Here is a 460,383-nt window from a genome sequence, read left to right on the forward strand (position 1 = left end):
CGCCCCGAAAGCGTTCTACCGCACCCCGGATGTCGTGTACGGCACCGTCGTGATCGTCACCGTCGACGGCAAGGTGACCGTGGAGGTCAGGGAGCCGGAAGGCATGTTCGGCAAAGTGGTATCGACCCTGCCGCAGTTGCTTTCCAGCGGCGGCAGCGCGGAGGAGGTCACTCGAACGGTGACCGAGAGGTTCGGCGCGGACATCGCTATAGAGACGGCGGACATCGCGGTCGAGACGATTGATGGCGATCCGGCTCCCGAGGGCGGCGCATAGGTGCACGGTGACGCCCAGCGAGCAGCACAGCGGTATTACGAGCAGCTGCGGGCGGCACTGGAGGAGCCCGAGCCCGGCGATCTCGCCGGAGCCGACCTGGCCGAATTCCAGGCCCTGGCTACGGAACTCCTCGAACGGATCCTGCGGGACTACGCGGCCCCCGAGGTCACCCCGGAAATACGGGCCGAGGCGGAGCGGGTGGTCGCCCAGTTCATGCGCGGTCGCGCGGGCCGCGACGAGATCGAAGTCGAGCAGCTGAGCAGAATCCAGGACCGGATCGAAGCGGCCATACCGACCATGTTCCCGGACGGCTTGGCCCGGGTCGGCGGGCGCCCGTTGGTGCGTCCGCTGCGAACCGGGCAGCTCAATGCCGTCTGCACGCTGACGCCGGGCCGTTCGGATGCCTACCTGGTGCTCGTCGAGGACCAGATGGAGCAGTTCTGGCACAAGCTGAGCGCGGCGGTCGCCTGGGCGATCCCGCGCGGCCCCGTGCACGACGGACATCTGCACGACTATCGGCTCGGCGTGTCCGCCGTGACCGAGCGGATCGAGTCCGATCCGGATGTCCTCGCTCGTTTCGTCGACGCCGTCACCGGTTACGCCGTGACCGGCCGGTTCGATCGGACCGAGTCCTATCCCATGCTGCCGCCGGGCTACCTCAACTTCGCGAACATGTTGGGACAGTCCCTGGAAAACTTCGTGATCGGCCACGAATACGGGCACATCCTGCTCGGCCATCTGCACAAGACGGCGTCGAGCCGAGGCGTCCTGCCGATCGACGATGTCGGCACGCTGACCTACTCGTGGAAGCAGGAGCTCGAAGCCGACTTCATCGGCATGGGCCTGGCGCTCAACTGCACCGGCGAATATCCGGTCGAGTTGAGTTTTCTGGGCATCAGCCTGTTCTTCGATGCCCTGGACGTCATGGATCGCGCGGTGTCCCTCCTGGAAACCGGCGACGAGAACGTCCGCCAGCTGGGCTCGCACCCACCGTCCTATCTGCGCAGGCGACGATTGCGGGAGTCGCTCGAGCAGCTGGCTCGCGCCGACGGCACGGACGAGCGGGAGAAGGCCGAACGGTTTCGGGCGGCGCTGAGAAACGCCGAGGTGCAAGCGGACGTCGTGCGCCTGCTGTGGGAGCGCACGCGACCGCGCCTGCTCGACCTCCGCGAGCGTGGCGTGCGACCGGCCCGTACCTGGCGAACCATCCCGAAAGAAGTGCCGGCAACCGAGCCCCCGCTCGATCCGGGGTCGCTACACCCCGATGAGGCCGCGTCGCACTACTACCGAAATCTGCTGGCGCGGACCGACGCCCTGCTCGGCGCCCGCGCTCGAGTCGACCCGGCCGCTCTGGGAACCGAACTGGATCGCTTTCTCCGCGTCGAGCGAGCCGACGATCCGCGCGCGGCGACGGTGCATCTGGGTCGCGATCCGCGGGACATGGGCGACCTGTTCTCCGAGGTGCTGGACTGGACCGAGAGCGCGTTGCGGGCCGAGGTGGCCGAATTCCCCCGCCCGCTCGTCGGCCACCTCCGGACGGGTCGGCTCGACGCGGTGCTCGCACCCGTGCCGGGCCATTGGGACGCTCGGGGCACCTGCCTGATGCTCATCGAAGACGAGTTGGCGCTGTTCGCGTTCAAGTTCGGCGAAGCGGTCCTGTCGGCTCTGCCGCAGCGGCGCGCGGATGAGAACGGCAGAACCAGCTTCGTCTTCGACGAGTCCGCAGCGGCCGAGCGACTGGATGCCGAGCCGATGCTCGCCGCGCGCTTCGCCGAGATCGTCAGCGCTTACGCCATGACCGGCAGCGTCGTCGGCCACGCACTCGGCGGGCTGCCGGGTGGTCAGCTCGACTTCGCCGCGGACCTGCGTGATTCCCTCCTCCGTTTCGTCCTGGGGCACGCGTACGCGCACCTTCTGGTGCACGCCCGTGCAGCGACGCCGCGCGCGGAAATGCTGCCGGTCCCCGATGTCGAATCACTCACGCACTCCTGGCAACAGGAGCTGCTGGCCGACGAGATCAGCTTGGGCATTCTCGCGACAGCCGGTTTCGGCGATGCCGACAACGTCGACCTGGTAGGCGCCTTCCTGGGTATCGGCTTGTACTTCGATGTCGTGGACGTGATGGATCGCGCGTTGTCGCTGCTGGAGACCGGCGCGGAGGAGGCTCGTCAACTCGGTTCCCATCCGCCCTCGGACGTGCGAAAGCAACGGCTGGGTGAGCTTCTGGTGACGAGCGCCGAATCGACACGCCCGGTGGTCGGAGCAGCCGAGGCACAAGGCAGGATCGTCCGCCTGTTCTGGGCCCGTGCCCGGCCGCGCCTGCTGGAACTGCACCGGCAGGGCGCGCGTCCGGCGCCCATGTGGCGGACGATCCCGAAAGAGACCGAAGCCGACGCCGCACGCGACCGGTAGGGACTGGTCCATCCGCGGGTGAGTGCGTTGACCACGAACTTTTGCCGGTCAGGCGGCGGTCGTGCGGATTCGTGACCGGCCCCAGCGTTGCGGCGTTCGCTGCGAACAGTCATGGTCGACGCACTAGCCGAAGTACCGGTGGAACCACGCCGTCAGGTCGGCTTCGTTCTTCGGTCCCTGATCCGGATGATCGGCGCGCAACGTGCAGAAATGCCCGGCGATAGCGAACTTCTGGTGGACCACGAACAGGCAACTGGGTCCCAGTGCGGGATCGGTGTTCGGGTAGCAGAAGAAGCGGCCGAGGACGTTGCCGTTCTGTCGCCAGGCGTCGTCACCCGGGTCGCCGCTGCCGCACACATGCCCCGAGAACTGGCCGCGGTTCGCCTCGTACAGGTACATCGCGGACTCCTGGTCCGGGAAGCCGAAGAATTCCGCCGCTGGGAACCCGGCCTTCGTGCCGCAGGCCAGCATCGCGTCCACCGGGCCGGGCGGCGGATCGGCGTGGCGGCAATTGGCCGGACCGAAATCACCGGCCAGGTGGTTCAGCACCGCACGATCGGCCTGGGTGAAATAGTCCGGATCCCGGGCGGTGTCGGGAGTACGAAACCCGAAACCGTTGCGTGCGGCCACATAATCGCGGTACCGCTGGTCGGCCGGATCCCAGAGGTACACCGCGGCGGCCAACGCCTGCTCGTCCGTCACCAGCAGCGCCGGGCGCGGCGCGGCGGGATCGTCCACCTTGCTCAGGAAACACGATTTGCGGCCGACTTCCGCGCCGTCGCGCAGCATCGGTCCATCCTGCCCCGGCGGATCTCCGGGGCAATTTCGTCCCTGCAGACCGGTCAGCAAGGAGGAGATGTAGCCGCGCAACTGGTCGACGGTGCGAAACCGTAGGAACCGCGCGGCGGGATCGCTCGCGGCCGGATTCGCGGCGCAGAACACCACGGCGACGGTCGGCGAAGCGGGGTTCTCGTGCACACAGTTGGCGCGTTTGTAACCAGACGGGCCCACCAGGGACAGCAGGTCGATGTCCGGGCCGTCGGGCGCGCTCGCGTCGGGAACCGCGGCGCCGGTGGTGGGCCGGGTCGACTCCCAGCCGAGCAAGCCGAGCGCGGCGGCCAGAAGGACGACGCCCAGCAAGGCGAGCACGCGAAGCACCCGTCGGCGGCGGGGTCGGCCGCCGTCCCGGCTGCGCGGGCCGGTCGTCGCGCCCGATCGGTCCCCTGGCGGGCCCGCTGTGGTCGGCGGACCTTTGTCCTCCGGCTCCGTCGGCGTCTCCGGTGAGCGGCTCGAGGCGACCGCCGCCTGCGCGGCCGCGCCGAGCTCTCCTGCCGTGGCGTACCGGGCCTGCGGATCCTTGGCCATGCCGCGCGCGATCACCTCGTCCAATCGGGCGGGCAGTCCGGGACGGCACTCGTGCGGGCGCGGCGGCGGCTCGAACAGGTGCGCGGAGATGATCTGGGCTTCGGTGTCCTTCGGGAACGGCCGCGAACCGGTGAGGCATTCGTACAGCACGCAGGTCAGGGCATAGACGTCGGCGGCGGGGGTCACGGCGCGGGAGTGGAACCGCTCCGGTGCCATGTAGTGGAACGATCCGATCGCCGAACCGGTGCTGGTGAGGCTCTGCCCCGTGGCCGACTGCGCGATCCCGAAGTCCACCAGGTAGGCGAAGCCGTCCGCGGTGAGCAGGATGTTGTCCGGCTTGATGTCGCGGTGCACCAAACCGTCGGCGTGTGCGGCGTCCAGTGCCGCGGCGACCTGCCGGATGATCGCGACCGCCCGCTCCGGCTCCAGCGGCGCCCGCTCGGTCAGCAGCGCGCGCAGGCTGTCGCCACCGACCAGGCGCATATCGATGAAGAGCCGGCCGTCGATCTCGCCGTAATCGTGGATCGGGATGATGTGCGGTTCCTGCAAACGCGCCGCGACATGCGATTCGCGCCGGAACCGTTCCCGGAACACCGGATCGTCGTGCAGCCGCTCGGGCAGCACCTTCAGGGCGATGGTGCGGTCCTTGACGGTGTCGTAGGCCTCGAACACTTCCCCCATGCCGCCACGACCGATCAGGCGATCCAGGCGGTACGGCCCGAATCGCGACCCCACCTCGAGCGTCTGACGTCGCGTCGTCATCTCGTCCTCCGTGACGGGGACCCGGAGGGTGTCCGGCGCGGACCGAGCCGAACGCCTTCCCGGGGCCGTGACCCGGGTTCTGCGCTCAACTGTAGGCCGCGGCGATCCCTTCGGCAGGCGTATCGCGCAGCGGGCCGGTCAACCGCCGATTCGCGTCGGCGCAGGTCCCTGGCCTGTCGGCGCGGTCGCAGCCGAACGGCGCCGCGGTGCCAAGAGGCGTCTTTCACGCGTCTTCAGACCACCCGCAACGGGTGCCGCCCTCGTCGCCCGCCTTCCCGATAGGCGGGCACCGCGACGACCGGAGGCGAGTGCCGGTATTCCCCGGGATTCGAGCCATGGCGGCTCCGCTGCCACCGGGCGAACATCCTCGATCATTACCGAACGTCAGGGTGGTGCCCCCGGTTTGTGCAGTGCCCACGGCGACTGTCCGTCCGAACTGTGCACCTTCAAATCGGCGGACCTGGCCGTACCGGGGCCCATACCCTCCCCGCTTTGCCCTAGTTCCAGGTAGCCGGTGTTGGCGTGGACTTCGGTCACTCCGGCCTCGGAATGCAGAATCTTGGCCGCGCGGGCGCCCACATCGGAGAGCGGCGCGTGAGACAGCAAGGCCACCGTCCCGCCGTTCTGCTCGACAGCCCGTTGGAAATACTTGTTTCCAGCCAGGATGCGGGCGTAGTCGGCTTCACCGACGGCGACGGTCTCCCGCTTGCGGCCCGCGCGCACTTGCAGGAGGACATTGTCGACCGGCGCTGCGTCGATGTCGTCGAGCCGCGGTGACGCAAGACTGGCGTTGATGGCCAGGACTGGCGGCTTGTCACGGAACGGCACAGCCCAGGGCACTCGAGGCTGCGACCCGGACGTCACACCGTAATTCTCCTTGTACTCGCCGAGCTCGTAGTAGAAAGACCGGAACATATCCATGGAGTCCGCTCCCGCCCATGCCTTGTACCTCCTGGCGTCCTCTTTCGACAGGGGGAACGCAACTCCTAGGTCGACAATCGTCCGGAATTCGTCCTGGAACGATCCCATGCGGCCGATCAGGCGAACGGACTCCACGTCTTTCGGGTCGATCGTCGCGGGATCAATCGTCTGGAAGAACGGATGGAACCGTAACGCCTCGGCGGAATCGGTCTCCACGTAGCGACTGACCGCTTCGCGCAGCTCATCTCCCGGGACCCGCCTGGACAGGCCCTCGCCCGCGTGCCGCAATTGCAGGGCGAGCCGCTCCGCCACCCACTTCCATTTAGCGGACAGCATCGCTAATCCCGCGTTGCCGACCCGTCGCGGTGCAGAGCTTCGGCCCGCAGCCGGAACGCCGCACGACCGTTGGCATTGAGAAGGATGTCGACGCCCGGCGGTATGACGGCAGGCAACTCATCCCCCACCAGCCGGAGCCACCGCTGCACCGGCGGGCCGAACTTCTGCGCGTGCGCAGTAACGACGAGGACACAGGGCACATCGTCCGGTGCCTTGTCGATGACCGGCCGGCCGTGTTCGTCGCAACCGATCTCCACCACCGACTGCCGCAAGGTCGGCACGAGTTCGGCGCCGGCGTCCGCGTCCCCGGCATGGATCAGATGAAGCAACGCGTCCAGCGGATCGGTCGGCGACTGTTCGTCGGGCGGCAGATACGCGGGGTTCGGTTCGAACGGTCCTACCCGTCCGTCGGCGCCTATCTTCCAGCGTCCGACGATCGTCCGAGGCGGGGGCGATTGCTCCGACTCGTTCGGCTCCCACGCCGGTGACGTCAGGACGAACCAGTCACCCTGCCTGACGGTTCCCGACTCCGAACGATCCATCACTGCTCCCGCCAGCGCTGTCCCCGAACCCCGCGGTTCTTCCTCACTCAGGCCTCCGCCCAGCCACATCGCGACTCAGCGTAGTCCGGAACTGCCGGACAACCTGTGCGGCCACGTCGATGCGGGTCAGGTGACGGGCCGACTCCGATCCGGTCACGCTACCCGTGCCGAAGTCACGGCGGCATCCCCGATTTCTTTCGGCACCGGCGATGGTGCGCCCCCATGAGGCGGCCACGCCTCGATCGTGGGCCGATAGGTAGATCGTCCGCATCGGTGTGTGCGGCACGCCTGATGGTCGGCTGCCGTCACGTCGGGGGGTCCTTGGGTGTGCGGCGGTGCAGGGCGAGCTGGATCTCCAGCAGCAGGCGGTCGGCGGGGTCGTCGAGGTCCATGCCGAGGATGTCCTCGACGCGGCGAAGCCGGTAGCGCAGCGTGTTCGGATGCACGCACAGTGCCACGGCGGCGGCGCGCACGTCGCCGTGTTCGCGCAGATAGGTCTCGACACTGTCGCGCAGGCTCGCGGAATGCTTGCGGTCGTAGTCGAACAGCGCGCGCAGCCGCGGATCGTGCAGCTCCGCCCGCGATCCGACGAGATCGAGCACCTCACCGAGCAGCACGGCGGTCCGCGCCTCGGCCAGGGTGGTCACCCGGCTCGCGGGCGTGGCCGCGCCGCTGCCGTCCAGGACCCGATCGACTTCCGCGCGCGCGTCGGCCACCCGGCCGAGATCGGTTACCGGACAGGCGATCGCCGCCCGCAGCGACAGCGAGCGCTGGGCTTCGAACTGGTCGATCAGCTGGCGCGTCCACGCCGTCACCGCCTGCGCGGAGCGGTAACCGGGCAGCAGCACGTAGACGCGGTCACCGATCGTGGTGGTCACGGAGTCACCGCGAAAAGCGCCCGCCCGCAATCGCAGAACGCCGCCTATGGCAGCCGCCTCGGCGCCCGCCGCCCGCTCGCCCGCCGCGAGCGCGAACCCGATCACCGCCGCCGGACCGGTCGACGGTAGGCGCAGCGCGTTCGCGACCGCCGCGGCGTCGATCGCGGGCCCGCCCGCGCCGAACAGCCGCCGGATCAGCAGCGTCTCGGTGGTGGGCGCGTCAAGGCTCCGGGAGATCAGCCGTGCCGCGATGGCCGCCGCGCCGCGCAGGATCTCGGCCGCGTCCGGGGCGAACGGCCGATCGCCCTGCTGCAGCCAGATCGCGCCGAGCAGCTGCGGGCCGGCCGCCTGCGCGTCCGCGGGACGGCGGATGCCGATCACCAACCTGCGCTTGATGTTCAGCTCGACGTGCGCGGGCACGTCGACGACTTCGTCGGTGTTACGCAGCCGATCGAACACGCCCCACTGCCGCAGCAGACTCAGATATTCGCGCGGGCCCTCCCGGCCGAGAATCGAGCGCACGCGCAACTCGTCGGCGTTCTCGTCGGACGCCGAGTACGCGAGCACATGTGACAACGGGTCCTCGATCGACACCATCCCGTCCGCGTCGTCCGCGATCATCTGTGCCAGCGCGAACAGGTCGAGCTCCGCGGCACCCTGATCAGCATCCCCGCCCACGTTCCCGCCCTTCGGCCAACTCGACAACGCACTTGCCCCATCTTTGTCCGATCGACTCATTCTCCGGGCAGTTTTCCGGTGTTGACTTCCATCTACCGAAAAATCATCTAATGCCAGGAGGTCTCATGGACGCGGTCGTGGCCCCGCCCCCGCCGGTCAACGAACCGGTGGGCAGCTTCGCGCCGGGCACGGCGGAACGTGCGCGCCTACGGGTGAAGCTGGCCGAACTCGCCGCGACGCCGACCGACGTCGCCCACGTCATCGGCGGTGCGCACCGCCACGGTTCGGGCGAGCGCGTCGCGGTGGTGCAGCCGCACCGGCACGCCGCCGTGCTCGGCACGCTCACCACGGCCGGACCGGGCGAGGTCCACGACGCCATCGCGGCGGCGACCGCCGCGGCGCCGGACTGGCGGGCGCTGCCCTTCGCCGAGCGCGCCGCGGTCTTCTTGCGCGCCGCGGACCTGCTGGCCGGTCCGTGGCGCGAAACCATCGCGGCGGCAACGATGTTGGGGCAATCCAAGACCGCATACCAGGCCGAGATCGACACCCCGTGCGAGCTGGTGGACTTCTGGCGGTTCAACGTGCACTTCGCGCGCCGGATCCTCGCCGACCAGCCGCTGTCGGTCCCCGGGGTGTGGAATCGGATGGACTACCGCCCGCTCGAAGGGTTCGTCTACGCGATCACGCCGTTCAACTTCTCCGCCATCGCGGGCAACCTGCCCACCGCGCCCGCGCTGATGGGCAACACCGTCGTGTGGAAACCGGCGATCACCCAGTCGGTGGCGGCGTACTGGACGATGCGACTGCTGGAGGCGGCGGGCCTGCCGCCCGGGGTGATCAACATGGTGCACGGCGCGGGCCCCGAGGTCTCGCGAGTAGCGCTGGCCGATCACCGGCTCGCGGGCATCCATTTCACCGGCTCCACCGCGACCTTCCGGCACCTCTGGCGCACCGTCGCGGCGAATCTCGACCGCTACGACGCCTACCCGCGCCTGGTCGGCGAGACCGGCGGCAAGGACTTCGTCGTGGCGCACAGCTCCGCCGATCCCGAGGTGCTGACCACGGCCCTGATCCGCGGCGCGTTCGACTACCAAGGCCAGAAGTGCTCGGCCGCCTCGCGCGCGTTCCTCCCCCGGTCGGTGTGGAACCGGATGGGCCGCGAGTTCATCGACCGGGTGGCCGCGCTCAGTTACGGCGATATCACCGACTTCGGTCACTTCGGCGGGGCGCTCATCGATCGGCGGGCCTTCGCCAAGAACGCGGACGCCCTCACGCGCGCCAAGGCGACCCCCGGCTTGACCATCGCCACGGGCGGCCACGCCGACGACAGCGTCGGCTACTTCGTCGAGCCCACCGTCCTGCTCGGCGACGACCCGGGTGACGAGGCATTCCGCACCGAGTACTTCGGCCCGATCCTGGCCGTGCACGTCTACGACGATTCCGCCCGGGGCTCGTTCGAGGCCACGCTCGATCTCATCGACCGGGGCTCGCCCTACGGCTTGACCGGCGCGGTCATCGCCCGGGACCGCGCGGCGATCGGCACGGCCCTCGACCGGTTGCGCTTCGCGGCGGGCAACCTCTACGTCAACGACAAACCCACCGGCGCGGTCGTCGGCCAGCAGCCGTTCGGCGGGTCGCGCGCGTCCGGCACCAACGACAAGGCAGGCTCGGCACAGAACCTGCTGCGCTGGACCTCCGCTCGCACGATCAAGGAAACCTTCGTTCCCGCGACCGACCACCGCTACCCGCACCAGGAGTTGTGATGGCCTTCTCCGGACTGCTGCGGCCCGCCCTGCTGGCGGCCTCCCGTTCCCCGCGCGTGGAGCGCGCGATCACCCGCGCCGCCACCACCAAGAAGCTGGTCGACCGGTTCGTCGCGGGTGAGACCGAGAGCGACGCGGTCGCCACGGCCTCGGCATTGCTCGGCTCCAGCCGCTGCGTGACCATCGACTACCTCGGCGAGGACACCACCGATCTCGACCACGCCCGCGGAACCGTGGCGCATTATTTGCGGCTGCTGTCGGCGCTGGCGGAGCTGCGCGCCGCGGAGGAGACCACGGTGCCGCGGCTGGAGGTGTCGCTCAAGCTCTCCGCCCTGGGCCAGTCGCTTCCGCAGAACGGGTACGCCATCGCCCGCGAACACGCCTACGAGATCTGCACGGCGGCGAAGGCGGCCGGGATCTGGGTGACCGTGGACGCCGAGGACCACACCACCACCGACTCGACGCTGTCGATCGTGCGTGAACTGCGGCTGGACTTCCCGTGGCTGGGCACCGTCCTGCAGGCCTATCTGAAGCGCACCGAGGAGGACTGCCGGACCTTCGCAGGCCCCGGATCACGGATCCGGTTGTGCAAAGGCGCCTATCGCGAACCCGCGTCGGTGGCCTACCAGAGCCGCTCCGCGGTGGACGAGTCGTATCTGCGCTGCTTGCGGGTGCTGATGGAGGGCAAGGGCTACCCGATGGTCGCCACGCACGACCCGGCGTTGATCGATGCGGCGCTGCGCCACGTATGGGAAAGCGGTCGCAAATCCGGCGATTTCGAGTTCCAGATGTTGCACGGCATCCGCGACGCCGAACAGCGTCGCCTGGCCGCAGCGGGCCACGCGCTGCGGGTCTACGTGCCCTACGGAGACCAGTGGTACGGCTATTTCATGCGCAGGTTGGCCGAACGCCCGGCCAATATCGCCTTCTTCCTGCGCTCCTTCGGCCGCGACCGCTGAGCGCTACCCGGTCCGGGAAAACCGGATCCAGTCGCAAAGTGACCACAGACGCCGGTGACGTGGCCGTGCTTCCAGCGATCGGCCGCCGGAGGTGGACTTGCGGCCGGGGGTCGCACACCGGAACCGGATCACCAGCATTGGCACGCTTTCGCCGCAACTCGCGACGCCACGCGACCATACTTGCGAACATACGGTTTCGAGCGAAGCGAGACCGAGCATCCGCCGTTCGTGGCCCGGCTCGCGTTTGCGCGGCCGTCGCGTAGGCGACGAAGGAGCAAGCGGCGGTCGCGCACACGCGAGCCACAAGAGGACCGCGAACACCCAGCGCCGCAGGCGCTGGAAACAAGCACAGGAGTCGCATGTCCCTCGCGCAATTACGCGCCCAGATGACGCGCCGCAAGCCGCTCGGCGAGGTCGAGGACGAAGCCGCCGCGGCCGACGAGCAACTGTCGCGGTCGCTCGGATTGTGGCAGCTCACCGCGATCGGCGTCGGCGGCATCATCGGCGCGGGCATCTTCACCCTGGCCGGTGCGGTGGCGCACTCGGTCACCGGGCCTTCGGTACTGATCTCGTTCCTCATCGCGGGCGTGGCCAGCGCCGCGGCCGCGCTGTGCTATGCCGAGTTCGCCGGGATGGTGCCCAAGGCCGGATCCGCCTACACCTACGGGTACGTGTCGCTCGGCGAGATCGCGGGCTGGTTCATCGGCTGGGATCTGCTGCTGGAGTACGTCGCGGTCGCGGCGGTCGTCGCCATCGGGGTCTCCGGGTACTTCAAGTTCCTGCTGGAACAGGTCGACATCACGCTGCCGGATTGGATGCTGGGCGCTGCGGGCACCGGCGAGGGTCACGTCGTCGACGTGTTCGCCGTGCTGTTCTGCCTCGGCACGGCGTGGCTGCTCTCGCGCGGCATCCGCAGCGTCGGCCGGTTCGAGACCGTCGCGGTCGGCATCAAGGTCGCGCTGGTCGTGCTGATCATCGCGCTCGGCGTGTTCCACATCGACAGCTCGAACTACACCCCGTACTTCCCGTTCGGCACGGGCGCGGTGTGGACGGGCGCGGCCACCGTCTTCTTCGCCGTGTTCGGCTACGACGCGATGAGCACCGCCGCCGAGGAGTCCACCGACGGCAAGAAGCACCTGCCGAAGGCGATCATCTATTCGCTGGCCATCGCCATGGTGCTCTACGTGCTGGCCACCCTGGTGCTGACCGGCATGCAGAAGTACACCGAGATCAGTCCGACCAGCGGGTTCTCCACCGCCTTCGAGTCGGTCGGGCAACCGGGCGTGGCGAACATCATCGCGGTCGGCGCCATCGTCGGCATCGTCACCGTGGTGCTCACCTTCATGCTCGGCGTCACCCGGGTCTGGTTTGCCATGAGCCGCGACGGGCTGTTGCCCGCGTGGTTCGCCAAGACCCATCCGGTTCGCAAGGTGCCTACCCGGGTGACCTGGATCGTCGGCATCGGCTCGGCGCTGATGGCCGGGTTGCTGGACATCACCGTGGTCGCCGAGCTGACCAATATCGGCATCCTGATGGCGTTCATCGTGGTGTCCGTGGCCGTGATCGTGCTGCGGCGCACCCGTCCCGACGAGCCGCGCGAGTTCCGCCTGCCGTTCATGCCGGTCGTGCCGCTGATCGGCATCGGGTTCTCGCTGTACCTGATCTGGTCGCTGCCCTGGGAGACGTGGGCGCGGTTCGTGATCTGGCTCGTGGTCGGCCTGGTCGTCTACTTCGGCTACTCGCGCACCCATTCCCTGCTCGAGCGCGGCCGCCGCGCCGCGGCCGAGGGCCCCGCGTCCTTCTGATCGCCCATCCTTGGACAGGTTCGCGAGCGGTATCCATTGCGGAATGGTTGCTCGACTGCATACGGTCGGGAATGCCTGCATCGGCGTCGAGCCCGGAAGGAGCACGAGCGGATGGATCTGCGAGAGGTCGTTTCGTCGGGTGTGCTCGAACAGCGCGAACTGCTGGCCCAGGGGGCGCTGTCCGCGGAGGAGTTGGTCGAGGCGACGCTCGACGGGATCGATGCCGCCGCTGACCTCGGCGCCTTCACCCACATCCTGCGGGAGGAGGCCAGGGCCGAGGCCGTCGAGCGGGACCGGGAACGCGCGGCGGGCGGCACGGTGGGCCCGTTGCACGGGGTTCCGGTCGCGGTGAAGGACGAATTCGACGTCGCCGGCGTGGTGACCAGCTTCGGCACCAGGGCGAACGCGACGCCCGCCGTGACGGACGCCGAGGCGGTGCGCAGGCTGCGCGCGGCCGGGGCGGTCATCGTCGGCAAGACCTCGATGCCGGAATTCGGGCAGTGGCCGTTCACCGAGTCCAGCACCTTCGGCATGGCCCGCAATCCGTGGGACCCGAGCCGCTCCGCGGGTGGATCCAGCGGCGGATCCGCCGCCGCGGTGGCGGCCGGGCTGGTGCCCGCCGCGCTCGGCGGCGACGGGGGCGGGTCGATTCGCATCCCGGCAGCGTGCTGCGGATTGTTCGGCCTCAAGCCGCAACGCGGGCGAGTGCCGCTTGCCCCGAACGAGCACCTGTGGTGGGCGCTGGGTGTCGCCGGGCCGCTGACCCGCGGGGTGCTGGACTCCGCCGTCGTCTACGACGTGATCCGCGGCAGCACCCGCACCGACCGATTCCGGGCGCCGGAACCGGCGACCTCGTTCGAAGCGGCGGCGCGCGGACCGGCTCGGCCGTTGCGCATCGGCTACAGCGTCAAATCGCCGATCCCGTCGGTGCGACCGGATCCGCAGCATGTGCGCGCCGTCCGCGACACCGCGATACTGCTCGCCGAACTGGGCCACACGGTGGCGGAGATCGACCCGCACTACCCGGATTCCACGCATGCTTTCTTTCCGCAGTTCTTCGGCGGGGTGCGCGCCGAATTGGCCGAGGTGGACCATCCGGAACTGCTGGAACGCCGCACCAAGCAGACGATCGCGGTCGGCTCCTGGGCGCGCAGGCCGGTCGTCGAATGGGCGATCCGGCGCGGAGAGGCGGTGCGGCGCAAAGCCGATCGGATCTTCGCCGAGTGCGACCTGCTGCTGACGCCCACCATCGCGATCCGCCCGCCGCTGCTCGGCGTGCTCGACGGGGCGAACACGGTGCGCGCGCAGCTCGCCTCGGTTCCGATGGTCGCCTACACCGCGATCTGGAACGTCACCGGCCATCCCGCCGCCTCGGTGCCCGCCGGTGTCGGCGACGACGGGCTTCCCTTGTCGGTTCAGCTGGTCGGCCCCACGAACGGCGAGACGAGAATCCTCCCGATCGCCGTACAGCTCGAGCAGGTGCGTCCGCAGCCTCGCCCGGTCCTCCCTCCAGCCGGGTAGATCTACGCGGGCCCCGTCTCGGCGGGAGCGGAAGCCGGTCGGGATGACGTGTATCTCGCGCGCCCCTCTCCGGAGCAGCTCCGGTGCTGCGCGACTATCGAGCCTGACCGTCACCGCCCGGGCGCTGGTATCACCGCTTCGGCGTCAGCAGGACAAGCGGGATCTCGCGCGTGGTCTTCGTCTGATACCCGGCGTACACCGACTGCGCGGCGGTGACCCGGGGCCACAGTTGCGCCCGCTCCTCCGGCGTGGCCACCCGAGCCGTCATCGGCGTCTTCGGCCCGCTCCGCACCGACACGACGACATCCGGATTGTCACGCAGATTCAGGAACCACGCCGGGTGCACGGGGTCGCCGCCGCGCGAGGCGACGACGACATAAGTGTCGTCGTCGATGATCGGCGCCGTGAGCATCACCGAGTGCGGTCGCCCGGACTTGCGGCCGGTGGTCGTGAGTTCCAGCGACGGCATGCCGGAGAAATCGTTGCCCAGCTTCCCGAAGCTGAGTTTCAGCAGGGCGCGATGCACCGTATTCATGGTCTTCAGCGCGAAATTCGAGGGCATGCGATCCTCACGATCGACTCGACGGGTGGTCCGGCTCGCCGTCTCCCGCGGCGGGAAGCGGCGAATCGGACTGTACCGGAACCGGCGCGGCCGGCTCAGCTCGCGGACCATCCCGACCAGCGTGCCACCTCGATGGCGATCACCGGTCCCGGTGGCGGCTGTCGCTCGTACTGGGGGTAGCGCGCGGTCAATCGGCGGATCGCCGCTTCCGCCTCGGCGCCGTGGGCGAGACGAGCCGCGCCGTCCGCGCGGGCCCACCACAACCGGGTCCAGTCGTCGTCGTAGCTGTCGACGAGCACGGCGACCGCCGGGTTCGCCGCGATGTTGTCCAGACGGCGCAGCGCGGTGGTCGTCTTCGGCTTCGCGTCGACACTGGTGTAGACGATCTCGCCGGCCACGGCGAACACGATGGGCACCAGGTGCGGGCGCAGCCGCGCCGAAACGGTCGCCAACCGCGCGACCGGACTGGTCGCGAATCGTTTGCGGGCCTCCTCGGAACTCAGCAGCACACCCGTCTCCTCGGCATCGCCTTCCCCGTGAATCGGGGATCCAGTCGGTTACCTCCCCTATGCAACCGGACATTTGCCGTGAAATCACGGCGATCTACTACTCCCACGCTACGGTCGAGTCAACGTGTGACCCGTCAGAGGCTATGTCGCCAAAAAGTGGAGGCGGTCGTGGACATCGATATCACTGCTCGGCTGAACCTAGCGTTCGAAATGTGGGAGCGTGCGCACGGACGCCCGCTCGCCGACGATACGGTCGAGACCTGGGTGACCGCGGCCGGGTACGACTTGGAGCCAGGTCACCTGGCGAAAGTCCGGCGCGGAGAGCTCACCGCGCTGCCGGAGCAGGCCCGCGCCGGGCTGGCTCATGTCTTCGGGCTCGACCCCAGCTATTTCGTCTTCGATCCCGGCCCGGACCGGGCCGACGACGCCGAAGTAATCGCGCACCTGGACAATTCGGCGCTGCGCCGCCTGGGCCAAGCCGTGAACGGCGTGTCGCTGCGGACGCTGTTGTACCTGGAGTCCGTCGCCGAAGTGCTCCGCCAGGCCGACGGCCTGCCTCCGTGCGAGCAGACCGCGCAACTCTGATCGACGACAGCGGCTCGGTTTCGGCCCCCGGCCCGGGAAGTCCGGCGGGCCGGCCACACCGCCCGGGCGCGCCCACCGCTCACCGCCGCGGCTACCTGGCACGCCGATAAGCCAAATTTCGAATACCACCTCCCTGGCGCGAGGGTGGGAGTCCAGGTAGAGGTAGAGGGGGGATTTCTGGTGAGTAGCGAGGTGGCAGGACTGTGGGTATGGGCGGCTCAGTTGCGCCTGGGCGTTCGTGACAAGTCCATCCCGCGGGGGATGGTGCGGCGGCACCCGTAAACGGCGGATGAGGGCCAGGGAGCACCGGTTGCACGTCGCAAGGAATGGCAGGAAGAGAGTTGAATCAATGGCTCGGATCTGGTACTCGTGCGCGGCAAACTACGCGATCATTCTTGACCGCGATTCCGCCACTAACCCACCGAGTATGCATCGCTCGGTGTTCGTCTTCCAGGCTCAGGATGACCCGGACGATGCCATCGCCAAAGCCTTGGAGATCGCCAGATCCCGCGAGCAGGACTACATGGGTGGAGCGCCCGGAGACTCCGCGCGGGTCGTCTGGCGTCTGGAGAGCCTGGAAACCATCGATATCCTCGGCGAGTCCATCGTCGACGGCCGCGAGATCTACGCCGAGCCGATTCCCGTTCCCGATCACGTCAACTGGACCGTTGAGACTCGATTCACCCCAGATACGACCGACATCGGCACGAGCGGAGTTCAGCCACTGCTTGCTTTCAGAGACCAACGGTCGTCGGGTGGACACGATTAGTGCCCTGTGGCAGTGCATTTCGGCTGCATGGGAGGGCCCGTCCAAAAAGCTGATGTCGTCGGCTGCGGGGTTGGCGATGATGCATCTCGGGAACTGATCCGCAGCGCCGGTTGTTGCCGTGCGTATGACCGGCGAAACCTCAACGGCGCCCCACCGGCGCGCCCAACTGCGTGAGTTCCTCCGTACCCGCAGAGCGCGGCTCACACCGGCGGATGTCGGTCTGGCGACGGGAGGCAGGCGGCGCACACCCGGCCTGCGGCGCGAGGAGGTCGCGTTGCTCGCCGGAGTGGGCGTGTCCTGGTACACGTGGCTGGAACAGGGCCGCGACATCACCGTGTCGGCGGAGGTGCTCGACGCGATCGGCACGGCACTGCGCCTGTCCGGACCGGAGCGGACGCATCTGTATCTGCTCGCCGGTCTCAACCCGCCGCCCGGCCGGGCGCGCGACACCGAGGTCACCCCCGAACTGCGCCGACTGCTCGACGCGTGGGGCGCGCGCCCGGCGGTGCTGCGCGACCGCTGTTGGAATCTGCTCGGGGTCAACGATGCCGCGCGCTCGGTCTTCGGGTTCGGCGACGCTGACCACAACTGCCTGGTCTCCTTCTTCACCAATCCCCGATACCGGGGTATGCACGTGGAATGGACCGCGATCGCGCCCGCGGTCGTGGCCGCTTTCCGTGCCGACGCGGCGCACGCCCCCGACGATCCCGCGTTCGCCCGGGTGGTCGGCGAACTCAGCGCGGCGAGTCCCGAATTTGCTCGCTTGTGGGCCCGCCACGACGTGGACGCCGCCGTGCAAGCCGTGAAAGCGGTGCGTCACCCCGACGCCGGTGACCTGGTGTTCGACACGACCACCCTCGCGGTGGCCGACCGTCCCGGATGGTTCCTGGTGCTCTACAACCCGCAGCCGGACACCGGCACAGCGCAGCGGGTCGACGGGCTGATGCGGATCAGGCTCGCCGCCCCGGCGTGACCGTAGCCTGGTGGTGCCACACCTAGGTCGACTGGACACTGTTCGGCCGCGGTGGCCTTCGGCACGCTGATTCCCATGACGCACAACATCTCCCGATTCGACGGCAAGGTCGCGCTGGTCACCGGCGGCTCGAGCGGCATGGGGCTGGCCACCGCACGACGGCTGCTCGCCGAAGGCGCGCAGGTGGTCATCACCGGCCGGGACGAGACACGGCTGGACGCCGCGGTCGAAGCGCTGCACGGCGACGAGCGAGTGCTCGCGATCCGCGCCGACGCGGGTCGTCTCGCCGATCTCGACGCGCTCGCCACCGCCATCCGTGACCGGCACGGCCGCCTCGACGTGGTCTTCGCCAACGCCGGGGTCGCGTCCTTCCAGCCGAGCGCCGAGATCACCGAGGACGAGTTCGACCGGGTCGTGGACATCAACTTCAAAGGCGTGTTCTTCACCATCCAGAAAGTGCTGCCGCTGCTGTCGGAGCACGCGTCGGTCGTCATCAACGCGTCGTGGACGCTGCACCGCGGCCTGCCCGGCGCCGCGCTCTACGCGGCCACCAAGGCGGCCGTGCACAACCTGGCCCGCACGCTCGCGGCGGAGCTGGGGCCCAGGGGAATTCGAGTCAATTCGGTGAGTCCCGGGTACATCGAGACCCCGATGTTCCACGACAACGTCAGCCCCGACGCGCACGCCGCCGTGCTCACCGAGGTGGCGAGCCGCCGGTTGGGCACCGCCGAGGAGGTGGCCGACGCCGTGGCATTCCTCGCCTCCGCCGAGGCGTCCTACGTCAACGGGCAGGACCTGGTCATCGACGGTGGCCTCGTCGCGGCCGTCTCCCGGGAGCTGCTCTGACCGTCAGACCCGCGAACCGGCTTCGCGACGCACGGAGTCGACGATCGCTTCCCGGATGGGCCGCCAGCGCAGATCGAGTTCGGCCAGCGTGCGGGAGTCGTCGGTCGGCGTGGCGGTGGTGAGCAGCCACGCCGCCTCGTAGCTGAGCCCGGCGCTGATCGGCAGGATTCGGGCGGCGGCGTCGGTGAGCCGTCCGAGCCCGAGCAGCGCGGCCTTCGGCACCGGAATCCGCCGGATCCGCTGTCCCACAGCGCTTTCCAGGATGTCCACGATCTCGTCGAAGGCCACCATGTGGCCGCCGCACAGATAGCGCCGTGGCCCGAGGCCGGGGCGCATCACGGCGGCGTGCACCGCGGCCACGTCCCGGACGTCGATCATCTGCATGCCACCGCGGATCCGAGGAGCGACGCGGGCCCGCAGGATGACGCCCCACCCGTCGGAGGTGATCCCGGCCTGGGCGCCGAGACCGGGGCCGACGACGCTGGAGGGATAGGTGATCACGACCGGAGCGCCCGCGGCCTGCAACGCCCGCGCGATCCGGTCGGCGGCCGACTTGGTGCGGCCGTAGGCACTGCGCCCCGGCGCGGTCGGGCTGTCGGGCGTGATGACCGGATCGGGGCTGGGAAAGAGCGCGCTGTAGCTGGCGACGTGCACGATCGGATCCAGGCCGAGCGCGGTCGCGCGGGCCAGGACGGTGGCGGTCGCGTCGACGTTGACCTCCCACATCAGTCGCTCGCGCCGGTCATCGGTGCCGACCACGCCCGCCGCGTGCAGGACGGCGTCGCATCCGTCGAGCAACGCTTCGACCGTCTTCGGGTCCCGGATGTCGCCCGGCAGCACCGCGAGCGCTTCGGGCGTGGTGTCGAACATGCCGACGACCGCCGAGACGGATTCGCTGGGGTGGACCAGCAGCACGACGCGGTGCCCGGCCCGCAGGAGGGCGGCGACGGTGTGCGCGCCGAGATAGCCCGTCCCGCCGGTGACGGCGATGCGCAGACCCATCTCTCGCAGTTCCCCGCCGGCGTCCGCTTCTCGCGCTGCCGTGCCGGTATCCGCCGGTATGTCCTTCGGTCCACCCATTTCGTTCCTTCGTCACCATGGATTCCGCCGTTCGGTCCACCGGCGCCGCGCCTTCGGCGCACGCGACAATGGCCGCACATCGGAAGCATCGGCACAAATTCGATGCCACTGGCATCGTAATTGAGGAAAGGAGCGGTATGGCGGAAACGGCGCGGGATCCGCACTCGGCGAACCGGGGCGCCGGCCGGCCGCGCGACGAGTCGGTCGAGCAGCGAGTGCTGGCGACCGTGCGGGAGATGCTGGTCGAAGTGGGGTGGGACGAGCTGAGCGTGCGGGCGGTGGCGGCCCGCGCGGGCGTCGGCCGGGCATCCATCGCTCGCCGCTGGCCATCGAAGGCCGAATTGGTGCTGCACGCCGTGCTGGGTGAGACGCCCGACCTGGAGCCGTTCGAGGGAACCGACCGGCAGGGGTGGCTCGAGTGGGTGCTGCGCGGCAGCCGGGAGCTGTTCGCCCGCAGCGAGGTGCGCGCCGCCGTTCCCGGGCTGTTGACCGCACTCGATCGGGACCAGCACTTGCGCCACCGGTTGTGGGCCGGATTCAGCGCCCCGGCGGCCGCGCTCTTCGCCGCGGGCGACACCACACCCGGCGCGCACTCCGAGTTGGACGCCAGGGCCGTCATCGCGCTGGCGGCCGGTGCGGCGTTGTTCCTGGAGTTCGTCGCCGACGGGGACGACACCGCGCTGCTCCACCGGCGCATCGGCGAACTGCTGCGTCGCGCCGTGCTCGAGCACTGAGCGGGGCGATCCGCGCGAAAACCGGTTGGCGACCTGTTCCGGCCGCTCAGTACAGTGGGCCGGTGATTCGCACCGCCGCACTGGCCCATGTCCGGAATCGCCGCCTGCTGCAAGCGCGCTCAGTGGGCAAGGACGTCTTCTACATGGCCGGCGGCAAGATCGACCCCGGCGAGACGCCCGAGGCCGCGCTGCACCGCGAGGTGCGCGAGGAACTCGGCGTCGGCGTGGTCTCCTGCGACGAACTCGGGGTTTTCCACGCCGAGGCGTACGGGCACTCCCCCGGCACCCGGCTGCACATGACCTGCTTCACCGCGGAACTGGACGGCGACCCGACGCCCGCGAGCGAGATCGCCGAGCTGCGCTACTTCACCGTGAGCGAGTACGCCGCCATGGACCATGTGGCCCCTGGCTCCATGCTGGTCTTCCGCAAACTCCACGAACTCGGCGCCGTCGACTGGTAGTCCGCCGAGAACCGGGCGCGGGCCGGAGCATCAGGCCGATGCGTCCCGTGGTCCGGGACGGATCCGTACCTCCAGCGAACCGTGCGGGTAGTACGGCATGACACGGAAAGGGCACCGATTCGACACGCGCCGCCCTCGCCGTCAGCGGAGCGCGGCGCTCGGTATCTCGTCGTCGAGCACTTCCACGCCGCGCCAGAAGGCGACGTGGTCTTTGATCTGCTCCGCCGCGCTTTTCGGGTCGGGGTAGTACCAGGCGGCGTCCTCGTTACGGTTGCCGTGGACTTCCAGGGTGTAGTAGCTGGCCTCGCCCTTCCACGGACACGTCGTGTGCGTCTCGGAAGGCCGGAGGAATTCCTTCCGGACGGACTCGGCCGGGAAGTAGTGGTTGCCTTCGACCATCACGGTATCGGAGCTGCTCGCCAGAATTTCGCCATCCCACATTGCCTTTGCCATATCGCGATCCTGTCGCGCCCACGCGGACGAAAGAATGCTCCGCGGCAGCCGTATCCGAGTCGGTACACGGATGTTGCCGTTTCGATTCGCTCCTGTAGTCGCGCGAAGGAGGTGGCGACTTACTGCCCGCACGATATCGGCCGACCCGCGGATTGCCGGCCGGCAAGACAGGTCGGGCCCCTACGCGGAGCTACTCACGGTGCGGGCGGCGAGGGGCAGCCACGCCATGAGCGAGCCCGGCGATCAGGTCACCCTCGGGCCCCGTCTCCTGTGGCGCCGGGACCGCGACGCGCATGCTCGGCCACCCACACGCCGACGCCGATCGCCCCCGCGACCGGCCACGACACCAGCCCGGTGACCGCCGCCGCTCCGAGCCCGCCGAAGTAGAGCAACGACTCCCGATCCGGTACCCGGTTGCGCACCGCCGTGGTCGCCGAGGAGACGCCGGTCGCCACGGTGCGCGGCCCGGGCGGCAGCGGAACTCGGGCCATCCGCATGCCCACCGTCGGAACCGGGACCCGCAGCCGGGCGCGTGCGGTAGCCGGGGTATCCGATTTCGTCGGCGGTTCGGTCTCGGTGTCCGGCACGGCGCGTGCCGGCTCGGGTGATTCGGAACCGGACTCGCGGACCTTCTGGGCCGCTGTCTTGGACATGACCGCTCCTTCCTTCGTCCTGAACCTCGTCGCTGGTTATGTGATCCAGCCAAGCCGTGCTCGCGCCGCGTCGCAACCCCCGCCTGGAATCCCTTTCGCGCTCGGCGAGCATCGCCCGGACGGGGAATGCGACCGCGCTGCTCGTACGCCGCTTTCCCTTACCGGATGACAGCACGGACATGCAATGGCTAACAGATTGCTGGAAGTCACAATACCTCGCCGAAACAGTGCAGATTCTGCGCATTTTCTTGATGCGAGAAAGTTTTTCATGCAATCCTGACTCACCTCCACATGTCGCTGGTAGTTTGCCGAACGAGGCACTCGGAGGCAGACCACTGGTCGGCGAATCCGCCGAACTACCCCTGGAGGTCAAGGTCGTGACTCGTCCGTTTCTTCGTTCCCCCCGCGGCAGACGCATCGGTTCGGTCCGTGTCCTCGGCGCCCTGGGCGGGATGGCACTCGCCCTCCTGCTGGCGACGACGGCCACTGCGGAACCGGTCTATCCGCAGCCCGATCCAGACCCGTTCTACGCCGCACCGGCCGATCTGGCGGCGCACAACCCTGGCGACGTGCTGGACGTACGGGTCCTGCCGCCGCTGGCCCTCTTCCCCGGCGCCACCGTCAGGCTGGTCGAGTTCCGGTCCACCAATTCGCGGGGCGCGCCGATCGCGGCGACCACCACGATCCTCACCCCCCTCGGACAACGGCCCGGGATGCCGCTGCTGTCGTATCAGCACTTCATCAACGCGCTCGGCACGCATTGCGCGGTATCGCACCTGCTCTACAGCAACGATCTGAATCTGTCGGCGTCGTCGTCGATGCTGAACGTCCTGCTGGCGCGCGGCTGGACGGTCGCGCTGCCGGATCATCTCGGCCCCCAGTTCGCGCTCGGCGCCGGGCGTTTGGGCGGCCAGATCACTTTGGACGGCGTCCGCGCGGCGAAACGACTACCCGAACTCGGCCTGCAGAACAGCCCGGCGGCGTTGACCGGTTACTCCGGCGGCGGGCTCGCCACGGCATGGGCGGCCGCGCTGCAGCCGTCCTACGCACCCGAGCTGCGGCTCGCCGGCGCGGCCATCGGCGGCGCTCCGATGAACCTGGTGGCGATGGCGCGGGGGCTGGGTCTGGAGCCGCACCCGGCGTTCGGCCTGGCCATGGCAACGGCCATCGGCCTGGAGCGGGAGTATCCCGACCAGGTGCCGATCAGCCAGAATCTCAACGAGCGCGGACGGGCGCTGCGCGACGCGATGGCCAACAGCTGCACCAACGACATCCTCGCCGTCGGCGCAGGCGGCAGCGCGCGCGAACTCGTGGACAACACTTCGGTCTTCGACTCGCCGGGCGCGTGGTCCGTGGTGGAGGAGAACAGCGTGGAGCTCTACCCCGGCTCCCCGGCAATGCCGATATTCGAGTGGCATTCGCCGAGCGACCCGCTGATTCCAGTCGCCGCGATCGACAACACGATCCACCACTGGTGCTCGGCCGGTGTGCCGCTGCAGACCGTGCACGTGCCCGACGCCGAGCATCTGACCGCGGCGGTGCTCGGCGCCCCCTCGGTGCTGGGGTGGCTCGAGGGCCGCGTTCGCGGCGAGCCCGCGCCCAGCACCTGCTGACACGGGCAGACATCCGCGGCCGCTCGGCGCCGCGCGTTCTTCCCGACCGGATTGCGCGCGAATTCCCGGGGTAAGCCGCAAGCACAGGAGGTGATGACATGCCGAAGGCTTGGACAGACAAGCAAGAACGCCAGTACGAGCACATCAAGGATTCGGCGAAGTCCCGTGGCACGAGCACGGGACGCGCGAAGGAGATGGCCGCTCGCACGGTCAACAAGAACCGTGCCCAGTCCGGGCAGTCCAAGACCGCGAGCAAGACGTCGACCGACGACAAGTCGCCGCAGCAGCGCGGCGGTCAGCGTTCGCACAGCGGCGCGCAAGGGCCGACCCGCGACCAGCTGTACAACGAGGCCAAGAAACGCAATGTCGAAGGCCGCTCGAAGATGACGAAGAAGGAGCTGGCGCACGCGCTCGGACGGGACTGAGCCCGCTCGAAGACGAAGAACCGAGAGGAGTGGAAATGGCCGAGCAGCAGGAAACCGGCACCGTGACCGGCACCAGGGACAAGGACTACAACCTGATCTGGTTCGTCGAAGCCTCCCTGGAGAACGCTCTGCGTCTGGATACGTTCATCCAGGACGCGGAACGGGACGGAGACAGCGAGCTGGTGGAATTCTTCCGCAAGGCGCAGGCCGACAGCCGTAAGGGCGGTCGGATGGGCAAAGAACTCTTGTCGAAGCGCCTCGCGAAATCCGATATGTGATCTTCGGTACAACAGGCGGGGAGGGCGGCAGTGCCGCCCTCCCCGCCTGTTCCCCTCTTTATCCAGCTGATGCGGAGTGCCCGCGTGTCGTCGTCCTGATGCTGGGTACCTCGACCTCGAATCCTGCCGCCGAGCCGAGGAGCAGCTATGCGTGTTGTCGTGGTCGGTGCCACCGGAAACGTGGGAACGAGTCTGCTGGAGACACTGTCGACCGAAGCGGGGGTCGGCTCGATCGTCGGGATCGCGCGGCGCCTGCCGGACGAGCCCCGGGAAGGGGTGGAGTGGGTGCGGGCGGATGTGCGTACCGACGACCTCGAGGCCCACTTCCACGGGGCCGACGTGGTGGTGCATCTGGCCTGGCTGTTCCAGCCCACCCACCAGCCTATGGTCACGTGGCGCGCGAATGTCGGCGGTACGGAACGCGTGCTGCGCGCCGTGGCCGCGGCACAGGTCCCGGCTCTGATCTACGCCTCGTCGGTCGGTGCCTACTCCCCCTGCCACGATGACGAGCCGGTGCCGGAGAGCTGGCCGACCGACGGCTGGCCACCTGCCGCGTACACCCGCGAAAAGGCCTACGTCGAAAGGCTGCTGGATCGGTTCGAAGCCGAGAATCCGGACCGCCGCGTGGTGCGCATGCGCCCGGCGTTCATCTTCCGCCGGGAGACCGCCAGTCAGCAGCGGCGACTGTTCGCCGGTCCGCTGCTGCCGAATCGCCTGATCCGGCCGGGGCTCCCGCCGATCCTGCCGATCCCGCGCGGACTGCGCTTCCAGGCGGTGCACAGTGACGACGTCGGCCGCGCCTACGCGCTGGCGATCGCGACCGACGCCCGCGGACCGTTCAATCTGGCGGCGGAGCCGGTGATCGATCGCGACCGGCTGGCCGAACTCTTCGATGCCCGGGTGGTATCCGTGCCGCCCGCGCTCGTCCGCGCCGCGCTCGCGCTGGGCTGGCACGCCAGGACCCTGCCCGCGGCGCCGGATCTGTTCGACGCGGTACTGCGCCTGCCGATCCTGGACACCGGTCGCGCGCGAGCAGAGCTGGGCTGGACACCGCGGTACACCGCGGTCGACGCCCTCCGGCACTTGCTGTCCGGTCTGCGGGCGGGCGCTGGGGCCGACACCCCTCCCTTGGCCCGCGAAGCGGGCGGGCCTTGGCGCTGGCGGGAGTTCGCTTCCGGGGTCGGCGGACGCGAACTAGGTGTCGGCTAGTTCGCCGGGCCGGCTCTCCGGCTGTCCGCCGCTGGATGTGGCCACCGGCTGGGATGCTCGGCGCACGAAGGGCGACGACTGCCACCGCGGCGCCGGTGGATAACCGAAGCCGACGGCTGTACCTGCGCACGGCCGGAGAGGCCGACCCCAATCGTGGTCGGCCCCTCTGGTTTTCCTGATACCTCGTTCACCTGGGCGGCACACCTGCCTCGGACTCGGGTAGGTGCGGGAGCCGCGTCAGCTATAGGTGAAGAAGACGCCGGAAGCGATACCGCCCGGCCCGGTAACCGTCACCGGCACGGAACCGACCCCCGCCGGAGTGACCGCGGTGATCTGCGTATCGGAGACCACCGTGAACGACACTGCCGGAAGGAGACCGAAGAACACGCTGGTCGCGCCGGTGAACCCGGTGCCGGAGATCGTCACCGTGGTGCCGCCGGTCACCGGCCCCGTGTTCGGGGTGATCGAGCTCAGACTCGGCACGGACACATAGGTGAACGGCACTCCCGCACTGGTGCCGGCCGAAGTGGTGACCGTGACCGGCACGGTACCCGTTCCCGGCGGAGCGATCGCGATGATCAAGTTGCTGGAAAGCGCGAAGAAGAGCAGGGCCGGGGTAGCTCCGAAGTTCACGGAGGTAACTCCGGTGAAACCGCTTCCCAAGATCAGAACCACGGTACCGCCGGTCGCGGGCCCGGAATTCGGAATAACCGCGGACACCACGGGAACCTGCACCACAGAGGTGTAGGTGTAGGGAACACCATTGCTGATACCGTCCGCATTGGAAACGGTGACCTGCACAGTGCCCGTGCCCGGCGGAGCGATCGCCGTGATTTGAGTGGGGGAATCCAGAGTGAAAGTGGTTGCGGTTCCGCCGAATCGGACCGTGGTCGGCCCGCCGAATCCGGTTCCGGTGATAACCACGCTGTTACCCCCAGAACTCGGGCCCGTGGTCGGCGATACCGAAGTGATAGTAGGCATGACATTTCCCCTTTTCAGTATTGATTACCTGCACCGGGGAGCGCTCGACCTTCAGGTAGCCCGGCTGTAACCATTAACGCCCCGAAACCACCACTACGGCAATGCAAATGGGATCCGTTTTCGTCCGTTTTCGTCTGGTTTCGCCCGTGCGCTATTCGTGCGCTCCGGCCGGCATTTCCGCGATCCGGGCGGGCAAAGCCCGGCCGCGTGCAACGGCTCGGTCGAGCGCATACGGCTGAGGACGAAAGCGCCCTCGAGAGCGGCGGATACGGCGAGGATGAACTCGTGGGCGTCGGGACGGGCGCAGGCTCGCCGAACTCATGAGGCTCGGCTGGTCGAAATCGACGACACGTACGTCGAACCTGGCGGGCTCGTCGCCCGGCTACTCGGCGAGTGGCGGTTTGCCTTGACGCCGACGAGAAGGTTTAGCGTGGCGAGGACGAAAGGCGAAGGAGGACGGATGCGCATCGGCGAATTGGCGCAGCGGGCCGGCACCAGCACGCGCGCCCTGCGCTACTACGAGGAGCACGGCCTGGTGCGGCCCCGCCGCGCCGCCAACGGATACCGCTCCTACGACGACGCGGAAGTGCTGATCGTGGCGAAGATCCGCGAACTGCTCGGCGCGGGCTTCGACCTCGACGACATCCGTCCCTTCGTCGCGTGCCTGCGGGCGGGTAACGGCTCCGGCGACGTCTGCCCGGACTCGGTCTCCACGTTGCGGCGCAAGCTGGCCGAGGTCGATTCGTACCTGGAGCGGCTGACGGACGTCCGCCGCCTGCTGAGCGACCGGCTGACGGCGGCCTGCGAGTTCGACCGGATCACGGCGGCCTGCGAGTTCGACGGGCTCGGGGAGCGGCCGTGAAATTCGCGGTCAGCTATAGCACCCCGTTCTTCGGCGTCGACCCCGATCGGCTGCTCGGCTACGCCCAGCATGCCGAACGATGCGGCTTCGAGGCGATCTACCTGCCGGAGCACGTCGCGCTGTACCCGGGCGCCGCGGTCGGGCCGATGGAATTCACGCCGACGGTCCCGTTCGCCGACCCGCTGGACGCGCTGAGCTTCGTGGCCGCCGCGACCGAGCGGATCCTGCTCGGCACCGCGGTGCTGCTGCTGCCCTATCACCATCCGGTGGTGCTGGCCAAGCGCCTGGCGACCATCGACGTGCTGTCCAAGGGACGCCTGCGGCTGCTGACGGTGGGACTGGGCACCCTGCCCGGCGAGGCGCACGCCCTCGGCGTCGAGTTCGCCACCCGAGGCCGCCGCGCCGATGAAGCCATCGACGTGCTGCGACTGCTGTGGTCCGGCGATGCGGACGGGGTGAGTTTCGACGGCGAGTTCTTCCGGTTCGAGAACCTGTGCAGTTATCCGAAACCGACGGAAGGCCGACCCCTGCCGATTCACGTGGGTGGTTCGAGCCGCGCCGCGGCGCGCCGTGCCGGATCCCGCGGCGACGGCTATTTCCCCGGCGGCATGCTCGGTCCGGCCGAACGCGCCACCCAACTGGAGATCGCCCGTGCCGAGGCCGCTGCGGCGGGCCGCGACCCCGGGGCGTTCGAGTACACCCGCTGGGGATCGATCGACATGCCGGCCGAGCGGGTCGAGGGACTGGCCGCACAGGGCGTCACGCGCATCGTGGTGAGCGCGAGCACCGGCGACCCGGAGCGCGCCCGCGACGAGTTGTCCGCCTTCGCCGAACGCTTCGATATTGCGAACGCACTGCGGTAGCGATCACGGCGCGGTTCGCGCCGGTAACCTCCTCAGACGGTATGGCCCGCAACCAGATCCGCGACGGAGTGATAATGCAGCGTCTCCGCGGCCGGTCGCAGCACGGCGCCGTCCTCGGGCTCGAGCAGCATTCCGACGTGATCGCCGAGGTCGTAGCGCTCGCGGATGCGGGCGCTGAACCAGCTCGGCACCGTGCTGAGCACCGGAATGCCGCCCGGGCCCGCGTGCCAGTCGCAGTGCACGAACTTGTCGATGTCGTCGCCGGTCTCACCGCCGAAAAGCCGCGCCAGGGAGAGCTGTTCGCTGCCGAGCAAATGTACCGCGAGCCGGTCGGCGCGCTGCGCGACCCGATAGGTGTGGTTCTTCTTCGACAGGCCGATCAAGAACCGGCGCGGCTCGATGCTGACCTGCGTCGCGAATCCGACGAGACAGCCGGCGCGCCGGCCGTCCGCCTGCGCGGTGACCAGCAGCACGGGATAGTCCGCCGCCGCGACCACCGCGTCGAACACTGCGGTCCGGTCTTCGGTAGCCATCGGTCCTCCCAGCGTGATGCGACGTCTTCCCCGGATGCCCGCGCGATCGCCGCGCAAACATGCCGGACCGGGCAGCGCTCACCCTACAACCGAGGCGCCCGAGTCGTCTCAGACGCCGACGCCGGCAGGGGTGGGGCGCCCGTACGACGGCCCTGCAGACCGGCTCTTTCCGGTCTACATCCCGTGGATGATAGTCCACCACAACGACTTCCGCGCCTGCACTGAAAACGCATGGTGGCGGTCGCCACATTGCGAGCACATCAGTGCACTGAGGGTGGCGCCGGCCGATGGAGGCATTCCAGCCGTGCCGGTCGCGCTCCGGACTCAGCGGTAAGCGGCGCTCTCGGCGGACCGGGTCACGACTCCGGGCTCCGGCGCGCGGGCATGTCGCGGGCTCGCCCCCGCAGCGTCAGCACACCCACGGCGGCGGCGACCATGCACAGTCCCACCACCCAGAGCCCGGCCCGCCGGCTCCCCGTCACGTCCGTCAACCCACCGGTGACGTACGGAGCCACGAAACCGCTGACGTTGCCGATCGAGTTGATCAGCGCGATACCGCCCGCCGCGGCGGCGCCGGACAGGAAGGTGCCGGGCAGGGCCCAGAACGTCGGCAGCGCCGCGAGCACGCCCACCGCGCACACGGTGACCGCGACCATCGCGGCGAACGGGTCACCGAGGTACAAAGCCACCGGAATGGCGAGACCGCCCAGCAGCGCGGGCAGCGCGACGTGCCATATCCGCTCCCCGGTCCGGTCGGCGTGCCGACCCCACCACACCATCACGATCGCCCCGACGAGATAGGGCACCGCATTGATCAGTCCGCGCTGCACCACCGAGTACTGGACGCCGTACTGCTGCTGGAAGCCGTCGATGATCGACGGCAAGAAGAAGCCCAGCGCGTAGAGACCGTAGACGATGCCGCCGTAGACCAGGGCGAGCCCGAGCACCCGCGGATGGGTCAGCGCCCGGCGCACCGTCCAGTGCTCGGCGCGCCGCAACGCGGACTGCTCGGCCGCGATTTCACCTGCGAGCCAGTCCCTTTCGTCCGGTTCCAACCAGGTCGCCCGCTCCGGGCGGTCGGTCAGGTAGAACCAGGTCACCACCGCCAGCGCGATGGCGGGCAAGCCCTCGACCAAGAACATGAACCGCCATCCGCTGAGCCCGAAGATCCCGTCGCCGTATCGAATGATCAGGCTGGACACGGTCGCGCCCAGGGCGGTGGAAATCGGCACGGCGGTCATGAACAAGGCCACGATCCGCGCCCGTTGCGCTTGCGGGAACCAGTACGTCAGATACAGCAGGATGCCGGGGAAGAACCCCGCCTCCACCACGCCCAGCAGGAATCGCAGGACATACAGCACGGTGGCGTCGGGCACGAAGGCCATCGCCGTGGCCACCAGACCCCAGCTGACCATGATGCGGGCGATCCAGCGCCGGGCGCCGAAGCGGTGCAGCGCCAGGTTGCTCGGCACCTCGAGCAGCAGGTAGCCGACGAAGAAAATGCCCGAGGCGAACCCGAAGGCGGTCTCGGTGAGACCGAGATCGGTCTTCATGCCGCTGGGCCCGGCGAACCCGATGTTGACCCGGTCCAGGTAGTTGACGAAATACAGCAGCCCGAGAAAGGGCACCAGGCGAATCGTGACCTTGCGCAACGTCGTGCCGGCCACCTCGGAGGTGGAAACCATCAGCGCACTCTCGGCCCAGCACGGCCACTTCGTCAAGTGCCCGCGGCGAGCTCCCCGCGCCCCCGGGGCGGGAGGCGCGGGGGGCGGCGCTAGTCCGCCTGCTCCAGGTACACCGGAAGCCTGGCGTGCCCGTTGGAGATGAAGCTGGACACGCTGCCGAGGTCGGCGGGGCCGGCCGCCAAGCGTAGGTTCGGGAAGCGCCGGAACAGCGCGGGCAGCGCGATTTCCGCTTCCAGCCGGGCCAGTGGCGCGCCCAGGCAGTGATGCGCCCCGTAACCGAAGGCCAGGTGCTCCTTGGTCGGTCGCCGTACGTCGAACTCGTCGGCGGTGGCGCCGTGCAGTTTCGGATCGCGGTTTGCCCCGGCATACGAGGCGAGGATCGGCTCGCCCTTGGCGATGCGCAGCCCGTCCATCTCGATGTCCTCGGCGGCGAAGCGCAGCGGGAGGTGCGCCACCGGCGCCTCGTAGCGCAGCGCCTCCTCGATCAGATCCGTCCAGGCCGCGCGCCCCTCGGTCACCTCGGCGCGCTGATCCTGGTGGGTCAGCAGCGCGAAGACGGCCTGATCGAGCAGGTTCACCGTGGTCTCGTGCCCGGCGCTGATCACCAGCAGCAGCGTGTCGACCAGTTCCTGCTCGGTCAGCTGTGAGCCGTCCTCCTCGTCGCGGTGCGAGATCAGCAGGCTGGTCATGTCGTCCCCGGGCGTCTGCCGCCGGTAGGCGACGAGTTCACCGAGGATCCGGTACATCTCCATATAGTTCGCTTGCGACTCCTCCGGCCCGAGCGACGTGTCGAAGATGCCGTCGACGCAGGTGCGCAGACCGGCGTTCAGGGTTTCCGGAACGCCCATCAGCGCGCTGATGACCTGAATCGGCAGCGGGTAGGCGAAGCCTTCCCTGAGGTCCACCGCTTCCCCCGCCGGCGTCGCCGCGAGTTCGGTCAGGAGGTCCGCGGTGATCTGCTCGATCATCGAGCGCATCGCCTGGGTGCGGCGGTGGGTGAACGCGGGCGCGACGAGTTTGCGCAGTCGGCGATGGTCCGCGCCGTACGCGGTGAACATGTTGTTCACCGCGACCCACGGCAACAGCGGCCAGTCCTGCGGGATCTCCCCGTTGATGAGCGCAGGCCAGTGCTGCTTACCATCTTTCGACACCCTGGGGTCCGCCAGCAACCGCTTCAGCACGTCGGCGTCGGTGACCGACCACGCCCGCACGCCGCCCGGCAATTCGACCAGGGTCACCGGCCCGCGCGCGCGAATTCGCGCGGACTCGCCCTGGATGTCGGCGCCCGCGGGGTCGAGGACTAGAGGTTGTGTGTCCATCGGGACTCCTTAGAAGACGGTCAGCGGAGGGGATTTCGGGAAGACGACCGGCAGGGACACCAGAGCGCGGTGGAACGGGCCCGGCCGCCAGCTCAATCGCTCGGCCGGCACGGCAAGGCTCATCTCGGGCAAGGCGTCGAGGATCTGATCGATGGCGTCCTGGACGACCAGATACGCGGCCGAACGGGCGGGGCAGGCGTGCGGCCCCACGCTCCACGCCAGGTGCGCCCGGCTGTCGGTGCGCTGGCCGACGCCGATCGCGGGATCGTTGTTGCAGCCGGCCATGCTGATCACGACCGGCTGGTGCGCGGGCAGCCAGACGTCATCGATGAGGATCGGCTGTTTCGGGTAGCTGACGCAGTAGTTCGCCATCGGCGGGTCGTCGAACAGCACCTCGTCGAGCGCGTCGCGGGTCGACAGGCTGCCGCCGAGGAAGTCTCCCGCGAAACGCTCGTCGGTGAGCATCAGCAGCACCGTGTTGACGATCAGGTTCTGCATCGGTTCGATGCCGGCGCCGTACAGCGTGATCAGCTGATGGATCATCTCGACGTCGTCCAGGCCCGCTTCGTGCCGCAACAGCCTGGAGGTGATGTCGTCGCCGGGCTCCTTGCGCTTCAGCTGCACGAGCTCGAACAGCGCGTCGGTGAGCATCGCGTTGCCCTTGTCCGCGTTGACGCCTTCGAAGATGGCGGCCATACCGGTCGCGACCTGCTGGCCGATGTCCGCCGGGCAGCCGAGCATGGCGTTGAGCACCGCGAAGCTGAGCGGGAACGCGTACTGGCTGATGAGATCCGCCGCGCCGTCCTCGCAGAAGGCGTTGATCAGCGGAACGGCGATCTGCTCGACGGTTCCGTGCAGTGCGTGCAGATCGACCCCGGCGATGCTCGCCACGTTCGCCTGCCGGTAGCGCAGATGTTCCAGGCCCGAACTGCGCAGCGCGTTCTTCCGCCACTCCAGCATCGGCAGGACCGGGCACTCACCCGGGATGTCCCTCTGCCAGATACGCGGATCGGCCGGAAAGTGGTCGGGGTCGTTCAAGATACGCAGCGCGGTGTGGTAGCCGATCACCAAGGTGGCAGGCACGCCCGGCGACAACTCGACCGGGACGAGCGACCCGAACCGGCGGCGCATCTCACGGTACGCCTTGTGTGGATCCTCGGCGTATTCCTGCGAATACAACGCGTAGCGGGGACCGCTGGTGTCGATCGGCGAGCCGTGCCGGACGGGACATCCGTTCGCGGGCGTGGACGGCGGGAAGTGTGGCGTGGTCAAAGACGAGACTCCAGAGAAACGAACAATTCGACGAACACGACGACCTGGGCGCGTGCGCGCCGCGGCGGCGTCAGTCGACGTGATGCGTGGGATCGGTGACAGGCCGGCGCACACCCTCATCAGCTGTGTGCACGACGACCTCTGAGCGGCAACCTCCTTCTGGATTCGGCATACGGCGATGTCGGTTCGCCGGACGGAGTGCGGCTACGACGCCGAATTCCGCTCCGGCTGAAGGACCGGCAGTGGCGGGGATTCCGGGAAGCGGACCGGCAGGGCCGTCAGCGATCGATGGAACGGCCCCGGCCGCCAGGTCAGCTCCTCGGCGGGGACGGCCAGCCGCAGCTCCGGCAACGCGTCGAGCAGCTGGTCGATGGCGTCCTGGGCGATCAGATACGCCACCGACCGGGCCGGACAGGTGTGCGGCCCGACACTCCACGCGAGATGTGACCGGTTGTCGGTGTACTGCCCCGTGTTGATCGCCGGGTCGTTGTTGCATCCGGCCATGCTGATGACCACCGGCTGGTGCGCCGGTAGCCAGACGCCGTCGATCAGTATCGGCTGGCGGGGGAAAGTCACACAGTAGTTCGACAGCGGCGGGTCGGTGAACAGCACCTCGTCCAGCGCGTCCCGGGTCGACAGGCTGCCGCCGAGAATGCCGCCGGCGAACCGCTGGTCGGTGAGCATCAACCGCATGGTGTTGACGATCAGGTTCTGCTGCGGCTCGATGCCCGCGCCGTACAGCATCAGCACCTGCTGGACCATCTCCTCGTCGTCGAAATCGACGGGGTGCCGCACGATGCGCGAGACGATGTCGTCGCCGGGCTGGGATCGCTTGAGCGCCACCAGATCCGCCATCGCTCCGGTGAACATCGCGTTGCCTTGCTCGGCGTCCACGCCCTCGAACATCGCCGCGAGCCCCATCGCCGCCCGCTGCCCGATGTCCGGCGGGCATCCGAGCATGGCGTTGATCACCGCGAACGACAGCGGGAACGCGTATTGCGCGATCAGGTCCGCCGAACCGTCCCCGCAGAAACTGTTGATCAGGGGAACGGCGATCCGCTCCACCGTGTTACGCAGGGCGAACTGGTCGATCTCCTCGATGCCCGCGACCGTGGCCTGCCGGTACCGGGCGTGCTCGAGACCGGAATTGCGGATCGCGGCCGGACGCCACTCGAGCAAGGGCAGGACCGGACAGTCACTGGGCACGGTCTGCTGCCACGTCCGCGAATCGGCCGGGAAGTGGTCGGGATCGTTCAGGATGCGCACCGCGGTGTGATAGCCGATCACGAGCGTCGCGGGCACACCGGGCGACAGTTCCACCGGGACGAGCGAACCGTACCGTCCGCGCATCTCACGATAGGCACGATGGGGGTCCGCCGCGAAATCGTCCGAGTACAGCGCGACCCGGGGGCCGTCTGCACCGACCGGTGAGCCGTGCCGGACCGGGCAGCCGCCGGAGGTGGACGCGGACGAGGACTGTGCGTGGGTCAAAACGTGACTCCAAAGTCGGAACGTTCGACGAGCAGGGTTGGTACACGACATGTCCGGGTTCCGGAAGCCGAATCGCCGTGCGAGCGTAGCGAATTCGACCTTACGCCGAATTGCGCTGGGGCAGAGCATAACTCGTGCGCCACATCGACGCGATCGGGCGGGCGCGGTGCGGCCGCCTGCGGTGCCAACACCTGTACCCGCGTATCGCGAGGGATACGCGGGATGCCAGGCCCGACCCAAGTGTGCCGAGCCCCGAAACCGGACAGGTGTGCGCGGGATATTCGTGCGGACCGGACTACTCCGCGGCCTCCAGGAAGACGGGCAGCTCGGCGTGGCCGTTGGAGATGAAGCTGAGCACCGGGCCCAGCTCGGACGGGTCGGCCGCGAGGCGCATGTCCGGGAAGCGCCGGAAGATGGCCGGAAGGGCGATCTCGGCCTCCAGCCGGGCCAGCGGCGCGCCCAGGCAGTGATGCGCTCCGTAACCGAAGGCCAGGTGATCCTTGACCGACCGGCGCGGGTCGAACTCGTTCGCCGTCACGCCGTGCACCTTCGGATCGCGGTTGGCCGCCACGTAGGAGGCGAGGATCGCCTCCCCCTTGGGGATACGGAAGCCCGCGATGTCGATGTCCTCGACGGCGTAACGCAGCGGCAGATGGGCGACCGGCGCCTCGAAGCGCAGCGACTCCTCCACCACGTCCGACCAGGGGATCCGGCCCGCCACCACGTCGGCACGCTGGTCCGCCCGGGTGAGCAGCGCGAAGATGGCCTGATCGAGCAGGTTCACCGTCGTCTCGTGCCCCGCGTTGATGACCAGCATCAGGGTGTCGACGAGTTCCTTCTCGGTCAGCTGCGAGCCGTCCTCTTCGTCCCGGCTGGCGATCAGCACACTGGTGATGTCGTCGCCCGGGGTCTCCCGCCGATACGCCACGAGTTCGCTGATGAGCCGGTACATCTCCAGGTAGTTGGCCTGGGCTTCCTCCGGCCCGAAGGAGGTGTCGAAGAATCCGTCGACACATTTCCGCACGCCGGGGCCCAAGTGCTCGGGCACGCCCATCAGCTCGGTGATGACCTGGATCGGCACCGGATAGGCGTAGCCCTCGCGCAGGTCGACGGCCGTGCCGGGCGGGGTCGCCGCCAGCTGGTCGAGCAGGTCGGCGGTGATCGCTTCGATGCGCGGTCGAAGCGCCACCGTCCGACGGTGCGTGAACGCGGGAGCGACCAGCTTGCGCAGCCGCCGATGCTCGGCGCCGTAGGCGGTGAACATGTTGTCGACCGCCACCCATGGGTGCAGCGGCCACTCCTGGGTGATCTCGCCGTTCATGAACGCCGCCCAGTGCTGCCTGGGATCCTTCGACACGCGCGGGTCGGCCAGAAGGCTCTTGAGCACGACGGCATCGGTGATCGACCACGCCGGCACCCCGCCGGGCAGTTCCACCAGGGCCACCGGCCCACGCTCGCGCAGCCGCGCCGCTTCGCCTTGGATATCGGAACCGGTCAGATCCAAGACTATCGGCTCTTGCGACATCGGACGCTTCTCCTTACACCATGTTCAACGGAGGGGACTTGGGGAAGACGACCGGCAAGGCCGCCAACGCCCGGTGGAATGGGCCGGGCCGCCAGACCACTTGGTCCACGGGCACGGCCAGTTGCATTTCGGGGAGAGCGTCCAGGAGCTGGTCGATGGCTTCCTGGACGACCACCGACGCCACCGACTTCGCGGGACAGGCGTGCGGCCCGACCGCCCACGCCAAGTGGGAACGGTTGCCGGTGCGGTCGCCGCCGCGGATCGCCGGATCGTTGTTGCAGGCGGCGAGGCTGACCAGAACCGGCTGATGCGCGGGCAGCCAGGTGTTGTCGATCAAGATGGGCTGCCGGGGATAGGTGATGCAGAAGTTCGCCATCGGCGGGTCGTTGAACAACACCTCGTCCAGCGCGTCGCGCGTGGACAGGCTACCGCCGAGGACGTCGCCGCCGAAACGGTCGTCGGTGAGCATCAGCAGCAGGGTGTTGGTGATCAGGTTCTGCTGCGGCTCGATTCCGGCGCCGTAGAGGCTGATCAGGTTCGACAGCATCTCCTCGTCGTTCAGATTGGACGAGTGATGGGCCAACCGGGACGTCACGTCGTCGCCCGGCTCCGCGCGGCGCTCGTGGATCAGCTCCATCAACGCCTCCGACAACATCTGCATGCCCTTGGCCGCCTCGACGGTGTCGAACAGCATCGCCATGCCCGTGGCGACCCGCTGCCCCAGTTCCCTCGAACAACCGACGATCCGATTGAGCACTTCGAAGACGAGCGGGAACGCGTACTGCGTCACCAGATCGGCGGATCCGACCTCGCAGAAGTTGTTGATCAGCGGAATGGCGATACGCTCGACCATCGAATGCACTTCGTGCAGGTCGATGGCGTCGATGCTCGCGGTATAGGCGCCCCGGTAGCGGGCGTGCGCGGCGCCGCTGTTGCGCAGTGCGTTCGGATACCACTCCATCATCGGCCGGATGGGCGAGTCCTCGGGGATGTTCTTCTGCCAGATACGGGGATCGGCGGGGAAGTGCTCGGGATCGTTGAGGATCCGGACGGCTTCCTGATAGCCGATCACCAGCGTGGCGGGCACACCGGGCGACAGTTCGATCGGGACCAGCGAACCATGGCGCCTGCGCATCTCCCGGTAGACCCCGTGCGGGTCGGCCGCGAAACCCTCCGCGTAGAGGGGAATCCTGGGACCGTCGGTATCGATCGGCGATCCGTGCGCGACCGGGCAGGCGCCGCCGGCTAGGTGCGTGGGGAAGGTCGAGGACTGAGACATGGTCAAATGCGAGACTCCAAACGGTGGAACAAGAATTCGACGAGCGTGATCAGCGAACGCAGGCACGTGCCCCGATCACGCGCGTCCAGTGCCGTCAGCGGTGTGCCCGGTTCCAGGTCGAGGGCATCGCGCACCTCTTCCAGCGGGTAGGGCCGCGCGCCTTCGAACTGATTGACCGCCACCGAATACGGGACGCCGCGTTCCTCGAGCACCGAAAGGACCTCGTCGGACTTCTCGATGCGGCGGGTGTCGACCAGCACGAGCGCGCCGAGCGCACCGCGGGCCAGCTCCTCCCACAAGGGGACGAAACGCTGCTGGCCCGGAGTGCCGAACAGGTAGAGCGCGAGTTTCGGACTGAGCGTGATGCGACCGAAGTCCATCGCGACCGTGGTCTGCGATTTGCCGGGCAGCCCCGCCATGTCGTCCACACCGACGCTGGCTTCGGTGATGGTCTCCTCGGTGCGCAGCGGCTTGATCTCCGAGACGCTGCTCACGAACGTGGTCTTGCCGACACCGAAGTTGCCGGCCACCAGCAGTTTCACCGAGCGGGTCACGGTCTCCGGCACGTAGTCGACGGCGCGATCAGACGGCGAGAGCACGGAGCCCATTGAGTACCTCCTCCAGCAGAGCGATCTCCGGCAGGGACTCGGCCGGGGTGGGGGTGACCAGGTGCCCGCCGTCCATGAGATCGGACGCGACGATCTTCACGACGGACGGCGGGAGGTCGAGGTACGCCGCGATCTCGGCGATCGACAGCGCACCTCGACGGCTGCACAGGGCCATGACCCGGCGCGCGTCGGGCGACGCGCCGGGGAGTGGATCTTTGGCGGTCAGGACCAAAGTAACCAGGTCCAGCTCGCGAGTGGGACGCGTACGCCCTCCGGTGCGCACATAGGCCCGGACCAGGTCCGGGTCGCGCCGCGGCTTGCTCATGACGGCACCTCGCTCGTGCTCGGCTCCGTGATGCCCAGCGGCGCAGTACCTTTGACTCGCTCGCTGCGCTCGATCATGGCATTTCGCTGCCGTCTACGCGCCTGCGCGGCTGACTGCCGAGCTCGCGCCCGACCCGGCCGGCCAGCTCGTTCATCCGGTGGGCGACGAGGCCCACGTCGATGTCGTTGGTGGTCGCGACGCCGAGCAGCGCGCCCTCCCCCGCCGCGGTGATGAGGATCATCCCCTGGTCGTACTCGGTCATGTTCTGCCGCACCCCGTTCGCGGAGTCGCCGCAGAACTCGCCGAGCGCCTTGCCGAGCGAGCGCAGGCCCGAAGCCGCGGCGGCGAAGCGTTCCGCCTCGTCGCGGGCGATCCCCGCGGAGTGGGCGATGCGCAGGCCGTCGTCGGAAAGCAACACCGCGAACCGCACACCCGTGATGTTGAGATCTTCGAGTAGCCAGCCCAGTTTGTTGCTGCTGTCGGTCACGGGTGTGGCCATCAGGATGTCATCCCTTCCGTGTCATCGGATGCGGCGGCGCGGCCGCTCTTGGAGCCGGTATGCCAAGCTGCGGCGACCTCGGGGCGAGCGAGGCCGGGTTCGGTGCGCGGCCCGACCGGGGCGAGCGCGACCGTTCGGCGTCGTCGCTTGGGTAGTCCGCCGCTGGTGATCTCGCTGACCGTCAGCGAGTGCTCGTCCTCGACGGGCTGCTCGCTCGGCGCGTCCTTCGCGGGAACTGTGGCCGGCTCCGGTTTTGCCTCGGTCACGGGCGCGACCTCCTGGACGTTCTGCGGGGTGACCAGCAGCGACTCCGGGATGTAGACCATCGCGCGCATGCCGCCGTAGACGTTCGGGCCGTCGATGTAGACGGTGAAACCGTAACGGCGGGCCAGCGCGGCGATACCCGGGAAGCCGACCTTCGGCGACGGGCCGAGCTGGTGGATGTCGACGGGCCGCTCGTGCGCGAGCACTTGGCGGGCTTCCTCCATCTGCTCGGCGTTCATCCGCACGCCCGCGTCATCGATGATGACGGTGACGCCGTGATGACCCTCCTGGAAGTTGACGTCCACGTAGGAGGTCGGCGGAGAGTACCGCAACGCGTTGTCCAGCAGGGTCGCCAGCGTGTGCACGAGGGGTTCCACCGCACGGCTGATCACGACGCGGTCGAGCTGGTTGGGCCGCACCCGCAGGTATTCCCGGACGCGTCCGATGGCGCCGCCGACCACGTCGGTCAGTGTCTGCGCTGGCCAGCGGCGGCCGGGCAGGCCACCGCAGACGATCACGTAGGACTGCGCCTGACGGATCATCTGCTGCACGGTGTGGTCGATGCGGGTGAGGGTCTCGTACACCGCGTCGTCGCGATGCTCACGCAGCGCGGCGCTCACCACCTGGCTGACGTCCGCGCCGAGGCTGACCACCGAGGTGCCGAACGAGCGGACCGCGGCGCTGGTCGCCTGCCGCGACGCGGCGGCGACCTCGGTGCGCGCGGTCTCCTCGGCGGCCTTGATCGCCTGCTGCGCTTCGTTGTTGGTCAGGTCCCTGGTCTCCGAGCGCATCAGGCTCAGATCGTCGGCGTACCGCTCGGAGATCCACCGCAGGATCTGCGCGAGCCGCGAATTCTCCATGCCCGCCTGGACTTCGACCGGGGGCACCTGCGACTCGAACCGCCGGATCGACTCGGCCACCGCGGGTAGCGTGGTGGCGGCGAACCGCTCGAGCGTGTCTTCTGTCGCGCGTTGTTCCCTGATCAGCGTCTCGACCTTGGCCCGCTGAGCCCTGGCATACTGCACTGCATACAACGCCCCCGCTACGGCGATCACCACAGCGGCGGCGAGGATCCATGAAAGCACCACGGCGATATCTTGATTCATCAGTTCTTTCGTCGTTGACTGGTCTCGAGGAATCGGCCCACTGCCATCCTGCTTCGCTCGCCTTCCCTCGCCTGCCGACCATGAACGGACCGGTCGGTGGGGTCCGCGTCGGAGTACCGGAAACCCCGCGACGACACCGGCACTCACCAGAGTGCCTACCGCATAGTGCCCGCAGGACAGGCGATTACACGTGAATCGCCGACCGCCCGGATCGTGTCCGAACGGTAACCAGAACCCGACCATTCGCACATTAGCAGCATTCCAACGAAGTCTCTGCCGATCCCATCGACACTTTCCGGATTCCCGGAGCTGGGACGATACGTGCCGCAGATCGCGACATAGTTGGGCAATAATGTTGGGCTGCCATGCAACCCGCAGGCCATTTGCCCTGCGTACGGGACCGCGCGCCGGACGGGCACCGGAGACGGCCGTCTCGGCGCTTCGGTCGATGCGCCCGCCGCGATAGGGGCCGAGCAGGCAGAACAGGCATTCACTGACGCGTCAACAAATGTATTGGCGGGTGTCGCGATTCGTTTTCGCAAAGACGAGTTCGCCTGGAACCGGAAGTCCACCCGACCGGCCGCCCTCCCGGCCGGGCGCACCACCGGCGCCGGATACCATGCGCCCATGGCAAAGCTGAAGGTCTCGGTCGACGTCCCGATCTCGCCCGAGGAGGCCTGGACGCACACCTCCAACCTCGCCGAACTCGACAAATGGCTGACCATGCACGAAGCGTGGCGCGGTGCGGTTCCGGCCGAGCTGACCGTCGGCACCCAGCTGGTCGGCATCGCCTCGGTGAAGGGCCTGCGCAACCGGGTCACCTGGACCGTGCGGGCCGCCGAGCCGCCGCGTCGCCTGCAACTGACCGGCGCGGGCAAAGGCGGCACGAAACTGGGACTGCAACTGCTCGTCGCGCCGAAAGGCTCCGGATCGGAGGTCACCGTCGACATCGAACTCGGCGGCGCGCCCCTGTTCGGCCCGATCGGCTCCGGAGTGGCCCGCGCGGTCAAAGGCGATATCGAGCGCTCGCTGGACCGCTTCATCGCCCTCTACGGCTGACCTCGACCGTCACCCGCCGAGGGCGTCGAAGATCTCCTCGGCGCGGTCGCGGGTGCGGTACATGTCCCACGCGGTGTCGGCCAGGTCGTCCGGATCGAGGGTGTGGCCTTCGGGGCTGCCGAAGCGCGCCGGATCGGCGGTGACCATGGCGTGGATGTCGCCGCGTTCGACGAGGCCGCCGATGGTGAGCGTGCCCGCGTAGAGGTTGCGCCCGGCCAGCGCGGCGTTGAGGGTGAGCGCGTAGTTGCGCAGCGCGGCGGCCGCGAGAGCGAGGTGGCCGAGCATGGGCATGGGGCGGACACTGGAGAGCCCCCCGGCGAAAAACAGTGCGCCGTCGCCATGTTCGAGCATTCCGGGCAGCACGTCGCTCACCACGTCGATCGCGGGCCACACCCACTCGAACGCCGACTGTGCCGTGGCCGCGTCGACGTCGGTGATCGGCACCGGATGCTGCGCCGGCCCCGGCCCGTAGTAGACCATGCCGATCGGGCCGCCCCCGCGGATGTCACCGAGTACCGCGCCGAGCCGCGAGCGATCGGTGACGTCCGCGACGTGGGCGGTGGCGTCGATGCCGCGACTTGCCAGGTCCGCCAGATACGCGGCATGCCGCGCGTCGCTCCGTGAGACCAGCGCGACCCGGAATCCTTCCCGGCCGAAGCGCCGCGCCATCGACATGCCGAGACCGGGGCCGACGCCGACGATCACCGCTGTTCCCTGCTGTGCCATGCCTTCTCCTAGAATCTGAGGCCCCCCTCGAATTCGTACCGTAGCACGAAATCGAGGGCTGCCTCAGATTTTGTAGAATGACCGGGTGACCAAACCGCTGCGCCGCGACGCCGCCCGCAATCGCGAGAAATTGCTCGCAGCAGCGGCCGATGTCTTCACCGAGCAGGGACTGGAAGGCTCCCTGGAAGAAATCGCGCGGCGCGCGGGTGTCAGCATCGGGACCCTCTACAACCATTTCCCGACCCGCGACGCGCTCATCGACGCACTCCTACCGCCCCGGCTGGCGGCGGTGGACGAGATCGCCGCCCGGGCAGCGGCAGAGCCGGACGCGTGGACGGCGTTCACCGGGTTCGTCGAAGACCTGCTGGTCCGGCTGACCGCCGATCGCGGTCTGCTCGAGGCGTTCACCGGGGATCATCCCGCCGCGGTGCGACTGGCGCAGGCCTGCCACCGCGGAATGTCGCAGCTGTCGGCCATTCTCGCGCGCGTGCGGGAAGACGGTGCGCTGCGCGCCGACGCGACCGACGAAGACGTCGTCAACTTGGTATGGGCGCTGTCGCTGCTCGGCGAGACCACGGGCTCGCCGTCGTGGCGGCGCGCCTTGCAGATCGTGTTCGACGGCCTGCGAAGCCGTCGGTGACCGGAAGGATTGCGACACGTGCCTCACGCAGTGGCGTCCGACGGGGTTCGCCTCGCCTATCAGGTGGCGGGCGCGGGTAGCCCGCTGGTCCTGCTCGCGGGTCAGGCCAACACCCACCACTGGTGGGACGGCATCCGCGCGGACTTCGAGACCCAACACCGCACCATCACCCTCGACTGGCGTGGCACCGGCGACAGCGACAAACCCGACGAGGTGTACAGCACGGCGGGTTTCGCCGACGACGTGGTCGCGGTACTCGACGACCTGGGCGTAGACCGGGCCGCCGTCTACGGCACGTCCATGGGCGGCCGGGTGGCCCAATGGTTGGCCGCGCGGCATCCCGATCGGGTGCACACCCTGGTGCTCGGCTGCACCTCTCCCGGCGGGAAGCATGCCGTCGAGCGCGGGCCGGAGGTCAGGCGCTCGCTCGCGCAGTCCGATCCGGCCGCCGCCCGCCAGGCTCTGCTGGAACTGATGTACACCCCCGACCGGCTGGCGAGTACGGCCGGCCCGTACAACACACTCGGCGATCCGGCCATGCCCGCCTATGCGAAACGCAGGCATCTCTACGCCAGCAACAAGCACGACGCGTGGGACGTTCTGCCGGACATCCGCGTCCCCACCCTGGTGGTGCACGGCACCGATGATCGGTTCAATCCGGCGGCGAACGCTCTCTTACTGGCCGAGCGCATTCCCGGTGCGCGACTGCATCTGGTCGAAGGCGCACGGCACGCGTACTTCGACGAGTTCCGTGCGGTGGCGAGCCCGGTCGTCCGGACATTTCTCGACGCGGCGCGGCCCTGACCTGCCGCCGCCGGTACGTCCTGGTGGACCGGCGTGGCGCGTGCCCGCTGGACTGTCCCGGGATCGCCTGGCGGACAGGCGATCCCGGGACATGTACCGCTACGCGTGGATCACGGTCGCCGCGTCGGCCGCCTGCGGGTCCTTCGGCTTCGTGCGCGGCAGGAAGGACGCCGGGATCAAGGTGAGCACGATCAGCACCAGCGCCACCACATAGGTGTGGCTGAACGCTTCGGCGGCCTGCTGCAGACCGGTATCGACGGCCCCGGGCGGAAGCTGCTCCGCCAGGCGGGGATCGAAGTTCGACGCGATCGCCGGACGCGCGAGCGGTTGGTTGTTCAGCAGGTTGGTCAGCACCACCGACATCGTCGCCGTGCCGATCGAGCCCGCGGTCTGGTTGACGATGTTCATCAGCGTCGACCCGCGCGCCACCTGCTGGTGGGTCAGGGTCTGGATCGCCGCGGTCATGATCGGCATCATGGTGCAGCCCATGCCCAGGCCCATCACGACCAGCGCGCCGATCATCGGCAGATACGAGCTGTCCGCGTCGAGTTGGACGAAGTAGGCGGTGCCGATCGAGATCAGCGTGATGCCGATGAGCACGATCTTGCCGGGGCCGATCTTGTCCACGAAACGCCCCGCGATCGGCATGCTGAGCATCGCGCCGATGCCCTGCGGCGCGATCAGCAGACCCGCTTGCAGCGCCGACTCGCCGCGCACCTGCTGCAGATACGTCGGCAGGAGCAGACCCGCCCCGAAGAACGCGACGGCGAACAGCACCATCGTGAGTACCGCGAAGGTGAGCGCGCGGTTGCGGAACAGATGCAGATCGATGAGCGGGTGTTCGGTGCGCAGCGCGTGCAGCACGAACGCGACCATCAGCAGCGCGCCGATGGCGGCCGGGATCAGCACCCGCGCCGCCAGCACCGTTCCCTGCTCCGGGATGGAGGAGACGCCGAACAGGAACAGGGCCAGGCCGGGCGAGGCCAGCAGCATGCCGATGAAGTCGAACGACTCCGACGGCTCCGGCTTGTCGCTGGGCAACACGATGAACGCGAGCGCCAGGGCGACCACGCCGATCGGCAGGTTGATCAGGAAGATCCAATGCCAGCTGAAGTTCTCGATCAGCCAGCCGCCCAGGATGGGGCCGCCGATCGGGCCGAGCAGCATCGGCACGCCCAGCACCGCCATCACCCGGCCCACCCGCTGCGGGCCGGCGGCATGGGTCATGATCGTCATGCCCAGCGGCATCAGCATGCCGCCACCCAGGCCCTGGATCACGCGGAAGGCGATCAGCGATTCGATGTTCCACGCCGTGCTGCACAGCAGGGAGCCGAGCACGAAGAAGGTGAGCGCCATGATGTACAGCCGCTTGGTGCCGAAACGGTCGGCCGCCCAGCCGGTCAGCGGGATCACGGTGGCCAGCGCGAGCGTGTAGCCGGTCATCGTCCACGCCGCGATGGCGTAGCTCGTGTCGAATTCGCGCTGGAAGGTCGGGATGGCGACGCTGACGACGGTGATGTCGAGAATCGACATGATCGCGCCCAGCACGACCACGCCGGCGACCTTGAAGACGGCCGCGTCCAGTTTGTCGCTCGTCGGGTCGGGCCCAGCAGCCTGGGTATCCGGAGGTTGTGTCACCGCTTAAGCGTGGCACCTTCGGGGCCGCAATACCAGTCATTACCGGTTCCTGTCGCCGGGAATTCCGCGAGCACCGACAACGCGGCCCGCGTCGCGGCCTCGCTCGCGGGTAGCAGCGGCAACCGGACCATCGGACTCGGTATGCGACCCTGCGCCGCGAGCACCGCTTTGATCACCGTCGGATTGGGTTCGGCGAACAGCGCGGCCGACAATACCGCCAGCCGGTGACCGAGCGACCGCGCCGCGCCGACCGGACCGGTGCGCCACGCGGCGACCAGAGCCGCGAACGCCGCGGTGTGCACGGCGGCGGAGGCCGTGATCGCGCCGGATGCGCCGAGGGCCAGCAGCGCCGGAGCGAACAAGTCGTCGCCGGCCAGCACGGCGAAATCCGCGGGCAACGCGCTCATCAGCGCGACGGTCGCTTCGTCGACGGCGCCGACGGCATGCTTGAGACCGATGACGTTGGGCAGGTCGGCGAGGGCGAGCAAGGTGCCGGTACCGAGGGAGAGCCCCGTCCGGTAGGGGATGTGGTAGACGACCAGCGGCACCGGCGCCGCCGCGGCGAGCTCACGGAAGTGCGCGAGCACACCCGCCTCGGAGGGCCGCGTGTAGTACGGGACCACGGTGAGGGCCGCGGCGCTCCGCGCGTCCAGACCTTCGAGGGCTTCGACGGAAGCGGCCGTCGAGTTCGATCCCACGCCGACGATCAACGGCGCGTCGTGTGCCCGGCAGACGCGCGCGCAGACGGCGACCACCTCCGCCCGCTCCGGGGCCGTCAGGGTCGCGGGTTCCCCGGTGGTGCCGAGTGCGACGAGGCCGGTGGCACCGTCGTCCAGTACCTCGTGGGCGAGCCGCTCCAGCGCGTCGGCGGCGAGTGCGCCGTCGGCGGTGAACGGCGTGATCAGGGGGACGAAAAGACCTGCGAGCGTCATGACAGTCAGCCTGATCGCTGAAAACCATCAGATCCAGTTCACGTTTCTGTCGCAGACCATAAGCTGAACTGATGCTCGATGTCCGCAAACTGCGTCTGCTGCGGGAACTGTCCCATCGCGAGACCATCGCCGCGGTCGCGGAAGCCCTCGCCTACACCCCTTCGGCGGTCTCCCAGCAGCTCACCGCCCTGGAACGGGAGGCGGGTGTGCCGCTGCTCGCGCGAACCGGCCGGCGGGTGACGCTCACCCCGGCGGCGGTGGCCCTCGTCCAGCACACCGAGCGCATTCTCGCGGTGCTCGAGCAGGCCACCGCCGAACTCGCCACGACACGCGCCGAACTGACCGGAACTCTCCGCATCGGAGCGTTCCCCACCGCCGTGCGGACCATCCTCTCCCCCGCACTCGTCGCGCTGAGCAGTGCGCATCCACGGCTGGAACTGCGCGTGACCGAACTGGATCCGGCGCTGGCGCCCGACGCGCTCCGCGCCGAGACACTGGACGTCGCGCTGATCCAGGAGTACGACTACGTGCCGGTCCCCGCCGATCCCGCGCTGCACAGCGAGCCGCTGTTCGAGGAGGTCGTCTATCTCGCCGCGCGCTGCCCCGGCCCGCTCTCCGCGCACCGCGAAAGTCCCTGGATCGCGAGCACGCCCGGCACGCTGTGCCACACGATGACGGTGCGCGCTTGCGAGGCGGCGGGATTCACACCCCGGATCCGGCATCACGCCGACGACTTCGGCACGGTCCTCGCGCTCGTGGCGGCCGGGCAGGGCGTCGCGCTGGTCCCGGAATTCGGGACGCGGGATTGCCCAGGAGGCGTCACGCTCGTCGCACTGCCGACGCGACGGCGGACCCACCTCGCCTATCGGCGCGGCGCGGGCGACCATCCCGTCGTGCGCGCCGCTCGGGTGGCGCTGCGCGAATCGGCCGAACGCTCTCCCGGCCGCTGACCACTCAGCGCAGCCGATACCGGCTGGTCGGCACGACATCCAGGTTCCGATCGCCACCGAAGGTCGCGACGCTGGCCATCAGCCGGTCGATCCGGCGGGCCAGCTCCGCCGCGTCACCGCCGCTGCCGTAGAACGCGTGCGGATCGCCGAGCGCTTCGATCGGGAACAATTCCTCCACGATTCCCGCGATGCCGGGCGCACCGGCCGTGGCGGGCCCGGTCACGACGTTCTGCACGTAGCCGAACGTCGCCTGCGTCTCGATGGCGATCGCGGTGTGGCGGTTGCGCCAGCGGTCCAGCCAGTCGGCCTGCGGCAGGCCGTCCGGCTTGCGCAGGAAGGCGATGTTCGACAGGCCCGGCGCGCGCTCGAGCGCGGCGGTGACCGGCGGCGGGATCGGCGTCACCTCCTCGACGTGCCAGCCGGCCACCCGCTCGGCGACAGCGCTCAACGCTCGCTCGGCCGCCTCCGGCCGCGGGTCACCCGCCCACCAGACGCTGACGACGGCCCGCACCGGCGCGTCGAACGTCGTGATGCGCAGCATCGCCGTCTCGACCGCCGCGTCCGCGATGTTCGCCTGCGCGGCGGCCACTTCCGGCAGGCGCGCCGCCAGATCGTCCGCGCGCAGGTCTCCGACACCCCACAGCGCAAAGATGGTCTTCATCCGCAGGCCACTTTCTAGAACACGTTTCACTATCGGTGCGAGCCTAGCCCACCGGCGCGGTTGGCCGCCGCGGCTCGGGGTATCCGACCGTCAAGCTGCGAAGGTGGTGATCCGTGCGGACCATATCGACCGACATCCCGGCCAGACTCGATCGTCTGCCCTGGTCGCGATGGCACTGGATGATCGTGATCGGGCTCGGATCCGTGTGGATCCTCGACGGGCTCGAAGTCACCGTCGTCGGCAGCGTGGCCGCCCGGCTGTCACAACCGGACAGTGGCCTGACCATCACAGCCGCACAGGTCTCCGGCATCGCCGCCGCCATGTACGTCGCGGGCGCAGGCTCCGGCGCGCTGTTCTTCGGTTGGCTGACCGACAGATTCGGGCGGAAGAAGCTGTTCCTGATCACCCTCGCGGTGTACCTCTTCGCGACCGCGATGACGGCGCTGTCGTTCTCGATGTGGTGGTTCGTCTTGTTCCGGTTCCTCACCGGGTTCGGTATCGGCGGCGAGTACGCGGCCATCAATTCCGCCATCGACGAACTGATTCCGAAACAGTACCGCGGCCGCATCGACATCGTCATCAACGGCACCTACTGGCTCGGGGCCGTCGGCGGTGCGCTGCTGTCCATCGTCGCGCTGAACACGGACCTGTTCCCGCCGAATGTGGGCTGGCGGTTGACCTTCGCGCTCGGCGCGGTCTTCGGTCTGGTCATCCTGCTGGTGCGCAGGCATGTCCCGGAGAGTCCGCGCTGGCAGTTCATCCACGGTCACGAGGACGACGCGGAACGCACCGTCACCGCGATCGAACAGCGCGTCCGCGCGGATACGGGCACGGCGTTGGCCGACGTGTCCGATCAGCGGATCCGCGTCCGGCAGCGCCGGACGATCTCCTTCCGGGAGATCGCCGAGGTGATGGTGCGGCGCTATCCGCGCCGCGGTGTGCTCGGCCTGTCGTTGTTCATCGGGCAGGCGTTCCTCTACAACGCCATCACGTTCAACTACGCGCTCATCCTGTCCAGGTCGTTCGAGATCCCGGACGACCGGGTCGGCTACTACTTCGCGGTGCTGTGCTTCGGCAACTTCCTGGGCCCGCTGCTGCTGGGCAAGCTGTTCGACACGGTCGGGCGCAAGCCGATGATCGCGGGCAGTTATCTCGGGTCGGCGGTGCTCTTGCTGGGCACCGCATGGCTTTTCGCGGGCGGTCACCTGACCGCTACGACGCTCACCGCGTGCTGGACCGCGGTGCTGTTCGTCGCGTCGTGCGGCGCCAGCGCGGCCTATCTGACCGTCAGCGAGATCTTCCCGATGGAGACCCGCGCCATGGCCATCGCCTTCTTCTACGCGATCGGGACGGTCGCGGGCGGCGTCGCGGGACCGTTGGTGTTCGCCGAGCTCACCGCGGACGGTGAGCCGGGGAAGACCGCCCTGGCGTTCGTCATCGGCGCGCTGGCCATGTTCGCGGCCGGGTTGGTCGAAGTGGCTTATGGGGTGCGCGCCGAAGGCCGGTCGCTGGAGGACTTGGCCGAGCCGCTCAGCGCGACGCCGGAGCCGAGCCGGGTGGAGGCCGGTCAGCCGCCGCCGAGTGGATAGGGGCGGCACTGCGCGGTGTCCTCGGCGGAAGCCCGGCCACAGCCGTAGATCATCACGGGTTCGGCGTTGGTCGAGGGATCCCAGATCTGCTCCACGCTGAGCATGCCCACCCACTTGTCGTGCGCCACCCGGCCCGCGTGCGCGCCTTGACTGACCGAGAAGTCCAGCACGCCGCTACTGGATTCGATCACCGGATGCCGAGGGAGATCACGCAGCGCGGCCCACACCGCGGCCGCGCTGATCGGGATCGGCTCGGTCCACACGCCGGAGACGGCCGGAGCCAGCGCTTGCACGGCGCGCACGAACAAGCCCACCGCGTCGTAGGTCAGCGCGACCCGTTCACCCAGCGGATGCAACTGCGCGCGCTCGCCCAGCGGTTTGTCCGCCTCGGCGCAGGCGTTCCAGCTCGGGATGTCCGGATCCACGGTGGTGGCGAGGTTGTAGAACTCGACCCGGCTGCGCCGGCCCTGCCCCTTGTTCCGGCAGGTCACCAAGCTCGCTTTGGCCACGTAGACGAGCGGGCGCGCGCTGTTGGCGGCTCTACGCCGGTCCGCGCTGGCCATGAACCGGTTGACCGAATCGTCCGCGATCAACAGCACCCGCCGATCGCCGCACGCCTTGTTGAGGCTCTGCAGGAAGTCGGGGAACTCCGAATCCCGGCCTGCGAAGAACAGCACCTCGTCGCAGGCGTCGGTGTTGTCCGGCCCGGTGAAAGCCTCGCGCCGGTCCCAGGACCCGTCCCAGATCCGGCGCCCGCCCCGGGCCAGAATGTGCAGGTCGGCGGCCATGTTCTCGGTGTAGAGATCGGTCGGGTCGGGCCGGTGGTAGATCCGCACGCCGCGTCCGGCCAGCCCGGGCAGCGAATCCAGGTACTGCTCGATCATGTCGGCGATCGCGGAGTTCGGCGGAGCGATCTGGAAGTACAGCGGCGACGATTTCACCATCTCGTCGGCCGACAGGCTCGGCGCGACGATCGGAAGGCCGAGGCCGGTCAGCGCGTTGATCATGCCCAGCGTCGCGGTGCGGCTCTGGTCGAGCCCGATCGCCCCGACGATGCTCGGCTCGGCGCGGACGAGCGGCGCCAGCAGATCGACGACCTGCGCCCCCTGCAAATTGGCCGGCCCGGTGTTGGCGAGCAGCAACCTGATCAACGGGATCGTGTCGGGCGTGCGGGCGTCGGACAGCGCGACCGCTTCGAGTCCGCTGTACTGCGCCAGGGCCAAGCCCTCGATGTCCTCGCTCTGCGCCGGGTAGTCGCCCGGGACGCCGGTGAGCTGACCGAAATAGACCAGCGTGAACAGCGGCCGCGCCGGCTGCTCCCGAGCCAGCTGTTCGGCCAGCAGATTCTGTTTGTACACCCGTCGCTGCACGTCCACCAGGCGGTGGCTGCCGGGCTCGTCGCTCGCGAACAGGAAGCCCCGGCCGCCCGCCGCGGGATCGTCCGGATCGTAGGCGCTGAAACCGACGCAGTTGCCGTCCGCGCCGGAAACGACGCGCACCCACCGGTCGGCCGTACCGGTCGCGCACGCGGGTGCGCCCGCACGCCACGGTCGCCACGTCGCGAAGCCGGCCGCGGCCAGTGCCAGCACGACCACCAGCACCATCGCGGTCACCGTCACCGCCCGCCGCGCCCACCACGGCGGCGCGGGCGGATCGATGCGACGGAACGGGTCCGGTTCGTCGTCGTTCGGGCCGGTCGCGGGGACCCCGAACCACAGCTGCCACGCCCGCTGCCGCTGCCGCTGCCGCGCGACGGGCAATTCGTCCAGCCAGATCTCGTACAACCGCCGCACCCGGTACGCCGGTCGCGCGGTGACGCCCAGCGGCGGGGTCCGCGTGCCCGCCACCACCAGCAGCGGATCGTCCTTGCCGGTCTCGTTGCGGACGTCGTTGATCAGATCCAGCAGCCGGGGACCGGCTTCACCGTCGAGAGCGCGCAGGATCGCGACCGGATAGGTGGTGCGCCGCGCGGCGCCGATGCCCAACCAACGCCGTTGGTAGGCGACCCGCAGGTCTTCGACGAACGCGTGCACCAGCAGCTTGGCCAGCTGGTCGCCGTTCTCGCGACGGCGGGCGCCCTCGGTGAGCCGGTGGGCGAAGCCGAGGAACTGGCTGGACTGTTCCGGCGCCAGGTACTGCTGGCGCATGAACCAGCGGAACTCGCGCCCCACCCCGGGTATCCGGCCGCCGGTGCGCGCCCGGAACACCGCCGTCGGGAGCACGATGCGCAGCAATCCCAGCACGAGCCGCTGCACCACACCCACGGTGGCCTCGGCTTCGCCGAGCAACTCCTCACCCCAGCGGCCGAAGTCTCTGCGCAGCAGCGACGCCAGTTCGTCGAGCTCGTTGTCGGAACTCAGCCTGCGGGCCATCAACCACTCGGCCAGCCGGTAGCGCCGGAACAGCAACGGGCTCGATCGTCCGAAGCGGTCGGCGGACAATCCTTTGCAGAGGTTGTAGAGCAGTCGGCGAAGATCGGTGAGCCCCGGCGTGGTGTCGTCGACTACCGAACTGCCCTCGGGCAAAGGGTCGAGAGCATCGACGTCCACGGCCACGTGCAAGGCGCCGCCCAGTGCCGTCCCGAACATGTCCAGACAGGCGTCGACGTTGGTGAGATCGCCGCACAGGACCACCATCGGCAGCGTCAGCTCACCCCGCGACGGCCGTCGTACCAACCAGCGCAGCAGATCCTCGAGCACATCGACTCCCCGAAAGGAGACAGCTCTGGTGCCGGACATGACGCCCCCGTGTCCTCCGCCGAATGTGACCACCCATTGAAGCAGAAGCCAAAGTCTTTGACAGCCACAGAGGTTGGCTGGAGGCAGCGGCAGGAGAGCGCGGCAACCGGGCAGCAGGCACGGCGCACAAGCCCGGGATACGCGGGAGAGCACGGCCGGGAGGGGGCGTACAGTTCAGCGGAACTCGAAACGAGCCTGCGATTTCATACGGCTCGGAGTGTGTTTCACGGGAGCGGCCGGCGAATTCGCGGCGCGTCCAGTTCGGTGTTCGAGCCGCGACCGGCTATTCACCCGCCGCCGTCGCGTTTACCGGTGTCATCGGCTCCATGTGAAAGTACTTTTGCACGTGCATTCGCGAGCGGGACGCCGGGTCCACAATTACGGCGCCACCGTCGCGACCCTGGGCAGGGCCGCGCACGGTATCGGAATCCATCCGTCCGGACGTCACGCAGGACCGGAGGACGCCGCCGGTTCGCTCAGTTGTGGCGCGGGTCGGCGGAGGAGTGGGGCCGGGTGATCCGGCGATGGGCCATGACCTCGGCCCACCAGCCGCTGAGCGGGCTGGGGTCGGGCCATACGATCCGATCTCGTTCGTCGTCGTCCGCGACGGGCGCTTCGGGCTTCTCGATCACGATGACATTCCTCTGCGCTGGTGCACGTAGCCGTACACATACTTGCGGAGAGCCCTCGTGTTCGTGCGCGCCGGTAGTCCGCGACAGAGCGCTTCGAAACGGCTGAACATCGAGCAGCGCGGGTTCCTCGCCCCTTTTATCGGATGACCGCGCTGTCGATCCGATACATCCCACATTTACCACAGCCGCCATGAAACAAACCGATCTTTTCGGTTTACGATCCGGACACCAACTGGTCACTTGGTAACATTTCTGCCCGCTGAACAGTGAAAATAGCCGCTGGACCAGCTTTCTTACACGAAACCGAAAAAGGGCCCGGGTGGCGAAACGCACCCGGCCGCCGCGCCCCGCCGACGGACGGCACGCGGACCGGCGGAATCGCGCTTCCCGACGGCTCTCGGCACCCGGCTCGCCGCAGAGCCACGCCTGCTCATCGTTGGCCGAACCCGGCCGAATGCGCGCCCGGTGGCCCGCGTACCCCTCGGCGAGGGGTGATGCCACCCGGGTGCGGCCCGAGCCGCCGGTCGGCGGACAGGAGCCATCGAAAATCCCACGGTCACAAACCATTCGACTATCGACCGGACAGCCCCGGGCACCACGCGAAGTTTTGCGTCGACTGATTCGGCTCGAGCCACCCGGGTATCCGCCGATTATGGTTCGCCGAACCGAAGCCGTTGGCACACACGACGGAGTCACCCGGGCGCCGAGGCCCACGGACCGGGTGGCGCCCGATGGTTGCCGAAGACGATCGGCGCGGGCGTCCATGGCCGACGAAACCAGGTGATACCGATGGCCGACCTCCGCCGGATAATCCGAAAGCACGGTCCCTTCGCCTCGGTCTGCTTCGACAGTTCGCAGGACACCGAGGACGCGGCGCGGGAAAGCGAACTGCGCTGGCACTCGATCGACACCGAACTGGAACGCAGCGGAGCCCGGCCGCGCCTGCGGCGGCTGCTGGCCCAGGCGATCGCGCTGCACCCACCACCGCGGGGCCGCTGCGGCAGACTGCTCATCGCCGACGAGACCGAAGTGCTCGCCGACGAACGCTTGCCGAGCCCGCCGGCCACCCGGATCGTCCGGGTGTCACCGCTGCCCTATCTGCTGCCGCTCCTGGAAGCGCAGGCGGAGAAGGTGCCGCACGTCGTCGCGCTCGTGGACCGGGTGGGCTCGGAACTCTACTCGCTGGACGGCCACGGCAGCGAAGCGCGGGAAGCCCTGCGCGGTCCCGCCCACCCGGCGCAGCCGATCCGGCACGACGACTGGTCGCATCGCACGCTCCGGCAGCGGGTCGCGGATACCACGCGGCGCAACATCCGCGAGTTCGCCGACGAGCTGGACCGGCTGGCCGAGACCGTGCGCGCGGAGGTCGTCGTGCTCGCCGGGGAAGCGCGAGCCCGTTCGGAATTGCGCGCGGCGTTCGACGCGAAGGGCCGCGACGTCGTCGAGGCCGAAGCCGGTCCGCTGGCACCGGGTTCGGACCCGAAGGCACTCGACGCGGAGATCCGCGAGATCCTGCATCGGGTGGTGGCGCAGCGCCGCCGCCGGGTGCTCGATCGCTTCGCCACCGAGATCCGGCTGCCGGACGGCTTGGCGGTGGCCGGACTGGCCGCGACCACGACCGCGTTGCGCGCCGCCGCCGTGGAGCGGCTGCTGCTCGACCCGGGGGCGCTGGGCGACCGCCTGGTGCTGGCCGGGACCGCGCCGAACCCGCTGCTCGGCCCGGCCGTGCACAGCTCGGCCGGGGAGATGCGCCGCGCCGACGAAGCCCTCCCGGTGGCCGCCCTGGCGATCGGGGCCGAGGTCATGCTGGTCGAGGCCGTCGCCGCCCTGCGCGACGGGGTCGGCGCCGTGCTGCGGGACCGCTAGGACTCCAGGCGCGGCGACCTCACGACTTCGGCACGCGCTCGTGCAGCGTGAGCAGCATGTGGTCGAAGGCGGTCTGCACCGCGGGCGGAGCCTGCGGCAGACAATCGAGTTCGGCGATGAGCTGGGCGGCGAGGTCGCGCAATTTGACGTTGGTCTCCTGCGAACGCCACTGCAGGACGTGGAACGCCTGGTCGGCGTTGATCCGGTAGACCCGCATCAGCACGCCCTTGGCCTGCTCGATCAGCGCGCGCGCCTCGAACAGTCTCGGCAGCGTGCCGTCGAGCAGATCCTGGCGTTCCTCGGCGATGGTGGCCGTCAGGTCGACGTAGTAGCCCGCCGTGCCGACCACGATGCCGTCCTTGTCGGTCATGGTGTCGCCCAGCACGAGGACATGGTGCGGCACACCGGCGGTGTCGATGATGCGGTGGCGGCTGCAGAACGGTTCGGCGTTGCGGACCGACTTCTCGATCGCCTCGGCGACGTGATCCCGGTCCTCCGGATGCTTGTGCGCGAGAAGCAACTCGGTCGTCGGCGTCACCGTGTCGGGCGCGTATCCGTGCATCGCGGCAACCTCGTCCGACCACTCCCACCGCTGATCGGCGAACCAGAACCGGAAGCTTCCCGTGGTCTGCGGCGTCCCGGCGCCCACCACCCGGGCCACCGTTCCCTCGGCCGTGTCCACGATTCGGCCGCCCGATTCGTTCATCGCGTCCGTATGCTCCTGCCTGCAGCGTCGTACCGTGCATCCCTTCGGTCGAGACAGCCGTCCCGACCTGCGGTGACGACATCATCTTAGGCCGATCGAAGCGAGTTTCCGGCACGGCCGGGGATGCTCGGCGACACCGCCATCCCCCGCCGTCGTCAGAACAGACCTCTGGTATGCGAACTGCCTATGACAGAGGAAGCGCACCTCGTCTTCACGCGGCGCGATGGAGCCACGCCCGGATTGGCGAAACGGGTTCGCGCAGCGACACGCAGGCCGCCGGGGCTCCGGACAGCCGGTTCCCCGCACGCCGAACGGAGAGGGACGGCTGCCGCGCCTGCGTGGGTGCGGATAGTCTTGGGTGTGTGCCGGGGCAGGTGGAGTCTGCCCCGGCACACCCGTGCCGAGCGTCAGTCAGCGTGCGCCAGAGAGACCCGCTGCCTCTCGGCATCGATATCGAGAACGCGCACCGTCAGAGTGGCACCGATCTGCGGCTCGGTAGACCACTCGGTTCGGTGCAGCAACCCGTGAATGCCCGGAGCGACCTCCAAGAACGCGCCGAACGGGGCGATGTGGACGACGGCAGCCTCGAGCACGGAGCCCTGCGCGTGCGCGGCGACGAAATCCGGCCAGCCGCGCTGCGGCGATGATTCCGAAGGGGACATGTGTTCACCTCCTTCCGATGTCCCTGTAGTTCATGGGATTTCGCGAAGAAGGCGGGCGGGCCCCTGGCCTGCCGGAAGATCACAGCGCGGCCGGGTAACCGTTCTGTGTGCGGCGTGTCGCCGACCCGGCAGTCATCGCGACGACCATAACCCAGCGCGTCGCCATGGAACAAGGACGAAATTCGGAAAGCAGCGAAAAGTACGGTCGGAAAGCGATTTTCGCGCTCCCGAGACGTCCTCCCGCGGGTGTGAGAGCGCGTCAGCGCGAACGTCCGGACCAGAACGCGCAGTCGTGGCGGGCGGCGAAATCGTCCGTCATGAAACTGCCGGTCGCGCGCATGGTCAGCGCGGGCCCGTCGGTGCCCTGCCCGGCCGATTCCGGCCAGGCCGACCATTGCGGCGAGCCGGGAGCGTTCGGGTCGCCGGTATGAGCGAAGGTGGTCCACCATCGTTGCATCTGCGCGGCGAACGCGGCGGACGCTCCGGTCCAGGGAATCGGCAGTCCCATGAATCTGGTGAACAGATACAACAACTCGGAGGAGTGGAAGGCCCCGGGCAGAATCGGATCGGCCGCACCGAGGGGCGCCTGATCGAATTCGTACTGCCACAGCGGATGGCCGGCCTCGCGCGCCGTCCGGCTGGTGATCAGCGCCGGACAGGCGAATCGGCTGTCGGTGATCACGGCGATCTGGGCAGCCGCCGGTGAGGGGTACCGGGCGAGCGGATATCGAGCCAGCACCTGGTCGGCGTCGGCGCCGAAAGACTCGCGCACGTAACGTTCATAGCTTGCCGCGTCCGGGACATGGCCGACGGCATAGTCGGTTTCGGCGACGCTCAGTGCGCCTTCCGCGCTGGTGCTCCCGACGATCAGCGGCGCCTTCCTCACGTCTCCCGTCAGGGCGGCGTCGAGTGTCCGAGTGATGACGACACCGTCGATACTCGGCACCCAGATGGGAGTCTGCCCGTCGGACTCGACGTTCGGCGCGTCCAGGAGGGTCGCCGGGGGCAGCGCGCGCAGGCAGGCCAGCCGGGTTGCGGCGTCGGCGCATCCGACGCGCTCCGCATAGCGCCGCGAGCGCGCGAAGGCGTCAGCCGGATCGATGGGGGCCAGGGGCGCTTGCGCGCAGGCGCCGCTCTGCACGATCGCTTTGGCGAACAGGGCGTCGGACCCGGGTGCGGCGAAATGCGTGCAGACGCTCACGCCGCCGGCCGACTCACCGAATATCGTGACATTGCCCGGATCGCCGCCGAAGGCGGGCGCGTTGTCGCGCACCCACCGCAGAGCGGCTTGCTGGTCCTGGATACCGGCCGTTCCGGTGGCGCCGCCGGATTCGGCCGTGAGTTCGGGCAGCGACAGGAAGCCGAACGGTCCGAGGCGGTAATTGGGGATGGCCACGATGACGTCGCCGTCGGCGGCCATCCGGGTGGGTCCGTCGTATTCGCTGTTGGAGCCGTTGATATAGCCGCCACCGTGGAGGAACACCATGACGGGCAGCGGGCGCTCCCGGGCGCGGTCCGGCGCGTATACGTCGATGGTCAGGCAATCTTCGCTGGTGGGGCCGAGCGGCGGTAGACCGGGCAGGTATCCGTTCTGCGAACACTGCGGCCCGTGGTCGCGCGCGGGGCGCACGCCGGGCCACGGCGGAACCGGACGCGGCGGGCCGAACCGCGCTGAGCCTCCGGTGGGCGCGGCGAACGGGATGCCCAGGTATTCGACGGTTCCGTCGGCGACGCGACCGGAGATCGAGCCGCCGGTCACCAGCACCTCCAGCGGCGCCGACGCGACCACGGACGCCGGGATACCCGCGAACCACGAACCGGTGACGACCGTCAGGGCGATCACGGTTCGCACGATCCAACGAATCATCGCTGCCCCATACCTCCGATGCGGTCGCTGCGGTCGGCGGCGGGGCTTCCGGCCTCGTCCGCCGCGGTAGCCCGATCGGCTCGGCGTCGCGGCGCGCTGCCGGATCGGCAGTCGACCGGCCGCACGCGACGGAAGCCGAATCGTCGCTGCAACCCTCATCCGGTGGATCACACGCACGGCGCCCGTAGACTCCGGTCCCACTCCGCCGACGATGTCCGAATCCCTGCCCGGGGCAGCGGACATCGCGCCCGGCCCTCATCGTCCGCTCACTCCATGACGTCCCCGCAACCCATCTGAGCTGGAGCGATAGCACCTCGGGTGATGCTACAGCGGTCCGGTGCGCGGCGCGGGACATGACGCAACTGTTCGGATCGCCCCAGTCGGCATCGCCGCGTGTTCCGGTCCGATCGCGAGAGCCGGATCGGGCGTCAGTTCTCGGTGAGCACAGCCAATTCCTCGGTGAGGATCTTGATCGTTTCGCGGATCTGATCCTCGGTATGGCAGGCGGTGACGAAGAACCGCAGGCGCGCGAGGTGCTCCGGTACCGCCGGGTACAGGATCGGGTTGACGTTGACGCCGCGGCGCAGCAGGGCGTTCGACAGTTTCAGCGTCTTCAGCGAGTCACCCACGATGCACGGGATGATCGGCGTGTCGTGGCTGTCGCCCGTGTCGATGCCCGCCTCCCTGGCCAGCCGCAGGAACAGCCGGGAGTTGCGGCGCAAACGTTCCAGCGGTTCGCCCTCGGACCGCAGCTGCCGGATGGCCGCGGCCGAGGCGGCCGCGTTCATCGGCGTCATGCCGACGCTGTAGACGAAGCCCGGCGTCGTGTACTTCAAGAAGCGGATCAGCTCCGCGCTGCCCGCGACGTAGCCGCCGCACCCGGCCAGCGCTTTCGACGTGGTCCCGGACCACAATTCGACATCATCGCGATCGACGCCGAAGTGCTCGCCGATGCCGCCGCCGCCCGCGCCAAGCACGCCGACGCTGTGCGCCTCGTCGATCATCAACAGCGCCTTGTGCTTCTTCTTCACCGCGATGATCGCGGGCAGGTCCGGGATGTCGCCGTCCTGGCTGTAGACGCCCTCGATCAGGATCAGCACCCGCCGGTACTGGTGGCGGATCTCGGTCAGCAGTTCGTCGAGGGCGGCGTGGTCGTTGTGCGGGAACGGACGGCGCGTCGCGCCCGACAGCTTGCAGCCCTGCATGATGCTGTCGTGGGCGAGGCTGTCGTGGATCACCAGGTCCTCCGGCCCGACCAGGTGCCCGATGATCGTGACGTTCGTGGAGTGGCCGCCGACCAGCGCGATGGCGTCCTCGGTGCCGAGCAGGCCCGCGAGTTCCGCCTCGAGTTCGCGGTGCACCGGCTTCTCGCCGGAGAGGATCCGGCTGGCCGAGCACGAGCTGCCGTAGCGCGCCACCGCGTCTTGCACGGCGGCGACGACCGCCGGATGGCCGGACAATCCGAGGTAGTTGTAGCTGGAGAAGTTGATCGCGGGCGCGCCGTCGACCACGGAGGTGTCCCGGGTGACGCCGTCGTTGATCAAGAAGTAGGGGTTGCGCAAGCCGAGCGCTTCCGCGCCGGAGACCCGCTCGGCGAGCGCCTTCACCTCCGCGAAGTCCGCGATCCGGTACTCCGGCTCGACCGCCGTGCGCTGGGGTTCGGGCGCTTCGGCAGGGACGGGTTCGGGTTGCCGCGGCGCGGGCGCGCCCGCCTGTCCGGTGACGTAGGCGAGGACGTCACCGAGCGTCGTCGTGGGCGTGAACCGGGCCGGGTCGATGGTCACCGCGGGCAGCTTGCGAACGAGCGCGGCGATCAGATCGGTCAGCATGAGCGAGTCGAAGCCCAGGTCGTCGCCGAGGGTTTGGGCCTCGCGGAGCCGATCGGCCGGGAACCCGCTCACCCTGGCGAACTCGGCGCGGACGACACCCGCGACGGCTTCCGCGTCGACCGGCCGGTCCGCGGCGGTGGTCCGCGCCGCGGCCGCTTGTGCCGCCGGCGCAGCGCTACCCACCTGCGGGACGCGCCCAGCGGGCGGAGCGCCCACCAGGCTCGCCAGTACGGCGTTCTGTTCACGGAAGAGTGCGATCAACTGGTCCATCGAAGTTTCCTCTGGTGCTGCGGAGGGCGCAGGCGTAGTGCTCGGTTCGAGCCAGAAGCGCTGGCCGGTGGCGAACTCGTAGCCGGGCAGCCGACGCCGGACGCGCTGTTCGGGTTCGTAGAGCCGGTCCCACTCGGGGTCTAGGCCGTCGCGATACAGGGCCGCGACGGTGGCGGCGAGCTCGTCGCCGGTCGCGCCCGGCCCCGGGCTGGGTGTCAGGCAGCGCGCCGCGAGATCCGGGCGGACGCGGCCGACCAGCCCGGTGAGGATGCGACGCGGCCCGATCTCGACGACATGGCTTGGATCGGTGCCGAGCGCGGCCTCGACGGCCGCGCCGAATCGGACGGTGGCACGGACGTGCTCGGTCCAGTACGCGGCGTCCATCGGCTCGTCGGCCTCGAGCAGGCGCCCGCGCACGGTCGAGTAGAGGGGCAGAGCCGGCGTGCGATAGACGCATTCGCGGGCGACGGCCTCGAACCGCTCGAGCATGGGATCCATCAGCGGACTGTGGAAGGCGTGGGACACGGTGAGCGCCTTGGCGCCCACCCCGCGCGCCGCGAGTGCCTCCCGCACCCGGTCGATCGCCTCGGCGGCGCCGGACAACACGATCTCCTTCGGTCCGTTGATCGCGGCGATCGCGACCCCGGAACGATCGGCGAGCAGGTCGGCGAGGTCGTCCGCGTCCGCCCGCACGGCGAGCATCGCACCGCCCGCGGGCAACCGCTGCATCAGCTCGCCGCGCGCGACGACGAGACGGCAGGCGTCGTCCAGGTCGAACACGCCCGCCACCGCCGCGGCCGCGAACTCGCCGATGCTGTGCCCGAGCACCCAGGCGGGACGAACGCCGGCGTCGGCGAGCGATTTCGCCACGGCGTACTCCATCGCGAAGATCGCAGGTTGCGCGAGATCGGTGCGGTCGAGCTCGATGTGCTCGTCGAGCATCAGCTCGCGCACGGAGCGACCGAGCGGGGCCCGCATGGCCTGGTCGACCAGTTCCAGCGCGCGCCGGAACAACGGACTGGCCGCGTTCAGCGCACGCGCCATGCCCGCGAATTGCGATCCTTGCCCGGTGAACATCCAGCCGACGCCGAGCGGGCGCACCACCCCGGTTTCGGTGCCGTCGCGCAACCGCGCGATCGCGGTGTCACGATCGGCGGCGACCACGGCGAGCCGGGCGCGCCCGGACGCCTTGACGTGGTTGCTCGTCCAGCAGAGTTGCGCGAAATGGTCCGGCGAGCAGGCGGCCAAGGCATCGGCGAGGCGATGAGCATTGCGCCGCAACCCTTCGGCGTCGTTCGCCGAGACCGTCAGCACTCCCCCGCCGGACGCCGTCGGCGTTGCGGCGGCGGGGGCGCTGCCCAGCACGACATGGGCGTTCGTGCCGCCGATACCGAAGCTGCTGACTCCGCCGTAGCCGGGACCCGCCAGCGGCATGGGCTCGGCGAGCAGCCGCAGCCCCTGCTGCGCCATGCGCAGGCGCGGGTTCTCCTGATCGGCGAACCGCGACGGCGGTACGACGCCGTGCCACAGGCCGAGGGCGACCTTGATCAGGCCCGCCACGCCCGCGGCGCCCTCGGTGTGGCCGAGATTGCCCTTGATCGAACCGATTCCACACGGCCGTGTCCGGTCCCGCCCGTGCAGCTGTCCCAGCGCCTTGACCTCGATCATGTCACCGAGCACTGTTCCGGTGCCGTGTGCCTCGAGGAAGTCCACCTGCTCGGGCCGCACCCCGGCGCGCTCGCACGCCTCGCCGATCACCTGCTGCTGCGCCCACCGGTTCGGCGCCGTGATGCCGTTGCTGCGCCCGTCGGAATTGACCGCGCTGCCCTTGATCACCGCGTAGATCGGCAGGCCCGCCGCCTGGGCGTCGGCGAGCCGCCGCAGCACGAGCACCGCCACGCCCTCCCCGCGCACGATTCCGTCGGCGCTGCCGCTGAACGGCTTGCACCGCGCGTCCGGCGCGGACAGACCCGCCTGGGTGTAGAAGACCCCGACCGCGGGCGTGAGCACGAGGTTGACCCCACCGGCGACCGCCTGGTCGCACTCGCCGGAAGCCAGTGCGCCGCAGGCGAGATGGACCGCGACCAGCGACGACGAGCAGGCCGTATCGACCGCGACACTCGGCCCCTCGAGATCGAACTGGTAGGACAGCCGGTTGGCGGTCATGAAGTACCCGTTGCCGGAGCCGTGCTGCGGCGTGATCGCGGCGTAGTCGCTCATCTGCAGGTTGGCCCATTCGTTGGCCATCACGCCGACGAAAACGCCGGTTCGCGAACCCGCCTCGCCGCGCGGGTCGAGTGTGGCGTCCTCGAAAGCCCGCCAGGTGGCTTGCAGCAGCAGCCGCTGTTGCGGATCCATCGCCTCGGCTTCCCGCGGGGCGATACCGAAGAACTCGGCGTCGAACGCGTCCGCGTCGTCGAGGAAGCCGCCGCTGCGGGTGTTGATCGTGCCGGGGGCACCGGCCGGATCGTGGAAGTCGGCGGCGTTCCAGCGGCTCGAGGGGACCTCGGAGATCGCGTCACGTCCATCCATCAGCAGCCGCCACAGCGCGGCCGGATCAGGCGCTTGGGGGAATCGGCAGTCGATGCCGACGATAGCGATGTCGGTCATGCGGCCAGGGTGAACTCGGCGGCGAGGTAGGCGGCGATGTCGGCGATGGTGGGGTACTCGAAGACCAGCACCGGGTCGACCTCGAGCGACCACCGGTCCTCGATCTCGCCGCACAGTGTCACCGCCGAAACGGAATCCAAGCCCAGCTCGGCGAGCGGGACGACCGGATCCACCTCGCGGGGGGCGCGTTCGGTGTAGTCGGCCACGCGCTCGACGAGCCAATCCTGGATCGTGGTCGAACGGGTAATCGTGCTGCTGAACATGTTTGGGCTCCTCGGCGGATTTCGGTCGGTCAGGCGGTCATGGCCCGGCGCAGCGCCGGTTCGAGGTCGTCGTGCAGGACGCCCTCGACGCGATGCGCCGAGAACGCCTCCCGCGCCGCACTGCGCTGGACCTTCCCGCTGGTGGTGCGCGGTACGGAGTGGGGCTCGACGAGCACCACGTTCGGTGCCGCCACGTCGAACCCGCGGGCGACCGCGATCTTGATCGCGGAAGCCAGCTCGGCGAGCGTGGTGGCGCCCTGGCGTGCCGTCTTGACGCCCTGCACCACGACAAGCCGTTCCCGGCCGCCCGCGTCGACGGAGACGGCGACACCGGCGGCGCCGAGCGCTGGATGCAGGCCGCGCACCAGTTCCTCGACGTCCTGCGGATACAGGTTGCGGCCGTTGACGATCAGAAGGTCCTTGCGCCGCCCGGTGACGAACAGCTCACCCCCGTGCAGCAGGCCGAGGTCGCCGGTGCGCAAGAAGGGCCCGTCGGCTCCGAGGTACGCCTCGAATGTCTCGCGGGATTCCTCCGGGCGGTTCCAGTAGCCCGCGGCGACACTCCCGCCGCCGATCCAGATCTCTCCGACGGTGTCCTCCGGCAGCTGCCGCCGGGTATCCGGGTCGATGATGCGGATGTCGAGGCCATGGGCCGGCCGGCCGCAGCCGACCAGCCGCGCTTCGCGGCCGACGTCGAGGTACACCGGCTCCGCGTCGATGGACCCGACGGCCGCCAGCAGTGTCACCTCGGCCAGCCCGTAGGCGGGCAGCAACGCCGTCGGCCGCAGCCCCGCGGGTGCCAAACGCTCGGTGACGGCCGCGATGGTTTTTTCGCGGATCGGCTCCGCACCGCTCATCGCGATCTCGAGGGTGGTCAGGTCGAGTTCTGCCAGCTGTTCGTCGGTCACCCGGCGCGCGATCAGGTCGTAGGCGAAGTTCGGTGCGGCGGTCAAAGTCGCGCGGTAGTCGCCGATGGCCCGCAGCCAGCGCACCGGGTGCTTGAGGAAGGTGGTCGGCGCCATGAACACCAGATCCGCCCCGATATACAACGATCCGAGCAGCATGCCGATCAGGCCCATGTCGTGGAAGTGCGGGATCCAGCTGACGGCGACCGACTCGTCGTCGAACCCGATCGCGGTGATGGCCGCTTCGTTGTGCATCAGGTTGCGATGCGTCACGACAACACCCTTCGGGTCGCCGGTCGAACCCGACGTGTACTGGAGGAACGCGATCGTTTCCGGGCCGATATCCGGCATACGCCACTCGCCGGGGTCGCCCAGCGGGCCATCGGTGGCGACGACGGCCGCGCTGAGCGCGGTCTCGAGGAGCGGTCGCACATCACCGGTGGTGAGCACCAGCTCCGCGCCGGAGTCCGACACGATGCCCGCGACGCGGTGGGCGCTGCGCTCGTCGTGCGGCAAGGGAGCGGGTACGGCGATCACGCCCGCGTACAGGCAGCCGAGAAACGCCCGCAGAAAGGCCAGCCCGTCGTGATAGAGCAGCACGACCGGTTGCGCCGCCTCCGGGCGGTCGGCCAGCCAGGCGGCGACGGCTCGCGCGTCGTGGTCGAGCTCGAGGTAGGTGAGGACCTCTTCGCGTAGCTCGCGCCCTGCCTCGTGCAGGTAGGTGTACGACCTGGTCGTCCCATAATCAGAAATTTGCTGCCTGACGTGGTGAACGTAAGTCGGCTGCATCTCGTGGTTCCTCGGTAGGGGTCGGCGTCTGGGGTCGGCTACTACTTTTCGCCGCCTATGTCCGCAGAACCAGGGACCTCAGGGAGGATCCGGCAAACCTGTGGGTGGGCATGGGCCCACCCTGGGGTGCGTTGCTGTGCCTGCGTTAGCTACGCGGCTGCTACCCCCCGGCTCCATGAACCACACCACTCCGGACCACTATTTGCTTAGCACAAGCAATTACTATATAGTTGCATAGCGCAAGCAACTTATCTCGTCTGGAGGGGGACATGGCGGTCTCACCCGATACGGCTCAGAGCCTGATCAAAGAGCTCTATCTGATGGGCCGGGCAATCCGCGTCGCACTCGCGCACCCGGAGGAAGGACACCTTCTCCCGGGTGGCATCGGGGTGCTCGGCACCCTCGAGTCGAAAGGCCCGTGCAGGCAGGTGGACCTCGCCATGGACCTGTGCATCAGCCCGAGCGCGCTGAGCAGGCACGTCACCGAACTCGTCGGTGCGGGCTACATCAGCAGGCACGCCGATCCCACCGACGGGCGGGCCACCCTCATCCGAGTGACGGACGAGGGCCGCGATCTGCTCTACCGCGTTCGCGGTTCACGGGCGCGGGGCCTGCAGAACGTCCTCGCCGACTGGAGCGAAGACGACGCCGAGGCCGCCTGCACCGCCGTGCAGAAGCTCCGCAACGCATTGACCGCGCACGCGCAGAGCGGCGCCGTGCACGCCCACCAGCCGGTTTCGAAAGAGAGTCAGGAAGTAGATGTCTAGTTCAGTCGAGTCGGTGACGCGACGCGACCCGTACGCGATGACCCACCGCGAAGTCCTGGAAGCGATGACCGGACTGCTCGCGGCGTTGTTCACAGCGCTACTGAGCACGACGATCGTCGCGACCGCGCTGCCCACCATCATCGGCGACCTGCAGGGCTCGCAGACCGCCTACGCGTGGGTCATCACCTCGGCGCTGCTGGCCAACGCGGCCTCCACGCCGATCTGGGGGAAGTTCGCCGACCTGTTCAACAAGAAGGCACTGGTCCAGTCGGCCATCGTCGTCTTCGTCCTCGGCTCGGTGATCGCCGGATTCGCGGGCAACGTCGCCCTGCTGCTGGTCGCGCGCGTCATCCAGGGCATCGGCATGGGCGGCTTGACCGCGCTCGTCGTCGCGATCATCGGCTCCATCGTCGCGCCGCGCGAACGCGGGCGCTACTCCGGGTACATGGGCGCCGTCATGGCGGTCTCGATGTCCGGCGGACCCGTCCTCGGCGGTGTCATCGTCGACAGCCCGCTGGGCTGGCGCTGGTGCTTCTTCGTGTGCGTGCCACTGGCCGTGATCGCGCTGGTGCTGCTGCAGCGGACGCTGCGGCTGCCCACCGACCGCAAGGAGGGCGTGTCGATCGACTGGCTCGGCGCGGCGCTGCTGACCGGAGGTGTCTCGGTGCTGCTCATCTGGGTGTCGTTCGCCGGCAAGGCCGGCTACTACGAGTGGATGTCGCGGGAATCGGCGATCTATGTCGGTTCCGGTGTGCTGCTGCTGCTCGCGACCGTGTGGGTGGAGTCGCGCGCCGCGTCGCCGATCATCCCACTGCCGATCGTCACCGAACGCACCACCGGCCTCGCGATCATCGCCTCCATCGCGGTCGGCGTCGGCATGTTCGGCGCGACCACCTTCCTGGGCCAGTACTTCCAGACCGCGCGCGGCTACTCCCCGACCGCGGCCGGCGTGCTGACCATCCCGCTCGTCGCCGGCATGCTGATCGCCTCGGTCGGCTCCGGCCAGCTGATCACCCGGCGCGGTAAGTGGAAGGGTTTCGTGGTCGCAGGCGCCGCGCTGCTGGTGGCCGGATTCGCCCTGCTGTCGACCATTGATCACGCGACGAGCCTGTGGCTGGTCGGCGGATACATCACCGTCGTCGGGTTCGGTGTCGGCATGATGATGCAGAACCTGGTCCTGGCCGTGCAGAACACCGTGAGCGTGCACAACATCGGCGCCGCGTCGAGCAGTGTCGCCTTCTTCCGTACCTTCGGCGGCGCGATCGGGGTCTCGGTGCTGGGTTCGGTGCTGGCCACCCGGGTCGGCGAACTATCGGCGGAGGGATTCGCCGAGCTCGGTATCCAGACCAAGTCCTCCGGCGGCAGCAACCTGGATCTCGACGCCCTGCCCGCGCCGATCGCGACCATCATCCGCGCCGCCTACGGCGACGCGACCGGGCGGATCTTCCTCATCGCCGCGGCCGCGACGGTCGTCGCGCTCATCGCGGCAGCGCTGCTGCCGAACCGGCCGTTGCGTCGCACGATCGACATCGATCCCGCCCTCGACCCGATGCAGGCCGAGGCAGGCACCGCGGCCCGGACGGAAGGCCCCAAACAACCGGCGCTGCTCGACTGAGTCACGCCGCACGCGCGGAGCCCCGAGAAGCCCTCGGGGCTCCGCCCGTCTCGCCAGGATGCGTCGCGAGATCAGTACCGCGGACGCTCGCCCGTGCGCGCGGCCACGGTCGTCGCCGAGGTCACGGCGACGGCCAGGCAGCGCAATTCGCCAGGAATCAGCACCGATCGAATCGCACCCTGGAAACACTCGAGCACCGCTCCGTCGGGCCATCGCACGTCGTAGCGGTACCAGCACCGGCGCGCCCCGCCGGCGCGCTGGATGTCGCGCTCGACCCGGACGGCGAGTTCACTGAGCGCGGCGTGCACCTGACTCGGCGCGCCGGTGCTGGCGATCTTCCACCACGGCCGGTTGAAGTAGCCCGGCTCGGAGATCTCGACCAGGTAGAGCAACGGCATCCCCACGGCGTCGGAGGCGGTCATACCGCTCAGAGTGCCGCAAAACGGACTGGACAAATGGGTGAAACGCCGGAGGTGTACCAATGCGATACCGAGCTCCGGGCGCCCGCCGATCACGACCCCAGGCGGTCCAGGAGCCAGGTCGGACCCACCGTCTCCGCACCGGCGGCCGCGACGCGATCACGCAGTCCCCGATCAGCCGTCACCACCGTCACCGGACGGCTGCTATCCTCCGCCCGCGCAGCGGCCACAACCCCGACGATCGCGTCGTCCCCCGACCCGTCCGCGCACACCACGCACACGCCGCCGGACGAAGGTTCCCCCGCGTCGACCGCGGCCTTCGCCGCCCCCTCGAGCACCACGACCACCTCGGCCGTTTCCGCCAGACGCGCGCGCAGCCCGGTCATTCGCTCGAGCAGTCGCCGGGTGGCGCCGGAGCGATCCCGCCACCACCCGTCGGGCCGCGAACCGACGACGTTCGCGGCGTCCACCACGATCAGCCGAACACCGTTGGCCGCCACCCGCTCAGTCTCCTCCCACGGTGAGCACCGCACCCGCCGAGGGCTCGGCGGCGCCGGGCCCGGCCGCCCGCACGGCGGCGAGCGCGTTCAGCCTGCCGTACCCGTATTTGTCGCTGTGCCCGTCGGTCCCGTAGCCGCCGCCCTGCGGGTCGATCTTGTCGCAGGCGCCTTTGAGCAGGTTCTTCACCGCCTCCCAGGTGAGATCCGGGTTCACCGACAGCATCAGGGCCACTACACCGGCCGCGCCGGGGCACGCGCTGGAGGTTCCGCCGAAGTCGTTGGTGTAGTCGCCCGCCGCGTCACCCGCCGCCACCGTGCCGGGGTTGTAGCCGCTCGCGCCGTGCCGATCCACCGTCCAGATCCCGGGCGTCAGGGCGTCGGGATGCCCGAAAGGCCGGTGCCCGAAGTCGCTGCTGGGGAACGCGCACCACACCGCCTTGCCGAAATCGCTGTAGACGCTGCGTTTGCCGGTGTCGTTGCACGCCGCGACCGCGATCACCTTCGCGAAACTGGCATAGCCGTCGTTGTCGACGGATTCGTTGCCGTTGCCCGCCGCGAACAGCACCACGCAGCCCTTGCCGCCGCGTCCGGTGGTGACGGCGTGTTCGATCGCCAGCCTGGTGCTCGCGGGCAGCGCAGCGACGCGGTTGTGCACCGGATCGTCCGGCTGGAACCACTTGCCGTCGGCTGGGCCCCAGCTGCACGAGATGACGTCGGCCCCGTGCTCGGCGGCCCACCCGAAAGCCTCCGCCTCGGCCTGTGAGCCGAGCCCGGAGGCGAGCCGGATCGGCATCAGTGCCGCTTCCGGCGCGACCCCGGAGGCACCGGCCGTGCCGTTGGCGCACGCGACGCCGGCGCACGCGGTGCCGTGGTTGTCCCCGTTGTCCGGGCCGGTGCCGTAGGTGTCCTTCGGACGCGGATCGCTGCTGTTCGCCGTGACATCCCGGGGCGCGACGATTTTGGCGGCGCCGGCGAATTCGGGGTGGTCGATGTCGACGCCGTCGTCGATGACGGCGATCGTCACCCCGGCCCCCCGGGTGACCGCGTGCGCGGCTTCCACCGCCGCGTGCGCGTCGACCACGACACCGCCGATGGTGGTCTTCTTCAGATGCCACTGCTGGGGGAAGATCGTCTTCCTGGCCCGGTGCCGGATCAGCTCCGGATGGCAGTATTCGACGTCCTCGCGCGTCAGCAGCGAGGTGGCGATGTCGAAGACCCGCTGGCCGGTGCCCTCGGGCGCGGCCGTGAAATACGCGTTGGTCGCATACGACACCGCCCGCCGCACAGTCAGTTCCGCCGCGTTCAGGACGGCGAGGCAGTGCTCATGGTCGACGCGGTCGACGAATTTCACGAAGATGTTCTCCGTATAGAGCACCGGTTCGCCGGTGGCCGGGTCCACCAGCACATGTCCGGCGAAGCGCACCTCCGGCGCGGCGTCGAGCGCCTCCTTGCGTTCCTCCACCGACCGTGAACCCGCGGGGAGCCGATAGACCTCGACCCCTGCCTCCGGGTAGGCCTGTACCAGTGTCGCGTCGTCGAGTTCACCGCTGAGCGGCGTGCGCACCGATCCCGACTGCCGCCGGATCCCCCGACCGCTGTGCGTGCGCACCGCGATCAGATCGGGACTCTGCCGCAACTCGAAACCGGGATCGTCCTTCGTACCGAAATTCGCGGTTGGCACCATGATCTCCTTCGCCGTGGGGACCCGAGCACCAACTATGAACCACGTTCCGGCAACCACGAAAACACCCGGACACCGCGGCGCCTGGGCGGGTCTTCGAAAACGACCGGTACCCAGGTGTTCTCGCCGCGGATTCGGATTCTCTTCGCGAATCCACGGCGAGCACCGGTTACCAGGCCGCGCGACCGGTCAGCGGAAGGCCCGCCGGTACGCCTGAGGCGTCACCCCCACGGTCTTGCGGAAGACTTTCCGGAATGCGGCCACCGAGGCGAACCCCGTTCGATCGGTGATGCATTCCATCGTGAGGATGGTCGTCTCGAGCAGCACTTGGGCCTTGCGCACCCGGGCGGTCTGGAGCCACTCGTTCGGTGTCATCCGGACCTGCTCGTGGAAGCGCCGGATCAGCGTGCGCTTGCTGACTCCGGCTCGATCCGCGAGATCCAGCACGGTGATCTTCTCACCGAGCATCGTTTCCGCCCACTCCAAGGTCGGATTGATGGACTTGCTGTCCGCCTCCGATCGCGGACGTTCCGCGATGAACTGCGCCTGCCCCCCGTCCCGGGTCAGTGGCATGACCGAGAGCCGGGCGGTAGCCGCCGCCACGGCGGTCCCGTAGTCCTGCCGCACCATATGGAGGCACAGATCGAGCCCAGCCGCGGCACCGGCCGAGGTCAGGATGCCCCCGTTGTCCACATACAGCACCGTGGGATCCACGCGGACCCGCGGATAGCTTCGCGACAGTTCGGTGGCGGCCATCCAATGCGTGGTCGCCCGCCGTCCGTCGAGCAACCCGACGGCGGCGAGGGTGAACGCCCCCAAGCAGATCGATGCCACCCTCGCGCCACGTTCGTGGGCCCGCACCAACGCCTTGCACAGCCGATCCGACGGCCGCGACCGGTAACTCATCGCTCCCGGCACGACGATGGTCTCGGCCTTCTCCTCGAGATATTCGATGTCGCCCAGACATGAGATCCCGAAGAACTTCGACGGAACGTCGGAGTTCACCCCGCAGACCTGGACCTCGTACGCCGCGGTTCCGTCCTCCTGCCGGGTCCGGCCGAAGATTTCCAGCGGGACCGCGAGATCGAACGGAATCACGTCGTCGACGGCCAGAACAGCCAATGACCTCATGCCTCGGACCTAGCCGACCCGCTGTTCCGCTTCCGGCCCGGCCACCACCAATCCGGCGCGAATCAAGCGCTTCAAGGCTCGTCCCTGCAGCACCGTCAACCGGGGCGCCAGCTCCGACCACCGGGCGGGACCACGGTTCAGCGTTTCCCACAGCTCTTCACCCCCATCCCGCTCCAGGCACCGCACCTCGACGCCCGGGTCGGCCGCGGAGTAGATCCGGTGGCAGGGAACGGTGTCGGCGAGCGGCGACGGCGCCGCATCGCTGTTCGCGATGGGGTCGCGCCAGTACATGGCCAGCCCGTCGCGCGCCTCCTGCGGGATCTCGAACGGCGGCGACATCCCCTTGAAGCCCGGAATGTCCGCTGCCACGCCTGCGCGGATGCGCGCGTCCGGCGACAGCGCCACGATGTCGCCGGCCGCCAGGTCGACCGCGTCGGCGGCGGTGAAGGCTCGCAGGTAGGGCCCCTCGGTGGCCAGGTCACGCGGGTCGCGGGAGCCCTTGGTCATGATGTTCAGCAGGTCGGGCACCAGCGCGGTGTTCAGCAACGCCTGGAACGTCCCCTCGGTGGCGTTGTCGGCCTCCACTCGCCGGCCTTCCGCGCTCCAGTAGGGGCTGTCCGGATGCGAGCGTGAGATCTCGTGATACCACTGGTCGATGCTCAGTGCCCAGGTCTGCGCCATGCCGCGCCACTCGACGTCGTAATCACACCAGAGGTCTTCCTTCGATCGCTCGTCCAGGTCCTTGTCGAACGTCTTGCGCAGGACCAACGCGGCCGCCCAGGCTTGGGTGACGGCGAAGGACATTCCGGAGGAGAACAGCGGATCGACGAAGTACGACGCGTCCCCGACCGCCATCCACCGATCCTCGTACGAGCCGAAGCATTCGCTCACCCGGGAATAGTTGGTGGCCGTCAGCATCTCGGCACGAATCGGCTCCGCGTTCGCCACCAGATCCTGCAGCACCGGAATCGACTTGATCGTCTTCAGGAAGATGTCCGGGTCACGCAGGTCCACGCGGGCGATCGACTCCGGGTTGGTGACGATGCCGATGGACCACACGGTTTCCCGGGTGCCGTCGACCAACCGAGGCGTCGGGATGTACCACACCCATCCGTGCTCGAAGGCCACCGCGTAGATCGGTGACAAGTCGTCGTCGCGGAAGACGTTCCAGTCGCCCGCTGCCCGCTGTGCGGGCACGCAGTTGCGGTAGTGCGACCAGACGGCCACGTTGCGGTAATCCGACAGCCATTGCTTGTCGCGCTGTGAACCGCGGGCGGCGACCTGATTCGCCCGGCCGGACGCGTCGACGAAATAGCCCGCCGCGACCTCGGTTCCGTCTTCCAGCACCACCGTGGCCTTGCCGTCGCCGGGGAGGAACCGCACGACCCGCACGCCCTGGAAGACGTGGGCGCCGCAGGCTTCGGCGTGCTCGAGCAGCACCGTGTCGAATTCGGCGCGATTGACGTGCACCGACCACCGGTAGACGCCGTCGACCAGGTAGTCGGCGTGCTCGAAGAAGCCGACGAACGGCCGGGCGGTGTCCCACTGGTAGATTCCGCCGAATTTCTGGATCCAGCACTCACTCGCGAGTACCTTCTCCAGCGCGCCGCTCGCTTGCAGAACGGGGACCAAAGGGTGCGCACCCGATTCGCCGATGTGCTCCCGGGGGAACACCTCGCGATCGAAGATCGCCACACGAAGATCGGTGTCGCGGCAGAGCATCGCGGCGAGCGTGGACCCGGCGGGACCACCGCCCATGATCACCACGTCGTACTCGTCCGCCGGTCTGGAGATTGGGGTAGCCATTGACATTCCTCTCTGATGGCCGATTGCTCAGATGATCTGGATGCGTTGCAGATGCCGGGTAACCGAGCCGGTGAACGCATTCCTGCCGTGCAGCAGCGCGTGGTTCTCGGCCACCACGATGTCGCCGGTCCGCCACTCGTGGGCGTAGCAGTAGCGAGCGTCGTGCAGCCGCTCGCGCAAGTCCTCCATGACCCGGACGCCGTCCTCGGCCGAGATGCCGTCCACGGTCAAGAACAGCGGATTGGCGTAGCGCGCGGGATCCAGTGGTTCGGCATATCGGATCGTCGTCTCACCGGTCGCCGGATGGGTGCCGAGCAATGGCCATTCGGCCAGGCCGCCATAGTGCGCCAGCTTGTCGGTGCGGTACGTGATCGTGGTTCGTGCCCACAGTTGCCTCAGGTCTTCCGGCGCGTCCCGATAGGCCTGGACACTGTCGCAGAACACGGTCTCGCCGCCCGCGCCCTCTCCTCGCACGCATTGGAAGAGGAAGAACCGCGGCACTTGCTCGGCGAACGCGCCGTCCCAGTGGAACGGGACGTCGCCTTTGTCGAACAGGTAGTTCTCGGCAGTGTCCCGGACCACCAGATCGAGGATCGAACCGAAGTTCCACTGCAGGATCTCTCCCGCAGCGCGGCAATAGGTTTCCAGTTCCGGCTTGTCGAGCAGGCCGAATCCGCGGAGTACCACCACTTTCGCCTGGAGCGTCAGCGCGAGCAGCTCCTCGATCGGCACGTCGGCGAGGGTGCGCCCCTCCGTATCGGACGCCACCAGACGGCCGAAGGGCCGCAGCGGCTCGCTGTCCAGCAGGACCTTGTTCACGCTTTTCGTCATGGGTCTCCTCACCCTCGCTGTGCTTCGGTCTCGGGCATCCGTCCGAGGACGAAATGACTGGGACGGCTGTTGCGCCACACCACACGCGCCCCCAGTTCCTCGGCATGCATCCGCTTGACCAGCGTGTAATTCGCTCCGTCGTCGAGCACCACGCCGTGCCACGGCGTCAGCCAGCTGTCCTGGGTGCGCAGCAGATGGAAGCCGATCTTCTCGGAGTGGTTTGCCTGCGGATGGATCGACAGCCGGACCGCGTCCGTGAAGATCTCCGCCATCAGGCTGCTCCACGCTTGACTGCGTTGCACCACCTCGTAAGCCGTCTCCTTCGATCGGTTCCGCCGCTGCGTGGCGGACAACTCGGGCAGCAGCACGGCGTTGTCCTCGACCATGAAGCGATGGATCCCGTTGAACATCCGCCGGGCCGCCGGATCGGTCCGGACCGCCTCACGCAGCACGTCGATGCCGTCGGAGTATTCCTTCAGCAACCGCTGCCTGCGTTCGTCCCAGGTCATCTCCGGCATGGCGTCGCGCAGGCCGTACAGACCGATGGAACCCCCGCCGGTCGACCGGATGATGCGGCGCAGTTCGTCGCCGTAGTCGTCGACGTGACCGTCCGGAATCCCCAACGCGTCACTGAAGACGTGGCCGTCGGAGCAGATCGTGACGATGGCGCCCGGCCGGTAGACGGCCGAGATCTGATCGCAGAACCCTTGCAGTGACTCGATCGCCAGGGTCTCCGCCCTATCGGGCAAGCGCCCCAGCGTCTTCCGGCGGTTTCGCGACTTCGCCGGGAACGCGGGGATGATGAAGTGGACCGGCACGCCGGCCTCGAGGTATCGGATCACCTTGCCCAGGTGCGGTGCGAAACAGTCCGCACACGGGGCCAGGTCGCACAAGGACTTCGATTCCGCGCTGCGCCGGCGCGCGAAGACGATGCGAAGTATCTGCGTAGCAACGGATCCGACGTCGTCGCCGGGTCTGTGGTGTAGTCGTGGTCGTCCGAGCTCCTGGACGCGCTCGGAGCCGTTGTCGACAGTCGTGCTCATTACTACCTTCCGGACACACAAACGAGCGCACGCAACGGACCGCACGGTGACAATTCCGCCATCAGCGCGAAAAGAGCCGTCGGTAGCTGCCTGCGATCAGAACGTCGTAGTAGGACACGGATTCGGATCCCGGATTTCATCCGATATCCAGGATCGGCGAGCCCCGATGCTCACAGCCGAATCCGAATCACGTGGCCCATTCGATGAAACAACCCCCGTATTCACAATCTAAACTGTGGTTTATAACACCATCAGGATACCGCTGCCCGGACGGTAGGGCAACCATATTGCCAGGCATGGGGATACAAATGAATCGGAGGCCCGTGGCAACGCCACGGGCCTCCGAACAGGCATTTCGATCTCCGCCGATCATGTACTCCGGAGCGTCTGGCCTGCCATCCTTTCTCCGGCGACCGCAGGTCGTTTCGGCCGGGCAAAGCGGCGCATTGCCGGAGATTCCACGAAGGTGAACAACAACCATGCGGCGAAAATATTCAGGCAGAACAGGCCGACAATCAACAGCACCGCGACCGGAGCACCGAACGTGGCGGCGTTCATCAACCGGCGGACGTAGAACAGCGTCACGCCCTGACAGATGTAGAAGGCGAACGAGATCTCGCCGAGCCGCACGGAGAGCCGGCTGGACAGGAATTTCGAGGTACCGTCGAGGTCCGACTGTGCCGCCGACGCGATCAGCAGCGCGAGCGGAACAGCGGTTGCCAGGATGAAGCCGATGTAGAACGGCGTGTACGTCGCCACCACGTATCCCGCGCCGACCGCGGCCACGGCCGCCCACAACGGAATCCGTATCCACCGGCCCTCCGCCACTATTCTCGCCATGAACACGCCGAGAAAGAATTCGAAGAGACGCGTCGGCGGAAAGAGATATCCGAACCATAGCTGCAGCACCGGTATGGGCGTGAGTTCCGATTTCTCGGAACCCGGGATGACGAATACGGTCAGCAGTACGATCACGCCCATGCCGACCACCATCGCCGCGGCTCCGTACCACAGATACTTTCCGTCGATACGCAGCACCAGCGGAATCAGGAACGGAAACAGAACGTAGAAGAGCAACTCGCACGACAATGTCCACGACGGCGTGTTGACACCCGCATTGATATAGTTCTGCGGGAACCAGGCATGCAGCAGGAAGAAATTCGGCAGCCATGCCTTCCACGGCGTGATCGCCGCCGCGAACAGCACCATCGACGCCACCCAGAGCGTCAGGTGGTTGGGAAATATCTTGACCACGCGCCGCCGGATGAACTGCAGCTTGCTCGATCCCGGTTTCCACGACCAGGTCAACACGAAGCCGCTCAGGATGAAGAAGAACGAGACCCCCAGGAAACCGGCCTTGCCGACCACCCACGCCGCGTCGTACGCGATATCCGGGTCGGCGAAGAGATTCACCGGCTTGTAGGGCGGTATCGGCGAGTTGGGCAGCATCACGTGGAAGACGAAGACGGAGAACGCCGCGAAGAACCGCAGCCCGGTCAACGACGGCAGCCGCTTGCGGTTGTCGATGTCCATCGCGATCAACCCAGACCCACGACGAAGGGGAATTCCGGCCTGCCGCCCAGGACGAAGGCTCCGGTGGACTGGATCACCTGGTCGTGCGCGATGATGTGCCGTGCCATGGTGTTCGTGTCACGCAACCAGATGTCGAGCGGATTGGGCCGGTAGATCGAATCGGTGCCGACGAGTTCGCACAGCCGGGTGACGATCCGTTGCGCGGCACGGAAGGCGTTCGTTCTGGCCAGCGCGGTCGCGATCCGCAGGTCGGTGGGCAGGTCGGCGAAACGCTTGCCGTCCAGCGCGTCCCACAGTTCCGCCACCGTGTTCACGACGGCGCCGCGCGCGACGATGTACTCCATCTCGCACTCGCCGAGCAGGTACTGGGCACGATAGTTGTCGGCCCACTTCTGTCGGGTCGCGGTCACGATCTTCCCGTCCGCGAGGCCGCGCACGTAGTCCAGCGCCGCACGGGCGGTTCCCAGCGGCACACCCGGCATGATCCGGGCCAGGGCCTCCGGCTCGGAGAGCCTCCCGCGACAGCTCTTGCGTTCGCTGAACGCGAAGGAATGGTGTTCGGGAACGAACAGATCCTCGACGGCGTAATCGTTACTGCCGCTACCGCGCAGGCCCGTGGTATCCCAGGTGTCGAATACGGCCACCTGATCACGGCGCATGAAGAAGAGCCGGACGAGCGGCCCGCCTTCCGCGGTCTCCTCCATGCGGCCCCCCGAGGTCACGAAAGCGCCGCCGATGACCAGATCGGCGTGCGTGATCGCACTGCCGAACTTCCACCGTCCCGTCAACCGGTAACCGCCTGCCACCCGTTCGGCGCGGCCGGCCGGAAAGATCAGTCCCGCGGTGATCAGATCCTGCGTCGGCATCAGCTCCGCGATGGCCCGCTCGTCGAGATATCCGGCGTAGATGCCGGTGGCGGCGCCGATCATGGCGCACCAGCCGGTGGCGGTGTCGCCGTAGGACAGTGCCTCGACGACTTCCAATTGCTCGAGCGAAGTCAAGCCGGGACCGCCGATCTCCGCGCTGAAACACATGCGGTAGACGCCGATGTCGCGGAGCCGTTCGACGATGTCCATCGGGAGCTTGCGCTCGGCATCGATCTCGCTGCGACGCGCCGCCAGGTCGGGGGTCAGCGAACGCACTGCGGTCAGCAGGGATGTCGCCGAGATTGTTGCTGCAGTCATTGTCCGAACTCCTAAGCCAGAGAAGGTGCGTGCGATGGCGGCCGCTCACGCAGCAGAAGCTCGATCGCCGAAGTGGTCTGCTCGGGCCCGAGAGCCGAGTAGCCGCCGTCCACGGTCCACTCGGCGCCGGTCACGAAACTCGCCTTGGGCGAAGCGAGGAAGGCGGCCACTTCGCCGATCTCGCGCGCGTCGCCCGCCCGGCCCAGCATGTGGAACCGGGACGCCACCGCGTCGGTGCGGGCCCGGTCCCCCTCGGTGATCTCGTTCATCACGCGAGACCAGGTCCAGCCCGGCGAGACACTGTTCACCCGGATCCCGTCGGCCGCGTATTCCAATGCGAGACTGCGGGTCAGTTGCAGCAGGGCGGCCTTGCTGACCGGATATCGAATCCGCCCGGCCTGAGCGACGCGTCCGCTGGGCGAGGTGAAGGTGACGATGGACCCGGACGTGTCGCGCAAGGCGCTGCGCGCCTCCGCGCACAACATCGCCGTACCGGCGACGTTGGTGTTCAGGACCTCGAGCCACTCGGCCCGCGCGTCCGTGCCGGGACCGTCGTCACCGTAGACGCACGCGATGTTGACCAGCGTGTCGATCCGTCCGTGCCGGTCGATCGCGGCTGCGACGAACGACCTGACCGACGGGTCGCTGCGCAGGTCGAGGGGGACGAAGACGGCTCGGTCGCCGATCGCCGCGGCCGCCTCCTCTCCCCCGTCCGTATCGATGTCTCCCAGGACGACATTCGCGGAATATTCAGCGAAGACCCGGGCTACTTCAGCGCCGATGATGGTCGCCGCACCGGTTATGAGTACTGTCTTACCTTCGAACAACGTCGACTCCCCTCGGCTGCGCCCTCCGACCGGCACAAGCCATGGATGGAAGTATTCCCGCCGAAAAGAGCGACCAGCCAGTACGATCCGCGACAGAGATGCACTCCTTTGCGCCAGCAGGCGCGCGCGGTCACGGTGAGGGTGGCGTAGCTCACTGTCCGCTCTCGCCGGCCGGTCGGGTGCGATATCGTCGCAGAACAGACAGTCCATGTTTCGGGGGTTCCGCGCTGCGATCGATGCGGTAGGCGGATGCCCCGTGCCCGTGTCGAATCCGCTTCCGCGATGTCCTCGATGTCGAACGGAGTCGAGGCCTTGCCGAGCGACCAAATGATCTTCTTGCTTCTGGATCTCGTCCTGATCGTGGCCGCCGCGCGCCTGCTGGGCTGGCTCGCCGCGAGGGTGGGCCAGCCCCCGGTGATCGGCGAGATCGTGGCAGGCATACTCGCGGGCCCCACGGTTCTCGGAGTCCATCTGTCGGAGACGATCTTCCCGCACGACACGCGTTCGTATCTCACGGCGTTCGCGAACGTCGGCGTGATGATCTTCATGTTCTCGGCCGGACTCGAGATGGATCTCCGGTCGGTCGCCGGGCGGCGGCGGTCGGTCACGGCGATCGCGCTGTCGGCCTATCTCACGCCGTTCGCGCTCGGTTCGGTCATCGCGCTGTGGGCGCTGGCCCGGCACGACGGCGGCAACCAGCTCAGCTTCGCGCTCTTCATCGGTTGCGCGCTCGCCGTCACCGCGTTCCCGGTGCTGGCGCGCATCCTGCACGACCGCAAATTGCTCGGCACCCGACTCGGCCAGTCCGCCATGACCTGCGCCGCACTCGACGACATCCTCGCCTGGTGTGTCCTGGCGGTGGTCATCGGCATCGCCCGACCCGGCCTCGGCCACCACTGGCGATTGCTGCTGTTCGTTCCGCTGGTCATGATGATGTGGTGGGCGGTACGTCCCGCCCTGGACCGCCTCGCGGGCACCGGATCCGAGAAGAACACCGCCAATATGGTCTTCATCGGCGTCTCCGGCGCTCTGCTGCTCGGAGCCGCCACCGAATGGATCGGGTTGCATCTGATCTTCGGCGCGTTCCTGTTCGGCGTCGTCTTCCCCCGACGACTGCGCGCGGCCGTCGACAGCGGCGCCCAACTGCTCAGCAGCATCTTCCTGCCCGCGTTTTTCGTCGTGGCCGGCCTCCAGGTGAACCTGGGCGGACTCGACCGCGCCAGTATCGCCGAGTTCGCCGCGATCATGGGCGCCGCACTCGCGGGCAAACTCGGCGGCACCTACCTGGCGGCTCGCCTCAGCCGCACCGACCGGACCGAGTCCGCGGCACTCGCCGCGCTGATGAACACCCGAGGCTTGACCGAACTGGTCATCCTCAACATCGGACTGACGATCGGCGTTATCGACCAGCGGCTGTACTCGCTGCTGGTCATGATGGCGTTGATCACCACCGCGATGACGGCGCCGCTGCTGAAACTCTTCGGTGTCCCGCGCGCCCTGCCCGACGGCGACCGGGTAACCGGGGCGAAAGGGCCGCGCACCGATTCCGCCGTGCACACCGAGGTCACGGCCCCATGACCCAACGGGGCATTCCGGAATCCACGGGGGCAGGTGCGCCGCTGGGAGCCGAGAGCTGCGCTGTGCCAGCCGCTTTCGTCGATGTCGACGAAACGTTGGTGCGTGATGTCACCTTCTTGTCCTTGTTCTCCTTCGACGCGCGGCAACGCGGGCGCGGCGCCGTGGCCGACGCCGTGATCGAGGAGTTCCGGGCGCTGCGGGCGGCGGGAATGAGCCGCGGCGAATCCCATCGGTGGTTCTATCGGCAGTGGGCCGGCCGCGAGGTCGCCGAGGTCCGGCGCGTCGGCCGTGCATGGTTCGCGTCCCGCGCCGCGGACCCGGCGTTCTTCAATATCGCGGTGCGACAGCGGCTGGAGGTGTTGTCCCGCTCCGGGAGCCGGATCGTCCTGGTGTCGGGCTCGTTCACCCCGGCGCTGCGCCCGATCGCCGAGGCAGTCGGCGCGACGTCGGTGCTGTGTACGACCTTGGCGACGACGGCAGGGCAGTACACCGGCGAGGTCCTCGCGACGATGGTCGGCGCCGACAAATCCGCGGCCTTGCTCCGGTACGCCGAGGAGGCGGTCATCGATCTGTCGTCTTGCGCGGCGTTCGGCGACCACCACTCCGACATCGCGATGTTCGAGCTGGTCGGCCATCCCGTCGTCGTCGGCGACGCCGATCCGCGGCTGCGCGGCTATCCGGCGCGGCGGCTGCCCGGCTAGACCGGGGGCACCCGTCAGTCGCGGATCGTGAACGTGCGCCGATACTGCCCCGGACTGACACCGAGATGGCGCTTGAACACCGCCCGGGTATTGGCCGGGTTGCCCAGGCCGACGCGGTAACCGATCTGGTCGATGGGCAGCTCGGTCGTCTCCAGCAGCTCTCGCGCCTGGTTCAGGCGCGCGCTGGTGATCCAGACGTGCGTGGAGGTTCCGGTCTCTTCCCGGAATCGGCGGATGAAACTGCGGCGCGAGAGATTCGACCGCCTCGCCAGGTCCTCGAGCGAATGCCTGCGGTCGAGGTTCGCGAGGATCCACGCGCGTGTCTCGGAGAGCACACCCGCGGAGGTCTGCTTGGGGAACTGCCGGGTGTACTGGGCTTGACCGCCCTCGCGGACCGGTGGCGCCACCAGGTCGCGGGCACGTTCGTTGGCGGCGGCCGCACCGATGTCCTTGCGCACCACGTGCAGGCACAGGTCGATCCCGCTGGTCACGCCGGCGGAGGTCAGCACGTCGCCGTCGTCCACGAACAGACGATCGGCATGGACCTCGACGTCGGGATACCGGCTCTGCAGCAACGCCGCGGCCCGCCAGTGCGTCGTCGCGGGCCGGTGGGCCAGCAGCCCCGCGGCGGCCAGCGCGAACGCGCCGGTGCAGATCGACAGCATGCGCGCGCCTCGGCCGTGGGCGTCGCGAAGCGCGCGGAGCACCGGTTCCGGCGGCGGCGTCGCGTAGGAGGCGTAGCCGGGCACCACCACCGTTTCCGCGTGCCGCAGAGCCTCCAGCCCGGCCACCGCCACACAGGACAACCCCGGCACCGACGTCGGCGCCGTCGGCGAGACCGTGCACACCTCCAGCCGGTAGTGGGGGTCGGAGCCGAACACGTCGATCGGGATCGCGGCATCCAGAACGACTACTTCGTCGGGGATGACCACGGTCACCCGGCGCGCGCCCCCATCCGATTGCATGGCCCGATCGTAGCGGTGATCGGCACTCGGGCTACTACCCCGGCCTTCCGGCGCGCACATAGCCTCGCTGGAGCATCCGAGCCGACAAGCCGAAAGAAGGGGTTTGATGTCCGATTTGACGGACTTCTCCACCAGCAACGGAGGGTTCCGGGGTGTGGTCGTGACCGCCGTGGAGATGTCGACCGCTGTCGGCGCCGACACCGATGCGACATGGAAAGGACTGCTCGCCGGGGAGACCGGGATCGCCAAGGTGCAGGACCCCGACTTCGAGCGCTTCCAAGTCCCCGTCGACATCGGCGGCCAGTTCAAGCTCGATCCGACCGACGAACTCAGCCGAGTCCAGAAGCGTCGCATGTCCTACGTCCAGCAGATCGCCTATGTCATGGGCAACCGGATCTGGGACACCGCGGGCCGCCCCGAGGTCGATCTCGATCGGCTCGGCGTCTGCATCGGCACCGGCCTCGGCGGCGCCGACACGATCATCGAGTCCAACGACCAGATGCAGAACGCGGGCTACCGCAAGGTGTCCCCCTTCGCGGTGCCGATGGCCATGCCCAACGGCGCCGCCGCGGTGGTCGGGTTGGAACTCGGCGCGCGCGCCAGCGTGATCACCCCCGTCTCGGCGTGCGCGTCGGGATGCGAGGCGCTGGTGCACGCGTGGCGTTCGATCATCCTGGGCGAGGCCGACATCATCGTCGCGGGCGGCGTGGAAGGCCGGATCAACCCGCTGGCCGTGGCCGGATTCTCGATGATGCGGGCGTTGAGCACCCGGATCGACGAGCCCGAGCGCGCCTCCCGCCCGTTCGACCGGGACCGCGACGGTTTCGTGTTCGGCGAAGCCGCCGCGCTGTTCGTGCTGGAGTCGGAGGACCACGCACGGGCGCGCGGGGCCAAGCCGCTGGCACGACTGATGGGCGCGGGCCTGACCGCCGACGGCTACCACATGGTCCTCCCGCATCCGGAGGGCGCGGGCAACATCCGGGCGATGCGCCGCGCGATCGAAACGGCGGGCGTGAGCCCCACCGACATCGACCACGTCAATGCCCACGCCACGGCCACCCCGTTCGGCGACCTGGCGGAAGCCAAGGGCATCCGCGCGGCGGTGGGCGATCACGCCTCGGTCTACGCGCCCAAGTCCGCGTTGGGTCACTCGGTCGGCGCGGTCGGCGCGGTCGAAGCCGCCTTGACCGTGCTCAGCATCCGGGACGGAGTGGTGCCGCCCACGCTGAACCTGGACAACCAGGACCCGGAGATCGAGCTCGACATCGTCCACGGCAGCGCGCGCACCCAGAACATCGAGTACGCGCTGAACAACTCGTACGGTTTCGGCGGCCACAACGCGGCGGTCGTCTTCGGCCGCTGCTGACCGGAGAGCCGTCACCCGCAGGGTCACGCGTGGCGGGCGCGGCGGCCGGACTCCTCTTCGCCGCTTCGATCGCTTCCGGAGCTTCGACGGGCGCGCTTTCCGCGCGCGATCTCCGTCGCCAGCGCGTCGAGCGGTTGCGCGAACCGGTGCAACGGGTCCGCCAGCTCGGTCAGCCAGGCTCGGGCGGCGTCGAGGCCCGAGGGGTCGAGGGCGTACCACCGTCGCGTGCCCTCGGCGCGGACGAGCACCAGCCCGGCGTCGCGGAGCACCTTGAGGTGCTGGGAGACGCCGGGCTGCGAGATCCGCGTGTGCTGTTGCACGGCGGCGACCACCGCGCCCGCGGGCTGTTCCTCGGTCGCCACCAATTCGAGGATGAACCGGCGGACCGGGTCGCCGAGCGCCTCGAAGATCTGTGCGGGAGCCCGATCCATCAGGACTCGGTGCCGTCCTCGGGAACGACCGTGTAGAAGTCGACGGTCCGCAGCGCCGCCGCGTTCGCCGCGGCCGGTTCGTCACCGTCGCCGACGGCAGCCTCCGCCCAGCCCAGCGCCGCCGTCCGGACGAACGTCACGCCCTCGGGGGTCGTCGGGAACGCAAGGGCCTCGGCCGCGTCCACCGGCGCTCCGCTCGAAAGATGCAGCCCGAGGCCCACCAGAGCGAGATCCCACCCGACGCCGACCGCGCCGGGTCCGTACTGGTCCCAGAACTCCGGAGCGACCGGGGCCTCGTGCCGCAGCTCCAGCTCGGTGCCGTCCTCGATCGGCGTGAGGGTGACCGTCACCCATGAGATCTGCGGACCCATCTCCCAGGTCACGGCGAACCGTTCCGGCGCATCGCAGTGTTCGACGACACCGTTGGCATTGCCCTCGAGCTGATAGCGGCCGCCGACCCGCAGGTCACCGCTGACGGGCAGGAACCAGCGCGGGATCCGGTCGATATCGGTGAGCGCGTCCCACAGATCCGCCTGATCGGTCGGGTAACGGCGGCGGGCGACGGCGATCCGGGTCGGCGCGCCGTCGCGCGATCCGGTGCGGACTTCACGGGTGACGAGCCCGGCGACGGCGGCGGGATCGGACAACAACGGCATGAGCTCCTCCTTGATAAGTTTTAACTTATATTAGCGAGCGACAGCGAGCGCGCAAGCACCCGACCGCATCCGGCCGCGGCATGCGGGCCATGGATCCGACGAACTGCCGGCCGATCAGCCGCTCGGGGACACCCCCGCGATGGCGCGCAGCGCGGAGATCATGCCCGCGACCGGGATGCCGGGGTCGATGGATCGGAACAAGCCCAGCCCGACGCCGAGCGCCAGCACCGCGACAGCGGCTTCCGCCTGCGGCATCGGCGCGGGGTGATCGCCGGTCGCCGTCAACGCCGCCCCGACCATGCCCGTGATGTTGCCGAGCCGGGTCGCGAGTTCGGCGCGGAGGTGTTCGTCGCGCCGCGCCTGGACGCCGAACTCCAGTTCCAATCGCGTCCAGTCGGGATCACCGACCACCCGTTCGGCCCATTCCGTCATCCGCTCGAGCCGCTCGGCGGCCGTAGGCGCGGCGATGATCGCGGCGACTTCCGCCGCCCGCTCGCCGTGGATTTCGTCGAGCACGGCCAGACACAACTCGTCTTTGGTGCGGAAGTTCGAATACACCGCCCCTTTGGTGAAACCGGCCGCTTTCGCGACCTTCTCCAGAGTCGTCGCCTGATAGCCGTCCGCCAGAAAAAGCCGTTTGGCGGTCGCGATCAATACGGTGCGCGTCCGCGCTTGACTTTGCGCTCGTGTCGGCCGCGAACGCCCTGTCCCCCGAAGCGGCCGACACTCATCGCTATTCCCGGACAATCTCTACCCCTTACAGATACTCTCAGTATCCGATTCTAGATGCCCTGGGTATCCCAATCGCAGGAAGGATCGCATCGTGAGGAGCCGAATACTCAGATTGGCCACAGCTTTGACGGGAACTTTCCTCGTGGTCGGGGGCGGGGCGATCGCCGCCCCGCAAGCATGGACGGAACCGGCCGCGGAGACCGTGGCCGGCGACGATTTCTACATTCCGCCCGCGTCACCGGCGGGCGCGCCGGGCTCCATCATCCGCGCCGAAGCGTCGCGCCTGGCGATTTCGGTCCCCGGACAACCGGGGCAGATCCCCGCGACGTCGACGCGGATCATGTATGCCAGCAGTGATACCCACGGCGAGCGGGCGGCGGTGGTGGGCACCTATCTGGAGCCGGCTCAGCCATGGACCGGTCCGGGCGACCGCCCGCTGATCGCGTACGCGGTCGGCACGAAGGGGCAGGGCGATCAGTGCGCGCCCTCGAAACTGCTCGCGCAATTCATCCAATACCAGCCCCCGTTCGACGTCATCGTCGAATACGACGTGCTGGCGCTGTACACACTGCTGGCCCGGGGCATGGCGGTGATGGTGACCGATTACCACGGTCTGGGCACACCGGCGGTGCACGACTATCTCAACCGGAAATCACAGGCGTACGCACTGCTCGACGCGGCGCGTGCGGCGCTGCAATTGCCCGGCACCAGCCTCCATCCCGGCTCGCCCGTCATCCTGTACGGGTACTCCCAGGGTGGCATGGCCTCCGCCGGCGCGGCCGAACTGCAGCCGAGCTACGCCCCCGAGTTGAACGTGCGGGGCGCCTACGCTGGCGGACCGGTCGTGGACGACGAATACTTCATCGGATTCAACGACGGCCGGGCTCCGCTCGGACCCGCCTTCGCGTGGATTCTCAACGGCATCGCCGCGAACTATCCCGAAACGCGCCCGGTGCTCGACGCCGAACTCAACGACACCGGTAAGGCGATCCTGCGCGAGTCGGCGGACAAGTGCGCCGTACCGCTCGGACTGGCCCAGCAGTTCCCGAACACCTCGCAGTGGACCACCAGCGGGCAGCCGCTCACCGCGGTGATCGATCAGTCCCCGGTCCTGAAGGCGGCGTTCAACGATCAGCGCGTCGGAACGCTCACCCCGCGGGTGCCCGTCCTCATCGCCTCGAGCCCGATCGACGAGGGTGCGCCCTACGTGCCCGTCCGTGAACTGGCCGCCGGATGGTGCGGCGGCGGCGCGCCGGTCCAATTGAACGCGAACGGCGAACTTCCCAGCGTCATCAGCGGGTTGCGGGCCACCCACGTGCTGGCGTTCTTCCCGTCCCTGGTGGCATCACAGGACTGGATGACACAGCGGCTCGCCGACCAGCCGGCACCGTCCAATTGCGGGGCACTGCCCTGATTTGCGGAAACACCGAACAGTCGGATACCGTCGGTATCTCGATCGGAGTCTCGGCGCAGCGCCTCGCGCAGCGGTTCCACCCGTAGCGCCGTGATCTCTTCGCACAGTGGTCGGCCGCGGTTCGGTCCCACGACCGAGCCGCGGCCGACTTGCTGCCCGGGACGCGCGAATCCCCAGGCGGCGAGTAGCTTCACCCGCAATCGTTCATAAACCCGCCGGAGTCGGCGGATGATGTGCACCGAGTCAGCCGTGTCGCTGTTCCACCGTTCGTCAGCTAGATCGATTTCGGTACAGAAAGGTTCGAATGTCGGAGTTGGCTCATCCCCACCGGCCTGAGCCGCTCAGGGGCGCACAGCGGTGACTCTCGGAGATCCGGCCCGGATCGACTCGTCCCCGACATGGCGGCGCGGACCGGCGCGCACTGCCCGCTCAGCCGACGGTTTCGACGGATCGCCACCAGCCAGCGAACTTCTAGCTATTCTTGAATCGCGTGCACGGTGTAGGTGTTCTCCGCAGTCGGAACTGTCGGTTGAGTGTTGTCCTCACGGATCGGCGAGATGACTATGACGATCTTCGAGCACACGCAAGCCCGCGACCCCAAACGCTATCTGTGGGTTCTGGGTCTGATCGCCCCGGGTTGCGCGCTTCTTCCCTCTCAGCTGGTGGTACACACCGGGCTGGAGGTGTTCTGGTGGATCGGGCCGATCATCGTGCTGGTGATCATCCCGCTGCTGGATTGGACCATCGGCGACGACGGAAGCAACCCTCGCGACGAAGACTACGAGGCGTTGTCCAACGACCGTTACTACCGGTGGTGCACCTTTCTCTTCCTGCCGCTGCAGTTCATCGGCCTGCTCATCGCCTGCTACTTGTGGGCCAGCCATGAGCTGAGCCTGGCCGACAAGCTCGGCTTGGCCGTCACCCTCGGCTTCGTCTCGGGGATCGGCATCAACGCGGCACACGAACTCGGCCACCGCTCCGAACGTCTCGAGCGGTGGCTGGCCAAGATCGCGCTCGCGCAGTCCGGGTACGGGCACTTCTTCGTGGAGCACAACCGCGGCCATCACGTCCGCGTCGCCACGCCCGAGGACCCGGCCAGCGCCCGCTTCGGCGAATCGCTGTGGCAATTCCTGCCGCGCACGATAACGGGGGGATTCCGCTCCGCTCTCGACCTGGAGCGCAAGCGGCTGGCGCGCAACGGCAAACGCTGGCTCAGCCCCAGCAATCATCTCCTGCAAGCGTGGGCGATGAGCGCGGCGCTGTTCACCACCCTGATCGTGGTTTTCGGCCCCGGCACGATCCCGTATCTCGCCATTCAGGCGGTCATCGGCGCGGGGCTACTCGAGACCGTCAACTACGTCGAGCACTACGGACTGCTGCGCACCCGGCGTCCGGACGGCCGGTACGCCCGCTGCTCGCCGCGCGACAGCTGGAACAGCGACCGCTTGGTCACCAACATCTTCCTGTTCCACCTGCAACGCCACAGCGACCACCACGCCAATCCCGGTCGCCGTTACCAAACCCTCCGTAGCTGCGACGTGGCGCCCCAGCTACCTGCGGGCTACGCCACCATGGTCGTGCTCGCCGCGATCCCGCCGCTGTGGCGCGCGGTCATGGACCACCGCGTCCTGGACCACTACAACGGCGACCTCACGCTGGTCAACACCAAGCCCCACAGGCGCAGGCTCGTCCTGCCGATCCGGCGTCCGCGTGCGGAAGCGCCGACGGATGCGAGCCCGCGCGCCCACAGCTCGAACCCGTCCACCGACACCGACGAGGACTGGTTCCCAACCGAGGCGAATCGGTGACGCCACCTCCTGCGGAGCAAGCCCTCCGCAGCCGAACCTCGGGGCTCACAACAGCGCGGATCGGTGCCGAGCATCGGGTTTGCGGCAGGTGAACTGCATGACGTCGGTGTGTCCACGGCGGAAGTACTCCGCGGACCCGGTCAGATACCGCAGGTAGGCGTTGTAGGTGTCCTGCCCGGCGAGCCGGACCGCCTGATCCCGGTGCTCACGCAGGGCGTCGGCCCAGCGGTCCAGGGTGGTGGTGTAGTGCGGACCCAGTGCCTGCACGTCGGCGACGGTGAATCCGGCGTCCTCCGCGTATTCGGTGATCCCTTTGGGGTGGTGGCCGGTCGGTAGCGGAAGCTGGCCACCGGGGAAGATGGTCTCGCGCAGGAACCGCAAGAACGCGAAATCGTCGCTGGTGATCCGGCCTCCGTGCGCCCGCAGATGGTCGCGGCTGTGACTCACCACGGTCTGCAGCAGCAGCACCCCGTCCGCGGGCATGATCCGGTAGGCGAAATCGAAGAACTCCCCGTAGCGGTCCACCGGCAGGTGTTCCAGCGCTCCGATGCACACGATCCGGTCGGCGCGCCGGTCGAAGTCCTCCCAGCCCTGCACGCGCACCCCGCCGTACGGGCGCCCACGGATCAGCCGGTCGACGAGCATGTCCCGCACGTAACGGTACTGATTACGGCTTCGGGTCAACCCGATCGTGTTCACCCCGTAGGTGTCCATGGCGCGCAGCATGGTCGAACCCCATCCGCAGCCGACGTCCAGCAAGGTCATCCCCGGCTGCAGATCGCATTTGGCCAAGGCGAGATCGATCTTCGCCATCTGGGCTTTTTCCAGGGTGTCGTCGGAGTGGGTCCACAGCGCGCAACTGTAGGTCCGGGTCGGGTCGAGGAACAGTCCGAAGAACTCGTCCGGCAGCTCTTCCCGGCAGAGGAATTCGCGGTAGAGAGGGGCTTGAACACTCATGACGGCGGAACTTTCTCGCAAACCAGCACTGCTGTTCAGCGGGAGCCGCCGGGCCGTGACGGCTTCCAGCCGGATGCGACGACGATGTCCGTAGACGCACCGACCACTCGCTGCCGACGAGGACTCCCGCGCCGACAGCAACGTCGCCGACGTGTCCGGACCTCGGCCGGCACTCCTTCACGCTACCTCGACACCCGAGAACCTGTTCTCGTAACCGGCCAGATCAGCAAACACACGGCGCCACCATGCCACCCGACCGCTGGGCGATCTCGGGCCTCGCCCCCGCCATAGGACCGCGCGTACCCGCGTGGGCAAGTGCGCTCGGGGCGCGGAAGGCAGCACAGGTCAGGTAGCGCACTACTCGGGTCAGGATGCCCTCGGATAGCTACATTTGCCTCATATCGCATCCAGCACCTGCCGCCCGGCCTCGGACGGATCGGTCACCACTCGGCGCGGAGTGCGGCACGCCGCCGTGACGACGTTGTCACGGCTCGCGGGCGGGACCTTTCGGCAGGTGCTCGGCACCCGATCACAAGCGGCGCCCTGAACGTCGGGGCGTGCGCACGACCACTCCTGATCTGATCATTTGATCAGGTATGATTCCCGTACCGATGGGGAAGGTGGGAGAGGTCGATGACTGCGGAGCCGGTAGTACGTACTCGGACCGATCGACGCCGGGAACGCACCCGCAACGCGCTGCTGGCGGCCGCACGGAAGTTCCTGTCGGAAGGCAGGTCGGCGGTGAGCATCCAAGAGATCACCGACGCCGCCGACGTCGGTTTCGGCTCGTTCTACAACCACTTCCAGACCAAAGAGCAGCTGTTCGACGAGGCGGTGAGCTCGGCGCTGGAGGTCTACGCCCAGATGCGCGACGAGATCGTCCGGCTCTACGACGATCCGGCCGAGGTGTTCGCGGTGAGTTTCCGGATGACCGGCCGGTTGCAGCGGCAGGTGCCCGAGATGGTGCGGGTCATCCTGCATTCGGGCATGTCGGTGCTCTCCCGTGACGAGGGTCTGGCCCCTCGAGCGCGCCGCGACATCCTCGCCGCCCAAGATGCGGGCCGGTTCGAGGAGATGGATCCGGAGATGGCGGTGATGGCCGCGGGCGGCGCGCTGCTGGGGTTGTTACAGCTGCTCGAGCAGCGCCCCGACGCCGATGCCGGGGCGCTGTCGGACGAGATGACCTTCCACGTCCTGCGCATGTTCGGGATGCCGAAACGCTCGGCCCGCAAGTTGGTGTCCGCGCCGCTTCCTCCCCAGCCGCCGTTGTGAAGGCGTTCGGCGCGCGGCGTTACCCCGATCACGCCGGTGGTCATCGAGTCTCCTCGTATTGCGGCGTTCCGTCGGCGCCGGTGACCGGCTGGTCGACCGTGAGCCGTCCTGGAAGTGCGGATATGCCCAGTTGCCGGCGCAATTCGGCGACCAACGGCCCGCCGCGACCGGGGGCGGCGACACCGAAGACGAACCGGTCGGGGCGCAGGACGACCACGCCGCCGGTGCGCAGTCCCGCCTTGGCGAACCATCGGGTCAGCGTGCCGGTGTGGTCTTCGACATCGATGACGTCGTCACGTCCGTCGCCCGGTTTGCCCTGCGGGCGTCCGCCGATCGGGTACACGGTTACGAAAGCGGCGCCGAGACAACTCAGCACCGCCGAATCCTCCGGCCCCAGAACCCGGCGGGGATCGGTCCCATAACCCAGCACCGCGAACCCGACCCCCAATACGTCGTCCAGGCGCCGATGGCGTCCGTCGTAGTCGCGGACGTCCGGCTGCGGGGCCAACGTTCCTTCCACACCGCGCAGGCGGCGCCGGGGTAGACCGAGGTATGCGCCGCGGCGGAAACGCGGCCGCGGTTTCATCTTCGCGCCGCGGATCCAGCCGCCGAGCCCGGGCACCCGCAAGGCGGTGGTGAGACCGACGTCCCTGCCCGCCGCGATCATCTTGTTGTCGATCGAGACGAGCTTCTTGTTCAGCACGGACAGATCGATCATCGCCTTGGCGTGCGGCCGTCGTTCCGACTCGTAGCTGTCCAGGATCTCCAGCGCCGCACCGTGTTCCAGGATCGCGGCCAGCTTCCAGGACAGGTTGTCCGCGTCGCGCACCCCGGAGTTCATGCCCTGCCCGATGAACTGCGGGGTCATGTGCGCGGCGTCGCCCGCGACGAGGATTCGCCGGTCGCGCCAGCGGTCGGCGACGACCGCGTTGAAGGTGTAGACCAGCTTGCGCAGCACCTCCACTTCGTCCGGATCGACGAACCGGGCGATGTAGCGGCGCACCGTGTCCGGGTCCTCCATCTCCTCCTTCGTCTGCGACGGCGACAGCATGAACTCGAAGCGGTGATGCCGATCCGGCTGCGGGCAGGACACGATCGGCAGTTCGGGATCGCACACGAAGTCGAAGTACGGCAGATGCCGGAAGGCATCGACACCGTCGCGGGCGCGCAGATCGACCACCAGCCACCGTTCCGGAAAACTGGTGCCGGACATCTCGATACCGAGCTTGGTGCGCACCACACTGCGCCCGCCGTCGCAGCCGACCAGGAACTCGGCCCGCACCCGTTCGGCAGTGCGCGGATCGGTGTCCGCCGGATGCTTGCCGTATCCGGTGCCCCGGCATTCGACGTGCTCGACGCTCACGCCGTCGGCGTCCTGCTCGAAATCGACGACCGCGCGGCCGCGCCGCACCGTGACGTGCGGATAGCGGCCGAGCGCCCGTTCCAGGGTGTTCTCCAGATACGGCTGGTACAGGAAATTGACCACCGGCCAGCCCAGCGGCCGATCGGTCTGATGGAACTGCGCCAGCACCGAGCCGTCCGCGCGCACCCACTGCACGGTCGAATCGATGTTCATGTCCGCCGCCAATTCGTCCGCGGCGCCCGCGGTCTGGAAGATTCGCATACCTTCGTCGTCGGTGTAGACCGCACGAGCCAGCCCGTAGTACTCCGGTTCGCGTTCCAGCGCCAGCACCCGCACCCCACGCCGTCCCAGCAGGTTGGCCAAGGTCAACCCGGTCGGGCCGAGGCCGACCACTACGACATCCACATCGAAAACGCTCATCGCGATGGTCCTCCCGCCAGTTGGGGAACAGTGGGTTCCGGTGTGCGCACGGTCCGCAGGGCGTGCCGGAATTGGGCGAACTTGTCCAGCACCGTCTCCCCCACCGTCGTGTGGCCCCAGACGCTGATGCCGTGATAGGTGCTCGGTTCCCAGGTCGATTCCAGTTCCGGACCGATCACCACCGGATTCCAGCCGACCTCCAGCTCGAAGCCCGACGGCGTCACGCAATAGAACGACAGCTCACGATCGTTGGTGTGCTGGCCGACCGACCACGCCATACGGAAACCCAGATCGGTGACCCGCCCGTACGCGGCCAGCATGTCGTCCAGGCTCGCGGACTGGATGTTGATGTGCTGCACGCGCGTGCGCAGCGGATCGATCTTCACCCCGCGCAGGTTCGCGATCGCGATCGAGTGATGGCGCTCGTTCACCCTGAGAAACCGGATCTTCATCTTCAGGCCGGAGACGTTCTCATCGATGTAGTCGGTCAACCGCGCGTCGAACACCGTGTCGTAGTAGCTGCGCATCGACTCCGGTTGGCGGGAAACGATCGCCACGTGACCCATCCCCGCCTCCCCCGTGACCCAGCCGGAACCGATCATCTCCAGCGGCTCCGGAGTCGTCACCGGGGTGGCGAAGATTTCGGTGGCGATGCCTTTGGGGCCCGGGAAGCGCCACAGCCGCTGCACGCCGCGTGCGGCCGCCTGCTCGGCGGTGCCTTCCTCGATCGGCACGCCGCGGTCGCTGACCCGCGCGAGGATGCGTTCGAAGGTCTCGTGGTCGTCGACCTGCCAGCCCAGCGCGGTGACGTCCTCGGCCGGGCCGCGCCGGATGAGGAAACGGCAAGCGTGGTCGTCCAATCGGAAGCGCAGCACGTCGGTGTCGAGTTCGTCGACGTGCATCCCGATCGCCGACGCGCCGAACCGGCGCCAGTCGGCCTGCCGCTGGGAGTGCACCACCACGTAGCCCAGGTGCACCGCACCGAACACCGAGCCCGAGCGCATCAGACCGCTCCCAGGAACGCGCCGGCCAACTCGTTGAACAGCTCCGCGCGCTCCCACTGCACCCAATGGCCGGTCTCGGCCGCCAGGTACAGATCGCAGTGCGGCATCCGCTCGGCGAGCATGCGCCCGCCCGCGGGCCGGTTCACCTTGTCTTCGGCGCCCCAGATCACCAGGGTCGGATGCTGCACTCGCGACAGCCGGGGGTCGCGGGTGAAATCCATCCGCCACAGCGTCCGCAATGCCGACGGGCCCGAGGGACGCCGCAAGGGCGGGTCGGCCACCACGTCCGGATCGAGACTGGCTCGGTAACGCTCGTCGATGACGTCTTCGCCGACGTCGCCTGCATCGTAGACCAGGTATTCGCGGACGAACTCGGCCAGTTTGGCGCGGCTGGGCCCATCGCCGTCGTAGTAGGACAGCAGCGACTGCAGGCCCTTGGTCGGCAACGAGCGCGTGGTGCCCACGCCACCGGGGCCCATGAGGATCAGCTTGCGTACCTTCTCGGGCCGGTCCATCGCCAAACGCAGCGCCGCCGCTCCCCCGTAGGAATTCCCGATCAGGTGTGCCGAGCCGATGCCGAGGGCGTCCAGCAGGCCACCGATAGCCGCGGCCAAGTCACCGAACGGGTCGGACTGATCGATGTGTTTCGTCGAACGCCCGTAGCCGGGCATATCCGGCACGATCACCCGGAAACGCCGGGCCAACGCCGCGACATTGCGGGCGTAGTTCGACATGCCGCTCGCGCCCGGCCCACCCCCGTGCAAGAGCACCACCGCATCGCCGGCGCCGGCCTCGCTGTAGAAGATGTCCCGAGCGCCGACCCGGACAGTCCGCCCGGTCTCGGCGGCGTTGTCGATTGTCATCACTGCCTCCGATTCACTGATCTGATGCAATCATCAGTTATGCGGAAATACTCTGTCAAGCAAAAATGATGAAATCATCAGAATCGGTTGCGTGACGCTCCGGGGTGCGCCAGAGTGAGGGTTCGGACCCTTCGGGCACCCATCGGACCCGGCGCGTCCGGAGAAAGGACTGCTCAATGAACCGCATCGATGTGCATCAGCACCTGATCCCTCCGAGCTACGCCGACGCGCTCCGGGAGCACGGTCTCACCGCTCCCGGTGGACGTGCGCTGCCCGAGTGGAGCGCCGAAGGGGCGCGGGCGTTGATGACGCAAGCCGGGATCGCGGCGGCGGTGCTGTCGGTGTCGACTCCCGGCACCACCTTCCTGGCCGATCCGGCCCAGGCGGCCGCGCTCGCCCGCGCGCTCAACGACGACACCGCCGCGCTGGCGCACGCCGACCCCGACCGGTTCGGTTTCCTCGCCACCCTCGCCATGCCGGACGTCGACGCGGCCGCCACCGAGGCCGAGCGCGCCCTCGACGACCTGGGCGCCGACGGTGTCGTGCTGCTCGGCAACGCGGCGGGGACCTATTTGGGCGAAGAAGGGCAGGACGCCCTCTTCCAGGTGCTGGACCGGAGAGCGGCCGTCGCGTTCGTCCATCCGGCCGACCTGCCCGCGCCCGCCGTGCCGGGTGTTCCGCCGTTCGCCGCGGATTTCCTCCTCGACACCACCCGGGCCGCCTTCCTCCTCGTGCGCAACGGCATCCGGCGCCGGTATCCCAACATCCGTTTCATCCTGAGTCACGCCGGTGGGTTCGTCCCGTACGCCGCGCACCGCATGGCGCTGGCCATCGTCAACGACACCGGGCGCAGCCCGTTGGACATCCTCGACGATTTCGCCGGATTCTATTTCGACACAGCGTTGTCAGCCGGCGCCGCGACGTTACCGAGCCTGCTCGCGTTCGCTGAACCCGGGCACGTGCTCTACGGCAGCGACTGGCCCTTCGCCCCGGAGCCCGCGGTCCATTATTTCAACGCCGGGCTCGACACCTTTTCCGGATGTGACGACACCACGCGGCGAAATATACAGCGCGACAATGCCCTAGCGTTGTTTCCGAAGTTCGGCGACGCCGCGCCGACGCCGGAGCCACCGCTGCTCACCAGGGCGCGAGCGGCCTTGCGGCACCAACTCTTCCGGAGTGTGGCCAAGGCGATGGCCCGCCGCTGAACCGGCGGGTCGGATCGTCCGACCGTCGGGTGGATCGGCGGTCCGGCGTCAGAGGCTCAGCCGCTCGAATTCGGTCGCACAATGCGCGGAGAACACGGTCACCACGTCGCCGTGGTCACGGACGAGTTCGCGCAGCCGCTGCTGATTCTCGATCCGAGACTGCCGCTCGGTGTCCACATACCACTGGAAAATTCGCGTGCCCAAAGGCATGAACGGCTCGGCACACATTTGTCCGTGATAGGTGTAGGCGTCGCCGGCGTGCAACAACCAACCGTTTCCCGTGTCGACAGCGACACCGACATGACCGCGCGTATGTCCGGCCAGGGGAACGAGGAGTATTTCCGGAGGCAGGCCCCGCAGTTCGCGGACCGCCCGGAAATCGAACCAGCTCGACATACTGCTGTCGGATTCGTCGTAAACCGACCACTTGGGTCCGTGCTCGAATTGCGCTCGGCGGTAGCGGAATTCTTCACGACGGCCGTAGGCCCCTTCGGCGGCGTCCAACTCCGCACGGTGGACGTGCACGGTGGCCGCGGGGAAATCGGCTAGGCCGCCCGCGTGGTCGAGATCGAGGTGCGTCACGATGATGTCCCGGACGTCGTCGCGGGCGAAGCCCAGCGCCTCGATCTGCCGGGCGATCGGGTGGTCGAGGGCCGGGTTAGATTGCCGGATGAGCTGCCGCCCGACCCAGGCCTCCGGCCGGATCAGCGCCTGTTCGCCGTATCCGGTGTCGATCAGGGCCAATCCGGCGGAGTGCTCGATCAACAAGCAGTGACACGCGCCGACGGCCCTGCGCCGAACCCCCGGCCGGCCGTCGAACAAACGGCCTCCGAAAGGACGTGTCCCCCCGGCATCCAAATGATGGACACGCACCAGTCCGCTCCTATCCGCGCCGTCCGGTCAGCCACCCTACTCGCCCGTGTCGTCGCGCGCGACAGACGCCGAGCATGCTTGTGACCCGAAACGGCAGTGCGCGAACAGGTTCGGCGCGCCGTTCGCCGCCTCCTCGACCGATATCAGGCGATCTTCAAGGTGCCGCCATCGATGACGTAGTCCGCACCGACGATATTGGCGGCTTTCGGCGACGCGAGGAAGGCGACGAGGGCGGCGACCTCCTCCGGTTCGCTGATCCGGCCGGACGCGATGCCGAACTGCTCGGGGACGGCCGCGAGCAATTCCTCCTGCGAAACGCCCTGCGCCGCGGCGAACTTGGCGCCGACGCCGTGCGGTCCGCGCCACATCGGCGTGCCCACCACACCGGGAGAGACGGTGTTGACCCGCACCCCGCGCGGGCCGTACTCCTCGCTGAGCCGCTTGGTGAGCGCGGTCAACGCGGCCTTGGCCTCGCTGTAACCGACCGGTCCAGCGGCCGGGAGATGCTTGTTGATCGATGAGACGGTGACGATCGAGCCGCGCCGCTCCAGCAGGCTGGGCAGGGCCGCGCGGGTGATCCAGATGGCGCTGAACAAATTCAGATCCAAGAGTTCTCGCCATTGCTCGTCCTCGACGTCGAGGAAGCCGCCCAATTCCAGACGAGCGGCGTTCACGGCGCCGACGTTGTTGACGAGGATGTCGATGCCGCCCAATTCGTCCAGTGCGGCGCCGATCAGCCGGGCCGCTCCCGCCGAGGTGGCAAGATCGACGGAAATCGCAGCGACACTGGATTTTTCGAGTTCGGGGGTGATGGTGCGCGCGGCGCCGACCACTCGGACACCTTCGGCGGACAACGCTTCGGCGACGGCCAGGCCGATGCCGCGACTGGCGCCGGTGACGACGGCGGTCTTGCCGGACAGTTCGAGATCCATGATTGATCCTCTCTTTTCTTGAACTACAGGTCAAAAATATGGGCAGCAAGCGCGGCGGCGGTGGAAAGCGGAATTCAGAGGCCGGTCAGAGCGGTGTCGATGATGCGATGCAAGGTGGGCGCGTCGTAGGTCTTCGCCATCACGCGAAGGCCGACGATGGTGTTCATCAGGAATTCGGCCATCTCCCGCGGGTCGGTGTCCGCGCGCACGTCACCGTCGCGCCGCCCCTGGTCGATTCGGGCCTCCAACGCCGCCATCACGTGGTCCTGCATGGTGCGCACCGCCCGGGTGATCTCCGCATCGTGCCCGGCCAATTCCATGGCCGTGTTCACCGCCAGGCAGCCGCGCCGAACCGGCTGCGCGAGATCGGCGTCGACCATTCCGCGCAGGAAGGCGGCCACGCACTCACGGGTGGTGCCCGGGCGGGTCAGGATGTCGGCGGCCAGCTCGACCCCCAGCCGGTCGTAGCGGTCCAGAGCCCGGTCGAACAACGCGCGCTTGCTGCCGAAAGCGTGGTAGAGACTGCCCTTCCCGATACCGGTGGCATCGGCCAACTGCGCGGGAGAGGTGTTGGCGTACCCATGGGTCCAGAACGCCTCCATGGCCCGTTCCACCACCGTGTCGGGGTCGAAGTTGCGCGGCCTGCCCATGACCGGAACAGTAACGGTTTTAGACCTTTGGGTCAACAAAGTCGGTGGCCGTTTCCGTGGCCAGTGGCGCTATCGGATCGCGCTGAGCGCAACGATGCCCGTCGGTCATGCGCCCGGCTAACCTTCCCGGCAGGACGCTGTTACGGAGGAGCGCGCGGTGACCACTGAGTCGACCATCGACGCCGATACCGCACTACACCCGCTCGACGACCCGGTCAGGGCGTCGCTGCGTGGCGCGCACCGCCGGTTCGCCGGCTGGGTGGGACGGATCGGCCGTTACGACCCGCAGGTCGCCAGGTTCGTAGGCCATCCGCCGGTGCTGAACGCGCAGGACTGGGCCGACTTGGCCACACTGCTCGGACCGGGCGGCAGTACCGCCTTGCGCGGCCACGGCCACGTGCCGCCGGACGGCTGGACAGTGCTGGAGGAGATGGACTCGGTACAAATGGACGGCGCCGCGCTGCGCGTCGCCCAGGACCCGGAATTGGAAGTTCTCACCGCGGCCGATGTGCCCGAGATCCTGGAACTGATCGCCCGCACCGAACCGGGCCCCTACGCGCCGCGGACCATCGAAATGGGCACCTATCTGGGCCTGCGGGTCGGCGGCAGACTGGTCGCGATGGCCGGAGAGCGCCTGCACCCGCCGGGTTGGACCGAGATCAGCGCCGTGTGCACCGACGCGGAATTCCGGGGCCGCGGGTTCGCCACCCGCCTGATCCGCGCGGTCGGCGCAGGCATCCGCGCGCGCGGCGAGACCCCGTTCCTGCACGCGCTGGCCCGCAATACGACAGCGATCGGTCTGTACGAGACGCTGGGCTTCACGCTGCGCAGACGCTCGAAATTGACGGTCGTGCAGGCGCCGACGTCGTTCGGCAGTGCCCTGCGCTGACGCGTGCCGGCTGGTTGCCACTGAGAGTTCGATCACTCCTTTTCGACGGCCCGGGACGGGCGTTCCACAGAGCGCGGTGGCCGAATTCGATACAGATGCGCTGAATCCAGCGCATATCCGACGGACGATCAGTTCGACAGACAACCGACCGGCGCTGAAGCACTGCGCGCCGGTCCACCGACGTTTGCCGTCTCGGACAGTTCGCGCTGCGGATCCAGACAGAGTTGGGTATGCTTCCGCGACGTAAGTCGAATTATGCTGCGGTAGAACACTTTTGGTAGACCGGTCGGTATGACGGCAGGGTCCGGCCGCAGCGCCAATTGCCGGCGACGTAAGCAGGGGAGTTCAGACGTGTCGAGGTGGCACCGGGCACACGGATCGTCGGGATACACGACCCGCCCAGCAGGCCTGCGACCATTCTCCCCCGCGGCGCCTCAGCGGCTTCTCGCACACGCATTCCTTCGGTAGCCGACCGGCTGTCCACGCCGGCCGGATCCGCCTACGCCAGAGAAGCCGTGCGGAGTCTGCCGTCGATCTCGCATTCCTCCTCCAGGAGTCCGTTGTGACTATTCCCCCTTCCTTTTCGCTGCCCTTCGAGCCCTCCGGTGCGCACACGTGAAGCTGTATTCGGACGAGTTCGCCGCCGACCCCCATGCCGCGTACCGGCAGATGCGAAGCGATCACGGCCCGCTCGTCCCGGTCGAAGTAGCGCCGGATGTGTCGGCGACTCTGATCATCGATTACCGAACAGCATTGGACGTCCTCACCGACTCGGCGCGTTTCTCCGCCGATCCGAGCGAATGGGAACAGCATGTGCCGCCGGAGTGCCCGGTGCCGTGGACGATGCGGTGGCGGCCGGACGCCTCGCGCGCAGCGGGAGACGAGCATGCCCGCTACCGGAACGCGGTCACCGGCAGCCTCGACCGGATCGATCTGCACCGGCTGCGCGACACAGTGGAACGCACCGCCGTGTCGCTGATCAACGGTTTCTGCGCGGCCGGTGCGGCAGATCTGCTCAACGAGTACGCGATTCCGCTCACCGTCCGCGTGCTCGAGGAAGTACTCGGATTCCCACCGGAAATCCGCGAAGACGCCTACACAGCGATGATGAACCTGCGCGACGCCGTCGACCCCGGCTCGGTGGACGAGAACCGGCGAACGCTCAACGCGGCCATGCTCGAGGTGATCGCGGCCAAGCGGGCAGCGCCTGCCGGAGACGTGGCGTCCTGGCTGGTCCAGCATCCGGCTCGGCTCAGCGAAACCGAACTCGTCCATCAGATGGCCTCGCTGTACACCACGGGGGCCGAGCCGACCTGGAACCTCATCGCGGTCACCGTGCTGTTGCTGATGACCGATGACCGATTCGGCGGCGAACTCCTCGGCGGAGCATTGTCCACCCGCGACGCCATCGACGAGGTGCTGTTCACCGATCCCCCGACGGCGAATTCGTGTGTGCGATACCCGAATCAGCCGCAGATCGTCGGGAACGTGTGGCTGCCGCAACATCAACCGGTACTGATCGGTTTGGCGGCCTGCAACAACGATCCCACGGCGGTAGCGGGCGACCGCCAGGGCAACCGCTCCCACCTGGCCTGGGGCGCCGGTCCGCACACCTGTCCCGCCCAGTCGGTCGCCATGGTCATCGTCCAAGAGGCGCTCGACCAGCTGCTCGACGCGCTACCGGAGATCCGGCTCGCGATCCCCGCCGCGGAAGTGAAGTGGCTGCCGAGCTCCTTCCACCGGGCACCGGCCACCGTCCCGGTCACTTTTCCGGAGTCGCCGCCCCTCGCTCTGCTCTGAGACCCACAGGTGGGTGCCGGTGCCCCGCGGCGAGCGAGAGGCTTGTTACGAATCACCTGAATGTCTAAAACAATTACCCATCTGTAAAATAACGCCCTACTCTGGGGAGGTGCCGAGTCATCGCACCCCGGATCCCGCCCACCGCGTCCGCGACGCCGAACGGACGAAACGCTGTCTGCTCGAAGCGGCCTTGGACGAGTTCGCCGCAAAGGGCTACGCCGGCGCCCGAGTCGGCGACATCGCCGAACGAGCCGGCGTCAACAAGCAGCTGATCACCTACTACTTCGGCGGCAAGGAAGGCCTGTACCGGGCGCTCCAGCAGAGCTGGCTGGAGCGCGAGGCCGCATTCAGCGATCCGGCGCTGCCGTTGGCGGAGGTGGTCACGAACTATCTGCGCGACGGGTTGCGCGACCCGCGCGGCATCCGCCTGCTCATGTGGCGCGGACTGTCGGATGCCGCACCGCCCGGCGAGCACCCGATATCACGGAGCGATCTCGCCGCGACCAGGCGCAGGCAAGAGGACGGCGAGGTCGCCGCCGACCTCGACCCCGCCGCCTTCCAGCTCGCGGTGATGGGGATGGTCATCGCCCCCCTGCTGCTACCGGTGCAGGTTCGCGAACTGTTCGGCGTGGATGCCCAGTCCGCCGAGTTCGAGCACCGCTACGGCGCACAGTTGCGCCGCATTCTCGCCCATCTCACCGATTCCCCTTCCGAAGGAGAAACCCCATGACCTACCTCGTCACCGGCGTTCGCGGCATCGTCGGCCGCGCCGTCGTCGATCAACTGCGCGAAGCCGGAAAGCCGGTGCGGGCGGCCAGTTCCCAACCGGCCGAAACCACCGTGCCGGACGGCGTCGACCTCGTCGGGCTCGACCTGACCGACCCCGGATCGGTCACCGCCGCCCTCACGGGTGTCGATAAAATCTTCTGCTACGCCGCCGCCGAGGGCATCGACAACTTCGTCGACGCCGCGAAGGCCGCCGGAGTCGCCCACATCGTGTTGCTGTCCTCCATCGCGGCCGAGAACGACCACAACCCCATCGGCGCAAGGCATCTCGCGGTCGAGAACCCGCTACGCGCGTCCGGCCTGCCGTTGACCGTCCTGCGGCCCGGCGCCTTCGCGGCCAACGCCCGCTTCTGGTTCTCCACCATCAAGGCCGACCGCGTCGTCCGCGTCCCCTTCCCGGACCTGCAACTGACCCCGATCCATGAGGCCGACATCGCCGCCGCGGCTATCACAGCGCTCGACGACCCCTCCCACGCGGGCAAAATCTACCCGCTGACCGGCCCGGAATCCCTCTCGCATCGCCAACAGGTCGCCGCCATCGCCGCTGCCCTGGGCGAGCGAATCAACCTGATCGAACTGAGCTACGAGGAAGCGGCCGACATCTACTACCGCCCGGTCCTCGACCTGTGGGCGAAGGCCGGAACGGAACCGAGCCCCGTCGGCCCCACTTCCGAATCGATCACCGGCACCCCCGCCCGCACCTTCGCCCAGTGGGCGGTAGACCACGTGGACGACTATCGCTGAGCGCCCCGCCTTCAGCCCCCGCGCCACGGCCCCCGCCCGCACCGGCGAGCCCAAGCCACCGCCCACCCCGCCAGGCACCACAACCCACTCTGACTAGGCGATTAGCACCGCCCCACCCTCGTGCGGTAATCTCTTCGAGCGCCCGCACAGCGGACGCGACGGGCTGTGGCGCAGTTTGGTAGCGCACTTGACTGGGGGTCAAGTGGTCGCAGGTTCAAATCCTGTCAGCCCGACACAGAAAACCCCTTCCGACCAGCGTCGGAAGGGGTTTTCTCGTTCCGTGGAGGGGTGCCGGGATTCGACCCATCTCACAGAAATCTCACGTTTTCGGGCTCTGCCCACGCGCCCAGGCTTCCAGGACAGCACGGTTGTCGGGCACGGTCTCAGGCACGTCGATGTAGTGGGTCTTGGCGACCTCGCGGGTGTTGCCGAGCTGGCGGGCTGCCCGTTCGGGGTCGTCGAAGGCGTGATCGACCGCGGTCGCCACGCCCTTGCGGAAGGTTCGCGGGGTAACCCAGGCGAAGTCCTCACCGCGCGCGGCCCGCCAGGTGCGCCCGAAGTTGTTCGGGTTGCGCAGCGACCCGTTGCGTGCCGGGAACAACAAGCCCATAGGGTTCGGGCGGTCGGTGACCTCGAGGTCTTTGATCGCCTCCCGGATCGCTTCGACGGCGTGTTCGGGCAGCAGGATCCGCCGCCAGCCGTTCTCCGACTTGGGCGCCGGCTTGCGCACCCACCCTCCGGCTCCGGCGCCCTTCTCTTCGACCAGTGTGCCGGTCACGTCCAGGTACGGATCGCTGGCGTCGAGGTCGATGTCGTCGAGCAGCAGGGCGAAGACCTCATGCGGGCGCATCCCGGTCCCGGTGATCACGTCCACCACCCACACCACCGTCCAATCCCGCGGCGGACCACTCTTGTACGCCGGAGTCCCCGGGATAGCTTCCCCACGCGCCCACGCTCGCACCTGGGCCCGGAACGCCGGCAGCGCAGCGTGGTCTTGGACCTTGCCGCGCGCGGGTACGCGGCGGCGGGTGAAGGCACTCACGCCGTCGATCGGGTTGGCGTCGAGGACGCCGTGGCGGACCGCGATCTGCATCATCGCCCGCAGGATGATCTTGTGCTGCTTGGCCTTACGCCGCAGCCCCAGCGACACCAGTCGTTTCAGGTGTCGGTCGAGCTCGCCTGCGGTGGCCTGCCAGATCTGCAGGTTCCCGATCGAGTTCTCGATCTTGATCGTGTCCCGCTTGGCGCGCCGGTCCTTGGAGACGTAGATCTCGCGGCGGTAGTCCTCGACGTTGCCCGCGGTGTAGGCGTCGTCGGCCTCGAGTTCGTCGAGCAACTCCTTCGCCAGTTGGACCAGCTTGGTGTTGCGGGTGATCCGATCGTGCCCGAGCTGTTCACGAAAATCCCGCATCGCCTCGGCCAACCGGTTTCTCGCGTCGTCGGCACTGACACCCATCCGTTCCAGCTGCTGCGACCCACCCGCACCGTAATAGCGGACGGTGGTCCTGTACCGCCCGTTCTTCTGCTTCTTCGGCCTCGTCGGTGTCCCGAACGTCCCGACCGGCTTCGGCAACCTCCCACCCATTACACCCTTCCCCACACCTGGATAACCATCGATTCACAGGCGCAGCCCACGGCCCGATCGGCGGCGCTGCCGCACCGCTGGAAACGCCGAGTCGTAGGTGAACGCACAGCGGAAGCATGGGCAGACGACCACATGAGCCTCAAGAGGTGAAAAGTAGCTAGAAGATAGCCTGCATGCGGATTGACGCTTACAGCTCGCTAGGCTCATGCAGCAGCGGCCCGCCCGAGCGTGGCTCAACCGTGCGTAGAACCGGCGGCTCCGCCACCGCGATCGAGTCGGTCTTGCTCCCAGGCCAGCAAGTCGCTGAGTCGGTAGCGTCGGTAGCGTCCCATCCGCGCGTACCGTGGGCCGCGACCAGCGGATGCCCACGACGCCAACGTCTTGAGCGGAATCTTCAACCGCTCCGAAACTTCCCGCGTACTCAACCAGACATCGTCACCCGCAGGCACGGGCTCGGACCGGGAACTTGCGTCGCCCCTGTGGGTCGGCCGCGATGGTGTAGGACGGGATGCCGGGGACTTTTCGGACATGACGAGGTACCTCTCTCCAGTCCCCTGGCAGCAGACGTACCCGACAACCATTAAACCCTCGACCGGTCCCTGATGCCACGACCACCCATCCGGAGGCGGTTCGAACCTCCTGCAGCACCGTTCTTTTCGACCGCAGTGTGGCAGCCGAAGTCTGTCATCAGTACGCCCGCCATGACCGCGCACAGTGACGTGACCGCGACACCCACTCCCTAGGCAGCGAGCCGCCCCAGTCCAGGGGCGTAGCGGCTCGGACTGATCAACTCCGCGTTGCGAACGACCGGAAACCACGCGAAATGCATTCCGTTCCACGTAGGCCAATGCAATTGGGATGCGCCTCAATAGGGCTCACAACAGCAGGCGTGGGAAGCTGATCCAGTTGTGGACCTAGACTCATCGACGGACTGCATGATTTCACCGCGGCGGGCCGGACCGGGTTCTCCGTCGGCTGCACCCCGGCCCTGATGAGGTGGTGCTCCAGAGTTGGTCACCCGCCCGGCAATACGGTGAAGACCACGCGCCCCACGGCTGTTTTACGAGGAATGCGAACAAGGGGCCACTACCGCTTGGGGGAATCTAACCCCCGAGCGAACCACCGCACACGGCCTGGTCAGCGAGCTGACCTTACTGCATCGCCGCCGCTCAACTGCCGTTTCACGACGTGTCGCTACATTTCAGTACGAAATGTACCACCCCAGTCGATGACACGGTCATCACCAGATGAAACACGCGGATCACAGGCATAGGTGATGACGGCGTCATCACCTTGTCATCAGCCACCGAAACTCCGCATCTAACCTGGCCCGAGTAACCCTATGGATGGTGAGTTCGATGCGTCCCGGTTGGGCCCATTCCCGTGGCCCATCCGGTTGGGTATTGACCCTCCGGTTCCTCGCGGACGGACTGGGTCGGAATTCAGCTAAACGTTAAACCCCGCGTGCGCGGGGGCCTCTGCATCAATCACTTGGTCGCTCAGCGCTCCGCGCTCATCCCGCGTGCGCAGGGAGCACCACGTCCGCGCTGGACGCCAGTGCCTTTCGAGGGCTCATCCCCGCAGACGCGGGAGCACACCGCTTCGACCTTGCCCAGTCCGCCGGACCGGGCTCATCCCCGCGGACGCGGGGAGCACGAGATCGGCATCGACGACGCGTTCGCCGAGGTGGGCTCATCCCCGCGGGCGCGGGGAGCACAGGAACCGATGCCGCGGATTCGCCGGGTCGCAGGGCTCATCCCCGCGGGCGCGGGGAGCACGAGCTGCCGGGTGATCCGCTGGCGGATGCGCGGGGCTCATCCCCGCAGGCGCGGGGAGCACTTGCAAACCACGTCCGCAAACCGGCCGCGCCGGGGCTCATCCCCGCAGGCGCGGGAGCACACTTGTTGACCAGCGACTTCCTAGCCGGATAAGGCAATTTTCATTCACTTTTGTCGTTTGATCTAAAGCCTGCTCTGACGCGAGCCTTGAAGATGGTCTGGTCCTGCATCTCGTCGAGCCTAATGTCTCGCCGCCCTTCGAGAACTGGCACTGTCGGGCATGCGCGTTTAGCTCTGCACAGCGGGCAGGGTGGATACCGGCACAACCAAACGGCTGGAACGCGGATAGGTGTCGTGAGCCGCCTAACCCGCACGCGCACGCCGATCCTGGGATTCCAGTGCCATGCACTCCGACTTGTCAGGCCAGCGGCCACCGCATCCATGGATGCGATTCCGTCTGGCGCGATGCACTCCCCGTCGAGGCTGAAAGTGGAACCCGGTCCGAAAACCAGCCCGAGGTTGGAGGCCTGACCGAGACTCAGCAGGCGCGGTGTAGACCTCCTTGATCATCGCGGCCTGACCCACCACGACGGCCGGGCCCAGGATTGGAACGTTCACCCGGAACAGCGGACTGTTCTCTTTCCCAGCCGGACCCAGCCCGGTAGTACCCGAGTCTCACTGCAGGAGAACGAGACCTAACGGGCACCTCGGTCGGCAACGACGTGGGCTGCGGAGATCGCGCGCCGAACCGTTCGCGACGACCAACTGATGACCGCGACAATAACTCGGAATCGGCTCGGGCGTACCGGAAAGATGCCTGATCTGGCATTAAGGGCCTCGGCCCAAGAGGACTTGAACCTCGTCGGGACACTCGGCGTTACACCAGTTCAGCGAGCTGATCCTTGCGTAATACGGCCGCTCAACTGCCGTTTCACGACGCGTCACTACATTTCACGACAGACCATACCACTTGTGGTGATGACACGGTCATCACCAGGTGAACGCAACGATTCGATGCTCCGGTGATGACGGCGTCATCACCGGAGCGGGCGGAGCGGAGTGCAGATCTTCACAGGGCCGGTGCCACCCGCAGCTCACCAGCCCGACTTGGCGGCCGAACGAGTTCGCGTGGAACTGTGTCAGTCTGGGCTGCTTCGAGATCCGTCTGATCGCAATGCCGAAGCAAATGTGGACGATGACGCCGCTGCCGAGCCACTGGCAGCAGAGTCACCCAACTAGCAGCAACAGGGAAGGATCACCCGATGCAGAAGCTCTCGAATCCCCCTCGACAGGAAGTAGTTGACGGTGTTGGATACCCGACAAGGCTTTCGTTGCAGGTACCAGCACCACAGGCGCGCCGCTCCAGCGCAACGGCTTGGGAGGGGGTTTCCCGCATGGACATCGACCTGGCTTGTCCACACTGCCATCAACTCGATCTGGTCCAGAGTGTGCCCGCTGTCCGATCCGACGGCGTGTCGACCGCTTTTGGGACGAACGTCTATTCCGGCGTAGGGATAGCTTCGACTGGCCTGATACCGGTGTTCGGCACCTCCACCACAGAAAGCACCCACACCACAGCACTCGCCCGAAGCCTCGCCTGGGAACCTGTCCAGCGACCGGTCGGGCGCCTGCTTTTGGTTGGTTTCCTGCTGTTGCTTCCAGCGTTGTTCGCTTTGGCTCCAGCTTTCGCCGCCTACCGCACCATCGAATCCGAGTCGCAAGATTTGGCCGCGATACTGGGGATTCTCTTCGTCTCCACCGCGATCGCCACCCCAGGACTGCTTGTCGTGACGGTTGCGATCCAGCGAGCACGCCGTAACAGCAAGATCGCCCGAGGGCGTCACGCCGCGTACACACTATGGCGGGCTGCCTTCTATTGCCATCGCTGCGGTCTTGCGTTCTGGCCGCGCTCTCCGACGCCGGGGGTTCCCGCTCGGCAGGGTTTCGCGCCGCAGCACTTCCGTTGGTTCGTGTGGACTGCCGGTGGCTACGCGAACGCCTGAGTTCGACGAACTCAGCGGGGGCTCATGCTATTTCGGTGCTTTGACCTCGCTGGGGTTGATCTCGGTCCGCAATCCTCGCCAGCTCGGATGCCGCAGCGCGCCGACGAACTCTCGATATTCGACCGTGCCCACCAGCTGCGGTTTCACCCAGCGCGCCGCCCTCACCCGCCAGGATGGTGCCGGTCGGTCGAACGGGCTGTCGGTTGTGGTCAAGTCCATCAGCCGCTCGAGCAGTGCCCGGCGCACTGCCGTGGTGAAGCCCGTGCCGACGTGCCCGACGTAGACCAACCGGCCCGACTCGTCGTAGGCACCCAGGATCAGGGAGCCGAGCGCTCCGCGCTCTCCACCACTGCTGCCGGGAACCCAGCCTGCGATGATCACGTCCGTCGTCTGCCGGATCGCCGTCTTCAACCACAGGCGCGAGCGCGTCCCAGGGCGGTAAACGGAGTCGATACGCTTGCTCACCACACCTTCGAGACGGTGGGAAGCGGCGGTATCGAGCATGGTGGCGACCGGGATGTCGGTCCAGAACGGCGGGACGCGCACCCCGGCCCCGGTGAGGTCGAGTTCGCCCAAGCGGGCGCGTCGATCGACATAGGGCAGAGCCATGGTGCCGGCACCGTCGAGTTCGAGCAGGTCGAACACGAACAGTTGCACGGGCACCACCGCGACCAGTTCACGGGTGGGCCGGGTCAGGTGCATGCGCTGCTGGAGCCGGGCGAACGACGGCGCGCCGGTGGCCGGGTCGGGGGCGACGATCCCGCCATCGAGGATCATGTCGGTGCCGTGGGCGCACTCCGCGAGCGCGGCGCTCAGTTCCGGGTAGGACGCGGTGACGTTGTTGCGGTTGCGGCTATACAGTTCCACCCGACCACCGGTGATGCCGCAAATGGCGCGCATCCCATCCCACTTCATCTCGATCGCCCACCGGCCTGGCGCATCGGGCGGCCGACCAGGCGTCGCCAGCATCGGCGCAGGCACGGACACATCAGTCAGCGTACATAGAGCAAATACCGACCTGTGGGTGTTGTTCGATAGTCTCGCAGCTGTGCAGTTCGAGGAAGGCTCCCTCATTCACCTGGTCGCAGGCGGGGTGAGTGTGTTCCGCATCATCGAGGTAGGCGTCGACGGGGATCCGAGCAAAGCTCTCGTGCAAGCGGTCGCCGACACTCCCGGGACCTACCCGTTCCCGACCGATCTCGCCTACGCCGTGCCCGCCGAACATCCGTAGCAGCGCACTCCCCTTTTCCCCTCGGTGCCGCCGGATCAGCTCGCGTGCTCGCCGTCCTTCGTGGAGCGGTCCGCCGTAGGTGACTCGACGGTATCGACTGCATCGGTGATCTGTTCTGTCGAGTGACCGGAATCCGTGGTGCCGTGTCGAGCACGCTCGAGCCGCCCGGTTGGCGCGACCGTCGGCGCTGGTACTGCCTCCGGTGAGGTCGTGTCGCGGTGGGCGCGGGCGGTGGTGATCAGTTGCCGGACTTGCTTGGCGCTGATTTCGAGCAGGTCCGCCAACTCGTCGTCGGAGGCCCCGTGGTCACGGATCACGGCGGCGGCCTCGGCTTGGTCGGCGCGGTACCGGGCGATCTCCTGCGCGGCGGCTGCCTCGACGTTGCTGATCTGCTTGTGTAGCGCCGCGATGTGTTGATCGCGTGTGGTTTCGCACGCGGTGATCGCCGCCCAGTCGGTGAGGTACCGCTGCACCGCCTCATGGATGGTGCGCTCCCGCTGGCGTGCCAGTTCGCGGCGTCGTTTGTTACGTGCGCGTGCGCGTTCCAGTCGCGCGACAACTTCGGGGGATCGAGCCGTGCGCGGGGAGCGCGGGGGGCGACGCGACGACATGGCCGGCCTCCTAATTCTGGGCCCGCCTGCTGATTCTCCGCCGACGATTTTACCGGCCTCGATTGTCTGCACCCTGGGTGAATCTCGCCGACGCACCCGGCGCATCGATGACACCACCTCGTCCCGCCCCTTCGTCTGAGAGGACTTCACGTATGGCTGATGCCACCGAGGGCTTGTTCGCCGTGCCGGACCTTTTCGGCGGCGCGGTGGCCGTGTGCTGGTCCTACGGCATGGGGGTGGAAAGCACCTGCGGAGTAGTACGCACGCTGCTCGAGCCACAATTCCGGCCCACGGAACTGCGAGGCGACCTGTCGAATCGTGTTGGTCGCCCAGACCGGTGACGAGTGGACCAGCACCTGCGACCTGGTCGCCGCCCACGTCCTGCCGTTACTGCGGCAGCATTCGGTTCGCCTCGTCGAAGTGGCCCGCAAGGGCCCCTCGGCCGCGGACGGCATCGTGGTGTTGCAGGACACCCGGCAACCAGTGCAGTTACACCCTGACCCGGAGAAGTCCGGCTTCTACGCGCTCAGCGACGAGCACCGCGGCAACGGCGTGTTGCCCACCCTCGGCGGCAACCGCACCTGCTCAGTTAACTGCACCATCTCCCGTCCGTTGACTATCGCGGTCTACGCCGTAATTAGGTCCCGATTCCTTGTCCAATTCCAGGGCGGCTCCGCTCGATGATATACCGGAGTTCTTCTCAATCCATCGAAAAAGCCGACCGGTATTGTTTTCAGCCGCCACGAGTTGTCCGCCCGGAAGAATTGCCATGTGACAGTCGATGGTGATTAGCACCAACTCCATGGAATCGCTCGATCGCGCAACGAGCGTTGTGCTCAGTAGGTCGGACCAGAAACGATCCAGATCTATCACTCCTTCGCCAGTCAGATATTCAATCAACCGTTCATCATCAAACCTGACTTTCTCGCCGTGACAGAGCATATTCACAATGACCCACTGCGGTACCGAAAGATAACAAGGTGACCACTCCTCGTGGTCACCTAGCTTCGACAGGGAGGCTGCAGTATTGTTCACAAACGCATAGTTCCAGCCGGAACGCCCCTCCACACTCTCACCAGCTTTGGCGAGTAGAAAAGCGTGAGGAACCTCCAGTTCCAAATCCTCACCCCATAATCCGCCAATCTCATATCGGCAATCGAGCCGTGTCCATATAAGTTCGAGAATCATGAGAACTGGATTCACCGTCGTGGAGAAGTAGAATGGCCACCAGTCATCGTCTATCAGTTGCGCTGAGAACGGCTCTCCGTTCGCCTTTACCAATGAGAAGTTTCCGGAGACAATCAAATGCGGGAACCCTGCGACGCCGAAGCCATCCTGCCCGAGATTTTCTTCGAGGTACTCATAAAGGGCCGCGCGAAAACGGTGTTCGGACTTGAACCCGTGGTACCCGATAATAATCCGTAGCGGACTTATATGCTCGACGACCAGCGTATGAAAAAGAACATTCAGGTGGAATGGAAGAGACTCGATAGAATCGTAGGAGGGTACGGCACTACGAGTTGTCTCCGCAAACGAACGCGCAACACACTCAAGATCTACTGGATCGTCGTCACTCTCGGCTGATCGTCGATATGAGCGTTCGATTCCCCGAACCTCATTCAAATGCTGGAACGCTTCCCGCAACTGACTGCCATAAAGCGACTTCTTAATCTCAAATACAGCTATGACGTCTTTGACATGCCAAGCGTAAGCCCTTGTATACGGGATCGGCAAACCTTCGCCCCGGACAAGCATACAGTCGATCTGGCCCGATGTGTTGCCAAGTCCATCAACTATGAATCCGCCGATCAGTCGTAGATCAAGTCCTGACGGTATCGCTCGTCGTAGCAGATCTTGAGATAGTCCCTCATACATTTCACCAATCGTGGGTCCGTGCTTCAGAGGGACCGCGTCCAACAATTTCCGCTCATTTTCCATGAGCTGACGAAGAAGCTCTGCGACGGTCTTGATCATTGGCCCCCATTTCGTGTCTGTCATCATGTCCTGGACTCAGGTTACCGACATTAGTAATTGTTCGCTACACGGCAATTGCAGCGGTTCTGCGCTTCCGGGGAAGCCGCGGTCCGCGATCGGTAGACTCAGCCCCGAACGAAAGAGGAACAAACCAGGCAGTTCGGAGCCGGAAGGTCGAATGGCTGCACCACATGACCAGGGCACTGCCGAGGAGGACGATAGCCAGCCTCGGCGAAAGTGCTGATGGCCGTTGGCTGCCAAGAAGAACCTCGCGCCGGATTCCGCGACCGAGTGCTGCGGAGTTCCGACTCTACGGAGTGCAGTGAAGTTCGGCCAAGGCGAAAGGGGTGCCCCTCGACAGTTGGCGGGCCACCCATCTGGGTTGCGCGCCGTATGTGCATGCGGTCGGCTACAACGCCGAGGAGACCCGGCGGATCGCGATGGATTCGTCGGTGACCTTGGGTGGGCGCCGTCGCCGATCTCCCCGCTGCACGCCGCTGGCTGGTCCCTGGCTCGCTGCCAGGGATATCTGTTCGGGTTGTTCGGGGTGTGGTGGCCGAAATCCTGCTGCCGCCAATGCTGCTTCGTTTCCCGGCCCGGGTGGCCTGAGCAGCTGGCGCGGTTTGAGGCGGCGCCGGCGGAGGCGTTCAAGCATGTGGTGGACGAGTATGTCGCTGTCGCGCTCAACCGCAACTCCGGGCTGTTCGGGCCCGGTAAGTCGCTGACCGATCGGCTGCGCCGCGACGGCGCCCACGACGTCCTCGCGCTGGCCGAAGCGGAGCTGGATCGCTGCCGGTGGGCGGTCTACCGGGTGCGGCGCTGCTACACCGCACCCGCGCGCGCCAGGCGGGCCGTCGACACCGTCGCCCATGGCAGCCGCGCCGAAACCGGGAGATCCTGCACCGGATCGCCGCAGGGTTGCAGGTCCCGTGCGCGCTCGACGGTGACCACACCCGGGTGTGGCTGACCGACCACGCGGCGACGTATCCGCGGTTGAAGGAGTTCTTCGTCGCCGCACCCGATTCCGTGAGACCCAAACAGCGGGCGGGGTTCGAAGCCCGTTGGCACGGCCACGCCGACGACCTCCTGCTCGCTCTCGAACACACCGCCCACGCCGCCGTGACCGTCCGCGACGCGGCATAGCAACAGTCTCCCCGACTGGTCGGGAGACTTGACTTCACCGACGAATGCGGTGACCACTCGCCCGCGCGAGCCCGCCGACCTGCGGCTTTGCAATTCACCACATCACCAACATCCTGTTGCCCCTGAACGCCAGACCGGGAACGTCTGGCGTTCTGTCATTTCCGGAAGGTGGCCCCGTCATGCCCGATACCCTCCTTGTCGCGCTGTGCGCGGTCTGCGGCAGTGGTGATCCCGGTGACCGATACCCGGTCGAGGAACAGTTCGTCTGCCCTTGCTGTGCAGGACAGATCTCCCTATGCGATCACTGCCGCGAGCCCTCGCTCGCGCTGACCGAAACCGCCGACGAACAGCAACTCTGCGCCCGGTGTGTTTCCGGTTGGCGGCCGTGCGTGTCGTGTCGCAAACCCACCAGCCCCGCGGTGCGCACCGACAGTGACGAGCCGGTGTGCCTGCGCTGCGCGACAGTGCTGTTCGACATCTGCTTCGGGTGCAGCCGCTACAGCGGCGACGGCCGTTACGTCGCTGGCGGGCACCGCGCCTGCCCCTCCTGTGTCGGCCGGTTCCCCGCGTGCCCGCAGTGCGGCACCCTGACCCGTCGCGGCTACGCCTGTGACTGCCGGACAGGCCGGGACCACGTCTGGCACTACAGCTACAAACCCGACCCCCGCTTCGACGGCGACGGACCCCTATTCCTGGGTTTGGAGCTGGAGATCATCGTCCCGAACTACCGCTACAGCGAATGCGCCTCCCTCGCCACCGAACACCTCGGGCGGCTCGGCTACTTGAAGCAGGATTCCTCGATCCGGCCAGCCGGATTCGAACTCGTCACCCACCCCATGTCCTACCGGTATGCGATCGACCGGTTCCCGTGGCCGCTGCTGGAAGCGCTGGAAGATCTCGACTGCGACACCGACTCTTCTGTGGGGCTGCATGTGCATGCCAGCCGTGACGGGTTCGACTCCCCCGCCCACATCTACCGGTGGATGAAGTTGTTGTACCGCAACGAATCCGCCGTCTCCACCATTGCCCGGCGCCGTTCCCGGTACGCGCCGTTCGACCGCATGGCGCGGGCACGCGCGAAGGACACCGCCAAAGGCCCGCAGCACGCCCTGGGTCTGGAGCGGTATCAGGCGATCAACCCCTACCCGCGCAAAACCCTCGAGTTGCGGGTGTTCGCCAGCTCCCTGGATGTCCAGCGGGTGCAGGCGGCGCTGGCGTTCACGACCGCGTCCATCCACTACACCCGCGGCCTGCGCATCGCCGATGTCCGCACGGGCGGTTGGGAGTGGTCGCGCTTCGCCGCCTGGGTCGCTGACCACCCCGACTACCAGCCCCTGTGGGCGGAGATGGAGGACCTCGCATGTGCCTGCTGACATACCTGCCCGCCCAAGTCGCTCCCGATCCCGACGCATTGGCCTACGGGGCGCGAGCCAACCCGCACGGTCACGGGTTCGCGATCGTGGCCGGAGGCCGGATTCTGGTCGGGCGTGGGATGAACGCCGACCGGGTGATCACCGAGTTCATCAAAGCGCGCGGCGAGCATCCGACCGGTCCGGCGTTGTTTCATTCCCGCTACGCCACCCACGGCAGCATCGGCATCCGCAACTGTCACCCGTTCCGATTGGGTGGCGACGCTCGAACGGTGCTGGCGCACAACGGGACACTGCCCAAACGGGTGCACCCCGGACCCTATGACCCGCGTTCGGACACCCGGATCGCGGCGGAGGAGTACCTGCCCAAGCAGCCGTTCGGGTCGATCGACACCCATCGCGGGGCACGAGGTCTGGCGTCGTGGCTGGGGTCGAGCAAACTGCTGATCCTCACCGTCGACCCGGCCTACGCCCATCACGCCTACCTGTTCGGCCACCACAACGGGTACTGGCAGGACGAAATCTGGTACTCCAACAACAGCTACCTACCCCTGGCGCTGCGCTGGCCGAAGCGACGCCGATACCTGTGTGGGTACTGCCAGAAATTCGACCTGCACCGCACCAGCCGCTACTGCGGTGACTGCGGCTGGTGCTTCGACTGCGAAACCGCATTCCCCGACTGCACCTGCCACACCGCCTCAACCACCGCCACGTCACGCCATCGGGGGCCGCGCGCACTGCCGTCGGCGCATCACCATCCCCACCAGCAAGCCAGCGCTCCCTGAACTACCAGCGCGCCACCACGGCTTGCCTCCGATACAGAACCCCGCACACTGCCTTCCTCTTGGGCTGGGTGCGGGGTTCTTTCCATTCCACGAGAAGGGACCTGATTCGTCATGCCCGCCTCCACACTCCCCGCCGCCTCGTGCGAGGAATGCTCCAGCCCCGTCCGCGGCGAGGACCTGATCACCATCGCCGACGGCGATCGGGTGTGCCCGGGTTGCGCGGCCGGACTGTCGCGCTGCGACAGCTGCGCGACCCACGCCCGCGCCGACACCCTCGCCCGCACGATCGAGGACACCTTGCTGTGCGGTGAATGCCTGACCGGCTGGCAGCGGTGCGGGGAATGCGATGTCTACACCCGCGTCCTCCGCGGTGTCGTCGGCACCGACATCGAAGTCTGCGCCGAGTGCGCGTCTGGTTACGAGAGCTGCGACGACTGCGACAGCCTCGCCCAGGAACTCTATTCCGTCGACAGCGGCAACCGGGTGTGCGAGCGATGCGCGGACCAGGACTACCACGAATGCTGCGACTGCTTCACCCTCGTCCCGGTCGACACCACCTACTGCGACAACTGCGCCGACACCTACTCCACCGCCCATCACGCCGCCGTCCACGACTCCTACTACACCCCTGAACTGCGGTTCCACGGTAACGGACCGCTGTTCCTCGGGATGGAACTGGAGATCAAAACCCCCGACCGCAGTTACCGCGATGCGGTCGACACCGCCGTCGCGCACGTCCGGGATCTGGCGTATCTGAAGGAAGACGGCTCGATCTCCTGCGGGTTCGAGCTCGTCACGCATCCGATGTCGTATGAGTACGCCCTCGAGCGGTTTCCGTGGCAGCTGCTCAACAGGCTGCGGTTGCTGGGCTGCTACACCGACGACGGCGTCGGCATCCACGTCCACGTCTCCCGCGCCGGGTTCTCCTCCCCCGCGCATGCCTACCGGTGGCTGAAATTCGTGTACCGGAACGAGGAGTCGGTCACGACGCTGGCGCGGCGGTCCTCGACCTGGGCGCAGTTCTCCCCGCAACAGCGTTCCAGCGCGTTGGAATACGCCAAGGGAGGCCAAGCCGGATACGGCCGGTATCAGGCGATCAACGTCTGCCCGGAAGACACTTTCGAGCTGCGGGTCTTCGCCAGTTCCCTACACCCCCAGCAGGTCCAAGCCGCGTTGGCGTTCGCCGCGGCGTCGGTCGAATACACCCGCGCGCTGTCGGCGGCCGATATCGCGCGCCGACGCGGCTGGGAATGGACCGCCTTCACCACCTGGGTGCGCTCGCGCCCGGTCTACTCCCCGCTGCTGGCCGAAATGGAGGCCCTCGCATGTGCATCCTGACATTCGTCAAACCCGGTATCAGCCCCGACCTCGACGCCTTGGCCAACGGTGCGTTGGCCAACCCGCACGGCCACGGCTACGCCGTGCTCACCGACACCGGCATCCTTGTCGGGCGCGGCATGAATGCCGAGAAGGTGATCACCGAGTTCGCCGCCGTGCGTCAGCGTCATCCGGAGGGTGCGGCGTTGTTCCATTCCCGGTTGGCCACCCACGGTCTTCGCACCGTCGCCAACTGTCATCCCTTCCTCGTCGGCGCCGACGAGCGAACCGTGCTCGCGCACAACGGGATCCTGCCGGACAACGTCCACCCGACCAGAGGCGATCAGCGCAGCGACACCCGTATCGCCGCCGAGGATTTCCTGCCGACCCAACCGTTCGGGTCGCTGGATTCGTGGGCGGGACGGGAGCGGCTGGAGCGGTGGCTGGGCAGCGACAAGATGGTGCTGCTGACCATCGACCCCGCCTACAAGCATTCGGCCTACATCTTCAACGAAGGCTACGGGCACTGGGACGGCGGGATCTGGTACTCCAACCGCACCTACCTGCCGCACACCTGGGGCTACACCGGCGCCGTGGACTGGGAGTACTGCCTGGGCTGCGGCGAAATCGACCCCGAACAGCCCGGACCGCACTGCACCACGTGCGGATTCTGCGCCGAGTGCCTGCGCCGCGTTCGACGGTCTGGACCGCTACGCCGACCTCATCGAACTCGAGAACGCCTGACCGCGCACACCTGGCTCTGATCGCCGTCCAACGGCCGCGAACCCACTTCGAGAAAGGCAGATCCTGCCGTGCCCTACTACCCGAATCTGGCCACGATCCTCATCCACACCCGCGACGTCGACGGCCACGCCATCATCGTCAGCACCGACGGCCAGCACCTGCGGGTGCTGCTGCGCGACCGCGATGAACCCGACGACGACTGGCGCTACGCCGATCTCGACGCTCACACCGCCGACGCCCTCGCCACCGTACTGTCCGGCCACGCCCGACCTCGCCCGCAACGGCGTGGCGGGTGGTGGCGGCGCCTGGGAGGCGGTCGCTGATGACCGACCACCACCTGCCACCGGCACCGCATGCTGACGCATCCGAGCCCGAGTTCCTTCACCAGGTCCTCGCTCGAATCGACCGCTGGTTCGACGACGCCAACCCCGACGACCTCCATGCCGCCCGCGACCTGCTGCGCCAGCGCCTGGCCAGCACCATCGCGGCCGTCGCTGCCGCTGACGACAGCGACCGCGGTGATCCAGTGGTCGCCCTCATCGCGACCGAACTGCATCGGCTTCGCCGAACCCGGGTGACGGCCACGGTCATCACCCGCGGCGGCCACGTCCACGACCACGTCCGCGTCCATGCGGTGCACCGCCACCACACCGTGCTCTCCCGCGCCGGCGAGCAGGCCGGGGTGCTGCTGCCGCTGACGTTCATCGAATCCGTCACCCCGCTCAGCGGGGGCACGGCCGACGCTGTGTCCGCCGTGTTCTCCCACCGGAAGGAGTGCTGAGCATTGGCTTCGGTCGCACTGTGGTTCCCGCTGTCGAAGGTGATCGACCTCGCCGAGCACGCGATGGCCGCTTCGCAGCATTCCCGCTCCCCGTATGCCGATCCCGGCCCAGCGGTGCCGTCCCTGATCTGGGTCAAAGACCACGGCATCTACCTGATGAGCAACGGCATCCCCCACCAGCCCGGCGAACCCGACAGCCCCGACTACCAGGCGCACGTGGTCTACGCCCTCCACCACGGCCCCGGAACCCACTGGATCCACGGTGACCCGCTCGGTGACGACTTCGTCGAATACCTCCATCTCACCGAGAACTTCGACGGCCACACGCTCATCGAACTCATCCGCACCTACGCCGCGATGAACGGCTGGCTGTCCATCACCGTCTCAACCAAACGCTTCACACTGATGTTCAGCCCCACCGCGCCCACCACTCCGCTGCGCAGCGCTGACCAGCGCCCCTCCCGCGGAGTGAGGTGATCGTGGCGGGAATCGACTCCACCCATTACCTCGCCCGTCTCCAGACCGATCCTCAATACCGGTCGGTCCTGCCCAACCTCGCCCCCACCGCACGGGTGCTCGTAGCGGGCTATCACGCCGCGTTCGCGACCCCGCCGCGGCCGGGCGCCCCGATCGGCGTGTTCCCCGGCGTAGACCCTGACGCGGCCAGAGCAGGGGCGGCGGTCGTCATGGCGTTGGTGCGCATCGAATACGCAACCCGAGTCACCGTCGATGCGGACGGCGGCAGCCGAGACATCTGGCAGCAACAGCTGTTCGATCGGTTGCCGACCGGGTACGGGTGGCGGCTGCTGCCTGCCCAGCTCGATGAGCGTGGCCGGTGGCTGATCGCGCGCGGCAACCTCGCAGCCAGCGGCCTCCAGGCGTTGCTGCCGCGGTCGGTCAGCATCCAGGTGCCCGGCGCACCCGTCGCGGTCGCGGTGCACGACCTCGACCCGCACACCGGCCGCCGCTGGCCGTGGTGATCACCAACGCCACCGAACTGGTGGCCTGGATCGAAACCAACCTTCCCCACCTCGACCCCGACCGGTTCGAGCCCTGGGTCGTCGAACCTCCGGTCCCGGGCGCGCTACGCGCGGTGATCGAGATCCGCATCCACGCCCCCGGCGTCACCGAGCGGGTGCTCCGCCTCGAGGTCTCGGCCGCACCGACCCAGCCCACCCAGTCCTGACACTCCGCCCGTCTGCCACTTCAGGTGGGCCCATCCTCCGATCGATTCGAGGTGATCTTCGTTGACTGAACCCGCACTACCGGCGCGACCGCCGATCCCTGTGCGGTTGGCACACGCACCGCTGGCGCAGGGGCTGGTGGTCCCCTACATCACCCTCGCCCACCGCGACCGCACCCGCCCAGTCTGGGGCAAACTCGACCAGCGACGACTGCGAGACACGCTGGCGCGCAAGCTGTGCCAGGTCTGCGGGCAGCCGCTGGAGGACCGGGTCCTGCTCTACATCCGCCCCGCCGACCACCTGCGCGGTATCACCCCGGAACCGGGCGTGCATCCCGAATGCGGCCACTACTCCCGCCGCGCGTGCCCGATGCTGGCGGGACGGCAGACCCGCTACAACCCGCACCCGCCCGCGAAGTTCGCCCGCTGCGAGGACCCGGCCTGCCACTGCTGGCGGTGGCAGCCCAACGAGCGGGATCCCCGCGAGGCGCCGCGCGAAGGCCAGCCCGCCGACGCCTGGTACGAGGTGTGGATCCCGATCTCGGACTACATCGTCGTCCACGACCCCGGAACCGACACCGCCCCACCCGGCATCGGCATCAACCTACGCGGAGTCATGCTGCTGAAGATCCGCAAGGTCCGCGACGCCGCGGCGGCTGTTGACGGGTCATCCCTTCCGATCGATCTGCTGCCCTCTTACGCGGCCTTCGCGAAACTATTCGGCCTCAAAGGCATGCGGCTGTGACGGCCTCGCGCAAGACGCTCGCCCCCATCGGTGGGGCTGCTGCAGAACGCCGAGCGCACCACCAAGTGCGGTTTGCCTGTGGCCTCTTGGGCGGCCTGCCTCCGCCCTTTGCTGCCCGCGCTGAGCTATTGCGCGCTGCTTCACCCGACGCCGAGGCGCGATCGTGGATATGCCCGTCCCCTTCCAGGACACGATCACTATCCCGCGCCCTCTGGTGATCCGCCACCGTCACACGAGACCGCGCCACTCGGTGCGCGTGTCTTCCCTGCTGTGCCTCACCCGCTGTGGGTGAGGGATGCCCCTGTCCTAGTGATCGAGGAGGCTTGTCGTGTCGTTCGTTGATGATCCCGGCCGGTTCATCGCCGAGGCGTTGGCTACGTTGCCGGAACCACCGCAGCGGTCACTGGTGGTGATGACCTTGCGGGAACCGGCGTCCGGACCGGACGGATATATCGCCGTAGAACGCATCCGCCACGAAGACCTGCACAGGACGCGCCACTACCTGGCCACGAGTCCGATCCTGGACCGCACCCGCCGGTGGTGCGCCCGGCACCGCCCGGAGGTCGTCGCCGTGGTCGTGGTCGACGGCCCGACCCCTGGCACACCGTTTCCCCGCGACGAATATCGCGAGCTCATGGCCCGGTTTCACGATCAACTCACCGCACTGGGAGTCGGTGTGTTCGCGGCGTGGTCGGTCACCGGCCGCGACCCGGGCCACCCCTGGGCCGACCTGGTCGGCAGCGAGCACGGTCTGCTGCCCTACCCACCACCACGCGGCGGCAGCGTCGAGAACCTTCCCCCCGATCTGGTGCCGGATGCCGAGCTGGCGGCCGAGGTCGCCGCACTGGTGACGGTGCGTGACGGGGACCGTGAGCTGTCGCGGCAACGGCTGCGACTGACCCTGATACAGGTCGAGGCGGTCCACGCCGGGGGTGTTCTGTCGGCCGCGGAGATCGCCGAGCTCGCCGACGCACTGAGCGACGGCCTGGTCCGCGACAGCCTGTACGCCTTCGCCGCCGGCCCGAAACGACCACGCGGACATCGGTTGTGGGCGTTGCTGGTGCGGGCGTTGCCCTCACCCCACCGCACTGCGGCGGCGATGTTGTGTGCGGTCACCGCCTATGTCGACGGTGACCGTGACCGGGCGCGTGCGGCGATCGGGATCGCGGTGGCCGACGACCCCGACAACCCGACGGTGCAGGCGATGGCCGCCGGAATCCACCGCACCGTCCCGGTCGCGCTGTTTCGCGCCGCGCTGGGTGCCGGACGCGCCGGCACCGCTCAACTCGGCATCGACATCGACTGAAACTCCCCACCCGCATCGACCCTTCGTGGAGGCTTCATGATTCCCGCATCGCAGTCCCCCTCGCGCCGGCTGGCGTGGGCGATCCTCGCGCGCGCTGCGCTGACTGCGGCGCCGGTCGTGCGCGAGCTGCTGCACACCCTCGAGGTCGAGGAGGCCGCCGCACGGCTCACCACCGGCCAGGATGTCGCGGCCGATCTTCCGCGGGATCTGCGGGGGCTGGCCGCGCGGGATCTGGACCGCGCGGATGCGCTCGGCGTTCGGCTGCTCACCCGTGACGATGCCGAGTGGCCAGGGAATGCGGGACTGTCCGACCTGGACGCACCCGGCATCAGCGGTGGGAGTCCGGTGGCGTTGTGGGTGCGCGGGGCACCGCGGCAGGCCCCGCTGTCGCAGTTCACCGTCGCGGTCGTCGGTGCCCGTGCCGCCTCCGGCTACGGGGTGCGTGTTACTCATGACCTGGCCGGTGATTTGGCTGAGCGTGGTTGGACGGTTATCAGTGGCGGCGCGTTCGGGATCGATGCCGCCGCTCATCGCGCGGCGCTCACCCGTGGTGGTCGCACGATCGCCGTTGTCGCGACCGGGCTGGGTCGCGCCTACCCGGCCGCGCATCGCGAGTTGTTCGACCGGATCGCCGAGTCCGGGATGCTCATCTCCGAGTATCCGCCCGATACCCCGGCGGCCAAACACCGGTTCCTGCAACGCAATCGGCTCGTCGCCGCGCTGTCGAGCGCCGTCGTCATTCCCGAATGCGTCTTCCGGGGCGACACCCGCAATACCGCCAACTGGGCGCGTCAGCTCAACCGCCCGGTGCTCGCGGTCCCCGGACCGATCTACTCCGCGGCCTCGACCGGCTGCCACGAGCTGATCCGCGCTGGTCATGCCCGCCTGGTCACCGATGCCCAACAGGTCATCGACGACATCACATCCACCCCCGCCCCGCCGCACAGCGGTGACCGGCCCATCGCATAACCATCCGGCGCTCGTCGGCTCATCCGGGCGGCCCGATCGCGGTTCGCCCCTGCTTCACTTCCCCGCTCCGGCGGCAATCGTCCGCCGACCCATCACAGGAGGTTTCCTCATGTCCGCGTCCACCGTTGCCGTGCAGTCCCTGCCCCGGGGCGAGTTCGAGCGTCTCGAGCACCTCGGCTACGCCGGAGCCACCCCCGCTATCACCGACTCGGCCGTGCTGGACCGCTGGCGCGGCGAACACCCGGCCTGGCGGGGTCGCTACTGGGCGTTCCTCGACGACGGCGAGCACGGCGTGCTGCGACTGCGCCCGATCAACGTCGCCCGCCACAGCGCCCAGCCAGCCGCCTGACCTCTCATCCACGCGGGTGCTCGCCCGTGCCCTGTCGTTCCCGTTTCCGTCCTCCGGCGCGGCGGCCTCACCTGTGACTGGTGGGGTCGTCGCGCCGCTTGCACTGAGGAGCCGTGTTGACTACTTCCACCCTGACCGCCGTTGCCGACCCGACCACCGATCCCGGCCCTGACACCGACCCGGTGGCTGTCGAAGAGACCCCCTCCGTTGCCGCCGAACAGCCCGCCCCTCCGGTCGAAGAGCCGACCGTCATCGAGGAGCCGCCGGTGCTCGACCTGCCCGAGGCCAAGGCGGAGTACCTGGATCCGGCGCAGTTGGTAATCGCCGAAAACGTCCGCAAGAGTTTCGATCTCACCGCCCACCCCGACGAGGCCGCGTCGATTCGCGAGTTCGGTGTCGGCAACCCGATCCGCGCCGAACGCGAGCCCGACGGCTCCGTGCATGTCGTCGACGGGCAGATCCGCACACTGATCGCCCGCGAAGTCGGCCTGACGCGAGTGCCGGTGTGGGTCACCGACGCCCCCACCGACATCGACGCCAAGGAACGCCGGATCGCGCGGACGTTGACCCAGATGAACCTCAACGACCGCCGTATCCCGCTCACCGACACCGACCGCGCCACCGGCATCGCGTTGATGCTCGACCTCGGCGCGTCGGCCACCCGGATCGCGAAAGGATTGCAGCGCAAACGCTCAGAGATCCAGAAGACTGCCGCGGTCGGCGCCTCCGATACCGCCAAGCAGCTGCTCGAGCAGCGCCAGTACGGCCTCGATCAACTCGCAGTGATCGCCCACTACGAGAACCTGGGCGACACCGACGCAGTCGAACGCCTGGCGACGGCGGGCCGGTGGAGCTTCGCCTCCACCGCGAAACGGATCGAGCACGACCGCGCCGAAACCCGCGCCCGCCTCCAGGAATCGCTGCCCTACGGCGCGTACGGGTTCGGCATCCTCGCCACCGAACCCAACACCAGCGAACCGGACCCGGACTACATCCCGGCCAGCGATCTGGTCACCGCCGCGAGTGAGCCGGTCAGCGAGGAGCTCATCTACGCCGACCCGGGCCAGTGGGTGGTGTATCTCGAGGTGCAGGACAACGGGCTGCTGGTGGACAAGGACACCGGCGCGATCATCGACCCGGGCACCGTCGACTGGAGTACCCGCGGCGATCTGTCCGCCGAGCCCGCCGACGGGCGGGTGCACGCTGAGCAGGTGCAGTGGCGCGACCGCTGGATCCCCATCTACTTCCTGCCCGCCAGCGGACTCGCCGACAGCGGCCTGCAACGACTCATCCCCGATACCGGTGAGAGCTCCGAAGAGGCCGCCGCGAAGGCGGCGGCTGAGCGGGAGCAAGCGCGCCAGGACCGGCGGCGGGTGATCGAGCTGAACAAACGCGGGGACGCGGCCAACGCGCGACGGCAGGAGTTCCTGCCGCGCCTGCTGGCCGGGCGCACCCCGCCGCGGCAGGCCGCGGCGTTCGTCGCCGAATCCATGGCCCATTCCCTGGATCCGAGCGTGTTGCAGAAGGTGACCAAGCTGCTCGGGGTCGGTGGTTCTACCCAGCAGCTGGTCGCAGCGATCCATGCCGCGGCACCGTCGCGGGCGTGGATGATCGTGCTGGCCATGCAGGTCGCCGCCGCCGAGGCGCCGATCGGCAAGAGCTTCTGGCGCGACAGCTCCGCGGCGACGAAACGGTATCTGCATTTCCTCGCCGACGCCGTAGCCGGAACCGAGCTGGACTTCGCGCTGGTCGATGTCGAACAGGCCGCCGCCGGAGACATCGACTACCGCGACATCGACCTCGCCTCCTGACCACCACCTCTGATCTGCCCGGAGGCACTCCGCTGTTCGTGCTGCTGCCACCGAGGCCACCACCTCGGTGGCAGCCCGATCGCCGATTCATCCCCACCTGTCTACACCTTGTGAAGGAGCATGCTCATGGCCGCAGACACCCCGCTGACGGTGATCGGGAACCTGACCGCTGATCCAGAGTTGAGGTTCACCCCCGCCGGTCACGCGGTCGCGAATTTCACCGTCGCCTCCACCCCACGGTATTTCGACCGCAACGCCAACGAGTGGAAAGACGCCGAGGCGTTGTTCATGCCGTGCAGCATCTGGCGTGAGGCCGCCGAGAACGTCGCCGAATCGCTCACCCGCGGTGCAAGGGTCATCGTCTCGGGCCGGTTGAAGCAGCGCAGCTGGCAGACCACCGAAGGTGAAAAGCGCAGCCGGGTCGAACTCGAGGTCGACGAGATCGGGCCATCGCTTCGGTTCGCCACCGCGAAAGTCAACCGCACCAGCCGCAGCGGCGGCACCGGGGGCTTCGGCGAGCAACGTGACCGCTCCCGCGACCTCGTCGGGGCAGCCACCGGCAGCCGCGGCGGTGACGACAATCCCTGGGCGACCACCAGCAGCGGATTCGGCGGCGGATTCGGCGGCAACGAGGAGCCCGGGTTCTAGAAACCCGTCCCGCGTGACGCCGACCTCCCCGCCCCCGTAGCGATCACGAGCAGCTCGTCGCGGTGGCTGGATATACCCGCCCCCGATCGGGTGTATCCACCCACTGTCTCACTCGACATCCGGGCATCCAGCGTCGGCGGCGCGCACCGAGCCAATCGCGGGGCATCAGCGCCGCGGAGAACGGGACCAGCTTCGCCCACGCCTGGCAACAGGCGTGGGCGGCCCCTCGACCGGCCCGACGACCCGCACATCTGATGCCGACTCCCGCCCATCCAGGAAACGTGCGGCCCACCGTCGCTGCCCTGGTCGGCTACCGGCCCGCTCGACCGAGACGGTGACCCACCGCAGGTGCTGAGCGGGTGTGGCGGTTGGTGAGGGCTGGGTGTCTGGCCGTCGGCCCCGCCCTTCTGAGTGCTACCAGGACGTGAACCCGCCACGGCTGCGGGCCCGCGCCCGGCCGTCACCGAATTCGCCCGGCGCGCCGCCTCTCTCGAATCCGGCAGACCGGTGGTGTGCGCAGCGAATTCGCCGCCGACCGTTCCGGCGCGTTCCCTCCGCCGTGTCGGACTCCCACCCTGGTCGATCGCACTCAGGCGGGTCAGACGACCAGCCGCCCAGCCCCGTGCCGGGGTTACGTACGTGGCGTCCGGCACGGGGCCGAGCTGTTTCCAACGACAGAACAGGACCCAGTGATGACCGCAACGTTGAACGCACCCGAGACCACCGGCACTGTCATCGAAGTCGCTGAGACCGCTTCTCCGTTCGCCGCCGCACTCGGCGAGATCGAATACCTCCTGAACACCGATCCCGACGCCGCACGGGAACGCTTCACCGCCGTGCTGGCCCTCGCCTCCCCGGCCGAGCGTGAATTCCTCGACCGCGCCGCCGAGATGTTGACCCGCTCCCCGTGGAAGACCGCAGCGCGGCAGCTGGGATGGATGGCCAAAAGCCGCCCCGAACTCCGATCGCTGATCATCGACCACACCGCCGAGGGAGACCCGGGCCTGTACCGGCCCGAACTGCCCCAGCCCTCCGAGGTGTCGATCGAGGCGTCCGAATGGGTGCGTCGCTCCATCCGGGATCGCCGCTCCCGCGACCGTGACACCGCCACCCCGTCGGCGGCCACCGACGCCGCCCGCTACCAACCGGAGAAGGTCGCCGCCCGCCGTGCCCGTATTCCCGCGCCGACCCTCGGTGCGGTCAGCCTGCGTCACCGTGCACGGGATCTGGCCGTGGCCAAGCGCCGCGACCGCGAGTACGCGGCCTATGCCGCGCAGCGGCTCTACGCGATCGACACCGCCGCAGACGAGGATCGCGCCCCGCCGGTGCCCGAGCCCCGGAAGAAGGCCGGGCAGGTGTGGGCGCACGTGCAGGCCGAGTTGTGGGAGCGTTCCTACTTCCTGCACGTCGCGCAGTGCTACACCGAAGCCGACCGGCACCTGCTCGCTCCCGAGCTGCCCGAACGCCACATCGCGACCGAGCGTCCTCACGCCGGGCTCGAGGACGCGACCCGGAAGTTCCTGCGCGAGCACGGCACCGAACCCGAACCTTCGGGACGCACGCGCGGCACGCGTGCCCGACGGACCCGCCCGCAGTTCCCGCCACGAATCACTCCGGCCGACCAGTCCCGCTTCGCGGCCCGGCGCACCGGGCTCGCGGTCCCCAGCGACCGTGACGAGTATCTGCCCTACAGCGAACTCGATGTCCGCGAGTCCACCTGGCAGGGCTCGGGGTTGGACTACGACCTGGCCGCGATGACCCCGTATCTCGGGTGGCCGTGCGTGGGCTGCTGGATCGACCGGCCCGCCGCCGACCGCCGTCCCTTCCACACCCGCGACGGGGTGGTGGTCAGCGACGACGGACTCTGCGATGTCTGCCGCGCCGACGGCCACCCCGGAATCCCCGAACTGCCCACCGGATTCGGGATGCGCACCTTCATCGACTCCCGCTGCGCCCACATCGCCGCCGCGCATCCCGTCCAGGTGCGGGTGTTGCTGGACCGGGTGCGCGCCGCCTCGGCGAACACCGGGCCGACCTGGCGGCTGATCACCCGGTGGATGGCCATGAACCTCGAACAGCCCGAACGCGCACCCCGCCACGCCGCGCGTCGGCCGCGGCGGGGCGCGTCCGCGCTCGGGGCCGGGCAGCGGATCGGGCGCTGCGACGCCTGCGCCCGCAACGGTGTCGTGCACGCCGACAACTACTGCACCGACTGCCGCATCGACCTCGGCCTCGTTCCCACTGCCCGCCGCACCAGCGCGGTGGCCTGACCGACCCTGCACGAATCTCCTCTCCCGTGTTCGCCGGTCCGCCGCGGTGTCGACCCCTGCGGCGGACCGGTCCACCATCCCCCAACCGACAGGAGCCCCCCTCGTGCGTCGACTCCCGAACCGAGCCCGCCGCGCACTGCGCGCCCTCCGCGACGCCGTGTCCGCACCCGCACCGCACCCGGGCGAGGTCCGGGTGCGGGTCTACCTCAACACCGACCCGACCGCGCTGCTGACCGGATACCGGCCCGACGCACCGGTCACGCTGGCCTACACCTACCTGCTGCGCGTCGACCCGGTCACCGACACCGACGCGGTTGTGCTCGAACGTGTCTTCGCCGCGTTCAACGATCATCCCGAACACGCCGACGACCAGATCCACACCGACACCTGGTACGCGAAAGGGATACAGGGTGTCACAGGACTGCGGTCACTGTCGGTCGGCGACCTCGTCGGACTCGACGACCGTCACTACGCCTGCGCGTCGACCGGATGGTCGCCCGTTCCCACCCCACCCGTCTGACTCACCCGTCGCCACCGCGGCCCCAGCCGAGACAGATCTCCCAACGCAGCCCGCGCAGCACCGCGCCGTTCCCAGCACCCGAACCGGAGGAAGACGCCACCATGGTTCACTACATCGATCCTGTACAGCTGGACACCACCGAACTCCAACAGCACCTCGCCGCTGGCACGCCGGTCGTGGTGTCCATCCGCGCCGAGGCCGGACACACGCACCTGATCGACTGGGCGCGACGCCACAACCTATTCGTGCGCATCGACCGGGCCAGCGACTGGGGCAACCCCTACATCATCGGCCGCCACGGCAACCGCGACGACGTCATCACCGCCCACGCCCACCACATCCCCCGCCGTGTCGACCTGCTCACCCGCCTGCGACGCGGCGCACTCGCCGGGCATGTCCTCGGCTGCTGGAGCGCACCCAAACCCTGCCACGGCCACACCCTCAGCGCACTGAGCCTCGATCCCGACCTCGACCCGCTCGCGGCCGTCCGGATCCAGCAGCGCAGGCGAACGTGACCGCACGGCCGTCAGACACCCGACAGCCGTCATCACGGTAGGAACCGGATCAACCCGCTCCAGTTCCTACCTCCCCATGCCCACGCACTCACCGATCACCCGCACACCGCTCCCAATCTCTCCCCAGCCATCCACAATCCCACCTCACCACCCACCATCTACATCCATCCACCCCCTTTCATCCACATCCCTTTTCTCAAGCAGACCTCTTGCATCGAGGATAACTTTCCGGACTCACTCCTAAAACACGACAACTTCGAGGTCGCGCAGGTGGACTATCGCGAGGGTGTGACTGATCAAAAATTTGTTGCCCCGAACCCGTTTGCGAGGGCCGCGATGCCGCTACGGCCAAGCAGCATTGGCGTGGAATCTCACACGCCGCCTTCGACGACTCCCAGCCAGCCGCGCAATCAGGTCCGTCCGCGACCTGCTCGCCGCCGCCGATGTCCTCCCGCCATACCGGCCGGCGGTCGAACGTATCCATCCCTGGTGCGAGAGACCCTCGCACCTCTGCCGAAACCGCATGCCGACCTACTCGGCCGCTTCACACGCTGGAACCTCCTACGCCGCCTGAGCAAACTCGAAGCACACGGCAACGTCACCCGAGGCGCGGTCCAGCATGCCCCCGCCACCATTCTCGCTTCGATCCGCTTCCTGACCTGGCTCGAGGAGCACAACATCGCAATGCCCGATCTCACCCAGAGCATCCTCGACCACTGTCTCATCGACCACCCCGAAACAGGCCCAAGCCTCGCCCTTTCCTCGACTGGCCCAGCAATACCGAACTAACGCAGTCCTTCACGATCCTGGCTCCGAAACGCCCCGAACCACAGGCCGCCCTCTCCGACACCGGACGTTGGCGCCACGTCGAAACACTGCTGTGAACCGCCCCGGCTTTCCTGCCGGTGTTTTACGAGCCGATAGTCACTCGGCCCATCGGTCTGTGTCAGCGTAGTGCGCTGCCTCGTACTCGGTCGGTGAGATCATGCCCAGACTCGAATGCAAGCGCCGGTTGTTGTACCACTCGACCCATGCCGCGGTCGCGTACTCGACATCGGCGATCGTCTTCCACGGACCGTCGTGGAACACCGCCGTGCGGATGCATTCGGCCTTATAGAGGCCGTTTATGGTCTCCATCAGGGCGTTGTCGTAGGCGTCGCCGACGCTGCCGATCGATGGGCTGATGCCCTCGATCCGCAGATGCTCGGTGAAGCGGATACTGGTGTATTGAGACCCCGCATCGGAATGGCATGTCAACTGACCTCTTTCGACCGGATTACCTTCATGGCCACGGCGCCACAGCGCCATCCGTAACGGCACATCGACCAGCTCGACGTCCCGTTTGATCGAGGCATGCCAGCCCACGATCTTCTGGGAGAAGCAGTCCACAATGAACGCGACATACGAAAACGACTGATACGTCCGCACATACGTGAAATCTGTCACCCACTTCCGGTCCGGCGCGACCGCGGTGAAGTCCCGGTCAAGTAGATCAGGTGCTCTGGTGTCGGCCGGGTTCGAGATCGTGGTCCTGGCTCGTTTACCACGCACGACACCGGTCAAGCCGAGCGAGCGCATGGCTCGGTCGACGGCCCCGAACCCGGCGTCGGGGAACAGGGTCCGGCGGATGAGAGCCAGCATCTTGCGCCGGCCATAGAGCCCTTCCGGGGTCAGCACACGCTGCCCGGCTGCGGTGGTGGTGAACGCCAGGGTCCGGATCGCGTCCTGGATCAGGGCGTCGGTCACGGTCCTGGCCGCCGGCCTGTTCCCGGGTCCAGCCGGGGCACACCAGGCCCGCAAGGTTCGTGCCGCGATCTTGAGCCCAGCGGTGCTGAGGGCGATCAAGATCGACTCGACGGCGTGACCAGCAGCGCGCATCTGGTCGGTGAATGCCACGATCAGCGGTTTCGGGGGTCGAGTTCCCCCGCGAAGAAAATTGTCGCCGATTTCAGGATGTCGTTGACCTCACGCAGCCGCTTGTTCTCCGCCCGCAACCGGCGCAACTCGTCGCGTTCGTCGCTGGTCACACCCGGCACCTGGCCCGCGTCGATCTCTTCCTGCATCACCCAGCGCCGCACCGATTCCCGGGACACGCCGAGGGACTCGGCGACCTGGACATGCACGGCACGCTCGGTCGAGTACTCCGAGCGGTGCTCCCGCACAAGCCTGACGGCCTGGCTCCGAAGCACTGGGTCGATCTTTTTGGGCATGGCCCATATCCTTCCTGCTACCCCATAACGGGGCGGCAGAAAAGCGGGGGCGGTTCACTGCACGACAACACCATTCGCCTCTATACCCACATCGCCGGACTATTCCTACTGCTGTTCGCGCAACCACTGTCCCGCATCTGCCGCACGCACCCCGAGCAAGTCACACCCCATGACAACAGCACAGTCCTTCAATACCGACCCCATCGAGATGCCCGAACCACTCCTACGCGACCATCTCGCCCACGGCGCGCCCACCTCCTACGCCAACACCGGACGCTGGCTCTCCGTCGGCCAACAACCTGAAAACAACTGGTGACCAGAGACATTAGCCCGAACTCGTCGCCTGCGGCATCCAACCGTCCCACGCCCGGAAAGCCGCCTGTTTCCACCTCTCCGCCGAAATGCCCACCCCAGTCCTCGCCGACCTCCTGGGACTCAGCACCATCACCGACAACCGCTGGGGCAAACTTGCTGTCGAGCCTGGAACCACTACACCGCCCTCCGCCCACAACAACCTCAAACACGAGTGAACCCAGCCCAACAGTCGTCATCCTCCGGGCAACACTGGCCAATCCTGACCACCATGGATCAGCCACACAAACAGACCATGACCTGCAAGTTTGATCCGAGAACGGAACTAGTGACTTCACTACATTCACGAGAGTGCGCTACAACCTTGTCCCCATTTGGGGGTAAGGTGCGTAAGACTCAATGATTAGAGACACCAGCCGAACAGGTCCGAGCCGCCATCTCAGCAGCGACCCGGACCTCCTCAGTCACTGCCGCCTGTGATCTAGCCCTCCAAGCTTCGAATCACATGCAGCAGCCACGCCCCTAGCTCGGTGGGAATCTCTCCCACCGAGCTAGGGGGGCTATCACCCGCCCTCCTCGGCAGGGTACGCACCACCAGATCAACGATCGTTACGGCAGTACGCGCCCACAGGATGGACTCCAACCAGCGTCGAGCCCCGCTACGGCGACTTTCGTGCCGCGACGGATCTGGTTTCTCAGTTGTCACTTCACCTCCCTGACTCTCAACGGAACCACCACCGAGCGGTGGTGGCTTCAGCCGACCTGCACAGCAGGACTCGGTTGAAGCCACCCCACCTAGCAGAGTGACTCACCCGCCGCACGCCGAGTACGCACGCACGCGAGAGTCAGGCGACAGGCAACGCCGATCGACCAGACGGCAAGAGTCTACGCAAGATTCGGCCATGGACACACCCGCGATGGCAGCGCAGGCGATGGCAGGGCCAGCCGGCCTAAAAGTCCACACCCAGAGCACCAGGTTCGCTGTCGGCGCGTTCCGGTTGGATATTGGCGCCTCGAATACCGTCCTCCCCGTTACAATTAAGTACCAGCGAGGCTATAGTTGCATTTTCGTGCGAACAGACAAATTTACCCCTAGGCGAGATGGCGCACTGCATGTCTTCATAGATACATGACCGCGACCATCCATAAAGTCGTTGCAGGCAATGGCTTCCAGTACTACCTACGTGATGTTGCCGCGCAGGATGCCACCTCGCGTGGCCGGTCGAGCCTGGCAGACTACTACTCCGCCAAAGGGGAGACTCCGGGCCACTGGCACGGCGCCGGCCTGGCTGCTCTCGGCATCGCTGTCGGGGACGAAGTGACCGAGGAGCAGATGAAATCGCTGTTCGGGCTGGGTCGTCACCCGAATGCAGACGTGATCGAAGCCGCGGTGATCGATGAGCAGATCTGGCGTGGCGCCAAGCTGAAGGACGCCGACCGTGCCGCAGACAAAGCATCTCGGTTGGGCAACCCGTTCCGGGTTTATGCGGAGGTGTCGGAGTTCCGGAAACGGTGCGCGACCGCCTTCGAGGAACACAATTACGCGCGTGGATATGACCCACATACTGCTATCCCCGATGCCGAAAGAGCGCGCATCCGCACCGTTGTGGCGACGGAAATGTTCACCGAAGAATACGGTCGCGCACCCTTGGATGTACGGGAATTGTCCGGCTGGGTGGCACGCAACTCACGCCCCAACACGACTGCGGTCGCGGGTTTCGACCTCACGTTCTCCCCAGTGAAAAGTGTGTCGGCGCTGTGGACACTGGCCCCGAGGGCCGTCGCGGAGAAGATGGAAGCCGCCCATCATGCCGCGGTCGACGACGCGATCGAGTGGCTGGAGCGCCACGCGACCTTCACCCGGCTGGGCCGCAACGGCGTCCGTCAGGTCGACGTGGAAGGCGTTGTGGCGGCCCGGTTCACCCACCGGGACAGTCGCGCCGGCGACCCGGACCTGCATACTCACATGCTGATCGCCAACCGGGTCCGCACTCTGGACGGGCGCTGGCGCACCCTCGACGGGACGGCGATCTACCAGTCAGTGGTCACGGTCTCGGAAATCTACAACACCCGCCTGGAGCACCACCTGCGATACCTCATCGGCGTCGAATTCGCCGAACGCTCATCCGCGGACGTGTCGAAACGTCCGATCCGAGAGATCGTCGGAATCCCAGAATCATTGATTCAGATGTGGTCGCAGCGCGACGCCGCGATCACAGGACGGTTGGATGAACTGGCCGCGCAGTTCCAACAGCAACTCGGACGCGAACCCACTCCCGGTGAGGTGTACGAGCTTGCCGATCTCGCGACTGTTCAGACACGTCCCCGAAAGCACGAACTACGTACCCTCGCCGAACAACGCGCCACTTGGCGCGCCGATGCGATCGCGCTGTTCGGTGGCCGAACGGCACTCTCTCGGATGGTGGCCGCAGCACTGGATCCGCCCCGAACGCCGCCGCCGATAGTGTCCAGCGAGTGGATCACTCGCACGGCCGAGCAGGTCCTCGCGGTGGTCTCGGAGCAGCGTTCGACCTGGCGGCGACACCACGTGCGAGCGGAAATCGAACGCCAGACCCGAGGCCAGGTACAAGGCGAGCACTGGGAACACGTCACGGAAGCCATCCTCGCAGAAGCACTTTCACCCAGAAACGTGATCTCACAACACGATCCCGACATCAGCGACGAGCCCGTACTGGGCGCGGTGCCCCAGCTGCTGCGCCGCAGAGACGGCAGCAGCGTCTACGCCACCGCGGGTGCACAGGTGTACACCTCCGCGCATACGTTGGCAGTCGAGCGGCAACTGATTGACCTGTCGGTGCAACCCGGCGAACGCCAACTGCCACGCCACCTGGTCACCGAAGCAGTGCATGCCTACAACCAAAAACATCCGGATCGGCCGCTGAACCCGGGTCAGATCACGGTGATCGATCGCTTCGCCCAGTCGGGATTGCGCGTACACACGGCCAACGCCCCAGCCGGATCGGGCAAGACCACCGCGATGCGTGTGCTCACCGATGCCTGGCATCGCAGCGGCGGCTACGTGCTCGGATTCGCACCCACCGCAGCCGCGGCCGCAGTGTTGAGCGACGCGATCGGTACCCGAGTGGAGACCGTCGACCGGCTACTCACCATCCTCGACCGCCACTCACTTACTCTCGACGACGGCGTGCTGGAGCCCGGATCGCTGCCGCAGTGGGTCGTAGAGATCAACACCGACACCTTGGTGATCGTTGATGAGCACGTCAAACTCGGCAACGCCAAACGGTTACGCCTGCTGAAGTTTCTGACCGAGCGCGGCGCGACGATCCGCTGCATCGGCGACGACCACCAGCTGCCCGCGATCGAAGCCGGCGGCGCCGATGCCGACATGAACTCCGCCGCTCCGGACCACACCCTGACCCTGCCCCACGTCGTACGTTTCGCCTCTACCGCCGAAGCCACCGCCAGCCTCCAGTTGCGCAGCGGGGATCCCGCCGCACTGGGCTGGTATCTGGACAACGGCCGCGTAAACGCCGGGCATCACGGCGCCACCCACGACGACGCCTACACCGGGTGGATCACCGACCACCTCAGCGGCCGCGACAGCATCATGCTCGCCGCAACGCACGACGTCGTCACCGCCTTGAACTCACGCGCCCGAGCCGACCGCATCGCCCGCACCGAGGCGGACACAGGGCCAGAATGTGTACTCGCCGATGGACTGCGCGCTTCGGTGGGTGACGTGATTCGGACCCGCCGCAACAACCCGCGACTACGTCTCGGCGCACACGATTGGGTGCGCAACGGCTACACCTGGCTCATTACTGCCGTCCACAACGACGGCAGCCTCACCGCCACACACCTGCATCCGCGCGACGGAAAGCACAACGACAGCGTGCGGTTCCCCGCCGACTATGTGCGCGCGCATGTGCGTCTCGGATACGCCACAACGATCGATTCCGCCCAAGGAATCACCGCCGACACCTGCCATATCGCGCTCACCGGAGCCGAATCGCGACAGCAGCTGTACGTCGCCATGACCCGCGGCGTCCACGGGAACTACGTGTATGTTCCGACCGCGGTCGACGGCAGCGAAGCCTCTTTATGGAGCGAACCCGCGGTGTCTCCGCATACGGCTGTCGAAGTTTTGGTGTGCATCCTCGACCGAGACGGTACGCAGAAATCTGCGCACACCCAGGTGCGCGACGCACTCGACCCATTCGCTCGACTCGGCCGTGCGGTCGACATCTACCTCGACACCATCGGCCTCGCCGCCGAAGACGCCCTCGGTCCTGCGGGTCTTGCTCGTCTCGATGCTGGCGCCGACATCGTGCACCCGCATCTCACCGACAGCCCTGCCTACCCAATCTTGCGCCAGCACCTCGCGGTCATCGCGATGACCGGCCGCGACCCCCTCACCGCACTACACACCGCAGCCGCAGCACGCGAACTCGACACCGCACACGACCCCGCCGCCGTACTCGACTGGCGCCTCGACACCACGGGAACCCACTCCAGTGGAATCGGACCACTCCCGTGGATCCGCGGGATACCCGACGCACTCGACACCCATCCCCTCGCCGACCAGCTGCTCGCACGCCAACGCATCATCACCGACCTCGCCCACCAAATCCACGACCACACCCGCACCTGGACACTCACCACCACGCCCCACTGGGCACGCCCACTCCGCGAAGCCGACCCGCAACTGGTTGCCGACCTCGCCGTGTGGCGAGCCAGCCTTCACATCCCCGACCACGACCCACGCCCGACTGGACCACCCCGGTACGCCACCATCGAAGGCGAGTATCAACAACGCCTGCGGGACCGCCTCACAGCCGAGCACGAAGACCTCGACCTGCCGGTCAACAAATGGGCGCCGGTTGTTCGACACCTCGACCCGCGCATCACCACCGACCCGTACTGGCCCACCCTCGCGACCAAGCTCGAGGCCGCCGAACGCGCCGAAATCAACATCGTCGGCCTGCTCACCGACGCCGCAAGCAATCGCCCGCTGCCCGACGAGATGCCCGCCGCAGCGCTGTGGTCACGCCTGGAGTGCTCGATACCCGACCTCGAGATCGGCCTCGGCGACCGTCCGGCACCCCGTGATGCAGCTGGGGATGCTCTGCACTCAAGTCCCGAAACCAACGCGTTGGTGATGCTCACCGACGAGGAACTCGACCGGCACATCGGCGAACTCGAGCTGGGACTCGCGCTGGTCGACACCGACACGTTCATCTTCAATCCTGCCACCTACAAGCCCCTTGAATCTGACCTTGGAGACGCCGCCCACCGTCACCACGCTGCCCAAGAAGCGATCCGCCACGCCCGCCACGCGGACCAACAGCTTCAAACAGCGATCCGAGCAGCGGACAACGTTGCTAACGATCTTCACTCTGCCCGAGCGGAACTCGACGCGGCTCCCCGCTACCGCCGCGGCCACCGTCGCCGACTACAAGCTCGTATCAACACACTCGTCGTAGAACGCAACATCCGTGATCGGGAATGCAACTCCGCCCACGACTCCACGCGCAGTGCCCACCGACACGCGGCTTTGCTCGCCGGGCCGGAACAAGACTGGGGCCGCATACTCACCAGCCACCCGGAGCCTTCGGCCAACGAACTTCCCCAACTCGACACAGCCCTCATCGACGAAGAAGCCACCGAGCACACCGCCTACATCCGAGAGCAACTCGGCGAATACCGCGCCGAACAGCGCCGCCGCAGCACGCTCAGCGCAGCTGAGCGCGCCGTCGAAGAACAAGTACGGCATCGCGTTGCACGACCCGGTGAATACGCCTCTGACGCCGACAAGTCGATGGGCATCTTCGATCGGGAACATGACACCGATCTCGGGCTATGACGGCGTCGCATTGCAGGCAAATCAGTCGGCTCCAAGATTCCAGCCCCCGTGCCCAAACGGGTTGTCGGGCGGACCCAATCGCGCCCGACAGCCTGTACGTCGGCTATCGCCACGGAGCGACTGCTGGCATGAGATCGTCGTCTCAATTGGCCGCCGCTAGTACCAGGTCCCGGTAGGGCAGCCTGATGATCGGATTATCGGCGATGCCAAGTTCTCCTTCGACCTGACCGAGGTGAATGGTTGCCACGTCCGTGTCGGCCGCCGTGATTTCCGTCTCGACGAATGTTCCAGCATCGGTGACGGCATCGATGCTGACGATGATGTCGTCACGCTCCGGGTGCTGGTAGATGGTTCTGCGCTTCTCGACACGGACGAGTTCGACCATGCCGATCGCGTCCAGTAGCCGGCTGGCCGACTCGGCTTGCTCCGGCCCGCTGAGGGTGACGTTGGTTTCACGCTTGGCGATCACGTCGGTGTCGCTGTGGGTGGCAGCATTGGACGGCGGCTTGTAGGTCATCTCAGCGAAGCCATCGCGACGCCGGATACGAAGGCATTCAACAGTCTTCATGTAGTCGACGTCGGGTCGGCTGTAGTAGATGTCGACCTCGGTGAGGTGTCCGGCCTCTCGATATCCGAGTTCGGTGAGGCGCTGCCGAAGGACATGAGGGTCGGGAAGTTCCCGTTTACGCTCGACCTCGATCAAGTGCATGTGCTGGATCATCCTCTCGCATGGATGGCGGTGTGCACGCGGGCCAGGTTCGGTTTGGAGCAGTGTCGACGGATCGTTCCCAGCGCCTGTTGCAGAACTTCGGAGTCGGCGACAGGAACGTTCTGGAACAGAACCATCTGCTTGGCGTCGATCAAGGGGTTCGCAAGACTCTTGCGCAGAAATCGGTTGTAGTAGTGGCGCTCTCGGACGAGCACGTCGGTGGCTTGCACAGGAACAAGCACGGACGGACTGGATTCTGCCTCTACGGAGTTGGTGGCGAACGCAGTCAGAAGCTCATCTGCTGTGAGATAGGCATAGGTCTCTCGGCCCTCCCGCTCGAGCCAAGTACCCCATACGTGGCTGCAGTCGCCGTCGCCGCGCTCCGCCGCGGCGAGGAACAGACTGAGCGCTACGTCGGTGACAGTGTCAAAGATGTCGCTGTCGATGACGTGGTGATGGCCGTAGCGTTCGCTGACCGCCTCGATCGCGGCGCGGTCATTCTGCGATAACCATCCGTAACCGGTGAATGAGAAGTGCACACGTTTGTGTCCAGCGCGGAAGTCGATCCAGTCGCCCGACAGTTGGCCGTCGAGAGTCGGCGTGAATCCGAGGACTCCCGACCTCCAAACGTGATCGCGCAGCGTGATGTAGTGACGCTGCAGTTCGCGAAAAAGCCCGATCGGCGCATGGATGACCGCGCAGACCCGAGTGTCCAGCTCTTCTGCCGCCACGATGCAGGAGTTCTGGCGAATGACCAAGTCGTCGTCGTGGCGATGGTAGGGATGCGTGCCTTCCCGTAGATAGTGCGGCACGAACAGACGAAGAAACTGCAGCCACGACTGGGCGTTGTAGGACTGGACGACGCGCTCGTGCAGCGATACGGCATCGACTGCGTAGACGTCACGGTAGACGAAGAATCCATAAGGCTTCAGTACCGTCGGAAAGGTCCGCATCAAGCTGTGCAGGCCACTGTATGCACCACCGTAGGAGTACACCTCGTGCAGCAGTGCCGATGCGCTGATCACATCGACGGGTTCGCTGACCATTGATCCGATGTTCTGGGCCCATCCATGAATCAGCTCGCAGGTACCGACTGCGTTGAACTGGTCGATAGCCTGCGTCAGCGACTGAGATGCGATTCCGGGCGCCTCTATCAGAGTCAATCGCACGTCGCGGGGCTGGTCACGGAGCTGAGAAGCGAGAAACTCGACCGCAGCACCGCCACCAGGGCCGATCTCGATGATGTGCGGCTCGGTGCCTGCTACGCGCGACAGAGCGCGGTGCACGAGCATGCCTTTCTCGTGGCCGTGGTCGTTGGCTGCGATATCGAGATAGGTCCGCTCCGCTTTTCGCTCGGAAGCGAAGGGGTTAGTTGTTCCGATCATTGCGCACCAGTGATGGTCGTTACGTGGTTTCGGGCGGTCGACCCGGATGTGGCTAAGGCTCGAGGTAGAGGCGTTCATTGGGGAGCCGGGGCAGGTGCCGGGGATCGTCCGAGATCACATGGATGGCGTTGTGATGGTTGTGGGCGTGGAAATCCTGGACGAACAGCAGCGCGGCCGTCAGGCAGGCGGCGAAGTCCAAGCGCACGTCGTTCAGGTAGATCGACAGATGGACATCCCGTTCCATCGGCCGCGGGGACCCTCCCGGACCGGTCACGAGGCGCGACTGCGGGACTGGCCGGAAGACCAGCGCGGGCCGACGCACGCCCGCACCGAGGAAATCACCACGGCGCCCAGCGGGCGGTAGGTATCGCGCGCCGGCTCGATCCACCGGCGGACTCCTGCGGGCATGCCTACTGGAGATGGCAGAGCGATCAGTCCGCCACTACGGATGACCTTGACCTGGTGACGGAACAACATCGCGAACAGCCGCGGGTCGTCCGGAAAGTCGGGACGAATCAAGAACGTCCATGTCCCGGACCGCGGGTGAGTGAAGATCGGCCCCAATGGGTGCTGCCTGACCTGCATGTGATGCCGCACGCCAGCGCCGATATGTGCAGGCATCGTCACGGCGCCGACCGATCCGGCCACCAATTCGATCCGGCCGAGGGCCGGATCGACTCGAGTCGGTAAGCCACACACTCGCCGGTAGAAGGCGCAGCGCTGTTCGGCTGACTCGCCGACCCGCACATCGGGCGACTCGTGTTCAGCGACAGTTCGGCGGCCCCTGCCCACGCCGCGGACTGACGACGCACCCTCGCCAGCGAATCTTCCTGCACTGTTATGCGAAACCATGCTCTGCCTCCCTGAGATTTCGAATCGCGCCCGACGCCGGGGGCTTACGCCACCAGCCAGCGGCATTGCGGGTCGGTGTGCCGAGAAGAAGATCGGCATCGACCCGGCGTCGGACGCGACTTCAGTCTGTGACGGAGGCAACGGAAGCCGGTATATCTTGGATGCGGACAAGAAACTGTCCCCGTTTGTCGACGCTCTTCGAAATGTAGGCCGGTGGCGCTCGTTGAAGATCGGCCACTTGGTGGTTGTTTAGTCTGCCGTGTTGTCTGTCCGCATGGACGGGAGTGTGTCGATTTCGGTGTTGCGGAGTCGGTAGCTGTTTCCTTTCAAGGTCAGGACGTCGGCGTGGTGGACGATTCGGTCGATCATCGCCGCGGCAACGACGTGGTCGGAGAACACGTCGCCCCAGCGGGAGAACGGCAGGTTCGAGGTCAGGATCAGCGAGGCGTGTTCGTAGCGGCTGGAGACCAGTTGGAAGAACAGGTTCGCTGCGTCTTGTTCGAAGGGGATGTATCCGACCTCGTCGACGATCAGTAGTCCGTAGCGGCGGAGTTTGGCCAGTTCGGCGGCGAGGCGGCCGTGCTGGTGGGCGGTTTGTAGGCGGGTGACCCATTCGACGGCGGTGGCGAACAGGACGCGGTGGCCGTGGTGGGCGGCGGCGATACCCAGCCCGATCGACAGGTGGGTTTTGCCGGTTCCCGGTGGCCCGAGTAGCACCACGTTCTGGGCTTTGGTGATGAACTGGCCGGTGCCCAGATGTGCGATGGTGTCGCGCTTGAGGGCGGGCTGGTGGTCGAAGTTGAATTCCTCGATCGCTTTGCGGGCGGGGAATCCTGCTGCGCGGATCCGGATTTCGGCGCCGGAGGACTCTCGGGATGCCACTTCGCGGGACAGGACCGCGGCGAGGTATTCCTCATGCGTCCAGCCGGCGTCGCGGGCTTGGTCGGCCAGGCGGGCGGCGCTGTCGCGGATGCGGGGGGCCTTCAACGCGTTGGCGTAGTACTCGATCTGCTTGGCGGTATCGGCGGGTGCGGCCATCACGCGACACCCTCGCCGCCGAAGTCGACGCCGAAACAGGTGTCGTAGTCCGCGAGGTTACGCACCAACCCGCCGTCATCGACGCTGACGGTCCGAGATTGTTTGTGTCCGAATGCTTCCCGCAATTGCGCAGCGGTGTGGACATGGGTGGGGTCGGTGATGGTGACCGCTTTCGACCAGGCTCTGCGGTGGGTGGCCACCAGCAGCCCGTCGCAGCGGGCGGTGACGGTATCCAGATCGGCACGAATGTCGATAAACCGTCCGATCACCGTCGGGTCGATCGAGTAGTCGTTGCCCAAGACACGCAGGTAGTAGTCACGCGGCAGCCTCGCGCGGCTGGTGAACCCGACCGCCGGGGCGATCGGCGGCAGTGTCGTCATCGCGGCCCGGTCGATGCCGACCAGCTCCGCTGGGGAACCCGCGATGCGCCGGACGTGTCGAGCGTTGGCGATCGGCAGCCACTCGGCGAGCTGGGTGTTGAAATCTCCTGGTGAACTGAACGACCGGCCGGGCAGGAACGAGGTCTCGAGATAGCCGTTCACGCGTTCGACGATGCCCTTGGACTCCGGGTCGAACGGCTTGCACTGGACGATGCGGGTGGCCAGCATCCCGGTGAACGCCACCACCCCAACGGCCAGGTGTCCGCCCTTGCCGATCCCTGATTCGTTGTCCCACAACAGCCTGCGCGGGACTTTCCCCAACTGCCCCGACAGCAGCGACCACATCCCGGCCAGCAGATCCGCGGTGGTCCGGGTCGGAATCATCATCGCAGTGATGAACCTCGAGAACGAAGCCACCATCACCAGCACCGGGGGTGTCCCGACCTGCCCGGCGCCCAACGGGATCGGTGTCGGTGGGAACCACAGATCGCACTGCGCCTGATCCCCGGGCCGATACTCCAGCCGGTCCGCCGGATCCTTCGGTGCGTACTGCGGCCGCAGGGCCGCGACTTTCTTACGGAACCACGACGGTGACCCCGCCCAGCCCACCCGCTCGGCGATCACCGACGCCGGCATCGCCGGGAACTGCGCCAGCAGCTCCCGCACCAGCGGCTCGAACTCGTCGAACGCCGAGGGACCCGACACCCGCTGGTATCGCGGCGGCGACTCCGAGGCAATCGCCCTCGACACCGTGTCCCGCGAGATGCCCAACCGGGACGCGATCGCCCGCATCGACAGGCCCTCACTCGCATGGAGATACCTGATCTGCGCCCATTCCTGCACTGAGATCACCCTTCCGATCGTGGATGGGTGGCCGATTTTCAAAGAGCGCCGGTGGCCGGATTTTCGAAGAGCGCTGACACCGTTCGAGGCTGTCCCGGTAGTGGTCGCATCCGACCAGGTCACAGAGGATGTAGCGATGGCCCAACAACCGCGTGAACTGGCCGCCATGGAGTCGGCGCGACAGTTCTTCGGCGCCGAGCTGCGGCACTGGCGGCTGCTACGGAAACTGTCTCTGAACCAGCTCGGGGCAATCAGCCACGACAGCGGTTCGCTGATCGGCAAAATCGAGAAAGCTCAACGCCGTCCGACACAAGCGTTCGCCGCGCGAATGGATAGAGCGCTGGACACCGACGGCATCCTCCAACGCATGTGGCTCGACATGAATTCTGCCGCAGCAGAGATGAGTACATCTCCACCCTTGGTGGCCGCAGAAACCGCTGCGCCCTGGGTCGGCCTGGAAGCCTTCGACCCTGTCCGCGAATGGTTGGAGTCAGCCGTTCCTACGTTCGGCCGCGGCACAGGCCATCGGCGTGTAGGAAGCACCGATGTCGCGGTGATGTGGTCGATGTGCAGCGTATTCGCCAACGCAGATCATCACCTCGGCGGAGGCTACGCTCGCGCGACTCTGGCAAGGCTCATCGATGACGTTGTCACACCAGCGTTGCGCGGTTCCTACGACGACCAGACAGCCTCGCAGCTGTATGCCGTCTCCGCCCGGTTATGCAACTTGAGCGGCTTCATGTGCTTCGACTCTGCGCAGCAGGGTCTTGGACAGCAGTACTTTCAGCAGGCCCTCCAACTCGCCAAAGCGGCCAGAAACACCGCCTTGGGCGCACACATCCTTACCGATATGTCCATGCAGGCCCACTACCTCAGCCGACCTACCGAGGCCGTGCGATGCGGTACCGCCGCAGTGCAGGCCGCCGAGCAGTCAGGCTCCCCCAGTACCGCCGCACGCTGCAACGCGCTCCTGGCGCGTGCACATGCGCTCAATAACGATGCCAGCGTGAGCGCGAGAGCGATGCACGACGCCGAACGGCATCTCGGCCGTGCTCGGCCAGATGACGAACCGGACTGGATTCGGTTCTTCACCGACCGCCAGCTGTCGGCCGAGTTCATGTATGTCGCTCACGATGGGCGACGTCCGACAGACGTACGCGAACAGGCACCTATTGTTCTGGCGGACTCGGTAGGGATGGAGCGAAGGAAGGTCCTGGTCGCCGCAACGCTGGCAGCCTCCTTCGTGCCTGAGGATGGAGAGCGCGTGTGCAAATCAGACGTCGATGTCGAGCAGGCGTGCCAGGTACTACTGGACACGCTTCCTGCGGCGCGCGGACTGACCAGCTCCCGTGCGATCGAGTCGATCAACCTCGTTCGGCGCCGACTCGCGCCCTTCGCGAGCATGCCTGCAGTTCAACAGGTCGAACACGAGTTCCAGACCTCCGTTGCGTTAGTGGGATAAGGCTGAAACATGTCATCAACGATCGGAACCGTGCTGCGCCAAGGATGCGAAGCTCGTGGGCTGGACCCGACAGACGCAGTCCTTATTCATCATTCGAGCAACGCCGTCTATGTGCTACCACGCCATGACGCAGTCGCACGGGTCAGCCGGACAGAGGCGGATCCAGACCGACAGATCCGCACATACGCCGTAACACAATGGCTGACCACCGCATACAATTTCGATGCCACAGCTCCACTTCCTGGGGTGGAACCGATCGAGATCGCCGGACACACCATCGGATTCTGGACCTACTATCCACAGACAGACGACACCCCGGCGCCGACCTCCACAGAACTCGGACGGCTGCTGCGCACCCTGCATGACCTCCCCGCACCGTCGGCCCTGGAGTTGCCGACGTGGACGCCCCTGGAGTCGCTGCACGGGGCACTACTGGAACAGCATGCTCTCGACTCGATCACACACGACGAACAGTCCTGGCTTCTCGAACGCATCGACGAGATCCGCAAAGAGCTGAGTGAGCTCGACTGGCCCCTCGGACTCGGTCTCATCCACGGCGATGCATGGGCAGGAAACCTACTGTGGGACAACGGAGCCGATCCCAAGACGGCAATCCTCGGCGACTGGGACTGGGTGAGCGTCGGCCCGCGCGAAGTCGACTTGATCCCTACATGGCACGCTTCGGTCCGCTACGGACGCGACCACACCTGGGTCCGCAACTTCATCGACGAATACGGCTACGACCTGTCCGCCTGGTCCGGCTACAACTTGCTGCTGGACATGCGAGACCTCGTACAACTAACCGGCCCCCTTCGCCGAGCTACGAGTTCACCCGCATACGCCCAGCGACTACGCCAACGACTAGACGACATCCGCGCAGGCAACCGAACGACACAGTGGAGCCAGTACCGAACACAAGGCAGCTGACATCGCCGACCCACCGCAACCCGAGGGTCCGGGCAGCCGCCACCCCAAATATGTCGGTGGAGAGCCAGCACGGCAGTTGGCAGGGTCCGCGACAGATCGACGCCACCGCCATCCGGTTCACACGCACCGGCGCCACAGTGACCAGCTCAGTCGACACCACGGTAGTGCCGACCCACGCTCCGCGAGGGGCGATCTCTTCTCGAGCTGCGGTGGCGCGATTGTCGATGATCAGCTTTCATGGAGATAGGGAGAATCGGCAGACTGGACCGAGAAAGAAAGTGTCCATGTCTATTCAGCCACGTGCAGGCCTCCCTCTGCCCGCAGATCCGGCCCTCGCCACACGCAAGCGCCATATAGGGCCTTCGACGATCGCGGTATCCATCATCAACGACCGTGCGCGACTATCCGGCCGCCGCATATTCGCTGAACTACGTTGGCCAGCAGGCCAACCCATCACCTATACCGTCGCTGGACATCTCATCGCCATCCGGTCGGCCCATCCCCACGCAACCCGCCATAGGATCAGCCGACTAGGACAGATACGACTGCCCGCAGCGACACGGCGCGCCACCGGCATCGTTCTCGGCGATCCCCTCCTCCTCATCGCCATACCCAATGCCGATGTCGTCGCCATCGTCCCGGCGCCGATCGTGTACGAGGCCCTGTCATCTGCTTTAGCACTCCTCCACGGTGCGGCATGATCCCCGACGACCACGAGGTTGCCCGGCTGTTTCTGGAGCGGTTGGGAATCCGCCCGGAAGAACTACTGCACACGACAACCCCCGCCAGCAAAACGCCAACCTTCGCTGAGTACGTACCGCGAGTCGCCGAAGCGGTTCCCGCCGGAGCCCGACGCACCTACCTTCCCTACTGGCGTCAACTCAGTCGGCGTTGGCCGGACCGCCCAATCGACCAACCAACACACCTCGAACTACAGGGTTTCGTTGAGCAGGCTCGACGTACCGCCGTCGTGCGCCGCAATAACCGCGGAGGGCGATCCGCCGCCGAACACATGGTCTGCGCCATTCGCTGCCTCTACCGATACGCCAGCAACGACGGGCACATTTCCGCCTCCACCAACCCGTCCGCGCATCTGGAGAAGCCACCACGACTTCCCGGCACACGTCGCGCACTGTCCACCCGCCAACTCGAACAAATCAACCATGCCGCCGCAACCACAGGAGACGACCCCGAACTCGACACCCTCCTCCTGCGACTACACCTCGAAACCGCCTGCCGCACAGGTGGCGCCCTCAAACTTCGCCAAGAAGACCTCGACCCCGAGCAATGCTTGATCCGACTGTCCGGCAAGGGCGGAACCCTGCACTGGCAGCCGGTCTCCCCCACCTTGATGACCCGATTGATCGCACACGGTGAACGAAGCCCCGATCCAGGACTCCAACTGTTGCGATACCAACACGGCCGTCCGATCACCCGACGCCGGTACGACCACCTCTGGAATCGAATCGGCCGCCACCTACCCTGGGTCGCCACCCAGCAGATAACAACCCACTGGCTCCGACACACCACCCTGACCTGGGTCGAACGCAACTTCGGATACGCCACCGCCCGCGCATTCGCGGCCCACGCCGGACCAACCGGCCAAGACGGCGCCACCCTCACATACGTCCGAGCATCCATCGAAGAAGTCGCATCAGCCGTAACCGCACTCACTGGCGAACCGCACCCCCTCGCAATCTAACGTCCAAGCGCGCCTCACCGAAGGTCTCGACCAGACCTATCTCACCAAGACCGGTCCGGAATGTCAGCGCTCTTCGAAAATCCGGCCACCGGCGCTCTTTGAAAATCGGCCACCCATCCACGATCGGAAGGGTGATCTCAGTGCAGGAATGGGCGCAGATCAGGTATCTCCATGCGAGTGAGGGCCTGTCGATGCGGGCGATCGCGTCCCGGTTGGGCATCTCGCGGGACACGGTCTCGAGGGCGATTGCCTCGGAGTCGCCGCCGCGATACCAGCGGGTGTCGGGTCCCTCGGCGTTCGACGAGTTCGAGCCGCTGGTGCGGGAGCTGCTGGCGCAGTTCCCGGCGATGCCGGCGTCGGTGATCGCCGAGCGGGTGGGCTGGGCGGGGTCACCGTCGTGGTTCCGTAAGAAAGTCGCGGCCCTGCGGCCGCAGTACGCACCGAAGGATCCGGCGGACCGGCTGGAGTATCGGCCCGGGGATCAGGCGCAGTGCGATCTGTGGTTCCCACCGACACCGATCCCGTTGGGCGCCGGGCAGGTCGGGACACCCCCGGTGCTGGTGATGGTGGCTTCGTTCTCGAGGTTCATCACTGCGATGATGATTCCGACCCGGACCACCGCGGATCTGCTGGCCGGGATGTGGTCGCTGCTGTCGGGGCAGTTGGGGAAAGTCCCGCGCAGGCTGTTGTGGGACAACGAATCAGGGATCGGCAAGGGCGGACACCTGGCCGTTGGGGTGGTGGCGTTCACCGGGATGCTGGCCACCCGCATCGTCCAGTGCAAGCCGTTCGACCCGGAGTCCAAGGGCATCGTCGAACGCGTGAACGGCTATCTCGAGACCTCGTTCCTGCCCGGCCGGTCGTTCAGTTCACCAGGAGATTTCAACACCCAGCTCGCCGAGTGGCTGCCGATCGCCAACGCTCGACACGTCCGGCGCATCGCGGGTTCCCCAGCGGAGCTGGTCGGCATCGACCGGGCCGCGATGACGACACTGCCGCCGATCGCCCCGGCGGTCGGGTTCACCAGCCGCGCGAGGCTGCCGCGTGACTACTACCTGCGTGTCTTGGGCAACGACTACTCGATCGACCCGACGGTGATCGGACGGTTTATCGACATTCGTGCCGATCTGGATACCGTCACCGCCCGCTGCGACGGGCTGCTGGTGGCCACCCACCGCAGAGCCTGGTCGAAAGCGGTCACCATCACCGACCCCACCCATGTCCACACCGCTGCGCAATTGCGGGAAGCATTCGGACACAAACAATCTCGGACCGTCAGCGTCGATGACGGCGGGTTGGTGCGTAACCTCGCGGACTACGACACCTGTTTCGGCGTCGACTTCGGCGGCGAGGGTGTCGCGTGATGGCCGCACCCGCCGATACCGCCAAGCAGATCGAGTACTACGCCAACGCGTTGAAGGCCCCCCGCATCCGCGACAGCGCCGCCCGCCTGGCCGACCAAGCCCGCGACGCCGGCTGGACGCATGAGGAATACCTCGCCGCGGTCCTGTCCCGCGAAGTGGCATCCCGAGAGTCCTCCGGCGCCGAAATCCGGATCCGCGCAGCAGGATTCCCCGCCCGCAAAGCGATCGAGGAATTCAACTTCGACCACCAGCCCGCCCTCAAGCGCGACACCATCGCACATCTGGGCACCGGCCAGTTCATCACCAAAGCCCAGAACGTGGTGCTACTCGGGCCACCGGGAACCGGCAAAACCCACCTGTCGATCGGGCTGGGTATCGCCGCCGCCCACCACGGCCACCGCGTCCTGTTCGCCACCGCCGTCGAATGGGTCACCCGCCTACAAACCGCCCACCAGCACGGCCGCCTCGCCGCCGAACTGGCCAAACTCCGCCGCTACGGACTACTGATCGTCGACGAGGTCGGATACATCCCCTTCGAACAAGACGCAGCGAACCTGTTCTTCCAACTGGTCTCCAGCCGCTACGAACACGCCTCGCTGATCCTGACCTCGAACCTGCCGTTCTCCCGCTGGGGCGACGTGTTCTCCGACCACGTCGTTGCCGCGGCGATGATCGACCGAATCGTCCACCACGCCGACGTCCTGACCTTGAAAGGAAACAGCTACCGACTCCGCAACACCGAAATCGACACACTCCCGTCCATGCGGACAGACAACACGGCAGACTAAACAACCACCAAGTGGCCGATCTTCAACGAGCGCCACCGGCCTACATTTCGAAGAGCGTCGACACGGAAGTTCCGACCCAGCGCTGCGAGGGCGATGCAGTCACGCACTCCCGAAGCGAAAGGCGTTGATTCTCGCCGGGCACTTCAGCCCGACGCAGTCTCGACCATGCGAGCACCACGAACCACACGATGCCGTTGAGATTCTCGCCGGGCGCTTCGGCCCGGCGCTGCGTGGTGCACTTCAACAACCAAGTGACCATGCTCGCGTTGAGATTCTCGCCGGGCGCTTCGGCCCGGCGCTGCCCGATGCGCGGTCATTTTGGCAGCGATGGTGTGGTTGAGATTCTCGCCGGGCGCTTCGGCCCGGCGCTGCCAGCTCGGGCGCTGCGAATGGTGGTCATCTGCTCAAGTTGAGATTCTCGCCGGGCGCTTCGGCCCGGCGCTGCGCAGGGCGTGCCCGACGACACCCGCGATCTGGTTGTTGAGATTCTCGCCGGGCGCTTCGGCCCGGCGCTGCGGGGCCCCGTTCATGCATTACGGGGTTACGTTGGTGTTGAGATTCTCGCCGGGCGCTTCGGCCCGGCGCTGCTGCCGTCCACCGGCCCCCACGTCACCCCGTCGGGGTTGAGATTCTCGCCGGGCGCTTCGGCCCGGCGCTGCCACCCGCGCGGCTGCCGCTGCCGCCTTGGCCTCGTTGTTGAGATTCTCGCCGGGCGCTTCGGCCGGGCGCTGCCCTGGATGAGCTGCGAATTTTCGCCTCAGCATATGGAACAGATGGTGCTTTCGGCTTATCGAACTATCGCTTGCCCTGGTCGCGGGTTGAGAACGTTCCTGTTGTTGTGGTTGCGTTTGGGGTTCCGAACCGAGTCGTTACAGGACCAGGGGCGTGGAGTGCGGCGGTTGCACCGCGGCACCGAGGTGTCGGGCTGTCCGAAAGGCGCCGCGGTCGAGTTGGTAGATGCGGATGCTGTCGTGTGCCGAGTCGATGATTCTGGCGAGGGCAGCTTCTAGCAGTAGGCGGGTTGTTGGGGTACATGTGACTTCAAAGACGGATTTTTGGACGCGGTGTCCGTATCCTTCGCAAGTCTTCGCGACGTGACGGAGTCTGCGGGTGCCCGCTGGGGTGGTGGTGTCTACGTCGTAGGTGATGAGAAGTTCCATCAGGACACTGTCCAGGGGATGTACGTATCGGTGTCGCCACGTAGGTGGCGGGCCAGTAGTCGCGCTTGGACGAGTGGGAGAAGCGCAGCGGGGATCTCGCGGTCGAGATAGGCGTGGGGCCACGTACGTTCGCGTGCTGTGGACCATTGTTCGAGGAAGAATTTGCGGCCTTCGTCAGTCAGGTGGATCTGTCCGCCTGGGAGTTGTTGCATATAGGTTGGTTTGATTTGTGTTCGGTTGAGCAAAGTGAGCACGAGGCGGTCGACCAGCAGCGGCCGGAATTCTTCCATAAGGTCGAGTGCAAGTGCGGGTTTGGCCGGACGGATACCGTGAAGGTATCCGATGTAGGGGTCGAGCCCGACTTGTTCGAGGGCGCCGTGGACAGCGGCACGGAGCATGCCGTAGCCGAATGACAGTAGGCAGTTGACCGGGTCGGTGGCTGGTCGTTTGTTTCTGCCGACTTTGGCGCCAGGCACCAGGGTGGGCATTGCTTGGAAGTAGTCGCGGGCGGCGCGGCCTTCGATGCCGCGTATCTCGTCCAGCGTGGCGGCATCTCGCAGGGTGATCAGTGATGTGCCGTGGCGGTCTGCGATGGCGCGAAGTGTGGTTTGCCGGTCTCTGGTGAGATCGCGCGCTGACCGCAGCAGTAGCTGACGGTAGTTGTGCAGCTTGCCTGCGACCATCGATCGGGCGATGGCCAACCGCAGGTCCGGGTTGTGGTGGGCGTGGATTTGCTGGATGCGCAGGTGTGGGTTGCCGGTCAGAGGTCCGCTGACTCGCGCGAGGAACTTGCCGTTGCGTGTCAGCCACGTCACGCCGCGTGCGTCGGCGGCGCATCGGTGCATGAGGTCGTCGGTAATGGTTACGCCGTTGAAGGCAACGATGTGATCGAGGCGGATGAGAGGCAGCAGATGTCGACCCGGCTTGTCCGGGTGATAGACGCGCAGCGCGTCCCCGTCGAGGTGCAGGCTGGTGCCTGGTGTGGTGACGTAGAGGGTTTTGAGCAGCTCAGTCATCGTGGTTTCGGATTGGTCGCGGTGTGAACAAGTCGATCGAGTTTCGCCGTGCTGTTTCTGGTAGGCAGCCCGGGCGTAGCGAGCATCGCGTGCAGCGGTGGTCGTTCGCCGGTGGCGGCGGTGTGAATTCGGTGATGCGTCGCCGCAACTGCTCAATTGCGTCTCGCACTGCAGCTTCGAGGGCGCTGTCGACGGCGATGCGGTAGTGTCGGCGGCTCTTTCCCGCGAACAACTCTCCGTGCGGCACGGGTTGGTCGAACATTTCTCGCAGACACAAGACCTGCGCTGCCACCTGTAGGTCGGCTGGGCCGCCGGGGGTGTAGCGGCCGGATTTGTGTTCGACTGGTATCGGACCGCCCGGTGTGCGGTGAACTGTGTCGCAGATGCCGTGGATCCCCAGTTCGTGGTTGTGCACGGGCAGCGCACGCCATATGCGTGCGCCTGTGCGTCCGGTCAGTGTGCCGCCGCGGTCGACTGCCTCATGCGCAAGGTCGCCGCGGACGGTGTCGGTGTTGGACTCGAAATAGGTTTCCTGCCAGATCAGCACCGCCTGCCTGGGGCAGTAGGCGTGATGCTCGATCGCCGAGATCGGCACACTCCATCGGTCGTTGGTGAGAGACTGCTCCGGCATCACCGGTCAGCTGAACACTTCGGTGTAGGTGACACCGGACGGCAGGGCACCGGTGTCTACCGGTGTCACGGTGTAGTCGCTGAACTGGCGTGGGCTCCAGTCAGCAGTCTCACGTTGCTGTGGGTCTCGGTTCGCGTCGATCTTGACGTGGGCGAAAAGTTTGTGGGCGGGAGCGTTGCCGAAGACGTTGTCGTGGCTGAATACGTGCAGTCCGCGCGCGCTCATACGGCCGCGAGTTGCCGAGGCATCGTGATCGAACATCATTTCCATCACTTGGTAAAGCAGTTCGAAATCTTTGGTGTCGACGCCTGTCTGGCCGCCGCGGGCGGCGGAGTAGGTGATCTCGACCCGGTACAGTCCGTAGGGCACAGTCCATTTGGAGCCCATCTCTGTGCTTTCCCCGTTGTCGATGTCTTCTTGGCGGGTTTGGGTGACACGAGTAATGGCGTGTTCGGTGGGGATGACCGGGTCGAGTGAGCGGGCCATCCCGAACTGCAGCGGGCCACGGATGCTGCCCAGCGCGTTGGTCTCGCCGGTGGACAACACCGCCCCGAACAATCGGATATCGGCATACCGGTCGCACAGCCAGATCCTCGCCGCCGCAGCTTGGTCTGCCGTCAGTTTCGCTTTCTCTCTGCCACTCTTCCGAGTGTTGCTTGCGGGTGTCTCGACCCCGGTGGCTGTCAGGGATTCTTTGAGCCGGGTGTTCAGCGCGTGACCGGCCTCGACGAAGATGCCGTAGCGCGGATTGCCCGCTGCGGCCAAGGCCAGGCCGTCGCGGATCTTACGTTTCAAGCACACGTCGGTGACCAGTCCGTGGCCGGATTCGAGGTCGACGCGTGGCTGGTTGCCTGCGTCGGGGTCGCCGTTGGGGTTGCCGTCGGTGACATCGAACAGAAAAACCATGTCGTGACGCACCGCAGGGTTCAGGTGTGCGGCAGGGTGAGCAGTCATCGGAGTGGGAGTCCTTCCTGAAGGGTGTCGAGTTGTCACGCCTGGTCGGTGGCTGTGCTCGTGGGGATGGTCCGGTGGGCGAGCTGATGGTGGTAGCCGAGAATGAATTGCTCCTGCTGGCGCAAGTTGTTGCGCATCGGAACGCCCCCTGCCTGTTCGAGCAGGTCATACAGCTCGGTCAACCGGTTCTTGTACCAGCCAGCGCGTCTGGAGCTGTCGCGGCGGCGGATCTTAGTCAGCCACGCAGCGGCTTCTTTGCGCCCCTGCACCAGAACGGGTCTGGGCGTATCGACGGCGCGGCGCAGAAAGCGGTCACCGAAAGTGCTGTTGACCTCGCGCCGCGCGACATCGCCTGCCGCCTCTTGGTCCGGCTCGGTCGAGCTGTCCGGCTCGCTCTTGGGTTTGCGGTGTGCGGCTCGTTGAGTGTCCTCCAAGGCGGCGAACAGCCGGCCAGCGATATAAGCGGGATCGGTGCAGGTTTCGTCCAGGGACATCGGTACCGTGTCGTCCTTCGGTCGGTGCGGGTTTCGGGATAAGGCGAGCCGCACAAGCGCGGCGCGGTGGTCGTCGATCCGGCTGTCGCTGCGGATGCGGTGGATCAGGTGTGAGCGCATTGCCACCGGTAACGGCTCGTTGAGCACCGCCACCCGTAAGAGCTGATGCAGAGCATGGTCGGGTCGGTCGGCGTTCTTAGCGCCGAACGGTCGGTAGCGCTTACTGTTCTCATCCCAGCGGCCCAGACACGCCGCGAGAGCAGTTGGGCTGTGCACCCACTTGCCAGCGGGAATTTCGGTCCCGTCCCGCCGCCGTAGCGGCTGGGTCCTCCGTGGGGTGTTCTTGTGATCGGTGAACCATGCCAGGATGTTGGTGTCGTGGTTGACGACGCCATCGTCTTTGCTGGTCAGGGCGATATCGAGCCATTCGCGGACCATGATCCGGGCGACGTTGCCGCCGACAGCCAACCAGCAGAACCGGCCGTGGAGACGCTGGGTGCGTTCGCGAGCCTGGTGTACCGATTCGAAGAACGCGTCGACCTCGGCCGGATCGGGTTCGAGCATCAGTTGCATGCGGTCGGGTTCGTCGGTCTCGGCGACCCACCACGCAACTCGCGTGTCCTGTCCTGAGTAGGTCAGCGCGTGGTCAGAAGATAAAACACCGGTCAGCCCGACCATCACATCGTCGGCGCACGTCAAGCAGATCGGAGTGTGGGTCAGTTGAGGGGCCAAGTCGTAGCCGAACATCCGCTCGTTGATGCTGACCAGCGCCGTGTCGTTGCTGGCGCCGGGTACCAGCGTCGCAGGGACTTTGCCCGGGATCGTGTTCGCCAGCGGGGCCAGACGTCGGCATACCATGCATACCCCCCTGCGCCCACTGCCTTTCGTCAGGCCGACACGGGTCCGCCAGAACTCCGCCGCGCTCGGACTGCGGTAGGCATACCGGCCGTCGACCGCGATTACCACGCCGTCCTTCGCGCGCACCTCCTCTGGACGCGCCAGCGCTGCCAAGGCGCCGGAACGATATAGATCGGCCAAGAGGTGCGGTATCCGGTCCTGCTCGGCGGGTACCTCGGCAGCCCAGTCATCGATCAAAGCGACGAACGCGCTGTGACAGTCGGCGACCCGCGACTCGTCGGTACTGTCATCTCCCCAACCCAGAACGTACTGAGCATCGTCGGCCGCGAGATTCGGCGATATTCCCACGGTGCGAGTCGACGCCGGCACAGTGTGCACGACCCCTCGCTTCGGCCTGTCCTGATCGCGCAGCGGCTGCAAAGTCGGCGCAACGTTGGTGCGGATATCCAACTTCCACCGAAACTCTCGATCTCGGTGAAACGCCGGCACTGCGCTGCGATTCTCCCTCGCATAGGAGGTCAAACGTTCCAACAACATTCAGGACACCCCCACCGCATCGTCTCCGATCCCGCGCCTGGGGACCTCCAACACACCATGCATAAGGCGGGCACGAAACCACATGGACCGACGCGGCGTAGTCGAGTAGTCGATGCTGTGCAGCATCATCCCCAGATCGGCCGATACCTCAATCGGTGCGCGATCGTCCGGTTCCTCGAACGCCGCGGGGAACTCCCGCGTACCCAGGTACGGCTGGCTGAAGCACTGCCCGCGGGCCACCCGCCGCCGCAGCTGATCCCGATACGCCGCCTCGGGCTTGTCCGCATGCGGCATCAACTCGATTTGCGCATGGATACGGTAAGCGACATCCTTCAAGCACAACGCATTCCGTTGCACGCGATGTGCAACGGTGTCGACCGTCCGACCCGCGGACACCGCATCGGTCAGCGAAGCCAGGTCCGTGGTCTCGTTACGGCGCAACGTAAACGTCCTGATCGGACTAAGAACCTCGATCTTCTGTATCCGATACCGGAACTCCGGTTTCCAGTAAATCGCCGTCAACACCCCAGTCGCTGCAGTCGGCGTCATCACCGAATACGTCAACCGCTCAGCAGTCAACCCCGGCTGCGTGAACAACGCGCCCGGACCGTGAACTTGAATAACCAAAACCATGAACCACCCCATCCTTCCGGAACCCATTGAGCAAGACGTGATCGCGGTGGTAGATCACGTATGCCCTCGAACCCGTTGCGGGATCATGCCTTATGGCACCGACAAGTTCGCAGCGATTGACGGATCTACGCCATCAGCCGCACCATGTCGCCCCTCGAGCCACCAGAGGAGGGAGAATTCAACCGACCAGTCGCTTTAAACGAGCCGGAAAACGTCATCCGAAAAGAACTGTTCGGCGTGAAATGTCGAGCATTCGACAGGTACTGCTCGAACCGCGTCAGCAGGCCCTCTTATGCGACAGCCAGGCAGCTCCGGCTTCCGGTCAGAAAACTGTTGAAATACTGCCCTCATCGAGCCCGACGCCGCGGGCAGTTCGGGGATCCCAGTCGTAAGCGCCCTTCCATACACCAAGATCACCGACAACAGCATCGATCAGGGCCGCCACTTCAGGCCGTTGAGTGATGCTCGTGCGCAACTGGACGATCCACGGTTGCAACTGTCGAAGCGCAGCGCCAGCCCGCACGGTGCCCGCAGCGAGGTCAGCCAGCATCGCTTCTACCCGTGCGGCGTCCTCGTGATCAAGGACGGCCACCGGCATCGACTCGTCAGTGATCATCCGGAACGCTCTTTTCCGATCGCGCCGCTTCGAACCACCGGCGTCCACGAGCGGACCATCGGACACCGCGATGAAGTCCAGCCCTTCTCGATTACGTTGAACAACTTGACCTACGGGCGCGTTCGATGAATCCACCCGATGCTGGTCGAGCTGCAGATCGGCGTATAGCTCTTCGTAGTAGCGAGCCAACGCCCGTTGATCGTCCAGTGCGGCTCCGTCAGGCCCGAAATGCGTCACCGTCAGCGAGCACGCCAGCTCATACTCGGTAGGGCGACGACCCTCTGCGGGGTCGAAGACAACAACCAGCCCACCTTCGTCGTGTTCGCCGTGGCGGTTGGCGCGGCCGGCAGCCTGTTGCAGCGAGTCAGCCGGAGCCAACGCGCGCCACACCGTCGGGAAGCTGAGATCAACACCGGCCTCCACCAACTGCGTCGCGACGAGGACTGTCGGCCGACCCGCCCGTAACCGCTCGGTCACCTTCGCCAGAACAGCGCGGCGGTGAATGGGGCACATTCGAGTCGACAGGTGCCACACATCGTTCCGATGCCGCGAAACCAACCGGAACAGGCCTCGAGCATCAGCAACGGAGTTGACAACCACCATTGCTTGGGCTTGCCCGATCACCGCATCGGCGATCTCCTGCCAGGTCGGTTTCGGATCCAGCCGCCACTCGTAGCGCACTCGGCGGGCTCGATGAAACAGCGGTTGCGGATCTGCGATGATCTCTCTGATACGAACCTCGTCGTAGGTCTCGGACGCCTTCCACACCGACAGCGCCTGAAACTGCGGCTGCGTCGCCGAGGTCAACAACACTGTCGTACCGAAAGCCTCCGCGAGAATCCGCAATCCACTCAAGATCGGCAGCAACAGCCGCGTCGGCAGTGCTTGCACCTCATCCAGGATCACAACCGCGTTCGCCAACCGGTGCACCTTGCGGACCTCAGAAGGTCTGCGGCCGAACAATGACTCGAACAGCTGCACCGTGGTGGTCACCACGAACGGCGCGTCCCAGTTCTCCGCCGCCAACCGCGCCCACCGATCACGGGTACTGGTCACGGCCGGGTCTTGGCTGTCGTCGCGTTCATCGAAGCGGACGCTCGAATGATGCTCCAGTACCACCGGCTCGTCACTGTCATCGAGCAATCGCCGGTAGACATCAGCGTTCTGCTCGGTGATCGTGATGAAAGGCACCGCCACAATCACCCGCGATTTGCCCCATTGCGCTGCATGATGCAGCCCGAACGCCCCCTGCGCGAACGTCTTTCCCAAGCCCGTCGGTGCCGCCAGCCGGTACAGGCCGGGTTCGCCAGCGGCAGCCGCCACCGCGGCCTCATACACCTGCGAACGCAACTGACCGATCTCGTCGCCCCGATCATCAATCAGCGCCGCACGACGGCGTTCGAACCGCTGCACAAGCATCCGCATATCCGTCGGCGGCGCGACCTGCGGGCCCGGCAGGCCACGTTGGTGTGCTGCGGTATCCAGATGATCGGCATCCACCAACGCCGAAAACACCATCCGCAGCCGCATCTCCCACACCAGCTTCTCCGACACCCCCCGCCACCTACCCGGATACAACCGCCGCCCAGCGAACACACCAGAAGCCTCTGGCACAGCGAACAAGAACCGAGCCGCAGCCTCATCATCGTCATCGCTGAGCAAACTGGTCAGGACATCCCTCAGCTGTGAGGGATTCGTCAAACCTCCGTGATGACCCAACACCGCCATCGCTGCCAAACCACAAACATCGAAGACCAACCGCGCACCCAACTGCTTATGCGCAACCCCCACCCGGTTCGCGGTGCCCTCCACCTCCAACAACCGCTGCTGCCAAGCACACGACGCCTTCCCCGCATCATGAAACAACCCCAACACATACGCCAACTCCCCCGCGCCGAACACCGAAGCGAAGCGAGACGCCCACAGCGCAGTCGACCTGCAATGCTCATCGAGCCCGTGGCGAACTCCCGACACCGCACTCCGGCTGTGCGCCCAAAGAACCATTCCGCCAATCTATCCCCGAGCACCGACCGTTCATCCGACCAACGACTAGGCAGCGCGACGCTCGGCGTTGGCGATGGCAAACCCACGGGTGTAGACGTTTCCGCGACCGTGGAGAGTCTCGCCGAGCGCGGACGCTCGGCGCTGGGTGCGCCACCGGAGCGCAACGGGAGCTGACCGTGCTGTTGAGATTCTCGCCGAGCGCGGACGCTCGGCGCTGGTCCAGAACAGTGGCGCCGTGTCGAACCAGTGGCAGTTGAGATTCTCGCCGAGCGCGAACGCTCGGCGCTGGACCGACGTCGGTCTGTTGACTGTGCAGACGGCCAGCCTGTTGAGATTCTCGCCGAGCGCGAACGCTCGGCGCTGGCAGGTTCTGCTCCAGTTTCTGGGCCTGCTCCTTCTGTTGAGATTCTCGTCGAGCGCGAACGCTCGGCGCTGGCGGGGAGTACTCGGCGATGTCACCTTCATCGCCCGGATGTTGAGATTCTCGCCGAGCGCGAACGCTCGGCGCTGGCGGAAACAGCCGCTCGGGCACCCCAAGATCGTTGATGTTGAGATTCTCGCCGAGCGCGAACGCTCGGCGCTGGAACAACGTCTACAGCGTCTACATCAACGGCGTGAAGTTGAGATTCTCGCCGAGCGCGAACGCTCGGCGCTGGTGTACTTGCGCAGTGCCTCATCGACGTCGGTCACATTGTTGAGATTCTCGCCGAGCGCGAACGCTCGGCGCTGGTGCGTCGACTTCCCGCACTCACGCATCGATGTGGCCGACGTTGAGATTCTCGCCGAGCGCGAACGCTCGGCGCTGGGTCGAGTAGTCGCCGCAGTCGTCGCATCGGTCGGTGTTGAGATTCTCGCCGAGCGCGAACGCTCGGCGCTGGTTCGGACAGCCACGGCAGCGGCGCCGGCTCCTCAATGTTGAGATTCTCGCCGAGCGCGAACGCTCGGCGCTGGACAAAGCGCGAGCTGTTCGAGCGCGCGCTGCTGCGCGTTGAGATTCTCGCCGAGCGCGAACGCTCGGCGCTGGTCCGGGTCGAGCGGATGTATTGCGATCCGCCGCACTGGTTGAGATTCTCGCCGAGCGCGAACGCTCGGCGCTGGCTCTTCGGGGGAGGGTGCGGACCAGCTCAGGGCCGGGTTGAGATTCTCGCCGAGCGCGAACGCTCGGCGCTGGCATAGGGGCTCACACCGCCATCGAACCTTCCTTCGGAGTTGAGATTCTCGCCGAGCGCGAACGCTCGGCGCTGGGCTCGATGACCTGGGCTTTTCACCGGAAGCATACAGATTGCATCGCGATGCATTGGTCATCAGATGTTGTTCTCCCTGGTCACTGGTTCGGAACCCTCCTGGTGACTTCGTCGCGCTTGAGGTTCCGAGCCGAGCGTGGATCAATACGAACGAGGTTTTGGTAATTCATGCGCCGCACCGCACTTGTCGGCAGCCGGACCGTGCCGCCAGCGGCGCGGTCCGGAACTCGCAGCGGCCCAGCACGCTGATCAGGTTCTTGCTCCTGAGTCTGTCAGCATGGGAATTCCGTTCCGACCCGTTTGTCATTCTGCCCGCTGGGAATGATTCGCATGCAATGGATTTCACTCATTGGGGACGCTCGAGCGGGGGTTAGCTCGGACATCTCTGATCTCAGCAACGTGTCGCAGTACGGTCGGCCACGAGGCTGCCCGAGCCCCTCGGAACCCGCAATGATGGCACGAAACCGCGCAGCTACAACTCCAGGGATTCGAATACGCGGCTATCACAACTAAGTACGTAAATTGCATTGCATTCCAATTCATTCCGTTCACGGTGATATAAACTGCAATGCAATGGATTTCGCTCGGATCGATCGGGGGGTTGCGGCCGGCTGCCGGTCAGGCAGCCAGCGCGAGCATGTTCGCGCGGACCCGAGGAAGCCGGTGCGCGATGACCTGGGCAGCGGATTCGCTGGCACGGCGGTCGTTGTGACCGTAGATGCGGTCGGTCACGGCAACCGATTCGTGCCCCGCGTCACGAGATACCACGAAGATGGGCACACCGTCCTGCAACTTCCACGAGATGCCAGTGTGGCGCAACGTGTACGGCGGCAGGTGCTTGATCCGCAGAGTCTTCACCGCCGTGCCGTACTGCGCGATCAGCGCCTCGGGGTCGGCGCCACGCCATTGCGCCTTCTTCGTGAACGGGCTCAGCTGGGCCCGCGCGCGGATGTTCTCACCACACTCGAACGCCGCAGCCGCAGAGGCGAGCGCGTCGAGGCGCCGCAGCGCCGGTTGCCATGCCTTCTCGTAGAAGTAGGACGCCCGGATCGGCGTGTCGTGGCGGGTGTGGAACAAACTCGTCCGCTGGACGAGAAAGATCCAGCCGCTCCAGGGTTTGCACCGGGATGTTGACGGTGCGGGTACCGCGCGCGGTCTTGGGGGCGCCCAGAACCAGACGCGACCCGGCGTCCTTCCACGCCTTGGTGATCCGCACCGCGCCGGTCACGGGGTGCACGTCACGCACCAGCAGCGCCCCGACCTCCGAGGGCCGTGCCATCGACACCAGACCGAACTCGGCCTGCGGACGCCACCGAGCAATAATCAGCTCCTCGAACAACTCTCTTTCGTCGTTGTCGAAGATGTCGTGCTCGGTGCCGCGATCGGCGGGCAGCCGCACCCCGGAGCATGGGTTGAACGGCAACAACGGCACCGGACGCTGCTCGACCGCCGCGCGCATGCCGCTGGACAGGAAGCCGTGCTTGTTCTTGATCGTCTTGGGCGCGTTGCCCTTGTCCTGGCTGAGGAACACGATCCGTGGCGTCGGTGTCCTGGGTGACCGCGTCCAGGCGCGCGGTTTCCCCGAAGAACGGGGTTATGTCGTTGCGGACGTAGCCAGGTAGTGGCGATGCGTGGGCGCGTCGATGCTGCCGACCTTCAGTAGCCGGTCGGCGTGGTCGTTGAGCCAGTCCGCCAGCAGCGTGCCATCGCCGGATCCGCCGCGTTTGGCGTCGAGGATCAGCCGTGCTTGGTCCAGGCCGTGGCGGGCGACGTAGTCGCACCACCATACCGCTTCCTCATAGTCTTCGTAGAAGCTCTCGGCTGTACCGCGACGTACGCCGCCACCCGACGAAGCAGTCGCTACCCGACCACAAATGTAAGGGAACATATCCTGCCGCTAGTCGGCGAGGGCGGCTACTCGTCTGTCGCCTGCCACGAGAAGCATATCGACCATTCGTTGCCAGCGTCTGGTCTGATCCTCGGTCGATAGATCGTCGCGACGTTCCCGAAGCCAACTCGGCAGCGCATGGCTCTGGGCACGGATTGCCGCACAACGATCGAGAAGCCTCTCCACCCAAATCATTCCAGTTTCGGCTTGGTCTGGGCCGTCAAGTTGCATAATGGCGCTGACCAGACGATCCAGACTATTCGACGTGCACGGGGTGACCTCTAGCCAGCGCTCGACCTGCGCCGACCAACCGAGAAGGTTGGTCCAATTGCTCGATATAATTTCATTCTCTGACGTTGCATAGCCCAGTCCAGGAGACCGGTCGGGGATCAGATATGGTGCTACTTCCTTCCAGCCGCGTTTTGACAGTATTCCTGAATCATTCTGCGCGGCATCGAGAATACGATCCATGAGATCGGGCCAGAGTCGACTGACATTTCTGCCAATCGTACTGTTTTCTCCGGCGGCGGCCGCAATGGCCATCAAGGATTCCGCAAGCAGTTCACCGTCGTTCAGATAGCGCTGCACGAAATCCAGTATGGTTTCACCATTTTCGTCGAAGGCTTGCCTAACCGCCGCACGTGCGGCCACAAGCGTGTCCCAACGGCCTCGACGCCGGTTCAGTCCACCTGCCAGCCTCGCGCGTTGATGTGCTGACAGAAGCACATCAAGCATCTTGCGGATCTCATCTTGGTGGCACACGCTACCCACTGCGGCCGAACCGACCGCACGGATAGCAGGAGTGAGCCGCGCCACCAGAATCGTTTCGGCGTCGGCGTTGTCGAGCGACTCGATCACCGGCGATCCGAGGCGGGCAAGACGGCGCTCGTGCCGATCTGTCCCCTCGCCGGTGGAGACGACGATAGAGTCCGCGCAAGACTCCTGCACTATTTCTATTGCGACCTGGTGGTGACAGCGCCCGTCCAGATGATCCGGATCGCACGGCGTCGACCAGATCACATCGAGTGCTTGGGCAAGAAACAGGCGGGCTTCGTCCGCTGCCCAGGACGCCACGGTCGCGATCACATCATTGAACTTCTGCACCCGTTCGGATGAATTGATACCGACAGCTCGTCTGAGGTCTATGGCTTCGGGAAGTAGGAGATATGGCAGAACTCCAGCTGCGGACCGGTCGACGCCTTGACTGAAAAACGAGTCGTCCCATCCATCAGTCGGATGCGCCGCGATGTGTTCTGCCACGCCGAGGACAGTCCTGACACTCCATTGCAGGTCCTCCACCGAGACGTCGGTTCGGCCGGTCAACGCAAGCTCGATGGCCGTCGCTGCGACCGCAACCGGCCCGTCAGCCGTCGGAATCATCACTGCCCGTGGAGGATTAGTCAGCAGATCTCTCGCTGATACGAGATCAGCAGCGAGATCCTCAGCACTCATGTCCGGCGCACGGCCGCCGTTCTGCGCACGGGCATGCGCATGACGAACGGTCAGGCCGACGACGTCATTCACTCGACGTAGGTCAGCGTCCGAAGTTTCGAAGACATCATCGAGTGCACGATCTACGATCGGACGCCACCAGATCAGGCCGCCCGCTTGAACCGCTTCATAGCGACCGCTATCGAGTGCCGCGGCACGCTTCTGGCCGATCGCAAGTTGCTCTCGTCCCTGCTGCGTGGATGGGTCGTCGATTCGAGCTATAGCCCTGGCCAGCAGCTGTTCACCGAGCAACTTCAACTGTCGGCTGCGGCCCTCCGATACACCGTGAGTGAGATACGCGGCGACTTGCCATAAGCTCCATGTGCGACGGTCCAGGTTGGATAACTCAGGAACTTGCGCTGCCAATCCACTTGATTCGTGTCCAACACGCTGATTCTCCATTTCCCACACCAACGGCTCAGACAAGAACGGCTCGATCGTCTCGCCCACCAATTCGAGGTGGCGCACCAGCATGCCAAACACCAGAGCCAGCATGGCGAGGCTCTCCGCGTCTTCGAGAAGTATCGACGTGATCTCGGCGATCCCGACCCCGGCTCGAACGCGTTCTTCGGTCACATACTCCAGGGCTTGCAACGCACTGATACACGGCACCGGACCGACTGCGGTGTTGCGGTACCACCTCCATACAGCTTCATCGCCGATATAAAGTTTCTCAGCGCCAGTGATAGACAACGGATGACGTGATGACCGCTCCTCCTCATCGACGGAATCACGTTGAAGGGCAACGTCCTTGAGCATGCGGTGTTCGACTGCGTGGTTCAGCATCGCATTGACGAGGCCGACGCCGCCGCGGTAGTCGCTGCGTAACATCGCCACGAAGGGGCCTCGGTCGAAGGCCGGAAACGGGGATACTCCGATGGTGTGATCGCGAATGCCGTCTTCGAGGGGGCTCAGTGAGCCGAAACCATCCGTGTCGATGTAGTAGGCGTCCGCTAGTTCTACTAGCAAACGCGGGTCGTAGGAGGCCAGACTTTCGGCGACACAGTCCGCCTCGATGACGGGCCCGATAGATTCCGGCTCGTCGGCCGCGATGCACGCCAACAGGACCGCAGCGTCGGCCCCGAGATCCGGGCCCGATAGCGCGAGAAGTTCGACCTCAAGTGGGCTGATCCATTCACTCGCTCGGCGGCGCTCCAATCGAGTCGATCCCCGCGCGTCCTCCGAGCACCGCTTCAAAATCGCCGTGCGGATCGACAGGCGGGTCGATTGCCCCGATTCGGTCCGTCGCGCGACATGCGCACGAAGCCAGTCACGAACCAGATTCGAGGTCGCCACGACCGAAACATACGACTGCCATTGGTCGACCAACCGCTGCACAATGGGCTCGGCGATCTCTGGGGCGAGTTGTCCAGCCCGCCGAAATCTCGTATCGAGAATTCGTAACGTTCTGGTGAGCGCGGGGGGCATACCCGGCTCCATCGTTGTCCACGCTTCGTCTAGAAGTGGTTCGGATCCCGGCAAGGCGAGCAGCGCTTCTGTGGGGACGTCGGCCCAACGTTCGCTGTGTCCGCCGGTGGCCAATTGGTCGAATCCTATTTGAAGGGCGGCGAACCGCCCAGCGCGTGGATGCTTCGGAGCCTCCGGTGCCGACAGAACGATCTCGCAGGCGATGCGAGCGGCAGGCAATGTCCACCGTGGTGTCCCTGCCGAGATCAACGCCGCGCTCAGATCAAGCGACTTGAGCAGATACCTCGCGATCGAATAGGTGCGCACCAGATCATGTTTGAATTCGGGAAGAAGATCCCATGGTAAGCCGCTCGCAGGCTGCAAAAGCCCAGTGCGGCGCAAGCCCTCAACAGCCGTCTGGTCGAGGCTGCCAGCAACCTCATCGATGTCACCTGGGCTGACGGCCTGAGCGGCGAGTTTCAACATGACCTGCTCGCGAGCACCAGCGGCCCCACCGCCAGGCTGTCCACCGTTGAAGACGAGGTGGCGCCACACATGACCGAGCGCCTCCGACTCACTCAGCGGCAAGCCGAGATCGCTGACCCTGCTGAGCAGATCGATGATGATCGGCCGCTTGAGCAGCTCGCGGGCGCGGGAATCGTCTGCCAACCGCTGAAGGCCGGGGAAGCGGCGAGCGGCAATCATCACGTCATCGTCGGTCAGTCCCGGAACCCTGTGTTCCCGCGGAGCGACACCGTCGAAGGTCAGCATTCCCGACACAACTGAAGCATTCTCGGCCGCTGTGACAGCGACCACCCTCATCCCAGCATCGTGCGCGCACCGTACGAGATAGGCAAAGACAGCACCGTGACCTTCGGCAACGGCGTCTGCCCCGTCGACAACGAACAGCCATTCCGAGGCTGCGTGTTCGCCGAACAGCTGTTCCAACGGACTATCGAGATGCGCCGCCAAGGCAAGTTGGTTGTCCGGCAACTGGCGCAGGTTGACAGCGATCGCTCGTTGATTCACATCCAGCGCCGCCGGTTCGATGATGTCCAAGACCAGCGCGCTCTTACCGACGCCGGATTCTCCGGTCACCACCACGTGACCATCGCCCAATACTGCCGCCAGCAGCTCACGACGCTCAAAATCTCGGGGCAGGCGTAACGCCGCTCCGCCCTCGGCCGGGATCACCTCCCGAGACACCGCCCTGCGGGCTTCGTGATCCAGGGCGAGGAGTCGACTCCAGCCAGTCGGGTGGACATACGCTGCGGACTCGTCGTCTCCGTGCAAACCTCGCCACGGCCGTCCGGTGTCGCTCGTCTCTTCGGTCTGGGCGAACGCGGCGGACAGTTGTTCGCCGGATTCTTGCTGGCTGGATCGCATCCCCCTTTTAGAACCACGCCATTGCCGAGCTTTTGCTCGCAATTCTTCCCAACTGGCCTTCTTTCCCTCGATCAGATGGGACTTGGTGCCCGAGTCGATCAGCAATCTCTCGACCAGAGCGCCGAAACCGCGGACATCACGGGGAATACGCCGTGGCTCTGTCACCCCGAGCCAGCCTTCGAGAGTTTTCGCCTTGACCGGCGTCTGCTTCGCAAGCCGCGCAGGCGTGGGCCTGCCAGCCTCCGTGTACAAGCGATCCAGCGACTCGGTGAACTGCCGGTAAGGATCGACGTCCGAACCCGGCCTACGCTGACTCACCACCCGAGCGCCCCCGAGCGGCCCCCCGCCCGACATCCAGCGACTCGCAGCGACTCGCAAAACCATTCCGCCTGCATACGAGCACTTTACCCGCGATCATGCTGTGCTCTGTCACCACCGATCGACTGCACTGGTTCCCGTACCGCCCACTACGACAGCGAACGGAACCCCCATGCCGATCTCCACCAAGATCTTGATCCTCGCCGGATTCGTCCTGCTGGCGATCATCACCGGCTACGCCACCGGGCACCTGGCCCACGCCGACGGCGCCACCGTGCCCGCCGCCATCCGCGCTGGCGCCATCGGCTTCGGCAGCACCCTCACCCTGCTGCTCGCGCTCCTCACCGCCTGTGCCCTACTCTGACCGCCCCGCGGCCCAACCGCCGCGCGGCCCAGCAAGATTATGTCCACCTTCAATCAGTGACGGCGTACGAGAAATAGGGTGACGAACTCGACCCGCCGCCCCTTCCTGTCAACAACCGCACAAGGCACAGGAGATCGTCGAGGTTGAGGGCGAGCCAGTCCATAGGGTGGGACCAGGACGGTGCCGCCGTCCCGGACGAAGCCGAGAAGTTCGCCGAAGCGTTGCCCGAAGAGTTGAGCCGCTGATGGTGGGTGCGACGGCTTCGGGTCAGAGGCGGGAGAGTGCCGCGGCGACCGTGATGTCTACTTGATCCACTTCTACGAGGGCGCGACGCGGATGCTTTTCTCAGGTTTTCGGGCCGATGTCGAAGACAACGACCTCGACATGTCGTCTCGGAATATGACGCCTTGCCTGGGTGCGGAGTTGTTCGGCAAGTGCATCGGCGTCGGGATGTTTCTTTGATCTCCTGAATTTGGTTGCGGTCCAGTAGATGATGTAGATGCCGTGAGTGAACAGAGCCGAGTCCATGTACTGGCCGACGAGTTGATCATCGATCGCGGTCAGCAATGAAGTGTTGGTGACGAGTTTGGCTTCGAAGGCGACCCGCCCGACAGGAGCGCCCCCGGATGTAGCGGTGAGGTCGATCCGGGTGCCGACGCCTTTGGGTTTGCGGCGAGTCACCTGTATCTCGCGGTCTACAACAATGTGGGGTTGAAGCCGCAGTGACAGTTGCTCGGCCAACCAGTCGGAGATAGTGTCCTCGCCCTTCGGTTTCGCGCCTGCGGTACCAGGGTCTCCGTCCCACAGGCTTCGAAAGGTGCCGCGTTCGCGGATGTCGTGTTGGATTCGGTCGAGTTGTTCGAGCAGAACGGTGAGCAGTCCGGCGCTGTCGCGAACCAATCGAGCGTCACCGCTTGTCAACAAGCCCATGAGCATCCCGGGCTGCACCGGTCGCCAGCTCGCCAGCGCCTCACGAATGCGAGCCTCCTGCAACAGGTGCCGAATCAACTCGAGATCTGGTGCTGGGCGGTCGAGCGCGAGCGCGGCCAGGAGAGGAGCCATGCCACGCCCGGCCATCGTTTGCAGCAGGGACATACGCAGTCGACGCGCTGCCGATTGCGGAGTGCTTTCGGTGAAGTCGATGGTTTGGGGTGGGTCCTCGGCGAAGGGGAACTCGTCGAGAAGCATGCGGGTCAGTGTGATGAGTGATTCGTCGGACAGACGGGCGGGATCGACGTCGCCCATAGGCTCCACAGGGTCGAGGTGACCCCGCGCGTTCCATGTCGTCACCAACTCGTCAGGTGCCAGCCTCGCGAGGACGGCGAGGGCTGAGGCAGGGGCAGTGTCTTCGTCCAATGCTGAGTGTGCGACATCGAGGGCCGTATCAGGCGCGTGTTCAACAAGCACTTCGAAAGCCTCGTCGCGACGAGCTGCGGAGCCGTCGGTGTCGCGCGCCACCTGTTCGACGACCGCGATAAGGCTGGGATCGGCGAAGTCGGCCAGCGGGTGGTGAGCGAAGGAGAATCCGTCCGCCTTCTGCACCTGCTCGCGCAGCGCTGCATCGATCGCCTCGCGGCCCGCCTGCGGCGCCGCGTCTCGGATCCCGCGATGCCAATTGGTGGTGCCCGTGTAGGGGAAGGTCACAGTGAGCACCGGCGCCCAGACCGTCCACGTAGCCGGCTCGACCTCGGCCAGAAGGTTCGGGTGATGTTCGGCCAGCGTCGCGAGCAGGAATACTCCGGCCCAATCGGGCACCGCGTCATCGACGCTGAACTGTTTACGGCCCGCCCAGCGGCCGACGTCGGGCTGTCTGACTGCGAGATAATCCATCCCGAGCCGTAGGAGTGCTTGCTGCTCCTCGATTGCCAGGATGGACCACATCGGTCCGCTCGTCAGGTCCCAGTGTGTGAGCACTTCCGGGTCTGTGCGCCAATCACCGGCGAGCGCGAGGACAATATTCCACCACTCGCCAAGGTCGTCGCCTGCGCGCGTGATGGCATTACGCAGTACTGTTTCGAGTTCTGGCGCCGTCGGTGAAGGGTCCTCCTCGACCTCGACCTCGACCTCGGGCTGGCTACTCTGCTCGGGTAGTTGCTGTGAGGAGATCTCCTGGTGCTGGCGGTATCTTTCGAGTTCGGCATGCGCTGGATGGTCCTCGTCGGTAGCGGGAAGGCTGTCTGCCGATCTGAGCGGAGGACTCCACAGCAGACTTCGCAGTGTCACTCGTGCGGGGGCGAGTGTTTCGGGTGGCGCCGTTGTCATCCAATCGATGAGCCACTCGATGTCCGCAGGTGTGAGCAAGTTCAGGTCGAGGACAGCGACGAAGGCGTGCTCGTTGGTTACCAATGCGGTAGCGGCCATCACGCGACGTAGATCCGGATCGTCGTCGCTCTGCCATGGGAGCAGACGTTCGGTGTCGAGCATGTGCCGTCTGGGCAGTCGCCCATTGCCCAGCGCCGCGCCGATTTCTGCGGCGATCGCTGAATCTCTCATCACCCACGCACGGTGCAGCAAGCCGCCGATCAGCTGGTCGAAAGCGGAGTCGGTCCACTCGGGCCGGTGGTTCACTGCATGGATCAACGCGGGGACGACACCCTGGCTGGGGACGAGCTCGGCCAATTCGCCCAGTAGCCGGTGATAGCCACCGATGTAGTTCCGTGTGCGACGGGGCCTAAACGCCTTTCGAATGAGACCGAACTCCACCGCATCAGGCAGCACCGCTCGCAGCACCGCTGCGAGAATCTCGTCGTGAGGATCCTCGTCGGAGCTCAGCTCCAGCAGCGGCACCAACTCCGCCATCCGCTCGTGTGGCGCGACCGCGGCGAACGCCTTCACAGCTTCGGCTCGCATGGGATCGGGCCAAGTCGAACCAACGGCGATTTCGAGTAGATCGTCGGCGGACTCGCGCACAACGCACTGACGGGCGATACGACAAACCCAGAAGGCGACCCAATGATTCGATACGTCTGCCGCGGCCTCGTGGAGCTGGGCGGCCAGTTCGGGGTGACCCAGCACAGAGGTGTCGATTTGCCAGCCTTCGTCGATCGTGCCGGACGCCGCTCCGTGCAGTAGTGCCTCGACGAGGCGCCGACGAATCCGATCGCTGACCAGTTCCACACCGGTCGTGCTCAGCAAATATTTGGCGTTGTCGGCGAGCAACGTGTCAGGAACCGGCGCTCCCGAAGCGAGAAGCCAGCCGAGCACCTCGATCATCGGACCGGGAACCAGACCATTGACATCGGCCCCCAGCAGCGACACCAGTCGCTGTCCAATAACACCGCGGCGCATAAGATAATGCGCCGCAAGATACTCCGAGTAGGACTGGTGAACGAAGATCACCGTGCCTGGCACCCCCGCCGTAAACAATGCGGTATCGAGCACTTCGCGCACATCATCGACAGTGAGCAACGTCCCGGACAGGGCGGGTTCTGTCTGGGTCGGCACAGCGTTCACCGCGAGAACCGGCGTTTGAGAACTCGCGGCGGTGATGGTCTGCCCCGAGCTGGGGAGCGGCCCTGTGGCTGGCCGGAGCGCGAAGTTGCTGACACCGCAGAACATCGATATCGCCGCCAAGCGCTCGGCTACGAGACGTCGGCGGTAATCGTCGACCTTGCCGGGCTGGCGAGTGATACTGGTCTCGGTCAGCCTGTCGGCGACGGCGTGCCCCATCGCCTCGGACCGGCTGGCGGGAAGCTCACCGGATTCCCGCCACTGCCTCAGCAGGTTTCCTGCCGATAGAGGGTAGGCGAGCAGACGTGTGAGACGAGCCTCCGCGACCGCCTTCAAGAACCCGTCGGTATCCGAGCCGGCCAGCTCGCCGATCCCCGCCACGCTCAAGGGAAGAAGCTCCAGCCGCTCGAAACCGGATAGTGCCGTCCGCAGCCCGTCCGCCAAATCAACCGTCCACGACGCGGGGCGACAAGCCAGCCGCCACGACAGCTGCTTGGCTTCAGGACGACTCAGAACCCTGATCAGGACATAACCGATGTCGGGATCGGTCTGGAGCGCTTCGTCTACAGCATCAATGAAGACACTGCCGCTCGGACCGCCGGACGGAGCAACATCGCGGGACGACAGCGAGTTCACCAAATTGATGAGAGCCTGTCGACCTTCCAACTTAAGGTCGACCGACCGGCTATCAGGCTCGCGGACCTTCAAATCCTCGATCAGTGTGGACTTGCCTGCTCCACCCGGCGCGAGCAGCACATACGACCTGTGCGTACCGACAAGGTCTTCGGCCCGCTCGGGTCGATCACCATTGTACCAGTCGCGGGCCAGCGTCCTCGAATCCACAAGACCGTGCTCGGTACGCGGGATATCACTGTCCACCGAAGCTACCCAACGAGATACCAATCCACTCACGCCAACTCCTCACGTGCCGCCGCACCGGCCAGCGGCAGGAATTCTTCAGGATGCGCTACGACGCTGGCAGCCTAGACGAACAAGTCCGAAGTCATGGTGATGCCCAAACGATGACGGAGAGCGAAAATGCACATCACGCTGCGGGTGTGCCTCTATCAGCTCGGGTCTGTGCAATACGGAAGCGGCTGTAGGTGGAACCGATGTCACACGAAGTCGGAGATCGGCGCACGCAGAGAGAGCCACCAGAACCATCCACTCAGACAGCTAACTGGCCTGACTGCTCGAAAGTCCTTCTCTGCAAGGAGTTACGCGAAAACCGGGTTGACTGCCAACGATTAGCGAACTAGATTAGACGTCACTCCAGCACCCTTTGGTGTCAGCTCTGTCGGGATTCTGTGCGCAAGTCCCCTCTCGCGCACAGATTCCCGTCGTTCGTGACACTTTTTCGTGCCGCGTGTTGGAGTGCACTCGCACACGCGCAGGCCGACCAGTGAAAACACGATCTGACCTGCACCGATTCCTGGCACATCTGCCAGACCACGACACATCCGACCGCTCGGAAAAGTTTGCTGGCGGGAGTGATCGCCGATGATCCGGCCGTCATCCCGCCCCAGTCCCCGCTGCAGGAACTCATCCACGGGCCGCTGCCGACGGCCCGGACGGCGCGCCGTGCCGACAGTCTCTACCTGCGAGAGAAGGACGGCACCGACCGCTGGCAATCAGTCTGCCCAACCCTGATGCAGCACCTGCTCGATCACGCCACCCAACGCAATAGCCTGCGGTCGGGGCAACTAATGCGCTACCGCAACGGAACACCCTTCACCGCACGGCGTTTCGACTACCTCTGGAACCGCATCGGCGACACCTTGCCCTGGGTCGCCGCCCAAGGCATCAGCATGCACTGGCTGCGCCACACCACCTTCACCTGGGTGGCGCGCACCTTCAACTGCGCCGTCGCCGCGAATACGCCGCACACCAAGGCAAAACCGCTGGCGCGACCGCTACGTACGTCAAGTCCCACCTCAGGAAGTCGCCGCCGCCCTGTCCGTGCTCACCGGCGAACCGCACCCACTCGTGCCCACACACCAGCCGAGCGCACATCTGTCGTCCGCATGCTGACCACGTCGCACAAGGACCGTCCATGACCGAGACCATCGATCCACCCACCCTCAACAGCGTGCACCCCGCACAGCCTGCACTCACCGCGCGCGGAAGCCGCGTGCGCACGCCTTCTTCTGGACCGTGCTCGCTGCGGCGGCCGCCGTCAGCATCACCGGCAACGCCACCCACGCCCTCCTACACAGCAGCGCGGCGACCGGAAGTTCATGGACTTGGCAGTGCTGCCGTGCGCACGCGACCCGTCCCGTCGCCGCGACCCTCAGTTGGTCGCACAGGTGTTGGCGCATCACCACGTCGACGGCTGGTCACCGACCCGAATCGCCCGGGAGATCAACAAGGGGCTCCCCGCCAAAGTGGTGATCGTCGCGCACTACTGGGATATCGAAACCGAACCGACGAACGGGCTGCTGACGGCAGTCACCCGCAACGTCATCCAGGCTGCCCTGGATGCGGAGACGACCGAGCATCTCGGGTATGCCAGGGTGACCGGGCTGCGGCGGCCGAGGCCGGTGGCGACAACCACCGCAATGGCACCAGCCGCAAAACCGTGCACACCGATATCGGCCCGGCCCCCTTGATGTTCCCCGGTGGCTGGTCAGTTCGAGCCGCGGATCGTGCCCAAGCACGGCCGCCGTGTCAGCGGTTTTGACGAGGCCGTGATCAGTTTGTGCGCCAAGGGCTTGACCACCGGCGAGATCCGCGATCACCTCGCCGAGCTCTACGGTGCAGATGTCTCGAGGAAGACGATCTCGAAGCTCACCGACGCAGTGGCCGCCGAGCTAGCCGAATGGCAGTCCATGGATCGCGTGTACGCGGTGGTGGTGATCGACTGTATCCGGCGTCGAGATCCGCGATGGCCAGGTCGCCTCACGCCCGATCGACGTCGCTGGCGGCATCGGTCTCGACGGTGCCCGTGACGTGCTCGGGCTGTGGGTCGGTCTGTCCGCGCCACCTGTCCGCAACCGTCACAGCGACCGACCGCGCCGTCAGCCGCACTCTGCGCCACGCCGGACACAACGACGGGATCTCCCGCGTGAGCTGCTCCCGTGCCAACTTGGCTACGGCCGGCCGGGTTGTAGCGCTTGCGCCAAACGGGTTTCGGCAAACCAGGTGCGGCCGCTTGTGGCCGGGCCACGATCAGGCTTCGTTCGACGTGTCGCGTACTCCGGCGGCACGCATTGCGGACCTGATGGCCAGTCCGAGCACCAATCCCACCCCGGCTACCGCTGCGGCGATTTCTCCGGCTCCCGTAGCGAAGGCAACCACCAGCACAACTGCCAAAGCAAGCGCCCCCAGTGCGATGAGGGCGTTCACCACCCAATCTGGCAGTGGCTTGCGTAGCTTGTCCCAGATGGATTCCTGCTCAGATTCCTCAGCCTCGCGCATGGTGCGTACTGGTTTGGTCGGGTAGTCTTTCCCGCCGAATTCTTGTGCCTCTCGTAAATCTTCGCGCTGCAGTTCAGACAGGCGGAACGGTCCGCAACTGTCGTCCCATTCCGATAGTTTGCGACGCAACTCGCGTTGGTCCTTGTAATACCTATCGCGGTGCCCGTCCCATGAACCGTGTTTATGGTGCGCCTCGTTACGGTGGCGGTGAAATTTGAACAGCTCGTTTTCATCTTCCTGAGCATCCCTGAAGCGCTTGGCGACCTCATCGAGCCAGTAGACGATAGCCTGCAACAAATCCAGGCACGGATCGCGACCGTTTGCGCCTCCGCCGGCGGGCACGGCCGTTTGCCGCAGCACTAGGGCGGGACTCGTCGTGTGCCAAAGTGGAGGTGTGGCCCCCTTCGGTTCCGCGGTGCCGTCGAGTATGTGCAGTGTCGCCTGGTTACCGCGAGTTGCTTTTAGCATCGCGATTGGCGACTGTCTGATCGTCTGCGCCTGGTACGCGGCCTTCCGAGTGCTCGGTTCCGAGGTACTACGGGCCGGGACGTGTGTGAGGTGCGCCATTTCAATGCTCCAGACTGCTTCTACTGGTTGGAAGACTCAATCTCGGAAATTCCGCCGTTCCGATGGCTGGCGGCGCAGCAGACAATTGCACGGGGTGCCGATTCCCTTCCTTGGAGGCGACGGCAATTTATGGTCGACTGCGAGATTATGTCATCGCCGATCCCCCGGTGCGGGTTATGCGGGCGGCTGCGGATAATCGGATTCCGCCGAGGTGCAGTGTGTCCAGCTATCCCGGGCCGACGTGACAATCCGTCGGCACGCGCAGTTCTTGATTGTCGTGATCGCCCCGTCGTCGTCGACGCTTACTTCGGCGAGCACCACCCAGGGGCTGTCCGGGATGGTGGGGCAGGTGGGGTTGCCGGATGCCGCGTCTGGGTCCCCCTTGTGTGAGGTCGGGCAGGCGTCGAGGACGCCGATCTCGTAGCCGTCCCGGTAACGCGAGTACTCGCACTGGGTTTCGTCGCATCCGCAGCCGGCGGGCTGGGCTCGGACTGGTCGTGTCGGTATCTCCCGGTAACGAACCGCAATATAGCGTGGGCCGTCTGGCTTTTCTGCGTAGGTTTCCGTGCACCACGGGTCGGCGAACTCGTCGGTGTGCCCGGCCGTACCGGCGTGCAAAGACACCTCATAGGGCCGCTCGATGACGATTTCGTCGCCGAATGGACCGAGGATGTATCCGGGCTGCACCTGCACGACCCATGGTGTCGGGTCGCTGCCTTCGATGGTGCGAACAGGGCATACCAGCGCTCCGCACACGACGCCCCAGCCGTGGAGATAGATATTGTGCCGCCGCAGTCGGTTGCGAAAGTACTCCGCCTCCAGTGTGAGATCGTCGGGGGTCATGAGTTGCCGCGGAAAGTACCGGGGACGTTCCAGTGGTGTTGTCTGGTGTTGCATGCTTGCTCCTGTCGGGGTGTGGGGATCTCGCACCTTCGGTTACCGCCGGTCGTGGCTGCCCGCGCGTTCCTCCTCGACGATCCGGGTCAGGATGTCGATGAGGATGTCGTTGCCGAACACGATCGGGCGGATCGTGATGTCGACGTCGTCGATGTCGCAGGCGTCGTCGCGGCAGTTCAGGTGGATGTTCGCCAGCGGGATGCAGGGGTTGCGGGGCGGGTTCGGGCAGTCGCGGGTGATCCATTTCGCCAGTGCCGCGTAGTCGAGTTCCCCGTGGGCGAGGACGTCGGGGAATCGGCAGCTCAGCTCGATGGGGTCTGCCGCGCCCGGCTCGAATTCGATCCGGTACTGCTCGCGGATCGCGCCTGGGGCGCACGGGGTTGAGGTCGAGCAGTCCCCGGCGAGCACCGCGACCGGGTCCGTCTCGCATTCGTGGTAGCAGAGCACCACCGTGACGCAGGCGGTCGGCTCGTACTCGTCGTCGGTGTGAGCGGGCGGGGGCTTGTCGCGGCGGTCCTCTTCCGTAGGGATGATCTCCTGTTGCCCGCACACGCGGTCGATGAGCGCGGGCGGGATCGGGATCGGTGGGGTGCGGGTCGGGATGACGATCTCGCGTCCCCAGCGATCGATCGCCACCCCGGAGGTGATCTCGACCGCGCAGCCACTGCTTGGGACCACGTCGAGACCGCACACGACACCACTGCCGGTGACCAGCCGGTTCAGCAGCCGCCGCATCCCAATGCCGTAGGCCGTCTCCATCTCGAAGTGGTGAACGTCCATCATCTTGCCGTGGAAGAAACGGTTGCGCCGGGGCGCCGTGAGCCCCGTCCGTTGCGCCGTTGCGGGTGTTCCGTTCATGGCTCCTCCTGATCGTGTCTTGTGGCGTGTCGTCAGTGGTCCCGCAGTGAACCCGAGCCGAGGAGTGTCGTCACACCGAGCTGCGAGGACTCTCCGATCCTTCCCGGCGGCGCGCCGCCAAGGACGAAGCCGGCACCGAGCACCGCCTCGCCGTCCAGCCGGGCGGGGGGTGCGTCGCCGCCGATCACGGTGTCGATCCCGACCCGTGCCGTCCCGACCGCGAGGCCGGGATCGACCCGGCAGATCACGTAGTCGGTGTGTGCCGGTCGTTCTCGCTCCAGGAGCGCCTCGACCGCTGCTGCACGCTCCGCGCTGTAGTTCGCGCCTTGGTAGAGGCGCACGGTGAAGCGGTGGGCGACGGTGTCGAACAGCGGCATTCCGTACTCCGCGTTGTCGATCAGGTGGGAGCGGTCGACGGTGGCGGTCGACCCGAGCACCGCACCTTGGGGTTCGGCGGCGGCGAGCATGGTCGTGACGCCCAGGACCGAGGTCTCCCGCTCGGCCGCCGGGCTCGTTTCCCCCGCGGCCAGTGCCCACCAGGCGCCGGTGACGATCGGCTCCTCGATCCAGGCGTCGACACCGGTGTGGCGGCGCAATGCTTGGCGCAGCCCGGCGGGGGTGCCACGGTGCGCGGACTCGGCGTAGGAGTGGGTGACCGCCTCGCGCAGCGCGCCGGTGTCCCACTGCGGCGCCCGGTCGACGGCGAGCCAACGCGCCAGCGTGGTGAGGAACGGCTCCGCCACGGCCGGGTCCAACAGCCGGGATAGGCCTGTCGTCGCGTCCTGCACCTCCCCAAATAGGCTTTCAACGAGCGCGAGGTAGCGCCGCAGGAACGTGTGGGGCTGCTCGTCGCGGTAGATTGCGGGCAGGTGCTGCAGGTATCCCGCATGGTCGAACTCAAGGCGGATCTGCTGCAGTTCGGCTGTGCTGGTTCCGTCGCCGGTGAATCGTATGCCGACCCAGGCGAACCTCGTCGCGGGCCGGTCGATCAGGAATTCTCCCAGTTCGGGTGGCCCGGGCGACCAGGCGGGCGCAGGGAATGGGTCCGCTGCGGTCTCCTCGACCGCGGGTTCGCTTGCTGGGTCGTTGGTGGTGTGCACGAAGAACTGCACGTGGGCATCGGCGGGCAGCGTGACCATCGTCGTGACGAGGCGGTGCCAGGTCTTCGGGCGGTCGGTGAAGCCGCCGAAGGGTCCACCCCAGGCGATGCCGTGCCGGACGAACGCCCCGTGCAGCGCCAACCGGACCGGCGGTCCGGACCCGCCGGGATGGACGATGAGCCCGCCGCGCCCGTCCAGGGCCAGCGCCGCGACCGGAGCGGACCAACCGGCCGCGATCCCCAGTCGGGTACCGTTGCGATCGAATGTGACGACCGAACCGCCCGCACCGATGTAGAAGGCGTCCGACGTTGCCGCTAGCCCGAGCGGGTCGTCGGTGAGGTCGAGGTTGTGCTCCGTGAGCAGGTGCCCGGCCGGGTCGAGGACGAGCAGCGCGCGACGGCTCCGGTCGAGGACGCATATCTCCGGTCCCGGCCGGACGGCGATGGCGACCGGGTCCCGCAGGACCGCCTCGGCAGCCAGTGTGTCGGCGAATGCGCGATTTTCCGCCCCGCCCGCGGTGAGCTGCCGAACCCGCCCATGCTCGGCGACATAGATCCGGCCTGCCGGATCGGCGGCCAAGCCCGAGGGCCGGTCGAACCCGTCCCACACGTCGAGCAGTTGGTGGGTGCGCAGGTCGAACAGTTGGATCCGGTCGTTGCCGGTGTCGGCCACGATCAGCGCGCCCCGGTTGCGGTGTACCAGCAGGCCGGTGGGTCCGCGCAGCTCGGTCGGTTCTGATCCCTCGCCGCCGACACAGCTGAATGCTTCCGAGGATCCGTCGCAGCCGTCGACGCGACCGATGGTGTGTCCGTCGGTGAAGAAGATCGTTCCGTCCGGGCCGACGGCGAGCCCGGCCGACGCGTCTGGGCCAGAGGGGGGCCCGGTTGGGGGTGGTGTGGTCGCCGCCGGCAATGTGGCGAGCCGAAGCGTGGTCTGGGTGGGATCCAGGCCGCGTCGGTGAAAGTCGCGCCACACGTTGTCGCGGTTGAGATGAACGAAAGTGGGTTCGCTCATCGGGCTTCCTCGCGACCGTCCGGCTGTCGCCGCGCGGGGCGCGGTGAATGATTCGCGGAGCCGTTCATCCCTCGACACCCATCCAGCCGACTCGCCAATGACGCTCGGCTAGCTTGACCAGCTCCTCCGGGGACAGCTGTGCGGGCTCACCGTCGTCGGCGCGGAACTGCAGGACAATGACTTGAACCCGGAAACCGACGGCCGTCGGTTCGACGATGCTGAGCTGCCCGTCGAGGATGATGGTCCGGGTTGGCGGCTCATCGATCGGGATCGGGAGGTCCCGTCGGCCGTCGATTCGGGCGAAGTAGCCGGGCACCGTTCGGAACCCGCCCGAGCGGGTGTGGATCTCGGCTTGGAGCCCGCCAACGATTTGGTAGAACATTCTCCACCCATTAGTGGTGGTGTCGTCCCCCAGGATCCATTCCTCCCAGTTGTCCGGTTCTTGGATGCCGCAGGCGATGTGCGGCTGCGTGGGCGGACGGGCGTTGCGCCGCTGGGCAATGCTGATGTCTTTGGCCAGCGTGCAGTGATGCACCGCGATATCGGCGAGCACCAGCTTCCGCCCGCTCAGTATGTCGGCGGGATCCTGCGCCGGGCTGCCATCCGGATTCAGCGGCACCCAGCAGAAGATCGGTTCCTCGCGCAGGCGCACGGCCCCCCGCGTGTCACAGATCCCTTCGCGGCGCTCGAACTCTTCCAGGTCCTCGTCGCTCGGGTACTGGACGGTCAGCACGTAGCGTTGCGGCTGCCCGACCCCGTCGTCGGCCACCGGTGGCACCGGGACCATGCGGGAGCTGGTCAGCACGATTTCGCGGCCCAAGTCGTCGATGGCGTAGCCCGGCTCGATTCCTACCTCCCGGTCGCCTTTGCGGCCGGTCACGGAGAAGCCGTTGCCGATCCCCGGCTGGTGCAGACTCTGGTTGTGCAACCAGCGCATCTCCCGGTTGAACTCCTCGATCTGCTGCAGGTCGTCGGCGAAGAGACGCTGACCGTCGAAGAACCGCTGCCGCTCGATCGAGCGGGTCTCATGGGGTGAGCTCATGGGTGTCCCTCACTTCGATGCTCGATACCGATCCAGGTAACGGCCACGGTGGTGCTGGCCAGGCTGCACAACTTCTCTACGAGAGCGGATATGGAGTCGGGCACGGGAGCGAGTACGGAGAACGGCTGGGTCAGTTTGAGCCAGTTGAGCCGCGGCATCAACAACCGGACGGTGAAGCCGTCCTTGTCCGCCTGGGCGATGTGGTCGAACAGAACGAGCAGCTTCAGTTCGTGCTCTGGATGAGATATGGATCCCGTGATCTGGGTGAAGTAGCAGGGCACGTCGGTGAACCCGGCCGCCGACGTGTCAACCTCGACCTGGAGTCCAAGGTGCCACTCCGCTTTGTTGATCACCTCGGTCCACGGCGTCCAGGCAGTGGCACCTGGAATTGTCGCTCCGCGGCCGATCCGGGAGCGGGAGAATGGTCGGACCTGCGCGGCGGACACCTCGGCGTCACCGACGAGCAGTCTCACACCGTCGCTGTGGGCCGCTGCGTCGGGCGGCAGCCAGCACAGCGTGACTGCACCCGATTCACCGGGTTTGCTCGCGAGCACTAGGTAGCGGCCACTCGTGTCCGCAGGGACATCAACTGGCTGGTCGAGCTTCAGTTCGCGTCCGCGACGGTCGTAGGCCAGCCCAGGTGCGACAGTGGCGACGCCGTCCTCGGGCGGCATGACCTCCAGGCCCGACACGATCCCGTACGCCCGGTGCAGCGCACGGTTGTGCCACCAACGCAGCTGCTCGTCCAGAGCGGACTGATCGGTGAAGTCGCATCCGAGCAGCGCCTCGCCGTGGATGTGCCGCAGGCGGAGCGGATCGACCGGATGCAAGGGGTCGGTCATCGGCGGGTTCACCTCACTTCGATTTCGTGTGGGCCGGCGTCGACCAGTCCGAGGGGGCCGATGCAGACGTCGGCGCAGCTCACTTGCCCGTCGGACACCAGTTCGAGGGCGAGGACATGAGCGATCCCCGGCACCTTGCCGATGACGGTCAGTACCTCCGAGTGGTGGACGTCGCGGCCGAACGGCCACCCGGCGCCGTCGGGGCCGCCGGTCAGCGGGTGCAGGAAGCCATCGAGGGCGGCACGGACGGCGGTCGCAAGTCCCGCGGTCGGGGTGCCCGCTGTGGCCTGGACCGTGGCCCGGACGGTGACGTGGACGTACTCTGGCTCAGCCACCTCGACCCGGGTGCCGATCATGCGTCGCCGGTTCAGGTAGGCGGCCACCGCCCTCCGCAGGCCGGGAGTGGGTACCGGGCGGTCGGCGGGCAGGTGCGGGAGGACTAGCACCGTGACGACACCGGGCGCGGTCTGGAACGGGAATCCGGGGTGTGTGTTGGCTCGGGCTTCGGCGCGGGCGAGACGGACCCCCGGCGTCTGCCGGGCCAGCGCGGCGTAGTCGTCCAGCGTGACGGCGCGCGCGGCGTCCTCCCGTTCATCGCGGGCCCGCGCGATCGCGGCCGACACCGACTCGGCGGCGGCGCCATCCGCGGCGGGCGTGATGTTCGCGATCCACACCAGCCGACCGGCAAGTGCCTTCAGGTCACCGGCGACGGCCCGGTTGTGTGCCGAGTCGGCCAGCCGGTCGATCGTCCGCGTCGCGAGGTTGCCGTCGGCGGCGCGGGTGATGTCCGCGGTCACCAGCAGCGTCGTCCCTGCGGGGGCGGTACGGCCGTGCTCGCCGTCGCCGAGCAAAATCGTTCCAGCGGTCGGGTCGGCGGTGAGGTGTGCGTCGGAGCGGGTGGAGGCGTCGAAGTCGGGCCGGGCAGACCAGATCCGCCACGTTCCGTCCTCCAGTCCGGTGACCCGCAGGGACGCCGCGACCAGTGGCGCGTCGGGCACGTCGATGCGCTGCCCGGGCCCGCCGGTGCCGCGGGCCACCGCCGCGGCTTCGACGATCAGCGAGCGTTTCACCCTGTCGAGGGCCAGCAGCCGGACAGCGGGGATGCCGGCGCGGGGCGGCCCGAACCGGATCCGCCGCACCTGACCGCGGCGGTCCAGGTCCACGTCCAGTTCGACGAACTCTCCCGGGACCGGCTCCTCGCCGCTCACCTGCGCGCCTTGGGCGAGCTGCAGCCGGGTGGTCGCAGGGACGGCCTGCTCCACCTCTACAGGGTTGTCGGTCAGCCCTTGCAAGACAGGTGGGGCGTCGAATCCGCCGTGGATCAGCCGGGCTCGCAGCCAGACCAGAGCCTCTGGGTGGGCGCCGAGGCTTCCTGCTGGTACCGGTCCGGGTATGCGGAGGACAACCCGCCCGTCGAGGGTCATGGCCCGGGTGTCGTCGTCGACTTCCTCGGGGGCGAGCCGGGTCCAGTGCCCGGCACCGTTGCGCAGTTCCCACGACAGCACGGCACTGTGGTGGACGGCTCGGCGCGGTTCGGTGGTTTCTTTCTCCTGCTCATCGCAGTGCAGGATCTTCCAGGGCGGGACGCAGTCTGCGGTTGCGGCGGCTGTCTCGGCCGAGATCCTTTGCCGCTCGGCGTTTCCTGATCGGCCGTCCGGGTCCCCGATGGCTATACCGAGGCTGATGAGGGTGCCGGGTGTCCATGGTGCGGGCAAGTCGAACCCGAGGTACAGGGCCGCGCCGGGCCGCGGGTCCGGTCCGAAGGGCAGGATCGGCTCGCCGCGCAGCCACGCTGTGGTCAGGTCCCGGGGGGCGGCCGAGTGCGGGTCTTCGGCCAAGACTGCCGCGAGGCGACCGGGCTGCACCGTCAGGTCGTGTCGGGCGCGGAAGCGTATCGGTGTCCCGAACGGGTCGTGCCCGGTGAATTCCAGCCCGGCTGGCAGCGGGAGCGGGGCCTCGCCGGGGGCGAGCCGCAGCCCGAGGATGGTCGTGGCCGGGCGCGGCGGCGCCGGGGTGATCCCGGCGAGGGCGAGGAATTTGCGGCGGTGGGCATCGGTGATTCGGTTGACGCGGTAGAGGTCCATCTCCACGATGAAGGCGAACAGCTCGACGAGCGTGATGCCCGGGTCGTGGGCGTTGTGGTCGGTCCAGCCCGGGGCGTGGAACGGGATCAGCGCTCGTGCCTCCTCGACCAGGTCGATCCAGCGCCGGTCGTCGAGGTTCTGCAGTGGTAGTGCGGTCGATATCACGTGCTGGCTACCCTTCCGCTCGTGCGGGTCTGATCCGCAGCTCGCCTGCGACCACGGTGCGGTGGGGCGCCACCGCGATGCGCTCGCCGCCGATCTGCCCGCCGGTGGAGATGGTCAGCTGCTCGACGAAATCGACACCGTCGACGCGCTCGAGGACGGCGGCGACGTCGGCGAGGTACACGGTGCGGCCCGGCGGCCAGCCGCTACCGTCGGGCCCGCCGTGCACGGGGTGCAGCAGCCGCGTCAGCGCTGCGGTAGCCCGCTTTTCGACGGGCCCGGCTTCGGCTGGGTCGTGTGGGACGACTGTCACTTCGACGTCGATGGGCAGGTACTGCGGGCCGGTCACCTCGATGCGGCCGAGCGCGGCGAGGGTCGCCTCCGCCCGCGCCTCGACGTAGCGGCGGACCTGCTCGCGCAGACCGAACGACGGGAACGGCCTCGGATCGGCGGTCGCCGGGATGACGATCAGTGTCACGTAGCCGGGCCGCCGCCGCCCGTCGGCCGAGCGTCCGGCCAGCGCGGTGGCCACCGCGACCGCCGGGGAGGCTTCCCGGGCGAGGGTGACCAGGTCGGTCACCGACAGCCCACGGCCGCGGTGCCGCAGCGTCTGCGGTCCGCGCACGCGCAGCGCGTCAAGTGTCTCTCCGTCGGCGCCGCCCTCTGCGGGCATCGGGTTGGTGACAGCCTCGACGCCGCCGATGGATGCCTGGAGCTGCGAGATGGCCCCGGCCGCGACATTGCCGATGCTGCCTCCACCGGTCTGATAGCGCCGCGCGAGGATCGCCGCACCTGCAGGCGGAGCCTTACCGGTGGCGCCATCACCGAACTGCAGTCGGCCCCGCGAAGGCTCCAGCGCGTAGTGCCGGTCATTCGGCCCAGAGCGCACCAGATGCTCGACCGGGTACCAGCGCACCCAGACCTCGGTGACCTGCTTGGCGCGGTCCCGGCGCAGCCGCAGCGGACCGTAGACGATGTCGCGTGTGCTCTCCTGACCGAGCAGTCCCTCGATCTCGCGGACTGCGCGCTGGTCACCGCCGAACAGTTCCAGTGCGACGATCCGCCACTCGACGCCCGCGCGTGAGCCTGCCAGTTCGCGGACCTCGATCTGCTCCCCGGGCAGGACCGGGACCTGCCGCATGACGAGAACCTGGTCGGGCAACCCGGTACCGGCCCCGATCGGATCGTCGAGGATCGTCTGCTGTTGCACGGCCCACGTCGCGTTCGGGAAGATCGCGCGGATCGTCGGCTCGCCCGGGGGCCCGTCCTCGGCCAGGCGGGCGCGCAGCCACGAGCGGGGGCTGCCGAAACGGTCCAACGGCACGCTGTTGCGCGGACCGATCAGGCTGACCAGGCCAGGCAGCCGAAGTCCGCGGGTCCCGTCCTCCACCCGCACCGGGCGCCAGCTGCCGCCGTCCCAGTACTCCCACACCAGGGTGGGACCGCGTGAATCCGTCGGGTCTTCGGCGATGTCGATCAGGATGCCAACCTCATCGGCTGGCAGTGGTTTGTCGAAGCCGAGATATAGCGCCGGCGTGAGGTCTACGGGCGGGGTGAAGGGCCGGAAAATCCGGCCGGGCCAGATCGCCTCGTCGGTGCGGTCGGCGTAGCGGAAATCGTTGTAGGTCAGCACCCGCTCAGGGGTGAACGGGCCATGCGTCCAGGTGTAGCCCAGCTTGAACTCACTCAGCGCAGGAGGCTTGCTGACGATGTAGCTGAACGTGTTGGAATTCCCAGCCGAGTCGGTCCAGGTGACCTCTTGCCTGACGCCGAAACCACCACTGACCAGTCGGACCCGCATCCAGCGAGCCTCGATATCGGCGACCTTGGTCGGCGCGATGTCCTCGGGCACGGTGAGCGAAACGGATACGGAGGCTTTGGCTGGGTCGGTGGGGTCAAGGTCGGCGGGGGCGGACCTGAGGTCGGCGGTGAAGTTCGGCACCCTGGCCCATTCCCGGCCGTTCCAGTATTCCCAGGCGACGAGGTGTGGCAACGAGTCTCCATCGGACAGCTCATCCTGCGGGGTCCTGGTGCGTGTGAAACAGACGTCTAGGTGAGCCCTCGGTTTGGTGAATGCTTCCTCCGAGGAGAAGTAGAAGATCGACCCCGGTTGGGGTGCTGGGCCGAACGGGTAGAACAGCGCACTGGTGTCGACCTCCGCGCCGGCAACGATCGCTGTATCCGGCAGGAAGCCACCGGCGAGCGTGGTTGAGACTCCCGCAATCGGTGGCACGATCTGGACCCTGCGAATGGTGGTCGTGGACAGTCGGATCTGCTCGATCTCGGGGAGCAGTTGAGCTGGGTTCGGCGGCAGCGGCTCGGTGAGCCGCCCGCGCACCCAGAAGCTTTCGATTCCCGCGACGGTGGCCGGCGTGGTTTCGGCGCAGTCGGTGAGTAGGTGGATTGTCCCGCTCTGCTGAAACCGTGCTGTGCTGTCCTCCTGCGCGGCGGCAGTGCGGTCGCATGCGGCGATGGTGTTGCGGAACGGGCGCCAGACCTTGCCGTCCCAGTATTCCCACACCGTGCCGAGTTCCTCGGAGGACCCTTGGGAGAGTTCGAATTCGACTGCGACATGGCTGGTGGCCGAGATCGCGAGCAGGGTGGAGTGGGCGAGGTAGAGGTGGTGGGGAATGTCTTGCAGATCGGCAGGCCGCCACGGCCGAAAGGGTTCGCCCGCCGTGATCGCCGCCGTGTGATCGATGGACTGGTCGCGGCCGGGCCAGTGGCTGCGCACCTCGACGAGCCGGCCAGAGGTGAGCCCTATGCTGCGCTCGGTCTCGAAGTTCACCGGTTGCGGCGGTGTTGTCATCGGGGAGTCGGCAGGTTCAGCGGGGCCTATGTTCGTCGGGACCGGTTCGGGGGGCGTTGCGGCCAGCCGTGTTCCTGCGGGGACGCGGATGTTGCCTGTGTCGGCGCCGACGCTGAACACCACCAGGGCCCGGGCGGCGCGTGCCGGGACGAGCGGCACGCCCAGCGCGTCGAGCATGGCCAATTGGTGCTTGTCAGGTATCTGGTTGAGTCTGGCGGTGATCGCGGCCAGGTAGCGGCCCACGATTTCGGTCAGCGCCACGTCGGGACCGTCGGGGCCGGGCTGCCACTCCGGCACGTAGCCGGACCGGCGTGCCAGCATCGCCGCGACGAACGCGGCGGCGTCGCGAGCATCGACGAGCGGTTGCTCGGTGCGGGTCATCGCGGCGTTCCTTCGTCCAGGTAGAACGGGTAGACGAGGTTGTGCAACGAGTTGGTGGCGCGAACCCGGTACCGGACGTCGATGAGGAGTTGGTTGCGTTCGTTCGGGTCGGTGGTCACGGCGACGTCGAGCACGTCGATGCGAGGTTCCCAGTCGATCAGCGCGTCGCGTACCTGGTTGCGGATTCTGGTCATCGTGGTGGGGCTGACGGGTTCGAACACGAACGTGCTGAGTCCTGCCCCGAAGTCGGGTCGCATGACCCGCTCCCCCGGGTCGGTCCCGAGGATGATCATGATCGCCTGCCGCACGTCGTCGGAGTGGGTGACCATCGTCGGGGTGCCGTTGAGCTGGAGTGTCGGCGGGAACGCCCAGCCGACGCCGAGGAATGCTTGCGGATCGGCGACCATTCTCAGCCCCCGATCTGCACGCTCGGCAACCCTGTAATGATCGGGGCACCGCAGCCGGTGATATCGCCCATCCGCGCCGCGCCGCGCCCACCGATGAGCACGGTGGCGCTGCCCATCACGATGGGGGTGGGCGGATGTGGCCCAGCGGTCGGCGGCATGGAACAGGCGTGCAGGTCACCCAGCACCGCGGCCGGCATCCCGCCGATGAGCACCATGGGCACGCCGGGGCCGGTGATGACGCCGGGATGCCCGGTCGGGTCGAGTACACGCGCGGCGGACGGCATGGGGTGCCCTTTCTAGTTGATCTTCACGAGGGGGGCGGTGACGTTGCAGACCCCGCCGGATTTCACCTCAGTGGTGGCGGCGCCGTTGATCTCGACGTTCGCGCCTTTGAGGCTGATCTGCGGGGCTTCGAGCGTGATACTGGCCGCGGCCTTGATGGAGACCGACTGTGATGCGTTGTCCAGCGTGATCGTCACCGAGCCCGCGAGGTTGGACAGCTCGATCTTTGCTGGGTCCATCGTGATTTTCTGGTCGGTGGAGGTGGAGATTGTGACCGACTGCAGCAGGTCGTCCATCTCGATCTGGTGGCCTGCGCCGGCGGTCAGTCCGCTGCGCAGGATCCGGCTGGTCAGCGCGGTGAGGGGGTCGTCGACGGGGATGCGGTCGCGGGCGTTCCATAGGCCACCGAGGACGAAGGCGTCGCGCGCGTCATCGTGCGCCATGGCGACGAGCACCTCGTCATCGATGCGCGGGACGTAGAACAGGCCCGCCCTGGATCCCGCGCCCGCAGCGACGAGCCGCGCCCAGACTTCCTGGTCGATGGACGGGATGCGGACCAGGACCCGCCCCTGCATGGGCACGTCGATGTTCTGGGTGACAATGCCTGCGGCGATACTGACACCGGGGCCGCGTCCGCCATCCTCTCGTGCGCCCTCTAACTCGAACAGGGACACCATGCTCGCCTCCCTCCGTCGGACCGGGTGTGTTTCAGCCGATGCGCTGTCCGTTGACACGAGCCAGGCCCGCGATGCCCTTCGGCGTCGGTATCGAGCCGAACCAGACCTCCTTGCGGACATCGAAGGAGGTCTTGAAGCCGCCGCCGTCGATCGTGTGGGTGGCCGATGTGATGCGGTAGAGCCCGCTGAACTGCTCGCCGAGGCCCTTTAGATCGATGACCCGGCCGGCCTTGATCTCCAGGTTGCCCACCGCGCTCCCGCTGCCGGTCAGGCGATTGTTCAGCCGCGGCAGTAGCTCGCTCAGCAGCGTCTTGGGCATGGCCGCGGCACCGACGGCGTCGATCTTGACCAGCTCGCGCGCCGCAGCCGGGCCCACGATGTCCTCGATGCCCTCGAACCCGGGGAAGATCTGCAGGTCGAAGGCGGCGCGGTCGAAATCCCAGCCGAGGACCACGACGAGTTCGGTCTTGATGCTGGGGACCCAGATGCGTGTCTGCACGCCGAGCACCTGGCCCACCGTGCTCAGCCGAGGGGTGAACTCGGCGAGGGAGGCTCCCCAGGTGAGGCTCACACTCGGTGCGAGGTCTCCGAGCAGGAATTGGAATCGCAGGACGAAACCCCGGGGCTCGGCGGTGTGGTCGATGTGCATTTCCCACCCGTTCTCCTTCGCGATCCCGGTCAGGAAGTCGAAGTCGCTCTGTGAGCCTTGTAGGCGGACGCCCTTCTTCGCCTCATCCGGATCGATCGCGTAGGCCATCAGCAGGGCAAAGAACGACAGCGCCGCGCCCACCGGGTCGTTGTGTGGGATGAGCAGATTGCCGGCGGCGACGAGGGAGGTCACCGCGGGGTCGGGCAACGGGAAGTGCCCGATCGTCGGGATGTCGATCAGGAACCCGCGGTCCTTGGTCCCGGTGGTCAGTCGCTGCAGGAAGTCGTGCGCGACCACCGTCAGGGTGGGCATCCCGCCGCCGGGAAATGCGGCGGAGATGCCGGTGATCTCGCCGACGAAGACGCGTTCGAGCGGGTCGGGCGCGTAGCCGAGCGACAGGGCGAACGGCTGGTCGACTTGCAGGAGCGGGTGGTCGAGCCAGCGCAGTCCTTCGTTGGCGAGGGTGATCTCGACGCGGTCCGCGCCTTCGATCCCGTCGGTGTGGCTGATTCGCGAGATCGACCCCCGTAAGGCGGGCGGGATGGCTTCGCCATCGATTTCGATCGCGAACTCCGGCGCGTAGGACGGGTAGCGGGCCATCAGCGCACGACCTCACCGGAGTCAGGGTCGTGGAAAGGCAGCGACGGAATCCGCAGCGGTTGTCCGGTGTGGATCTCTCGTGGATCGGCGAGCGCGTTGGCCAGCGCGATCGGCCGCCAGACGCGTGGGTCCTGGTAGTGCTCGGTGGCGATCCGAGTGAGTGTCTCGCCTTGGCGCACGATGTGGATCTTGGTGAAGTCCGCCGTCTGCCGGTCCACCTCCTTGGCCTCCCGCTCGGCGTCGATGAAGCGGTTGAACGTCACCGACACCCTTGCCCGGACGGGTCGGCCGTCGTCGGCGAACATCTGGAACTTCTGATTCGCCTTGGCCAGCACGCATCGGAAGTCCAGCGACCCCCACTGCACGCGCAGTACTGGCGGCGCATGCAGTTCCTTATCGATCTCCAGTAGACCGACAACCTTGCCGGTCAGCTCGCGGACGTCCCGTTTCTCGACGTCGTCGGTGTCCCAGGTGTCGAAGAACAGCTCCATCTCCAGGGTCTGCATGTTGCCGTTGACGAACTGCAGAATGGGGCCCGACAGCCCGGGGATCGCCTGGGAGGCGAACATGTTGTCCTGGTTGAGCGTGTACTCCTCCGGGTTGAACGGTAAAAGGAATTCCTGCCCGGTGTGCTCGACCGTAACTTTCAGCTTCTCCACCACGCACCTTTCCCTTCACCGTTCTCAGAACGCTCGGCCGAACCGCTCGCGGTGGGCGGTGAGGCGGTCGTCGAGCCGGGTCACGATCTGCTCGGTTAAGCCATCGAGGTCAACTGGCGGTGGGAGCGCCGGGCTCGGGCTCGATGCGACGGGCCCGAAACCCGGAATACCGACACCCCGGCGAGCGACATCCCTCGACGCCCGATCGACCTCGACGCCGACTGCCGGGCGATTCCGAGGAAGGGCGGTGGGGCGAACTGGAGACTCGATGCGTCGGTGCCCGTAGGCCACTCGCATGATCATCTTGCGGCATACCGCGGGCAAACGAGCCTCGGCGCGGTCGGACGCCGCCACCGCGACCGCGGGCGGCCGGGTCGCAGGAAGGAGTTTGGGAGTGGCGCGAGTCTGGGGATCCCAGCGCTCGTAGCCAAATGCACGCGCCCGCATCGGCTCCGACGACGGACGCCCCAGTCCCACGCCGGGCACCGCCGTATCGTGACGGTATGCGAGCACCGATCGCGTTGTGCTGCGCTGCTCGATCACTACATGCGAGCCGTGCCCGGCCGGTGGCCGGGGCATGACTGTTCGCGCGCGGACGGTCAGGTGCAGGTGAGCGGTGAAGCTGAACTGCTGTCGAGTGCGCGATTGCTCGGCTCGGACGACAGGGCGACGTAGCAACGTCATCTGAGATGGCCGGTGCACCCGCCCGTGGCGTCTCGCGCGCCGGGTTTTGGTGTGCGCCCATGCTGTCCAGCGCTTGAGGTTGGGGCCGCTTGCGAGTTCGCTCACCTCGGGATCCCTTCGTTGCAACGCTCGTTGATGGCGGAAATCTCGGCGACCCATCGGCGTCGGTCGGCGTGCTCCATCCGCATGACCGAATCCGGTGGCCAATGGAAGTGATAAGCGAGGAAGGCTACCTCCTCGTAGAGCGAGGCGAGGGGGTAGCCTACGATCCCCCCTCGCCGTTCACCGCCGCGTTCGTTGCCGCTGCGAATGTGTGCTCACACCGCGGGCACGACACCTTTCCGTTCGTCTTTTCCGGTTGATTGACGGTGTTGTAGAGCTCTTGCAGATACGCCAGATCGGCGGCGTACAGGCTCTCGATCACCTTCGGGTTCACCTGCCCGAGGGTGCCGAGGGCGGTGACCACACGGGCGAGGATGATCACGATCAGGTACGCCTCGTTCTGCTGCACTCGATGGTCTCGCAGCGGTTGGATTTCGTCGGCCGCGGTGGCCAGCCGCATCATCCCCTCGCGGTGCAGTGTGCCGTCCTCGTCGACATAGCCCAGCGGCAGCGTGAAGGGGTACTCGGTTTGGAACACGGCTAGGCCCTCTCGATTCGCTCGTGTGCGATCTCGAGCGTTTCGATCGCGACGTCGGTGCCCTTGGCGCTGAAGTCCGCGCCGTCCCATTTGGTGGGCCATCCCTCGAAGAAGTTCCAGCGGGCGACCTCGGTGCCGTCCAGGTCGTTGAGGATGATGCTGCCGTTTCGGCGTGACACCTTCCCCTTCGTGACGTCCCTGAACCATTCGTACAGTTCCCGGGAATCGGTCAGCCCCCATTTCAGGGTGATGTTCGGGTACTTTGTCGGGCCGGGCAGTTTGCGGTTGGTGGTGTTGTCGCCGCCCTCCCGGTACTCGATGGGGTCAGCGCTGGCGCCGAACCCTGAGCAGTCGGTGAAGCCCGCTTGAGTGATTCCGTCGATCTCGACCAGGAAGTTGAAGTTGCGATACGGGTCGACCCGTACTCCGTTTGCCATGGGTGCCGCCTCCTACGCGGGGATCTCGTTGACCTGAGCGATACGGAACATCACGAACTCGGCCGGCTTCACCGGCGCCACCCAGACTTCGGTGACCACCTGTCCGCGGGCGCGCACATCGGGAGGGTTGGTGGTCTCGTCGCAGATGACGCGGAACGCCTCCTCGGGGACGGTCCCGAAGAGGGCTCCGTCGCGCCACACCCCGGTGAGGAAACCGTTGACGCTGCGGGTGATCCGTTGCCAGAGCGGTTCGCTGTTGGGTTCGAAGACCGCGAATTGGGTGCCCTGGTCGATCGACTCGCGCAGGAAGTTCATCAACCGGCGGATGTTCACGTACTTGATGCCGCCCGCCGCCTCGTTCAGGTCGCCGCCCATCGTGCGCGCACCCCAGATCCGGATGGTGCCGTTGAGCAGACGGATCGCATTGATTCCTTCCGGGTTCAACCCGTCCTGTTCGGCGGTGGAGAGCCGGTAGGTCAGGCCCAGTGCCCCGTTGACCTGTTCGTTCGCCGGGGCCTTGTGCACGCCGCGCTCACCGTCCACCCGGGCATAGATACCGGCAACCAAACCGCTCGGCGGGATGGAAACCGTGCCACCGGACACGGGGTCCGACACCTCGATCCACGGAAAGTAGATGGCCGCGAAGTCGCTGATTTTTACAGCTCCCTTGATCGCGTCCACGGTGATCGTTTTTGTGTCGTTGCCATCCAGAACAGCAACCCGGTCCTTGAGTTTCTCGCAATGGTCCACAAGCTTGCCGCGAACGGCGTCGTTCAGGGCGCCAGGTGCCGCGACGATGGCGATCTCGTCGATCGCCGCCATCCTCGTCAGCACGGCATCCACCTCGGTGGCGTCGTCCAAGTTGCTGACCCTGGCCACCCAGCAGCGACTGCCACCGTTGTTGAAAAAGCCGTACACCGAGTGCGCGAGGTTCAGGTTGCCGGCGTCGAAGTCGCCGAACTGACGCTTGAACTGCTCCCAGTTGGTCACCGGGAACGGCACGCCCTGAGCGACGAGGGTGTAAGGCTTGCCGTCCGGGCCAACGGGCATTTCGTTTTCGGCGACGGTCGATACGCCGATGAACGCGGCCGTGCTGGTGCCCACACCGGCGATCGAAGGTGTAAGGGGTGTCTCGCGGACGTAGACGCCGGGGGAAAGCGGAACAGTCATCGGCAGCGGCTCCTTCTCGATGGGGTTGGCTGGGGTGGTGTGTGAGATGGTCGGCTATGGCGGGAACGTGATGTCGTAGCCGTCGGGCGCGGTGGCTGGGACGGTGATCACCTCGTCCCGCGGAACATGGCCTGTCGCCGTCGCGCGCAGGATGTGCTCGCCGGCAACCAGACCCGAGAGCCGGAAACGGCCGTCGGCGTCGGTGGTGGCCGCCCGTCCTCCGGTGACCGTGACGACAGCACCGGCGACGGTCCCGGCGGGGTCGCGGACGACACCGCCGATCGCGAACATCGGCTCGCCCGGGGTGGCTGGGTCCAGGTCGTCGTCCAGATCGATCTCGCTGGTGATCACCTGCGGTCCCTCCGCGGCAGTCACCTCGAGATCCATCGCAATCGTCACCACGAGCCGGAACGAGGTGCGCGGGGAGATGCCGAGCGCGGTCCAGAACTCGTCGAGGTTCATCCCGTCGCCGGACTGCGCCACCCACATCGGGACCGGAAACGGTTGGCCGACAAGGGAGTTCTGCAGGTAGATCGGCGGGATCGTCGGAAAGCGGCTCAGCTTGCGCAAAGCGTTGGCGAGGATCAGCTGTTCCTCGGCGACCGCGGCGTCGTCGGTCTTCTTCGACCATGCCGTGACGAGATAGTCGCAATCGACCCGCAGAGGCGGTGTGCGCCTGACATACGATCCGCCAACGAGATCCAGGATTGGCTCAGGGTCACGCAGCATCCGGTTCTCGCGGACACCGTAGAGGAACACATCCAGCGTCGTCACCGACGGGGCGAACGCCTTGTCCGGGGTCTTGAAAGTCACCTCGACACCCGCGAGCGAGGGTGGCGCGGTCGCGTCGTCGAGAATCTTGCGCAGCGTCAGGCCGAGATCGTCGAACATCAGCCCTCCCGACCGAGTATGTCGGCGTAGGCGCCCGCATCGCTGTCGGAGAGCACCCGGCCGATCTTCTGGTGCTCGCGCCGCGCCGCGCGCATGACGTGTCCCATGTCGATCCGCCCGCTGTTGGCCGAGGCGAGGTACGCCGCAGACACCACGATGTTCTTGATGTTGCCGCCGGGCAGGCGAAACTGGCGGGCGAGGAAGGGGTAGTCGATGGCGTCGTCCACTGGAGCCTGAGCGGGAATGAAGCGGCGCCACATCCGTTCTCGGTCCGCCTCGTCGGGTACCGGGAAATCGATGACGAACTGCAGCCGCCGTAAGAACGCTGCATCGAGGTTCTCGCGCAGGTTGGTCGCGAGAATCGCGATGCCGTCGTATTCCTCTATCTTCTGCAACAGGTAGGCGATCTCCACATTGGCGTAGCGATCGTGGGCATCGCGCACTTCCGAGCGCTTGCCGAAGATCGCGTCCGCCTCGTCGAAGAACAGCACCGCGTCAGCGGTCGTGGCCGCGTCGAATATTCGTTTGAGGTTCCGCTCGGTTTCACCGATGTACTTGCTGACGACCGTGGCGAGATCGATCACGTAGAGATCGAGCCCGAGCTCACCCGCCACGACGTCCGCGGCCATCGTCTTGCCCGTGCCCGACGGCCCCGCGAACAGCGCGCAGATCCCGCGCCCGGAGGCCAGAAGCCGATGGAACCCCCAGTCGTCGAGGACGCGGCGACGGTGCGCTACCCGGCTCGCCACCTCGCCCAATTGCGCCTTCGTGTCGGCGGGCAAGACGAGGTCATCCCAGCCGTACACATGGTCGATCTTGCGGGTCAGCGTCCCGAGTTCGCGGCCGGATCGCGCGCGAGCGGCCGCGAACAGATCGTCAGACGCCGGGAGCGCACCCATCCACGCGCCGCGGTGCACCGCGCTTGCGACGACCTCCCGGATGTGCGCATCCGTCAGCCGAAAACGACTGGCAAGCGCCTGAACAGCCCACTCATCGACAGCCATCCCCGCGGCCTCGACAGTCGCCCTCCAGCACCGCGCGCGGCTGGGCGCCGACGGCACCGGAAAAGGCACGGCCACGACACCAGCGGCCAGCTCCCCACGAGTTGACGCCGGAATCCACACCTCCTCACCCGACAGCACCGTGAGCACGCGCGAGCACGCGACCTCTTTGGTGAGCGCGGCACGCAGTCGGCCCGCAGCTGCGGCAGGCACCGCGTCGACACCGCCGAGAAAGATCCCAGTTCCCCGAAACCACGCCTCACGAAACGCGATCCGGAGGAGTTCCTCGACCGGTCGCTCTTCACCGGATGCCCGCTCGAGATCCACGACCAACAGCCGCCGACCGGCCTCGGCAGCCAGCGCCTCAGCCGCAGCCAGCTGGCCGACCCCGCCCGGGCCGCAAAAGAACAGCCGTGGCGGAGGGTCGCCACCAGTCCGCATCACGTCCGCGGTCGGCAGCGCATCCAGAGTGCAATCGTCCAGTGGGAGCTCCGCGCGAGGCCGCCCGGGCTCACCGAGAAACGCACGGCCCACGAGCCGTGGGTCCAGGGTGGACTCCGACAGCAGCAGACGCAGCACCTGCCCGTCCACCAGCATCTCCTGCGCCAGCAACGGCTGCTGCGGCCGCGCCGGATCGACGACAAGATGCAGCAGACCGTGGTGCACCAGCGGCGCGTCGGGCGCCACCCTGGCCCTGGCCGCTATCCGCTCTGCAGCATCGGCACACAGCAGGTGCAACGCAAGATCGACTGAGGCGCGGCGCCGGCTGACGTCATCCTGAAGATAGCCGAACAGCCGCTCGTACCGAAGATCGATCTCCGGTGCGGCCGCGATCAGCAGAAGATCAAGATCGAACGCCGTGAGATCGAACGCATTCGCAAGCCACTCACACACCTCGCTATGGGCATCGGTCACAATCGCGCCACCGGACAACACCGGTTGCCCGGGGCTCCGGCGCAGCAACCGGGCGACCTCCTCAGGCCGGATCACCAGACCGCGATACGGATCAGCCGCCGCATCCGACCCGAACACCTCGGCTGCCGCGTCCACGGCACGCGTCAGCAGTGCGTCGAGTCGCCGCAGCGACTCGACCAGCCCGGACACCGTCACCGCTCGGCCATCACGACCGGTAGCGCTGAGTCACCCGCGCGGAGCGGGACGATTATCGCGACGGACCTGACGACGAAGCGATGAAGCCGTTCTCGAATATCCACGTCAGTCGACATTGCTGTTTCTCCCTTTGGAGATTTGGCAATCCGGCCACGGCCGCGAACTCGCGACCATCAGAACCCATTTCCAGCCACGATCCGAAGACAATTCCGAGACTAGAATGTTACCAAATAGAGGTAGCGGGGGAATTCGAGCAACTTAACTGTCGGGCGCAGTGCAGATGGGAGTGTGCCTCACCTTCGGGACGATGTCAAGGATCTCGTCGGCCATCAAAATTTCAACCAGGTGTTCCCTGCCTCACCGAGAAGGTTCGCACAGAGCGGCTACGCGAACTGCGCGAGGCAGAGGTGCTCGAACCCAGTCCGGTTTCATAACGCCGGAGTGTCCGCGATGGAAGTCGTACCGGGACCAATCCGTCACGTTTGGGTGCGACTTGGCGCACATGTTCGGTAGCCAAGGAAAGGACGTTGCCGTGAGACATGCCCTTCAGTCAGCCCAAGCACACGGTCACCAACGCGAACCGCGCGGGACAAACTTGGTCGACCACCTCACTGGCTAGTGTGCGAGCGTGGACGGCTGGATCGATCCAGCCGGTTCGCGGTACGCTGGGTATGCACCGAGGGCAGGATACTTGATAAAGATCGATCGACCTCCTCATGAGAAACCACCTACAGAAAAGATGGTGCGCCTAGCCCATGGAGCGGTTGCGTACGCATTCCACAACAATAGACATGCCGTGGAAACAGTGATGAGACGATCGGAGACACTATGCACGCCCTCGTGCAGAGACCGAAGTCAACTCAGCAGGCCGTGTCGGTCCAGCCTCCAAGTCTCGCTCGAGGATGCCCTGAACTTGGCCGCGACTTGAACTGGCTCCATCACTTGCATCACAACATGGGGAATCAAGCGGTCCAACGAATATTGCAAGCGCAGACCGAAGAACCTAATGCCGGATTGACCAGTACCGCAGCACCTCGATTTGGAAATGATTCAAATTGTATCGCCACAGGCCTTCGAACCGCGTATCCTCCGCTGCAAACGAAGCTCAAGGTCAATGCGCCCGGGGATAAATACGAGCAGGAGGCAGACCGCATCTCTGAGAAGTTGATGCGGATGGAGGTTCCCGACCGTACACATGCGACGCCGCCGGCAATTCAGCGGGCCACCACCGGATTCCGGGAGGAACCTGCAGCGACGTATCTCCAACGCCTTTGTACCGACTACGAGGAGGAGGCGCTCGAGCGGAAGGTTGTGTCAAAGTATGCGACTGTGGGTGGGGTTCAGACATTGACTCGAGCCGAAGCCAATGTGAAAGCCGTCAGCGGTGGGTACCCGCTGACCCGCGAGCAACGGGAATTCTTTGAGCCGCGCTTCGGTGTCGACCTCAGCCGCGTGCGAATCCACACCGATTGGTCGGCGGATTCCGCAGCGCGCTCAGTGGGCGCACTAGCCTTCACGCAAAGCAGCGATATCTACTTCCGAAATGACCAATACTCCCCCGATTCCTTTTCGGGGCGAAAACTGCTAGCACACGAGTTGACTCATGTCATACAGCAGGGAGCTGTACCAGAAATTGGGAATCCATCGTCTAATGGGGATAGCATCCAGCAGCGATCCACCGACCCCTCGACGGTCGACCGACAACCCAACGACGAATCCGCGTCAGTCGAATCCGGCGCGTGCTGCGCCTCGTGTGCGAGCGGCCGCCTCTGTGAGGACGACCAGCGGACCGGATTGAAGCGTCCTTCTTCGATCGGCACTACACATGGGGGCGTCCTTCAGCGAGCCTGCGGCCCGGCCGGTATCGGCTCGCCGTCCGGCTGCATAGGATCATCAGAATCGTGGCGAGACGACGCCGTGCCGTATCGGTTCGATGCAGGCTGCGATTCGTTCAGACCGGGTGAACGGGCTCGGCTCGCCGCAGAAGGCGTAGCCGCCGTACAAGCCGGGCGTGTGCTCGCGGTTGATGGATACGCGAGCACCGAAGGCGAATCTTGGTTCAACGTAGACCTCTCCTGCGCGCGTGCTCTGCAGGCCGCGTCCGTTCTCGCTAATGCCGGGGCGAGGGTCGCTGGCGTGTATTCGCATGGGCCTGTCACTGGCGACGCGTATCTGCGGCGGTCGGTCGTGGTCCGATCGACGTCCGATCAGCGCAGGAATCCCCTGCAACTAACCGGGAAACAACTGGCTTCGCCGCAGTTCCCGCAGGTCTGTAGGCCCGCAACCGGAATCGGCAATACCGACTGCGGTACCTACGCGATGGAGAACTGGTGGCTGCCACAGGCCTACGTACATAACGCGACGTGTGCCTGCCAGGAGACTCCGAACGATCCGAAAGCGAACTGCATAAGGAAATTCCTGCAAGACCGGGTGAGCCGGGTCAATCGAGAGAAAAAGGTTGAGGCCGCGCACTGGCTCGGGGCGTTGATGACTGGCCATGTGAGCAAAGGCGCCTACATCAACTATGTCCAACTCAATCTGACACCGATGATTTACCAGGACCACGTCGATGCGTACGGGACATGCTGCTGTCCTGCTGGCCCCGCCCCACTGGCGGCGTGGCGCGGCGTGACTACCATCCCACTGCCTTGCTCGCTCGTCGGATGGTCGATCCGGCAATACGGATCCTGCCACGCTACGCCGGGAAAATGGTGAACCAGCCTGCGAATTGTCCTGCCCCATTGATCATCAGGCAGGGCATCTTGTCCTCGTAGAGGTCGTCGGCTGCGAAGTCGTCGAGGATCAACACGGCGGGCCGGACGAATTCACGCAGCCGTTTGTCCCAGGTCCGGTCGGCGTGACCACCGGCGAGAGGCCAGCAGGCGGCTGGTCTTGGTGAACCGGACCTCGGGGCCTTGACGGCTCGCCAGATGGCCGAGTCCTTGCGCTACATGGGTTTCTCCCTCTCCGACCGGCCCGGTCAAGATGACCGACTCGCCGATGGGCAGCCGTCTCACTGCGGCGAGGTCGCGGATCTCGGCGGCGGGGCAGTTTCGGGCTGGCGGCGATGTCGAACTCCTCCAGGCTGACCTGCTGTTCGAACTGGCCGCGACGGATGCAACGGGCGATCGCTTGGGATTCCCGGCGGGTGATCTGGTCATGGCACAGGACCTGCAGGAACTCAACATGCCCGAGATCGCCGGCGCGGGCCTGGGTAAGTCGGGAGTCCAAGGTCGGCAGCTTCAACGTCCGCAGCGCCTGCTCAAGGGCGGCTTCGACAATCATGCCGACACCTCCTCGCCGCGTTCGTCTGCGCCCCGCTCGATCGTACTCGCCACCGGGCGGTGACTCGCCGTGCATCTCGGCGCACTTGGCTGTCAATTCGCTTATCAAAGCGGAGTGCGTCTTTTCGATTCAGACCGGGCAGTTGAGCGGTACATCCGGTCACCGCGACGGGACTGTCTTCGTCGTCTTGAGACCATTCGCCCCGCGTGTCAAAAGTCCCAACGCCATCCCGGCAAACGCTCGAGTAGCCTCCTACGCTCATCGTCGAGAGCATCCCGACGCATACGTTGTTCACGAACCCAGGCTCCAAGTGGCATGCCTGATTCAACCTGTCCCACAGGAACCCGGGAATGACCCTCCCGGCGAACGTAGTTCACAAGCAAAATGAACGATTGGACCCAGCTGCGGTCCTTTTCTTGACTTCTCACAGATGAGGGGAGGCGGCCGGCAGTCCGCAGTCGCCGCAAATTGACAAGGGCAATATTTGCGTCAACATTACCTGCGGCAATTGCCTGCCGGTACCACCATTCGGCCTCATCGAAATTGTCGAACAAATCAAGAATTATCCCTGTAATGAAGATCTCCTCAGGAGACAATCCCTCGATCTGACGGTGCGCGATAGATGGAATCTCGAGCTCAGAGGATGACAGTGCCGGCGATGCCGCAACGTTATTCGATTGTTGGAACCGATCTTCGACTGTCGCAGCAAGACCAGTGACGGAAAGACTCTGGGTGTTCGGCGTTAAGCCGACTACCTTTTTCAGCTGTTCCTGATCGGACTCCGCAAGATCTACCATCATGGCCCAACTAGCCCAAAGCAAGTCGGGAGCACTCAATCGCGCGGCAGCACCGCCGAATGCGGTGCTGCTCACGAAATCAATCGTTAGCGGCTTCCGCGCCTCAATCGAAGTGGTTGCTCGTTTGACAACCGCGCTGTTTCCAATCATCTCTTCGAGAGATGTAAGAGTCTCTCCGATGTCGGAACTTCCATCTGAACCATAGCTCAAATTCTTACCGTTTCCCGCAAGCTCGACCGATACTATCGGCAAATCTCCCCTCTTGGAGCGCTTCAGGAGAGCGCTGGGAGAAGGGCGCAAATCGACATAAATGTCATGACGGCGCGGGAGCTCATCACCACGGAAGCCGATCCATGCCTCCTTACCGAGTCCGGTCATGTAGATGCGCCCGTCCTCGACCTGCCAAGCAAGTTCTCGCGACCTATTCTGATGGTAACTATTCAGAATCCTGCAAGTTCGAGCGGTGATATTTGGAAGTGCAGTCTGCATAATGGATTGCAGCGCTCTTTGTTCGCCAACGAGATTCAGAGATTTAAACGACTCCAGATTGACACTGCGCCCAACTTGGCGCCAGAAGTCTGTGAGATCCTGCGAAATCGTACCAAGAAGCAACTGTAGCCTATCCGGCGAAAAATTCAATCTAAGGTTCCGGAGCTCTCGAGGGAATTCGTGGGCCGAGCCGCCAGCGGCGACCCACACGGTTTCAAAAATGGATGTCAACTCGGATGCTTCACCGGGAGAAAGCCAGTCATCGATTGCGTTCAGTGCAGATTCAGTCAATTGCCGGTCGGCATCCATTGCGCCCGAAAAACCGCGACTGACCCTGATCGCGGCGTCCTCTGCCGCTTCTGTTTCAAACAGGCCGAGCCCGCCTCGAAGCACCGATGCGGGGAGCAGGTGCCCTCCGGAGTTTCCTGAAATACTGCTCATGCGATCGAATGCTTCGACTTCGGTAACCAACGACTGCGTTGACCGAGCGGTACTCGAAAGTTTTGCCACTCCGGATTCCGCGACGGAATATCCTTCCTCGAACAATTCCGATAGATGAACAAATACGGGCTTCGATTCAGCATGTTCCTGAACATCTTGCTCAATAATCCAAGGGTCCTGAGTGGGCCGAAGGTAGATCGGCCTGATTGCGCCGCTGCCTCGCGATGGCCACTCGACGACTAGATCCGGGATATAAGTATGATTAAAATACTCGGTCTGCACAATTTTTGCAGAAGGATCTGTTGCCAGAAGCGTCTCGGTAACAATCTCCTTGAGGCGCTGAATCGATGCGACAGCATTTTCGATCAGGAAGGCGTCATACAACTTCGCTTCGATCTCTGAAGTCATCTCAAACCCCCTTCCCAATCTTGTACTGAGCGATGACCGACAGATACTCGCGACTCATGGATAGGTGCTCGATCTGCTCCCGGGAGATGACCAAAGGTCTCCAAAGCCTTTTCGAGACCTGCTGGACCACTTCTGGATCCAACCGACTGCTAGCTGCCTCATCCTTGCTCGTAAAGTTGAACTTCCAGTGCTCCCGAGTGCATTCCTCGACTCGTTCCGGGCTCTGAAGCTTCGACCACTCTGTAGAACTGAACGGCGCCCAGGTGAGCCACAAGAAGTGGTCACACCGCTCAGGCGACACACTGAAGGCGCGATAGCATTTCGCGAGGTATTCGCGATACAACGACCGCTGATCCCCCGCATCCCTGTAGTTCTTTACCTCCGCGAGGAACAGCTGATTGTGCACGGCGCCCTCCTGCAGGAGGCCGCCGAGGTCGTAGGAAAAGGTACCGCCCGGTCTTGTGAAGGTCAGCTCAGAGACAGCCACCGGGTCAGGCTGGACCCAGCAGACCTGAGCTCTGGTTGTGCTCTCCAACCATCGTTTAGCCAGCGAAGTTCCCTCTACCCCAGGCATGAAGGAACTCCCCTGACATGGAGGGAAGACTACTTCACGGTTCGCAGCCTTGCGTTCTTGTTCGACATCTCGGAACTCTCGGAGGTACTGAGCAGCAAGAATGCGCACGCTCATCTCGGGCAGCGTTATCGAGACGATTTGGCCAAGCCCCCGGCAAGACGTCGGCGATGGAACCTGACCGGATCGGCCACGGCACGACCCGTATTCGCATTGTTTCTCGGAGGGTGCGGTAGGTAGCGACGACAGCGCGGCGCTGACGCGCGCACTTCCATGACAACCACCGGATCCCGCCACCGAAGGTGGCGATGACCCCGCACCAGATCGCTGGTCCATTGTCGCCGCGTCTGCGGCCCCTGCGCTGTCCTGTCGAACGCCAGGTTCGAGCGATGCCCTCGCTCGGACCTGGCGTTGTTTCGTTTCCGCGAAACGTATTCTGCCATACCTGAATTCGTTACCACCGTGCGCCCGGGGCACTTCTCCGAACCATCCTGCGGCAAGTACAGGGTCTGCCCCCGCTTCCAGGGCGGCGCGGTGTCTGGCGAGTTTCCGATCGATGGCAGCCAGCGACCCGCGGGCCACTTCGAGTGCTGGCGTGTTGTCGGGTTCGGAGGCCTCGAGCATGGAGAGCGAGTGCGCGAGCTGATCGGGGTGGAAGACATCTGCGAGCAATGTGTCGAGGGGCCGCTGGCGGGATGCGCCAACCTGGCGGATTCCAGACTGAGGCGTTGTTCATCCGCTGATGTTCATGCGGGATCGGTGCCTTCACTGCTCTCACGACGCACGATCTGCAGTGTTCTACGGCTACGCTCCTTGGCCTCCGCTTTGGTGATGGGTGTAACCGTCACGTCCGCGGCAATCGGACCGACCTCTGCAACTGTTTGCAGCACACTGCTAGTGCCTCGTCTAAGTAGGTTGCCTCGGTAACCGGGTGTCGGGTTGATCGTGGGCGCGTGTCCGGTGATGCTGCCGGTGGAGGTGGTGTCGGTGGCCCGGAGGCCGGAAGTGTTTGTGCGGGCGGTGACCCCGGAGGAGGGGCGCCGGTTGCAGAAGATCACCAAGACGAGCAAACAGCCGATCAGGACGCGACGAGCGATCGTGGTGATGGCCTCGGCGCAGCGGCAGCCGGTGCCCGCGATCGCGAGGTTGATGCAGGTCAGCGAGGCGTATGTGCGGCAGGTGATCCACGAGTTCAACGAGCGGGGGTTCGACGCGCTGGACCCAAAATGGAGCGCGGGCAGGCCGAAGAAGGTGGATCGGGCGACGCGTGAACGCATCGCCTGCATCGCTCGGTGCTGCCCGCGGGATCTGGGCTGGCCGTTCTCGGTGTGGAGTCTGTCGAAACTGCGAGAAGTGTTGCTCACCAACGGAATCGTTGAGATCAGCCGCGAAACTCTGCGCAAGATCCTCAAAGCCGAGGGGGTGTCGTGGCAAGCGGTCAAGACTTGGAAGGCGGGCACCGATCCGGAGTTCACCGCGAAGATGAACCGCGTCCTGGACCTCTACGACCATCGGCCCACCGATGGGCGGGTGGTCTGTGTGGACGAGTTCGGGCCGCTGAACCTGCAACCCCGCGCTGGTCGTGGCTGGTTCCCGCGACGGATCCCGAGGCGGTTGCGGGCGACCTACCGGCGCACCCAGGGCGTGCGGCACCTGCTCGGTGCTTTGGACCTGTCGACCGGCAAGCTCCACTATCGGATCCGGGACCGTAAACGGTGGCAAGAGTTCCTGTCGTTGCTGAAGTCGCTGCGGGCGCGCTGGCCTGGCGAAAGGCTCTACGTCATCGTCGGCAACTTCTCCCCGCACAAGCGAGCCGAGGTCCGCGCCTGGGCCGCGGTCAACGACGTGGAACTGGTGTTCCTACCGACCTATTCGTCGTGGTTGAACTGGATCGAGTCCGAATTCGCGGCTCTACGCTACTTCGCGTTGAACGGCACCGATCACCGCAGCCACGACGAACAAGACGCCGCGATCGGCGCCTACATCCGCTGGTACAACCAGCACGCCCGACCCAAACGCGACTTCGCCGTCAACTCCAAGATCCGGCACCCTGATTACCTACCGAAGGTTGCTTGACGCGGCACTAGTGCCGCTTCCGGGAAGGTTGATGCTGTAACCGTGCTCGGGGTGGCGGGTTGATCGCGGGCGGGTGAGCGGTGATGCTGCCGGTGGAGGTGGTGCCGGTGGCTCGCGAGCCGGATGTGTTCGTCAGAGCGGTGACGCCGGAGGAGGGCCGGAGGCTGGCTCAGATCGCGCGGCGCAGCAAGCAGCCGGTGCGGATGCGGCGGGCGGTGGTGGTGATGGCGTCGGCGCAGCATCAGCCGGTCGGGTTGATCGCGAAGCTGATGCAGGTGTCGGAATCGTATGTGCGGCAAGTGATCCATGACTTCAACGAGAAGGGTTTCGACGCGCTGGACCCAAAATGGAGAGGGGGCAGACCGGCGAAGACCGATCAGGCGACGCGTGATCGGATCTGTCAGATCGCCCGGTGCTGCCCCCGCGACCTGGGATGGCCGTTTGCGACATGGAGCCTGTCGAAGCTGGCAGAAGTGCTGCGGATCAATAAGATCGCCGACATCAGCCGCGAAACCGTGCGGAAGATCCTCAACGCCGGTGGGGTGTCGTGGCAGGCCACGAAAACGTGGAAGGCTTCGGGCGACCCGGATTTTCAGGCCAAGATGGCGCGGGTGCTCGACCTCTACGACCACCCGCCCGCTGACGGCCGCGTGGTCTGCGTGGACGAGTTCGGGCCGCTGAACCTGCAGCCCCGCCCCGGCCGCGGCTGGTTCACCGTCCGCCGGCCACGCCGGCTGCGCGCGACCTACCGGCGCACCCACGGGGTCCGGCACATGTTCGGTGCCCTGGACCTGTCCTCGGACCAGTTGTACTACCGGATCCGGGACCGGAAACGGTGGACCGAGTTCCTGGCATTCTTGAACTCGCTTCGAGCCCGGTGGCCGGGTGAGACGTTGTATCCGATCTGCGACAACTACTCGGTCCACAAACGGTCCGAGGTCCGGGCATGGTGCGCAGCCAACGCGGTCGAGCTGGTGTTTCTGCCCACGTACTCGTCGTGGCTCAACCGCATCGAGTGCGAGTTCGCCGCGCTGCGGTACTTCGCTCTGAACGGCACCGACCACCGCAGCCACGGCGAACAAGACGACGCGATCGCCACCTACGTCCGCTGGCGCAACCAGCATGCCGAACCCGTCCGCGACTTCGCCGTCGGATCCAAGATCCGGCACCCGGATTACCTACCGAACGTTGCGTGACACAGCACTAGTGCCTCGTCTAAGTAGGTTGCCTCGGTAACCGGGTGTCGGGTTGATCGTGGGCGCGTGTCCGGTGATGCTGCCGGTGGAGGTGGTGTCGGTGGCCCGGAGGCCGGAAGTGTTTGTGCGGGCGGTGACCCCGGAGGAGGGGCGCCGGTTGCAGAAGATCACCAAGACGAGCAAACAGCCGATCAGGACGCGACGAGCGATCGTGGTGATGGCCTCGGCGCAGCGGCAGCCGGTGCCCGCGATCGCGAGGTTGATGCAGGTCAGCGAGGCGTATGTGCGGCAGGTGATCCACGAGTTCAACGAGCGGGGGTTCGACGCGCTGGACCCAAAATGGAGCGCGGGCAGGCCGAAGAAGGTGGATCGGGCGACGCGTGAACGCATCGCCTGCATCGCTCGGTGCTGCCCGCGGGATCTGGGCTGGCCGTTCTCGGTGTGGAGTCTGTCGAAACTGCGAGAAGTGTTGCTCACCAACGGAATCGTTGAGATCAGCCGCGAAACTCTGCGCAAGATCCTCAAAGCCGAGGGGGTGTCGTGGCAAGCGGTCAAGACTTGGAAGGCGGGCACCGATCCGGAGTTCACCGCGAAGATGAACCGCGTCCTGGACCTCTACGACCATCGGCCCACCGATGGGCGGGTGGTCTGTGTGGACGAGTTCGGGCCGCTGAACCTGCAACCCCGCGCTGGTCGTGGCTGGTTCCCGCGACGGATCCCGAGGCGGTTGCGGGCGACCTACCGGCGCACCCAGGGCGTGCGGCACCTGCTCGGTGCTTTGGACCTGTCGACCGGCAAGCTCCACTATCGGATCCGGGACCGTAAACGGTGGCAAGAGTTCCTGTCGTTGCTGAAGTCGCTGCGGGCGCGCTGGCCTGGCGAAAGGCTCTACGTCATCGTCGACAACTTCTCCCCGCACAAGCGAGCCGAGGTGCGCGCCTGGGCCGCGGTCAACGACGTGGAACTGGTGTTCCTACCGACCTATTCGTCGTGGTTGAACTGGATCGAGTCCGAATTCGCGGCTCTACGCTACTTCGCGTTGAACGGCACCGATCACCGCAGCCACGACGAACAAGACGCCGCGATCGGCGCCTACATCCGCTGGTACAACCAGCACGCCCGACCCAAACGCGACTTCGCCGTCAACTCCAAGATCCGGCACCCTGATTACCTACCGAAGGTTGCTTGACGCGGCACTAGCTTGGCGTGTCGTACTGTTTGACAGGATTTGTATGTACTCATCGTCCAGGTTCGCCGCATGGTTCCGTAGCTCGCGCATACGGATCTCTCGTTCGGGCCCGAGCGTGGATACGCGTATTCCCAAATCAAGCAACTTCGGGACCATTCCGAGTCCCTGCGCGATCGCGAGGCCGAGGCCGCCGGTGGCGATGTACGAAATTACCTCGATCCACGGATTGACCATGACGCTGGTCGCAATTCGGAGCTGGGCGTCCGTCCGCTGCCATTCCTTCTGATGCTGTGAGCTTTCTGCGAGTATGCGGGAAAATTCCTCTTCCTGTGTTTCCCCCATCGGAGCCCTCGGAATGTCCCGCATCTCTCGGTGCTTCTCATCAGCATCGCCGAGTATCTCGCTGACCGAGAATCGAACCGTGACCGATACGAGCTGACGCATAACCCTCTGGACCCGATCTACGTCCATCATCGCCGGGCTTTCCCCAAATGCCTTCCGGATGAGCAAGCCGCCGGGAGATTGGTAGGGGTCCAACTTGAAGACATCTGGTTCCCCCACGCCGGAAGCGCGAGAACCTGGACGGTGCGACTCGGAGGACTCTCGACGGAAGGGCACAGCTAATCATAAGCAACTCTGCCCTCCGACTGCGGTATCACACGTATCTTCACGCGTCCGGACCGCCAGTGCAGCTCACGATTAGTTCCAGTATGTGTATCGGGCGGTTTTGGTTGGGCCTTGTTCTCGTATCCGGCCGGTGTGCACGCGGAGACCGTTCAGGGTGAGGGCCGTGGGGTCACAAGACGACACGCAGGAAGTGCGAGCGAGTGCTGAGGTGCCGGAGGAGTGCAAGGCGGTCAGCAGGTTCACCTATGACGTCGCCGAGCAACTGAGGTGGGGGTCAGTGTCGTTGGATCGGAAAGTTCAGGCGCTGTTCGGTAGCTGGACGGGCAGTGCCGCCAAGCGTACCGCGCCGGATGGGGAGGACATGCAGGTCGGCGAACAGAAGCGTGGGACGCACCTACCGACTTGGCGGCAAAGCTTGGTGTCACCTCATCGACGTTTCAGGACCGGGACAACGCGAACACGGTGTCGTTCAGCTCGCTGCAGTCGGACTCAGAACATGTCCGCGAATTCGAGGTTGACCTCGATCACATCGACCAGGCGACCACCCGCGCTGTTGGCCACGAGACTTCTCCGCCGACCATCTCGATCACTTGGTGGGCCGCGTGCAGGAACTGGTGCACACCGAGTAATGGAAGGGTGATGTGGCAATGGCCTACGTCCAGGACAATCGGCACTGGATGGCCGCGGCGCGTGAGGTCCTATGACCCAATCATCATCTTGCGTTAGAGCAGTTCGATCTGACCGGGTTCGGGCAGCGTGTGTGGGCGTTCGTCCGTATACCAGGCGTACTCGATTCCACTGAGCCAGCCGTTCTCGACCCATAAGATGACCTCGCCGATCGGTGTTCCGTTGCGGTCGGTGACCGCTCCGCTGGCGAAGATCCCGTCGGGTGAACCGGATGCTTGCACCGCACCGGGCCGCACCGCCAGATCGACACTAGGTGAACCGACACCCCACGTTGCGACGACCTGCGAATACGGCACCTGCGCCAGATACTCGGAGGCGCCGGGGGCGTTCGACGACAGCAGCTTGGTGACGACGCTGGTTTCGAGGTCGGTCAACGCTCGCGGCGGAATCGGTGTACTACTCATCAATCTCCTCGGTTCTCGCGCTACATCATGGAATGTATGCGGTGCCGATTTTGAAGACACCGTCGATCATTGCGCCGCGAATATGGACGGTTTGGCCGTTGATTGTGCGCACCAAAGGATTCGAGCCATTATATACGCCGTCCGGAACGCCTTGAACGCTCTCGATGATCTTCGTCATCGTCGCTTCTTCGCCACCCAGTGACTTCACCAGTCCATCCAGTTTGTGTTTCGGCACGAAGACATGCTCCATTGCCTCTTTGTCGAGCGCGTAATCCAGCGAGCTCTTCAGCTTGTCGCGCGCGATCCTGGCGATATCGGCGGTGCGCTGTGCGAGGAGGTCGGCGATGCGCTGGAGCTCGGCTCGCCTGGCTGCGAGGTCGTCGCCGGTTTCGGTGACTTTGTCGACGAATTTGGCCGCGCGTTTGGCGGCCACCACGCGGTCGACATACTTTTTCATCTTCACCGCGAGCTTGCCCGCTTTGGCCGCGGCGATTGCGGCCGCGCCGAATCCCGCCGTCAACGCGCCGGCGATCACACCGATGACAACGGTCTCGGCGACCTCCTGAGCGAGGTCCTTGGCGAGATCGACCAGCAGCTGGCCCAGTTGCGTACGGAACTCCAGGATCGCAGAGCGGTGGGCGCGACAGGATTGCGCGAGATCTTTGTAGAGGGTGAGCACACCCTCGGCGGACTTCTTCAGCTCCCGGATGTCCTCATCGACATACGCGGCGTCGGGAGCGGTCTCATTCTCGAATGTCTTCGCCAGCTGGTCCAGCAGGGCCGGCAGGTTGCCCACGCCCGATTCGGAGGCGAGTTTGTCCCACGCCTCAGCGGCAGTCTGCAGATCGTGCGGTTCCCCGTCGGGCATCGAAACGCCGAAATCCTCGAGCGCCGACACCGCGAAACCGACATCGTCGAACAGGCCACTACCCGGCCCGCCTGCCGAGGGCGGCGGCACGAGACAGACTGACCAGGCCGGCGACAACGGTGCTGGTTGTCCCGGTTCCGGTCGGCCGGTGCCGGCAACGTAATCGGCGAGCGCGTGGTTGTAGCCGAGCTGGTTCAGGATCCCGGCGTAGTTGCCCATTGCGGTGACGAGCAGCTCGGTCATACTCATCGCCGTGGTGACGGTCGAATCGTAGGACGTGGCCCATGCCTTGGATTCGCCCACATTTCCGCCCATATTGGCGGTCTCGCTCAGCGCGGCGATCTGTGCGGAGAATGCCCGCTGGAACGCGGTTGCGTACGAATACAGTGACGCGCCAGCCGAGGAATACACCGCGGGATCGACTACCAAGGTCGTCATCAGGTGTTACGACCTGCCCAGCATCGAAAGATTCGCGGAGATCGCCGCCGTGTACCGGTCGTGGGCGTCCCGGACAGCCTGGCGCATGGTGTCGATGCCTTCGGCGACATCGGTTGCCCCGGTGTGCCATTCCCGGAAAGCATCGGCCTGGGCGTCCGCGGCGGCACCGCTCCAGTTCTGCTGGACGGCTGAGATGCGCTGCTGCAATCCGTCGAGGCTGTCGTTGAGGAATCCGATGAAACCCGAGATTCGGGCGACAATCTGTTCCAGCTCGTCAAGGTCGACGCGATAGGGCTGAGCGTTGTCGACCATCACAACTCCGGAAGGTCCAGCGACCCGGTGAGCGTAACGGTGGTATCCGCCCGCGCCCGGTCCTGATCGTCGAGGGTCTTGCTCGTGACACCGAGCAGTTCGGCCATGTCGGCCAAGGCGTCGAGAATGGTATCCGCGCCTTGCTTGGCTTCGATCCACCCCGCGCTGAACGAGTCGGCAGAGGTGCCACGCCAATTGGAGAGCAGCGCTGCGATGTCCGTGTCGAGCGAAGTCAGGCCGTTGATGAGGGACTCGGCGACCTGCTGAACGTACCGACCTGCATCGGTGACTTCATCGGGCACCAGCGCGAAGTCGTTGGTGGTCGAGCCAGGTTGGCCAGTCATGCAGCAATCCTTGAACGTCGGTGCGGATCACGAGGTTGGACGCAGGTGGGTTCTATCTGGTTCCTCGGTGGAATGGTGCCGTCAGTCACAGTCTGGGGGCGGACCGGCATAGGTTCGGTCAACGGTGTTCGCGATACTCTCATGCCGCCCTGTCTCCTTGTCGAATAGGTGCTCGCGTCGGGTCACGACCTGGGTTGCGCCCACGGGGAAGAGTTCGGCGATGTGCGAAGAAGCGAACTCTATTCCAGCGTAGAGGGTTTCATCCCTCGGGCGCGGTGCGAGCAACTGCTGACCGGGTCGGGCTCGGTCGTAGTGCCGCCATCCGGAGCGCTGGATGCGACCGGTCTACTTGGCGAATGAGCCGATGCCAGCCAGAACTCAATCAGCCCTCCTGAGCGGAGAGCGCTCAGCACTTGACGCACGGTCGGCAGACTCACCCGGAATGGGGGTGTCGTATTAGCTTGAGTTTCAACGTTTCGGGTCGTAGCTGGTGTCGTCGACTGCCTCCGGTTGATCATGGGCACCGAGACCCGAGGTGGCGTTCGCCGGATACTCGGCAGCAGCAGTCCAGGCCCCCTCGTCGAACGCCGCGCCGGCGTCACAGGGCGACCCGGTCGTCGGCTCGGACCGCCTTCGGTGTTGGGGTGGCTATCGATACAGCACCCCTTCGACCCGGTCGAACACGGCAGTCATGGCACTTACGCCAGGGTCAGTACCTGTCGTCGACGAACCGCGTGTGCGCAGTGGCGACTCCCCCTCCCGGCACGATTACCCATGCCACCCGACGACTCCGCCATCCAACCCGTACACACGACCCGCCGAATCCCGGAAACGTAGAGAGACCACAGTGATATTTGCCAGACAGTAGCTGCGGTGCAGGATTCGTCGGCGTGTCTTGTCGGCGACACGCTGACGAGCGAAGCCGCTTCCAATGCGGCCGGATCGCTCCGACGTCGAGCAGCCGATTCGATCCATCTCACCGAAATCTCACACTTTCGATGCGAAATGTCCGGATCCGATGGGACGTGTCCAGCGCCAGGCTTCTGCGAAGCATGCCCTTGACCAGGCTTGATGAGGAGCGTCGGGATCGGCTGGGGAGACTTGAACCTGTGTCAAGTGGTCGCAGGTTCAAATCCTGTCAGCCCGACACAGAAAACCCCTTCCGACCAGCGTCGGAAGGGGTTTTCTCGTTCATCGACATACGGCCGGATTCGACCCGAGCCAGTCAGAATCTCCTACTTCGCCCTCGTCGCCGCGAGCCCAGCGTTCCGGGACGTCCCGATTGTCCGGAACGGTCTCTGGCACATCGATGTAGTGCGTCTTGGCCACCGCGCGGGTGTTGCCGAGCTGGCGGGCGGCGCGTTCGGGATCGCCGTAGGCGTGGTCGACCGCGGTGGCCGCGCCTTTGCGGAACGTACGCGGGGTCACCCACGCGAAGTTCTCCCCGCGTGCCGCGCGCCAGATGCGGCCGAAATGGTTCGGGTTGCGCAGCGACGCGTTTCGAGCCGGAAACAGCAATCCCATCGGGTTGGGACGGTCACCGACTTCCAGGTCCTTGACCGCCTCGCGGACCGCCTCGACGGTGTGGGCGGGCAGCAGGATGCGCCGCCACCCGTTGTCGGACTTCGGAGCGGGTTTGCGCACCCACTTGCCCTTCACCTCGACCAAGGTGCCGGTGACGTCGAGGTAGGGCTCCGGCGCGTCGAGATGGATGTCCCCGAGCAGCAGCGCGAACACCTCATGCGGGCGCATGCCGGTGCCGGTGATCACGTCGACCACCCACACCACCGTCCAGTCCCGCGGCGGACCACAGGTGTAGGCCGGAGTGCCGGGAATCGCCTCCCCATTGGCCCACGCCCGAACCTGGGCCCGGAAGGCGGGCAGAGCGCCCTGGTCCTGCACCTTGCCGCGAGCAGGGTTGCGCCGCCGCGGTGGCCCCGCCGACGCGATCGAGTTGGTCTTGCTCCTTGGCCAGCAAGTCGCTGAGTCGGTAGCGTCGGTATCGGCCCCATCCGCGCATACCGCGGGCCGCGACCAGCGGATGCCCACGACGCCAAGGTCTCGAGCGGAATCTTCAACCGCGCCGATACTTCCCGCGTACTCAACCAGACATCGTCATCCGCGGATACGGGATCGGTCTGGGAACCCGCACTGCCACTGGCAGTTGGCCGCGATGGTGTGGGACGGGATGTCGGAGGCTTTCCGGACATGACGAGGCACCTCTTTCTCCAGTCGCCTGGCAGCAGACGCACCCGACAGCCATTAAACCCTCGACCGATCGCTGATGCCACGACCAACCGCCTGGACGCAGTTCGAACCTCGTGCAGCACAATTCTTTCACCGCAGCATGGCAGCCGAAGCGCTGTCACTAGTACGCCGGCCATGATCGCGCCCAGTGACGTGACCGCGACCCCACCCCGGGCAACGAGCCACCCCACTGCAAGGCGTGGCGGCTCGGACCGATCAACTTCGCGTTGCGAACAGCCGGGCATTGCGCGAAATCCCCCTCCTTCCCACGTAGGCCAATGCAATCGGGTTGCGCTCAATGGAGTTGCGAACAGCAGGCGCGGGAGGGCCGGACCGTGTTCTCCGCCGACTGCACCCTGGCCCTGATGAGGAGGTGCCTCCCAATCGGCTTGGATCCCCGCCGCCTGAGTCGAGCAACGGACATCCTGTAATTCCGCACCCAAGCCTCCACGCCGATATGCTCCTCCACGCGGTGATGCAGTGATCCCTTCAGCCCAAGATCGTTTTGCGACAACCGCCCAAGGGTGCTCGAACCGAGACGAATCAATCAGCTGAGCTTCTCCGATCCTGTTGCACGCTTCGGCGCCGTCGAGACTCTTCTTGGACATGAGCGCACTGGGGTGGGCGGGCCTACTGCTGGCAGAGGCCGCCGGAAACGCCCTAGCTGTCCTTGGCACAGTCTCTCGACGATCCTGTCCCTCCGCAGGATGCTCTCGGTCACGGCGCCGTCCTGTACGCGCGGCTCACGAAACCGTCGGGGCGGACCAGCACCGTCCCGTACGGCCAGCCGTCCACGAGGTACACCGGAACGTCAGCCTTCACGCCGGGATCGGCCGTGAATACGCACCACTGCGATCCGACGAGATCCAGCGTGGACACTCCGTCGGCCACCCACATGTGCGGTAGGCGCGATCCCGGGGACCCGTCGAGGTCGAGGGCGACGTCCTCGGTGGAGGGCAGTTCCGCGCCGCCGTACCGGTAGCCCAGGTGTACCACCGGCGCGTTGATCGCCCCCGCCGCCTTGCGTGCCGGTGCCATGTCCTTTCCCCAGTGCAGGGACGGATCGTTGAACCGCAAGCGCGCCTGCTCCATCGTCATGAGGGCCACGGGATGCCGTTCGTCGTGATAGGTCTCCAGCAGTTCGGGCCCGGCCGCACCGCGCAGCACGTGCGCAAGTTTCCACGCCAGATTGTGCGCGTCGGCGATGCCGGCGTTCAGCCCGAACGCGCCCAGCGGGGGGATCGCGTGCGCCGCGTCGCCCACCAGGAAGACCCGCCCGACCGACAGGCGATCGGCCACCTGGCCGCGCCCCCGGAACCTCAGCACACTGCGGATCTCCACCTCGATCGACGGGTCGCCGAGCGCGGTGCGGATGAGTTCGGGAGTCGGCTCGGTGTCGAGGACGGTGAGGAACACCCACTCACGTTCGCCGTCGACGGTCACCAGCAGGCCGGTCGCATCCGGATGTTCGATATCGCACATGGCGAACGGCTCGCTCGGACGCAGATCAGCGTGGAACAGGACGCTCGTCGTCTCCCGACCCATCACACCGGGGCCAGTGAGGCCGACGCCGAGGACCTTACGGACCCGGCTGCGCACCCCGTCCGCCGCCACCAGATAGCGCGCCCGCACGACCCGCCCGTCGGACAGGGTCGCGGTGACGCCGCTGGCGTCCTGGTCGAACGACTCGAGCGCCACGCCGAACTCCACGTCGCCGGCCTTGGTGATCAGCACCCGGTCGAGCAGGTTCTGTCCGCAAGTGCCGCGGATCCGGGCCGGTGTGTAGGTGAGCTCGGCCGCGGTTTTCGCCTTCCACGCCATGCCTTCGGCGAAGTCGGCCTCGGCGAGCGTGCGCCCTTTGATCTTCCCCGCCCGCAAATCGACCGCCGCCTCGTCGACCGCGTGGTCCAGGCCGACCTCGCGCAGGATCTCCATCGACCGCGACCCGATGCCGGTGGCCCTGGGGTGGTGCGACAACTCCGGCTTCGCCTCGACGACCAGGGGCTTGACGCCGTGGTGGCGCAACAGAACCGCCAGCATCAGCCCGACGGATCCGCCGCCCGCGATCAGAACATCAGTGGATACAGTGTGCCCGCTCATGGGCACACTGTATCCACTTCGGTAGACTCCTGTCCATGTCGCTTATCTGGGAACGTGAGCCGTACCGGTCGAAAAGGCAGGCACTGAGCGTGGAGCGCATCGTTGATGCGTCCGTGGCCATCGCCGATGCCGAGGGGATCGACGCGGTATCGATGCGCCGCGTGGCCGCCGAACTGTCGACCGGTACGACGTCGCTCTACCGCTACGTCGACAGCCGCGACGACCTGCTCGACCTCATGGTCGATGCGGTACACGACGACCACGTGCCGCTGACGGGAGACTGGCGCGCCGACCTCGAAGCGTACGCCCACCACGAGCGCCGGTTGTGGTTGCGGCACACCTGGCTCGCTCCGCTGCTGGCCACCCGCCCATCGCTCGGCCCCAACTGGCTGCGCGGCCTGGAACACGCCCTCGCCGCGGCCACGCCGCTGACCTCCGACATCGCTGAAGCGGCCTCGGCCGTCGGGCTGATCAGGGACTACGTGCGCGGCGCGGTCATGCGCGAGCTCGCCGAGAAGCAGACCCAGCAGCGCACCGGTCAGACCGAGGACCAGTGGCGCGCCGCCGTCGCCCCCTACATGCGCAAGGTCATCGAGAGCGGCGCGTATCCGATGGTTTCGCGCATGATCGAATCCGCCGACCTGAGCCCGGCCGAACAGTTCTCGTCCGGGTTGCGCCGCATCCTCACCGGGATCGCGAACTCTCAGCAGACGGCACGGTGATCACGAACGAACCGAGGCCGGCCCCATCCGAACAGGGAACCCGTATCGATGCGGGCCTGGCGGGACACCACCGGCGGTGTCCGGTGACGCGGCCACGTGGTGAGCAGTGGATCAGCGTGCCCGTGGAAGTGGCCGCGAAGCCGGACCAGCAGTCGACGTCATGTCACTGCGGCGGGAGGTCCGCAGTCAGCCGGTTCACGAGAAAGGCGATGATCTCGTCGCAGACCGCGGCGGTCGGCTCCCCCGCTGTATCGACCAGATGCGCGGTGACCACACTGTGCGGGCAGCCGACGATCTGTGAGAAGAACGGCGGCGGAGAGGGATTCGCCGCGTCGGCGGGCAGCACTCGCGGCTCGAAGCGCGGGCCGAGCGCTGCGGCATAGGCAGCGATACGCCCCGGCCCCGAACCGCGAACCGCCCGCGTTACCGCGCTCGCTGCGACTGCGCCGTCCAGGCGGCGACCTGCGCTCGTGACGAGAAGCCGAGTTTTGCGAGGATGTTTTCGAGATGCCGGTCGACGGTGCGCGGCGATACGACGAGCCGTTCCGCGATCTGCCGGTTGCTGAGGCCCTGCGCGACGAGTTCGGCCACCTGCTGCTCGCGTGCGGTCAGTACGGTGTCGTCCCGCTCCGCCGGTTCGGCGGCACACTCGTGACGGGCGAGTGTGTAGGTGATCGCCTGGTCGTGATCGAGGGCTTCCCCGCGGGCGCGTTCGGCCCGCAGCACCGCCCCGGGCAGGGCCGCGCCGGTGGTTCGCACGCAGGTGTCATGCGGCGTTCCCATGTGGGGCCCGAACGCCGTGATCGAGGTACCGATTCGCCGCCATTCGGATCCGACCGCGCCCAGCAGCCGCGCCGCACGCCGGTATTCCCCGCGCGCGGCGGCTATCCAGGCCATCAGCTCGATCATCAGCGACGTGGCCACGCGGTCGTTGAATCCGGTCTGGATCTCCAGTGCCGCGCAGGTCGTGGCAACCGCCTTGCCGTACTGGCCGTGGACATACTGGTCGAAGCCGAGGGCCCACAGGGCCAACGATTTGCTCCATTGTTCGCCGCACATGTCGGCCAGCGCGATCGCCTGCCGGGCCGTCTCCGGTGCTCTGTCGTCACGGCTGTGTGCTTGCGCCATGGCGAGCTGGAACAGGGTCAGCCGCGCCACATCGTCATCGTCGGGGAAATCGGCGAGGACGCGTTCGAAGATCGCTATGGACTCCGCCAGGCGGCCCCGGAACAGCTCTGAGGTGCCGCGCAGAGTGTTCGCCCAGGCAATGGCACGGCGGTCGCCCACGGCGGCGGCACGGGCTACGCACTCGTCGAGTGCCCGGTCGGCCTGGTCGCGGTCGCCTTGTAGCAGCATCACCCAGGCCGCGACCCATAGCGCCGGGATCCGGCCGGGGCTGTTCTGGTCGGCGCAGCGCAGCGCTCGCTCGACCCACCGCCGTCCGTCGCCGAGGAATCCATCGGCGCACCAGTGGTAGCGCAGCGCGGTGACCAGAGCCAGCGCCTCGCGTGCGGCGGCCGGCTCGTTGGTCGCCCAGTCGAGCGCCGCTTGGAGGTTGCCGTGCTCCGCGCGCAACTCCGCCACGCCGGCCGCCTGTCCGGGCCCGTTCCATGCCTCGGCGCACCGTTCGGCGAGTGCGAGATAGTAGTCGCAATGCCGCTTATGCAGGGCCTCGGTCTCACCCAGCTCGCGCAGCCGGTGCCATCCGTACTCCCGGATCGTTTCCAGCATCCGGTACCGAGGCAGGCCGTCGGTCGGGGCGAGCACCACGATCGACTGCGCGACCAAATGGTCGATCAGGTCCAGAATCTGTTCGCGCGGCAGGTCGGGACCAGCACAAACGCCCTCGGCGGCGGCGAGGGTGAATCCTCCGGCGAACACCGACAGGCGCGCCCACAGCATCCGCTCCGCGGGCCGGCACAGCCCGTAGCTCCAATCGATCAGCGCTCGCAGTGTCCGCTGCCGTGGCGCCGCGGCCTGCGTGTCGGTGGTCAGCAGGGTGAACCGGTCATCGAGTCGCTCCAGGAGTCCCTTCATCGTCAGTGACCGCAGCCGGGCGGCAGCGAGTTCGATAGCGAGCGGGATCCCGTCCAGTCGGTGGCACACCCGCGTGACCGCGTCCATGTCGCGCTCGGTGACCGTGAGTTCCGGGCGCACTGCTCGGGCACGTTCCAACAGCAGCGTCGGCGCTTCGAAAGCGGTCAGTGCCGTCGGCGTGATCGTCGTGTCCGAGGTAGGCATCGACAGCGGCAGCACGGGATACACGTGCTCGCCCACGACCCCGAGCGCCTCCCGGCTGGTGGTCAGAATCCGCAGCCCGGCGCAGGATCGGAGCAGGCGCTCGCACAGCGCACCGGCCGTTTCCACCAGGTGTTCGCAGTTGTCCAGCATGAGTAACGCGTGCAGGTCGGCCAGGTGGTCGATGAGCTGCTCCTCGGCGCCGCGGTTCGACAGGTCGACTATTCCCAGGCTGTTCATCACCGCCCGCGCCAGCAGTTCCGCGTCGCCCACGTCGGCCAGGTCTACCAGCCACACCCCGTCGGCAAACGACTGGCGGGATGCGGCGGCGACCTCGGTGGCCAATCGTGTCTTTCCGACGCCGCCCACACCGGTGAGCGTGACCAGCCGTGCGGTCGCGAGCAGTTCCCGGACTTTGCGGAGTTCACGCTGCCGCCCGACGAAGCTGGTGATCGGAAACGGCACGTTGCCGATCACGCGAGCAGGCTTGCGACGCGCCATGAAACCAATCTAGTCGCCGCGAAGACTCGCCTGGGAATTACTCGGCTCCCATCTCCCCCCTCGGGCCGTTTCCACCGGGCAAGAGCCAAGCGGCCACGGCTCGCCAATCGGCCGGAGTCAGTCCCGCACCGGCACGTTCCCCCATGACACAGTGCAAATGCAGACGTAGATATCTATCAGTTTTCGACAGCAATGCCTCTCGGCATCGCGGGCAATATATCTCGGTCATGCCGTCAACAATTCGAGCGTGCTTTACAGGTTATTGTCTGTCTAGAGGTTCACACCGTTGGGAACCGCCGTCGGCGCCGTTGCCGGGCAGCGGGGATCGGGGATCGGGTATCCCGCACCTCGGGACAGACGAATTCCGGAGTCGGCAGCGTTGAAACACACTCCGGACGATGGGCCGGTGGACCGGCGATCTGAGCTCTCAACGGCCGGGCTGCCGAGGTCGTATTCGCTTCCTTCATCGGAAGGACCGCGGATTCGGCGAAGTGATTTCGTTCCAGAAATCGTGGCGTACCGCGTCCCACAGCGTCGCCAGTTCCGGACGGAGTTCTCGCGCTCGCGCGAGATCCGGGTACTCGTCCGTTCCGAAGGAGACGACCGCCAAGGTGTCCGAGGTGTCGTGCACCGCGACGACGGAGATCAGATGGTCCCAGGACAGTAACCACGTCGCGCACAGTCCGTCGATTTCGCTTCGACGCACCCTGATCATCTCCGACCACCCTTGTCGCACACGCGGCTCGTAGCTCTTTCGATCACTGCCGACGCGCCGCCGCCGGGTGACGTGCGACCAGGGCTCCGTCGGCGATCCGACATTCAGGCTTCTTTCCACGTCTGTTGTCACGGTCGACCTCCTCTTCGCGAATGACGGCAGTCAGCATCACAGCTGCGCCCACGCACCGACATGCGTGAACACACCCACTTACGCACCCATATCCGCTGCTCGTGGGCCTGGGAGGTCACCGGGCGTCAGGGCCGGTCCACGGCGGTTCCCGCTGATCGGTGGGTTCCCGCAGATTGGGTTTTGCGCCGCCGCGCACTGCTGTTCTTCAGCATGATGCTCGTCCATTTCCGGCACAGGTGGATGACAGGCCTAGGGTGATGACGGCGTCATCACTCTGTCATCAGCCACCGAACGGTGCATCTACCCCCTCGCCGAGCAACCCCATGGACGGTGAGTTCGATGCGTCCCGGTTGGGCGCATACCTCCAGTCGCATCCAGTTGGGTACCGACCCTCTGGTTCCGCGCCAGCACACAGGGTCAGATTTCAGCTGACATTGAAACCCGCGTGCGTTGCGGACCTCTACATCAATCGCTTAGTCGCTCAGCACTCCGCGCTCATCCCGCGGGCGCGGCGAGCACATCTTCCGCGTCAACGACGATCCCGCCGACCGGGAGTCCTCCCCGCGCGCGGGAGCATGGACGCCCAGTTCCGCGACGTGCTGGGCGATGGGCCTCATCCCACGAGCGCGGGGAGCACGGTGTCGTTCGATCTCTCGTACGACGGTGTGCAGGGTTCATCCCCGCGGGCGCGGGGAGCACTACGACGGGCACACGGTTCGCCTTGGCGATCTGGGTTCATCCCCGCGGGCGCGGGGAGCACACTTGTTGACCAGCACGTACTCCGCTGGCCGAGCTGGTTTTCATTCACTTTCGTGAGCGATCGACAGCTCCGGCTCGGTTCGGATCTCGTGGGCCTGGCACCGCTTGTCCGGTTCGCTGCATCTCTATCGTGCCGTACAACCAGCCTCAGATCGGACACCTCTCATCGAGCTTGAATGGCTGCGGTCCCTGGAATCGTCACCCTGTTGGTCGTCCGTGTACAGCCCATGAGTAGAGGTGAGGGTAGCTTGCGACGCCTACGGTTGGAGCGGGAGTCGTAGCTGCCTGAGGCTTGCTGTGGGCGGTTGAATCGGGGAATGGCGAGTTCTGTGATCGTGGCAGTGGTGACTCCGTTTCGAGCCTCCGGGTCGATTGATTTCGGTGCGTTGAGTGACTACTTGGAGTTGCTGTCGACCGCTGGGGTCGACACGATCTTGGTGAACGGTACGACGGGCGAGTTCGCGAGCTTGACCTTCGGTGAGCGGCGTGCGGTGATCGAACATTGTCGGCGCGCGTGGACGGGCACGCTGATCGCGCATGTCGGCGCTACTGCCGCTGGGGAGGTCATCGAGGCGGCTCGTCATGCCGAGGAGTATGCCGACATGCTGGCGGTGATCTCCCCTTTCTTCTTTGCCGCCGCGCCGGAGGCGGGCATCGAGCAGTTCTTCGGGCAGGTGCTGGCCGAATCAGTGAAGCCGTGGCTGCTGTACAACTTCCCCCGGCACACCGGCAACCCACTCACTGCGAGCATGGTGGCCCGCTTAGCCGAGAAGTTCCCGCAACTGCATGGAGTGAAGGACTCCGGCAAGGATCCGGCCCTCACGAGGCGGTACAAGGCCTGCTGCCCGCGGCTGTCGGTGTATGTGGGCGATGACCGTGTCCCGGCGCGGCTGAATGAACTGGGAGTTGATGGTGTGGTTACCGGTGCGGGCGGCCCGGTCGCGGAACTACCTGTCGCGATCACTGCGGCGGCCGAGTGCGGCGAGGTGGAATGTGCCCGTTCGCGGCAGCAGGTTTTCGACGACTACAGCGATACCCGCAAGGCAATGGCGTTGTCGGACATCGGGTTCGCCAAGGCAGCGGTCGGCGCGCGGCTGCCCGGGTTCCCGCCTCATGTTCGCGCCCCGTTGGTGGCTGCTGACGAGCAGCAGCTTCACCACATTCGCCGGTACATGCATGCCAGCGCTATCCCCGCGATCCAGGGTCTTCGCCGCAGCATGTGACTCTCGGAGTCCGGCAATCGGCTGTTTGTTCAGGTAGGGATGACGAGGTCGCAGAGGGTGTGGGCGAGTTCGCGCACGCCGCTGTCGAGGACGCTTGCGTGGTAGGCGTCCCAGTCGGCGAGTTTGGGTGCGTCACGCTCGGCGCGGCGGACGAGCATCCGAGACCGGATCACCGCCGCACTGGTATCGAGCCACACTGTCACCACCGGCACTGCCCGCGTCACGCCGGTAGAGGCGCGCAGATAGTCACTCAACCGTATCCCGCGCGCGGCGGCGGCACGGATCGTCGACAGGAACGGTGCGTCCAGCACGATGGGCAAGACCGGGGCGAGGGTGAGGCCGGTGCGGATGAGTCCGTCGTAGATACCCGGGGCGACAAGCGTCCGGTAGGTGTCGGAATCGCGGTCGAACCGGTCACCGGTCAATCTGGCCATCACCGATTCCTCGAGTAGCGGCGCGAACCGATCCTTGTCCAGCACCGCCGTACCGAGCACGCGCGCCAGAAAGTCCGCGGCCGTCGATTTTCCCGAGGCCGGAAACCCACAGACCACAACCGCACCGCAGCTACCCAGCCCGCCGACCGCGTCGCGCAACACCTGCCGCTGCGACTCGGTCAAAACATCCTCGGCCCGGTCGTGGTCATCTGTCACCTGCCCAGTCCACCACACGAGATCGCCTTTGCCCCGGACAAGCGCATCGCTATGCCGAACGCACTTGGTCACAGTCTATTCCGTCTTCGCCTCCTGTGCTCTGGCCCCGCGTGTTCTCGATGCACCAGGCCGCGGAGTCGTTTACTCGGTGGGATCGGGTCTGGTTTGAGGTCGTGGGCGAACCCTTCGGTACGCCGACTACCACCTCGCCGAGCCGACCAGGAGGGTGACGTTCTGACGGTCATCTGCGCCGGTAGTTGTCATATTTGTCATAGCCGGTGCCGACGTGCCCGATGTAGACCAAACGGTTCGACTCGTCGTAGGCACCCAAGTTATGGACAGAGTTTGATCTCTGACCGTTGACCGCTTGTTAGGACACATCTCGAACGTTCGTTCGAACAGAATTCCTCTGCGGCAAAGCTGTCCGGACGATTCCCGCGGATTTGGGGAGATGCCCAAGAATTGATCTTCTACCGACGCCGGTGCGCCGGCTTCGGCCGCTCGATGAGCGGCATTTGAGGATGTTCGTCGGACCGCGCCTTCCTGACAGTTCCATGTCGGAGCTGTTCTTGGGCGCTGGTCAAGATAGCATCGAGGCCTGGTACTAGGTCAGGACTGGAGATGCCTCGCAACAGACGTCCGCAGGATCGGGAAGAGAAGCGCGCGGAGATCGTGGTGGCTGCTCGGCGGTTGTTCGTCGAGGAGGGATACGACGCGGCGTCGATGTCGCGGATCGCCCGCGACGCGGGAGTGGTGTCGAACACGCTGTACTGGTACTTCCAGGACAAGGACGCGGTATTGATCGCGGTCCTGGACGCGGTCCTGGCCGACTCGATGGCCTCCTACAGCGAACTGCTGGGCTCGGGGCTGGCTGATCGGCTGTTGTGGCTGGTCGAGGAATTGGAGCAACTGGGGCGGTTGGTCAGCACGGTGCACATGCGCGCCGAGAAGTCCGCAACCATTCACGAATGGCACGAGCAGTTCCACGCGCTGGCCGAAGGATTGTTCCGGGCAGAGCTGATCGAGCTCGGCGTGCCCGCCGACGAACTGGATCCGCTGGTCGCGATCGGCGTTTTCGTTGTCGAAGGCTTGCTGACGCATCCGACGGAGCAGCCCCAGCGGCGCGCGGTGATCGAGACGTTGCTCAACAGCGCTCGCAGTCTTGCCGCAGCCGCCGGCTGAGTGCCTGCTCTCCGCACGTCCACCAGCCAGGGGCGACCTATTCCATGTTGTGTGCGGTTTTGTCGAATTGTGTTGCCAGGAAATCGAGTTGGTCACGCACGGCGCGTTCGAAGTGCTCGCCCAGGTAGATGCCGAAGTGGTCGCAGGGGTAGTTCTGGACGTGCACGTGTGCCAGGCCCTGCGCGCGACGCTTCGTGGTCTTCGCGGGCGCGGCCGCGTCGTTGTCGCAGACACACAGCAGCGTCGGAGTGCTGAAGCGAGCCAGCGCGCGACCGGGCCGATCGAGCGGAAGGTGCAGCACCAGCCGTGCGGCCAGGGCGTTGGCGGCATCGAATTCGCCGTCTGGGCCGCGCAATACACCCCACATGCTGTCGCGACCGACACCGGTCACGGGTTCTTCCCCACCGTCGATCTCGGTCAGCTCGATGTTCTTCGACACCTGAGCCCGCACCGACGGCAGCCGTTTCAACAACGTGCTGGTGCGCCGCGAGAGCCGGGTCCCCGCAGGCAGGAGCGCGGAAGCACCGGCGAGGGCGTCGGGTGAGGCCACGAACGCGGGCATCCAAGCCGTCCCCGCCATCGGCACCAGGATCGGCTTCGCGCCGAACCAGGAACCGACCGTATCGAGGATGCCCGCCACCATCAGCGCCACCACGCTCAGCGGGCCGGTCCGGATACGCGAGCGCAACGACGCCGGTCCGTCGGTGAAGGGGCACTGGGCCACGACAGCCGCGATACGGGTGTCTTCAGAGGCGACCTGAAGGACATGTCCGCCACCGAAAGAGCTGCCCCACAACGCGATCCGGTCGACATCGACCTCCGGAAGTGTGCGTACGAAGGCCAGGGCGGCATGCCAATCGGCGCGTTGCCGACCGATATCGAGGAGCTGGCGCGGTGCTCCACCGCTGGCCCCGAGGTGACGGTAGTCGAACACCAGCACCGACCACCCCGCGTCGACGAACCGTTCCGCGTAGGCATCCAGGCGCATCTCCCGCACCGCCCCGAGCCCGTGCCCCATGATCACCATCGGACGCGGGCCGTTCAGATCGGGTGCGGTGTACAACCATGCCGCGCACTCGTCCTGGCCAGAGGCGAACGAGACCTCACGTCGCCGCACCGCTGCCGACTCGCGCCGATCGGCCGGCCCACTCATTTCCATGACTCGCGTCCTCCCGCTTCACCACCGCTCTTCTTGGACGCCATCCAAGAAGCAGGTCGCGGTTACGGTAAAGCCTTCTTGGACGACAGTCAAGAAATCGGCTGAGTATGGATCTGCCGTCGCGTGAGCCGACAGGGCGTAGGCGGCCGCAGCGCGTGCAGTCGGCTACCCGCGCGCGGCGAGCACAGTTCAGGCACCGCGGTGCGTCGGAACCGGCATGGCGGCAGGGCTTGCGTTGACCGCAGATCGAGCACACCGCGATCGGGATCTGGTGACACTGTTCGCAGATCGGGGAGCCGCCGCGGTGGGTGGCGATCACGGCGAGATCGCCGCAAACTGAACATATTCTCCGGTTGAATGCTTCACGGCGGCCGCACTGGTCGCACAACGGGTCGCCCTCGGGCGTGCGGGTCGCCACCGGGCGGCGATGACCGCATCGCACACATTCGCGCGCGGTGGTCTTGTTGTGGCAGAGCTGGCAGCAGCCAGGGCCCTCCCGCAACCCGGTGATCACCTTCGTCTTGCCGCAGAACGGGCAGCTCGCCGACACGACGCCCGCCACCCCGGCGTCCACCAGCGCCTGCACCGATCGACGGACCGAGCCCGAAGCATCCGCGGCCGCCCCGGTCAGCAACTGTGGGCGTGCCTCGAGGTCCCAGGCCACCTGCCGCCGTCGCGCCGCCTGAACCACCGTGGCCACCACCAGTTCCCGAGCACGATCACGGCCGGCGGCCGGGCTGACCGACGCGATCAGATCACAGATCATCTCGACGTGGTCGACCCCGGGATCCGGCGGGCACAACTCGCAGCGCGGCAGGCCGTCACGGTCGTAGAACCGCGGCGTCAGTACCCGGCCGCAGACAGCACACGGGCGCGGCGCGAACGTTCCCCGCTCACGGTTGTTGCAGGTGACACACACCCGCACCCCGTCGCTGTTGTGGCGGCTCATCCGCAGTCCCGGCCGGTCACACGATCCGCAGCGCGGTGCGACCACCTGCCTTCGGCATCGTCATGCGTTGTCTGGCGGAAATCCCGCGTGTCGACGCTCTTCGAAATGTAGGCCGGTGGCGCTCGTTGAAGATCGGCCACTTGGTGGTTGTTTAGTCTGCCGTGTTGTCTGTCCGCATGGACGGGAGTGTGTCGATTTCGGTGTTGCGGAGTCGGTAGCTGTTTCCTTTCAAGGTCAGGACGTCGGCGTGGTGGACGATTCGGTCGATCATCGCCGCGGCAACGACGTGGTCGGAGAACACGTCGCCCCAGCGGGAGAACGGCAGGTTCGAGGTCAGGATCAGCGAGGCGTGTTCGTAGCGGCTGGAGACCAGTTGGAAGAACAGGTTCGCTGCGTCTTGTTCGAAGGGGATGTATCCGACCTCGTCGACGATCAGTAGTCCGTAGCGGCGGAGTTTGGCCAGTTCGGCGGCGAGGCGGCCGTGCTGGTGGGCGGTTTGTAGGCGGGTGACCCATTCGACGGCGGTGGCGAACAGGACGCGGTGGCCGTGGTGGGCGGCGGCGATACCCAGCCCGATCGACAGGTGGGTTTTGCCGGTTCCCGGTGGCCCGAGTAGCACCACGTTCTGGGCTTTGGTGATGAACTGGCCGGTGCCCAGATGTGCGATGGTGTCGCGCTTGAGGGCGGGCTGGTGGTCGAAGTTGAATTCCTCGATCGCTTTGCGGGCGGGGAATCCTGCTGCGCGGATCCGGATTTCGGCGCCGGAGGACTCTCGGGATGCCACTTCGCGGGACAGGACCGCGGCGAGGTATTCCTCATGCGTCCAGCCGGCGTCGCGGGCTTGGTCGGCCAGGCGGGCGGCGCTGTCGCGGATGCGGGGGGCCTTCAACGCGTTGGCGTAGTACTCGATCTGCTTGGCGGTATCGGCGGGTGCGGCCATCACGCGACACCCTCGCCGCCGAAGTCGACGCCGAAACAGGTGTCGTAGTCCGCGAGGTTACGCACCAACCCGCCGTCATCGACGCTGACGGTCCGAGATTGTTTGTGTCCGAATGCTTCCCGCAATTGCGCAGCGGTGTGGACATGGGTGGGGTCGGTGATGGTGACCGCTTTCGACCAGGCTCTGCGGTGGGTGGCCACCAGCAGCCCGTCGCAGCGGGCGGTGACGGTATCCAGATCGGCACGAATGTCGATAAACCGTCCGATCACCGTCGGGTCGATCGAGTAGTCGTTGCCCAAGACACGCAGGTAGTAGTCACGCGGCAGCCTCGCGCGGCTGGTGAACCCGACCGCCGGGGCGATCGGCGGCAGTGTCGTCATCGCGGCCCGGTCGATGCCGACCAGCTCCGCTGGGGAACCCGCGATGCGCCGGACGTGTCGAGCGTTGGCGATCGGCAGCCACTCGGCGAGCTGGGTGTTGAAATCTCCTGGTGAACTGAACGACCGGCCGGGCAGGAACGAGGTCTCGAGATAGCCGTTCACGCGTTCGACGATGCCCTTGGACTCCGGGTCGAACGGCTTGCACTGGACGATGCGGGTGGCCAGCATCCCGGTGAACGCCACCACCCCAACGGCCAGGTGTCCGCCCTTGCCGATCCCTGATTCGTTGTCCCACAACAGCCTGCGCGGGACTTTCCCCAACTGCCCCGACAGCAGCGACCACATCCCGGCCAGCAGATCCGCGGTGGTCCGGGTCGGAATCATCATCGCAGTGATGAACCTCGAGAACGAAGCCACCATCACCAGCACCGGGGGTGTCCCGACCTGCCCGGCGCCCAACGGGATCGGTGTCGGTGGGAACCACAGATCGCACTGCGCCTGATCCCCGGGCCGATACTCCAGCCGGTCCGCCGGATCCTTCGGTGCGTACTGCGGCCGCAGGGCCGCGACTTTCTTACGGAACCACGACGGTGACCCCGCCCAGCCCACCCGCTCGGCGATCACCGACGCCGGCATCGCCGGGAACTGCGCCAGCAGCTCCCGCACCAGCGGCTCGAACTCGTCGAACGCCGAGGGACCCGACACCCGCTGGTATCGCGGCGGCGACTCCGAGGCAATCGCCCTCGAGACCGTGTCCCGCGAGATGCCCAACCGGGACGCGATCGCCCGCATCGACAGGCCCTCACTCGCATGGAGATACCTGATCTGCGCCCATTCCTGCACTGAGATCACCCTTCCGATCGTGGATGGGTGGCCGATTTTCAAAGAGCGCCGGTGGCCGGATTTTCGAAGAGCGCTGACACCCGCGGCCGACCATATCCTGCAACGCCTACTTTCCCGCAGCAGCGCGCGATCCTCCAGGACATGGATCCCCGTGACGGTCAGGTGTCGTAAAACGGTTCTCGACATCCCGCGGGTTTCATCCGTAAGGGGTGATCCCTGCTCCTGGAAGGTGCTCATAGCCTGTGGTTGAGCGCCGCGTAGAGGTGGGAGCCACTGTGCGGGTCTGCCGTATGCACTGACCCGTTCGGCCGGCTCAGCGCGACACGGCTCGGGAGTCTCGGGTGAACTGGCCGGGTTGGTGTCGTTGATCGCAAGGCCCAGTGCACGATCTTGTTGGAGGGGCAATGACCAGAACCGATCCACAGGAATTCACCACCCTGCTCGACACCATCGCCCAGCGCCGCAGCGCCGGCGACGGCACAGTTTCGGCGCAGTCCCCCACGCACATCCCCGAGGTCAGAGCGGCGGATGTTCCGCAGGAGGTCAAAGACGCCCTTCAACCCGCCGAGACCGGCATGCTGGAGCAGCTCGGCCACACCGGCGCCGCCGCGTACACATACGCTCAGCGCGTCCTCGCCGGTGACATCTCCCGCGAACAGTTCGAGGACCTGATCAGTCAACTGATGGACAGCGCCCAAACCCAGTTCACTCAGCTGCGGGACTCGACCAAGGCAAAACTTCAAAGCCTCGGCCGCCAGCACCCCGACTGGCAAGCGATGATCCTTTCCGTATTCGAAGCGGTCACCAACCTGCAGTCCGACGTGCTGACAAAGGAATTCAACTTCCTCCAATCGCTGATGTCGAACACGCCCCAGCAGGCAGGCCAGTTGAACGGATTCTTCAGCGACTTGATGCGTCACCTCGAGGAAGGGTGGAGTCAGATCGTGGGGTGATACCGGCAGCTCGGCGTGGGCTCGGGCGTGGATGTGCGGGTTCGCGCCACCGTTTCCTTGCGTGACGAACACCCGATCGAAGGAGGAGACAATGACCAAAGCGGAACAAGCTCTCGAAGTGAAGCAGGATACGTTGTCCGAAGCATCGAAGTCGGCGGAACGTACCTCGGTCGGCTGGTACAAGCTGTACAACGATCTGGACCTCCCCGTCACCGCCGTAATAGCGGCCGGCCGTGGCGGGACCCGCCTGAGGGTGCTGGTGATTGCGCCCGGCACCACCAGTGCGCAGTTCGATGACGGTACTGATGCACTTTTCTATCAGGGGACCGGGCCGGGGGAGGTGTACGACTGCGTCAGCGGTTGTGTCTGGTACCACTTCCGTGGGGATCTGCGAGGCAACCAGGTCAACAACCTGAGCTGGTTCCAGTAGCCGTGATCCAGGGGTCCCGCACTGGCCGGGACCCCTGATGCGGCTGATCGCCAGCGGGCACCTGCGGCGTATCCACGGCGCGTGGGGGCCACGTCCGCAGGATCCGCCGGTAAGACGCCACCGCAGAGAGTTTCGCGAGTCGGAACCACCTGCCGGGTGTTCCCAGACCCCCAGGCACTCACGACGAGGTGTCGATAAACGATCGGTTCTCCGACATCCGCCTCTCCGGTGGTGTGGTTCAGATGCTCATGTCGGTGGATCCGTGTGGCGGGTGCCGCGGCTCGGCACGATCGGGGGTGGCTTCATCGGCCGGAGGGCGGGGCTGTCCGGCCAGGATGCGGTTCAGCTCGACGCGTATCGGAGCTGCGGGGGCTTGCCCGCCCGCGGTGGGTAGTTCGGTGAGGATGCGTCCGGCCAGTTCGCGTAGTCGCACGTTGGTGTGTTGCGAGTAGGACCGCAGCAGCTCGAATGCTTGCTGCTCGCCGATCCCGTAGACCAGCATCAGCATTCCTTTGGCCTGCTCGATCACCGCGCGGCCGGCTTCGAACGCGCACCGATCGGCGTCAGCGGGCGGTCGGGGTTGTTCGATGTCCACACACCCACCCCTACCCGCGGTGTGGCGTGGAGAAAAGCCCTACCCAGGAAGCGGGAAAATCTACATTGCAGGGTGTAGACATTCGGGAAGCTGGGGTGTACTTTCTCTGTTGTTGGAGATGAGATGTCTGGTTGGCCGGGCAGGTGAACTGCACCGGAAGCAAGATCCACCATCCCCTCCGGCGGAGAAGAGAATCCGGTGCAGTCGGCCGGACCGCCGGAGGGGATGACGAACTCCCGCAGACACGTCCGGCAACCCCAGGAGGTGGTGACTGAACAGCTCTTCCCAGATTCCGCGTCCCGGGCTGTTGCCGGGCGCGGTCCCCGCGGTCGGCTTCACCGTCCGACCGGCGGGATAGACGTGAAACCCCTCGATCCCAGGCCCCGGCGCACAACGCGCCGGGGCCTGTCGACGTTGAACCCCAGAGGTGTTGTGCAGCAAGCGAACGACCCCACCAACTCCACCCACCCCATCGACTCCGCCGACGCTTCCAGTGCCGCCGACCGGCTCGATCACGAGGACTACCCCGCCTACAGCATGGGCAGGGCCGCGGAAATCCTCGGCGTCACCCCCGCCTTCCTGCGCGGCCTGGACGCCGCCGAACTGCTGATCCCGCAGCGTTCAGCGGGCGGGCACCGCCGCTACTCCCGTTCCCAGTTGCGGATCGCCGCGCGGGTCCGCGCGCTGGTCGATGCGGGCACACCGCTGGAGGCGGCGTGCCGGATCATCGCCCTGGAAGACCAACTCACCGAAGCCCGCGAGCTCAACGCCGAAATCACCCGGCGAAACCCGCCCGCGCCGGACCGCGACAGCTGAGTCCGGTCAGCCGCGGCCGCGGGTGCCGAGTTCGGCCCACACCGTCTTGCCGGGTCCGTGGTAGTCCACAGCCCAGCAGGTGGCCAGCTGATCGACCAGGATCAACCCGCACCCTCCGGTGTGATCGGGTCGGCGGATCCGCGCGGGCGCGGGTGAAGCATCCTCGACCTCCACACGCAACCAGCCGTGGCCGGCCACCATCAACCGGCAACCACGCGGGGCGCGGGCGTGCACGACAGCGTTGCCGGCCAGCTCGTCAGACACTTGCACCGCGTCCTCGATACGCAGGAATTGGTCGACGGGCTGATCCATATGTACTTCCAGAAGCGGACGCCCGGCATGCTCGACTATCTTGCGGCCTTTGATCTTCTTGCCCGCGTCGTAACCGGTCGTGCCGGCAGCGACCGTGTCGGCGCCACGAACGGTCTGCGAGTCGATTACCGCGGCAGTGGGCCGCGTGTCACGCCCTGCCTGGACTCGTGCCCGGTCCCGCAACACGTCGTGGATGCGTTGCCACACACCGGCTTTTGTCCACCGCCGCTAGATGTCATACAACGAGAGCTTCCCAGCGCTGATGGAAGCGATGGCCTGGCCGGACCGATCGGGGATACCGTCGCTTCATGTGTACCTACGGTTTCGTGCACTACAAACTGCACTATGCGTGCGTGGGGTGCCGGGTGTCGTTCAAGCGGCACCCGCCGATTGCCGGTGTAGCGCACCATTGCCCGCGATGCGGTAAACCGATGTTATGTGCGGGGCATGATTTCGCGGCGCCCCCTCGCCGTGACACCCGGGCGTGGTCGGTGGTCGCTGCCGTGGTCGGCGCCGGATTGCGTTACGAGGGTTTCGAACCGTGCGGCTGTGGCTGGGAACCGAAATACCGGCCGCGGACCCGCGCCGAACTTCGCGCCCGCCGCAAGTTCGCCACACGCAACGCTGTTCCGCTCGCCGATGCGCTCGCCCGCCCTAACGTGTGAACACACTGCCCAAGCGCACCGCAACCGGTCGAACGCGCCGCACCACACCGGACACGACCCCGAAGACAGGAATCAGGACCGAATACGCCTCGACCGCGCCTGAGGCCGAGTTCTCACATGCGTTCTAATAGTGCTTTGTTAGATGCGCCGGGATGTGCTGTGCTGCAATGGTGTTGCGCGAGGAGATGGACGTGGTCCGTCCGGTGATCGAGGAGTTCGCCGCCGAGATGTTCGCCGGGTTCGCCCGCCGGGACCAACGAGCCAAGGGGCAGCTGTACCTGCGGGGCCTGCTGGCAGACGGTAAACGCAAGTCGATGCAGCCCATGGCGGCGCGGCTCGGGGTCGATCATCAGCAGTTGCAGCAGTTCGTGACGACCTCGACCTGGGACCACACCCAGGTCCGGGCCCGGCTGACCGGGTGGGCGGCGCGGTTCGTCGACCCCGACGCCCTCGTGGTCGACGACACCGGGTTTCCCAAGGACGGGACAGCATCACCGGGTGTGGCGCGAATGTACTGCGGGGCGTTGGGCAAACGCGGCAACTGCCAGATCGGAGTGAGCGTGCACGCGGCCACCGACTGGGCCTCGGCCGCACTGGATTGGCGGCTCTACCTACCGAAGTCCTGGGACGACCACACCGCCACCGACCCGGACGAAGCCGAACAGATCACCGCACGGCGGGCACGGTGCGCGATTCCCGACCACGCTCGGTTCCGGGAGAAGTGGCGGCTGGCGCTGGACATGCTCGACGAGGTCCTCACCTGGGGAATGCCCGCCCGGCCGGTGATCGCCGATGCCGCCTACGGCGACAGCACCGCCTTCCGCGCCGGACTGACCGAACGCGGCCTGACCTACGTCCTGGCGGTCTCGGCGGCGACCAGCGTCCACCCCGCCACCGCTGAACCGGTGCCACCGACCTACTCCGGATTCGGGCGACCCCCAACCCGCACCGACTACCCCGACAAGCCCGTCACCGCCAAGACGATGATCATCACCACCGGCCGCTCAGCGGGACGGTTCGTCACCTGGCGGCGCGGCTCCCGCCACACCGCATCGAACCCGGGCGCGGTGATGCGCTCCCGGTTCCTCGCCTTACGGGTGCGCCCGGCCAACCGCAACATCACCCGCGGACCGGACGGCAGCCTTCCCGAATGCTGGCTGCTGGCCGAATGGCCCACCGGCGCGGCCGAACCCACCGACTACTGGCTGGCCACCGTGGCATCAAGCATCCCGCTACGAGACCTCGTGCGGCTGGCGAAAATCCGCTGGCGCATCGAACACGACTACCGCGAACTCAAAGACGGCCTCGGCCTGGACCACTTCGAAGGCCGATCCTGGCTCGGCTGGCACCGCCACGTCACCCTCACCTCCATCGCCCAGGCAATCTGCACCACGCTGCGCCTCACCCCAAAAGCCCCTGCGCAGGCCTGACCCTCTACGCCGTCCTGCGCCGACTCCAACACCTACTCGCCACCTGGACCGGGCACTGCCACACCTGCCACCAACCCCTACCAGCCCGAACACAACCACCCCACACCTAACAAAGCACTACTAAGAGGGCATCCGAGAACTCGGTGTCGCTGGTGATTTTCAATTGGCGAAGATGGCCTGGACCTGAATGTGGCATGTGTCCAGACAGCTCGTTTGATGTGGCGTCACCACGGCTGAGTTTGTTGCGGCGCGACGGTTCTGGTCAGAATGTGGGGGTGGCGCATGCTGATCTGGCTGCTGTGTGGTGGCGGGAACTGTCCGACGAGTCGGCAATGGGGGTTGCGCGTGCGGTAGCCCGCGAGAACGATGCGGAATTGATCGGTGTTTATCGCCATGAGTACGCGGGCCGACAGCAGCGTATTGCCCTGTTCGAGCGGGCGGGTATGCGGTTCTCGTTGGTTCCGGCCGACCGTGTGCGACTCGGTTACGACGGGGACAGGTTCGTCCCGTCGCCGCACCAGGTGGTCAGCTATGCCGATAGCGTTGAGGAGTACGGTCTGCCTGCGATCGCGGAATTCGTCGATGCGATGACTTCGCCGGATCGGGTGGTGGAACTTCCTGCGATGCTTGTCGGGGTCGAGGCACTGGAACCGTGTCTCGAGAGCGTGCGGATCGATGATCCCCGGGTTCAGCAGCTGGTCGCCGAGTCTGGTCCTCGCACTGGCACGATCACGCACTTGGGCCCCGGCGGCGGTCTGAAGGTCGAGTTCGGCGAGCTGGGACAAGTGCAGCGCGCCTGGGTGGCCGAACAGATCTCCTACGAGCAGGCGTTGGGAAGTGCGTCTGTGCTGGGCGTGCGGGCGAGCACTCCGGATGAGTGGGAATATGCCTGTGGTGCTGGGGCCAGCACTCTGTTTCGATGGGGCGATGACAGCTTGGACGACGGATATCCGTTCGATCACCGGAGGGGCCCGCACCGGGAGTCGAACTTGTGGGGTCTGAAGATCGGTCAGGATCCGTATCGACACGAGTTCACTACGGAGCCGACCATCGTCTGCGGTGGTGACGGGGGCGGTGCCACGTGTGGTGGAAGCGGGTTCTTCCTGGGGTGGCTCACGCTGGCCACCGCTTACCGCGACAAGGATTTCGGGGCCTGGCTCAATTCCGAAAACGGCTACATCACCGAATTACTCATCCGGCCGGTCGTCGAGATGGCCTGAAAGGTAGTTCGAAGAACTCAGGTGCGCTGGTCGGTTCGGGCGAGGCGTCGGTGAGTGTGTGGATGGCGGCGATGTAGGCCATGGCTTCGTGGCGGTCGGGTCGGGTCTCGTAGTCGCGGACCAGGCGGCAGTTGACCAGCCATCCGAAGCTTCGCTCGACGACCCAGCGGGGGCATGGCGTTGAATACGGTGGAGGTATCGCTGCGTTCGACGATCTGAACCATCGGTGCCAGAACGGATTTCGCCCACTGCACGAGTCGTCCGGCGTAGTCGCCATCGGCCCACACCAGCGAGATCGTGGCGAAGCGTGCCCGCACGGCGGTCAGCGGCTGGTGGACGGCGTCACGGTCCTGGATGGCGGCACTGGTGACCACGACCGCCACAACGCCGCGGCGAACCCGGAAGCGATCCGAGGCCGGCGAAACCGGCCATCGAGCCGAGCGGACGAGTCCGCGGGCAGGGTGTCGGACAGAGCGATAACCGCGCCGCCGAGGTCGCGTCCGGCGGCCGCGAGAGCGTACATGGCGGGCACGATGGCGAACACCCACTGGGCGTGGTGTGTCGACCTTCAAGCGGTTCGACTCCGGCCTCCGAGCCCCGCCGAGCCGAACCTATGGGTCGATACGCTGTCCACGCACCCGATCGGGTCCGCGGAATCGCCCGGCCGAGTCCCCCAGCCCCGTGCGCTGCACCGCACCTCGGCGAGAACATTCGGTCCGGCGCCGGTGTGGGTCCGGCCCTCCCAGAAGTGGAAGCATCCGCGACTGGGAGGGTTGCCCGTCGTCCGGATCCTGTCTCCCGCATCGATCGACGACTATTCGACGTCCGCCGTTCCGGCGAGAACGGACCGCAAGGGGAGCATGATCTCCTGGCCGACTCTGATCAGGTTCGGGTCCGCGATGTGGTTCAGCTCGGCGATCATCCGGAGGAATCTCAGATCGCCGTACTTCTTCTTGACGATCCCCGACAGGGTCTCCCCCGCGACGACTGTGTGCCATTCGGCTGCCATGAGTGTCTCCTAGCTCTTCGGGGGAATGATCAATTCCTGGCCGACGCGGATGACGTCGGGGTTCGGGATCTCGTTCGCTTCGGCGATCAGCGGGAACAGTGCCGCGTTCCCGTAGAAGCGCTTGGCGATCTTGGACAGCGTGTCGCCGGAAACGACCTTGTACGTGATGCCGGGAATGATCAGAACCTGGCCGACGTGAATCACGTCGGGATCGTCGATTCCGTTCGCCGCGGCGATCAACGGAAACAGGTGCGAATTCTGCGGGCGATAGAAATGCCCCGCCAGGCCGGAGAGGGTTTCGCCACGCACCACCGTGTGCTTGCGACTCACGTCGGGGAGAATCAGGACCGTCCCGATGCGTATCGAGTCGGGATCCGGAATCCCGCTGGCGACGGCGATCAGCTCGAAAAGCGAAGCCTGCCCGTAGAATCGTTTCGCGATCGCCGACAGGGTTTCACCCGCGGCGACCGTGTGGGTGTTGAGCATGATTCACTCCTTTTCGATGAAACCTCGGCGTTTCGGTACCCGAGGATGTCGATAATTCGATGAACGATGTCCGGGTCGGAATCGCCGAAACCAGCGTATAGTCGGCACAACGGCCGTCAAAGTCCTCGGACGGACGGATTCGAAGTCGGGTAGTGCGCTACTCATGCCGAAGCGCTCGGAAAGCAAATAATTGCAGCGCCCTCGACCGCGCCGTGCGCGGCCATCTGCTTCGAAATGAGTAGTCGACTACTCGTTACCACCCGGATGGGTGAGCCTACGGTTGGCCCCATCCAAGATCAACGCGGCGAGTCATGTGATGACGGTATCGAGCCCGGGTCGAACGCGCACATGAGTGCCCGCGAGGCGGCTGGGTTGGTTCGCAGTACGGCCAGATCAGCTCGATGATCGAGAAGTAGTTCGGCGGAGGAGATATGGACGCCACAGCACGAACGGATGCCTTGGCGACGGAACTTTCCGGGGCCCTCACAATGGCATCGCGGTGCCCTGGAAATCTCTCGCAGAACAGCCAGGACTACCGCCTCCGGGCTGCACAATTCTTCACCGAGAACGACCGGGTGGCGCGTGCTATCGACAGCGAACTCGGTGAATTGTTTCGCGAGGACCCGGAGCTCGGCCGCCTGGTCGAAGCCACGAGCCGCAGGGGCGGCCGCAAGCGTCTCGCGCAACACCTGCGGCAGACGCTGCCCGAGCACCCGCATGCACAAGAGTCCCTGCTCTCCTTGACGCAAGGGACCGCCGACCCCGTCGCCAGCCGTACACCCATAGGCGGCGCGGTGTCGTGGAGCCGGTCGTCGGGATGGTTCAGTCGCGAAGTCGTTCTGGTGCTGATGAATGTTCTGATCGTCGTCCCGATCGTGTTCGCGTTTCTCACCGTATGGGGTGGAGTTCATCGTCACAGTTCGGCAGACGACGTGTCCACCGCCGCACTGAGAGTCTTCATCGTATGGGTCCTGTCTTTCTTGCCCAGCTGGTTGTATATCCGATTCCTCGGGCAGCGCGCAGGCGCCCTGTGGAGCGAGTACGTCATCAATCTCCACCGCCTCGCAGTGGACGAACCGAGATACCTGCCGCGACCACCGAAGTCCTCCGAGTTCTACGCGGAATGGCTCGCGGACGGCGGCTACCTCCAGGAGGAGGAACACAATATCTATCGGCAGAAGTTCAACGCCTATTATGGACGCGCCGTTTCCTCCGCGGGCGGATCCGATTTCGTTATCAAGACCGACACGCTTTTTCCCATCTTCCTCGCCACGATCGGTTTCGCGACTTGCTGGACAGCGGTCCTCTGGGATCTGAGCTTCGTCGAGAACCCCACGACCGCGTGGGATATCCTCAAGTTCGGATTTCTCGGCGCCTACGCATTCACCGTGCAGAGCCTCGTCCGCCGGTTCTTCCAGAGCGACCTCAGGCCGAGTGCGTATGCCTCCGCGCTCCTGCGGATAATCGTCGTCTTCGCCACCTTGGTGGCCTTGTATCAACTGATCGACAGTTTCGAAGCCGGTGTTCGATCGGCAATTGCCTTCGTTGTGGGCGCTTTCCCGATCGTCGGCATCTACGCACTCCACAGGACGACGGCGGTCGCTCTGCGGGCTGCGGTACCCCAGCTCACTCCGAATTATCCGCTCAATCAGATCGACGGCCTGAACGTGTGGTACGAATCCCGGCTCATCGAAGAAGGCATCGAAGACATGCAGAGTCTGGTGACGGCGAATCTCGTCGATGTCATCCTCCACACGCGTGTTCCCATCGGCCGACTGGTCGACTGGATCGATCAGGCCCAGCTGTACTTCCACCTGGACCACAGTGAAGTGACGCGGCGTGAACGCCGGCAGGCCCTGCGTCAGGACAACACATCGTCGTCCAAACCCTCCTCCGAGGACCCGAGCTGGACCGCACAGCTCAGCGGAAGCCTCGGCCCTGGCGTTCGCGCCGGCACCAACACCCGCGTAAGGCTGCGCCAACTCGGCATCCGAACGGCGACCGACTTGCTCATCGCGTTCCCGCCCAGCGAAGTCGACCCCCGCACCGCCGCCGAACCGACGGGTCGGCAATACCGATACCTCACACCGGCAGGCATCGATCTCGAGCAGATCCGCATGCTCGTACGCGTTCTCAACGAAAGCAGCGAGCTGGTTCCCGTCTGGAACTGGCAACGCAGGGGCGCTCGTATCCGCCCACCTCAGGAAACGTCGAACAGAAGGCGTATCAATGGGCTGGAGCACTCCCAGCCGGAGACGACCGCAAGTGCACTCCGTCGACGAGAGCCACAACGAACGATCTTCGACCCGCACTGAACACCCCCGGCCGAGGTCCCGCGTTCCTCGCCGGCGCGGGATCGGCACATCCTTACGCGGCCTTACCGGCCGGTGGGGTCATGATCATCGTTGTTCACCGGCCGTGCCGATCTTCGTGGCGCGGCCGGAGCCGTCACGGTGCATCCAACACACTCGCCGGGACACCGTAGGGCAGAAATCGCACTCGACGGCGATCATCGGTGTTGTCGCGATGCGCGCGCAAGGCCTCGAGTTCGCTGGGAAAGACCTGGTCGACCCTGGCCTCACCGCTGTCATCGATGCTGTAGATCACCCACACCCCGCTGCCGGTCGCACCGGTGGTCTCGCCCTCGGGTTCCGGTGGGCGTGGCCGTTGCGGTTGGACGAACTGACCGAGCAGCGACGCCAGCGAACCGACGCTCGCGTGATCTACGCGATCCAGGAACACGCCGGCTTTCCCGAGCAGATCACGGAGCTCGGTTCCCGCTCCACGCAGTGCGCGTTCGAATTCTTCCGGATCGATGCCGAAAGGCCCGTTATCTGGCATCGCATGTGCTCCTGGAGACGAGTTGGGCGTTACGTCCTCAGTGTCCTCGCGAAACGCCGACTTCGCCACGACGGCCTCCGCGCCGTGGCGCTTTCCGACCGCACCGGTGGGTAGCCCCGACGGTTTGCCGATAGTCGGTCTCCGACATACCTGCGGCGCGGTTGCGTGCGGTCCGGGCGTAATTTTGCGCGGGTCGGGGTTGCATCCTGTACCTGGGTACAGGCTTACCGTGGCGGCATGATGATTTCGTCTTCGTCGGGTGATTGGGTGCCGGATTCGTGCACCCTGCCAACCGCTGAGCGTCCTGTTCGAGTCGCGGAGTTCGATCGGTTCTTCGCTCAGTCGGTGCGGCACACCCATCGGCCCGCCCGCACGCTGCTGGATCTGGTGCTGGCCGGCGACGCCGAACCGGCCGGCCGTGACCTGGCCGCCCGGGAATCGGCCTGCTGCTCGTTCTTCGCTTTCACCTTCGACACCACCGAGACCGGACCGGTGATGCACATCGAGGTTCCCGAGGCCCAGGTCGATGTTCTCGACGCGCTCGCCGTGCGGGTGGACGCCTTGATCGGCGGAGGCCGGAGTTGACCGGCTTGCGCACCGGCGAGCTGGCCGAAGCGGCCGGGGTGAACACCCAGACTTTGCGGTACTACGAGCGACGCGGGCTGCTCGCCGAACCGCGGCGGTCCCTGGGCGGGCATCGGCTGTATCCCGAACAGGCGGTGACGGTGTTGCGGGTGATCAAGGCGGCGCAGCGGCTCGGGTTCACCCCACCGCACAACCCGACGCCCACTTCGGCCGCATCCTCGCCGCCTACGGTGGCGTGTTCGTCGCGGGCTCGCTGGCCTGGGGCATGGCGCTGGACGGCTTCCGGCTCGACCGCTGGGATGTCACCGGCGCCCTAATCTGCCTGATCGGCGTCGCCGTCATCATGTACGCACCGCGCCACGCCTGACCCCTCGTTCCCGCGTCACCCCTGGAGCGGGGCTTGCGGTCTCTTTTCCGGGTTCGACCAGGTGACTCGACCCTGTCCGCTGTTCGCCGCGGCGGCGTAGCGGCGGGCCAGGCGGGCGAACGCGGCGGTGAGTTCGGGCGGCCCGAGGACTTCGATGTCAGCGTCGAACCTGCCGAGAACGCCGGCGAGTGCGGTCCATGACCACGAGCCGAGGACCACTCGGCAACTGTCGGGATCGAGCGCCTCGACTACTCCGTCGTGGAGGAACGGTGCGACCTCGGTGGCGGGCAGACGCAGGATCACGGCCCCACGGCATGGCCAGTTCCCGGTCGCATCCGAGCCACGGAACCGGCTGGTCACGAACGTGGTGACGTCTCCCTCCGGAAGTTCACGCGGAGTGAAGCGGGGGCCGGTGGGGATGCGCGGGGCGATCCGGTCGGCGCGGAACGTCCGCCAGTCCTCGCGGTCGAGATCCCAGGCCACGAGGTACCACCGTCCGCCCCACGTGACGAGATGGTGGGGTTGCACTCGACGTGCCGGGCGCGCGGCGGCATCCGTCGGTGATGCGCCCGCGTAGTCGAAACGCAGCACCTCGCGGGCGTGGACAGCGGCGCCGATCGCCGTGAGGACCTCCGTGCCGGCCTCGGGCGCGGGCCGGTCCTCGGGCGGTGCGACGGCGGTGATCCGGAGGGTGTCTATGCGGTGGCGTAGGCGCGCGGGCATGACCTGGCGGACGGTGTTCAGCGCGCGTGCCGCGGCCTGGTCGATACCGGCGCCTGCGGTGGTGGCGATCTGGAGTGCGACGGCCAGGGCGACGGCCTGTTCGTCGTCGAACAGCAGCGGCGGGAGTTGGGCGCCTGCGCCGAGCCGGTATCCGCCGTCGGGGCCTTTGGTGGTGGCGATGGGGTAGCCGAGTTCGCGCAGGCGGTCGATATCGCGGCGCACGGTGCGCGGGCTGACCTGCAGCCGCTCGGCCAACAGCGCCCCCGGCCAGTCCCGGCGCGCCTGTAGCAGGGACAGCAGCGCCAGCAGTCGCGCGGAAGTTTTCGGCATATCGCTCATCCTGTCCGAAGTAGCGGACACAACCTGGCCACTACCCTTGCGAATGTTGCTCACGTCAACCGACGAGCCGAACAGGAGCAACTGTGTCTCTCACAACCACCGCCCACTTGAACTTCCGCGGTGACGCCCGCGCCGCGCTGGAGTTCTATCAGTCCGTCTTCGGCGGTCAGCTCGCCGTCGTCACCTACCAGGACGCCGGGAACCTCGGCGGCGAGGCCGACCAGATCATGTGGGGCCGAGTACAGGCCGACAACGGATTCCATGTCATGGCCTACGACGTGCCCGTGCAGACGGGCTACGACCCGGGCGAGAACGCGTTCTTCGTCTCCGTGCGCGGCACGACCGTCGAAGAGGTCTCGGGCTATTGGGAGAAACTCACCGCGGGCGCGACCATCGTGGTCCCGATGGGCCCGGCGAACTGGGCGCCCGCCTACGGGATGCTGCGTGACCGTTTCGGTGTCGTCTGGGTCGTCGACGTCGTCGGCGAGTACAACGGATAGGGCGTCACGACTTCGTCGAGCAGATCCGCACGGTCATGACTACGGCGACTTCGTCAGGCCGCGGACGTGTGGCCATGCCTCGGCGAGCGCGAGCAGCTGATGCAGTTCCGCGGTGAGATCCCTGGCACCGGGCCGGATCTGGTGCCGGGGTGGGAACCGGCTCGCGCGCGGAGGGTGCCCAGCAGCCTTGGCGGCGATGGCCTCGGCGACGCGGCGAGCATGGATATGCGGGTCACCGCCGGTGATGGCCAGATCGCCGGGGCTGTCGCTGTAGCGCTTGAGATGGAGGAGGCTGTCACGGATCTCGACCGTCATGCGGTGCAGACGGATGGCCGGGTCGGTTCGGCCGTGGTGGTCGCGCGGCGCCTCCAGGACGATTCCGGGCACGGCCGCGGTGAGATCGGCCCACATCGGCTGCAGCCGACGGCAATAGCGGCTGGTGCGGTCCCATCCCATGTGGGTGAGCAGGGTGCTGATCAGCGGCACCGTGACCACGGCGGGAGCGCCGACGGCCGAGAGGAGGAAGCCGCTCCATGCCTTCCAGCGCATCTCGGGATCCCATGCCGGGTGGCCGGCCAGGACACTGCTGACGGTCTCGATCGGGTATACGACCGCTACGACCCCGAGAGCTGCCACGGTGCCGAGGACCGCTGTGTACAGTGCCCGTTCCTGCCAGGTGGTGTCCCCCGCGGCGCGCATCTCGCGCACGCTGACCCGGCCGACGCGCAGGGCGGTGGCACCGAGCGGCAGGGAGAACACGACCCAGATGACGACAGCGCGCCAGCCCAGGGTTTGGTCGATCAGCTGGTCGGCCCGGCGGGCGGGCGCGCCCGCGATCAGGATGACGGCGGTGGCGGTGACCGTGACGAGGTAATAGCGCCGCTGTCTGCGCCATGTGTGGGCGGGATCGGCGCCTGCCCACAATTCGGCGATGCCGTAGATATGCGAGACGGCCAGCAGAACCGCGCCCAGCGACAGCTGCCGGGCGATGTTCACCACGTCGCGGTCGTCGCCGGGCAACAGCCAGGCCAGTGACTGTTCGAACCATGCCTCCCGCAGCAGGTGCTCGAGGAGGGCGGCGGCGAGCGCGCGGTTGATGAGCCGGTCGACGAGGCTTTCCCGCAACAGCCACCACCGACCGGCGAGCACCGATGCGAGCACCGTCAGGACAGGCCAGCTGATCAGACCCGGGACAGGAGAAGTCATCTCATCGGTGCCGGTTCCGGAAGAACGTCGAGCGGAACCGGCTCGCCGACCGCTTCGGCAGCATCGCTTCGACCAGCAGCAGGTCGGCGAAGGTTTCGGCGGCGCGCTCGCGCTCACTGCCGTAGTCTTGGCGCCCCAGGACGCTGTGAATGGTTTCCAGCGACAGCGACGGCATCAATTCGCGCAACGGTAGATCGGTCGCAGGACCGGCGGGACCGCTCGAAGTCTCTCCGTGGCCGAGCAGCATGTGACCGATCTCGTGGGCGATGATGTGATCGGCATGCCATTCGGTGTCGGCCCCGTACATGATCACGTCGTCGTCTTCCCGGGCGATCCACAGGCCACTTCCGGTGCCGCATCCGTTTCCGGCGAGTGCGCCGACGTCGATCGGGCACAACGTGATCGACCGTCCCCGATACGCCGCCACCCGCTCGATGTATTCCGTCATGTCCCATGGATGGGGGATCTGTACCAGGCGACCCAGCTCCTCGAATCGCGCGGCGAGATCCTCCATTACGCCTTCCCCTCGTCGATCACGGTCACCTATTGCCGATAATGCGGTGAGCGTAGTCGTCTACGGGGTCTTGTCGCCGACCTGGCTTGCCTCACAAGCTTTCTCGGAACCGAATGAGAACAAGATCGCACGCCGCTATGGCTTGGGTGGGCACGCCGGGGCTCCGTCGGCGGGGGTCTCGCTGGGGGCATCGACCGCAGGGTCGCCATCGGCCGGATACCGGGCGCGGCTATCTCCAGGTGGCAGCGTGTTCGAGGGCGTAGGACTTCAGCTGCCGTGCCGGGTGACCGGTGAGCCGCTCGACCGTATCGGTCACCACGGCGTTGCCACCGTCCCGAATCAACCGGAACAGGCCCTGCTGCCAGGTGATCGAGCGTTCGTCCAGACCGGCCTGCCGCAGGCCTTCGGCGAACTGATCGGCAGTGATGGGCACGTAACCCAGGTCCCGGCCCGCGGCTTCGCCCAGGGTTTGGGTGACCTGCCGCAGGGTGAGGGCCTCTGGGCCCGTGATGATGTGGACGTCTCCCGCATGCCCCTCCTCGGTGAGTGCGGCGACTGCCACCTCCGCGATGTCTCGGGTGTCGACGAAGCCCACCGCGGCATCGGCGACCGGGAGCGCGAGCTCGCCGTTCTCGCGGAGGGCCGCCGCGAAGCCTTCGCCGAAGTTCTGCTGAAACCAATTGGGCCGCAGAATCGTCCACTGCTTACCCGAAGCGCGCACGTCCGCCTCCCAAGCGGCCATCGGAATCGCGTCGGGCAACTGCTCGACACCGAGCACCGACAGCAGCACGACCTTGCGCACGTGCGCAGCGGTGGCCAGCAGATCACCGACCAGGCCGGGTTCCTCGGGTGCGGCGTACGGTCCGACGACGTACAGGCTGTCGATGCCGTGCAGCGCCGGAGCCCAGGTCGCACGATCGGCCCAGTCGAAACGCACCGGCTCGACTCCCGCGGTCACCGCTGCGGGGTTGCGGCTCGCCGCTCGCACGTCGACGCCGCGAGCCACCAGCGCGTCCACCACGGGCCTACCGGTCTTGCCGGTCGCGCCGAGCACCAGAACAGTCATGGGGTTCTCCTCAGATCGTTTGTCCGAGAGCGAATCTACGGATCGCGGCCAGGATGATGAATGCCTGAGAATCCGGAATACATGTCCTAGAGTCCTGGCTTGTGGACGTTCTCTCCGACGCGCTCGCCGCGATGCGAACGGGCCGAACCCGCGCGGCCCGCACCGACGTACGCGCGCCGTGGGGCTTGCGCTTTCCGGCCGTCACCGGCACGACCTTCCATGTCGTGCTCAGCGGCACCTGTTGGCTGCTGGCCGACGGAAGCGAACCCCTCGCGCTGAGCCCCGGCGACGTGGTCTTCCTCCGCACCGGAAGCTCGCACGCTCTCGCCGACGACCTTCGAACGCCGCTGGTCGATTTCCTTCCCGAGCGCCAGGAGCCCGATTCGCCGATCGGCCATGTCCGCGTCGACGGTTCGGGACCGCGGTCGATACTGCTCTGTGGCGCATACCAGCTCGATCGAACGCGGCCGCATCCGCTGATGAGGGACCTGCCCGAAGTTCTGCACCTGCCCGCCGGGAACGCGGACCTCGGTCATCTCGTCGGCCTGCTGGCGACCGAGTTCGACCGGGATCGGCCCGGCCGCGACGGCATCGTTCCCCCACTGGTCGACGCGATGCTGCTCTACATCCTGCGCACCTGGGCCGACGAGTGCGCCGATTCGCCGGGATGGGCGCGAGCGCTCCGCGACCAGGCGATCGGCCGAGCCTTGCGCGACATCCACGCTCGCCCAGCCGCCCCTTGGACCGTGGAACAGCTGGCGGCGCGCAACGGCCTGTCCCGGTCAGTGTTCGCGCAGCGGTTCACCGCGCTGGTCGGCGAACCGCCGGTGTCGTATCTGACCTGGTGGCGCATGACGAGTGCCGGCCGCATGCTCCGCGAATCCGACGCCCCGCTCAGGAATGTGGCCGCACAGGTGGGCTACAGCTCCGAGTTCGCCTTCGCCAAAGCGTTCAAGCGCGCTTACGGCGTCGCCCCGGGCTTGTACCGGCGCGCCGAGAGAGGCGAGACACCGACCATTCCGACTCGATCTCCAGCCTGAGGTCAAGATCCATCGCGCGCCGCGTTTCGGCTAGAGCGGGGCGTCGCGCCACCAGCGGTCGTACAGATCCTGCCCGGAGGCGCCGCCGCGGACCAGGACATGGCAGAAGTCGCGGATGGGTGGGTCGAACTGCACGAGGAGGATGCCCGTCGGCCGGCCGGCCGCGCCGGCGACTTCGCCCCAGACGACTCGTCCGGTCCCGGCGATTCGCTGCCATGACTCGTCACCGCGCACCGTCATGTCGGCGAACGGCGTCACCGGGTTCGGCTGCCGATCGGTGTTGCAGTTCACGACGAGGCGCTCCACCGGGTTTCGGTCGCCGTCGCACAGGAGTCTGGCCAGCTCGCCGAGTTGCGAGTTCAATTCGACCGGATTTCCTCCCCGATCTACCGGATGGCATCGGATGCCCCCATGGCCGAACGCATTCGGCGTCGCCGGCAACAGCCTCGGGAACTGCCGGACCACGGTCTGGTAGCTGCCCCAGTCGGTGCGGTCGCCGACTGCCGTGGTCGGCGCCGCCGCGGTACTCGACCGGGCGACCGAGGTGGGCAAGGCCGAGGACTCGCCGCTGGGGCTGCGGGTCAGGGCGAGGACGGTCCCGATGCCGAGCACGACGGCGGCCACCGCGACGGCCGCGGCGAGCACGAATCGTTTCCGCGACCGGGATGCGCGGGAACCGCCGACCGGAGCCGGCTGTTCCTCCGTCCCGAGCGCCGCCGCGAGTGCGGCGGCGAGTTCCCCGCACGACGGGTAGCGGCGGGCCGGGTCTTTGGCCAGCGCGCGGGCCACCACCTCGTCGACTCCGTGCGGCAGGGACGGTCGCACCGCGGACGGGCGCGGCGGCGCGTCCCGCAGATGGGCCCGCACGATTTCGGCCGCGCTCGGCCGCGCGAAAGGCGGCGCCCCGGTCAGCAACTCGTAGAGCGTGCAGCCCAACGCGTAGACGTCGGCGCGGTGATCGACGGCGCCGCCCGTGAGCTGCTCCGGGGCGGCGTACGCGAGCGTCGCCCGCACCGTTCCCGTCTCGGTCGACGACGCCGGCCCCGCCTGCGCACTCGCTATACCGAAGTCTGTGACGAAGACCCGGTCCGGTTCGTTCTCGCGCGATTCCAGCAGGATGTTGCCCGGCTTGACGTCGCGGTGCAGCACCCCGGCCCGGTGGGCGGCGTCGAGACCGCGCGCGACCGCGCCGACGATGTCCGACACCCGGTGCGGCGGCAAGCCGCCGGGCGCGCGGCGCAGCAGAGCACCGGTATCGAGACCGTCCACGAATTGCATGGCGATCCACAGCCGCCCCTGGTCTACGCCTCGATCGTGAACGGCGACGATATCGGGGTGGTCGAGCTGGGCGGCGAGGTCGGCCTCGCGCACGAACCGGGCCCGGAAGGCGGCGTCGACCGCCTGCTGCGCCGACAGCACTTTCAGCGCGTCCCACCGCGGAAGCCGGGGATGCCGGGCCAGGTAGACCGCGCCCATGCCGCCCTTGCCCAGCAGCCTTTCGATTCGGTACCCAGCGAAAATTGTTCCCGGTGGAAAGAGTTCGGTCATTCGGACTCGCTGTTCAGCAATACGGCGTACTGGGCCGCCGCCCGCTGCTGGGCGTCCGTCACCGTCCGTCCGGCGACGACCGCCAGGTAGCGTCCGAACAACACCTCGCACCGGAAGCGCGGCGCGAACTCGGTGCCGTCGAGCCGCTCGCCGCAGCGCGTGTCCGGCAGCCCCGCGGGCACGGGCGCGGGCCGGACACCCGCCGCTGTCAGATCGCCGGCGTGGGCGTCGAACTCCGCGCGGGCGATGGCGACGGTCGCGTACCGCGCGACCCAGTGGTGTCCGATCGTGGCCAGCGACTCCTGCGGTTGGCCTCTCTCCGTCCCCTCCAGCGGACGTCCGCTGTGCAGGTAGGCGCCGCGCGGGCCGTAGACGATGCCCACCGGCCAGATCGCGGCGTTCCATCCCGCGGTCCGGACGCTGCCCGGGGCGATCGCCGCCGGGAACGTCCATTGCCCGGGCTTGTCCGGAACGACCCGCCGGAGCATGCCGTCGCGGTCCAACGGGAGCGCGGCGATCTTGTCTTCCGGCGTGGGCTGGAAATCGCGCAGTCTCGCCACCTGCGCACCGAAGGCGCGACTCGCGAGCCCGGTGAGCGCGGCGGGGTCCGGCGTGGTGTGCCCGGCGAGCACGTTGATCACGAACGATCCGTGCGCCATGGTGGCCGCGAGCGTCGGCACCGTCGGTCGCCAGTGGCTGTGCGCCGCAGCATGTTCCGGGATCGCGATCGGTACGTTCTCGGCACTGACGGCGGCGTCGACGGCATCGATTTCCTGTGCGGCCCGTCCGGCCGACTCGGCGTCGGGGAATCGGAGCAGCATCACGGTGAGCATGCGGGCGGCGCCGACGATCGGGGAACCCGCCATTTCCGTGTCGCTGCCACTGACCGAGAAACCGGCCAGCATCCCGTGCCGTTGCAGCACCGCCTGGACCGGTGCCGACAACAGTCCGGAGGTCTTGACGGGGGTCGGCAACGGCGCCACCCGCACCGCGCCGAGACCGAAGACCAGGGACGGGTAGGCCTCGACCGGATCGATCACCGCCTCGGCCATGCGCACCGACTCCACCACCCGCCCGTACCGATTCTCGGCGACGTGTGGCTCGGTCAGTGGCTCCACGGAGTAGTAGCCGACGTCGAGTGCGGCCAGATCCGCGTGCGCAGGCACCGGTTTTCCCTGCCGCACACAGCCGCTCACCAGCAGTACGGTCACCAACACCGCGATCGTGCCGACGACGCGAGTCGCCGCTGTTCGATCGGACATCCCCGTCACCTTGTCACAGTGGCGCATCGGCCCACCACCGAGCGCGCATTTCGGCGCCGGAATCGCCACCGACCACTTGCAGTCTGCAGAATTTCCGGTTCGGAGCGTCGAAGTACACGTCGAGCCGACCCGAGACTTCCCCGAGCACCGTCGTGTAATTGCTCCAGTGCAGACTTCCGGCGCCGGATGCACGGCTCCACTGCTCCACCCCCTCGGTCCGGTCACGGGGGATCTGAACCATCGCCGAGCGATCCGCGTTGCAGAAGACCTCGAGCAGAACCGTGGGGTCTCGGTCACCGTTGCACCGCAGTGCCCCGACGGGGACCTCGGTCGCGAAGGCGATCTGCCTGCCGTTTTCGTCCACCGCCCGGCAGAACGCGGCCTCCTGATAACCGACCCCGTCCGGCGAGAACGGCAGTAACTGTGGAAAAGCCTCCGCCATATAGGCATAAGCCCCCCAAGCGCTCGACACCGCCGGCACCGGACTGGTCGAGCGCGGAACCCGGCGAGCCGCTGATTCGTCGGGACGCGCCAACGCCCACACCGATATCGCGACCGACACCACCACCGCGGCCGCGGCGACGATCGCGAGGAGTCGCCGCCCACGGGGATGCCCCGTGCTCGCCGCGGCGACCCCCGGTATCTCGCCCGTCAGGGCCGCCTCGGCCGCGCGCGCCAACTCCCCGCAGCTCCCGAACCGATCGCCGGGATTCTTGGCCATCGCCTTGGCCACCACCGCGTCGAACGCAGCCGGCAGCCCCGGCTTCCCGAGCGAAGGGCGGGGCGGCGGCTCGTTCAGATGGGCGTACATGACCGAACCCGGACTGTCCCTGGGGAACGGCACCGACCCGGTGAGCATCTGATAGAGCGTGCACCCCAGGGAGTACACGTCGCCACGCCGGTCGGCGCGGTCTCCGCTGATCTGTTCCGGGGCCGCGTAGGCGAGGCTGGCCGTCATGCCGCCGACGGCGAGGGTTGGTGAGTCGTCGGCGGGACGGGCGATGCCGAAGTCCGTGACGAGCACGCGATCCGAGCCGTCGGGCTGGGGGGCGACCAAGATGTTCGCCGGTTTCACGTCACGATGCAGCAGCCCGGCGCGGTGGATTTCGTCGAGCCCCCGGGCCGCCTCGGTGACGATGCGAACGGCGCGCGCCGGGTCCAGACCCGCCTGGCCGCGCCGGATCAGCTCCGCGACGTCCACGCCGTCGACGTACTGCATCGTGATCCACAGCCGACCGTCCTGTTCGCCGCGGTCGCGCACCGCCACCAGATTGGGATGCTGCAACCGGGCCGCGATTTCGGCCTCGCGCAGGAAGCGAGCGCGGAACTCCGGATCGTCCAGGTGCGAATCGGCCAGAATCTTCAACGCGTCCCTGCGCGGCAGCCGGGGGTGCTGGACGAGGAAGACGGTGCCCATGCCGCCCGCGCCGAGGCGGCGTTCGATCCGATACCCGGCGAACACCGCGCCGTCGACAACGTCCACCAACGATCCCCTCCCGCACCGTGCCCACGAATGGGCCGACTATAACGCTCAGATCCCCTGTTGCCCAGGTGCTTCCGGTCCCACTGCCCGCACTCGGCGACTTCGACGCGCAGGCCGAGGTGAATGCGCGCGTTCGGCTGAGGCCCGGCACAGTGGCGGAAGCCGTGACGATCGCCGCGGCGCAGCTGCGGACGAGGCCGTCGCTCGGCGCGGACCCCGCTACGGACGTTGCGCTCGGTGTTGCACCGGCTCGGCTGCTGCCGCGCCGGCATCACCACGTCACCGTCGCCAGAAGAAGTGGTGCACCACCCCACTGGGGCTCGGGATCCGCTCCAGGTGAAAACGGTCGACGAGTTCATCGGGGCTCTCCCACAACCGCTCGCCGCGACCGAGTTCGGCCGGCGCGACGGCGATATGCATCGTGTCGATCAGATCGGCCTCGAGGAATTGCCGGACTGTGGCGACACCGCCGCCGATGCGCACGTCCTTGCCCTCGGCGGCATCGAATGCCCGCGTCAGCGCCACTTCGGGCGTCGCGTCGAGAAAATGAAACGTGGTTTCTCCCAGCGTGAACGAGGGACGCACGTGGTGGGTCAGGACGAAAACGGGTGTGCGGAACGGGGGTTCGTCTCCCCACCAGCCCTGCCATTCGTAGTTCTCCCACGGCCCCCGCTGCGGACCGAACTTGTTGCGTCCCATGATCTCGGCACCGATGTTGTTGGTGAAGTCGCGAGTGCAGTAGTCGTCCAGGCCGTAGGTTCCCCCCGGCTCGGTCCGGGTGGGCCAGTGCGCGGTGGCGCCCGTCCAGAAGAAGAGCGCGCTCGGATCGGCGTGGCCGAAGGGGCGCTCGAAGCTTTGCCCTTCCCCGGAACCGTATCCGTCGCTGGACACATTGAAGTTCTGAACGCGGACCAACTGTGCCATCGGGAACCCTTTCTGGTTGCAATATGCAATCGGTAAGGAACTTACCTACACTGATCCCATGGTGCAACCAGTTGCTCATGACAAGCTGCCGGTTCCTCCGGGGAAATCGGGCTGCCCGATCAATATGACGATCGAGCTGCTCGGCGACCGCTGGAGCTTGATCGTCCTGCGCGACATCATGTTCGGCGGCTACACCCACTTCCGCGAGCTGCTCGCCGCGTCCCTCGAGGGCATCGCGTCGAACATCCTGGCCAATCGCCTCGCGAAACTCGTCGACGCCGGTCTGCTCACCCGCGACGACGACCCGAGCCACCGCCAGAAGGTCGAATACCATCTCACCGAGGCGGCGATCCAGCTCGTCCCCGTCATGGCCCAGCTCGGCGCGTGGGGCGCAAACTGGTTGAACACGGCGCCAGAGCTGACTGTGCGAGCCGAACTGCTGGCCGCCGGCGGTCCCCCGCTCTGGGAGCGATTCATGGCCGAACTCCGCGCCACCCACCTGGCCGGAGCGCCGATACCCACCGATGGCGTGCTCGCGGAACTGACCGCCGCCTATCAGGAGGCGGCAGCCGGGGCGGAACACGAAACGGCTGGATAGATCCGCCTGCCGAGCCGGTCCAGTCCCCAGGCAACCAGCGCGGACAGCGCGAAGAGAGCGCCGACCCAGCAGGACGCCCGCCACCCGCCTGCACCGTATGCCCACGTGGTCGCGACTGCTCCGAGGGCGGATCCGAGGGAGTAGAAGGCCATGTAGACGCCGATGACGCTGCCTGCGCGATGCGGATGCGCGGCGGTGAGCAGGTGCTGACTGCTCACGTGCACGGCTTGGACGGCAAAGTCGAGCAGGACGATGCCCGCCACGAGTAGCCCCAGGCACGACCGCCCCTGGGCGATGAGCACCCAGGAGCCGATGAGCGCTGCCAGCGACCAACCGGTGATCGCCTGGGCGTGACCGGTGTCGGCCCATCGTCCCGCGCGGGCGGCGCCGAGTGCTCCGGCCAAGCCGGCCAACCCGAACAGGCCGATCTCGGTGGTGCCCAGGTTCCAGGGCTGGGCGCTGAGCGGCAGCGCGAGCCCGCTCCAGAGGGTGCCGAAGGAGGCGAACAGGAACAACGCGACCAGGCCCCGGCTCAGGAACAGTCGATCGGTGCGCACGAGCCGCCCCATCGACGCCAGCACCTGCGTGTATCGCGCGCCGGTCGCCCTCACGTCCGGGTGCAGCCTCGCTCGGGCGAGGATGGCCAGCGCCGCGCAGAGGACGGCGAGCAGTGCGTAGACCGCACGCCAGCCGACCGTGTCGCCCAGCGCGCCCGCGAGGACTCGGACACCGAGAATGCCGATCACCACACCCGAGGTGACGGCGCCGATGTTGCGGCCACGCTCGCTCGGTTCGGAGACGGCGGCGACGTAGGCGACCGTGACCTGTACCACGACCGCGAACATTCCCGCGATGGTCAGTCCAGCCACGACGAGGATGCCGTTGGGTGCGGCGGCCGCCATCGCGGCCCCCATCGCGGTGAGCGCCAGATGCGCGGTGATGAGCCGTCGGCGGTTCAGCACGTCACCGAGCGGAACCAGCACGACCAGACCGGCGAAGTAGCCGATCTGTCCGGCGGCGACCAGGCGGCCCAGCGACTCCGGCCGCAGTCCCAGATCGCGCCCCGCCGCCGCCACTACCGGCTGGACCGCGTAAACCGTCGACACCGCCACGGCGCACACCAGCGCCAGGATCCATCGCTGGGATCGGGTCAGTCCCGTCGACACCGCGCCTCCTGATTTGGTAGCAGAATGAAACCATTCGACCGTAGGCATAATGGTTTCGATTTGCAACCGATGGAGAGGAGTGCTGTGCCGCCCACACACGGTTCGCCCCGCGCGTGGACCGATCCCACCTGCCCCGTGGCTCGAACGATCGACCTGGTCGGCGATCGGTGGAGCCTGCTGATCGTGCGCGACGCCATGGACGGCGCGGCTACGTTCACCGAGTTCCGGCAACGCCTCGGGATCGCGCGGAACATCCTCGCCGACCGTCTCCGCCGCCTCGTCGACCACGGCATCCTCACCGTCAACCCGGCTCCCGGTGGCAAGCGCCGCGTCTATGAACTAACCGAGGCCGGACAGGATCTCTTCACCACCATCGTCGCGCTGCGGCAATGGGGAGAACGCCACGCCTTCACCGACGACGAGCCGCATTCGACACTGTTGGGCCTCGACGGCAGCCCCATCGCCGAACTGCGCCCCGCAACCCCGGCCGGAGAGCCCGTCACAGCGGCGACGGCCCGAGTCCACAAGGTCGGCTGAACCATGTCGCAGCAGCGGGTCGGTGGGCTTGTGCGATCAGTGCTGCGACTTCCGTCCACCCGCCGCGACTGCCTGCGCCTAGGAATTCGATCTACGGCGGAGCACAATGACTGCAGGGATGAATGTTCGAGGGTGCTCTGTCCTGGTCGACTGATCACTTCGCCCACCGACCGAGGGGCGTGACTGACGACATGCATCGAGACGGCGAACGCCCGAAAGGGCTTTCTGTTTCCGCGCTGGCGGCGGTAGCGAACCCGTCGTACTCGCGGATCGACACGTGGAATCTGCTCGACGACGCGTGCCGCCGGCTCGCCGATGTCAACAGCGCCGGGCTGGACACCACCCACGAAGCCGCCCGGGTGCGGCGCCTCCTCGATCGTCTCGGCGCCTACGAGCGGTACTGGCTGTACCCGGGCCCGGCGCGGCTGGCGGCGTTTCGCGGATATCTCGCCGATCTGGCGACGGTGCGGCTCGCCGAGGAAGTGTCGCTGGCCGTGCGCCTGCTCTCCGAGTACGGCGACCGCGCGGCCTTGTTCGACACATCCGCACCGCTGGCCGAGCAGGAACTCGTGGCCCGGGCCAAGCAGCAGCAGTTCTACACCGTCCTGCTCGGCGACGATTCCCCGCCCGAGGCGCCCGAGGGCCTGGCGGAGAGCCTGCGGGCGCTTCGCGAATCGTCGGACGATGTGCAGTTCGAACTGCTCGTCGTGGCGAGCATCGAGGACGCCATCACCGCTGTCGCGTTGAACGGCGAGATCCAGGCGGCGATCATCCGGCACGACCTACCGCTTCGTTCCCGCGACCGGCTGCCGTTGATGACCACGTTGCTCGGCGCCAACGACGGCGTGGTCGTGACCGACCGCGCCCCCGACTGGGTCGAATGTGGCGAGTGGATCCGGAAGTTGCGACCGCATATCGACCTGTATCTGCTCACCGACGAGTCGATCGCCGCGGAGACCGAAGCCGAGCCGGACGTCTACGATCGCACGTTCTACCGGCTGAACGATGTCACCGACCTGCACAGCACGGTGCTCGCGGGCATCCGTAGCCGGTACGCCACACCATTTTTCGACGCCCTGCGGGCCTATGCGGCCGCGCCGGTCGGTCAGTTCCACGCCCTTCCCGTCGCGCGTGGCGCGAGCATCTTCAACTCCAAGTCGCTACAGGACATGGGTGAGTTCTACGGCCGCAACATCTTCATGGCCGAGACGTCGTCCACCTCCGGCGGGCTGGACTCCTTGCTGGACCCGCACGGCACGATCAGGGTGGCGATGGACAAGGCCGCCGAGACGTGGTGTGCCGACCGGACGTACTTCGTGACCAACGGGACGTCCACCGCGAACAAGATCGTCGTGCAAGCCCTGACCCGGCCTGGCGACATCGTGCTGATCGACCGCAATTGCCATAAGTCGCACCACTACGGCTTGGTGCTCGCCGGGGCGTACCCGATGTACCTGGACGCCTACCCGCTCGAACAGTTCGCGATCTACGGCGCCGTGTCGCTGCACACGATCAAGAAGGCGCTGCTGGATCTCGAGGCGGCCGGTCAACTGGACCGGGTGCGCATGCTTCTGCTGACCAACTGCACGTTCGACGGCATCGTCTACAACCCCCGGCGCGTGATGGAGGAGGTCCTGGCGATCAAGCCGGACATCTGCTTCCTCTGGGACGAGGCGTGGTACGCGTTCGCGACGGCGGTGCCGTGGGCACGACAGCGCACCGCGATGGTTGCCGCCGAGCAACTCGAATCGACGTTGTCGTCGCCGGGATACGCCGAGGAATACCGCCGGTGGCGTGCGTCGATGCACGGGGTCGACCGTGCCGAGTGGAGCAATCGCCGGCTGCTTCCCGACCCCGAGCGTGCGCGCGTCCGCGTGTACGCCACGCATTCCACCCACAAGTCGCTTTCCGCGCTGCGGCAGGCGTCGATGATCCATGTCCGCGACCAGGATTTCACAGCGCTCGCCCGCGAGGCATTCGCCGAGGCGTTTCTCACCCACACCTCGACGTCGCCGAACCAGCAACTCCTGGCGTCGTTGGACTTGGCCCGCAGGCAGGTCGACATCGAGGGCTTCCAGCTGGTCCGGCACGCCTACGACATGGCGCTGGTGTTCCGTCATCGCGTCCGCAAAGACCGGTTGATCGGCAAGTGGTTCCGCATCCTCGACGAGGACGACCTGGTGCCCGACGAATTCCGGCCCTCGGAAGTCCGCTCGTACCGGCAGGTCAGGCACGGTGGCCTGGCCGAGTGGAACGAGGCGTGGCGGTCCGATCAGTTCGTGCTCGACCCGACCCGGGTCACCTTGTTCATCGGCGCCACCGGCATGAACGGGTTCGACTTCCGCGAGAAGATCCTGATGGACCGCTTCGGCATCCAGATCAACAAGACCTCGATCAACAGCGTGCTGTTGATCTTCACCATCGGCGTCACCTGGTCGAGCGTGCACTACCTGCTCGACGTGCTGCGTCGGGTGGCTGCCGACTTCGAGACCAGCCGGAGCGCGGCCGGTCGAGCCGATCGAGCGCTGCAACAGCGCCGGATCGACGAGATCACCAAGGAGCTGCCCGCACTCCCCGATTTCAGCGAGTTCGACAGCGCGTTTCGTCCCGACGGGGCCAGCTCGTTCGGCGACATGCGATCGGCCTTCTACGCCGGGTACGAGGAGTCGGACCGCGAGCATGTCCTGCTCGGCGACGCCGGGCGACGGCTCGCCAAGGGGATGCCGCTGGTGTCCGCCACCTTCGTCGTCCCCTATCCGCCCGGCTTCCCCGTGCTGGTCCCCGGGCAGGTGATCTCGACGGAGATCTTGTATTTCCTGGCCGAACTCGACGTCAAGGAGATTCACGGATACAACCCCGACCTCGGGTTGTCGGTCTTCACCGAGGCCGCGCTCACGCGGCTGACCGCGGCTCGGCATGCGACTACCGCGGCCGGTCCGCCGGAGGCAGCTCCAGCTGCCGTGAATCATCGCCGGGTCGGGATCACGTGAGCTGTCCGGCAGGTTCTCCGCTCGGAAATCGGAGGTCGACGGATCGATCGCGCCCGGCAGCCATGGTGGGCGAACCCGGCGCAACGATCGAAGATCCCGCACACTGCTCCCATGACACCCGAATCGCGAACAGGATCGATGTTCCGCTGGACCGAGGTCGGCACCGGCGGCGTGATCGCCCCCGGTGAGCGATTGACCTGGCCGCGCACGATCGGGATCGGGTTGCAGCATGTGGTGGCGATGTTCGGCGCCACCTTCCTCGTGCCGGTCCTCACCGGGTTCCCACCGTCGGCGACGTTGCTCTTCTCCGGGGTCGGCACCCTGCTGTTCCTGGTGATCACCCGTAACCGGCTGCCGAGCTATCTGGGTTCGAGTTTCGCGATCATCGCTCCGGTCCTCGCGGCGACCGCCTCGCACGGAATGGGTGCGGCGCTCGGCGGGATCGTCGTCGTGGGCGTCCTGCTGATCGTCATCGGCGTGGTGGTGCACTTCGCAGGCACCCATTGGATCGAGGCGCTGATGCCGCCGGTGGTCACCGGCACCATCGTCGCCCTCATCGGCCTGAACCTGGCTCCGACCGCCAAGACCAACTTCGAGAAGGACGCGGTCACGGCGACAGTCGTGCTCATCCTGCTGATCCTGTGCCTCGTGCTCTTTCGCGGTTTGCTGGGCCGGCTGGCGATCGTCGCCAGTGTCGTGCTCGGCTATCTGCTCGCGCTCGCGCGCGGTGCGGTCGACACCACGGCGATCGGGGACGCCTCCTGGGTAGGGCTGCCCGACTTCCACGCGCCGAGCTTCCACCTCTCGGTGCTCCCGATGTTCCTGCCGGTGGTGCTGGTGCTCGTGGTGGAGAACATCGGCCACGTCAAGTCGATCACGACGATGACCGGCATCGACTACGACCGGCGTATGGGCCGCGCGCTGGCGGCAGACGGCGTGGCGACGGTGCTGGCAGGCAGTGGCGGCGGCTCGGCGACCACCACATACGCGGAGAACATCGGCGTGATGGCCGCGACGAAGGTCTACTCGACCGCCGCCTACTGGGTAGCCGGTGCCGCGGCGATCGCGCTCAGCCTGTCACCGAAGGTGGGAGCGGTGATCGCCGCCATCCCGCCCGGGGTGCTCGGTGGTGTGACGACCGCGCTCTACGGCCTGGTCGGGATCCTCGGCGTGCACATCTGGGTGAGCAACCAGGTGGACTTCGGCAAGCCGATCAACCAGTTCACCGCCGCGATCCCGCTGGTTATCGGCATCGCCGACTTCACCTGGGTGATCGGCGACCTCGACTTCGGCGGCATCGCCCTCGGCGCCGTCGCCGCACTGGCGATCTACCACGCGATGCGGCTGATCGGGGGATGGCGCGGAACGGTCGGAGCCCACCGCGCGGATGCGGTGCGCGAGCCGGAGAAGTCGACGGATCGGTGACCCTTCGCCGGATCATCACATCGGTGATTGACGATCGCCTGTCCGGGTAGGCAGGAGTCGAACACCTGTTCTGTCGATGTGAGGAGTGGCTATGGTGCAGCCGAAGCCGGAGAAGGATCCGGATCAGTGGACCACCGGCGAGGAGCCGATGACCGGCCCGCAGGAGTCCTATCTGCACACCCTGGCCCAGGAGGCGGGTGCGGAGGTGCCGGAGGAGTTGACCAAGGCGGAGGCGTCGCAGCTGATCGACGAGCTTCAGCAGCGCACCGGCCGCGGCGCCTGACCGGCTCGGTCGCAGCGCCCTACGTCTCCGAGGAGAAGACTGATGAACCATCCGTACGACGCCGCGCACGACGAAGGCGCGCACGAAACCTCTGACGATCGGGAAAAGGACCTCCTCGAGGGCGGGTCCAAGGCTTCCGGCGACTTGGCGGGCCCAGGTCCCGGAGACGACCAGCATGAAGACCCCGATACGTAGGGCATGCGCCGGGACACTGCTCCGAGATAGTGCTGGAGCGCCCGATACCACGGTGCGGTCTCATGGCGGGCCCGCGTCCGCGAGGCCACGAGCGCACGCGAACTCGGCAAATTCATGTCCGAGGAAGAGGCGTGGAAGCGGGTGCGGCAGGGCACGGCCCAATTCCTTCCGGACGGGCGTGCTACCGAAGGTCACCACGTAGTGGGAGACAACACCGCGGCGATCGCGTTGTATCGCCGCAATGGATAGGTGTCCTCGATGCACATGGACAAGCGCCTTCCTTCCAGATGATCGGAGATGTTTGCGAGCATGCCGGGGTGTTCAGTCCGTCGGCTGAGCCGGCTCGGCCTGCCCATCGCGGAACACTTCCGCAATTGCTCTGCTGTTCACAGCAATACTGTCGCCGAGCCTCGCTGATACCGGTCTGACACGCTCACCGACATGGCGTTCGGACGGGAACGGTCGATCAGGTCAGCACGGTCACCGCTTCGCCCGGCGAAGAGTGTTGCTGCCAGAGGTGTTCGGCAATGTCGTCGGGTTCGTGGGTCAGGCCGGAGCCGACGGGGCCGACGATGGTCACGCGGGCGACGTGGATGCCGCGCTCGGGCAGGGTCCGGGCGAGCAGATCGACGTAGGCGCCGAGACCGGCGTAGGCGAGTGCGCTCACCGCTCGTTCCGGACTGGGGTTCACCGCGGCTCCGCCCGTGGTGAAGAGCAATGTGCCGCAACCACGTTCGAGCATTCCCGCCGACACCGACCGAACCACCGCGGCGGCGCCGACCACGGTGAGGGCCAGCGCGTCTCGGACGTCGATGGGAGAGGTCTCGAGCACCGGGCGGATCAGTCCGATGTCCGGCAGCGGGCTGAAACAGACGACCTCGGGGGCGCCGAGGGTGGCGATGAGATCGTCCAGGGCACGGGTGATGTCGTCGATCTCGGTGATATCGCCGGTCGCGGTGAGGATGTGGCGCCCGTCGCCGCGCAGTTCGTCGGCGACGGCGTCGATCCGGGAGCGGGTGCGGGCGACCAGTCCGATGGGGTGTCCTTCGCGGGCGAAGCGTCGCGCGACCGCCGCGCCGATCCCCGGACCCGCCCCGACGACGAACACCGGTCCGTTCACCGTGCGCTCCGCCTTCGGTTGATTCGTGTCCATGTCGACCGTCATGCCCGCGGCGTGGCCGCTCAATCGTCCACGCGATCGGGCGTCGACCTTCGCCTCGGTGTGCGCGACCGGCAGCTCGCTCATCCGCTGGTCGATCAACGGTGAACGACCGCGTTCCGCGGCGGCCGGTCGGCGCCGCTGCGCCTGCCGTGGGCGCGTCGGGAGAGGTCCGCGGGCGCCAGGCGCCGCGCCACCGTGCGTCGAGAATCCGCGCCGCAACGGTGCGCCCCGATTCGGCTCGCGAAGACGTGCACAGGTCGACGGCCGGGCGGCGGAAGGCTCGGGCAGACCCGTGGTGGGGACGGACGAGGAAGGCCGGGCTGATCGCGGTCGAAGCCCGCGCGCCCTCGGCGCCGACCGCGCTCGGGTCGTCGCGGCGCTCGATCCATTGTGACCTCCGGCGCCGACGTGAGGGAGCATGATGAGACAGGTGAGCCACGCCGATCGGCGGGACGCCGCGGACAGCACCGGGCCGGAGGACGAACGTCCCGACCGGGTCGGCAGCTTCCGGTTCTGGTTCGACGACCAGCGCTGGGAATGGTCCGACGAGGTGGCCGCACTGTACGGCTACCTCCCCGGCCAGGTCCAGCCGACCACCGACCTGGTGCTGTCGCACAAACACCCCGCCGACCGCGCCGCCGTCGCCGACGCCCTCGCCACCGCGGTCCGTGACCACGGCGCGTTCTGCAGCCGCCACCGCATCATCGACACCGCGGGCAACGTCCGGCACGTGCTCGTGGTCGCCGACCACATCTTCGACGGCACCGGCGCGGTCGTGGGCACCTCGGGCTACTTCATCGATCTGACCGCCACCGTCGACCAGCAACGGCGTGAAGTCCTCGACGAGGCGCTGCCGGAAGTGGTCGAGGCCCGCGCGGCGATCGAACAAGCCAAAGGGATGCTGATGCTGGCCTACGGCCTGACCGCCGAGCAAGCCTTCCAAGTGTTGCGGTGGCGGTCCCAGGAGACGAACACCAAATTGCGGGTGCTGGCGGCCAAATTGGTCACCGTCGCCGCGGCGGCCGGTGGCGGTCCCGTCGAGCAACGGACCAGGCTGGATCATCTCCTGCTGACCATCCACGAATACCCCGACTGACTATCGCCCGCCGCCGGCTTCGGCGCCGCCGCGGCAGGCTCGCCGACTTCGGAAAGCCCGGCTCACCGGCTTCGCGATGCGAGCAGGTCGGTGCGCGCTGCTGCTGGTCCAGCGGCGCGCTTCATCGCGGCGGACCGCGCTGGGAGCGGCGTTCCGTTTCCGTCTCGCCGGCGTGGGTAGCCCGCAGTGGCAGACGCTGCGGTGCAGGTCGCCGAAGGCACGTTCGGTCCGGTGGGAGGAACAATGACTCGTTCGCTGATCAAGGTCGTCGCCGCGGCGGCACTCGCGTGCGGCCCGATCTCGGCCGGCGCAGGCACGGCGGCCGGTGTTCCGCAGTTACCGCCGCCGCCGATGGGCGGTGGTTCGGGTATCGCGATCGATGACCGAGCCGAATGCACGCTCACCACCATCGGTTACGACGCGGCGGACAGGTTGGTGGGATTGACGGCCGGCCATTGCGGCGAGCCGGGGGCGCACGTCACGTCGGTGACCTACCCGAGCTACGGGGTGCTGGGGCGATTCGTCTACGCCGATCAGGAATTGGACTACGGAGTCATCGAATTCGATGCCGCACGGGTCGCTCCTACCCGGGAGGTCGGAGGGTTCTTCATCGACGGCCTCGGCGGTCCCGCGCAATTTCCCGACATCGTGTGCAAGAAAGGCCGGACCACCGGCCGGACCTGCGGTGTCGCCTGGGGCGACATGATGGGCGACAGCAGCGACACCTGGACCCAGATGTGCGTGCTCAAAGGCGATTCCGGCGCGCCGGTGGTGCTGGGTTCCACCCTGGTCGGCATGGTCAACGCCTACTTGGGCATGGGGTGCCTCGGCCCCGAGGTGGGCACCGACATCAACGCCATCCTCGCCGACATCGACTCCCGCGATGGCGTCGGCGCCGGATTCCGGCCGATCTGAGTGCTGCCCGCAGGCCGGATAGGCGTACCGCGCAGCCGTCAGTCCGCCGGTGCGACCGCTTCGACGGCGTTGTCGTACACCTGAGACGCGTCGCGGACCTTCGTCGCCAGAAATCGCATGCGCTCCGAGGTGAGATAGCCGCCACGATAAGCCGTCTGGTCGAGTTCAGCGGCCACCTGCTCCAATGCCAGGCGCGCGTGCCTAATTGTCGGTGTCTGCCGAGTCATGAACGGGTTTTACCAGCGCCCCTCGATAAAACCGCCGCAACGCGCCGATCCGTGCCCTCTTGTATTCCGTCGAGCGGCCGAGACAATTTCCGACTTCCGGTATGGAAATGCCTCATAGTGGATACCTATCGACAACCGAATGGTTGAGGGAGAAAGATCATAGCTGACGGTCGACGATGCCCGCCCGGGGGGAATCCACACAGGTCCCATGATTGGACGCCCAATGATTATCAAGAAATTAGTGGCGACCGCCCTGTTGGCCGTAGCGTCGACAGGAATAGCAATGGCCACAGCGCATGGTGAGGGCACCCTGGCAGACCTCACGATGAACGGGGTGGATGGTCCTATCTCCTACACGACGACGCTGGCGGCGGATCACCGTACCGCTACCGTCGATCTGGCCTCGGGGAAGTTCGAGGTGACGCCGGACGCGGTCAACGTGATCGCCGACAACGGCGCGATCGTCGGCACGATACCGACGACACTGCGTATGGAGACCGGGCAGAACTTCAGCGTCACACCCGCGCTCGACCAGTCGGGTAGGACGTTGACGTTGACACCGGCGGCCGGCGTGCCGTCGCCCGCCGCGGTCACACCCGAGGTGCAGGGCCTGATGCACGACGCCCTGTTCGGCGGCGCGGTGATCGGTGCGGCGATCGGCTGCGCGATCGGCATCGCCATCGGAATCTGGTTCTTCGTCGTCGGCGCCGTCATCGGTTGCGCGGTCGGCGCCGCAGTCGGTGCGTGGTTCGGCTTCTTCTTCACGCCGTTCTGATCCATCGGAAGAACCGAATCGAGGAAATCCACACGGCCGGGCGGTCACCATCCGCCCGGCCTCGCACTACGCGAAATCGTCACCGGCCCCTGCTCGCCGCCTCGGCCGCGCCGCAGGCACCACCGAGCGACCCTCCCGCCATGACGACAGCGTCCTGACGCATCGGGGTGCGGCGGCCGACTTGCCGACGGCCGTCACGCCCCGCGACTGCTACCCGGCCGACCGTGCTCTACCGCAGACACGGTGCTCTTGGCGCCCACCATGCGTACGAGGCTGAAGATGGGGAGACCGATCACCAGATGTTCGATGCCGGTGGAGATACCCACCCACAGGTGGCTGGACAGCGCCAGTGGGATGATCACCGCCGCGGCGGTGAGGATTCCGACGATCCAGCCGAAGAACAGTTCCGGTGACGGAGTGCCCAAGCGAAGCAGATACCAGAGCACCCCGGCCAGCAGTGCGCAGATGAAGGCCACCACGGCGAACCAGTACGCGTCCTGGGACATCGGGCTCCACACCCCGAACTCACCGCTCTCGGTGACCCGGGTGGCGATGATCTCGATGATCCAGGCGCACAACCAGGCGGCCAGCGCGGTCACCACGGCCGCCGCGATCACACCGCCGACGAACATGCCGACGTTGACGTCCGGACCCTGTTGTGGCCGTGACCGACGGGCCGGACGATCGGACTCGTACGCGCTGTATCCGTGATCGGGGCCGTACCCCGAGCCGTGGCCGTATCCGGAATCTTGGCTGTATCGGAGATCCTGGCCGTAGCCGGGTTCCGGGCTGTATCCGGAATCTTGTTCGTACCCGCGATCGCGGTTGTATCCGGGATCACGGTAATTCCCCGGCTGATAACCGGGTTCATAACGTGCGGTGTGCTGGTCGCGCGGATCCATGGGATTCAACCGCCGATCACCTCCGTCCGAAGCATGCGTGTGCGTCGAGTGTAGGGCCGCACCGCACCGACTGCCGCCCGCCTCCCCAACTCCCCTCTCCGCCGTGGTCATACCACGGTGCACACCGCCTCGATGGAACCCGCTGCCGCGCAGCGCAGTTATACCTGTCCGGGCACGAGGCCGCGGAAATCTCCCGCTCTCCTCCCTGTCCCGCAGCAGCGTTGGCCGAGGAACCGATGAAACCGCCTGGTGCCGTATCCGACCCGATAGGACCGGTGTCGCGATCGATATGTTGGCCCGATCGCGACACCGGCCTGTTCGTCCGTGGCCGGGCATCGCACGAACGCGATGGACCGCGCGACCGGGATCACCGGGGCCGCGCGGTTGCGGCCCGTCTTCGCCACCCGGCATCCGTGACCGCTCGGCGGTGCGCGCGGTTCATGCCACACTGGCGTAGATGGAGCGAGCGAATGCCGGCCGGATTCGCCTCCCGGTCAGTTCGCGATGGCCTCGAACATGCCGGGCTGGTAGGAACCTCCCGCCATGCGCGTGATCACGCCCAGCCGGTTGGCCGCGTTGATCATGGCGACCAGGTAGATCAGCGCGGCGACCTGGTCGTCGTCGTAGTGCGCGCGCACCCGCGCCCAGGTCTCGTCGGAGACGCCGCGGTGGGCGTCGGCGAGCCGGGTGCCCTCCTCGGCCAGCGCGAGCGCGGCCCGCTCGGCCTCGGTGAACACCCCGGACTCGCGCCACGCGGCGACCAGGTTGATCCGGACCGCGGATTCACCGGCGGCCGCCAGCTCCTTGGTGTGCACGTCGGTGCACCACCCGCAACCGTTGATCTGGCTGGCGCGCAACTCCACCAGTTCCAGCGTGGCCTTCGGCAGCGTCGACTGCGCGATCGCCAGGCTGGTGCCGGCGAACCGCTTGCCGACCTTGGCGCCGAGCTCGCTGCTGTTGAGATCGAAACGGGATTCCATGACGTGGTCCTCACTCGCGTTGGTGCGTGAACGAACACCAGACGTAGGCTGCCCCAGCCGTATAACAGCGCACCGGCGTGACGTACGCCACCGTGCCGCGGTGTTACGAGACGGCGCGGCCCGGCGTCTGGTGGATGACACAGTCGACAGGGAACAGGAGCCGTCCCCATGGCCGATACATCGCAGAGCGCGCGCGGCGATCGCGACACCCGCCCCGCCGCGGCGACCGACGCGTTCGTCACCCACCGCAACCTGCTGTTCACCGTCGCCTACGAGATGCTCGGCTCGGCCGCGGACGCCGAAGACGTGCTCCAGGAGACCTGGCTGCGGTGGGCGGGCGTCGAACTCGGCACGATCCAGGATCAGCGCGCCTACCTGGTGCGGATCACCACTCGCCAGGCGCTCGACCGGCTGCGCGCGCTCGGCAGGCGCAAGGAGTCCTACGTGGGCCCCTGGTTGCCCGAGCCGCTGCTCACCGCGCCCGACGTGGCCGAGGACGTCGAACTGGCCGACAGCGTGTCGATGGCGATGCTGCTGGTGCTGGAGACGCTGTCGCCGGTCGAGCGGGCGGTGTTCGTGCTGCACGAAGTGTTCGATCTGGCGTACGAGGAGATCGCCGAAGCCGTCGACAAGAGCCCGGCCGCGGTCCGCCAGCTCGCCTACCGCGCGCGGGCGCACGTCGCCGCCCGCAGGCCGCGCGGGGTCGTCTCCGCGGCCGAGACCCGCGACGCGCTCGCCGCGTTCCAGCGCGCGGTCGAAACAGGCGATCTACAGAACCTGCTCGACATCCTCGCGCCGGACGTCGTCCTGCTCGGTGACGGCGGCGGCGTCGTCCAGGCCACCCTGTCGCCCGTGGTGGGAGCCGATCGGGTGGCCCGTGTGCTGGCTGCCGGGCTGGGCAGGCTCGCGGCGGCGGCGCGGCAGCCTGCGCAGGTCAACGGCTATCCGGCGTTGATCCTGCGACGAGACGGCGAGATCGACACCGTGGTGGCGCTACGGATCGACGACGGACTCGTCACCGGCCTCTACGCCGTGCGCAATCCCGAGAAGCTGTCCCGGATGCAGCGCGAGACCGTCCTCAGCCGCTGAGCGGGGCCACACCAGCCATGATCAGCTGGAGGTAGGCGTCATCGATGTCCCCCTCGCCGAAAACCGCGGCCAGGGCGGCGCGTTCGATCCGTCCGCGCTCGGCGGCCCGCACGAGGCCGAGCGCCGCCTCTCGGCCCTTGGCGCTCGGCTCCTGTTCGATCAGCGCGGCCACGATGGCGGCGGCGCTGTCCGCGAGGAATGATCGGCGCGAGCAGCATCCACCAGAGACCGCCGTAGGCGAGGAACGCCGCACCGCCGAGCTCCCCCACGAACACCCCTACGGGGATTTGTCGCGCCCCTTACGTCCGCGCAACGAAACAGTGTTGCGCCGAAACGAACCTCGGGAGTTCCGGTGCAAGACCACAGTCCGGCGCCAGAGCAGTGATGGGTAGGCCGCTTGCCGGAATCGCCTTCGTCCACACCGGTGCGGTACCGGTCGCTGGACGGGACGGCGCGAAGTGGGTGGACGACGGCCACCGGTTCCGGGCCGTCGGCACCGGCGACTGACCGGCGAACCCGTCGCCCGAGCAGACGCGGTACCAGGACCGGAACGAACCGATAACGGTTCTGTCGTGCGGGATCGCGAACTGGCCCCGCCGCCGATTAGCCAGTGGGATGCTGGCTCGGCCGCAGAAGCCATAGCAATCGCCCGCCATCAACCGCCGGGGTGCCCGGTGGCCGACCGCGAAAGGCGAGAAACCATGAAGCTCACAGTCATCGGCGGTACGGGGCGGATCGGGTCGCAGGTGGTCCGGAAGCTGACCGCGGCCGGACACGAGGCCGTCCCCGCCGCCATGTCCACCGGTGTCGACCTGATCAGCGGTCAAGGACTGGACCAGGCGCTGGAGGGCGCGCAGGTCGTGGTCGACCTGGCGAACTCGCCGACCTTCGACGAGGCCTCGCTGGAGTTCTTCCGCACCTCCATGCGCAATCTGCTCGCCGCTGGGCAGAACGCCGGTGTCGGGCACCAGGTCGTGCTGTCGATCGTGGGCGTGGACCGAGTGCCCCAGCTCGACTACTACCGGGCCAAGACCTTGCAGGAAGACCTGCTGCGGCAGGGGCCGACGCCGTACTCCATCGTGCGCGTCACGCAGTTCTTCGAGTTCATGGACGCGGTGCTGTCCTGGACCTCCGACGGCGACACCGTCCGTCTGCCCGCCACCCCGATCCAGCCGATCGCCGCGGCGGATGTCGTCGACGCGGTCGTCGAGGTCGCCACCGGAGACCCGCTGGGCGGGATCCGCAACGTCGCGGGCCCGGATGTGTTCACCCTCGACGAACTCGGCAGGCTGACCCTCGCCGCACGGCACGACGACCGCACCGTCGTCACCGACGACACCGCGGGCATGTTCGCCGCCGTCCCCGGCGATGTGCTCACCGCGGGCCCGGACGCGCGCCTGGCGCCCACGCACTACCGGGAATGGCTCCGCAACACGCACTGAACCGCCGATCGATCAAGCGAACGGCCACTTGGTCAGCCGGTCCTCTGCCCGTGACTCGTACGGCCGTGCGCCCAGCGCACGCGCACGGTCGCGCGCCGCCACCACCTCGTCGCGCGCGCCGGGGAGACCGAGGATTCCGCGTGCGGTGCCGCGGTAGAGGCCGGACGGCCCGAGGCACACCAGGCCCGGCCATTGCACGAGCAGCGTCTCGCCCCAGCCCTGGGTCAGTGGTTCGAGTCCGGCGGTGAGCTCCACTACCCGGTCACGCTGCCGCGGCGCCGCCTGACCCACCGCGAGCAGCGCCTCGAGCAGCAGCGGCACCCGCACGACGACGCGCGGACCATGCCATCTCCCCGGCAGCGCGACGATCGACTCGATCGACGACATCGCCCGGGCGTGGTCCCCGAGCTCCGCTGCGGCCATCGCGACCACGAGCGCGAAATCCTCGTCGAAGTCCTCGGCCATGCGGTCCGCCTCGGCCAGTGCCTCGCCGAGCCGTCCGCGGTGCCACAGCTCGATCGAACTACTGGTCAGCAGCGAGGCCTCGGCGAGCAACCGGGCCTGATCGTCGACCGCTTCCAGATCGGCGGCGAAGCGCGTCATCAGCGCCTGGGACCGCTGGTAATCGCCACGCAGCACCGCGAGCATCACCTGCCACCAGAGCTGGGTGGCCGCGAGGTCGGTGCCGCCGTCGGTGGCGAGCCGGGCGAATTCGGCCGACAACCGGCGCACCAACCGCAGGTCGCCCGCCTCCAACGCGCAGACCCGGCGCAGATGGACCGCTGTCGCCCGGGCAGCGCGATCGTGTCCGGCGAGTTCCTCTAGTTCCTCGGCGATCTTGCGCCGGTCGGCGACGGTCGCCGGATCCCAGGTGCAGACGAACTCGGCCAGCAGCACCTGCGGCCACGACCGGCTGCCCGGTGCGCTCCGCGCCCGCGCTTCGGCCAAGGCGTCGAGATCGCCCGCGAGGCCGTGGATGGCGCGATCGGCGGCCTCGATGGCCTCCACCTCGGCCACCAGGTCGGCGTCGAGATCGAGGCGGTGCGCCAGCGCCTGCGCCCGTAATCCCGGCGAACCCGTTTGCACCACACCGTATCCGGAGAAATACCCGGCTACGCCGCGCGGTGCGGCCAGCAGCGCGGTCCGCGCCAGCCCGGCCCAGTCACCGCGTTCACCGCAGCGCCGCCCCGCGCGGTCGAAACACGCGGCGGCAGCGTCGTATCGGCCGAGACGGTTGTGCGCTTGTCCGGCGAGCCAATCGAACTCGATCGCCGCCCGCGCGTCACCGGGGTCCGTGTGCCGCAGCCCGCGCGCGGCGAGTTCGGCGCATTCGGTGGCCGCGTCGCGCCGCAGCGCGTCCCGCGCCGCGGCAGCACAGGCGTTCGCGGCGGCGGGATCCAGCGAATCGAGCGCGGCCGCACTGCGATGCACTGCCTGCGCCACCAGTGCGCCGGGTTGCAGGTCGGCCGAAGCGTCCGCGATCTGGTTGTGCAGCAGGGCCGTTCGTATGGCGCCGATGGTGGCCAGTACGGCGGCGCGTACGAGTTCGTGTCCGAAGGCGACGACACCGTCCTCGACCGAGACCACCCGCGCGGCGACGAGTTCGCCGATCCGGTCGTCGAACCCGGGCGCGCCGTCGGCGGCGGCGACCAATCCCACCGGAGCGTGCGGGCCGATGACGGCCAGCACCTCGGCGAGCGCTCGCGCCGACGGCGAAACGCCGCCCAACTTCACCGCCGTGATCTCGGTGGCCGCGCCCCCGACGTCCAGCGGACGTCCGGCCCGCACGAGATCGCACAGTTGCGCCGCGACGAAGGGGCTGCCGCCGCTCAACGCGACGATCTGGGCTTGCGCCTCGGGAGCCGACGAGCCCGCATCCGCGCGCACCAGCTCCGCCACGGCCGCATCGGACAGCGGCGAAAGGTGCACCGCGACGGCCGAACCCGCGTCCCGAAGCAGCCGCACCGCGGCGTCCACCTCGGGCGGGAGGGGCTCGGGCCGCATGGTGAGCAGCAGCAGGACGGGATGGGCGCGCAGCACGCGCAGGGCCGCCGCGATCATTCGCACCGAGTCGGGGTCGGCCCACTGCACGTCGTCGATGACCGCGACCATCCGGCCGGTCTCCCGCACCACTTCCGCGAACAGCGTGGCGAGGGCGCGCGGCGTCGGGATCCCGGGAACGGTGCGCCCGGCCAGCGCTGCCTGATCCAGCCACGGCGTCAACGTCGCCAAGGCCGAAGAACCCCCGCCGCTGCTGCCCGCGGTGAAGAAGGCCGCGTCGCCGTGGCGTCGCACGCTGTCCTCGACGACGGCCGTCTTGCCGATGCCGGGCGCGCCGCGCACGGTCACGACGACCAGCCCTCGCTGCGACCGGTCACGGGCGCGGTCGGGAACGGCGGCGACGTCGTCGCGCCCGACGAGGGCCGACCGTCCGGGCGACGGCGGCTGCGGCGGATTGCGGATCTCGTTCTCGACCCGGGCGGTGCCGGGCGCGGGATCGAGGCCGAACTCGTCGCGCAGCGCACGTCGCAGCCGGGTGAGCACGTCGAGCGCCTCGGAGACCCGTCCGCAGTCGCGCAGCGCCAGCGCCAGCAACCGCGCCGTGCCTTCCCGGTGCGGATGCCGCTCGCGTTCGTCGGTGAGCAGGGTGACCGCGTGCCGGGCCCGGCCCAGCACGATCAAGCCCTCCGCGCACAGTTCGACCAGTTCCGACCGCAGCTCGTCCAGACGCGCCCGCTCGGGCGCGAGTTCGGCGATGTCGCCGACGTCCGGCAGCGCGTCGCCGCGCCACAGTCGCAGCGCGCGTTCGAGCAGATCGACGGCGCGTGCGACGTCACCGTCGGCGTGCGCCGCGCGGGCGTCCCTGGACAGCACGTCGAGCAGGTCGAGGTCGGTGCCCGAGCCGCCGCACCGCAGCACGTAGCCGTTCGGGCCCGTCTCGATCCGCACTTCGGGGAGGGGCCGCAACGCCCTGCGCAACCGCGACACATAGCCCTGGAGGGTGACCAGGGCGCTCTCGGGCGGCCTGCCGCGCCACAACAATTCGCACAGATACCGTGCGCTGCGAGCGGTGCGCTCGGCCGCCAGGATGACCAGGAGATCGGCGTGTTTGCGCGCCGGGATGGTGATGCGGGCGCCGTCCGGGCCGCGCACCTCCAGCGGCCCGAGCACCGCGATGGCGGGCGGGTCGTCGCCGGACCGGCCGCGCACCAGCGTCACACCAGCGCCCTCGTCGACTCTTGGCTCATGACACACACGCAAGCACTCCTGCCAACCCCGGCCACCGGCGACGAGCGGACCGCAGGCGGTCCCTCTCGCGAGACTGTACTGCGGATGTGCGGCGCCGCGCTGACCATCGGCGGCGTCCTGTGCATCGCGGGCGGCACGCTGCACCCGATCGTCGCGCGCAAAGGCCACTCGGTCGAGGCGCTGACCAGCCCGGGGACACCGATCGCCCAGACGCTGCTCGGTATCGGAACCGTCCTGCTCGTGCTCGGCCTGCCCGGGATGTACGCGTGGCTGCGGCCGCGACTCGGCACGGCCGGGTTCCTCGGCACGGTCTGCTACCTGCTCGGCAATATCGTCACCGCGACCGGGCACCTCACCGTCGAATTGTTCGTCGCCTATCCCTTCGCGCACGACCCGGCCACCGCGCATCTGATCGCGGACAACGACAACATGATCGATACGACAGCGTTCGCGCTGTTCAACTCGATCGGCGGTCTGGTCATGCTCGGCGGCATGGGTCTGCTGGGGGTGAGCTTGTTGCGCCACAACACGATTCCCCGCTGGATCGCGGTGCTCACACTGCTCGGCATGGTCGGGTTCTTCCTGCCGATTCCCGCCACCCAGGGGTTGTCCGGATTCATCTACGAGGCGCCGCGCGGCATCGCCGTCGCCGCCATCGGCGTGCTGATGCTGCGCAGCCCGGCCGGACTGCGCCGCTGGGCGAAGCACACGCGCGGCCCGTCCGCACCGGACCACGAGCGGACCGCGTGACCGGGCCGCTCCGGATCGAGCCGAGAAGCCGGCACCGCGGCTCGGGGGCAGCCGCGGTGCCGGTACCTCATTCGCTCGCCACCGTCGCCGTGGACATCGCCCAGAAGTCGGCGTAACGGCCACCGTGGCGCAGCAACTCGTCGTGGCTGCCCTCTTCGACGATCCGGCCGTTGTCCAGGAAGACGATGTGATCGGCCCGGCGAACGGTCCGCAGGCGGTGCGCGACGATCACCACCGTGCGTCCCGCCATCAGCCGCTCGATGCCGTTGTGCACGGCCGCCTCGTTCACCGGATCCAGCGCGGAGGTGACCTCGTCCAGCAGCACGATGGGCGCGTTCTTCAGCAGCGCTCGCGCGATCGAGACGCGCTGGCGCTCACCACCGGACAGCAGCGCGCCGCCCTCGCCGACATTCGTCGCCCAGCCGCCGGGCAGCCGCTCGATCACCTCGTCCAGCCGGGCCGCGTGCGCCGCGGCCCGCACGTCGGCTTCGTCGGCGCCGGGACGGCCGAGGCGCACGTTCTCCTCGATGGTCCCGTCGAAGAGGTAGACGTCCTGGAAGACGATGGCGATCCGCTCCATCAACACGTCGGTGCCGATCGCGCGCACGTCGGCCCCGCCCACCCGCACGGTGCCGCCGTCCACGTCGTAGAACCGGGCGACCAACTGCAGCAGTGTGCTCTTGCCCGCGCCGGACGGTCCGACGATGGCGACCCGCCGTCCCTCGGGCACCGACAGCGACACCTCGTCGATCACGGTACGGCCGCCGTGCCGGAAGACGACGGACTCGAACGCCAGGTCGTGTCCGGCCGGCCGGATGGGCCGGCGGGGTTCCGGCAGCGGCTCGGTGCCCAAAAGAGTGTCCAGACCGGCAAGCACGGAACGGGCGCTGCGGAGTTTGCCCGCGATTTCCGACAGTGCCAGCAGCGGGTCCGCGCAGCGGGCGGCGAGCACCAGGATGGTCAGGATCTCCGCCGCACCGACGTCGCCGCCGAGCGCCAGGTAAGCGCCCAGGGCCAGCAGCGCGGTGAACATCGCCTGGACCGTGAGCGCCAGGCCCACGATGCCGGGCAGCGCCGACAGCATCGCGCGGCGGGAGGCGCGTTCGAGTCCCGCCAACGAGTCGTCGAGCAAGCGGAATCGTTCGGCGGTCCGGCCGCCTGCCCGCAGCACCGGCTGCGCCTGCAGATATTCGATGACGCGGCCCGTGGCTTCCTCGGCGCGTTCGGTGCGTTCGGCGTCGGCGGCGGCCATCGACCGTCCGGTCCAGATCTGGATCGCCGCCACGACCGGTACGGCGGCCAGCGCGGCCAGCCCCATGCGCCAGTCGTAGGCGAGCAGCACGGCGACGATCGTCAGCGGAGTCACCGCGGCGTTGATCATCGGTGCCAGCAGATGCGCGATCACGCTCATCGCCTGCAGCACACCCTGGCTCGCCAGCACCGACACCTCTCCGACGCGGCGCGCGGTGAACCAGCCGAGCGGCAGTCGGGCCAGGTGATCGCCGAAGCGGCGATAGACCCCGCGCAAGAGCGTGGTTCCCACGAGGAATCCGGACAGATCGCTGCGATAGCGCAGCGCCGCGTAACCCGCGATCGCCGCTGCGAACGCGATCAGCCAGGGCCACGCGTCGGTGGGCGTGTTCCCGAACAGCGCCCGCAGCACCGGGGCCAGGAGCGCGTAGGACAGACCTTCGGCGATCGAGGTGGCCGTCATCAGGGCCACGGTGCGACGTACGGGCCGGGCGTACTCGTATCCCAGCACGCGCAGCAGGATGCGGATCATCGGGACTCGCCTCCTCGCGATGCCTGGTCGGCGACGTCGGCGGGCCGCGGGGTGGTCGCGTTCCGGCGGCCGCCCCACGCTCCGATCTCGCGCCGCAGCACGCCGCCGAGGGTTTCGATGTCATCGGTTCGGGCGGATCGCTGCGACCGCCAGAAGTCGGCGAACTTCCCTCCCCGCGCCACCAATTCGGCGGGGTTGCCGCGTTCGACGATCTGGCCGTTCTCCAGCAGCACGACGGCGTCGGCGTCGGCGATCGTCTCGAGCCGATGCGCGATGACCAGGATCGTCCGATCGCCCTTCAGTGTCGTCAGGGCTCGGCGCACCGCGCGCTCGGTCTGCGGATCGGCGAAGGCGGTCGCCTCGTCGAGCACGAGAACGGGCGCGTCGGCCAGCAGCGCGCGTGCGAGCGCGATCCGCTGCGCCTCACCACCGGACAATCCGGCATCGGCGCCGATGACCGTCTCGTAGCCGCGCGGCAGCTCGAGGATCCGATCATGGATGTTCGCCAGCCGCGCTGCCCGGACCACGGCGTCGCGGTCGGCCCGCGGTACCGCCAACGCGATGTTGTCCGCGACCGAGGCGCGCAGCAGCCGTACGTCCTGGAAGACGAAGGAAACCTTCCGGTAGAGCTCCCGGCTGCCGAGTGCGCGCAGATCGACGCCGCCCAGCCGGACCGATCCGTGGGTGGGGTCGTAGAACCGGGGCAACAGCTGCACCAGTGTGGATTTCCCGCTTCCCGACGGCCCGACGATCGCGGTGACCGTCCCCGGCTCGAGTACCAGGTCGATCCCGCGCAGCACCTCGTGCTCGGCTTCGTAACCGAACCGGACGTCACGCAGTTCCACCCGGTGCCCGCGCGGCGCTGTCGGGTGCGCGGGCTCCGGCAGCGACGGCACCGCGAGCACGTCCCGGATCCGGCCGACCGCGCGCCGCGCGGCCTGCAGATCGTCGAAGCCGTGGCCGAGCGCGGCGACCGGAGCGGTCAGGCCGAGTCCCAGCAGCAGAAACGGCAGCAGATCCGCCGGGGCGAGCGAACCGCTCGGGATCAGCACCGCTCCGCCGAGCAGCACGACCAGCAGCACGAACGGCGGCGACAGCACCACCTGCATCGCCGCGCCGATCCCGGCCAGTCCGTGCACCATGCGCAGGAAGGAGTCCGCGAAATCGTCGGTGGCGGTGCGGAACCTGCGGTGGGCGCGCTCGCCGGAGCCGAACGCCTTGACCACCGAGATGCCCTGGACGAACTCGACGGTCGCGCTCGCGATCCGGCCCATTCCCGCGTCGAATTCCTTCTGCTCACGCAACCGGGTGGGGGTCATCATGAGGGGTACGAGCGCCACCGCCAGCACGACCGGTACCAGCGTGATCAGGGTGAGCCGCCAGTCGACGGTGAACAGATAGATCAGCGACACCAGCGGCACCACGAATGCGGCGACGAGCTCGCCCGGGGCGTGGGCGATGAGCGGATGCACGGCATCGACGTCCTCGCCGACGATCTTCGCCAGCTCGCCGCTGCCGCGCCGGGAGAACCAGCCGATCGGCACCCGCCCCAGGCGGGCGGCCAGTTGCCTGCGGAACGACAGTTGCACCCGGCCGTCGAGCAGATGCCCGATGCCGGACGACGCGGCCGTGCACAGCAGCCGGACGAACAGTCCGGCCGCGCCCGCGAGCACGATCATCCGGACATGATCGTGATCGATAGCGTTAGGCGACAGAAGAATCCGTCCCAGCTCGACAACCGCGAGCAAGGGCGCCAGGCCCGCGACCGCGCCGACGATCTGCAGGACGACGACGGCGGCGAAACCGCCCGCGTAGGGGCGCAGCAAGGTCGCCGTGCTCGGCTCCGCCGGGGAATCGACGTCCGGCGCGGGTGGGGTGGTCTGCTTGCTCGCGTCGGCGAGTTCGATGATGGTCATCGTTCTCCCGCCTTCGTCAAATACCTTGGGAGACTGTGGTCTTGGAGGCCGCCGACGCCTCCGCAGTCAGGGCGCGGCGCAGGGCGGCGGCGAGTTCGGCGCTCTGACGCTGGGACACGTCGGCGGACATGACCGCCTGTGACCCGTGGAAGGTGCCCGGCCACTGGTGCAGTTCGACCGGCACGCCCGCTCGCAGCAGGCGCAGCGCGTAGTCGATGTCGTCGTCGCGGTTCGGGCAGAACTCGGCGGTGGCGATGTAGGCGGGCGGCAGCCCGGACAGGTCGGTGGCCCGCGCGGGCGCGGCGTACGGCGTCGCGGGCGTGACGCCCAGGTAGTGCTGCCACATCTGGGCGACCTTCGCCCGAGTCAGGAAGGGCGTGTCGGTGAAGGTGCGCGCCGACCAGGCCTGCTGCCGGTCGTCGAGGACGGGCTGATTGAGCAGTTGGAAACGGATCGGCGGTCCTTGCTCGTCCCGCGCGCGCAAGGCGACCGCGGTCGCGAGGCCCGCGCCGGCGCTGTGGCCGCCGATCGCGATCCGCGCCGGGTCGATGCCCAGCTCGGCCGCGTGCTCGGCGGTCCAGGTCAGCACCGCGTAGACGTCGTCGTGGGCGGCGGGGAACGGATGTTCGGGGGCCAAGCGGTAGCCCACCGAGATCACCGTCGCGCCGGAATTGCCGGCGAGCAGCGCGGCCCACGGATGTTCGGTGTCCAGATCACCCATGACGAATCCGCCGCCGTGCAGCCAGATGATCGCGCCCCGCGCCTCGCGGGGCCGATAGATTCGTACCGGCACCTCGACAACGCCTGGCACCGTGCGGTTCTCGATGTCCAGGTGCGCGGTGGCCGGCGCCGGGATCGCGGCGGCCAGCGCGGCGAGGTGCGCCCGGGCCGTGCCGGGGTCGGACAGGTCGGCCGGGGGGAAGAAGGGAACAGCTGCTTCGAGTTCGGGATCCAGGATCATGCCGTCGATCGTCGCGCCCGCCGGGCATGCTCGGCTTCCGGCGACGGGAGTCGCCGTCTACGTGAATACGCGTACGACGATCGCGATCGGCTGCGCCGGTCGTCGTACCCCCTCGCGCACTCGGCAGCGAGATGCGCACGGAATTCACGTTATTCGCGACGCTGCACGGCACCGGCTACTGCGTGGGATCGGTCAGCCCGGTCTGGTAGGCGATCACGACCAACTGCGCTCGGTCGCGCGCACCCAGTTTCACCATCGCGCGGCTGACGTGGGTGCGTGCGGTGGCCGGGCTGAGAAACAGTGCGGCGCCGATCTCGTCGTTGCTCATGCCCTGCCCCACCAACGCCAGCACTTCGCGCTCGCGGTCGGTCAGCACGGCCAGCCGCTCCTGCGCGGACTTGGCGGCCCTGCGCTGCGCGGTGAACTGGCCGATGAGGCGGCGGGTGACCCGCGGCGCGAGCAGCGCGTCACCGGCGGCGACCACCCGGATGGCGTGCAAGAGTTCGGCGGGTCCGGCGTCCTTCAGCAGGAATCCGCTCGCGCCCGCCTGCAAAGCGTCGAAGACGTTCTCGTCCGTGTCGTAGGTGGTGAGGATGAGCACCCTGACCTGCTCCATCCCGACGGCCGCCGCGATCTGCGCGGTGGCGCGTATCCCGTCCAGCCGCGGCATGCGGATGTCCATGAGGACGACGTCGGGGCGAGTGGCACGCGCGAGTTCGACAGCTTCCGCGCCGGTGGTCGCTTCACCGACCACCGTGATGTCGTCTTCCAGGTCGAGCAGGACTTTGAAGCCGGAACGGACCAGGCGTTCGTCGTCGGCGAGCAGGACCTTGATCGGTGGCGTGGAGTTCACAGGCGTGATCCGACCGGGGTCAGGGGCAGGCGGGCGGTGACCTCGAATCCGCCGCCGGGACGCGCCACCGCGTCGAGTTCACCGCCGAGCAGCAGGCAGCGTTCGCGCATTCCGACGATGCCGCGGCCGGTCGTGGGTGAGCCGTCGGGACGCGCCGGGACCTGCGCGGAGTCGCGGCGGCCCTCGTCGGCCACCCGTATCCGCAAGGTGTCGATACCGGGGTCGAGCGCCACCGTGACTCTGGTCGGGCCGACGTGCCGGATCACGTTCGTGATCGATTCCTGCACGATGCGATACGCGGCGCTGCCCACCGCGCTCGGCAGCGGCGTCACCGGGGAGGTCTGCTCGACAGCGATGTCGAGCCCGGCGTCGCGGGCCTTGCCGACGAGTTCGTCGATCTGGTCGAGGCCCGGGTACGGCTCGCGTTCGTCGCCATCGCGCAGGACCCCGAGAATCGCGCGCATCTCCCGCAGTGCCCGCGAACTGGTCTGCTCGATGGTGCGCAACGCTTCACGGGCCTGTTCCGGTCGCTTGTCGAGCACGTGCGCGGTGACGCCGGACTGCACGTTGATGATCGCGATCGCGTGGGCCACGGTGTCGTGGACCTCCCGGGCGATGCGCAACCGTTCGGCGTCGACCCGCGCCCTGGCTTCCTCGTCGCGGGACCGTTCGGCCAGTTCCGCCCGTTCTTGCGCGTCGGCGGCGATGACCCGGCGGGATCGCACGGACTCACCGAGGATCGTGCTGATCACCGACGCGCCGATCCGGAAGAACACCCAGCCGATGGCCACCAGCGGCTTGACGTCCGCCGCGGCGATCAGCCAGCCGAGGGCGAGCACCGTGATGCCGCCACCGGCGATCAGCAGCGACCGCCGCCCGTCCCCGTAGGCGGCGAGGGTGTACAGGGCGACGAAGAGCGCGAGATAGGAAGCGCGGTCCGGGAAGCCGAGACCGAAATAGACCAGGCTGGCCAGCGCCGTGACCACGAACACCGCGACCGGCTGCGTCCGGCGCGCGGCCACAGCCAGGCCGCTGACGATCAGCAGGACATATCCGAAACCCGACACCGGTGTGTACGCCGGCTCGAGCGGCACCGGGATCGCGGCGCTCTGCACCTGGATCACGGTGACGAACAACGCCAGCAGGACATCCGGAAACCAGGCGGGCCGGCGCGAGAACCAGGCGGACAGCCGTCGCGACGCCGCCTGCACAACCATGCCGTGAGCGTACGGCATCCCCGAGTGCTCGCGCTCCCGCGCGGACGCGCGACCGGCTACGACGATCGACGCAGCCGCCCCCGGCTCGCCTACGCGTACGTGCGTAGGCGAGCCGATCCCGTCGACGGGACGACCGGGTTTCCGGACTGCTCCTGCTCCGGTCGACGCACAAGGGTGCGCGACGAATCCCCGCAATCGCCGCACGGCACTCTGGTCGAGCGGCGCGAGAACTTCGCCTGGCGCGCGTACGAGCGCTGAGCGGGCGCGGCCATGGGCGCCGACTCATCGCTCCCGGTCGAGCACTTCGCCCGGATGCGTGGCGCGGCAAACGCCGTCGGGCCGGAAGAGGTTCGACCTGCGGTACTCACCGCCAGAGATCGCCGCAGGGCAACTCCGGCAACTCGACGTGGACGTCGTCATCGATGGTGACGATCAACTCCGGATGACTGCGCGCCAAGCCCGCGGCCACGCTCCTGGCCTGTTCCGCACAAGCGCGGTAATCCAGGATCAGGGCGCCGGATTCGATATGGATATGCCGGATATGCTGCGGATTTGTCATGGCCGCTGCACTGTTCGGCGTGTCGCTACCGATGCGGCATATCCCGCTCCGCTTCCGGACATCGATCGCATCGCGGTCGAGCCATGCAGCGGACCGAGCGTCCAATGGCTCATTGAATGACGAACTCCTCATAACTTAGCTGGAGATATGTCGCTTATCCTCGGCTGGGCCGACCGCCGTACCGGCGCTGATGACGAGGTGCGACTCATCTCGGTGATCTCATACAAAGAATAACTAGTAACTTACTAGCTAACGCCCGCGGGCTCAAGCACTCTTCGGCAGCAGACTGCCACCCCCTGACCTGCGGCTGCGCGCCTGCCGCCCGGGCACCGGTCGCGCCGGCGCGCCGAACCCGGCGTGGCAGCCGCGGCGAATCAGCGGGGCGGCCGGTTCATGTCCCGGTTCACCGTCGGGATCTCGATGCTGATCGGCATCTCGAGTTCGGCCAGGTAGACCAGGGCGGCCTGCCGGAGGAACTCGTCGAACAACCAGTAGGCATCCGGCGCCAGCGGCACCACCGGAAGCAGTCCTTCGCGCACGGCGATGAACGGCCCCCAGCTCACCCGCAGCAGCGGGTCCCAGACCGGCTCCCTGGCGATGGCCAGCCCGTCGGCGATCTTGTCGCCGAGCAGGAAGCGGGTGAACGCACCGAGCACCGGCTTGGTCAGGATGGCCAGATCGAGATTGGCGCCGAGGCGCAGCAGGCGGTCGGCGAGCTTGGCGCCCTCGGGGGTCGCCGCCAGGATCGGGTCCAGCACCTGGGCGGCCTGGGAGTTGGCCTCGGCCCACGAGTTCGGGATGTACTCGTCCCGGATGCCGAGCATGTGCGCGCACACCTGCCACGAGTGCAGGAACCCTTCGGACTCGGCGGCGGGGATCGGCACGTTCCACGCGGTCAGATGCTTCATGACGGTCGTGGGCAGGCTGTGCCAGGTGACCATCATGTCGTTCTGACTGATCGGGATGTCCTCCTCGGCGGAGTGCACCCAGTGCGGGGACTGCGGCAGCAGGTGGCGCACCGCGGCGTGCACCAACCGGGTTTTCAAGCAGGTGACGACCATCTCGCCGTCGGGGCCATAGGCATTGGCGGTCCCGATGTCGTAGCCGAGCTTGGCGGTCTTGGAGATGCGGTCCTTCAGATCATGGCCGCCCTTGGAGTAGTAGACCGCGCGCGCCTCCTTGGGAATGACCGTGCTCATCATGCCGCTGGCCAGGCCGTACAGCACGCCGAGATACAGGCCGCGCTTCTTGTTGAACTCGACCGCGGCGGCCAGCTTGCCCCGATCCGCCCAGGGCGGCAACTGACGGGCGTATTCCATGAAGTCGCGCAGTTCCGTCGGCAGCCCGGCGGGCAGCGGCTGGCCGTTCCTGGTCCAGGTGCGCAACAACTCGTTGACCCTCGGTACCTCCCCCCGGTCCACCAGTGAGGCGACCAGCTGGTCCACCTCGGGATCCCACACGGTGAGCGGGTCGGCCCCGTCTCCCGTGCCCGCCACCGAACCCTGCGGTGACCACGTCCACGGCTCCGCGCGCGCCGGGGTCACCATGGCCAGAGCGCCGAACGCGCCCAGTACGCCCCCGGCCTTCAAGGCATTACGCCTGCTGAGTCGATCCATGTCTGCGCCACTCCTCATTGAGCGCGGGCGTCACCGTGATGATGCGACGTGTGGTGCGACGCCCGCCAGCTCGCCGTCGCAAGCGAGAAGAACAGTCATTAACTTAGCAAGATGGATGCCTCGTTGTCTCCACTTTTCAGAACTTGTTCTCACCCGCTCACGCCGCGCTCGGGCGCCACCGCCGACGAGGTGATCACCAGGTATGAACAGCATATTCGCAGCATTCGGACACACGTTCCACAATCGTCCGCTACCCCAAAGCCAGCGGAAACGGTAGCGGCATCACCTCATACGACGCCCGGTTACATCGCTAATCGATAGTCACATAGCGCTCGGCGCGGAAGCGCCTCGGCGATCGGCTCCGATCCGCGTGCGCAGGAAGGCACCTCGACAGCAGGACCCCGGACACGGAACGGGCCGGGCGGTTGTACCGCCCGGCCCGTGTTGTCCGGTCGACGTCAGCGACCGGCGTGGCTGTGCTGGCCGCCACGCGCCTTGGCCTCGGTGGGCTGAGCTTCGGCGCCCTTACGCCCGGCCGCGCTCGGATCGGCGGAGTTGCGTTCGCCGAAGCTGCCGGTGCTGGCCTGGCCGCCGCGGCGCGCCTGCTCCTCGGTGTCGGAGCGGTTGCCGAACTGCCCGGGGTTGTTCTGGTCTGCCATCACTTGCTCCTTTCGGTAGCGGATGAAACCGACTGTGGCTCTGTGCGCCACGTCTTGGTCCTACCCGGCACCTGGTGACCCAATCAGCCCCGGCGCATCTTCACACGATCGAAAAGAACTGCCCCGCAACGGCCTCCGTGAGTACCCGTCATCGGTGGCCGAAACGTCTGCGGTGAGCACGTCTCTCGGGTCACGAGCGCGCGGCGTCCAATTTGTCGATATCGGCGAGCACCTTTTCGTGCCAATCGATTTCGGCCTGGATACGCATAGTGGCGTGTTCGACGATGAGGTCGTCGGCGGCGCTCTGGTCGGGCCAGCGCCGGTCGAGCTGGTGCTCGACGCGGGAACGTCGTGCTCGCAGTGCGGCCAGGCGCTCTTCGAGGTATCCGCGCAGCAGTTCGCGGTCGAGATCGTCGCTGACGGCCAGCGCGAGATCCACCGGATCGGGGCGGATGTCCACTTCGGTGAAGGCTTCGTCGCGCAGCGCCCGCAGCTCCCGGCGCCCTTCGTCGGTGATCTCGTAGACGGTGCGCGCGGGCAGCGCGCCGTCTTGTTCGGTGCGCAGCGGCCGGATCAACCCTTCCCCCGCCATCCGGTGCAACGCGCCGTAGAGCGATCCGGGTTTGACCCGCGACCACAGGTCGGCGCGATCCAGGCGAGCATCGCGGCGCAGCTGATGGCCGTGCATGGGGCCGCGCTTGGCCAAGGCGGCGAGGACGAACAACCGGGTCTCGTTCACCCCGCTAGTCTGACACGACTACTCGTATTTGAGTACCCTCTCGAACATGACTGTCCGACCGATCCTCATCGCCGGTGATCCGCGGCTGACCACGCCGGCGATCCCCGTCACCGTTTTCGACGACGACCTCGCCGCTTTCGTCGACGACTTGTTCGACACCAACACCGCCGCCGATGGGGCAGGCCTCGCCGCCAACCAGATCGCGGACCCACGGGCGGTGTTCGTCTACGACTTGGTCGACGGGGGCCTGCGGCACCGGGGCCACGTGATCAATCCGGTCCTGCGGACCTCCCCGCTCCCGGAGACGATGCCGGATCCCGACGACTTGGAGGGGTGCCTGTCCGTGCCGGGCGAGTGGTATCCCACCGGGCGGGCGCACTGGGCCGAGGTCACCGGCGTCGACCGGACCGGGCGCTCTGTCACCGTCGAAGCCACCGGCTACCTCGCCCGCTGTCTCCAGCACGAGACCGACCACCTCGCCGGCCGTCTCTATCTGGAACGCCTCCTCGGCAGAAACAAGCGAGCCGCCCGTCGCATGATCAAAGACCGGCACTGGACCCAGCCCGGCAACAGTTGGCTTCCCGGCACGGATACCCCGTGATCCCAGGTGCCCGGGAAACGAGTAGTCGGCTACTCACGATCGCGCCGCCGATCCCGGCGAGCATTCGGTGGTGCGGAAACACCCCGCGGATGTCCGCGGTCGGCCCGACGCCACCGGCGGCGACGAGAGATTCCGCAGGAACGCAGTCGCGGCGACATTCGCCGCCCGATCAGAGTAGGTGGAACAGTTGAAGAAATACGAAGTCCACCCCGGCGACACCCTCTCCGGGATCGCGCATCGCGAGTACGGGGACAGCAGCCTGTTCCCGGCGATCGCGCGCCAGAACCACCTCGCCGACCCGGATTCGATCGATGTCGGACAGCAACTCTGGATTCCCTACATCACGCGGCGGCATCTCGTCACCACGACCGACTCCACCGCTACGCGCAGGCAGATCACCCAGCGCTACTACGGCACCGAGGACACCGGCGTGCAGTTGATCTGGGAAGTCGTCAACGGTGTGGCACAACGGGAAATACAGCCGGGCGCCTGGTTGCACATTCCGGAACTGGGCGACGTCGGCCACCATACGGTCGTCGAAGGCGAGACCCTCGCGATTCTGGCCGAACGCTGGTACGGCGACGAGCATCTCGCGCTGGTGATCGAACTGGCGAACCACCTTTCGGGCGCCGAACCGGCGCCCGGCCACGTGCTCGTCGTGCCCGGCCTGAACCGCCGCCGAAGCGTCGCGGGCGATACGTTGCGCACGATGTGCCGCCATGTGTACGGCACCGGTGATCTGGACACCCGCGTCGGGGTCGCCGCGGCGGCGAACCACATCGGCGACCCCGACACGATCTTCGCGGGCCAGGTGATCTACTTCCCGTCGTAGCTCCTCGATTACGTCGCCGCGCGGTTGCCGCGGCGCCGGGTCCGGTGCCGTACCAGCCAGGTCGACAGACCGGTGACGGCGAGGGCGAGCGGAGTCAGTCCGAGAGCAAGCCAGATCAGCCGCCACCAGCCGTTCACCAGCCAGCCGAAGTGGGCGGGCTCGAAGACTTTGGCGTAGAACGTGTTCGCCAGCGGCCGGTCATGGCTCGCGTCGACCACCTTGATGTCGGAGCCGTCGTAGGCGTTCACGTAGACCAGCACGTCGCCGCTGTAGAACAGGCGGTGCTCGCGCGGGGAATAGGCGCCGGCGACCGTGGCGCGGTAGTACGGGGTGGTATCCGTGGGTAGCACGAGGTAGGCGAGCCGGCCCGGCGCGGCCCGGTGCGCGATCTCACCGGCCTCGCCGAGGGAGAGAGGGGCCCGGCCCGCACCGCCGGACCGCGGCACGAACGACTTCTCGGTGCGTTCGAGAACGGCGTTCCCGCCGGTGGCGACCAGCCAGGCGCGTTGCACGGCAGGCCATTCGATGGTGATGCCGGTGATGCCCCACACCAGCAGGAACGGCACGGCGATGATGCCGATCAGGTTGTGCAGGTCGCGGTCCCGGGCGAAGCGGCCCTTTCCCAGCCGGACCCGGAACCCATGGCGCAGCCGTTTGAGCGACGGCCACCAGATGACCGCACCGGACACCGCGAGCGATACCAGCAGGAGGCCGAGCGAGCCCACGATCACTGCCCCCCATTTGATGTGGATGACCGGCGCCTTGCTCTCCAGGACCGGGATCGCGCCGGAGTACCGCGCACAGCCGAAGGCGCAGTTGTGCAGATTGGCCAGCCAGCCCAAGAGTCCGTCGGTCAGCCGCACCCGCTCGTTGATCGACCCGGTGCCGGGATCGACGGAGTAGGCGGCGGTGTAGTCGATGTTCCCGATCACGAGCACACCGCCGTCGGTGCCGACCCAGCCGACGTCGAAATCGGGATCGGCGGCACGAACCAGCGCGACGGCCTGCTCGCTGTCGAGCACCGGCGGTCCGTCGGTGTGCCGATAGAACGAGGCGTGCTGGGCCCGGAACAGTTCGGCGTGGTAGAGCAGGATCGCGCCCGAGGTGGACTGGATCACCAGGACCAGCCCGAGCAGCAACGCCGACCAGCGGTGGATCATGATCAGCCTGCGGCGCACCGGTTTCCGGGCTCGCCTGCGCGCTGCGACGATCCGCTTGCCAGGCTCGGGCATCACCGCGGTCGCGTTCATAAGGATAGGCTAACTTCAAAACCCGGCCTTCCCAGCGCAGGCAGGACGCATCGCCCGGCCGACCCCGTTGCACGCGAGGTCACCCCATCCGGCACCGCTTGGCGAGCCTCATCCCCGCAGGCGCGCCGGTCCGCCCGCTTCCGGACACCTGCGCCGGCTGGCCCTCCTGCTGCGCTGCTGCATCGACCACATGGCGATCACCGCCGAGATCGCGCAGATCCACGATCCGATCGGGCTCGCCGACGAACCCGTCGAACTGGTCGACATCATCACCGACTCCGCCGCACATACCGCCGAAAGCGTTGTCGCCGTGCACGGTCCGGCACAGCGGCACACACGTGCCGCCGCGGTGTGACTACGCACCCGCGGCGCCGACGCCACGGTACACCGATTGCTCGCCCGCTGGTCGTCGGAAACCGGAATAGACGTCGGACAACGGGAATTCGCCAACGGCCTGCTGCGCATCATCCGTTCGTTCGACCGGGTCGCAGACGCGCTCACGTCGATCGATCGCTCGTGCTGAACGCGCACTGCCACGCGCTCCCTCGCCGTCAGTCGTGCAGCGCGCGGTCCAGCAACGCCCACGCCTGCCGGGCGGTCTCCTTCTTCGATTGCGCGTCGGTCTTCGACAGCACGGCCGCGAGCATCGCCAGCGCCAGGACCACGTCCGCGGTGGTGATGTCCGCACTGATCGTGCCGCGCTGAGCCGGGTCCTCGAGCTTCTCCGCGATGAGGGTGATCAGCCGTCGCGCCACCTCGAACAGGCGCATGTCCTCGGTGTTGGTGGGATGGATCATCGCGATGAAGGCCGCCGAGGTGGTGATCTGGTCGACCATGATCGCCAGCAGATCGTCCACGGTGACCGCGGGATCGGCCGCCAGCGCCTCGATGCCGTCGATGTTCTCCTCGAACACCGCCAGCGCGATGCTCTCCCGGGTCGGGAAGTGCCGGTAGAGCACGCCCTGCCCGACTCCCGCGGCCCGCGCGATGGAGCTGAACGGCGCGTCGAATCCGCTGTCGGCGAAGACCTCTCGCGCCGCCTGGATCAAGGCCGCCCGGTTGCCGGCCGCCGCCTTCGGCCCCCTGTTCACACGGCGTGGCGAGGTCATTCGGGCAAGGTTACCGGACCGGGACGGACCGCCCGCACCGCGCCGAACGCCCGGGAACGGGCGGTACGAGCCGCACCCCCACTGACGCGCGGCCGTCACCTCGCGCACACTACGTTCGATACCGGACAATAGTGTCCGGCACGGCGACGGAGCCGGATCGGCTCGACTCGGCGGGTAGGGACGCCGTCGCGCCGCGCCGGATCCGGCGCTCCTTCGACGCCACCACGCCCTACCGGATCGTTCGGACACCACGACGCTGTCACCACCACGACAGCCGCACCAGCCCACGCTCGGAGCCGACCACAGCCGTCCGAGATCGCACGGGACCGTAACCGGGCACACGGGAAAGGCGCCCTCACCGCCGAGGGCCGGTATGTCCATGACTTCGTCCATCACCAGCTGGGTCCGGCGCTCGTGCGCGACCGTCGGCGGCATCCAGATGGCGCAGGCCGCGGATCGCCTGTTGCACGGCGGCGTGGTCGAGCAGACCGCCCGCGATATGATCAGCACCCAAGGACAGGAAGCCGGACTGATCGGCTTGCTGCCGGCCCGATCCGCCGGCCCGCGCTGACGCGATCGGTTACCGTTAGGACGAAACCGCTTGCTGCTCGGCGAGTGCGGCGAGGCGGTCGAGGGAGGCCGAGAGTTTGTCCGCGGTAGTCGCGCGAGCGCGGACTTGGCGCTTCTCGTCGGTGAGCGACGTCCAGTCATAGGTGTGCGTGACCCGGGTGCGGCCCTCGCCCACCGGCTCGAGCTCCCAGCGCCAGAGGTGGCCGGGCGGCTCCTTCCCGGGCTCCGACGGGCGCCACGCGATGCGGCTGCCCTCGGCGAACTCCACGACGTGATTGTCGCGCACCGCTCCGTTGGTCAGCGTCGTGCTGAACACCGCACCGGCTGCGCGCACCCGCTGCCCGGTCGCGGCCTCGGCCAGGTTGTCGTTGCCGTCCCAGCGCGGCTGCTCGGCGGGATCGGCGATGAGCTCGAAGATGTCCGCCGGGCCCGCGTTGATCTCGCGGCTGGCGCTGACGATACGGGGAACCTCGTTCTGGTCGGTCACGTGCCGATCGAAGCATCGGGCCGAGAGCTGGGCAAGCCTTCTGCTCGAGACCGGTGGAAATTCCGCGCCGATCCGGGCCCCGAGATCGACGGCCGGTCCCGGACACGACGGCGGGCCGGTGCGGTATGACTGATCCGATATCCGACCGACGAAGGGACGCGCTCATGGGCGAGCGAGTTGCAGTAGTGTCCGGCGCCGCACGAGGGATCGGCGCGGCGATCGCCAAGCGCTTGGCGGCGGACGGGCTTCGGGTCGGCGTGCTCGACCTCGACGCGGCAGCCTGCGCCGATACGGTCCGCGCGATCACCGAGGCGGGCGGGCAGGCCCGCGCGCTCGGCGCCGACGTGTCGGACGAGGAATCGGTCGCCGCCGCCGTCCAGCAGCTGGAGAACGAGCTCGGCGCGCCGACCGTCGTGGTGAACAACGCGGGCATCCTGCGCGACAACCTGCTGTTCAAGATGAGCGTCGCGGATTGGGACGCGGTGCTGGGCGTGCACCTGCGTGGCGCATTCCTGCTCACCCGCGCGGTGCAGAAGTACATGGTCGAGCAGAAGTGGGGGCGGATCGTGAACATGTCCAGCACCTCGGCGCTCGGCAATCGCGGCCAGGCCAACTACTCGGCGGCGAAGGCCGGCCTGCAGGGCTTCACCAAGACCCTGGCCTTCGAGCTGGGCAAGTTCGGCGTGACGGCCAATGCCATCGCGCCCGGATTCATCGTCACCGACATGACCGCCGCCACCGCCGAGCGCGTCGGCGTCTCGTTCGAGGACTTCCAGAAGGCGGCCGCCGCGCAGATTCCCGTGCAGCGCGTGGGAACTCCGGAGGACATCGCGCACACCGCCTCGTTCCTCGTCAGCGAGGGCGCCGGTTTCGTATCCGGCCAGGTGATCTACGTGGCGGGCGGTCCGACCGACTGACGACGCCGCCCCGCCCGCGGGGTGGAGGTGGGCGGGGGCGGTAACGTCGCAGCACATGAACCGGCTTGGGGCTCGTCGTAGCGTGACGAGTTATGTTCTGCTGCTGCCGAGCCTGTTCGGCGTCGGCGCGTTCCTGATCGCGCCGATCCTGGTGGTGGCCTGGCTCAGTCTGCACAGCTGGAACCTGTTGGGGCCGCTGGATTTCGTGGGCCTGCGCAACTGGCGCTCGGTGCTGACCGACGCCGCGTTCGGCCATGCCCTGCTGGTGACGCTCGCGCTGACCGCGATCGTGGTGCCCGCGCAGACCGTGCTGGGTTTCGCGGTCGCGGCGTTGCTGGCGCGACGGCGCGGCGCGACGAGCCTGCGGGTCATGTACACGCTGCCGTGGATGTGCGCGCCGGTGGCGGTGGGTGTGGTGTGGCAGTGGATGTTCGCGCCCACCGGTGGCGCCGTCAACGCCGTACTCGGCCGGCGCGTCGAGTGGTTGTCGGATCCGGCGCTGGCGCTGCCGTCGGTGGCCGCGGTGAGCGTATGGGCGAACTTCGGGTACGTGGCGCTGTTCTTCGTAGCCGGGATCCGCGCGATACCGAGCGAAATACTCGACGCGGGAGCGCTGGACGGTGCCACCGGCTGGCGGCGGATTCGCTGGCTGATCCTTCCGCTGCTGCGTCCCACCATGTTCTTCGTCCTGGTCACCGGCGTGCTGAGCGCGTTCCAGACCTTCGACACGGTGTACGCGCTGACCAAGGGCGGGCCGGGCGATCGCACGGACGTCCTCGCGATGCGGATCTTCACCGAAGCGTTCGACGCGGCGCGTCCGGGCCGCGCCGCCGTCATGGCGCTCGTGGTGTTCGCGGTGATGTTCGCGATCACCATGGCGCAGCACCGCTACTTCCGGAATCGGACCACCTATGAGTTCTGATCGCCTTCGTTCGGCGGCGGCCTACGCGGCGCTCTCCGCCGGGGCTCTGCTGACCGTAGCTCCCCTGCTGCTCAGTGCGCTCACGGCGGTCAAGACGCCCGAGCAGTTCGCCACCGGATCGCCGCTGGCCCTTCCGCATCCGATCACCGCGGAGAACTTCCGGACTGTGCTGGACTACGGATTCGGGCGGGCGGTGCTGGTGACCGCCCTGATGACGGCGTTCGTCACCGGGGGCCAGCTGGTCACCTCGGTGCTGGCGGCATACGCGTTCGCGCGCACCGAATTCCCGGGCCGGGACGCGTTGTTCTGGATGTACCTGGCCACCATGATGGTGCCGCCGATGGTGACGCTCATCCCCCTCTATCTGATGTTCGCGCAACTGGACCTGCTGAACACGTTCTGGGCGCTGGTGCTGCCGTTCGTATTCGGCTCGCCCTACGCGATCTTCCTGCTGCGTCAGTACTTCCGGGCGATCCCGCAGGAGCTGATCGGGGCGGCGCGGCTCGACGGCGCGAACACCCTCGACATCATCGTGCACGTGATGGTGCCGATGAGCAGGCCGGTGCTGGCGACCTTGACGCTGATCACGATCGTTTCGCAATGGAACAACTTCATGTGGCCGCTGGTCGCGAGCAGCGGGCGCTCGTGGCAGGTGCTGACCGTGGCGACGGCGAACCTGCAGACCCGGTACAACGCGCAGTGGACGCTGGTGATGGCGGCCACGACACTGGCCATCGCGCCGCTGGTGGTGCTGTTCGTGATCTTCCAGCGGCAGGTGCTGCGCTCGATCGCGTGGACGGGAGTGAAATGAGGACCTCGACCCGCGTGGTGGTCGCCCTCGCGCTCGCCGCGGTGCTGCTGGTCGCGGCCGTCCTGTGGCTCGGCCGCGACGGCGACGGGTCCGGCCGCACGGTCCTGGGGCTGCGGATCTGGGACGAGAGCCTCGTCCCCGCCTATCGTGCCTCGCTCGCGGAATTCGAACAGGCGAATCCGGACATCGACGTGCGGATCACGGTGGTGCCGTGGTCGTCGTATCAGCAGAAGCTGCGATTGGACGTGGCCGGAGGCACCGCCGACGACCTGTTCTGGACCAATCTGTACGAGGACTACGCCGACGCCGGACGCTTGATCGACATCGGGGCGGCACTCGGTCCCGAGGCCGTGACAGCCTGGGACCCGTCGGCGGTGGCGCAGTACACCCGCGACGGAAAACTCTGGGCTGTCCCGCAATTCGTCGATGCCGGGACAGCGGTCTACTACAACCGCGACTTGCTCGCGGCCGCGCGCGTGGATCCCGCGGAGCTGAACGCGCTGCGGTGGAATCCGGACGGCGACGAGGCCTTACGCCCGCTGTTGCGCCGGTTGGCGGCGGTCGCCCCGTACGCCTACAACGGGGGCCGCGACTTCCAGTCCGTCGAACTGCCCTATCTGGGCTCGGCGGGAGCACGCTTCCAGGACGATCGCGATCACTTCGTCTTCGACAGCCCGCAGGGCGTGGCGGCGTTCGACTATCTGGTGCGGTTGATCGCCGACGGACTCACGCCCTCGCCCGCGGACACCAACACCAATCCCGACTTCGCGAAGAACGCGTTCCTGCAAGGAAAACTGGCGCTGTTCCAGTCCGGAACGTTCAATCTCGCCCAGATCGCCGAGCAGGCCCGCTTCGCCTGGGGCGTCGCGTTGCTGCCCGCGGGCCCGGCCGGGCGGGTGAGCACGAACAACGCGATCGGCGTCGCCGGTAACGCGGCCACCCGGCATCCGGACGCGGTACGCCGGGTATTGGCCTGGCTCGGCAGCGGCCCGGGAAATCGCTTTCTGGCCGAAGGCGGCGCGATCATCCCGGCAGTCGTCTCCGAACAGCAGCGCTATCGCGACTACTGGGCCGGGAAGGGGGTCGACGTCGCCCCCTTCTTCGACGTGCTGCGCGGCCCGCGCATCTCTTCCGGTGGCGGGCCGGGTTTCCCGGCCGCATTGCGCGCCGTCGACCCGATCCTCGCCGAAATGTATCTGGGCCGGATTCCGGTGCCGGAGGCGCTGTCACGTGCCCGCGCCGCGGCCGAGGAGGCGGTCGCGCGGAACTGAGCGACCGCAGCCCCTCTGGCGTGCGGCGACGGTCGCTCACGCGTCGACCGCCGCGGCCAGCCGGGGCAACTGCCGCAACGGGTTGATCCGTTCGACCTCCATCCGCTGATCGGCGTCGAAGATGTCGCTGAGGCCGGGAGCGGGATCGTGGGTGCCCGATTGCGGCAGGGTGAGCGCGCTGAATGGCCAGTCCGAACCGAAGACGACGTGGTCGCGGGAGCTGACCGCGAGCACGCTCGCCATCGCCGCGGCCGATCCGCTGAGCGCGGTGTCGTAGTAGAAGTTCGCGATCTGGCGTTGCGTGTCGAGGATCGACGGCCGGGGCAGGTCCGCGGGCCACAGTTCGCCGATCACCGTTTGCGCGGCCACGCCGACGCGGTGGGACAGGAACGGGAGCGTCCCGCCCGCGTGCGCCAGCTGGAAACGGATGTTCGGGTAGCGCTGCGTCATGCCCGTGACCATCATCAAGGTCGCCGCCCGGGTGGTGTCGAAGGTGAATTCCTCGAGGAAATCCGGCAGCGGCAGCTTCGGTTTGGCATCGGCGGGGATGGCCGCCGGGTGCACGAAGACGTAGGCGTTGCGTTGGTTCAACGCGATCAGCAACGGCTCGAAACGGGGGTCGCCGAGGTAGCTGCCGTCGTAGGCGGACAGCAGGACCACACCGTCGAGCCGCAGTTCGTCCAGCGCGTAGACGGCCTCCGCGATGGCGGCGGGGATATCGGGCATCGGCAGCACGGCGAAGGCGCCGAAACGTTCGGGATGCGTCCGCAACAGTCCCGCCGCGTAGGTGTTGCAATAACGGGCCAGGTCGCTGGCCTCTTTTCCGCGCAGGAACGACACGCCGGGGTCGGACACCGACAGCGCCTGCGCCTGGATGCCGTAGTAGTCCATGAACGCCAGCGCGTGTTCCGGCGACCAGTCCGGGGTCGGGTATCCGCCGATCGTGACGTGACCGTGGTCGAGCAACGCCGCGCGGTAGTCCGGCGGGAGGAAATGCGCGTGCAGGTCGATCCGGTAGGTGCCCGACGGCGCAGGTTGCCGGGTTCGAACCGGGTTCGCGCGAGCGATCGCCGCGGTCGCGGCCGCGCCCAGCGTTCCCGCGAGGGCGCCGCTCAGTGCCCCACGCCTGGTCATCGTCCTGCGGAATCGGGAAACGGTCATCGAAGTCCTCACTTGTCCGGACGGGGAAGCGGACCGAGCCGTCGACGCTCGTCACCGTCTCCGTCACCACAGCATCCGATGAAATCATCAACTACGACGAAATCATCGTCAAGGCTCAGGTGAGGAAATCTTCAGCACCGTGGAGGTCATCAGACATCTCCCGTGCGTTCAGGCTCAACCGCAGCCACGCCCCGCGCGATCGGGACGCGGGAGCAGGCGAAGTGGGTCGCGCGGCGGCCGGACGATCGCGCGGCACCGGAAACGGTGTGGCGGTTCAGTTGTCGTAGGAGGCGACACCGATCGGTCCGACGCCGACGCACAGGTTCAAGTCCGGTGTCGTGGCGGCGATCCGGAGTGCGGACCCGCTGCCTATGAGACGAACGAACACGGTGTTCGGGCCTTTCCGGACCGGCGCCGTGACCGCTTCGCCGTGTTCCAGCGCGACGGTGATCCGGCCGTCGCGGCTGGCGAGGTAGTTGAGTTGCGCTGTCCATTTGTTGTCGAGCATCGGGCCGTCGAGCGGCAGGCGCGCCGGGGCGGAGCCGTCGATGCGGTGCCCGCAGCCGGGCTCCGGTCCGGGCAGGATGATCCGGTTCCACCAGACCGCCGCGTCGACGATCGCGCCGCTGTCGGTGATCATCCGCAGGTGCGGTGTCGAGTCCGCGAACGTGCCGGGGGCGGCCACGGGCGCCAGCACGTTCTTGGTCAGATTCTGCGGATAGGCCAAGGGATTCAGCACATTCCACGGCACTTCCTGCTCGAGCAGGGGCGCGCCGTCCCACGCGCTCAGGCCCGATTTCACGGTGGTGATATAGGACTCGGTCGGCCCGACGCGCCACGACCGCACGAAGGTCCAGGTGGACCAGAGACTGCTGACGACGAACACCACTGTCAGGGCGACAGTCACGGGCCGACCCGGGAGTGCCGGTCCCCGGGACGGCCGGGGACGGGCCCGCAGCACGAGCGCACCCGCGGCCGCCAGTACCACCGCCGTGTCGGCGAAATAGCGCAGCGACTGCATCAACTCCCCCGCGGTGTTCGGTCCGCCGCGGGCCAGCGCCACGGCCAGCTGCGCGATCAGGACGTAGGCCGCGGCCGTCAGCCAGACCGCCGCGATCCGCTGCCGGGCGCGCATCGTCACCACCACGACGGCGACCAGCGCGAGCCAGGCCGCTACCACCGCCCACCCGGGCGGATCCGCCCACGGCGTGGACGGTAGCCACCGCTCCCACACCCAGGGCCCGCCGAACAGGGCCGGCACGATCCCCAGCGACGCGGCGCCGGGCAGCAGGTCGCGCAACTCGTCCCACCCGTCGGGCAAGCCGGGACCGTCGACCACCACGAGATAGGCGATCGACCAGCAGGCCAGGACCGCGCCCGCCCCGGCCCACAGCGGCGCGCCCCGCCGCGCCACCACCCGAATCGGGTTCGCGCCGCCGTCGACGTAGCGGGCCAGCGCCGCGACGGCGAACGCAACGAACGGCACGACCGCGGACTTCTCGAAGAACAGCAGCGCCAGCGCCGACACCGCGATCCCGGACAGCGCGTACCGGCGCCGCCCGGTCCGGACCAGCAGCACCGCGTCGCCGATCACCCAGGCGAGGGCGAACTGCAGCGGCACGGCGTTCAGCGCGGCGGCCCACCAGGCGAACGCCGGGATCGTCAGAGGGCAGAACAGGTAGAAGACCAGCGGAAACAAGATGGGCCATCGAGGGCCCGCGAGGAGCAGCAGCATGCGCACCACGGCAACCGACGCGCCGAGCTGCATGAGCAGCAGCACCACCACGGGACCCGCCCAGACCAGCGGCGCCACCGCGTTCACCGCCCATGCGATCGCGAAGGCCAGCGGCATGAAGTGCCCGTCGTGGTCGTACAGCAGCAGGTCCGTCGACCACAACCCGAATCGGGCCGCGCGGCCGACCAGGATGAGATCGTCCCAATAGAAGTAGCCGCTGTCGGCCACCCACCAGCGGATCGCCAGTTGCAACACGAGCAGGCAACCGGCCACGACGACTACCGGCCGCACGTGCGGAATCCTCCGGAACCGGCCCCGCGCCGTCGCCCGAGGGACGCGCGGCGACTCCGGCTCGGTGAGCACAGCGGTGTCCATGCCATCCCACCGTAGCGGCGGTCGGGCCGCGGATCCGTCCCCGCGCGGCTACGGGAACTGCCGGTCCCGCCGATACGACAGGTCACTCGACGGTTGCACTTCCTCGATCTCCAATGCCGTGTCGGCCGGCAACGCCTCGATCAGCGCGACGCTGCCCGCGATGCCGGTCCACGGGAGGTCGATCTCGGTCGAGGTCGCCTTCGAGCGGGACCCGCACTCGGTCGACTACCGCGTCAGCCCGCTAGGTGAGAGTTTCCATGACGTACGCGGCGGCTTCGGCGAGGAGGGCTTGGTCGTACGAGGCGTCTCGGGCGGCCTTGCTGGACATGACGGCGACGATGAGGGGCGCGGAAGCCGGGGGCCACACGATCGCGATGTCGTTGAGGGTGCCGTAGTCACCGGTCCCGGTCTTGTCGGCCACCGTCCAGCCCTGCGGTGCGCCGGCCCGGATCCGCTGGGCTCCGGCCGGGGTCGCGTTGCGTTCCATCAGGTCGCGCAGGAAGTCACGTTTGTCGGGAGGCAGCGCGTCGCCCACCACGATGCGGTGGTACAGCTCGCCGAACGCCCTCGGCGAAGTCGTGTCGCGCGGGTCTCCCGGGGTGGCTTCCGTGATCGCGGGCTCGATCCGGTCCATCCGGGTGACCGTGTCGCCCAGACTCCGCGCGTACGCCGTCAACTCGGCGGGGCCACCCAGATCGCGAAGCAGGAGATTGCCCGCGGTGCCGTCGCTGTAGCGGATCGCGGCGTCACACAGTTGCCGGATCGTCATACCCGTATCCAGGTGGCGTGGGGTGACGGAGGCGTTCTTCAGCAGGTCGTCCCGGGTGTAGGTGACGACGGTATCCAAGTGCGACAGCGGGTTGCGCTGCAACACCGCCGCCGCGGCCACACCCTTGAAGGTCGAGCAGAACGCGAATCGTTCGTCCGCGCGGTGGGCGATGGTGGCGCCCGTCCCCGTGGCGCGGGCGTAGACCCCCAAGCGGGCGTCGAACTTTCGTTCCAGTTCGATCAGGCGTTCGTGGCGCTCGTCCGCCCGCACTGCGGGAGCGGAGGAGGACGACGCCTGGTCCGTAGCGCACCCGGCCAGCGGTATCAGCGCCGCCGCGGTCAACAGCGCACGACGGCCGATTCTCCAGGGCGGCGATGGCATACGCGTCCTTTCACTCGGGGCACAGGTGCGCACCCAGCAGGCCACGGTGATTATCCTGCGTCCCCACCGACGAGAGCCCCGCGTCAGTGCCCGACCACGCCGCTCACTTCGTTCGGTGTGCTCGGCAGCGTGACGCTCGCCGTCTTCGCTCCGGTGGCCAGGTCGACGCGGTGGATCTGCTTCGCGGCGGGATCCGAGACGTATGCGGTGCCGCCGCGGACGAACAGCGCGGGACGGGGCTTCTGCCATTCCAGCGGCTCTTGCCAGGGGCCAGTCACCGGAATGGTGCGCACGACGGCGCCCGCGCCGGGATCGATCACGTGAATGCGGCCGTCGGTGCCCAGGACCAGCGCTTCGCCGTGCGGGCCGCGGGCCAGTGAGCGGAAGGTGTAGCTGGTGCCCAGATCGACCAGGCGCAACGCGCCGGTGGCCGTGTCGATCAGCGAGACGCGTTGCGGGCGTTCGAGTTCGGCGTCCTTGTCCTGCTTGTAGTCTCCGAGGACGACGGGCGAGACTTCGCTGCCCGCCTGGTTGCCGATCCGGCCGTACTCGGTCGGGCTGGTCACTTTGGCGATGACGCCGTTGCGGTAGATCAGCACGCCGTTCTCGCAGCCGATCACCACGGCCTCGCCCGCGGCCGTCGCCTCCCCGTGCACGCCGGGGCAGTCCTCGTTGCGCGCCTTCTCGGCACGGTTCTTGTCGAGCACCACGATTCCGGTCCGCTTCTCCTCGGTGCCGAGCGTGACGACGAGGTCGCCGCCGGCGAGTTCGATCGCGACGCCGTGGTGCGGGGCGGCGGCGCGGTAGGTGGAGGTCCCCGGCCGCCCGCCGGCGAGATCGGCGGAATCGAACGCGACGACTTCGCCGGTGCCGTCGCTGAACAGCACCGTGCGCCCGGCATGCCGGACCACGTGCCCGGGGTGGGGTCCGGGGAAGTCGGTGCCGGTGAATTCGGCTGTGGCGGCGTCGAAGACGCGGAAGCCCTCGTTGGTCGAGACGATCAGGTGACGGTCGTCCCCCGCGGGGTTGAGCCGGTTGAAGCCGTCGAGCTCGACCGTGGCCGCGAGTGCGAGACTGTTTCCGTCCAGTACGTGGATCCCGCCGTCGTAGGTGATCGCGACGGGATCGGCGATCGGTGCGCGCCGGTCTTCCGTTTCCGGGGAAGCGTCGGCGCCGCAACCGGCGAGCACGACGGTCAGCAAGCCGATCAGAGCGGACGATGTCGTGGTTCGTGACCGAACGGGCATGAGTAACTCCGTCTTCGTTGGTGGTTGGGCGCTAAGGGGCAGCGAGGCCGCGCACGATCGCCTCCGTGTTGGCCCGCATCATTTCCAGGTAGGTGCCCGCACCGCCGCCCGGTTCGGTGAGGGATTCGGAGTACAGGGAGATGACCTGCACGCGCACACCGGCTTGCTCGGCCAGCACGCGGGCCAAGCGGTCGGGTTGCGAGGAGTCGGCGAAGATCGCGCCCACCCCGGCGGCGCGGATGGTTCCTGCGAGGGCGGAAAGATCCGACGGGCTCGGTGACGCGAGCGTGGTTCCGCCCGGGACCACCGCGCCGACCACCTCGAAGCCGAATCGCCGTGCCAGGTAACCGAAGACGTGGTGGTTGGTGACCAGCTTCCGCCGTTCGGCGGGGATCGTGGCGAACCGCTCGGTCATCCAGCGCTCGAGCCGGTCGAGTTCGGCGAGGTAGCGATCAGCTCCGGCGCGGACGGCCGCGGCGTCCACGCCGGGAACCCGGTCGACGATCCGGTCCCGGATAACCTCCACCGCCCTGCGCACGCGACGCGGATCGGTCCAGAAGTGCGGATCCGGCCTCCCGTCCGCATCCTCCGTCGTATAGCCGATGGGGTCGATCGCCGCGCCGACGGCTACGCTCGCCACCCCGTCCTGCTCGGCCGCCTCGACATTGCGTAGCACGCTCTCCTCGAGGCCGAGACCGTTGTAGACGATCAGACTCGCGCGTTCGAGCTCGGCCGCCTGCTGCGCGGAGACGGCGAAGAAGTGCGGGTCCGCGTTCGCCGGCATGAGCACCGTGACCTCGACCGCGTCGCCCGCGACGGCGCGGGTGAGGTCGCCGAGGATGTTGGTGGTGACAACGACGCGGTCGCGGTCCGCGCCTGCGATCGAGCATCCGGTCAGCGCGAGCAGCGCGACGACGAGCGGCGCGAACCAGCGGGCAGCGTGTCTCATCGGCCGGTCTCCGCGATCGAGGTGGGCGCGATGTCGAGGCGGAACGTGCGCGCCGTGCGCAGGTTGTCGGTGTAGTCGATCTCGTGGATCGCCCGCGCGGCGGGATCGTTGACGTAGGCGCGGTGTTCGTCCACCAGGATCCGCGGCGAGGGCGCGCCGTCGGGCACCGGTGCGATGAGCGGGCGCGCCGGGGCGGACTCGCGGCCGGACGCGACGTCGTAGCCGTGCAGGAAGCCGTCGGCGGTGAGGGTCAGCAGAGCGGAGCCCTCCCCCGCCGTGTTCGCCGCGACCACCGGACCGGTCGCCACGACGGTCCAGGTCTTGCTCCTGACGTCGAGCACCCACACGCCACGCCGTCCGGCCTCGGCCACCAGCGTCGCGCTGCCGGGCCGATGGAAGAACTCGACCGCGCGCTCGTCGTCCGCGGTGCCCTGCGGGTAGGGGATCTTCTCGCCGGTGAACACCGTGTTCCGCGCCGTCACCAGCAAAGCACCGTCGGCGCAGCCGAAGACGACGCCCCGCCTGGTCACCGCCGAGCCGCGCGGATGCGGGCACGGCTGCGCGAGCACCTCGGCGGGCGCGCCGTCCCGGGTGCGGACCTCGATCCGCCCACCGGCCGGCACGGCCACGAGCAGACGCTCGGCGTACGGCACGGCGGCTCCGTCCGCGATCGCACCGCGCTCCGTCCGCGACCCCGCGCCGAGCGCGGACCGGTCCAGCAGTGTGGTGCCACCGGTTTCGAAAGCCACTGCCGTGACCGCGCTGTCGGCATGCACGGCGGATATCCGGCCACCGGTGAGCTCGCCGAGATCGCGGGCGGGTGCGCGGTAGTAGTGCACGTGGTCGCCGTGGTCGACCGTCCACGCGCCCGCGTCCACGATCCGCGCCCCGTCGCGGGCGGACAGGAACGCGAAGCGCCCGTCGGCGGTCACCCGGTCGACGCCTGCCATCCGGCCGAGATCCTGGACGTCCTCGGTGACGAGGTCGACCACCCGCACGGCGCCGGTGACGGTGTCGGCGGCGACGAGACGCGGCTGCGCCTCGTCGGTCTCCTCCGCACCCGCCACGTACCCGTGCGGAGCGGGCGCGGCGGGCGCGGGTTCGTCTGTCCCGCAACCGATCAGGGGCATGATCGCGGCAAGCGCCAGCGCGAGCGCCAGTGGTTTCGGGGTCACGCGGAAGGAGCGGATCCGGTCACGAAGCCAGGACGACAGCGCCGAGACGAAGAACAGGGCGACCGCGGTCGCCGCGATGGTCGCTCCCGCGGCGGTGCGCGCGTGCCACGAGATCAGCAGTCCGGCGAAGGTGGCCAGCGCGCCGAGCGCCGCGGCGGTGAGCATGATCAGCGGGATGCGGTGCACCCAGTAGACGGCCGCCGCGGGCGGGGCGATGAGCAGGCCGAAGACCAGCAGTGTGCCGACGATGTGGAACGACGCGACGATCGCCAGGGTCACCAGGGCGATCAGCGCCACGTTCGCCACGCGGGGCCGCAGTCCGAGGGTGTGCGCGGTGCGCGAGTCGAAGGTGAGCGCGACGAACGCTCGGTAGCCCAGCAGCGAGATCGCCGCCGCGAGCACCGAAGCCGCCGCCAGATACCACAGATCCCGCTCACCGACGGCGAGCACGTCACCGAAGAGGAAGCCGGTCAGATCGACCGCGAACGAGGGCGATCGCGACACGATGATCACGCCCGCGGACAGCATCCCGACGAACAGCAGTCCGATACCGGTGTCCGCGGCGAACCTGGTGCCGCGGCCGAGCACGGAGACTCCGGCCGCCATGGCCGCGGCGCTGAAAGCCGCGCCCACCAGCAGGTTTCCGCCGAGCAACGCGGCGATCGCGACGCCGGGCAGCATGCCGTGCGCCATCGCGTCGCTGAGAAACGCCATGCCGCGCACCACCACCCAGGTGCCCGCCAGCGCGCACAGGCACGAGACGAGCAATCCGCCCCACAGCGCCCGCTGCACGAACGACACCTCGAACGGGGCCAACCACTCCATGAGGCAGCACTCTACAATGATAACGGTTTTCATTTCAATGAGTTGATCGGAGCCCGCATGCCGCCGCCCGCTGTCGACGTCGCCGAGGTGACGGCCGGTTATCGAGGACGTCCCGTGCTGCACGCGTTCAGCGCCGCGATCCCGGCCGGGCGAGTGACCGCCCTCGTCGGACCCAATGGTTCCGGCAAATCCACCCTGCTCGGGGTCCTGGCCGGAGTCATCACGCCCACCGAGGGCACCGTTCAGCGGACACATCTGCGGCGGCCGGCGTTCGTCGTGCAACACAGTGCGGTACCCGCGACCCTGCCCATCACCGTCCGCGAGACGGTCGCCATGGGGCGCTGGGCGCACCGCGGCGCATGGCGGCGTCTCACCCGGCAGGATCGCGCCGTCGTGTGCGCGTGCTTGGACCGGATGGCCATCGCCGACCTGGCCGAGCGCAGGCTCGACACCCTCTCCGGAGGTCAGCGTCAACGCGCGCTGCTCGCACAGGCACTCGCGCAGGAGTCCGACTTGCTCCTGCTCGACGAACCGGCCACCGGCCTGGACGCCACCGCCCGGCAGGAGATCACCGAGGCGATCCGCCACGTCAGGGCGCAGGGCGTGACGGTCGTCCACGCGACACACAGCCGCGAGGACGCCCTGCGCGCCGACCACTGTCTGCTGTTGCGGGACGGCCGAGTCATCGGCGAGGGCGATCCGCACACGGTCCTGCGCGGAAGCCTCCCCGAGACGGTCGACTAGCGCGGCACGCCGGGCATTCCGGCGAAGAGGATCTGAAAGACCTTGGGCGCGTTGGGCGCAATCGTGGTGGACGGGGTGAACGGGGCGCCTTCGTTGGTATCGGTGACCACATAGTCGGCGTGGCTGCCGGGAACCCGGTCCAGGATCCCGCCGCAGCGCGGCCCCCCGGTCGCGTTCACTTTCGGCAAGTCGTCCGGATATTCATAGGGCTGCGCCCCGTACATGAAGCTCGCGTTGAAGATGGCCCCGGGTTTGTTACCGCCGATGATGGCCTCGGCCGCGGGAAGCGCTGTCGCGATGCCGACCACGACGCAGTACAGCACAGGTGAATACGTGTCGAGCAGCGAAGCGGTCGGTCGCAGGATCGCAGGCACCGCGGCGAGGTCCCGCTCGTTGTCCGTCAGCGTCGACCGGGTGGTGTCGGCCAGGCCGATGAGGCTGAGCAGCACGGCGTCCAGGTCTTCCGCGTCCTGGGCGACCGTCCGGCCGGTCGCGGTGGCGTTGTCCGCCGTGCGCAGCAGATCCGGGGCGGTGTCGGCGTAGAGGCCGGTGACCTGCCCGGCGGCGGAGAGATCACGCCGCAGCGCGGGCAGGCTCGGGTTGATCTGCCGCAGGTAGTCGTCCGCGCGCGCGAGCAGATCGCCCAGCCGGTCGCCGCGTCCCTGTAGCGCGGCGGCCAACGCGGCCAGGGTGGCGTTGAGCTTTCCCGGTTCGACCTTCGCCAGGATGTCGCTCAGACGCTGGAACAGCGTGTTGAATTCCACCGTCACCGATTCCGCGCGAATCATCGATCCGGGGCGCATGGGAGTCGGCGAAGGAATGCTCGGCACGACGAAATTCACGTATTTCGCACCGAATACGGTGGTGGAGCGGATGTCCACCGTTGCGTTGGCCGGCACCAGCCGCAGCAGTTCGGGATCGAGCGCGAGGCGCACCCGCGCCCGATCACCGTGGAATTCCACGGCGTCCACCCTGCCGAGCTCGACGCCCCGCATGCGCACCTTGGCGTCGGTGTCGAGCACCAGTCCCGTACGCGACGTCTCGACGGTGAGGGGCACCGTCGCACGGAAACGCCCGGCGTACATCGTCACCGCGACCACGACGACCGTGGTGACGAGCAGGATCAGCACCGCGCCCGCGATCTTCAACCGCAGGAGCCGCCACGTCACCAGCATTGTCTGCCTGCCGAAATTCATCGTCGAATCCACCGATCACGCATCCCGCGGCCATGGCGTCCGGCGTGCGCGACGGCGGCCGCGTCTTGCCGGACGCTCGCTAACCGTAGTACTGTCCAGACACGTGTCCATCATAAAACTTGGACACTTATCTGGGGAAGGATTTCCAATGACTCTGGTGAAACCACGGCGGGTATCCGGAGGCGACCACGAGCACGGTCATCTGGAGGAGTTCCGCGTCGACCCGATCGGGCTCATGCGCCGGGTCCGCACGGAGTGCGGCGACGTGGGCTCGTTCGACCTGGCCGGGCGTCAGGTCATCCTGCTGTCCGGCGCGGAGGCCAACGAATTCTTCTTCCGCGCCGGCGACGACGACCTCGACCAGGCCGCCGCCTACCCCTTCATGAAGCCCATCTTCGGCGAGGGCGTCGTCTTCGACGCCAGCCCGGAACGCCGCAAGGAGATGCTGCACAACCAGGCGCTGCGCGCCGAGCACATGCGCGGGCACGCCGCGACCATCGCCCGCGAGGTCGAGCGGATGCTCGCGCGCTGGGGCGACGAAGGCGAGATCGACCTGCTGGACTTCTTCGCCGAGCTGACCATCTACACGTCCTCGGCCTGCCTGATCGGGGTGAAATTCCGCAACGACCTCGACGACCGCTTCGCCCATCTGTACCACGACCTGGAACGCGGCACCGACGCCCTCGCCTACGTCGACCCGTACGCCCCGATCGAGAGCTTCCGCCGGCGCGACCAGGCGCGAGCCGAGCTGGTCGAACTGGTCCAGGCGATCATGGATCGGCGGGCCGCCGACCCGCCCACCGGCAAGGACGACCGGGACATGCTCGACGTGCTCATCTCGATCCCGGGCGACGACGGGGCACCGCGCTTCAGCGCCAGCGAGATCACCGGCATCTTCATCTCCATGATGTTCGCCGGTCATCACACCACCTCCGGCACGGCGGCCTGGACGATCATCGAACTGCTGCGCCACCCCGAGGTGCTCGGCCGCGTGGTCGCCGAACTCGACGAGCTCTACGCCGACGGCTCGGACATCAGCTTCGGCGCGCTGCGCCAGATCCCGGTGCTGGAATCCGTGCTCAAGGAGACGCTGCGTCTGCATCCGCCGCTGATCATCCTGATGCGGGTGGCGCGCGGCGAATTCGACGTCTGCGGGCATCGGATCGAGCCGGGTGACCACGTCGCCGCCACCCCCGCGATCTCGAACCGGATCCCGGAGGACTTCCCCGATCCGGACGCCTTCGATCCGGGCCGCTACATCGATCCCAATCAGGCCGACCTGGTCAACCGCTGGACCTGGATTCCGTTCGGCGCGGGCCGCCACCGCTGCGTCGGCGCGGCGTTCGCGCTGATGCAGCTGAAGGCGATCTTCTCGTTGCTGTTGCGGGACTGGGAGTTCGAGATGACCCAGCCGTCGGACAGCTACCGCAACGATCACTCCAAGATGGTCGTGCAACTCGCCCAGCCCTGCACCGTCCGCTACCGCAGGCGCCGCAGGGACGTCAACGGCTGACAGCGCGGCCGGGCCGTGAGCTCCCCGTCGGTGACGGGGAGCCCGCCCGGATCTACTCGTAGCGCACGTGCCAGCTCTTGATGCCATTGATCCACCCGGACCGCAGCCGCACGGGCTCGGCGACCTCCCGCAGATCGGGCATCGCGTCGGCGATGGCGTTGAACATCAGATCGATCTCCAGTCGCGCCAGGTTCGCGCCCACGCAATAGTGAGCGCCGGTGCCACCGAAGCCCACATGCGGATTCGGATCGCGCAGCACGTCGAACGTGAACGGATCCGTGAAGCCCGCCTCGTCGAAATTCGCCGAGCTGTAGAACAATCCGAGCCGCTGGCCTTGCCGGATGTGCTGCCCGCCGAGTTCCAGGTCTTGCGTCGCGGTGCGCTGGAAGGCGGTCACCGGGGTGGCCCACCGGACGATCTCGTCGGGTGCGGTGCGCGGGCGCTGCTGCCGGTAGACCTCCCACTGCTCGGGATGGTCGACGAACGCCTTCATGCCGTGCGTGATGGCGTTGCGCGTGGTCTCGTTGCCCGCCACGGCGAGCAGGATGACGAAGAAGCCGAACTCGTCGGAGCCGAGCGCCTCACCGTCCACATCGGCGTGCACCAGCTCGCTCACGATGTCCCCCACCGGGCAGGCGCGCCGCTGCTCGGCCATGTTCCAGGCGTAGCCGAGGATCTCCGTGGAGGCCATGGCGGGATCGCCGTACTCGGGATCGTCGTAGTTGAGCATCTGGTTGGACCAGTCGAACAGCTTGCGCCGATCCGCCTGCGGCACGCCGAGCAGCTCGGCGATCGCCTGCAACGGCAGTTCGCAGGCGACCTGTTCGACGAAGTCGCCGCTGCCGGACTTCTTGGCCTCGTGCACGATCCGCGCGGCGCGTTCGGTCAGCGCGGCGCGCAGGCTCTCCACCGCGCGCGGGGTGAAGCCCTTGGAGATGATCCGCCGGATCTTGGAGTGCTTGGGCGGATCCATGTTCACCAGCAGGGCGCCGGTGAGCGACATCTGCTCCGGCGTGATGTCACCGGGCAGGCGGATGATGGCCCCTTTGCGCTCCGAGGAGAACAGCTCCGGGTGCTTCGAGATCTCCTTGATGTCGGCGAGCTTGCTGACCACCCAGTAGCCGCCGTCGCGAAACCCTCCGGAGGACTCGTCGGACTGCGCGTTCCACCACACCGGGGCGGTCCGGCGCAGCTGCGCGAATTCCGCTACCGGACTGCGGTTCTCCCACAGCGCCGGGTCGGTGAAGTCCCATCCGACCGGTAATGCCGGTGCTGCCATTGCTACCTCCTAGATGAAACGGGCACGCCGGTCAGCGCGGCGAAGTTCGCCGCGCGGCGCCGGGTTCGGCCGCCGCGGACGCGTCGCAGGCGGCCCCGCGCAACGATGCGGCGGCGCGCCCCGCCACGAGCGGCAGTTCGAGATAGGTCCGCACACCCGGCGGGGCGGCGACCACGTAGGGAATCGAATTCACGCAATGCATGGCCGTGGCGACGATGCCGGGGTTACGAACCAGACCGGCGGCGGCGCTGTGCGCATGCATGCCGGTGAACGTCACCGTCGCACCGGGATCACCGACGATCTCGACCTCGTAGCGCTCACCCGCCGGTCCGAAGGTCCACGGCGGGTCCAGGTTCTCGGTGCCCATGAACCAGTTCACCGCGGCCGTGATCACCGGCGCGCCGCCGACGGTTCCCTGCCAGCGGAAGCGCTGGGCGGCGACGCGTCCCGGCGCGATCGGGCCGATCGGCGAATCGATCGGCGCGGTGGCCACCGCCGTCTCGTGCGTCACCCGCACCTGCTCGTCGAGCACGATGCCCAGCGCTTCGGCGATCATCCGGACCGACTGGCCGTAGCCGCCCGCGAGCACGTCGGCCATGACGCTGGTCGCGGCCTGCTCCGGCGTCGCGCCGAACAGCATCCAGTCCCGGACCACCTCGGGCGCGCCGTAGGTGCGGATGTCGGAGAACTCTTCGGCGCGGACCGCGGTGATCCGTCCCGACAGCGCCGACACCACCAGCGGGATCTTCTCGGTGATGCCGCCGGGATGTATGCCGGTGCCGTGCAATGTCACTCCGGCGGCGCGGCACAGCTCGTCGTATCGCTGCCGCTCCGCGGGGCGCGGATGGAACCAGCCCAGCGGGGTGACGATGTTCTTGCCGGAGCGCAGGATGGCGCGCACCGTCTCGGTGTCGGCCAGGAAAGGGCTGTACAGCACGCAGTCGGCCGGTGTGGCGAGCAGACGGTCGGCGTCGGTGGTCGCGCGCACCCCGACCGGCGGGCGTCCGACCAGCTCGCCCAGATCCATACCGTCCTTGTCCGCGCTGTGCACCCAGGCTCCGGCCAGTTCCAGCTCGGGATGGTCGAGAATGCCCTCGATGGCGGCCCGTCCGACCCCGCCGGTCGCCCATTGGATCACCCGGATCATGTCAGTCCGCCTTGTGGTCGGGCCCTCGACCGGCTACGTACTGCTTGGCCCACCGGTAGTCGGGTTTGCCGCTGGGCGCGCGCACGATGGCGTCGGCCACCCAGATCTGTTTGGGCACTTTGTATCCGGCCAGGAAAGTGCGAACGTGCGCGTGCAGGTCGGTGAACTGGAGCGGCCCGGGGCCGGTCAGCGACACCACGGCGGCGACCTGATGCCCCCAGCGTTCGTGCGGCACCCCGATCACCACCGCGTCGTAGATCGCTTCGTGGGTCTTCACCACGCTTTCGACCTCTTCGACGAACACCTTCTCGCCTCCGGTGTTGATCACCATGTTGCCGCGGCCGAGCAGCGTGATCGAGCCGTCGGTTTCGGCGCGGGCTCGGTCGTCGGTGACGACCATGCGGACGCCGTCGACGGTCTTGAACAGCTTCTCGGTCTTGCCGGGGTCCTTGTAGTAGCCGATCGGCACGTTGCCGGTCTTGGCCAGCCAGCCCTCCGATCCGGGCGCGACAGGGCGGCCGTCGTCGTCCACGACGACCGCGCCGCGGCCGGTCTGCACGCGGGGGCCGCGGGCGGGGTCGTCGTCTTTCCGGGCGAAACCGATGCCGCCGAAGCCGGTTTCGGACGATCCGATGGAATCCGAGACGACCGCCCAGGAGAACAGCTCCAGCAGCGCGTTCTTCACCGGTTGCGACAGCAGCGCGGCGCCGGAGGCGATCGCGAGCAAGGACGAGGCGTCCACCGGCTCGCGCTGGTACGCCTCGATCAACGGTCTGGCCATGGCGTCGCCGGTGATCACCATGACCTGCGGGCGTTGCTCGGCGACGGTCCGCCAGACGCGCGCGGCGTCGAAGCGGGACTCGAAGATCACGGTGTTGCCCGACCACAGCGCGGTGAAGGTGGGCATCATGGCGGCGGCGTGGATCAGCGGCGGCAGCACCAGCCACCTGCTCGGATCGATCCCGGCTCCGATGCGGGACTGCTGGAACTCGTCGGCGACCGGTTCGCCGGTGTAGAAGTCGATGCCGCCGCCGAGGACCCGCCACATGTCCTCTTGCCGCCACATGACGCCTTTCGGCATCCCGGTCGTCCCGCCGGTGTACATCATGAACAGGTCGTCGGCGCTGCGGTGAACCGCCGGACGATCGGCGGGCCGACCGGCAAGGGCGGACTCGTAACCGGCGCCCTCCGTGGCGGTGCCGCCTTCGTCGGTGACGCAGATCGTGTGCCGCAGCGCGGGTGTCCGCGCGCGGGCTTCCCGCACGGCGTCGGCGTAACAGGAATGGTGCACGAGCACTTCGAGATCCGCGTTGGCGTAGACGTAGGCCAGTTCCGCCACGCCGTACCGGTAGTTGATATTGATCGGCACCGCGGCGAGCTTGAAGCACGCGATCAGCGTCTCCATCGTCTCGATGCTGTTGTGCATCTGGAAACCCACGTGCGTTCCCGCCGCGACGCCGACGCTCGCCAGATGGTGCGCGAGGCGGTTGGCACGGGCGTCGAGTTCACCGAAGGTCACCCGGCGGCCGGACTGGATCAGCGCCACCCGCTCGGGCATGGCGTCCACGGAATGCTCGAAGAGGTCGGCGAAGTTGTTGGCCATGTCGTTCCATCTCTGGGTGGGCGGTCACACGACGGTGAGCGGCAGGGGTATCCCCCGGTCGGTGAAGGTGAAGGCGGCGCCGGTGCTGAACCGGGTCAGCGCGACCTCGGTCGCCTCCCGGAACGACTTGTCGCCGAGCGTGACGGCGGCGCGCCAACCCCACTCACCCGCGGCGACGACTTCGGCGCAGAAGCGCGGGTTCACGCCGCGGACCAGCGTGTTCAGCGGCTGCAGGTGGTCGGGGTCGAGCATCGACGGCCAGGTTCCGTCGGTGTGCGCGCCGCTCGCGGCCGGGAACGTCACCGTGACCGTGCCGCCGGTCTCCTCGATCTGAATATCGGTGTACGGCAATGGGTTCAGCGCCGGATGCAGTCGCAGCACCGTCGCGAGCGCGGCGGCGTCGTCACCGAGACCGAGGCAACCGCGCAAGCGCTCACTGGTCAGCCCGGCGATCCCCGCGAATTGTTTACGCCCGATCTCCAGCGCCGCGGCGGCGTCCACCCGGGCGCGCACCGCGATCATGAAACCGAGGGTGAGCAGATGATGTTGCAGGCACACCTCGTCGGCGAGACGGACCAGCGCGGAGCGGGAGAAGTCCGCGAAGCGCACATCACTGAGCAGGGGGCCGGAGTAGTCCGGCCGCCCTTCGTCGTCGCGGTCGATCGCGGCCAGCTCCAGTCCGGCCGCCGCGGATCCCGCGACCAGCTCGGCGTTGGGCGGCACCGGCGGCGGCACGTGAGCGGGATCGATGACGACCGTCCACGCGCACACCGGCTTGCGGTCGGCCGGACGGCGGGGCGGGCGGTGGATCGGCCGGACCTGGGCGTGCGGGTTGGTGGCCAGCGCGGTCGCGTCGAAGGTGGGGTCTTCGATGTCGTGGCACATCGACACGACGAAGTCATCGCCCATCGGTTCCACATCGGCCAGCGCACCGCAGTGGTCGAGCCAGAACTCGCCGCGGTGGTGGTCGTCGACCCGGAACCGGAAGTCCATGAACTGCGGCGGGGCGCCGATGTCCAGTTGCAGGCCCTTGAAGATGGTCTCCACGCCGTCGCCGGAGAAACCGAGCGCCCGCTGCATGCGCCGGGTGTAGACCGGGCTGGCCACCTGCCACTCCTCGATGGCGATCGCGGTCATGCCCTCGCGGCCGAAGGCGGCGATCGAATGGGCCATGCCGGAGCGGTCGATGAGGTGCCCGCACAGGAGCAATTCGGGAACCAGCGCCGCCAGGGTGTCCCGGTCCAGGTCGGCGAATCGGCTGTGTGGTGCGGCCATGTCGGTCACCACAGCGGAACGGGGGACTCGCCGACGCGATACCAGCCGGGCAGTGGCTGACCGGAGACGGAGCGCTCGATGCGCTTCTGCATGCCCGGCGTCAGCGCCTTGTTCGTGATCATCTCCAGGAACAGCGCCGAGACGTTACCGAAGTCGAAGAAGTCGCGCTGCCAGGACCATTGGAAGTCGCCTGCGTAGCGGAACCAGCTGCCGCCGATGCCCTCGGGCGAGTAGTTGCGCCCATCCGGACGTGTGGCCTCGCTGACCTGCTTCCAGAGTCCGATGACGTTGCCGGTGCGGTCGTCGACCACGAACTCCTGATAGGGGTAGGTCCAGCCCTCCAGCCCGGCCATCTCCTGGCCGAGGGCCAGATCGCGGATCTCGTCGCGCCCGACGGCCATGAACTCCTGGGTGGGGCCGTAGTTCCAGCCGTAGGTGGCGTCCTCGGTATACATCTGCGCGAGCGGCTTCCAGTCGCCCTTTTCCTCGCAGCGCTGGTTCTCGACGATCCAGCGCTGGATCATCTCGTCGAGCTCGGCGCGGTCGAAACCTGGCATCAGTCGGTACCTTTCGGGGAGGGGTCGGTCGCGCCTTCGCCGGCGATCGACAGGGCTTGGGTAGGGCAGTAACGGATCGCGTCCGCCACGGCGGGCCGGAGGCCGGCGTCCGGCCCGTCGTCGAGGATTTCGACCCGGCCGCGTTTGGGCACCCGGAACACCTCCGGCGCCTCGGCCTGACAGACCGCGTGCCCCTGGCACAGATCCAGATCGGCCCGGATTCTCATGACCGGCTCCGCGCGATCCGGTGGGACGAGCCCGGCCTGCGGAACCGTTCGGATCGGCGGCTCATCGCGTCTCCACGGTGATGGGTAGGTGCGCGAATCCACGCACGTTGGACGAATGCACGCGTTGGATGCCGTCGGGAACGATGTCGAAACTCGCGACCCGCGAGGCGAACTCCCGCAACGCGATCGTCGCTTCCAGCCGGGCCAGATGGGCGCCGAGGCAGAAATGCACTCCCGCACCGAAACTCGCCGAACCCGACTTGTCGGCACGATCGATGCGGAAACTGTCACCGTTGTCGAACACATCCGGATCACGGTTGGCCGAACCGATCAGCAGCAGCACCTTCGACCCCGCCGGGATCGTGCCGCCGTGATAGTCCAGATCCTCGGCCGCCGTGCGCGCCACCATCTGGCTGGAGGTGTCGTAACGCAAGGTCTCTTCGACCCAGTCCGAGACCAGATCCGGGTCCGCGGCGACCTTCGCGTACTCCCCCGGATTACGCGCCCCCCAATACAAGGCGTTACCCAGCAATTTGGTGGTGGTCTCGTTTCCCGCCACCACCATCAGAAACAAGAACCCGATGATCTCCTCGTCCGACAAGCGGTCGCCCTCGATCTCCGCGTCCAGCAGAGCCGAAGTCAGATCCTCTCGCCGCGCACGCCGCCGCTCGGCCACCATCTCGGCGTAATAGACCAGCAGCTTCATCGACGCCTCCGCCGCGGCCACCGGAACATCCAGCACACCGTCCTCCCGGTGCACCACCAGATCCGCCAACCGGCGGATCTCCACCCGATCCGCTGCCGGGACCCCCATCAATTCCGAGATCACGTCCATCGGCAACTTGCCCGCCACCGCATCGATCCAATCGAAACGACCACCGGCCACCGCGGGCTCCAGATACGACAGCGTCAGCTCCCGGATCCGGTTTTCCATCTCCGCCACCCGCTTCGGGGTGAACCCCTTGAACACCAAGCGCCGCATCCGCATATGCCGCGGATCGTCCATCGCCAGGAACGACATCACCCGATGCGCATGCGGCCCCCACGCCGCCGGATCCAGCGACACCCCGTTCGCACTCGACAACCGCGCACTGTCACGGAACGCCCCGACCACATCCGCGTGCCGCGACAAGGCCCAGAACCCCAGATCCGGGTTGTGATACAGCGGCGCCTCCTCCCGCAGCCGCCGATACGTCGGATACGGATCCTCGTGGAACCCGTAGTCATACGGATCGAACACCAGCGGCTCCACCGCAGCGGTCATCGCCCACACTCCCAAACCGAGAACACGTTCCCCACTGGGGGCGGCTGGACCGCACACCTGGGAGACACATAGCTGGACATGTGTCTGGACGGTACCACTGACACATTTTCAGGACAATCCCCGAACGACCGATCTCTTTCGAACCCAGGGGCCGACGCCGCCGATCTGCCCCATCCCGCCGAGAAACAGAAACGCGTTCTTGCTGCGGCGTACTAACCGGACTAGCTTCCGAACAGTTGTCCAGACAGCTAGACTCAGACAGCCGCCTCGACCCGGCGAGAAGCGCCGCAGGCGGAAGACGGACGCCACACCGAACGACTCGACGAGACAAGGGTTCCCATGCGATTCGGCATCGTGCTGTTCACCAGCGACCGCGGCATCGCGCCCGCCCCGGCCGCCCGCGCCGCGGAGCAGGCGGGATTCGCCTCCTTCTACGTCCCCGAGCACACCCATATCCCGGTCGCGCGTACCGCGGCGCACCCGCGGACCGGGGACGCGTCCCTGCCCGACGACCGGTACCTGCGCACGCTCGACCCATGGGTGGCGTTGTCCATGGCGGCCGCCGTCACCGAGCGCATCGAGCTGGCCACCGCCGTCGCGCTCCCGGTGGAGCACGATCCGATCACCCTGGCCAAGACGATCGCCTCCCTCGACCATCTCAGTGGTGGCCGGGTGCTGCTGGGCGCCGGATTCGGCTGGAACACCGACGAACTCGCCGACCACGGCGTGCCGGCGCGCAAACGACGCACCGTGCTGCGCGAATACCTGGCCGCGATGCGGGCGCTGTGGAGCCAGGACGAGGCGAGCCACGACGGCGAGTACGTGCGCTTCGGACCGAGCTGGGCGTGGCCCAAGCCGGTGCGGCGCGCGGTGCCGGTGCTGATCGGCGCGGCCGGCACGGAACGCACCTTCCGCTGGATAGCCGAGTCCGCCGATGGCTGGATCACCACACCGGGAGAAACGGAGATCAGGGATCGGCTCGCACTGCTGCACGAGATCTGGGAGCAGGCCGGTCGCTCCGGACGTCCACGCGTGGTGGCTCTCGACTTCACACCGGACGCCGCCCGCCTGGACGATTGGGAGCGCGCGGGCGTCACCGACGTCGTCTACGGGCTGCCGGACAAGGATGAACCGGCGGTGCTCGCCTATCTGGAACGACTCTCCGGCAAGCTGACCGCCGTGGGACGGCCCCTCGGCATGGGCGCCCGGCCGTAGCGCTCACGCACGGGCATTTCCACAGTGGTCGGACATACACCCGTTCGCCCACCATGGAAGTTGCCCGAACAGAATGACAACACTAGTCTAGACAGATGTCCGAAAGCCATTCCAGAACCGTCGAGGCGACGCGGCGGCGCTTGTCCGGAAAACAAGCCGACACCGTTGAGAAACTCACCAGATCGGCGCTGGAAGTGCTTTCCCGGGAAGGGTTCGCGGGCATGACCATCCGGATGGTCGCCGCCAACGCCAAGGTCGGCACCGCCACCGCCTACACCTATTTCTCCTCCAAGGAGCACCTGGTCGCGGAGATCTTCTGGCGCAGGCTGCGCGCGACGCCCTCGCCCGTCAGCACGGATCCGGACGCCACCGTGCGCGTGATCGCCGAACTCCGCAGCATCGCGTTGCTCGTCGCCGACGAACCGGAATTGTCCGGCGCGGTCACCAGCGCACTGCTCGGCCGCGATCCGGATGTCGAACATTTGCGGGCGCGCATCGGTCTGGAAATTCGCGCCCGGCTCGCGCATGCGCTGTCCGGAAGTCCCGACGCGGACATTCTGAAATCGCTCGAATTGCTGTATGCGGGCGCGCTGGTCCACGCCGGGATGGGCTACGAATCGTATTCCGACATCGCGGACCGCATCGAGCGGTCCGCGCTGCTCATCCTGCAGTGACGCGGCGGGCCTGCGTCACTGCCCGGCCAGGCCCAGTTTCAGCGACGCCCCGCCGTCGACGAACATCTGCAAACCGGTCACGTAGCGCGACTCGTCGGAGGCCAGGAACGTGATCGCATGCGAGATGTCCGAGGATTCGACGTAGGGAATCGGCATGGCCTGCATGAACGGAAAGGTGACCTCGGCGTCGGCGCGCGTCGGGTTCTGCACGTCGGGCCGGAAGATCTGATACATGCCCGGATTGTGCAGCATGTCGGTGTCGACATTGGTCGGGTGCACCGCGTTGATGCGGATCGAACTCGGCCCCAGCGTCAACGCCAACGTCTGCGTGTAGGACCGGATCATCTTCTTCGACAGACCGTAGCCGTCGCCGCCGGGGCCTTGCAGGGCCTGCTGGCCGTTGAACCCGGTCTGCGGCACCAAGCCCGCCACCGAACCGGTCACGATGATCGAGGCGCCCGCGCCCAGATGCGGCAGCGCGGCGTGCACGGTGTTCACCACACCGACGAAGTTGACGTCGAAGACGTCGACGAATCCCTGCAGCGGCACGTGGTGGCCCAGCGGGCAGATCCCGGCGTTCGCCACGACCACGTCCAGGCGCCCGAGTTCGGCGACGCCCGCCGCGATCGCCTCGTGCAGCGCGGGACGATCCCGCACGTCGACCTTGCGCGCCACGACCCGGCGGCCGGTCTTCGCGACCAGTTCCTCCGTCTCCGCCAGGTCCGCTTCGGTGGCCAGCGCGTACTCGTTACTGGCGATGTCGGCGCAGATGTCGAAGGCGATGATGTCGGCGCCCTCTTCGGCCAAGGCGACCGCGTGACTGCGGCCCTGCCCCCGCCCCGCCCCGGTTACCAGAACGACTTTGCCGCTGACCCGATCCATGTTTCCTCCACCGTGCTCGTCGCCGGTTCCCGCCACCGCCGCGACACACGCCGCATCGCTATGGAATAGTAACCGGACATCTGTCTGGACGATACTACGGACAAGGGTATGGATCAATCATTCGCCACCACACTCGAGTACGCCTGCGCATCCCCTCGCGATCGGGGCGTTCGATGACGCCGAACCGGCCGCGCCATCTCGATTCCCCGCTGGTCGCGGCGCTCATCAAGTACATGTCGAGAGCCCAGGTGTGGGTCTTCCGCCGGACCGCGGGACACGTCGGCGGGCGATGGCGGATCGGAGCGGGCTTCCGCAAACCGGTGCCGACGCTGCTGCTCGAGCATCGGGGCCGCAAATCGGGCAAGCTGTTCACCGCCCCGCTGCTGTACCTCGTCGACGGCGACGATTTGGTGATCGTCGCCTCGCAGGGCGGGTTGCCGAACCATCCGCAGTGGTACTTCAACCTCCTGGCACATCCCGCGGCCATGGTGCAGATCGGCGCCGAGCAGCGCCGCGTCCGCGCCCGGGTGGCGACGCCGGAGGAGCGAAAACGCTTGTGGCCCTCGCTGGTAGCGCTCTACGCGGACTTCGACGCCTACCAATCCTGGACAGAGCGCGAGATACCGGTGCTGATTCTGCGGCCGGACGACGAGGGGCACTGAGCCCGCGCCCGGCGCGTCGAACGCGGTCCGCACCCGCCCTCCCTCCATGATGTTCAGCGTTCCCGGCGCGCTGGGCGCTGTCCGCCGCCGGAGCAGTGCGACGCAATCGATCGACTCGACAGAGGATGGGAGAGCGTGTGGCGAAAATGGGTAGGCGGAAACGGTCCAGGCTGATCACCAGCGGAATGCTGCGCGAGAAGCACCGGACGGACGAGCCCGGCGAGCCGGCGCGCCCGGCGCCGGAGCTTCCGGACGAGGTCGAGACGGAGGTCGCGCTCGACCTCGACGCGCTCGCCGCGCGGGTGCGTGCGCGGCGGCGGGAGCGGAAGTGGACCCAGGCGGACGTGGCGGGCAACGGCGGCCCGCCGGCCAAGCTGGTCAGCGAGATCGAGCGGTCGCGCAACGCGCAGCCGAGCGCCGAGGTGCTCGACCGGCTCGACGCGGGACTCGAGTGGCCGCCCGGCACCAGCGCGATGATCTTGCGCGCCGAGCAGGCAAGCGAACTCGCCGCGGCGCACTGATCGCCGATTCGAGAATCGGCCGGTCGGAGAATCATTCGATATCTCCGACCGGTCGAGCCGGAACGCTCATAGGTTGCTGTGGGCGCTGCTAGGCTGCTCAGCGACCCTGAACGACTGCTCTTGCGCCGCCGGAGTGCGCGGGTCCGGCCGTGCTGGACGCAGGTGTGAACCCGATGAAGGATTGGACGAATGATGAAACTCCGCGGCACCACTGCGGCAGCGATACTCGCCATCGGCTCGCTCACCATCGGCGCGGGCGCCGCGCACGCCGAGCCGGCTCCCGACATCACCTACTCGGCCAAGATCGTCGACCAGACCGTGGTCGCCGCACTCCGGGGCGGGACCTTCGAATTGTCCAAAGCGCTGCGTGATCAGCCCGCAGGCGACGAGCACGCCCGACTAACCGAGCGCGACGGAGTGCTCGTCGACCACACGGGCACCCCGGCCGATATCGCGCAAGTGATCGACGTGGTCGATATCCGCGACCGCGACGGCCACGTCACCATGACGTTGCCGCTCGACTTCCGGCTCGCGGGCGCCGCCATTCCGGTGCGTCCCGAGGTGAAGAAGGACAGCACGGTGCTGGAGCTGAAGCCGACCCGGCCGGAAGGCGTCGCGATCACCGAACCGCTGGTCGCCACACCGGTCGCGTCGATGACCGAGAATCAGCGCGCCCGCGACGAATTCGCCAGCCAGTTCGGACTCGCCACGGCCATCGGAGGTTTCGTCGGCACCGCCATCGGCGCCACGATCGGCTGCCTGGTCACCATCGCCCTCGGTTGTGTGGCCGGCCTGCTGACCGGCGCGAGCCTCGGCGGCATCCTCGGAACCATCGCGGTCGGCGGACCCACGCTCGTCGTGGCGGGCGTCGACCTGCTCACCACGCTGCAGGCGGCCGAGGGCACCACCCGCTTCGCCGACAAACCCGTCCAGGCCACGCCCGCGCAACCCAAGTGATTCCGTCCCGGCGGTGTGCCACGCCGCCGGGCGAGACCTTCGACGACCGCGCCGCTACAGCGGCGCGGTCGTCGTGTTCGAGCGTCCCACGCGCTCGTCGTTGATCAGGTGATAGGCGCGCCCCAGATCGTCGAGCGCGCGCTCCCATCTGGTGTCCGCGTCGTGGCCGCGGGGATTGCGGCTGAGCAGCAGCAGGACCTCGGCCGCGTCCGCCGACCGCGCGGCGGCGTCCAACAGCACCGGCACCGGATCCACGGTGGCGCCCGCCGCCAGCGCGCCGATCCGGTCGTGCAGCCAGTGCGCGTCGAAACGCGCCTGCTCCGTGGGGTTCTCGCCGTTCACCGGGAGGGTGCTCACCGCCGCGGCCCTGGCGGCCTCCTCCTCGTCCATCGTCGTGGTGACGACTTGGCGCAGCTCACTGCTCGCGATCCGATGTAGCAAACCGATCAGTAGGACGCGCTCGGCGTCCGGACCACGCAGACCCGTATCGTCCAGTCGCCCGCCGACCTCCTCCGGGTCGACGCGCAGGATCGACAGAACCGCTCGCAACTGCGCAATCGTTACCACTTCGTCCGCCCCTCCTCATCGTCGCGGCCCCACCATCACACCTCGGCGACAGCCTGCCAAACCCGAGGCGCGTTAACCGTCCGGTAGCCCTTTTGCCGGTCCGGCGTGTCTTCACCCTGCGGTCCAGGTCACCTCGAACCGCAGGATAAACCGGGGTCCAACTTGGGTACTCCAGAAATCATGAGAGCGATACCGGCGCGGGTCACTGGTGACACGACCACGCCCGCAGTGCGCGAGTCCGAACACGGCGGTGCGATCGCGAGCACGAAATGGCGGCGGATCAGGGAGGTGATCGCCACCCGCACCGTCGCCGATGCCACGCGAGAAGTGTCGATCGAGGTGGGAAAACCGCAGATGGCACCGGGTGACACCGGCGTGGTGTGCGGATTCCGCATCCAGGGCATCGGGGAGCGGTGGGCGCACGGCGCCGATTCCATCGCCGCTCTGTACCGCGCTTTCCAGGAGATCGCTCAGGAGCTGCGGGAGGCCAACAGCCACGGCGCGCACTTCGCCGTGACGGAGCCCTCCGACCCCGGGTTCCCCGCCGCCCCCACCCGTCCGTCGCGCGCCGCCACGACCGCCGTGCACGAACCGCAGGCTCTCATCGCCGCCCGCACGCTGCGCGATGCCGACAGCTCGTTGTCGATCATCATCGGCAGGCCCTACCTGGCGGCCGACCGGCGCAAGCATCTGTGCCGGTTCCACATCAGCGAGCAGGGCGCGTCGGTGGTCAGCGGCGTCGACGAGATCCAGGCGCTGCACAACGCGATCAACATGATCAGCGAACGCCTCGAGCTGCCGCAGGATTGGCCGGTCAGCCGCCTGTCCTGAGACCCGGACGCACAATTCCGCGGCGAGCCGCCCAGCCGGTCCGGATTCGGCATCGAATCATCGGTTGGTGGATCGTCGTTCGACCGGTGCGGCATCCCGCGCCATGAGCAGTCCGGCCGCCCGTCGCCGACCTTCCCCCACGTCCTGAACCAGACCGTGGCGGAGTCGAGCGTCGCCAGGAGGGAACTGCCCATGGAATTCATCTCGCCGGTGGACGCCCTGTTCCTCGTCGCGGAATCACGCGAGCATCCGATGCACGTCGGTTCGCTGTCGATCTTCGACCCCGCGGACGGCACCGGGCCCGAGTTCGCCCGGCGCGCGTACGCGACGCTGGCGGCCGACCAGAACTTCCACCCCATGTTCCGCAAGCGCCCGGCCCGGTTGTTCGGCACTCCGCAGCTGGCCTGGACGGTGGACAGCGCCGTCGAGCTCGATTACCACGTCCAGCGCTGGGCGCTGCCGGAGTCGGGGGGCTTGGACGCCCTGACCGAGGTGACCGCAGGGCTGCACAGCACCCTGCTCGACCGGCACCGGCCGCTGTGGGAAGCACATCTGATCGAAGGGCTCGCCGGCGACCGGGTCGCCTTGTACGCGAAGATGCACCACGCGCTCATCGACGGCGTCGGCGCGCAACGGCTGCTGCAGCGAACGCTCACCACCGACCCCGAGTCCGGCGAGGCGCTGGTGCCCTGGCATCTTCCGCCGTCGACCGGGCGCCGTGAGCACGAACCGCGCAAGCACACGCTCGGCACCCGGGCGCGTGCGCTGCTCGCCGCGGCGGGCTCGGCGCCTTCCGTGCTGCGCCTCGCCCGTACCGCACTGCTCGAACAGCAATTGACACTGCCCTTCGCCGCGCCGCGCACCATGTTCAACGTCCCGATCGGCGGGGCCCGCCGGTGCGCCGCCCGCTCCTGGCCGCTGGACCGGATCCGGCAAGTCAAGAAGATGACCGGCACCACGCTCAACGACGTGGTGCTGGCCATGTCGGCCGGTGCGCTGCGCACCTATCTGCTCGAACACGTCGCGTTGCCGGACAAGCCGCTGATCGCCATGGTGCCGGTCTCCCTGCGTCCGGAATCCGACGACGGCGCGAGCGGGGGCAACGCCGTCGCGGCGCTGCTGTGCAATCTCGCCACCGACCTGCCCGACCCGGCCGCGCGGCTGGCCGCGATCAGCTCCTCGATGCATCGCAGCAAGGAGATCTACCGGGCGCTCTCGCCCGTACAGGCGGTGTCGCTCTCGGCGCTGACGTTGAGTCCGCTCGCGTTGTCGCTGCTGCTGCCCGCCACGGTCGCGCTGACCAGCCCGCCGTTCAACATCGTCATCTCCAATATCCCGGGGCCGCGCGAACCCCAGTACTGGAACGGCGCCCGCGTCGCCGCCAGCTATCCGCTGTCGATCCCGCTCGACGGCCAGGCGGTGAACATCACCCTCACCAGCAGCGCCGACAGCCTGGACATCGGCATCGTCGCCTGCCGCCGCAGCGTGCCCGATGTGGCCAGGCTGCTCGATCACTTGGAATCCGCGCTGACCGATCTGGAGGACACCGTCTACTGATCGCCGGACGCCGCCGTTGTGCCGAGACCTCGTCGCGCCCAGCAGGCGGGGTCAGGACGAACTCGCCGTCCCCAGCCCGTTGATCGACGGCGGCAGCTCCGGTGTGGCCGCGCCGGGACCGGCGAGCAGACGCTTGAGGATCTTGCCCGTGTCGCCGCGGGGCAACGCCGACAGGAAGGTGACGTCCCGCGGGACCGAGAAGCGGCTCAACCGGTTGCGGATGTAGGTGCGGACCATATCCGAATCCAGCCCCGCCCCTTCCCTTTTCACCACGAACGCCACCAGCCGCTGACCGAACTCGTGGTCCGGCACACCCACCACCGCGACGTCGCTGACCTGCGGCAAATGCGCGAGCGCCTCTTCGACGGGACGGGGGAAGACGTTCTCGCCGCCGGAGATGATCATCTCGTCGTCGCGCCCGGCGATGAACAGCCGCCCCGCGGCGTCGAGATAACCCAGATCGCCGGTGTCGAGCATGCCGTATGCCTCGTCCGGCGGCGCGGAGTTGACGTAACCGTCGAACAGCATGTGATTGCCGACGAAGATGTGACCGGTGGCCCCGATCGGCAGCCTGCGATGATCCGGTCCGAGTACGGCGACCTTGGTGCCCAGTGGCGGGCGTCCCGCCGTGGTCGGGGAGGTGTGCAGGTCCTCGGGGGTGGCGATCGTCGCCCACGAGACCTCGGTGGAGCCGTAGACGTTGTAGAGGACGTCGCCGTAGGCGTCCATGAAACGCTCGACGGTCGCGCCGGCCAGCGGCGCACCACAGCTGATCATGTGCCGCAGGCTGGAGGTGTCGTAGCGGCCGCGCACGTGCGCGGGCAGATCCAGGATGCGCTGCACCATGGTCGGCACCACGATCACCGTGTTGACCTTGTGCTCGGCGATGCGGCGCAGGCAGTCTTCCGCGTCGAAGCGTTCCGCGAGCACCACGGTCGCGCGCAGCGCGGTGCTCAGTTGCAATCCGGCCAGCCCCCAGGTGTGGAAGAGCGGCGCGGGGATCAGCATGGTCTCGTCCATCTGCATCGGGATGCGCGACAGCAAGGCCGCGATGGACCCGAAGCCCTTCGGATGCGGCCTGCGCGCCCCCTTCGGCGTCCCGCTGGTGCCCGAGGTGAGCACGATGAGCCGGCCCGGCTGGGCAGGCGTGCGGAAGGTCGTGTGCCCCTCGGCGACGAGTTGGTTCACGGTCGTCCGGTCCGGCACCGGGGGGCGTTCGTCGGTGTTGTATCGCGGGATGTCGGCGTGCAGATAGCGCACCAACTCCTCCAGGTCACCGTCGACGAACAGCGCCGACAACCGGTCGCGCTGGACGATCTCCTCGATGGTGCGGCCCGCGAGCCCGGAATTGAGCAGCGCCACGTCCACGCCCAATTTGCCCGCGGCGACCATGCATTCGACCATGGCCGCGTGATTGCGCGCCAGCAGGCCGATGGCGTCACCCGGACCGAGATCGTGCGCCGCCATCGCGCCGGCCAGCGCGTTGGTCCGCTCGTGCATGTCGGCGAAGGTACGGGTGCCGCGATCGTCGATGACGGCGATGCGCTCTGGCGTGGACGCCGCTCCCGCCGCGTACCCGCCCGCCAGATTGAACCCCCACTTCGCCAGCGAGCGCAGCTGTTTGAAGCTGCGATCGAGACGAACCGGCAGCACGACACCGGTGGCCACCATCTGCCGCGCGACGCCCGCGTTGCGCCGGATCGGCGAATCCTCGCCGTTGACGACCAAGGACGTGCGCGCGCCTTTCGCGACGTCGGCCACCCGCTTCAGCCCGCTCTTGGTCCAGTCCGCGATCGCCACGTTGGACAACTCGGCCACGCGCGGGTGCACCCGGCTCGGCGCGAAATAGGTGACCGTGACCTTGGTGCGCTCCTCGTCGCCGTGCAGCCGCACCGACGCGAAACTGCCCAGCGCGGCGTACTGCATCTCGAAACTCTCGTACCACCGGCCCACGCTCAGCCGGATCTGGTGGGTGCGGATGCCGGACCGGTAGGTGCCGACGCGCATCTGCCAGACGACGGTGCCATCGGCCGATTGGATCTGCTCGCACGCACCGATACCGGTGAACATGCGCGGATACGTCTGCGGTTCGAGCAGCAGATCCCAGATGGTCTTGCGGGCGATCGCGAACTCGGCGACCACATCGATGACATCGGTAACCAACTTGTGCACTTCTCGTCGGCCGGTTCGAAGAACTTCGGGTCGGCGGGTAGCTCCTTTGTAACGTCAGTCACAGATAAGGTCAAGTAGCCCCCGGCTCGTCGCCACTACCAGCGATACGCAGGAAATACGCTGCGATTGCCCAGCATTCACCTGCGCCTGGGAACCGGCCCAAAGCACGCGCGCCGCGCCTGTGAATCAGCCCAACGATCACGTAAACGCCCGCCGTCCGCCGACCGCCGCTCCTAACGTCGCAGACGCCTGCTCGGCAGGACCGCACGCTGGCTGGAGAGGTTATGGACGACAAGCCCGCACGACGAATCGCGCACTCCCGCGCCGAGGAAATCCTCGATTTCTTCGGCAAATGCCGAGCGTGTGGCTATCCCGCTTACGCGGCCACCACCACGGTGCGTTACGACAACGGCGATATGGAGACCAAGGTCATCGCCAGTTGCGCCCTGCCGTGCGGCTGGACGGGCGAGGTCTCCGCCACGCCGATGACCGAGTCGGCCGCGCGACCGCGCACCTAGACCGCCTCAGGCGGCGCTCGACGCGAGTTCGTCGGAGCCGAGCGCGCGCTCGCGCAGGTTGCCCAGAATCCGGGCGAGGATGCGCGAGACCTGCATCTGGGAGACGCCCAGCTGCTCGGCGATCTGGCTCTGGGTCCGGGACTCGTAGAAGCGCATGATCAGCACCTGCCGATCGCGCGGCGGCAGCTCGGCGATCAGGGGACGCACCGCCATCGCCTGCTCCAGCAGGTTGTAGCACGGTTCCTCGGCGCCGAGCGTGTCGGCGAGCGACTGCGGCGCGCCCTCGGCGTCCTCTCGGCCGCCGGTGTCCAGCGAGTTGGTCTGATAGGCGTTGCTCGCGATGAGCGCTTGGGTGACCTCACCCAGTTCGACGTCCAACTCTTCGGCGATCTCCCTGGCCGTCGGCATCCGGCCGAGGCGGTGCGACAGCGCTTCGGTGGCGGGGCCGACGCGCAACTGAATCTCCTTGAGGCGGCGCGGCACTCGCAACGACCACGTGTTGTCCCGGAAGTGCCTGCGCACCTCGCCCATGATCGTGGGAACCGCGAACCCGAGGAAGGAACTGCCGCGCGAGACGTCGAACCGATCCACCGCGAGTACCAGCCCGACCCGCGCGATCTGCAGCAGGTCCTCGTATGCCTCACCGCGACCGGAGAACTTGCGGGCGATGTGCTCGGCAAGCGGAAGACAGCGCCGCATCACCTCCTCGCGCAGCGCCGCGCGGTGCGGATCGCCCTCCTCCATCGCGGCCATCTTCTCGAACCACGGCTCGATGTTGTCGTAACTATCGCCCGCGCGGGTACGGCTCGCCGTGGCATTTCCGTCGGTCGTGAACTCACGTGTCATCAAATGGTCCTCGTTCCCAACTGAATTCGATAACGGTCGGGTACCCGCCGAGATCGGAATCAAAAGGGTCACGGGAAATCGACCGGGAACTGGTGAGCATGCGGACCAATTCCCAGCTCAACGGGTCGCTTTCGACCTCGGCCACGGCCACGGCGTCGACGCGCACGCTCATCCGGCCCAGACCGTAGGTGAACGCGCAGCCGAGCGTCGAGCCGGGAACGGCGCCCGCGATGAGCATGGTGGCCGCCTCGTTCATCGCCAGGCGGATATCCGCGGCCGCGTCCAGCGGCACCTCGGCGACCAGGCAGACGGTGTCGCTCAGCGCGCGGATCAAGGCAAGGTGCCGCGCGTCGGCGGGGATCCGCACCGCGACCGTGGTGGTCTCGGTGGCGGGCGCGCCGAACGCGCACGTGATCAGCCGCATCAGACCGTGGCGAGCTGCGCTTGCCACATCCAGTGCAACTGCTCCAGCCGGGCCGCGATCGCCAGGAACAGATCCTGGGTCACCGGATCGGCCTTCTCGGTCGCCGCGATCCGCTCACGTAGTCGCTTGATCACGGCGGCGAGGTTGCCGACGATCGTGTCGATGATGTCGGTGTCCTGCTGCCAGCCCTCGCCGATGCCCAGCGCGCCGGAATCCTTGGCCACGGTCGCGGCGCGCCCGTCCGGGCTGACGCCGACGGCGGTGGCGCGTTCCGCGGCCGCGTCGGTGAACTCCCGCGCCGCGGTCACCAATTCGTCCAACGCCAGGTGCACCGACCGGAAGTTGGAGCCGACCACGTTCCAGTGCGCCTGCTTCGCGATCAGCGACAGGTCGATCAGGTCGACCACCGTCGCCTGCAGAGTCTCGCCCGCGATGCGCTGCTGTTCCGGGTCCAACGTACTGGTGATGGGTTGGGACATGGTTTGCACCTTTCTGCCGTCGATCCGGGTCATCGACGGTCTACCCAGTCGTGCCGCGCTAAACCTTCCGGTAGAGTGCCGGGCCGGGAAAACGGGGCGGGCGCCCCGGCTCATGGCGCGGCCCTGCTGCTCGACTCGTCCAAGCGGAGCGGGGGCGCGAACAGGCTGGTAGGACCGATGCCGGGCACCACGCGGTCGGCCGAGCGGAGCGACGCGACACGGTGGCGATCGGCGACGACATGACCGAATTCGCACCCGCCCCGCTTCTGTGTGTGCGGACCGTTCGGGTCCGTCCGGAGGCGGCAATGCCATCGCCGCACCACGGTGCTGATCCGCAACCGGGCGACCGGCTCGGACAGCTCGACGCACCGAGGCCGCGCCGCCCGGCCCGGGACCGTCGCTGCACTATGGTGTGATACACACAACACGGGGAGGTGCGTGATGCCGGAGCGGACGGCGACGCCCTTACGGGCAGCGACGATGGCGGGATTCGCCGGTCGCGTCTCGACACCGAGTTACGACCGATCCCGGATCTCGACGGGCATAGTGCATTTCGGAGTCGGGGGGTTCCATCGAGCCCACCAGGCGATGTACGTGGACCGCTTGCTCGAACGCGGGCTCGGGCAGGACTGGGGTATCTGCGGGGTCGGCGTCCTGCCCGGTGATCGCCGGATGCGCGATGTGCTACGGGCCCAGGACGGCTTGTACACGCTGTCGACGGTCGAGCCGGACGGCACGTGGACCACACGCACGATCGGCTCCCTCATCGAGTACCGGTACGCGCCGGACGATCCGGAGGCCGTCGTCACGAAACTCGCCGACCCCGCCACCCGGATCGTCTCGCTCACCATCACCGAGGGTGGCTACCACATCGCCGCCGCCACCGGGGAGTTCGACGCCGATGATCCCGGCATCCGCGCCGATCTCGCCGGGACCGGGCCGCCGGTGACGGTTTTCGGGCTCGTCACCGAAGCGCTGACCCGGCGCCGATCCCGCGGCGTCGCGCCGTTCACCGTGCTGTCGTGCGACAACATCGAGGGCAACGGGAACGTCGCGCGGCGGATGTTCGGCACGTTCGCCGGGCTGCGCGATCCCGGACTCGGATCCTGGGTGGCCGAGCAGGTGTGCTTCCCGAATTCGATGGTGGACCGGATCACGCCGGTGACCCCCGCCGCAGCGACCGGCGAGATCGAGCGTCGCTACGGCCTCACCGATCAGTGGCCGGTAGTGACCGAACCGTTCGTCCAGTGGGTGCTGGAGGATTCGTTCGGACTCGGCCGACCGGCCCTCGAGGAAGTCGGAGTGCAGGTCGTCGACGATGTCACCCCGTACGAACTGATGAAACTCCGGTTGCTGAACGCGAGCCATCAAGCGCTGTGCTACTTCGGCTATCTGAGTGGCTACCGGCTGGTCCACGAAGCCGCGCGGGACCCGGCCTTCCGGCGCTTCTTGCTGCGCTATATGGACACCGAGGCGACGCCGACGCTGCGTGCGGTGCCCGGAGTCGACCTGTACGACTACAAGCGGACGCTGCTCGACCGGTTCGCCAACCCCGCGATCGGCGACACCATCGCCCGGCTGTGCGCGGAATCCTCCGACCGGATTCCGAAGTGGCTGCTGCCGGTGGTCCGGGCCCAGCTCGCCTCCGGCGGCGACATCGAGTGCGCGGCGGCGGTCGTCGCGAGCTGGGCTCGCTACGCCGAGGGCGTCGACGAGCACGGCGAACCGATCGAGATCGTGGACCGGCTGCGTGACCGGCTGATTCCCCTCGCCCGGCGGGAGCGCGAGGAACCCGCCGCCTTTCTCGGTGAGCGCTCGCTGTTCGGCGACCTGATCGAGCACCCTCGGTTCGTGGCCGCGTACTCGGCCGCTCTGCACAGCCTGCGCACCAGGGGAGCGCACGCCACCGTGGCGGAGCTGGCCCGCTAACGAGGAGTGACGCGGGCGACCGCGCGGCAATCCGCGCCGACCGCGAACCACACGTCCAGGCTCGATTCCCCGCGTCGCGCGACGAGCTCGACGTTCTCGCCGGACCGCACCGGCTTCCCGTATTCGACGACCACGCGGTGCGGCCCGGATTTCAGTTCGGCGTGATCGGCGAGTACCTCTTCGAGCGCGGTGAGGTAGACGGCGTTGTTCATATGGTCGAGCAGGTCGATATCGGTGACCCGCAGCGGGAAGGGCCGGATCTGCACGCCGGGTTCACCTGCCGCCGGCATGGGCTCGGTGAGCTCGGCCTTCCAACGGAGCCGATGCTCGGTGGTGCACGCCAGCATGGGCGCGAGGAACCGGTCGCTCATCCTTGTCGGCACGCCCGACTCCGTGCCGAAGTGGATGAGGAAGCTCTCGGTCTCCACGAGGCCGCCCGCGCTGCCGGAGATCTGCACCCGCATCGCGCACCACCGGGTGGACGTGGCCGAGGGCCAGCGCCGCAGCGTCGCCCACTCACCGAACGCGAGTGGTTTGAGGGCGTCGATCACTGTCCGGCGGATCACCCACAACCGGTGGATATCGCCGTCCGCCAAGACGTCGAGATGGTCGTAACCGACGTCCTGGAGGTAGCGCGCGACGCCGTCGAGTCGCAGGCGCTGGTCGCGGTCGGTGTCGGCGAGACGCACGGGCCATCCCGTCTTGAAGGGAGTGAGGACGGCCGGCGGTTCCGGCAGCACGCTGGGAATGACCATGACCGGATGATGCCAGCTATTTGCCACTCCGGCGACGAGTACGCGCATATCGTCATCTATACGAGAAGATGGGCGGTTTTATTAGTAAATTTCATGGAACATGCCGCACCGAAAGCGAATCGCCAGCAGTTAGCTCGTGATCGGATGGCAATCACGTCGTGTACGCTGCGGGGTCCCGTGGGCGCCGCCCGTCGGCGAGTGCGCGTGCCGGATCCAGGAACGGGGCAGCCTGACCGTCCCCCGCCCCGAGTGGCCGGATCGCAACCTGTCCGAGCGACGAGATCCATCGGCTTCAGCGGCCGGACGACGGGGCCGAGGACCTCGCGAGGCGCAGCAGGTGGGGGGGCCGCGCCAATGGGGCCCCGCCTACGGCCGCGACAGGATGTGCGCGCCTTCGAGCGCACACCCGTGCCGACGCCGGCCGCGGGGCCGCCTCCGGTCTCGGGTGACCGCCTACTTCCTCGACCGATCCCGCTTCTCTCGCACACGCACCGAAATGCGGACCGGCGAACCCGCGAACCCGAACTCCTCGCGCAACCTGCGCTCCAGGAAGCGCCGGTAGCCCGCTTCCAGGAAGCCGGTGGTGAACAGCACGAACGTCGGCGGCCGGGTGGTCGCCTGGGTGGCGAACAGCACGCGGGGCAGCCTGCCGCCGCGCATCGGCGGCGGGGTCGCGGCGATCACTTCCTTCAGCCAGGTGTTGAGCCTGCCCGTCGAAATGCGCTTGTCCCAGGACTCGAGCGCGGTCTCCATGGCGGGCACCAGCTTCTGCACCGCGCGACCGGTCTGCGCGGAGATGTTCACCCGCTGCGCCCACGGCACCCGCATCAGCTCGCGGTCGACCTCACGCTCCAGCTGCAGGCGGCGATCCTCGTCGACCAGGTCCCACTTGTTGAACGCCAGCACCAGCGCCCGCCCGGAATCGGCGACCATGCTGATCACCCGCAGGTCCTGTTCGGTGATCGGCTGCGAGGCGTCGATCAGCATGATCGCCACCTCCGAGGCCTCCAGCGCGGACTTGGTGCGCAGCGAGGCGTAGAACTCGGTGCCGCTGGCGTTGGCGACCTTGCGGCGCAGCCCCGCGGTGTCGATGAATTTCCAGACCTTGCCGCCCAGTTCGACGAGGGAGTCGACCGGATCCACCGTGGTGCCCGCGACATCGTGCACCACGGAGCGCTCGTCGCCGGCCAGCTTGTTCAGCAGGCTCGACTTGCCGACGTTCGGCTTGCCGACCAGCGCCACCCGGCGTGGGCCCGCACCGCCGGTCCCCTCGCGCGGCGTCTCGGGCAGCACCTCGAGCACGTCGTCGAGCAGGTCGCCGGTGCCGCGGCCGTGCGCGGCGCTGACCATGCGCGGCTCACCCAACCCGAGCGACCACAGCGCCGCCGCTTCCGCTTCCACCCGCTGGTCGTCGACCTTGTTCGCGACCAGGATGACCGGGACCGCGGAACGGCGCAGTTTCCGCACCGCCGCCTCGTCGGTGGCGGTGGCGCCCACGACGGCGTCGACCACGAGCAGGATCGCGTCGGCGGTCTGCATGGCCAGCTCGGCTTGGCGGGCCACCGATTGCTGCAACCCCTTGGCGTCGGGCTCCCAGCCGCCGGTGTCCTGGACCAGGAATCGGCGGCCTGCCCAGTTCGCCTCGTAGGACACGCGGTCGCGGGTCACGCCGGGAATGTCCTCCACGACCGCCTCACGGCGGCCGAGGATCCGGTTCACCAGCGTCGATTTGCCCACGTTCGGGCGCCCGACCACCGCGAGCGTCGGCATCGCGACGTGGTGTGCGTCCTCGAATTCGCCCTCGAGCTCGGCCAGCTCCCAGTCGGCCTCGTCGCTCCAGACGCCATCGCCTGCCAGCACGTCCTCGTTCATCGGTCACCTCCGGCCCGGTACGCCGAGACCTGCTCCGCCACAACGCGATACAGCTCGTCGATGACCTCGTCCATGGACAGTTCGCTGGTGTCGACGTCCACCGCGTCCTCGGCCGGGCGCAGCGGGGACACCTTGCGGGTCGAGTCGAGGGTGTCGCGGCGCTGCACGTCGGCGAGCACGCCCGCGTAGTCGTCGCCCCGGCCCTCGGCGATGTTCTGCTGATTGCGCCGGTGGGCCCGCGCCTCGGCGGAGGCGGTCAGGTAGATCTTGGCGTCCGCGGCGGGCAGCACGACGGTGCCGATGTCGCGGCCCTCCACCACGATGCGCCCCGCGGCCGCCGTGATGTCGCGCTGCATGGCGACCAACAGCTCGCGCACCTCCGGCACCGCGGAGACCGCCGAAACGGCCTTGGTGACGGCGTCACCGCGAATCTCCGACCGCACGTCCTCGCCGTCGAGTTCGATCACCTCGCGGCTGGGATCGGTGCCGATCGACAGCGGCAGCTCCTTGACCGCGGCGGCGATGGCGGCGGTGTCGGTCAGCTCGATGCCCGCGCGCAGCACGCGCAGCGTCGCCACGCGGTACATGGCGCCGGTGTCGAGGTACCGGGCGCCGAGCCGGGTGGCAAGCCGCCGCGACACGCTCGACTTGCCGGTGCCCGACGGCCCGTCCATGGCGACCACCAGCGGGCTCGTACCGGCCATCCGCGCCGGCGCCTGCACCGGGATCTCCACACCGTTCACAACGACACCGCCTCGTAGAGTTTGCCGATTTCATCGCGGCCGAGCACCCGCAGGGTGCCGGGCCGTTGGTCGCCCAGCGCGACCGGACCGATATGGGTACGCACCAGCCGGACGACCGGATGGCCCACCGCGTCGAGCAGGCGCCGCACGATGTGCTTGCGCCCCTCGTGCAACACCACCTTCACCAGGGAACGTCCCTCCCCCAGTTCGAGCACCTGGAAGCGGTCGACCTTGGCGGGGCCGTCCTCCAGCTCGACGCCTTCCCGCAACCGCTTGGCGACCGCGCGATTGTTCACCTCGCCCTGCACCGTCGCCAGATAGGTCTTCGAGACCTCGAAGGACGGATGCATGAGCCGGTGCGCCAGATCGCCGTCATTGGTGAGCAGCAGCAGGCCCTCGGTGTCCGCGTCCAGCCTTCCGACATGGAAGAGGCGCTGCCCCGCGGCGACCCGCTCCGCCACGATGTCGCCGACGCAGGGGCGCCCCAGATCGTCGGACATGGTGGACTGCCAGCCCTTGGGCTTGTTCAGCGCGACGTGCACGAGTTCCTCGCGCACCATCACGCGGGTGCCGTCGACGCGCACCACGGCGTGCTGCGGGTCGATCCGCAGGCCCTGCTCGCGCACGATCATGCCGTCGACCTCGACGCGGCCCTGCGCGATCATCTCCTCGGCGGCCCGGCGCGACGCGACGCCCGCCTTGGCGAGGACCTTCTGCAACCGCTCTCCCTCGCCCCATGGGAGCTTGGTGTGGCCACCGGACTCGGTGACCTCGACGTTCTGGTGGCGCGCGGGCTTGGCATTGCTCAGCAGCGGCGGCTGCACGGCCTGGCGCTGCGGCTTGGGCTTCTTCTTACCGGCCGCGGCCGTGTGCCGCTGCGGATTGGGAGCCTGCCCCGATCCGCGCTGCGCCAGTCCCCGGCCCGCACCACCCTGCTGGGCGCCACGGGCGGTTACCCCCCGCTGGGCCGAACGCGCGTCGCGCGAATTCGAGCTGTGGCCGGCCCCGCCCCGTTCGGGCTGGGCGCCGCGTTTCCTACGATCCGGTGTGCCATCTCGGCGAGCGGGCGTATTCATGATGTCCTGTCACTCTTCGGTGCCGAGGTCCAAATCGGCCTCGGCGGGTTTCTTCAGCCTGGTGTACCGGGGGTCGGTCTCCAGGCTCTCGTTGATCTCATCGATCAGGTCGACGCCCGGAAGCAGGGGCGCCAGCGGCGGCAGGTCGCTCAGCGAAGCGAGCCCGATCCGTTCCAGGAACAGCTCGGTGGTGCGGTACAGCGTCCCGTTGGTCTCCGGGTCGACGCCTGCCTCGGCGATCAGGCCCCTGGCCAGCAGCGTGCGCATCACCCCGTCGACGTTCACGCCGCGCACCGCGCTGACCCTGGTCCTGGTCACCGGCTGCCGGTATGCCACCACCGCCAGCGTCTCCAACGCCGCCCGGGTCAGTTTCGACCGGGAGCCGTCGAGCAGCATCCGCTCCACATACGGCGCGTACTCGCTGCGAGTATAGAAGCGCCAGCCGTCGCCGACGAAACGCAGATCCATCCCGCTGGACCGCGCCGACAGTTCGGCGGACATCGCGCGCAGGGTGTGCTCGACGCGCTCCGCGGTGTCGCCGAGCGCGGCCGCGAGCTGGTCAGCCGGTGCGGGCGAGTCGACGACCAGCAGCATGGCCTCCAGCGCGGAACGGAACTCGTCGTCCGCGAGCGGCTCCGGGGTGAGTTCCACCACTGCCTCGCTCACGACCGAGCCTCGCCGGAGCCCGGCCCCGTCGTGCGCGATCGCGCGCTGTGCTCGCTCACCCGTAGTCCTCCTCGATTGTCACGGTGTCCGCCTGCTGCGCGGCCTCGTCGCCGATCCAGCTGACCGCCAGGGGTCCCAGCGGATCCGGCTGGTCGAACTCGATCGTCTTGCCGCGATACAGCTCGAGCAGCGCCAGGAAACGGGCGACGATCTGGACCGGCACCTCGCAGTCGGCGACCAGCTCGCCGAACGAGGTCCACGCGCCCGCACCGCGCTGTTTGAGCCGTTCCAGCACCAGGGCCGCCTGCTCGGCCACCGAGATCGCGTGCGTGTGCAAGTGGTCGAGCCCGACCTTGGGTACCGGACGGGGCCGGAAGGCCGCCGCGGCGATCGCGGCGAACTCGGCCGCCCCGACACCCAGCGTAACCTCGGGCAGCAGGCCCGCGTAGCGCTCCTCCAAGCCGACCGCCCGCGGATAGCGGCGCAGCGCGGCCGCCTCCAGCTCGCCGAGCAGTTCGGCGACCTGCTTGAACGCGCGATACTGCAGCAGCCGGGCGAACAGCAGGTCGCGCGCCTCGAGCAGTTCGAGATCCTCGGCGTCGGTCATCTCCCCGGACGGCAGCAGGCGCGCGGCCTTCAGATCCAGCAGCGTGGCGGCGACGACCAGGAATTCGGTCGTCTGGTCCAGGATCTTGTCCGCGCGCAACGTGTTCTGCCGCGCCATGTTCGCGGTCAACGCCTTGGTGTAGGCGATGAACTCGTCGGTGACCTTGTGCAACGCCACCTCGGTGACGTCCAGTTTGCGCGAGCTGATCAGGGTGAGCAGCAGATCGAACGGACCCTCGAAGTTGCTCAGCCGCAACCGGAACCCGGACGGCTCGGCCGTCGGCTGCTCCCCCGCCTTCGCTGTGCCCGGTGAAGATCCGGAGGCGTCCGGCGAACGACCGGCTGCGTCAGGTGCGCCCGCAGAACCACCGACTGCGTCGCGCGCGCCCGCCGGACCACCGGAAACCTCAGATGTTTCCGGCGAAGTACCAGGTGCGTCCGCCATGCCGGACGACATGCTCCGCGCAGGCGGTGAAGCGTCAGGTATGGGTGAGACATCCGCCGAACCGCCCGATGCGTCCCGCGCGTCCGGCGGACGACCGGCTGCGTCCGCTGCGTCCGCTGCGTCCGGTGGAAGGCCGGATGCGGTCGGCAAGGCGCCACCTGCGGCTTCGGCCACCACCGAAGCCCCCGAAACGTACCGTGCGGCGTCCGGACCGACAGACGTTTCCGGTGCGTCCGCTGGACGGCTCACGGTCCCGGGTGCATCCGGCGAAAGGCCGGGTGCCGGTGAAGCGGCACCTGCGTCCGCCGAACGGGCGGACGGGTTCGGCGCATCCGGCGAACCGCCGCGGGCGTCCGGCGCGTCAGCGGGCCGATCAGCCGATATCTCGGCGGCCTCCCGCGCGGCAGCCTCGATGGGCTGCGTGGGTGGGCTCGTGGACGGTTCCTCCGCGCCGTGCGGCCGGAGCGGGGCATCGGCGTCCGGCTGGGGCGCGGCGGCTCCGAGAATAGCCGGGTTCGGGCGCCGGGGCGCCGCGTCCCGGCCCGCGGCGATGAACGCGGCGGCCGCGTTCCCGAGCGCGGGAGGCTGCCCCGGACCCGTCGGGTCCGGCGAGTCGGCCGCGCGGTCGTCGGGCCTGGCTGTCGATCCGGCCGAGGAAGACCCCTGGCCGGACGGGTCGTGGTGGGACGCAGACGAGGGGTCGGAGCGGCCGCTCACCGGCCGGATCGGTGGATGACTTCCCTGGCCATCGACCGATACGCTTCGGCGCCACTGGATTTCGGCGCCCATGTGGTGATCGGCTCGCCCGCGACGCTGGCGTCCGGGAAACGGACGGTGCGCGCGATGGCCGTGTCGTAGACCAGCTCACCGAACACCTCGACGACGCGCGCCATGACCTGGCGGGAATGCAGCAGTCGAGAGTCGAACATGGTGACCACTATTCCGTACAGGCTCAGCCGCGGATTCAGCCGGTCCCGAACCTTCTCCACGGTGTCGTTGAGCAGCGCGAGCCCGCGCAGCGAGAAATACTCGCACTCCATCGGGATGATCACACCGTCCGAACAGGCCAGCGCGTTGACCGTGAGCAGGCCCAGCGAAGGCTGGCAGTCGATGAGGATGTAGTCGTAGCGGTTGCGCACCGGCTCCAGTGCGCGTCCGAGCGATTGCTCCCGGCCCACCTCGTTGACGAGCTGGATCTCGGCGGCGGAGAGGTCGATGTTGCTCGGCAGCAGATCCATGTTCGGGACACGCGTCTGCATCAGCACGTCATCGATGGACACCTTGGAGCCGATGAGCAGGTCGTGCACGGTCGAGTCGAGATCGTGGTGGGCGACACCGAGACCGGCCGACAGCGCGCCCTGCGGATCCAGGTCGACCAGCAGCACGCGCCGGCCGTATTCGGCCAGCGCGGCACCGAGATTGATGGTGGAGGTGGTCTTGCCGACCCCGCCCTTCTGGTTGCACATGGCCACGATCAACGCGTCACCGTGCTCGCCGACCGGCGGCGGGTCCGGCACCAGCCGCAGCGGCCGTCCGGTCGGGCCGAGCGTCGCGTCCTCCGGGACCGGCTCGACGCCGTGGCCCCACAGCGTTTCCGCCGCGGCGTCCGAGTACGGACCCGGTCGCGAGCCCGTAAGCGGCTCCGCCCCAGCACCCATCGGCGGCTCTGCCGCTCCGGCTGTCGTCACGATCCGCTGCTCCTTATACGTTCCTGCCCGTTGCCTCGCCGAGCGTAGCGAGGCCGATCAGGGCCGACCTCGCTTTCGTGCGGTCCAGCTCTCGATAGACGCTACCGCTTGACGGCACTCGAGTGCCGCGCCTGCGCGCGGCGTGTTCGTCCTGTGCTGGTCAGCGCCATTGCGGTCCGCCATCGAAATGAACATCGAACCGGTCGTGCAATTCGTTCATGCTGTCCCAGTCCGCCTCCCCGCGCGCTATCCGGCCGAGTTGCCGGAAGTACTCGAAGCGGACGATACCGGGTGTGAGCACAGCCAGAAACTCCGCGGGCCCCTCCGCGCCGGCGCCGAAGGCGTGCACGACCCCCGGTGGCACCACCACCAGGCCGCCTTTGCCCACGGCGTTGCGGGCGCCGTCCACGAGGAACTCCATCGTGCCGTCCAGCACATAGAAGATCTCGGTCGACTTCGTGTGGTGGTGCGGCCGGGTGCCGTCCGCACCCGCGGCCAGGGTGAGCCGATTGGCGCCGAACAGCCCTGCGGAGTTCTCGCTGTCCTCGAGCAGCCGGAAGGAGCCGCCCCCTGGTAGCGGAACCGCCTCGACGTCGGCCTCGTGGACGATGAAAGACTTTGCCATGCAGCTCACCTCGTGTCGTGGTCGGAGTCCGGGCCGCCGGTGAGCACACCGCACGCACCCGATGACCGAAGACAACCGGACCAGAGTCCACTTTGTTCCGCCCACGAGCCGCGCCGGCGGAAACCGCCCACACGAGTGAAATCGCCGAGCGCCGAACGGGTTACCGTGCGCGCGGGTGCGCGGTCGCCCAGACTTCACGCAAGGTGTTGACGGTGACCAGGGTGTAGATCTGGGTCGTGGTCACCGAGGCGTGGCCGAGCAGTTCCTGCACCACCCGGACATCGGCGCCACCGTCGAGCAAGTGGGTGGCGAAGGAGTGCCGCAACGTGTGCGGCGATACCGCCGCCGCGATACCGGCCCGTTCGGCGGCGGTGTGCAGCACCTGCCAGGCGCTCTGCCGGGACAGCCGCGCGCCCCGGGCATTCAGGAAAAGGGCTCCGGCATTGCCCTTTCCGCGCGCGGCGAGCACCGGCCGTCCGCGCACCAGGTAGGCGTCCACGGCGGCCAGGGCCGGCCGCCCGATCGGCACCAGGCGCTGTTTCCCGCCCTTGCCACGCAGCACGACCGACCGTTCCTCGAGATCGAGATCGTCCACGTCCAATCCGACCGTCTCCGAGATCCGGGCGCCGGTGGAATACAGCAATTCCAGCAGCGCGCGGTCGCGCAGGCCGCGCGGTCCGCCGTCGACGCCCGCCGCGGCGTCCCCCTGACCGCCACCCGCCGCCTCGAGCAGCCGCAGCACCTGGTCGTAGGGCAGCGCCTTGGGCAGCCTGCGGCCCGGCGCGGGCGGCTTCACCGCGTGCGCCACGTCGGTGTCGGTCAGCCCCTCCGCGGCGGCGAAGCGATGCCAGCCGCGCACGGCGATCAGCGCGCGGGCCACCGAACTCGCCGCCAGCGGCGGGTGCCCGTGGCCGCCCGACCGCAGCGCCATGGTGAACTCGGCGACGTCGGACTCCGCGACCCGGTCGAGCGAGCGAATGCCGCGCCCGGTCAGGAAGTCCAGATAGCGGCCGAGGTCACGCCGGTAGGCCCCCAGGGTGTTGGGCGCGACGCCGCGCTCGACGGCGAGATGGTCGAGGTAGGCGTCGAGCTCGCGACCGAGCACCTCCGGTCAGTCTTCGGACTTCTCGGCCGCCTTGCGGCGGAGGAAGGTCGTGGGCTGACCGTCCCAGGGCGCGTCCGGCGGCCGCGGTTCGATGCCGCCCGCCCGCGCGGCCGCCAGCGCGAGCACGCCCGCGACCGCGGTGGCGTTGACGATCTCCCCGCTCAGCGCCGCGCGGACCGCCGCGTCGACCGGCATGCGGACCACCTCCAGATCCGCCTCCTCGAATTCGGGATCGGGCCGGTCGGTCTCGTACAGCCCGCGGGCCAGGTAGATCCGCAGCGCTTCGTCGGTGAACCCGGGCGAGAGCGCGACGTCCACCAGGACCGCCCATTCCCGGGCGGCCAACCCGGTCTCCTCGGCCAGCTCGCGGCGCGCCGCGAGCAGCGGATCCTCCCCGGGCACGTCGAGCAGCCCGGCGGGCAGCTCGAGCAGCCGCCTGGCGATCGGGTGGCGGTACTGATTGATCAGCACCACGTTGCCGTCGTCATCGATCGCGGCGACGGCGACAGCGCCGTGATGCTCGATCACCTCGCGTTCGACGACCCGTCCGCCCGGCATGCGCACCTGGTCGAGCCGCAACGCGAGGATCGCGCCGCTGTAGACGGTCTTGCTGGATTCGATCTCGAAATCGTGGCTGCCGGGCTCGGCAGCACCCCCGTTGGTCATGCCGCTACGCCTGTTCCGTCGCACCCGCCAGTTCTTCACCCGGAATATCCACCGGAAGCCGTTCGGCCGCTTTGTATTTCAATGCCGCCGAGATGAGCGCCGCGAACAACGGATGCGGGCGGGTCGGCCGGCTCTTCAGCTCCGGGTGCGCCTGCGTGGCGACGAAGAACGGATGCACGTCGGCGGGCAGCTCGACGAACTCGACCAGGTGCCCGTCCGGCGAGGTGCCGCTGAACCGCAAGCCGCTCTCGGCGATCTTGTCGCGATAGGCGTTGTTCACCTCGTAGCGGTGGCGATGACGCTCGGAGACGTGCTCGCTGCCGTAGGCCTGCGCGACGACCGAGCCCTTCTCCAGCGTCGCCGGGTAGGCGCCAAGCCGCATGGTGCCGCCGAGATCGGCCTCGCCGGCCACGGCCTGCTCCTGGTCGGCCATGGTGGAGATGACGGGATGGGGTGTGTCCGGTTCGAATTCAGCCGAGTTGGCCTCCGCCAGCCCCACCCGGCGCGCCGCCTCGATCACCATGCACTGCAGTCCCAAGCACAGGCCGAGCAGCGGGATGCCGCGGGTGCGCGCGTAGTGGATCGCGCCGACTTTGCCCTCGATGCCGCGAATGCCGAACCCGCCGGGAATCAGCACGGCGTCCACGTCGCGCAGCGCGTGCTGGGCGCCGGTAGGGGTCTCGCACTCGTCGGAGGGCACCCAGCGGATGTTCACCTTCGCGCGCGAGGCGAATCCGCCCGCGCGCAGCGCCTCGGTGACCGAGAGGTAGGCGTCGGGCAGGTCGACGTACTTGCCGACCAGCGCGACCTCGACCGTCTCGCGCGGCGAGTGCACCCGGTCGAGCAGGTCGCCCCACACAGTCCAGTCCACATCGCGGAACGGCAGTCCCAGCCTGCGCACCACGTAGGCGTCCAGGCCCTCCCGGTGCAGCACGCGCGGGATGTCGTAGATCGACGGCGCGTCCGGCGTGGAGATGCAGGCGTCGACCTCGACGTCGCACATCAGCGCGATCTTGCTCTTCAGGGCCTGCGGCACCTCGCGGTCGCAGCGCAGGATCAGTGCGTCGGGCTGGATGCCGATATTGCGCAGCGCCGCCACCGAGTGCTGGGTCGGCTTGGTCTTCAACTCACCGGAGGGCGCGAGGTAGGGCACCAGCGACACGTGCAGGAAGAAGACGTTGTCCCGCCCGACGTCGTGGCGGATCTGGCGAGCCGCCTCCAGGAACGGCTGCGACTCGATGTCGCCGACGGTGCCGCCGATCTCGGTGATCACCACGTCCGGGGTCTGGCCCTGCAGATCCGGGCCGCGCATGGCGAGGATCCGGTTCTTGATCTCGTCGGTGATGTGCGGGATCACCTGCACCGTATCGCCGAGGTACTCGCCGCGGCGCTCCTTGGCGATGACCGACGAATAGATTTGCCCGGTGGTCACGTTCGCGTCCCGGGACAGGTCCCGATCGAGGAAGCGCTCGTAGTGGCCGACGTCCAGGTCGGTCTCCGCGCCGTCCTCCGTCACGAACACCTCGCCGTGCTGGAAGGGGTTCATCGTGCCGGGATCGACGTTCAAGTACGGGTCGAGTTTCTGCATCGTGACGCGCAGCCCACGCGCCGTCAGCAGCTGACCGAGGCTGGAGGCGGTAAGACCTTTACCCAATGAGGAGGCGACACCACCGCTGACGAAGATGTGCTTCGTGTCCGTTCGCGCCTGAATCCGTGTTTGACCCACGGGTCTTCACGGTAACACGAATCCGCCCGTCCGTTCGAATGCCACGCACGTTTGCCCGCCGATCGCCGAGACTGCGATCAGAGCCACGGCGGTCGGATTGTGAGGTCGGTCGCGTCCCGCTCGCCGGTATTCACCCCGAGCCGGTGGCCCGGCGTCGGCGTAACGGTCGATCAAGCCCGTGACCTGCGAATACCCCGGCGACACGACCCGCTCAGTTCATCAGCCCGGGACGGCGGCCAGGGTGAGCGACGTGGCTTTGGCGCCGGTGCCGTAGCGTCCGGCGCCACCGTTGAGCTGTTCGCCGAGCGCCAGCGCGGTGGTGACCCGGCCGAGTTCCCGGTCGAGATTGTCGACGGTGCTCACCTGGGCCGCGAGCGCGGCGTCGGTGCGGATCACCGCGATCGGCCCCTGCCCGTCGGCGGCGCCCGCGCGCCCCGCGAGGACCACTCCCGCCCCACGGCCGCGCAAGGCGCCGGCGAAGCGAGCGGTATTCGAGCCGGCACCGTTCTCCGCGGCGGCGACGCCGTTGCCGGTGATCACGACGGCGAGCTGCGCGGGCCGCACCGGCGTGTCGCCGTAGGCGAGGAACCCGCCGCCCCGCAGGGTCTCCAGGACCAGCCCCAGTTCCTCCGGCGTGCTCCGGGTTTGCCCGTTCCCCGGATCGAGCAGCAGCACCAGTCCGAGCAGATCACCGGCCATGCTGCCCTGGTCCACCGCGCCGGTCCGCAGCTGCGCCCCGGCCGGGATGACGTTCGTGAGCGCCGTGCGCATCCGGTCCCCCTCCGTGGCGTCGACGAACGCCTCGGTGAGCGCGATCCGGCCGGTGACTGCCGCCCCGGAGACCGCGAGCGCCCGCGTCACCGCTTCGACGTCCCCCGGATCGGCGTCCGGCGTCGTGAACACGACGACGCTGCGATCGGCGAGCGCACCGCCGAGGATGCGCCCCGACGACCCCGCGATGAATCGGTCGGCGGCCACGGCCTGCTCGCCGAGCAACCGATTCTGCTCGGTCAGGATGTCGACCTGCTGGCGCAGGTCGGTCTTGTCCGCCCGCAATCCGGACAGCAGATCGGCCGCGAGCGTCTGAGACCCGAGCACCACACCGATCGCAAGCGCGAGAAAGATCGCGACGATCGAGATGGCGTGCTGGCGCATCGAAATCATCGTTCTCCGTTCAGAATTCCCAAGATTCGGCTTGCTCCTGCGCCCACCGCGCGAAGCGGTTCCAGATGTCCACACCCCAGTCCAGGACGTCCCCGCCGCTGTTGGACGCCAGCAGCACGACGATCACCGCGACCAGCGCGGCGAGCACGACCAACGCGACGGCGACCCCGGACACGCGGTTGCGGTAGAGGGTGGCCACCGCCTTCGCGTCCATCAGCTTCGTGCCGACCTTGAGCCGGGTGAGGAAGGTGGCCGGATTGCTGTCGCGGCGGCCGCGGTCGAAGAAGTCGTCGAGCGAGGCGGGCGCCCCCGCGGTGACGATCAGCGCCGCGCCGTGATGGTCGGCCAGCAGCAGCGCCAGATCGGCGGCCGATCCCGAGGAGGGGAACGTCGTCGCACCGATACCGAGGTCCTGGATGCGCTCCAGCCCTTTGGCATGGCCGTCGGTGTCGGCGGGCAGGATCACCTCGGCGCCGCACTTCATGGTGGCGGTGGTGATCTCCTCGGGGTCCCCCACGATGACGTCGGGCCGATACCCACGCCTGCGCAGGGTGTCCGCGCCACGGCCCACGCCGATGAGGATCGGGGCGTACTCCTTGATGAACGGCTTGAGCCGCTGCAGATCCTCGGCGTGCTCCGGGCCGTCGGCGACCACCACCACGTGCCGGTGCTTCATCACCAGATCCAGTTCCGGGACGCCGAACCCGTCGATGAGCAGCGCGCTCTCGGTGCGGATGAATTCGATGGTGTTGCCCGCGAACGCTTCGAGATGATCGGCCAGCCCGTTGCGCGCCTCGATCATCCGCTCCGCGATCGCGCACTCGGTGAGTTCGATGCCCTCGACGAGGACCTCCGGTTCCTTCTTGATCAGCTTGTCGGCATAGACCACGCCGTCGACGACGCGAACTTTGACGCCGTCCTTGATCTTCTTGAACGCATCCGAACTCACCGTGTCCAGCAGCAGGATCCCGTTGGCGACGAGCGCTTCGGGTCCCAAATTCGGGTAACGGCCGGAAATGGACGGCGAGGTGTTGATCACGGCCCCGACACGCGCCTCGACCAGCCGGTCGGCGGTCATCCGGTCGAGGTCCATCTCGTCGAGGACGACGATGTCGCCCGGCCCGACCCGTCCGAGCAGCCGCCGGGTGTTGCGATCCACCCGGGCCGTCCCGATCAGACCAGGCAACGTTTCGGTGTTTCTCGACAACAACGCCGGCATCTTCATGTGCCGATGATGGCGGCAAACCCTCAACCATTGGTGGAGGCGCGCCGTCCCGCACACTGCGGTCGGGCGTCCACGCCATTGCGCCCACCCTCTGAATCGACTACGCCGCCGCGCCGCGATTCGCGACGAATTCTCACTTATATTCACTGTTCAGAGCGCTGCTCCGAACCGGATGCCGCGCCACTGATGATCCACGACGCTCGAACCACGTCACCTGCCCAGAGGCCCGGATCGATGCGCCGCAGCGACTGCCCGCCCGAGATCGGAGGTCGCGTCACGGCCCGTTTCGCCAGCCAGCGAATCAGCCGCTACCGCACTGATCCGAAGTGACGGCTGCCGTCGTCAGCACCACTTCGCCTGCGGGCGGCACACGGTCCAGCCGCTACCGTCCGGACGCGGCGTGCGGCTCCAAGCCGCGTCGCCCGTGCTGTCGCCGGGACCGCTTTCGGCGGGCCGAGGCTTGTTCTTGCGGTGATACTCGCGCAGGGCATGCTGATGCTCGTTCTGCCGCAACGGATTCGGGTCGGAATGCTGGTAGCCGAACGGGTCGATCTCGTGCCACCCAGTCGAGTCGCCGTGCGAACCCGCGCGACCGGAGTGGTCGGAGCGGGACAACGACTCCGCGGCAGCCCCACCGGCCGCGCCGATCGCCCCCGCGGCGAGACCGGCCACAATCAGCGCGAATGCGCCCGTTTTCACCGTTTTCCGGCGTCGGCCGGTCGGGCCGCGGCGGCGCTCCCCGCCCGTCTCGGTCACCACTGGAAGAACGCTGCCCATGACGGCCCCTTTGCCTCGGCGCTTCCGCTGTCCGATGGAATTCATCCACCGTTAACCTACTGAGGTCAATAGTAGATGATGAAACGGACATTGCGGACATCACTTGCACACGATCGCAGCCACCACGGCCGAAACCCTTTGAACGCAAGGTGCAATATGTGAACCGAAGCGGCTGGGTACGTACCTTCCTTTCGTCTAGCCGAGACCCGACTTCGAGTAACTTGCGAGCGTTGCACGGGTTTCCCCAGTAGATCGAGCCGCTGTGTGCGGCGGCCACCACTCTCCCCTGCTCGAGCTCGGCGCCGAAGGGCCTGGCGTCACCAGCCCGGAAATCCTCCCGAAGAGGACGGCTCGCCACCGATTGTGATGCGGACGACACGACCGCCGAGCGGCGCCCGCTGTAGCTATATGCTGCCGGTCACACGTAACCGGAAGAGGAGATTTCATGGCCAGCACCACCGTCGACGCCGTCATCGCCGCCCCGCGCGAGGTCGTCTACCGGCTCTTCGCCGACCGCGAGAGCATCAGCCCCTACATCCCGGTCCAGGTCAAGCTGATCAAGCCCGGCCTCACCGAACGCGAGGGCGTCGGCGCGCAGCACCTGATCGGTCTCGGCCCGGTCGGGGTCACCGAGGAGATCACGAAGCTCGTGCCCGGCGAGCGGATGGAATACAAGATCGTGAAGGGCGCGCCGGTGAAGCGGCACGTCGGCATCGTCACTTTCGCCGACGCCGACAACGGCACTCTGGTCTCCTACACGATGGAATCGGACCCGTCGCTGCCGGTGCCCGCCAAGGTGCTGGAACTCGGTCTGAAGAACCTGATCGGCCAGTTCATCAAGGGTGCGCAGAAGGCGGTGCGCTGACCGGCGCGCTCAGCGCGCGGCCGCCTCGGCGCCCGCTTTCTCGGCGCGCGCCGTCGCGAGCAGTTCCTCCGCGTGCGCCCGGCCGGTCTCGGTGTCGTCGAGACCGGCCAGCATGCGCGCCAGCTCGACCACGCGCTCGTCGTTGGTCAGCGCACGGACGCCGCTGTTGACGGCGCCCTTGCCGTCGTCGGATTTGTCGACCACCAGGTGCGTGTCGGCGAACGCGGCGACCTGCGGCAGATGGGTCACCACGATCACCTGATGCGTGCGCGCCAGCCGGGCCAGCCTGCGGCCGATCTCCACCGCGGCGCGCCCGCCGACGCCCGCGTCGACCTCGTCGAACACCATGGTGGCTCCGTGCTCGGAGCCGGCCAGCACCACTTCCAGCGCCAGCATCACGCGCGACAGCTCACCTCCGGACGCGCTCTTGCTCAACGGCAACGACTGCGCGCCCGAATGCGCCGCCAACCGGAACTCGGCCTCATCGATACCCATGGCGCCGGCATGCAACTCCTGGCCGTCGACGGTGAGCGGCGCCGAGTCCTGCGCGCCCGCGAGCACCGGCCGCACCTCGACTTCCAGGCGCGCCTTGCCCATCGCCAGACCACCCAGCTCGGCGCTCACCGCGGCGGCCAGCTTGCCCGCCGCCTTCCGCCGCGCGGCGCTCAGCTTCTTCGCCGCCTCCCGCACCCGTTCGGCGGCGGTGTCCACCTCGGCGGCCAGCTTCGCCAGCGCCTCCTCGGAGACGTCCAGCGAACCGAGCCGGGTCCGGGCCTCCTGCGCCCAGGCCAGCACCCCATCGATGTCCGCTGCGTACTTGCGGGTCAGCGTCTTCAATTCGGCCTGCCGGGTGAGCAGCGAATCCAGCGCCCCCGGATCCGAAGGCAGATCCGACAGATACCCGCTCAACTCGGTGGTCACGTCGACCACCACGGCGATGGCGTCGGCCAGGCGCGGCGCGAGCGCGACCAGCGCCGGATCGTCGGCGGCTTCGATGCGGGCGCGAGCGGTGCCGAGCGCTTCCATGGCGCCGGACCCGTCTCCGGGTGCGTCGGCAGGGCCGGCCAGCGCCTCATGCGCGGTGGCCGCCGCCGCACGTAGCGAATCCAGGTCGCTGAGCCTGCGCACCTCGTCGACGATGCGCACGTCCTCGCCGGGTTCCGGAGCGATGGCGTCGATTTCGTTCAGCGAGTGTTCGAGGCGTTCGGCCTCGAGAGCCAATTCCCTGCTGCGCGCGGTCCGTTCGAGCAACTCGGTGCGAGCGTCGAGCCAGGATCGGCGCAGCACCTGGTACTTCCGCAGCAGCGCGGACACGGCGTCGCCCGCGAACCGGTCCAGCGCCGACAACTGCTGATCGGGACGCTGCAACCGCAGCTGGTCGTTCTGACCGTGCACGGTCAGCAAGGGCGCGGTGAAATCGGCCAGCACCGAGGCCGGGACACCGCGGCCACCGAGATGCGCGCGGGAGCGCCCGTCGCTGCCGACCGTGCGGATCGCGATGACGCTGCCGTCGTCGTCCTGCTCGGCCGCGGCCGCCTCGAGCACCTGCGCGACCTCGGCGCGGGCGGCTTCGTTGACGTCCTCGATGGTGAACCGGCCCTCCACCACGGCGCGGGACGCGCCGAGCCGGACCCGGCCCGCGTCCGCGCGCGCACCGCTGAGCAGATGCAGGCTGGTCACCACCATGGTCTTGCCCGCGCCGGTCTCGCCGGTCAGGCAGGTCAGTCCCGCGTGGAACTGCGCGGTCGCCGTGGAAATGACGCCAAGCCCGTCAATCCTGATCTCTGTCAGCACTTGTGCTCTCCGTTCGCCGTCGGCCACGCCAGCCTGTCACGGGCAATTGGAACTTGCGCACCATCCGGTCGGCGAAGGGTGCGGAGTCCAGCCGTACCCAGCGCACCGGTCGAGCGCCGCGAACCGCCTCCACCCGGCCCCCGCTGGGCAGTGCGAGCGTGCGCCTGCCGTCCAGGAAAACTATCGCATCGTGTCCGGTCGCCACGGACTCGACCGCGATCCGCGACTCGGGGCTGGTCACCAGCGGCCGCGCGAACAGGGCATGGGCATTGCTCGGAATCACCAGCAAGGCTTCGAGTTCGGGCCACACCACCGGACCGCCCGCGGAGAAAGCGTAGGCGGTCGAACCGGTCGGCGTCGAGATCAGGATGCCGTCGCAGCCGAACGACGACACCGGTCGCCCGTCGACCTCCAGCACCACTTCCAGTACCCCGATGCGCGAAGCGTTTTCGATGCTCGCCTCGTTCAGCGCCCATCCGCTGTCGACGACCTCGTCCTCGACCCGGACCGTGACGTCGATGGTCATCCGATGCTCGATCGTGTAATCCCCCCGGACCACCTGCGCGAGCGCCTCATCCAGATGCTCCGCCTCGGCCTCGGTGAGAAACCCGATGCGGCCGAGGTTGATCCCGAGCACCGGCACCCCGGCCGGGCGGGCCAGTTCGGCAGCGCGCAGGAATGTTCCGTCGCCGCCGAGCACGAGCACCATCTCGCAGCCGACCGCCGCCTCCGGGCTGTGCTCGACCACGCGCACCGGATAGCCGCCCGGCTCGGCCTCGAACCGCGTGCTGTCCGCCTCGTCGGCGAGCACGCGCAGGCAGATTCCCGCGTCCGCGAAGATCTTCGCCACCCGGTGGGCGGTCTCGATGATCTCCGCGCGGCCCGGATGTGACACCAGCAGGATCTCCCGGCCGCAAGGCTGGGCCGGCGCGTTCACTGTGGACCCTCCTCAACCGCACGCTCTACCAGCGCAGCGACCTGCTCGCCGTCGTAGGCGAACGGCCCGTCGTTGCGCAGCCACAAGAAGTATTCGACATTGCCCGACGGGCCCGGCAGCGGGCTCGCCACCACACCGACGGTGCGCATGCCCAGCTCCGCGGCCGCGGCCGCGACCGTGCGCACCGCGTCGGCGCGCAGCGCGGGATCGCGCACCACGCCGCCCGACCCGACTCGCTCCTTACCGACCTCGAACTGCGGCTTCACCATGGGCAACAGGTCGGCGCCGGGTGCCGCGCAGGCGGCCAGCGCGGGCAGCACCAGGCTCAGCGAAATGAAGGACAGGTCGCCCACCACCACGTCGACCGCACCGCCGATGATTTCGGGCGTCAGGTTGCGCACGTTGGTGCGGTCGAACACGCGGACCCGCTCGTCGGTACGCAGGCGCCAGACCAGCTGGCCGTACCCGACGTCGACGGCGACGACCTCCCGCGCTTCCCGCGCCAGCAGCACGTCGGTGAAACCGCCGGTCGAAGCGCCCGCGTCCAGGCAGCGCTTGCCCGCCACGGACAGGCCGTCCGGCTCGAACCGCGCCAGCGCGCCGAGGAGTTTGTGCGCGCCGCGCGAGGCCCACGAGACCTCGTCGGGCTCCTCGCGGACCACCAGCGGCGTACCCGCCTCGACAGCGGTCGCCGCCTTCACCGCGACCGTTCCAGCTATCAGGACGCGGCCGGCGCCGATCAGCTCGACCGCGTGTTCTCGCGATCTCGCCAATCCGCGGCGAACGAGTTCCGCGTCCACCCGTGCGCGTCTGGCCACCTCAGATCTTGTCCACCGTGGCCAAGGCCTGTACCAGCACGTCATGTGCCTGCTCCAGGATGCGAGCGCGCCGGGTGATGTCGACTCCGGCCTCGGCGCTGTCGGTCGCGGGCACGGGCCCGTTCCAGCCGGGACGCTCGAGTTCGGCGAGCAGGCTGTCGACCTCGCCGCGGATACGATCCGGGTCGGCAGGCTCCGGGCGGCCTTGCGCACCCGGCAGGTGCTGACCGGGCAGCGGGACCCCGGGCCGGGGACCTTGCGCACCGGCGGCCGTGCCGGGACCGTTCGGACGAGGCGTGGGTGTAGTCATCGTGGCGTCAACGCTATCGGATTTCCGAATCGGACGCGCGGACCGTCACAGCTCGCCCGGGGTGGCGCCGCAGCATGTCGCCGAGATCGGCATCCGGCTCGGCGGCGACGATGGCGTGATTGAGGGCGTCGAGCGAATCGGCGATATAGGTCGGCACCTGAGCGTCCGGGGCCTTGCGCAGTTCGCCCAGCGTGCTGACTCCGGTGAGCACCAGCAACGAGTCGAGACCTACCCGGTTGGCGCCCTCGATGTCGGTGTCCAGACGGTCGCCCACCACCAAGGCGGAGCGAGAACCGGCCCGGACGAGCGCGTCCTCCAGTAGGGGCGCGTACGGCTTGCCTGCCACGATCGGCTCCCGATCGGAAGCGGCACGCAATGCGGCGACCATCGCGCCGTTGCCGGGCGCGAGGCCGCGTTCGTTCGGCAGGGTCCGGTCGGTGTTCGCCGCGACCCACAGCGCGTCCGCACGCAGGGCATAGGCGGCTTCGGCGAGGTCCGGCCAGGCGGTCTCGGGTGAATGTCCCTGCACCACCGCGGCCGGCGCGGCGCCATCGAAGCGCCGGATCGGCCGCAGTCCGACGCAGTCCACCTCGGCGGCCAGATCATCGGTGCCGACGACCAGAACGGGCGCGCCGCGATCGAGCCGCTCGGCCAGCAACCGCGCCGCGGCCTGAGCGCTGGTCACCACGTCGTCGGGAGCGGCGGGAAAGCCGAGTTCGGACAGATGCGCGGCCACGACCTGCGGCCCGCGGCTGGCATTGTTCGTGACGTACACCAGCCGCTGATCGGCTTGCCCGTCCGCGGCGAGTGCCTCCGGCGCCCCCACGATCACCTCGTGACCGCGGTACAGCGTCCCGTCCAGATCCAGCAGCAGGGCTCGGTAGCGATCTCGTAGTCGCTTCACACCACTCTCACTCCGTGTCACCGATCGGCGCCGTGCCGACTCATCACCGCCGACCCTCCGGCAGCACATCCGCTCGGCGAGTCCGAGACACTCGACACTACGCCAGCGGGCACACCGGAAAGACGTGGCGTCGGCCACTCCGGCCACACCGGATCGCAAGCGAGACAGCGCAGTTTCGCTGATCAAGCCCATGGTCCCGCTCCCGCATGTCACGACCACGGTGTGATCGCGCGGGCACAGTGTGCACCTCCGCACCCTCCGCCATGCTGCGCTTCGTGCCGATATCGCCGGACACACGACGTCGACAACGGCAGCCCGCCGCCTCACGGCGCTCTCCTCGTCGCCACCGGTGATAGCCGAACCCGCCGCCGTACCCCAGCCGTCAGTGCGGCCGCCTCGACGGCTGGCTGCAAATCTCGCCCGCCGAAGCGCGACCCGTGTCACGCCGCTGGAGCTGGCACGCCAGGAGTGCAGCAGGGACACGTGTGTCGTCTTGGAGACGATCTCAGGACTTCTATCCAGCGGCTCAGGCGTGCTTGCAGTGAAGCGCCTTACAGACGAGGCAGGGGCGGCACAGGCGGACCGATGCCAACAGCTTTCGAACTCGCCCGCCGAAGCGGAGAGTTGTGCTTCCGAACAACGCTGAGATGACGCGTCACTGGAACGCCGCCAGAGGAACCGGTGCGCACCACCTCAACGGCAGGCTCAGATATCGCCGGTGAGTTCGGCGGCGCGTTCTTCGGCGTCCGTCTCTCCGTCCAGGTCGGCCGAGGCGGCGTTCAGGAACCAGGTGAGGCCCTCATCGGTGCGGCCCGCAGCGACCAGGGCGTCGGCGTAGGCGTAGAACAGGCGCGCCGCGGCGGAACCCGTCCGAGACGGATCCAGATCCGAAGTCTGCAAGGTGACGACGGCTTGGTCGTACTGACCGAGGTCCATCCGCGCACCGGCGACCACGATGCGCAGTTCGGCGGCGTCGTCACCGCGCAGAGCACGCGCTTCCTCGCTGCGACCGAGTTCGATCGCGCGTTCCGGACGTCCCAGACCACGTTCGCAATCGGCCATGACGGCCAGCAACCCCGAACCGCCGGACATCCGGCGCGCGGTACGCAACTCCGACAAGGCCTCCGCCCATTCACCGGCGTGATAGGCCACCACGCCCGCGGTCTCCCGGACGACGGCGATCCGCCCGGCTCGCTGCCGCGCCGCCCGGGCATGGGCGAGCGCGAGTCCGGGATCGTCTTCGAGCAGCCGCACCGCCATCACCAAGTGCCGGGCGACGGTCTCCGCATTGCCCTTGTCCAGACTGAGCAGGTCCCGCCGCACGGCCGAGTCGAGGTCGGTGGCCTGCACCTCGTCCGGCAGATCGGGTTCCTCCGGCCGCGGTGGGCGGCGATCGAGGGAACGCCCGCCACTACGGGCGCCTTCGCCGCCCCGGCGACGGTCCTGCGAGGCGTCACCGTGTGCAGTTCGGCCTTCGCGGTCCGCGCCGCCGCGCCGTTCGTCGCGATCCGGACCCGCGCGATGGCTTTCGTCATCGCGGCGCTGGAAGCCGGACGCACCGTGCCCCGCCGCGTCACCGCGCTCATCGAAATCGCCGCGACGCTTGAACCCGCCGCGCTCGCCCGGTTCACCGCGACGGACATCGCCTCGAGCGCCCGCGGACTCGTCCCGACGCTGGAAACCACCACGCTTGGCTGCGTCACCCCCGCGCCGGAAGCCACCACTGTCACCGCCACGCTCGGTGGAGTCCTGGCGGCGGAATCCGCCACGGTCGCCGGCACCGCCACGCTCGAATCCGCGGCGAGCACCGGAGTCCCCGCCGGCCCGATAGCTGCCCCGCGCATCGTCGCGGCGCTCCCCGCTATCACTCCGGCGTTTGAAGCCACCACGTTCGCCTGAGTCGTCCGGGCGCTGGTATCCGCCGCGCTGCGCAGCCCCGCCTCTCCCGGCGGATCCGCCGCCATGTCCCGCGGAGTCGTCCCGCCGCTGGAAGCCACCGTGCTTCGAGGCGTCACCCCCGCGCCGGAAGCCACCGCTGTCACCACCGCGATCGCCGGAATCCTGGCGGCGGAACCCGCCACGCTCACCCGAACCGCCACGCTGGTCGTAATTGCCGCTGTTTCCGCGTCGGTCGAACCCTCCGAAATTGTCGCGGCGCTGAGAATCACCACGTTCGGAGGAACTGTCTCGCCGCCCGGAGCCAGGCGAGCCCTCGCGCCGCGCGAAGCCACCGCGCTCCCCGGACTCACTGCGGCGGTTGAATCCACCGCCGCGTCGGCTCGCGTCCGGGTTGTCGTCTCGCCGACCGGCTCCGGAGTCGGGAGCGCCGCGCCGGAAGGGCTTCCGATCGTCGTTCTGTTCCGGCACGGTGCTCCCTTTCTTGGTGTCGCAAAAGTCTGTATTCCCACGAATTCAATCACGTACCTGCGGTGGGGGCCGGTACGGCAAGTCTTTCGGAGCTCCATCAGGTGCTCAAATGCCGATAGGGGACCCAGTAACTGGGTCCCCTATCGGAAAGGATGTTCCGGCGGTGTCCTACTCTCCCACACCCTGTCGAGTGCAGTACCATCGGCGCTGGCAGGCTTAGCTTCCGGGTTCGGAATGGGACCGGGCGTTTCCCCACCGCTATGGCCGCCGTAACTCTATGAAACTATCCACACCACCAACTCCCGACCACACCACCCCGAACACGGGATCATGCCGTCGATCATCAGCAGTCTCTGTGTGTTGTTTCAGATACCGCACAGTGGACGCGTAGCAACCTTTGTTGGTAAGTCCTCGGCCGATTAGTACCGGTCACCTCCACACGTTACCGTGCTTCCAGTTCCGGCCTATCAACCCCATGGTCTATAGGGGGCCTTAACCACTCGAAGGTGGTGAGAAACCTCATCTTGGAACAGGCTTCCCGCTTAGATGCTTTCAGCGGTTATCCCTTCCGAACGTAGCCAACCAGCAGTGCCCTTGGCAGGACAACTGGCACACCAGAGGTTCGTCCGTCCCGGTCCTCTCGTACTAGGGACAGCCTTCCTCAAGTTTCTGACGCGCGCGGCGGATAGAGACCGAACTGTCTCACGACGTTCTAAACCCAGCTCGCGTGCCGCTTTAATGGGCGAACAGCCCAACCCTTGGGACCTACTCCAGCCCCAGGATGCGACGAGCCGACATCGAGGTGCCAAACCATCCCGTCGATATGGACTCTTGGGGAAGATCAGCCTGTTATCCCCGGGGTACCTTTTATCCGTTGAGCGACACCGCTTCCACATGCCGGTGCCGGATCACTAGTCCCGACTTTCGTCCCTGCTCGACCCGTCAGTCTCACAGTCAAGCTCCCTTGTGCACTTGCACTCGACACCTGATTGCCAACCAGGCTGAGGGAACCTTTGGGCGCCTCCGTTACATTTTGGGAGGCAACCGCCCCAGTTAAACTACCCACCAGGCACTGTCCCTGAACCCGATCAGGGTCCGAGGTTAGAAGTCCAATACGACCAGAGTGGTATTTCAACGACGACTCCACGAACACTGGCGTGCCCGCTTCACAGTCTCCCACCTATCCTACACAAACCGTACCGAACACCAATACCAAGCTATAGTGAAGGTCCCGGGGTCTTTTCGTCCTGCCGCGCGTAACGAGCATCTTTACTCGTAATGCAATTTCGCCGAGTCTGTGGTTGAGACAGCAGAGAAGTCGTTACGCCATTCGTGCAGGTCGGAACTTACCCGACAAGGAATTTCGCTACCTTAGGATGGTTATAGTTACCACCGCCGTTTACCGGGGCTTAAATTCTCAGCTTCGCCACCAAAAGTGGCTAACCGGTCCTCTTAACCTTCCGGCACCGGGCAGGCGTCAGTCCGTATACATCGTCTTACGACTTCGCACGGACCTGTGTTTTTAGTAAACAGTCGCTTCTCTCTGGTCTCTGCGACCACACCCAGCTCAGACCGCAAGGATCGTCACCAGACGTGGTCCCCCTTCTCCCGAAGTTACGGGGGCATTTTGCCGAGTTCCTTAACCACAGTTCTCTCGATCGCCTCGGTATTCTCTACCTGACCACCTGTGTCGGTTTGGGGTACGGGCCGTGTACCAACTCACTAGAGGCTTTTCTCGGCAGCATAGGATCACTGAATTCGCCTCAATCGGCTACGCATCACGTCTCAGGCACATGAGTGACGGATTTGCCTACCACTCGCCCTACACGCTTACACCAGGTACTCCATCACCTGGCCCAGCTACCTTCCTGCGTCACCCCATCGCTTGACTACTACAGCAGGGGTCGTGCGCAGCCGCTTCAAGCTTCCCGAAGGAAGTCCATCCACATTTGGGCACTTAGCACCACTGATTCGCCACTGGGCGCGGATACACGGGTACGGGAATATCAACCCGTTGTCCATCGACTACGCCTGTCGGCCTCGCCTTAGGTCCCGACTCACCCTGGGCGGATTAACCTGGCCCAGGAACCCTTGGTCATTCGGCGGACGAGTTTCTCACTCGTCTTTCGCTACTCATGCCTGCATTCTCACTCGCACAGCCTCCACCACTAGGTCACCCTGTGACTTCCACGGCTGCACGACGCTCCCCTACCCACCCCAACACCTGGCTCGAAAGCAGGCGCATGTTGGAGTGCCGCGGCTTCGGCGGTGTACTTGAGCCCCGCTACATTGTCGGCGCAGGATCACTTGACCAGTGAGCTATTACGCACTCTTTCAAGGGTGGCTGCTTCTAAGCCAACCTCCTGGTTGTCTTCGCGACCCCACATCCTTTTCCACTTAGTACACGCTTAGGGGCCTTAGCCGGCGATCTGGGCTGTTTCCCTCTCGACTACGAAGCTTATCCCCCGCAGTCTCACTGCCACGCTCTCACACACCGGCATTCGGAGTTTGGCTGACTTCGGTAAGCTTGTGGGCCCCCTAGGCCATCCAGTAGCTCTACCTCCGATGTGAAACACGTGACGCTGCACCTAAATGCATTTCGGGGAGAACCAGCTATCACGGAGTTTGATTGGCCTTTCACCCCTACCCACAGCTCATCCCCTCAGTTTTCAACCTAAGTGGGTTCGGGCCTCCACGACGTCTTACCGTCGCTTCACCCTGGCCATGGGTAGATCACTCCGCTTCGGGTCCATGACATGCGACTCAAAACGCCCTATTCGGACTCGCTTTCGCTACGGCTACCCCACACGGGTTAACCTCGCCACACACCGATGACTCGCAGGCTCATTCTTCAAAAGGCACGCCATCACCCCACCCCAAAGGGAAGGCTCTGACGGATTGTAAGCGTCCGGTTTCAGGTACTATTTCACTCCCCTCCCGGGGTACTTTTCACCTTTCCCTCACGGTACTAGTCCGCTATCGGTCACCAGGGAGTATTCAGGCTTACCGGGTGGTCCCGGCAGATTCACAGCAGATTTCACGGGCCCGCTGCTACTCGGGCACCCACTACAACAGAGCACGCATTTTCGCCTACGGGATTCTCACCCTCTACGACAGGCCGTTCCAGACCACTTCGACTAACACGCACTTTTCTGACTGTTGCCTACCACGGCAGTGATAGGAAAGTGAGCCCCACTACCCCACACGTGCAACACCTGCCGGCTATCACACACGCATGGTTTAGCCTCATCCGCTTTCGCTCGCCACTACTCACGGAATCACAATTGTTTTCTCTTCCTGTGGGTACTGAGATGTTTCACTTCCCCACGTTCCCTCCCAACCGCCTATATATTCAGCGGCAGGTGACACGACATCACTCGTGCCGGGTTTCCCCATTCGGAAATCCTCGGATCTCAGCTCGGTTGACAGCTCCCCGAGGCTTATCGCAGCCTCCTACGTCCTTCATCGGCTCCTGGTGCCAAGGCATCCACCGAACGCTCTTAAACACTTACAAACAAAGATGCTCGCGTCCACTGTGCAGTTCTCAAACAACACACCCACCCGAACCCTCACGCAAGACCAGCACCCTCCCAAGAAGGCCGGTATCAAGCAGATCCGAGCAGATCGTTATCTCTTGCCTGGAAAGAACGTCTGTTCTTTCAGGACCCAACAGTGTGTCGATATATCCCCGCCGACAACCACACAGGGCCGCCGTCGATGCGAAGAAGTTGTCAGCGTTCCACCCATGAGCTCCGCAGTCCCACATTCGAGGACATGAACGGCTCTGGCACAGCCACACTCGACTGTTCGAGGCGACCGAGCAGATGCTCCTTAGAAAGGAGGTGATCCAGCCGCACCTTCCGGTACGGCTACCTTGTTACGACTTCGTCCCAATCGCCGATCCCACCTTCGACGGCTCCCTCCCACAAGGGGTTAGGCCACCGGCTTCGGGTGTTACCGACTTTCATGACGTGACGGGCGGTGTGTACAAGGCCCGGGAACGTATTCACCGCAGCGTTGCTGATCTGCGATTACTAGCGACTCCAACTTCACGGGGTCGAGTTGCAGACCCCGATCCGAACTGAGACCGGCTTTAAGGGATTCGCTCCACCTCACGGTATCGCAGCCCTCTGTACCGGCCATTGTAGCATGTGTGAAGCCCTGGACATAAGGGGCATGATGACTTGACGTCGTCCCCACCTTCCTCCGAGTTGACCCCGGCAGTCTCCTGCGAGTCCCCGGCATAATCCGCTGGCAACACAGGACAAGGGTTGCGCTCGTTGCGGGACTTAACCCAACATCTCACGACACGAGCTGACGACAGCCATGCACCACCTGTACACCGACCACAAGGGGGCCTACATCTCTGCAGGTTTCCGGTGTATGTCAAACCCAGGTAAGGTTCTTCGCGTTGCATCGAATTAATCCACATGCTCCGCCGCTTGTGCGGGCCCCCGTCAATTCCTTTGAGTTTTAGCCTTGCGGCCGTACTCCCCAGGCGGGGCGCTTAATGCGTTAGCTACGGCACGGATCCCGTGGAAGGAAACCCACACCTAGCGCCCACCGTTTACGGCGTGGACTACCAGGGTATCTAATCCTGTTCGCTACCCACGCTTTCGCTTCTCAGCGTCAGTTACTGCCCAGAGACCCGCCTTCGCCACCGGTGTTCCTCCTGATATCTGCGCATTTCACCGCTACACCAGGAATTCCAGTCTCCCCTGCAGTACTCAAGTCTGCCCGTATCGCCTGCAAGCTCACAGTTGAGCTGTGAGTTTTCACAGACGACGCGACAAACCGCCTACAAGCTCTTTACGCCCAGTAATTCCGGACAACGCTCGCACCCTACGTATTACCGCGGCTGCTGGCACGTAGTTGGCCGGTGCTTCTTCTACAGGTACCGTCACTCACGCTTCGTCCCTGTCGAAAGAGGTTTACAACCCGAAGGCCGTCATCCCTCACGCGGCGTCGCTGCATCAGGCTTTCGCCCATTGTGCAATATTCCCCACTGCTGCCTCCCGTAGGAGTCTGGGCCGTGTCTCAGTCCCAGTGTGGCCGGTCGCCCTCTCAGGCCGGCTACCCGTCGTCGCCTTGGTAGGCCATTACCCCACCAACAAGCTGATAGGCCGCGGGCCCATCTCGCACCGATAAATCTTTCCACCACCAACCATGCGACCAGTGGTCATATCCGGTATTAGACCCAGTTTCCCAGGCTTATCCCGAAGTGCGAGGCAGATCACCCACGTGTTACTCACCCGTTCGCCGCTCGTGTACCCCGAAGGGCCTTACCGCTCGACTTGCATGTGTTAAGCACGCCGCCAGCGTTCGTCCTGAGCCAGGATCAAACTCTCCGTTGAAGACTCACGAAACACCCCCGAAGAGGTGAATCAGAAATATCTAAACTAGAGTCCGAAAACCTAGCAAAACAATCGCCAGCCGGAAAATTAGCTGACAAAAAATGCCCGACCCTCCACACGGGGAGCGGAAGAGCCGGAACCAAAAAAACATTTGGCACTGACATTCATCGACACACTATTGAGTTCTCAAAGAACACACGCACACACATCCGGGCCAGTGTTGACCGGACCTTCTGTGAGGCAACTTTCCCAGCCTAACCAAGCAGCCTACCGAAGTCAAGACCATCGGAAGATCCGCGTTGAACTGGGCTACCAGGCGCTCCTCGTCCTACCTCGTTTCCCGGTCCTGCTCAGCGTCTCCGCCTCGCTTCGGCTCCGGGTTGGTGTCCGTGTCGCTCTGACTTGGACTAAGTTACGCGGCGGAAAACGCTACGTCAAATCGCCTGAACGAACCGGCGTTTCCGCAGGTCAGCGGCGCGCTCTCGCAGTGAAGAAGGGCTTGAATCACACGGATGTGATTCAAGCCACCGGGATCGTCACGCACCTGCCCGCAGCACGCCGGCGAGGTTCTTCTTGCCGCGCCGCAGCACGAGCCAGCGTCCGTGCAGGTAGTCGGCGTCCTCCGGGGTCCATTCGATATCGGAGATCTTCACGTTGTTCACCGCGGCGCCGCCTTCGTTCACCGCGCGCCGAGCGGCGCCGCGGCTCTCGGACAGACCGGTCGCGACGAGCAGATCCACGATGGTGTTCGGCTCGCCGGCCTTGATCTGCGCGACCTCGCCGTCGATCGCCGCTTCGCGCAATGCCGCGCCGAGGGTCGCCTCGTCGAGTTCGCGCAGTTCACCGCGACCGAACAACGCCTGGCTGGCCCGTTGGACCGCGCGGGTGTGGGACTCCCCGTGCACCAGGGTGGTCATCTCGGCGGCGAGCCTGCGCTGCGCCTCCCTGGCGTGCGGGCGCTCCGCGGTCGCGCGCTCGAGTTCGTCGAGTTCCGCGCGGGACAAGAAGGTGAACCAGCGCAGGTAGCGCACCACGTCGGCGTCCGCCGTGTTCACGAAGTACTGGTACCAGGCGTACGGGCTGGTCATCTCGGGATCGAGCCACAGGCTGCCGCCGCCGGTGGACTTGCCGAACTTCTTGCCGTCCGCGGAGGTCACCAGTGGAACGGTCAGGGCGTGCACGGACGCGCCGTCCACCCGGCGGTTGAGTTCGACCCCCGCGATGATGTTGCCCCACTGGTCGGAGCCGCCCACCTGCAGGGTGCAGCCGTAGTTGCGGCGCAACTGCAAGTAGTCGTTGGCCTGCAGCAGCATGTAGCTGAACTCGGTGTACGAGATGCCCTCGCCGTCCAGACGCCGCTTGACGGTGTCGCGCGCCAGCATGACGTTCACCGAGAAGTGCTTGCCGATATCGCGCAGGAAGTCGACGGCGCTCAGCGGGCCGGTCCAGTCCATGTTGTTCGCGATGACCGCGCCGGTCGGCGAGTCGTCCAGGTCCACGAAACGCTCCAGCTGGGAGCGAATGCGATCGGCCCAGCTCGCCACCGTGTCGGTGGAGTTCATGGTCCGCTCGCCGACGTCGCGCGGGTCGCCGATGAGCCCGGTGGCGCCACCGGCCAGCACGATCGGGCGGTGGCCGGCGCGCTGGAACCTTTTCAGCGCGAGCAACGGCACCAGGTGACCCGCGTGCAGGCTGGCCGCGGTGGGATCGAAACCGGCATACAAGGTCAGCGGCCCGGCGGCCGCCGCCGCACGCAAGGCATCCAGGTCGGTGGACTGCGCGATCAGACCGCGCCAGGTCAGTTCGTCGATGATGTCGCCGCTCACGATGTCCTATCTTTCCGCACGAGGTCCGGGGCCTCGTGTGCACCTCAGTGTCGTGGTGCGGTGCGGGTGGGTCGAACGATTTCGGCGAGTCGTTCCGCGAGGTCGGCAGGAATCGTTCGCACAGTCGACACGAGGGCGCGATCGCGCTCGAGGACAGCCGTCGAGACGGCGCAAGGCTGCCAACGAGCGGGACAGCAGCGATCAGGACATCGGGACACTGTTGCGCGAGCCGAAGTGCGCCGGTGGACGACAACCTCGGTCACCCGTCGCGGCCTCGTCTGGGCAGGTCGCGGCCATGCGCTCGCCCGGGTTCGATACGACCGAGCGCCGAACAGCGAGCTCGGCGCACGACCTCCACGAGTGCTCGGCAGGCACACCGACCCGAACGTCCCAGGTGTCTGCGGATCGCCCCGCAACGCCGGTGACCGAAGTCCACCGGCCGTCCGCGGTGCACGTGCGGTCAGTCAGCTCGACAGCGTTTCCCCCACCACAGACAGGCCGTAAGGGTGCGATCGAGCACCCTGCCGGGACGAACTACTGCGATGCGTTTCCGGCGATGGCGGGTCATCCCTCAGTGCTTCAGGTCGATGGCGCGTTCCTCCGATGGAACGGGCCGCCGGGGAACACTCGTCGCGCGGCGGCGGAGTTCCTCCGCGTCGTCAGGCCGACTTCGTGGCGGGCAGCGGAGCGCGCGGGCTGCGCCGGTAGACCGACACCGCCCGCGAATCCGGCAGCCAGAAACGCCACGGCACATCCGCCGCGCTGCTGACGCCGACCCGCGGACCGCTGGCGATCTCGGCCGTCCGCACCGGACTGCGCAACTCCAGCCGGATCGGTGACGACGGGTCGAACAGGCGAGTTCCGTAGTCGTTCAACGTGATGCCCAGCGCACTGCCGAGATTGCCCGGCCCCCGGGCCAAGTCGAGATCGGATCGAGCGCCCGGCCGTCGCGCACGCACCGCTTCCAGGCCCTCGATGACCTCGCCGGAGCGGATCAGCGCCGCACTGGCGACTCCGTCCGGCCCGCTGGTCACATTGATGCAGGTGTGCATGCCGTAGCTGAGATAGACGTACAGCACACCGGCCGGGCCGAACATCACGTCGTTGCGCTTGGTCCGGCCACGACCGGAATGCGAAGCCGGATCGGGCCACGGCCCCGCCGGGTCTCCCCCGTAGGCCTCTACTTCGACGATCCGCACGCCGACCGGACCCGACCACAAGGTCGCCCCGAGCAAGCGCCGGGCGGCGGCTGGAGGTTCGACGGCAAGTTCCTCGACAGAGTGGGCACACACAGCCGCCATTGTCCTCGACGGCTACGACAAGGGTTCGCCCAGCCGTTCGGCGACCGCTCCCCTTTCGGCGCGGCCGGTCGCGCATCGAGGCGCGACGCCGGGGTACGACGCACCCGTGGTCGACCTCTGCTGTCGGCATGATCGGTCGCGCCACGAGAAGCGACGCCGCACCCGTGTTCGATCTCGCTACCGGTACATCGGCGAAACCGGTCAGAAGTACGCGCTGTGCTCACCGGATCGCAGCGTGAGCAGATCGTCGGCGATCACGGCGACGTAGCCCACGACGACGATCGCGGCCAATTGCGCCCAGGACACCCAGTAGACGCCGATCGGAGTGGTCGCCGCCACCGCGAGTGCGGCGAGCAGGCGTGCCCAGGGGCGCGGCAGCCGCAGCACGAGGCGGAACGAGAACTGGCCGACGAAGTACAGCGCGACGCCGCCGGAGAGCGCCGCGGCCACGGCGACCGAGGTCGCTTCGTGACCGTGGGCGATGCTCATCTGGATGCCCGCCGCGGCCACGATGACGCCGATCAGCAGCGGGTACAGGGCGTAGCCGTAGGCCAGCACGGCAGGCCGGGAGCGTTCCCGGTCCGGCACCGCGGCCAGTGCGTGCTCGCCCCGCTCGTCGTCGACGCCGAAGTACGCCCACCACAGGACGTAGGCCAGGCCGAGGCCCAGCCCCACCGTGGCGATGAGCTGCACGGTGATCTGTTCGCCGGCCAGACCGGCGCCGATGGCGACGATGGATTCACCGATCGCGACGATCACGACCAGTCCGTGCCGCTCGCAGAAGTGACTGGCGCGGACCACGAAGTCCCCAGTGTCGACGAGGTAGGGGCTGATCACCTGGACCGCGAAGGCGGCCCCCCAGCACGCGTACTGCGCCCAGCCGTGCACGAATCCGCCCGCCAGCACCAGCGCGGCGGCCACCGCGTTCAGGGGACCGATCCGCCGGATGGCGTTCGTCGCCGATGCGCCGCCCGCCGAGGCGAACAGCGCGGTATGCACGGCGTTGACCAGGACGTATCCGAACCCGAAGGCGATGCCGGTGCCGTGGAACGCGTCGGGGATCGCCAGGGCCAGCACGAAGAACGCGAACATGCCGACCAGCAACCAGGTGCGCCGAGTCGTACTGTTCGGCGCGACCTCGTTGGTGAGCCAGACATAGCCGGAGTACATCCACCAGATCAGCCCGAACAACAGCGCCACCTGCCCGAGCGCCGGCCAGCCCGGATGGTGTGTGTAGACATGCGACAGCTGAGTGATGGTGAGGACGAAGACGAGATCGAAGAACAGTTCGAGCGTCGAGGCCCGCACCTGACCACCGTCGGCGGACAGGGTGCTCTGGTTGGTCACGGCTGGAGCCTAGAGCGGCCACCGCCACGCCGCTGGAAGACCGGCCAGTCTGTTCCATTTGGCAGGAGATCACCCGACGGTGCCGGCGGTTCGGCCGCCCGCACACCCTGAAGGTCACGACACCGGCCTCGGGGGCGGATCGGGGAGGAAATCGGGATGGTTCCGGATGTGTTGCGGCACTGCGGATTTCTACCGTCGGTCCATGTCTTCGGATGCCCGGCCGCGCAGGCGGCTGCTCGTGGTCGCCGTCTGCCTCGCGACTTTGCCGGTCCTGATCATCGGAGGGGTCGCCTGGATATACGCCGGTGCGGTCGTATCCACCGTCGGCAAGACGGAATTCCGGGACGAACTCGCCATCCCTCCGCTGGCGCCGTCGCGGGTCGGCGCCGACGGCACGCGCACGTTCGAACTCGACATGCGCGCCGGGCAGCGCGAATTCCTACCCGGCCGCGCCACGCGGACCTGGGGGTTCAACGGCGACTACCTCGGTCCGACGCTGCGGGCGCGGCGCGGGGAGACGGTGGCGGTCACCGTGCGCAACACGCTGCCGGAGGCCTCCACCGTGCACTGGCACGGCATGCATCTGCCCGCGGCGATGGACGGCGGCCCGCACCAGATGGTGGCGCCGGGCGCCGCTTGGACGCCGCAGTGGACCGTCGACCAACCCGCCGCGACCCTGTGGTATCACCCCCATCCGCACGGCGCGACCGAAGCCCACGTGCGCCGCGGGCTGGCGGGCATGTTCCTGCTCGACGACGACGTATCCAGCACGCTCACCCTTCCCTCGCATTACGGGGTGGACGATCTGCCGGTGATCGTGCAGGACGTGAAATTCGACGGCGCGGAGTTCGACTCCACGCACGGGATTTTCCGCGACATCGGATTCCTCGGCGATCGGACCATGGTCAACGGAACGCTCGCGCCGTACCGGAACGTCGGCGACGAGCTCGTCCGGCTGCGCCTGCTCAACGCATCCACCGCACGGGTCTACACCTTCGAATTCGCCGACGGGCGACCGTTCGCGCTCGTCGCCACCGACGGCGGCCTGCTGGAACGGCCGAGCACGCAGGACCGGTTGCGGCTGTCGCCGGGTGAGCGGGCCGAGATCGTGGTACGGATGCGCCCGGGCGAGCGCACCGTGCTGCGCAGCGGCGAACTCGACGCCGGGCTCGATTTCTGGACCCAGCGTTTCGCCGGCGGCGACGACACCTTCGACGTCCTCGAATTACGCGCGGCCGATACGTTGCGTCCCTCACCGGAACTGCCCGCGTTCCTGGCCTCGTCCGCGACGCCGGACGGCGGCGACGCGGTCCGGGAACGGCATTTCGACCTGGATCTCGGCGGGATCAACGGCACCCCGATGGCCATGGATCGCATCGACTTCGCGGTCACGCGCGGCACCACGGAGATCTGGGTGGTGCGCAACAACGACGGCATGCCGCACAACTTCCACATCCACGACGTGCGATTCCGCGTGATCGCGGTGGACGACGGCCCGGTACCCGCGGCGTCGACCGGTCCGAAGGACACCGTTTTCCTGCCGCCGAACAGCACGGTGCGACTGGCCATGCGGTTCGACGGCCCGGCCGATCCGGACGCACCGTACATGTATCACTGCCATCTGCTCTGGCACGAGGACCTCGGAATGATGGGCCAATTCGTGGTGGTGGAGCCCGGGCAGACCGCGGGAACGCCACCCGCGCACCACGGTCACTGATTCCACGCGCACCGCTCTTGCCTGTTCCGGGTGGGCGCGCTAAATTCATCACACAGTGAATTCAACACTCGATGAATTGAGGCGACCGTGTCGCAATCCACCCCATCTCCCGCCGTCGAGGTAAGGAATCTGCGGGTCCACCGCGGCGGCCGCGAAGTACTGCACGACGTCTCGCTCACCATCCCGCGCGGATCGATCACCGGTCTGCTCGGCCCGTCCGGATGCGGCAAGACCACGCTGATGCGTGCCATCGTCGGCACTCAGATCATCGAATCGGGCGACGTCAGCGCGCTCGGGCGCCCGGCGGGCTCGGCCGCGCTGCGCCACTTGATCGGCTATGTCACCCAGGCGCCGAGCATCTACAACGACATCAGCGTCCGTGAGAACGTCGCGTACTTCGCCGCGCTCTACGGCCGCGACCGCGCCGACGTCGACGACGCGATCACGGCGGTCGGTCTGACCGACCACGCCCAGCAGCGCGGTGACGAGCTGTCCGGCGGGCAGAAGACGCGCGCGTCCCTGGCGTGCGCGCTGGTCGCCCAGCCGCAACTGCTGGTGCTGGACGAGCCGACGGTCGGCCTGGATCCGGTGCTGCGCGTCGAGCTGTGGAAGCAGTTCCACGAGCTGGCGGCGAACGGGACGACGTTGCTGGTGTCCAGTCACGTCATGGACGAGGCCGAGCACTGCGACCGGCTGCTGCTGATGCGCGAGGGGCAGTTGCTCGCCCAGCTCAGCCCCGACGAACTGCGCACGCGGACCGGTGAGCAGAACCTGGAGACCGCCTTCCTCACCCTGATCACGATGGGACAGAACGCATGACCGCCCTTTCCGAAGCCACGCCCCGGCGGACGCCGACGGTGCGCCCCTACGCCGCGACCACCGGCCGCATCCTGCGGCAGCTGCGCAACGACCACCGCACCGTCGCCATGATCCTCGTGGTCCCCGCACTGCTGATGGCGCTGCTGTATTTCATCTACAAGGACACTCCGACCAATCCGCTGAACCCCGTCTCGCTGTTCGACCGGGTGGGCATCAGCATGCTCGGCATCCTGCCGTTCATCGTGATGTTCCTGATCACCGCGATCGCGATGCAACGCGAACGGACCTCGGGCACGCTGGAGCGGCTGCTGTCCACGCCGCTGACGAAACTCGACCTGCTCGCCGGATACGGCACCGCGTTCTCGCTGGCCGCCGCCGCGCAGGCGATCGTCGCCTGCCTGGTCTCGTTCGGGTTGCTCGGGCTCGACGCTGCGGGCAGCCCCAGCTGGGTGGTGCTGATCGCGGTGATCGACGCGGTGTGCGGTGTGGCGCTGGGGCTGCTGGCAAGCGCGTTCGCGCGCACCGAATTCCAGGCCGTACAGTTCATGCCGGTCGTGGTCGCGCCGCAAATCTTCCTGTGCGGCTTGCTCGTTCCCCGCGGCCAGCTGCCCGATTGGCTGGAGGTGATCAGCAACGTGATGCCGCTGAGCTACGCGGTCGACGCGCTGCAACAAGTTTCGACGCATCCGGAGGTCACCGGCGAGATGTGGCGCGATCTGGCCATCGTCGCCGGATTCGCGATCGTCGCCTTGTGCCTGGGCGCGGCCACGCTACGACGGCGGACCACGTGACGGCAGGAAACGGTTCCGGCGGCGCCGAGCGGCCTGCCCGCACCGGCCGCCGACCGGGGCAATCGGGCGCCCGCGAGGCCATCCTCGCGGCCGCCCGCGCGCGTTTCGCCGACGCGGGCTTCGACAAGACCTCGGTGCGCGCCGTCGCCACCGACGCCGGGGTCGATCCCGCCCTGGTGCACCACTACTTCGGCACCAAGCAACAGCTCTTCGCCGCGGTGGTGGAGCTGCCGGTCGATCCGGAGGCGACCCTGCGCATCATCGAGGCCGCGCCACTGGATCAGCTGGGCGAGACGATCATTCGCGCGGTGATCGGGGTGTGGGACTCCCCCGCAGGACCCGGTGTGGTGGCGGTGGTGCGCAGCATCCTGGCCGGCAGCGACGACCCGTCTCTGGCCAGGACATTCTTGTTGGAAGTGGTGCTGGAACGCGTGCGCTCGCGTATCGCCACCCCGCAGGACGACGGCCGGGTCCGGATCGGCCTGGTCGCGTCCCAGATGATCGGCGTGCTGGTGGGACGCAAGATCGTCGGGGTGGAACCCCTGGCCTCGATGCCCGCCGCCGACCTGGTCGCCGCCGTGGGCCCGACGCTGCAGCGCTATCTGACCGGCGACATCGGACAGTGAACGCCGACCGGGCCGTCACTCCACGACTTCGACGACGTCGCCCGGCCACAGATACTCGTAGAAAGCCTTGGCTCCCTCGTGGGTCATCCGGACGCAGCCGTGCGACTTCTTCTCGATCGGGCCGACGTGGAAGGCGATGTCACCGTTGAAGAAGGTCGCGTACGGCATCGGAGCGTTGTGCATGGTGCTCCAATGGAACTCCTTCTTGAACGACACGCGGAAGACTCCCGGCGGCGTCTCGTATCCCGGCATCCCGTGCGAAATCGGCGTGGGGCCGTAGACCACCTTGCCCTCGTCCATCAGCCACGCTTCGTCGGTGGACAGCCGCATGCACGCACGGGCCGCCGTGGAGCACGGCGCGACGGGAGGCGGGGGCGGAATCAACGCGGGCATCCCGGGGATGTCCGGACCACCGGGCCAAAGAGGTTCGGCCTGTGCGGGCGCCGCCATGGTGAATCCCGCCGCCGCGACTCCGAAGGCAATCGCACACCGAGCTGTCCAGTTACGTAAACGCGTATCGCTCATTACGTTCCCGACCTCTCTCCCATACGCCACTCGGTGCCGCTCGTCAGGCCGGCCGCGTCACCCCTTCGCTGGAGCGAGCGGACCGTTCCGAGGTGCAAATGATCATGGCGGAGCCGGTTCGGAACGGTCAATGGAGGCAAAACGACCGTGACGGATCCGTTGCCGGGCGACGGGCGAGTCGTGCGGAAGCCGGACGGCAGGGCGGGTAGGTCAGGCGTCGGCCTGCGCGGTGAACACGTCGTGCTCGGCGTCGGTGACATCCCTGGCCTCGTCGACGAGCAGGACCGGGATGCCGTTCTCGATCGGGTATGCCCGGCGCAGGCGCGGGTTGTAGAGCAGCGCGCTGCCGTCGGCGGCACGGACCAGGCGCAGCGGGCCTTTGTCCTGCGGGCAGGCCAGCAGGCTCAGCAATGTGGCATCCAAGGTGGGCTCAGGCATACGAGAAACCTACCTTCCGGCCGGGCCGGGCCGGGAACCGTCCGTATCGAGTGCGGGTGTCCGGCGGAACGAGATGTGGCGATGACCGAAGAAGCTCGCGCCCGCCACCAGCGCCATCACCGCGACCGCCGACGGAATGCTCGGCAGGTGCAGCAGCGAGACCCCCAGCTGGAGCAGCACCATGTTCAGCACCAAGCCGCCGGAATTCACCGCGACGAACGCGAGGAAGTCCCGCGCCAGGCGGCCGCGCACCCGGAACACGAGGGTTCGGTGCAGGACGAACGCCACGACCACGCTGATGCTGTAGGCCAGGGCGGGCGCGAGCGCGGCGGGCGCCCGGTTGCCGAGCACCGCCAGCCACAGCACCGTCAGGGCCATGCCCAGGCCGGTGTTCACCACGCCGACGATCGCGAACGCGATCTCCTGGCGGCGCACCACGCGCAGCAGCGGGCCGGGGTCGGCGGGAAGCGCCGCGGACTCCACGCCTTCGGCATCCGTCTCGAAGGCCCGGGCCGCACCCGGTCGATCCGCCGCGCCCGCGCTCATCGGACGGCGTCGGCCAAATCGGTGTCCGGGGTCACGGCCGGGTCGGGCGGCGACGGCGCGTCACTCGGTTCGGCCGACCCGTCGAGCCGCCGCCTGCCGCGCAGGTAGGCCCACTCCAGCGCACCGACGCCGAGCAGCCCGGCCAGTGCCGCTGCGACGCCGATCCGCCAGCCCGGGGGTTGCCAGGACAGTACCAGCTCACCGGAGCTACCGGCCGGAATATCCACAGCCACAAAGGTTTTGGCGACCAGCGTGGAGGGGATCGCACGGCCGTCGATGGTCACCCGGTAACCGGGCCAGCCGAGCCGGGCGAACACGACCCGCCCACCTTCCGGGGAGTTCACCCGTACCCGGCTCGTCGTGTCCGATTCGGCGACCGACGTGGCCGTCACTCCCTGGGTGGCCGCGATCCGGCCGTCACGCGCCGAGATCAGGCCGTCGACGCGTTCGAGCACGGAGATGTACTTCTCGTGCCCCGGGTAATCGACCCACCTCCAGCCGGAGGGCGCGGGTCGGTCGCGCGCGTCCGGGTGCAGAGCGCGCTGCAGCACGACCCGGTCGACCTTCATCAGGTCGACGATGGTCCGGCCGGTGGTCGGCTCGGTCGCGAACGCCCGCCGGTAGGCATCGGGGCAGACACTGGTGTCCCAGCGCATGCACAACGTCTCGCCGAACCAGTAGTGCCCGTTGGGGGTGTACCCGCTGACGTAGGTCAGCTCGAGATCTTTCGCGTAGTTGCCGAAGACGAGCGATCCGTACGCGCCGGAAAGATTGCGTTCCGCCGGCGGGATCAGCATTCGGTCCGCCAGTTGCAGCGTAGTGCCGGGGAAATCGGGGAACGCGGCCTTCATCTCCGACCGGTTCTCCGGCAGATTCCAGCCCATCGGCGTCGGTTGCGCCGCCCACACCTGCAGATACGCGATCGGGAACACCGAAACGACGATCAGCGCGCACGCGGCGGCCGCGCCACGGCTGCGCCCCAGCCATACCGCGACGGCGCCGAGCGCCGCCACACCGAGCGCCGCCACGACATGCCAGATCACCTCGTGCGGCGCGGCCGAGAAGGAACGCGCCCACAACAGACCGATGAGCACCGCGGCCGCGACGCCACGCCGCCGCCAGTCCTGGACGGTGGCGAAGCGGCCCAGTAGCACGCACACCAGCACCAGCAGGCCCAAAGCCACCATCGGGAGCACCCGCGCAGGCCAGCGCAACGGGCCGACAGCGCCGGGACCGGCCGTCCACATCAACGCCATCACCGCGAACAGCGCGGGCGCGACGAACTCGCGCGCCGAGCCGAGCGCCTTGCGCCAGTCGACGAAAGCCAGCGCCGGGACCAGGAACCAGGCGATGTAGACCACCGGCATCGGCTGCACGTAGCCCCACCAGGAGCTGAACGCGGGCAGTGTGCTGGGCAGGCTGGCGTTCAGCGACTCCGACCACGGCACCGTGAGGAACTGGTCGTTGTTGATCTGCGCGGTGCCTCGCCAGGTCACCTTCGCCGACAGCATCGACGGCAGGTAGGTCGCCAACCCGGCCAGCGCGGCACACGCGGCGACCGTCAGCAGGCGCAGCGCCGGACGCCACGCCTTCTGATACACGAGTTCGCCGATCACGACGGCGCCCACCATCAGACCGGCTTCCACCGCGGGGAAGATGTACTGCACCGAGATGGCCAGATAAAGGAAGACGAAGGTGGGGATCGGCCCACTGCGCCCACGGGCGTAGCGCACGCCGGAGGCCCACGCGTGGGCCAGCCAGGCGGTGCCGGTGAAGGCGGTCATCCAGCTGGCCTCGTCGAAGAACAGCAGCCATCCGGTGAACGGTATGGCGGCGCCCGCGACCGCCGCCCAGGGCGCCTTCGCGCCGTAGGCCAGGCAGATCCGGTAGACGCCGAGCGCGAGGACGATGGCGAAGATCAGTTTCACCACCGTGGCGTACAGCGCGAGGTTGTCCACCGACGGCGCGATCAGATCGATCAGCAGTTGCGGTGGATTGAGCAGTCCGGCTTCTTCGATGGTGTAGTTGCCCGCCATCCAGTGCTCGGGCACGAGTGCCGGGAGCCGTCCTTCGCGCAGGTACCGGCCGAGCATCACCCACAGCGGCGCGTACTGCGATTCGGTGTCGTCGGTGTAGAAATGCCGGACGTTGGCGAGTAGCACCGCACCGTATCCCGCGACCACCCCGAGCGCCGTGATGACGCCCCATGTCCAGACTTCGCGTGAAGGGAAGGTGCTACGTTCGGCCACGAGTCCCAGACCCTACCGTCAACGCGGTGCCGCGCGGGCATGCCAGTGCCGGAACGCCGTCCGGGAAGGCGCTATCGCGCGGCGCCTCGGGCCCCGGCCTCGGGCTCACGGTGGAACGAGATGTAGCGGTGGCCGAAGAAGCTGGCGACGGCCACCAGGCCCATCACCACGACCGCCGACGGAATCCGCGGCAGGTGCAGCACCGCGACGGCCAGCGACAACAGCACCGTATTCAGCAGCAGCCCACCCGAATTCACCACCACGAAGCCGGCGAAGTCGCGCAGCAGGCGGCCACGGACCCGGAACACGAGCGTGCGGTGCAAGACGAAGGCGACGACGATGCCGACGGCGTAGGCCAGCACCACCGCGACCGCGGGCGGCCACGCGTCGCCCAGCACCGCCAGCCACGCGACGGTCAGCGCGATGCCGAGCAGGGTGTTGCCCGCGCCGACCACCGCGAACGCGACCTCTTGTCGCCGGAACACCCGCACCAGGAGTCCCGGCGCGGGCCCGTCACCCACGGCCGCGGCCGCCGCGGCGTCCGGGCGCGCGTTCGTCTTCACGAAACGACGTCCGCCAGCTCACGATCCGGCTCGGTGCGCTCGGCGTCGCCCGCCTCCTCCGGCTCCTCGCGGCGCCGGGACCGGACATGCAGCCACTGCAGCACCCCGAGCCCGAGCACGCCCGCCACGGCGGCGGCGATGCCGATCTTCCAGCCGGGCGGACGCCAGGTCAGCACGAGTTCGGCGTTCTGGGTGCCCGCGGGGACGTCGACGGCGATGAAGGACTTGGCGACCGTGGTGATCGGAAGCGACTTGCCGTCCAGCGTGACCCGGTATCCAGGCCAGCCCAGCCGAGCGAACACCACCCGGCCGCCTTCGGCGGAGGACACGCGCACCCGGCTGGTGGTGTCGGTTTCGGAGATCGAGGTCGCGCTCACCTTCTCGGCATCGGTGACGCGGCCGTTCGTGGTCGAGATGAGTCCGCCCACGCGTTCCAGCACCGCGATGTAACGCTCGTGCCCGGGGTAGTCCACCCACTTCCACCCCTCGGGCGCCGGTTGGCCGGGCGCGTCGGGGAACAGCGCCCGCTGCAGCACCACGCGATCCAGATTCATCAGATCGACCAGCGGCCGCCCGGTGGTCGGCTCGGGCGCGAACATCCGCCGGTAGGCGTCGGGGCAGACGCTGCCGTCCCAGCGCATGCACAGCAGTTCACCGAAGTAGAAGTGGCCGCTGGGGGTGTACCCGTTGACGTAGTCGAGCTCGAGACCCCGGGCGTAGTTGCCGAAGACGAGCGAGCCGTACGCGCCTTCGATGCTCTTGTCCTGCGGCTGCAGCAGTCCTCGATCGCCCAGCTGGATGGTGTTGCCCGCGAAATCCGGGAACGCCGCCTTCGCTTGCGAACGCTTCGCGGGCAGATTCCACGACATCGGCGTCGGTTGCGCCGCGTCGACCTGGAAGTAGGCGATCGGGAACATCGCGACGATGGTCAGCGCGCACGCCGCCGCGGTTCCCTTGGTGCGCCCGAGCCACACCGCCGCCGCGACCAGCGCGGCCAGCGCGAGGGCCGCGATCACGTGCCAGATCACGTCGTGCGGGTCGGCGGAGAACGAGCGCACCCACAGCAGCAGGATCAGCACGCCCGCCGCGATGCCGCGGCTCTTCGGATCCCGCACCGTGCCGTACCGCCCCAGCAGCACGCACACCAGGATCAGCAGGCCGATGGCCAGCATCGGCAGCACGCGCGCGGGCCAGCGCAGCGGACCGACCGAACCGGGGCCCGCGGTCCACATCAGCATCATCATCGCGAAGATCGCGATCGCGCTCAGCTCCCGCCACGCCTCCCGGGCGCGACGCCAATCGACGAACGCGAGGGCGGGGATCAGGAACCACGCGATGTAGGTGACCGGCAGCGGCTGCACGTAACCCCACCACGACGTGAAGGCGGGCAGCGAGCTGGGCAGGCTGGCGTTCAGCGACTCCGACCACGGCACGGTGAGGAACTGGTCGTTGTTGATCTGCGCGGTGCCCCGCCAGGTCACCTTCGCCGACAGCATCGACGGCAAGAAGGTCAGCAGGCCCGCTAGCCCCGCGCAGCCCGCCGCGAGCGTCAGCCGCAGCACCGGCTGCCACTTGCGCTGGTACACCAGCTCGCCCACGGCCACGGCCAGCAGCATCAGCACGGCTTCTACCGCGGGAAAGATGTACTGCGTCGAGATGGTCAGGTAGAGGTAGACGAACACCGGGATCGGCCCGCCGAGACCTCGCGTGTAGCGCACCGACGCGGCCCAGGCGTGCACCATCCAGGCGGTGCCGGTGAGCGCGGTCATCCAGCTGGCTTCATCGAAGAAGAGGAAGAAGCCCGACAGCGGCAGCGCGATGCCCGCCACCGCCGACCAGGCGGGCCTGCCGCCGTAGGCGAGGCAGACGCGATACACGCCGAGCGCGGCGATGATCGAGAAGATCAGCTTCACGACGGTCGCGTACAGCGCGACGTTGTCCACCGAGGGCGCGATCAGATCGATCAGCAGCTGCGGCGGGTTGAACAGGCCCGCGTCGTCCATGGTGTTGTTGCCCGACATCCACTGCTCGGGCACCATGACCGGGAACTCGCCCGCGCGCAGCGCACGGCCGAGACCGACCCACAGCGAGGTGTACTGGGATTCGGTGTCGTCGGTGAAGAAATGCCGGGCGTTGGCGAGCAGGACAGCGAGGTAACCCGCGATCACTCCGAGCGCGGTGATGGCCCCCCACCGGTAGACATCTCGCCGCGAATAGACATCCGGCCGCGAGCCGGGCACTGCACTGTCCGTCACGAGTTCCAAACCCTACAGGGCAGCCCTCCGCTTGGCATCGGTCGCGGACGCCACCAAGATGAGGGCATGATCAGCTGCTCCGGTAGCCGCCCTGCGCCCCGTGCTAGAGTCCACACCGGTTCGGGCTCTGCAGTCCTGCGCCGAGTACCGGCACGCACCGTCATCGAAAGTCGAACCAGCTGATGCCGATTCCCCCCGCCCGCACACTCCGTTCCGGCGCCCCCGCGACGAACGGTGCATCGGCGCGGCCCGGCGTGGACCGGCCGCACACGGTGTCGGTGGTCGTGCCGGTGTACCGGGGCGAGGACACGATCGCCGGCCTGGTCGCCGAGCTGCACGATCTCACGCGCTCCTCCGAGACTCCCGGCGGCACGGCGTTCACCGTCACCGAGATCATCCTGGTGCACGATCACGGCCCGGACCGCTCCGATGTGGTCCTGCAGGAATTGCAGCGGACCTACCCCGCGGTGCGCACCGTCTGGCTCAGCCGGAACTTCGGCCAGGATGCCGCCACGATCGCCGGAATGTCGGTCGCCGCCGGTGACTGGATCGTCACCATGGACGAGGACGGCCAGCACGATCCCCGCTTCATCAGCACGTTCCTGGACACGGCGCTGGCGCAGCGCGCCGATCTCGTCTACTCCAAGCCCAGCAACACCCGGCCGCACGGATTCCTGCGCAATCTGACCTCGCGCGGAGCGAAGCTGGTGCTCGCGACGCTGTTCGCGTTCCCGGATTCCACCCGGTTCGAGAGCTACCGGCTGATCCGCGGGGACATCGGCAGGCAGCTCGCCGAGGTCGCCTCCAACGGCGTCTACCTGGACGTCGCGCTGACCTGGGTGGTCGGCGCCGTCGCGCAGGCGCCGGTGGTGCTGCGCGCCGAAGGCCGGGAGGAGTCCGGCTACAACTACCGCCGCCTGTTCTCCCTGTTCTGGAAGATGGTGCTGTGCAGTGGCACCCGCGGTCTGCGGTTGGTCAGCCTGCTCGGCGTCACCCTGGCGCTGGCCGGCGGGGTGATGGCCGCGATCGTCGTCTTCGAAGCGCTGACCACCGACGGCTGGGCGCCCGAAGGCTGGGCCTCCACCATCGTGGTACTGCTGCTGTGCTCCGGCGCCATCCTGTTCTCACTCGGGCTCATCGCCGAGTATCTGGGCGTGGCCCTGCACATCCTGGTGGGCAAGCCCCTCTATCTGACCGTCGAGACGCCGACACCGCGTCCGGCGGACGCTTCGGAACCGACCGCCACCACCGCCAGCAGGGGGACCGACCGGGTTGAGCACTGACCGCGTCATCTTCAGCCGCCCGTACCGGGCGCGCCGGGAACTAGCGAACCTGGAGGCGGTGCTGGCCTCCGACCACAGCCATGGCGACGGACAGTTCACCGCGTCGGCCACCGCGAAGCTGAAGGCGATCACGGGCGCGCCGCACGCCCTGCTCACCACGTCCTGCACGTCCGCGCTGGAAATGGCGGGCCTGCTGCTGGAGCTGGGCCCCGACGACGAAGTGATCGTGCCCAGTTTCGCCTTCACCTCCACCGCCACCTCGATGGCACTGCGCGGAGCGACCTGTGTCTTCGCCGACATCGATCCGGCCACCGGGAACCTCGATCCGGAGTCGGTGGCGGCCGTGCTCACCGAGCGCACGAAGGCCGTGGTGGTCATCCACTACGGCGGCGTCGCCGCCGACATGGCCGGACTGCTGGAGTTGGCGAACGCGCACGGTGTCGCCGTCGTGGAGGACAACGCGCACGGGCTCGGCGGCACCTGGCGCGGCCGGAAGCTCGGCACCATCGGCACGATGGGCACGCTCAGCTTCCACGACACGAAGAACGTGCACTGCGGCGAGGGCGGCGCGCTGCTGCTCACCGACGAGATCCTGATGGCGCGCGCCGAGATCATCCGGGAGAAGGGCACCGACCGGGCCCGGTTCCTGCGCGGAGCCGTGGACAAGTACTCCTGGCAGGACATCGGTTCCAGCTACTTGCCGAGCGAGCTGAACGCGGCCGTGCTGGACGCGCAGCTGGACGAGTTCGACGCCATCCAGGCCGGACGGCACCGGGTGTGGGATGCCTACGCCGCCGCCCTGCCGGACTGGGCCCGGCGCAACGACGTGCGCCTGATGTCGGTACCCGCCGATCGCGAGCACACCGCGCACCTGTACTACCTGCGCACCCCGACCGAGCGCCGCCGCGACGACCTCATCGCATACCTGGCCGAGCAGGGCATCTCCGCGCCCTTCCACTACATTCCACTGGATTCCAGCCCGGCCGGCTTCAAGCTCGGCCGCACGCCGCGCGCGTGCGCCCGCAGCGCCGAGTTTTCCGCGACCGTCGTGCGCCTGCCGCTCTGGCCGGATCTCACCGACGCGCAGGTGGCCCGGGTGGTGGACGCGGTCACCGCCTTCACCGTCTGATCACGCGGTGAGCACGTAGAGCTTCTCCCGGCCGCCCGCGATCAGCGACCGCCGGGCCACCCGTGGTCCGTACGCCGTGAAGAGCTCGTCCAGCGTCCGCTCGGTGAAGCGGTGCGCCTGCTCGCCGTCGCCCGCGTCGGTGAACCGTCTGCCGATCGTCGCGAGAACCGGATTGTCGCTGGTCGCCAGGTTGCGAACGGGCTCGGCGACGATGACCTGTTCGGTGGCCGCCGCGAGCATCCGATCGAGGAGGGGGCGCGGCTCGGGCAGGAAGTGATAGAGACTGGCCTGCATGATGACGTAGTCGGCCTCGGGCAGCGCGTCGCCGGAACGCAGGTTCCACACTCTGCCTCGCCCGCCCGCTTCGTTCACGCGCGCGACGAAACGCTCGTTCAGATCGAGCCCCGTGTAGTCGACCGACTTGTGGCGCAAGTAGCGGGTGTAGAGCGTCGCGGGCCCGCAGCACAGATCGACCACACTCGCACCCGCGGGCACGAGTTCCGCGATCGCGCGATACCGAGCCGTGTAGTGCCTGCCGTACAACCCGCGCATCAGAACCTCGTAGACGGTCCCGTTGCGGTAGATGAGGCTCGTTCTCACAGGCACTCACTATGCCATCGGTCGGTGAATCCGGTGCTTCGGCAATGTGAATCGCGTTCAGTCACCGAACAGCGTGCGCGCCTGGTCCGCGGTGAGGATCTCGTAGGCGTCCGACGCCCGGTTGTACCACCACGTGTCCGGTCCCGGCTCCGGCCGCCCGGCCGCCTGCACCGCGCGGGACGACGGACGGAACGACGGGCTGCGCGGGATGTCGTCCACCACGTACACCACATCAGGGCGCTGATCCGGATCCAGTACCCGCAACGCCTCGGTGACGTCCTTGGGGTCGAGACGGAAGCCTTTGCGCACGCTCACCGCGGCCACCGCTATGCAGTGGTCGCCGACGTTGAGCCCGTAGGCGACTTCCATGTCGACGGCGGTGACATCGTTGAGCACGTCGACCATCGGCTGGCCGAAGACCGGCCCGCGCCGGGTGTGGATCACCGTGTCGGTGCGATCGATCAGCCAGTAGTCGCCGTCACTGTCGCGACGGAACAGGTTCTCCGTCGGCATCCAGGAGTCACCCGCCGCGAAGACGCCGCGCAGCCCGCCCGCGGAGAGGTCGACGCCGTCGGACGCTTTGCCGATCAGTAGGCCCACCTCGTTGTCCGCGCAGCGGCGGGCGAAGCCGGAGCCGTCGACCAGGATGCGTTCGGTCAACGGATCGAAGGCGACCAACTCCACCTTCGCGGTGCCGGGGACCGGCCTGCCTTTGCAGCCGCGCTTCACTCCGGCCACATTGGCCAGTACCACGTCGCCCTCGATCGAGGCGTAGAACTCCACCACGCGGGCCGGGTCGAACTGCTCGACGGTGCGCCGCCACAGTCCGGCGGGCATACCGGAGCCGATGAACAACCGGATCGGGTGGCGATGACCGGCCGGGAACACCTCGGCGTCGAGAATGTCGCGCAACATGGTCCAGGTATAGGTGACCACGGTGACGCCGTACCGGTGCACCTCCTCGGCGAAGCGCTCCGGATCCAGCGACCGGGCCAGCGCGATCCGGCTCCCGCCCGCGACCGCCCCGCCGAGACTGACCAGCAGCCCGGACGAATGGTGCAGCGGCGCAAGGCAGTACACGGTGTCCCTACGGTTGAGATCGGCCGTGGTCGCGGTACCGAACGCGGACAGCGCCCAGCGATGGTTGCTGATGTACTTGGTCTCCAGCCGCTCGCCGGTTCCGGTGACGAGCACGAACGCCAGCTCCCGGGCGAGGCCGGGGTCGGGCCGGTACCACGCGGGCACGTGCACCCGCGCCGGATCGATCTGTTCCAGGTCGATCAAGCGGTCGCTCATCGGCAGCGCCAGCTCGCGCGTGTCGCCACCGCCGAGCACCAGCACCCTGGCGCCGGTCGCGGCGGCCTGCCGCAGGTTCTCCGGATCGGAGATCAGCGTCTCCACGCCGGTCAGTTCGATCGCACGGCTCAAATCGCTGTTCGGGGCCAGCAGGACCGCCACCGCGCCCAGCCGCGACAGCGCCGCGACGGAGGCCAGCGCGCTCGGCCGGGTCTCCATCACCACGCCGATCCGCATGGCGGGGCGCACGCCGACCGAGATCAGGCCGCGCACCACGTTGTCGATGCGCTCGTTGACCGCCGCGTTGGTGTGCACGCGGTCGTCGAACAAGAACAGGTCCCGCTGCGGCGCGCGCCGCGCCTGCTCGGCGAGCAATCGGCCGAGCGAAATGCGTGTGTGCGGCTGGATCATGCCCAGCCGGGTCAGCCTGGGCAGCGCCCGCGCCGCTTCGCCTGCCAGTTCGATCGAACCCCGCACGGTGTTGTTCGCGATGCCCTCGAGCGCCTTGCCCACCCCGGTGCCCGCCTCCGCCAGTGTCGCGGCCGTGTGCACCACCCGGGTCGCCGCCGACCGAGGGCGATTGTTCGCCACGTGCTCGGCCATCGGCACGATCTCCGGGGGAAGCGGTTTGTCGCCGTTCATCCACTCGACCCACTGCCGCACCAGCGGCCAGGTGTGGTTGGTGGCCATGCTTCCGGCCACCAAGCCGAAGTGGCCCGCGACCAGCGTCGCCTCGTAGACCTCCGCGTTCGGCGCGGCCCGCACGATACCGCGCACCGCGGCGGGTTGCCCGATGTCGTCGACCTCGCCGACGAACGCCAGGATCGGGCACTTCAGCTCGGCCAGCGAGATCGGGTGGTCCCGGATCACGAAACCGCCGAGCATCAGCCGGTTGTGCGCGACGAACTGCTTGAGCAGGTCCGCCGCGGCCGGTCCGGCGTAACCGACCCAGCCGTCGCTGTTGAGGAAGCGACGCTGCCGCTCCTTCGGCAGCAGCGCCTCCCGGTCGTGCAGCTGACGGAGGAAATCGATCCTGGACTTGGCCGTCTTCACCGGGTCGAGCAGCTGGAAGCCGATCCGCACCATCGAGTCGGTGATCGGCAGCCGGGTGACCACGTGATCGGCCAGGAAGTCCGCGACGTCGGAGACCATGCCGTAGGGCAGCCCGAACGGCATGCCCGCGACGATGTCGACCGGGCTGCCGAAGGTGACGATGCTGTCCACGCCCTTGCCGTAGCGGTAGGCGGCGGTCTGATAGGCGAACATCCCGCCCTGCGAGTAGCCCATCAGGTGCACGCCGGAGCCGGTGGCCTCGTTGACGGTGTCGATGGCGCTGTTGACGGCCAGCACGTGGTCGGCGAGGTCGCGCTGCCAGCCGCCCTCCTCGCTCGCGGGCGAGCCGAAGTCCACCACCCAGCAGTCCACGCCGCCGCGGTGCAGGATCCCCACGGCGCCGTCCTCGGCGTTCACGTCCCAGATGTCGGCGTTGACCATGAGCGGCGGGACCAGCAGGGCCACCGGCCGCCCCGGGGTCGCGTCGTCGGGGAAGTAATGGCGCAGCCGGTACATGCGTCTGCGCTCCACGACCTCGAACGGCGAGGACGCGACGTCATGGGTCAGGCCGCCGAAGCGGATGACCTCCAGGCCGTTCTGCGCGGTCGCCATCAACCGCTGCACCGAGCCCACCACAACCTTCGCATTCAACTTCACCATCGCTCCTGGCCCTACCCTAGAACGTGACCCGCATCACACACCGCGAGGTGTTCGAACGAGCTTCCCACACCATCTGTCCATTATGTGTCCGCTGTGACACGTCACATGCCAGGATGCCGCGGTCGGCTTCCCGGACGTCCACCTATCGGCTCGAGTACGTCGTCGGTCGATGCTCCGGCAACGAGAAGCCGAGCAGCCCGATCCCCGACGTCGACCGCCCCACCTGGCACAGGCGTCCGGGACGGACATGGTCGTGCCTCCGATCGGAGTCACGGCACGGAGTTCCTCCGCTCGGCTCAGCGTAGGCGACCCGGCGCGGAACACAGCGCGCCCGGCACGGCGGCGTCGGCGAACATCGGTCGCGGCGCAGCCCGGTTCCGGTGGATGAGGGCGGCCCCCGGCCGCGGTGAACGCACGAGGAGCACCGAACCGCCCGGCGCGAATGAGCACCCCGGGACAGCTAATCCTTCGCGACCAGAAGGCAATCCGAAGACCGCCCCAGCGACGCCACCCACCGTTTCCGGAATCGACCGCGTGTCGTGACCATCCGCCGGGCCACGGGACGATCTTCGAAATTTTCCTGCGCTCAGCCGCTTTCGGCGTCTACCATCGATCGTGTCTGGAACGCCATGGCGCGTAGGCAATTTCGTTCGATGAGCTCTGTGCGGGCATACCCGCTGCTGTTTGATGTGAACACCCAGCGACTCTGAACTATCGGCGACCCTCAATTCCACCCTGCTCCACAACCCGTCACCATGTCCCGGTGGCCGTCTCGAGGTGAGGACCACGCATGACCATTGAAATGCCAGTCCAAACGGAAAACAACGTGCGCAAGAGCCTGAGCACCAGCACGGCGGGGCTGCTCGCGCACACCACCAAATCCGAACCGCAGATGCAGGGCATCAGCTCCCGGTGGCTCACTCGCGCGCTCCCGTGGACGCAGGTCAACGGCGGTGTGTACCGGGTCAATCGCCGCCTGACGCACACCGTGGGCAACGGCGAGGTGGAATTCGTCATCGACGGTTCCACCGCGCGGGTGATTCCGCTGGAATTGCAAGAACTTCCGGCACTTCGCGGATTCGACGACGAGGAAGTCCTGCGCGGCCTCGCCGATCGTTTCGAACAACGCGATCTCGGACCCGGCACCGTGGTGGCGGAATTCGGTAATGCCATGGATCAAGTCGTGCTGATCGTGCACGGCAAATTGAGCAAGATCGGATCAGGTGAATACGGCGAGCAGACGAAGCTCGGCATCCTGGGCGGTGGCGACTTCTTCGGCGACACCCTGCTCACCGAGCCCTCGGCGATCTGGCCGGTCACCATCAAGACGGTCACGCGGACGACCGTCCTGGCCCTGCCGCGGCAATCGCTGACGGAATTCCTCGACAACACTCCGGCGCTGCGGGAGCAACTCGACCGCGTCGCCGCAGCGCCCAGTCGTCCGCAGAACAACAAGGGCGAGGCCGACATCACGATCTCCTCCGGCCACGCCGGCGAACCGCTGCTGGAAGGCACGTTCGTCGACTACGACGCCGCGCCGCGCCAATACGAACTCAGCCTCGCGCAGAGCGTGCTGCGGGTGCACACCCGGGTCGCCGATTTGTTCAACGACCCGATGAATCAGGTCGAGCAGCAATTGCGCCTGACCATCGAAGCTCTCTACGAACGGCGCGAATACGACCTGGTCAACAATCCTGATTTCGGTCTGCTGCACAACTGCGATCTGAAACAGCGCATCTACACCGAGTCCGGCGCGCCCACCCCGGACGACTTCGACGAACTGCTCAGCATGCGCCGCAGCACGAAATTGTTCCTCGCTCACCCGAAGGCGATCGCCGCGTTCGGACGCGAATGCACCAAGCGCGGGATCTACCCGGATCCGGTCGAGGTGGACGGGCACCGTGTGCCCGCATGGCGTGGCGTACCGATATTCCCGTGCGGCAAGATCCCGGTCAGCGACACCCAGACCACCTCGATCCTGGCCATGCGCACCGGCGAGAAGGATCAGGGCGTGATCGGCCTGCACCAGACCGGGATCCCGGACGAGTACGAGCCGAGCCTGAACGTGCGCTTCAAGGGCATCGATGACCAGTCGATCATCTCCTACCTGATCAGCTGCTACTACTCGGCGGCCGTGCTGGTGCCGGATGCCCTCGGAGTGCTCGACAACGTCTCGGTCGCCCGGCAAGCCGACTGACCGGGGGTGATGGGCATGTCGGTGCTCTCCCGCGCCGGGGCGGCGCATGCCACCGATGAGGTGGCCGCCGCCGTCGTGGCGCTACTCACCAACACCCGGACGTCCGCTCCGGCCGAGCTTTTCACATCCGAAAAGGTTGAGGCGCACGGTATTTCGCTGCCGAGCGAAAAGGGCGGGAAGCCCGGCCGGTTGCTCGGTCCCTCCGGGCTGGGTACCGCAGCACTACTGCTTCCGGATCGTGGAACCACGTCCACCAGCGCGACATCCTCCCCCGCCCATGGCGGCATCAGCACTCCGTCGCCTACCTTCGGCAGCGCTCGAGTGCCGACCCCGGCGGCGGGGAGAACGCAGTCGCCGACAGCGTCACGCGTCCCCGCCGGACCCACCGGGCTCGGCACGGCGGCGGCGTTATCGGGAATCCACGGCTTGGCCACGCTGCCACGCACGCCCGAGCCCATGCCGCTGCAGCGAACCCGATCGGACGGCGCGGCTGTGGTGGCCGGATCGGGCACGGCCACCGAGTACCGCGATCGCGAGGACCCGATCCCGCCGCTGTACTGCCCGCCGCCGCTGCGCGACGATCCGGCGCTCGCCGAGGCCGTCAACACCGGCATCGTCGAGTGGGCCAGGGACATCGGGCTGTACGAAGGCCGGCTGGACGAATTGCGCGACGCCGATTTCGGCCGGTTGATCATGCTCGCCCACCCGGACTGCGACAACGCCGACCTGCTGCTGGCGGCGGCGAAGTGCGCGGTCTCGGAATGGTCCGTGGACGACTACTACTGCGAGGAGGACGCCGACGACCGGGCTCCGGACGGCACCCCCTCCAGCGCCGAGGCGGAGCTGGGTCCCCGGCTCGAATTGGCGGCCGCCGCCATGGACCCGGTGCACCTTCCCGCGCGGTACGTCGCGCAGCTCGAGGCGGCCCTCGACGCCGACCCGATCCTGCGCGCTTTCCGCACGTCCTTCGAGCATCTCGCCCGCTATGCGCGTCCGGCGCAACTGGCCCGGCTGCGCACCGAGATCGCGGGCTGGTTCATCGCGCTCGGCGCGGAGGCGGGCTGGCGGGCCGCGGGGCGGATGCCGCCGGTGTGGGAGTACCTGACCAACCGGCAACCGCACAGTTTCCTGCCGTGCATGGCGCCGACCGACGTGGTCGGCGGCTACGAGTTGCAGGCCGCGGAATACACCGACCCCGCGGTCCGCCGCGTGGTCACCACGGCGGCGCTGGCCAGCCAGATGGTGAACGACCTGTACTCGATGGCGCGTGAGGACCTCTCCAACGGCAGAGAGTTCAATCTGCCGACCGTCCTGGCCGCAGAGGAGCGCTGCTCGCGCCGCGAGGCCGTGCTGCGCACCGCCGAGGTACACGACGAACTGGTGCACCGGTTCGAACGGGAGGCGGCGCCCTTGGCCGCGCTGGGCTCACCGGAATTACGCCGCTTCCTCACCGGCCTGTGGGCCTGGATGGGAGGCAACCGCGCCTGGCACGCCGACAGCAAACGCTATCGCGACCCGCACTGAAGCTACCCGCAAGTGAGCAATGAAGCAGTACCGCACCGAGAGAGGATGATCGCGCATGACCATGCTCAACCCGGAGACCGGGACCGTTCTGCGTACCAGCTACCAGAAATCCGTCGCCGCGTACTGGAACAACAACCCGAACGACGACCGGGTCAACACCAAACTCGGTGAAGTCGACGGGCTCTACCACCACCACTACGGCATCGGCGACCCGGACCTGTCCGTGCTGACCGGCCCGGAGGACACCCGCGAGGAGCGCATCGTCACCGAACTGCACCGGCTGGAGACCGCGCAGGCGGATTTCCTGCTCGACCACCTCGGCGACATCCGTCCCGGCGACCGGCTGATGGACGGCGGCTCCGGTCGCGGCGGCACCAGCTTCATGGCCAACCAGCGCTTCGGCTGCCAGGTCGACGGCGTCACCATCTCCGAGTACCAGGTCGGCTTCGCCAACGATCAGGCCGTCCGCCGCGGCGTCGCGGACAAGGTGCGGTTCCACTTCCGCAACATGCTGGACACCGGATTCGAGAGCGGCTCCATGCGCGGGATCTGGACCAACGAGACCACCATGTACGTGGACCTGTTCGACCTGTTCCGCGAGTTCTCCCGCCTCTTGGAGCCGGGCGGGCGCTACGTGTGCATCACCGGCTGCTCCAACGACGTGACCGGCGGCCGCTCGTCCTCGGTGAGCTGGATCGACGCGCACTACGGCTGCATGATCCATCCGCGCAGCGAGTACTTCCGCGCCATGGCCGAGAACGACCTCGTGCCCATCGCCGTGACCGAACTCACCGCGGCGACCATCCCGTACTGGGAGCTGCGCACGAAATCCGAGCTCGCCACGGGTGTCGAGAAGCCGTTCCTGACCGCGTACCGGGAGGGCAGCTTCCACTACCTGCTCATCGCCGCCGATAAGGTGGGCAGGTGACCGACACCCTCGTCCAGCCGTACACCGACCGCGAGGCCCTGCCCGTCGAGCTCGTCGACGACGCGGGCCGCGCGGTCGGCGCGTGCTCGGTCGCCGAGGCCCACCTGGCTCCGGGACTACTGCACCGCGCGTTCTCCGTGTTGCTGTTCGACTCGGCCGGCCGGGTCCTGTTACAGCAGCGCGCGGCGGTGAAGACCAGGTTTCCGTCGCTGTGGGCCAACACCTGCTGCGGCCACCCCGCCCCGGGCGAACCCGTCGCAACCGCGGCGGGGCTGCGCTTGGCCGAGGAGATGGGCCTGACGATCGCGCTCACCGAGGCGGGCGTCTACCGCTACCACGCGGCGGACCTCCGCACCGGCCGCGTGGAGTCCGAATGGGATCACGTGCTGATCGGGCGGCTGGACATCGGCACGCCTCGGCCAGACCCGGCCGAAGTCGCCGACTTCGCCTGGATCCAACCGGACGCACTACGCGACGCCCTGGCCGACAATCCGGATGCCTACACGCCGTGGCTGGCGGGTGTGCTCGACATCGCGGAGCACGCGCACGTCACCCGCGCTACGGCACCCTGAGCGTCGCGTTCGCTCGATCTCCCTGGAGCGAGGCGGCGAAGCGCAGCATCGACTGCACCGCTGCCTCGATCCGGCCCGCAATGGGTTCTGTTCTCGGCTGTAGTGCGGCTCGACATACCTGCTCGTCACTGCGGTCACTAGTGGATCACATGATTGGATGCGCATATCCCTGTAACACCATGGAGCCAACCTGAGAGAACTCATAGGAACGGCACAGGCTGCGGCCAGGACCGTTCTGCATCGTTGATGTTGTACGAGTTCTCGGTGAAGTGAGGTGCGTGATGGTCGAATTCGAGGTCACCGGAACGAGGGTGACGGTGCACGTGCTCGGCGCACATCAAGTGCTGGCACTGCGCGACCACCTGACCTTCGATTTGTCGGACATCACCGCGCTCGGCCTGGCCGGGGTAGACCGCCGCCCGCCGTGGGTGCGCGCGCCCGGCACCTTCTTCCCCGGCGTGATCGCGGCCGGGACATTTCGCGGCAAGGGCCGCAAGGAATTCTGGGACACACGCTTCGACGGACACGCCATCCGTATCGACTTGGCGGGCGCCGATGTCACACGCCTGGTGGTCGACGTCGCCGACCCGGACGCCGAGCTGCGCAAGCTCGCCATCGCGGTAGCCGCCTGAGCCTCGCTCAGGTGCCGAACGATCGCAGCGAGCCGGTGAACGGCTTCGGCGGCGGCGCGGCGAATTCGCCCCGTCCGGACTTGCGCAGACCGAGCGTGAGCAGCGATTGGACGGTCAGGGTCGCCGCCGCAACACCGTCCACCACCGGCACGCCGACCTTGGCGCGCACCTGCGCGGACAGATCGGCCATCCCCGCGCAGCCCAGAACGATCGCATCGGACCGGTCCGCCTCGACCGCTTCCCTGCACGCTTCGGTGACGATCTCGCGCGCGTCCGGATCGCTGTCGAGGGCGAGCACGGGAATCTCACAGGCGTGGATACCGCGGCAGAAGCGCCGCATCCCGTAGCGCTCCGCCAGATCGGCCGCCCGGCCGACGGTCCGGCCCAGGGTGGTGACCACGCTGAACCCACGACCGAGATGAGCGGCGGTACGCATGGCGGCCTCGGCGATCCCGATCACCGGTCCCCCGGCCAGCTCGCGCGCGGCGTCGAGACCGGGGTCGCCGAAGCAGGCCAGCACGTAGCCGTCGACCCCCTCGGCCTCCCCGCGCCGGATCGCGGCGAGCAGGCCGGGAACGCTGAGCGCTTCGTCGTAGTGACTTTCGATCGAGGCCGGTCCCATCTCCGAGGTCACCGCGTCGAGCAGGGTGCCAGGACCAGCGACGGCCCTGGCACACCGCTCGATCGTGTCGGTCATCGCCCGGGAGGTGTTGGGGTTGACCACGCGAATACGCATCAGGCCGCGCTCTCCCGCACCGCCGGCCGGGTGCGCGTGGCCAGGACGTAGTAGGCCACGAAGCCGAGTCCGCAACCGACGAACCAGCTGTACTGGGCCGCGGTGTACATACCGGTGACGTCCTTGGCCAGCACGGGGATCACCGCGACCAGCGCGCCGACGACCGTCGCGATCACCGCGGCCGGGTTGTATCCGCCGCGATACCAATAGCGCCCGCTGCTGGACATCGTGAACAGGTCGTCCACCGCCACGCGTTGCTTGCGCACGAGGTAGTAATCGGCGATGAGCACCCCGAACAGAGGGCCGATGAAGGCGCCGAGCACCTCCAGCGTGTAGTGGATGACCTCCGGGTTGTTGTAGAGATTCCACGGCGTGATCAGCACCGAGCCCACCGCGGCGATCATGCCGCCCGCGCGCCAGCTGACGCGCTGCGGACTCACATGCGAGAAGTCGAAGGCCGGCGAGATGAAGTTCGCGACGATGTTGATGCCGATGGTGGCGACAGTGAAGGTCAGTGCGCCGAGCACGATCGCGAAGGTGCTGTCGATGCGCGCCACCGTGGCGACCGGGTCGGTGATCAGCTCGCCGTAGACCGGCACCGTCAGCGAGGCGGTGATCACCACCAGCAACGAGAACAGCAGGAAGTTCAGCGGGAGACCGAGCAGGTTGCCCCGGCGAACCACGGCGAAGGACTTGCCGTACCGGGAGAAGTCGCCGAAATTCAACATCGGCCCGGAGAAGTAGGAGACCACGAGCGCGATGGCGCCCAGCATCACCGGCACCGAGTCCCATCCGGTGTACCGCACCGCGCCCAGGTTCAGATCGATCGCGCCCCAGCCGGCCTTCGCGATCAGGTAACCGCACAACAGGAACATCACCACGTACACCGCGGGCCCGCAGAAGTCGATGAACCGGCGAATGGACTCCATGCCCTGCCAGAAAACACAGGCCTGCACCACCCACAGCGTCAAATAGCTGCCCCAGCCGAGCAGCGACAGACCGAGGAACCCGTAGTCGCCTGCCACCGCGTAGGGCCCGAGGGACGGAAACAGCTTCACCAATACGACATCCAGTGCCGCCGAAGCGAGAAACGTCTGAATGCCGTACCAGGCCACCGCGATCAGCCCGCGGATGATCGCGGGGATGTTGGCGCCGAGCACGCCGAACGCACTGCGGCAGATGACCGGGTACGGCACGCCGGTCATCTGACTCGGCTTGGCGACCAGATTGCAGAAGAAATACACCAGGGTGATCCCGATCAGCAGGGCCACCAGTACCTGCCAGCTGGCCAAGCCGAGCGCGAACAAGCTGCCCGCGGTGACATAGCCACCGACGCTGTGCACGTCCGACATCCAGAACGCGAAGATGTTGTAAGAGCCCCAGTTCTGCTTGCGCAGCGGCGCGAGATCGTCGTTGGTCAGCCGTGGGTCGTAGCCGACGGGGGCGATCCGCTCGGGAGCGGCTGCCGCGGCGATGGTTTCGGTCATGGTGTTTCCCATCCGAAGGGTGAAAACGGTGATCGAAACGACGGTAGGAATCTGCTATTGCCCGTCCATTGCGCGGTTATTGCCCGGCTATTGCGCGGCAGATATATCTTCCGGCGCGAGCAGACCAGTATCGGTGGGCAAGGTCGCGATCACGGACTCCAGCCTGCGATGGTGATGTTCGGCGACGAGCAGCAGGCGCTCGACATCCCGGGCCAGGAACGCGTCCAGCATCAACGCGTGGTCGGTGTGCAGCCGCACTCGGTCGGCCCGGCCGATGTGCACCATCGACTGCACCGGCTCGGTGACGTTCCACGCCGCTTCTAACATGTGCAGCAGTCGAAACATGCGTGACGGCCGGGTCAGCGCCACATGGAAGGCACGCGACCCACGGTGGTAGGCGGCCGGGTCGTCGTCGCGAATCGCCTGTTCCAGGGCCTCGGTCACATCCAGCAGTTCGGCGCGGTCGGCGGCGGAGTGGTTCATGGCGGCCGCGGCGAGCGAGGCCGTCTCCAAGGTCTGCCGCGCGATGTACATCTCGCGCAACTCGGCGGCGGTCAGTTGCGCCACCGTGTACCCCGCGTGCGGCTCGTGGGTGACCAGCCCCTCCCCGATCAGTGTCTTGAGCGCTTCGCGCACCGGAATATGGCTCACGCCGAACAGTTCCGCCACCTCGCGCAGCGGGATGACGGTGCGGGGCGGCACCGCCCCGTCGAGGATCACCCGGCGCAGTTCGCCGAGGATGATCTGCGGGCGGCCGGGTGTGTCGACGACCAACCTCGCGAGCAGCGCCGAACGTCGTCTCGGGGGCATGGCAACACGCTAGGGGCAGCGTGTTGCGTTCCCGGTCACCCGTGTGACGGTCAGGAAACGTCTTCTCACAGTACCGACCGGTCGCGTGGTGGGTGCGGGTCCCGGCCACCGGTCTCGAGCGAAACGAGACACCTAGCATGGGATTGTTCGCGACGCCGCAGGCGCTGAAAGACAGGCACAGGTTCCGATGACAGTTTCGGCAGGGCAGTTCGTAGATCGCCGTTTCGCGCGACTGGTGGCGGAGTTCGACCGGCTGTTCCGGCGTCCGTCCGACGGCGGCGGCGCGCTGGCGGTCTACCTGCACGGCGAGCCGGTGGTCGACGTCTGGGCCGGATACGCGCACCCCCACGTCCCGTGGGCGCACGACACTATCGCGATGGCCTACTCCACCGGCAAGGGGATCGCCAGCACACTCGTGCATCGTCTGGCCGAGCGCGGCCTGATCGACTACGACGAGCCGGTCGCGACGTACTGGCCGGAGTTCGCGGCGGCGGGCAAGGAACACATCAGCGTGCGAGCGATGCTGACGCACCGGGCCGGGCTGCACCGGCTGCGCGGGCTGCTGCCCGGGCCCGTCGAGCGATTCTTCGACGACGCCGCGGTCACCGCGGCGCTCGCGGCCGCCGCGCCCGATCCGCGCCACAGGGTGACCAGCGGCTACCACGGCATCACCTATGGGCACCTCACCGCCGAACTGGTGCGGCGGGTGACCGGAGCGGAATTCACCGATGTGCTGCGCACCGAGATCGCGGAGCCGCTTGCGGCCGAGGACCTCTGGTTCCGGGTCCCGGCCTCCGAACGCGGGCGTATCGCCACCAATTTCCCGCGCCTGACGGTGGCGGGCATGAGCTGGGAGCGCAGCTCGCGGCTGCTCGCCCGGACCCGTTTCGCGGCCGCCGCCGATACCACCCCGGTGGGATTCGCCGAGCTGGTAGCGGATCCGCGCCTGTACGACTCGGTGATGCCCGGCCTCAACGGCGTCTTCTCCGCCCGCGCGCTGGCCCGCGTGTACGGCGCGCTCGCCAACGGCGGCCGGCTGGACGGCTACCGGCTGCTGAGCCCGGACACCATCGAGCGGATGACCCGGCGGCAGGTGTTCACCCCGGACTACGTGCTGGCCTTCCGCATCCCTTGGGCCCTCGGTTACCACGGCGTGCCGATGAAGCCGTCCAAGGCCGAACCGATCTCGGCTTTCGGCCATTTCGGCCTCGGCGGCTCCGGCGGTTTCGCCGACCCGGTGACCGGGATGTCGCTCGGCTTCGTCACCAATCGCCTGGGCAGCAGGATCACACCGCTCGGTGACGCGCGCCTGGCACGATTGGGCGCGCTGGCGCACAACCTCGCCAGAGCGGCCTGACCTCCCCGGCCCGAGTGGCAGCATGGCGGTATGGAATCGGTCGACATGGTCCGGATCGAGGCGGCCGCGCGGCTGCTCGCCCCGGTGATCCGGCGCACGCCGCTGCTGGCCTCGCGGGTGCTGTCCGAACGCGTGGGCGCCGAGGTGTGGCTGAAGTGCGAGAACTTGCAGCGCACCGGTTCGTTCAAGCCACGCGGCGCCTACAACCGGATCGCGAATCTGCCGCGGGAAGCGCGGGAGCGCGGCGTCGTGGCCGCGAGCGCCGGTAACCATGCGCAGGGCGTCGCGTGGTCGGCGGCGTCGCTCGGCATCGCCTCGACGGTGTTCATGCCGGTCGGGGCGTCGCTGCCGAAACTGATGGCGACCAAGGCGTACGGCGCGCAGGTCCGCCAGGTCGGCGAAACCATCGACGAGTCGCTGGAGGCCGCCTTGGATTTCGCCGACCGGACCGGGGCGACACTGATCCACCCGTTCGACCATCCCGATATCGTGGCCGGTCAGGCCACCGTCGGCACGGAGATCGCGGAGCAGTTGCCCCAGGTGGGCACGGTGCTCGTGCCCACCGGCGGCGGAGGGCTCTTGGCGGGAGTCGCGGTCGCGCTGCGGCAGCTGGCGCCGGACGCGCGCGTCATCGGGGTGCAAGCGGCGGAAGCCGCCGCCTGGCCGGACTCGCTGGCGGCCGGCCGCCCGGTGCGGGTCGATCGGATGGCGACGATGGCCGACGGCATCGCGGTCGGGCGTCCCGGCATCGTGCCGTTCGATCATGTGGCGCAGCATGTTTCGCGCATCGTCACGGTGGACGAGGAAGCGCTGTCGCAGGCGTTGCTGCTGTGCCTGGAACGCGCGAAGCTGATCGTCGAGCCCGCGGGCGCCGCCGCGGTCGCCGCCCTGACCAGTCACGCGCCGGAGGAACTCGGCCTGCGCGGGCCGGTCTGCGCGATCCTGTCCGGCGGCAACATCGACCCGCTGCTGCTGACCCGGGTGATCGGGCACGGCCTGAGCGCGGCAGGCCGTTATCTGGCCGTGCGGGTGACCATTTCCGATCGCCCCGGCGCACTGGGGGCGCTGCTCGCGGTGATCGGGAAGACGGGCGCCAGTGTGGTCGACGTGGCGCATTCGCGGACCGGGACCTGGCTGGCGGTCGACGAGGTCGAGGTGGCCCTCACCCTGGAAACACGAGGCCGCGACCACCGCGACGACGTGCTCACCGCCCTCGCGAACGCGGGATACGCGGTCCGCGACTCGGATTGACCGATGCCGCTGTCCGGGCTTCATCGAGTGGCACACCACCGAGGAACCTACTCGCGAAATGCCGCAACCAGGTGCCGCTCGTGCGCGTGGTCGGCGTCAGTGCGCACCGCCTAGTTCCAGGGCGAGTACGCCGAGGATCACGAGGGCGATGCCGCCGACCTGTACCAAGGTCAGCCGCTCCTCGAGGAAAAGCACGCCGATCACCGCGATCGCGGCGACGCCGACCGCCGACCAGATGCCGTAGGCGACCCCGATCGGCATGCCCCGCTTCAACGCCTGGGCCAGGAAGAAGAACGCCGCGCAATAGCCGACGACCACCACGATGGAGGGGACGAGCTTGGCGAATCCGTCGGACAATTTCAGCGAAACGGTGGCGGTCACCTCGGAAGCGATGGCCATAGCGAGCAGGAACAAGGTCATTTTCGCAGCGTAGCCACAGCCGTGCGGGCGCGCACCGGTCCGCGATCGCCTCCCGCGGCCGCTCCCCAGCACCGGGGATTCGCGGCACGGCGACCTCGGCCGATGCGTCGATACCATCGCGCCATGCGTAGCTCAGACGTTGCGGTAACCGATTTTCCCTTCGATGAAGTGACGTGCAACGAGTTGCCGTACGCCGAGCGCGACGAGCGGTATCGGCGGTTGCACGAGTGGCCCGAGCCGACTTATGCGCACCGCTGCGGGCTGCGCATGATCTGGAAGTACGCCGACGTGCGCGAGGTGCTGGACGCGACGACGCCCGGGATTTCCAATACGAATTCGCTCGACCCGCTGGTCGGTTACGCGCGCATCGCGGCGACACCGCAAGCCATCCCGCATTTCGTCCGGCATTTGGTTCCGCCACCCGCGAAGGCCACCGCCAACCTGGCCGACGATCGGCTGCACAAGCGCGTGTGGAACACCATGGCCGGGCCGGAGGGGCATTTCACGATTTCCGCGGCGGATCGGCCCGCTCGGGCCGCGCAGATGGCCGAGCACTTCCACGAGGCGGTGCGAGACGCGGGATTCCGCGCCGGGTCGCCGTTGGACGTGACCGCCCTGTCCATCGGCTACGCCGCCCGGACCGTCTGCGCGGCGGTCGGCCTGCCCGCAGCGGACTGGCCGCACGTGGCCGCGTGGAGCGGAGCGCAATCGGGGCTGCTCGGCCGGGTGATGCGTGGACGCGAACTGGCCGACGCGGTGAGCGCGCTGGGGTGGTTGTTCACGGTGAGCGGCAGAGCGGTGCGAGAAGGCCGGGGCAGCGAGGCGGCCGGGTTCGCGCGCAAGCTCCGCGACGCCGGGCTCTCCCATCGGATCGCGGTGTCGGCCATGGCGAATTCGCTCGCCGCCGGAGTGCACACGGTGAGCGGCAGCATCCAGCAAGGCGTACAGCGGTTGCTCGGCGATCCGGACCGGAACTGGTGGAACCTCCTGACCGAACCGGAGGGCGGAACACGGGTCGCCGCGAAAATCCTGCAACTGGATCCCGGGCTGGTGGCATGGAAGCGCCGAACCAGGACGCCGGTCGTGCTCTCCAGTGGCACGCGGCTGCCCGCCGGACCGCTGCTCGTGCTGTTCGCCGCGGCCAACCGCGATCCGGAAGCCTTCCCCGACTGCCTGGCGCTGGACGGGACCGGCAAGTTGCCGTTGACCTTCGGCTTCGGCAGGCACGTCTGCCCCGGCAAGAGCATGGCCACGCTGGCCGTCGAGGTATTCCTCCGGCAGTTGCGCGAGCTGGCGCCGGAGGCCGAACCGATGGCGGAGGCCCGGGGCATCCGGCGCCGCGGCGATCTGCTGTTCAGCGGCGCCGACATCACCATCGTCGGCTAGGCCGATTCACCCGCTGGTCAGCGAAACGGGTTCAGTCCAGCCAGGCCCGCGCCGCGGCCGCCGCCTCGCGCACCTCCGCGAGCTGCGCCGCGACCTGCACACCGGCCGTACCGCCCCGGGCGTCGCGGGACGCGATGGACCCTTGCACGGTGAGCACCTCGCGCACCTTCCCGGTCAGCGCCGGGTCGACCGCGGCGAACTCCTCGTCGGTGAGTTCGTCCAGGCCGACGCCGCGGGATTCCGCGACACGCACGCACGCACCCGCCGCCTCGTGCGCGACCCGGAACGGAACACCCTGGCGGACAAGCCATTCGGCGATGTCGGTGGCCAGCGTGAAACCGGCGGGCGCGAGTTCGGCCATGCGATCGGTGTGGAAAGTCAGTGTCGAGACCAGGCCGGCGATCGCCGGGAGCAGCAGTTCGAGTTGCGCGACCGAATCGAACAGCGGCTCCTTGTCCTCCTGCAGGTCACGGTTGTAGGCCAGCGGTTGCGCCTTGAGCGTGGCCAGCAGGCCGGTGAGGTTGCCGATCAACCGGCCCGCCTTGCCGCGAGTCAGCTCGGAGACGTCCGGATTCTTCTTCTGCGGCATGATCGACGACCCCGTCGACCAGGCGTCCGCCAGGGTGACGTAACCGAACTCCGGTGTGCTCCAGACAATGACCTCTTCGGCCATCCGGCTCAGGTCGACGCCGATCATGGCGAGCACGAACGCGGCCTCGGCGGCGAAGTCCCGCGCCGAGGTGGCGTCGATCGAGTTGGCGGCGGCCGAGTCGAAATCCAGTTCCGCCGCGATCGCCTCCGGGTCGAGCCCGAGCGAGGAACCCGCCAGCGCACCGGAACCGTAGGGCGACACCGCCGCGCGGCGATCGAAATCACGCAGCCGGTCCAGGTCGCGCAGCAGCGGGTGGGCGTGCGCGAGCAGATGATGGGCCAGCAGCACCGGCTGCGCCGCCTGCAGATGGGTCTTGCCCGGCATGACCGCGTCCGGATGCGCGGCGGCCTGCTGCACCAGCGCGTCGACCACCGCGAGCACGCCGGCGGCCACCCGGCGCACGCCGTCGCGCAGCCACATCCGGAACAGCGTGGCCACCTGGTCGTTGCGCGAACGCCCCGCCCGCAACCGGCCACCGAGCTCCGGACCGACCCGTTCGATCAGGCCGCGTTCCAGCGCGCCGTGCACGTCCTCGTCCGATTCGGCCGGGCCGAACGCGCCGGAAGCCACGTCCGCCGCGAGGCGGTCCAACCCGTCCAGCATGCCGGACAGATCGGCGTCGGACAGCAGCCCGGCCTTGTGCAGCACCCGTGCGTGTGCCTTCGAGGCGCGGATGTCATAGGGGGCCAGTGCCCAATCGAAGTGCGTCGACTTGCTCAGCGCGGCCATGGCCTCGGCCGGGCCGGAGGCGAATCGGCCGCCCCAAAGCGCGCCTTGGTTCGTGCTCATGCTGTTCCGCCTCTCCGGATATTCAGGCTCCCCGCCTCGCTGGGCCTCGAGGCCGTGCAAGTCGGGGACGGGGCTGTTTCACGTTCAGGTCCTGCGTTGGGTGACCGTCGGGTTCTGGGCGTACCCGGTGAGTTACCCATGTTCTTGCGAAATCAGTTCGTGCGTTGATTCGTGAGATCGGTTGTGCGCTGGCTTGGGGATCAGGTCGGCGTGGCTTACGACCCAGTCGTTCCGTTGGCTCGCGGAACCAGTTGTTGCGTCGGCGCGAGGTCGAGTCGTTTCTGCTCGACGCAGCTGGGCCGTTCGGTGGTTGCTCGACGCTATCCGCCGACAGCGGCCTCATGCGCCGGGGCGAAGGCGTTCGCAGGTGGCTGTCAGGGCGCACTGCTGCCCTGTCAGCGCGCTCCGAACGCCGACTCGAGACTACGACCTCGCGGCAGGCGTTCGCGTGCCGGTGCTCGTTTCGGCACCGGCACGCCTGCGGCCTACTTCTGGTTCAGGTCGCGGCGGGCGGCGACCTTGGAGGACAGGCCGTGGATCTGGACGAAGCCCTTGGCCAGCGACTGGTCGAAGGTATCGCCCTCGTCGTAGGTGGCCAGGTTGAAGTCGTAGAGCGACTGCTCCGAGCGGCGGCCGTTGACCACGGCCGAGCCGCCGTGCAGGACCATCCGGATGTCACCGGAGACGTGCTGCTGCGTGTCGAGGACGAAGGCGTCCAGCGCGCGCTTGAGCGGGGAGAACCACAGGCCGTCGTAGGCCAGCTCGCCCCAGCGCTGCTCGACCTGCCGCTTGTAGCGGCCCAGTTCGCGCTCGATGGTGACGTGCTCCAGCGCCTGATGCGCGGTGATCAGCGCGATGGCGCCGGGCGCCTCGTAGATCTCCCGGCTCTTGATGCCCACCAAGCGGTCCTCGACCATGTCCAGGCGGCCGACGCCCTGGCGGCCCGCGCGCTTGTTCAGCTCGACGATCGCTTCCAGCACGCTGACCTGGCGGCCGTCGATCGCCACCGGCACACCCTTGTCGAAGGTGATGATCAGTTCGTCCGGCGCCTCGAAGTTCACCGTCGGGTCGGAGGTGTAGTCGTAGACGTCCTTGGTCGGGGCGTTCCACAGGTCCTCGAGGAACCCGGTCTCCACCGCGCGGCCCCAGACGTTCTGGTCGATGGAGAACGGCGACTTCTTGGTGACGTTGATCGGCAGCGCGTTCTCCTCGGCGAAGGCGATGGCCTTCTCCCGGGTCCAGGCGTAGTCACGCACCGGTGCGATCACGTTCAGGTCGGGCGCGAGCGCGCCGATGCCCACCTCGAAACGGACCTGGTCGTTGCCCTTGCCAGTGCAGCCGTGCGCGACGGTGGTCGCGCCGTGGAACTTGGCGGCCTCGACCAGGTGCTTGACGATCAGTGGGCGGCTGATCGCCGACACCAGCGGGTACTGGCCCATGTACAGCGCGTTGGCCTGGATGGTGGGCAGGCAGTACTGGTCGGCGAATTCGTCGCGGGCGTCGATCACGATCGCCTCGACCGCGCCGCAGTCCAGGGCGCGCTGGCGCACCACGTTCATGTCCTCGCCGCCCTGGCCGAGGTCGATGGCCACGGCCACCACTTCGGCGCCGGTCTCCTTGCCGATCCAGCTGATCGCGACGGAGGTGTCCAGCCCACCGGAGTAGGCGAGTACGACGCGCTCGGACATGTTCTGTGTGCTCCTCGATGTTTCGGTGCTCGTCTGCGTGATACGGACCGGCTTCCCGCCACAGCGGCCCGCACGTCCTGCAAATGATTATGCACGACGATGCAAGCCCATTCATAATCGGGTGTGGCCAACCCTGAGCTGGGCCGACACCCTCCCCTCTACCCTCTCAGAAGCACGGGCGCACCGTCTGCCCACAGCAGGAAACACGCCCGTTCGTCACGCGTTCCGGCATCCCGGCGAGTCACCCGTATTCGTACGAGATCGGTTGTCCCGTGCGCGACGATCAGGCTAGTTGTTCGATCTTCGCCGCCACTTCCGCCCCGGTCAGCGGTTCGCGGGCGATGACGGCGATGGTGTCGTCGCCCGCGATGGTGCCCACGATGTACGGGAGGGCGGCGCGGTCCAAGGCGCTGGCGAGGTAGTGAGCCGCGCCGGGTGGGGTGCGCAAGACGGCGATGTTGCCGCTGGCGTCGGTGGAGACCAGCAGGTCGCCGAGCAGTTTGGACAGGCGGTCGGTGCCGCCGGTCACGCCGCGCACGGGGCTGCCGTCCTCGGGCACCACGTAGACGCCCGCGCCGCCGTCCGCCGCGCGCAGCTTCACCGCCCCGAGTTCGTCGAGGTCACGTGACAATGTCGCCTGCGTGGTTTCGATGCCTTCGGCCGCGAGCAGCGCCGCCAGCTCGGTCTGGCTGCGGACCGCGTGCGCCGACAGCAGTTCGACGATGCGCGACTGCCGCCCGGCGCGGGTGCGGGCGATGGCGGGGCCGCTTCGTCCCGATTCCGACTGTGAGATGCTCATGACCGCGCCTCGCCGGGGCATGTGATCGTCGTACGCGGCTGGGCGCGGCGCAGGCGCTGACACCGGCTCACCGCCGCACCTCGCTGGTCCAGCGCGGGCCGAGGCGTCGAGGACCGATTCGCTCGCTGGGCACAGATGAACACGGGCCATGCCGGGTGATACGCACGTCCTCGCTCACGCTGCGCCTTCCGGCACGAGCGGAGCCGGTTACGCTCCGCCGCCGCCTTCCGGCCTGAACGCTCCCGCTGCGCCTTCCGGCACGAGCGAAGGCGGTCAGGCACCGCTGCCGCCTGCCGGCCCGACCGCTCACGCCGCTCCCCCGTATCGTCGCTCCAGCAGCCAGGCCAGCAGCGCTTTCTGCGCGTGCAGGCGGTTCTCCGCCTCGTCCCACACCACGCTGTGCGGCCCGTCGAGCACCTCGTCGGTGATCTCTTCGCCGCGATGCGCGGGCAGGCAGTGCAGCACGACCGCGTCCGGCTTGGCGTGGGCGAGCAAGTCGGCGTTGAGCTGGAACGGGCGGAACGGGCCCACCCGGTCCAAGCCGTCGTTCTCCTGCCCCATGGAGGTCCAGGTGTCGGTGACCAGCGCGTCGGCGCCCCAGGCGGCGGCGACCGGGTCGCCGGTCACCGTGACGGTGGCGCCGGTCTCGGCGGCCCGCTTGCGCGCGGCCTCCACGACCCACGGCTGCGGCTCGAATCCGGTGGGCGCGGCGATGGTCACGTTCAGCCCCGCCGTGACGCCGCCGAGCAGCAGCGAATGCGCCATGTTGTTCGCGCCGTCGCCGAAGTAGGCCAGTTCGCGTCCGGTCAGCTCGCCCTTGTGCTCGGCGAGGGTCTGGAGGTCGGCGAGCACCTGACAGGGATGGAACTCGTTGGACAGCGCGTTGACCACCGGCACCGTGGCGGTGGCGGCCATCTCGTCGAGCCGGGACTGCTCGAAGGTGCGCCACACGATGGCGTCCACGTACCGGGACAGCACCCGGCCGGTGTCGCCGAGCGTCTCCTCCCGGCCCAGCTGGGTGTCGCGGCCGTCCACGACCACCGCGTGCCCGCCGAGCTGGGCGATGCCCATCTCGAAGGAGAACCGGGTGCGGGTGGAGTTCTTCTCGAAGATCACGCCGACGCCGCGCGGGCCGTCCAGCGGGCGCCGCGCGAACGGCGATTTCTTGAGTTCGGCCGCGAGCGCGAGGATCTCGGCCTGCTCGGCCGGGCTGACGTCGTCGTCACGCAGGAAATGCCGCACGGAGGTCATTGCGCCGCAGCCCCTTTCGCGTCCGCCAGCGCGGCGTCGAGGATCTCCGGCAGGTCGGCGACGAAATTGTCGGCTTGGGTCTCGGTGAGCACCAGCGGCGGTGCCAGCCGGATCACGTCGGGCTTGGCCGGGTTGACCAGGTAGCCCGCCTCCCGCGCCCGCGCCTCGACCAGCGCGGACACCTCGTCGGTGAGCACGATGCCCAGCAGCAGGCCCGCACCGCGCACCTGATCGATCAGCGGATGCTGCAACAGTTCGATGCCGTCGCTGAGCCGCTTGCCCACCGACTCGACGTGCGAGAGCAGGTCGGTCTCGTCGATGGTGCGCAGCACCGCGAGCGCCGCCGCCGCGCAGACCGGGTTGCCGCCGAACGTGGTGCCGTGCAGGCCGGGGGTGAGCAGTTCGGCCGCCCGCCCGTTGGCCAGCACCGCGCCGATGGGCATCCCGCCGCCGAGGCCCTTGGCCAGCGTGATGACGTCGGGCACGATGCCGACGGCCTGGTGGGCGTAGAACTTCCCGGTCCGTCCGATGCCGGTCTGCACCTCGTCGAGCACCAGCAGCGCCCCGTTGCGCGCGGTGATCCGGCGCGCCTTGGCGAGGTAGTCGAACGGCGGGACCACGACGCCGCTCTCCCCCATCATCGGCTCCAGGAACACCGCGGCGGTGTCCTCGTCGACCACGGCTTCCAGCGCCGCGGCGTCGCCGTAGGGCACGTGCACGACGCCAGGGGGCATCGGTTCGAACGGGGTCCGCTTGGACGGCTGCCCGGTGAGGGCCAGCGCGCCCATGGTGCGGCCGTGGAACGCCTCCTCGCAGGCGACGATCTTGGGCCGCCCGGTCAACCGCGCGATCTTGAACGCCGCTTCGACCGCCTCGGTGCCGGAGTTGCAGAAGAACGCCCGGCCCTCCCCGTCGCCGAAGTGCGCGAGCAGCCGCTCGGCCAGCTCCACGACCGGCTCGCTGGCGTACAGGTTCGACACGTGCCCGAGCGTGCCGAGCTGCTGGGTGACCGCCTCCAGGATCGCCGGGTGGGCGTGGCCGAGGCTGTTGACCGCGATGCCGCCGAGGAAATCGACGTAGCGCTTGCCGTCCGCGTCGTAGACCACGGCCCCCGCGCCGCGCACCAGCGCGACCTTCGGTGTGCCGTAGTTGTTCATCAGCGCGGCAGACCACCGCTTCTGCAGTTCAGCTGTGCTCATTGTTTCGTTCCGTTCGGTGCGCCGGACCCGTTCGGGATGAGCGGGGCGGGAGTCACCATCGTTCCGATTCCTTCTCCGGTGAACAGTTCCAGCAGCACGGCGTGCGGGACCCGGCCGTCGATGACATGCGCGGTCGGCACCCCGGCCGTCACGGCGCGCAGGCAGGCTTCCATCTTGGGCACCATGCCCGCATCGAGGCGGGGGAGCAACTCGGCCAGTGCGGTCGTATCGATGCTGGAGGTGAGCGAGGACCGGTCCGGCCAGTCGGTGTAGAGGCCCTCCACGTCGGTGAGCATCACCAGCTTCTCGGCGCCGATGCCCTCGGCCAGCGCCGCGGCGGCGGTGTCGGCGTTGATGTTGTGCACCACGCCTTCGGCGTCCGGCGCGATGGTCGACACCACGGGGATACGGCCCGCGCCGATCAGGTCGAGCACCGCGTCCGGGTTCACCTCGGTGACGTCGCCGACCAGGCCGATGTCGGTGGGCTCGCCGTCGACCTCGACGGTGCGGCGGGTGGCGGTGAACAGTCCGGCGTCTTCACCGGAGATGCCGACCGCGTACGGGCCGTGCGTGTTGATCAAGCCGACCAGCTCGCGGCCGACCTGGCCGAACAGCACCATCCGCACCACGTCCATCACCTCGGGCGTGGTCACCCGGAAGCCGCCGCGGAATTCGCCTTGCAAGCCGAGCTTTTTCAGCATCGCGCTGATCTGCGGGCCGCCGCCGTGCACCACCACCGGGTGCACGCCGACGGTGCGCAGGAACGCCATGTCGGCGGCGAAGGCCTGCTTGAGGTCGTCGTCGACCATGGCGTTGCCGCCGTACTTCACGACGACGATCTTGTCCCGGAACTTCTGCAACCACGGCAGGGCGCCGGCCAGGACGTGCGCCTTGTCCAGCGCGGAAAGCGTGTGCAGCACCTCGCTGGTCATGAGCTGTAGGCCGAGTTCTCTTCGACGTAACCGTGCGAGAGGTCGGTGGTGCGGATGGTCGCGCGCGCCGAGCCGACGTTCAGCTCGATCAGCACCTCGATGTCGGTGCCGGACAGATCGACCGCCCGTGCGCCGGGCGCGCCGACACCGTCGACGCACACCGGCTTGCCGTTGAACGACACCGAGATCCGGTTCGGATCCAGCGTCACCGGCGCCATGCCGACCGCCGCCAGCACCCGGCCCCAGTTCGGGTCGGAACCGAACAGCGCCGTCTTGACCAGGTTGTCGCGGGCGACGGTGCGGGCCGCGGCCACGGCCTCGTCCTCGGTGGCCGCGCCCGCGACGGTGACGAGCACCCGCTTGGTGACGCCCTCGGCGTCGGCCATCAACTGGGCGGCCAGGTCGTCGCAGACCGCGAGCACGGCCGCGTCCAGCTCCTCCTGGCTCGGGGTGACCTCGCTGGCGCCGTTGGCCAGCAGCAGCACGGTGTCGTTGGTGGAGCAGGAGCCGTCCACGTCGAGCCGGTCGAAGGTGCGCGCGGTGGCGTTGCGCAGCGCCTGGTCGAGCTGATCGGCGGTGACCGCCGCGTCGGTGGTGAGCACCACCAGCATGGTCGCCAGCGACGGGGCCAGCATCCCCGCGCCCTTGGCCATGCCGCCGACGTTCCACTTGTCGCGGTGGTGGAACGCCGCCTCCTTGGGCACGGTATCGGTGGTCATGATGGCCCAGGCGGCATCCGAGCCGCCGGACAGACCGCCGCCCATCTCGTGCACGATCTCGGCGACTGCGGGGATGAGTTTGTCCATCGGAAGCCGGTCGCCGATCAGTCCGGTCGAGCAGACCGCGATCTCCCCGGCTCCGGTCTCGGTGCCCCAGTTGCTCAGCGCGGCGGCGAGTTCCTCGGCGGTCTTGTGCGTGTCCTGGAATCCGCCCGGGCCGGTGCACGCGTTGGCGCCGCCGGAGTTCAGGATCACCGCGCGCAGCCGCTTGCCGGTGAGCACCTGCTGTGACCACAGCACCGGAGCGGCCTTCACCTTGTTGCGGGTGAATACGCCGGCGGCCGGGTATTCCGGTCCCTCGTTGAACACCAGCGCCAGATCCGGCTTGCCGCTGGCCTTGATGCCCGCGGCGATGCCCGCCGCGCGGAAGCCGAGCGGTGCGGTCACGCCCTGGGTGCGGACCAGCTTGCCGCTGGCGATGTCGGCTGTCGTCACGGTGCCACTCCTACGGTGGAAAGTCCTGCGGTCTCCTCGAATCCGAGGGCCAGGTTCATCGACTGCACCGCGGCGCCCGCGGTGCCCTTGGTCAAGTTGTCGATCGCGCCGATCACCACGAGCAGGCCCGCGTCGGCGTCCACCGCGACCTGCAGGGTGACGGCGTTGGAGCCGAGCACCGAACCGGTCTGCGGCAGCACGCCTTCCGGCAGCAGGTGCACGAAAGGCTCGTCCGCGTAAGCCTTTTCGTAGACGGCGCGCGCCTGCGCGGCGTCGACGCGGGTCGGCGCGGTGCAGGTGGCGAGGATGCCGCGCGGCATCGGCGCGAGCACCGGCGTGAACGACACCGCGACGTCGGTGCCGCCCGCCGCCGTGAGGTTCTGCGCGATCTCCGGGGTGTGCCGGTGCGCGCCCGCGATGCCGTAGGCCCGCGCCGAGCCCATCACCTCCGAGCCCAGCAGACCGATGTCCAGTTTGCGGCCGGCGCCGGAGGCACCGCTCACCGCGACCACGTGCACGGTGGGCTCGACGATGCCCGCGGCGACGGCGGGAGCCAGCGCGAGGCTGGCGACGGTGGGATAGCAGCCGGGAACCGCGATCCGCGTCGCGGCGCGCAGCTTCTCCCGGCCGCCGGGCAGCTCGGGCAGTCCGTAGGGCCAGCTGCCCGCGTGCGGGCTACCGTAGTATTTCTCCCAGGCCTTCGGGTCGGTGAGCCGGAAGTCGGCGCCGCAGTCGATGATCACCGTGGACTCGGGCAGCTCGGCGGCGATGGCCGCGGACTGGCCGTGCGGCAGGCCGAGGAAGACCACGTCGTGGCCGGCCAGTTCGGCCGCCGTGGTGGGCGCCAGCACCCGATCGGCCAGCGGCAGCAGATGCGGCTGCAACTCTCCCAGCGCGGTGCCCGCGTTCGAGCCCGCGGTCAGCGCCCCGATGACGAGGCGCCCGGTTCGGTAGGCGGGATGCCCCAGCAGCAGTCGCAACACTTCGCCGCCCGCGTACCCGCTGGCACCGGCTACCGCGACCCGCACGACGGGTCCGACCGAGGAATCAACCATGTGATGATTATGCATGACTGTGCAAGCTCATTCACAGCCTGGTCGCCGCGAGCGTGGTCACGAGCACCTGATACCCGTCACGTCTGCGCGCAAACGACGGGCCGCGCGGCCGGGTGCGGGACAGCTCAGCGCAGTGCCGAACAGTCGATGTGCAGCGTCTCAGCCAGCCCGGCTTCGCCCAGCGCGGTGACGCGCACCGCGCGCCCGCTGCCGACGCCTTCGATCCACCTGAGATCCTTCAGGCGGCGGCACAGCTGCGCGCCCGCCGAGCCCCCCAGGTGGACTCGCCGTTCCGTCCAATCCAGACACGGCCGGGCCACCGGCCGCCGCGTGCCGCGCAGCGCGGCCGGGTCCACGCCCATCGGTCCGGTGAGCCACGCCAGACCGGGCTCGGTCAGCGCGAAACCGCCGTCGGCGTTCATCAGGCCGCGCGCGATCATCGCGTCGGTGACGGCCACGCCCAACCGGCCCGCGAGATGGTCGTAGCAGGTGCGGCCGCGGGCCAGCGCTGCCGCGACGGTGGCGGTACGCAGCCCGGTCGCCGGGGCGGCGGGCAGGTCGAGCTGGGCGACCATGGTTTCGAGCAGGTCCGCCACGTGCGGGCCCGCCAGCCGCAGATAGCGATGCCTGCCCTGCCGGTGCTCGACCACCAGTCCGCCGTCGCGCAGGCGGTCCAGATGCTCGGTCGCGGTGGACGGCGCGACCCCGGTGTGGCGGGCGAGCTCGCCCGCGGTCCAGGCCCGTCCGTCCACCAGCGCCAGGCAGATGTCGGCGCGGGTACGGTCGGCGAGCAGAGCGGCCAAGCCCGCCAGTTGGGCTCCTCTGGTCGGCATCCCACCATGATGGCGCGTCGTCGTTTCGGCGGTCGCCGAAACGTCCCGTCGCTACGGTCGCGGCATGACTTCGCCTTCTGCGGTGACGCCGCCGCCGACCGATTTCGACATCTTCCGCGGTCTGCATCACCGCGACAGTCCCCTGGTCCTGCCGAACGCCTGGGACTTCGCCTCGGCCGCCCTGCTGGCCGACGAAGGATTCCCAGCGATCGGCACCACCAGCCTGGGCGTCGCCGCCGCGGCCGGACGCACCGACGGCGCGGGTGTCACCAAGGCGGAGACCTTCGCGGCCGCTCGCCGCATCGCGGGGCTACCGGTCCCGGTCACCGTCGATATCGAGGGCGGTTTCGACGAGCGGCCCGGCGCGGTGGCTGACTTCGCCGAACAACTCGCCGCCTGCGGCATCGCGGGCGTCAACCTGGAAGACGGCCGACGCGGGTCGGCGCTGGCCGCACCGGAGCAGCAGGCCGCGCTGATCGCCGCGGTCAAGGAACGCACGCCGGAACTGTTCGTCAATGCCCGCGTCGACACGCATTGGCTGGGCCTGGATCACGGCTCTACCCACGACCGCGCGCGGCGGTACGCCGCTGCCGGAGCCGACGGCGTCTGCGTCCCCGGCCTGACCGACCCGGCGCGTATCGAGCAGGTCGTAGCGTGCAGTGAAGTACCGGTCAACGTCCTCTATTCGCCCACGGGACCGAGCCTCGCGACACTGACCGAGCTCGGCGTACGCCGGATCAGCACCGGATCGCTGCTGTACCGCGCGGCGCTGTCGGCCGCCCTGGACGTCGCGCGTGCCGTACGGCAGGACGCTGCCGTTCCGTCGGGCATCGTGAGCTATCCCAAGATCCAACGCCTCTTGCCCGCCCAGCTGCCGTCCTGATCGGGAGCCGCCGGAATATCCGCCCGAAAATCCCGGCGATGCTGTCGATCCGCCGGAGGCCCGTTCGTGTAGGTGGTGAGGCCGGCGCCGAGCCGGTCGCGGAAGGAGCGGAGATGAGCAAGATCATCGCGGTGGAGCACCTGACCTTGGACGGCGTCATGCAGGCGCCGGGGCGGGCGGACGAGGACAGCAGGGACGGATTCGCCCACGGCGGCTGGGCGCACCGGCACGACGATCCGGTGCAGGCCGAGGTCTTGGGCAGGCACATGGCAGCGCACCGCGGCGCGCTGCTGCTCGGCAGGCGCACCTACGAGGACTTCGCGGGATACTGGCCGCGGCAAGTCGGCAATCCGATGGCCGAGGCGCTGGACAAGACCGAGAAGATCGTCGCCTCCCGCACCGGAAGCGGACCGCTGCCCTGGCAGAACTCGACCTGGCTCGGCGGCGACGCGGTGACCGCGGTGCCCGAGTTGCGGCGGCGGCAACCGGAGCGGAATCTGGTGGTTCTGGGCAGCGGTGACCTGTTGCGCTCGCTGATGCGCCACGATCTGGTGGACGAGTTCCTGTTGCTGATCCACCCCTTGGTGCTCGGCACGGGTCGCCGCCTGTTCGACGGCGTGGCGTTGGGCCGGCTGCGGTCGGCCGACACCGTGACGACCGGTACCGGTGTCGTCATCACCACCTACCGGCGCGGATGAGGAGGACGAGCGATGAAGCACTACCTGCTCAGCATCTACCAGCCCGATGAAGGCGTGCCGGAGAACCTGGACGAGATCATGCGTGAGCTCGCCGCGCTGAACGACGAGATGCGGGCGGCAGGGGCCTGGGTGTTCGCCGCGGGTTTGCACGCGTCCGGCACCGCGACCGTGCTGCGCGCTCATGACGACGACGTGCTCATCACCGACGGCCCCTACGTCGAGGGCAAGGAGCACATCGGCGGGTTCACCGTCATCCGCGCCGCCGATCTGGACGAGGCGCTGGAGTGGGGCCGCAAGCTCACCGCCGTGGTCGGCCTGCCCATCGAAGTCCGTCCGATCCAGGACGAGTAGATGGGCGAACCCGTGACCGGCTCGGTGATCGAAGCGGTCTTCGCCGAGCACTACGGCCGGGCGGTCGCCAGTCTCATCCGCGTCTTCGGTGACATCGGCGTCGCCGAGGACGCGGTGCAGGACGCGTTCACCGCCGCCGTCCAGCGCTGGCCCGCCGACGGTCTCCCGCCGAGCCCGCCCGGCTGGATCATCACCACCGCTCGGAACCGGGCGATCGACCGCCTGCGCCGTGAGGCCTCCCGCGCGGACCGGCACGCGCAGGCCGCCCTCCTGCGCGCCGAGAACGAGCCGGAAGAGGCGGTGAGCGGCGTGCGTGACGACCGTCTCCGGTTGATCTTCACCTGCTGCCACCCCGCTCTCGCGCCGCAGGCGCAGGTCGCGCTGACCCTCCGGCTGCTCGGCGGACTGAGTACCCCGGAAATCGCCCGGGCCTTCCTGGTCTCGGAAACGACCATGGCGCAACGCTTGGTCCGCGCCAAAGGCAAGATTCGCGACGCCCGCATTCCCTACCGGGTGCCCGCCGACGCGGAGCTGCCCGGCCGGCTACGCGCGGTGCTGGCCGTGGTGTACCTGATCTTCACCGAGGGGCACACCGCCTCCTCCGGCGCGCGGCTGGTCCGGACCGACCTCTGTGCCGAGGCGATTCGCCTGGGCCGTCTCCTGGCCGAGCTGATGCCGGACGAGCCCGAGGTGACCGGCCTGCTCGCGCTGATGCTGCTGAGCGAGTCCCGCCGGGCGGCCCGTACCGGCGCCGACGGCTCCCTGATCCCCCTCGCGGACCAGGATCGCAGGCGCTGGGACCGCGACCTGATCGCCGAAGGGCACGCCCTGGTCCGGCAGTGCCTGCGCCGCGACCGGCCGGGGCCGTACCAGATCCAGGCGGCGATCAACGCGGTGCATGCCGACGCTCCCGTCGCCGCGGCTACCGACTGGGGTCAGATCGTGCGGCTCTACGACCAGCTGGCCGCGCTCACGCCGAACCCGGTGGTCGCGCTCAATCGCGCGGTGGCGGTCGCCGAAGTATGCGGTCCCGCAACGGCATTGGAACAGGTGGACGCACTACCGCTGGCGGGGTACCACTTGTTCCATGCCATCCGCGCCGACCTGCTGACCCGCCTCGGCCGCACCGAGGAGGCCGTTGCCGCCTACGACGCCGCCATCGCCCGCACGGGGAATGTGGCCGAACGGAACTTTCTGGTGCGCAGGCGCGCCGAGCTCGGCGGACAGCAGCCGCGCCGGTGCCATTGACGGCCCGTGCTCACGCCAGGCGACCTCCGCGGCTTCCCGAGCCAGTTGACGGCCCTGGAGTGCGAGTGGCGTCGGCTCAGTGCTTGCGCACCACGCGCTCGCCCTCGCCCGGCTTCCAGATGGTGATGTCGAGATGGTCACCGGCTACCTCCACCGTCGAGGCCCCGGTGAGATCGGCGACGTAGAAGTGGTCGAACTCCTGGCCCCGGATGTCGAAGCCCGTCTCGTCGAAAAGGTGCTGGGCGAAACGGGCGTGCACGTCGCGGTCGGGATTGTCGACGACGGCGCCGAAGAGTTTGGCGTCGCCGTCGGAGACGTTGGTGTCGACGGTGGCGGTATGCAGGCAGAAGCGCGGGTCCCGGGCGAGGTCGCGGAACTTGGTCGTGCCCGGCATTCCCGCGATCACGAGCGACTCCTCGAAGACCCGCGGCTCGATCGGACTGATCCGCGGGGATCCGTCGGATCGGATCGTGCCGAGCATGCAGAGATTGCCCGCCGCGCGATGCCTGCGCAGGAAGACCTCGGCGATGTGCGGTGCTTCGTCGGTGAATCGGCTCCAAGTGGTCATGCCGAGGACGGTACGGCGAAAACTTGCCGTCTCCTGTCAAGGTTTGCCGCTAGTGTCGCGTGCATGCGGGCTAGTCGACTGGTGCAACTGCTGCTGCTGTTGCAGACCCGGGGCCGGCTCACCGCACCCGAGCTGGCCCGGGAACTGGAGGTGTCGGTGCGCACCGTCTACCGCGACGTCGAGGCCCTCTCGGCGGCCGGCGTCCCGGTCTACAGCGAGCCGGGCCGGGCCGGTGGCGTGCGGCTGGTGGACGGCTACCGCACCAGGCTCACCGGCCTCACCACCGACGAGGCCGACGCGGTGCTGCTGACCGGCCTGCCCGGCGCCGCCGCCGATCTCGGGCTCGGCACCGTGCTGGCCACCGCGCAGCTGAAGGTGCTCGCCGCGCTGCCACCGGAACTGCGCGGGCGAGCGACGCGCATCGCCGAGCGGGTGCACGTCGACGCCCCGGGCTGGTTCCACCAGCCGGACGAGACGCCGACGCTCGCGACGATCGCCGACGCGCTCTGGCACGACCGTCGGTTGCGCGTGCGCTACGGCCGCAAGGACAAGGTGGTCGAGCGCTTGCTCGACCCGCTCGGCCTGGTGCTCAAGGCGGGCACCTGGTACCTCGTCGCCCGCAGCGGGTCCACTCCGCGCTCGTACCGGGTGGGTCGGCTCGTCGCCGCCGAACCGACCGGCGAAACCTTCGTTCGCCCAGCCGAATTCGACCTGCGGGCGCACTGGGCCGAGGCCGCCGACGAGTTCGCGCGATCCATGCTGCGTGTGCGGGCGCGCTGCCGGATCGCCGCCACCCATCTGCGCCTGCTACGGCTGACGAACGATCCGGCGGCGGTGGCGGAGGCGCTGGCCTCCGCCGGGCCGCCCGACGCCGAGGGATGGGTGGAGGTGGTGGTGCCGTCGGAGTCCTACGAAGTGCTGGCCCACGGCCTGCTGCCGCTCGGCGAGCACGTCGAAGTGCTGGAACCGCCGCAGCTGCGCGCGCGACTCGCGGCGACCGCCGCCGCCATGCACGCGCGCTACTCGGGAAACCAGGCCCCCCACGCACCTACCCAGGCAGCCCCAGACCCGGCGCGACCACGATCGACCCGCTGATCGCGCCGACTCACCGACCGCAGGACGATTCACCCCGGGCGTCGTCCGCTCAGCGATACGGTTCGACGACCGACCACAGCCTCGGCGCCATTATCGAACGCTCTGATCGCGGGCCGCTCGCGGCGCAGCGGCCCCCGCCGGCGGGCGAGGTTCTGTCGCAGCCAGTTCAGTACTGCCCCCGGCGTACAGCTGGCAGGCATATCGCTCAGCGCAACGTGCGGAAGAACTCCCGCACGTCCGCGATCAACAGATCCGGCGCCTCCATCGCCGCGAAATGCCCGCCGCGGTCGTACTCGGTCCACCGGACGATGTTGTGCGCGTCCTCGGCGAGTTTGCGCACGGACATGTCGCCGGGAAAGATCGCCGCCGCGGTCGGCACCTCGGACTTCTGCACCGGCGCGCCCCATACCGCGGATTCGCTGTAGAGCCGCAGCGAGGAGGCGAACGTTCCGGTGAACCAATACAGGCTGACGTTGGTCAGCAGCGCGTCCCGGCCCACCGCGTCCTCCGGCGCCTCGATCGCCGGGTTGGTGAACTGCCGGAACAGGTCGGCGATCCAGGACAGCAATCCGGCGGGCGAGTCCTGGAGGCCGATGGCCAGCGTCTGCGGACGGTGCGCCTGCACGGTCGCGTAGTCGTAGCGGGAGTAGCTCTCCGCGCCGGTCAGCGTGGCCAGTTTCGCCTGGTCCTCCGCAGACCACTGCGCCTCGGATCCGTCCGCGCCCCAGGATTCGCCGTCTTCGCCGTCCCAGGAAGGAATCGTGATCGGGCCGTTCACGTGTAGGCCGACCACGTGTTCGCGGGCGATATGGCCCAGCCGAGCGGCGATGAAGTATCCCGCGTCGCCGCCCTGTACGCCGTAGCGGTCGTAGCCCAGGCGCGCCATGAGTGCCGCGACCACGTCCGCGAACCGCTCGGTCGAACCCGCACCCGGTTCCGGGGACACCTCGGAGAACGCGAACCCCGGCAGCGAGGGCACGACGAGGTGGAAAGCGTCGGCCGGATCGCCCCCGTGCGCCCGCGGATCGCTGAGCGGTCCGAGCACCTCCAGGAACTCGGCGAAAGATGCGGGCCAGCCGTGCCCGAGCACCAGCGGCAGAGCCTCCGGCTCCGGCGAGCGGACGTGCAGGAAGTGCACCTGCCGCCCGTCGATCGCGGTGACGAACTGCGGCAGCTCGTTCAGCCTCGCTTCCACGGCACGCCAATCGAATTCGGTACGCCAGTATTCGGCCAGCGGCCGCAGGTGGGACACGCGCATGCCCTTGTCCCACCCGACGCCGGGCAGGTCGCTCGGCCACACCGTGGCGGCGAGACGGCGGCGCAGATCGTCGATCTTCTCCTGCGGGATGGCGATGCGAAACGGGCTGATGTCGGATGCGGTAGTCATGCCCGCCACGGTAGGAAGCGCTTAGGACGAGATCGTTCCTAACTTTCCGGCATGCTGGCGGCATGCTGGAAACGTCGGCCCGCCTGCTGGAACTGCTGACCCTGCTGCAGACCCGCCCCGACTGGACGGGGCCCGAGTTGGCGGCGCGGCTCGGCGTCACCGGCCGTACGGTTCGCCGCGATATCGATCGGCTGCGCGAACTCGGCTACCCGGTGCACGCCACCCGGGGCGCCGCGGGGTACCGCCTCGGTGCGGGAGCCGCGCTGCCGCCGCTGTTGCTCGACGACGAGGAAGCGGTCGCGGTGGCGGTCGGGTTGCGCGGCGCCTCCGGCGGCGCCGCGACCGGGCTCGAAGAGGCGTCGTTGCGCGCGCTGACCAAGCTGGAGCAGGTGTTGCCGTCCCGCTTGCGGCATCGGGTGCGCACCCTGCGCGGCGCCACCTTGCGGGTCGGCGCGCCGGTGCCGCAGGTTCGTCCGGACACGCTCATGGCCATCGCCGAGACGTGCCAACGCCACGAACGACTGCGGTTCGACTATCGCGCGCACGGCGGCGCGCTCGGCCCGCGCACGGTGGAGCCGCACACCCTCGTGCACTTCAGCAGGCACTGGTACCTGGTCGGGTGGGACGTGGATCGCGCCGACTGGCGCACCTTCCGGGTGGACCGGATCACCCCCCGGATCCCGACCGGACCACGCTTCACACCCCGTGAGCCGCCGGAAGGCGATGTCGCGGCATATCTTTCGATGCGGCTGTCGGCGCGCGCCTGGCCAGAGCAGGCGACGGTGCTGTTGCACCGTTCGGCCGACGACGCCGCCGACCGGGTGTGGCCCGGGATGGGCGTCCTGGAAGCGGTCGACGAGCACAGCTGCCGCCTGCACGTCGGCAGCGACTCGCCCGAGCAGCTGGTGTGGATGATCACGTCGGTCGACCTGGACTTCACCTTGCTCACGGGTCCGCCGGAACTCGTCGACGCCCTCCGCGCCCAAGCCGTCCGCTGCGAGCGAGCCGTGCGTGCCTTCCCCGCGCCGTGAACGTCGGCTAGCAGCGCCAGGACGCCGGCCAGCGATCGGACTTGCATCGAGTGCTACCGCTCCGGACGATCGACGTAGGAATTCCTGGGCGTCCATGCCGTGACGGCATTGGCGTACATGGTGTTCTCGATCGCGGCGAGGGTGGCGGGATCTTCGCCGCCGAGCGGCGCAGCGGCGCTGACAGGCAGATCGGATTGGAGCCGACCACACCGCCCGCGCGCGAGCGTCCGCATCGCCATAGGCGCGATGCGCATGCCAGAACTCGGAGGCAGCCGCGCATTGCCGGGCACGTAGTCGAACCCGAACGCGGTCAGCAAGCATCAGAAGAACGTGTGCAGCAGATCCACCACCCGCGGTGTCGGGGCGTCGGCGTCATCGATCACCGGGATCAGCCGCCATTTGTCGAAGGCGGTGCACGGATGGGAGAGACCGAGCCGTACGACCGAGCCGAGGGGCAACTCGGCGTCGTCCGGCAACCGGAGGAAAGCGTGCTGGTCGTTGAGCGCGGAGACCGTCGCGTCCGGGGCCGGCGCACCGCCGCGTGGTCCCGCGACGCGCTGCGGAATCGGAAGTCCCTCGTCGAACGGCAGATCGCGTTTGCCGGCATCCAGCAACACGAGCCCGGGCTCCGGGCGCGAGAGGGCACGGGCCCAACCGTGCATCGCCGAGCGCAGCGGCCGCGCGCACTCGGGATCCGCCAGCGGCGACATGCTCGCGTAGAAGCCGTCGTCGTGGATGACATACGCGCCCGAGCGCAGCACGACGGTCGTCGCGACACCCTGCCTGCCCTGTTCGTCGGACAACGGGGCGAGGTATTCCAGCGCCAGTTCCGGATAGGCGCTGCCACCCGCGGTGACGACGGCCGGACCGCGGTATCGCCCCGCCGCCAGCAGTTCCCGGTGCAGGCGGGCGAGTTCGCCGAGGTAATCCCGCGCCGCGCGGACACCGGCTGCCGTGCGGTCGTGGGCGAGCGCTCCTTCGTAACCGCCGACCCCGGCGAGCGTCAGCCGCGCCGCCGCGTCGATAGCCGCCGCCACGGCATGCGCCTGTTCCACCGTGCGTGCGCCGGTTCTGCCGTGCGCGCCGCCGAGTTCCACCAGGACCCTGATCGGCTTCGCGTCCGGGGCGCTGCGCAGATGCGCGTCCATCAGAGCGACCGTTTCGACGCTGTCGGCCCAGCAGAGGAACTCGAACGACGGGTCACGCGCCGATTCCGCCGCCACCCAGCGCAATCCGACCGGATCGACCAGCGCGTTGGCCAGCAACACCCGCGCGACGCCGAAGGACCGCGCCACCTGCGTCTGCCAGATGGTCGCCAGGGTGATGCCCCACGAGCCCGCGGCCAGCTGCTCGGCCCACACCTGCGGCGCCATCGTGGTCTTGCCGTGCGGCGCCAGCCGCACCCCGGCCGCGCGCACCCAGTCGGCCATGACCGCGATGTTCGCCGACAGGGCCGCGCGGTCCACCGTGAGCACCGGCGTCTCCAGCTCGTCGAGCGCCGGTGCGGCACCGCGGAATTCCCGCACGGTCCGCCCCCAGAACGCGGGTGACATGCCCTTGTGTTCGGGACCGATGCGGCGGTCCGCGAGCGCCGCCACCGCTGCTTCGTCGATCGACACGACCTTCCTTCCTCCCGGCCCGGGGCCGTTCGAAGGCTAACCCGAGTTACGCAGGGCGGTGGCCAATCCGTTCATGGTCAGCAGGATGCCGCGCTTCACCAGTTCGGAGTCGTCCCCGGCGCGCAGGCGGCGCAGCAGCTCCACCTGCATCTGGTTCAGCGGCTCCAGGTAGGGGAAACGGTTGTGGATGGACTCGGCCAGCGACGGATTGTCCGCGAGCAGATGGTCGTTTCCGGTGATCGCGGCATGCATGCGCACGGTCCGGGCGTGCTCGTCGCGGATCATGCCGAAGATCTGCTCGCGCAACGCCACGTCGTCCACCAATTCGGCGTAGCGGGCGGCGATGTCCAGATCGCTCTTGGCCATCACCTGCGCCAGGTTGGACAGCACCGTGCGGAAGAAGGGCCACCGCCGGTAGAGATCCGCCAGGGTGGCCAGGCGCTCCGGGTCACCGCCGATCCACTCCTCGAGCGCGGTTCCGGTGCCGTACCAGCCCGGCAGCATCACCCGCGCCTGGCTCCACGACATCACCCACGGGATGGCGCGCAGGTCCGCGACCGTATTCGTCGGCTTGCGCGAGGCGGGCCTGCTGCCGATGTTCAGGTCGCCCACCTCGGCGACCGGCGTGGACTGCCGGAAATACTCGACGAAACCGGGTGTCTCGTGCACCAGCCGCGCGTACGCGGCGCGGGCACGGGCGGCCAGGTCGTCCATGATGCCGTAGGACGGCTCGGCGTCGGCGCCGAGCCCCTCCACGTCCAGCAAGGTCGACTCCAGGGTGCCCGCGATCAGCGACTCCAGATTGCGGTGCGCGGTACCGGGTTCGGCGTATTTCGCGGCGATCACCTCACCCTGCTCGGTCAGCCGCAACGAGCCGCGCACCGCGCCCGCCGGTTGGGCGAGGATCGCGTCGTAGCTGCGGCCGCCGCCGCGGCCGACCGTGCCGCCGCGGCCGTGGAACAGCCGCAGCCGGATTCCGGTCTTGCGAGCGACCTCGACCAGATCCAATTCGGCCCGGTACAGCGCCCAGTTCGCCGCCAGATACCCGCCGTCCTTGTTGGAGTCGGAATAGCCGAGCATCACCTCTTGGCGCATGCCCTGCGCGGCCACCAGATCGTGATAGACACCCACCTCCAGCGCCGCGGACAACGTGGCCGCCCCGGCGCCCAGATCCTCGATGGTCTCGAACAGCGGGACGATGCCCACCGGGCAGCTCGGCGGCCCGTCCGGCTCCCCGGGGTCGAGCAGTCCGCCTTCCTTCAAGAGCAGGGCGGCTTCGAGCAGATCGCTGACCGACGTGCACATGCTGATGATGTAGGTCGGCACCGCCGCCGCGCCGAGCGTGTCCACCACCTCGCGCGCGGCGCGGACGATGTCGAGTTCCTTGACGGCCAGTTCGCTCAGTCGTGCGTGCGGGCCGAGCAACGGGCGGCGGGTCCGCAGCTCGGCCGCGAGCAGCTCCACCCGGCGTGACTCCGGCAGGCTCGCGTAGTCGGGATGCACGCCTGCCCAAGCCAGCAGTTCGGCGACGACCTGCTCGTGCACCTCGGAGTTCTGCCGCATGTCCAGACTCTGCAAGTGGAAGCCGAAGGTCTCCAGGGCGTGGCGCAGCGCGGCCAGCCGATCGTCGGCGAGCAAGCCGTCGCCGCTGCGCCGCAGTGAGGCGTCGATCGCGTCCAGGTCGTCCAGCACCGCCTGCGGAGTCGGGTAGGGGCGCGCCCCGGCGTCCAGTCCGTTCGGCGGAACCTCGCCGAGCGCGGCCAGCGCGGTGGCGGTCAACCGGGCCCGGACATGGTGCAGCGCACGGCGATACGGTTCGTCGGCGTGCGCGGCCGGATCGGGATATCCGGTCTCGGCGAGCGCGGCGACCTCGGGCGTCACAGCGACCAGCCGAGCCGACAGCGAGAGCGTCTTCTCCAGTTCCACCAGCTCGCGCAGGTAACGCTCGAACGCGACGCCCGCCGCGCGGTAGGCGGCCTGACGCACCACCTCGGCGGTGACGTAGGGATTTCCGTCGCGGTCGCCGCCGATCCACGAGCCGGGACGCAGCATCGGGCGCGGCAGCAACTCCACGCCCGGCCAGCGCGAGCGCAGCGCCGCGCGCACCTCGGCGTTGATCGCCGGAATCACGTCGAACAGGGTGAGGTCGTAGTAGCGCAGACCCACCGAGATCTCGTCCTGGATCCGCAAGCGCGCCAGGCGGATCAGCGCGGTCCGCCACAGGCTCAGCACCTGGCGGCGGATCCGCAGTTCCAGGTCGGCCCGTTCGCGCTCGTTCTCGGCATAGCGCTGACGCAGGCGCATCAACTCGGTGATCCGGGCCTGCGCGTCGAAGACGGTGCGCCGGCGCGTCTCCGTCGGGTGCGCGGTGATCACCGGCGACACCAGTGCGTCGGCCAGCAGATCGGCGACCCGCGTCCCGTCCAGCGCCGCCGCGTCCAGCTTGCGGTAGGTGGCCGCCAGCGACGAGTCCTGCGGCGGTTCGCCCGCCGCCTCGTGGGCGGCGCGGCGGCGATCGCGTTGGATGTCCTCGGCCAGATTGGCCAGCAGCACGAAGTAGCTGAACGCGCGGATGAGCGGCAGGGCCACCGCGATGTCCACACCGTCCAGCATCTCCGCGACGGCGCTGCGCTCGACCTCCTCGCGGCGCACCCGGAACGCTTCGATCCGCACCCGCTCGATGAGGTCGAAGACCTCCGGTCCCTCGTGGTCGCGAATGGTGTCACCGAGCACGCCGCCGAGAAATCGGATGTCGTCGCGCAGCGGCCGGATGGCGTCCTGTTCGGTCTCGCTCATCGATTCGCCCATGATCAGACAGTATTGCCCGCCGGGCCGCCGGGGTATGCGACGCGGCCCACACCGGCCGCGATCGGCTCAGCCGGGAAGCTGGGAGAAGCGCAGGTGATTGCCCCACGGGTCGCGGAAGCCGCAGTCGCGCACGCCGTACGGCTGGGAGATCGGCTCCTGCGTCACCTCGACACCGGCGTCGCGCAGCCGGGCGAAGGTGGCGTCCACGGCGTCGGTGGTGAAGATCAGCGTGCCCTGCGCGCCGTTGGCCAGCCGCGCCCGCGCCGCCGCACCGGCCGCCTCGTCCGGCACCATCTCCGGGGTTTCCAGGATGAACTCGATGCCCGGCTGCTTCGCCGGGCCGACGGTCAGCCAGCGCCCACCGGCGAACGGCAGGTCGGCCCGCACCTCGAGGCCGATCACGTCGCGGTAGAACTCCAGTGCCTTGTCCTGGTCGGCGACCAGGACGCCGATGTGGGTGAGGGCGAGATCCGCGCCGTTGCTCATGCTGCTGCTCCTTCTGTTCGTCAGGGTCGGGCAACAGTACAGACGACGCACGCGCGGCGAATTCATCGGCGGCCCGGGGCACTGTCGCAGTCGCCGATCGACCCGATTTCAGCCCGCGTCTCGGGCGGTGAGGTGATCCGCACGGTGCGACAGGACCTGTTCGAGCAGCGACACCAGCACCTGCTTCACCGAATCACGTCGCCTTGCATCGCATTCCAGCACCGGGATCCACGTCTCGAGCTCGAGTGCCTCACGGACCTCGTCGAGATCGAAGCGAGTGCCGCCGTCGAAGCGGTTGACCGCCACGACGAAGGGCGTGCCGCGCGCCTCGAAGTAGTCCAGCACCGGATAGCAGTCGTCGACGCGACTGGTGTCCACCACGATCACCGCGCCGAGCGCGCCGTCTACCAGGTCGTCCCACAGGAAGACGAAACGGTCCTGTCCCGGCGTGCCGAACAGGTACAGCAGCAGTGCGCTGTCCAGGGTGATGCGCCCGAAGTCGAGCGCGACGGTGGTCTGCGTCTTGTCCGCCCCGTGCCCCGCGTCGTCCACGCCGACCGCCACCTCGGTCATCGCCGCCTCGGTCACCAGGGGCTCGATTTCCGATATGGCCCCGATGAACGTCGTCTTCCCGACGCCGAATCCGCCGCTGACCACGATTTTCACCGAGGACGGCATGGTCGGCGCGCGTGTGTCAGAGTGCCCGGACAAGGTCCCTGATCCTCTCGATGGCGGCGGCGGTGAGCTGATCGGCGGCGCGCACGGTCACGTGTCCGGTGGCGGCCAGATCGCTAACGACGACCTTGGCGACCCCGATCGGGACGCCGAGCGCGGTGCCGATCTCGGCGATGGAATGCGGCCGCTGGCACAACCGCACGAGGGTGCGCTGCTCGAAGCGCAGCGGTGCGGACAGCGCGGCGGGCTCGGCCCGCACCAGCGTCTCGACGCGCAGTCCGCCCAACAGCGGTGTGGTGCGTCCGGCGGTGACCACGAAGGGACGCACGAATCGGTCGTCGCCCCGAGCCGGTTCGTATCTCATCGCCGCAGCGACTCACGCAGCTCGGCGATGAGCGCGGGATCCAGCAGCGCACCCGCGCGGTCGGCGAGCACCGCCATCTCGTAGCCGACCAGTCCGACATCGCAGCCGCTGTCGGCGATCACGCCGAGACAGCTGCCGCCGCCCATGGCGGACACCAGCAGGAATCCGCGTTTCATCTCGATCATGATCAGCTTCAAGCCGTCGAAGGAATAACTGCGCGAAGCGCTTCTGGAGAGCCCGACCAGCCCGGACACCATGGCGGCGAGCCGGTCGGCGGAGGCGCGGTCCAAGCCGTCGGACATGGCGATGAGCAGCCCGTCGGAGGAGACCGCGACCGCCTCTCGCACACCGTCCGTGTCTCGGACGAAGTTGGCCAGCAGCCAGTCGAACGTGTGCTGGTCGGCGCTCGGTATGGGGGTGGTCACCGGATCTCCTCTGCCATGGTCGCTGCGGATCGGAATTCGTTCGCCGCGCCGCCCGCGCGGAAGCGGTCGTCGCATTCGGCGGCGCGCCGTGCGGGCGCGCCACGCTGATGTCCTGACCGGAAGGCCGACAGCATGCCGCGGATCTGCTCGGGTGAGCGCTCGACCGCGGGGGTCGGCTCCGGCCGGGGTACCGGGTCGGGACGAACGCCGGTGGTGGCGGCGCGGGCCTTCTTGTTACGTTTGACCAGGCCGTTCGCGGTGTGTCGCACGGATGCTTCGTCCGCCTCGGATCCCGCTGCCGCGCGGGGTGCTTCGGCGGCGCCGACGCTCGCCGCCGGCTCGGATCGTGCGGAACCGAACTGGGTGCCGTCCGACGACCCTGCCGGAACCGTTGTGTGAACTCGGGCAGTCGCGGTCATGCGCGACATCGGCGAACTCGAATCGCTGTGCCTGGCGGAGCGGGGCGCGGGCGCACGCGGGTCGCCGCGCTGTTCCTGCTCCGCCTCGAGCATCCCCGGCGGCAGCGTCAGGCGCGCCACGATGCCGCTCACCGGCGAGACGCTCAGTTCGACCCTGATGCCGAGCCGCTCGGCGAGCCTGCCGACCACGTAGTGACCGAGATTGCGGGTCGGCGCGACGACGAAATCCTGCTCGCCGCGCAGTCGCGCGTTGGCCTGGGCCAAGTGGCCCGGGGGCATGCCGACACCGTGGTCGACCACCGCCAGCAGATATCCGTTCGGTCCGGCACGGCCGTAGATCTCCACCTCGAGATCCGGCGGGGAGAACGCCAGCCCGTTCTCGATCAGCTCGGCGAGCATGTGGGCCAGCTCGCTCGCCGCGGCACCCGCGACCAGGGCATCGTCCATCCGGCGCAGCACCACCCTGCGGTAGTCGTCGACCTCGGACAAACCGGCGCGGATCACGTCGCTGAGCGGAATCGGTTCCGCCCAGCTGCGCGGACTGGCCTCGCCGACCAGCACGAGCAGGCTCTCGGCGTTGCGGCGCATCCTGGTGGCGAGATGGTCGAGTTCGAACAGATTCGACAGCGCCTTGGGATCGAGCTCTTCGCGCTCGAATTCGCTGATCAGGCCGAGCTGGCGGCGCACGAGGTTCTGACTGCGGCGGGCGAGGCTGACCATCGACTCGGTGGTGTTGCGGCGCACCAGCGCCTGCTCCGACGCGAGGTCGAACGCGGTGGATTGCACCCGATCCAGCGCTCGGGCCACGGCGGCGATCTCGACGCCCGCGCCCGGCGGCGCTCGCACCGGGGCGGGCGGGTCCGGCGGCCGGGTGTCATCGCCGGTGCGCCAGGCGGAAATCACCTCGGGCAGCCGTCTGCTCGACACGTCGTCGGCGTCCGCGGCCAGCGTGGCCAGCGGCCGCACGATCGCGCGCACCGCGGCGACGACCAGCGCCACCTCCAGCGCGATCGCCGCCAGCGCGGCGAGCACGAACGCGCCGAGGATCAGAGCGGCGTTGCGGCGCAGCGCCTCCGCCCGCTGCCGGACGTCGTCGCCGACCGCCTGCTGCACGGTGCGCTGCTCGTCGATGACCGCGGTCATCCGCGCCCACCAGGTGATCGGATCGACCGGTCGTGCCAGCGGTCCGGCGCTGGAGGCGATCGCGATGTTCTCCGACTCGGCGGCCGCGACCGCGTCCGCGCCGTCCAGCACGGCGTCCAGGCGCGCCTGTTGGGCCGAGGTCGCGTCGCGGGCGAACGCGGCCAGACCGGCCAGCTTGGCCGCCCGGATGTCGAGGAACTGCGCGTACTCGCCCGGCCCGAAGGCATCCGAGGCGAAGACGCCGTTCAGGAAGCCGCGTTCGCGGGCCGTCTGCTCCTTCGCCTCACCCAGCGCGTGCAGCGCTTGCAGCCCGTGCCGGATCGCCGGGTCGGCGGCCTGGTCGAGGCCGAGGGACAAGCGGTTCAGCCCATCGATGGCGTCGGTGTAGAACTGGAACGCCGCCTGCCGGGATGTGCGCCGCTCATCGATCCCCGAGCGGGTCAGGTCCAAGTCGGTGAGCGGCCGAGCGGCCGCCCGCACCCGCTCCGCGCCGGGCGGACCGTCCGCCGAAGCCTGCCGCAACGTGCGCAGGGCGCGGTCGACCGCGCCGCGCTGGTCGTCGACCGGCTGCCGCAAGCGCTGGTCACCGCCGAGCAAGCCATTGGTCAGGCCGCGCTCGCGCTGCGTCTCGTGCACGAGATCCGCCACCGCCAGCGCCAGCGACACCGCGGCCACCGTGTCCCGGCTCTTGCGGTACGCGTCTACCTCGCGCGCGACCATCCCGCCGAGAAGGGCGAGCACCAGAACGAGCGAGACGACGAGGATGCGAGCCAGCTGCCCGCGGATGGTCCGCGGACGCACGATTCCACTGCCCGGTACGCGGCGTGCACCGTCGGGAGCGCGGAGCGGGACAACTGTTGTGCCCCCGGAATTCTCCGGTCGTCCAGGTGACCGCACCACCCTCTGCTCCTCCGATCAGCCGCCGCGCCTGCTCCACAGCGAGCACACGGAAATCAAGGGCAAACTGTCACAGGGCCACCGCGCCGTCAACGCGAGAATCAGACAAATCAGACAGTGTGCGGACTTCTAAACACACTGGCAACGAAGAGTTACGAGCACGACAAACCGACACCCGTGCGCACGCGAGCGGACGCCGAACCCGTTGGCTCGTATCCACCTTCGCCCGCCGCGAACCTTCGGGCGACTCCGATAGAACGGGCGCGCGGCGAATTCGTCGGCGGCGAGACCCGAGTTTCCGGCCGCCGCCGAAGCACTCCGCTCAGCCCGCGTTTCTGGCGACGAGGTGATCCGCCCGGTGCGCCAGCACCTGTTCGAGCAGTGCGACCAAAACGTCTTTCACCGAATCCCGTCGCTTCGCATCGCATTCCAGGACGGGGATCCAGTCCGCGAGTGCGAGCGCCGCACGCACCTCGCCGAGGTCGGCGTGGGCGCCGCCGCGGGCGTGGTTGACCGCGACCACGAAGGGCGTGCCGTGTCGCGCGCAATAGTCCAGCACGGGATGGCAGTCGTGGACGCGGCCGGTGTCCACCATGATGACCGCGCCGAGCGCGCCGTCGGCCAAATCGTCCCAGAGCCAGGCGAGATCACCCGCCCCCGGCGCGCCGAACAGGTACAGCAGTAGGGAGCTGTCCAGGTCGATCCGCCCCACGTCGACGGGGACGGTGGTCGGCTTCCAGTCCGCCCGGCGCTCCGGATCGTCCAGGACGACGATCGGCTCGGCCGTCTCCGCCTGGGTCACCAGCGGGCCGATCTCGGAGACGGCCCCGACGAACGTCGTCTTCCCGGCGCCGAGTCCGCCGCTCACCACGATCTTCACCGAGGACGGCATGGTCTGCTTTCGCGTGTCGCAGTGCCAGGACAATGGCGCTGATCCTCTCGATGGCAACGGCGACGCGCACATCACGTGTCGGGCGGCCCGGTCGCGGACGACGGCTTGCCGACCCCGATCGAGACTTCCAGCGCGGTACCGATTTCGGCGATGGAAATGCGACCGCCGGCACAGCCGCACGAGAAACGTGGTACCCGTCCTCGCCCGCCGCGAAACCTCGCGGTGCGACTCTGATACAGTCCGGCGCGACACACCGGAGGGCAAGAGGGCTGGATGGCGCACCGAATCACGTTGGTTCCCTTGGCAATAGCACTTGTGCTCGGAGCGGCCTCGTGCGGCGACGAGTCCGGCGGGGCACCGGCGACCACCACCACGCAGGCCGCGAGCACCGCCACCCAGCTGTTCGATCCCTGCACCGGCATCCCCGACTCCGCGCTGACGAGCGCGGGCCTCGATCCGGCGAGCAAGCAGGTCGGCGTCGGCGGGGTCGAGCAGCCCGGCTGGGAGATCTGCGGCTGGAAGGGCGCCGACTTCACCCTCGGCGTGTTCTCCAACGGCATGTCCGTGGCCGAGTTCGAGCGCAAACCGGGCAATGTCGATTTCCAGGACGTCACGATCGGCGGGCGCACCGGACGGCAGTTCCGCGTCGACGACGCCGCCAAGGACCAGATGTGCGACGTGCTCTTCCCCGCTCGCCAAGGCCTGCTGCAACTGACGCTGGTCAACAAGACCGCCGAGCAGAACCCCTGCGAACGCCTCGCGACCGTCGGCGAAGCGATCGTCCCCACCCTGCCGAGATGACCGGTATGCGACCTCAGCCACCGAGGATGTCGAGCACCTTGTCGGAGGTGTAGAAGGGGGCGAGGCGCTCACGGATCAACCCGGCGAGCACTCCCTCCCGCTTCGCGCCCTCGATGACCGCCGGTCCGTACCGGAGGATCTCCTGCATGATGTCGTCACCGGTGAGGCCGAGTTCGGGCAGCATGGCCGCCAAGGTGTAATCCCCGTACTTGGTGAAGAACACCTCCACACACTCGTCCAGGAGCAGGCCGAAGTATTCCTTCTCGCGGGTGGTGACGGCGATCTCGTAGCACAGCAGCACCAGCTCGTTGAGGTCCTTCCGGCTGAGGTATTCGCGCAGGCCGCTGACCGGTTCGTCGGCGTGCAGATCCCAGAACTCCATCGCGGCGGCGTGCACCGGCGCGTCGCGCAGCATCTCGCGAATGGCGTTGTTGGTGCGCTTGAGCGCGAACAGCGCGCCCTTGCCCGCCAGATCGCCGACGAACGTGCTGTCGGCGGCGACCTTCTTGGCGCGATTGGCCGCCGACTGGCCCAGCGACATCAGCGAGGAGACGCCGGGGATCTTCTCGGCGCGCTCCCGGTTGGCCTGCATGAAGTCGTTGATCAGCTTGTCCACGAACTTCGACGCGACGGTGGCCACCAGCGGGCTCTCGGTGAGCCGGTCCAGAATGCGCTCCTGCGCCTGGTGCATGCCGAAGATCTTCTCCAGCAGTGCCTCGACCGGCTCGCGATCGACCACCTCGCCGAGGGTGTACTCGTCGTTGGCGGCGATGTGGTCGTAGATGGAGTCGGCGAATACGCCGACCATGTCGGCGAACACCGGACTGCCGCCGATCAGCTCGACGACGGTGCGGACGGTCTGCTTGGCCTGCTCGATCTCCACGACGTCCCGGAAAACGAGCGTGTCGGCGACTCCGAGCACGGCCTCGGTATCGCGCGCGATCACCTCGGCGAAACGTTCGCCGGTCACCTCCGCGAGCAGGAATTCCACCTGGGCGTCCAGTAACCGTTCGGCGATCTCACGCGGCTCGCTCATCGCATTCCACCCATCACTGTTGTCCGGCGCGCCCGGCCCGGCTCACGGCTGGTGCGGGTCGATGTCGTTGCCGTGCAACGATTTCCGGATCCGATCCAGGCGCTCACGCGCGGCCTTCTCGCGTGCCTGCCATTGTTCGTCCACGCTGCGGCCCGCTGGAGTCTGCCGGTCGAGTTCGCCCATCCCCTGCGCGGTGCCGTAGCGCTGCTCGACCTTATCGCGAACTGACTCGAAAGTAGGAACACCGGAAGCCGAATATCCGCCGCTCGCGGGGTCCCCGGCGATACCCGGCGGCGGTACCGGTACCGCCGGTACCGCAGAACTGCCGCCTACCTGGCCGGATACGTCCGGAGCTCGCCGAGCGGACGCACCGGCATCAGCGGAGGTGGTAGGAGTCACATCCTCGGCGGCCCGCGCATCACCAGCCTCCGACAATCCGGTCAGCGCCGCGTGGACCGCCGCGAAACCAGGACGCCCCGCCGTGGCGACCAGCAGGACCCCGGCCAGCTCCGCGTCGGACAGCCCCGCCAACCGGCTCACGATTTCGCTGTTGTCGCTCATACCGCCAGGCTACGCAGGCGCACCGCCCGCCGTTCACGACCGCACGAGCGCACCCGCCCACGCACGCACCAGGTCGTACCAGGCCGAGCCGCCGACGACGATCAGATCGTTGTGCCCGGCCCCGGGGAAGACGACGAGCCGTTTCGGCTCCGGCGCGGCGGCGTAGAGCCGGTGCGCGTGCCGCAGCGGCAGCAGTTCGTCCTGGTCGCCGTGCATGATCAGCACCGGGGCGCGCAGCGCGCGGATGCGGCGTTCGTTCGGGTATGCGTTCGGCACCAGCGGGGCGGGCAGGAACGGATACACCGACCGAGCCGCATCGCGCAGGCCGCTGAAGGTGGACATCAGCATCACCCCGGCGGGCGGATGATGCTGCGCCAGCTCGAGCACGACCCCGCCGCCGAGGGATTTGCCCAGGTACAGCACCCGGTTCGGATCGACGCCCGGCTGGGCGAGCAACGCCCGTCGCGCGGCGTGCGCGTCCAGGTAGGTGCCGTGCTCGGTCGGTCTGCCGGTGCTGCGCCCGTATCCGCGGTAATCGAAGGCCAGCACGTCGAAGCCGGCCTCGGTGAGCAACGCGAAGATCGGCACCCGGTCACCGAGATTGCCCGCGTTGCCGTGCGCGAACAGGATGTGCCCGACCGAATGCGCGGCGGGCATCCACCACGCGTGCAGCGTTTCCCCGTCCGGGGTGCGCAGGGACAGGTCGGTGTACGCCATGCCGAGCAGCGCCGGGGTCTGCAGCAGCGTCCGTTCCGGCAGATACGTCAGCGCGTTGAGGATCGGACGGGCTGGATGTCGCATGCCCACGTTCTTACTCCTGGGGAGCAGAGACCGGGTCCGGCGGGTGCTGGGACACCGGCGGGTCACCGCGCTTCGATCTCATGACCGAGGCGACGGCGACACCGGAAGATCGGCTCGAAGCGGCGGCCGACCGTCGAGCCTCACGGGCGACGCTTTCGACCGGCGGCGACGATTCATGCCCGGGCCTGGCCGGATGCGTTCGGCATCGGCGAACGCGGGCGCGTTCGCCGCCGCACGCCGCTCGTCGCCTCGGCCGGGCGACCCAGCCGCGACCGGCGGACACCCGCGCCAACTAGACCGTCCGACAACGAGCGCCGGAAGACGGCGGGCGGGTAACAACGAGGCCGTACGCGCTCAGCCGCACGGCCTCTGTCGCTACGAGAACTCGGTCTCAGCCACACAGCACCGCGCCCATGGCCTCACCCGCGCAGCACCGCGACCACGGCCTCAGCCACACAACACCGCGCCCACGGCGTCAGCCACGCAGCACCGCGCCCACGGCCTCACCCGCGCAGCACCGCGCCCACGGCCTCACCCGCGCAGCACCGCGCCCACGGCCTCACCCGCGCAGCACCGCGCCCACGGCCTCACCCGCGCAGCACCGCGCCCACGGCCTCACCCGCGCAGCACCGCGCCCACGGCCTCACCCGCGCAGCACCGCGCCCACGGCCTCACCCGCGCAGCACCGCGCCCACGGCCTCACCCGCGCAGCACCGCGCCCACGGCCCTCACCCGCGCAGCACCGCGCCCACGGCCCTCACCCGCGCAGCACCGCGCCCACGGCGTCAGCCGCCACCGCGACCGCCGCGTCGCGCGCCGCACTGGCCTCGTCCTCGGTGAGGGTCCGGTCGGCGGCGCGGAAACGCAGGGCATAGGTGAGCGACTTGCGTCCCTCGCCCGCCTGAGCGCCCTCGTACACGTCGAACAGTGCGATGTCCTCCAGCAGATCGCCGCCGCCGGTGCGCAGCGCGGCCTGCACCGACGCCGCGGGAACCGTCTTCTCGACGCTCACCGAGACGTCCTGGAGCACCGCCGGGAACGGCGACACAGTCGGAACCGGCCGGGCTTCCCGCAGCGGCAACGCGTCCAGGTCGAGTTCGACGGCGCAGGTGCGCGGCGGCAGACCGGAACGTTCCAGCACGGCGGGGTGCAGTTCGCCCGCGTAGCCGACGACCGTGCCGTCCACCACCAGTTCGGCGCAGCGGCCGGGGTGCCAGGGCAGGTGTGCCGCCGCACGGCGCTCGATGGTCACCCCGGCCGCGTCCGCGACGGCGTCGGCGAGAGCGAACGCGTCGGCGGCCTCGACCGGACGGCCCGGCCCCCACGGCCCGCGCGGCTCGCGGCGGCCGGTCAGGACAGCGGCCACGTGCACCGGCTGTTCGGGCAGCGAGTCGAGCAGCTCGGCGATCTCCTCGTCGGTGGGGCGACGGTCCACCGGCAGCGGATCGATCGCCCTGGTCCTCGCTCCGGGCAGCACGACCTGCGCGATGCCGTAGATCGCCAGATCACGCGCGCCCCGCGAGATATTGCGGGCGGCCACCTCGAGCAGACCGGGCAGCAAGGTGGTGGCCAGCTCGGCGCGCTCCACGTCCAGCGGATTGAGCACCTTCGTGGTGGCGCGGCGCGGGTCGTCGGCATCCAGGCCCCAGGTGTCGAACACCCCGGCGGGCAGGAACACCGGCGGCGGAACCTCCACAGCGCCCGCGAACGCCAGCGCCCGGCTGACGGCGCGGCGACGACGCTGGGTGGCCGTGAGTCCCCGCCCGGCCGGTGCGGCGGGCAGCACGGACGGGATCTGCTCCAGACCCTCCAGCCGCAGCACCTCTTCCACCAGGTCGGCGGGCTGAGCGAGGTCCGGCCGCCAGCTCGGCGGGGTCACCACCAGCTGGCCGTGCCCGGCCTCGCTGACGCCGACCTCGACGGTGCAGCCGATCTGGGCCAAGCGGCGCGCCGAGGTCCCCGTCGGGTACGTAACGCCCGCGACGCGGTCGGCCAGGTCGATGTCGATCCGGATGGGCTCGGGCACCGGAAGCGGGGCCCGGACGTCGGTCAGCACGGGTTCGACGGTGCCGCCGGCGATCTCGGCCAGCAGCGTGGCCGCCCGGTCGAGCGCGGCGACGTTGATCTCCGGATCGACGACCCGCTCGTACCGCTTACCCGCCTCGGACACCAGCTTGTGCCTGCGCGCGGTGCGGTAGATCTGCAGCGGGTTCCAGGTGGCCGCCTCGAGCAGGATGTCGGTGCTGTCCGCGCCGACCTCGGTGCTCGCCCCGCCCATCACGCCGGCCAGCGAGATGACGCCGGAATCGTCGGCGATCACCACGTCCTCGGCGTCGAGCGTGCGCTCCACGTCGTCCAGGGTGCGCAACGTCTCGCCCGCGTGCGCGGCACGGACCACCAGCCCGCCCGCCACCCTGGCGGCGTCGAAGGCGTGCAGCGGCTGCCCCAGTTCGAGCATCACGTAGTTGGTGACGTCCACCGCGGGCGAGATCGGACGCACGCCCGACAACAGCAGCCTGCGCTGCAACCACCACGGGCTCACCGCGTTCGGGTCGATGCCGGTGACCCGGCGCGCCGCGAAACGGGTGCACTTCGAATCCGGCTCGACCCGGATCGACCAGGCTTCCCGCTCGTGGTCGGGCAGGGTCCGCACCGCCGGGTCGGCGTATTCGAGATCGAAACCGCAGGCCAATTCGCGGGCCAGGCCGCGCACCGAGAAGCAGTAGCCCCGGTCGGGCGTGATGTTCAGCTCGATGACCGTGTCGTCCAGGCCGAGCAGCGCGTTGGCGTCGGCGCCCGGCTCGGCGGTGCCCGGCTCCAGCACCAGGATGCCGGAATGGTCCTTGCCGATGCCGAGTTCGGCGACCGAGCAGATCATCCCGTTGGAGACGTGGCCGTAGGTCTTGCGCGAGGTGATCTCGAACCCGCCGGGCAGCACGCCGCCGGGCAGCACCACCACCACCAGGTCACCGACCTGGAAATTCCGTGCGCCGCAGATGATCTCCTGCAGCTCGGGCTTGCCGATGTCCACCTTGCAGAAGCGGATCGGCTTCTTGAACTCGGTGAGCTCGGTGATCTCGGCGACCCGGCCGACCACCAGCGGCGGCTCCCCGCCCTCCGGGCCCGCGACCCGCCGGAGCTCGTCGACCTCTTCGACTTCAAGCCCGACCCGGACGAATCCCGCGTCGAGCTCCTCCGGCGTCACCGACCACTCCGGGTTGGTGCGCTGGATGATGTCGGTCAGCCAGGACTGCGCTACTCGCACTTGTCGTTTCGCTCTCTCGATCGAAGGGTGGGGTCAGGACCGGACGCCGAAGGGCAGCGTGAAACGCACGTCGCCCTCGACGATGTCGCGCATGTCGGGGATGCCGTTGCGGAACTGCAGCGTCCGCTCCAGGCCCATGCCGAACGCGAACCCGCTGTACACCTCGGGATCGATGCCGCTGGCGATCAGCACCTTCGGGTTCACCATGCCGCAGCCGCCCCATTCGACCCAGCCGGGACCGCCCTTCTTGTCCGGGAACCACACGTCGACCTCGGCGGAGGGCTCGGTGAACGGGAAGTAGTTGGGGCGCATGCGCGTCCGGGTCTCCGGGCCGAACAGCGCCCTGGCGAACGCGTCCAGCGTGCCGCGCAGATGCGCCATGGTCAGGCCCTTGTCCACCGCCAGGCCCTCGACCTGCGAGAACACCGGCGTGTGCGTGGCGTCCAGCTCGTCGGTGCGGAAGGTGCGGCCCGGGCAGACCACGTAGATCGGCAGTTCGCGTTCCAGCATCGAGCGCACCTGCACCGGAGAGGTGTGCGTACGCAGCACCTGGCGCGACCCCTCCGGGGCGATGTGGAAGGTGTCCTGCATGGTGCGGGCCGGATGGTCGGGCAGGAAGTTCAGCGCGTCGAAGTTGAAGTGCTCGGTCTCCACCTCGGGACCTTCGGCGACTTCCCAGCCCATCGCGACGAACACGTCGGCGACCTGCTCGGAGATGACGGTGATCGGGTGCCGGGCGCCCACGGCGGCGCGGCCGGCGGGCAGCGTCACGTCGATGGTCTCGGCGACCAGCACCGCGGCGTCGCGCTCGGCCAGCAACGTGGCACGGCGGGCCTCGAACGCCTCCGACACCCGGGCCCTGGCGACGTTGACGCGCTTGCCCGCGTCGGCCTTCTCCGACTTGGGCAGGCTGCCCAGCGCCCGCTGCGCCAGAGCCAGCGGCGCCTTGCCGCCGAGGTGCTCGGTTTTCGCGACCGCGAGCGCATCCAGGTCGGCGGCAGCGGCGAACGCCTTCTCGGCGGCCGCCGCGGCCGCGGCCAGTGCCTCCTCGGTCAGCGCTGCGTTCTGCTCGCCTGCGTCGATGTCGTCGGCCACGATGCTCCGTCTCTCCCCTTCGGTTCGCGGGCACAGCTGATCGCCTGCCCGCCCTGCTGCTGGTGAACGGCCTAGCGTTCACGGAACACTATTGCGTCGACTACACACTATTGGATCGGCCGCAGGCCCTTCACGTGGATTACCCTCGACACGGCGCAGGCCCCGGTGTTCGTCGCCGCACTGCCGTGGCGCACCGAGTGATGTGCCGGCTACTCCCGCAGGGTTTCCTCCGCACGATGAGCGGAACCGGCCGCCGCGCAGCGTACGACGCGCCGATGGTCATCCGCCCCGAGCCGCGGAGCGGGCACGTCATCGGGCCTACTGCGTATGGGGTGACGCGCGCGGGACGACTGTGGCGCGGTCGCGGCGCGCAGGCAGACGACGAACCCTGTCCGCGCACAGCACGGACAGGGACGCACGGATCGGGCTCAGCTCGCCGCAGTGACCCGCCGCGGCAGCAGCAGCGAGGTCAGCGCCCCCGCCCCGACGATCGCCGCCCCCACCCAGACCGCGGGCACGAGACCGTCCACGAAGCTCTGCGGATCCAGGTAGGAGCCCGACGAGGCGAACACCGACGCCAGCACCGCGACACCCATCGCGACACCCACCTCCCGGACGGTGTTGTTGGTGCCCGAGGCCATCGCCTGGTCCTCCGGAGCCGCGCTGGCCATCACGATGGTCGACGCTGGCGCGAAGGTCAGCCCCATGCCCACGCCCGCCAGTACGAACGGTGCGACGTACGAGCCGTAGCCGATGTCCACCGTGGTGACGGCGGCCATCCAGGCCAGCGCGACGGCCAGCAGCACCTGCCCGGTGGTGATCAAGGTGCGCGCGCCGATTCGGTCGACCAGCAGGCCCGCGATCGGCGCGACCACCATCGGCGCCATGGTCCACGGCATGGTGCGCACGCCCGATTCCAGCGGACTGTAGCCCTGCACCACCTGGAAGTACTGGGCGAGCAGGAAGATCGAGCCGAACACGCCGACCGAGAAGGCGAAGCCGACCACGTTGCTCACGCTGAAAGCCCGGGAGCGGAACAACCGCAGCGGCAGCATCGGCTCGGGCACGCGTAGTTCCCAGACGAGCAGGGCGGCCAGCAGCACGGCGCCGCCGATCAGCGCGGACAGCACGCTCGCCGAGGTCCAGCCGTCGTCGGCGCCGTGGATGACGCCCCACACGATCGCGAGCACGCCGCCCGCCGACAGCAGCAGGCCGACCGGATCGAGGCGGCGGCCACGGCCGTGCGATTCGGCGAGCACCCGCGCCGCGAACGGCAGGACGACCAACCCGATGGGCACGTTCAGCCAGAAGATCCACTGCCAGCTCAGCCCGTCGACCACCGCGCCGCCGATCAGCGGCCCGAGCGCGACACCGAGGCCGGCGATGCCGCCCCAGATGCCGATGGCCGCGTTGCGCATCCGCTCCGGGACGGCCGCCGACAGCAAGGTCAGCGACAGCGGCATCACCGCGGCCGCGCCGAATCCTTGCACCGCCCGCGCCGCGATGAGCAGGCCCGGCCCGGTCGCCAGCGCGCACGCCGCCGACGCCAGCGTGAACAGGGCGATGCCGAGCAGGAAGATCCGGCGCCTGCCGAGCCGGTCGCCGACGGCGGACGCGGTGAGCAGCAGCGAGGCGAACGACAGCGTGTAGGCGTTGACGAACCATTGCAGGTCGGCCAGCGAGGCGCCCAGCTCGGTGCGGATCACCGGCAGCGCGTTCGTCACGACCAGGTTGTCCAGCGTGACCATGAACATCGGGATGCCGACCGCGGCCAGCACGGCGGCGAGTCTGCGGCCGCCGATCGTGGCCGCGGGCGCGCCGACGGGCGGCGCGGTGGTGGGGAGAGTCTCGGTCATGTCCAGTCCTTGTTGTAATCGACTGATAACTTATCTGGAGAACGGTATGCATCGACTGATAACATGTCAAGTGAAAGCACGATTACCTGCGGAAACGGAGCATGATGGCGACCAGAACCAGGATGACGGCCTCCGAACGGGGCGAGCAGGTGCTGCGGGCAGCGGTGTCCGCGTTCGCCGAATCCGGTTACGCCGCTACCCGCACCGACGAGATCGCCCGGCGCTCCGGCGTGTCACAGCCGTACGTCATCCGGCTGTTCGGCACCAAGCAGAACCTGTTCCGTGCGGCCCTGCATCGCGTATGCGACCGGATCGAGGAAATCTTCCGCACCGCGCGGGCCGAGGCGGAGCCGGAGGCGGACCCCGAGGCGGCGATGGCCGCCCTCGGCAACGGCTACCACCACTTCCTCGCCGAACGAGAATTGCTCCAGGTGCTGCTGCACGGATTCGCCGCCAGCGCGGATCCGGAGATCGGCGACGAGGTCCGGAGCCGATTCGGCGACATCTACCACCTGATCCGGGACCTGACGGGCGCATCGGAAACCGAGGCGCGGCGCTTCCTCGCCACCGGAATGCTCCTCACCGTGATGAGCGCGATGCGGGTAGCGGGCCCGGACGCGGTGCCCGCCGCATGGGCGACGGAGATCATGGAAGACCTGATCGCCCGAGGCGACTGACGACCTCGGCCACGTCATGAGCGGCACAACCCGAAGGCGACGCCACTGAAGGCGAGCGGTCACCCCATAGGAGCGGCGCGAACAGGCAATGCCGCATACGCTGGAGAATCAACCCGCTGGCACCAGTAGTCACAGGAGTACCGGCGGCACATCACCGAGCACCGTATCGGCGACCGCCGTGCGGACGAAGTAGTACACAACCGTCATGTATCGCAGGATCTCTTCGACGGCTTCGGGAATGTGACTCGGATCCCCGCGGTCAGATCGAATTGGGCCGGCACCGCGCGCACCCCGTTCCGAGCCGGCATCCCCACGCGCCCGGCGTACCTCGACTACGTCTTTCGAGCGAAGCGAGACCGAGCATCCGCCGTTCGCGGCCCGGCTCGCGTGTGCGCGGCCGCCGCGTCAGCGACGAAGGAGCAAGCGGCGGTCGCGCACACGCGAGCCACAAAGGGGCCGCGAACACGCCGCGCCGAAGGCGCGGCAAATCGAACACAGCTCAATACCGGACGCGCGAATTCGCGTAGAGGCAGATCGCGGCGGCCGTCGCCAGATTCAGGCTTTCGGCGCGGCCGCGGATGGGGATCCGGATGCGGTGGTCGGCGCGGCGTGCGACGGCCGGGTCGAGACCGTGCGCCTCGTTGCCGAACAGCCAGGCCACCGGCCGGGTGAACAGTTCATCGGCGTCGTCGAGGTCGACTTCGCCGTTCGCCGCGGTCGCGAGGATCGTGATTCCCGCCGCCGCGATCGAGTCGAGCGTCTCGGCGACGTCGCGGTGCCGCGCGATCGGCACATGGAAGATGCTGCCCGCGCTGGCCCGCACACACTTGCCGTTGTGTGGATCGACCGCATCGCCGGCCAGCACCACGCCGTCGGCGCCGACGGAATCCGCCACCCGCACGAGCGTGCCCGCGTTACCGGGCTCGGCGATCTCGACGGGAACGGCCAGCATGCGCGGCCGAGCCTCGAGGATCCGGGACAAGGGCACGTCGAGCAGATCGCACACCGCCACCAGTCCCGGTGCGGTGACGGTCTCGGCGAGATGCTGTGCCGCTCGATCACTGACCAGCGTGGTGCGAACGCCCGTCGCGGCCGCCCCCGCGATCAGCGCGTGATCGCGTTCGGCGGCTGTCTTCGAATAGAACAGCTCATGCACGCGCGTGGTCTCCAGCGCGGCGGCTACGGCATTGGCGCCTTCGGCGAGGAATCGGCCCGCCTTGCGACGCTGCGCTCCGCGCTGCAGCTTGACAGCGGAAACGACCCGCGGATTGCGCTCACTGAGCGCTTCCACGGGTCGTTCCGAAAAGTGTCCGTGTGCCAACGACTGCGACTCAGGCGGCCGGCGCGTTGACATCCTGCGGCAGGGCGGCCTTGGCGACCGCGACGAGACCGGCGAACGCCTCGGCGTCCGACACCGCGAGCTCGGCGAGGATCTTGCGGTCCACCTCCACACCGGCGGCCTTCAGGCCCTGGATGAAGCGGTTGTAGGTGATGTCGTTGATCCGCGCGGCGGCGTTGATGCGCGCGATCCACAGCTTGCGGAAGTCACCCTTGCGCGCCCGGCGGTCCCGGTAGGCGTAGGTGAGCGAGTGCAGCTGCTGCTCCTTGGCCTTGCGGTACAGCCGCGAGCGCTGGCCGCGGTAGCCCTTGGAGGCCTCGAGGATGGAACGGCGCTTCTTCTGAGCGTTGACGGCCCTTTTGACGCGTGCCACTGGTCAGTCCTGTTCGATCTGGGGGCGCGGGGCGGCGCCCGGAAATGGGTCGGGGGTGGCGACGGAGATGCTCCGGTCGCGGTGTGCTTGCCGGTCTGCGCAGGGACGCGATCAGAGACCGAGCAGCTTCTTCACGCGACGGACGTCGGCGGCGGCGACGACCTCCACGCCGTCCAGACGACGCGTCCGGCGGGTGGGCTTGTGCTCGAACAGGTGGCGACGGTTCGCCTGCTGGCGCAGCAGCTTGCCTTTGCCGGACACCTTGAATCGCTTCGAGGCGCCGCTGTGCGTCTTCATCTTCGGCATGGATGGATTCCTCTATCTGTCGTCCCGGCGGTCGGGGCGGACCGCCGGTGTTCTGATCGGTGTTACTGCGGGCCGGCCGTCTCGGCCTGCTCCGCAGCGGGCTGACCGGCCGGGGCGGCGCTGGGCGCCGGGCGCGGGGCCGACTCCTGCTGCGCCTTCACCCGGGTCTTCGCACCCTTGTGGGGGGCGAGAACCATGGTCATGTTGCGACCGTCCTGCTTGGCCGAGGTTTCCACGAAGCCGAGGTCGGCGACGTCGGACGCCAGCCGCTGCAGCAGCCGGAAGCCGAGTTCGGGGCGGGACTGCTCACGTCCACGGAACATGATCGTCACCTTGACCTTGGACCCGGCCTCGAGGAAGCGAACGACGTTGCGCTTCTTGGTCTCGTAGTCGTGGTCATCGATCTTCGGGCGGAGCTTCTGCTCCTTGATCACCGTCTGCTGCTGGTTCTTCCGAGACTCGCGCGCCTTCTGCGCCGTCTCGTACTTGAACTTGCCGTAGTCCATGATCTTGCAGACCGGCGGACGGGCATCGGGTGCCACCTCGACCAGATCGAGGTCGGCTTCGAGGGCGACGCGTAGTGCATCTTCAACACGCACGATCCCAACCTGCTCGCCGCCAGGCCCGATGAGCCGGACCTCGGGAACACGGATGCGATCGTTGATGCGGGTCTCAGTGCTGATGGGGCCTCCTAGGTCAAGCGGTGTCGTCAGACGACCGCGCGCAATAACTGCAACCCCTGTTCAACACGAAGGCCCCGGTGCGGTATTCCGCGCACGGGGCCCGATGTCGACCGATCGCCGACCACGAGAGAACTCGGATCGACTCTCGTGGCCGGGTTCTCCGCGAGAACCACGACACGAGAAACCCGCCCTCGGAGGGCGGGCGACCGGACCGCTGGACCGTACGATTACTCGTCGGCAACGGTGGGAGTCGGGCTCCACTTATCAGCCCCAGGGCAAGCCCGGGGCGGTCGTCAGCGGAAAGTCTAACATTCCGTTCGGCTATCGCCGAATCGACACAAAATCGGTTGCCCGGCCGCCGTCCCCGTGCCAGGCTCCCCCGGTGCGTTCACCCCGCCGCGACCTGCTGCGATGGCAGTTCGACCTGACCTGGGCCCTCGCCGGTATCCACCTCGACGCCCTCACGCCGGAGGACTTCCTCTGGGAACCCGCCGACCTCGCCTGGACGGTACGCCCCGACGCCGAGGGCGTGTGGCGCCCGGATTGGGCCGACACCGAACCCGACCCCGTGCCCGTCCCGACGATCGGTTGGCTGACCTGGCACATCGGCTGGTGGTGGGGCGCGGCCATCGACCACGCCGAGGGTCGCACCCCACCCGCACGGGAGGATGTGCACTGGCCCGGCGACGGAGCCGCGGCCATCGCCCGGCTGCGCGAGCTGCACACCGAGTGGTCGCGCGTGCTGGACGGTTTCGACGAGAGCGAGTTGGACCGCCCGTCCGCCTACCCGTGGCCCGCCGACGCGGGATTGACCATCGCCCACCTGGCGGGCTGGGTGAACGCGGAGCTGATGAAGAATGTCGCGGAGATCGGCCACCTCCGGATGCTGCGGGCGGCGTCGCTAGCCTGAAGACATGACTGACGAGCTCGACGCCTCCGTCCGCGAACTGGCCGACATCCCCGCGGTCGAGGTGATCAGCCGCGCCGCCGTGATGTTGATGAGCTCGGCGGCCGAGAAGCTGGGGCTGGCCGACGAGGACCCGGACACCAGCCCGCGCCGCGACCTGGACGAGGCGCGCCGCGTGATCACGGCGCTGGCCGGGCTCGTCACGGCGTCGGTGGAGTACCTGGGCCCGCACGCCGGGCCGATTCGCGAAGGCTTGCAGTCGCTGCAACGCGCCTTCCGCGAGTCCTCCGCGCATCCGGACGAGCCGGGCAAGGGGCCGGGCGAGAAGTACACCGGCCCGGTCTACTGATCGGCTCGGCTGCGGGTCGTGTGAGGACCGCGCCCACCGGACCTCGGTCGCGGTGGTGGGCGACGATGGCCGGAATCGCACAGTGATGAGCCGCCGACCGCGAGCGTTCGTCGGTGTGCGTCGGGACACGCGCGACCGGATCCACCGCCTGCGCCTCGGTGACGGTCAGCGGGGCGGCGCCGTGGGCGAGGTCCCGCGCGCACCTCGCGACGCACGCGGGCAGGCCGGGCCGTGCGGCGTCCGTGCGAGCATCGCTGCCGCGACGGGTACCGGGTGCTGCTCGAGGCGCTCGCCGAAATCCACGCCCGCCTCGGCGTAAACCCCTGCGGCAGTGCCACCGCGGCCCGCGTCGCGTGCCACTGCCAGCGGGATGCCGAAGGTGCCGCAGGACCGAGAATCCCCGGCGCCCTATGGAATTCCGAAGCGCGGCCGGAAATTGTGCGCGAATCACACCTCGAGACAACGATGTTTAGGAAATTTCCCAACGGGTAGGGCACAGTGAGCCCATGGCTACTCGGATTCTGCTCGCTCCCGGATTCTGGCTCGGCGCATGGGCGTGGGACGAGGTCGCACCCGATCTGCGGCAGCGCGGCAACGAGGTATCGGCGCTGACGCTGCCGGGTCTGGACGCCACCGATCCCGACCGGTTGTCGGCAACCCTGGAATCCCAAGCGCAAGCGATCATCGACGCGGCGTCCGCGGGCGAGCCCGTCGTGCTCGTCGCGCACTCCGGCGGCGCGGCGCCCGCGTATCTCGCGATCGACCGCGCACCCGGCTTGTTCCGCCGGGCGATCTACGTCGACAGCGCGCCGCTGCCGAACGGTTTCGTCATCAATTCCGCACTGGACATCGCCGCGCGCGAGTGGACCCTGCCGGACTGGCCGGAGCTGGAGGCCGCGGGCAACAGCTTGGCGGGCCTGGACGACGCCGTCCTGACGCGGTTCCGCGAGCGCGCGGTGCCGCAGCCCGCGTCCGTCGCGGCCGCCCCGCTGCGCTTGAGCGACTCACCAGCCCGGCTGGCGGTCCCGACCACCGTGATCTGCAGCAGTATGACCGCCGATCTGGTCAAGAAGCTGCGCGACAACGGGGAGGCCCCACTGTTCGCCGAACTGGCCCGCATCGATGCGGAATACGTCGACCTCCCCACGGGGCATTGGCCGATGTGGTCCAAGCCGAAGGAACTCGCCGAACTGATCCACGCCATCGCCAACCGCTGAGGCGAGCAGCGGCGCGGTCCGCAGCATCCGGAACCGCGCCGCATCGGACGACGGATCAGCCGACCGCCGCGGCCTTCTTCACCGGACGCTTGGCGGCCTTCGCCGCGGCCTTCTTCACCGGAGCCTTCTTCGCGGCGCTCCGTGGCGCGGGTGGCTGGTCCAGCACCTCCTTCAGGAACTGGCCGGTGTAGCTGTGCGCGACGGCGGCGACCTCCTCCGGCGTGCCTTCCGCCACGACGGTGCCGCCGCCGGAGCCGCCCTCGGGGCCCATGTCGATCACCCAGTCGGAGGTCTTGATGACGTCCAAGTTGTGTTCGATGACGATCACCGTGTTGCCCTTGTCCACAAGACCGTTGATGACGTTGAGCAGCTTGCGGATGTCCTCGAAATGCAGGCCGGTGGTCGGCTCGTCGAGGATGTACACGGTGCGGCCGGTGGACCGCTTCTGCAACTCGGCGGCGAGTTTCACCCGCTGCGCCTCGCCGCCGGAGAGGGTGGGAGCGCTCTGGCCGAGGCGCACATAGCCGAGCCCCACGTCCACCAGTGTCTTGAGGTAGCGGTGGATCGAGGTGACCGGCTCGAAGAACTCGGCCGCCTCCTCGATGGACATGTCCAGCACCTCGGCGATGGTCTTGCCCTTGTAGTGGACCTCGAGGGTTTCCCGGTTGTAGCGGGCGCCGTGGCAGACCTCGCAGGGGACGTAGACGTCCGGCAGGAAGTTCATCTCGATCTTCAGCGTGCCGTCACCGGAGCATGCCTCGCAGCGACCGCCCTTGACGTTGAACGAGAACCGGCCCGGCTGGTACCCGCGCACCTTCGCCTCGGTGGTGGCCGCGAACAGCGTGCGGATCTTGTCGAAGACGCCGGTATACGTGGCCGGGTTGGACCGCGGCGTGCGGCCGATCGGCGACTGGTCCACCTGCACCAGCTTGTCCAGGTGGTCGAGCCCGTTGACCCGGGTGTGCCTGCCGGGCACCTGCCGAGCGCCGTTGAGCCGGTTCGCCAGCACGGTGGCCAGGATGTCGTTCACCAGGGTCGACTTGCCCGAGCCGGAGACGCCGGTCACCGAGGTCAGCACGCCGAGCGGGAAGGCGACGTCGATGCCCTTGAGATTGTGCTCGTTCGCTCCCACGACGGTGAGCTGCCGCTTCTTGGTGACCGGACGGCGCACCAGCGGCACCTCGATCCGCTCCCGGCCCGACAGGTACGCCCCGGTCAGCGAGTTCGGATCGGTGAGCAGCTCTTCGTAGGGCCCGCTGTGCACCACCGTGCCGCCGTGCTCACCGGCGAACGGGCCGATGTCGACCACCCAGTCCGAGGCACGGATGGTGTCCTCGTCGTGCTCGACCACGATCAACGTGTTGCCGAGATTGCGCAGGCGCGTGAGGGTTTCGATGAGCCTGCGGTTGTCCCGCTGGTGCAGGCCGATGGACGGCTCGTCGAGCACGTAGAGCACGCCGACCAGACCGGAGCCGATCTGGGTGGCGAGCCGGATCCGCTGCGCCTCGCCGCCGGAGAGCGTGGCGGCCGCGCGCGACAGCGTGAGGTACTCCAGGCCGACGTCGAGCAGGAAGCCCAGCCGCGCCTGCACCTCCTTGAGCACCTGCCCGGCGATGGCGGCTTCGCGCTCGCCGAGGGTGAGCGAATTCAGGAACGCCGAGCATTCGCCGATGGACAGGTCGCTGACGTCGGCGATGGACTTCTTGTCGCCGTTCGCGGCGATGGTGACGGCGAGGATCTCCGGGCGCAGCCGGGCGCCGTTGCACACCGGGCACGGGATGTCGCGCATGTACCCGTCGTAGTGCTCTTTCATCTGCTCGGACTCGGTGCTCTCCATGCGCCGCTGCAGGAACGGCATCACGCCCTCGAAGTCCGCGTAGTACGAGCGCTTGCGGCCGTAGCGGTTGGTGTAGGACACGTGCACCTGGTCGGCGCTGCCCTCGAGCACGGCCTTGCGCGCCTTGAGGGGCAGATCCTGCCACGGGGTGTCCATGGAGAAACCGATGGAATCCGCCAGGCCGGACAGCAGCCGGGTGAAGTACTCGGCGGTCTGCCCGCGCGACCACGGCGCGATGGCGCCCTCGTTCAGGCTCAGCGCCGGATCGGGCACCACCAGTTCCGGGTCGACCTCCTTGCGGATGCCGAGGCCGGTGCAGTCCGGGCAGGCGCCGTAGGGCGAGTTGAACGAGAACGAGCGCGGCTCCAGGTCCTCGATGTCGAGCGGGTGACCGTTCGGGCAGGCGAGACGCTCGGAGAAGCGGCGCTCCCGGTCGTGCGCGTGCTCGTCGCGGTCGACGAAGTCGAGGACCACGATGCCGTCGGCGAGCCGCAGGGCGGTCTCGATCGAATCGGTCAGGCGCTGTTTGGAGGTCGGCTTGACCGCCAGCCGGTCGACGACGACCTCGACGTCGTGCTTCTCCTGCTTCTTCAGCTTCGGCGGATCGGTGAGCGGATACACCACGCCGTCGACCCGCACGCGGGAGTAGCCCTGCGTGTTGAGCTGGTCGAACAGGTCGACGAACTCACCCTTGCGGGTGCGCACCACCGGAGCGAGCACCTGGAAGCGGATGCCCTCCTCCATGGCCAGCACCTGGTCGACGATCTGCTGCGGCGTCTGCTTGGCGATCAGCTCGCCGCACACCGGACAGTGCGGCGTGCCCGCCCGCGCGTAGAGCAGCCGCAGATAGTCGTAGACCTCGGTGATGGTGCCCACGGTCGAGCGCGGATTGCGGTTGGTCGACTTCTGGTCGATGGACACCGCGGGCGACAGGCCCTCGATGAAGTCGACGTCGGGCTTGTCCATCTGCCCGAGGAACTGCCGCGCGTACGCCGACAGCGACTCGACATAGCGCCGCTGCCCCTCCGCGAAGATCGTGTCGAAGGCCAGGCTCGACTTGCCGGAGCCGGACAGGCCGGTGAACACGATGAGGCTGTCGCGGGGCAGGTCGAGATCGACACCCTTGAGGTTGTGCTCCCGAGCTCCGCGCACAGTGAGGCGTTCCGCCACAGGCCGTCCCTTCTCCTTCGTGTTCGGCGTCCAGACATACCCCCGGCCGCCATGCTAGGCATGGGCACCGACAAGTTTCGCGGACCGCCCGTCACCTCGACGAACGGCGGGAACACCGGCGGGTGGACGGTACGGATGGGGCCGGGAAACAGGCCAGGACGCCTCCGTAGCATCGCCCTCCCGGCACCAATGGTCAACAGCGCGGCAGCGCCGGTCATTCCCCCTGGCCGCCGTCGCACCGCAGGCCGCGGCAGCCGGTATCCCTACCGACAAGGTACCGGCAGCAGGGCCGCCAGGGTGCCGCGGGCAGGTGGTACTCGAGTTCACATTGCGTCCGTGTGACGGAACACGGCGCGCACCGGGGTGATCGACCTGGTCGGACCGGGGACCGGCTCGGGGGCCGATACCTCCGGCAACGCCTGCTCCCGGCCCCTGAAAGCTGTGCGCAATCCGCGCCGTACGCACCGGCCGCCGACTACACTGAGCCCGCTGTGCGCACCCCATCGGCCTCCCCGACTCCGCCATGACGCACCTCATCCCCCATCTCCCGGCTACGGTGCTCGACACGTTGCGCGCCCTTCTGCGGACCGCGACCCGCCTGGTCGACGCCCGATACGGGGCGCTAGGCGTCCGCGGGCACGACGAGCGGCCGGTCGAGTTCCTCTTCGAGGGCGTCGACGACGCGACGCATACCCACATCGGCCGCTCTCCCGCGGGGCAGGGCGTACTCGGACTGTTGCTGGCGCACCCGCGACCGATCCGGCTGGACGACCTGTCGGAACACCCTGCCTCCGTGGGTTTCCCGCCCAACCATCCCCGGATGGGCAGCTTCCTCGGGGTGCCGGTGCGGATCGGCGAGGAGATCTTCGGCAATCTCTACCTCACCGAGAAGACAGGGGGACAACCCTTCACCGAGGACGACGAGGCCATCGTGCTGGCGCTGGCCGCCGCGGCGGGCATCGCCATCGAGAACGCCAGGCTGTACGAGTCCGCGCGGACCAGGCAAGCCTGGATCGAGGCGACCCGCGACATCGCGACCGAATTCCTCGCGGGCACGGCGCCGGACCTGGTGCTGGCGCAGGTGGTCGCGCGCGCCCGCGCGCTGACCGGCTCCCAGCAGGCGCTGCTGGCCGTGGTGCCGCCCGCGACGCCACCCGACGAAGCCACCGAACTGGTTGTGGCGCAATGGTTCGGCCCGGGGCCGGGGCCCGAACGGCTGCGCGTCGCGGGCGCCGCGACCGGCACGGTGTTGACGCGGCGCGCGCCGGTGCAGCTGCCCGATGCCGGGCCGGACGATCTCGGCGCCGAGGTCGGCGCGGCAGGGCCCGCGCTGGTGCTGCCGTTGCAGACCGCGGATCTCGTGCTCGGCGTGCTGATCCTCGCGCGTCCGCCCGACGGCGCGCCGTACCCCGGCGAGCTGGTCGAGCTGACCGCCGCGTTCACCGACCAGGCGGCGCTGGCCATGCAATTGACCGAGACCCAGCGCAGGATGCGCGAACTCGACGTGCTGGCCGACCGCGACCGCATCGCGCGCGATCTGCACGATCATGTCGTCCAACGGCTGTTCGCGGTCGGGCTGGGGTTGCGCGCCACGGCGGCGCGCACCGAGGATCTCGAAGTGCGGCGGCGGCTTTCGGCGGAAATGGACGGTTTGCAGGAGGTCGTGCAGGAGATCCGCACGTCGATCTTCGACCTGCACGGCGGCGATCCGCTGCGGCGGCGGCTGGAGGACGCCGTCCGCCAGCAGACCGCGGGCGGCGCGTTCCGGACCAGCATGCGGTTCGCCGGACCGCTGTCGGTGGTGGGCGACGCGCTCGCCGATCACGCCGAGGCCGTGGTGCGCGAATCGGTCAGCAACGCGGTGCGCCACTCCGGCGGCAACCGGCTCGCCGTCGAGATCACCGTCGGCGACGAACTGACCGTCCTCGTCGAGGACAACGGCACGGGCATGCCCGCGGACGTGACACCGAGCGGACTGGCCAACCTCGCGCAGCGCGCGACCATGTCCGACGGCCGCTGCGTAGTGGGGCGGACCGAGAGCGGCGGGACCAGGGTGCACTGGTCCGCGCCGCTTGCCTGACGATCAGAAGGGCGCCACGAGCGCCAGATCGCCGTCGTGGCGCCGGTACAGCAGCCCGCCGCGGCCGCTGCCCGGATCGGTGCAGAACAGGAACGGCAATCCCTCGCGGCACAACAGATTCGCCGCTTCGACCGGGGCCAGGCAGGCGGCGGGTTCCGCGTCCACGACGATCGGCGGGGCACTCCGGACCGTCTGCGGCGACCGGATCGGCGGATAGGTCGCCCGCTGGCGGATGAGCCGCGCACCCGGCGCCGCCCAGTGCACCACCGCGTCCTCACCGGTCTCGGCGTCGGTGAACAGGTGGGCGTCGTAATCCATGGCGTCCAGCACCGCGACCGCTTCGGCCGGCGTGCAGGTGGACAGGGCGCACCGCTTACGGCGGACGATCGGACGCGGTGCACCGGCACGGGCCAGCGGAGGCCGGGCGGGATCGGGCCAGGCCCGCGCCTCTCGCGCGGCCATCCGGGCCAACCGGCGGTCGAGCCGCTCGGCGGCGAAGGTCACCGCGAACCCGCGCGGCCCGGTGACCTGGACCCGGATGACGGCGTCGAGATGGCGCACGTCGACCTGCACCACCGTCGGCGCCTCCGGGTCGGGCGGCGCGCTCAGGCGCACCCGGGCGGGCGCGTCGAGATGATGTCGGCGCAGTACCCGGGCGACGGCGCGCACCGCCCGCGTGACGTCCACGGCGGCCACCTCCCCTCGCGTGGTCACCACCACTTCCGGACCGGCCGCCGTCGTCCACTGTTCCGATGCGCATCGCAGCCCCGATGAGACCATCTGCATTGCCCCGCTTTCCAGATCGATCCGTCCCGATCCATGCCAGCACCGCCACGGTGCCGCGAACAGGGCCGAAAGTCCCCATCGGCTGGGCACCGGCGGGTCGCGGGCTCGTCGACGACCTGGCGGTTCGATCGACCTGCGTCGAATGACGCACTGCCCGTGCGCATCACGGTCCAGCGGGGCCGAGCACCACCGCGGAGTTGTTGCCGCCCATGCCGAGCGAGAGTTTCACGGTGATGCCGCCCTCGAACGGCGCCGGGCCGTCGAGCAGCCGCGGATGCGCGGGCGCGACGATCGGGGCCGCGGGCACGATGCCGCGGTCGTAGCCGAGCGCGGCCGCCGCGACCTCGACGGCCGCCGCGGCGCCCTGGCAGTGGCCCGCCAGCGGTTTGAGCGCGTAGATGTGCGGACGGTCGGCGAACACCTGCTCCATCAGATGGTGCTCGGCCACGTCGCACTGCCGGGTCCCGGTGCCGTGCGCGTTGAAGTAACGGACGTCCGCGGCGGTGACGCCCGCGGCGGCGAGCGCACGGCGAGTGCACTCGAGGATCTGCTCGTGCGCCGGATCGACCGATACGACGTGATAGGCGTCGTTGGACATCGCGCCGCCCAGCACCGCGGCGTAGGGCCGATCCGCCGACCGGGTCAGCACGAACGCCACCGAGGCTTCACCCATGCTGAACCCGCGGCTGCCCTCTTGGAAGGGGCGGCAGGCGTCCATCGGTTCGGCGTCGGTGACCGCGGCGCCGAGCCGGACGAAACTCGCCAGCATGTCGGGGGTGGCGGACAGGTCGGTCGCGACGAAGATCACGTCGTCGGCCATGCCCGCGTCCAGCCAGAGCTTCGCGGTGATCAGCGCCACGTTGGCGGAACTGCACGCGGCCGAGACGTTCATCGCCGGACCGTGGAAGCCGAATTCCTGCATCAGCATCGACACCGGCGTCGAAGGCAACAGCCGCAGGTACTCCCTGGACCGGCGGTTGCCCCCGTCGACGAGGTAGAAGTCGCGCCAGTTCGCCACGTCCCCCAGCACGATGGCGTGCAGCAGGCCCACCGTGCGACCGGGCCGCCAGCCGCGGTCGCGGGCATCCGCGACCGCCTCCCGCGCCGCCTCGTGCACGGCCCGGCCGTACCGGCTCGTGCTCACCTCGGGGTCGCCGCCGTCGGGCACCAGCGCGACCCACGCGTCCTCGTCACGGCCGGGCCCGTAGCCCGAGCGCAGGGCCGCCGCCGACTTGCCGCTGAGCAAGCCGTCCCACAGGCGCTCCCGCCCCCATCCGTAGCCGGTGATCGCGCCGATCCCGGCGATGGTCATCTGATTTCCGTGCCCCGGCGGAGTAGGCACCCGCGCGGCGGTATTCGGGTCGGCACCCGGCATGTATCGCTCCTTCGCCGGCTGCCCGGGACGCTCGAGCGGTTCGCCCCTTCTCGACGCGGCAACCGGTCTCTGCCATGATCGCCGGATCCAGGCCGGGAACGTGCCGGTACTGTGATCGAAGCAATAGCGTGGACGGTGTGATCTTGTCCACGTCGATACCAGAATAATCCCGTGTTCCAATGACCATAATTGGGTCGATGATCGGGGGTTCGAGTGGGTGACGACAAGCTAGCCGCCGCGGTCGACGCCGCCGAACAGCTGGCTGCGCGCTACCGCTCCCTGGTCGAACACACCCCGGACGGGATCTGCGTGCACGAGCGCGGCCGGGTCGTCTACGTCAACCCGGCGACCGTCCGCCTGCTCGCCGCGGAGGACGCCGACGAGATCGTCGGCCGTCCGCTGACCGACTTCGTCCACCCCGCGTCGGTTCCCGCGATGCTCGACCGGATCAGCACCCTCACCACCGCGGGCGCGGCCTCCGTCCCGACCGAGATGACCTTGATGCGGGTGGATGGCGGCACCGTCCCGGTGGAGACGGTGTCGGTGCTGACCGCCTGGCACGACCGCCTCGCCTACCAGGTGGTCATCCACGACCTCACCGCCCAGCGCCACGCCGAGGCCGCGCAGCGCCGAGCCGAGCACTACTTCACCACGGTCGTCTCCCAGTTGGAGGAGGGCGTCGTGGTGATCGATCCGGAGGGCCGGATCGAATCGATGAATCCGGCCGCCAAGCGCATCTTCGGCACCGAGGGGCCCGACCGCCAGGTGATCGGGCGCACCATCCAGTCGCTGCCGCTGGTGCTGCTGGACGCGAACGCCCAGCCCCTGCCGCCGAGCCGCCATCCGGTGGCGCGCACGCTGGCCACGGGCGAGACCATCACCGGCTACGTCTTCGGCGTCGACCGGGTGGACGGCCAGCGCCGCTGGCTGTCGGGCAGCAGCCGGCTGCTCAATCCCGGCGACCCGCGTTCGTCGGCGGTGTCCTCCTTCGCCGACATCACCGAGTTCCGCGCCAGCAGAAGACAATTGGAATACCAGGCCACGCACGACTCGCTCACCGGGCTGGCCAACCGCTCGCTGATCCTGTCCCAGCTGGCCGCCGCGCTGGCCAGCACCGAGGAACTGCTGCCGGTGTCCACCGTGCTGTTCATCGACTTGGACGGGTTCAAAGCGATCAACGACACCCTCGGGCACGCGATCGGCGACACCGTGCTGCAGATCGTCGCCCAGCGGTTGCAGCGCGCGCTGCGCGGTGACGACATCGTCGGCAGGCTCGGCGGCGACGAGTTCCTGGTCCTGCTGTCCGGCCGTACCCGCCGCGTCGACATCGAAGCACTGGTGAACAGGCTGCGCTCCACCATGGCCGAGCCGATCATCGCGCGCGGGCACCGGATCGAGGTGAACGCCTCGATCGGCGTCACCGAACTCGAGGTGGGCGACCGGCGCAGCCCGGAGGCCGTGCTGCACGACGCGGATCTGGCGATGTACCGGGCCAAACCGCCCGGGCGGCGGGAAGGCACCGTCACCAAGGGCCGCAGGCCGAACAGCACGCACGCGTCCTGACGAGCCCGCGCATGATCATCGAACACGCCCTGCTGCCGGTTCGCCCCGAGCGCGCGGCCGATTTCGAAGCCGCCTTCGCCGCGGCGCGGCCGATCATCGCGAGCATGCCCGGCTTCCGGTCGCTGTCGCTGTCGCGCGGGGTGGAGTCGCCGGGCAGCTACCTGCTCCGGGTGGAATGGGACCACATCGACGATCACGTCGTCGGATTCCGCGGCTCGCCGGAATATCAGCGCTGGAAGGACCTGTTACATCACTTCTACGAGCCGTTCCCGGCGGTCGAGCACTTCGCGCCGGTCCCCCTCACAGCGTCCGACAACCCCGTCCCCGTTCCCCCGCAGGGGGCCTCACCTGGGCTTACGGCGAGCCCGCCGCAACCCCAGTAGACTCGACAACTCTGCTTTCCGCGCGTGTGCCTACCCGGTCGGGTGGTGTGCTCGCGCCTGTTCGCGGTGACAAGGAGTTCAGTTTGCCCGATCTCACTCAGGACCGTGCCGCCCACGACGGCGCTCCCGAGCGGACCCGCGAGACCGAGCAGGAGCAGGCATACCTGTCGGTGCTCTACGAGCGGCTCGACGAGATGCGCGACTACGCGCGCAACCGGCTGCGCACCGTGCTGCTGGAGACCGGCGGCACCCCGCAGGCCCGCAGCGAGCGGGAGTCCTTCAGCCAGCTCTACACCGAGGACCTGGCGAAATACGACGCCGCCGAACACGGCCTGTGTTTCGGCCGCATCGATCTCGACGGCGCGCAGGAGGAGTACCGCTACATCGGCAGGCTCGGCATCCTCGACGAGAAGGACGACTACGAGAGCCTGCTGCTGGACTGGCGCGCCCCGCTGGCGCGGCCGTTCTACCTGGCCACCACCGCGGCGCCGGACGGCGTGACCCGGCGCAGGCACATCCGCTCGCGCAACCGCAAGGTCACCGCGATCAACGACGAATACCTCGATCTCGAGGCCGCGCGCCGGGCAGGCGTCACCGGCGCCGACGGCGGGGTCGGCAGCGAGAGCGCGCTGCTGTCCGCGCTGAACGCCGCCCGCACCGGCCACATGAACGACATCGTCGAGACCATCCAGCACGAGCAGGATGCGATCATCCGCTCCGAGCACAAGAGCGTGCTCGTCGTCCAGGGCGGGCCGGGCACGGGCAAGACCGCCGTCGCGCTGCACCGCGCGGCGTATCTGCTCTACACCTATCGCCAGCAGCTCGCCAAGAGCGGCGTGCTGATCATCGGACCGAACGCCACCTTCCTGGACTACATCGGGCAGGTGCTGCCGTCCCTCGGCGAGACCGGCGTGCTGCTGTCCACCATCGGCGATCTCTATCCAGGGGTGCGGGCGGCCCGCGAGGACTCGCTGCGGGCCGGCGAGATCAAGGGATCGCTGACCATTCTGGAAGTGCTCAAGCAGGCGGTGCGCGACCGGCAAGAGGTGCCCGCCGAACCGATCCGGCTGAGCTTCGACGGTTATCCGGTCACGCTGGATCGCAAGATCGCCACCAAGGCCCGCGGGCGCGCCCGGTCCTCGCGCCGCCCGCACAATCTGGCCCGCCCGATCTTCGCCGCGTCGGTGATCGACGCGCTGACCGATCAGCTCGCCCAGACCATGGGCGCCGATCTGTCCGGCGGCCCCAGCCTGCTCAGCTCGGCCGACCTCACCGAGATCCGCGACGAGATGCGCGCCGACCCGCAGATCCAGACGGCCATCGCGAAACTCTGGCCGATCCTGTCCCCGCAGGACGTGCTGGCCGACCTGCTCGCCGACCCCGAGCGGCTGGACCGGGCTGCGCGCTCGCTCGACCCCGCCGACCGGGCCGAGCTGCTGCGGCCGGACGACGGGCAGTTCAGCGCCGCGGACGCGCCGCTGCTGGACGAACTGGCCGAACTGCTCGGCGTGGACGACACCGAGGAACGCGAACGCGCCCGCCGCCGCTGGCGCACCCAGATCGCCGAGGCGCAGGACGCCCTCGACATCCTCACCGGCTCGGCGCCCCAGGATCTGGAGGACGACCTCGACCCCGAGATCCTGATGGCCTACGACCTGATCGACGCGAGCCAGCTGGCCGAACGCCAGGACTTCCGCACCCGCCAGACCACCGCCGAGCGCGCCGCCGGCGATCGCACCTGGACCTACGGTCACGTGATCGTGGACGAGGCGCAGGAGCTGTCGGAGATGGCCTGGCGCATGGTGATGCGGCGCATTCCGAACCGGTGGGTCACCGTGGTCGGCGACGTCGCGCAGACCGGCGACCCGGCGGGCGCGTCCTCCTGGCAGCGGATGCTGGAGCCGTACGTCGCGTCCCGGTGGAAGCTCACCGAACTCACCGTCAACTACCGCACGCCCGCCGAGATCATGGACGTCGCCGCTGACGTCCTCGCCGCCATCGATCCGGCGGCGACCGCGCCGCGCTCGGTCCGCGAGACCGGCGTCGTGCCGCGTGCGTACCGGGTCGCGCCCGGCGACGTGCACGACGAGGTGGCCCGGCTGGTCGCCACCGAGACCGGGCCGGGCACCACGGCGGTGATCGCGCCGCAGGCGCTGACGGCCGGGCTGGCCGACCTCGCAGGCCAGGCCGTTCGGGTGCTGACCGTGCACGAGGTGAAGGGCTTGGAGTTCGACGCGGTCTACCTGGTGGAACCGCAGGCCATCCTCGACGAATCACCGCGGGGGCTCAACGATCTGTACGTCGCGCTGACTCGCGCCACCCAGCGGCTCGGCGTGGTGCACAGTGCGGACCTGCCCGGCGTGCTCGCCCGGCTGCGCTGAACGGACGCCACCCGCCGAAACGACGAAAGGCTCCGTGCCATCTCGCGCTCGGCGAGAACACGGAGCCTTTCGACCGTCGCGGGACTCAGCGCACGGTGTGCACGATCAGGACGTCGGAGCGGGACTTGCGCGCCACGTCGGAGGGCACCGAACCGAGCAGCCGCCCGGCCAGCGTGTTCAGGCCCCGGTTGCCGACGACCAGCAGGTCGGCGTCGACCTCCTTGACCAGCGCCAGCAGCGACTCGACCGGCTCGCCGACGATGGCGCGCTCGACGATGTCGGCCGCACCCGCCGCGATCGCCTTGTCCCGGGCGATGCGCAGGATCTCGTTGGTCGGCGCGGAACCGCGTACCTGGTATGCCTCCTCCTTGAGCACGTCGGCCGCGGCGGCGACGTCGCGGTCGTCGGTCGGGTAGTACGCGCAGGCCACGATCAGGGTCGCGCCGGACACGCCGGCCAGAGCGCCTGCCTTCTCGACGGCGACATACGACGAGTCCGAGCCATCGGTACCGACGACAATGGTCCGGTAGGCGGTCATTCTCTCCTCCAACTATGCGGTGGGTCGGGTGCCGCGCGCGGGTTCGTCCCGGCTCGACCGGGGCGTCGGCGCGGCGACTGGGGTCGACCATAGCGGCAAACGGTGCGGAAATTTCAGAAATCGCAAGACATCACACTGGGGGTGCTCGACCATTCCCGCCGCGGATTCGCCAGGGAATGCGAGAAAGGCCGGACCAACCAGGGCAGACTCAATTCCAGGGAACTAAACCTGTGAGGTGCCACAACCGCTTCGAACCCCATTGCGGGCCTGGGATATTCATCACAGAGCCAGGTCCGTCACACGAAGACCGGCCCGTCCCGCACGTGAATCCACGCGCCCGGAACGGGCCGATCGGCGCCGGAGCACCGTGCAGCCAGAGCCACTGCCGAAGGTTTGCCCAGAATATGCCGAGAATCGCTCCTGCACCGTCTATGGCTTCGCCTTCCTGCGGCGAAAAGGACGCGCAGAATTAGCGCGCGGGGCCGCGGCCTACAGGTCGAAAAGCGGTCCGGTGATGGTCAATCCGAGTTCGTCGACATGGGCGAAGAACGCGAACAACATCAGGGCGGCGCCGGCCAGGGCCACGTCCTTGCTGAACTGGATCAGCTCGGTCTGCTTGGCCTCGCCATCGGTCTCCTGCCAGAACCGGTGCATCACGAAAGCGGTCGGCAGCAGCCCGAGGACGAGCAGCAGCGATCCGAGGTCGGCCCAAATGCCCAGCAGCACGCTCAGACCGCCGAGGGCGAACAGCGCGCCCGAGCCGAACACGGCGGCCTTGGCCATCGGCACGCCTTTACTCTGCGCATACCCCGCCATCGCTTCGGTGCGGGTGAAATGGCCGAGGGCGGAGGTCAGGAACAGCATCGCGAACAACACGCGTCCGATCAGCACCACGACATCCATGTCCAGCTCCTCGCTGTCGGGCAACTACGTCCTCGTCGGCATGACCTTGGCGGTGACCTCGTTGCGGAAACGTAGCGAATTCTTGGCGTATTCCAGGGGGGCCATACCCACTTCCGTGGTGAACTCACGCGAGAAGTGCGCTTGGTCGAAATATCCGAGATCCGCGGCCAACGCGGCGAGGTCTTCGGTACGGCCTTTCGCGAGCAGTTCGGCGCCGTCCTGCAACCGGTAACGCCGCAGCACCCATTTCGGTCCCGCGCCGACGTACCGGCGGAACATGCGCTGCAGCGTGCGGGCGGGCACGCCGAACCGCTCGGCGATCTGATCGACCCTGGTCAGCTCCTGGTCGGTGGCCATGGCATCGACGATGCGCAGCACCAGCCGGTAGGTCGGGTCCTCGACCGCGGGACGGTCCGCGAGGTACTCCTCGACGACGCGGCAGCGCTGGTCGACCGTCGGCGCGTCGAGCACCCGCTCGGTCAGGCGCGCGCCTTCGGGCAGCACGTCGGCGACGGGCACCGCGCGGTCGCGCAACGAACCGACGTCCACGCCGGTGAACGCGCCGAATCCGCCCGCCCGGAAACGGATTCCGAACGTCTCACCGAGCCCGCCGAGTTCGCGCGTGAACTTCGTGGTGACCACACCGTTGACGAATCCGCCGGTCCGCGACTCCGACCGTTCGAAGGTGACGTTCACGCTCGGATACGACAGCACCTCCGCCCGATACGGCGGCCTGCCGCGCAGGTCCCAGCGCACCGCCCAGTACCACTCGACGTAGCGGTCCACCACGGAGCCCGGCGGCACACGGACCAGGGACCGGTGCCTCGCCTGCTCGTCCGGATGCAGGATTCCCTTGGTGTCGGTGGGCGCGAGGGGATTGCGGGCCTGCGGCGGCTCGGCGGCGGGTTCGGCGCTACGCGGCACGATGTCGCTTTCTTACAAGACCCGCCGGCCGCGACCGGCAAAAGTAGTGGCCATGACGAACACAGTGAATCCCATCGCCGACGGCTACCACTCGATCACCTGTTTCCTCGCGGTCGGTGACGGCAACAAGGCTATCGATTTCTACACCGCCGTTTTCGAGGCCGAGGTGATCACTCGCAACGACCTGCCCGACGGCCAGCCGGCCCACGCGGAACTGAAGATCGGCGACTCGACCCTGCAGCTGGGAATGCCCATCCCGGACAACGGCGTGCTGGCGCCGAACGGCGAGTGGGTGCACACCTCGATCGTGCACTACTGCCCCGACGTCGACGCGGTGGTGCGGCGCGCCGTCGAACACGGCGCTCGCAAGGTCGAGGAGCCGCAGACCTTCGTGACCGGCGACCGGTTCGGCGTGGTGATCGATCCCTTCGGCCACCGCTGGGCGGTGCTCACCAAAGTGGAGGATGTCTCGCGCGAAGAGGCCGAGCGCCGGGTGAACGAATGGCTGGCCACCCAGGCCTGACGGCTCGGCTGCCTCCGCGGTCGTTCTAGGGACGGCCTGCGGAGGCGGCGGCGGCGCGCCCCGGGTCAACTCAACCCGGCGGCGTCCATGCCGCGCAGTTCCTTCTTGAGATCCGCGATCTCGTCGCGCAACCGCCCGGCGAGTTCGAACTGCAGCTCGCGGGCCGCGTTCATCATCTGCGCGGTCAGCTCTTTGACCAGATCGGCGAGTTCGGCACGCGGCATCGACTTGACGTCGCGGCCCTCGTAGACACCCGCGCTCACCGCCCGTCCGGGCTCGCCCTGCGCCCGCCTGCCGCGGCTGGCGTTGCGCCCGGAGCCGCCGACCTCGACCTCGGTCTCGTCGGCCTCGCGGTACACCTGGTCGAGGATGTCGGCGATCTTCTTGCGCAGCGGCTGCGGATCGATCCCCATCTCCTCGTTGTAGGCGATCTGTTTCGCGCGGCGGCGCTCGGTCTCGTCGATGGCGAACTGCATGGAGTCGGTGATCTTGTCCGCGTACATGTGCACTTCGCCGGAGACGTTGCGCGCGGCGCGGCCGATGGTCTGGATCAGCGCGGTGGTACTGCGGAGGAATCCTTCCTTGTCCGCGTCGAGGATCGCCACCAGCGACACCTCGGGCAGATCGAGACCTTCGCGCAGCAGGTTGATGCCCACGAGCACGTCGTATTCGCCGAGCCGCAGCTGCCGCAGCAGCTCGACGCGGCGCAGCGTGTCGATCTCGGAGTGCAGGTAGCGCACCCGCACGCCAAGGCCGAGCAGGTAGTCGGTCAGATCCTCGGCCATCTTCTTGGTGAGCGTGGTCACCAGCACCCGCTCGTCGCGCTCGGTGCGTTCCCTGATCTCGTGGATCAGATCGTCGATCTGCCCCTTGGTCGGCTTCACCACGACCTTGGGGTCCACCAGGCCGGTCGGCCGGATGACCTGCTCGACCACCTCACCGCCGGTCTGCCCGAGTTCGTACGGCCCCGGCGTGGCCGACAGGTACACCGTCTGCCCGATCCGGTCGGCGAATTCCTCCCAGGTCAGCGGACGGTTGTCCACCGCGGACGGCAACCGGAAGCCGTACTCCACCAGGTTGCGCTTGCGGGACATGTCGCCTTCGTACATCCCGCCGATCTGCGGGACGGTGTTGTGCGACTCGTCGATGACCAGTAGGAAGTCCTCCGGAAAGTAGTCCAGCAGCGTCGCGGGCGCCGAACCGGCCGGACGGCCGTCGATGTGGCGCGAGTAGTTCTCGATGCCGGAGCAGAACCCGACCTGCCGGATCATCTCCAAGTCGTACTGGGTGCGCATGCGCAGCCGCTGGGCCTCCAGCAGTTTGCCCTGCCGCTCCAACTCGGCGAGCCGATCCTCCAGTTCGGCCTCGATGTCGCGCACCGCGCGTTCCATTCGCTCCGGTCCCGCCACGTAGTGGGTGGCGGGGAAGATCCGCACCATGTCGACCTGGCGGACGACGTCGCCGGTGAGCGGGTGCAGGTAGTACAGCGCCTCGATCTCGTCGCCGAAGAACTCGATGCGAACGGCGAGCTCCTCGTAGGACGGGATGATCTCCACCGTGTCGCCGCGCACCCGGAACGAGCCGCGGGTGAACGCCATGTCGTTGCGCGTGTACTGCACGTCGACCAGCAGCCGTAGCAGCGCGTCCCGGTCGATCTCCGTGCCGACCTCCAGTTGCACCGAGCGGTCGAGATACGACTGCGGCGTGCCGAGGCCGTAGATGCACGACACCGAGGCGACCACCACCACGTCGCGCCGGGACAGCAGGCTGGAGGTCGCCGAATGGCGCAACCGCTCGACGTCGTCGTTGATCGAGCTGTCCTTCTCGATGTAGGTGTCGGTCTGCGCGATGTACGCCTCGGGTTGGTAGTAGTCGTAGTAGGAGACGAAGTACTCGACGGCGTTGTTGGGCAGCATCTCGCGCAGTTCGTTGGCCAGCTGGGCGGCGAGCGTCTTGTTCGGCGCCATCACCAGCGTGGGCCGCTGCAACCGCTCGATCAGCCAGGCCGTGGTGGCCGACTTTCCCGTGCCGGTGGCGCCGAGCAGCACCACGTCGCGCTCCCCCGCCTTGATCCTGCGCTCCAGCTCGGCGATCGCGGCCGGCTGGTCGCCCGCCGGCTGGTGTTCGCTGACCACCTCGAACCGGCCGCCGACGCGCTCGATCTCGCCGACGGGGCGGAACTCCGAGTGCGCGAGCGGCTGCTCGGCGGCCCTGTCCTCGAAGCCCTCCGCCGGAATCTCGGTTGCGAATGCCATGCTCACCAGCCTAGGCCCACCCACCGACAGGTTCCCGGGTGCAGTCGGACGGTCACCGACCGGCACCGACCGAGTAACCGTCACTGTGATCTCGATCACGTCGAGGCGGCGGCGTCTCACCGCGCCGACGAGGCGTCGGGGTGCGCCGCCGAGCCGCCCGCCACTTCCCGAAGACGCCGCCGATCGGCGAGCCGACCGGCCCCGGGCGGCCGCCGCAGGCAATGAGGAATGCGCGAAAGCCGATAGGGGTATACCGAAAACAACCGGCCCGCAACACTTTCGCCGAGCACCCGCAGTCAGGCGCCGCGATCACCCCCGGGGGCCGGACAGTTACCGCGGACGGCCGCGCGAGCGCGTGCCCGCCGACGCATCGCACAACCGCGTCGAGGCCACTGCGAGCGGACCGTTACATGTCCGAAATGTCCGTTGCCGCAACAGGTTTCGTGCGGGCGAACACCTTATCGCGAACCGCGCGGCGACCCCGCGCCAGGTGTAACCTGATCTGGTTGTTCGGACGTGGTGAAGGACAAAGCCATGAGCGGTCTGCTTCCATTGCTCGTCGCCGTGCCGGCCGTGACCGGCCTCGCCGGGTACGTCGCCAGGGATATCCGCGCGGTGGTTCCCTCCGTCACCGGCGCCGCCACGGCCGCCCCACCGGGGCCGATCGCCGCGGCCACACCGGCGCCGCACCGGCCCAGGGTGGAGTTCTTCAATCTGGCCGAATTGACCAATACCGACGCCAAGGGCTTCGTCCGCCCGGTCGATCGTTTCCACGCCGAGCCGTGGGGCCTGTACATGGCCCGCCGGGTCGGCGGACCGGATTCGCACTACCTCGAATCCTGGTTGCTGCCCCAACTCTCACTGCGGGCGACGCTGGCGCGGACCAACCCGGCACACCACCGGGAACCGGTCTACCGCCTCGACGTCGGGGAGTTCACCCGCGTCGGCCAGAAGCGCTGGAAGGCGGTGGACCAGTACTTGTCCATCGCCGTGCGCCGCGGGCGCACCGCCGAACTACTCGGGGTCGACGAGCTGCTCGCCGCGCACGCCGCCGGGCTGGTCGACACGGCGCAGGCGCACCGGGCGTTCGAGCGGGCCACGGCCGTGCTGGACGGGCTGGCCGCGCACGAGCACCGCGTGGAGAGCTGGCTGGCCACCCACGGCATCGTCCTCACGTGGATGTAGCCCGCGGATTACTGCCCCGGCTCGACGCGTCGAGAACGGCGGTAGATCCTTGATACATGACGCAGGCACCCATCGTCGACGTGCACCGGCCCAAAGTGGAGTACTTCAACATCGCGGATCTGACGAACACGGATCCGAAAGGCTTCGTGCGCCCGGTCGAGAAGTACCACGTCGAGCCGTGGGGCCTGTACATGGCCCGCACCTCGGATCATCCGCAGTTCCACTACATCGAGTCGTGGTTGCTGCCCAAGCTGCACCTGCGCGCGACGATCTTCCACTATCTTCCGGCGCATCGGCGCGACCAGGACTTCTACCTCGACATCGGTGATTTCACGGCGGTCGCCCCGAAGAAGTGGAAGTCCGTCGATCACTACCTCGACATCGTCGTGCGCTCCGCGCGCGAGACCCAACTGCTCGACGTCGACGAGCTGATCGCCGCCCACGCCGCCGGGCTGATCAGCCTCGCCGACGCCGAGGCCGCCGTGCAGCACGCGACCGCCGCCATCGACGGCATCGCCGCCAACGGCCACACCTTCGAGGGCTGGCTGGAAACCATGGACATCACCTTGACCTGGCTGTAGCCCAAGCCGTGTGGCACACTCGCCGGTCCGCTAGGGCGCCGACGAATCCCGCCAAGCGAGCGCCCTGGGATAAGCGGCGTCGAACCAGGGCTCCTTGACCCCGAGATAGACCGCGGTCGCCTCCGCGCCGCTCAGTCCAGCCGCCTTGGCTTCGCCCTCGCGCTTCACGGCGACATACTCCGCGCGGGCCTCGGCGTCGGCCCGCAGCCAGTCCCGCAGCAGCAGCGCGTACTGCTGCCCGGGCGAACCGTCGACGCGCACGTGCACGTTGGCCAACCGGCCCGGATCGGCGCTCTGATGAAAGCGCTTGGTCCACAGCGTGAGGTCTACACCCGCGGGGTCCTGCGGCGTCGGCTTGGGATTGTCCTGGGTGTTCTCCGGCCGCACGGGGAATCCCGCCGCACCGAGGGCGTCGCGCAGGCCGTCGGCGGCGGCCAGATCGGCGACGGTGATCTGCAGATCGATCACATCCTTGGCGGGCAACCCCGGCACCGAGGTGGAACCGATGTGATCGATCCGGGACGCGGCGCCGCCGCAGGCCACCCACAACCGGGCGATCAGCCGCTGCGCGTGCGCCGGCCAGGACGGATCGGCGGGCACGAGCCGGATGTCGCCGCGGCGCGCGGGCGTCCCGGCCCGCAGGTTCCGCTCGAACGGCACCAAACGCTCGGCCCACAGCCTGCGTACCTCGGCCTCGACCGCACCCGGCGCGCCGCTGTTGTCCAGCAATACATCGGCAACGGCCCGGCGCTGTTCGTCGGTGGCTTGTGCGGAAATACGCGCGCGCGCATCGGCTTCGGCGACGCCACGGAATTCCACCAGACGGCGGATACGCGTTTCGGCATCGACGTCGACAATGAGCACGAGATTCATCAGCGGCGCCAGACCGTTTTCCACCAGAAGCGGAATATCCTGCACCACAACGGCGTCCGCGGGCGCGGCGGCGATCAATTCCGCCGTGCGTTTTCCGACGAGTGGGTGGGTGATCGAATTCAGTTTCGCGCGCGCCGCGTCGTCACCGAAGGCCTTGGCCGCCAAGGCCGACCGATCGAGGCTGCCGTCCGCCGCGAGGATGTCGGCGCCGAACGCATCCACCAGCGCGGCCAGGCCCTCGGTGCCCGGCTCCACCACCTCCCGGGCGATCAGGTCGGAATCGATGACCACCGCGCCGAGGTCGGCGAGCGCCCGGGCCACCGTCGACTTCCCCGCTCCCATGCCTCCGGTGAGGCCGATTCGTAACATTCGACCAGTCTCGCATCCGGACCGGGCTCGGGCGTCCGCCGCCCCGATCGCGTCCACCCGGCCACGAAGCCGATTCGGTCGATTACCCGATGGGCCCGCGCATTCCACCACTCGCGGCGCCATTTGCCCGTTCCGTGACAACGCCGAGACCGATTCGCAACAATTCCGGATGTTTGCCGTTGCGCGGCGGCGACTTTCCGACACGCCGAGGCAATTACTCGGGCAAAATACTCTGCCGAGCACTTTCGTTCCGCTAATCTTCGCCGTGGCGATCCAGGCCGACACCAGCGAAGCAAAGGAACACCATTGGGCACCAGAATCAACCAGACGGGTCGCCACCGCCTGGGCATGGCGGGGCGAGTGCACTGCATTCAGATCCCCGCTGTCGCGGCGGCGCTCGCCGAGCACCGCCGCTCTTGGTTCACCGCGTTCATCAGTCCCGCGCGGCACAGTTTCGCTGCCATGCGGAACCGTCCGGCCGCACCCGCGGTCCGGTGGGTACCTGCTACCGCAAGCTGAACCCGAGTTCGAAGTGGCCCAGCCTCTCGCCAAGGCTGGGCCACTGTTTTGCGCGCCCGGTTTCGCTGTGCGGCACGATGATCCGTCCACCGCATCACCCCTTGCGCAACCCGAAATGCAAGTACAGATGCAAGGTCGCTTACCCGCGGTACCGCCCAGCGCTCCGGTAGGCACAGCACCCCACGATGGTTGCGGTCGCAGTAAAACCTCGAGTCGTGCGACGAACGACACCCTCGGTCCGTGTCGTGTGGAGGAATGTTTCCCGAATTCCGGGTGATTTTTCGCGCACGTCCGAGCGGGCGGTGCAGTGGTCGATCCCGAGCCGAGCCGTGCCGCCGTCCCCGGCAATGGACGGACCCGCGGTAAGGAAGACACGGCGCCGAAATACCGATACAGCAAAACGGTGACGGTGTTGGCGACGTGTACAGCGGCGTAATATCCGCCACATTCGAGCCCTACGGATTATCGATCCGGCGCATCTCCGGCAATCTCGGGTTACGACGCCAAAGACCGGCGATCCGCGCCTGCCACGGGGCATCGGCCGGGTCACGCGGTCGCGGAAGGGCGCCGCCGAGCCGGATTCGGCAGCCCCAGGGCGGTGTTGAGCCGGTAGGCCCCGCCCAACCCGTGGAAGATCGCCATGCTCAGACCGCCGACGCCGATGCTCACCGCGCCGGCCCACGGATGATCGGCCAAGTCGGCCCAGTACACGATCAGCGCCGTCAGCAGCAGTCCGAGGAATCCGGCCACGGAATTGCGCACGGGCGCGTTACCCGTCACGTTCGGGAACTCCTCCCCCATCATCCCTTTCACTCTCGAGCTCGAGGGCCTGCGGGACGCGCTGCCGCAGCGCGTCGTCGCCTTGCTGCCACGCTTTTCACGACATCGCGCACGGGCCCGCGGAGCCGGGCTCCCGCGCGACGACGCCACCGGCACGCTAGACCGGCACCAGCGCCCGCGCCGCGCGAACAGGGCGTCCGGCGTCGCCGTCGATTACGGCTTCCCAGCCGCCCTGCACATCCACGCAGAGCCGACGCCGCTCCGGAAGCACCGTGGCGGCTCGTACCTAAAAGCCGAGAGACCGGACCAGGTCACGCATCTCGACGCGGAAAAGCTTGGCCGGGTCCTGTGATTGCGGATACAGGTGGCCGTACACCTCGAGCGCGATCGGTCCATGCATCCGGCCCCACATACGCAGTGCGAGGGCGAGCGCGTCGGGAGGCAGCTCCGGGAACTCGGACCGGACATGCTCGGCCAAGCCCGCGTCGAAGTCGGACCACGCGCAGTCCTCCACGGACTGCGTCGCCGCGGCTTGGGGCCACGCGGCGGCCGCGAGACCGACCAGGCCGGTGCAGGCGCGCAATTCGGCCGCGGCGGCGGCCCCGCCCGGCGGCGGCCGATAACCGGCGACCGGATCGCCGTAGATGAGCCGGAATTCGGCGGGCCGCTCGACCGCCCATGCACGCACTGCTTCCGCCCAGGCGACGATGCGCCCTGCCGGATCGTCGACCGGAACGGCGTCGCGCGCGGCTTCCAGCCGGTCGACCAAAGCGGTGTAGACGTCCGAGATGAGCGTGGAGATCAAGTCGTCGCGAGTGGCGAAGTAGCCGTAGATCGCGCCCGCCGTCATCCCTATCTCACGGGCGATGGCCCGCAGCGAGATCGCGTCCGGGCCGCCCTCGGCCAGGAGCCGCATCGCGATCGTCTCGATGTCCTCCAGCGTCTGGGCGCGCAGGCGCTCCCGGCGACTTCTCACGATCTCGGCCACGGTTGACACCCTACAGTGTTCGGCTACTATCTGCCGTATTCTTACTGAACGCCGTGTAGTAAATGAATAGCGTTAAGGAGTGGTCATGGATATCGGTGTGTTCGGCGCGACCGGCATCATCGGATCGCGCGTCGTCAGCGAAGCGCTGCGCCGGGGGCACCGGGTCACCGCCTTCACCCGCGATGCGGCGCGGTTTCCGGCCCGGCGCGGGGACGAGGCGTGGGCGGTGGCCGACTGGCTCGACGCCGGCAGCATCGCCGAGGCGATCACCGGCCGCGACGTCGTCGTAAGCGCTGTGAACGCCGGCCACGGCATCGCCGACACCATCGCCAGGGCGGACGATTTCGTGGTGGGCGCGCGGGCGATGGTCGCCGCGCTCGACCGGCAGCCGCGCGTGCGCCTGATCGCGGTGGGCGGGGCGGGCAGCCTCGAGGTGGCACCCGGCATGCAACTGCTGGACACCGGAGAGGAGTTCACCCGCACCCTCACCGAGGTGCTCGACGTGCCCGCTGAGTACGCCCGCGTCGTGCGCGCATTACGCGAGGCCTTGAACATCTATCGGCTGTCCAACCGCAAGTGGACCTATCTGAGCCCCTCCTCCGGACGGATCAATCCCGGCGAGCGCACCGGCCGCTTCCGGATCGGCGGTGATCAACTCCTGGTCGGCGGCCCGGACATCTCCGCGGAAGACGTGGCCGTCGCCCTCCTCGACGAAGTCGAACTGCCACGCTTCGTCCAGCGCCGCTTCACCGTCGGCTACTGAGCGGACGCACCAGGCGGAAGCCGCGCTCCACCACGATCGCCACGTCTGCGGGACCTGGCCTCGGCCAGGTGGCCGGCGCGAACGCCGACCGAGCGCGGCTCGCAGCGGCTGCCGCGATGGGGTCGGCAGCGTGCGAATGATCACCGGCGCCCTGTGCGCCGCACCGCTGTCGCGTGCCCGACCGCTGCACATGTCCACAGCACGGGCCCGATCATCGACCACCGCCCGCTTGCAAGAGCTGACCATCGGGACCGGTGCCGGGCACGCGGTTTCTGTCGGACCCCTCCGACACAATACGAAGTGTCGGACGTCGATCTGGTTGCCACACAAAGTAATCCGCAACCCGAGAGATAGGGGTCCTCATGCCCGACGTCAAAGCTTCGACGCCCGACCGACGCGCCGTGGACCACGAAGAGCCCGTGGCCTTCACGGCGGAAATCGACCGGCACCGGTCCCTGCTGCGCCCCGCTGCGCAGGATTACCGGTGGCGCGTGGCCCAGCGGATCGAGCACCTGGATCCGTCGGACCAGGAGCCGTGGCTGCGGCAGGCGGACCAACTGGTCGAGTCGCTGATGATCGACCCGGTCCGGCACAGCGATTTGGACTTGGATGCTTACCGAGCCATCCGGGACGGCATCCCCGTCCACTACGACACCGAACGCAGAACGTACGTCTTGCGTCGCCCGGGGCAGGACCCGCTGGTGATCCGCCCCGGATTGCCCGAGCATCGACTCGGCGTCATCGCACGGCTGGCCTCGCGCGGATTGCGGCTCGAACAGATACAGGTCGTCGCGCTCACCACGGCTCAGATGGTGGCGCCGCACGAGGCGGCACGGCGACCCGCGCACGCGCCACAAGTCGAACGCGGCGGTACCACGAAGACCTCGCGCACCGGGAAGGTCTGAAGGCGCTCAGCGAAAACGACTGTGCCCCAACCGAATGCCGGTTGGGGCACAGTCGTTCGAACTATTGCCTATCAGGCGTTGCCGGACAGCTTCTCCCGCAGCGCCGCCAGCTGGGCGTCGCTGGCCAGCGAACCACCGGCGGGCTCGGCCTGGCTGGCGGAGGACTGCGAACCGCTCTCGGAGGAGTAGTTCGACGCGCCGCCACCGTTCGCGGCCTCGGCCGCGGCGTCGGCCGCCATCTTCTCCATCTGCGCGGTGTGCATCTTGTGGCGACGCTCCGCCTCGGCGTAGCGGCCTTCCCACTCCTCGCGCTGCTTGTCGAAGCCCTCGAGCCACTCGTTGGTGTCGGGGTCGAAGCCCTCGGGGAAGATGTAGTTGCCCTGCTCGTCGTAGCTGTCGGCCATGCCGTACTTCGACGGGTCGAACTCGGCGTGGTAGTCCTCGTTGGCCTGCTTGAGGCTCAGCGAGATCCGGCGGCGCTCCAGGTCGATGTCGATGACCTTGACCATCGCGTCGTCGCCGACGGCCACGACCTGGTCCGGCACCTCGACGTGGCGCTCGGCCAGCTCGGAGATGTGCACCAGGCCCTCGATGCCCTCCTCGACGCGGACGAACGCGCCGAACGGAACGAGCTTGGTGACCTTGCCCGGCACGATCTGGCCGATCGCGTGGGTGCGGGCGAACTGACGCCACGGGTCTTCCTGGGTCGCCTTGAGCGACAGCGAGACGCGCTCGCGGTCCAGGTCGACGTCGAGCACCTCGACGGTGACCTCGTTGCCCACCTCGACGACCTCGGACGGGTGGTCGATGTGCTTCCAGGACAGCTCGGAGACGTGCACCAGACCGTCCACGCCGCCCAGGTCGACGAAGGCGCCGAAGTTGACGATCGAGGAGACCACACCCTTGCGGACCTGGCCCTTCTGCAGCTGGTGCAGGAACTCGCTGCGGACCTCGGACTGGGTCTGCTCCAGCCAGGCGCGGCGGGACAGCACCACGTTGTTGCGGTTCTTGTCCAGCTCGATGATCTTGGCCTCGATCTCCTTGCCGACGTACGGCTGGAGATCGCGGACCCGCCGCATCTCGACCAGCGACGCGGGCAGGAAGCCGCGCAGGCCGATGTCGAGGATCAGGCCGCCCTTGACGACCTCGATGACGGTGCCCTTGACGGCCTCGTCCTTCTCCTTGAGCTCCTCGATGGTGCCCCACGCACGCTCGTACTGCGCCCGCTTCTTCGACAGGATCAGGCGGCCTTCCTTGTCCTCCTTGGTGAGAACAAGGGCCTCGACCTCATCGCCCACGGAAACGACCTCGTTGGGGTCGACGTCGTGCTTGATGGAGAGTTCGCGAGAGGGGATGACGCCTTCGGTCTTGTAACCGATGTCGAGCAGGACCTCGTCGCGATCGACCTTGACGATGGTTCCTTCGACGATGTCGCCGTCGTTGAAGTACTTGATCGTGGCGTCGATGGCGGCGAGGAAATCCTCGGCGGAGCCGATGTCGTTGACGGCTACCTGCGGCGAGGTGACGGTGGTGGGCATATGTCGGTTTGCTCCGGACGGATTGTGGTCGGTTGCGGACATTGGAACTTTCGGTACGCTGCGATCTCACCGCGAGGTGTGAAGACGGACACTTAGGAACGTACCGCACGCGACGCGCGTGAAACTCAGCACGGGTTGAACTCCGGTACGGTTGTACGGAAGACACTCGCGCGTTCAGCGTACGCGACCTCGGTCCGGGCGGGCAAACCGTCGGGTCGCCACGCCGATAGTCTGATCGGCGTGTCGGAAGATCGCCATGCGCAAGCAAACGCACTGCTCGGAACGGCGGGCACGGCGCGGACCCGGATCGGATCGGCGGCCAGCAGGGTGGCCAGCCGACGGTGGTGGGACGCCGATGCCGCCCAATACCACGAGACGCACGGGGATTTCCTCGGCGTCGACTCCGCCGGCGGCGAGTTCGTGTGGTGCCCCGAGGGTCTCCACGAGGGCGATATGCGATTCCTCGGGGATGTCTCCGGCAAGCGGGTGCTGGAGATCGGCTGCGGCTCGGCCCCGTGCTCGCGCTGGCTGGCGGGACAAGGCGCGCGTCCGGTCGGGCTCGATCTGTCGCGCGGCATGCTGGAGCGGGGCCTGGCGGTGATGGCGCGCGGCGGTCCGCGGGTGCCGCTGGTCCAGGCGGACGCCGAGGCCCTTCCGTTCGCGGAGGCGTCGTTCGATCTGGCCTGCTCGGCGTTCGGCGCGGTGCCGTTCGTCGCCGATTCGGGGTTGGTGATGCGCGAGGTGGCGCGCGTGCTGCGGCCGGGTGGACGCTGGGTCTTCTCCGTGAACCACCCGATGCGCTGGATCTTCCCGGACGATCCCGGCCCGGCGGGGCTGACCGCCACCATCCCGTACTTCGATCGCACGCCTTACGTCGAGCTCGACGGCGACGACGTGCCCGTCTACGTCGAGCACCACCGCACCATCGGCGACCGGGTCCGGGAGATCGTCGCGGCGGGACTGGTGGTGGAGGACATCGTCGAACCGGAATGGCCGGAGTGGCTCGAGCGCGAATGGGGGCAGTGGAGCCCGCTGCGCGGCGAGTTGTTCCCCGGTACGGCCATCTTCGTCACGAGGAAGCCCGGACCGTGAGGTGCCGGTCGTCGATCAGCTCGAGGAGGGATACCTCGTGGCTGACCAGCAGCATCTGCGTTCGGGGCAGGTCGATGAGCTTGTGCAGGCTGTCCCGGAAGGCTTCGGCCTCCGCCATGGTGTCGAAATCCAGCTCCACGAGCACCCGGTTCGGGTTGTGCGTGAATCGGGCCACCCGGCAGTTGCGAGCTCCGGCCTCCGCGAAGAACTGCTCCAGACCGTCGAACGCGGGCTTCCACGTCTCGTAGTCACGCACGGTGTCGTCGATGTGCACGATCGTGGTCATCATTTCCCCTTTCGGTGCCGATGGCCGGACATTTGCTGACACCTTGCAGTCTTCGCGCCCTCGAGCCAGGGCACCATCTCTGATCGGTATCGAGGTCGTGTCACTGCGACTTCGGTTTGCGCCCCGCCTGCTCCAGCGCCAGACGCAGCGCGTATTCGATCTGGGCGTTGATACTGCGCAGGTCGTCGGCCGCCCACTTCGCGATGGCGTCGTGGACGGCCGGGTCCAGGCGTAGCAGCAGTTTCTTGCGCTCGGCCATGGGCAGTCCGCCTCAGGAGTAGAGCGAACCGGCGTTGACGACGGGCTGGGTGGGACGGTCACCGCACAGGACGACGAGCAGGTTCGACACCATCGCCGCCTTGCGCTCCTCGTCCAGTTCCACCATGCCCTCCTGGGTGAGCCGCTCCAGCGCCAGCCCGACCATTCCGACCGCGCCTTCGACGATCCTGGTCCGCGCCGCGACCACCTGGGCGGCCTGCTGGCGAACCAGCATCGCCTGGGCGATCTCGGGCGCGTAGGCGAGGTGGGTGATCCGCGCCTCCAGCACCTCGATACCCGCCATCTCGGTGCGTTCCCGCAGTTCGACGGTCAGTTCCTCGGCCACCTCGGCGCCGTCGCGCAGGCTGGTGGTGTCGGCCTCGTGCGCGTCGTACGGGTGCGTCGTGGCCAGGTGCCGGACGGCCGCTTCGGACTGGGTCTCGACGTACTCCTCGTAGTCGTCGACGGCGAAGGCGGCCTTGAAGCTGTCCACCACCCGGTAGACGACCACCGCGGCGATCTCCACGGGGTTGCCGTCGGCGTCGTTGACCTTCAGCTTCTGCGTCTCGAAGTTGCGCACGCGCAGCGAGATGCTCTTGCGGTCGGTCAACGGGAGCACCGAGAAGAAGCCCGGTTCGCTCACCGAGCCGACGTAGCGGCCGAAGAACTGGACCACCTTGGCCTCGTTCGGGTTCACCACCGTCAGCCCGGTCGCGAGCAGCAGCAGGACGACGACCACGACGGTCGCCGCCACCGCGCCGCCCACGGCGAGGGCGTTGCCGTCCCGGGCGCCCACGACGAAACCGAGCGCCGCGCCGCCGCCGAACAAGACCGTGAGCACGAACCACCCCAGCAGCACCAGGAAGCCGTTGACGTGGAACGCGGGTCGAAACTGCATGACATCCTCCCAATATCAGAGTGATATCACGAAGATAGCATGCTGCCGCCGCGCCCGGCCAGAGCGCGGCGGCGGCGAATCACCCGGCGTCCGGCCGGATATTACGGTTGAAGCGGAACAGATTGCGGGGATCGTGCCGAGCCTTGAGCGCGGCCAGCCGGGCGTAGGTGTCCGGCCGATACCCCGCTCGGGTCTGTGCCTCGTCCGCTTCGGCGCCCGCGCCGTAGAGGAAATTCAGGCTGTGGCCGAGCGTCCACGGCGCCAGCGCTGCGCGGATTCTCGCCCGGGTCGCGGTGTCGGCCGGATCGGTGATGATCCGCACGATGTACGCCGCGTCGCGATGGTCCACCGCGATCCCGGCGTCGCCGGTGCGGGCCAGCGCGCCACCGAGATGACGCACGTCGACGACCGCCCCGGCGCCGGATTCCGGGCCGGCGACGTCGAGCAGGGCCGCGGCAGTCTCCGCGGTGAACTCGCCGAGCAGGGCGTTGGTGGCCGCGTAGGCGTGCGGGTGGTCGGGGTCGCTGTGAATGGTGTGCGACTCGGTGTACGGCATGGCGCGCAGGTCGTCCTTCAGGCGTTCCCCGACCGCCCGCAACGGCGCGACCAGTCGTTCGCCTTCCTCGGCGGGCCCGTTGTACGCGATCCGGACCGAGGCGACGTACCGTCCCCGCAGCGGCGCGGGCACCTGCGGGATGTCCGGGAAGGCCAGCATGGTGACCGTCGAGGTCACTTCGTCCGGCACGGTCGCGGTCCACCGCCGCCACGCCTCCAGCGCCCGCTCGACCAGCGGCGTGTCGAAGACCAGCTGTCCGCCGTACACCGTTTTCACCGGAACCAGGCCGACCTCCAGCCCCGTCACGACGCCGAAGTTGCCGCCGCTGCCGAGCACCGCGCCGAACAACTCGTCCTCCGGCGTCAGAGTGCGCACCCGGCCGTCGGCGGTGACCAGCTCGATCGTCCGCACGTGCTCGGCCGCGTAGCCGAACTGACGCGCCAGCAGCCCGACGCCGCCGCCGAGCAGATAGCCCACCACGCCGACCGACGGCGACGAACCGTTCAGCGGCGCCAATCCGTGCTCGGCCGCCGCCTCGACCAGCGCGCCGGCACGCACCCCCGCGCCGACGTACGCGGTCCGGCGGGCCGGGTCGATCCGGACGCCCGTCATCCGCCGGGTGCTGATCAGCAACCCACCGTCCGTGGCGACGGACAGCCCGTGGCCGGTGGCCTGCACGGCGATCGGCAGATCGTGGCGCGCGGCGTACTCCACGGCGGCGCGCACGTCCTCGGCGTGCACCGCCCCGACGACCAGCGCGGGCCGGTGCGTATAGGCGGTTTGGAAGCCGGCGATCTCCGCGTCGTAGCCCTCGTCCCCGGGGCGGAAGACCGGACCGGTGAAGATATCGAGCTTTTCCGTGGTCTGTGCTGCGTTGTTTCCCATGCTTCGACCATGCTCCACGAGGCGTCAGAAGTAAAACAGATACTTCTTCTGAACGTTATAATGATTAGTTATGGAATTGCGGCAACTCCGCTACTTCGTCACCGTCGCGCAGGAGGCGAGCTTCACGCGCGCCGCGGCACGGCTGCACTTGGCTCAGCCGGGGCTCAGCGCCCAAATCCGGCAATTGGAGCGCGAACTCGGCCATCCGCTGCTCGACCGCGGCGGGCGCGGCGTCACCCTGACCGAAGTCGGCGCCGCCGTCCTGCCGCACGCGCGAGCGGCGCTGGCCGCCGGCGAGCGAGTCACCCACACGGTGGACGAGTTCACCGGCCTGCTGCGGGGTCGAGTCCGGATGGGCCTCATCTCGGGGGCGGCGGTCGAGGAGTTCGACGTCGCCGCCGTGCTCGCGGACTTCCATCACGACCATCCGCAGGTCGGCATCAGCCTCACCGAGGACACCTCGGAGCGGATGCTCGCCGCCCTCGGCCGGGGTGAGCTGGACATGGCCCTGATCGGCCTGACCGGCGCGGAGCTCGATCCTGCCATCGGCATCGAAGTAGTGCTGGAGACCGCGCTGGTGGCCGCGGTCGCGGCGGCGGAGCCCAGCTGCGGTCCCGAGTTGCCGCTCATCGCACTGCGCGATCGTCCGCTGATCTGCCTGACACCGGGCACCGGCATTCGCGGCGTCTTCGAGCGAGCCTGCGCGGCGGCCGGATTCGAGCCCGGCATCGCCTACGAGGCGGCGGCGCCCGCGCTGCTGCTGCGCCTGGCCGCACGCGGTCTCGGCGTGGCCGTCGTGCCCGAGCTCACCGCCGCGGAGGCCGCGGCCTTCGGGGTGCGGACCATTCGCATCGTCGAGCCGGAACCGCGTGGGCGGCTCGCCCTGGCCTGGCGCACCGACCGCCCGGCGAGCCCGGCTGCCAAGGTGCTGCTGGGACAGTTGCGCCTCGCCTTGCGCACCGATACCTGAGCCCAGCGACCACCCACCCGGGCGTCGCGACCGAACTGCTGCTCGCGCGGCCGGACAGCACCGCCCTGCCCACCCACCGCCCACCCCGCGTCACGCGACCCGACGCCCAATGTCCAGCTCGGGCAGGTGTGCACCGCCCTCCGCGCCGACAGGAAGCAGGGCTTCGAGCCTCGCCACGAGAACCGTGGAAAGGCACCCTGCGCGAAATCACCCGAGAATGGCGGAACGCGAAGCGGGCGATCGCACCCGCGACCGAGGCGTTGCCCGGGCAGCGGGCGCATCGCCTACGCGCTGAGCGGTTGCCCGCACCGAATCGCGCACCTCGGCCCGGGTGGCGGATCACAGGTCCGGTCCAGCCGACGGTTAGTCGCCACGGTTGCGGGCGTCCGGCAGGATCGGTGATCCGGCTCAGAGCAGTCGGGACAGAAACGCCTTGGTGCGCTCGTGCCGTGGATCGGCCAGCAGCTGCCGCGGCGCTCCCGCCTCGACCACCACACCGCCGTCCATGAACACCAGCTGGTCGGCGACCTCACGGGCGAACCCCATCTCGTGGGTAACCACCACCATCGTCATGCCCGATCGGGCGAGTTCCCGCATGACCGTCAGCACCTCCCCGACCAGCTCCGGGTCCAGCGCGGAGGTCGGCTCGTCGAACAGCATGAGCTTCGGGTCCATGGCCAGCGCGCGGGCGATCGCGACGCGCTGCTGCTGCCCGCCGGACAGCTGCGCCGGGTAGGCGTTCGCCTTGTCCGCCAGGCCGACGCGATCCAGCAGTTCCCGCGCCCTGGTCACCGCGTCCGCCTTGCGCACCTTCTTGACCTGGGTGGGCGCCTCGATGATGTTCTCCAGCGCGGTGCGGTGCGGGAACAGGTTGAAGTGCTGGAACACCATGCCGATCTCGCGGCGCTGCTTGGCCGCGTCGCGCGGGTGCATCTCGTAGAGCTTGCCGTTCTTCTCCCGGTAACCCACGATCTCGCCGTCCACGTACAGCCGGCCCGCGTTCACCTGTTCCAGGTGATTGATGCAGCGCAGGAAGGTGGACTTACCGGAGCCGGACGGCCCGATCAGGCACAGCACCTCGCCGCGGCCCACCTCCAGGGAGACACCCTTGAGCACCTGCAGCGCGCCGAAGTTCTTGCAGACGCGGTCCGCGACGATCATCGGAGCGGCGGCGGTCTTCGCCACGTCCACGCTCATTTCGCCTTCTCCACCTGCTGGGCGTCGGCGAGTTCCTGCAGCTGCTTGGCGGTCAGCCGGCGGGAGACGCCGCGCGAGTAGTAGCGCTCCAAGTAGTACTGCCCGATCATGAGCACGCTCGTGATCGCCAAGTACCAGGTGGCGGCGACCAGCAACAGCGGAATGGGCTGGAAGTTCACGCCGTAGATGTCACGCGCCCGGCCGAACAGGTCGGTGCTCAGCGGGATGCCGGTGACCAGCGAGGTGGTCTTCAGCATGCCGATGAGCTCGTTGCCGGTCGGCGGGATGATCACGCGCATGGCCTGCGGCAGCACGGTACGGCGCATGGTCTGGCTCCAGGACATGCCGAGCGCGAACGACGCCTCCCGCTGTCCCTCGCCCACGGAGTTGATTCCGGCCCGGACGATCTCGGCCATGTAGGCGGCTTCATTGAGACCGAGTCCGAGTACGGCGAAGGCGAACGCGGCCTGCAACTGCTGCACGTCGAGATGGAAGAACTGCGGTCCGAACGGGACGCCGAGCTGGATCTTGCTGTACAGCGACGGGACCAGGCCCCAGAACACCAGCTGCACGAACACCGGGGTACCGCGGAAGATCCAGAGATACACCCACGACGTGGCGCGCAGCACCGGATTCGGCGACAGCCGCATCACCGCGAGCATCGTTCCGAGCGCGACCGCGATTGCCATCGCGCACACGGTCAGTTCGAGCGTGACGACCGCGCCTGCCATGATCCGGGTGTCGAAGAGGTACTTGCCATAGGTGTCCCAGCGATACGCCGGGTTCGTCGCGGCGCCGTAGACGAACAGCGCCACCAGGATCAGAATCACCGCCGCCGCTATCCAACGGCCCGGCCTGCGCAGCGGAACCGCTTTGATCGGCTCCGGCTCCCGCGTCGAGTCCGCTCCGCCGGGACCGGGATCGCCGGGCGCAGGCCGAGTGTCGTTGTCCACCATCGATCAGCTCACGGCGCCGTTGACGACCGACTTGGTGATGGCGCCTTCCTGGACGCCCCAGTTCTTCGTGATCTCGAGGTATTTGCCGTTGTCCATCAGGTGCTGGACCGCCTTCTGCAGCACGGCGGCCAGCGGCGCGCCCTTGGGCACCGCCCAGCCGTAGGGCGCGGAGTCGAACACCGGGCCCGCGGTCTCGATCTTGCCGTTGCTCTGCTTGATCGCGTACGCCGTCACGGGGGAGTCGGCCGACATCGCGTCGACCTGGCCGAGCACCAGCGCGTTGGTCGCGGCGCTCTGCTCGTCGAACGGCTTGATGTCGATGGCGGGCTTGCCCTCGGCGACGCACTTGGCGCTCTTGGCGGGCACCTCGTCGGTGTGCTCCACGGTCGTGGCCTGCACGGCGACCTTCTTGCCGCAGGCGTTCTCCGGGTCGATCGGCTTGCCCTTCTGCTGGGCCCACTGGACGCCCGCGTTGAAGTAGGTGGTGAAGTCGACCTGCTGCTCGCGTTCCTTGGAGTCGGTGATCGAGGACATGCCCACGTCGTAGGTACCGGCCTGGATCGAGGGGATGATCTTCTCGAACGCGGACTCGACGTATTCGGCCTTCACGCCGAGCACGGAGGCGACCGCGTCCATCAGATCCACGTCGAAGCCGACGATCCGGCCACTCGCGTCCTTGTACTCGTTCGGCTGGTAGGGAATGTTCACGCCGACGACGAGCTTGCCGGACTGCTTGATCTTGTCGGGGAGCTGGGCGGCGAGCTCGTCGACCTTGTCCACCTGCACCTTGGCCGCCGAGGGGCCGGTTTCCTCGGTGTTGGTACACCCGGTCAGCACCAGTGCGCCCGCGGCGAGCGCACCCAGGGTGGCTCGCAGGGCGCGCCTGCCGAGAAACGAACGATCAGACACTGCAGCCCTCCACATTTTGGCTCCACGCAACCCGGGCGTCATCACCCGTTTGGCAATCTAAGCGACCCGGCCGCTCCGCGCTGGACAGTAATGCAACAGCAACACGAACTCCCGGCGCGAATTCGTGCCGGGCGCATCGGCGGGACACCCTACCCCGGGCCGGACCCGGCCTCCTGTGCCTGGTCGAGCAGCCGGACGCGGCACCGCGGCCCGCTCGGGCAGAGACATCGACCGCCGGGGCGGATATCCCTGTGCCACAAGACTTCTGGGCACCGGGGCTACCTGCGATGCACCCTGGCGCACACCTGCTCGGTGAATTCACCGGTGGAGGCCTGTCCTCCGAGATCGGCGGTGGCGATGCCGGCCGCGAAGGTCGCGGCGACCGCCCGCTCGATCCGCTCACCCGCCCGCGCGAAGGCGACCTCGGCGTCCCGAGTCGCCAGCCAGCGCAGCAGCATCGCCGCCGACAGCTGCAACGCCGCCGGGTTGGCCCGGTTGTGCCCGGCCAGCGCGGGCGCGGCGCCGTGCACCGCCTGGGCCATCGCCGTGGTGGCCGAGCAGTTGAGCGACGCGGCCAGCCCGAGCGAGCCGCTCAACTCCCCGGCCAAGTCGGACAGGATGTCGCCGAACAAGTTCTCGGTGACCAGGACGTCGTAATCGGCGGCGGCACGCACCAGGTGCGCGGCCGCCGCGTCGACGTGTTCGTCATCGACCTCGACCCCGGGATACGCCCGGCCGACCTCCTGGCAGACGTCCCGGAACAGCCCCATCGTCAGCGGCAGCACGTTGGCTTTGTGCACGATGGTCACCCGCTTGCGCCGGGTCGCGGCCAGCCGGAACGCCTCGTGCGCGATCCGCTCGCAGGCGGCCCTGGTCACCAGCCCCACCGACATCGCGATATCCGGCGTCGGCCGGAACTCCCCCGAGCCCGCGAACATGTTGCGGTCGGCGTAGAACCCTTCGCTGTTCTCCCGGACGATCACCAGGTCGATATCCGGCGCCGCCGCGTGCACGCCCGCGAAGGCCCGCGCGGGACGGATGTTGGCGTAGAGGTCGAAGTGCTTGCGTATCACGCCGCCCGGCGCGACGCGGTGTTCGGCCGGATAGGACGCGTTGTCGTGCGGACCGAGAATCCAGGCGTCCACCCCGGACAGCTCCTCGAGCGTCTGCTCGGGCAGCGGAGTGCCGAACTCGGCGATGGCGCGGTGCCCCATCACCAAGGGCACCCATTCCACCGGCGCGGCTCCCGCGGCCGACAGCGCCTCGTCGACCACTTGCCTGGCGGCTCGCACCACCTCCGGGCCGATGCCGTCGCCGTCGATCAGGCCGAGCCGCAATGCCCGCGTCGTCCGGGGCCGATTCGCGTCGTTCACCGGGACATCCTCCCGCCGAGGGGCCCGGCCGCCGGAACCGGCCCGCGGACACGCCGGTTGCGGTTACCTTCGGTGGACCATGGTGCAGTCGGTCGAACTACTCCTCGACGAGGCCGCCGACACGGAGATCCGCCGGCAATGGCAGATGCTCGCGGAGGCCGGCGTGCGCAGCCTCGCCGCGCGCACCGACGAGTCCAACCGCCCGCACATCACCGCCGCCGTGGCCAGGCAGATCTGGCCGCGCATCGAGCAAGCGCTGGACGAACAGGCCTTCGCGCCGATCCCGGTGCGCCTGGGTGGACTGGTGGTCTTCGGGGCGCGCCGCCCCATCCTGGTGCGACTGGTGGTCCCGTCCGAGGCGCTGCTCGCGCTGCACCGCCGGATCTTCCACACAGTCTCCCCGTGCCCCGGCGTCCCGGCCAATGTGCATCCGGACGCGTGGACTCCGCACATCACCCTGGCCAGGCGGCTGCCACCGAACCAGCTCGGCGAGGCCATCCACGCCGTAGCGCAAGACCGGGATTTTCCGGCGACGGTGCTGGGTATCCGTCGATGGGACGGGGATCAGCGGCGCGAGTGGCCGGTCGGCCGGATCCGCCGTGGAAGATAACCGAGGAAGCCCGCGTTATAGCAGGCACACCGAAACGAGAGGACGTCATGGCCACCCAGACGCTGACCCAGCACAATTTCGATGAGATCGTCACCGGAAACGACGTGGTACTCGTCGACTTCTGGGCCGATTGGTGCGGTCCGTGCAAGAGCTTCGCACCGACTTTCGAGGCCTCCTCCGACAAGCACCCCGACGTGGTGCACGGGAAGGTCGACACCGAATCCGAGCAGGGCCTCGCGGCGGCTGCCAACATCCGCTCCATCCCGACCATCATGGCGTTCCGGGAAGGTGTGCTGGTGTTCGCCCAGCCCGGCGCGCTGCCGCCCGCGGCGCTCGAGGATCTGGTGACCCAGGTCAAGGCGCTGGATATGGACGAGGTGCGCAAGCAGCTCGCCGAGCAGCAGCAGGCCGGACAGTAATGCGCGCGGCGCGGTGAGACACTGCGCCGCAACGAGTTTCGTTCGGGCCCGGAGACGGACACGCGGAAGCGGCAGTCCGTGTCCGGGCCCGCTGTGCGTCCGGGGTCTGCCGACGCGACACCGCGGGGCGGCGTGCTGCCGCCCCGCGGTTCGGTGCTCGATTCAGGACGCGCCGAGCAGGTTGACGCCCGCGATCATGGCGCGGACCGTCGACTCGGCGCCGTCATCGGCGATGGCCGCCCCCCAGCCGCGCCTGCCGTTGCATTCGCACTGGACGAAGGTGGCGGTGCCGTCCGCGGTGCGCCGCTGATGGAATTGCAGGATCTCCACGGGGTAGCCCTCGTCGTAAAGGGCCGACGTCATCGCCGCGACGGGGTTGCCCGTGGCGACCACGGTGCGCAGGTGACCGGCGAATTCCAGCGTGGCGGTGAACGCCGCGGTTCCGGCGCCCGCGGGCGACCATTCCCCGAGGCGGATAGCACCGCCGTGCGCGCAGTAACGGCTGTGGAACTCCGCCGAGGTCAGCCCCGCAGCTTCGGCGCGTAGGCCCTTGGGAGCGGCGGCGTGGAACATGTCTGTATCAAGAGTCAGGATGGTCATTGAAAGTAGGTCTTCCCGAAGTATGTCGTGGCTCAGTTGACAGAGGGGACCAGCACTAACAAGTGGAAAAGCCCGCAGCGAGGGGGCCGGCCCGGATCAGACCCCGCTACGGCGGGGTACTACGAGAACGCGGGGACGCGGCGCCACCATCGCGGTGAGCGGAAGTAGCTCGGCGCGAACCTCGGGCTCGGAGGCGGTAGCCTGCGCAGCCACGGAGGGCCCGGTGAGCGACGCCGAAAGCAGAGCGCTGTCGCGGTCTGCGACAAGGAGCGCTGCGCTGCGGCGGTCGGCGGGATTCGGCACGGCATCGAGGATAGGGACATCGCGACGCAATAGCAACCACATTCGATGCCCGATTTGTCTACTGACGAGTACTGTTCGCGCAGTTCAGAGCTGTGCGGCCACGCGGAAGGTAGCGTCGGTGACATGGGTCTCCTCGTGGCCATGACCATCCCGGGCCTAGCCGTCCTGCTCATCCTGTTCGCCTTCGCCGAAGTGGCCTGGAACAAGATCACCGGCGCCCGCGCGCTGCCCTGGACCCGCAAGCGGTCCGGCCATCCGGTGGCGGCCGCGGGCTTCGAAGAAGTCACGGCGGTTTTCCAAGGCGGCAAACACCACGAGTTCGAGCAGCGGATGACGACGCTGATGCACCGGGAGGATCCCTCCGACGGCGCTCCGCCCCGTGACGAGGTGGATCTCACCACCGGCTCGGCGCGCCTGGTCACGCGCCGGCCTTCGTGAAACACACCACTACGCAGTGGGATACAGGTGATCGCACCCGGATCCCACTGAGTCGCAGTGCGTCTGGATTCCCTACTGGGGAAGGACCTCGTTCAGCTTGCCGGTGGCGACGTCGAAGACGAAGCCGCGGATCGAGTCCTTGTGCGGCACGAACGGGCTGGCGACGATGCGCGCGATCGATTGGCGCACATCGGTTTCCAGGTCCGTGAACGCCTCCGCCGCCCACTCGGGCTTGATTCCGGTCTCCTGTTGGATGCTCGCCTTGAAGTCGTCGTCGGTGAAGGTGAGCATGCCGCAATCGGTGTGATGGATCAGGATGATCTCCCTGGTCCCGAGCAGCCGCTGGCTGATGGCCAGCGAGCGGATCTCGTCGGCGGTGACCACGCCGCCCGCGTTGCGGATGACGTGCGCCTCGCCCTCGGCGAGGCCGAGCGCGCCGTACACGTTGAGCCGCGCGTCCATGCACGCGACCACGGCCACGCCCTTCGAGGGCGGCAGCGGCAGCGGACCCTGGAAGGTGCTCGCATAAGCCGCGTTGTTCTGCAGGTACTCATCGGTGACAGTCATGGGCCATCCCTGAGCTCGGTATGCGTGAATCCCTATGTATGACCAGCCCCACGGTAGGTCGCCGCGCGGCACGGGACATCCGTCCCGTTCACCGTGATTCGTTTACTTGCACGCGGCGGCCCGATGATAGCTCTCGGGATGCCGTACGCCGGGCCCCTGCGGTCGGGCCCGGCATGTCCTTCTGTGATGCACCGGTCAGTGCGCGGCGGAGTCCCAGCTGTGGCCCACGCCGACCGAGACCTCCAGCGGCACCGACAGCGCGATCGCCGCGGACATCTGCTCGCGCGCCAGCGCCTCGAGCGCCTCCCGTTCCCCCTCGGCGACCTCGAACAGCAGTTCGTCATGGATCTGCAACAGCATCCTGGAGCGCAGACCGGCCTCACGCATCGCCCGGTGCACGTTGATCATCGCCACCTTGATGATGTCGGCCGCGGTGCCCTGGATCGGGGCGTTGAGCGCCATCCGCTCGGCCGCCTCCCGGCGCTGCCGGTTGCTGGAGTCCAGATCGGGCAGGTAGCGGCGG

The 460,383-nt window shown here is 67.8% G+C and carries 412 protein-coding genes, 1 tRNA gene, 3 rRNA genes, 5 pseudogenes and 2 CRISPR repeat arrays (2 of these 423 running past the window's edge); of the genes and pseudogenes, 165 read left to right on the forward strand and 256 right to left on the reverse strand.

What is annotated here, in order from left to right; all coding sequences use genetic code 11:
• On the forward strand, positions 1 to 274 hold the 3' portion of the coding sequence (locus QMG86_RS19305) for a hypothetical protein (RefSeq protein ID WP_281873812.1). It extends 230 nt beyond the left edge of the window; 274 of the gene's 504 nt are visible here — the last part of the coding sequence; its start codon lies beyond the left edge, outside the window; its stop codon occupies positions 272 to 274.
• The gene (locus QMG86_RS19310; RefSeq protein ID WP_281873814.1) at positions 275 to 2,686 is read left to right on the forward strand and encodes a M48 family metalloprotease; all 2,412 of its coding nucleotides are present in this window, start codon (positions 275 to 277) and stop codon (positions 2,684 to 2,686) included.
• 123 nt (positions 2,687 to 2,809) lie between these two features.
• Here QMG86_RS19310 and QMG86_RS19315 read toward each other — a convergent pair whose 3' ends face one another.
• From QMG86_RS19315 to QMG86_RS19330, 4 genes are all read right to left on the reverse strand, one after another.
• A complete protein-coding gene (locus tag QMG86_RS19315) occupies positions 2,810 to 4,813 on the reverse strand; it encodes a serine/threonine-protein kinase (protein ID WP_281873816.1) in 2,004 nt (667 codons plus the stop codon).
• A 384-nt stretch (positions 4,814 to 5,197) separates the two neighbouring features.
• Positions 5,198 to 6,046 carry a hypothetical protein gene (locus QMG86_RS19320; protein ID WP_281873817.1) on the reverse strand — a complete coding sequence of 283 codons (849 nt, stop codon included), beginning with the start codon at positions 6,044 to 6,046 and terminating at the stop codon, positions 5,198 to 5,200.
• Positions 6,047 to 6,072: 26 nt separating this feature from the next.
• The gene (locus QMG86_RS19325) at positions 6,073 to 6,681 is read right to left on the reverse strand and encodes a type VII secretion system-associated protein (protein WP_350356334.1); all 609 of its coding nucleotides are present in this window, start codon (positions 6,679 to 6,681) and stop codon (positions 6,073 to 6,075) included.
• A gap of 236 nt (positions 6,682 to 6,917) precedes the next feature.
• Positions 6,918 to 8,168, reverse strand: a complete 1,251-nt coding sequence (locus QMG86_RS19330; RefSeq protein WP_350356335.1) for a PucR family transcriptional regulator — start codon at positions 8,166 to 8,168, stop codon at positions 6,918 to 6,920.
• A gap of 125 nt (positions 8,169 to 8,293) precedes the next feature.
• On the opposite strand from QMG86_RS19330, the gene pruA reads away from it, so the two are divergent.
• The 4 genes from pruA (at position 8,294) to QMG86_RS19350 (ending at position 14,216) form a co-directional block, all read left to right on the forward strand.
• Positions 8,294 to 9,931, forward strand: a complete 1,638-nt coding sequence (gene pruA / locus QMG86_RS19335) for an L-glutamate gamma-semialdehyde dehydrogenase (RefSeq protein ID WP_281873820.1) — start codon at positions 8,294 to 8,296, stop codon at positions 9,929 to 9,931.
• Entirely contained in the window at positions 9,931 to 10,890 is a 960-nt protein-coding gene (locus QMG86_RS19340) for a proline dehydrogenase family protein (RefSeq protein ID WP_281873822.1), read from the forward strand. The genes pruA and QMG86_RS19340 overlap by 1 nt, the downstream gene beginning before the upstream one ends.
• A gap of 359 nt (positions 10,891 to 11,249) precedes the next feature.
• A complete protein-coding gene (locus QMG86_RS19345) occupies positions 11,250 to 12,695 on the forward strand; it encodes an amino acid permease (protein WP_281873823.1) in 1,446 nt (481 codons plus the stop codon).
• A gap of 111 nt (positions 12,696 to 12,806) precedes the next feature.
• The gene (locus QMG86_RS19350) at positions 12,807 to 14,216 is read left to right on the forward strand and encodes an amidase (protein WP_281873825.1); all 1,410 of its coding nucleotides are present in this window, start codon (positions 12,807 to 12,809) and stop codon (positions 14,214 to 14,216) included.
• Between the two features lie 130 nt (positions 14,217 to 14,346).
• On the opposite strand, the gene QMG86_RS19355 is transcribed toward QMG86_RS19350, so the two are convergent.
• Together QMG86_RS19355 and QMG86_RS19360 are read right to left on the reverse strand one after the other, a co-directional pair.
• Entirely contained in the window at positions 14,347 to 14,778 is a 432-nt protein-coding gene (locus QMG86_RS19355; protein WP_281873827.1) for a nitroreductase/quinone reductase family protein, read from the reverse strand.
• A gap of 95 nt (positions 14,779 to 14,873) precedes the next feature.
• Positions 14,874 to 15,281 carry a TIGR03668 family PPOX class F420-dependent oxidoreductase gene (locus tag QMG86_RS19360; RefSeq protein ID WP_281881032.1) on the reverse strand — a complete coding sequence of 136 codons (408 nt, stop codon included), beginning with the start codon at positions 15,279 to 15,281 and terminating at the stop codon, positions 14,874 to 14,876.
• Between the two features lie 174 nt (positions 15,282 to 15,455).
• Between QMG86_RS19360 and QMG86_RS19365 the strand changes: the two genes are divergently transcribed.
• From QMG86_RS19365 to QMG86_RS19380, 4 genes are all read left to right on the forward strand, one after another.
• Positions 15,456 to 15,872 (forward strand): hypothetical protein, encoded by a 417-nt coding sequence (locus QMG86_RS19365; protein ID WP_281873829.1) that lies wholly within the window; start codon positions 15,456 to 15,458, stop codon positions 15,870 to 15,872.
• Between the two features lie 349 nt (positions 15,873 to 16,221).
• Positions 16,222 to 16,641: a hypothetical protein gene (locus QMG86_RS19370; protein ID WP_281873831.1), complete on the forward strand. Its 420-nt coding sequence runs from the start codon at positions 16,222 to 16,224 to the stop codon at positions 16,639 to 16,641.
• A gap of 124 nt (positions 16,642 to 16,765) precedes the next feature.
• Entirely contained in the window at positions 16,766 to 17,614 is an 849-nt protein-coding gene (locus QMG86_RS19375; protein ID WP_281873833.1) for a helix-turn-helix transcriptional regulator, read from the forward strand.
• Positions 17,615 to 17,689: 75 nt separating this feature from the next.
• Positions 17,690 to 18,460 carry a glucose 1-dehydrogenase gene (locus QMG86_RS19380; RefSeq protein WP_281873835.1) on the forward strand — a complete coding sequence of 257 codons (771 nt, stop codon included), beginning with the start codon at positions 17,690 to 17,692 and terminating at the stop codon, positions 18,458 to 18,460.
• A 3-nt stretch (positions 18,461 to 18,463) separates the two neighbouring features.
• On the opposite strand, the gene QMG86_RS19385 is transcribed toward QMG86_RS19380, so the two are convergent.
• Positions 18,464 to 19,456: an NAD-dependent epimerase/dehydratase family protein gene (locus tag QMG86_RS19385; RefSeq protein WP_281881033.1), complete on the reverse strand. Its 993-nt coding sequence runs from the start codon at positions 19,454 to 19,456 to the stop codon at positions 18,464 to 18,466.
• Positions 19,457 to 19,677: 221 nt separating this feature from the next.
• On the opposite strand from QMG86_RS19385, the gene QMG86_RS19390 reads away from it, so the two are divergent.
• Together QMG86_RS19390 and QMG86_RS19395 are read left to right on the forward strand one after the other, a co-directional pair.
• On the forward strand, positions 19,678 to 20,274 hold the full coding sequence (locus tag QMG86_RS19390; RefSeq protein WP_281873837.1) for a TetR/AcrR family transcriptional regulator: 597 nt from the start codon (positions 19,678 to 19,680) through the stop codon (positions 20,272 to 20,274).
• A 62-nt stretch (positions 20,275 to 20,336) separates the two neighbouring features.
• Complete coding sequence (locus QMG86_RS19395; RefSeq protein ID WP_281873839.1) at positions 20,337 to 20,735, forward strand: NUDIX hydrolase; 399 nt, start codon at positions 20,337 to 20,339, stop codon at positions 20,733 to 20,735.
• Positions 20,736 to 20,876: 141 nt separating this feature from the next.
• Here QMG86_RS19395 and QMG86_RS19400 read toward each other — a convergent pair whose 3' ends face one another.
• Both QMG86_RS19400 and QMG86_RS19405 read right to left on the reverse strand, forming a co-directional pair.
• Positions 20,877 to 21,188: a DUF427 domain-containing protein gene (locus QMG86_RS19400; protein WP_281873841.1), complete on the reverse strand. Its 312-nt coding sequence runs from the start codon at positions 21,186 to 21,188 to the stop codon at positions 20,877 to 20,879.
• 248 nt (positions 21,189 to 21,436) lie between these two features.
• A complete protein-coding gene (locus tag QMG86_RS19405) occupies positions 21,437 to 21,841 on the reverse strand; it encodes a hypothetical protein (RefSeq protein WP_281873843.1) in 405 nt (134 codons plus the stop codon).
• Positions 21,842 to 22,293: 452 nt separating this feature from the next.
• Here QMG86_RS19405 and QMG86_RS19410 point away from each other — a divergent pair, with 452 nt between their 5' ends.
• The 4 genes from QMG86_RS19410 (at position 22,294) to QMG86_RS19425 (ending at position 25,366) form a co-directional block, all read left to right on the forward strand.
• Positions 22,294 to 23,454 (forward strand): lipase family protein, encoded by a 1,161-nt coding sequence (locus QMG86_RS19410; protein ID WP_281881034.1) that lies wholly within the window; start codon positions 22,294 to 22,296, stop codon positions 23,452 to 23,454.
• A gap of 98 nt (positions 23,455 to 23,552) precedes the next feature.
• On the forward strand, positions 23,553 to 23,879 hold the full coding sequence (locus QMG86_RS19415; RefSeq protein WP_281873845.1) for a plasmid stabilization protein: 327 nt from the start codon (positions 23,553 to 23,555) through the stop codon (positions 23,877 to 23,879).
• A 35-nt stretch (positions 23,880 to 23,914) separates the two neighbouring features.
• Entirely contained in the window at positions 23,915 to 24,157 is a 243-nt protein-coding gene (locus QMG86_RS19420; protein WP_195089743.1) for a hypothetical protein, read from the forward strand.
• 147 nt (positions 24,158 to 24,304) lie between these two features.
• Complete coding sequence (locus QMG86_RS19425; protein WP_281873861.1) at positions 24,305 to 25,366, forward strand: NAD-dependent epimerase/dehydratase family protein; 1,062 nt, start codon at positions 24,305 to 24,307, stop codon at positions 25,364 to 25,366.
• 237 nt (positions 25,367 to 25,603) lie between these two features.
• On the opposite strand, the gene QMG86_RS19430 is transcribed toward QMG86_RS19425, so the two are convergent.
• Complete coding sequence (locus tag QMG86_RS19430) at positions 25,604 to 26,347, reverse strand: IPT/TIG domain-containing protein (RefSeq protein ID WP_281873863.1); 744 nt, start codon at positions 26,345 to 26,347, stop codon at positions 25,604 to 25,606.
• Between the two features lie 460 nt (positions 26,348 to 26,807).
• On the opposite strand from QMG86_RS19430, the gene QMG86_RS19435 reads away from it, so the two are divergent.
• Positions 26,808 to 27,209, forward strand: a complete 402-nt coding sequence (locus QMG86_RS19435; protein WP_281873864.1) for a MerR family transcriptional regulator — start codon at positions 26,808 to 26,810, stop codon at positions 27,207 to 27,209.
• Complete coding sequence (locus QMG86_RS19440) at positions 27,206 to 28,072, forward strand: TIGR03619 family F420-dependent LLM class oxidoreductase (protein ID WP_281873866.1); 867 nt, start codon at positions 27,206 to 27,208, stop codon at positions 28,070 to 28,072. The genes QMG86_RS19435 and QMG86_RS19440 overlap by 4 nt, the downstream gene beginning before the upstream one ends.
• A 32-nt stretch (positions 28,073 to 28,104) precedes the next feature.
• Here QMG86_RS19440 and QMG86_RS19445 read toward each other — a convergent pair whose 3' ends face one another.
• The 11 genes from QMG86_RS19445 to QMG86_RS19495 all read right to left on the reverse strand — a co-directional run bounded on the left by QMG86_RS19445 (position 28,105) and on the right by QMG86_RS19495 (position 39,960).
• Positions 28,105 to 28,605: a flavin reductase family protein gene (locus tag QMG86_RS19445; protein ID WP_281873867.1), complete on the reverse strand. Its 501-nt coding sequence runs from the start codon at positions 28,603 to 28,605 to the stop codon at positions 28,105 to 28,107.
• A 356-nt stretch (positions 28,606 to 28,961) separates the two neighbouring features.
• On the reverse strand, positions 28,962 to 30,290 hold the full coding sequence (locus QMG86_RS19450; RefSeq protein ID WP_281873868.1) for an MFS transporter: 1,329 nt from the start codon (positions 30,288 to 30,290) through the stop codon (positions 28,962 to 28,964).
• Between the two features lie 89 nt (positions 30,291 to 30,379).
• On the reverse strand, positions 30,380 to 31,609 hold the full coding sequence (locus tag QMG86_RS19455; RefSeq protein ID WP_281873869.1) for a cytochrome P450 family protein: 1,230 nt from the start codon (positions 31,607 to 31,609) through the stop codon (positions 30,380 to 30,382).
• Between the two features lie 9 nt (positions 31,610 to 31,618).
• Complete coding sequence (locus QMG86_RS19460; RefSeq protein ID WP_281873871.1) at positions 31,619 to 32,881, reverse strand: cytochrome P450; 1,263 nt, start codon at positions 32,879 to 32,881, stop codon at positions 31,619 to 31,621.
• 204 nt (positions 32,882 to 33,085) lie between these two features.
• Positions 33,086 to 34,372: a cytochrome P450 gene (locus QMG86_RS19465; RefSeq protein WP_281873872.1), complete on the reverse strand. Its 1,287-nt coding sequence runs from the start codon at positions 34,370 to 34,372 to the stop codon at positions 33,086 to 33,088.
• 295 nt (positions 34,373 to 34,667) lie between these two features.
• Positions 34,668 to 35,897, reverse strand: coding sequence for a cytochrome P450 family protein (locus QMG86_RS19470; protein ID WP_281873874.1), 1,230 nt, complete (start codon positions 35,895 to 35,897; stop codon positions 34,668 to 34,670).
• Between the two features lie 13 nt (positions 35,898 to 35,910).
• Positions 35,911 to 37,176 (reverse strand): cytochrome P450, encoded by a 1,266-nt coding sequence (locus QMG86_RS19475; protein ID WP_281873875.1) that lies wholly within the window; start codon positions 37,174 to 37,176, stop codon positions 35,911 to 35,913.
• 2 nt (positions 37,177 to 37,178) lie between these two features.
• A complete protein-coding gene (locus tag QMG86_RS19480; protein ID WP_181721799.1) occupies positions 37,179 to 37,784 on the reverse strand; it encodes a GTP-binding protein in 606 nt (201 codons plus the stop codon).
• Positions 37,759 to 38,109 (reverse strand): DUF742 domain-containing protein, encoded by a 351-nt coding sequence (locus tag QMG86_RS19485; RefSeq protein WP_039805398.1) that lies wholly within the window; start codon positions 38,107 to 38,109, stop codon positions 37,759 to 37,761. The genes QMG86_RS19480 and QMG86_RS19485 overlap by 26 nt, the downstream gene beginning before the upstream one ends.
• 73 nt (positions 38,110 to 38,182) lie before the next feature.
• On the reverse strand, positions 38,183 to 38,608 hold the full coding sequence (locus QMG86_RS19490) for a roadblock/LC7 domain-containing protein (RefSeq protein ID WP_159839877.1): 426 nt from the start codon (positions 38,606 to 38,608) through the stop codon (positions 38,183 to 38,185).
• Complete coding sequence (locus QMG86_RS19495) at positions 38,608 to 39,960, reverse strand: ATP-binding protein (protein WP_281873878.1); 1,353 nt, start codon at positions 39,958 to 39,960, stop codon at positions 38,608 to 38,610. Before QMG86_RS19495 ends, QMG86_RS19490 begins: the two co-directional genes overlap by 1 nt.
• A gap of 645 nt (positions 39,961 to 40,605) precedes the next feature.
• On the opposite strand from QMG86_RS19495, the gene QMG86_RS19500 reads away from it, so the two are divergent.
• Complete coding sequence (locus QMG86_RS19500; protein ID WP_063020775.1) at positions 40,606 to 41,037, forward strand: type II toxin-antitoxin system Rv0910 family toxin; 432 nt, start codon at positions 40,606 to 40,608, stop codon at positions 41,035 to 41,037.
• A 9-nt stretch (positions 41,038 to 41,046) separates the two neighbouring features.
• Here the strand turns inward: QMG86_RS19500 and QMG86_RS19505 are convergent, their stop codons facing one another.
• A complete protein-coding gene (locus tag QMG86_RS19505) occupies positions 41,047 to 41,763 on the reverse strand; it encodes an SDR family NAD(P)-dependent oxidoreductase (protein ID WP_281873881.1) in 717 nt (238 codons plus the stop codon).
• Between the two features lie 85 nt (positions 41,764 to 41,848).
• On the opposite strand from QMG86_RS19505, the gene QMG86_RS19510 reads away from it, so the two are divergent.
• Positions 41,849 to 42,403 (forward strand): TetR/AcrR family transcriptional regulator, encoded by a 555-nt coding sequence (locus QMG86_RS19510; protein ID WP_281873883.1) that lies wholly within the window; start codon positions 41,849 to 41,851, stop codon positions 42,401 to 42,403.
• Positions 42,404 to 42,421: 18 nt separating this feature from the next.
• Entirely contained in the window at positions 42,422 to 43,207 is a 786-nt protein-coding gene (locus tag QMG86_RS19515) for an alpha/beta fold hydrolase (RefSeq protein ID WP_281873884.1), read from the forward strand.
• A 99-nt stretch (positions 43,208 to 43,306) separates the two neighbouring features.
• Here the strand turns inward: QMG86_RS19515 and QMG86_RS19520 are convergent, their stop codons facing one another.
• Both QMG86_RS19520 and dapA read right to left on the reverse strand, forming a co-directional pair.
• A complete protein-coding gene (locus QMG86_RS19520; protein WP_281873885.1) occupies positions 43,307 to 44,845 on the reverse strand; it encodes a DHA2 family efflux MFS transporter permease subunit in 1,539 nt (512 codons plus the stop codon).
• Positions 44,842 to 45,777, reverse strand: coding sequence for a 4-hydroxy-tetrahydrodipicolinate synthase (gene dapA / locus QMG86_RS19525; RefSeq protein ID WP_281873886.1), 936 nt, complete (start codon positions 45,775 to 45,777; stop codon positions 44,842 to 44,844). The genes QMG86_RS19520 and dapA overlap by 4 nt, the downstream gene beginning before the upstream one ends.
• Before the next feature lie 71 nt (positions 45,778 to 45,848).
• Between dapA and QMG86_RS19530 the strand changes: the two genes are divergently transcribed.
• Positions 45,849 to 46,727, forward strand: coding sequence for a LysR family transcriptional regulator (locus QMG86_RS19530; RefSeq protein ID WP_281873887.1), 879 nt, complete (start codon positions 45,849 to 45,851; stop codon positions 46,725 to 46,727).
• Positions 46,728 to 46,731: 4 nt separating this feature from the next.
• Here the strand turns inward: QMG86_RS19530 and QMG86_RS19535 are convergent, their stop codons facing one another.
• Positions 46,732 to 47,388 (reverse strand): EthD domain-containing protein, encoded by a 657-nt coding sequence (locus QMG86_RS19535; protein ID WP_281873889.1) that lies wholly within the window; start codon positions 47,386 to 47,388, stop codon positions 46,732 to 46,734.
• Between the two features lie 113 nt (positions 47,389 to 47,501).
• On the opposite strand from QMG86_RS19535, the gene QMG86_RS19540 reads away from it, so the two are divergent.
• The gene (locus QMG86_RS19540; RefSeq protein ID WP_281873891.1) at positions 47,502 to 48,977 is read left to right on the forward strand and encodes an MFS transporter; all 1,476 of its coding nucleotides are present in this window, start codon (positions 47,502 to 47,504) and stop codon (positions 48,975 to 48,977) included.
• On the opposite strand, the gene QMG86_RS19545 is transcribed toward QMG86_RS19540, so the two are convergent.
• Together QMG86_RS19545 and QMG86_RS19550 are read right to left on the reverse strand one after the other, a co-directional pair.
• Complete coding sequence (locus QMG86_RS19545) at positions 48,956 to 51,676, reverse strand: hypothetical protein (RefSeq protein WP_281873893.1); 2,721 nt, start codon at positions 51,674 to 51,676, stop codon at positions 48,956 to 48,958. The two genes, QMG86_RS19540 and QMG86_RS19545, sit on opposite strands and share 22 nt — an antisense overlap.
• 515 nt (positions 51,677 to 52,191) lie before the next feature.
• Entirely contained in the window at positions 52,192 to 52,347 is a 156-nt protein-coding gene (locus tag QMG86_RS19550; RefSeq protein WP_281873894.1) for a hypothetical protein, read from the reverse strand.
• 789 nt (positions 52,348 to 53,136) lie between these two features.
• On the opposite strand from QMG86_RS19550, the gene QMG86_RS19555 reads away from it, so the two are divergent.
• Positions 53,137 to 54,213: a baeRF2 domain-containing protein gene (locus tag QMG86_RS19555; RefSeq protein WP_281873895.1), complete on the forward strand. Its 1,077-nt coding sequence runs from the start codon at positions 53,137 to 53,139 to the stop codon at positions 54,211 to 54,213.
• Between the two features lie 19 nt (positions 54,214 to 54,232).
• Here QMG86_RS19555 and QMG86_RS19560 read toward each other — a convergent pair whose 3' ends face one another.
• The 6 genes from QMG86_RS19560 to QMG86_RS19585 form a co-directional block, all read right to left on the reverse strand.
• The gene (locus tag QMG86_RS19560; protein WP_281873897.1) at positions 54,233 to 54,919 is read right to left on the reverse strand and encodes a PAS and ANTAR domain-containing protein; all 687 of its coding nucleotides are present in this window, start codon (positions 54,917 to 54,919) and stop codon (positions 54,233 to 54,235) included.
• Between the two features lie 407 nt (positions 54,920 to 55,326).
• Positions 55,327 to 55,581, reverse strand: coding sequence for a S1 RNA-binding domain-containing protein (locus QMG86_RS19565; protein ID WP_281873898.1), 255 nt, complete (start codon positions 55,579 to 55,581; stop codon positions 55,327 to 55,329).
• A 259-nt stretch (positions 55,582 to 55,840) separates the two neighbouring features.
• Positions 55,841 to 57,448, reverse strand: a complete 1,608-nt coding sequence (locus QMG86_RS19570; RefSeq protein ID WP_281873900.1) for a carboxylesterase/lipase family protein — start codon at positions 57,446 to 57,448, stop codon at positions 55,841 to 55,843.
• A gap of 428 nt (positions 57,449 to 57,876) precedes the next feature.
• Positions 57,877 to 62,157, reverse strand: a complete 4,281-nt coding sequence (locus QMG86_RS19575) for an aminotransferase class I/II-fold pyridoxal phosphate-dependent enzyme (protein WP_281873902.1) — start codon at positions 62,155 to 62,157, stop codon at positions 57,877 to 57,879.
• Positions 62,154 to 62,420, reverse strand: a complete 267-nt coding sequence (locus QMG86_RS19580) for an acyl carrier protein (RefSeq protein ID WP_281873904.1) — start codon at positions 62,418 to 62,420, stop codon at positions 62,154 to 62,156. The genes QMG86_RS19575 and QMG86_RS19580 overlap by 4 nt, the downstream gene beginning before the upstream one ends.
• A gap of 29 nt (positions 62,421 to 62,449) precedes the next feature.
• Positions 62,450 to 64,114: a fatty acyl-AMP ligase gene (locus tag QMG86_RS19585; RefSeq protein WP_281873905.1), complete on the reverse strand. Its 1,665-nt coding sequence runs from the start codon at positions 64,112 to 64,114 to the stop codon at positions 62,450 to 62,452.
• Between the two features lie 269 nt (positions 64,115 to 64,383).
• Here QMG86_RS19585 and QMG86_RS19590 point away from each other — a divergent pair, with 269 nt between their 5' ends.
• Both QMG86_RS19590 and QMG86_RS19595 read left to right on the forward strand, forming a co-directional pair.
• Positions 64,384 to 64,881 carry a MarR family winged helix-turn-helix transcriptional regulator gene (locus tag QMG86_RS19590; RefSeq protein WP_281873906.1) on the forward strand — a complete coding sequence of 166 codons (498 nt, stop codon included), beginning with the start codon at positions 64,384 to 64,386 and terminating at the stop codon, positions 64,879 to 64,881.
• Positions 64,874 to 66,496: an MDR family MFS transporter gene (locus QMG86_RS19595; protein ID WP_281873907.1), complete on the forward strand. Its 1,623-nt coding sequence runs from the start codon at positions 64,874 to 64,876 to the stop codon at positions 66,494 to 66,496. Before QMG86_RS19590 ends, QMG86_RS19595 begins: the two co-directional genes overlap by 8 nt.
• Positions 66,497 to 66,567: 71 nt before the next feature.
• On the opposite strand, the gene QMG86_RS19600 is transcribed toward QMG86_RS19595, so the two are convergent.
• The 10 genes from QMG86_RS19600 to QMG86_RS19645 form a co-directional block, all read right to left on the reverse strand.
• Positions 66,568 to 66,918 carry a hypothetical protein gene (locus QMG86_RS19600; protein WP_281873909.1) on the reverse strand — a complete coding sequence of 117 codons (351 nt, stop codon included), beginning with the start codon at positions 66,916 to 66,918 and terminating at the stop codon, positions 66,568 to 66,570.
• 89 nt (positions 66,919 to 67,007) lie between these two features.
• Positions 67,008 to 67,415 (reverse strand): PIN domain-containing protein, encoded by a 408-nt coding sequence (locus tag QMG86_RS19605; RefSeq protein WP_281873910.1) that lies wholly within the window; start codon positions 67,413 to 67,415, stop codon positions 67,008 to 67,010.
• Between the two features lie 4 nt (positions 67,416 to 67,419).
• Positions 67,420 to 69,096, reverse strand: a complete 1,677-nt coding sequence (locus tag QMG86_RS19610; RefSeq protein WP_281873911.1) for a S8 family peptidase — start codon at positions 69,094 to 69,096, stop codon at positions 67,420 to 67,422.
• A 189-nt stretch (positions 69,097 to 69,285) separates the two neighbouring features.
• Positions 69,286 to 70,227, reverse strand: coding sequence for a GlxA family transcriptional regulator (locus tag QMG86_RS19615; protein WP_281873913.1), 942 nt, complete (start codon positions 70,225 to 70,227; stop codon positions 69,286 to 69,288).
• Positions 70,228 to 70,236: 9 nt separating this feature from the next.
• Complete coding sequence (locus QMG86_RS19620) at positions 70,237 to 72,033, reverse strand: NAD(P)/FAD-dependent oxidoreductase (protein ID WP_281873914.1); 1,797 nt, start codon at positions 72,031 to 72,033, stop codon at positions 70,237 to 70,239.
• Positions 72,034 to 72,060: 27 nt separating this feature from the next.
• Positions 72,061 to 72,864, reverse strand: coding sequence for a TauD/TfdA dioxygenase family protein (locus tag QMG86_RS19625; protein WP_281873915.1), 804 nt, complete (start codon positions 72,862 to 72,864; stop codon positions 72,061 to 72,063).
• Positions 72,865 to 72,872: 8 nt separating this feature from the next.
• Positions 72,873 to 73,907 (reverse strand): L-tyrosine/L-tryptophan isonitrile synthase family protein, encoded by a 1,035-nt coding sequence (locus tag QMG86_RS19630; RefSeq protein WP_281873916.1) that lies wholly within the window; start codon positions 73,905 to 73,907, stop codon positions 72,873 to 72,875.
• Between the two features lie 369 nt (positions 73,908 to 74,276).
• Positions 74,277 to 75,440: an acyltransferase family protein gene (locus QMG86_RS19635; RefSeq protein WP_281873917.1), complete on the reverse strand. Its 1,164-nt coding sequence runs from the start codon at positions 75,438 to 75,440 to the stop codon at positions 74,277 to 74,279.
• 5 nt (positions 75,441 to 75,445) lie between these two features.
• Positions 75,446 to 76,624, reverse strand: a complete 1,179-nt coding sequence (locus QMG86_RS19640) for an acyl-CoA dehydrogenase family protein (RefSeq protein WP_281873918.1) — start codon at positions 76,622 to 76,624, stop codon at positions 75,446 to 75,448.
• Between the two features lie 11 nt (positions 76,625 to 76,635).
• Positions 76,636 to 77,451: an SDR family oxidoreductase gene (locus QMG86_RS19645; RefSeq protein ID WP_281873919.1), complete on the reverse strand. Its 816-nt coding sequence runs from the start codon at positions 77,449 to 77,451 to the stop codon at positions 76,636 to 76,638.
• A gap of 327 nt (positions 77,452 to 77,778) precedes the next feature.
• Between QMG86_RS19645 and QMG86_RS19650 the strand changes: the two genes are divergently transcribed.
• Both QMG86_RS19650 and QMG86_RS19655 read left to right on the forward strand, forming a co-directional pair.
• Complete coding sequence (locus QMG86_RS19650) at positions 77,779 to 79,029, forward strand: cation:proton antiporter (RefSeq protein ID WP_281873920.1); 1,251 nt, start codon at positions 77,779 to 77,781, stop codon at positions 79,027 to 79,029.
• Positions 79,026 to 79,730 (forward strand): HAD family hydrolase, encoded by a 705-nt coding sequence (locus QMG86_RS19655; protein WP_281873921.1) that lies wholly within the window; start codon positions 79,026 to 79,028, stop codon positions 79,728 to 79,730. Before QMG86_RS19650 ends, QMG86_RS19655 begins: the two co-directional genes overlap by 4 nt.
• 14 nt (positions 79,731 to 79,744) lie before the next feature.
• Here QMG86_RS19655 and QMG86_RS19660 read toward each other — a convergent pair whose 3' ends face one another.
• Positions 79,745 to 80,695 (reverse strand): GlxA family transcriptional regulator, encoded by a 951-nt coding sequence (locus tag QMG86_RS19660; protein WP_281873922.1) that lies wholly within the window; start codon positions 80,693 to 80,695, stop codon positions 79,745 to 79,747.
• 106 nt (positions 80,696 to 80,801) lie between these two features.
• Between QMG86_RS19660 and QMG86_RS19665 the strand changes: the two genes are divergently transcribed.
• On the forward strand, positions 80,802 to 82,061 hold the full coding sequence (locus QMG86_RS19665) for a KasA/KasB family beta-ketoacyl-ACP synthase (protein WP_281873923.1): 1,260 nt from the start codon (positions 80,802 to 80,804) through the stop codon (positions 82,059 to 82,061).
• Positions 82,062 to 82,084: 23 nt separating this feature from the next.
• Here QMG86_RS19665 and QMG86_RS19670 read toward each other — a convergent pair whose 3' ends face one another.
• The 3 genes from QMG86_RS19670 to QMG86_RS19680 all read right to left on the reverse strand — a co-directional run bounded on the left by QMG86_RS19670 (position 82,085) and on the right by QMG86_RS19680 (position 83,802).
• Positions 82,085 to 82,492 (reverse strand): ArsR/SmtB family transcription factor, encoded by a 408-nt coding sequence (locus tag QMG86_RS19670; RefSeq protein WP_281873924.1) that lies wholly within the window; start codon positions 82,490 to 82,492, stop codon positions 82,085 to 82,087.
• Complete coding sequence (locus QMG86_RS19675; RefSeq protein ID WP_281873927.1) at positions 82,492 to 83,148, reverse strand: SRPBCC family protein; 657 nt, start codon at positions 83,146 to 83,148, stop codon at positions 82,492 to 82,494. The genes QMG86_RS19670 and QMG86_RS19675 overlap by 1 nt, the downstream gene beginning before the upstream one ends.
• 114 nt (positions 83,149 to 83,262) lie before the next feature.
• Positions 83,263 to 83,802 (reverse strand): TetR/AcrR family transcriptional regulator, encoded by a 540-nt coding sequence (locus QMG86_RS19680; protein WP_281873928.1) that lies wholly within the window; start codon positions 83,800 to 83,802, stop codon positions 83,263 to 83,265.
• Between the two features lie 190 nt (positions 83,803 to 83,992).
• Here QMG86_RS19680 and QMG86_RS19685 point away from each other — a divergent pair, with 190 nt between their 5' ends.
• Positions 83,993 to 85,294 carry a lipase family protein gene (locus tag QMG86_RS19685; RefSeq protein WP_281873929.1) on the forward strand — a complete coding sequence of 434 codons (1,302 nt, stop codon included), beginning with the start codon at positions 83,993 to 83,995 and terminating at the stop codon, positions 85,292 to 85,294.
• Between the two features lie 557 nt (positions 85,295 to 85,851).
• Positions 85,852 to 87,102, forward strand: a complete 1,251-nt coding sequence (locus QMG86_RS19690; RefSeq protein WP_281873930.1) for an alkane 1-monooxygenase — start codon at positions 85,852 to 85,854, stop codon at positions 87,100 to 87,102.
• A 45-nt stretch (positions 87,103 to 87,147) separates the two neighbouring features.
• On the opposite strand, the gene QMG86_RS19695 is transcribed toward QMG86_RS19690, so the two are convergent.
• Positions 87,148 to 88,059, reverse strand: coding sequence for a class I SAM-dependent methyltransferase (locus tag QMG86_RS19695; protein ID WP_281873931.1), 912 nt, complete (start codon positions 88,057 to 88,059; stop codon positions 87,148 to 87,150).
• Positions 88,060 to 88,692: 633 nt separating this feature from the next.
• On the opposite strand from QMG86_RS19695, the gene QMG86_RS19700 reads away from it, so the two are divergent.
• Complete coding sequence (locus QMG86_RS19700; RefSeq protein ID WP_281873932.1) at positions 88,693 to 89,331, forward strand: TetR/AcrR family transcriptional regulator; 639 nt, start codon at positions 88,693 to 88,695, stop codon at positions 89,329 to 89,331.
• A gap of 40 nt (positions 89,332 to 89,371) precedes the next feature.
• Here QMG86_RS19700 and mhpA read toward each other — a convergent pair whose 3' ends face one another.
• From mhpA to QMG86_RS19715, 3 genes are read right to left on the reverse strand one after another with little or no spacing between them, the layout of a single operon-like run.
• On the reverse strand, positions 89,372 to 91,114 hold the full coding sequence (gene mhpA, locus QMG86_RS19705) for a bifunctional 3-(3-hydroxy-phenyl)propionate/3-hydroxycinnamic acid hydroxylase MhpA (RefSeq protein ID WP_281873933.1): 1,743 nt from the start codon (positions 91,112 to 91,114) through the stop codon (positions 89,372 to 89,374).
• Complete coding sequence (locus QMG86_RS19710) at positions 91,111 to 92,118, reverse strand: VOC family protein (protein WP_281873934.1); 1,008 nt, start codon at positions 92,116 to 92,118, stop codon at positions 91,111 to 91,113. Before QMG86_RS19710 ends, mhpA begins: the two co-directional genes overlap by 4 nt.
• Positions 92,118 to 92,981, reverse strand: coding sequence for an alpha/beta fold hydrolase (locus tag QMG86_RS19715; protein WP_281873935.1), 864 nt, complete (start codon positions 92,979 to 92,981; stop codon positions 92,118 to 92,120). Before QMG86_RS19715 ends, QMG86_RS19710 begins: the two co-directional genes overlap by 1 nt.
• Before the next feature lie 176 nt (positions 92,982 to 93,157).
• Between QMG86_RS19715 and QMG86_RS19720 the strand changes: the two genes are divergently transcribed.
• Complete coding sequence (locus tag QMG86_RS19720) at positions 93,158 to 94,189, forward strand: amidohydrolase family protein (RefSeq protein WP_281873936.1); 1,032 nt, start codon at positions 93,158 to 93,160, stop codon at positions 94,187 to 94,189.
• 48 nt (positions 94,190 to 94,237) lie between these two features.
• Here the strand turns inward: QMG86_RS19720 and QMG86_RS19725 are convergent, their stop codons facing one another.
• The 3 genes from QMG86_RS19725 to QMG86_RS19735 form a co-directional block, all read right to left on the reverse strand.
• Positions 94,238 to 95,062, reverse strand: coding sequence for an MBL fold metallo-hydrolase (locus QMG86_RS19725; protein ID WP_281873937.1), 825 nt, complete (start codon positions 95,060 to 95,062; stop codon positions 94,238 to 94,240).
• 143 nt (positions 95,063 to 95,205) lie between these two features.
• Positions 95,206 to 95,994 (reverse strand): oxidoreductase, encoded by a 789-nt coding sequence (locus QMG86_RS19730; protein WP_281873938.1) that lies wholly within the window; start codon positions 95,992 to 95,994, stop codon positions 95,206 to 95,208.
• A gap of 74 nt (positions 95,995 to 96,068) precedes the next feature.
• On the reverse strand, positions 96,069 to 96,644 hold the full coding sequence (locus QMG86_RS19735; protein WP_281873939.1) for a TetR/AcrR family transcriptional regulator: 576 nt from the start codon (positions 96,642 to 96,644) through the stop codon (positions 96,069 to 96,071).
• A 157-nt stretch (positions 96,645 to 96,801) separates the two neighbouring features.
• Between QMG86_RS19735 and QMG86_RS19740 the strand changes: the two genes are divergently transcribed.
• The 5 genes from QMG86_RS19740 (at position 96,802) to QMG86_RS19760 (ending at position 101,096) form a co-directional block, all read left to right on the forward strand.
• Positions 96,802 to 97,533 carry a GNAT family N-acetyltransferase gene (locus QMG86_RS19740; RefSeq protein ID WP_281873940.1) on the forward strand — a complete coding sequence of 244 codons (732 nt, stop codon included), beginning with the start codon at positions 96,802 to 96,804 and terminating at the stop codon, positions 97,531 to 97,533.
• A gap of 615 nt (positions 97,534 to 98,148) precedes the next feature.
• Complete coding sequence (locus QMG86_RS19745; protein ID WP_281873943.1) at positions 98,149 to 99,333, forward strand: cytochrome P450 family protein; 1,185 nt, start codon at positions 98,149 to 98,151, stop codon at positions 99,331 to 99,333.
• Positions 99,334 to 99,442: 109 nt separating this feature from the next.
• Positions 99,443 to 100,063: a TetR/AcrR family transcriptional regulator gene (locus tag QMG86_RS19750; RefSeq protein ID WP_281873945.1), complete on the forward strand. Its 621-nt coding sequence runs from the start codon at positions 99,443 to 99,445 to the stop codon at positions 100,061 to 100,063.
• Positions 100,060 to 100,863, forward strand: a complete 804-nt coding sequence (locus tag QMG86_RS19755; RefSeq protein WP_281873946.1) for an SDR family oxidoreductase — start codon at positions 100,060 to 100,062, stop codon at positions 100,861 to 100,863. Before QMG86_RS19750 ends, QMG86_RS19755 begins: the two co-directional genes overlap by 4 nt.
• Before the next feature lie 159 nt (positions 100,864 to 101,022).
• A tRNA-Pro gene (locus QMG86_RS19760) sits at positions 101,023 to 101,096 on the forward strand.
• 86 nt (positions 101,097 to 101,182) lie between these two features.
• Here QMG86_RS19760 and QMG86_RS19765 read toward each other — a convergent pair.
• Both QMG86_RS19765 and QMG86_RS19770 read right to left on the reverse strand, forming a co-directional pair.
• Positions 101,183 to 102,319, reverse strand: a complete 1,137-nt coding sequence (locus tag QMG86_RS19765) for a tyrosine-type recombinase/integrase (protein WP_281873947.1) — start codon at positions 102,317 to 102,319, stop codon at positions 101,183 to 101,185.
• Between the two features lie 362 nt (positions 102,320 to 102,681).
• A complete protein-coding gene (locus QMG86_RS19770) occupies positions 102,682 to 103,029 on the reverse strand; it encodes a helix-turn-helix domain-containing protein (protein ID WP_350356336.1) in 348 nt (115 codons plus the stop codon).
• 2,591 nt (positions 103,030 to 105,620) lie between these two features.
• On the opposite strand from QMG86_RS19770, the gene QMG86_RS19775 reads away from it, so the two are divergent.
• Positions 105,621 to 106,229, forward strand: a complete 609-nt coding sequence (locus QMG86_RS19775) for a hypothetical protein (RefSeq protein ID WP_281873949.1) — start codon at positions 105,621 to 105,623, stop codon at positions 106,227 to 106,229.
• Between the two features lie 27 nt (positions 106,230 to 106,256).
• Here the strand turns inward: QMG86_RS19775 and ligD are convergent, their stop codons facing one another.
• A complete protein-coding gene (gene ligD / locus QMG86_RS19780; RefSeq protein ID WP_350356337.1) occupies positions 106,257 to 107,303 on the reverse strand; it encodes a non-homologous end-joining DNA ligase in 1,047 nt (348 codons plus the stop codon).
• On the opposite strand from ligD, the gene QMG86_RS19785 reads away from it, so the two are divergent.
• Positions 107,278 to 107,460 (forward strand): hypothetical protein, encoded by a 183-nt coding sequence (locus QMG86_RS19785; RefSeq protein WP_281873950.1) that lies wholly within the window; start codon positions 107,278 to 107,280, stop codon positions 107,458 to 107,460. The two genes, ligD and QMG86_RS19785, sit on opposite strands and share 26 nt — an antisense overlap.
• Positions 107,461 to 107,495: 35 nt before the next feature.
• Here the strand turns inward: QMG86_RS19785 and QMG86_RS19790 are convergent, their stop codons facing one another.
• Together QMG86_RS19790 and QMG86_RS19795 are read right to left on the reverse strand one after the other, a co-directional pair.
• Positions 107,496 to 108,143, reverse strand: a complete 648-nt coding sequence (locus QMG86_RS19790; protein ID WP_281873951.1) for a hypothetical protein — start codon at positions 108,141 to 108,143, stop codon at positions 107,496 to 107,498.
• Positions 108,144 to 108,656: 513 nt separating this feature from the next.
• Positions 108,657 to 110,045 (reverse strand): DUF6602 domain-containing protein, encoded by a 1,389-nt coding sequence (locus QMG86_RS19795; RefSeq protein ID WP_281873952.1) that lies wholly within the window; start codon positions 110,043 to 110,045, stop codon positions 108,657 to 108,659.
• Between the two features lie 658 nt (positions 110,046 to 110,703).
• On the opposite strand from QMG86_RS19795, the gene QMG86_RS19800 reads away from it, so the two are divergent.
• The 21 genes from QMG86_RS19800 to QMG86_RS19900 all read left to right on the forward strand — a co-directional run bounded on the left by QMG86_RS19800 (position 110,704) and on the right by QMG86_RS19900 (position 127,290).
• On the forward strand, positions 110,704 to 111,012 hold the full coding sequence (locus QMG86_RS19800; protein WP_281873953.1) for a hypothetical protein: 309 nt from the start codon (positions 110,704 to 110,706) through the stop codon (positions 111,010 to 111,012).
• Complete coding sequence (locus QMG86_RS19805; RefSeq protein ID WP_281873954.1) at positions 111,003 to 111,188, forward strand: hypothetical protein; 186 nt, start codon at positions 111,003 to 111,005, stop codon at positions 111,186 to 111,188. Before QMG86_RS19800 ends, QMG86_RS19805 begins: the two co-directional genes overlap by 10 nt.
• A gap of 179 nt (positions 111,189 to 111,367) precedes the next feature.
• Positions 111,368 to 112,561 carry a hypothetical protein gene (locus tag QMG86_RS19810; protein WP_281873955.1) on the forward strand — a complete coding sequence of 398 codons (1,194 nt, stop codon included), beginning with the start codon at positions 111,368 to 111,370 and terminating at the stop codon, positions 112,559 to 112,561.
• Complete coding sequence (locus QMG86_RS19815) at positions 112,549 to 113,343, forward strand: class II glutamine amidotransferase (RefSeq protein ID WP_281873956.1); 795 nt, start codon at positions 112,549 to 112,551, stop codon at positions 113,341 to 113,343. The genes QMG86_RS19810 and QMG86_RS19815 overlap by 13 nt, the downstream gene beginning before the upstream one ends.
• Positions 113,344 to 113,454: 111 nt before the next feature.
• Complete coding sequence (locus tag QMG86_RS19820; RefSeq protein WP_281873957.1) at positions 113,455 to 114,681, forward strand: hypothetical protein; 1,227 nt, start codon at positions 113,455 to 113,457, stop codon at positions 114,679 to 114,681.
• Entirely contained in the window at positions 114,669 to 115,424 is a 756-nt protein-coding gene (locus tag QMG86_RS19825) for a class II glutamine amidotransferase (protein WP_281873958.1), read from the forward strand. The genes QMG86_RS19820 and QMG86_RS19825 overlap by 13 nt, the downstream gene beginning before the upstream one ends.
• 48 nt (positions 115,425 to 115,472) lie before the next feature.
• On the forward strand, positions 115,473 to 115,727 hold the full coding sequence (locus tag QMG86_RS19830; protein ID WP_281873959.1) for a hypothetical protein: 255 nt from the start codon (positions 115,473 to 115,475) through the stop codon (positions 115,725 to 115,727).
• Entirely contained in the window at positions 115,727 to 116,185 is a 459-nt protein-coding gene (locus tag QMG86_RS19835; protein ID WP_281873960.1) for a hypothetical protein, read from the forward strand. Before QMG86_RS19830 ends, QMG86_RS19835 begins: the two co-directional genes overlap by 1 nt.
• Before the next feature lie 3 nt (positions 116,186 to 116,188).
• Positions 116,189 to 116,662: a hypothetical protein gene (locus QMG86_RS19840; RefSeq protein WP_281873961.1), complete on the forward strand. Its 474-nt coding sequence runs from the start codon at positions 116,189 to 116,191 to the stop codon at positions 116,660 to 116,662.
• A 2-nt stretch (positions 116,663 to 116,664) separates the two neighbouring features.
• Positions 116,665 to 117,165 carry a hypothetical protein gene (locus tag QMG86_RS19845; protein ID WP_281873962.1) on the forward strand — a complete coding sequence of 167 codons (501 nt, stop codon included), beginning with the start codon at positions 116,665 to 116,667 and terminating at the stop codon, positions 117,163 to 117,165.
• A complete protein-coding gene (locus tag QMG86_RS19850) occupies positions 117,162 to 117,371 on the forward strand; it encodes a hypothetical protein (protein WP_281873963.1) in 210 nt (69 codons plus the stop codon). The genes QMG86_RS19845 and QMG86_RS19850 overlap by 4 nt, the downstream gene beginning before the upstream one ends.
• Positions 117,372 to 117,477: 106 nt before the next feature.
• A complete protein-coding gene (locus QMG86_RS19855; protein WP_281873964.1) occupies positions 117,478 to 118,113 on the forward strand; it encodes a hypothetical protein in 636 nt (211 codons plus the stop codon).
• Positions 118,114 to 118,441: 328 nt separating this feature from the next.
• Positions 118,442 to 119,419 carry a DUF4192 family protein gene (locus QMG86_RS19860; protein ID WP_281873965.1) on the forward strand — a complete coding sequence of 326 codons (978 nt, stop codon included), beginning with the start codon at positions 118,442 to 118,444 and terminating at the stop codon, positions 119,417 to 119,419.
• 36 nt (positions 119,420 to 119,455) lie between these two features.
• Positions 119,456 to 120,388 (forward strand): DNA-processing protein DprA, encoded by a 933-nt coding sequence (dprA, locus tag QMG86_RS19865; RefSeq protein ID WP_281873966.1) that lies wholly within the window; start codon positions 119,456 to 119,458, stop codon positions 120,386 to 120,388.
• Between the two features lie 109 nt (positions 120,389 to 120,497).
• The gene (locus QMG86_RS19870) at positions 120,498 to 120,737 is read left to right on the forward strand and encodes a hypothetical protein (RefSeq protein ID WP_281873967.1); all 240 of its coding nucleotides are present in this window, start codon (positions 120,498 to 120,500) and stop codon (positions 120,735 to 120,737) included.
• Positions 120,738 to 120,853: 116 nt separating this feature from the next.
• Positions 120,854 to 122,548, forward strand: coding sequence for a ParB/RepB/Spo0J family partition protein (locus QMG86_RS19875; protein WP_281873968.1), 1,695 nt, complete (start codon positions 120,854 to 120,856; stop codon positions 122,546 to 122,548).
• A 126-nt stretch (positions 122,549 to 122,674) separates the two neighbouring features.
• Positions 122,675 to 123,196 (forward strand): single-stranded DNA-binding protein, encoded by a 522-nt coding sequence (locus tag QMG86_RS19880; RefSeq protein ID WP_281873969.1) that lies wholly within the window; start codon positions 122,675 to 122,677, stop codon positions 123,194 to 123,196.
• Positions 123,197 to 123,888: 692 nt separating this feature from the next.
• On the forward strand, positions 123,889 to 125,466 hold the full coding sequence (locus QMG86_RS19885; RefSeq protein ID WP_281873970.1) for a hypothetical protein: 1,578 nt from the start codon (positions 123,889 to 123,891) through the stop codon (positions 125,464 to 125,466).
• Between the two features lie 103 nt (positions 125,467 to 125,569).
• The gene (locus tag QMG86_RS19890) at positions 125,570 to 125,986 is read left to right on the forward strand and encodes a hypothetical protein (RefSeq protein WP_281873971.1); all 417 of its coding nucleotides are present in this window, start codon (positions 125,570 to 125,572) and stop codon (positions 125,984 to 125,986) included.
• A gap of 101 nt (positions 125,987 to 126,087) precedes the next feature.
• Positions 126,088 to 126,501 (forward strand): DUF4326 domain-containing protein, encoded by a 414-nt coding sequence (locus QMG86_RS19895; RefSeq protein WP_281873972.1) that lies wholly within the window; start codon positions 126,088 to 126,090, stop codon positions 126,499 to 126,501.
• Positions 126,502 to 126,990: 489 nt separating this feature from the next.
• Complete coding sequence (locus QMG86_RS19900) at positions 126,991 to 127,290, forward strand: hypothetical protein (protein ID WP_281873974.1); 300 nt, start codon at positions 126,991 to 126,993, stop codon at positions 127,288 to 127,290.
• A gap of 135 nt (positions 127,291 to 127,425) precedes the next feature.
• Here QMG86_RS19900 and QMG86_RS19905 read toward each other — a convergent pair.
• Positions 127,426 to 128,711, reverse strand: a protein-coding gene (locus tag QMG86_RS19905; protein ID WP_281873976.1) for an IS3 family transposase whose coding sequence is annotated in 2 segments (ribosomal slippage) — positions 127,426 to 128,438 and positions 128,438 to 128,711 — 1,287 coding nt in all. Because the reading frame shifts where the segments join, the coding sequence is not laid out codon by codon here.
• A 169-nt stretch (positions 128,712 to 128,880) separates the two neighbouring features.
• Here QMG86_RS19905 and QMG86_RS19910 point away from each other — a divergent pair.
• Both QMG86_RS19910 and mobF read left to right on the forward strand, forming a co-directional pair.
• The gene (locus tag QMG86_RS19910) at positions 128,881 to 129,027 is read left to right on the forward strand and encodes a hypothetical protein (RefSeq protein WP_281873977.1); all 147 of its coding nucleotides are present in this window, start codon (positions 128,881 to 128,883) and stop codon (positions 129,025 to 129,027) included.
• A gap of 1,125 nt (positions 129,028 to 130,152) precedes the next feature.
• Entirely contained in the window at positions 130,153 to 134,868 is a 4,716-nt protein-coding gene (mobF, locus tag QMG86_RS19915; RefSeq protein WP_281873978.1) for a MobF family relaxase, read from the forward strand.
• A gap of 142 nt (positions 134,869 to 135,010) precedes the next feature.
• On the opposite strand, the gene cyaB is transcribed toward mobF, so the two are convergent.
• The 6 genes from cyaB to istA (QMG86_RS19945) all read right to left on the reverse strand — a co-directional run bounded on the left by cyaB (position 135,011) and on the right by istA (QMG86_RS19945) (position 140,075).
• Positions 135,011 to 135,577 carry a class IV adenylate cyclase gene (cyaB, locus tag QMG86_RS19920; protein WP_281873980.1) on the reverse strand — a complete coding sequence of 189 codons (567 nt, stop codon included), beginning with the start codon at positions 135,575 to 135,577 and terminating at the stop codon, positions 135,011 to 135,013.
• An 8-nt stretch (positions 135,578 to 135,585) separates the two neighbouring features.
• Positions 135,586 to 136,962: a hypothetical protein gene (locus QMG86_RS19925; protein ID WP_281873981.1), complete on the reverse strand. Its 1,377-nt coding sequence runs from the start codon at positions 136,960 to 136,962 to the stop codon at positions 135,586 to 135,588.
• A 52-nt stretch (positions 136,963 to 137,014) separates the two neighbouring features.
• Positions 137,015 to 137,206 (reverse strand): hypothetical protein, encoded by a 192-nt coding sequence (locus tag QMG86_RS19930; protein WP_195140955.1) that lies wholly within the window; start codon positions 137,204 to 137,206, stop codon positions 137,015 to 137,017.
• Between the two features lie 26 nt (positions 137,207 to 137,232).
• The gene (locus tag QMG86_RS19935; RefSeq protein WP_281873983.1) at positions 137,233 to 137,610 is read right to left on the reverse strand and encodes a DNA-directed RNA polymerase subunit beta; all 378 of its coding nucleotides are present in this window, start codon (positions 137,608 to 137,610) and stop codon (positions 137,233 to 137,235) included.
• Positions 137,611 to 138,063: 453 nt separating this feature from the next.
• On the reverse strand, positions 138,064 to 138,852 hold the full coding sequence (gene istB, locus QMG86_RS19940; protein ID WP_281873984.1) for an IS21-like element helper ATPase IstB: 789 nt from the start codon (positions 138,850 to 138,852) through the stop codon (positions 138,064 to 138,066).
• Positions 138,852 to 140,075, reverse strand: a complete 1,224-nt coding sequence (istA, locus tag QMG86_RS19945; protein ID WP_434086196.1) for an IS21 family transposase — start codon at positions 140,073 to 140,075, stop codon at positions 138,852 to 138,854. The genes istB (QMG86_RS19940) and istA (QMG86_RS19945) overlap by 1 nt, the downstream gene beginning before the upstream one ends.
• A gap of 136 nt (positions 140,076 to 140,211) precedes the next feature.
• Between istA (QMG86_RS19945) and QMG86_RS19950 the strand changes: the two genes are divergently transcribed.
• From QMG86_RS19950 to istB (QMG86_RS19970), 5 genes are all read left to right on the forward strand, one after another.
• Positions 140,212 to 141,537, forward strand: a complete 1,326-nt coding sequence (locus QMG86_RS19950) for a helix-turn-helix domain-containing protein (RefSeq protein WP_281873987.1) — start codon at positions 140,212 to 140,214, stop codon at positions 141,535 to 141,537.
• Between the two features lie 9 nt (positions 141,538 to 141,546).
• On the forward strand, positions 141,547 to 142,464 hold the full coding sequence (locus QMG86_RS19955; RefSeq protein ID WP_281873988.1) for a phosphotransferase: 918 nt from the start codon (positions 141,547 to 141,549) through the stop codon (positions 142,462 to 142,464).
• Positions 142,465 to 143,161: 697 nt separating this feature from the next.
• Entirely contained in the window at positions 143,162 to 144,166 is a 1,005-nt protein-coding gene (locus QMG86_RS19960; RefSeq protein ID WP_281873989.1) for a tyrosine-type recombinase/integrase, read from the forward strand.
• Positions 144,167 to 144,306: 140 nt separating this feature from the next.
• A complete protein-coding gene (gene istA, locus QMG86_RS19965) occupies positions 144,307 to 145,530 on the forward strand; it encodes an IS21 family transposase (RefSeq protein WP_434086196.1) in 1,224 nt (407 codons plus the stop codon).
• Entirely contained in the window at positions 145,530 to 146,318 is a 789-nt protein-coding gene (gene istB, locus QMG86_RS19970) for an IS21-like element helper ATPase IstB (protein ID WP_281873984.1), read from the forward strand. Before istA (QMG86_RS19965) ends, istB (QMG86_RS19970) begins: the two co-directional genes overlap by 1 nt.
• Before the next feature lie 193 nt (positions 146,319 to 146,511).
• A CRISPR array of direct repeats spans positions 146,512 to 147,050; the repeat unit is 37 nt; unit sequence GTTGAGATTCTCGCCGGGCGCTTCGGCCCGGCGCTGC.
• A 137-nt stretch (positions 147,051 to 147,187) separates the two neighbouring features.
• Here the strand turns inward: istB (QMG86_RS19970) and cas2 are convergent.
• The 10 genes from cas2 to QMG86_RS20015 form a co-directional block, all read right to left on the reverse strand.
• Positions 147,188 to 147,478, reverse strand: coding sequence for a CRISPR-associated endonuclease Cas2 (cas2, locus tag QMG86_RS33600; RefSeq protein ID WP_350356338.1), 291 nt, complete (start codon positions 147,476 to 147,478; stop codon positions 147,188 to 147,190).
• Positions 147,478 to 148,494 carry a type I-C CRISPR-associated endonuclease Cas1c gene (gene cas1c / locus QMG86_RS19975; protein WP_281873991.1) on the reverse strand — a complete coding sequence of 339 codons (1,017 nt, stop codon included), beginning with the start codon at positions 148,492 to 148,494 and terminating at the stop codon, positions 147,478 to 147,480. The genes cas2 and cas1c overlap by 1 nt, the downstream gene beginning before the upstream one ends.
• Positions 148,487 to 149,125 (reverse strand): CRISPR-associated protein Cas4, encoded by a 639-nt coding sequence (gene cas4 / locus QMG86_RS19980; RefSeq protein ID WP_281873993.1) that lies wholly within the window; start codon positions 149,123 to 149,125, stop codon positions 148,487 to 148,489. The genes cas1c and cas4 overlap by 8 nt, the downstream gene beginning before the upstream one ends.
• A gap of 6 nt (positions 149,126 to 149,131) precedes the next feature.
• Positions 149,132 to 150,079 carry a type I-C CRISPR-associated protein Cas7/Csd2 gene (cas7c, locus tag QMG86_RS19985; protein ID WP_281873994.1) on the reverse strand — a complete coding sequence of 316 codons (948 nt, stop codon included), beginning with the start codon at positions 150,077 to 150,079 and terminating at the stop codon, positions 149,132 to 149,134.
• A 35-nt stretch (positions 150,080 to 150,114) separates the two neighbouring features.
• Positions 150,115 to 151,968, reverse strand: a complete 1,854-nt coding sequence (locus QMG86_RS19990; protein WP_281873995.1) for a type I-C CRISPR-associated protein Cas8c/Csd1 — start codon at positions 151,966 to 151,968, stop codon at positions 150,115 to 150,117.
• The gene (gene cas5c, locus QMG86_RS19995) at positions 151,969 to 152,601 is read right to left on the reverse strand and encodes a type I-C CRISPR-associated protein Cas5c (RefSeq protein ID WP_281873997.1); all 633 of its coding nucleotides are present in this window, start codon (positions 152,599 to 152,601) and stop codon (positions 151,969 to 151,971) included.
• Positions 152,602 to 152,923: 322 nt separating this feature from the next.
• Positions 152,924 to 155,221, reverse strand: coding sequence for a CRISPR-associated helicase Cas3' (gene cas3, locus QMG86_RS20000; RefSeq protein WP_281873998.1), 2,298 nt, complete (start codon positions 155,219 to 155,221; stop codon positions 152,924 to 152,926).
• A 108-nt stretch (positions 155,222 to 155,329) separates the two neighbouring features.
• Positions 155,330 to 156,466: direct repeats of the CRISPR family, unit length 37 nt; unit sequence GTTGAGATTCTCGCCGAGCGCGAACGCTCGGCGCTGG.
• 954 nt (positions 156,467 to 157,420) lie between these two features.
• A complete protein-coding gene (locus tag QMG86_RS20005) occupies positions 157,421 to 157,996 on the reverse strand; it encodes a site-specific integrase (protein WP_281874000.1) in 576 nt (191 codons plus the stop codon).
• Positions 157,997 to 158,059: 63 nt separating this feature from the next.
• On the reverse strand, positions 158,060 to 158,353 hold the full coding sequence (locus QMG86_RS20010) for a hypothetical protein (protein WP_281874002.1): 294 nt from the start codon (positions 158,351 to 158,353) through the stop codon (positions 158,060 to 158,062).
• A 9-nt stretch (positions 158,354 to 158,362) separates the two neighbouring features.
• Complete coding sequence (locus QMG86_RS20015; RefSeq protein ID WP_281874004.1) at positions 158,363 to 163,021, reverse strand: P-loop NTPase family protein; 4,659 nt, start codon at positions 163,019 to 163,021, stop codon at positions 158,363 to 158,365.
• A gap of 106 nt (positions 163,022 to 163,127) precedes the next feature.
• Between QMG86_RS20015 and QMG86_RS20020 the strand changes: the two genes are divergently transcribed.
• Complete coding sequence (locus QMG86_RS20020) at positions 163,128 to 163,319, forward strand: hypothetical protein (protein ID WP_281874006.1); 192 nt, start codon at positions 163,128 to 163,130, stop codon at positions 163,317 to 163,319.
• Positions 163,320 to 163,664: 345 nt separating this feature from the next.
• On the opposite strand, the gene QMG86_RS20025 is transcribed toward QMG86_RS20020, so the two are convergent.
• Complete coding sequence (locus QMG86_RS20025; protein ID WP_281874008.1) at positions 163,665 to 167,681, reverse strand: DUF8371 domain-containing protein; 4,017 nt, start codon at positions 167,679 to 167,681, stop codon at positions 163,665 to 163,667.
• Positions 167,682 to 168,259: 578 nt separating this feature from the next.
• Between QMG86_RS20025 and QMG86_RS20030 the strand changes: the two genes are divergently transcribed.
• From QMG86_RS20030 to QMG86_RS20040, 3 genes are all read left to right on the forward strand, one after another.
• Positions 168,260 to 168,826, forward strand: coding sequence for a site-specific integrase (locus tag QMG86_RS20030; RefSeq protein WP_281874010.1), 567 nt, complete (start codon positions 168,260 to 168,262; stop codon positions 168,824 to 168,826).
• Positions 168,827 to 169,006: 180 nt separating this feature from the next.
• Positions 169,007 to 169,378 (forward strand): hypothetical protein, encoded by a 372-nt coding sequence (locus QMG86_RS20035; protein WP_281874011.1) that lies wholly within the window; start codon positions 169,007 to 169,009, stop codon positions 169,376 to 169,378.
• Positions 169,379 to 169,387: 9 nt separating this feature from the next.
• A complete protein-coding gene (locus QMG86_RS20040) occupies positions 169,388 to 169,717 on the forward strand; it encodes a transposase (RefSeq protein WP_281874013.1) in 330 nt (109 codons plus the stop codon).
• A gap of 220 nt (positions 169,718 to 169,937) precedes the next feature.
• On the opposite strand, the gene QMG86_RS20045 is transcribed toward QMG86_RS20040, so the two are convergent.
• From QMG86_RS20045 to QMG86_RS20130, 19 genes are all read right to left on the reverse strand, one after another.
• Positions 169,938 to 170,546 (reverse strand): hypothetical protein, encoded by a 609-nt coding sequence (locus QMG86_RS20045; RefSeq protein ID WP_281874015.1) that lies wholly within the window; start codon positions 170,544 to 170,546, stop codon positions 169,938 to 169,940.
• Between the two features lie 381 nt (positions 170,547 to 170,927).
• Positions 170,928 to 171,650: a hypothetical protein gene (locus QMG86_RS20050; protein WP_281874016.1), complete on the reverse strand. Its 723-nt coding sequence runs from the start codon at positions 171,648 to 171,650 to the stop codon at positions 170,928 to 170,930.
• Between the two features lie 39 nt (positions 171,651 to 171,689).
• Positions 171,690 to 172,508: a hypothetical protein gene (locus tag QMG86_RS20055; protein ID WP_281874018.1), complete on the reverse strand. Its 819-nt coding sequence runs from the start codon at positions 172,506 to 172,508 to the stop codon at positions 171,690 to 171,692.
• Between the two features lie 32 nt (positions 172,509 to 172,540).
• The gene (locus tag QMG86_RS20060) at positions 172,541 to 174,622 is read right to left on the reverse strand and encodes a phage tail protein (protein WP_281874019.1); all 2,082 of its coding nucleotides are present in this window, start codon (positions 174,620 to 174,622) and stop codon (positions 172,541 to 172,543) included.
• A gap of 64 nt (positions 174,623 to 174,686) precedes the next feature.
• On the reverse strand, positions 174,687 to 175,664 hold the full coding sequence (locus QMG86_RS20065) for a hypothetical protein (RefSeq protein WP_281874021.1): 978 nt from the start codon (positions 175,662 to 175,664) through the stop codon (positions 174,687 to 174,689).
• Positions 175,661 to 176,494 (reverse strand): hypothetical protein, encoded by an 834-nt coding sequence (locus QMG86_RS20070; protein WP_281874023.1) that lies wholly within the window; start codon positions 176,492 to 176,494, stop codon positions 175,661 to 175,663. The genes QMG86_RS20065 and QMG86_RS20070 overlap by 4 nt, the downstream gene beginning before the upstream one ends.
• A gap of 20 nt (positions 176,495 to 176,514) precedes the next feature.
• Entirely contained in the window at positions 176,515 to 178,755 is a 2,241-nt protein-coding gene (locus QMG86_RS20075; RefSeq protein ID WP_281874025.1) for a putative baseplate assembly protein, read from the reverse strand.
• A 7-nt stretch (positions 178,756 to 178,762) separates the two neighbouring features.
• Positions 178,763 to 181,942 carry a putative baseplate assembly protein gene (locus QMG86_RS20080; protein ID WP_281874027.1) on the reverse strand — a complete coding sequence of 1,060 codons (3,180 nt, stop codon included), beginning with the start codon at positions 181,940 to 181,942 and terminating at the stop codon, positions 178,763 to 178,765.
• Positions 181,939 to 182,349: a GPW/gp25 family protein gene (locus QMG86_RS20085; RefSeq protein WP_281874029.1), complete on the reverse strand. Its 411-nt coding sequence runs from the start codon at positions 182,347 to 182,349 to the stop codon at positions 181,939 to 181,941. The genes QMG86_RS20080 and QMG86_RS20085 overlap by 4 nt, the downstream gene beginning before the upstream one ends.
• 2 nt (positions 182,350 to 182,351) lie before the next feature.
• Complete coding sequence (locus QMG86_RS20090; protein WP_281874031.1) at positions 182,352 to 182,633, reverse strand: PAAR domain-containing protein; 282 nt, start codon at positions 182,631 to 182,633, stop codon at positions 182,352 to 182,354.
• A 12-nt stretch (positions 182,634 to 182,645) separates the two neighbouring features.
• Positions 182,646 to 183,308, reverse strand: a complete 663-nt coding sequence (locus tag QMG86_RS20095; protein ID WP_281874033.1) for a phage baseplate assembly protein V — start codon at positions 183,306 to 183,308, stop codon at positions 182,646 to 182,648.
• Positions 183,309 to 183,339: 31 nt separating this feature from the next.
• On the reverse strand, positions 183,340 to 184,557 hold the full coding sequence (locus tag QMG86_RS20100; RefSeq protein WP_281874035.1) for a phage late control D family protein: 1,218 nt from the start codon (positions 184,555 to 184,557) through the stop codon (positions 183,340 to 183,342).
• A complete protein-coding gene (locus QMG86_RS20105) occupies positions 184,557 to 185,219 on the reverse strand; it encodes a CIS tube protein (RefSeq protein WP_281874037.1) in 663 nt (220 codons plus the stop codon). Before QMG86_RS20105 ends, QMG86_RS20100 begins: the two co-directional genes overlap by 1 nt.
• Positions 185,220 to 186,001: 782 nt before the next feature.
• The gene (locus QMG86_RS33605; RefSeq protein ID WP_350356412.1) at positions 186,002 to 186,211 is read right to left on the reverse strand and encodes a DUF6760 family protein; all 210 of its coding nucleotides are present in this window, start codon (positions 186,209 to 186,211) and stop codon (positions 186,002 to 186,004) included.
• On the reverse strand, positions 186,163 to 186,540 hold the full coding sequence (locus tag QMG86_RS20110; RefSeq protein ID WP_281874038.1) for a hypothetical protein: 378 nt from the start codon (positions 186,538 to 186,540) through the stop codon (positions 186,163 to 186,165). The genes QMG86_RS33605 and QMG86_RS20110 overlap by 49 nt, the downstream gene beginning before the upstream one ends.
• Before the next feature lie 2 nt (positions 186,541 to 186,542).
• Positions 186,543 to 186,977: a phage tail protein gene (locus QMG86_RS20115; protein ID WP_281874039.1), complete on the reverse strand. Its 435-nt coding sequence runs from the start codon at positions 186,975 to 186,977 to the stop codon at positions 186,543 to 186,545.
• A 12-nt stretch (positions 186,978 to 186,989) separates the two neighbouring features.
• Positions 186,990 to 188,147, reverse strand: a complete 1,158-nt coding sequence (locus QMG86_RS20120) for a phage tail sheath subtilisin-like domain-containing protein (RefSeq protein WP_281874041.1) — start codon at positions 188,145 to 188,147, stop codon at positions 186,990 to 186,992.
• A gap of 54 nt (positions 188,148 to 188,201) precedes the next feature.
• On the reverse strand, positions 188,202 to 189,038 hold the full coding sequence (locus tag QMG86_RS20125) for a Pvc16 family protein (protein WP_281874042.1): 837 nt from the start codon (positions 189,036 to 189,038) through the stop codon (positions 188,202 to 188,204).
• Positions 189,038 to 191,149 carry an ATP-binding protein gene (locus tag QMG86_RS20130; RefSeq protein WP_281874045.1) on the reverse strand — a complete coding sequence of 704 codons (2,112 nt, stop codon included), beginning with the start codon at positions 191,147 to 191,149 and terminating at the stop codon, positions 189,038 to 189,040. Before QMG86_RS20130 ends, QMG86_RS20125 begins: the two co-directional genes overlap by 1 nt.
• A gap of 954 nt (positions 191,150 to 192,103) precedes the next feature.
• Here QMG86_RS20130 and QMG86_RS20135 point away from each other — a divergent pair.
• Positions 192,104 to 193,864 carry an eCIS core domain-containing protein gene (locus QMG86_RS20135; RefSeq protein ID WP_281874046.1) on the forward strand — a complete coding sequence of 587 codons (1,761 nt, stop codon included), beginning with the start codon at positions 192,104 to 192,106 and terminating at the stop codon, positions 193,862 to 193,864.
• Positions 193,865 to 193,974: 110 nt separating this feature from the next.
• Here QMG86_RS20135 and QMG86_RS20140 read toward each other — a convergent pair whose 3' ends face one another.
• Entirely contained in the window at positions 193,975 to 194,166 is a 192-nt protein-coding gene (locus QMG86_RS20140) for an ATP-binding protein (protein WP_281874047.1), read from the reverse strand.
• Between QMG86_RS20140 and QMG86_RS20145 the strand changes: the two genes are divergently transcribed.
• Entirely contained in the window at positions 194,135 to 194,497 is a 363-nt protein-coding gene (locus tag QMG86_RS20145; RefSeq protein WP_281881290.1) for a hypothetical protein, read from the forward strand. The two genes, QMG86_RS20140 and QMG86_RS20145, sit on opposite strands and share 32 nt — an antisense overlap.
• A 146-nt stretch (positions 194,498 to 194,643) precedes the next feature.
• On the opposite strand, the gene QMG86_RS20150 is transcribed toward QMG86_RS20145, so the two are convergent.
• Both QMG86_RS20150 and QMG86_RS20155 read right to left on the reverse strand, forming a co-directional pair.
• Positions 194,644 to 196,569, reverse strand: coding sequence for a helicase associated domain-containing protein (locus tag QMG86_RS20150; RefSeq protein WP_281874049.1), 1,926 nt, complete (start codon positions 196,567 to 196,569; stop codon positions 194,644 to 194,646).
• Position 196,570: 1 nt separating this feature from the next.
• Complete coding sequence (locus QMG86_RS20155; RefSeq protein WP_281874050.1) at positions 196,571 to 197,257, reverse strand: hypothetical protein; 687 nt, start codon at positions 197,255 to 197,257, stop codon at positions 196,571 to 196,573.
• Positions 197,258 to 198,085: 828 nt separating this feature from the next.
• Here QMG86_RS20155 and QMG86_RS20160 point away from each other — a divergent pair.
• From QMG86_RS20160 to QMG86_RS20170, 3 genes are all read left to right on the forward strand, one after another.
• Positions 198,086 to 199,216, forward strand: a complete 1,131-nt coding sequence (locus QMG86_RS20160; protein WP_281874052.1) for an IS630 family transposase — start codon at positions 198,086 to 198,088, stop codon at positions 199,214 to 199,216.
• A gap of 83 nt (positions 199,217 to 199,299) precedes the next feature.
• Entirely contained in the window at positions 199,300 to 200,412 is a 1,113-nt protein-coding gene (locus QMG86_RS20165; protein ID WP_281874054.1) for an IS630 family transposase, read from the forward strand.
• Positions 200,413 to 200,470: 58 nt separating this feature from the next.
• The gene (locus tag QMG86_RS20170) at positions 200,471 to 201,601 is read left to right on the forward strand and encodes an IS630 family transposase (protein WP_281873679.1); all 1,131 of its coding nucleotides are present in this window, start codon (positions 200,471 to 200,473) and stop codon (positions 201,599 to 201,601) included.
• Here the strand turns inward: QMG86_RS20170 and QMG86_RS20175 are convergent.
• The 7 genes from QMG86_RS20175 to QMG86_RS20205 all read right to left on the reverse strand — a co-directional run bounded on the left by QMG86_RS20175 (position 201,584) and on the right by QMG86_RS20205 (position 209,628).
• Complete coding sequence (locus QMG86_RS20175; protein ID WP_281874056.1) at positions 201,584 to 202,138, reverse strand: hypothetical protein; 555 nt, start codon at positions 202,136 to 202,138, stop codon at positions 201,584 to 201,586. The genes QMG86_RS20170 and QMG86_RS20175 overlap by 18 nt on opposite strands.
• A gap of 812 nt (positions 202,139 to 202,950) precedes the next feature.
• Complete coding sequence (locus tag QMG86_RS20180) at positions 202,951 to 203,319, reverse strand: hypothetical protein (protein ID WP_281874058.1); 369 nt, start codon at positions 203,317 to 203,319, stop codon at positions 202,951 to 202,953.
• 25 nt (positions 203,320 to 203,344) lie between these two features.
• Entirely contained in the window at positions 203,345 to 204,625 is a 1,281-nt protein-coding gene (locus QMG86_RS20185) for a hypothetical protein (protein WP_281874060.1), read from the reverse strand.
• Between the two features lie 6 nt (positions 204,626 to 204,631).
• Positions 204,632 to 204,937 carry a WXG100 family type VII secretion target gene (locus QMG86_RS20190; RefSeq protein WP_281874062.1) on the reverse strand — a complete coding sequence of 102 codons (306 nt, stop codon included), beginning with the start codon at positions 204,935 to 204,937 and terminating at the stop codon, positions 204,632 to 204,634.
• On the reverse strand, positions 204,937 to 205,281 hold the full coding sequence (locus tag QMG86_RS20195) for a WXG100 family type VII secretion target (protein ID WP_281874065.1): 345 nt from the start codon (positions 205,279 to 205,281) through the stop codon (positions 204,937 to 204,939). Before QMG86_RS20195 ends, QMG86_RS20190 begins: the two co-directional genes overlap by 1 nt.
• A gap of 1,191 nt (positions 205,282 to 206,472) precedes the next feature.
• Positions 206,473 to 207,330: a tyrosine-type recombinase/integrase gene (locus QMG86_RS20200; RefSeq protein ID WP_281874067.1), complete on the reverse strand. Its 858-nt coding sequence runs from the start codon at positions 207,328 to 207,330 to the stop codon at positions 206,473 to 206,475.
• Between the two features lie 915 nt (positions 207,331 to 208,245).
• Positions 208,246 to 209,628 carry an FAD-dependent monooxygenase gene (locus QMG86_RS20205; RefSeq protein ID WP_281874068.1) on the reverse strand — a complete coding sequence of 461 codons (1,383 nt, stop codon included), beginning with the start codon at positions 209,626 to 209,628 and terminating at the stop codon, positions 208,246 to 208,248.
• A gap of 35 nt (positions 209,629 to 209,663) precedes the next feature.
• Between QMG86_RS20205 and QMG86_RS20210 the strand changes: the two genes are divergently transcribed.
• Complete coding sequence (locus tag QMG86_RS20210; protein WP_281874071.1) at positions 209,664 to 210,350, forward strand: TetR/AcrR family transcriptional regulator; 687 nt, start codon at positions 209,664 to 209,666, stop codon at positions 210,348 to 210,350.
• A gap of 163 nt (positions 210,351 to 210,513) precedes the next feature.
• Here the strand turns inward: QMG86_RS20210 and QMG86_RS20215 are convergent, their stop codons facing one another.
• The 3 genes from QMG86_RS20215 to QMG86_RS20225 form a co-directional block, all read right to left on the reverse strand.
• Positions 210,514 to 210,696 (reverse strand): hypothetical protein, encoded by a 183-nt coding sequence (locus QMG86_RS20215; protein ID WP_281874073.1) that lies wholly within the window; start codon positions 210,694 to 210,696, stop codon positions 210,514 to 210,516.
• Positions 210,697 to 210,773: 77 nt separating this feature from the next.
• Entirely contained in the window at positions 210,774 to 213,089 is a 2,316-nt protein-coding gene (locus tag QMG86_RS20220; protein WP_281874074.1) for an ATP-binding protein, read from the reverse strand.
• Positions 213,090 to 213,552: 463 nt separating this feature from the next.
• Entirely contained in the window at positions 213,553 to 213,804 is a 252-nt protein-coding gene (locus QMG86_RS20225; protein ID WP_281874075.1) for a hypothetical protein, read from the reverse strand.
• Between the two features lie 1,208 nt (positions 213,805 to 215,012).
• Between QMG86_RS20225 and QMG86_RS20230 the strand changes: the two genes are divergently transcribed.
• Complete coding sequence (locus QMG86_RS20230; RefSeq protein WP_281874077.1) at positions 215,013 to 215,918, forward strand: dihydrodipicolinate synthase family protein; 906 nt, start codon at positions 215,013 to 215,015, stop codon at positions 215,916 to 215,918.
• 29 nt (positions 215,919 to 215,947) lie between these two features.
• On the opposite strand, the gene QMG86_RS20235 is transcribed toward QMG86_RS20230, so the two are convergent.
• Positions 215,948 to 216,568, reverse strand: coding sequence for a P-loop nucleotide/nucleoside kinase family protein (locus QMG86_RS20235; RefSeq protein ID WP_281874078.1), 621 nt, complete (start codon positions 216,566 to 216,568; stop codon positions 215,948 to 215,950).
• 621 nt (positions 216,569 to 217,189) lie between these two features.
• On the opposite strand from QMG86_RS20235, the gene QMG86_RS20240 reads away from it, so the two are divergent.
• Entirely contained in the window at positions 217,190 to 217,750 is a 561-nt protein-coding gene (locus QMG86_RS20240; RefSeq protein WP_281874080.1) for a TetR/AcrR family transcriptional regulator, read from the forward strand.
• Between the two features lie 37 nt (positions 217,751 to 217,787).
• Here the strand turns inward: QMG86_RS20240 and QMG86_RS20245 are convergent, their stop codons facing one another.
• From QMG86_RS20245 to istA (QMG86_RS20260), 4 genes are all read right to left on the reverse strand, one after another.
• Positions 217,788 to 218,909 carry an alpha/beta hydrolase gene (locus QMG86_RS20245; protein ID WP_281874082.1) on the reverse strand — a complete coding sequence of 374 codons (1,122 nt, stop codon included), beginning with the start codon at positions 218,907 to 218,909 and terminating at the stop codon, positions 217,788 to 217,790.
• Complete coding sequence (locus QMG86_RS20250) at positions 218,854 to 219,858, reverse strand: transcription elongation factor SPT4 (RefSeq protein WP_281874084.1); 1,005 nt, start codon at positions 219,856 to 219,858, stop codon at positions 218,854 to 218,856. Before QMG86_RS20250 ends, QMG86_RS20245 begins: the two co-directional genes overlap by 56 nt.
• Before the next feature lie 151 nt (positions 219,859 to 220,009).
• Entirely contained in the window at positions 220,010 to 220,798 is a 789-nt protein-coding gene (istB, locus tag QMG86_RS20255; protein ID WP_281873984.1) for an IS21-like element helper ATPase IstB, read from the reverse strand.
• Complete coding sequence (istA, locus tag QMG86_RS20260; RefSeq protein ID WP_434086196.1) at positions 220,798 to 222,021, reverse strand: IS21 family transposase; 1,224 nt, start codon at positions 222,019 to 222,021, stop codon at positions 220,798 to 220,800. Before istA (QMG86_RS20260) ends, istB (QMG86_RS20255) begins: the two co-directional genes overlap by 1 nt.
• A 404-nt stretch (positions 222,022 to 222,425) precedes the next feature.
• On the opposite strand from istA (QMG86_RS20260), the gene QMG86_RS20265 reads away from it, so the two are divergent.
• Positions 222,426 to 222,974, forward strand: a complete 549-nt coding sequence (locus QMG86_RS20265) for a hypothetical protein (protein ID WP_281874086.1) — start codon at positions 222,426 to 222,428, stop codon at positions 222,972 to 222,974.
• Positions 222,975 to 223,065: 91 nt separating this feature from the next.
• Positions 223,066 to 223,404, forward strand: coding sequence for a hypothetical protein (locus QMG86_RS20270; RefSeq protein ID WP_281874087.1), 339 nt, complete (start codon positions 223,066 to 223,068; stop codon positions 223,402 to 223,404).
• Between the two features lie 238 nt (positions 223,405 to 223,642).
• Here the strand turns inward: QMG86_RS20270 and QMG86_RS33750 are convergent, their stop codons facing one another.
• Positions 223,643 to 223,999, reverse strand: coding sequence for an ANTAR domain-containing protein (locus tag QMG86_RS33750; protein WP_434086112.1), 357 nt, complete (start codon positions 223,997 to 223,999; stop codon positions 223,643 to 223,645).
• A 432-nt stretch (positions 224,000 to 224,431) separates the two neighbouring features.
• On the opposite strand from QMG86_RS33750, the gene QMG86_RS20280 reads away from it, so the two are divergent.
• Positions 224,432 to 224,815 (forward strand): MerR family transcriptional regulator, encoded by a 384-nt coding sequence (locus QMG86_RS20280; RefSeq protein WP_434086113.1) that lies wholly within the window; start codon positions 224,432 to 224,434, stop codon positions 224,813 to 224,815.
• A 6-nt stretch (positions 224,816 to 224,821) separates the two neighbouring features.
• Here QMG86_RS20280 and QMG86_RS33755 read toward each other — a convergent pair whose 3' ends face one another.
• Positions 224,822 to 225,334 carry an ATP-binding protein gene (locus QMG86_RS33755; protein ID WP_434086114.1) on the reverse strand — a complete coding sequence of 171 codons (513 nt, stop codon included), beginning with the start codon at positions 225,332 to 225,334 and terminating at the stop codon, positions 224,822 to 224,824.
• Between the two features lie 101 nt (positions 225,335 to 225,435).
• Here QMG86_RS33755 and QMG86_RS20290 point away from each other — a divergent pair, with 101 nt between their 5' ends.
• The 3 genes from QMG86_RS20290 to QMG86_RS20300 all read left to right on the forward strand — a co-directional run bounded on the left by QMG86_RS20290 (position 225,436) and on the right by QMG86_RS20300 (position 228,442).
• On the forward strand, positions 225,436 to 225,792 hold the full coding sequence (locus QMG86_RS20290; RefSeq protein WP_281874089.1) for a hypothetical protein: 357 nt from the start codon (positions 225,436 to 225,438) through the stop codon (positions 225,790 to 225,792).
• A gap of 185 nt (positions 225,793 to 225,977) precedes the next feature.
• A complete protein-coding gene (locus QMG86_RS20295; protein WP_281880887.1) occupies positions 225,978 to 227,222 on the forward strand; it encodes an IS701 family transposase in 1,245 nt (414 codons plus the stop codon).
• A gap of 275 nt (positions 227,223 to 227,497) precedes the next feature.
• Positions 227,498 to 228,442, forward strand: coding sequence for a hypothetical protein (locus QMG86_RS20300; RefSeq protein ID WP_281874090.1), 945 nt, complete (start codon positions 227,498 to 227,500; stop codon positions 228,440 to 228,442).
• A gap of 814 nt (positions 228,443 to 229,256) precedes the next feature.
• On the opposite strand, the gene QMG86_RS20305 is transcribed toward QMG86_RS20300, so the two are convergent.
• Positions 229,257 to 229,451 carry a LysM peptidoglycan-binding domain-containing protein gene (locus tag QMG86_RS20305; protein ID WP_281874092.1) on the reverse strand — a complete coding sequence of 65 codons (195 nt, stop codon included), beginning with the start codon at positions 229,449 to 229,451 and terminating at the stop codon, positions 229,257 to 229,259.
• A 24-nt stretch (positions 229,452 to 229,475) separates the two neighbouring features.
• Positions 229,476 to 229,937 (reverse strand): annotated as a pseudogene (locus QMG86_RS20310) (LysM peptidoglycan-binding domain-containing protein); the annotation flags it as partial.
• Positions 229,938 to 230,368: 431 nt separating this feature from the next.
• Between QMG86_RS20310 and QMG86_RS20315 the strand changes: the two are divergent.
• Positions 230,369 to 232,252 carry a hypothetical protein gene (locus tag QMG86_RS20315; RefSeq protein ID WP_281874096.1) on the forward strand — a complete coding sequence of 628 codons (1,884 nt, stop codon included), beginning with the start codon at positions 230,369 to 230,371 and terminating at the stop codon, positions 232,250 to 232,252.
• A 133-nt stretch (positions 232,253 to 232,385) separates the two neighbouring features.
• Here the strand turns inward: QMG86_RS20315 and QMG86_RS20320 are convergent, their stop codons facing one another.
• Complete coding sequence (locus QMG86_RS20320; RefSeq protein ID WP_281874098.1) at positions 232,386 to 232,778, reverse strand: Rv0313 family protein; 393 nt, start codon at positions 232,776 to 232,778, stop codon at positions 232,386 to 232,388.
• 237 nt (positions 232,779 to 233,015) lie between these two features.
• On the opposite strand from QMG86_RS20320, the gene QMG86_RS20325 reads away from it, so the two are divergent.
• The 3 genes and pseudogenes from QMG86_RS20325 to QMG86_RS20335 all read left to right on the forward strand — a co-directional run.
• Positions 233,016 to 233,363, forward strand: coding sequence for a hypothetical protein (locus QMG86_RS20325; RefSeq protein ID WP_281874100.1), 348 nt, complete (start codon positions 233,016 to 233,018; stop codon positions 233,361 to 233,363).
• Positions 233,364 to 233,401: 38 nt separating this feature from the next.
• Positions 233,402 to 233,488 (forward strand): annotated as a pseudogene (locus tag QMG86_RS33760) (MerR family DNA-binding transcriptional regulator); the annotation flags it as partial.
• A 59-nt stretch (positions 233,489 to 233,547) separates the two neighbouring features.
• Positions 233,548 to 233,730: pseudogene (locus tag QMG86_RS20335) on the forward strand (YnfA family protein); the annotation flags it as partial.
• Between the two features lie 15 nt (positions 233,731 to 233,745).
• On the opposite strand, the gene QMG86_RS20340 reads toward QMG86_RS20335, so the two are convergent.
• Positions 233,746 to 234,783 carry a helix-turn-helix transcriptional regulator gene (locus QMG86_RS20340; RefSeq protein WP_281874101.1) on the reverse strand — a complete coding sequence of 346 codons (1,038 nt, stop codon included), beginning with the start codon at positions 234,781 to 234,783 and terminating at the stop codon, positions 233,746 to 233,748.
• A gap of 92 nt (positions 234,784 to 234,875) precedes the next feature.
• On the opposite strand from QMG86_RS20340, the gene QMG86_RS20345 reads away from it, so the two are divergent.
• Entirely contained in the window at positions 234,876 to 235,292 is a 417-nt protein-coding gene (locus tag QMG86_RS20345; RefSeq protein WP_281874102.1) for a VOC family protein, read from the forward strand.
• Positions 235,293 to 235,331: 39 nt separating this feature from the next.
• Here the strand turns inward: QMG86_RS20345 and QMG86_RS20350 are convergent, their stop codons facing one another.
• From QMG86_RS20350 to QMG86_RS20360, 3 genes are all read right to left on the reverse strand, one after another.
• Positions 235,332 to 236,498 (reverse strand): MAB_1171c family putative transporter, encoded by a 1,167-nt coding sequence (locus QMG86_RS20350; RefSeq protein ID WP_281874104.1) that lies wholly within the window; start codon positions 236,496 to 236,498, stop codon positions 235,332 to 235,334.
• 1 nt (position 236,499) lies between these two features.
• On the reverse strand, positions 236,500 to 237,012 hold the full coding sequence (locus QMG86_RS20355; RefSeq protein ID WP_281874106.1) for a hypothetical protein: 513 nt from the start codon (positions 237,010 to 237,012) through the stop codon (positions 236,500 to 236,502).
• A gap of 229 nt (positions 237,013 to 237,241) precedes the next feature.
• Positions 237,242 to 238,078 (reverse strand): NAD(P)H-binding protein, encoded by an 837-nt coding sequence (locus QMG86_RS20360; RefSeq protein ID WP_281874107.1) that lies wholly within the window; start codon positions 238,076 to 238,078, stop codon positions 237,242 to 237,244.
• A gap of 101 nt (positions 238,079 to 238,179) precedes the next feature.
• On the opposite strand from QMG86_RS20360, the gene QMG86_RS20365 reads away from it, so the two are divergent.
• Positions 238,180 to 239,118 (forward strand): AraC family transcriptional regulator, encoded by a 939-nt coding sequence (locus QMG86_RS20365; protein ID WP_281874109.1) that lies wholly within the window; start codon positions 238,180 to 238,182, stop codon positions 239,116 to 239,118.
• A gap of 30 nt (positions 239,119 to 239,148) precedes the next feature.
• Here QMG86_RS20365 and QMG86_RS20370 read toward each other — a convergent pair whose 3' ends face one another.
• From QMG86_RS20370 to QMG86_RS20385, 4 genes are all read right to left on the reverse strand, one after another.
• A complete protein-coding gene (locus QMG86_RS20370; protein ID WP_281874111.1) occupies positions 239,149 to 240,666 on the reverse strand; it encodes a serine/threonine-protein kinase in 1,518 nt (505 codons plus the stop codon).
• Positions 240,663 to 241,928, reverse strand: a complete 1,266-nt coding sequence (locus tag QMG86_RS20375; RefSeq protein WP_281874113.1) for a DUF7373 family lipoprotein — start codon at positions 241,926 to 241,928, stop codon at positions 240,663 to 240,665. The genes QMG86_RS20370 and QMG86_RS20375 overlap by 4 nt, the downstream gene beginning before the upstream one ends.
• 13 nt (positions 241,929 to 241,941) lie before the next feature.
• Positions 241,942 to 243,411, reverse strand: a complete 1,470-nt coding sequence (locus tag QMG86_RS20380; RefSeq protein ID WP_281874115.1) for a serine/threonine-protein kinase — start codon at positions 243,409 to 243,411, stop codon at positions 241,942 to 241,944.
• A 279-nt stretch (positions 243,412 to 243,690) separates the two neighbouring features.
• Positions 243,691 to 244,335, reverse strand: coding sequence for a dihydrofolate reductase family protein (locus tag QMG86_RS20385; RefSeq protein WP_281874117.1), 645 nt, complete (start codon positions 244,333 to 244,335; stop codon positions 243,691 to 243,693).
• Positions 244,336 to 244,393: 58 nt separating this feature from the next.
• On the opposite strand from QMG86_RS20385, the gene QMG86_RS20390 reads away from it, so the two are divergent.
• Complete coding sequence (locus QMG86_RS20390) at positions 244,394 to 244,933, forward strand: winged helix-turn-helix transcriptional regulator (RefSeq protein WP_281874119.1); 540 nt, start codon at positions 244,394 to 244,396, stop codon at positions 244,931 to 244,933.
• Here QMG86_RS20390 and QMG86_RS20395 read toward each other — a convergent pair.
• Entirely contained in the window at positions 244,891 to 246,099 is a 1,209-nt protein-coding gene (locus QMG86_RS20395) for an MFS transporter (protein WP_281874121.1), read from the reverse strand. The two genes, QMG86_RS20390 and QMG86_RS20395, sit on opposite strands and share 43 nt — an antisense overlap.
• Positions 246,100 to 246,183: 84 nt before the next feature.
• Here QMG86_RS20395 and QMG86_RS20400 point away from each other — a divergent pair, with 84 nt between their 5' ends.
• The 5 genes from QMG86_RS20400 to QMG86_RS20420 all read left to right on the forward strand — a co-directional run bounded on the left by QMG86_RS20400 (position 246,184) and on the right by QMG86_RS20420 (position 251,529).
• Positions 246,184 to 246,636, forward strand: coding sequence for a winged helix-turn-helix transcriptional regulator (locus tag QMG86_RS20400; RefSeq protein ID WP_281874124.1), 453 nt, complete (start codon positions 246,184 to 246,186; stop codon positions 246,634 to 246,636).
• Positions 246,637 to 246,827: 191 nt separating this feature from the next.
• A complete protein-coding gene (locus tag QMG86_RS20405; RefSeq protein WP_350356413.1) occupies positions 246,828 to 249,626 on the forward strand; it encodes an aminotransferase class I/II-fold pyridoxal phosphate-dependent enzyme in 2,799 nt (932 codons plus the stop codon).
• Positions 249,627 to 249,737: 111 nt separating this feature from the next.
• The gene (locus QMG86_RS20410; protein WP_281874126.1) at positions 249,738 to 251,051 is read left to right on the forward strand and encodes a uracil-xanthine permease family protein; all 1,314 of its coding nucleotides are present in this window, start codon (positions 249,738 to 249,740) and stop codon (positions 251,049 to 251,051) included.
• A gap of 91 nt (positions 251,052 to 251,142) precedes the next feature.
• A complete protein-coding gene (locus tag QMG86_RS20415; RefSeq protein ID WP_281874128.1) occupies positions 251,143 to 251,334 on the forward strand; it encodes a DUF3072 domain-containing protein in 192 nt (63 codons plus the stop codon).
• A 42-nt stretch (positions 251,335 to 251,376) separates the two neighbouring features.
• Complete coding sequence (locus QMG86_RS20420) at positions 251,377 to 251,529, forward strand: hypothetical protein (protein ID WP_281874130.1); 153 nt, start codon at positions 251,377 to 251,379, stop codon at positions 251,527 to 251,529.
• Positions 251,530 to 251,995: 466 nt separating this feature from the next.
• On the opposite strand, the gene QMG86_RS20425 is transcribed toward QMG86_RS20420, so the two are convergent.
• Positions 251,996 to 252,775, reverse strand: coding sequence for an SDR family NAD(P)-dependent oxidoreductase (locus QMG86_RS20425; protein ID WP_281874132.1), 780 nt, complete (start codon positions 252,773 to 252,775; stop codon positions 251,996 to 251,998).
• A gap of 346 nt (positions 252,776 to 253,121) precedes the next feature.
• On the opposite strand from QMG86_RS20425, the gene QMG86_RS20430 reads away from it, so the two are divergent.
• The gene (locus QMG86_RS20430) at positions 253,122 to 253,787 is read left to right on the forward strand and encodes a PAS and ANTAR domain-containing protein (RefSeq protein ID WP_281874134.1); all 666 of its coding nucleotides are present in this window, start codon (positions 253,122 to 253,124) and stop codon (positions 253,785 to 253,787) included.
• 243 nt (positions 253,788 to 254,030) lie between these two features.
• Positions 254,031 to 254,702: a chymotrypsin family serine protease gene (locus tag QMG86_RS20435; protein WP_281874136.1), complete on the forward strand. Its 672-nt coding sequence runs from the start codon at positions 254,031 to 254,033 to the stop codon at positions 254,700 to 254,702.
• Positions 254,703 to 254,740: 38 nt separating this feature from the next.
• On the opposite strand, the gene QMG86_RS20440 is transcribed toward QMG86_RS20435, so the two are convergent.
• Entirely contained in the window at positions 254,741 to 254,929 is a 189-nt protein-coding gene (locus tag QMG86_RS20440) for a hypothetical protein (RefSeq protein WP_281874138.1), read from the reverse strand.
• 223 nt (positions 254,930 to 255,152) lie between these two features.
• On the opposite strand from QMG86_RS20440, the gene QMG86_RS20445 reads away from it, so the two are divergent.
• Positions 255,153 to 255,704, forward strand: a complete 552-nt coding sequence (locus QMG86_RS20445; RefSeq protein WP_281874140.1) for a DUF8020 domain-containing protein — start codon at positions 255,153 to 255,155, stop codon at positions 255,702 to 255,704.
• Positions 255,705 to 255,898: 194 nt separating this feature from the next.
• Here QMG86_RS20445 and QMG86_RS20450 read toward each other — a convergent pair whose 3' ends face one another.
• Positions 255,899 to 256,606, reverse strand: a complete 708-nt coding sequence (locus QMG86_RS20450; RefSeq protein ID WP_350356414.1) for a hypothetical protein — start codon at positions 256,604 to 256,606, stop codon at positions 255,899 to 255,901.
• 494 nt (positions 256,607 to 257,100) lie between these two features.
• Positions 257,101 to 257,586, reverse strand: a complete 486-nt coding sequence (locus QMG86_RS20455) for a carboxymuconolactone decarboxylase family protein (RefSeq protein ID WP_281874144.1) — start codon at positions 257,584 to 257,586, stop codon at positions 257,101 to 257,103.
• Positions 257,587 to 257,754: 168 nt separating this feature from the next.
• On the opposite strand from QMG86_RS20455, the gene QMG86_RS20460 reads away from it, so the two are divergent.
• Complete coding sequence (locus tag QMG86_RS20460) at positions 257,755 to 258,675, forward strand: RNA polymerase sigma-70 factor (RefSeq protein WP_281874146.1); 921 nt, start codon at positions 257,755 to 257,757, stop codon at positions 258,673 to 258,675.
• Here the strand turns inward: QMG86_RS20460 and QMG86_RS20465 are convergent.
• Positions 258,665 to 258,928, reverse strand: a complete 264-nt coding sequence (locus QMG86_RS20465) for a twin-arginine translocation signal domain-containing protein (RefSeq protein ID WP_281874148.1) — start codon at positions 258,926 to 258,928, stop codon at positions 258,665 to 258,667. The genes QMG86_RS20460 and QMG86_RS20465 overlap by 11 nt on opposite strands.
• Positions 258,929 to 259,059: 131 nt before the next feature.
• Here QMG86_RS20465 and QMG86_RS20470 point away from each other — a divergent pair, with 131 nt between their 5' ends.
• On the forward strand, positions 259,060 to 259,182 hold the full coding sequence (locus tag QMG86_RS20470; protein WP_281874150.1) for a hypothetical protein: 123 nt from the start codon (positions 259,060 to 259,062) through the stop codon (positions 259,180 to 259,182).
• Positions 259,183 to 259,376: 194 nt separating this feature from the next.
• Positions 259,377 to 260,117 (forward strand): SDR family oxidoreductase, encoded by a 741-nt coding sequence (locus QMG86_RS20475; RefSeq protein WP_281874151.1) that lies wholly within the window; start codon positions 259,377 to 259,379, stop codon positions 260,115 to 260,117.
• Positions 260,118 to 260,129: 12 nt separating this feature from the next.
• Here the strand turns inward: QMG86_RS20475 and QMG86_RS20480 are convergent, their stop codons facing one another.
• On the reverse strand, positions 260,130 to 263,336 hold the full coding sequence (locus QMG86_RS20480) for an ATP-binding protein (RefSeq protein ID WP_281874152.1): 3,207 nt from the start codon (positions 263,334 to 263,336) through the stop codon (positions 260,130 to 260,132).
• A 27-nt stretch (positions 263,337 to 263,363) separates the two neighbouring features.
• Between QMG86_RS20480 and QMG86_RS20485 the strand changes: the two genes are divergently transcribed.
• Positions 263,364 to 264,116, forward strand: a complete 753-nt coding sequence (locus tag QMG86_RS20485) for a hypothetical protein (protein ID WP_281874154.1) — start codon at positions 263,364 to 263,366, stop codon at positions 264,114 to 264,116.
• Between the two features lie 67 nt (positions 264,117 to 264,183).
• On the opposite strand, the gene QMG86_RS20490 is transcribed toward QMG86_RS20485, so the two are convergent.
• From QMG86_RS20490 to QMG86_RS20510, 5 genes are all read right to left on the reverse strand, one after another.
• Positions 264,184 to 265,899: an ABC transporter ATP-binding protein gene (locus QMG86_RS20490; protein WP_281874156.1), complete on the reverse strand. Its 1,716-nt coding sequence runs from the start codon at positions 265,897 to 265,899 to the stop codon at positions 264,184 to 264,186.
• Positions 265,896 to 267,815 carry an ABC transporter ATP-binding protein gene (locus QMG86_RS20495; protein ID WP_281874158.1) on the reverse strand — a complete coding sequence of 640 codons (1,920 nt, stop codon included), beginning with the start codon at positions 267,813 to 267,815 and terminating at the stop codon, positions 265,896 to 265,898. The genes QMG86_RS20490 and QMG86_RS20495 overlap by 4 nt, the downstream gene beginning before the upstream one ends.
• Positions 267,816 to 267,831: 16 nt before the next feature.
• On the reverse strand, positions 267,832 to 268,776 hold the full coding sequence (locus QMG86_RS20500; protein ID WP_281874159.1) for an alpha/beta hydrolase: 945 nt from the start codon (positions 268,774 to 268,776) through the stop codon (positions 267,832 to 267,834).
• Positions 268,777 to 268,951: 175 nt separating this feature from the next.
• Positions 268,952 to 269,629, reverse strand: coding sequence for a response regulator transcription factor (locus QMG86_RS20505; protein WP_281874161.1), 678 nt, complete (start codon positions 269,627 to 269,629; stop codon positions 268,952 to 268,954).
• Positions 269,626 to 270,846 carry a sensor histidine kinase gene (locus QMG86_RS20510; RefSeq protein ID WP_281874164.1) on the reverse strand — a complete coding sequence of 407 codons (1,221 nt, stop codon included), beginning with the start codon at positions 270,844 to 270,846 and terminating at the stop codon, positions 269,626 to 269,628. The genes QMG86_RS20505 and QMG86_RS20510 overlap by 4 nt, the downstream gene beginning before the upstream one ends.
• A 3-nt stretch (positions 270,847 to 270,849) precedes the next feature.
• Here QMG86_RS20510 and QMG86_RS20515 point away from each other — a divergent pair, with 3 nt between their 5' ends.
• Positions 270,850 to 271,104 carry a hypothetical protein gene (locus QMG86_RS20515; RefSeq protein WP_281874166.1) on the forward strand — a complete coding sequence of 85 codons (255 nt, stop codon included), beginning with the start codon at positions 270,850 to 270,852 and terminating at the stop codon, positions 271,102 to 271,104.
• A 106-nt stretch (positions 271,105 to 271,210) separates the two neighbouring features.
• Here the strand turns inward: QMG86_RS20515 and QMG86_RS20520 are convergent, their stop codons facing one another.
• From QMG86_RS20520 to QMG86_RS20535, 4 genes are all read right to left on the reverse strand, one after another.
• Positions 271,211 to 271,405: a hypothetical protein gene (locus tag QMG86_RS20520; protein WP_063023499.1), complete on the reverse strand. Its 195-nt coding sequence runs from the start codon at positions 271,403 to 271,405 to the stop codon at positions 271,211 to 271,213.
• 374 nt (positions 271,406 to 271,779) lie between these two features.
• Positions 271,780 to 273,021, reverse strand: coding sequence for an oxygenase MpaB family protein (locus tag QMG86_RS20525; RefSeq protein ID WP_281874171.1), 1,242 nt, complete (start codon positions 273,019 to 273,021; stop codon positions 271,780 to 271,782).
• A 458-nt stretch (positions 273,022 to 273,479) separates the two neighbouring features.
• The gene (locus QMG86_RS20530; RefSeq protein WP_281874173.1) at positions 273,480 to 273,680 is read right to left on the reverse strand and encodes a hypothetical protein; all 201 of its coding nucleotides are present in this window, start codon (positions 273,678 to 273,680) and stop codon (positions 273,480 to 273,482) included.
• Between the two features lie 190 nt (positions 273,681 to 273,870).
• Positions 273,871 to 274,419, reverse strand: coding sequence for a PadR family transcriptional regulator (locus tag QMG86_RS20535; protein WP_281874175.1), 549 nt, complete (start codon positions 274,417 to 274,419; stop codon positions 273,871 to 273,873).
• Positions 274,420 to 274,465: 46 nt separating this feature from the next.
• On the opposite strand from QMG86_RS20535, the gene QMG86_RS20540 reads away from it, so the two are divergent.
• Together QMG86_RS20540 and QMG86_RS20545 are read left to right on the forward strand one after the other, a co-directional pair.
• Positions 274,466 to 275,020: a peptide deformylase gene (locus QMG86_RS20540; protein ID WP_281874177.1), complete on the forward strand. Its 555-nt coding sequence runs from the start codon at positions 274,466 to 274,468 to the stop codon at positions 275,018 to 275,020.
• 178 nt (positions 275,021 to 275,198) lie between these two features.
• On the forward strand, positions 275,199 to 275,852 hold the full coding sequence (locus QMG86_RS20545; protein ID WP_281874179.1) for a LysM peptidoglycan-binding domain-containing protein: 654 nt from the start codon (positions 275,199 to 275,201) through the stop codon (positions 275,850 to 275,852).
• Positions 275,853 to 275,860: 8 nt separating this feature from the next.
• Here the strand turns inward: QMG86_RS20545 and QMG86_RS20550 are convergent, their stop codons facing one another.
• Positions 275,861 to 277,102 (reverse strand): PepSY-associated TM helix domain-containing protein, encoded by a 1,242-nt coding sequence (locus QMG86_RS20550; RefSeq protein WP_281874181.1) that lies wholly within the window; start codon positions 277,100 to 277,102, stop codon positions 275,861 to 275,863.
• A 190-nt stretch (positions 277,103 to 277,292) separates the two neighbouring features.
• Here QMG86_RS20550 and QMG86_RS20555 point away from each other — a divergent pair, with 190 nt between their 5' ends.
• Positions 277,293 to 277,457: a hypothetical protein gene (locus tag QMG86_RS20555; protein WP_281874182.1), complete on the forward strand. Its 165-nt coding sequence runs from the start codon at positions 277,293 to 277,295 to the stop codon at positions 277,455 to 277,457.
• A gap of 196 nt (positions 277,458 to 277,653) precedes the next feature.
• Here the strand turns inward: QMG86_RS20555 and QMG86_RS20560 are convergent, their stop codons facing one another.
• Positions 277,654 to 278,211 carry a TetR/AcrR family transcriptional regulator gene (locus QMG86_RS20560; RefSeq protein WP_281874184.1) on the reverse strand — a complete coding sequence of 186 codons (558 nt, stop codon included), beginning with the start codon at positions 278,209 to 278,211 and terminating at the stop codon, positions 277,654 to 277,656.
• Positions 278,212 to 278,590: 379 nt separating this feature from the next.
• On the opposite strand from QMG86_RS20560, the gene QMG86_RS20565 reads away from it, so the two are divergent.
• Positions 278,591 to 278,782: a hypothetical protein gene (locus QMG86_RS20565; protein ID WP_281874186.1), complete on the forward strand. Its 192-nt coding sequence runs from the start codon at positions 278,591 to 278,593 to the stop codon at positions 278,780 to 278,782.
• 15 nt (positions 278,783 to 278,797) lie between these two features.
• On the opposite strand, the gene QMG86_RS20570 is transcribed toward QMG86_RS20565, so the two are convergent.
• A complete protein-coding gene (locus tag QMG86_RS20570) occupies positions 278,798 to 279,268 on the reverse strand; it encodes an SRPBCC family protein (RefSeq protein ID WP_281874188.1) in 471 nt (156 codons plus the stop codon).
• Between the two features lie 164 nt (positions 279,269 to 279,432).
• Between QMG86_RS20570 and fabG the strand changes: the two genes are divergently transcribed.
• The 4 genes from fabG to QMG86_RS20590 are packed head-to-tail and all read left to right on the forward strand — an operon-like array spanning position 279,433 to position 283,189.
• Positions 279,433 to 280,185, forward strand: coding sequence for a 3-oxoacyl-ACP reductase FabG (fabG, locus tag QMG86_RS20575; RefSeq protein ID WP_281874190.1), 753 nt, complete (start codon positions 279,433 to 279,435; stop codon positions 280,183 to 280,185).
• 55 nt (positions 280,186 to 280,240) lie between these two features.
• Positions 280,241 to 281,107, forward strand: a complete 867-nt coding sequence (locus tag QMG86_RS20580) for a carbohydrate ABC transporter permease (RefSeq protein WP_281874192.1) — start codon at positions 280,241 to 280,243, stop codon at positions 281,105 to 281,107.
• Positions 281,097 to 281,918, forward strand: coding sequence for a carbohydrate ABC transporter permease (locus tag QMG86_RS20585; RefSeq protein ID WP_281874193.1), 822 nt, complete (start codon positions 281,097 to 281,099; stop codon positions 281,916 to 281,918). The genes QMG86_RS20580 and QMG86_RS20585 overlap by 11 nt, the downstream gene beginning before the upstream one ends.
• Positions 281,915 to 283,189: an ABC transporter substrate-binding protein gene (locus QMG86_RS20590; RefSeq protein WP_281874195.1), complete on the forward strand. Its 1,275-nt coding sequence runs from the start codon at positions 281,915 to 281,917 to the stop codon at positions 283,187 to 283,189. The genes QMG86_RS20585 and QMG86_RS20590 overlap by 4 nt, the downstream gene beginning before the upstream one ends.
• Before the next feature lie 36 nt (positions 283,190 to 283,225).
• Here QMG86_RS20590 and QMG86_RS20595 read toward each other — a convergent pair whose 3' ends face one another.
• The 6 genes from QMG86_RS20595 to aztB form a co-directional block, all read right to left on the reverse strand.
• A complete protein-coding gene (locus QMG86_RS20595) occupies positions 283,226 to 284,350 on the reverse strand; it encodes an amidohydrolase family protein (protein WP_281874197.1) in 1,125 nt (374 codons plus the stop codon).
• Between the two features lie 274 nt (positions 284,351 to 284,624).
• Entirely contained in the window at positions 284,625 to 286,460 is a 1,836-nt protein-coding gene (locus QMG86_RS20600; protein ID WP_281874199.1) for a hypothetical protein, read from the reverse strand.
• Between the two features lie 241 nt (positions 286,461 to 286,701).
• Entirely contained in the window at positions 286,702 to 287,610 is a 909-nt protein-coding gene (gene bla / locus QMG86_RS20605) for a class A beta-lactamase (protein WP_281874201.1), read from the reverse strand.
• Between the two features lie 83 nt (positions 287,611 to 287,693).
• The gene (gene aztD, locus QMG86_RS20610) at positions 287,694 to 288,857 is read right to left on the reverse strand and encodes a zinc metallochaperone AztD (RefSeq protein ID WP_281874202.1); all 1,164 of its coding nucleotides are present in this window, start codon (positions 288,855 to 288,857) and stop codon (positions 287,694 to 287,696) included.
• A 31-nt stretch (positions 288,858 to 288,888) separates the two neighbouring features.
• A complete protein-coding gene (aztC, locus tag QMG86_RS20615; protein ID WP_281874204.1) occupies positions 288,889 to 289,806 on the reverse strand; it encodes a zinc ABC transporter substrate-binding protein AztC in 918 nt (305 codons plus the stop codon).
• Positions 289,803 to 291,806, reverse strand: a complete 2,004-nt coding sequence (gene aztB, locus QMG86_RS20620) for a zinc ABC transporter permease AztB (RefSeq protein WP_281874206.1) — start codon at positions 291,804 to 291,806, stop codon at positions 289,803 to 289,805. The genes aztC and aztB overlap by 4 nt, the downstream gene beginning before the upstream one ends.
• Before the next feature lie 57 nt (positions 291,807 to 291,863).
• Between aztB and aztA the strand changes: the two genes are divergently transcribed.
• The gene (aztA, locus tag QMG86_RS20625; protein WP_281874208.1) at positions 291,864 to 292,550 is read left to right on the forward strand and encodes a zinc ABC transporter ATP-binding protein AztA; all 687 of its coding nucleotides are present in this window, start codon (positions 291,864 to 291,866) and stop codon (positions 292,548 to 292,550) included.
• On the opposite strand, the gene QMG86_RS20630 is transcribed toward aztA, so the two are convergent.
• Positions 292,547 to 293,746, reverse strand: coding sequence for an MCE family protein (locus QMG86_RS20630; RefSeq protein ID WP_281874210.1), 1,200 nt, complete (start codon positions 293,744 to 293,746; stop codon positions 292,547 to 292,549). The two genes, aztA and QMG86_RS20630, sit on opposite strands and share 4 nt — an antisense overlap.
• 148 nt (positions 293,747 to 293,894) lie before the next feature.
• Between QMG86_RS20630 and QMG86_RS20635 the strand changes: the two genes are divergently transcribed.
• Positions 293,895 to 295,259, forward strand: a complete 1,365-nt coding sequence (locus QMG86_RS20635; RefSeq protein ID WP_281874211.1) for a cytochrome P450 — start codon at positions 293,895 to 293,897, stop codon at positions 295,257 to 295,259.
• Between the two features lie 52 nt (positions 295,260 to 295,311).
• Here QMG86_RS20635 and QMG86_RS20640 read toward each other — a convergent pair whose 3' ends face one another.
• The 7 genes from QMG86_RS20640 to QMG86_RS20670 all read right to left on the reverse strand — a co-directional run bounded on the left by QMG86_RS20640 (position 295,312) and on the right by QMG86_RS20670 (position 302,611).
• Complete coding sequence (locus QMG86_RS20640) at positions 295,312 to 296,538, reverse strand: cytochrome P450 (protein ID WP_281874213.1); 1,227 nt, start codon at positions 296,536 to 296,538, stop codon at positions 295,312 to 295,314.
• 31 nt (positions 296,539 to 296,569) lie between these two features.
• Entirely contained in the window at positions 296,570 to 297,685 is a 1,116-nt protein-coding gene (locus QMG86_RS20645; RefSeq protein ID WP_281874215.1) for an NAD(P)H-dependent amine dehydrogenase family protein, read from the reverse strand.
• A 1-nt stretch (position 297,686) separates the two neighbouring features.
• Positions 297,687 to 299,288, reverse strand: a complete 1,602-nt coding sequence (locus QMG86_RS20650) for an acyl-CoA synthetase (RefSeq protein ID WP_281874217.1) — start codon at positions 299,286 to 299,288, stop codon at positions 297,687 to 297,689.
• A gap of 24 nt (positions 299,289 to 299,312) precedes the next feature.
• Positions 299,313 to 300,563: a hypothetical protein gene (locus QMG86_RS20655; protein ID WP_281874219.1), complete on the reverse strand. Its 1,251-nt coding sequence runs from the start codon at positions 300,561 to 300,563 to the stop codon at positions 299,313 to 299,315.
• Positions 300,564 to 300,568: 5 nt separating this feature from the next.
• Positions 300,569 to 301,120 carry a nuclear transport factor 2-like protein gene (locus tag QMG86_RS20660; RefSeq protein WP_159839742.1) on the reverse strand — a complete coding sequence of 184 codons (552 nt, stop codon included), beginning with the start codon at positions 301,118 to 301,120 and terminating at the stop codon, positions 300,569 to 300,571.
• Positions 301,120 to 301,347, reverse strand: coding sequence for a ferredoxin (locus QMG86_RS20665; RefSeq protein WP_281874223.1), 228 nt, complete (start codon positions 301,345 to 301,347; stop codon positions 301,120 to 301,122). Before QMG86_RS20665 ends, QMG86_RS20660 begins: the two co-directional genes overlap by 1 nt.
• 61 nt (positions 301,348 to 301,408) lie before the next feature.
• The gene (locus QMG86_RS20670) at positions 301,409 to 302,611 is read right to left on the reverse strand and encodes a cytochrome P450 (protein ID WP_281874225.1); all 1,203 of its coding nucleotides are present in this window, start codon (positions 302,609 to 302,611) and stop codon (positions 301,409 to 301,411) included.
• 339 nt (positions 302,612 to 302,950) lie between these two features.
• Here QMG86_RS20670 and QMG86_RS20675 point away from each other — a divergent pair, with 339 nt between their 5' ends.
• Complete coding sequence (locus QMG86_RS20675; protein WP_281874227.1) at positions 302,951 to 303,826, forward strand: LLM class F420-dependent oxidoreductase; 876 nt, start codon at positions 302,951 to 302,953, stop codon at positions 303,824 to 303,826.
• A 95-nt stretch (positions 303,827 to 303,921) separates the two neighbouring features.
• Positions 303,922 to 304,500, forward strand: a complete 579-nt coding sequence (locus QMG86_RS20680; protein ID WP_281874228.1) for a TetR/AcrR family transcriptional regulator — start codon at positions 303,922 to 303,924, stop codon at positions 304,498 to 304,500.
• A gap of 15 nt (positions 304,501 to 304,515) precedes the next feature.
• Here the strand turns inward: QMG86_RS20680 and QMG86_RS20685 are convergent, their stop codons facing one another.
• Complete coding sequence (locus QMG86_RS20685; RefSeq protein WP_281874230.1) at positions 304,516 to 305,382, reverse strand: mycofactocin-coupled SDR family oxidoreductase; 867 nt, start codon at positions 305,380 to 305,382, stop codon at positions 304,516 to 304,518.
• 173 nt (positions 305,383 to 305,555) lie between these two features.
• Here QMG86_RS20685 and QMG86_RS20690 point away from each other — a divergent pair, with 173 nt between their 5' ends.
• The 3 genes from QMG86_RS20690 (at position 305,556) to QMG86_RS20700 (ending at position 307,522) form a co-directional block, all read left to right on the forward strand.
• Complete coding sequence (locus QMG86_RS20690; RefSeq protein ID WP_281874232.1) at positions 305,556 to 306,044, forward strand: nitroreductase family deazaflavin-dependent oxidoreductase; 489 nt, start codon at positions 305,556 to 305,558, stop codon at positions 306,042 to 306,044.
• Between the two features lie 146 nt (positions 306,045 to 306,190).
• Positions 306,191 to 306,565 (forward strand): helix-turn-helix domain-containing protein, encoded by a 375-nt coding sequence (locus tag QMG86_RS20695; RefSeq protein ID WP_281874233.1) that lies wholly within the window; start codon positions 306,191 to 306,193, stop codon positions 306,563 to 306,565.
• Between the two features lie 189 nt (positions 306,566 to 306,754).
• Positions 306,755 to 307,522 (forward strand): DUF8020 domain-containing protein, encoded by a 768-nt coding sequence (locus QMG86_RS20700; protein WP_350356339.1) that lies wholly within the window; start codon positions 306,755 to 306,757, stop codon positions 307,520 to 307,522.
• A gap of 54 nt (positions 307,523 to 307,576) precedes the next feature.
• Here QMG86_RS20700 and QMG86_RS20705 read toward each other — a convergent pair whose 3' ends face one another.
• Positions 307,577 to 308,071 carry a hypothetical protein gene (locus QMG86_RS20705; protein WP_281874235.1) on the reverse strand — a complete coding sequence of 165 codons (495 nt, stop codon included), beginning with the start codon at positions 308,069 to 308,071 and terminating at the stop codon, positions 307,577 to 307,579.
• A 198-nt stretch (positions 308,072 to 308,269) separates the two neighbouring features.
• Between QMG86_RS20705 and QMG86_RS20710 the strand changes: the two genes are divergently transcribed.
• Together QMG86_RS20710 and QMG86_RS20715 are read left to right on the forward strand one after the other, a co-directional pair.
• A complete protein-coding gene (locus QMG86_RS20710) occupies positions 308,270 to 308,920 on the forward strand; it encodes a DUF6968 family protein (protein ID WP_281874237.1) in 651 nt (216 codons plus the stop codon).
• Between the two features lie 192 nt (positions 308,921 to 309,112).
• Complete coding sequence (locus QMG86_RS20715) at positions 309,113 to 310,477, forward strand: WS/DGAT/MGAT family O-acyltransferase (RefSeq protein ID WP_281874239.1); 1,365 nt, start codon at positions 309,113 to 309,115, stop codon at positions 310,475 to 310,477.
• 51 nt (positions 310,478 to 310,528) lie between these two features.
• Here QMG86_RS20715 and QMG86_RS20720 read toward each other — a convergent pair whose 3' ends face one another.
• The gene (locus tag QMG86_RS20720) at positions 310,529 to 312,640 is read right to left on the reverse strand and encodes an AMP-binding protein (RefSeq protein ID WP_434085630.1); all 2,112 of its coding nucleotides are present in this window, start codon (positions 312,638 to 312,640) and stop codon (positions 310,529 to 310,531) included.
• Positions 312,641 to 312,933: 293 nt separating this feature from the next.
• Between QMG86_RS20720 and QMG86_RS20725 the strand changes: the two genes are divergently transcribed.
• Positions 312,934 to 313,167 (forward strand): hypothetical protein, encoded by a 234-nt coding sequence (locus tag QMG86_RS20725; RefSeq protein ID WP_281874241.1) that lies wholly within the window; start codon positions 312,934 to 312,936, stop codon positions 313,165 to 313,167.
• 6 nt (positions 313,168 to 313,173) lie between these two features.
• Here QMG86_RS20725 and QMG86_RS20730 read toward each other — a convergent pair whose 3' ends face one another.
• From QMG86_RS20730 to QMG86_RS20740, 3 genes are read right to left on the reverse strand one after another with little or no spacing between them, the layout of a single operon-like run.
• Complete coding sequence (locus tag QMG86_RS20730) at positions 313,174 to 314,013, reverse strand: RNA polymerase sigma factor SigF (RefSeq protein ID WP_281874243.1); 840 nt, start codon at positions 314,011 to 314,013, stop codon at positions 313,174 to 313,176.
• Positions 314,003 to 314,437, reverse strand: coding sequence for an ATP-binding protein (locus tag QMG86_RS20735; RefSeq protein WP_281874246.1), 435 nt, complete (start codon positions 314,435 to 314,437; stop codon positions 314,003 to 314,005). Before QMG86_RS20735 ends, QMG86_RS20730 begins: the two co-directional genes overlap by 11 nt.
• Positions 314,437 to 314,916, reverse strand: coding sequence for a Dps family protein (locus QMG86_RS20740; RefSeq protein WP_281874248.1), 480 nt, complete (start codon positions 314,914 to 314,916; stop codon positions 314,437 to 314,439). The genes QMG86_RS20735 and QMG86_RS20740 overlap by 1 nt, the downstream gene beginning before the upstream one ends.
• Positions 314,917 to 315,357: 441 nt before the next feature.
• Here QMG86_RS20740 and QMG86_RS20745 point away from each other — a divergent pair, with 441 nt between their 5' ends.
• On the forward strand, positions 315,358 to 316,845 hold the full coding sequence (locus QMG86_RS20745) for a mannitol dehydrogenase family protein (RefSeq protein WP_434086115.1): 1,488 nt from the start codon (positions 315,358 to 315,360) through the stop codon (positions 316,843 to 316,845).
• Here QMG86_RS20745 and QMG86_RS20750 read toward each other — a convergent pair.
• The 14 genes from QMG86_RS20750 to QMG86_RS20815 form a co-directional block, all read right to left on the reverse strand.
• Positions 316,842 to 317,600 (reverse strand): acyl-[acyl-carrier-protein] thioesterase, encoded by a 759-nt coding sequence (locus tag QMG86_RS20750; protein ID WP_281874250.1) that lies wholly within the window; start codon positions 317,598 to 317,600, stop codon positions 316,842 to 316,844. The two genes, QMG86_RS20745 and QMG86_RS20750, sit on opposite strands and share 4 nt — an antisense overlap.
• A 453-nt stretch (positions 317,601 to 318,053) precedes the next feature.
• Complete coding sequence (gene der / locus QMG86_RS20755) at positions 318,054 to 319,472, reverse strand: ribosome biogenesis GTPase Der (protein WP_281874252.1); 1,419 nt, start codon at positions 319,470 to 319,472, stop codon at positions 318,054 to 318,056.
• The gene (gene cmk, locus QMG86_RS20760; RefSeq protein WP_281881045.1) at positions 319,469 to 320,176 is read right to left on the reverse strand and encodes a (d)CMP kinase; all 708 of its coding nucleotides are present in this window, start codon (positions 320,174 to 320,176) and stop codon (positions 319,469 to 319,471) included. Before cmk ends, der begins: the two co-directional genes overlap by 4 nt.
• Before the next feature lie 35 nt (positions 320,177 to 320,211).
• Entirely contained in the window at positions 320,212 to 321,291 is a 1,080-nt protein-coding gene (locus QMG86_RS20765) for a pseudouridine synthase (protein ID WP_281874254.1), read from the reverse strand.
• Positions 321,292 to 321,300: 9 nt separating this feature from the next.
• The gene (gene scpB, locus QMG86_RS20770) at positions 321,301 to 321,957 is read right to left on the reverse strand and encodes an SMC-Scp complex subunit ScpB (protein ID WP_281874256.1); all 657 of its coding nucleotides are present in this window, start codon (positions 321,955 to 321,957) and stop codon (positions 321,301 to 321,303) included.
• A gap of 55 nt (positions 321,958 to 322,012) precedes the next feature.
• Positions 322,013 to 322,819, reverse strand: coding sequence for a segregation and condensation protein A (locus tag QMG86_RS20775; RefSeq protein ID WP_281874258.1), 807 nt, complete (start codon positions 322,817 to 322,819; stop codon positions 322,013 to 322,015).
• A 902-nt stretch (positions 322,820 to 323,721) separates the two neighbouring features.
• Positions 323,722 to 324,666, reverse strand: a complete 945-nt coding sequence (locus tag QMG86_RS20780; RefSeq protein ID WP_040866172.1) for a ParA family protein — start codon at positions 324,664 to 324,666, stop codon at positions 323,722 to 323,724.
• Between the two features lie 190 nt (positions 324,667 to 324,856).
• Positions 324,857 to 325,321, reverse strand: a complete 465-nt coding sequence (locus QMG86_RS20785) for a cupin domain-containing protein (protein ID WP_281874261.1) — start codon at positions 325,319 to 325,321, stop codon at positions 324,857 to 324,859.
• Between the two features lie 160 nt (positions 325,322 to 325,481).
• Positions 325,482 to 326,426 carry a site-specific tyrosine recombinase XerD gene (gene xerD, locus QMG86_RS20790; protein WP_281874264.1) on the reverse strand — a complete coding sequence of 315 codons (945 nt, stop codon included), beginning with the start codon at positions 326,424 to 326,426 and terminating at the stop codon, positions 325,482 to 325,484.
• A gap of 6 nt (positions 326,427 to 326,432) precedes the next feature.
• Positions 326,433 to 327,092 (reverse strand): NUDIX domain-containing protein, encoded by a 660-nt coding sequence (locus tag QMG86_RS20795; RefSeq protein WP_159839722.1) that lies wholly within the window; start codon positions 327,090 to 327,092, stop codon positions 326,433 to 326,435.
• A gap of 4 nt (positions 327,093 to 327,096) precedes the next feature.
• Positions 327,097 to 328,818: a CTP synthase gene (pyrG, locus tag QMG86_RS20800; protein WP_281874268.1), complete on the reverse strand. Its 1,722-nt coding sequence runs from the start codon at positions 328,816 to 328,818 to the stop codon at positions 327,097 to 327,099.
• A gap of 219 nt (positions 328,819 to 329,037) precedes the next feature.
• Positions 329,038 to 329,982: a copper transporter gene (locus QMG86_RS20805; RefSeq protein WP_281874270.1), complete on the reverse strand. Its 945-nt coding sequence runs from the start codon at positions 329,980 to 329,982 to the stop codon at positions 329,038 to 329,040.
• 10 nt (positions 329,983 to 329,992) lie between these two features.
• Complete coding sequence (gene steA, locus QMG86_RS20810; RefSeq protein WP_281874271.1) at positions 329,993 to 331,207, reverse strand: putative cytokinetic ring protein SteA; 1,215 nt, start codon at positions 331,205 to 331,207, stop codon at positions 329,993 to 329,995.
• A 342-nt stretch (positions 331,208 to 331,549) separates the two neighbouring features.
• Complete coding sequence (locus QMG86_RS20815) at positions 331,550 to 331,984, reverse strand: hypothetical protein (RefSeq protein WP_281874273.1); 435 nt, start codon at positions 331,982 to 331,984, stop codon at positions 331,550 to 331,552.
• 445 nt (positions 331,985 to 332,429) lie between these two features.
• Between QMG86_RS20815 and QMG86_RS20820 the strand changes: the two genes are divergently transcribed.
• A complete protein-coding gene (locus tag QMG86_RS20820) occupies positions 332,430 to 332,849 on the forward strand; it encodes an SRPBCC family protein (RefSeq protein ID WP_159839717.1) in 420 nt (139 codons plus the stop codon).
• 9 nt (positions 332,850 to 332,858) lie between these two features.
• Here the strand turns inward: QMG86_RS20820 and recN are convergent, their stop codons facing one another.
• The 12 genes and pseudogenes from recN to QMG86_RS20885 all read right to left on the reverse strand — a co-directional run bounded on the left by recN (position 332,859) and on the right by QMG86_RS20885 (position 349,807).
• The gene (recN, locus tag QMG86_RS20825; RefSeq protein WP_281874274.1) at positions 332,859 to 334,643 is read right to left on the reverse strand and encodes a DNA repair protein RecN; all 1,785 of its coding nucleotides are present in this window, start codon (positions 334,641 to 334,643) and stop codon (positions 332,859 to 332,861) included.
• Positions 334,621 to 335,580, reverse strand: a complete 960-nt coding sequence (locus tag QMG86_RS20830) for an NAD kinase (protein WP_281874276.1) — start codon at positions 335,578 to 335,580, stop codon at positions 334,621 to 334,623. Before QMG86_RS20830 ends, recN begins: the two co-directional genes overlap by 23 nt.
• The gene (locus QMG86_RS20835) at positions 335,577 to 336,398 is read right to left on the reverse strand and encodes a TlyA family RNA methyltransferase (protein ID WP_281874278.1); all 822 of its coding nucleotides are present in this window, start codon (positions 336,396 to 336,398) and stop codon (positions 335,577 to 335,579) included. The genes QMG86_RS20830 and QMG86_RS20835 overlap by 4 nt, the downstream gene beginning before the upstream one ends.
• A gap of 1 nt (position 336,399) precedes the next feature.
• Positions 336,400 to 336,708, reverse strand: a complete 309-nt coding sequence (locus tag QMG86_RS20840; RefSeq protein WP_195090094.1) for a hypothetical protein — start codon at positions 336,706 to 336,708, stop codon at positions 336,400 to 336,402.
• A gap of 13 nt (positions 336,709 to 336,721) precedes the next feature.
• Positions 336,722 to 337,612, reverse strand: a complete 891-nt coding sequence (locus QMG86_RS20845; RefSeq protein WP_281874283.1) for an HAD-IIA family hydrolase — start codon at positions 337,610 to 337,612, stop codon at positions 336,722 to 336,724.
• A gap of 705 nt (positions 337,613 to 338,317) precedes the next feature.
• Positions 338,318 to 339,460 (reverse strand): annotated as a pseudogene (locus QMG86_RS33765) (tetratricopeptide repeat protein); the annotation flags it as partial.
• Between the two features lie 674 nt (positions 339,461 to 340,134).
• Positions 340,135 to 340,251: ribosomal RNA gene (gene rrf / locus QMG86_RS20860) — 5S ribosomal RNA — on the reverse strand.
• A gap of 127 nt (positions 340,252 to 340,378) precedes the next feature.
• A 23S ribosomal RNA gene (locus QMG86_RS20865) occupies positions 340,379 to 343,493 on the reverse strand.
• A 321-nt stretch (positions 343,494 to 343,814) separates the two neighbouring features.
• Positions 343,815 to 345,333: ribosomal RNA gene (locus tag QMG86_RS20870) — 16S ribosomal RNA — on the reverse strand.
• Together the 16S, 23S and 5S rRNA genes form the textbook arrangement of a ribosomal RNA operon.
• 536 nt (positions 345,334 to 345,869) lie before the next feature.
• Positions 345,870 to 347,159, reverse strand: a complete 1,290-nt coding sequence (gene tyrS / locus QMG86_RS20875; RefSeq protein ID WP_281874284.1) for a tyrosine--tRNA ligase — start codon at positions 347,157 to 347,159, stop codon at positions 345,870 to 345,872.
• A gap of 659 nt (positions 347,160 to 347,818) precedes the next feature.
• Entirely contained in the window at positions 347,819 to 348,460 is a 642-nt protein-coding gene (locus QMG86_RS20880) for a DNA-3-methyladenine glycosylase (protein ID WP_281874285.1), read from the reverse strand.
• 201 nt (positions 348,461 to 348,661) lie between these two features.
• Positions 348,662 to 349,807: a low temperature requirement protein A gene (locus QMG86_RS20885; protein WP_281874286.1), complete on the reverse strand. Its 1,146-nt coding sequence runs from the start codon at positions 349,805 to 349,807 to the stop codon at positions 348,662 to 348,664.
• Between the two features lie 202 nt (positions 349,808 to 350,009).
• Here QMG86_RS20885 and QMG86_RS20890 point away from each other — a divergent pair, with 202 nt between their 5' ends.
• The 4 genes from QMG86_RS20890 (at position 350,010) to QMG86_RS20905 (ending at position 353,760) form a co-directional block, all read left to right on the forward strand.
• Positions 350,010 to 351,524 (forward strand): multicopper oxidase family protein, encoded by a 1,515-nt coding sequence (locus QMG86_RS20890; RefSeq protein ID WP_281874287.1) that lies wholly within the window; start codon positions 350,010 to 350,012, stop codon positions 351,522 to 351,524.
• 87 nt (positions 351,525 to 351,611) lie between these two features.
• A complete protein-coding gene (locus tag QMG86_RS20895) occupies positions 351,612 to 352,343 on the forward strand; it encodes an ABC transporter ATP-binding protein (protein ID WP_281874288.1) in 732 nt (243 codons plus the stop codon).
• Positions 352,340 to 353,134 (forward strand): ABC transporter permease, encoded by a 795-nt coding sequence (locus QMG86_RS20900; protein WP_281874289.1) that lies wholly within the window; start codon positions 352,340 to 352,342, stop codon positions 353,132 to 353,134. Before QMG86_RS20895 ends, QMG86_RS20900 begins: the two co-directional genes overlap by 4 nt.
• A complete protein-coding gene (locus QMG86_RS20905) occupies positions 353,131 to 353,760 on the forward strand; it encodes a TetR/AcrR family transcriptional regulator (protein ID WP_281874290.1) in 630 nt (209 codons plus the stop codon). Before QMG86_RS20900 ends, QMG86_RS20905 begins: the two co-directional genes overlap by 4 nt.
• Positions 353,761 to 353,775: 15 nt before the next feature.
• On the opposite strand, the gene QMG86_RS20910 is transcribed toward QMG86_RS20905, so the two are convergent.
• The 6 genes from QMG86_RS20910 to QMG86_RS20935 form a co-directional block, all read right to left on the reverse strand.
• A complete protein-coding gene (locus QMG86_RS20910) occupies positions 353,776 to 354,090 on the reverse strand; it encodes a L,D-transpeptidase (protein WP_281874291.1) in 315 nt (104 codons plus the stop codon).
• A 405-nt stretch (positions 354,091 to 354,495) separates the two neighbouring features.
• Positions 354,496 to 354,723 (reverse strand): Trm112 family protein, encoded by a 228-nt coding sequence (locus QMG86_RS20915; RefSeq protein ID WP_281874292.1) that lies wholly within the window; start codon positions 354,721 to 354,723, stop codon positions 354,496 to 354,498.
• Positions 354,724 to 354,732: 9 nt separating this feature from the next.
• Complete coding sequence (locus QMG86_RS20920; protein WP_281874294.1) at positions 354,733 to 355,269, reverse strand: GtrA family protein; 537 nt, start codon at positions 355,267 to 355,269, stop codon at positions 354,733 to 354,735.
• On the reverse strand, positions 355,266 to 357,518 hold the full coding sequence (locus QMG86_RS20925) for a hypothetical protein (protein ID WP_281874296.1): 2,253 nt from the start codon (positions 357,516 to 357,518) through the stop codon (positions 355,266 to 355,268). Before QMG86_RS20925 ends, QMG86_RS20920 begins: the two co-directional genes overlap by 4 nt.
• A 71-nt stretch (positions 357,519 to 357,589) precedes the next feature.
• Positions 357,590 to 358,081 carry a GtrA family protein gene (locus QMG86_RS20930; protein WP_281874298.1) on the reverse strand — a complete coding sequence of 164 codons (492 nt, stop codon included), beginning with the start codon at positions 358,079 to 358,081 and terminating at the stop codon, positions 357,590 to 357,592.
• Entirely contained in the window at positions 358,078 to 360,249 is a 2,172-nt protein-coding gene (locus tag QMG86_RS20935; RefSeq protein ID WP_281881046.1) for a hypothetical protein, read from the reverse strand. The genes QMG86_RS20930 and QMG86_RS20935 overlap by 4 nt, the downstream gene beginning before the upstream one ends.
• Positions 360,250 to 360,518: 269 nt before the next feature.
• On the opposite strand from QMG86_RS20935, the gene QMG86_RS20940 reads away from it, so the two are divergent.
• Complete coding sequence (locus tag QMG86_RS20940) at positions 360,519 to 361,619, forward strand: glycosyltransferase (RefSeq protein WP_281874300.1); 1,101 nt, start codon at positions 360,519 to 360,521, stop codon at positions 361,617 to 361,619.
• A complete protein-coding gene (gene rffA, locus QMG86_RS20945) occupies positions 361,609 to 362,748 on the forward strand; it encodes a dTDP-4-amino-4,6-dideoxygalactose transaminase (RefSeq protein ID WP_281874301.1) in 1,140 nt (379 codons plus the stop codon). Before QMG86_RS20940 ends, rffA begins: the two co-directional genes overlap by 11 nt.
• On the opposite strand, the gene QMG86_RS20950 is transcribed toward rffA, so the two are convergent.
• Both QMG86_RS20950 and QMG86_RS20955 read right to left on the reverse strand, forming a co-directional pair.
• A complete protein-coding gene (locus tag QMG86_RS20950; protein WP_281874303.1) occupies positions 362,749 to 363,348 on the reverse strand; it encodes a class I SAM-dependent methyltransferase in 600 nt (199 codons plus the stop codon). It lies immediately after the preceding gene.
• Positions 363,349 to 363,405: 57 nt separating this feature from the next.
• Entirely contained in the window at positions 363,406 to 366,357 is a 2,952-nt protein-coding gene (locus QMG86_RS20955; protein ID WP_281874305.1) for an acyl-CoA synthetase, read from the reverse strand.
• Positions 366,358 to 367,147: 790 nt separating this feature from the next.
• Between QMG86_RS20955 and QMG86_RS20960 the strand changes: the two genes are divergently transcribed.
• The 5 genes from QMG86_RS20960 (at position 367,148) to QMG86_RS20980 (ending at position 372,210) form a co-directional block, all read left to right on the forward strand.
• Complete coding sequence (locus tag QMG86_RS20960) at positions 367,148 to 368,554, forward strand: family 2B encapsulin nanocompartment shell protein (RefSeq protein ID WP_281874306.1); 1,407 nt, start codon at positions 367,148 to 367,150, stop codon at positions 368,552 to 368,554.
• A 15-nt stretch (positions 368,555 to 368,569) separates the two neighbouring features.
• Positions 368,570 to 370,078 (forward strand): family 2 encapsulin nanocompartment cargo protein terpene cyclase, encoded by a 1,509-nt coding sequence (locus QMG86_RS20965; protein ID WP_281874307.1) that lies wholly within the window; start codon positions 368,570 to 368,572, stop codon positions 370,076 to 370,078.
• Between the two features lie 55 nt (positions 370,079 to 370,133).
• Positions 370,134 to 371,006 (forward strand): geranyl diphosphate 2-C-methyltransferase, encoded by an 873-nt coding sequence (locus QMG86_RS20970; RefSeq protein WP_281874309.1) that lies wholly within the window; start codon positions 370,134 to 370,136, stop codon positions 371,004 to 371,006.
• Positions 371,003 to 371,578: an isopentenyl-diphosphate Delta-isomerase gene (idi, locus tag QMG86_RS20975; RefSeq protein ID WP_281874310.1), complete on the forward strand. Its 576-nt coding sequence runs from the start codon at positions 371,003 to 371,005 to the stop codon at positions 371,576 to 371,578. The genes QMG86_RS20970 and idi overlap by 4 nt, the downstream gene beginning before the upstream one ends.
• Positions 371,579 to 371,859: 281 nt before the next feature.
• Positions 371,860 to 372,210: a hypothetical protein gene (locus QMG86_RS20980; protein WP_281874312.1), complete on the forward strand. Its 351-nt coding sequence runs from the start codon at positions 371,860 to 371,862 to the stop codon at positions 372,208 to 372,210.
• A 7-nt stretch (positions 372,211 to 372,217) separates the two neighbouring features.
• Here the strand turns inward: QMG86_RS20980 and QMG86_RS20985 are convergent, their stop codons facing one another.
• From QMG86_RS20985 to QMG86_RS20995, 3 genes are all read right to left on the reverse strand, one after another.
• Positions 372,218 to 372,946: an aspartate/glutamate racemase family protein gene (locus QMG86_RS20985; RefSeq protein WP_281874314.1), complete on the reverse strand. Its 729-nt coding sequence runs from the start codon at positions 372,944 to 372,946 to the stop codon at positions 372,218 to 372,220.
• Entirely contained in the window at positions 372,946 to 374,433 is a 1,488-nt protein-coding gene (locus QMG86_RS20990; protein ID WP_281874316.1) for an NCS1 family nucleobase:cation symporter-1, read from the reverse strand. The genes QMG86_RS20985 and QMG86_RS20990 overlap by 1 nt, the downstream gene beginning before the upstream one ends.
• Positions 374,434 to 374,520: 87 nt before the next feature.
• On the reverse strand, positions 374,521 to 375,243 hold the full coding sequence (locus tag QMG86_RS20995) for a GntR family transcriptional regulator (protein ID WP_281874318.1): 723 nt from the start codon (positions 375,241 to 375,243) through the stop codon (positions 374,521 to 374,523).
• A 187-nt stretch (positions 375,244 to 375,430) separates the two neighbouring features.
• On the opposite strand from QMG86_RS20995, the gene QMG86_RS21000 reads away from it, so the two are divergent.
• Positions 375,431 to 376,600 carry a serine hydrolase domain-containing protein gene (locus tag QMG86_RS21000; RefSeq protein WP_281874319.1) on the forward strand — a complete coding sequence of 390 codons (1,170 nt, stop codon included), beginning with the start codon at positions 375,431 to 375,433 and terminating at the stop codon, positions 376,598 to 376,600.
• A gap of 30 nt (positions 376,601 to 376,630) precedes the next feature.
• On the forward strand, positions 376,631 to 377,851 hold the full coding sequence (gene ilvA, locus QMG86_RS21005; RefSeq protein ID WP_281874320.1) for a threonine ammonia-lyase: 1,221 nt from the start codon (positions 376,631 to 376,633) through the stop codon (positions 377,849 to 377,851).
• A 96-nt stretch (positions 377,852 to 377,947) separates the two neighbouring features.
• On the opposite strand, the gene QMG86_RS21010 is transcribed toward ilvA, so the two are convergent.
• On the reverse strand, positions 377,948 to 378,271 hold the full coding sequence (locus QMG86_RS21010; RefSeq protein ID WP_281874322.1) for a DMT family transporter: 324 nt from the start codon (positions 378,269 to 378,271) through the stop codon (positions 377,948 to 377,950).
• Positions 378,272 to 378,394: 123 nt separating this feature from the next.
• Here QMG86_RS21010 and QMG86_RS21015 point away from each other — a divergent pair, with 123 nt between their 5' ends.
• Positions 378,395 to 379,657, forward strand: a complete 1,263-nt coding sequence (locus tag QMG86_RS21015) for a cytochrome P450 family protein (RefSeq protein ID WP_281874324.1) — start codon at positions 378,395 to 378,397, stop codon at positions 379,655 to 379,657.
• 31 nt (positions 379,658 to 379,688) lie between these two features.
• Here QMG86_RS21015 and argH read toward each other — a convergent pair whose 3' ends face one another.
• The 9 genes from argH to QMG86_RS21060 form a co-directional block, all read right to left on the reverse strand.
• Entirely contained in the window at positions 379,689 to 381,098 is a 1,410-nt protein-coding gene (argH, locus tag QMG86_RS21020) for an argininosuccinate lyase (RefSeq protein WP_281874325.1), read from the reverse strand.
• A 485-nt stretch (positions 381,099 to 381,583) separates the two neighbouring features.
• The gene (locus QMG86_RS21025) at positions 381,584 to 382,786 is read right to left on the reverse strand and encodes an argininosuccinate synthase (protein ID WP_281874326.1); all 1,203 of its coding nucleotides are present in this window, start codon (positions 382,784 to 382,786) and stop codon (positions 381,584 to 381,586) included.
• Positions 382,787 to 383,069: 283 nt separating this feature from the next.
• Positions 383,070 to 383,585, reverse strand: coding sequence for an arginine repressor (locus tag QMG86_RS21030; RefSeq protein WP_281874327.1), 516 nt, complete (start codon positions 383,583 to 383,585; stop codon positions 383,070 to 383,072).
• Between the two features lie 306 nt (positions 383,586 to 383,891).
• Positions 383,892 to 384,836 carry an ornithine carbamoyltransferase gene (argF, locus tag QMG86_RS21035; RefSeq protein WP_281874328.1) on the reverse strand — a complete coding sequence of 315 codons (945 nt, stop codon included), beginning with the start codon at positions 384,834 to 384,836 and terminating at the stop codon, positions 383,892 to 383,894.
• The gene (locus QMG86_RS21040) at positions 384,833 to 386,035 is read right to left on the reverse strand and encodes an acetylornithine transaminase (RefSeq protein WP_281874329.1); all 1,203 of its coding nucleotides are present in this window, start codon (positions 386,033 to 386,035) and stop codon (positions 384,833 to 384,835) included. The genes argF and QMG86_RS21040 overlap by 4 nt, the downstream gene beginning before the upstream one ends.
• Positions 386,032 to 386,967: an acetylglutamate kinase gene (argB, locus tag QMG86_RS21045; protein ID WP_281874330.1), complete on the reverse strand. Its 936-nt coding sequence runs from the start codon at positions 386,965 to 386,967 to the stop codon at positions 386,032 to 386,034. Before argB ends, QMG86_RS21040 begins: the two co-directional genes overlap by 4 nt.
• Entirely contained in the window at positions 386,964 to 388,181 is a 1,218-nt protein-coding gene (gene argJ / locus QMG86_RS21050) for a bifunctional glutamate N-acetyltransferase/amino-acid acetyltransferase ArgJ (RefSeq protein WP_281874332.1), read from the reverse strand. The genes argB and argJ overlap by 4 nt, the downstream gene beginning before the upstream one ends.
• Entirely contained in the window at positions 388,178 to 389,236 is a 1,059-nt protein-coding gene (gene argC, locus QMG86_RS21055; protein WP_281874333.1) for an N-acetyl-gamma-glutamyl-phosphate reductase, read from the reverse strand. Before argC ends, argJ begins: the two co-directional genes overlap by 4 nt.
• Positions 389,237 to 389,361: 125 nt before the next feature.
• The gene (locus QMG86_RS21060; protein ID WP_281874334.1) at positions 389,362 to 390,069 is read right to left on the reverse strand and encodes an ArsR/SmtB family transcription factor; all 708 of its coding nucleotides are present in this window, start codon (positions 390,067 to 390,069) and stop codon (positions 389,362 to 389,364) included.
• Between the two features lie 64 nt (positions 390,070 to 390,133).
• Here QMG86_RS21060 and QMG86_RS21065 point away from each other — a divergent pair, with 64 nt between their 5' ends.
• The 4 genes from QMG86_RS21065 to QMG86_RS21080 all read left to right on the forward strand — a co-directional run bounded on the left by QMG86_RS21065 (position 390,134) and on the right by QMG86_RS21080 (position 393,249).
• A complete protein-coding gene (locus QMG86_RS21065; protein WP_281874335.1) occupies positions 390,134 to 390,952 on the forward strand; it encodes an isocitrate lyase/PEP mutase family protein in 819 nt (272 codons plus the stop codon).
• A gap of 113 nt (positions 390,953 to 391,065) precedes the next feature.
• On the forward strand, positions 391,066 to 391,650 hold the full coding sequence (locus tag QMG86_RS21070) for a dihydrofolate reductase family protein (RefSeq protein ID WP_281874336.1): 585 nt from the start codon (positions 391,066 to 391,068) through the stop codon (positions 391,648 to 391,650).
• A gap of 12 nt (positions 391,651 to 391,662) precedes the next feature.
• Positions 391,663 to 392,001, forward strand: a complete 339-nt coding sequence (locus QMG86_RS21075) for a YciI family protein (RefSeq protein WP_281874338.1) — start codon at positions 391,663 to 391,665, stop codon at positions 391,999 to 392,001.
• A complete protein-coding gene (locus tag QMG86_RS21080) occupies positions 392,002 to 393,249 on the forward strand; it encodes an RNA polymerase sigma factor (protein ID WP_281874340.1) in 1,248 nt (415 codons plus the stop codon).
• 76 nt (positions 393,250 to 393,325) lie between these two features.
• Here QMG86_RS21080 and QMG86_RS21085 read toward each other — a convergent pair whose 3' ends face one another.
• Positions 393,326 to 393,817, reverse strand: coding sequence for a pyridoxamine 5'-phosphate oxidase family protein (locus QMG86_RS21085; protein ID WP_281874342.1), 492 nt, complete (start codon positions 393,815 to 393,817; stop codon positions 393,326 to 393,328).
• A gap of 63 nt (positions 393,818 to 393,880) precedes the next feature.
• On the opposite strand from QMG86_RS21085, the gene QMG86_RS21090 reads away from it, so the two are divergent.
• Entirely contained in the window at positions 393,881 to 394,912 is a 1,032-nt protein-coding gene (locus QMG86_RS21090; protein ID WP_281874344.1) for a helix-turn-helix transcriptional regulator, read from the forward strand.
• A 205-nt stretch (positions 394,913 to 395,117) separates the two neighbouring features.
• Here QMG86_RS21090 and QMG86_RS21095 read toward each other — a convergent pair whose 3' ends face one another.
• Positions 395,118 to 396,299, reverse strand: a complete 1,182-nt coding sequence (locus QMG86_RS21095; protein WP_281874346.1) for an epoxide hydrolase family protein — start codon at positions 396,297 to 396,299, stop codon at positions 395,118 to 395,120.
• Between the two features lie 62 nt (positions 396,300 to 396,361).
• Between QMG86_RS21095 and QMG86_RS21100 the strand changes: the two genes are divergently transcribed.
• The gene (locus QMG86_RS21100) at positions 396,362 to 397,330 is read left to right on the forward strand and encodes a helix-turn-helix transcriptional regulator (protein ID WP_281874348.1); all 969 of its coding nucleotides are present in this window, start codon (positions 396,362 to 396,364) and stop codon (positions 397,328 to 397,330) included.
• Between the two features lie 53 nt (positions 397,331 to 397,383).
• On the opposite strand, the gene QMG86_RS21105 is transcribed toward QMG86_RS21100, so the two are convergent.
• The 9 genes from QMG86_RS21105 to QMG86_RS21145 all read right to left on the reverse strand — a co-directional run bounded on the left by QMG86_RS21105 (position 397,384) and on the right by QMG86_RS21145 (position 407,091).
• Positions 397,384 to 397,647, reverse strand: a complete 264-nt coding sequence (locus tag QMG86_RS21105; RefSeq protein WP_281874351.1) for a hypothetical protein — start codon at positions 397,645 to 397,647, stop codon at positions 397,384 to 397,386.
• A gap of 3 nt (positions 397,648 to 397,650) precedes the next feature.
• Positions 397,651 to 398,943 (reverse strand): type III PLP-dependent enzyme domain-containing protein, encoded by a 1,293-nt coding sequence (locus tag QMG86_RS21110; protein WP_434086210.1) that lies wholly within the window; start codon positions 398,941 to 398,943, stop codon positions 397,651 to 397,653.
• 42 nt (positions 398,944 to 398,985) lie between these two features.
• Positions 398,986 to 401,757 carry a phosphoenolpyruvate carboxylase gene (ppc, locus tag QMG86_RS21115; protein WP_434085604.1) on the reverse strand — a complete coding sequence of 924 codons (2,772 nt, stop codon included), beginning with the start codon at positions 401,755 to 401,757 and terminating at the stop codon, positions 398,986 to 398,988.
• A 66-nt stretch (positions 401,758 to 401,823) separates the two neighbouring features.
• Positions 401,824 to 402,243 (reverse strand): VOC family protein, encoded by a 420-nt coding sequence (locus QMG86_RS21120; RefSeq protein WP_281874355.1) that lies wholly within the window; start codon positions 402,241 to 402,243, stop codon positions 401,824 to 401,826.
• Positions 402,244 to 402,351: 108 nt separating this feature from the next.
• Entirely contained in the window at positions 402,352 to 402,921 is a 570-nt protein-coding gene (locus tag QMG86_RS21125; protein ID WP_281881049.1) for a GTP-binding protein, read from the reverse strand.
• Between the two features lie 16 nt (positions 402,922 to 402,937).
• Entirely contained in the window at positions 402,938 to 403,282 is a 345-nt protein-coding gene (locus QMG86_RS21130; RefSeq protein WP_281874357.1) for a DUF742 domain-containing protein, read from the reverse strand.
• On the reverse strand, positions 403,279 to 403,707 hold the full coding sequence (locus QMG86_RS21135) for a roadblock/LC7 domain-containing protein (protein ID WP_281874359.1): 429 nt from the start codon (positions 403,705 to 403,707) through the stop codon (positions 403,279 to 403,281). Before QMG86_RS21135 ends, QMG86_RS21130 begins: the two co-directional genes overlap by 4 nt.
• Positions 403,704 to 406,070, reverse strand: a complete 2,367-nt coding sequence (locus QMG86_RS21140; protein WP_281874360.1) for a sensor histidine kinase — start codon at positions 406,068 to 406,070, stop codon at positions 403,704 to 403,706. Before QMG86_RS21140 ends, QMG86_RS21135 begins: the two co-directional genes overlap by 4 nt.
• Positions 406,071 to 406,488: 418 nt before the next feature.
• Complete coding sequence (locus tag QMG86_RS21145) at positions 406,489 to 407,091, reverse strand: GTP-binding protein (RefSeq protein ID WP_281874361.1); 603 nt, start codon at positions 407,089 to 407,091, stop codon at positions 406,489 to 406,491.
• Between the two features lie 267 nt (positions 407,092 to 407,358).
• Between QMG86_RS21145 and QMG86_RS21150 the strand changes: the two genes are divergently transcribed.
• Positions 407,359 to 407,859, forward strand: coding sequence for a DUF3558 domain-containing protein (locus QMG86_RS21150; RefSeq protein WP_281874362.1), 501 nt, complete (start codon positions 407,359 to 407,361; stop codon positions 407,857 to 407,859).
• A gap of 13 nt (positions 407,860 to 407,872) precedes the next feature.
• On the opposite strand, the gene QMG86_RS21155 is transcribed toward QMG86_RS21150, so the two are convergent.
• The 6 genes from QMG86_RS21155 to QMG86_RS21180 form a co-directional block, all read right to left on the reverse strand.
• Entirely contained in the window at positions 407,873 to 408,895 is a 1,023-nt protein-coding gene (locus QMG86_RS21155) for a hypothetical protein (RefSeq protein WP_281874364.1), read from the reverse strand.
• A gap of 42 nt (positions 408,896 to 408,937) precedes the next feature.
• Positions 408,938 to 409,456, reverse strand: coding sequence for a PspA/IM30 family protein (locus tag QMG86_RS21160; RefSeq protein WP_281874366.1), 519 nt, complete (start codon positions 409,454 to 409,456; stop codon positions 408,938 to 408,940).
• Between the two features lie 33 nt (positions 409,457 to 409,489).
• Complete coding sequence (locus QMG86_RS21165) at positions 409,490 to 410,257, reverse strand: alpha/beta hydrolase (protein WP_281874368.1); 768 nt, start codon at positions 410,255 to 410,257, stop codon at positions 409,490 to 409,492.
• A gap of 757 nt (positions 410,258 to 411,014) precedes the next feature.
• The gene (gene pheT / locus QMG86_RS21170; protein ID WP_281874369.1) at positions 411,015 to 413,522 is read right to left on the reverse strand and encodes a phenylalanine--tRNA ligase subunit beta; all 2,508 of its coding nucleotides are present in this window, start codon (positions 413,520 to 413,522) and stop codon (positions 411,015 to 411,017) included.
• Positions 413,523 to 413,555: 33 nt separating this feature from the next.
• A complete protein-coding gene (gene pheS, locus QMG86_RS21175; RefSeq protein ID WP_281874371.1) occupies positions 413,556 to 414,617 on the reverse strand; it encodes a phenylalanine--tRNA ligase subunit alpha in 1,062 nt (353 codons plus the stop codon).
• 428 nt (positions 414,618 to 415,045) lie between these two features.
• On the reverse strand, positions 415,046 to 416,473 hold the full coding sequence (locus QMG86_RS21180) for a DHA2 family efflux MFS transporter permease subunit (RefSeq protein ID WP_281874372.1): 1,428 nt from the start codon (positions 416,471 to 416,473) through the stop codon (positions 415,046 to 415,048).
• A gap of 101 nt (positions 416,474 to 416,574) precedes the next feature.
• On the opposite strand from QMG86_RS21180, the gene QMG86_RS21185 reads away from it, so the two are divergent.
• Entirely contained in the window at positions 416,575 to 417,150 is a 576-nt protein-coding gene (locus QMG86_RS21185; protein ID WP_281874373.1) for a TetR/AcrR family transcriptional regulator, read from the forward strand.
• A 499-nt stretch (positions 417,151 to 417,649) separates the two neighbouring features.
• Here the strand turns inward: QMG86_RS21185 and QMG86_RS21190 are convergent, their stop codons facing one another.
• From QMG86_RS21190 to infC, 4 genes are all read right to left on the reverse strand, one after another.
• The gene (locus tag QMG86_RS21190) at positions 417,650 to 418,441 is read right to left on the reverse strand and encodes a TrmH family RNA methyltransferase (RefSeq protein WP_281874374.1); all 792 of its coding nucleotides are present in this window, start codon (positions 418,439 to 418,441) and stop codon (positions 417,650 to 417,652) included.
• A gap of 40 nt (positions 418,442 to 418,481) precedes the next feature.
• Entirely contained in the window at positions 418,482 to 418,862 is a 381-nt protein-coding gene (rplT, locus tag QMG86_RS21195) for a 50S ribosomal protein L20 (RefSeq protein WP_039797323.1), read from the reverse strand.
• Between the two features lie 111 nt (positions 418,863 to 418,973).
• Positions 418,974 to 419,168 carry a 50S ribosomal protein L35 gene (gene rpmI / locus QMG86_RS21200; protein ID WP_159845652.1) on the reverse strand — a complete coding sequence of 65 codons (195 nt, stop codon included), beginning with the start codon at positions 419,166 to 419,168 and terminating at the stop codon, positions 418,974 to 418,976.
• A gap of 62 nt (positions 419,169 to 419,230) precedes the next feature.
• A complete protein-coding gene (infC, locus tag QMG86_RS21205; RefSeq protein WP_084823654.1) occupies positions 419,231 to 419,896 on the reverse strand; it encodes a translation initiation factor IF-3 in 666 nt (221 codons plus the stop codon).
• 337 nt (positions 419,897 to 420,233) lie between these two features.
• On the opposite strand from infC, the gene QMG86_RS21210 reads away from it, so the two are divergent.
• The 3 genes from QMG86_RS21210 (at position 420,234) to QMG86_RS21220 (ending at position 422,324) form a co-directional block, all read left to right on the forward strand.
• The gene (locus tag QMG86_RS21210) at positions 420,234 to 420,761 is read left to right on the forward strand and encodes a DinB family protein (RefSeq protein ID WP_281874375.1); all 528 of its coding nucleotides are present in this window, start codon (positions 420,234 to 420,236) and stop codon (positions 420,759 to 420,761) included.
• Between the two features lie 4 nt (positions 420,762 to 420,765).
• Complete coding sequence (locus QMG86_RS21215; RefSeq protein WP_039797319.1) at positions 420,766 to 421,107, forward strand: DUF1844 domain-containing protein; 342 nt, start codon at positions 420,766 to 420,768, stop codon at positions 421,105 to 421,107.
• Positions 421,108 to 421,613: 506 nt separating this feature from the next.
• A complete protein-coding gene (locus QMG86_RS21220; protein ID WP_281874376.1) occupies positions 421,614 to 422,324 on the forward strand; it encodes an alpha/beta fold hydrolase in 711 nt (236 codons plus the stop codon).
• 55 nt (positions 422,325 to 422,379) lie between these two features.
• Here the strand turns inward: QMG86_RS21220 and uvrA are convergent, their stop codons facing one another.
• Entirely contained in the window at positions 422,380 to 425,331 is a 2,952-nt protein-coding gene (gene uvrA, locus QMG86_RS21225) for an excinuclease ABC subunit UvrA (protein WP_281874377.1), read from the reverse strand.
• A 523-nt stretch (positions 425,332 to 425,854) separates the two neighbouring features.
• On the opposite strand from uvrA, the gene QMG86_RS21230 reads away from it, so the two are divergent.
• A complete protein-coding gene (locus tag QMG86_RS21230) occupies positions 425,855 to 427,411 on the forward strand; it encodes a sensor histidine kinase (protein ID WP_281874379.1) in 1,557 nt (518 codons plus the stop codon).
• Between the two features lie 3 nt (positions 427,412 to 427,414).
• Here the strand turns inward: QMG86_RS21230 and QMG86_RS21235 are convergent, their stop codons facing one another.
• Positions 427,415 to 428,125, reverse strand: a complete 711-nt coding sequence (locus QMG86_RS21235; RefSeq protein WP_281874381.1) for a sigma 54 modulation/S30EA ribosomal C-terminal domain-containing protein — start codon at positions 428,123 to 428,125, stop codon at positions 427,415 to 427,417.
• A 235-nt stretch (positions 428,126 to 428,360) separates the two neighbouring features.
• A complete protein-coding gene (locus QMG86_RS21240; RefSeq protein WP_281881052.1) occupies positions 428,361 to 429,509 on the reverse strand; it encodes a beta-ketoacyl synthase N-terminal-like domain-containing protein in 1,149 nt (382 codons plus the stop codon).
• A 276-nt stretch (positions 429,510 to 429,785) separates the two neighbouring features.
• On the opposite strand from QMG86_RS21240, the gene QMG86_RS21245 reads away from it, so the two are divergent.
• The 3 genes and pseudogenes from QMG86_RS21245 to QMG86_RS21255 all read left to right on the forward strand — a co-directional run bounded on the left by QMG86_RS21245 (position 429,786) and on the right by QMG86_RS21255 (position 433,899).
• On the forward strand, positions 429,786 to 431,135 hold the full coding sequence (locus QMG86_RS21245) for a diguanylate cyclase domain-containing protein (protein ID WP_281874383.1): 1,350 nt from the start codon (positions 429,786 to 429,788) through the stop codon (positions 431,133 to 431,135).
• Between the two features lie 11 nt (positions 431,136 to 431,146).
• Positions 431,147 to 431,431, forward strand: a pseudogene (locus tag QMG86_RS21250) (antibiotic biosynthesis monooxygenase family protein); the annotation flags it as partial.
• A gap of 170 nt (positions 431,432 to 431,601) precedes the next feature.
• Positions 431,602 to 433,899 carry a HelD family protein gene (locus QMG86_RS21255; protein WP_281874385.1) on the forward strand — a complete coding sequence of 766 codons (2,298 nt, stop codon included), beginning with the start codon at positions 431,602 to 431,604 and terminating at the stop codon, positions 433,897 to 433,899.
• A gap of 85 nt (positions 433,900 to 433,984) precedes the next feature.
• On the opposite strand, the gene QMG86_RS21260 is transcribed toward QMG86_RS21255, so the two are convergent.
• From QMG86_RS21260 to QMG86_RS21270, 3 genes are all read right to left on the reverse strand, one after another.
• Complete coding sequence (locus QMG86_RS21260; RefSeq protein ID WP_159845679.1) at positions 433,985 to 434,437, reverse strand: universal stress protein; 453 nt, start codon at positions 434,435 to 434,437, stop codon at positions 433,985 to 433,987.
• 489 nt (positions 434,438 to 434,926) lie between these two features.
• The gene (locus tag QMG86_RS21265; protein WP_350356340.1) at positions 434,927 to 435,364 is read right to left on the reverse strand and encodes a DoxX family protein; all 438 of its coding nucleotides are present in this window, start codon (positions 435,362 to 435,364) and stop codon (positions 434,927 to 434,929) included.
• The gene (locus tag QMG86_RS21270; RefSeq protein ID WP_281874388.1) at positions 435,365 to 436,264 is read right to left on the reverse strand and encodes a helix-turn-helix domain-containing protein; all 900 of its coding nucleotides are present in this window, start codon (positions 436,262 to 436,264) and stop codon (positions 435,365 to 435,367) included.
• A 52-nt stretch (positions 436,265 to 436,316) separates the two neighbouring features.
• Here QMG86_RS21270 and QMG86_RS21275 point away from each other — a divergent pair, with 52 nt between their 5' ends.
• On the forward strand, positions 436,317 to 436,787 hold the full coding sequence (locus QMG86_RS21275) for a VOC family protein (protein ID WP_281874390.1): 471 nt from the start codon (positions 436,317 to 436,319) through the stop codon (positions 436,785 to 436,787).
• Positions 436,788 to 436,852: 65 nt separating this feature from the next.
• Here the strand turns inward: QMG86_RS21275 and uvrB are convergent, their stop codons facing one another.
• A complete protein-coding gene (gene uvrB, locus QMG86_RS21280) occupies positions 436,853 to 439,042 on the reverse strand; it encodes an excinuclease ABC subunit UvrB (protein ID WP_281874392.1) in 2,190 nt (729 codons plus the stop codon).
• A 534-nt stretch (positions 439,043 to 439,576) separates the two neighbouring features.
• On the opposite strand from uvrB, the gene QMG86_RS21285 reads away from it, so the two are divergent.
• Both QMG86_RS21285 and QMG86_RS21290 read left to right on the forward strand, forming a co-directional pair.
• Positions 439,577 to 440,227 carry a ribonuclease FAU-1 family protein gene (locus QMG86_RS21285; RefSeq protein WP_281874394.1) on the forward strand — a complete coding sequence of 217 codons (651 nt, stop codon included), beginning with the start codon at positions 439,577 to 439,579 and terminating at the stop codon, positions 440,225 to 440,227.
• Positions 440,228 to 440,283: 56 nt separating this feature from the next.
• Entirely contained in the window at positions 440,284 to 440,808 is a 525-nt protein-coding gene (locus tag QMG86_RS21290) for a ribonuclease FAU-1 family protein (protein ID WP_281874397.1), read from the forward strand.
• 30 nt (positions 440,809 to 440,838) lie between these two features.
• Here QMG86_RS21290 and coaE read toward each other — a convergent pair whose 3' ends face one another.
• The 3 genes from coaE to QMG86_RS21305 form a co-directional block, all read right to left on the reverse strand.
• Complete coding sequence (gene coaE, locus QMG86_RS21295) at positions 440,839 to 442,050, reverse strand: dephospho-CoA kinase (protein WP_281881055.1); 1,212 nt, start codon at positions 442,048 to 442,050, stop codon at positions 440,839 to 440,841.
• A gap of 1,065 nt (positions 442,051 to 443,115) precedes the next feature.
• Positions 443,116 to 443,373: a hypothetical protein gene (locus tag QMG86_RS21300; protein ID WP_281874399.1), complete on the reverse strand. Its 258-nt coding sequence runs from the start codon at positions 443,371 to 443,373 to the stop codon at positions 443,116 to 443,118.
• Between the two features lie 262 nt (positions 443,374 to 443,635).
• A complete protein-coding gene (locus tag QMG86_RS21305; protein WP_281874400.1) occupies positions 443,636 to 444,337 on the reverse strand; it encodes a TetR/AcrR family transcriptional regulator in 702 nt (233 codons plus the stop codon).
• Positions 444,338 to 444,422: 85 nt separating this feature from the next.
• Here QMG86_RS21305 and QMG86_RS21310 point away from each other — a divergent pair, with 85 nt between their 5' ends.
• Both QMG86_RS21310 and QMG86_RS21315 read left to right on the forward strand, forming a co-directional pair.
• Complete coding sequence (locus tag QMG86_RS21310) at positions 444,423 to 445,100, forward strand: NAD(P)-dependent oxidoreductase (RefSeq protein WP_281874401.1); 678 nt, start codon at positions 444,423 to 444,425, stop codon at positions 445,098 to 445,100.
• A 362-nt stretch (positions 445,101 to 445,462) separates the two neighbouring features.
• Entirely contained in the window at positions 445,463 to 446,005 is a 543-nt protein-coding gene (locus QMG86_RS21315; RefSeq protein ID WP_281874403.1) for a hypothetical protein, read from the forward strand.
• Positions 446,006 to 446,076: 71 nt separating this feature from the next.
• Here QMG86_RS21315 and rpsA read toward each other — a convergent pair whose 3' ends face one another.
• Positions 446,077 to 447,543, reverse strand: coding sequence for a 30S ribosomal protein S1 (gene rpsA / locus QMG86_RS21320; RefSeq protein ID WP_063022430.1), 1,467 nt, complete (start codon positions 447,541 to 447,543; stop codon positions 446,077 to 446,079).
• A 240-nt stretch (positions 447,544 to 447,783) separates the two neighbouring features.
• On the opposite strand from rpsA, the gene QMG86_RS21325 reads away from it, so the two are divergent.
• Positions 447,784 to 448,635: a class I SAM-dependent methyltransferase gene (locus QMG86_RS21325; protein ID WP_281874408.1), complete on the forward strand. Its 852-nt coding sequence runs from the start codon at positions 447,784 to 447,786 to the stop codon at positions 448,633 to 448,635.
• On the opposite strand, the gene QMG86_RS21330 is transcribed toward QMG86_RS21325, so the two are convergent.
• From QMG86_RS21330 to QMG86_RS21345, 4 genes are all read right to left on the reverse strand, one after another.
• Positions 448,613 to 448,921 (reverse strand): hypothetical protein, encoded by a 309-nt coding sequence (locus QMG86_RS21330; RefSeq protein WP_281874410.1) that lies wholly within the window; start codon positions 448,919 to 448,921, stop codon positions 448,613 to 448,615. The genes QMG86_RS21325 and QMG86_RS21330 overlap by 23 nt on opposite strands.
• A gap of 100 nt (positions 448,922 to 449,021) precedes the next feature.
• Positions 449,022 to 449,180 (reverse strand): type II toxin-antitoxin system antitoxin, encoded by a 159-nt coding sequence (locus tag QMG86_RS21335; RefSeq protein WP_168434213.1) that lies wholly within the window; start codon positions 449,178 to 449,180, stop codon positions 449,022 to 449,024.
• Positions 449,181 to 449,192: 12 nt separating this feature from the next.
• Positions 449,193 to 450,077 carry an SPFH domain-containing protein gene (locus QMG86_RS21340; protein ID WP_281874412.1) on the reverse strand — a complete coding sequence of 295 codons (885 nt, stop codon included), beginning with the start codon at positions 450,075 to 450,077 and terminating at the stop codon, positions 449,193 to 449,195.
• 79 nt (positions 450,078 to 450,156) lie between these two features.
• Positions 450,157 to 451,518, reverse strand: a complete 1,362-nt coding sequence (locus tag QMG86_RS21345) for an FAD-binding oxidoreductase (protein WP_281874413.1) — start codon at positions 451,516 to 451,518, stop codon at positions 450,157 to 450,159.
• A 70-nt stretch (positions 451,519 to 451,588) separates the two neighbouring features.
• Here QMG86_RS21345 and QMG86_RS21350 point away from each other — a divergent pair, with 70 nt between their 5' ends.
• Entirely contained in the window at positions 451,589 to 452,488 is a 900-nt protein-coding gene (locus QMG86_RS21350; RefSeq protein ID WP_281874415.1) for a LysR family transcriptional regulator, read from the forward strand.
• A 408-nt stretch (positions 452,489 to 452,896) separates the two neighbouring features.
• On the opposite strand, the gene QMG86_RS21355 is transcribed toward QMG86_RS21350, so the two are convergent.
• From QMG86_RS21355 to QMG86_RS21370, 4 genes are all read right to left on the reverse strand, one after another.
• On the reverse strand, positions 452,897 to 453,649 hold the full coding sequence (locus tag QMG86_RS21355) for an amino acid ABC transporter ATP-binding protein (RefSeq protein WP_063022517.1): 753 nt from the start codon (positions 453,647 to 453,649) through the stop codon (positions 452,897 to 452,899).
• A 32-nt stretch (positions 453,650 to 453,681) separates the two neighbouring features.
• The gene (locus QMG86_RS21360) at positions 453,682 to 454,641 is read right to left on the reverse strand and encodes an amino acid ABC transporter permease (RefSeq protein ID WP_281874416.1); all 960 of its coding nucleotides are present in this window, start codon (positions 454,639 to 454,641) and stop codon (positions 453,682 to 453,684) included.
• A 3-nt stretch (positions 454,642 to 454,644) separates the two neighbouring features.
• Positions 454,645 to 455,565, reverse strand: a complete 921-nt coding sequence (locus QMG86_RS21365) for an ABC transporter substrate-binding protein (protein WP_281874418.1) — start codon at positions 455,563 to 455,565, stop codon at positions 454,645 to 454,647.
• A 263-nt stretch (positions 455,566 to 455,828) separates the two neighbouring features.
• Complete coding sequence (locus tag QMG86_RS21370) at positions 455,829 to 456,923, reverse strand: isocitrate/isopropylmalate dehydrogenase family protein (protein WP_281874419.1); 1,095 nt, start codon at positions 456,921 to 456,923, stop codon at positions 455,829 to 455,831.
• Positions 456,924 to 457,002: 79 nt separating this feature from the next.
• Between QMG86_RS21370 and QMG86_RS21375 the strand changes: the two genes are divergently transcribed.
• Positions 457,003 to 457,533 (forward strand): 2'-5' RNA ligase family protein, encoded by a 531-nt coding sequence (locus QMG86_RS21375; protein ID WP_281874421.1) that lies wholly within the window; start codon positions 457,003 to 457,005, stop codon positions 457,531 to 457,533.
• A gap of 47 nt (positions 457,534 to 457,580) precedes the next feature.
• Positions 457,581 to 457,952 (forward strand): thioredoxin, encoded by a 372-nt coding sequence (gene trxA / locus QMG86_RS21380; RefSeq protein ID WP_063022420.1) that lies wholly within the window; start codon positions 457,581 to 457,583, stop codon positions 457,950 to 457,952.
• Between the two features lie 162 nt (positions 457,953 to 458,114).
• On the opposite strand, the gene QMG86_RS21385 is transcribed toward trxA, so the two are convergent.
• Positions 458,115 to 458,552, reverse strand: a complete 438-nt coding sequence (locus tag QMG86_RS21385; RefSeq protein WP_281874423.1) for a 2-isopropylmalate synthase — start codon at positions 458,550 to 458,552, stop codon at positions 458,115 to 458,117.
• Positions 458,553 to 458,978: 426 nt separating this feature from the next.
• On the opposite strand from QMG86_RS21385, the gene QMG86_RS21390 reads away from it, so the two are divergent.
• A complete protein-coding gene (locus tag QMG86_RS21390) occupies positions 458,979 to 459,293 on the forward strand; it encodes a DUF6191 domain-containing protein (protein ID WP_281874425.1) in 315 nt (104 codons plus the stop codon).
• A gap of 72 nt (positions 459,294 to 459,365) precedes the next feature.
• On the opposite strand, the gene QMG86_RS21395 is transcribed toward QMG86_RS21390, so the two are convergent.
• On the reverse strand, positions 459,366 to 459,860 hold the full coding sequence (locus QMG86_RS21395) for a beta-class carbonic anhydrase (protein ID WP_281874427.1): 495 nt from the start codon (positions 459,858 to 459,860) through the stop codon (positions 459,366 to 459,368).
• A 195-nt stretch (positions 459,861 to 460,055) separates the two neighbouring features.
• A protein-coding gene (gene polA, locus QMG86_RS21400) for a DNA polymerase I (RefSeq protein ID WP_281874429.1) crosses the window boundary here: on the reverse strand, positions 460,056 to 460,383 show its end. It continues 2,417 nt past the right edge of the window; the window shows 328 of its 2,745 coding nt (coding positions 2,418-2,745); its start codon lies off the right edge, out of view; it ends in the stop codon at positions 460,056 to 460,058.

Origin of the sequence: Nocardia sputorum, from assembly GCF_027924405.1 — a bacterium.
Classification (GTDB): domain Bacteria; phylum Actinomycetota; class Actinomycetes; order Mycobacteriales; family Mycobacteriaceae; genus Nocardia; species Nocardia sputorum.

Bases quoted from the DNA above. Each gene is read 5' to 3' on its own strand.
- QMG86_RS19315 (WP_281873816.1), bottom strand. From the start codon at position 4,813: ATGACGACGCGACGTCAGACGCTCGAGGTGGGGTCGCGATTCGGGCCG.
- QMG86_RS19325 (WP_350356334.1), bottom strand. From the start codon at position 6,681: ATGTGGCTGGGCGGAGGCCTGAGTGAGGAAGAACCGCGGGGTTCGGGG.
- pruA (WP_281873820.1), top strand. From the start codon at position 8,294: ATGGACGCGGTCGTGGCCCCGCCCCCGCCGGTCAACGAACCGGTGGGC.
- QMG86_RS19340 (WP_281873822.1), top strand. From the start codon at position 9,931: ATGGCCTTCTCCGGACTGCTGCGGCCCGCCCTGCTGGCGGCCTCCCGT.
- QMG86_RS19345 (WP_281873823.1), top strand. From the start codon at position 11,250: ATGTCCCTCGCGCAATTACGCGCCCAGATGACGCGCCGCAAGCCGCTC.
- QMG86_RS19350 (WP_281873825.1), top strand. From the start codon at position 12,807: ATGGATCTGCGAGAGGTCGTTTCGTCGGGTGTGCTCGAACAGCGCGAA.
- QMG86_RS19355 (WP_281873827.1), bottom strand. From the start codon at position 14,778: ATGCCCTCGAATTTCGCGCTGAAGACCATGAATACGGTGCATCGCGCC.
- QMG86_RS19370 (WP_281873831.1), top strand. From the start codon at position 16,222: ATGGCTCGGATCTGGTACTCGTGCGCGGCAAACTACGCGATCATTCTT.
- QMG86_RS19375 (WP_281873833.1), top strand. From the start codon at position 16,766: ATGACCGGCGAAACCTCAACGGCGCCCCACCGGCGCGCCCAACTGCGT.
- QMG86_RS19380 (WP_281873835.1), top strand. From the start codon at position 17,690: ATGACGCACAACATCTCCCGATTCGACGGCAAGGTCGCGCTGGTCACC.
- QMG86_RS19390 (WP_281873837.1), top strand. From the start codon at position 19,678: ATGGCGGAAACGGCGCGGGATCCGCACTCGGCGAACCGGGGCGCCGGC.
- QMG86_RS19400 (WP_281873841.1), bottom strand. From the start codon at position 21,188: ATGGCAAAGGCAATGTGGGATGGCGAAATTCTGGCGAGCAGCTCCGAT.
- QMG86_RS19405 (WP_281873843.1), bottom strand. From the start codon at position 21,841: ATGTCCAAGACAGCGGCCCAGAAGGTCCGCGAGTCCGGTTCCGAATCA.
- QMG86_RS19410 (WP_281881034.1), top strand. From the start codon at position 22,294: ATGGCACTCGCCCTCCTGCTGGCGACGACGGCCACTGCGGAACCGGTC.
- QMG86_RS19415 (WP_281873845.1), top strand. From the start codon at position 23,553: ATGCCGAAGGCTTGGACAGACAAGCAAGAACGCCAGTACGAGCACATC.
- QMG86_RS19420 (WP_195089743.1), top strand. From the start codon at position 23,915: ATGGCCGAGCAGCAGGAAACCGGCACCGTGACCGGCACCAGGGACAAG.
- QMG86_RS19425 (WP_281873861.1), top strand. From the start codon at position 24,305: ATGCGTGTTGTCGTGGTCGGTGCCACCGGAAACGTGGGAACGAGTCTG.
- QMG86_RS19430 (WP_281873863.1), bottom strand. From the start codon at position 26,347: ATGCCTACTATCACTTCGGTATCGCCGACCACGGGCCCGAGTTCTGGG.
- QMG86_RS19435 (WP_281873864.1), top strand. From the start codon at position 26,808: ATGCGCATCGGCGAATTGGCGCAGCGGGCCGGCACCAGCACGCGCGCC.
- QMG86_RS19445 (WP_281873867.1), bottom strand. From the start codon at position 28,605: ATGGCTACCGAAGACCGGACCGCAGTGTTCGACGCGGTGGTCGCGGCG.
- QMG86_RS19450 (WP_281873868.1), bottom strand. From the start codon at position 30,290: ATGGTTTCCACCTCCGAGGTGGCCGGCACGACGTTGCGCAAGGTCACG.
- QMG86_RS19455 (WP_281873869.1), bottom strand. From the start codon at position 31,609: ATGGACACACAACCTCTAGTCCTCGACCCCGCGGGCGCCGACATCCAG.
- QMG86_RS19470 (WP_281873874.1), bottom strand. From the start codon at position 35,897: ATGTCGCAAGAGCCGATAGTCTTGGATCTGACCGGTTCCGATATCCAA.
- QMG86_RS19475 (WP_281873875.1), bottom strand. From the start codon at position 37,176: ATGTCTCAGTCCTCGACCTTCCCCACGCACCTAGCCGGCGGCGCCTGC.
- QMG86_RS19480 (WP_181721799.1), bottom strand. From the start codon at position 37,784: ATGGGCTCCGTGCTCTCGCCGTCTGATCGCGCCGTCGACTACGTGCCG.
- QMG86_RS19485 (WP_039805398.1), bottom strand. From the start codon at position 38,109: ATGAGCAAGCCGCGGCGCGACCCGGACCTGGTCCGGGCCTATGTGCGC.
- QMG86_RS19490 (WP_159839877.1), bottom strand. From the start codon at position 38,608: ATGGCCACACCCGTGACCGACAGCAGCAACAAACTGGGCTGGCTACTC.
- QMG86_RS19500 (WP_063020775.1), top strand. From the start codon at position 40,606: ATGGCAAAGCTGAAGGTCTCGGTCGACGTCCCGATCTCGCCCGAGGAG.
- QMG86_RS19505 (WP_281873881.1), bottom strand. From the start codon at position 41,763: ATGGCACAGCAGGGAACAGCGGTGATCGTCGGCGTCGGCCCCGGTCTC.
- dapA (WP_281873886.1), bottom strand. From the start codon at position 45,777: ATGACGCTCGCAGGTCTTTTCGTCCCCCTGATCACGCCGTTCACCGCC.
- QMG86_RS19530 (WP_281873887.1), top strand. From the start codon at position 45,849: ATGCTCGATGTCCGCAAACTGCGTCTGCTGCGGGAACTGTCCCATCGC.
- QMG86_RS19535 (WP_281873889.1), bottom strand. From the start codon at position 47,388: ATGAAGACCATCTTTGCGCTGTGGGGTGTCGGAGACCTGCGCGCGGAC.
- QMG86_RS19555 (WP_281873895.1), top strand. From the start codon at position 53,137: ATGGCCGACCTCCGCCGGATAATCCGAAAGCACGGTCCCTTCGCCTCG.
- QMG86_RS19560 (WP_281873897.1), bottom strand. From the start codon at position 54,919: ATGAACGAATCGGGCGGCCGAATCGTGGACACGGCCGAGGGAACGGTG.
- QMG86_RS19565 (WP_281873898.1), bottom strand. From the start codon at position 55,581: ATGTCCCCTTCGGAATCATCGCCGCAGCGCGGCTGGCCGGATTTCGTC.
- QMG86_RS19570 (WP_281873900.1), bottom strand. From the start codon at position 57,448: ATGATTCGTTGGATCGTGCGAACCGTGATCGCCCTGACGGTCGTCACC.
- QMG86_RS19575 (WP_281873902.1), bottom strand. From the start codon at position 62,157: ATGACCGACATCGCTATCGTCGGCATCGACTGCCGATTCCCCCAAGCG.
- QMG86_RS19580 (WP_281873904.1), bottom strand. From the start codon at position 62,420: ATGTTCAGCAGCACGATTACCCGTTCGACCACGATCCAGGATTGGCTC.
- QMG86_RS19585 (WP_281873905.1), bottom strand. From the start codon at position 64,114: ATGCAGCCGACTTACGTTCACCACGTCAGGCAGCAAATTTCTGATTAT.
- QMG86_RS19590 (WP_281873906.1), top strand. From the start codon at position 64,384: ATGGCGGTCTCACCCGATACGGCTCAGAGCCTGATCAAAGAGCTCTAT.
- QMG86_RS19595 (WP_281873907.1), top strand. From the start codon at position 64,874: ATGTCTAGTTCAGTCGAGTCGGTGACGCGACGCGACCCGTACGCGATG.
- QMG86_RS19600 (WP_281873909.1), bottom strand. From the start codon at position 66,918: ATGACCGCCTCCGACGCCGTGGGGATGCCGTTGCTCTACCTGGTCGAG.
- QMG86_RS19615 (WP_281873913.1), bottom strand. From the start codon at position 70,227: ATGAGGTCATTGGCTGTTCTGGCCGTCGACGACGTGATTCCGTTCGAT.
- QMG86_RS19620 (WP_281873914.1), bottom strand. From the start codon at position 72,033: ATGGCTACCCCAATCTCCAGACCGGCGGACGAGTACGACGTGGTGATC.
- QMG86_RS19625 (WP_281873915.1), bottom strand. From the start codon at position 72,864: ATGACGAAAAGCGTGAACAAGGTCCTGCTGGACAGCGAGCCGCTGCGG.
- QMG86_RS19630 (WP_281873916.1), bottom strand. From the start codon at position 73,907: ATGAGCACGACTGTCGACAACGGCTCCGAGCGCGTCCAGGAGCTCGGA.
- QMG86_RS19635 (WP_281873917.1), bottom strand. From the start codon at position 75,440: ATGGACATCGACAACCGCAAGCGGCTGCCGTCGTTGACCGGGCTGCGG.
- QMG86_RS19640 (WP_281873918.1), bottom strand. From the start codon at position 76,624: ATGACTGCAGCAACAATCTCGGCGACATCCCTGCTGACCGCAGTGCGT.
- QMG86_RS19650 (WP_281873920.1), top strand. From the start codon at position 77,779: ATGATCTTCTTGCTTCTGGATCTCGTCCTGATCGTGGCCGCCGCGCGC.
- QMG86_RS19655 (WP_281873921.1), top strand. From the start codon at position 79,026: ATGACCCAACGGGGCATTCCGGAATCCACGGGGGCAGGTGCGCCGCTG.
- QMG86_RS19660 (WP_281873922.1), bottom strand. From the start codon at position 80,695: ATGCAATCGGATGGGGGCGCGCGCCGGGTGACCGTGGTCATCCCCGAC.
- QMG86_RS19665 (WP_281873923.1), top strand. From the start codon at position 80,802: ATGTCCGATTTGACGGACTTCTCCACCAGCAACGGAGGGTTCCGGGGT.
- QMG86_RS19670 (WP_281873924.1), bottom strand. From the start codon at position 82,492: ATGGATCGGGCTCCCGCACAGATCTTCGAGGCGCTCGGCGACCCGGTC.
- QMG86_RS19675 (WP_281873927.1), bottom strand. From the start codon at position 83,148: ATGCCGTTGTTGTCCGATCCCGCCGCCGTCGCCGGGCTCGTCACCCGT.
- QMG86_RS19690 (WP_281873930.1), top strand. From the start codon at position 85,852: ATGACTATGACGATCTTCGAGCACACGCAAGCCCGCGACCCCAAACGC.
- QMG86_RS19695 (WP_281873931.1), bottom strand. From the start codon at position 88,059: ATGAGTGTTCAAGCCCCTCTCTACCGCGAATTCCTCTGCCGGGAAGAG.
- QMG86_RS19700 (WP_281873932.1), top strand. From the start codon at position 88,693: ATGACTGCGGAGCCGGTAGTACGTACTCGGACCGATCGACGCCGGGAA.
- mhpA (WP_281873933.1), bottom strand. From the start codon at position 91,114: ATGAGCGTTTTCGATGTGGATGTCGTAGTGGTCGGCCTCGGCCCGACC.
- QMG86_RS19710 (WP_281873934.1), bottom strand. From the start codon at position 92,118: ATGCGCTCGGGCTCGGTGTTCGGTGCGGTGCACCTGGGCTACGTGGTG.
- QMG86_RS19715 (WP_281873935.1), bottom strand. From the start codon at position 92,981: ATGACAATCGACAACGCCGCCGAGACCGGGCGGACTGTCCGGGTCGGC.
- QMG86_RS19720 (WP_281873936.1), top strand. From the start codon at position 93,158: ATGAACCGCATCGATGTGCATCAGCACCTGATCCCTCCGAGCTACGCC.
- QMG86_RS19730 (WP_281873938.1), bottom strand. From the start codon at position 95,994: ATGGATCTCGAACTGTCCGGCAAGACCGCCGTCGTCACCGGCGCCAGT.
- QMG86_RS19735 (WP_281873939.1), bottom strand. From the start codon at position 96,644: ATGGGCAGGCCGCGCAACTTCGACCCCGACACGGTGGTGGAACGGGCC.
- QMG86_RS19755 (WP_281873946.1), top strand. From the start codon at position 100,060: ATGACCTACCTCGTCACCGGCGTTCGCGGCATCGTCGGCCGCGCCGTC.
- QMG86_RS19765 (WP_281873947.1), bottom strand. From the start codon at position 102,319: ATGGGTGTCAGTGCCGACGACGCGAGAAACCGGTTGGCCGAGGCGATG.
- QMG86_RS19770 (WP_350356336.1), bottom strand. From the start codon at position 103,029: ATGGTTGTCGGGTACGTCTGCTGCCAGGGGACTGGAGAGAGGTACCTC.
- QMG86_RS19775 (WP_281873949.1), top strand. From the start codon at position 105,621: ATGGACATCGACCTGGCTTGTCCACACTGCCATCAACTCGATCTGGTC.
- ligD (WP_350356337.1), bottom strand. From the start codon at position 107,303: ATGAGGGAGCCTTCCTCGAACTGCACAGCTGCGAGACTATCGAACAAC.
- QMG86_RS19795 (WP_281873952.1), bottom strand. From the start codon at position 110,045: ATGATCAAGACCGTCGCAGAGCTTCTTCGTCAGCTCATGGAAAATGAG.
- QMG86_RS19810 (WP_281873955.1), top strand. From the start codon at position 111,368: ATGCCCGATACCCTCCTTGTCGCGCTGTGCGCGGTCTGCGGCAGTGGT.
- QMG86_RS19815 (WP_281873956.1), top strand. From the start codon at position 112,549: ATGTGCCTGCTGACATACCTGCCCGCCCAAGTCGCTCCCGATCCCGAC.
- QMG86_RS19820 (WP_281873957.1), top strand. From the start codon at position 113,455: ATGCCCGCCTCCACACTCCCCGCCGCCTCGTGCGAGGAATGCTCCAGC.
- QMG86_RS19825 (WP_281873958.1), top strand. From the start codon at position 114,669: ATGTGCATCCTGACATTCGTCAAACCCGGTATCAGCCCCGACCTCGAC.
- QMG86_RS19835 (WP_281873960.1), top strand. From the start codon at position 115,727: ATGACCGACCACCACCTGCCACCGGCACCGCATGCTGACGCATCCGAG.
- dprA (WP_281873966.1), top strand. From the start codon at position 119,456: ATGATTCCCGCATCGCAGTCCCCCTCGCGCCGGCTGGCGTGGGCGATC.
- QMG86_RS19870 (WP_281873967.1), top strand. From the start codon at position 120,498: ATGTCCGCGTCCACCGTTGCCGTGCAGTCCCTGCCCCGGGGCGAGTTC.
- QMG86_RS19880 (WP_281873969.1), top strand. From the start codon at position 122,675: ATGGCCGCAGACACCCCGCTGACGGTGATCGGGAACCTGACCGCTGAT.
- QMG86_RS19885 (WP_281873970.1), top strand. From the start codon at position 123,889: ATGACCGCAACGTTGAACGCACCCGAGACCACCGGCACTGTCATCGAA.
- QMG86_RS19895 (WP_281873972.1), top strand. From the start codon at position 126,088: ATGGTTCACTACATCGATCCTGTACAGCTGGACACCACCGAACTCCAA.
- QMG86_RS19910 (WP_281873977.1), top strand. From the start codon at position 128,881: ATGACAACAGCACAGTCCTTCAATACCGACCCCATCGAGATGCCCGAA.
- mobF (WP_281873978.1), top strand. From the start codon at position 130,153: ATGACCGCGACCATCCATAAAGTCGTTGCAGGCAATGGCTTCCAGTAC.
- cyaB (WP_281873980.1), bottom strand. From the start codon at position 135,577: ATGCACTTGATCGAGGTCGAGCGTAAACGGGAACTTCCCGACCCTCAT.
- QMG86_RS19925 (WP_281873981.1), bottom strand. From the start codon at position 136,962: ATGATCGGAACAACTAACCCCTTCGCTTCCGAGCGAAAAGCGGAGCGG.
- QMG86_RS19930 (WP_195140955.1), bottom strand. From the start codon at position 137,206: ATGGAACGGGATGTCCATCTGTCGATCTACCTGAACGACGTGCGCTTG.
- istB (WP_281873984.1), bottom strand. From the start codon at position 138,852: ATGGCCGCACCCGCCGATACCGCCAAGCAGATCGAGTACTACGCCAAC.
- QMG86_RS19950 (WP_281873987.1), top strand. From the start codon at position 140,212: ATGGCCCAACAACCGCGTGAACTGGCCGCCATGGAGTCGGCGCGACAG.
- QMG86_RS19955 (WP_281873988.1), top strand. From the start codon at position 141,547: ATGTCATCAACGATCGGAACCGTGCTGCGCCAAGGATGCGAAGCTCGT.
- QMG86_RS19960 (WP_281873989.1), top strand. From the start codon at position 143,162: ATGATCCCCGACGACCACGAGGTTGCCCGGCTGTTTCTGGAGCGGTTG.
- istB (WP_281873984.1), top strand. From the start codon at position 145,530: ATGGCCGCACCCGCCGATACCGCCAAGCAGATCGAGTACTACGCCAAC.
- cas2 (WP_350356338.1), bottom strand. From the start codon at position 147,478: ATGGAACTTCTCATCACCTACGACGTAGACACCACCACCCCAGCGGGC.
- cas1c (WP_281873991.1), bottom strand. From the start codon at position 148,494: ATGACTGAGCTGCTCAAAACCCTCTACGTCACCACACCAGGCACCAGC.
- cas4 (WP_281873993.1), bottom strand. From the start codon at position 149,125: ATGCCGGAGCAGTCTCTCACCAACGACCGATGGAGTGTGCCGATCTCG.
- cas7c (WP_281873994.1), bottom strand. From the start codon at position 150,079: ATGACTGCTCACCCTGCCGCACACCTGAACCCTGCGGTGCGTCACGAC.
- QMG86_RS19990 (WP_281873995.1), bottom strand. From the start codon at position 151,968: ATGTTGTTGGAACGTTTGACCTCCTATGCGAGGGAGAATCGCAGCGCA.
- cas5c (WP_281873997.1), bottom strand. From the start codon at position 152,601: ATGGTTTTGGTTATTCAAGTTCACGGTCCGGGCGCGTTGTTCACGCAG.
- cas3 (WP_281873998.1), bottom strand. From the start codon at position 155,221: ATGGTTCTTTGGGCGCACAGCCGGAGTGCGGTGTCGGGAGTTCGCCAC.
- QMG86_RS20010 (WP_281874002.1), bottom strand. From the start codon at position 158,353: ATGTTCCCTTACATTTGTGGTCGGGTAGCGACTGCTTCGTCGGGTGGC.
- QMG86_RS20015 (WP_281874004.1), bottom strand. From the start codon at position 163,021: ATGGTTTTGCGAGTCGCTGCGAGTCGCTGGATGTCGGGCGGGGGGCCG.
- QMG86_RS20020 (WP_281874006.1), top strand. From the start codon at position 163,128: ATGCCGATCTCCACCAAGATCTTGATCCTCGCCGGATTCGTCCTGCTG.
- QMG86_RS20035 (WP_281874011.1), top strand. From the start codon at position 169,007: ATGGACTTGGCAGTGCTGCCGTGCGCACGCGACCCGTCCCGTCGCCGC.
- QMG86_RS20050 (WP_281874016.1), bottom strand. From the start codon at position 171,650: ATGCAACACCAGACAACACCACTGGAACGTCCCCGGTACTTTCCGCGG.
- QMG86_RS20055 (WP_281874018.1), bottom strand. From the start codon at position 172,508: ATGAACGGAACACCCGCAACGGCGCAACGGACGGGGCTCACGGCGCCC.
- QMG86_RS20060 (WP_281874019.1), bottom strand. From the start codon at position 174,622: ATGAGCGAACCCACTTTCGTTCATCTCAACCGCGACAACGTGTGGCGC.
- QMG86_RS20065 (WP_281874021.1), bottom strand. From the start codon at position 175,664: ATGAGCTCACCCCATGAGACCCGCTCGATCGAGCGGCAGCGGTTCTTC.
- QMG86_RS20080 (WP_281874027.1), bottom strand. From the start codon at position 181,942: ATGACCCGCACCGAGCAACCGCTCGTCGATGCTCGCGACGCCGCCGCG.
- QMG86_RS20085 (WP_281874029.1), bottom strand. From the start codon at position 182,349: ATGGTCGCCGATCCGCAAGCATTCCTCGGCGTCGGCTGGGCGTTCCCG.
- QMG86_RS20090 (WP_281874031.1), bottom strand. From the start codon at position 182,633: ATGCCGTCCGCCGCGCGTGTACTCGACCCGACCGGGCATCCCGGCGTC.
- QMG86_RS20095 (WP_281874033.1), bottom strand. From the start codon at position 183,308: ATGGTGTCCCTGTTCGAGTTAGAGGGCGCACGAGAGGATGGCGGACGC.
- QMG86_RS20100 (WP_281874035.1), bottom strand. From the start codon at position 184,557: ATGGCCCGCTACCCGTCCTACGCGCCGGAGTTCGCGATCGAAATCGAT.
- QMG86_RS20115 (WP_281874039.1), bottom strand. From the start codon at position 186,977: ATGGCAAACGGAGTACGGGTCGACCCGTATCGCAACTTCAACTTCCTG.
- QMG86_RS20120 (WP_281874041.1), bottom strand. From the start codon at position 188,147: ATGACTGTTCCGCTTTCCCCCGGCGTCTACGTCCGCGAGACACCCCTT.
- QMG86_RS20125 (WP_281874042.1), bottom strand. From the start codon at position 189,038: ATGTTCGACGATCTCGGCCTGACGCTGCGCAAGATTCTCGACGACGCG.
- QMG86_RS20135 (WP_281874046.1), top strand. From the start codon at position 192,104: ATGGGGAATCAAGCGGTCCAACGAATATTGCAAGCGCAGACCGAAGAA.
- QMG86_RS20145 (WP_281881290.1), top strand. From the start codon at position 194,135: ATGACCGACTCGCCGATGGGCAGCCGTCTCACTGCGGCGAGGTCGCGG.
- QMG86_RS20150 (WP_281874049.1), bottom strand. From the start codon at position 196,569: ATGACTTCAGAGATCGAAGCGAAGTTGTATGACGCCTTCCTGATCGAA.
- QMG86_RS20155 (WP_281874050.1), bottom strand. From the start codon at position 197,257: ATGAGCGTGCGCATTCTTGCTGCTCAGTACCTCCGAGAGTTCCGAGAT.
- QMG86_RS20165 (WP_281874054.1), top strand. From the start codon at position 199,300: ATGCTGCCGGTGGAGGTGGTGCCGGTGGCTCGCGAGCCGGATGTGTTC.
- QMG86_RS20180 (WP_281874058.1), bottom strand. From the start codon at position 203,319: ATGAGTAGTACACCGATTCCGCCGCGAGCGTTGACCGACCTCGAAACC.
- QMG86_RS20185 (WP_281874060.1), bottom strand. From the start codon at position 204,625: ATGACGACCTTGGTAGTCGATCCCGCGGTGTATTCCTCGGCTGGCGCG.
- QMG86_RS20190 (WP_281874062.1), bottom strand. From the start codon at position 204,937: ATGGTCGACAACGCTCAGCCCTATCGCGTCGACCTTGACGAGCTGGAA.
- QMG86_RS20195 (WP_281874065.1), bottom strand. From the start codon at position 205,281: ATGACTGGCCAACCTGGCTCGACCACCAACGACTTCGCGCTGGTGCCC.
- QMG86_RS20205 (WP_281874068.1), bottom strand. From the start codon at position 209,628: ATGAGCGGGCACACTGTATCCACTGATGTTCTGATCGCGGGCGGCGGA.
- QMG86_RS20210 (WP_281874071.1), top strand. From the start codon at position 209,664: ATGTCGCTTATCTGGGAACGTGAGCCGTACCGGTCGAAAAGGCAGGCA.
- QMG86_RS20220 (WP_281874074.1), bottom strand. From the start codon at position 213,089: ATGGCGCGTCGCAAGCCTGCTCGCGTGATCGGCAACGTGCCGTTTCCG.
- QMG86_RS20225 (WP_281874075.1), bottom strand. From the start codon at position 213,804: ATGATCAGGGTGCGTCGAAGCGAAATCGACGGACTGTGCGCGACGTGG.
- QMG86_RS20230 (WP_281874077.1), top strand. From the start codon at position 215,013: ATGGCGAGTTCTGTGATCGTGGCAGTGGTGACTCCGTTTCGAGCCTCC.
- QMG86_RS20240 (WP_281874080.1), top strand. From the start codon at position 217,190: ATGCCTCGCAACAGACGTCCGCAGGATCGGGAAGAGAAGCGCGCGGAG.
- QMG86_RS20245 (WP_281874082.1), bottom strand. From the start codon at position 218,909: ATGGAAATGAGTGGGCCGGCCGATCGGCGCGAGTCGGCAGCGGTGCGG.
- QMG86_RS20250 (WP_281874084.1), bottom strand. From the start codon at position 219,858: ATGAGCCGCCACAACAGCGACGGGGTGCGGGTGTGTGTCACCTGCAAC.
- istB (WP_281873984.1), bottom strand. From the start codon at position 220,798: ATGGCCGCACCCGCCGATACCGCCAAGCAGATCGAGTACTACGCCAAC.
- QMG86_RS20265 (WP_281874086.1), top strand. From the start codon at position 222,426: ATGACCAGAACCGATCCACAGGAATTCACCACCCTGCTCGACACCATC.
- QMG86_RS20270 (WP_281874087.1), top strand. From the start codon at position 223,066: ATGACCAAAGCGGAACAAGCTCTCGAAGTGAAGCAGGATACGTTGTCC.
- QMG86_RS20290 (WP_281874089.1), top strand. From the start codon at position 225,436: ATGTGTACCTACGGTTTCGTGCACTACAAACTGCACTATGCGTGCGTG.
- QMG86_RS20295 (WP_281880887.1), top strand. From the start codon at position 225,978: ATGGACGTGGTCCGTCCGGTGATCGAGGAGTTCGCCGCCGAGATGTTC.
- QMG86_RS20305 (WP_281874092.1), bottom strand. From the start codon at position 229,451: ATGGCAGCCGAATGGCACACAGTCGTCGCGGGGGAGACCCTGTCGGGG.
- QMG86_RS20315 (WP_281874096.1), top strand. From the start codon at position 230,369: ATGGACGCCACAGCACGAACGGATGCCTTGGCGACGGAACTTTCCGGG.
- QMG86_RS20320 (WP_281874098.1), bottom strand. From the start codon at position 232,778: ATGCCAGATAACGGGCCTTTCGGCATCGATCCGGAAGAATTCGAACGC.
- QMG86_RS20325 (WP_281874100.1), top strand. From the start codon at position 233,016: ATGATGATTTCGTCTTCGTCGGGTGATTGGGTGCCGGATTCGTGCACC.
- QMG86_RS20340 (WP_281874101.1), bottom strand. From the start codon at position 234,783: ATGCCGAAAACTTCCGCGCGACTGCTGGCGCTGCTGTCCCTGCTACAG.
- QMG86_RS20350 (WP_281874104.1), bottom strand. From the start codon at position 236,498: ATGACTTCTCCTGTCCCGGGTCTGATCAGCTGGCCTGTCCTGACGGTG.
- QMG86_RS20355 (WP_281874106.1), bottom strand. From the start codon at position 237,012: ATGGAGGATCTCGCCGCGCGATTCGAGGAGCTGGGTCGCCTGGTACAG.
- QMG86_RS20360 (WP_281874107.1), bottom strand. From the start codon at position 238,078: ATGACTGTTCTGGTGCTCGGCGCGACCGGCAAGACCGGTAGGCCCGTG.
- QMG86_RS20370 (WP_281874111.1), bottom strand. From the start codon at position 240,666: ATGACCGAACTCTTTCCACCGGGAACAATTTTCGCTGGGTACCGAATC.
- QMG86_RS20375 (WP_281874113.1), bottom strand. From the start codon at position 241,928: ATGTCCGATCGAACAGCGGCGACTCGCGTCGTCGGCACGATCGCGGTG.
- QMG86_RS20385 (WP_281874117.1), bottom strand. From the start codon at position 244,335: ATGGCACAGTTGGTCCGCGTTCAGAACTTCAATGTGTCCAGCGACGGA.
- QMG86_RS20390 (WP_281874119.1), top strand. From the start codon at position 244,394: ATGGTGCAACCAGTTGCTCATGACAAGCTGCCGGTTCCTCCGGGGAAA.
- QMG86_RS20405 (WP_350356413.1), top strand. From the start codon at position 246,828: ATGCATCGAGACGGCGAACGCCCGAAAGGGCTTTCTGTTTCCGCGCTG.
- QMG86_RS20410 (WP_281874126.1), top strand. From the start codon at position 249,738: ATGACACCCGAATCGCGAACAGGATCGATGTTCCGCTGGACCGAGGTC.
- QMG86_RS20415 (WP_281874128.1), top strand. From the start codon at position 251,143: ATGGTGCAGCCGAAGCCGGAGAAGGATCCGGATCAGTGGACCACCGGC.
- QMG86_RS20420 (WP_281874130.1), top strand. From the start codon at position 251,377: ATGAACCATCCGTACGACGCCGCGCACGACGAAGGCGCGCACGAAACC.
- QMG86_RS20425 (WP_281874132.1), bottom strand. From the start codon at position 252,775: ATGAGCGAGCTGCCGGTCGCGCACACCGAGGCGAAGGTCGACGCCCGA.
- QMG86_RS20435 (WP_281874136.1), top strand. From the start codon at position 254,031: ATGACTCGTTCGCTGATCAAGGTCGTCGCCGCGGCGGCACTCGCGTGC.
- QMG86_RS20440 (WP_281874138.1), bottom strand. From the start codon at position 254,929: ATGACTCGGCAGACACCGACAATTAGGCACGCGCGCCTGGCATTGGAG.
- QMG86_RS20445 (WP_281874140.1), top strand. From the start codon at position 255,153: ATGATTATCAAGAAATTAGTGGCGACCGCCCTGTTGGCCGTAGCGTCG.
- QMG86_RS20450 (WP_350356414.1), bottom strand. From the start codon at position 256,606: ATGGATCCGCGCGACCAGCACACCGCACGTTATGAACCCGGTTATCAG.
- QMG86_RS20455 (WP_281874144.1), bottom strand. From the start codon at position 257,586: ATGGAATCCCGTTTCGATCTCAACAGCAGCGAGCTCGGCGCCAAGGTC.
- QMG86_RS20460 (WP_281874146.1), top strand. From the start codon at position 257,755: ATGGCCGATACATCGCAGAGCGCGCGCGGCGATCGCGACACCCGCCCC.
- QMG86_RS20470 (WP_281874150.1), top strand. From the start codon at position 259,060: ATGGGTAGGCCGCTTGCCGGAATCGCCTTCGTCCACACCGGTGCGGTA.
- QMG86_RS20475 (WP_281874151.1), top strand. From the start codon at position 259,377: ATGAAGCTCACAGTCATCGGCGGTACGGGGCGGATCGGGTCGCAGGTG.
- QMG86_RS20485 (WP_281874154.1), top strand. From the start codon at position 263,364: ATGACACACACGCAAGCACTCCTGCCAACCCCGGCCACCGGCGACGAG.
- QMG86_RS20490 (WP_281874156.1), bottom strand. From the start codon at position 265,899: ATGATCCGCATCCTGCTGCGCGTGCTGGGATACGAGTACGCCCGGCCC.
- QMG86_RS20495 (WP_281874158.1), bottom strand. From the start codon at position 267,815: ATGACCATCATCGAACTCGCCGACGCGAGCAAGCAGACCACCCCACCC.
- QMG86_RS20500 (WP_281874159.1), bottom strand. From the start codon at position 268,776: ATGATCCTGGATCCCGAACTCGAAGCAGCTGTTCCCTTCTTCCCCCCG.
- QMG86_RS20510 (WP_281874164.1), bottom strand. From the start codon at position 270,846: ATGGTTGTGCAGGCGGCGTCGCGACGGCTGTCCGCCTGGTTCTCGCGC.
- QMG86_RS20520 (WP_063023499.1), bottom strand. From the start codon at position 271,405: ATGACAAATCCGCAGCATATCCGGCATATCCATATCGAATCCGGCGCC.
- QMG86_RS20525 (WP_281874171.1), bottom strand. From the start codon at position 273,021: ATGGATCGACTCAGCAGGCGTAATGCCTTGAAGGCCGGGGGCGTACTG.
- QMG86_RS20530 (WP_281874173.1), bottom strand. From the start codon at position 273,680: ATGGCAGACCAGAACAACCCCGGGCAGTTCGGCAACCGCTCCGACACC.
- QMG86_RS20540 (WP_281874177.1), top strand. From the start codon at position 274,466: ATGACTGTCCGACCGATCCTCATCGCCGGTGATCCGCGGCTGACCACG.
- QMG86_RS20550 (WP_281874181.1), bottom strand. From the start codon at position 277,102: ATGAACGCGACCGCGGTGATGCCCGAGCCTGGCAAGCGGATCGTCGCA.
- QMG86_RS20555 (WP_281874182.1), top strand. From the start codon at position 277,293: ATGGCGATCACCGCCGAGATCGCGCAGATCCACGATCCGATCGGGCTC.
- QMG86_RS20560 (WP_281874184.1), bottom strand. From the start codon at position 278,211: ATGACCTCGCCACGCCGTGTGAACAGGGGGCCGAAGGCGGCGGCCGGC.
- QMG86_RS20565 (WP_281874186.1), top strand. From the start codon at position 278,591: ATGACTTCGTCCATCACCAGCTGGGTCCGGCGCTCGTGCGCGACCGTC.
- fabG (WP_281874190.1), top strand. From the start codon at position 279,433: ATGGGCGAGCGAGTTGCAGTAGTGTCCGGCGCCGCACGAGGGATCGGC.
- QMG86_RS20580 (WP_281874192.1), top strand. From the start codon at position 280,241: ATGAACCGGCTTGGGGCTCGTCGTAGCGTGACGAGTTATGTTCTGCTG.
- QMG86_RS20585 (WP_281874193.1), top strand. From the start codon at position 281,097: ATGAGTTCTGATCGCCTTCGTTCGGCGGCGGCCTACGCGGCGCTCTCC.
- QMG86_RS20590 (WP_281874195.1), top strand. From the start codon at position 281,915: ATGAGGACCTCGACCCGCGTGGTGGTCGCCCTCGCGCTCGCCGCGGTG.
- QMG86_RS20595 (WP_281874197.1), bottom strand. From the start codon at position 284,350: ATGACCGTTTCCCGATTCCGCAGGACGATGACCAGGCGTGGGGCACTG.
- QMG86_RS20600 (WP_281874199.1), bottom strand. From the start codon at position 286,460: ATGGACACCGCTGTGCTCACCGAGCCGGAGTCGCCGCGCGTCCCTCGG.
- bla (WP_281874201.1), bottom strand. From the start codon at position 287,610: ATGCCATCGCCGCCCTGGAGAATCGGCCGTCGTGCGCTGTTGACCGCG.
- aztD (WP_281874202.1), bottom strand. From the start codon at position 288,857: ATGCCCGTTCGGTCACGAACCACGACATCGTCCGCTCTGATCGGCTTG.
- aztC (WP_281874204.1), bottom strand. From the start codon at position 289,806: ATGAGACACGCTGCCCGCTGGTTCGCGCCGCTCGTCGTCGCGCTGCTC.
- aztB (WP_281874206.1), bottom strand. From the start codon at position 291,806: ATGGAGTGGTTGGCCCCGTTCGAGGTGTCGTTCGTGCAGCGGGCGCTG.
- aztA (WP_281874208.1), top strand. From the start codon at position 291,864: ATGCCGCCGCCCGCTGTCGACGTCGCCGAGGTGACGGCCGGTTATCGA.
- QMG86_RS20630 (WP_281874210.1), bottom strand. From the start codon at position 293,746: ATGAATTTCGGCAGGCAGACAATGCTGGTGACGTGGCGGCTCCTGCGG.
- QMG86_RS20635 (WP_281874211.1), top strand. From the start codon at position 293,895: ATGACTCTGGTGAAACCACGGCGGGTATCCGGAGGCGACCACGAGCAC.
- QMG86_RS20640 (WP_281874213.1), bottom strand. From the start codon at position 296,538: ATGGCAGCACCGGCATTACCGGTCGGATGGGACTTCACCGACCCGGCG.
- QMG86_RS20645 (WP_281874215.1), bottom strand. From the start codon at position 297,685: ATGATCCGGGTGATCCAATGGGCGACCGGCGGGGTCGGACGGGCCGCC.
- QMG86_RS20650 (WP_281874217.1), bottom strand. From the start codon at position 299,288: ATGGCCAACAACTTCGCCGACCTCTTCGAGCATTCCGTGGACGCCATG.
- QMG86_RS20655 (WP_281874219.1), bottom strand. From the start codon at position 300,563: ATGGCCGCACCACACAGCCGATTCGCCGACCTGGACCGGGACACCCTG.
- QMG86_RS20660 (WP_159839742.1), bottom strand. From the start codon at position 301,120: ATGCCAGGTTTCGACCGCGCCGAGCTCGACGAGATGATCCAGCGCTGG.
- QMG86_RS20665 (WP_281874223.1), bottom strand. From the start codon at position 301,347: ATGAGAATCCGGGCCGATCTGGATCTGTGCCAGGGGCACGCGGTCTGT.
- QMG86_RS20670 (WP_281874225.1), bottom strand. From the start codon at position 302,611: ATGACCGCTGCGGTGGAGCCGCTGGTGTTCGATCCGTATGACTACGGG.
- QMG86_RS20675 (WP_281874227.1), top strand. From the start codon at position 302,951: ATGCGATTCGGCATCGTGCTGTTCACCAGCGACCGCGGCATCGCGCCC.
- QMG86_RS20680 (WP_281874228.1), top strand. From the start codon at position 303,922: ATGTCCGAAAGCCATTCCAGAACCGTCGAGGCGACGCGGCGGCGCTTG.
- QMG86_RS20685 (WP_281874230.1), bottom strand. From the start codon at position 305,382: ATGGATCGGGTCAGCGGCAAAGTCGTTCTGGTAACCGGGGCGGGGCGG.
- QMG86_RS20690 (WP_281874232.1), top strand. From the start codon at position 305,556: ATGACGCCGAACCGGCCGCGCCATCTCGATTCCCCGCTGGTCGCGGCG.
- QMG86_RS20695 (WP_281874233.1), top strand. From the start codon at position 306,191: ATGGGTAGGCGGAAACGGTCCAGGCTGATCACCAGCGGAATGCTGCGC.
- QMG86_RS20700 (WP_350356339.1), top strand. From the start codon at position 306,755: ATGATGAAACTCCGCGGCACCACTGCGGCAGCGATACTCGCCATCGGC.
- QMG86_RS20710 (WP_281874237.1), top strand. From the start codon at position 308,270: ATGAGAGCGATACCGGCGCGGGTCACTGGTGACACGACCACGCCCGCA.
- QMG86_RS20715 (WP_281874239.1), top strand. From the start codon at position 309,113: ATGGAATTCATCTCGCCGGTGGACGCCCTGTTCCTCGTCGCGGAATCA.
- QMG86_RS20725 (WP_281874241.1), top strand. From the start codon at position 312,934: ATGGACGACAAGCCCGCACGACGAATCGCGCACTCCCGCGCCGAGGAA.
- QMG86_RS20730 (WP_281874243.1), bottom strand. From the start codon at position 314,013: ATGACACGTGAGTTCACGACCGACGGAAATGCCACGGCGAGCCGTACC.
- QMG86_RS20735 (WP_281874246.1), bottom strand. From the start codon at position 314,437: ATGCGGCTGATCACGTGCGCGTTCGGCGCGCCCGCCACCGAGACCACC.
- QMG86_RS20740 (WP_281874248.1), bottom strand. From the start codon at position 314,916: ATGTCCCAACCCATCACCAGTACGTTGGACCCGGAACAGCAGCGCATC.
- QMG86_RS20745 (WP_434086115.1), top strand. From the start codon at position 315,358: ATGCCGGAGCGGACGGCGACGCCCTTACGGGCAGCGACGATGGCGGGA.
- QMG86_RS20750 (WP_281874250.1), bottom strand. From the start codon at position 317,600: ATGGTCATTCCCAGCGTGCTGCCGGAACCGCCGGCCGTCCTCACTCCC.
- der (WP_281874252.1), bottom strand. From the start codon at position 319,472: ATGAACGAGGACGTGCTGGCAGGCGATGGCGTCTGGAGCGACGAGGCC.
- cmk (WP_281881045.1), bottom strand. From the start codon at position 320,176: ATGGCCGGTACGAGCCCGCTGGTGGTCGCCATGGACGGGCCGTCGGGC.
- QMG86_RS20765 (WP_281874254.1), bottom strand. From the start codon at position 321,291: ATGAATACGCCCGCTCGCCGAGATGGCACACCGGATCGTAGGAAACGC.
- QMG86_RS20780 (WP_040866172.1), bottom strand. From the start codon at position 324,666: ATGGGTGCTGGGGCGGAGCCGCTTACGGGCTCGCGACCGGGTCCGTAC.
- QMG86_RS20785 (WP_281874261.1), bottom strand. From the start codon at position 325,321: ATGGCAAAGTCTTTCATCGTCCACGAGGCCGACGTCGAGGCGGTTCCG.
- QMG86_RS20795 (WP_159839722.1), bottom strand. From the start codon at position 327,092: ATGACCAACGGGGGTGCTGCCGAGCCCGGCAGCCACGATTTCGAGATC.
- QMG86_RS20805 (WP_281874270.1), bottom strand. From the start codon at position 329,982: ATGATTTCGATGCGCCAGCACGCCATCTCGATCGTCGCGATCTTTCTC.
- steA (WP_281874271.1), bottom strand. From the start codon at position 331,207: ATGAAGATGCCGGCGTTGTTGTCGAGAAACACCGAAACGTTGCCTGGT.
- QMG86_RS20815 (WP_281874273.1), bottom strand. From the start codon at position 331,984: ATGGGCAGCGTTCTTCCAGTGGTGACCGAGACGGGCGGGGAGCGCCGC.
- QMG86_RS20820 (WP_159839717.1), top strand. From the start codon at position 332,430: ATGGCCAGCACCACCGTCGACGCCGTCATCGCCGCCCCGCGCGAGGTC.
- QMG86_RS20840 (WP_195090094.1), bottom strand. From the start codon at position 336,708: ATGACTACACCCACGCCTCGTCCGAACGGTCCCGGCACGGCCGCCGGT.
- QMG86_RS20880 (WP_281874285.1), bottom strand. From the start codon at position 348,460: ATGGCGGCTGTGTGTGCCCACTCTGTCGAGGAACTTGCCGTCGAACCT.
- QMG86_RS20890 (WP_281874287.1), top strand. From the start codon at position 350,010: ATGTCTTCGGATGCCCGGCCGCGCAGGCGGCTGCTCGTGGTCGCCGTC.
- QMG86_RS20900 (WP_281874289.1), top strand. From the start codon at position 352,340: ATGACCGCCCTTTCCGAAGCCACGCCCCGGCGGACGCCGACGGTGCGC.
- QMG86_RS20910 (WP_281874291.1), bottom strand. From the start codon at position 354,090: ATGCGGCTGTCCACCGACGAAGCGTGGCTGATGGACGAGGGCAAGGTG.
- QMG86_RS20915 (WP_281874292.1), bottom strand. From the start codon at position 354,723: ATGCCTGAGCCCACCTTGGATGCCACATTGCTGAGCCTGCTGGCCTGC.
- QMG86_RS20920 (WP_281874294.1), bottom strand. From the start codon at position 355,269: ATGAGCGCGGGCGCGGCGGATCGACCGGGTGCGGCCCGGGCCTTCGAG.
- QMG86_RS20940 (WP_281874300.1), top strand. From the start codon at position 360,519: ATGCCGATTCCCCCCGCCCGCACACTCCGTTCCGGCGCCCCCGCGACG.
- QMG86_RS20955 (WP_281874305.1), bottom strand. From the start codon at position 366,357: ATGGTGAAGTTGAATGCGAAGGTTGTGGTGGGCTCGGTGCAGCGGTTG.
- QMG86_RS20960 (WP_281874306.1), top strand. From the start codon at position 367,148: ATGACCATTGAAATGCCAGTCCAAACGGAAAACAACGTGCGCAAGAGC.
- QMG86_RS20965 (WP_281874307.1), top strand. From the start codon at position 368,570: ATGTCGGTGCTCTCCCGCGCCGGGGCGGCGCATGCCACCGATGAGGTG.
- QMG86_RS20970 (WP_281874309.1), top strand. From the start codon at position 370,134: ATGACCATGCTCAACCCGGAGACCGGGACCGTTCTGCGTACCAGCTAC.
- QMG86_RS20980 (WP_281874312.1), top strand. From the start codon at position 371,860: ATGGTCGAATTCGAGGTCACCGGAACGAGGGTGACGGTGCACGTGCTC.
- QMG86_RS20985 (WP_281874314.1), bottom strand. From the start codon at position 372,946: ATGCGTATTCGCGTGGTCAACCCCAACACCTCCCGGGCGATGACCGAC.
- QMG86_RS20990 (WP_281874316.1), bottom strand. From the start codon at position 374,433: ATGACCGAAACCATCGCCGCGGCAGCCGCTCCCGAGCGGATCGCCCCC.
- QMG86_RS20995 (WP_281874318.1), bottom strand. From the start codon at position 375,243: ATGCCCCCGAGACGACGTTCGGCGCTGCTCGCGAGGTTGGTCGTCGAC.
- QMG86_RS21000 (WP_281874319.1), top strand. From the start codon at position 375,431: ATGACAGTTTCGGCAGGGCAGTTCGTAGATCGCCGTTTCGCGCGACTG.
- ilvA (WP_281874320.1), top strand. From the start codon at position 376,631: ATGGAATCGGTCGACATGGTCCGGATCGAGGCGGCCGCGCGGCTGCTC.
- QMG86_RS21010 (WP_281874322.1), bottom strand. From the start codon at position 378,271: ATGACCTTGTTCCTGCTCGCTATGGCCATCGCTTCCGAGGTGACCGCC.
- QMG86_RS21015 (WP_281874324.1), top strand. From the start codon at position 378,395: ATGCGTAGCTCAGACGTTGCGGTAACCGATTTTCCCTTCGATGAAGTG.
- argH (WP_281874325.1), bottom strand. From the start codon at position 381,098: ATGAGCACGAACCAAGGCGCGCTTTGGGGCGGCCGATTCGCCTCCGGC.
- QMG86_RS21025 (WP_281874326.1), bottom strand. From the start codon at position 382,786: ATGTCCGAGCGCGTCGTACTCGCCTACTCCGGTGGGCTGGACACCTCC.
- QMG86_RS21030 (WP_281874327.1), bottom strand. From the start codon at position 383,585: ATGAGCATCTCACAGTCGGAATCGGGACGAAGCGGCCCCGCCATCGCC.
- argF (WP_281874328.1), bottom strand. From the start codon at position 384,836: ATGACCTCCGTGCGGCATTTCCTGCGTGACGACGACGTCAGCCCGGCC.
- QMG86_RS21040 (WP_281874329.1), bottom strand. From the start codon at position 386,035: ATGAGCACAGCTGAACTGCAGAAGCGGTGGTCTGCCGCGCTGATGAAC.
- argB (WP_281874330.1), bottom strand. From the start codon at position 386,967: ATGACCAGCGAGGTGCTGCACACGCTTTCCGCGCTGGACAAGGCGCAC.
- argC (WP_281874333.1), bottom strand. From the start codon at position 389,236: ATGGTTGATTCCTCGGTCGGACCCGTCGTGCGGGTCGCGGTAGCCGGT.
- QMG86_RS21060 (WP_281874334.1), bottom strand. From the start codon at position 390,069: ATGCCGACCAGAGGAGCCCAACTGGCGGGCTTGGCCGCTCTGCTCGCC.
- QMG86_RS21065 (WP_281874335.1), top strand. From the start codon at position 390,134: ATGACTTCGCCTTCTGCGGTGACGCCGCCGCCGACCGATTTCGACATC.
- QMG86_RS21070 (WP_281874336.1), top strand. From the start codon at position 391,066: ATGAGCAAGATCATCGCGGTGGAGCACCTGACCTTGGACGGCGTCATG.
- QMG86_RS21075 (WP_281874338.1), top strand. From the start codon at position 391,663: ATGAAGCACTACCTGCTCAGCATCTACCAGCCCGATGAAGGCGTGCCG.
- QMG86_RS21080 (WP_281874340.1), top strand. From the start codon at position 392,002: ATGGGCGAACCCGTGACCGGCTCGGTGATCGAAGCGGTCTTCGCCGAG.
- QMG86_RS21085 (WP_281874342.1), bottom strand. From the start codon at position 393,817: ATGACCACTTGGAGCCGATTCACCGACGAAGCACCGCACATCGCCGAG.
- QMG86_RS21090 (WP_281874344.1), top strand. From the start codon at position 393,881: ATGCGGGCTAGTCGACTGGTGCAACTGCTGCTGCTGTTGCAGACCCGG.
- QMG86_RS21095 (WP_281874346.1), bottom strand. From the start codon at position 396,299: ATGACTACCGCATCCGACATCAGCCCGTTTCGCATCGCCATCCCGCAG.
- QMG86_RS21100 (WP_281874348.1), top strand. From the start codon at position 396,362: ATGCTGGAAACGTCGGCCCGCCTGCTGGAACTGCTGACCCTGCTGCAG.
- ppc (WP_434085604.1), bottom strand. From the start codon at position 401,757: ATGGGCGAATCGATGAGCGAGACCGAACAGGACGCCATCCGGCCGCTG.
- QMG86_RS21120 (WP_281874355.1), bottom strand. From the start codon at position 402,243: ATGAGCAACGGCGCGGATCTCGCCCTCACCCACATCGGCGTCCTGGTC.
- QMG86_RS21125 (WP_281881049.1), bottom strand. From the start codon at position 402,921: ATGCCGTCCTCGGTGAAAATCGTGGTCAGCGGCGGATTCGGCGTCGGG.
- QMG86_RS21130 (WP_281874357.1), bottom strand. From the start codon at position 403,282: ATGAGATACGAACCGGCTCGGGGCGACGACCGATTCGTGCGTCCCTTC.
- QMG86_RS21155 (WP_281874364.1), bottom strand. From the start codon at position 408,895: ATGAGCGAGCCGCGTGAGATCGCCGAACGGTTACTGGACGCCCAGGTG.
- QMG86_RS21160 (WP_281874366.1), bottom strand. From the start codon at position 409,456: ATGAGCGACAACAGCGAAATCGTGAGCCGGTTGGCGGGGCTGTCCGAC.
- QMG86_RS21165 (WP_281874368.1), bottom strand. From the start codon at position 410,257: ATGCGACATCCAGCCCGTCCGATCCTCAACGCGCTGACGTATCTGCCG.
- QMG86_RS21180 (WP_281874372.1), bottom strand. From the start codon at position 416,473: ATGACCGAGACTCTCCCCACCACCGCGCCGCCCGTCGGCGCGCCCGCG.
- QMG86_RS21185 (WP_281874373.1), top strand. From the start codon at position 416,575: ATGATGGCGACCAGAACCAGGATGACGGCCTCCGAACGGGGCGAGCAG.
- rpmI (WP_159845652.1), bottom strand. From the start codon at position 419,168: ATGCCGAAGATGAAGACGCACAGCGGCGCCTCGAAGCGATTCAAGGTG.
- QMG86_RS21215 (WP_039797319.1), top strand. From the start codon at position 420,766: ATGACTGACGAGCTCGACGCCTCCGTCCGCGAACTGGCCGACATCCCC.
- QMG86_RS21220 (WP_281874376.1), top strand. From the start codon at position 421,614: ATGGCTACTCGGATTCTGCTCGCTCCCGGATTCTGGCTCGGCGCATGG.
- QMG86_RS21230 (WP_281874379.1), top strand. From the start codon at position 425,855: ATGACGCACCTCATCCCCCATCTCCCGGCTACGGTGCTCGACACGTTG.
- QMG86_RS21240 (WP_281881052.1), bottom strand. From the start codon at position 429,509: ATGACCATCGCCGGGATCGGCGCGATCACCGGCTACGGATGGGGGCGG.
- QMG86_RS21260 (WP_159845679.1), bottom strand. From the start codon at position 434,437: ATGACCGCCTACCGGACCATTGTCGTCGGTACCGATGGCTCGGACTCG.
- QMG86_RS21275 (WP_281874390.1), top strand. From the start codon at position 436,317: ATGACGAACACAGTGAATCCCATCGCCGACGGCTACCACTCGATCACC.
- uvrB (WP_281874392.1), bottom strand. From the start codon at position 439,042: ATGGCATTCGCAACCGAGATTCCGGCGGAGGGCTTCGAGGACAGGGCC.
- QMG86_RS21285 (WP_281874394.1), top strand. From the start codon at position 439,577: ATGAGCGGTCTGCTTCCATTGCTCGTCGCCGTGCCGGCCGTGACCGGC.
- QMG86_RS21290 (WP_281874397.1), top strand. From the start codon at position 440,284: ATGACGCAGGCACCCATCGTCGACGTGCACCGGCCCAAAGTGGAGTAC.
- coaE (WP_281881055.1), bottom strand. From the start codon at position 442,050: ATGTTACGAATCGGCCTCACCGGAGGCATGGGAGCGGGGAAGTCGACG.
- QMG86_RS21300 (WP_281874399.1), bottom strand. From the start codon at position 443,373: ATGATGGGGGAGGAGTTCCCGAACGTGACGGGTAACGCGCCCGTGCGC.
- QMG86_RS21310 (WP_281874401.1), top strand. From the start codon at position 444,423: ATGGATATCGGTGTGTTCGGCGCGACCGGCATCATCGGATCGCGCGTC.
- QMG86_RS21315 (WP_281874403.1), top strand. From the start codon at position 445,463: ATGCCCGACGTCAAAGCTTCGACGCCCGACCGACGCGCCGTGGACCAC.
- rpsA (WP_063022430.1), bottom strand. From the start codon at position 447,543: ATGCCCACCACCGTCACCTCGCCGCAGGTAGCCGTCAACGACATCGGC.
- QMG86_RS21330 (WP_281874410.1), bottom strand. From the start codon at position 448,921: ATGACCACGATCGTGCACATCGACGACACCGTGCGTGACTACGAGACG.
- QMG86_RS21335 (WP_168434213.1), bottom strand. From the start codon at position 449,180: ATGGCCGAGCGCAAGAAACTGCTGCTACGCCTGGACCCGGCCGTCCAC.
- QMG86_RS21340 (WP_281874412.1), bottom strand. From the start codon at position 450,077: ATGCAGTTTCGACCCGCGTTCCACGTCAACGGCTTCCTGGTGCTGCTG.
- QMG86_RS21345 (WP_281874413.1), bottom strand. From the start codon at position 451,518: ATGGGAAACAACGCAGCACAGACCACGGAAAAGCTCGATATCTTCACC.
- QMG86_RS21350 (WP_281874415.1), top strand. From the start codon at position 451,589: ATGGAATTGCGGCAACTCCGCTACTTCGTCACCGTCGCGCAGGAGGCG.
- QMG86_RS21355 (WP_063022517.1), bottom strand. From the start codon at position 453,649: ATGATCGTCGCGGACCGCGTCTGCAAGAACTTCGGCGCGCTGCAGGTG.
- QMG86_RS21360 (WP_281874416.1), bottom strand. From the start codon at position 454,641: ATGGTGGACAACGACACTCGGCCTGCGCCCGGCGATCCCGGTCCCGGC.
- QMG86_RS21365 (WP_281874418.1), bottom strand. From the start codon at position 455,565: ATGTGGAGGGCTGCAGTGTCTGATCGTTCGTTTCTCGGCAGGCGCGCC.
- QMG86_RS21375 (WP_281874421.1), top strand. From the start codon at position 457,003: ATGGTGCAGTCGGTCGAACTACTCCTCGACGAGGCCGCCGACACGGAG.
- trxA (WP_063022420.1), top strand. From the start codon at position 457,581: ATGGCCACCCAGACGCTGACCCAGCACAATTTCGATGAGATCGTCACC.
- QMG86_RS21385 (WP_281874423.1), bottom strand. From the start codon at position 458,552: ATGACCATCCTGACTCTTGATACAGACATGTTCCACGCCGCCGCTCCC.
- QMG86_RS21390 (WP_281874425.1), top strand. From the start codon at position 458,979: ATGGGTCTCCTCGTGGCCATGACCATCCCGGGCCTAGCCGTCCTGCTC.
- QMG86_RS21395 (WP_281874427.1), bottom strand. From the start codon at position 459,860: ATGACTGTCACCGATGAGTACCTGCAGAACAACGCGGCTTATGCGAGC.